We start from the raw sequence: 461,373 nt of genomic DNA, 5'->3' as shown, positions 1-461,373 counted from the left end.
GATGAAGCCCAGGTCTCGCACTTGAGGCTCGCCGGCCGATGGCCAGTAGACCTCATTAAGGATGCCATGGCCGATCGACGCCCATACGCGGCTAGGGCTTGGCACGGTCGTCACGAGGTCCTTCGCGCTTGAAGTCCAGGTAGACGCAATCCCGGGCCAGCCGGGAGCGGCACCTGAAACATCCACTGCCTGCTGCGTGTCCATGTCGAAGTCGATGAGTCCGGGAAGCTTCGCCTCTTGAGCGACTGATTCAAGTCTCCGTCAAGCGGCGTTTTCGCGCAAAGCTCGCGGCTCCTCCAGCACGCCGCTATCGATCAGCTTCACCGCGTATTCCAATGCATCCCGTCGTGCCTCGTCCTCGGACAGCCAACGCTCAGCGAAGAATGGTAGATGCCAATCAGCCAGTACCTCGCTGCCTCCTTCGATCCTGATGGTTGCAATGTAACCGTCGGGCACGGCGTCGCGCGTGGTAATGCGGCGAACGGGAAAGGTGTGGATGAGGATCACCCGTTCCTTCCAAGAGTCCTGAGTCACCGCCTGCATTTGAACCTCCTTCATCGGCTAGCCGGCCAGCTTTTCCGCCCGTACCGCAGCCGCCTTGTATTCCGGCGGGCGCACCAGGCGGTCGCGCACTGGCGAAGTCAACTGGTCGAGATGCAGGTCAGGGCGATGAAAGGTACCGAATAACGGCCCAGCCTGCATTGATGGACTGATGTCGGCCGGCAGAATCGCGGTGCCGTAGCGGCTCGACACCCGTATGGTGTAGGCGGGAGTGTCCATACCTTACCTTGAGGGAATGGGAGAACGTTGCGTTAGATCAAGATGTTGAATGTATGTCATACCGTGATATGAATCCCGGTTGTAGGCGGTCGGGCGCGAGCTTCTGTTCATCGGTTAGGCGTGGGGCCACGCGGTTGCTGGCACGCGATCCATCGAGCCGGCAACCTGGCTAGGTTGCGCGCCGGGTTTCGCTGGTCGCTTTTAATTTGACATAATCTCAACACTCCCCGCCCTACTTTCTTGATGCGGCGCGGCGCTGGCGGGGGAGGGTGTCACGAAATTTGTGACAGCCGCCGATGCGGTTTTAGGCGTCATCGAATAGATCACGAGTCCAAGGATCACGGTCGCGGCTACCCCGGCCGCGCGTAGGTTTCCCAGGGCACGCGCCCATACCGACTGGTGTTTTTCGTCGAGTTCTTGCTCGATCTTCGCCAGGGTCTCGAATGGCGGCAGTCCCGCCATTTCCGCGAGCATCATGATTTCGCCCGCGTCTGGCTTGCGGGTTCCACTGCGCCAAGCTGATAGTCGGGACTGTTCGAAGCCGAACTGCCGCGCGACAGCGCCGAGCGATCCTAGTTTCCGTTTCGCGGCGTCCAAAAGTTCACCGATTGTCATATCAATCCTCTTGACTTTTTTCGACGTTCGTCGAAATAATGCGCACCAGTGTTTCGACATTTGTCGAAAATTTGAGCAGGCTGTCGTAGTACCGCAGTCTAGCAGGTTCGTCGGAAAGGTAAACCGGCTGCTAGGGTGGGCCTTGGCGGTGGCCGTGGAGGGCGTGTCAAGGCTCGCGCAGCGACCCCCGGAGGGGGCTTTGGCCTTGACGCGACTGGAGCGGCTCTACGCTCGGGCTAAGGGGGGTGGCGGTGTATGCCAACCCCCGCGAGCCACCCGGCGGCGAGGGCGGGGCGTGGGGCGGCGCCCCACGGTTTGAGAAGGTAGCTTTGCCGTGCGGCTAATGCCTCGGAGCACGGTGATTTTGGGACGGGCCTATCTGGCCGTCCGTCTTTTGCGCAAAAAAGCCAACCGGCGGGCCGCCGGTAACAGAACGAAGAACTGAACGGGGTAGCTGTGTCTGCATATCAAGTGCATGCGTACACGCTTCACGGCGCGCGAGTGGCGACCGTCGAAGTGCGAGCACGCGACGGCCAGAAGGCGCGCGACAAGGCGCGCACGCAACTATATCGCCAGGGGCGCCAGCCGAATCGGCTGACGCTCGTTCCTGTTCAAGTCAACTCATAAGCCATGGGCAAACTCAAGAACGCGTTTCTTGCTGAATCTGTTAGTACTCCTAAGGGGCTTCTCGCGCAGGATGCCGCCGCGCCCGCCCGCAGGCACGAGGACGGACGCGGCGGCGCGCTGCGCGATGCCCCCCCCCGTACTAACAGGGGGGATACGGAGAAAGCGCCGCTCGCGACGGTGGAACGGCTGCAACTGGTCGTTACCGAATCGGGCGAGATTAAGACGATCGCAGTGCGCGTGCCGTGCGGCGATCAGGTGGCCATGATCGACACGCTGCGCTTTACGGTGAGCGAGCGGACGTTTTGCAAGACTGCGGGCCGTGAGTTGGTGAGCGATGACGAGTTCATTTGCGAAGCCAGCCACATCATGACGGACATTTTTGGCTTCGGGATCACGAAGGATTTGCAGGTGCGGCGCGACTTCTACCTCAGTGCGTGGGAGCTTGGCAACGCGTATGGCTACGTTGCGATTGGCGGCTCGAGCCAGCGCGGCACGATCCTTGTCAATTTGACGGGTCAAGGGTGCATCGCGGCGAAGGATGGGTGGGAGGGGCGGCTGTATGACTTCCTCGCGCAAACGGCCGCACGTCCGACGATCACGCGTGTAGACCTGGCGCATGACTGCATGCAAGGCGAGTACACGGTGGATCAGGCGGACCAGTGGTACGACGATGGGCTTTTTACGGCGTCGGGTCGTGCGCCGAGCCACGAACACCGGGGAGACTGGCGCAATCCTAGGGGCAAGGGGCGCAGTCTGTACGTTGGCCGTCGCAAGAACGGAAAGATGTGTCGTGTCTACGAGAAAGGCATGGAACAGGGCGACGAAACTTCGCCGTGGGTGCGGTTCGAGGTCGAGGTCCGTAACGACAAGCGTGTGATCCCTCTGGATGTGCTGCTCGATCCATCGGGCTATTTCGTGGGTGCCTATCCGTGCCTGCGCTTCTTCGAGCACGCGCGCACGCCGCAACGGATCGAGGTCAAGCAAAAAGCGGCGGAAATCAACGTCGACGCGAGCTTGCGAAACATCCTCATTTCGTACGGCAAGTACGCCGCTGTATTACGGCCGCTGATGGGCGACGAGGCATTCCTCGATGCGATCACAAGCAAGTCGGGTGAGTGGCCCATGCGGTTGAAGGTCCCCGGTTACGAGTTCTGCGAGACGCCTATCCACAAGCGCGACGTGCCGCAGGCGTTCAATGATTTAGACCCCTCTGATGATGGCTGGCCAGAGGAACAGGTCTTTCGGCCGGCCGATATTTGCACCGGAGTGAACTATGAAGTTTCAGAGCGAAGTGAAGGTCTTGGGAATGAAGGCGAGCAAGGGCACGATGGAAAACGGCACGGCTTTCGATAGCACGAAGGTGTACACGGAGACGCCGCTCGATGACTCGAAAGGTACGGCTAAAGGCTTCGCTTCTGCTGAGTTCACGCTGGGCAAGGCTGATGAATTCGAGAAGTACAAGCACCTGCCGTTTCCGTTCGACGCGGTGGCCGAGCTCGAAATCGTAAGCAACGGCAAGACGTCCAAGACTGTGATGCTGTCGCTCAAGCCGACTGCTCGGTCGGCCGCTTCGTCCAAGAGCTAATCATGGACGGGGCACATGTCTACGTGGTGCAGGAGTTGGCTAGTGGCGAGTTCCTTTGCCCGCGCGATGGCGACGTAGGCTTTACGCCCCGGCTCCGTGAAGCTGGCGGGTTCGGGGACGCGGAGGAGGCCTGCCAAGCGGGTCTTGACCATTGCGACGGGGCGTTTGACGTGGTGCGGCTGGTGTTTGTTGACCGGTCGTTGCATTAGGGGGTGGCCGGGGTGAGTACGGGCATCGATGTAGCGGTGTGCATGTCGGACGCTCCGGCGTCGGGAGTTGGAGCGATTAGCGCGTCGGGGCGTGGGGTGATCTGCACGGCGACGGATGGCACGCCTGGCGCGTTGGGGGTTTTGCATTTGGCGTTGGTCGATAGCACGTCGGCCGATGCGTTTGACTATACGCAAGCGGCGGGCTTCTGGAGCGTTGCGTTTTTGGGGGTGATGTCGCTGTACGTGGTCTCTAGGTGTTGCGGCGTGGTGCTCGACATGATCCGCCGCGCTTAGGTTGCTGTGCGTGGCCGGGCGCTTCCCGGTTTGATGGTGGTGTTTAACGTTAGGAGTGCTGTGTATGTTCGGTCTGATCAAGGCTCGTTTCAAGGGTGCAAAGCGGTTGGCGGTCGTTACGGCCGTGGGTGGTTCGGCTGCGGTCGCTTCGTCGTTCGCGAATGCGACGGGGGTGGATCTAACGCCGCTCACGACCGCTGTGGATTTTTCGACGGTGACGACCGCTGTTTTGGCGATTGCTGGCTCGATCGCGGCGGTGTACGTGGTGGTGTCGGCGGCGAAGATCGTGATCGCGCGTATCAAAGCTGCATAAGCGCCTCTGCGGCTTTTTGAACTGGGGCGGGCTTGTGGCTCGCCCCTTTTTGTTGGGTCGTGATTATGGACGTGAATAGTGCGTGGTATCTCGCGTGTTTCGCGTGGGGGATGCTGTGTGCCTGGGCGGTGATTTCTGGCTTTGGGGGCTAGGAGATGAAGCTGCGATCGGTGATCTTGTCGGCGGCTGTGTTGTTGTACGGCGTCGTGTATACGGCCCCGCACGAAGTGGCGTATGCGCAAACGTCGGGAGCGCCAGGGATGATGCCCGCTATCTCGGCGTTGGTGGGTGCGGCGGCGGCGGCGGAAGGGTTCGTTGCGAATGATCCTCGCATCGCTGCGACTGTGGCCGCGATTGGCGCGACGGCGGCCGGTTTTGCGTCGAGTCTTGCTGCTGCTGCTGGGTCGGCTGTCAGTGCGGTGCCGTGGGTTGCGGTGGCTACCAGTGCGGGGCTTGGTGCGTTGTTGGCGGGTGTGCCGACGACGTTAGGCAATGACACGTTGACGGCGTGGAAAATCAATTCGGATGGCACTGTTACGACGCAAAAGTCTTCAAGTTCGGCCGATCCTTTTCCGGCGCTTACTGATGGCGGTGCGGCGTGGTGTGTCTACAGTGTGTGTGGTAGTACTGCTGATGCGGCGGCTCAGGCTTACGCTCAGCATCAGAATGCGTCCGGAGCCGGTTATACCTGGGTTTTTGATAAATGTACTTTGCAGGGTTCGACGAGCTCTTCGTGTTCGTTCAATCTGCTCGATAAGACGAGCGGGAGTATGGTTACTTCGTCGAGCGTCGGGCCTGGCTTGGCTGCTGCGCCTTGGTCTGGGACTGCGTGTTCGTCTGGCATGCTGGACGATACGGCTTGTATGTCGTATGTGCCTCCGCCTCCTCCGCCTCCGGTGACAGGTTCACCGACTTCTGCGGCCGCTGGTACGTCTAGTAGTGATGCGGCGGATACGCTGAATCCTGTGATGCTGGCCGACACCGTGAATGCGTTGTGGCTCGACGCTGCGCAAGGGTCCGGTTACAACGGGTTGCCGTATCCGGTGAATGCGCCGATTTTGCCGTCGCAAGCGGGGACTATAGAGACTGAGTTGGGCGGCTCTGCGCCGACTGTGGGGAGTTTCACGTCTGGCGCGGGCACGTTGAGCGGGACTAGCTCGTCTGCGCCGTTCGGGACGACTGGTGCGAGCACTGGTACAGGTGCCTCGGCAGTGCCTGCTGCGACGAATCCTGGGAGTGGGGCTGAGGTCAATCTTGGCCCGGACCCTGGCGTTGGGCTGCCGTCGCTTGAGTCCACGCCCACGGCTGCGCAAATCCTTGCGCCGCTTCTTAACCTAATGCCGGATCTTCGATCGTTTTCGGTTCCGGCGCATGGTGCGGTCTGCTCGCCGCTCGTTATCCCGTTTTTCGACAAGAGCCTAAGTACGACTGCGCATTGTGATCTGGCTGAGAAGGTGCGGCCGGAGCTTCACGGCGCGATGTTGCTTGTGTATTCGCTCGTCGCGTTGTTTATCGTGCTTGCTGCGTAAGGGGTTCGTGTCGTGTTCGTTTCGTTTGTCGACATCGTTGATGAGTGGCGGTGGTTTTTCGAGTTGCTTGGTGGTGCGGCGTTGCTTGCGCTGCTGATCGCCGTGGTCTGTGTGGTTATGGCGTCTTCGATTGACTAGGGGGTGTTGTCATGTTCGGTATTTTGCTCAGCGCGCTGAATGTCGTTCTCGGGTTCGTTCTCCGGTCCATCATCGTTAAGTTCGTGCTGTATTTCGCGTTGTACTTCGTGACGGTCGAATTCATCGGTGTGTTGCAGTCGGCGGGCGTGTTGCCGGGGGCTGCGCAATTGTCGGCGGCGTTTGGCGGCATTGGTGCGGATATTTGGTATTGGCTTGACCTGTTCGCGTTCAGCTACGGTGCGCCGCTGATTGTCTCTGCGTGGGTGTGTCGGTTCATCATCCGTCGCATTCCGTTGATTGGGTGACGCGATGGCCGTGACTGCGTATTTTGGCGTGATGGGGTCGGGCAAGTCGTATGAGGTCGTGTCGGGGCCGTTGCTCGATGCTGTGGCGGCTGGTCGTCGGGTCGTGACGAATATCGACGGCATCAGTGAGGAACGTATTCACGCGCACTTGGTTAAGAAGCGCGGGTTGGGTGTCGATGGGTTGGGAAAGGTCGTGTACGTGCGCACTGACGACATTAAGCAGCCTCGGTTTTTTCCGGTTGAACTCGAGCACAGTGATGGCGCGAAGGTCGAACCCGGTTTCGTTCAGCCGGGCGACCTGTTGGTCGTCGATGAGGCTTGGAAGATATGGCCGGATCGTGGTGCGCTGCCTGGGGAGCACATGGCGTTTTTTCGCATGCATAGACACTTCGTGCATGAGCACACTGGCGTGGCCTGCGACGTTGTGTTGATGATTCAAGCTGTAAGTGGGCTTAACCGTTCTATTCGCGATGTAATCGAGCTTTCGTTTCGGATGGTAAAGCTCAAGTCGATCGGTGTTTCGAAGGGCTATCGCGTCGAGATGTACGAGACGGCGCGGCTGACGAAAGCGAACCGCGTCGGTACGTTCGTGCGCAAGTACAAGTCAGAGATTTTTCCGCTGTACAAGTCTTACGCTGCGTCGGGTGGCGGTTCGGGTAAAGAGGCGGTTGTCGACAAGCGGCAAAATTTATTCGCGCGTCCTCTGTTTTGGGTGTTGGCGGTGGTTGTGCTCGTCGTCGGCGGGTCGGCGATCTTCTTCGTTGTGCGCTTTTTCCACGGCGGCATGCTTAAGCACGGCGCGCATGCGTCGTCGGATTCGGGTGGCCACGCGTCGGGCGCTGGGGCGGCTTCGGGTGCGGCGCCGGCGTCTGGTGCTGCGGCTGCCGTTCCTCGTTCTCCCGGCATGTCTGAACAGTGGCGCGTGGTCGGCTCGTTTGCTGCCAATGGTCAGTATTGGGTGGTGGTGGCGGACGAGTCGGGGCGGCTTCGTGTCCAGTCGCCGGCCGGGTTTGTCGGTTCTGGGATTGAGCGGGCGGGCGAGGTTGACGGTAAGCGCGTGGCGGTGTGGTCGGGGTCGTTGCCTGGGCGGGGTGCGGCTGCTATGGGTGTGCCGGGGGTGTTGAAATGATTTCGTTGCGTGCGCTGCTTACTGGTGTGGTCTATGTGGCTGCTGGTGCGTTGCTGTTGGCCTGGGTTGATCCTGCTGCGGCTTTCGGTGACGAGCTGGGCGTCGTTCCGCCGCTTCCACCGTTGCCTGCCTCGATCGCGGTCGGGGCGTCCGGTCCTCGGTCGTCGTTGCCGCTTGCGCCGTTACCGCGTCCGGTTGGGTCGCGGATCGATCTGCGTTTCGTTCCGGTCGCGCAAGTGGTTGACTTGATCTATGGGGACGTGCTCAACACGCCGTATGTGCTGTCGCCGGATGTGTTGGCGGACGATCGGCCGGTGTCGTTTCGCTTTGACCGCTCGCATGGCGATTTGGGCGCGGTGGTTGATGACTTCCTGCATTCGCTCGGCTTTCAGGTGACGTTGCGTGACGGTGTGGCCTACGTGTCAAAGGCTGACCGTGCTGCGGCGGACCGTGAGACGTTTGTCTATGCGCCGATGTATCGCGATGCCGATTATCTGTCTCGGCTGCTCGCGCCCATCGTGTCGGACGGTCGGTTCACGCAGAATCGCGCGGTGGCTGCGTCCGAGGGTGCGAAAGAGTCTCACGATGTGCCTCCGTCGTCTGCTGCGGCGATGGTGGATCAGTCGGCCGACGAGCTGGTGTACGTGGGCAAGTCGAGCGATGTCGAACTGCTCAAGCGGCTATTGCCGCAAATCGATACGCCGATTGGTGACGTTTCCGTACGAGCGTGGGTGTATGAGGTGACGGATACCGGTCAGAACAATACGGCATTCGAGCTTGCTTTGAGCCTGCTGGGCGGGCGCGTGGGGGCTTCTTTGAACGTCGGCAGTGTGGGCGCTGGTGATAACGCCATCAGGCTGTCTGCGGGCGGTTTGCGGGCTGCGCTGTCGGCGTTCAACAGCGATTCTCGCTTCAAGGTCCTCACGTCCCCGAATCTGCGTGTCGAGTCGGGCCAGTCGGCCAGGCTGAACGTTGGCGAGTCGGTGCCGGTGGTTGGTTCGGTGTCGTATCCGAGTTCGGGCGGCGCACCTGTGCAGAGTGTCCAGTATCAGGATGCGGGCGTGATTTTCCAGGTCAAGCCTACTGTCAAGCGAGACGTGATCGACCTGCATCTTGTCGAGGAGATCTCCTCATTCGTGAATACGACGACGGGCGTCAACAATAGCCCGACGAAGCAGACCCGCAAGGTCGAAAGCTCGTTCGGTTTGTCGGACGGCGATGTCTTGCTGGTGGGCGGCTTGCGCCAGGACGAGAGTACGCGAGCGACGTCGGGGCTGTCGTTCCTTCCTAGGTGGATGGCTGCGCACTCGGGTTCGAAGCGTGAGACGGAGATTTTGCTGCTGTTGCAGGTGCGTCGGATTTAGTGGTGCTCGAGTGGTTCCATCTACTCGAGTGCCGTCTATTTACTGTTACGAGTAACGATAATGAATTTGCGTTACGGGTAACGATAAATCTTGATTATTCGTTACTCGTAACATAAAATACGTCTATGAACTTTGGGGGGCGACGATGAGCAAATTAGCGTTATCGAGTGACGTAACGGAAAAGCGCGGTCGAGGTCGTCCACGTAAAGTCGGCGCGATGACCAATGCGCAACGTCAGGCGGCATTTCGTGCTCGACGGAAGGCGTCGGGCGAATCCGTTACGGTAACGAAAATGAGTCTGCCTGTTATCGACGGCTACGACGAACTTGTGCTCGAAAACGATCGCCTGCGCGAAGAGTTGGCGCAGGTCAGGCGTGAGCTGGCTGAGCAGCACCGAGCGTTTCGCGAACCGGTCGGAAAGAAGTGGTCCTATCGGCAGCTTACGGCGCTAGCTGAGCGTGAGATCCGGCGTCATGTCGACGCGGCGGTGGGGTGCGGAGTCGGTAGCAACGAGTGGCTGTTGCGTAGCGGTTATGCCGAGGGTGCCCTGGGATTGTGGTATGACCTGACGTGTGGTTGGCAGGGTGACGGCGACTTCGCAAGGCTGCAAGCTTTGACGCGTAACGAAAAATGAAAATTCCGTTACGCGTAACGAAAATAAATTCGGTATGTCCTGGCTCTGGTAAGATTTCGCTGCCGTTTGGCGACTTATAACAATGTTCTGAGAGGGCCATTTGATGGACTGCGTTTCGTTTTCGAAGGCGTTTCAAGACAACATGCGGGCACTTAGACTTGATGCGCCGATGAGTCTGTTTTCGTCGCTGCAAACTGCGGTTGGAACATTTACGACGATGCTCGGTGCGTTAAGAGCGCTCGGGCCTGACGCGACGGTTTCTGAGCTGGTGGGCGCTACGACTACGCTTGAAAAGCTGGGCGCAGTTGGGGCGATGGCTGCGTCCTACTATGTTGGCGCGACGCTCGGTAGCTTGATTGTCGCGACCGAAGCAGTGAAGGCGTGTGGCGACCCGTATAGAAACTCGCCCGCGGCTCGATATCGAGCTTTCGCCCGTTGGGTGGCGAGTCGCGGCCTGATCGTGCCGATGGACATGCAAATCTTCATTCAGCGTCATCCTGAGGTGGTAGTCGACCTACCGAATCGTATGTCGTACGCAATGCGCGCTAGGCAGGTTGGGGCGGCGAAATGAACTGGATCGTCGACAAGATTGCGTTGCTTGCCACGGGCGTCGTATGCGCCGCGGCTGCTTGGGCAATTCTTCATTACTCGGGTAGGTGGTTCTTTCCGGCCGCTACGGTGATAGGCGTTTTGCTGTTGTATCGCGATAACCAGCGGCTTAGAACGCTTCTCAAAAAGCACGGGGTAGACCCGAAGCGAAGGCTCTCGGACGGTTAGTTTTCGGCCGAGCTGAGCATTCTTTTTTGTTATGCGTCACTCAAATTCTTTTTGTGCAACCGTGCGGTTCTGTGTGCGCACTTACTGAACACATTCGGTTAACAATGATGGTGTTCGGGGGTGCCTACACAGTGGTTCAGATGGAGTTATTCGAACGGCCGCGCTTGTCGGCGGACGAGCTGGCGAGCGTGGTCGCGGAGGTGCGCAACCTGTATTGGTGTATTCGTAATACGCGGCGCGGCATTCATGATGCTCGGCGGCGGCAGGTCTATCGTAGAATTGCTGCCTATAAAAAACGCCTGCTCGTGGCAGGCGTCTCGAAGCGCGAAATGCTGGACTTCTTAGCTTGTTGTCGGTCGAAGGAATGCCGTTCGAAGGGCTGTCTTGGCTGCATGGATCGCGCGGCGCAGCTTGGCTAGGCAATTTGACATAATCTCAATTATCAACGTTATGGGTGTTAGAGCTTTTTAGTAATGTCCGCTTCTGGCTACTTAGAAATGTCCGCTTTTCGATCCATCGTAAGCTGACCGGCCGCTGGAAATCCAGTGCTGGGGGCTTCGATGGCTGCGACAGAACGGATCACGATGACGATGCGCGAGCTGGACCGATTCAAGGTCATTCAGGATGTAGTGGACGGCAAGCTCCAGCCATGGCGTGCCGCCGATCGGCTGGAGCTGACGACGCGACAGATTCGTCGTCTGGCTGCCCGGTTTCGGGAACACGGGCCGGCCGGGCTGGTTTCTGGTCATCGAAGCAAGCCCGGCAATCGTCGACTTGACGGGGATCTCGCAGCCCGGGTGCTGGCGATCATTCGTGATCGCTACGCCGATTTCGGGCCGACGCTGGCCTGCGAGAAGCTTTGGGAGTGCCACGGTATCCGGCTGGCCAAGGAAACGGTCAGGCGGCTCATGACGGAGGCCGGCTTCTGGGTACCGCGCCGGCAGCGACCACCGAAGGTTTATCAGCCGCGGGCACGCCGGGCCTGTTTGGGCGAGCTGATCCAGATCGATGGCAGCGACCACCGCTGGTTCGAGGATCGGGCGCCAGCCTGTACGCTGCTGGTCTACGTGGACGATGCGACGAGTCGATTGATGCACGTGTATTTCACGGCGAGCGAATCGACGTTCAGCTATTTTGAGGCGACGCGCGCCTACCTGGAGCGCTACGGCAAGCCTGGAGCGTTCTACAGCGACAAGGCCAGCGTGTTTCGCAGCACCGCTGCTGGCAAGACAGGTAGCAGCGTGACGCACTTCGGGCGCGCGATGTACGAGCTCAATATCGACACGTTCTGCGCCAACAGCAGCTCGGCCAAGGGGCGCGTGGAGCGCGCGCATCTGACGCTGCAAGATCGGCTGGTGAAGGAGTTGCGCTTGCGCAATATCAGCACGGTCGCCGAAGCCAACGCCTGGGCCCCCTCCTTTATGGCTGCTTACAACGCGCGTTTTGCGAAGCCACCCAAGAGCAGCTTTGATGCGCATCGGCCGCTGCGCGACGATGAGGATTTGGACTTGCTGATGACGTGGCGCGAGACCCGGCGCGTAACGAAGTCGCTCACGGTGCAATACGACCGGGTGATGTATCTGCTGGAGGACACCCTGCCCAACCGCAAGCTGATCGGCCGCTATATCGAGGTGTGGGAGTACCCCGATGGGCGCATCGAGATTCGCGCTGACGACCGTGTGCTGCCATATCGGCAGTACGACCGGTTGGCCGAGATCGATCAGGGCGTGGTCGTTGAGCACAAGCGCCTGAGCCATGTGCTACAGGTTGCGCAGGCGCTGCAGGCGCAGCGCGATGATCGCCGCGCCTCGGGTTCGCCTTCGCGCACGAATCGCGGTGTCGCTGTGCGCAAAGCTGAACGGGCGCCGGGTACGAAGAAACAGCGCGAATTCACGCAAACCGATCTGAACGACGTAATCGTGCAGTTGAGCCCCGCCCAACGTTCAAAACCAGGGCGTCGGTCTGCCAGGGTGAGCACTTGAGACGTAAGCGCCCTGCCCGTTCAGGTATCTTTCTTCTGCGCTCTTTGCCTTTGAAACCGAAAGAAACACAACCTTAAAACCGGACATTTCTATTTAGCCAGCCCCCGGACATTTGAATCTGGCTTTGACAATGGGTGTTAGAGCTTTTTAGTAATGTCCGCTTCGGGGGTGCGGCTAAAATCTTGGACTGGGTTACGCCGCAAGGCCGAGGCTCTCTCGGTATTCGAGCGGACTCCGCGAGAGCCACCCGGGCCAGCGATAGTGGGCGCCTCGATCGGAGTGAAGGACAGGCTGGGCGTTAATATCCGCCACCATCTCGATCGCCGCATCCAGCATGCTATTCACGAGCTCGGCGTCCGGACGCGTGCCGATCGACCGCTCGCGGGAGTCCATCGTGGCCAACAACACCAACAGCGGCATGATCAGCATGAGCGTGCGCGAGCTCGATGCTTAAGGTGCGTGCACGATAATGGATTCCACACGCCTCGGACGGGACTTCTACAGCGCGCCAAAGCCACCACAGGTGAAGGCCCGCGATTTGCTCTTACCCATCCATCCCTAAGGGGCGCCTCCCGGGGCCAACACCGCAATGAACAGGAGTTTGCCATGACATCATCAACCCATCTTTTCCCGTCCAGACGGATCCTGGCGAGCATCGCTGCCCTGCTCGCCCTTAGCCTGTTTGCCGGCTGTACGACGGCAGCTTCCGGTCTGCCCAGCGCTTCGACCTCCGCACATGGCCTCTATGGCGCGGACGGCCATTACGGCGGCTGGGGCACTGGCTTCGGCAGCGACGGCTCGCGCGGCCGCGGCTAAGCGCTCGCCTTTCGTGCCAGGGCTCGACCAAAGGGACGTCACGACGCTACCCCGGTGACATATCCGTGGGGACTGCCCTGCTCGAGCCTGAATGACGACACAGCCGTTCGGAGCTTACCGGCTTGTTCCTTCAACGACTGAGCAGCTGCAGCGGCCTGCTCGACCAGTGCGGCGTTATGCTGCGTCACGTCGTCCATTTGCACGACGGCCCGGCTCACCTGTTCGATCCCGCGGCTTTGCTCGTCGGAAGCAATTGCGATGTCCCCGATCGTTTCGGCGACTCGCTTGATCGCATTCTTGACTTCCTCCATCGTCGTGCCGACGTCGGCCGCCTGCCTCGACCCGTCTTCGATCATATCGACGGACGTTCCGATCAACTCCTTGATCTCCTTCGCGGCAGCGGCCGAGCGCTGTGCCAGGCTGCGCACCTCGGCCGCGACCACGGCAAACCCCCGGCCCTGCTCGCCCGCCCGCGCTGCCTCCACCGCCGCATTGAGCGCGAGAATATTCGTCTGGAACGCGATTCCCTCGATCACGCCCGTGATGTCCGAGATCTTCGTCGAGCTTTCGCTGATCCTTGCAATCGTGCCGACCATGTTCTGCACGACCCGATTGCCCGCATCGGCCATCGACGTCGCGTTCGCGGCAAGAGCGTTCGCCTGGCGCGAATTGTCGGCATTGTGCTTTACCGTTTCCGTCAACTGAGTCATGCTCGACGCCGTCTGCTCCAGCGAAGCCGCCTGTGTTTCCGTGCGAGCCGAAAGATCGACGTTGCCGCTGGCGATTTCGTCCGCCGCCAAGCTGACCGTCTCCGAACTCGCCATGATGTCGCGCACCGTCTTGCTGAGCTGCGCGTCCATCTTGCGCAAGGCATCGATCAACTTGCCGAACTCGTCTCGACTCGATGTCGAAAGCCGATTATCGAGCTTGCCATCGGCGATCTGCTCGGCGATATCGATGGCCGCGCCTAGCGGCGCGGTGATCGCGCGCCCGAGGGAGATCGACACACCAGCCCCGATCAACACGCCCACCACGATGAAGGCGATGCTGATCCATAGCACGCGATCGAACGTGGACTTGCTGTCGCTCGCGAATCGCAGCGCCTTTTCCGCATTGAGCGCAGCATCCTTCTCGAGTGCCGCGCCGAGGGCATCGGAAGTCTGCTCGGCCGATGCGATGGCGTCGTCCGCCGCATCGAAGTTATCGGCCTTGAGCGTGCCGATGATGCTGTCCACCTTCGCCATGAACGAAGGCAATTCCCGCGTGATTTGCGCGACGATCGCCCGCTCTTGCTCGTCATTCACGTTTCCTCGAGCGTAGAGGCCCCATTGCTTGTCGAGGGCTCCCAGATCCGTCTGCAATCCCGGCAGGCTTTTCCGCACACCGGTATCCGAGCGCAACGCCTGCATACGGCGCAACGCAACGCGGACCTTAAGCTGGTGCGCCAGCACCTTGGAAAGCTGAACGATCGGCACCGTAACGGATGAATACGAATCCTCACTGTTTCTCGAGATTCGCCAAGCCCCCAAGAGCCCCGATAACCCAATGGCAATCATCAACGCGATGCAAGCAATAAACGAAGCGTAGATCTTCGATTTGATCGTTCTCATAAAAGCGCTCTTGGTCTCCAACTCTGCACTCAATCGTTTTGCCGCATTGTATTCAACGCCTTCCAAAGAAAGCTGTCAGCGGCAGACAGCTTTGTAACAACAGCGTTGGCCGGCATCTCGATCCGCAAGCGTATGGGGTAATTACCGACGGAGATCGGCGTTTCCTGACAGCCGGTAGACAGCTTGCGCTCCCTACCATTCGGTCACTGCTCGTCGGCAATGACTCCACGAGCAGCACTGGCGAAAACAATCAGATGCAGGAGACATTGATGAATAGGTGGGCGAATTCGATCGACCAACGGCAGCGGTGGACTAGGAAGCCAACATCGATAGCGGCGCAATTGATGTGCTTTGCCCTCGCCGGACTGGCTGTCGCACCGGCTGCACACGCGGATCAGCTGAGTCAGCTCGAAGCGGAAATCCATGATCTGTCGGCGCAGATTGCACAACTGAAGGCCACGCAGGCGCAACAAGCGACCACCCAAGCGCAGCAAGCCAAGCAATTGGCTCAGCCCGTTGCCGTTGCGCAGGCGCCCGGCGTTGAACTCACTCCCATGAAGGCAGAGCAGTTGAGCGCGTCTGCGGAATACGTGCGGCGCGGAACCATGCCGCATTCGTTCATCGTTCCCGGAACCAACACTTCGCTCAGTATCGGCGGCTTCATCAACTTTCAAGGCATTTACGATCCGACAGAAAATCTCGGGCCTAAATTCGCAATCGGCAATTTGGATCCCAAAGGCAGTAATGCCCGTGCGCAATCGGAACGCACGTTCCACTTTCAGGATAAAGTCTCGCGCCTGGTCGTCGGATCGAGCACGCCAAGCCCATACGGCAATATCACGACGAACTTCGGCTTAGACTTCTACGGTTTCACTGCGGGCGGCGACAACAACCAAGCGCTTCAGAACAACAGCTGGGGCGCACGGATCGTTACCGCATACGGCACGATCGGGCCGTTCCTCGTCGGTATGGCCAATTCGAACTTCATCGACGATCCGGACTCGTTGGAATCGTTCGACAATGCAGGCCCCGCCGGCCTGCCCGCCGCCCGCACGCCGCAGATCCGATACACGATGCCGCTCGGTAAGGGCGGTGCGTTGTCTTTCGCGTTGGAAAACCCGCAAACGGGCTATCAAGACACGCGCGACAACATCGAGGCCAATACCAAGACAAATCCGCTACCCGATCTTTCGGTGAAGTACGAACGCGAGGGCAACTGGGGCCACTTCCAGGTCTCGGGCCTCGCCCGCGATCTCGGCTTCACGGATCAGAACGGAGCGCGCAAAACCAAGTTCGGTGCAGCTGCCTTGATGGGTGTCACGTTCAACCTGCCGCACAGCAAGGACAACTTCGGCGGCCAGGTCTGGTACGGCGCGCTGGGCCGCTACCTGCCTGACGATTTCGGCGCAAACGTCGCATCCGTGCTCGCAGTCAACAACGGTACGACGGCGAACCCCACCGGTGCCACGAACATCGAGATCCAGGCCGACGCGGGCGCCGAACTGTTCTTCCAACATTGGTGGACGCCCAAGCTGCGCTCGAACGTCGGCCTCGGCTACAACCACCAGCACCTCGCTTCGTTCTTGCCCATCGATCCGACCAATGCCGTCACAACGAAAACGGCGCACGTCAATCTGATCTACCGCCCGGTCCCGACGGTCGACGTCGGCCTCGAAGCGATGTACGGCCAAAAGACGTTCCAATCCGGCACGGGCCTTGGCACTCAATCGGCTTGGCGTATGGAAGCAGGCGGTATCTGGCACTTCTAAAAAGCCCGCTACTTCGGCTTCGGCGGCATACGGAAATCCGGTCCTGTATGCCGCCTTTTAAGGGAGATCCCCGCTTACTCAATCGCGACTTGAGACTTGAACAATGACCGCTGTACCAAGAAGTAGTCGCCGCTTTTTCCGATTCCCGTCTCGTTAGCGGACGAACACCTGCAAGGGCGATCGGGCAGAAGCGAGAAACGGAAAAATCCGGCGGCGCAACATCCATGCAATCCGCCCATCGATCGGCGATGGGCTCATGAAATAAGGTTTTTTATGTCAGACACATCTACGCGGCGAGGAGGCGTTCAGTTCTCCGGGGTAACGAAGCGCTTTCCAACGCGCGACGGCTCCGAGAAGACTGCTCTGCGCGACGTCGACCTCGTCATCGAGCCCGGAATGTTTTGCGCGGTGGTAGGCCCCACCGGCTGCGGCAAGTCCACCACGCTCACACTCGCGGCGGGACTTTATCGTCCGAGCGCCGGCTGCGTGCGTGTGTCGGGCGAAGTGGTAGACGGCATCACGAACGGAGCGGGCTTCGTCTTCCAGAGCGATGCGTTGCTGCCGTGGAAGTCCATTCTGAAGAACGTCGCGCTCGGGCCGATCTTCCGCGGCGTGCCGAAAAAGCAAGCCACCGAGGAAGCGCGTGAATGGCTGCGCACCGTCGGTCTCGCAGGTTTCGAAGACTATTTCCCCTATCAACTGTCGGGCGGCATGCGCAAGCGTGTGAGCCTCGCGGCCGCGCTCATCAACAAGCCGTCGATGCTGCTCATGGACGAGCCGTTCTCGGCGCTCGACGTGCAAACGCGCGCGATCATGTCCAACGAGTTGTTGCGCCTATGGGAACGCACACGTCCTTCGGTGATCTTCGTCACGCATGACCTGGAAGAGGCCATCGCGTTGGCGGACCGCGTCGTCGTCATGACGGCGGGCCCCGCCACGGTCAAAGCCGTTTTCGATATCGATCTGCCGCGCCCGCGCGGTGAAGTGCAGGAAATTCGGTTCCACCCGCGTTTCCTCGATCTCTATCAACAAATTTGGGAGTCCCTGCGCGAGGAAGTAGAGCAAGCCTATTCGCGCACGACCTCCGTTTCGAATCTCAAGGGGAATGCGGCATGACCAGCATGAACTCCAGCGTGCAACTGAAACCCGGCCCGACGGACCCTGCCGACGTCGCGGGCAACGCGCGGCGCAAGGCGCAACGCCGCAAAACCAATGTCTTGATCGGACGCATCGCCTTGTTCCTGCTGATCGTAGGCGGCTGGCAACTGCTAACCTCGTGGGGCGTCATCGATCCGTTCTTCTTCGGCTCGCCTAGCGGGATCGTCACCCGTCTCGCCGACTGGGCGCAGAAGGGCACGGCATACGGTTCGATCTGGCTGCAGATCTGGGTGACGCTGGAAGAGTCGCTGCTCGGTTTTGCCGTCGGCGTGGCGGGCGGCGTCTTCTTCGGCGTGCTGTTGGGCGAGATTCCGTATCTTGCCGACGTCGTTGGCCCGTACATCAAGGTCGTCAACGCGCTGCCCCGAATCGTGCTCGGCTCGGTGTTCGTCATGTGGCTCGGCCTGGGCATGCCGTCGAAGGTGGTGCTGGCCGCGGTTCTCGTGTTCTTCGTGGTGTTCTTCAACGCGTTCCAAGGCGTGCGCAGCGTCGATCGCAATCTGATCGCCAATGTTCGCATCCTCGGCGCGTCGCGCTTCCAGGTGATCTGGCACGTCGTGTTTCCCTCGGCCATGACGTGGATCATCGCAAGCCTGCACGTGGCGCTCGGCTTCTCCATCATCGGCGCAATCGTCGGCGAATTCCTCGGTGCGCAGCAAGGCCTCGGTCTCGTGATTGCGACGGCGCAAAACACCTTCGACGCGAACGGCGTATTCGGCGCGATGCTCGTCATCGGCATCATCGCCCTCAGCGCGGAAGTGTTGATGGGGATGCTCGAAAAGAAACTGCTGTCGTGGCAACCGCCGTCGGCGTCCGACGGCAATCGGCCCGGCATCTGACGCCCGGGTTTTGTGAAAATCAGTTAGGACTACTTCATAAGAGATCCCCTCGCGGGATCTCCAATAACCAAGGAGATGTGTGTCATGAAGCAGAAATCACGCGCGACGATGTTGTTGGCCGGTTTGGCTTGCGCAGCCGGAGTGTTTAGTTCGGCCGCCATGGCCGCCCCGCTGCCGAAAGTCTCGCTGATGGTGGGAGGCATCGACAAGCAGATCTATCTGCCTTATCAGTTGGCCCAAAACCTGGGGTACTTCAAGAAGTACGGCGTCGATATGCAGTTGAGCACCGAAACGGCCGGCGGCGTCGGCGCAGAGGAGGCGGTGGTGTCAGGTCAAGTCGATATGGCGGGTGCGTGGTACCTGCACACGATCGACTTCCAACTGCACGGCAAGGATGTCATCGACATCGTTCAGTTGAGCGGAGCGCCGGGCGAGCGCGAAATGTGTACGCCGGATTCGGGCGTGAAGACGCCGGCCGATTGGAAGGGTAAGACCGTTGGCGTGACGGACGTCGGCTCGGGCACCGACGACCTGACGCTTTATCTGGCCGCGCGCTATCACCTGACGTCGAAAGACTTCACACGCGTAGGCGTAGGCGCGGGCCCGACCCTGATCGGCGCGCTCAAGCACCACCGCATCGTCTGCGGTATGACGACGCAGCCGACCGTCAACGCGGTCGAGAAGATGAAGGTCGGCGTCTCGGCCATCGATCTGGCGACGGGCCCCGGTGTCAACAAGTGGCTCGGCGGTTATTGGCCCACGGCCAGCGTCCTCGCACGCGCGGATTGGGTGAAGGCCCACCCCACCGAGACGCAAGCCGTCGTGAATGCGATGGTCGCCACGATGCACTGGATCAACACGCACAGCGCCTCCGATATCGCCGATCATCTGCCGCCTGACTTCGTCAGCAATCAGCTTTCGACGAAACAGGAGTACGTCGATGCGCTTGCGCAGGATAAGGGCCAATTCCTTCCCGATGGCATGATGCCCAAGAATGGCCCTGAGACCGTCCTCGCTGTCGAAAAGCTGGCAGGCAAGATCGACAAGCCGGTCGATTTGGCCAAGACCTATACGAACGACTATGTGATCAAAGCGAACGCGATGCTCGCAAAGGAAGGGGGTGCCGGGAAATAACGGACCGTGAAGGACCCGGGAGGACACGTACATGGCGATACGCGTCTCCCGGTAAAACGCTAACCGGCATGGCTGGAGATATTCTCGCTTGCGCGAATGTCTCCACCGCGTGAAGCCGATGATTTTCACCCCCTTCCCAATGGACACAATTCGGCTCCGCCCGGTCCCTCCTCTGCCCGACGTGCAGCAAAACAGCGAGGCGGTGGCACGATTCGGCGCCCGCTTGGCCGTCCTGTGCAAGTTCGTCGATGCCGTGCTGCCGCAACTCGCGGCCGACCAATGTCTGCGGATTGAATCGTCGTTCCGGCAAGGCATCGAGGAACTGCTCTCGCGGACCGAGGACATGGTTACGCCGCTCGCGTATCACACGACCCTGATGGAGCAAACGAATGTCATGCTGGAAGCGCTTGCGCAGCGCGGCGGCATGTAGCGGTAACCACCCTGGGGTAAATACCGGCTCTTCCGTGCGCGTCCTGACAGCCAGTAGACAGCTTGCCCTCTCTACCATCCATTTACCGAGCGAACCGACTCATCGCAGCAGGTTCGCTCAGTCGCGCTGAAAGCGCGTCCGACCGGGTGTTGGCGTTCGTGCCTCGCCATGTCGATGTACGGCAACGACGCGCACGGGGCAGGTGTGTGCAGCCTTCGAAAAGAAGACAAGCGTCGCTATTGGAGACCAATTGCAGTACCTGGCGGCCAGAGTTGCCCGCCGTATTGCATTTATCGGGTGCCGAATCCTTTGCACTCGCCCAGGGGGAAATGAAGTGTTGATGCCGTATTCGCTGTACGAGTTGAACAAGAGCCTCTGGGCCCCCGTCCTCCCATGGTTACAGGCCGCCGCAAACTTCTTCGAGATTCTCGACGACGCGCCGTTCGCACAGCCTGCCCGCCGATTCGCGGCCGGTTGCGACCTGCTTGTGCGGCTGTGCAAGCGTTACACGAAACCGGCATTCGGCCTGAGCGAGACAGTTGTCGACGGTCGGCGGGTCGAGGTGACGGAAACCCTCGCGCTCGCGTTGCCATTCTGCCGGTTGCTCCATTTCGAACGCGCGAGCGCATGCAGGCATCCGATCGCGCTGGTCGTCGCTCCGCTGTCGGGCCACCATGCCACGCTACTGCGCGACACCGTACGCACGATGCTGCCGGATTTCGACGTTTACGTGACCGATTGGGTCGATGCGCGAGAGGTCCCCCTTTCCGAGGGGGCTTTTCGTCTGGACGATTACGTCGAGTACGTGCAGGAATTCATCCGACTTCTCGGCCCGGATGTGCATGTGGTGTCGGTATGCCAATCGACCGTACCGGTGTTGGGCGCCGTGTCGCTGATGGCCGCCGGCGGTGAAGCAACGCCCCGAAGCGTGACGCTGATGGGCGGGCCCATCGATGCGCGCTGCGATCCGACGGCGGTCAACGAACTTGCCGTCAACCGGCCGCTCGAGTGGTTCGAGCGGGAATTGATCGATACGGTTTGCGCCGGCTATGCGGGCAAGGGACGCAAGGTGTACCCGGGGTTCATGCAACACGCGGCCTTTGTTGCGATGAATTCGGAACGCCACCTGCGCTCGCACGCGCGCTACTGCTCCGCCGTCGCCGCCGGTGACGGCGAGGCTGCCGAGGCACATCGCCGCTTTTACGACGAATACAATGCCGTGCTCGATATGGCGGCCGAATACTATCTGGAAACAGTTCGGGTGGTGTTTCAAGAGTTCAGCCTTGCGCGTGGCGAGTGGCACGTTTTCGGCGAACTCGTGCGGCCGGATGCCCTCGCGAACACAGCGCTCATCACCGTCGAAGGGGAGCGCGACGACATCTGCGGGCGCGGACAGACCCACGCAGCCCACGATCTCTGCACGAGCATCCACGCATCGGACAAGCATCGCCTGACCGGCCCTGCTTGCGGCCACTACGGCATTTTCTCGGGGCACGTCTGGCGCAGCGTCATCTATCCGCAACTGCGCGATCTGATCTATCGGTATGACGCGTGCGCGTGGAGTGCATGCATCGACGCCTACGCTCGCCGCGCATGGGGCGCCCGACGACGGAATCGCAGTATGTACCCGTATTTTCGGCTAGGACGGCGATGAAGGCGTATGTGTCGAACATGAAGATCGGGGTCAGGCTTGGCTTGGCATTTGGCGCACTGCTTGCCCTCATGGTCGGCGTGGCGATCGTGGGCGTCACGCAGCTTTACGTCATGGACGGCGCGCTGACGGATGCCGTCGATGTCAGTGGGGGCGAGAACCGGCTGGTTTCACAGGCCCTCGAAAGCGCCCAAGAGGCGGCGGCTGCGATGCGCAATTGCGTCGCACTCTCCGACGACTCGCGCAAAGTCGCCGAGAAGCGGACTTTCGATAGCGGCATCGCGAACTATGACAGCGCGGCGAAGAGGCTTGACACGCTGTTTGGTGACGATCCGGGAGTCAGCGACGACGAGCGCAACTTTCTGAAGGAGCTCAAAGCGGCTCACAACAGCGCGCTACCGGCCGCAAAAAAGGTGCTAACCCTCGCGCTCGCGAACGATCCTGGCGCACGCGACTTGATGATGAACGAAGCGGTTCCGGCGCTCAACCGATGGATCGCAATCATGGTGCGGTTCAGCGATTACGAAAACGCTCAGAGCAGCGAAACGTCGACCGAAGCCCACGGCACGTATGGACGCAGCATCGGATGGCTTCTCGCGCTGTGCGGTGTCGGCGTCGCGGCCGGCGTAGCAGTCGCATGGCTTGCTACGCGCAGTATCACCGTGCCGCTCCGGCAAGCGGTCCGCGTGGCTGAGACGGTGGCTTCGCGCGATTTGACGTCGCGCATCGACACCGCTCGACGCGACGAGGTCGGTTTGCTGCTGCAAGCGCTTCGTACAATGAACGGCAACCTGGCGGAAGTGGTCTCGGAGATTCGGTCGGCGACCGAGTCGGTGCAGGTCGCATCGGAGGAAATCGCAAGCGGCAACGCCGACCTTTCCGTGCGGACCGAGGAGCAGGCTGCCTCACTCGAGCAGACCGCATCGACGATGACGCAGTTGACTGAAACCGTGCGGCAAAACGCAGGCAATGCGCAGCAAGCAAATGCGTTGGCGGTCAGGGCCGCCGACCTGGCCGACAGCGGCAACGATGCAGTACAGGGCATGGTTGCGACGATCGAAAAGATCAGCGGCAGCTCGACGAAGATTTCGGAAATCACGAGCGCCATAGAAGGTATTGCGTTCCAGACGAACATTCTCGCGTTGAACGCTTCCGTGGAGGCCGCGCGGGCCGGCGAACAGGGACGAGGCTTCGCGGTGGTGGCGAACGAGGTACGAGGGTTGGCGCAACGCTCGGCTGCGGCGGCGAAGGAAATCAAGGATTTGATTGTGTCATCGGTCGGAATGATTCAGGACGGCGCGCTACAGGCTGTTGAAGTCGGCGAAACCGTCGGCTCAGTCAGGCACGCGATCAAACAGGTGGCCGACATCGTCTGCGAAATCGCGGCGGCTTCGAACGAGCAGAGCCGGGGCATCGAACAGGTCAATCAAGCGGTGATGCAAATGGATGACGTGACTCAGCAGAATGCCGCGCTTGTCGAACAGGCGGCCGCCGCCGCCAAGTCGCTCGAAAAGCAGGCTGCGGATCTGAACAGTGCCATTTCGGTGTTCACGGTCGACGAGAATGCGATGCTCGAAAAACAAGAATATCCAGGGAAATAACGGATGGCGGAACACCCGGTGGGCACGTAAATTGTGGGAACTGCCTCACGGTAAAACGGTAACCGATATTGCCGGCGATGTTCTCGCTAACGCGAAAATCCTTAAATACCGATCATCGCGATTGATTTGCGTGAGACGTTGGTGGCCTCGATGAAACTGCTGCTTGTAGAAGACAATCTGGAGTTTGCGCTTTGGCTCAGCAAGGCGCTGCAGGCGGAGCGATTCGACGTCGAATGCGTACACGACGGTTCGGCCGCTATCGATCGCATCGGCCAATCTCAGTACGACCTGCTGCTCCTCGATCTTCGGCTACCCGGCATGGATGGGCGCAACGTGCTCAGCAGCATTCGGCGCCGCCGCAACGATACGCCAGTACTCGTGGTCACAGCCAACGCCTCCGTCGATGCCAAGGTGGATTGCCTCGATCTCGGTGCCGACGATTACGTCGGGAAGCCGTTCGAAATGCGCGAGCTCGTCGCGCGCATCAAGGCTTTGATCAGACGGCATGGCCGCAGCAGCCAATCGGTCGTTCAATGCGCGGATCTTCAGTTCGACCTCGACACACACGAATTCCGTGCCGGCGGCCAGCCGCTCGAGTTGACACTGCGCGAGCATCACGTGCTCGAAACGCTGATGCTGCGGCAGGGAAAAACCGTCACCAAGGCGCAGTTGATGGTCAAGGTGTTCGACATCGGCAGCGAAGCGAGTGAAAACGCCATCGAAACGTATGTGCATCGCCTACGACGCAAGCTATCGGGGTCGCAGGCACGGATCCTGACGTTGCGCGGGCTCGGCTACCTGCTGCGCGACGCGAATGCCGCCACATGAACCAGTTGCGTGTGCGGCTGCTCTTGTGGGTGCTGGTGCCCATGACGGTGGTGCTGGCGTTGATGGCAATCGTATCCTGGCAAAACGCTCGGCACACCGCCCTGCTCGTCCAAGATCGCCGCTTGCTTGCGTCGGCTGAAGTCATGGCCGGCCAGGTCAGGTGGCAACAAGACCGGATCAATGCGGAGACGCCCCCGGCCGCGCTGCAAATGTTCGCCTCCCGCGAGCAAGACCGCGTCTACTTCCAGGTGCGGACGGCGACAGGCGAGGTGCTGGCCGGCTGGCCCGATCTGACGAAGGGCGATCCCACCTCAGAAGATGCGCCCCGCTACAGCAGCGTCGAATACCACGGTGACGCGTTGCGCATGGTCACGCTGACTCGCCGTCTGTATCGGGGCGGCATCACCACGGCCGTTCTCGTCAGTGTGGCGGAGAGCAGCCATGCCTACCATCATCTCCTGCAAACGCTTTGGCGGCCCGTGCTGGTCCAGGAATCCGCGCTGCTCGCGCTCGCGCTGGCACTGATGGTGATCGGCCTTACGCTCGAGCTCAAACCCCTCCTCCATTTGCGCCGCGATTTGCAAGCACGCGAGACGGACGATTTCAGCCCGCTCGGCACCATGCAGCTCCAACGCGAGCTGCGTCCAATCGTCGATACCATTAATCAGTACGCCATGCGCCTGACGGCGCAGATCAACATCCAAAAGCGATTCATCGCCGACGCCGCCCATCAGATGCGCACGCCGGTCGCCATCATGAGCACGCAGCTCGATTACGCGGCACATCTGACGCAAGACCCCGAACTGAGCGAGACGTTGCGAGCCGTGCGCGCTTGCGCGCGTCGACAAAAGGACCTGATCAATCAGTTGTTGAGCCTGTCCCACGCGGAATCGAGCCGCGCGGCGAATCTTCCGCGCAAGAAGGTGAAGCTGCTCGATCTCGCGCAAGAGGTGCTGGTCGATTTATCCGTGCTTGCGGACGACAAGGAAATCGATCTCGGCCTGAGCGCGACGAGCGCCGAGGTCGCGATCTGGACATATCCCACGCTCGTACATGCCATCACGTTCAATCTCGTCGATAACGCGATCCGCTATACGCCCCATCGTGGCCACGTGACGGTTCATGTCGGCCCCAGCGAAGACGGTGGCGCCATCCTGCGAGTCGACGATACCGGACCTGGCATTCCGGATGTCATGAAAGCCCGCGTGTTCGAGCGGTTCAGTCGCGGCAACACGTCGGGCAACGACGGGTTCGGGCTCGGCCTCGCCATCGTCGGCGAAGCGGTGAAGGCATGTGGCGCCGATATCGAACTCGTGACTCGGCCCACGGGCGGGCTGGGTGTCATCGTTCGGCTACCATTGGATCAAAGCTGAACCGGATACCGGATTCGAGACGTCGCACGCGTGTTCGCCGCGCGACGAACTACACCAAATACGAAGTGGAGAGACCACGATGAGTACTGCAAGACGTGCGACAGCCATGGCCGCGCTCGTGCTCGGTGCGTGCTGGGCGACGCGCGCCGCCCATGCCGAGGATACGATCACCCTCATGGTGGGGGGCATCGACAAGATCATCTATCTGCCCGCGATACTCGCAAAACAGCTCGGCTATTTCGAGCAGCCGGGACTGGACGTGAACGTCGTGACCGAACCGGCGGGCGTCAATGCCGAAGACGAACTGATCGCGGGCGCAGTACAAGGCGTGGTGGGTTTTTACGATCACACGATTGATCTGCAAAGCAAGGGCACCGAAGTGGAATCGCTGGTCCAGTTCGCGTCGGCGCCTGGCGAAGTCGAACTCGTGGCTGCGGCGCATGCCGCGGATATCAAAACGCCCGCCGATTTCAAGGGGAAATCGCTCGGCGTAACGGGGCTGGGATCGTCGACGGATTTTCTCACTCAATACATGGCAAAAAAGTTCGGACTCAATAGAAGCGACTATCACCTGTTGCCCGTCGATGCGGACATGACCTTCATCAATGCCATGCGGGCTCACCGGATCGTGGCGGGGATGACGACCGAACCCACGGCGTCGGAGTTGCTCTCGACCGGCGAAGCCAAGGTCTTGATCGATTTGCGAACCGAAGCGGGCACACGAGAAGCGCTGGGCGGTCATTATCCGGCAGGATGTCTTTATATGCGCGCCGCTTGGGTGAACGCGCACGCAGATGCTGCACGCAAGCTCACTCACGCTTTCGTGCGAGCGCTGCAATATATCCACACGCACAGCGCGGAGCAGATCGTCGCGCAATTGCCGCGCAGCTACTACGAGAAACGGAAGGCGCTTTACGTACACGCGCTCAAGGCCTATCAGTTCACGTTCTCTGTCGACGGCCGGATGCCGGCCGACGGTCCTCGAACGGTACTCACCGTCATGTCGGCGATCGACCCGAGCGTGAAAGCAACGGACATCGATTTGTCGAAAACGTACACGACCGCGTACTTGGACGACGCTGAAAAATAGGCGTAAACAAGGAGATCGCCCGACAGCCGGGCGTCAGGTTGCATGACCTACCATCGTCGTCCTGATTTGGTTCGATGGGATGCACGATGCAAGACGAGAAGGACGCGCCGCCTGGGCGCGGCGAAACATCGCGGCAATCACCGCAATCACCGCAATCGCCACCATCGCAGCAGTGCGACGGAGGTTCGATCGCACCCGCATCCGGTGGGACACACTATCTGATCGTCGGCCTGACGCTTGAACGCCGCACGTTCCGTCCTTCCGACTGGCCGGAACGCCTCGCAGGCGTCGTTGCACTTTTCATCGCCGAGCGCGGAACGCAGACGACTCAGCGCCGACGCCAATTCGCCAGCCCCGTCGTGCATGACGGCATCAAGTCATTGCTGATTGACGCGGCGCTGCGCGACGCGTGTCCCGATGCCTTCACCTTCGTCTCGAGTTTTGCCGCGGAAAACGCATTGCCGATGCACGACTACGTGCAGCGGCAATCGGGTCAATGAGAAGCAGCCGGCTCGCGATCCTCACGGCGACCGGTCAATCCGATCATCACCGGCATCGCCAGTAGAACCAGCGGCAACTGCACCAATGCCCCGGCGATGATGGCAATCGCCAACGGCTGCAACATCTGGTCGCCCGACCCGCTGACGGCAGCACCCAACGGTACGAGTGCGAGAATCATGGCGAGCGTACTCATCGTGATCGGCCGGAGACGATTGAGCGCGGCCTCGCGCAGCGCCTCGCGCTTGCCCATCGTCTCTCGCAACAACTGATACTCCGAGACGAGGAAGATCGCCATCTCCGTCGCAATCCCGATGATCATCACCATGCCCATCATTGCGGTGATATTCAATTCGACGCCGGTCGCCCACAGGCCGATGAACACCGCCCCCGTCGAAAACAAGGACGTGCCCATGATGACGAGCGGCACGAATAGTTCACGGTACAAGAACAGCAGCAGAATGATTTCAGCGGTGACCGCCGCCGCGAACACCTTGATCATCCCGCGCACGGCCATTTGCTGCTGCTTGTACGCCCCGCCGAACGTATAGGCTACGCCCGCCGGGATCAGGCCTGGCTTGTCCAACGCGCTTCGAATCGCCGCGATCGTAGAACCGAGATCGTGCGACCCGCTGATTTGAGCCGTTACCGCGACAATTTGCCGGAGGTTGTCTCGCGTCAGCTGCGGTTGCCCTGAAACGAAGCGCGTCGTCGCCACCGTCCCCAACGAGAAAATCGCACCGCTTGGCGCTCGGATAGGCAGATCCGCGAGGCTATCGCGGTAAATCGGCGAATGCGGTGCCTTGAGCCAAAGCCGTACGCCGACATCCTCTACCGTACCGAGGTAACGCGTCACCACGGCGCCATGCAGATAGTGGTACACCTGCTCCTTCACGTCAGCCGGCGTCATCCCTTTGAGCGCGGCTGCGGCGGGATCGACGCGAATATCCAGCGCGTCACCCGCGGGCACTACGCCTGGGTCGACCGAAGCCGGTTCGACACCGGGCACCTTCGAAATCGTATCCGCCACTTTCTTGGCGATGCCGCCGAGCACGTCCGGGTCTTTCGCGCTCAGTTGAACGACGACAGGCTGTCGACGGCCCACCATGTCGCCAATCATGTCGCTCATCAGTTGGTGCGTATCGAAATCGATGCCGGGGACACGCTGCGTCACGTTACCCGAGATATCGTCCATCACCTTCCAGATGTTGGGCCGCTTGGACGGATCGACGAGGTGAACGAAGAAGTCCCCCTGGTAAGTCTCGGTCAAATCTCCCCCAAGGCCCGCGCCCGTGCGGCGCGAATAGGTGTCGACGTAAGGGTTGCTCTTGAGGATCGCCTCCACCTGCTGCAGTTCGCGGTTCGTTTCGCCGAGCGACGTGCCCGGTGCCGTTTGATAGTCGAGCACGAAGCCCCCTTCGTCCATGCGTGGCAAAAACCCCGTGCCCACGTGGTGATACGCGAGGTACCCTGCACCGGCCAGCACGACGAACCCAGGCACGATGAGCCACGGCGCGCGAAACAACGCATCGAGCCAGCGCGCGTGCATGCGGCGCATCCACGTTTCCTTCCCGTGGCCGGGATCCGTCCACGAACTGAAGTCGATCATCGCCCGGACCAACAACGGAGCGGTGAACGCCGTCAGGAAGAACGAAATGATCAGCGACGACGCCATCGTCAGCGAAAGAAACTTGAAGAAGGCGCCGGTCACGCCATCCAGGAAAGCCAGCGGCACGAAAATGATCGTGGTGGCGAGGGTCGAACCGAACAAGGGCGACAAAAATTCGCGCGCCGCGTGCAGCACGCTCGAGTGCGGGTCTTCCTGATCGGGATGGCCGGCACGCCGCGCAATGTGCTCGATCATGACGATGACGTCGTCGATCAGCAACCCGATCGCGGCGGCAATCCCGCCGAGTGTCATGATGTTGAGCGTCATGCCGAGCAGCCAGAGGATGAGCACGCTGCAAAGCACCGACATCGGCACCACGATCATCGCCACGGCGGTCACGCGCCAGTTGCGCAGGAAGGCGAACAGCACCCCTGCAGCAAACACCAGCCCGATCGCAATCGCCTCCTCCAACGCAGCGATCGACGAACGCACGAGTTGCGTTTGGTCGTACCACTTGGAGAGATGAATTGCTTTCGACTGCGTCTTCATGAATGCGTCGACCCGCTCCTGTACGAGCTTGGCGAGGCTCAGCGAATCCGCCCGGTCTTGCTGATAGACATCGAACGTCACGGCCGGATGACCGTTATTGTTGACGAGCAGCCATTGAGGTGCCGTTCCCAGCTTGACTTGGCCAAGCTGCGACAGCGGGACGACACTGCCTTTGCCGGTTCGCACGGTGGCTTGGCGAACCGAATCGACCGACGTGAAGGCATTGTTGCTGACGGCGAGGTAAAGCAAATCGTTGTCTTCGAGCCGCCCGACCGCGGCGACGGTGTTCGTGGAGGACAGCGCCTGCGCGACGTCCGCGATCGTCAACCCATAAGCTTGAAGGGTTTGCGGGGCGATCGACACCTCGACTTCCGGCGTTTGGCCACCCAGCACGCCCACGCGCCGAATGCCCGGAATTCCCGTGAGCATCGGCAGAATCTGGTAGCGCGCGATCTGCCGCAACTCGGAAGGCGTCTTGCTGTCGGACTGCAGTGCATACGAAACGAACGGCATGATGACGTTCGGGCTCATTTGAATCGCGCTATAGGTGATGCCTTGCGGGAGATCGGACATCTTTTGCGCGAACGCCGCATCGACGCTCAGCAGCGCCCGATTCATATCCGAGCCCCACGGGAAATCGACGAAGATCTCCGCTGTGCCTCGCGAGGTCGTCGACGCCACATCGACGGCGCCTGGCACTGCGCGCGCGGCCGCTTCCAGCGGCTCCGTGACGTCCACCAGCATCTGCTTCGCCGGCATGCTGCCCGCGTCGACTTCGATGCGAATGCGCGGAAAGCTTGTGAGGGGAAACAGGCCGACGGGAAGGCTGATCACAGCGTAGAGGCCAGCCATCGTCAAAACGAACGCAACCGCCAAAACGGGGAGGCGATGACGGTGAAGCCATCCGGCGAATGTCATTGCTCCCCCTTCTTGCCCTGCTGTTCGATGCGCATGCTCATGCCGTCGTCGAGCTGATAGTTTCCGGAAAGAACGAGGGGCTGGCTCGGATTCAATCCGTCGCCGCGAATCACATCCTGGTCTTGATGTGCGCCGGCAATGCTGACCGCCACCTTGCGCGCTTTCAGGCCGTCGTCTTGCACGACGTAAGTGCCACCGTGATCGTCGACGAGAATGGCGGCATGTGGGACGACGTAGCCCTGCGTCTGGCCCACGGTGATGGCGGCGTCCGCCGCCTCGCCTGGAAGAAAGCGGCCGGGCGGCAACGCGATCTCGATCGGGACCAGGCCGGTCGCGGGATCGATCATCGCGCCGCGCTGCAGGACCGTGGCGGGCCAACTCTGGTCTTCGCCGACGGCCGTTACGCGAGCCGCGTTGCCGCTACCGACGAGCATGGCTTGAGCGGGTACGGCGCCCACTTTGAGGATCGATTTCTCGGGGCTGGCAAGGTCCAACAGGGGGGAGCCGGCCGAAACAACCGTTCCTTGCGATGCGGACAAATGCAGCACTATCGCGCGGAACGGCGCGCGCAGCACCTGGGCGCCGCCAGCGCCCTGCGCCTTCAGCGCTGCCAGATTCGATTGCGCGTCCGACTCGGCCTTCTGCGCATCCGCCAATTGCTGTGCAGTCGCGAGATGTTGCGCGAACATCTGCGTCGTCCGCGCCGAAAGTTGCTCCGCCACCCGCAGTGCCGATTGCGCCTGTATATAGGCCGCTGTTGTTTGGGGGCTCGGCACGAGTTGCATCAACGGGGCACCGGCGCCGACTGCTTCGCCTTCCCGAACATAGAGCGTCTGGACCGTCGCCGAAGTCGTCGCCATCACGGTTCGGCTCGCTGCGGCGGAAGCCTGAACCACACCATATGCTTCGATCGTGCGTGGCAAGCTGCCTTGCCGTAAGGCCGTCTGTGTCACGAGCACACTGGGTGTGCCGGCATCGGGCGCGGCAACGGCGTAGGTCGACCAGGCCGCCAATGCGACGGCGCAAAGAATCCATCGATTATTCATTCGTTACCTCGGTAGTCGAGCGGAGCTGTGCGGGTTTGCGGAAGTCCCAAGCCAAGCTCCAATGCCAGGGCAATGCGTGCCTCGTCGAGTCCCCGTTCGAGACCGAATACGTCGAGACGCCGATCCGACGCTGTCGTTTCGTAATCCATCAGCGAACGTTGATCCAGGTCGCTTTGCGCGTAGGCCCTTCGCGCCGCTTGCGCCTGCGACTCGGCTGTAACTGCGCTCAGCCGTGCCTTCACCAGGTAGGCGGCGATGCGGTGGCTGCGCGCGGCGAGCGCAAGGATGCTGGAGACGCTATCGTCGAGCCGGGCCTGATATTGCTCGTGAAGCAAGCGCCGGGTGGCGCGCGTCTTTGCCACTTCGGCCTGGTTCCGATTGAAGATCGGCAGATCGAACGTCGCCGTGGGGCCGGCTGAACGGACATCGGATGTGTCGGATCCATACGTGCCGCCAAGAACGAATGCGGGGAACTGCCCGAGAATGGCGGCACGCACGCTTTCGTCGGCCGAACGATAGCCGAGCTGAAGCGCCACGAGGTCCGGACGCCTGCCCGGAACGCTCGCAATCAGTGCGTCGAGGTCCGACGGCACCTTAGGTACGTGGGGCGCGGCAATCGCAAATCGGATCCCGGGTTTCATCCCGAGCAGCGCGTCGAGATCCTGCCAGTTCTTGAGCTGGTCGAGACGCATCGAGGCGAGCGTATGTTCGGCCGATGCCTTGGCGGCCAAGATGGGGCCGAGCTCGGACAGACCCATGCTGCCCGCGTCCACGGCACTGCTGACGTCCGCGGCCTCCTTCGACAGCGATTTGAAGGTGGCTTCGCTGCTTTCGATCGAACGTTCGCCCCAATAAAGATCGACGGCCAGCAGGCGGGCCTTTTGCGCAACTTGCCACTCGTTCCAAAGCAGATTCGCATTGACCTCGGAGACATGCGCGCGAGCGGCCGATACGCGGCTTCGATAGGTCACGAGCGATGCGACGTCTTGCGCCAGCGACGCCGTGAAAGCGCCCGTCGTGCCCGGTCCGCCCAACAAGGCCGCATAGCTCAGGCTCACGGACGGGTTCGGCAGCATCGCGCTTTGGGTCAAATCCGCCCGGGCGAGATCCGATTCGCCTCGTTCTGTCCGAAGCTCTGGATCGTTGAGGATAGCGAGCAAGCCGACCTGATCGACGCTCAAGGGCTGGCTGACGTCGATAACTACGGCCTTCGCAACGGGTGCCGCGGCAGGTACCGTATGCCGGATATCGTCGATGCTATCGGCCAACCGCGCGTGCTCGGGTAGCGGTAGCGGGTGATACGAGGCGCATCCGCCGATCACCAGCGCACTTGCCACTGCCCCGAGCATGGGCAGAAGTCTGCTTGACATGTCACACCGTCCCAACCTTTCAATTAATTTTCCGCAAACCCAATGCGGAAAAGGGAAATGGAGCAGGTCGGACGAACGTTGTGCTCGCGAGATCCTCTCCTCGTCATCTCGGGCTGCCCACGGCAGCGGCAGCCATATCTGAGAATCAGCGGAGTGTGAACGGAGCCGGCTTAAGGATCGCTTATGCGGGTGGTTGGCTTAGTTCTTTCGGAGGATTGTCGCGGACCGCCCTCCCGGGGGGGCGCGGGTTTGCGAGGCGCATTTTCCCCTGTGGAGCGTCATATGCCTTGAACACGAAATTTATGACGCGCCTTGGTTGCTCCCCCGCTTCCGGGACGGCAACTTGGAACTAGTGCGGTGCGGCGCTATACGCTTCGACGCGGTACCCATCGGGATCGATTACGTAACCCGCGTAGTAATCGGGCCCGTAGTCAGTTCTGAGTCCCGGCGCACCATTGTCGCGCCCTCCGGCCGCGAGCGCACTCGCATGAAATTCGTCGACGCTTGCGCGCGTCGGCGCCGCAAAACAAAAGTGCAGGCCCGATTGCATGTCAGGCTCGACTGGACGATCGGACACCAAGACCCACAACTGCACGGCCTCCGCGCCATATCCCAACGAATCCGCGCCCGCATGCAAGCATCGATAGCCGAGCGCGCCGAGTGCGGCGTCGTAGAAGGCCTTTGACTTGGCGATGTCGCGCACGCCGATAGATACATGGTCCAACATAGGGTGGCTCCTGATCGTGTTGAAAGCGAGCTTCCATTTTCGCGGTCACGCCAGGCGGACACTTTGCAAAAATTGCCGTTCAGTGCGCCACAGCGTGGGCTGATTGATCCCTTCGATACGCAATCCGTTTCCGCCCCCCGCGCAGTACAGCGCATTCACATAACGAAGCGCTACGACAAAAAGCACTGCACGACGAAGCGATTCGCCAAAGCGCATTGCGAGCGAAGGCGTTGCACGATCAAGTCATGTAAGTCTGTCCGCGCGTCCGTTCTGTCCGCCGAATCGCCCATTCCCACACGCTCCGCACCGGCCCCAAAGCCCGCTCGCTCGCCACAAGTACAATAACGGCCGGCGAGCGGCCGTCATGGGCCATAGTTCCCAAGCGGGATCGCCCCGCCCTCGCCTATTCGCCCCTCTCTCATTCACTGCGTCGCCCGATCGCCGCGCTACGAACAATCCATTGGCAGAAGTGACAGATCCACACCATTCCCGTACCGGCACATTTATCCTGGCAGCCAGCCTCGCGTTGATTGCATTTTCGCTGCGTACGCCCATCACGAGCGTCGGCCCGATCCTCCTGGAAGCGGCCAAAGCGACCCATTTATCGCCCACGGGAGCAAGCATTCTGACCACGCTTCCGTCGCTCTGCTTCGGTCTGTTCGGTCCGCTCGCCCCGAGGCTTGCGCGTCGTTTAGGCAGCGAACGGGCGTTGCTGGTGCTCTTGGTGCTGCTCACGATCGGCACTGCGTTGCGGATCATCCCTTCCTGGCAGGCGTTGTATCTCGGTCAAGTCATCGCATGCTTTTCCATCGGTTTGATGAACGTGCTCATGCCCGGCGTCGTGAAACGCGACTTCCCGGAACATGTGGCACTGATGACGGGCATCTATAGCGCAGCGATGTGCGCCGGCGCAGCGACAGCCGCTGCGATCACGGCGCCAGCGGCCAACGCAGCGGCTCATTGGCTCGCCTCGGCCAGTGGTAATGCGTGGGCGTGGGCATTGGCGCTATGGGCGCTGCCTGCAGGGCTGGCCATGATCGTTTGGGCCACCCAGTTGCCGCCCGCGCACGCGGACGCGGCGACCGGCAGACGGCGCGTCACCGGCCTATGGCGAGACCCGCTCGCATGGCAGGTCACGCTGTTCATGGGCTCGCAATCGTCGCTCGCATACATCGTCTTCGGCTGGCTGCCGACCGTTCTGCGCATGCGCGGCATGAGCGCCGTCAATGCCGGACTCATGCTGTCGCTAAGCGTGATGACCCAAGCCGTCGCGTCTCTTTTGCTGCCCTTCCTGCTCGCGCGTCTGCGCGATCAACGCGTGGTGAATCTCCTGTCGTTGGCGCTGACGGGCGTGAGCCTCGTCGGTTGCTTCTTCGCCCCGCTATGGACGATATGGGGTTGGGCGCTGCTGCTAGGGGTTGCACAAGGCAGCTCATTCACGCTCGCACTGACCGTCATCGGCCTGCGCTCGCGCGATTCGCACGTAGCCGCGCAACTGTCGAGCATGGCGCAAAGCACCGGTTATCTGCTGGCGTCGAGCGGGCCGTTCGTTGCGGGCGCGCTCATGCATACGACCGGCTCGCTTTATGGTCTGGCCGCCATGTGCGTCGGCGTTTGCGTGGTAGCGGCCGGGTTCGGTTATGCCGCGGGACGGCGCACGTACGTACAGGCGCAGGCGGAACCGGTCACGCGTTGACAATCGGCGCGATAACCGCGCGTCCCTTCGGGATGCATATCGGGGCGATCACGCCAACCGTCGTCGGGTGCGATCAGTTGCAGGCCGATCTCGTCTTCGATCACGTGCGGCGGCGAATCGACGCGGGTGTGCAGCGCTCGCCACAAGGCGACGCGTACGGCTGAAGGGTCCGGTACTTCGGCTCGTTGATCAGGCTTGTCCATAGTGCGAATTGTTTTGGCCATTTGAGAATAGGCGCCGTGCGATGTCACATTTTCGAATCGACATGACCACCCAGGACGCGCCGATCGGCGTTTTCGATTCAGGGCTGGGCGGCCTGTCCGTCCTTGATGCGATGCGCGCTTTGCTGCCGCGCGAATCCGTGCTCTATATCGCCGATTCGGGCTACGCCCCATACGGCGAGAAGACCGACGCTTTCATTCAGCAACGCAGCAAAGCTATTGCGGACTGGCTCGTCGAGCGCGGCGCAAAAATGCTCGTAGTGGCCTGCAACACCGCGACAACGCACGCGATCCGCCACTTGCGATCCACGTTTTCAATGCCGATTGTCGGTGTCGAACCGGGGATCAAGCCGGCCACGCTCGCCACCTCGACCGGCATCGTCGGCGTACTGGCGACTGCGGCGACGCTGCGCAGCGAACGGTTCAAGATGCTGCTTGCCGAACACGAAGCCCGGTGTCGTTTCGTTTGCCAGGCGGGCCATGGCCTCGTTGAAGAGATCGAACGGGGCCATCTGCAAGGCGCGCTGGTCGAAGATCTGCTGGTGCGCTATCTCACGCCGATGGCGAACGCGGGTGCCGACACCGTCATTCTCGGGTCGACGCACTTTCCGCTGCTCGCACCCACGATTCGACGGCTGTTTGGCGATCGCTTCACGTTGATCGAAACAGGCTCTGCCATCGCCCGGCGGGTACAAGCCCTGCTGCCCGAGCACGGGCTTGCCGCGCGTGGGCTCTCCCCCGGCCGCATTGAGTACTTCTCCACGGCGCGTACACACGACCAACGTCAAGCGCTTGTCGCTATCGCGAAGCAACTGCCAATGAGCGACTTGCGCGTGACCGTCTCAGGGGTCGAGATCGGGCATGCGCTGGCCGATCTCTGATTGCTGGAGCCGGCGTACGCGGCGCATGCTCGCGTCGGACGCCGGCGCCTCGCGACGAGCGCTCCGTTACTTCACGGTATCAGCCGCCACCCAGGTGTACCCGAGTCCGCTAATGCCCTGTACGAGGCTTTTGAAGTCCTGAAAGCCCGGGGTGCCCAGATCAGGCTCGAGCCAGAACGGATGGAAGAAGAATGACGCAAATCCGTCTCGCACGACGAGTGCGTATTGCGCATTCGTATAGAGGTCGTTCCACGTATAGTTCAAACATGAAAACGGATCGATCGAACAAATGTTGTATTCGATATTGCCGAGGTTTTCAGGAATGATGCGCTGCCCGTAATAATCGCGGTTGATGATGTAGGGAAAAAACTGCCCCACCGAATAGTCATGATTGGGCGCCGTCGAATTCAAATTCGGCGTATCGGACGTGTAGTACACCGCACGCTGATACGTGTTCTTGAACAATGGCGGGACCGCCTTCATCGCGAGCGGAGAAGACTGATAGTGCGGCGCTTCCCAAGCGAAGGGCGTATAGCCGTTTGATGTGAACTCCTGCAGTCCGGCGCTGAGCCGCCCGCTCGCCCATTGCGTGGAATCCTCGTCGACCGGGCGATTTTGCGTCGCCAGCCAAAACTCGTAATCGTTGCCGCTTACCGCGTTGTCGATATTCGGCGTCGAGTTGTATTGATGCGTGTAGCCGTGCATCAACACTTTGCCGCCGCGCGCGATCGCATAGTTGAGCAACTGTTTCAAGCCGGTTGCCTGCGAGAGATGCACGGTCAACGAGACGCCCCCGTTGTAAGCGCCGAGCGGATCCATGTAAAGCGGAATCGTGGCGATCGAAAATGGAATGCGCTTGCTGTAGAGATAATCGGTGAGCGTTTTCATCGAGGCGGTCGTCGTGAACGCATTGACGTCCTCGAACCGCACCAGTGCACGGTGCAATACCGGTTGGTTGGTCCCGAGTATGTCGTGCAGCAGATCGCAAAGCACGAGGTAGCGGTCGCGTGGGCCGATGTACGAGAACGGCAGATCGGCGAAGTACCAGAAGTTGCCGGCCCGCACGACGTAGGGTGCCTGCTCGCCGGTCTTGCTGTCTTTAATCGTCACGAGCGCCGAAGCCTTCGTCGCGTCGGTCACCGTTGTCACGCCGATGTCGGGATCCGCGCTGACGACGCCTGTGCTCGCGTTGAACGCGTAGTACTTGACCATGCTCTGGTTCTTGTACAAGACGGTGTCGAAGAAGTCGGGCGTCGGATTGGAACCCGATGGCGCGGCCGATAAGCCGCGCAGCGCACTGAACGTAAAGCCGTAGCGCGCAGCGAAGCCATAGCTGGCGTCCCATGCCACCTGCCAGAGGTTGTCCTTGAACCAGACCACGGTCTTGCTCGTCTTGGCAACGTCCGCGAGGAACGCCGTCGGCACGGGGTTATCGTAGTAACTGCCGAGATAGAAGGTCGCCTGATAGTTTTCGACGTTGCCTGACGTGTAGCTCGACACCGGCGCGAGCGTCACGTCGGTGTTGAAGTGGCCGAGCAGATTGCGCAGCATGATCGCGTAGGCAAAACCGAGCTTCGTATAGGGATCGTTCGGCGGCGCATCGTACAGAACCAGCACTTTCGCCGTGGTCGTTTGCGCCTGCGCGACGCCGGGCCATTGCGCGGTCAATAGGCCGAGCGTCAATAGGCATGCGAGCAACATTCTTTTCATGACCTTCCTCCCGTTCAATCACGCTTGTAATTGCCGTTGGGCAACCTGTGCCGACGCGTATCGAAGCCTCGCGGCTTCCCTTTGCCTTGCTCGGTGGTCATTCGCACCTCCTCGGGAATGCCCGGTACGATTTCTGTGACGACGGTCGGTTTCGCCGGGGGGATGACGCGATGCTGGTTGGCGGGCGGCGCAGTGTTCGACGCTGAAAGCCCGGCCGCCTGTATGCCGGCGGCGAATAGCGCTGCGGCGCATACGGCCGGCGCCATGCGAAGGGTGAGATGGAGATTCACGAGAGGCTCCAAAGGACGATAGCGAGGCTTAGGCGCGCGTCGACCCCGCACGCAATGCGCGCTTTCGAACACGACACCCGGGGGGCGCATGCGCAAAGCAGGCGTTCGTTACATCGGCGTGCGCAGGGGGAAAAGCGCACGTCGATGCATGTCGCGGCGCGCGTTTCGAACGCGCGCGACCGCCTCACGGCGCCGTGCCAAGGCGCTGTGGGGTGTCGTTGGCCTGCTTTGTGATGCGTAAGGAAATCGTAAAGCTTCTACGCGGGCGCTACTGTGCGTCGCGACACACTAGTCGGCGAGCGCCATGGTTCGGGCTTACAGGCCGGGCTAGAAGGCTGAGGAATAGATTGCCAACGCATCCGCTTCGGTGACGGGCCGCGGATTGTTGACCAGCAAACGCTGCTGCAGCATGGCGTCCTTCGCCATGCGCTCGAGCCCCTCGCGAGCGATTCCCACCTCCCGCAGCGTCGACGGGATGCCCGTCTCGGCAATCAAATGCTCGATGTGCCCGATGAATGCGAGCGTCTTTGCTTCGCTGGTGCCAACGGCCTCGGGCAGCACGGCTTCGGCCAATTCGGCGTAGTGTGGCGCCGCCGTCTCGGCGTTGAACTTCAAGACGTGCGGGAGCACGAGCGCGTTCGACAGGCCATGCGGTACGTGATAGATGCCGCCGATCGGGTAAGCCAGCGCGTGAACCGCGGCCACAGGCGCGTTCGCGAACGCCTGCCCGGCGAAGGTCGCGCCGAGCAGCATCGCCTCGCGAGCCGCACGGTCGTGGCCGTTGCGGCACGCGGTCAGGAGGCTGCGCGAAAGCAGTTGCAGCGCCCGCACGGCCAACATGTCGGAGATAGGGTTTTTCAGTCGCGCGGAGGTGTAGGCCTCGATGGCATGGACCATTGCATCGATGCCTGTCGCGGCGGTCGCGGCAGGAGGCAGGCCCAAAGTAAGTTCGGCATCGAGAATCGCGAGATCGGCGATCAATTGCGGCGCGACGACACCCATTTTCGTCGCCTCGCCGACTGTGACGATCGAAACGGCCGTCACTTCCGAGCCGGTACCGGCCGTCGTGGGCATTTGAACGAGCGGTACGCGCGTCCCTTCGACGCGGTTGACCCCGTACATCTCGGCGAGCGGTTGCTCGCCGGCCAGCAACACGGACAGCAGCTTGGCGACATCCATCGACGAGCCCCCACCTAGCCCGATGACGATTTGCGCCTGCGCGTCGCGCGCGCGGGTTGCCGCTTCGAGCACAACGTGTTCCGGCGGGTCGGCCACGACGTTATCGACGACTGTCACGGACCACCCGCTCGCCGCGAGATCCGCCAGCGCGGGCGCCAGCAATCCGCTGCGGTGCAGAAATCCGTCCGTCACCAGACATAGCCGCGTAAGCGCGCTATATCGGTCACGGAGCAACGTGCCGAGACGCCGCGAGGCGCCGAATTCGACGATGATCGTCGGGACGGTTTGAAAGCGAAAAGGCTCGGCCATGTTGGGTCTCCGCTCGCGGTATCGCCCTGCATCATAGCTGATCGAGGCGAAGCAAGGCGTGGGCGCCACGCGGGCCGGGCATGGCAGCCAATCAGTCGCTTGTCGCCCTGCGGGTGACCCCGTGCGCGGCGAATGAGCGGCGATCGCCCGCCCAGCGCGTTCTGCCTGCAATGGCGTCGATACGAGCCAGCGTTTCGGGTGCGAGCGATACCGCGGCGGCCTGTGCGTTTTCGGCAATCCGCTCGAGCTTGCGCGTACCGGGAATGGGCACGACATCGTCGCCCTGAGCCAGCAACCATGCCGGGGCGAACTGTGCAACCGTGAGGCCCAACTCATCGGCCAGCACTTTGAGCGCTGCGCGCGTGCTCTTCGGCGATCCGGGTGTTGACTGTCGACGTGGTAGTGCGAGCGACCCGATCGCCGTGAATGGCTGTGTTCATATCTGATATCTCCATGTTTTTTCAGCAAAGCGCGCGGCAGCACGTGGCAGCGACACCGCGCTTCTGGCTGCCTCGTAATGTCCTCTCTGTAGCAACTCCTGGACGTCTCTCGGTAAGCTATTTGCAGTAAACGGTCGATCTGCAGCAGGCCGCTTCGACTCTCAGGAAATACGAAATGCCGACGGGCCGCTGAATCTGTCAGACAATCTGAGACAAGCGACGTGAATACCGGCTGCTGATCGGGAAATTGCTATTGGTCTCGCGGGCCGATTGGATCGATGCTGGCCTTCACGGCTGGCCAAGCATCCGGAGCGCGAAACTACAAAAACGAGGGGACGTATGAGGCAACGAATCAATCCGGAACGCAAAGCAACACTCGCACGGTGCGCGGTCGTCGTTGGGGCGATCGTGGGAATGACCAGCACGTATGCGCAGGACTCGCCGCTTGGCATGACGATCGCGACAAAGGGCGCGGCAAAGGGTATCCCCGCCTGCATCAGTTGTCACGGCCCGAACGGCGAAGGTAACGCTGCAGCGGGATTTCCGCGACTCGCAGGACTGAGCGCCGCGTACCTGTCGGCACAGCTAGCCGAATTTGCAACGGGGCAACGGAAGAGTCCGGTCATGCAACCTTTCTCCAGGCTCATGACGCTGGATGACCGTAACGCTGTCGCCGATTACTTCAGCAAGCTGCCAGCGCCCGTCGGGAACATCGCTGAAGATCCGGGGAAGATCAAGCCTTCTGACACGGGTGCATGGCTCGCCACCCGCGGCCGATGGAGCAGTGGCCTTCCAGCTTGTGCGCAGTGCCACGGGCCTGGTGGTGTGGGCGTCGGTGAGACTTTTCCACCACTCGCGGGGCAACCCGCCGCCTATATTTCAGGCCAGTTGCACGGCTGGAAGACGGGTGCCCGGCCGCCGGGTCCCATGGCGCTCATGCCGGTGATCGCGAGCAAACTCTCGGACGCCGACATCGCGGCGGTTGCGGACTACTACGGCGGCGAGGCTTCGGCTGGTGTCGCTCCGACGAAGGTGAGCAAATGATGAACGTACGCGGACTGATCTATGGAAGCGCCTGCCTTCTCATCCTGAGTGCAACCAGTTCCAGCTCGTTCGCAGCCGACGCCGGTAGCAGTGCAAGCACAATGCCGCCGGCGAAATCAACGACAGGCACCGCCGGAAAAGTGTTCGTCCCGCCCGCCGAGGAAACGATGCCGATCGATGATTTTGGCAAGTCGGTAAAGATGGGGGAACAGATATTCACGCACACCCAGGAATTCGCCGGCAAATATGTGGGCAACTCGCTTAACTGCGCCAGTTGTCATCTGGATGCCGGCCGCAAAGCGAACTCGAGCCCTCTTTGGGCTGCGTACATTTCATACCCCGCTTACCGCAGCAAGAATAGACATGTGAATACGTTTGCCGAGCGCATGCAGGGCTGCTTCCGGTACAGCATGAACGGCAAGGCGCCGCCGCTGGGGGACCCGACACTCGTTGCATTGGAGACTTACGCTTACTGGCTCGCTAAAGGTGCTCCGCTGGGCGAAAAGGTCGCTGGACGCGGTTATCCGAAGCTTGCGGCGCCCGCGCAGAAACCGGACTTCACGAGAGGTAGTCAGGTCTATGCACAGCATTGCGCGTTGTGTCACGGCGCCGACGGCCAGGGTCAGTCGACCAACGGAAAAACCGTATTCCCGCCGCTATGGGGTGAACACTCTTTTAACTGGGGTGCCGGCATGCATGAGATCCAGAATGCGGCGGGCTTTATCAAGGCGAACATGCCGCTCGCACTGGGTGGCACCCTGACGGATCAGCAAGCATGGGACGTGGCAACGTTCATGGACAGTCACGAGCGACCACAGGATCCGCGTTTCGCAGGGTCCGTGGAGGCGACCCGCAAGCAATACCACGACTCACCAAACTCGATGTACGGCAAAACCGTCAATGGACATGTTCTCGGAAGTCCCTAGTCGCTTGATGAAGTCTCGATCCGCGTCGCGCTGCGTATGGTCGAAGTCAATCAAGCGCCGTGACGGGCTTGCCAATCAGCACACACCACAGGTCCGCGCGCCCTTGTTTGCCTTGCCACCAGAATCCATCCGGCAATTCGGCAGCAAATTCTTCCAGCAACGGTTCGGGATTGTGGTCCGATACGAGTTCGAGCGCCTGGCCGGGGGCCAATCGTGCAAACGTGTCGAAAACCATTGAATGGCGCTCGTGCGGATCAACGGTGCCGATATCGACGACGATCACGGCGGCAGGGGTTGTGAGGGCGGACATAGTCGTACTCCCGAATGAACACAGAAAAGCAGAATGAGGTGCGCGAGCGGCCTCAATGCACAGGCCGGTGAAGCTCTGAAAAGAGCGTTTCTGATGTATTTTTTAGCATAGAGATCGGCACTCGAACCCGATCTGGGTCAATTGGTCGCACGACGACAGCGGCGCCACCCTTCAGCGATCCGATGAGTGCGATAGCGCCCGCGTTAAAGGTTCATGGATCCGCTCGTTCGGCATCATTGTTAGCGCAGTCTAAATGATGTATTGTTGATGCATGTTATATGCGCTACCGAACGAATCGCATCCCTGCTCGACGAGCACGCTGGAGCCCGGCGAGTTCATGCGCTTTGTCAACGACCGCCACGGCTGCCGCGTCATGCAGATCGGGCATGACTTCGGGCCTCGCGTGGACATCGGATACGTCGCTCGTGAGCCGGGCAACATTGTGGTTGACGCGAAGACATTGGAAGCTACCTCGGGCTGAAGCTCGAGACCGTCAGCCGGATGCTGTCGAAATTGCAGGCGCAGCGGCTGATCGAGGTGCACGGCAAGGATCTCCGGATTCTCGATATTGACGCGTTGCGGAAGCTGGCGACGAATGTTTGCATGTCTCCCTTCCACGTTTAGCAGACGCCGCCAAGAATGCGGGTTACTGAGACTCGCGTGTCAGAAAGTCGGCGAGGAGGACATTGATGGATACGCCCTATGAGGTCGAAGGCACCGCATCCCGGTGGGTAGACCATGCTGACAACCAGGGGGATGATCGGGCACAACCTTCAAACCGCACCGCATCAGTAAGCGGTGCGTTGTCCCCTTGCGCCGCGAATTTCCCGATGTTGACGCCCCACGAGATCGCCACGCTGATGCTCATCGCTCGTACGCCCGGGCAGGTCAGCATCGAATGGCCCGATCTGCTGCCGCTGTTGAGTGGGAACCTGGTCCAGATTGACAAGTGTCGCCGGTGCAAGGGCAAACCTCTCGTGACGCCGTTGGGCGAAAGTCTCGTTGTCCGACTTTGTATGACGTCGCGCCGGGCATCTGAAAGACACATCCCCACACCCTGATCCCGATCTTCATCGGGACCATCAAGGAGCATCGATTGACGTTCAAGAAGTCGCACGAATTGCGCCAAACGCTGGTGTTCGGCAGATCAGCGGCGGCGTCTGGCAAGTTCCGGGCTTGACTGCGGATACAGTGAGTTTTCCATCATTCACCCCTCCAGATGATCCGACCGCATGAGGGTGACCGATTTCGACTCCCGCAATGCATCGCCGAGTGGTCGAACGTCGATCAACTCCCCCTGTGTTGCCCTTGGCATTGCCATGTCAGCCTCTCCACACCAGGTTGCGGCGCTCAGATCGCCCTGCGCACAAGCATGCTGCGAATCTCCCCGATTGCCCTTGCCGGATTCAGGCCTTTAGGGCAGACATCCGTGCAGTTCAGAATCATCCGGCAGCGCTGAAGACGGTACGGATCGTCAAGATTGTCGAGCCGCTCAGCCGTGCCCTCGTCGCGGGAATCGACCAGAAAGCGATAAGCCTGCAGGAGTCCGGCGGGACCGACATATTTATCCGGATTCCACCAGTACGAGGGGCACGCGGTGGAACAGCACGCGCACAAGATGCACTCGTAGAGACCGTCGAGTTGATTGCGCTCCTCGGGCGTCTGAAGCCTTTCCCGCTCGGGTGGGAGCGTGTCGTTGATCAGGTAAGGCTTGATCGAGTGGTACTGGTTGAAGAACGCGGTCATGTCCACGATCAGGTCGCGAACGACCGGCAATCCGGGCAGCGGACGCAAAACCGTGTGCCGAGGGAGGTCGTTAAGGTTGGTTACGCAAGCGAGTCCATTCTTGCGGTCGATGTTCATCGCATCCGAGCCGCACACGCCTTCGCGACACGAACGCCGAAAGCTTAGCGTCTCGTCCTGTGCCTTGAGCCGGACAAGTACATCGAGCAACATCCGGTCATCCGGGGTCACTTCAATCTCGTACGTCTGCATGTACGGCTTGGGATCGCGGTCCGGATCGTAGCGAAAAATTTCAAAGGTTCTGGTGTCACTCACGATGTTCCTCCGCAGTCGGCCCGCGCGGAAAAACGAGCCCATCCCGAACACCCGCAGTTGGTATTCGCGCGCTCCCCACGGGGATAGATCGAGTGTGCAACTACGTGTCGTTGGAGCGGTTTCACCGGCTTCCTCACTGGGAAGACAAAGCACCAGCCCGGCAGCAATGCGTAGGCCGGTGCGTACTTACCTTACCTTGACGGAATGGCAGTACATTGCGTTAGATCAAGAAGTTAAATATATATCACAACATGATATTAATGAACGGCGACCATCGGGACTTGATACAAAAATCAACCTGAGTCCTGTTCCGAGCCGGGGGCATCCGCCGACGCCTGCCCTACTCGCTTGCCCGTGCATCGAGGCGTGCGAGCACCGCGGCGACGATACTGTCGCAGCGCGCACCATCGAATGAGAAAACATCGCGCTCCGCCAGATCGAGTTCCTGCGACAACGATTCGCGCAACAAGCTGCGCGCTCGAAAATGGCGCGTACGTACCGTCGATTCGGGTATGCCAAGGCACTGCGCCGTTTCCTCGACGCTGAGCTCTTCGACGCAGCGCAGGACAAAGACAACCCGGAACGCCTCCGGTAGCGCATCGAGTTTTCGTTCGAGCAACGCACGCACCTGTGCGCGCATGAGTGCGTCGTCCGGCTGTGATGCGCAAGATTCGTCCATGAGCTCGTGATCCGGTGCGTCGTTTGCCGATGTGCTGACCATCGGCGCGACGGCATGCCTGCGCGCGTCGCGTCGCAATCGTGCCAGGCACGCGTTCAGGACGAGCCGCGAAAGCCAGGTGGAAAGTTGAGCATCGCCGCGGAAAGCGCCGATGGCGCGATACGCTGCCAGATACGCGTCCTGCAACGCATCCTGGGCCTCGGCATCGTCGCGCAAGGTCGCACGTGCGAGGCGATAGAGCCGCTGGTTGTAGCGGCGCATCAGGCACACGAAGGCGTCGCGCTCGCCAGCGCCTACGGCGGCGGCCAGCGCGCGGTCGTCAACGCTTTCCCAGTCGCGTGCAGTCGCACCGCCTATCGTCGTACCGGAGCTCATGGTCGTTCCTTGACGATGAGTTGCGCCTGCATCGTCGGATGAAACGTGCATCGGTACGCCAGGTGGCCTGGCGTCTTCGCGCGATAACGCCACCGACCGCCGGGCGCGATCGCGTGTGAGTCGAAGCCGCCGGCAACCGTCGAAGTCACCGTATGCGCGACGATATCTGAATTGACCCAAACGATCGTATCGTCGCGCGCAACGGTCAAATTGGCCGGTACGAACTGCATATCGACCATCTTGACGGTCCATGTCTTTGCCGACGCGGGCAACGCGAGCGCCGCGCAGGCGCCTACGCACAGCGCAACGCCGGCCGCTCTCAAGCGCCTCGCGCAACTAGTTTCCGCCGCTTCCATTTAATTGCTCGTCCAATGCTTTGGCGTGATTCAGATGCGCGACGAATGTCGGCCTGACCTTGACGAGCAGCGCTTTCAATTCCGTATTCTGCGCGTCGGGGATCAACGTCTTGTCCATCGCGTCGAGCACGGCTTGATGGTATGCCACTTCGTGATTGACGTAGGCTTTATCGAACGCCTTTCCGGTCAACCCTTTCAGCTTGGCGAGGTTCTCCGCTCCGCCGTTCTTTAGCGATTCGCTCGTCGCGTTGGGCTCAGGGGTGACCTTCAGCTTATGAACGAGATCGCCTGCGGCTTGATTGACGCCCGCGTGGTCCCGCACCATCGTCTGGGCAAAGGCCTTGACGTCTTTGCTCGCACTCTTTTGAATGGCGAGTTTGCCCGCGTCGATGTCGACCTGGTTGGCGGTCACGACAATCGCGGCGATTTGAGGGTCTGTCGGGGCGGCGCCGTTGGCGCCCTGGGCCTGCGCATTGAACGCCAGAGCAACCACGGCGGCAGCCAGCGCCAGCGTGGGGATAGGTTTCAGGTTCACGTGTCTCTCCTGACGAATGGGAGACCGTCGGGCGCATCGGCGATGCGAACGGGGAGGTCTTGCCGCGATAGATGCCACGACGCAGTGGCGCGTTCCCGTTCATTTGCGATCCCCTCACACGAGTTCAAACGCACCGCAATGATGGTTTATTCCAACTGTCGCCCGGGTCCTCTGGCCATACTGTATGTGCTATGCTGGCGCACACTTCGCCGCCTATCCGTCGCGCGCTCGACATGAGCCATTTCGCTTGCTGACGCTCAACTCGGCCGGCCGCATTCTCGAACTCTATGGACTATCGACATCTCAAGAACCGCAAGAGCATGCACGCGCGGATCGTGCAGGAACTCGGCACCGAGATCGTCAGCGGCAAGTTCGCACCCGGTGAACGCCTGCCGCCCGAACCCACGCTATGCGAAGCCTACGGCGTAAGCCGCCCCGTGTTGCGCGAGGCGACGCGTGTTCTCGTCGCGAAAGGGCTCGTCGTCTCGAAGCCGCGCGTGGGCAGCGTCGTGCGTCCGCGCGAAGAATGGCACATGCTCGACCCGGACGTGCTGTTTTGGACGATCAGCGTCACGCCCGAAGGGGAGTTCTTTCGCTCGCTGTTGACGGTGCGACGCATTATCGAGCCGGCCGCAGCCGCGCTCGCGGCAACCGAAGCCACGGAAGAGGATGTCGCGCGAATTCGTCGCGCCTATCAGCAGATGGAAAGCGCGCAAACGGCAACCGAACTGTTGGAACCCGATCTCGAGTTTCACCGCGCTGTAATGGCCGCCACGCATAACGACATGCTCGCCTTCATCGGCAACATGATGTCGCTTGCATTGACCGAATCGATCAAACTGACGAGCCGTCACCCCGATACGCACGCGCTGTCGTTGCCGCGGCACAAGGCAATTATGACGGCGATCGAGCATCGGGATCCGCTCGGCGCACGTCAGGCCAGTCTCGTGCAGTTGGAAAACGCGAAAGCGGATGCGGAGACGATTCTCGTTATCGGGCGGCCCATCGCCGGTTGATCGCTAGACGTAGAACGTCGGAATCGGCCCCCGCGAGGTCTGAACCCGAGGACCGATTCGACGCGGGCTCGCCCGCATAAACCCATCAAATGGCGCGCCGCCTCTTCAATGCGAGTGCGGCGGCACTTCCGCCCCGCGACAACCGACGAGGAAATCGAAGTCGCACCCCTCGTCCGCTTGCAACACGTGGTCGATATAAAGATTGCGGTAGCCGCTGACGTCGGCCGCATTGGGTCGCGTGTTGGTCTCGCGCCATTCGGCCAAACGTTGAGCGAGTTCTTCTTCGCCGATGTCCAGATGCAACCGCCCTGCCTCGCAATCGAGTTCGATCCAATCGCCGTTTCGCACGATAGCAAGCGGTCCGCCCGCGCGCGCTTCCGGAGCGACGTGCAACACGACCGTGCCGTACGCGGTCCCGCTCATGCGCGCGTCGGAAATGCGAACCATGTCGGTCACGCCTTGTGCAAGCAACTTCGGCGGCAAGCCCATGTTGCCCACTTCCGCCATTCCCGGGTAACCCTTCGGCCCGCAGTTTTTCATGACCAGAATCGAATCTGCGGTCGCCTCCAGATCGGGATCGGCGATGCGCGCTTTATAGTCGTCGAAGTTCTCGAAGACGACGGCACGGCCGCGATGCTTGAGCAACGACGCGGTTGCGGCCGACGGCTTGAGCACTGCGCCACGCGGCGCGAGGTTGCCGCGCAACACGCAAAGCCCGCCGTCGGAAACGAGCGGCGTCGCCAGTGGCCGGATCACTTCGTCGTTGTAAATCGGCGCCTCTTTGCAGTTGTCCCAAAGCGAGTGGCCGTTAGCGGTCAACGCGTCGGGGTGCGGCAGCATTCCGGCTTCCCCGAGGCGGCGCAATACTGCGGGCAAACCGCCCGCGTAGTAGAACTCCTCCATCAGGAAGCGGCCCGACGGCTGCAGGTCGACCAACGTCGGCGTACCGCGCCCGATGCGCGTCCAATCGTCGAGCTCGAGTTGCACGCCGATGCGGCCGGCGATCGCCTTCAAGTGAATGGCCGCATTGGTCGAGCCGCCGATCGCGGCATTGGCGCGAATCGCATTTTCGAACGCTTCGCGCGTCAACAGCTTCGAGAGCCGCACGTCCTGCAATGCCATCTCGACGATGCGCATGCCCGAAAGATGTGCGAGGACGTAACGACGCGAATCGACGGCGGGAATGGCCGCGTTGTGCGGCAACGTCACACCCAGCGCTTCGGCCATGCATGCCATCGTCGAGGCGGTGCCCATTGTGTTGCAGGTGCCGGCCGACCGCGACATCCCGGCCTCCGCGGCCATGAATTCGTGAATCGAAATGCGCCCTGCTTTCACTTGCTCGCTCAATTGCCAAACCACGGTGCCCGAGCCGATGTCGCGCCCTTCATGTTTACCGTTGAGCATCGGGCCGCCGCTGACGACGATCGCGGGCACGTCGCAACTGGCCGCCCCCATTAGCAACGCGGGCGTGGTTTTGTCGCAACCGGCCAGCAAGACCACCGCGTCGATCGGATTGCCGCGGATCGACTCTTCCACATCCATGCTCGCGAGATTGCGCGTAAACATGGCGGTCGGCCTCAGATTCGATTCGCCGTTCGAGAACACCGGGAATTCGACAGGGAAGCCGCCCGCCTCGAACACGCCGCGTTTGACGTGTTCCGCGAGCTTGCGAAAGTGCGCATTGCACGGCGTGAGTTCCGACCAGGTGTTGCAGATGCCGATGATCGGCTTGCCCTGAAACTCGTGATCGGGGATGCCCTGGTTCTTCATCCAACTGCGATACATGAAGCCGTTCTTGTCGGCCGTGCCGAACCATTGGGCGGAGCGAAGCTTGGCGGGTTTGTCTGTCATTGCGCTATGCCTGTTGTAGGCGAATATAGTAAAACGATTATAGATCTCGATGGATCTCGCTGCTTGCGCCGCGATCCACCGTAAGATCACTCTTCGAGAGGCGGCGATGTGGCTAATTTCCCACATATTGGCACTTTCCGGCCTCTTCGTGGCGCCTTTTCCTCAGATCGTCGATAGAAATAGCATGACTATTGACGTGGCGAAGCTGGGGAAAACGCTAATCGTTTCTCGGTTTGACCGTGCTTATAGTTTGGCTATTTAGAAAACAGCACGTCGACAGGCGGCCGCGATCCTGAGACGGCGCATACGGTGTATCAAGCAGTTCGTTCGATGTAACAAAACCAAGCACGCATCAAAGACAAACGGAGACAAGCATGGGACGTTCGGTACGGTTGGCGCTAAACGCATTGCTCGGATTGACGGTGGCGATGTCGGTCGTGGTCGATAGCCACGCGCAGGACAAGAAGATCACGCTCGGTTTCGCTCAGGTCGGCGCGGAAAGCGCATGGCGTACGGCGAACACGGTGTCGGTCAAACAGGCTGCAAAGGATGCGGGCATCAATCTGAAGTTCTCCGACGCACAGCAGAAGCAAGAGAACCAGATCCGCGCGATTCGTTCGTACATCGCGCAAAAGGTGGACGTGATCGCATTCTCGCCGGTCGTCGAATCGGGCTGGGAGCCCGTGCTGGAGGAAGCGAAGAAAGCGCATATCCCCGTCGTGCTGACCGATCGCAACATCGACGTCAAAGACAAGTCGCTCTACGTCACGATGATCGGTTCGGACTTCCTCGAGGAAGGTCGTCGCGCGGGCCGTTGGCTTGAAGAGACGTACAAGAACAACCCGGGCCCGATCAATATCGCTGAATTGCAAGGCACGGTCGGCTCCGCGCCCGCGAACGATCGCCATTCGGGCTTGATGGAAATCATCAAGAACGATCCGAAGTTCAAGATCATCGCGTCGCAAAGCGGAGACTTCACGCTGGCAGGCGGCAAACAAGTGATGGAAGCGTTTGCAAAGACCTACGGCAAGCAGATCAATGTCGTCTACGCGCATAACGACGATATGGCCCTCGGCGCCATTCAGGCGATGGAAGAAGCCGGCATGAAACCGGGGACGGACGTGAAGGTCGTTTCGTTCGATGCGACGAAGGGCGGCTTCCAGGCGATGATCGCGGGCAAGATCAACGTCGATGTCGAATGCAGCCCGCTGCTCGGGCCGCAACTGATGAGCGCCGTGAAGGACATCGTGGCAGGCAAGACGCTGCCCAAGCGCATCGTCACGAACGAGACGGTATTCCCGATGAACGTGGCGGCGCAGGTGTTGCCGCAGCGTAAGTACTGATCGCCCCCGGACTTTCAGCGAGCGAAGCCCATGACTGGCCCTCTCGTACTCGAAACGCTCGGCCTGACGAAGTCGTTTCCCGGCGTCAATGCGCTCACCAACGTCGACTTTCGTCTCTTTGCCGGCGAAGTTCATACGCTGATGGGCCAGAATGGCGCAGGCAAATCGACGCTCATCAATGTGCTGACGGGCGTGCATTCCCACGACGCGGGCGAGATCCGCATCGACGGCGAAAGCGTTCGGTTCGCCGCGCCGCTGGAAGCCGAGGCGGCCGGCATCAGGACGCTTTATCAAGAGGTCAATCTCTGTCCCAATCTGTCGGTCGCCGAAAACATCTTCGCGGGCCGTCAGCCGCGGCGGCGTGGGGCGATCGATTGGAAGGCGATTCACGCGGGTGCCCGCGAAGCGTTGGCGCAGCTCAATATCTCGCTCGACGTCACACAGTCACTCGATACATACCCGATCGCCGTGCAGCAAATGGTGGCGATCGCACGTGCCGTCAGTGTCGATGCGCGCGTGCTGATTCTCGATGAACCGACTTCAAGCCTCGACGATTCGGAAGTTTCGAAATTGTTCGAAGTCCTAACGAAGTTGAAGCAGTCAGGCATCGCGATTCTGTTCGTCACGCACTTTCTGGAGCAGACATACGCGATCTCCGATCGCATCACCGTCATGCGCAACGGCCAGCGTGAAGGCGAATATCTGGCGAAGGACCTGCCCGTCGACGAGCTCGTGCGCAAGATGGTGGGCGATGTGCCGGTCACCGCGCAACGTACGCGCTCGTCTTCCGAGCGCAACGATGCGGCTGCTGCGAACCGCGCTCTGCCTCGCTTCGACATGCGCGGCGTGGGCAGGCGCGGCGCGGTGCAGCCAATCGATTTGACGCTCGAGTCGGGACGCATCATGGGTCTGGCCGGCTTGCTCGGCTCGGGACGCACCGAAACTGCGCGTCTGCTGTTCGGTGCCGACCGCGCTGATACGGGCTCGATTACCGTCGACGGCAAACCGGTCAAGCTCGGCTCGCCGCGTCATGCGGTGAAGCATGGCATCGGTTATTGCCCGGAGGATCGCAAGAAGGAAGGCATCGTCGCCGCCTTGTCGATCCGCGAGAACATCGTGCTGGCTTTACAGGCGCGGCGCGGTTGGTGGCGCCCTCTTGGCCGGGCGAAAGAAAAGCGGATCGCCGAACACTATGTGAAAGCGCTCGGCATTCGTGCGCGCGACATCGAGCAGCCCATCGAATTGCTCTCCGGCGGCAATCAGCAGAAGGCATTGCTGGCGCGCTGGCTGGCGACCGATCCGAAGATGTTGATCCTCGACGAGCCGACCCGCGGTATCGACGTGGCGGCGAAGTTCGAGATCATGGACCGCGTCATGCAGTTGTGCGCAAAGGGCCTCGGCATTTTGTTGATCTCCTCCGAGATCGCCGAGGTGCTGCGCTTGAGCGACCGGATCGCAGTGTTGCGCGACCGCCGCAAGGTGGCCGAGCTCTCGGGCGACGAGCTCGACGAGCAAGCCGTTTATCAACTCATTGCCGGAGGCGAGGCATGATGCCGCGCTTGTTGCAGGCGATCGCGCGCCATCCCTTGCTATGGCCCGTCGTTACGCTGCTGCTGTTGTTCGCGCTGGATGTCGCGCATCGGCATGACTTTCTCGGCATCACCGTGCTCGACGGGCATCTGTTCGGCGCGCCGATCGATATTCTCAATCGCGCCGCACCGCTCGTCGTCGTATCGCTCGGCATGACGCTCGTCATCGCCACACGCGGCATCGATATTTCTGTGGGCACCGTCGTCGCGATCGCCGGGGCTGCTGCTGCGATCCTGCTGGCCGACGATCCGACGCACGTCGGCGCCGCGCTCGCTGCGGCGCTCGGGGTCGGGCTCTTGGCCGGCGCATGGAACGGCCTGCTCGCCGCTTTCGTCGGCATGCAGCCGATCATCGCAACGCTGATCCTGATGGTGGCCGGGCGCGGTGTCGCGCAGTTGTTGACGGGCGGTCAAATCATTCCGATCGGGGCTCGCGGCTATTTGCGGCTCGGCGATGGCTTCGTCGCGATGGTGCCGTGCGCGGTGTGGATCGCCGTGGCCGTCGTCGTAATCACGTCGCTGCTCGTCAATCGCACGGCGCTTGGGTTGCTTGTGCGAGCCATCGGCGTCAACCCTGTCGCGGCGCGCCTCGTTGGCCTGCGCTCCAGCGCCATCGTGTTCGGCGTCTATGTGTTTTGCGGATTGACGGCGGCGATCGCCGGCATTTTGACGAGTTCCAACGTGCGTAGTGCCGACGGCAACAACGCGGGGCTGCTGCTCGAACTCGATGCCATTCTCGCCGTCACGCTCGGTGGCACATCGCTTGCCGGCGGTCGCTTCTCGCTGATCGGCACGGTGCTCGGTGCGCTCATCATCCAGACGCTGACTTACACGACCTATTCGATCGGCGTGCCGCCCGAAGCGACGCTCGTCGTCAAAGCGATCGTCGTGCTCGTGGTCAGCGTGATTCAGTCGGCGCGTGCGCGTGCGTTGCTCGCTCAGCTTGCAGCACGGTTCACCGCGCCATCCTCTCCTACCCGCGCCCGCACGGAGGTGCAATGAGCGCGTTCATCCGTCGTCTTCTCGATCCGCGCACGCTGCCGATCGTCGTCACGATCGCGCTGTTTGCAGCGTTGTTCGGCTTCGGTTCGTTCATGTACACGGGCTTCGGCTCGTTGCAGGTGCTGCTCGGACTGCTCGTCGATAATGCGTTCCTGCTGGTCGTTGCGATCGGCACGACGTTCGTGATTCTCTCGGGCGGGATCGACCTGTCGGTCGGCGCCGTCGTCGCGTTCACGACGATCGTCTGCGCCGTTTGCGCCGAACGGTGGCATTGGCCGATCTGGGCTGTCGCGCCGCTCGTGCTCGCCATCGGCGCCGCTTACGGTGCGGCCATGGGTGCGCTGATTCATTACCTGCGGTTGCAGCCGTTCATCGTGACGCTCGCAGGGATGTTCCTCGCACGCGGTGCCTGCTTTCTTGTCACGACGCAATCGATCACCATCGACGAGCCCTCGTTTCACGCAGTGGCGAGCTATAACCTGCCAATCGGCAGCGGTGCGCTGAACGCAGGAGCGCTGATTGCACTCGTGACCCTCGCGCTTGCCATCTACGTCGCGCACTTCACGCGGTTCGGCCGCAACGTCTATGCGCTGGGCGGCAACGAGAAGTCTGCACTGCTGATGGGTTTGCCCGTGGCCCGAACGAAGATCGGCGTCTATGCGCTCGGCGGTCTGTGCTCGGCGTTGGGCGGCCTCGTCTTCACGCTCTATGTGCTGTCGGGCTATGGCTTGCAGGGTCAAGGCATGGAACTCGACGCAATTGCCGCGAGCGTGATCGGCGGCACGCTGCTCACGGGCGGGGTCGGCTACATCATCGGCTCGGTCTTCGGCGTAGGCGTGCTGGGCACGATTCAGACCTTGATCACGTTCGACGGCACGCTCAGTTCGTGGTGGACCCGGATTGTCATCGGCGCGCTGCTTTGCGTCTTCTGCCTGCTACAACGCGTCATCGAACGCCAGGCCGCGCGGCGTAAATCGAACGGCTCCGGGCTCGGCAGTTCGGCTTTGCGCAAGCAAGCGAAGCCCGAGGCCGGCGAAGGTCAAGGCGACACCGCGCCGCTTGGGCTGCGCGCCCGGCTGCTGCGCACGCACCGCATGCATGGATAGCTTTTATCAGGAGTACGAATAGTGACCGTATCGACCCGCCCCTTTTCGGGCGTCTTCCCAGTCGCACCGACACCGTTTACCGAGGCCGGCGAACTCGATCTCGACGGCCAGCGCCGTGTGCTCGATTGCATGATCGATCAACGCGTGGATGGTATCTGCATTCTGGCGAATTACTCGGAGCAGTTTCTTCTGACCGATGCCGAGCGCGACATTCTCGTCGACCTCTGCCTGACCCACGTGGCCGGGCGCGTGCCCGTCATGGTCACGTGCAGCCACTTCAGCACGCAGATCGCATCTGAGCGCGCGAAGCGCGCGGCGGCCGCCGGAGCAAGCATCATCATGGTGATGCCGCCGTATCACGGCGCGACGCTGCGTGTCGACGAGAACGCCATGTTCGACTTTTTTGCGCAAATCGCCACGGCTGCAGGCGTGCCGGTCATGATTCAGGACGCGCCGCTGTCGGGCGTCGCACTGAGCGTTCCGTTTCTCGTCAAGGTCGCGCGCGAACTGCCGCTCGTGCGCTACTTCAAGATCGAGGTGCCGCAGGCCGCGGCCAAGTTGCGCGCGCTGATCGCCGCCGGCGGCGATGCAATCGTTGGGCCGTTCGATGGCGAGGAAGCGATTACGCTGCTGCCCGATCTCGATGCCGGCGCAACCGGTACGATGGCGAGCGCCCTGCTGCCCGATCTGATTCGCACGGTTTTCGACGATCACCGCGCGGGCCGCCGCGACGAAGCGCGCGCAGGCTATGCGCGCATCCTGCCGCTGATCAACTACGAAAACCGCCAATGCGGGTTGCGGGCCGCCAAAACCGTGATGATGGAAGGCGGCGTCATCAAGAGCGATGCGGTGCGTCGTCCGTTGGATGCACTCGCGCCGGCCACGCGTGCGGAACTGCTCGAACTCGCGCGTGAAGCGAACCCGCTCGCGCTGCGCTGGGGCCTGTGATTGAGGCTGAGATGAAACGACCCCCACGCTCACTTTATTCGCTGCCCCCCGAGGGGGCGCTCAGCCTCCTTGGGACGGCCCGGCGGAGGCTGAGATGAAGAGAATCCCGCTGGCGCTGGCAGGCATCGGCAAGATCGCGCGCGATCAGCATTTGCCCGCCATTGCAGCCGATCCCCGCTTCGAACTCGTTGCGTGCGCGAGCCGCAATGCGACCGTCGAAGGCGTACGCAACTATCCGACCCTCGAAGCGCTGCTCGCCGCCGAGCCTCGTATCGAAGCCGTGTCGCTCTGCTCCCCGCCGCTGCCGCGCTTCGCCCAAGCACGCGCGGCCCTCGCCGCGGGCAAGCACGTCATGCTCGAGAAGCCGCCGGGCGGTTGTTTGAGCGAAGTCCGCGCGCTAGAGGAAATCGCGCGCACGGTGGACAGAACGTTGTTCGCAAGCTGGCATTCGCGACACGCGCTCGGCGTCGAAGCGGCGCGCACGTGGCTGACCACGCAAGACCTGCGCTCGGTCAACGTGCGCTGGAAAGAGGATGTCCGTCGCTGGCATCCGGGGCAGGCCTGGATTTGGGAACCTGGTGGCCTCGGCGTGTTCGACCCCGGCATCAACGCGCTGTCGATCGTCACGCGCATCCTGCCGCGCGAGGTCGCACTCGTTTCTTCGACGCTGAGCTTTCCGTCGAACCGACAGATGCCGATTGCAGCAGATCTCGAGCTGTTCGATACGGCAGGCGTGCCGGTACACGTCGAATTCGATTGGCGTCACGGGCCGCAGGAGCTTTGGGAAATCGAAGTGCGAAGCGCCGATGGCGCGTTGCTGCTGTCGCAAGGCGGCAACCGGCTGCAAATCGACGGCCGCGAAGTCGCGCTTGGCTCGGTGCATGAATACCCCTCGCTCTATAGCCACTGGGGTGGGCTCATCGATCGCGGCGAACGAGATGTCGATGTGCGTCCGTTGAGCCTCGTGGCCGATGCGTTCCTGCTCGGCAGACGGGAGATCGTCGAGCCGTTCATCGATTAGCGTCAGGCGGCGTCAGGTTCGGCTGGCAACACGCGTTGCCGGCTCGAATCACGACGCGCTCATAGCCGAAATCCTGGGGGCCGTTTTCGCTGCAGCGTTGCTCCGGGTACGCTTCAGTTTAATCAGTAGTACTAAATTATCGATTCGTTTTTGGTTCACAACACGGTCCATCGTGACCGACAAGAAGGAGACTAGTATGACCAGCAAGCTTCGCCGCTTCACGCTGCGCGCCGCGATGGCCGCGATTATCGCCGCTCCCCTCGCGACTTCGTTCGGGGTCCATGCGGATGAGCCTTTGAAGGTCGGCTTTCTCGTGAAGATGCCCGAGCAGGCATGGTTCATCAACGAGCAGAAAGCGGCTGCGGCGCTCGGCAAAGCCGAGGGCTTCTCGGTGGTCAACATCGGCACGCCCGACGGCGAGCGCGTGCTCAGCGCGATCGACAACCTCGGTGCCCAAGGCGCGAAGGGCTTCGTCATTTGCGCTCCTGACGTCCGGCTCGGACCGGCGATCCAGGCGCGCGCCAAGAAGTACGGCATGAAGTTCGTGACCGTCGACGATCAGCTCGTCGATTCGTCGGGCAAGCCGCTCGCCGACGTGCCGCACCTCGGCATGTCGGCCTCGAAGATCGGCAACCAGGTGGGCCAGGCGATCTCCGATGAAATGAAGCGTCGCGGCTGGAAGCCCGAGGAAGTGGGCGCGATCCGCATCTCCGACTACGAACTGCCGACGGCCAAGCTGCGTACCGATGGCGCGACCGAAACGCTGCTCGCGAACGGCTTCAAGAAGGACAACATCTTCGATGCGCCGCAGAAAACGACCGACGACGAAGGCGGTTTCGTCGCTGCCTCGCCCGTGCTGTCGAAGCACCCGAACATCAAGAAGTGGGTGATCTTCGCGCTGAACGAAGAATCGGTGCTGGGTGGCGTGCGCGCAACCGAGCAGGTGCACATCCCGTCGGCGGACGTGATCGGCGTGGGTATCAACGGCGCCGGGGAAGCGTTTGCCGAGTTCCAGAAGAAGGAGGCTACCGGCTTCTACGGCACGATTGCCGTCAGTTCGACGAACCACGGCAAGCAAAGCACCGAAAATCTCGTCGATTGGATCAAGACGGGCAAGCAACCGCCCGCCGACACTCAAACGACGGGCAAGCTGATGACGCGCGACAACTGGCTCGCCGTGCGTAAGGAACTGGGGATTTAAACGTCATGCGTGACGCGAACGACAATATTGTTTCGATTGGCGCGAGCCGTATGGACGCGGTCGGCATTCAAACGAACGCGCCTTACCTGCAGCTCGACGGCATCACCGTCAGTTTTCCCGGCGTGCTCGCGCTCGATCGTGTGTCGTTCGCGGTACGCGCCGGCGAAGTACACGGCTTGATGGGCGAGAACGGCGCCGGCAAATCGACGTTGCTGAAGGTGCTCTCGGGTGTCAATGTGCCGCAGTCGGGCACCTTGACGCTTGCAGGCGTCGAACAGCATTTTTCCGGGACCAAAGCGGCAATCGACGCTGGCATTGCCATCATTTACCAAGAGCTCCATCTCGTTCCCGAGTTGACCGTCGCCGAAAATCTCATGCTCGGTCAATTGCCGAGCCGCCTTGGCGTACTCAGCGAACGGGCCTTGATCGAGCGGGCCTCGCAAACCCTGGAGCGCCTGGGCGAGCGCATCGACCCGCGCGCGCAGGTGAAAGATCTTTCGATCGGGCAGCGGCAGATGATCGAGATCGGCAAGGCGTTGATGCGCGATGCACGCGTCATCGCGTTCGACGAACCGACGAGTTCGCTGTCGGCTCGCGAAACGACGCAGCTGTTCAAGATCATCAATGGCCTGCGTGCGGAGGGCCGCGCCATCGTCTACGTCACGCACCGGATGGACGAGGTCTATGAGCTCTGCGACCGCGTCACCGTTTTCCGCGACGGGCATTCGATCGAGACTTTCGAAGAAGTCGACGGTCTGGAGCGCGACCGCCTGATCAGTTCGATGGTGGGCCGCTCGATTCGCGATGTCTATGGCTACCGCCCGCGTGCGGTCGGCGACGTGCGCATCGAAGCGAAAGCGCTGCTGGGCCCAGGCCTGACGGAGCCCGTTTCATTCAGCGCGCGCCGTGGCGAAATTTTGGGCTTCTTCGGGCTCGTCGGCGCCGGGCGCTCGGAATTGATGAAGTTGATTTGCGGAGCGGTACGTCCCAGCGCGGGTCAGATCGAACTCGACGGCCGCGTCATGCGCTTTTCGACACCGCGCGACGCCGTACGCGTCGGTATAGCCTTGTGTCCCGAAGATCGCAAGCAGGAAGGCATCGTCGCGATCGCATCGGTGGCCGACAACATGAACATCAGCGCGCGCCGTCATTCGAGCTTTGCCCGCTGGCTGCTGAACGAGCGGCGCGAGCGTGAACTGACCAACGACTACATCGGCAAACTTTCGATCAAGACGCGCAACGGCGATACGCCGATCGGCAAGTTATCGGGCGGCAATCAGCAGAAGGTGATTCTGGCGCGCTGGCTGGCCGAGCAGATCGATGTGTTCGTTATGGACGAGCCCACGCGCGGCATCGACGTAGGAGCGCGGGCGCAGATCTACGAGCTGCTGTACGGCTTGGCCGAAGCGGGGCGTACGGTGCTGATGGTATCGAGCGATCTCGCGGAAGTGATCGGCGTGGCCGATCGCATCATCGTCATGAAGGAAGGCGGCGTCGTAGGCGATCTGCCCAAGGCGCAGGCTACGCCCGATCAATTGATCAAGCTGGCCCTGCCTCGTTGAAACACTGAAGTTCCGGATTCCTTAGCACTACTGATTTTTCGGCCGCGCAGTTTGCGGCAACGAACGAGACGAGACCATGCAACAACCACAAACCCTTTCGCAAACCGCCTCCGGCGGGCCGGCTGGCTATGCTGCCAAGGTATGGCGGCTGATGAACAAGTCGGGCATCGTCATGGTGTTCGCGATTCTATTCGTCGTGCTGTGCTTCACCGTGCCCGACTTCCTCACGAGCCGCAACATGCAGGGCCTGCTGCTGTCGGTGACGCTGATCGGCGCGATCGCCGTCACGATGATGTTTGTGCTGGCGCTCGGCGAAGTCGATCTTTCGGTCGCATCGATCGTGGCGTTCTCGGGGGTCGTTGCTTCCACGATCATTACGGCCACGCACAGCGTGTTGCTCGGCGTAACGGTGGGCGTGCTGGCCGGCGGCGCGGTCGGTCTCGTCAACGGCGTGTTGGTCGCACGCTATCGGATCAACTCGCTGATCGTGACGCTCGCGATGATGGAAGTCGTGCGCGGCCTCGCGTTCATCGTGTCGAACGGCGATGCGGTCATGATCTCGGAAGAACGCTTTTTCGATCTGGGCGGCGGCTCATTCCTCGGGATCTCCTATCCGATCTGGAGCAACATCGTCGGTTTCGTCGTATTCGGTTTCATCTTGCGCAAGACGGTGTTCGGCAAGAACGTGCTCGCCGTGGGCGGCAACGGCGAGGCTGCGTTGCTCGCCGGTTTGCCGGTCACGCGCATCAAGGTTCTCGTGTTCGTTCTGCAAGGCCTCGTCACGGGCTTCGCCGGCGTCATGCTCGCGTCGCGGATGAGCCTGGGCGATCCAAAGACTTCGGTCGGTCTCGAACTCGGCGTGATCTCGGCGTGCGTGCTGGGCGGCGTGTCGCTGACGGGCGGCGTGGCGACCATTTCGGGCGTGCTCGTCGGCGTTCTCATCATGGGCTCCGTGCAAGACGCGATGAGCCTGCTCAATGTGCCGACGTTCTATCAGTACCTCATTCGCGGCGGCATCTTGTTGCTCGCCGTGTTGTTCGATCATCTGCGTCGCAGCCGTCGCGTGCATTGATATAGCCGAACCCCACCCTGCCACCTTGACGGGCGGCGTACCGGGCGCAACATCGCCCGGCCGCCCCCTCTCTTTCGCGGTAACCCCGCATCGATCTCCGACTGACGAGGCGATTTGGCCGAACGATTCGTTCGGCCGCTTTTTTGGGGGTGCGCTTACCAGGACCATCCGTCCTGTTCGCGGTAGGTGCGCAACTTCTCTCGCTGTTTGTTGGTGAGCACCGCTTCCATGCGCTTGCGTGCATCGCGGGAAGAATCGATCATCTTTTGACGCAAATCGCCAATCGCCTGGTACGTACTGTCGATCGCCGCGGCGTCTCGCGTCGGCGCTTCGTAAAGGTCCCGCAGTTTGGCTTGCTGATCCATGATGCCGTTCATCAGCGCCCAATGCGCGTGGCGCGTGTCGTCTTGGATGCGGTTGATCTTCGTTCTCTGTTCGTCGGTCAACCCAAGCGCGTCGCCCCACCCCACGCCGAAACCCATCATGCCTGGCCCGCCACCCATCATGCCGGGCCCGCCGCCCATCATGCCGGGTCCACCGCCCATTATGCCGGGGCCGCCCCCCATCATCCCCGGGCCCAAGCCGCCGCCCATCATGCCGTATCCGCCGCCCTGGCGCCCTGAGTTGGAAGCTTGAGCGAACGCGGACGTGGTGGTGAGCGCCGTCGCAAAGAACGCCATGCTCACCGCGGCAACCATTGCCGTCCTGCTTATTCGTACAGATGCCATCACAGCCTCCCTGGCGCCATAGGAATGACTACAAAATGACGTGGGCGCGCTCTTCAGTCGCGCGTCGTGTCAATTATTTGACGCTCGTTACGCGATGGACCGCTTGACCTGGGTCAAGCTGCGCGTTCGACCAGCCGAGCGCACCTGCCAGCGAAAGTTGAGTCGAGTCACCGACAGCCGCTCTGACCTGGTTGCGCTGATGGGCCAGCGCGCGTACTTTTCCTACGTCACTACGAATGCAAGGATCATCTGCCATGTCGCATGGACCGAGCTTCTTCAATCTGTATCGACACAATTTCGCCCGCATCGCGGTGGCCGTGCCGCGCGCCCATGTGGCGGACCCGGCCTCGAACGCCAGGGAGACCATCGCGCTGATGCGCGAGGCCGACGCGGACCACGCCGCAGTGACGCTGTTTCCCGAGTTGGGCCTCTCCGCCTACTCGTGCGACGATTTGTTTCATCAGCGCGCGTTGCTCGACGCGAGCCTTGCCGCGCTGAACGATGTCGTCGCCGCGTCGCGCGATATCGGCTCCATAGTGGTCGTCGGCCTGCCGCTCGAGATCGACGCCCTGCTGTTCAATTGCGCCGCGGTAGTTCATCGAGGCGCCATCATCGGCGTCGTACCGAAAACTTATCTGCCCAATTACCGGGAGTTCTACGAGCCGAGGCAATTCGCGCGCGGCGACCGACTGCTGCGCGATTCGATTTCGTTGCTCGGCCAATCCGATGTCCCATGCGGCAACGCGCTGCTGTTTCGCTTCGGGCAGCAACCGTTGCTGACGTTTCACATCGAGATTTGCGAAGACCTGTGGGTGCCGGTTCCACCCTCCTCCTTCGCTGCGCTGGCCGGGGCGACGGTCTTGCTCAACCTTTCGGCATCCAATGTGACGGTCGGTAAAGCCGATTTCCGGCGCGAACTCGTCGGCGGCCAATCGGCGCGATGCCTGGCCGCTTATGCCTATAGCGCCGCGGGTTACGGCGAATCGACGACCGACCTGGCCTGGGATGGCCATGGCGTGATCTATGAGAACGGCAATGCCCTCGCCGAAACGCGCCGCTTCCTGGACGCGCCGCAGTGCATATTCGCGGACGTCGACCTCGATCGTTTGATCAGCGAACGAATGAGGCAAACGACGTTCGGCGATACCGCACATGCCCATCGCGATGCCTGCGCGCGCTTTCGGACCGTCACGGTGCCGGCCGTGCTGCCCACGACGATTCGTCTGCCGCTTGCGCGCAAGTACGAGCGCTTTCCTTACGTCCCTTCGGACCCGGCACGGCGTGACGAACGCTGCCGGGAGATCTACGACATCCAGGTGCAAGGGCTCGTCACGCGGATGCGTGCGGCGCGAGCGTCACGGCTCGTTATCGGTGTATCGGGCGGTCTCGATTCGACCCAGGCGCTGCTCGTCTGCATGCACGCGGTCCAGGCGCTTCAATTGCCCACCACGGCTGTCATCGGTTGCATCATGCCCGGCTTCGGCACAAGCGAACGGACGCTTGATCAGGCGCGCCGTCTGGTCGCCGCACTCGGATGCGAAGCGCGCGAAATCGATATTCGTCCAAGTTGCCTGCGCATGCTGGAAGACATCGGCCATCCCTATGCGAACGGCGAACCCGTCCATGACATCACCTTCGAAAACGTTCAGGCCGGCGAGCGTACGAGCCATTTGTTCAGGATGGCTAATCAATCCGGTGCGCTCGTGGTGGGGACCGGCGATCTGAGCGAGCTTGCACTCGGCTGGTGTACGTACGGCGTTGGCGATCAAATGTCGCATTACGGCGTCAATGCGAGCGTGCCTAAAACGCTGATTCAGTATCTGATTCGTCGCAGCGCGCAGGCCGGCCCGTTCAGCGCGCAGGCCAGCGCCGTCTTGCTCGACGTGCTCGACACCGAGATCAGTCCCGAACTCATTCCGGCCGGAGAAGCCGGCGGGGTTCAGCGCACCGAGGACACGGTCGGGCCTTATGAATTGCAGGATTTCAATCTTTATTATGTGTTGCGCTTCGGATATCGACCGTCGAAAGTCGCCTTTCTCGCCTGGACTGCATGGCACGATGCCGCGTCCGGCGCGTGGCCCGATCTACCGCCGGAGAAACAGCACGGCTACGAAATCGGCACGATCAGGCAATGGCTCGGCGTCTTTCTTCAACGCTTTTTCGGCGGGCAACAGTTCAAGCGCAGCTGCCTGCCCAACGGGCCGAAAGTCGGCTCCGGCGGTTCTTTATCGCCCCGCGGAGACTACCGCGCGCCGAGCGACTCGGCAGCCGACGCATGGTTAGCCGATCTCGCGACAATACCCGGGCAAGATGATCGCGCGTAGCGCCAGCGGGGTTGACGTTCGCTCCATTTGCTGCCGACTTGTCGGCCCGGCGCAGCGTCCTCGAGACGCGACGCCGGGCAATGCTTTACGCCATCGAAAGCGCCTGCGCCGGCATGGCGCGAACAGGCATCGCGCTGGGCATCCTTACGGCGGGCGCAATCTCGGGTAACGAACGGTGAATGCGCCACCACGTTGCCGTCCCCGCTTTGGGCAGATCATCGAGCAGCACGGTGCGCTTACGCAAGATCCGGTACTGATCGTCGATCGCCGACAAGTAGCGGGCGCTATTGACGAACCCGACGTAATTGTCGTCGCCGTACATCAGATGCGGCTCGAGTTCGCCCGACGGCACGACCTGCCCGTCGCGACTGACCCGCAACTCGCTCGTATAGGTGACCCACCAGGTACAGGACTCTGAGCCGGTCGGCCGCCGCTCGGCCATGATCGACCGATTGTCGAGGTGGCTGACCGAAAGCATGCGGGAGTTGCCTTTGTCGTCGACGACCTGCAGCCGGATGCGATCGGCAAAACGGACCGGATCGCCCCATTTGCACTTCGAACCGACGACCGGCAGTAGCCGCCACTGATAATCGCTCGCAGGATGCTTCCCGACCTCGGATACCTCCGTCGACAAGAGCAGCGGATTGCGGCGGCCTTCAAACCGCCTCACGAAACCCAGAAACAAGGGTTCGCTGCAGTCGCAACTTTCTAAAACGATCGAATCCCCAAAACGCACGACATCGCCGCCCATGTTTAGCCCTCGGTTATTTGATGAATAAACGTGTCGCAACTACGTAAGCACGCAGCGCCGCAAACCCTCGGTACAAGCGACAGGCAGCTCTGCTATCGGCAGGGCGCAGTCAGCCCTCGGTATCGCCGAAATCTTTTGAACTACGAAGCGGCATACAAGGCCGCTAAGTCACTATCGGAGCTTCTCGCGAAATGCAAATTGATAAGGATGGACGACTGGGCGATCTTGGACGGGAAGCGGTCGCCGCGGGTCGGGACGATGAAGTGCCGATTGCCTGCGGCGCATTTGGCTGCGCGCACTACTGCCATTGCCGCCTTGCTTCAAATCGCAATCCATCTTGGGCGCCCCGCATTCAATACTGCAGTTCTTACATGGACTGCTTGGTCGGCAGTCTCACATCGTATTCACATGAACATCCAACGGCGCGTTTTATGTTTAGGAGTTGAGTGAGAATCTAGTGACTAATAGATTCCCTGTCAAGAATGGCCAGGAAAATTTAGAATCCCGGTTCATTACGAAATTTTGCCCGCCGTTATCACATCTTCGATTTTTTCCACCAGGATGCACAACATGTAAAGCGAAAAGCCGCCGGGCAAGCCCCGTCCGGCGGGTGCGACAGCGGGAAACCGCGCGAATCACGGTTTCCGGAAATGGGGACGTTGACAATTGTTATGCTTTGTGACAACCAAATGGCAAGCGATTTAACTGATAGGGATCGATTTATCCTGCTCAAAATAGCCTATGTGCGATTCCTATGGATTCGATAATGCGCGGCGCAATATGGTGGCGTTATGGGGCGATATGGTCGCTTGCTCGACGTGAATAAACGGCTACGGCCGTTACTTCGCGAAAAGTGCGACGGCATGTTGCAATGCAAGAAGCTGCGATAGTCGTCGGCACTGGCAATCGTATCGCGCCGCTCAAGGGCCGCATGTGCGCGAACCATCGCACAAAAGGGGTATGCGCGGCTGGCGGTAGGCCGCATTTTCGCCAATAATGGCCGAATTGCGATCGCAGGACGAGGGCGGCCATGGACTACCACCCCGAAGCCATTCGTACCGTCGCGTTGGTCGGCCACGCCGGGTGCGGCAAGACTTCGCTGATCGAAGCGCTGCTGCATCGCAGCGGAGCGATCCATACGGCCGGCAGCGTCGAGCGCGGCACGACCGTCTGCGATTTCGACGCGCTTGAACGCAGATACCACCATTCGCTCAATTCCGCCGTTACCCACCTCGACTACTGCGGCACGCGCGTCTATCTGGTCGACACGCCCGGCTACCCCGACTTCTGTGGTCTTTCACTGAGCGCGCTCGCGGCAGTTGAAACCGCGGCGATTGTCGTCAACGCGCGTACGGGCATCGAAATGTCGACGCGGCGCATGATGGCGTGGGCGAAAGCGCGCAAGCTTTGCACGGTCATCATCGTGAACGGCATCGACGGCGAGAAAGTCGATTTGCCGGGGCTCGTCGAGCAGATCCAGGAAGCGTTCGGCAAGACCTGCCTGCCAATCAATCTACCCGCGCGACAGGCACAAAGCGTTGTCGATTGTTTCTTCAACCCTTCCGGCGACGCCGATTTCATGAGCGTCCAATCGGCGCACGATGCGCTTGTCGATCAGGTGATCGAACTCGACGCCGATCTGATGGAGCTTTACCTTGGCCAGGGCGAGGCGATCCAGCCCGAGCAACTGCACGCGCCGTTCGAGCAAGCGCTGCGAGAAGGACACCTCGTGCCGATTCTGTTTACGTCCGCTGCGACGGGGGCAGGCATCGCCGAACTGCTGGATGTCATCGTCCGCTTGCTGCCAAATCCGCTCGAAGGCAATCCGCCGCTGTTCTACCGGGACGTCGATGGCCGCAGAGAAACCGTTCAGGCGACACCCGATGCCGACAAGCACGTGCTTGCCCATGTGTTCAAGATCGTGGTGGACCCGTATATCGGCAAGATGGCGGTGATGCGCATTCACCAGGGCACGGTGCGGCGCGATAGTCAGCTTTATATCGGCAGCGCGCGACAGCCCTTTCGCGTGGCGCATCTGATGCTGCTGCAAGGCAAGGATCATGTCGACATCTTCAAGGCGGGACCCGGCGATATTTGTGCCACAGCCAAAGTCGACGAAATCGGCTACGACGCGGTTCTGCATGACGCATCGGAAGACGGCAACATTCACCTCTCGCCATCAGACTTTCCCAATCCCATCTACGCGCTCGCAATCGAACCGGAGCGCCGCGGCAATGAGCAACGTTTGTGGGAAATCCTGCAGAAACTCGCGTCGGAAGACCCTTGTCTGCGCATCGAGCACCCCGTCGGCACCAATGAAACCGTTGTTCGAGGCCTGGGCGAGCTTCACCTTCGGCACATGCTCGAGCGCCTGACCGATCAATACAAGCTCGCGGTCGTCACGCGTCCGCCCAAGATCGCTTACCGCGAAACCATCGGCGCGCCGGCCGAAGGACACCATCGGCACAAGAAACAAACGGGCGGCGCAGGCCAATTCGGTGAAGTCATGCTGCGCGTCGAACCGCTGCCGCGCGGGGCCGGGTATGAATTCGTCGATGCGGTCAAGGGCGGCGCGATTCCGGGGCAATTCATGCCCGCCGTCGAAAAGGGCATTCTTCAGGTCATCGAAAGCGGCCCGCTCGCCGGTTTTCCTATGCAGGACGTTCGAGTGACCGTGTATGACGGCAAGCACCACGCGGTCGATTCGAAGGAAGTGGCGTTTGTCGTCGCCGGGCGTAAAGCGTTCATCGACGCCGTCTTGAAGGCGCAGCCGATCTTGCTCGAGCCGATCGTCGAACTCGAAGTCACGGCGCCCGATGCCGCGATGGGCGACATCATCGGCGACTTGTCGTCGCGGCGCGCCCAGGTTCACGGCTCACGCACGCTTGGCGCTCACATGGTGGTCGTGACGGCGAAGGCGCCCCTGTCCGAACTCACCGAGTATCAGTCTCGCTTGAACGCCATGGCCGGCGGCGACGGCAATTACAGCATCGAGCTCAGTCATTACGATCCCGTGCCGCCGAGTCAGCAGGACAAGCTCGCAGCACAGTATCGGCGGCAAGACGAAGACGCCGGCCGATGAACCCGGCATCGCGTCGATTTCAATAAGGACAGGCGAGGAGACGCCGCGCGCCTGCGCATACCGTGCGCCATGCATACATTCATCTGCGGTATTTCGCCGCGCGATGAATGAGAACTGTTTGCATTTGCTTGCATTTCTCCCCTCGCTGGGTAAAATCCGATCCTTTGCGCGTCCCGCGTAGACACAAAGAGGAATTTCGATGAGGTACGGACCGGTTGCCCAGAGGGCGATGCGTACGAAAGTTCATCCCCTGGCGCTTGGCGCGGCCGTTGTTTGGAGCGCCTTCGTCTCATGTGCGGCCTTGGCCGCGGGCTCGCCCGATGCCCTTCCTCAAGCGCCCGAAGCGAGTTCGGGCATGCAGGCCGAACCCTCGACGGAATCGCCGGGCTTGGCCACGCGGCAGAACCTGCTCGGCGATTTGGGCGGCCTGCGCCCTTGGCTCGGCAGATACGGCGCGACGTTTCAAATGACTGAGACGAGCGAATACCTCTACAACCTGCGTGGGGGCCTGGCGCGCGGTGGCGCCTACGACGGGTTGACGACGATGACGCTCGGCATCGACACCGAAAAGGCTTTCGGCCTGCCGGGCGGCACCTTCAATGTCAGCGGCTTGCAGATTCACGGCCGCAATCTGAGCCAATACAACCTCGGAACGTTGAACACCGCAAGCGGCATCGAGGCCGACGACACGACGCGCTTATGGGAACTTTGGTACCAGCAGTCGATGTTCGACAACCGCATGGATATCAAGGTCGGGCAGCAAAGCCTCGATCAGGAATTCATGGTCAGCTCGTACGCGAATACGTTCGTCAATACGATGTTCGGTTGGGCCGGCGTGCCCTCTTACGACATGCCGGCAGGCGGCCCGGCCTATCCGCTTTCGGCGCTCGGGGTACGCGTGCGCGGGCAGATCACGCCCTCGCTGACCGCGCTGGCCGGCGTGTTCGACGGCAACCCGGCCCCCGGTGCAGGCGACCCGCAAAGGCTGAACGGCAGCGGTACGACGTTCAATCTGCACGGCGGCGCGCTGTATATCGGCGAATTGCAGTACGCGATCAATCAGCAGAGCGAAGGCCAGCCGGCCGGCAGTGCGACGAAAGGCGGCCTGCCGGGCACGTATAAAGTCGGCATCTGGTACAACAATGCGCGGTTTGCGGATCAACGCTTCGACAACACAGGCCTTTCGCTGGCCGATGCTGCCTCGACCGGCATCGCAGCACGACATCGTGGCGATTACAGCTTCTACGCTGTCGCCGATCAAACGATCTGGCGCCCCAACGCGAACGAGCCGCGCAGCATCGGCGTGTTCGCCCGCGTGATGGGCGCCCCCGGCGATCGCAATCTCGTCAGCGTCAGCGCGAATGTCGGCGTCGTCATGAAGGCCCCTTTCAAAGGCCGCGACAATGACAGCGTCGGCCTCGCCCTCGCCTACATCAAGGTCGGAAACCATGCGAGCGCGCTCGATGCCGACGGCGGCCATGTCGTGCGCGGCAGCGAAACCGCACTTGAAGCGACCTACCAGTACCAGGTCACCCCGTGGTGGGTGCTGCAAGGCGACGCGCAATACACATTCAACGCCGGTGCCGGGCAAAACCCGAACGACCCGACGCAATCATTGCGCAATACGTTCGTAGTCGGCGCGCGGACGACGATTACCTTTTGACGCTTAAGCTTCGGTAAAAGGAGTGTTGACCCAACGGCGATTGTGCGCGTGAGCGCAGACGACGAGGATGCATTCATCTCTCTCAGGCGTCGAACGATTCAAACGTTCGATCGAACGGAAATGGACAGCACCTTTGCACGCGCCGGTCGCCCTCCGATTTTGGAATCCCTTGCGGGCGCCGCGATTCTGGCCGTAGGGATGGGCTTCGGGCGGTTTGCCTTTACGGGCATGTATCCGCTGATGGTGAAAGAAGCGGTCATGAGCGTCTCAACAGGGTCGCTCGCCGCGTCAGCCAATTACGCCGGCTATCTTGTCGGCGCGTTGGCAATGAGTGGCGTGAACGAACGGCACGCAGCGCGCCTGAGCCGGGGCGCGCTGGTTGGAACAGTCGCGTCTCTTGCCGTGCTGGCCATTCATCCGACGGTAACGCTCTTGATAGGCACACGGTTTCTGGCTGGCCTCGTCAGTGCCGTATCGCTCGTTGCCGCCTCCGTGTGGCTGCTTCAGACGATGAATCATCAGCACGGCGCTCCCATTCTGTACGCAGGCGTGGGCGTCGGCATCGCTGCTTCCGGCCAACTCATCGCTATCGGAGAGGCGGCCCATGTCGGCTCGCCGGCGTTATGGCTGCTACTGGCAGCAGCAGCGTTCGTGCTCTCCGCGCTTGCATGGCCGATAACGTTGCACACCGCGCCGTTGCCCGACGAGCAAACGCAGCGGACTTCGCCCTCGCATCGAAGCGTCCGTCCGAACATCGGGCCGTGGACGCTTGTCGTGATCTATGGGTTTGCCGGCCTGGGCTACATTGTCACGGCCACGTACCTGCCATTACTCATCAAGACCACGGCGTCGCACTTGAGCGCCCCTTACGTCTGGGCATGTTTCGGGCTGGCTGCCGTGCCCTCCTGCTTTCTGTGGCACGAACTGCACCAGCGTTGCGGAAGCCGTCTCTCGCTGGCCGTGAATCTGCTGGTACAAGCGATCGGCGTAGTGTTGCCCGTTTTCAGTCATGCACCGTCGGCATTCCTCGGCAGCGCCGTGCTGGTCGGCGGCACCTTCGTCGGCACCGTTACGATCATCATGCCGGCGGCGAAACGCGTGGCGCACGTCGTCCATTTCAACCTGATGGCTGCACTCACGGCTGCCTATGGCGTCGGCCAGATCGTTGGACCACTGCTGTCGGATCGGCTGGTCGAACGCACGCACTCGTTCGATCAACCCCTCGCGGCCGCCGGCGCCGCGCTCGTCGCGGCCGCGTTGGTTTGCGTCGTGCGACGCTCGGCGTGAGCGCCCGTCAATCGCGCGTCCTCGGTTAATGCATCTGCGATCGAATCGCGCACGCAATCAATCCAGGTTCGGATCTTGGCGTCGACATACTGACGCGATGCATAGATCGCATAGATATTCAGCGTTTGCAGATGATAGTCGGGCAACACACGCACCAGCGTCCCGGCTCGCAGCGCGGCGCGTGCCGCCAGCGTAGGCAGCGCCCCGATGCCCATCCCTTCATGAAGGGCTACAGCCATTGCATCGGGCACGTTGACCTTGAAGCGATGCCTGGGCAACGGCACGTCGTGCTCTCCGTCCGGTCCGATCAAGCGCCAATGGTCGGCAGGAAACACGGGCAACGCCACCTGCAAGCGCATATGTTGCGCGAGATCGTCGATGGTATTGGGCGTGCCATGTTCTTCCAGATACGCCGGCGAAGCGCACAGCACGCCGCGCACCGCGCCCAGTTGATGGCTGATGTAGTTCGAATCGGGCAATGGCCCAGGGGAAACGCGCAACGCGACGTCGTATCCTTCTTCAAGCAGGTCCGGCACGTTTTGCGACAACGTCAGATCGACCGCCACGTCGGGATACCGACGCTGATAGGCCGCGACGGCGGGCACGACATAGTTCTGGCCGATGCTCGCCATCGCATGGACGCGCAACGTGCCGGAAGCCGTCGCGTGCGCCTGCGAAGCTTCGGCCTCCGCCTCCTCGATCGATGCCAGGATGTCACGGCAACGGTTCAGATACCGTTCGCCCGCTTCCGTCAACGCGAGACGGCGCGTCGTTCGATTGAGCAGCCGCGTACGTAGACGCGCTTCCAGCTCCGAAATCATGCGCGAGACGTAGCCGGTCGTCGCATCCAGTTCCAATGCGGCTGCCGTAAAACTGCCCGCCTCGGCCACTGCGATGAAGATCTTCATGCTGCGCACCGCATCCATGCGTCATGCCTCCGGTTTCTGGTTCGACGGGCCGCCCGGAGGGCGGCTGTATCACCGGAGTATGCGCCAAGACAATGGGCGGTGCTGTCGGCTGTGGACTCAGCTACGGCCCGCGCCGGGCGGCCGCGCTGAGCACGGCACAACCGATCAAAAGCGCGGAGGTGGCGAAGAAGACATACCGCATGCCGAAGTGGACCCCGATGGCCGCGCCGAGCAGCGGGCCGACGACCTGGCCCGCGTATTGTGCCGACTGCAAATACCCCAGCATCTTGCCCGACGAGCGTTCGTCCACGGTCTGCCGCACGAGCTTCGCGATCGAAGGCAGCAAGCCCGCGAGCGTCATGCCCATCACGCCGCGCAACGCTGCGAGTTGCCACCAGTGCGTGACGAACGCCTGCGGAATCATGGCGACCGCCGTTCCGACGAGGCAACCGATGATCACCTTCCATGGGCCGATGCGATCGGCCAGTGCTCCGAGCCGCGCGGCCATCACCATGCTCCCGAACGCAGAACAGGCCATGACGACGCCTGCCACCGTCGCGAGCCGATGAGCGTCGACGTCGAGCTCGGCGATATAGACGGTGATGATCGGCTCGATCGACATGTTGGCCAGCAAGACCATCATGGCAGTCAAAAAAAGCACGGCTAGCGCAAAGTAGCTGCGCCTGCCGCCCGATACGCCAGCCCAGGCGCCACGCCGCGCCCGCACCGAATGATTCGGCGGCAGGCTGAAATCTTCGCGTACCAGCGTAATAGTCAGCAGCGCAGCGACCGCGATCATGGCGCCGGCCGCGAAGAATGCACCACGAATGCCGATCAGATCTGGCAGGATGCCGCCGATCAGCGGTCCCACCAGATTGCCGGCCAGTACGCCCGTCGACAGCATGCCCAACGCCCAGCCGGACCGTTCGGGCGGCGCCTGCGTGCCGATCATGACGATTGAAGCCGAGGCATAGCCGCCGATCAGTCCCGCGGCGAATCGCAGTGCAACGAGTTCATAGACGTTTTGCGCGAGACCGATCGTCGACATCACGACCGCCATCCCGACGGCCGCACGCACGAGCATCGGCTTGCGCCCGTATCGATCGGCGAGCTGCCCCCAAATGGGGGCTGTCAGCGCCGTCCCCAGAAAGGTCACGCCGAACGCGACCCCCGACCATTGCACGACGGCTGAGGTCGAATCAACGCCAAGCTGCCGCACGTAGAGCGGAAGAAACGGCAGCAGCATGCTGAGACTGACCAGCGTCGTGAACGATCCGAACACGCAGATCGCAAGGTTGGTGCGCCAGTAGCGCTCGTTGCGTGCAGCGTAGGTGGGCGGCGCGGCGGTTGCCGATGCGGGTAATGCGGTGGCGAGGTTGTCCATGTCGCCCTCTCGAAGAATCGATAGCGGATGGAGCACGATTTTAGGAATGCGCAGGCGTTGCCGCGCGCGGGGGGCAGTCAACAGACTGTTGACCAATCGAAGCACAAAGCCATTTGTTCTTGCGACGCAAGACTGTTTATCCCCTGAGGTTCTCCGAAGTGCGGGCCGATACGCCTACAGTTCGTGCCATCGGATCAGCGATTCGAACGGCCAATCAGGCTGAGACCCATTCAACTTCGAGGCACATCATGAGCACATCCAAAGTCGTCATCGTCACCGGCGCATCGCAAGGCATTGGAGCCGCGACCGTCCAGGCATTCCTCGCGCGCGGCCATCGCGTCGTGGCGAACGCCCGTTCGATCGCAGCGTCGGACCATCCCAATCTGGCGACCGTCGCCGGCGACATTGGCGATGCGCAGACGGCCAAGCGGATCGCGGAAACGGCGCTCGAGCGTTTTGGACGCATCGATACACTCGTCAACAACGCAGGCATCTTCATCGCCAAGCCGTTCACGCAGTACACGAGCGATGAATATGAAGCCATCAACGGGGTCAACCTCGACGGCTTCTTCCATATCACGCAGCGCGCGATCGCCGCCATGGAACAGCAAGGCAGCGGCCACGTCGTGACGATCACGACCAGCCTCGTCGATCATGCGAACAGCAACGTGCCTTCGGTGCTCGCCTCGTTGACCAAGGGTGGCTTGAATGCTGCGACGAAGTCGCTCGCGATCGAATACGCGAAGGCCGGCATTCGAGTGAACGCCGTCTCGCCCGGGATCATCAAATCGCCGATGCATGCGCCGCAAACCCACGAGACGCTCGCATCCTTACACCCGGTGGGCCGGATGGGCGAAATGAGTGATATCGTCGACGCGATCCTGTATCTCGACGCCGCGTCGTTCGTGACCGGCGAAATCCTGCACGTCGACGGCGGGCAGAGCGCCGGTCATTGATTCGGGAAGGTCCTTAAGAAGGCACGAGCACGGGCGGGGCAGCGTCCCGCCCGTTTCAATGAACCCGGTACGTTTGGAGAACATCATGCCCATCGTTACGATCCAGATCACACGCGAAGGCACCCGCCCGGGCGCTGATGCAATCACGGCAGACGAGAAGGCCCAACTCATCGAAGGCGCCAGCCGCCTGATGCTCGACGTGCTTGGAAAGCCGCTCGAATCGACGTTCGTGGTGATCGAGGAAGTCGAACTCGAGAACTGGGGCTGGGGCGGCTTGCCAGTCGCTGCCTATCGCAAGCAGCGGGCCGCGAAGACGTAAGACGACCTGATAAGACGGACGGTTCGCTCCCGGCCTGTTCGACACCCTACCCGCGCAGCTTCTCGACTAGGAAATCGACGAAGCTGCGCACGCGCGACGAGAGGTGCCGACCGTGCGGATACAGCAGCACGAACGGCCTCGAACAGCCACCGTAGGGCGCCAGCACTTCCTCCAGCGCGCCGTCGGCGAGTTCACGTTCGACGATGAAACGATAGGTTTGAAACAGGCCCGCCCCGTGACGCGCGAGCGTCACGCCCGCCAGCACGTCGCCCGATGTTGCGTACGCGCCGTGGGTTGCGACTTGCGTCGTCTCGTCCCCTTGCCTGAACAGCCACGGGATGGGACGTCCATTGCTCGGGAGTTCGAACTGTATGCAATCGTGATGCGCCAAATCGTCTAACGAGTCCGGCCGCCCTGCGCGATGCAGATAGCCGGGCGAAGCGACGACGACCAGCTCTGCGTCCTCGAGCTTTCTCGCAATGAGTCCCGAGTCTCGCGGCGCGCGCCCGCGGATGGCAAGATCGAAGCCATCTTCCGCGAAGTCGATGTTTCGATTGCTCAAATGCGTTTCGATCGTGACCTGCGGATAGCGCTCGCGAAACGCCGCTAAAAGCGGCAATACGCGGTAATGCCCGTAAGGCGTCGGCATGCTGATACGCAACACGCCAGCAGGCGTCGTTTGCTGCCCCGTCGCTTCGCGTTCGGCTTCGGCCAGTTGCTGCAGCGCTTGTCTGCATTGCTCGAAGTACCGGCGCCCCGCATCTGTCAAATTGATTTGACGTGTCGTCCTGACGAACAGGCGTGCGCCAAGCCGCGCTTCCAGGCGCGCAACGGAACGGCTGACCGCAGCCGGATTCACGCCGGCCGCCGTCGCTGCAACCGTAAAGCTTTGCGATTCGGCAGCCAGACAAAACAGTTCGATGCTGCCGAGAAGGAGATCTCCGAATTGGCGCTGCATGGGGCGTCGTCATCTATCGGTGGCGTTGATGAGCCCATAAGAATACGGCATGAAGTCGCCCCCGGGTGCGGCACTGAGCCAGGCCAGGCTGGCCACGTTGAACCGGGCGGCCCGGATTGGCCGGCCTTCGCGCAACCGGTGCATCCGTTTGCCCCGCCCGTACGTATTACTGTCGACTGCCACTAACTTCGAAGGAACCACCATGCGCACAGCAACACGACGGCTCGGCATCGTCACGGCATTGGTCATCGCCGCGGCCGGGGCAATGTCGGTCGCCAGCAGAGCCGACGACGTGAGCCATCTCGCCGCGGTCCACGGGACGGCGCCCGAATTTGCCGGCATCGATCATTGGCTGAACAGCCCGCCGCTCACGATGCGCGAATTGCGCGGCAAGGTCGTGCTCGTCGATTTCTGGACTTATGGTTGTATCAATTGCTTCCATACCCTGCCCCACGTCAACGACTGGGATCAGCGCTATCGCGGCAAAGGCCTGGCCATCATCGGCGTTCATACGCCCGAGTTTCCCAACGAGCATGTCACTGCGAACGTAAAGGATGCAATCGCGCGATACGGTATTCATTTTCCTGTCGCGCAAGACAATGAATATGCCACCTGGAATGCGTATGGCAACCAGTATTGGCCCGCATTTTATCTGATCGATAAGAAAGGGCACGTCGTCTATACGCATGTCGGCGAAGGCGACTATGAGCAGACGGAAGCGTGGATCGAGAAACTGCTGGCCGAAAAGGACTGACACGAAACCTGTTCGCCCCGGTCAGTCGGCGTGAGAAGGGTTGTTGGCGCTTCGACCCCTTGCGCAGCAACGTACGAAGCGCCACCCGGATGCCCCACTGTGCCGTCCGACCGCGCTCTTGATCATGAACGCGATTGCGATATTGACCATCCGCCCCCATCGATATTGACCGAGGCGATCGAGCGGCGGTCGACGTCCGACATCCGACATTCGCCTCTCGGTTCGCCAAAGACAGGGCCGGTGTTGAACACGGCGCCGCCCTGTCGCATCGGGCGTTCGCATCCTATCCTTCCAGCGAGTTCCCGCCTCGCGACGTCGCCGGACAGCATGCGCGGTCACCCATAGGAATAAAGTGCCGCGCCGTTTCGTTGTTCCGTTGTGAGGGATCGACCGCATGACTGTCATCGGCCGCCCCTCAGCCTGCGACGCCTCCCAGGCGTCGCGATCGCTCAGAACCTGGAGGTTGAGATGAAACGGCAAAAAACCCTATCGGCGCTATTGGTGATGATCGCGCTCGCACTGTCTTCGTTCTCGGCATCGGGATGCTCGTCGCCGAACGATACGACCGGCTCGTCCAGTAGCAGCGGCGGCAGCGGCGGATATTGACAGGTGCGGTAGCAACATGACGTTTGTGTGACGTTCGAAGCCGAGGTGATTCTGGGGCTTGCTCCATTGCGTCGCTACGCACGCGCGCTGACGGGCGACCCGGCATGGGCCGACGATCTTGTCCAAGATACGGCGGAGCGGGCGCTTGCGCGTGTCGGGGCCTTCCGGCAGGGAACGAATGTCCGTGCGTGGCTGTTCACGATCCTGCGGCACATCTACATCGATCAGTTTCGCGCGAGGCGCGAAATTGCCTGCGACGACGACACCGCACCCTGGCACAACATGGAAGCGCCGCGAGAAGTCGTCGACGGACTCGTACTGCGGGATCTGCAGCGTGCGCTTTACCATCTGCCGCTGGAGCAACGCGAGGTGTTGCTGCTCGTGGGCGTGGAAGAACTCAGCTATCAGGAAGCGGCGTCCGTGCTGGGCGTGCCGATCGGCACGGTCATGTCGCGGCTGTCGCGTGCGCGCGAACATTTGCGACTGCTTCTCGGCGGGGAAGCGGCGCACAAGCATGCACCGTTGAAAGTCGTGAGAAAGACGCCATGAAGGACGCGAGTAACGAAGCCGGGCCGCTGCCGCCCATCGATGCGACCACGCTCGGCGCCTACATCGACGGCGAGCTGCCCGACGCGCAGCGAGCGGCCGTGCAAGCCCATCTGGCCCAGGACGAAGAGGCGAGTGCCCGCGTCAGTGCATGGCGTGCGCAACGAGCGGCACTGCAAGCGTTATGTGCCGCGACAGACGTGGAGCGCCGCTCTTACATCGTGCTGCGCCCACGGGCTTCCTGGCCTCGCCGTTTCGCATCGGCCGCGTGCTGGCTGCTGACCGCGGGGGCCGTCGGGCTCGTATCAGTCGCGGTGGAAAGGTACGTTGCGCCGTCGGCGGCGCCGGCAGCCTTCGCAAGGCGCGCCGATATCGCCTATGCCGTCTACGCCCCGGAAGCGCGACATCCCGTCGAGGTCGCGGCCAGCGACGAGCCGCATCTGGTCGCCTGGCTTTCCAAACGGATCGAGCGCAAGGTGTCTCCACCATCGCTGCTCGAATACGGGTATGCGCTCGTCGGGGGGCGGCTGCTGCCGGGCGACGGCTCGAGTCCCGCCGCGCAGTTCATGTATCAGAATCAGGCGGGCACGCGTTTGACGCTTTACGTTACGCGTGCCTCATTCGATGAAACGCCGGTCCGGCTATTGCATACGGGTGATCGCAGCACGCTGTATTGGGTCGCTCAACGAACCGCTTATGCGCTCTCGGGCACGATACCGGAACCGAAGCTGCGCGCGATCGCCGTCGACGTGTGCAGCGAACTGGGCGGAAAACCCGAAGCATGGCGATAGCGCGGTGGATCCAGGGGCTGCCTGTGGGCGATTGTGAGCGACCAGGCGCGGTGGTCATCGATGTACCGCGTAGGTGGCGGCCGATGTCATCGAGGCGAAGAGGACCTGGATGCGGCTGACGAAGCCGAGCGCAGTCCCGCCACGGCAACCGTCAGTCCACTCCCGTCCACGTTGTTGCGCAGCGACAGCTGCGCGCCATGTCTGCTTGCTATGCGCGAAGCGATCGCGAGCCCGAGCCCGCTGCCCTCGCCCTGTGTCTGAGCGCCGCGATAAAAGCGGTCGCAAACTCTCGGGAGGTCGGCCTCGGGAACGCCCGGGCCTGTATCTCTGACCTCGAAGCCGACGAGCGGGCCATCACGGCGCAACACGAGATCGACCCGCCCACCCACCGGCGTATGGCGAATCGCATTGTCGATCAGGTTACTGAGGAGTACTGACAATCCGTCCGGGTCGCCGTATGCGTCAAATCCGGCGTCATCGGTCACCTCCGAAGCGAGCTCGAGGCCGAGGTCGATCGACCGGGCTTCCGCTATCAGCGAAAAATCGCTCACGGCCTGCTCGGCCAGCCGCCGCAGTGGCACGCGTGCCAACGAAATCATGGGCTCGGCGTCTTCCCGCGCCAGCGCAAGCAGTTGCTGCACGAGCCGAATGATGCGATTGAGCCGCTCTTCGATCCGCGCCAGCGTCGCTCCCTCGGCCTTCAGTGAACCGTCGCGCTCGGCGGCTTGCAGTTGAAGCTTGAGCGCGGCCAGCGGCGAACGCAATTCGTGGGCCGCGTCGGCAACGAATGTTCGTTGTGCGTTCGATGCCGTCTTGAGGCGCTGCAACAGGTCGTTCAACGCCTCGACGAGCGGCGCGATCTCCACTGGAACGTCGCGTTCAAGCGACAGGGGCTCGAGCGCTTCGAGCGAACGCGTCGACAGCGCCCGCGAAAGCGAGCGGATCGGCACCAGCGCGCGTGCGACAACGAACAGCACGAGCGCCACGGTCAGCGGCAACAACAGGCCGAGCGGCCAGAGCGTGCGCAGCGCAAGACGAATCGCCAGGGCTTCGCGCACCGCGACAGGTTGCGCAACCTGGATGAACCGATCGGGCTGCCGAAGGCCGTATACGCGCCAATGCTTTTCGCCGCGCTCGATGGTGCGGAACCCTTCGGTCAGGCGTTCGATACCCGGTGCTTGCTCAGAGCGATAGATGCTCTGCCCTTTCGCATCCCACACTTCGATCGCGATGCGATCATCCGAGATTTCCTGCGACTCGGCCGGCCCGTGCGTCAACGCCCCCGTTCCTACGAGCGTCGGCGGCACCGAAAGCGCGACGGCGCGTAGTTCGTAGTCGAACAGTTCGTTCGCTTCTTCGTGGCCGGTGCGAAAAATGCCGTAGCCGGCCGCGGCCGATGCCGCGACGAACCCGAAGATCAGCCAGCCCAGCAGCCAGCGACGGATCGATGTCATTCGACGCGTCTCAAGCGATAACCGACGCCGCGCACCGTTACGATCTGCTCCGCGCCAATCTTGCGGCGCAAACTGTGGATATGGACTTCGACGGCGTTGCTGCCGATTTCTTCACCCCAGCCGTACAGCTTCTCCTCGAGTTCGGCCCGCGTGTGCACACGCTTCGGTGCTTCGATCAGCGCACGCAATAGTGCAAATTCGCGTGGCACGAGCGGCACCAGCTCGCCGTCTTTCGTCACTTCGTGAGCCGCGGGATCGAGCGTCAGCTCGCCATGCGTATAGACGGGCTGCTTCTGGCCCGTGCGTCGACGCAGCAACGCACGCACGCGCGCGCTCAACTCGTCGAGATCGAATGGTTTCACGAGGTAATCGTCTGCGCCCGTATCGAGCCCGCGCACGCGTTCGTCCACCGCATCGCGCGCCGTCAGAATGATGACGGGCGCTGCGCCGCCTGCATCGCGATAGGCTCGCAGCACGGCGATTCCGTCCTTCTTCGGTAGGCCGAGATCGAGCAGCACGAGATCATAAACGCCATTATCGAGCGACAGTTCGGCGCTGCGACCGTCCTGGGCCCAGTCGATCGCGTAGCCGGCTCGCCGCATCGTATCCAGCACGGGTTCGGCGATCATCCGATCGTCTTCGACCAACAGCAAACGCATGATTCGTCCATTTCACAGTAGCCAAGCGCGCCGCAGCATGACACAGTGCGCCTTAACGCAGCCTTAAGCGGTGCTACGCCGTGCAATGACGTGACGCCGCGGCGGCGCTCAAACGGCGATGACGCAGTTGCGGCCGTGCGTCTTCGCGCGCTTCAAGCGCTCTTCCGCTGTGCGCATGATAGCGTCGCTCGCGGAGCCGTCCGCCCCGAACTGCGCAATGCCGATACTGGCGGTCACCGAGAAGCGCTCGTCGCTGCCCTCGAAGCGTAGTGACTGGATCGATGCGCGAATGCGCTCGCCGATCATCAGCGCGCCATCGAGTGCAGCGCCGGGCAATATGACCATGAACTCGCCACCGCCCACGCGCGCAATGCCCTGATAAGGGCGCATCGCTTCAATGCACGCGGCCGTGACGGATTTCAGAATATCGTCGCCCACCTTCTCGCCGAACCGCTCGTTGATTCGTTTCAGGTTGTCGATATCGACGGCCAGCAACGCAAACGGCGCGCCGTCTCGCCGCGCGGCACCGATTTCGATTTCCAGACGTTCGATGAACGTGCGCCGGTTCGTCGCTCCCGTCAAAGGATCGACCGCCGCCAGCGATTCGAGCTTTTGGTTGCTGCGTTGCAGCTCCTGCAGTGCGCCAGCCGTGCGCGCCATTTCCTGCCGCAACCGGGCCAGCAGATCGGCCTGACTGTAAATGGTCGAGAACGAGCGCGTCGTGTGAAACGCCTGAACGATCCCGTAACTGAGCAGAAAAAAACCGCCCGCGAAGATGGCATGGGCGAGCCACCACATGTGGTTCCAAGGTTTGCCGAGGATGAAGGCGAGCGACGACAAAGCGAACGCCATCACGGAGATCCCGAAGATCTGCATCAGCGGCGATCGGATCCTTCGGGCAATCAAACATACGACGTTGAGCAGCGAAATCACCATCGCGCCGCCTTCGAGCGAAAGCCGAACCCCGAGAGAACCGGCGATCGACGAACTGGCGAGTACGGCCACGAGCAGATCGATCACGATAAACGCGACGAACCACATGCCCCACAGCCAACGATCGGCACGGCGTTCAACCGAATCGGCGCTCGCTTCGTATGAGAGCAGGCCGATGAACAGCAAGACCGACATCACGAAACGCGAGGCCGGGCCATACAGCAGAAACAGCCACATGTGTTGATGCGCAAGCGGCGTGAAGGCGCCGTGCAACGCATAGATCAGCACGAAGCCCGTGAAGCCGAGCGTCATCCACCGCAGAATCGGCTCACCCGAGAGGCAGTAGCACCGCCACGCCACATAGCTGACGAACGCACCCTCGAGCGTGGCAGCCGCGATGGCGAACTCGTGGAACGAGTGACTTTCGAACAGCAGGTGCGGATCTTGGAAGTAGTAGAGATAGGCGATCAGGTAGGCCGGCAGCAACGCGAAGGCCGCCAGCAGAAGGTTCGCGTACCAACCGGTGATTCGGCGCACTGACTGCGGGGTGTCGTCCGGCGGTGTCGTCGTCGTTGTTGTGCTCATCGCTTGTCTCCACGCAGAGTGAATCGGCACGCATGCGCATTCTACGAAAGAATCGCGCCCAGTACGAGTCGGTGCTATCGCTTCATGCAAGCCGTCATGGTTCGATGTCGGCCAGCGTGCGGAGCAGACCAGTGTGCACCGCGCCGAGAGTGCAAGCGGAGCACCCGGCCCGCCCGATACTTTCTTTCGTTTCTCTTTCAGTGCCGCTTGCCGCAGTAGCACACAGGCAACCAGGCACTGATTGACGCTGACTCGCGCCGCGCGGCCCGGGGGACGTACTCAAACGGTCAGCGGCGATCGCACACGCAAGCTACGACGCCTCTGCCATTCAATCTGGCAAGACCGCGACGCCTCTCACGCGGGGTTCGCCACGGGTTTCATCTTTGCCGAACGTCACCTTCCATTCGGATCGGCGCTCGGCGGCAACGGTTGCGCTGCCATGGTTCGGCGCGCTCTCCTCGAACGGCACCCGTGCCAGCGCACCAACGACGAGATAGTCGATCGCATGATCGGCGTGCGGCTCCCGATCGCGTTCCGAAGCGCTGACGGCATACACTTCGCGACCCTCTGCGCGATCGAAAAAGCGCAGCGTCAACGAATGGACGTATGTCTTGGCGCCGGGCCAGACGAAACCGGCAGCGCGCCGCGGCGCAGGCGCACCGCATGGCGCGTCGCCGGCGCAGCGGGCATCGGCGATAGCGACCGCGGCCGGATGCGTATCGTATGAAAGCGCGACGCGATACCGCGCGGCATCCATCGGTGCGGCAACGTAACCGAGCGCCGCAAGGCGGCGGGCGACCGCCGACGCATAACGCTCGTCGTCCTGATGATCGGTGGCGTCGGACGAGGCATCGACGAATGCATAGGTATGCTCGCCGGAGCCAAAGCCGGGGACGGACCGAACCCGCACCGCCGTTTCGGGGCCGGCACAGCCCGTCGCTGCAGCCACGCAAGCCGCGAGCAGCAATATCAGTCTCATTTGCTTGGTCGTTCAGTTGTCATTGGAAACGTGAAATGCGTAGGGTCACATTGCGCCATCCCAGCGCGGCACCGATACGGTCACGACCGTCCCCCGCCCGGGTTCGCTCTCGACCTTCACTTCCCCATCGTGGCGCGTGACCACCGTTTTGACGAGCGCCATGCCGAGCCCGGCGCCCTGGGTATGCGGTTGCCCCGGCACCCTGAAGCGGCGGAAACGTTCGAACAAATGGGCTCGGGCCTCTTCGGCCATGCCATATCCCTGGTCGGCGATCCTGCAGTCGGTGCGCCCCGTGGCGGCGGCTGTCAGCGACACATGAACGACAGTATCCTCGGGGCTGTACTTGACGGCGTTGTTCAGGAGGTTCGTCACTGCCCGAGTCATGAGCGAGCGGTCGGCGCGAATCCAGTGCCCGTCGCCGTCGAAGCGCGTTTCGACGCGGATGCGCTTGGCGCGCGCCTGCGGCCAGATCTCGTCGCTCGCGTCGAGCACGATATCGACCAGATTGACCGGCTCGAAGACATAGGCCTGCGATTCGGCTCTTGTAAGCTGCACGAAGTCGTCGGCCAGCGTCAGCGCACGCCGCGTGTAGCGCTCGATGTGTCGCAACAGCGTGCGTACGCGCTCCGAGCGCGTCGTCGCGACCTCCTCCTCGATCAGCGCAAGCACCGATGCATGGGGCGAACGCATGTCGTGCGACAGCAGCCGTAAGGCGTCCTCTCGCGCTTGCTCGGCGGCGTGTAGCGCGGTGACCTCCACCATGCCGGCAACCCAGAACCCCGACGCCTCACCACGCGCGTTACGACAACGCGCGTAGCGCAAAAGATAATCGCGCCCCGTGCGATCGCGCACTTCGATGCCCCGCTTCACCGCCCGAACCCGCGCAAGGTCGGTCGGATCGAGCACATCGGGCCAGTGCGCCTGCACTTCGGCATCGAAACCCGTCTCGGGACCTATCGTCTTGATGAATGTCATCTCGCCAAGCGCGTCGGTCAGCGCCCGCCCCTCGGGCGCAACGCTGCCGACACGCGCGAAATAATCATGAGCGGCCTTGTTGGCCACGCAAATCAGTCCTTGCCTGTCCGCAATCAGGATCGGTTCGGGCAGGCTGTTCAAGCAGTCCCAAACGAACCGCTTCATGTCCTGCACGCGATCGGCCGCCTGCTCGACGAGTGCAATGTGCCGCTCGAGCGCATCGCCTCGAACGTCACGTGGCCGCGCCGGAATACTCGGCAAGAGATCGGCGTCGTCCGCCAGCCGTTGGAGCTCACGCTGCAGACGCCACATCGTCATCTCGAGCCGGCGCCAGCCCCACAGCGGATAGACGACCAGTAGCGCAATCAGCGTCGGAACGGGCGTCATCCAGACGCAAGCGTAGTCGAGCAGGACGGCGCTCAAAGCAAACGACAGTAAGCCTAGCGCGCAGGTCAGCAGCAACGTTCGCCAAGGAGACAGGAAAAGAAAGCCGGTCAGCAGGAGGGCCAGCGATACCAGCGGCGCCGCGAACTGCCAGTGCGGTCCTGCCGGGCGAATCGCGCGCCCGGTCAAGAGCGCACTCAAAGCGCTCGCATGCAACAAGGTGTCGGATGTCGGACCCCATCGCCCCGAGATCGGCGTCGCCAAGTGTGTGAGCAAGCCCGACGCAGTCAGGCCGACGAATACGATCTTGCCGCGCAATGCGTCCGTCGGCGCCTGGCCGTCGAGCAACCGGCGCGCCGAAATGCGTTGTCCGCTGGCAAGATGTCCCGAGAACGGAACGAGGACGCGTGAACGGGCACCTTCGACTACATCGTCCGACGCGGGATCTGCCGTCGACGCGGGCTGCTTCGGGTCCCCGCGGTAGCGACCATTGGCGACAGCGATCTTGCCGCTTCGAATATCGGCGAGCAACGGCATGACGATATAAGGCCACGACGCGCCGCCCGCGCTTTCTCGCAGGGAGACGCCGCGCACAATGCCGTCCGGGTCCGGTACCACATCGATATGACCGGTGCCTGCGGCCGCCGCGGCCAATGGCGGCACCGGCAGAATCGGCTGGTCGCCAGCGCGCGCATCGACGAACAACGGCAGATAAGTCGGCACCGCGCGCAGCGCCTGCGCCAAATCGCGGTCCGCTGGCGACGACTCGGTCAGCAACACATCGTAGACGATCGCGGCCGCGCCGGCCCGCGCCACGGCGTCGATCAAGCGAGCTTGCAGCGTCCGCGGCCACGGCCAACGCCCGAGCTCGGAAACACTGTCGTCATCGATGCCGACGATTTCGATGTCGCTCGAAAGTGGTTGGGATTGCAACGTCAGCAGCCGATCGTAGACGAGCCGATCGAAATTCGCCGCGACCTGACCGAACACGCAGGCGCAGATGATCGCAACGCCGAGGCTGCCGATGACGAGCCATTCCCACATGAAGCGTTGCCAGACGGTCAGCGTCGGCCGCCATGTTCCGCGCGCTGGGGAAGGCAACCCAGGCGTCGGCTCGGTCGTCATTCGCGCGACTCTCAATTCGCCAACGTAAATTCACGCACGGGACCGGGCGTTTCGTAGAAGCGCCCGTGCTCGTGTTGCTCGGCGATGACACGCCAGTAGTAATCCCCCGGCGGCAAATTCGACACGGCGAGCGAGGTGGACGTCAGATCGGCCACGTCCAGGATAGGGTCATGCAGGTCTCGATGAAGCGCAAGCACGAAGCGAAACCGGGCTTCCGTATCTGCATCGGTCCGCCCATCGGTGCGAGATGCGCGCCAGATGAATCGATATTCGTGCAAGCGGCTGCCGGGTGCGGCTGACGCGCTGATCTCGTTGGCCCGGCGCTCGAACGCATAGACACGGGGCAATCCTTCGAGCCCATTGCGATCTATCGCGGACACGCGCACGAAATAGGTGCCGTCGGCGATATCGGAAAACGTCGCGCTCGGCGCCTGCACGTGCGCGTCCCGAATCAGATCGAGCAGATCGGCATCGCGCGCGATTTGCACGCGATATCCGTCTGCGCCCGCCTGGGGTTCGAGGTTGAAGGTGACCGACCGGTTCGCTTGCACCTTCGACGGATCGACCAGGCGAGGCGCCGGCAACAGCGGCTGAGGAGCACCGACCTCGCCGTTGACGAGCGTGGCGCTGCCGTTACCCGCCTCCACCAGGCGGGCCGTGTTCGATCGCGGCTGCGCTTCGTCGCTCCCACGTCGTGCAACGTCGGTCGTTGCACCTACGGCAACGCGGCCGTCGAGCACTTCGACAGCCGACATCGACGGCGATACCTGCACGCGAAAATGCGTCCCTCTGACGCCGGCGACAATCGATGGCGTATGCACCTCGAAACGGTCTCCGAGCTGCTTCGCATGCGTCACCTCGTTGCTCACCTCGCCCTTGTCGAGTTCGATGACACGTTCGTTGATGCCGGTGAGCGCCATCTTGCGCAAGATCGACAGCACGATGCTGCTGTTGGGCGTGAGGCTGACGTACGAGCCATCCGCGAGTTCGAGCGTCGCGAACCCGTCCGGCCCGGTGCTGACCGCATCGCTTTCGCCAACCGTGCGCCCGACCAACAATGGCATCGCGGGCGTTGCGGCGGCACCGAAAAAATGTCCCCTGCTTCGAATCGTAACGAGGCCGCTCGTGGCGATCACGCTGGCCGGTTCAGCATCGCGGCGCAGCAACGCCAACGGCAACCGCAGCGTCATGCCTGCCGGCAGGCGCCGCGGTGCGCTGATATGGTTGAGCCCGGCCAAAGCGCGCCAGCCTTTCGCATCTGTCAGATAGCGCTGCGCGATTTCGTATAGCGTATCGCCCGCTGCGGTGACATATTTGGCCGTCAGGCCGGCGTCGAACGTTTGCGCACAGGCAGGGGCCGTCAGTAGCAATGCGATGGCCGCGCCGGCAGCAGCGAGCGAATCGCGCCATCGCGTATGAGGGCTGTTCTTCTCAGCACCGAATGTTTGCCCCCTGGAGGCCGTAGCATTGTCGGCTAATCGGCTATGCATCGTCTTGTGTCTGAACGCTCTGTTGCTCTTTTAAGGAAACGCGCACGCAATGGCGACATGGCATGCTTTACTGCCGAAAAATCGGCACCTCCTTTCGGTATTCCCAAGCATACCTACAGGTCATCGAATGCCAGGTCGCGAGCTTAACGAATTTCGGGCGATTATGCATCGAAAACCTTAATCCATCGCGTATGAGGGCTGTTCGCACCGCCAATAAATCTTCCTGATAGTTACAAGCGCGAGCCCGGATGGCTCGATATCAAGGGTCGACCGGCGATTGCAAACAAATGTCAATCGCCGCCCCGGCCGCATGGGGTATCCTCCATTCTTTGGTAATGCGGCTACAATCGAACGCAAAAAACCTCCGCACGTCAGGCTGACCCCGATAACGCAACCTATGCCCCTGTTAGAGACCGGTCCGAAATGAAGATCGCCTATTTGGAAGATGACGAAACCCTCGCCGAGCACATTGGCGGCACCTTGACTTCAAATGGTCATGAATGCGAGGTCTTCCGCGATGGAAGTCAACTCATTCGCCGATTGAAGCGCGATCGATTCGACTTGTTGCTACTCGATTGGAGCATGCCCGGCGTAACCGGCCATCAGGTCACGATATGGGCACGCGCTAATCTTTCCGAGCGTGTGCCGATCCTTTTCATGACGAGCCGCTCGCTCGAGACCGACATCGTGACGGCGCTGTCGTCGGGCGCTGACGATTACATGATCAAGCCGATCGGTGTCGCCGAGCTGCTCGCGCGAATCGATGCGCTGGGGCGCCGGGCCTACCCCGACGCCGCGAATGCGCAGGCAATCATCGAGGTGGGCCGCTACCGCATCGACCCCATCGGCCGCACGTGCTTCTTGCGCAACACGCCGATCGAGCTGACCGGCCGCGAATTCGATCTCGTGCTGCTGTTGTTTCAGCACGTAGGGCGCGTGTTGTCTCGCGAATACATCGGCGGGACGCTCTGGGGCCAGCCGCAGAATGCAATCTCGCGCACGCTCGACACGCACATGTCGCGCGTGCGTTCGAAGCTGCAATTGAAGCCTGATCACGGCGTCAAACTCATGCCCGTGTATGGACACGGCTATCGGTTGGAGGTTGTGTCGGAAGCGGCGATTGACTCGCAGCCCGAAAACGAGCCCCGGATGCAGCAGGCCTAGCCCTAAGTCTCGCGTGCTTGTTGAGATCTCATGTGCGCGCCAGTCGCGCCACATTGATTTATTGGAGTCGGATACGATTTCGCGATTTTGGACGTTCGAGCCGGTCTGGCAATAATCGGTTGCCAGGCAGGCGCATTCCGGAATCGCGTCGGCGAATCTGAGCACCGGCGACGAAGTCCCCCTTCCCTTGATCGATGTCAAAGGCGCCCAGCCTTGACCCGGAAAAATACGTATGAAGTTTCGGCGAATGGCGCCGTAAGAGCGGTTATCTGCGAGATGGCCGTACCGTCATCGCCGCTTCCCCGCTGTTTTTGCGAGTATCGAACATGGATGCTCCCCCGGTTCTTCAGGAATCCACCGCCAACCGATCGGACGATCGGTCCCCTGTTTTGCTGCGCCGTCGGTTCGCACGCGTCAAACTGCAGACGCTGCTATTGATCGCGGCGTTGTGGTTCGCGCTCGGCACGTTGACGATATGGGACGAGAACGCCGAAATGCGCAGCGCCCGTGCCGGCGCCACGGCGCTGGCCGATGCCCTGACAGCGCACACGGTGCGCGTCATGCGGGAAGCCGAGCAGGTCGCCGCGCTCGTCTCATGGCAAGTCCAAAACGACGGTGTGTCCATTCCGCTCGCCTACTACGTCCGTTCCGGGCTGCTCAAACTCGACGTATTCGTGCAGGTCGCCGTCATCGATTCGCACGGATATTTGCGCGCGTCCACCGTCCCCGGCTTCAAGCCGATCAACCTGTCGGATCGCGAGCACTTTCGCGTTCACCTGAACAACCGGAGCACAGCACTGATGATCGGGCGACCGGTTGTCGGTCGGGCCAGCGGCAAGCCCTCGCTGCAACTGTCGCAGCGGATCAGCTCGCTTGACGGGCGCTTCCTGGGCGTGGTCGTCGTATCGGTCGATCCTTCGTATTTCACCGAGCTCTACAACGGCCTTCGCATCGGCAAGAGCGGCGTTGTGGCCGTCGTGGGCACCCAGGACTTCATCGTGCGCGCGTTGCGCTCGGGGAGTAATGAAGCGATCGGCGCGACGCTACCGTCGGGCGACCCGTTGCGGCGTGCGCTCGCGCATTCGTCTTCGGGAGATTTGCGCACGCGCTCGTTCATCGACAAACGCGACACCGTCATCAGCTATCGCAAGCTGAGCGGCTATCCGCTCGCCGTCGTCGTCGGCTATTCGACCGACGAGTTTCTCGCCGCGTGGCGCACGCGCAGCTTCCTGTTGCTCTCGGCTGCAGTGATGCTCACTATTCTCATCGTCGCGGCCGAGCGTCGCACGAAGATGCTGCTTTCGAACCTGGCACAGGCGCACGATCGCGAAATCGCAAAGGGCATGCAACTCGAGCAGGCCCGCTTGGATGCCGAAGCAGGATCGCGTGCGAAGAGCGCCTTCCTCGCGACCATGAGCCACGAAATTCGCACGCCGATGAATGGGGTCATCGGCATGACCGAAGTGTTGACGCGCTCGTCGCTGTCCGTCGATCAAAAGGAGATGGTCTTTACGATTCGCGATTGCGCATCGGCGCTGCTCAAAATCATCGACGACATTCTCGATTTCTCGAAGATCGAGGCCGGCAAGTTGCAGCTCGACTGCGTGCCGACGTCGATCGAAGACGTCGTCGACGGGCTGTCGACATCGCTTGCAACCGTGGCAGACGCGCGCGGCGTTGCGCTGCGCACCTATGTGGCGACGCAGTTGCCGTCGAGCGCCATGTTCGACGACACGCGTCTGCGCGAAGTTCTCTACAACCTCGTAGGCAATGCCATCAAGTTTTCGGCCGGCCGCACCGGCGTTCAGGGCCAGGTGGCATTGCGTGCGACGATGACCGAAGGCGATGCGCCGCAAGTGCGTTTCGATGTCAGCGACAACGGGATCGGCATGACGGCCGAAGCGCTCGCGAAACTGTTCCAGCCGTTCAGCCAGGCCGAGGCGTCGACGACACGTCGCTTCGGTGGAACAGGCCTCGGCCTCGCGATCTGCCGACGTCTCGTGGCCATGATGGGCGGGCAGATGACCGTGCAGAGCGAGCCGGGCCGCGGGTCCACCTTCACCGTGACATTGCCCCTCGAGCCGATCGCGGGCGCCGCTCCCCGCGAATTCGCCGATTTGTCCGGCGTGTGCTGCCTTGTCGTGGCATCGCCCGATTGGCGCTGCGACGACGCAGCCGACTACCTGCGTCACGCCGGCGCACGAGTCGAAGTTGCGACCGACAGCCATGACGCGCAGCAAGCCCTTTCGCGCATGAACGCCCCCTGCATCGTCGTCCATGACGAACGCTGCGCCGTCGACGGCATTGCGCCTCACCCATCGGGCGAGGCTTCGATGGTGATGGCGGATGTACAGATCGCGGCATCGCGCAGCCTCGCATTGATGGCAAAAGCGGGGCGCACGGTGTCGATCGGCGCGCAGGCGATGCGCCGGCGCGTGCTCGTCAACGCCGTCGCGCTTGCATCGGGCCGGCTAAGCCGCGAGATGCCCGGCGACACGGGCCGCGAGGAGTCGTCCTCGGCTCAAAGTGTCGCGCCAGGCGCGATGCTGCTGGTTGCCGAAGACGATGAGATCAACCGGCGCGTGATCTCCCGGCAACTGGCGCTGCTCGGCTATGCGGCCGATATGGCCGTCGACGGCGAGCAAGCGCTCGAGATGTGGCGTGTCAAACCCTACACGCTCGTGTTGACGGACCTGCATATGCCCCGGCGCGACGGCTACGAACTCGCGCAGGCGATTCGCGCAGAAGAAACGCAGGAGAAGCGTGCACGCGTACCGATCGTGGCGCTGACGGCTAATGCGATAACCGGTGAAGCGAACCGCGCGAAAGCCCTCGGCATCGATGACTACCTCACGAAGCCGCTGAAGCTCGACTTGCTCGAACAAGCGTTGACGCAATGGACTGTCGGGCGAGGGCTTGATGAGCAAGCGCCCGCCCGTACGCCGGGCGAATCGGGCGCCGCGCCGGGACCTTGCGTATCCGCGTCGGCGGCCACCCAGGCTCGCGCCGATGCGGCCGAAGCGACCATGGGCGATGCGCCGCGCGAGCGCGGCGTCGATATGCTCGACGCCACTGGCGCAATCGACGACGAACCCCAATCGATCGTGGACATCAACGTCCTGAAGAGCATCGTCGGCGACGATCACGAGACCGTGCAAGCTTTGCTCGTCGAATACGTTGAGTGCTCGGCCGGGTTGGCAGCCCAGCTGCAAGCCCATTTGAACGAAGGCCGCGCACGCGACGCGGCATCGATTGCGCACAAGCTGAAATCGTCATCACGCTCGATCGGCGCACTGCCGCTTGGCGAGCTTTGCGCCGAAATCGAAGCGACCTCTTCCAGAGGCGACGCGACCGACTTCGAAACGCTAAGGGTACGCTTTCAGTCCGAGTATCAGCGTGCGGCTCAGGTTGCGCGCGACATCGCGATGACCATCGACGCAGGTTAGGTACCGTAACGCGGGAACGTCGAAGCCGGGTTCGCGTAGATTGCTTGCGAGGAGCGAGGAGCGAGGACCGACGAGCGTCGTCCTCGACAACGACGATGATGTGCGACATGGCAGCGCGGTTCGAGGTGCTGAATCGCGCTTTGTTGTCGACACCCGCCGGCGGCCGGAAAAACTTACGCGAAACGACGCGCAATTTTACCGTCCGTCGCGCGGTGAATCACGGTCAGTCAGCCGCGAATCAGGCTTGCCCTACGCGAAATTGCTCGGGATCCTTGCCCTTGAGCCAACGCGGGCGGGGGCCACGACCGCCCCATGTTTCGCCGGTTTCGGGGTGACGAAAGCGCGGCGCAGCGGAGTTCCCCGCGCCGCGCGATTTGCGGCGCGCACCGAATACCTCGTCCGGCGTAAATCCAAATGCGGCAATGGTTTCCCGTATATTCGAGAGCGCCACCTCCGCTTCTGCTTTGCGCGCCTGTTCGATCTCTGCGTCCAGATCATGCTTCCTTGCCAATAGTTCCTTGTACGTCGCCACGGACTCAATCCTCCATACGGTTATCGTAAGCGCTGCGGTTCCGTCGATCGTGCCGCGGCGTGAACCCGCGAGCTTTGCAACGGCGCAATTGCGCAAGCCTTGCCGCGCTCATAGGCGTAGGCGGCACAGCTTAAGCAATGCACGTGCCTGCTCGATCGACACTCAATAAGAATCACTGCCCGATACAAAAGCCAAGCGGCGGATAGCTAACTGGCGGGCCGGCGAAATAGCGAATCGGGCATTGGGCAAATGGACATCGCGCGAATCAGCACGCTGTGAATCGGCACGCTGTGAATCGGCACGCTGCGAATCGGCATAACGCAATCGCTTATTCAGCCGTGACGCATATCCGTCTGCGGCAATGCCCGAACTGCGGCGTTGACGCCGCAGTCGACCCTACAACCGATGAGAGAAACCGGATCAGTGCTTTACCGCGCCGGCGGCCCCGGCATCGTCCACGTCGGGCGTTTCGACGATCGCGAGCGGCAGCCTCGCAGTCAGCGCGAAACCTTGCCCGGGCGCAGTCTCGATGCTGAGTTCGCCGCCAAGCCGGGCGGCGCGCTCGCGCATGCCGATCAGGCCGAACGACTTCCGGTTCCGCCGCGCATCGGCCAGCGCCCCGCGCCCGTTATCGCTGATTTTGACGATGCAGAACGGTTCCTCGCGCACAATGGCAACGCTTGCCTCGCTCGCCCCCGAATGGCGCGCGATATTCGTCAACCCTTCCTGAACCATGCGAAACACTTCGGTGCCGCTGTCGCGATTGAAGGCGACTTCATTGATGTCGAGTTGCGCATCGACCACAATGCCATGCCGGGCCGAAAACTCCTGAATGAACCAATTGATAGCCGGAATCGGGCCGAGATCGTCGAGCATGACCGGACGCAAATCGGCTGCAATGCGGCGCACCGAAGCGACGAGGTGATCGATAAGTCCATAGATATCGCGCAACGCCGCTCCAGACGATTGATCGATCTTGTCTTCGATCGCCCGCTCGAACCGGGCAGTATCGATCTTGAGCGCGGTCAGCAATTGGCCCAGATCATCGTGCAGCTCACGCGCGATGCGCGTCTTTTCCTCTTCGCGAATATGTTCGATATTGGCCGACAAGCGCTGTAGTTCCTCGCGCGACTCGCGCAACGCCTCGTTTGCGCGGCGCCGATCAGTCACGTCGAGAATCCAGCCGACCATCCGATAGGCTTTGCCCGACTCATCCCACAGCGCTTGCGCACGCGATTGGATCCAACGATATTCCCCGGCACGCGTACGGACGCGATACTCGATGTCGTACGGCCGCCGCTCCTCGGTGTGCGCCCTCAGCGCCAGCATGACGTGCTCGACGTCCTCGGGATGAATGACGCCGTAATGCGCCTGCATTTCGCTCGGCAATTCGTCTTCGTCGTGGCCGACGATCTCGCGGAAATGCGGCGACAAATACAACTGGCCCGTTCGCAGATTCCAATCCCACAGTCCCGCACTCGCGCCACTGACGGCCAATTGAAACCGTTCCTCGCTGGCGGCAAGCGCCGTCATCGCACGATGCCGCTCGATTGCGTAACGAATCGCGCGGCTCAGCAGCGCTGCTTCGATTTCCCGTTTGAGCAGGTAGTCCTGGGCGCCTTCCTGAATCGCCACGAGGCCGACCGAAATATCGGTCAGCCCTGTCAGAACGAGCACCGGAGTCTCGGGCGCGACTTGTCTGAAGCGACGGAAGGTATCGATGCCGTTGCTGTCCGGCAAACCGAGGTCGAGCAGAACGACGTCAAAGCGCGTCTCCTGAGTATGCGCAAGCGCGTCCGTGAGCGACTCCGCCCGTGTCAGGCGGTGCGTGAAATCCGTGATGTCGACGAGTGCCTCGCCGATGAGCAATGCATCGGTGGGGCTGTCTTCGACCAGCAGGACGTCAACGGATGAAGGCGTATTCAAGAGCGTACCGGCGGTAAAGTGACGACCCCGAACCAGAAGTCGCTGATGCTGCGCACAACCTCGATGAACTTCGAGAAATCGACGGGCTTGGTGATGTAGCAATTCGCGTGGAGGCAATACGACTTGATCACATCCTCTTCGGACTTCGAGGTGGTCAGTACGACGACTGGAATATTGCGCAGATCGGGATCCTGCTTGAGTTCGTAGAGGACTTCGCGACCGCTCATCCGCGGCAGGTTCAGGTCGAGGATGATGAGCCCCGGACGCGGCGGCCGCGAATCGGCATACTTGCCGCGGCCTTTGAGGTAATCCATCGCCTCGACGCCGTCTTCGACGATGTCGAGCGGATTGAGCACTTTGTATTGCTCCATCGCCTCCCGCGTCAACATGACGTCCGTAGGGCTGTCCTCGACCAGCAGAATATGGACGAGTTGACCGTTGTCGTCGCGTAGCATGTTCACCGCCTCCCAGTCACGATGCGTTAGCCTGCCGCCGCCCTCGCCTCGCCGGCCGCATCGACTGATGCAGCCGGGCGCGGCATGGTGAAGAAAAACGTCGAGCCTTCCCCGGGCGCCGACTCCACCCAGATCCTGCCGCCATGATGTTCGACGATACGTTTGCACAGCGCAAGCCCGAGGCCGGTGCCCGGGTACTCGCGCCGCGTATGCAGACGTTGAAAGATCACGAAGATACGCTCGAAGTATTGCTCCGAAATACCGATGCCGTTGTCCGCCACCGAGAACCGCCACTCGTCGCCGGCTTCCTGAGCGTCGATGCGAATCCGCGCGGGCCGGTCCTTGCTGCGGAATTTGATTGCGTTGCCGAGGAGGTTTTGGAAGAGCAGCGTCAACTGCGATGAAATGGCCTGGACGACCGGTAATCCGTCGTGCGTCACTTCGGCGCTCGTCTCCTGGATGACGACGGAAAGGTTCTTCAGCGCCATTTCGAGTGCCTGCTCGGCCGGCACCAACTGCTTCGGGTCTTCGAGCCGGCCGACGCGGGAGTAGCTGAGCAGATCGTCGATCAGTGTCTGCATGCGCGTTGCGCCATCGACCGCGTGGCCGATAAACTCATCCGCCCGGGCATCGAGCTGCCCCTGATAGCGCCGCTGCAGCAATTGCAAGGGCCCGGCCACCGCCCGCAACGGCTCCTGCAGATCGTGCGAGGCGACATAAGCGAATTGCTCGAGATCGCGGTTCGATCGCGCGAGTTCCTCCGAACGTTGCCTGAGTTGCCGCTCCGATCGTTTACGTTCGGTGATGTCGGCGATCGAGCTCAGGACGAACATACCCTCGGACGTCTCGATCGGATTCAGGCCGATCTCGATCGGCACTTCCGAGCCGTCGCGGCGCAGACCGAACAAATCGCGCCCCGAGCCCATCGGTCTGACGGAGGAATTGGCCAGGAACGCCGCGCGATATCCATGGTGCGAGCCGCGGAAACGCTCCGGCACCAGCATTTCGATCGGCTTGCCGATCAGTTCGGCGCGCGAGTAACCGAACAGCCGCTCCGTTTGCGTATTGACAAGTGTCATCCTGCCTTCGCTATCGACCATGATCATCGCGTTGGGCGCGGCCTCCACGGCGGCGCGGAAACGCTCTTCGGCACGCTCCCGCTCGGTCACATCGTGAAGGACGAGGACCGAGCCGACCAGCCGCCCTTCCGAATCGAAGGTCGGCGCAGCGTTCGCATCGGCATGGGTGCGCCTCCCGTCGCGTCCGACAAGCACGATTCCGGTCGAATGATCGACGCTGCGCCGCTCCCGGATCGCAATGAGGGCCGGGTTTTCGGTCACGCTGTCGTCGCGGGTCTGCTCGAACCGCAAGACCTCCTCGACGGGACGGCCCAACGCCTCCTCGGGCCGCCATCCCGTGAGCGCATGGGCGACGCGGTTGAAGAACCTTATCCGTCCGCGCACGTCGGTCGCGACGACGCCGTCGCCGATGCCGGCGAGCGTCACCTCGAGCAACTCCTTCTGCAGAAACAGCGAACCCGCCAGCTCGGCTTCGTCGTGCAGCAAGCGCCGAGCCAAATAGCTGAACGATACGAAGACGATGATCGTCAATGCGCCGGACGCGAGGCCGATGAGCACCGCGAGGTCACGCGTACGCCGCGCCTCCGCTTGCCGCAAGGCCAGTTGCTGTCTGACCTGCCCTTGCATTTCGGCCACCGCCTCCCGTGCGCGGTCCATGAAAGCCTTGCCCGTATCGGTCATAACGATGGCTTGGGCGGCATCGAACCCCTTTTCCCGGCGAACATCGATGACTTGTTGCAGTTCGCGATGCTTTTCATCGACCAACCCACGCAGCCGCGCAAGCCGTTGCATTTGCGGCGGATCGTTTTGCAGCAGTGACGAGAGTTGATCGAGCTGGCGTTCCAGTTTCGGTTCGGCGTCGCGGTATGGCTCGAGATAGTCGTCGCGTCCTGTGATGACATAGCCGCGCTGTCCGGTTTCCGCATCGCGCGCCAACGCAAGCACGCGCTCCAGCCTCACATAGACCTCGTTCGAATGCTGTACATCCGCTTCGCTGTCGAACAGGCTGATCGTGCCGAAAGCGCCAATGCCCGCCGTGATCAGCAAGAGCAGGCCGATAATCGGCAGGCCCCAGCCAACCCAACGCGACGCGGTACCACCGAACCGATTGACGGTTTTGTCCATTTCCCTCGCCTCGAACACGACTGCTACCTCGTTACAAGATAGGCAATTGAACCGAAGAATCGAAACGACAAATCACGTTTCGCATACGCCTTCATGCGTTCCACGTCGGAAACCCGTACCGGCCGCCGACTATCGATGCACAGCCTCGGGCGGACGATAGTCGGTCGGTCGCGCACCGGTCCATTTGCGAAACGCGCGATGAAACGCGCTTGGCTCCGCGAAGCCGACCGCCACGGCAATATCGGCGATCGTTCGGTCCCCATTTTGCAACGCGGCGATCGCGATGTCCCGTCGCAGTGCGTCCTTGATCGATTGATACGTCTCCCCTTCGCGTTTGAGTTTGCGCCGCATCGTGGCCTCGGCGATGCCGAGTTCGGCGGCGAGCGAGTCGGCGCCGGGCCACGCTTCGATCGGGCGCGATCGCAGCGCCCGCCGCACGCGCGCACCGAGCGAATCGGGGTTCCGGTACTTGACGATGAAGCTCGCCGGCGCATTGCGCAGAAACGTTTTCAGCGACTTCGCAGTCTGGATGACGGGCAACTCGAGGAATGCGGGAGCCAATTCGACGTAGGAGCTGTCTTCGCCGAAACGCAAATCGTCGCAAAACATGGAGCGGTATTCATGCCCGGCGGCGGGCTCGGCGCAACTGAATCGCGCCGCGCGCACCGGAATACGCCGCCCGACGAGCCAGCAGACGACGCCGTACACGAGGATGAAGTGCGTCGCATAGGCGAACATGTCCTTTTCGCCTACCCCTTCGCGCAGCCGGTAAACAAGACGCACGTGTTCGCTCGTGGCGTCGACTTCGGCCGTGATGTCATCGAGTATGAGCCGCATGAAGCCTGTGGTGCGGGCAATCGCCTGCGCACCATTGCGTGCAGTGAGCGCGGCCTGACACATGGCGATGAAGCTGCCGCTTCGCATCGGATGCGAGTCTTGTCCAAAAAACTCGTCGTCGAGTGCCCGTCCGATGGCGTTCCACAGCGCGCCGTATTGCGACGACGAAACGCGCGCTTGCGGCGAAGCGAGCAACTGCGGCGCGATTCCCGCTTGTTCGAGCATCGGCGCCGGATCGACGCCGCAACGCCGCACGCAACGCACGGCTTCTTCGACGAGGCTGACGGCGATGGTCCCTTTCTCTTTATCCATGACTTGTTTCCACGGCCTGCCGACCCGCGCACCCGAGCCACCGGTGGCAAATGCGCTCACGACGATTGAGCGGCCTGAGCATCGAAAGGCGTCGCCGTGCTGCCTACACTTCCTCGCGTACGTCTTTCGTCAGCCGCGAGCGCCAGACTACCGGAGCCGGACCGCCAGCTACAGCGGGCGGCGCATGCGCGCTTGCGCAAAGCACGACAGTGTAAAGCCGACGCATCGCCAAGCCAAGCGGGTACGGCATAGACGATTCTTCGACCGATTCGCAATTTTATTCATTTAGCACGACTGCCCTGCCATGGACGAGCTTTACACCGACGAGCAACGGATGATCCGCGACGCAGCCCGCGAGTTTGCGACCGAATGTCTGGCGCCGCACGCCGCCGAGTGGGACCGCGACGGCGCCTTGCCGGCCCACATCGTCCGCCAGATGGGCGAACTCGGCCTACTCGGCATGATGGTGCCGCCGGAACTGGGCGGCACTTACACCGATTACGTCGCCTACGCGCTTGCGCTCGAAGAAATCGCGGCCGGCTGCGCAGCGTGCGCGACGATGATGAGCGTCCATAATTCAGTCGGCTGCGGCCCGATTCTGAAGTTCGGCACACCCGCGCAGCAAGCGCGTTGGCTCCAGGAACTTGCGCTCGGCAAGACGATCGGCGCGTTCTGCCTGACCGAACCGCACGCCGGCTCCGAGGCAAACAACCTGAAGACACGCGCGCTGTTGCAAGACGGCCGCTGGGTCATCAACGGCGCCAAGCAGTTCGTCACGAACGGCGGCCGCGCCAGCGTCGCCATCGTGTTCGCCGTGACCGATCCCGATCTCGGCAAGCGCGGCTTGTCGGCATTCATCGTACCGACGGATACGCCGGGGTTCACGGTCGGCCGCCCCGAAAACAAGCTCGGCATCCGCGCCTCCGATACCTGTCCGATCACATTCGAAGATTGCGCCGTGCCCGAGGAAAACCTGCTGGGCGCGCGCGGCGAGGGGCTCAAGATCGCCTTGTCGAATCTTGAAGGCGGGCGCATCGGCATCGCGGCGCAGGCCGTCGGCATTGCCCGGGCCGCATTCGACGCAGCCAGGGCGTATGCGGCGGAACGCATCCAATTCGGCAAAGCGATCAAGGAACACCAGGCGATCGCCCACATGCTCGCCGATATGGCGACGCGTTTGAATGCGGCGCGGCTCCTGGTTCATCATGCCGCGCGGCTGCGCAGCGCCGGCAAGCCGTGCTTGTCGGAAGCATCGCAAGCGAAGCTCTATGCTTCCGAAATGGCCGAAGAGGTCTGCTCGAAAGCGATCCAGATTCACGGCGGGTACGGCTACCTGGTCGATTACCCTGTCGAGCGACACTATCGCGACGCGCGGATCACTCAGATCTACGAAGGCACGAGCGAAGTGCAACGCATGGTCATCGCCCGCAGTCTTTAACGGCCGCAATGCGTCACATCCGCGGCGCTGCGCCCCCCGCGGTGCAACGTTGACTCATGTCAAAACCCTCGGACCCGCAACCGTAGTAAAAATATCCAAAGCTGGTTCGACTACCGTCCATTCTTGTCAGAGAGCTTTACCCCTACGCGTCAGACCGGCCCGCCTCATTGGTCGGGCCCTCGCCTCACAGCAGGGAGGCATCGATGAACGCATCACCCACCATCCGCAAGAACGCAGCCGACCTGCACGTTGTCCCGAATTTTCGCGACTACGAACTCGAGCGAAGCCGTTTCTCTTGGGCGAACGCAGCAGCCTCGCTGGCACACGAGTCTGGCGGAGGAATCAACATCGCGTATCAGGCCGTCGACCGGCACTGCGCGACGAAGCTACGAGACAAGGTCGCGCTGCGCTTTCTGGGCCGCGATACCGCGGCGCGCGACATCAGCTTCGGGGAGCTCGCGACGCTCACCAATCGCTTCTGCAATGTGTTGCGTAGCCTGGGCATCGGCAAAGGAGACCGCGTCTTCATCCTCGCCGCTCGCATCCCGGAGCTGTATATCGCATTGCTCGGGGCCCTGAAGAACGGCAGCGTCGTCTCGCCCTTGTTTTCAGCCTTCGGCCCTGAGCCGATCGCCACCCGCGTGAACCTTGGGGCGGCGGCGCTGCTCGTGACCACCGATGCGCTCTATGAAAGAAAGATTGCCAACCAGCGCGAGGCCATGCCCACCTTGAAGCACGTGATGCTGGTGGGACAAGAAGGTTGCGCCACCCGCGCCCCTGGCACGCTCGACTTCGCCGCATTGATGAGCAGCGCATCCGATGCCTGCGCGTATGAGCCAACGTCGGCGGAGGACACGGCCCTGCTGCATTTCACCAGCGGCACCACGGGCACGCCCAAGGGCGCCTTGCACGTGCATGACGCCGCAGTGACGCATTGGGTCACCGGGCGCTATGCGCTCGATCTGCATGCCGAGGACATTTATTGGTGTACCGCCGATCCCGGTTGGGTAACCGGCACGTCCTATGGCGTGATCGCACCGTTACTGCATGGCGTGACATCGGTCGTCGATCGGGAAGATTTCGATGCCGAACGCTGGTACCGCATCCTTCAGGATGAAAGGGTTCGCGTCTGGTACACCGCCCCAACGGCCGTTCGCATGCTGATGAGAGCCGGGGCCGACATCGCGAGGAAATATACGTTCCCGCATTTGCGGTTCGTTGCAAGCGTGGGGGAGCCTTTGAACCCCGAGGCGGTCTGGTGGGGCAAGGACGTGCTTGGCCTGCCGATCCACGACAATTGGTGGCAAACGGAGACGGGCGGGATCATGATCGCCAATACGCCGGCCTTCGACATTAAACCTGGCTCGATGGGCAGACCGCTGCCCGGCATCGATGCGGCGATCGTCGAGCGTCGCGACGATCGCAGCGTGAAGATCATCGAAGAGGCCGGCACGCAGGGCGAGTTGGCGCTCAAACGCGGCTGGCCGTCCATGTTCAGAGGTTATCTGCACGACGAGGCGCGCTATCGCATGAGCTTCGCGGGGGACTGGTATTTGACGGGCGATCTGGCCCAACGCGATACGGACGGCTATTACTGGTTCGTCGGCCGGGCGGACGACGTCATCAAATCCGCCGGCCACCTGATCGGACCGTTCGAGGTGGAAAGCGCGCTCATGGAACACCCTGCCGTCGCGGAAGCCGGCGTCATCGGCAAACCGGACCCGGTCGTGGGCGAATCGGTCAAGGCGTTCGTGTCGCTCAACAAAGGTTTCGACGCTGGCGAAGCGCTTCGCATGGAACTGCTTGGCCATGCGAGAAAGCGCCTCGGTGCGGCGGTCGCGCCAAAGGACATCGCTTTCGTCGAACATCTGCCTCACACCCGCAGCGGCAAGATCATGCGCAGGTTGCTCAAGGCGCGCGAACTGGGTCTTGCTGAAGGCGATACGTCGACGTTGGAACCCTCTCCATGATGCCCGTCGATCATCCGGCGCCGCTGCCGCCATCTGGCCCGGTGCCCTACGAAAAGGAGTTCGCGCTGACTCTGCTGCGCGACATGCTGCGCGTGCGCAGGCTCGAAGAGAAATGCGCCGAGCTTTACGGTGCGGGCAAGATAAGGGGCTTTCTGCATCTGTACATCGGCGAGGAAGGCACCGGCGTCGGCGCGCTGCACGCGCTGACAACCGCGGACAACATCGTCGCCACCTACCGGGAACACGCTCATGCGTTAGTGCGCGGCATGCCGATGCCGGTGCTGATGGCAGAGATGTACGGCAAGCTCGAAGGCTGTGCCCATGGCCGCGGCGGCTCGATGCATCTGTTCGACCGTCACGCGCGGCTGTTCGGCGGAAACGCGATTGTGGCCGGCGGGCTACCGCTGGCGGTAGGGCTGGCACTTGCTGAAAAGATGCAGACGGGTCAACGCGTCACCGCGTGCTTTTTCGGAGATGGAGCGGTCGCCGAGGGCGCCTTTCACGAATCGATGAACCTCGCCGCCCTGTGGAAGCTGCCGGTTCTCTTCTGCTGCGAGAACAACCTTTATGCCATGGGAACGGCGCTGGAACGCAGCCAGTCGCAAACCGATCTGTGCGCGAGGGCGGCCTCCTACAACATGCCGGCCCGCTCGGCCGACGGCATGGACATCGTCGCCGTGCATGACGCGGCGAAAGAAGCGGCCGCTTATGTGCGAAATGGCGCAGGCCCCATGTTCCTCGAATTGCGCACCTATCGCTTCCGCGCACACTCGATGTATGACGCCGAGCTTTATCGTCAGAAGGCCGAAGTCGAACAGTGGAAAACGCGCGGCCCGATCCACACGTTCACTCAACGTCTGAAGGCCGAAGGCAAGCTCGCGGAAGACGAATTCCTCGCGCTCGATGCCGCTGCGAACGCCGAAGTGGAACGCGCGGTAGCGTTCGCCGAAGCCGGTACGTGGGAGCGAATCGAGGATCTGGCCAAGGATCTGTACACGTCCGGGACAGGTGCATCATGAGCGACCGACTCACTTACCGGGAGGCACTGCGCAAGGCCTTGAGCGAGGCGCTGACGAACGACCCCCGAGTGTTTCTGATGGGTGAGGATGTGGGCCGCTACGGCGGCAGCTACGCGGTGTCGGCAGGGTTGCTCGAAGCGTTCGGGCCGGAGCGCATCCGCGACACCCCGCTCTCCGAGCTCGCCTTCACCGGGGCGGGCATTGGCGCGGCGCTTGGCGGCATGCGGCCCATCGTCGAAGTCATGACGGTGAACTTCAGCCTGCTGGCGCTCGATCAGATCGTCAATACGGCCGCGCTCTATCACCATATGTCGGGCGGGCAATTTTCAGTGCCGCTAGTCGTGCGCATGGCAACGGGTGCGGGTCGTCAGGTCGCTGCACAGCATTCGCACAGCTTCGAGGGCTGGTACGCGGGCATTCCAGGCATCAAGGTTCTCGCGCCCGCCACCATCGAAGATGCGCGCTACATGCTCGCGCCCGCTCTCGCCGATCAAGACCCGGTGCTGATCTTCGAGCACGCGGGGCTTTACAACATGGAAGACGAATTGCCGGGTGACGTGACGAGCGTGGACATTCGTTCGGCAAAGGTGAGACGCGTGGGCAACGACGTTGCGATCCTTGCCTACGGCGGCTCTTTGCATAAGGCGTTGCAGGCTGCCGACGCACTTGCCGGCGACGGCATCGTTGCCGAAGTCGTCGATCTTCGCGTGCTGCGGCCGTTGGACGATGCAACGATCATGGCGTCAGTGGCGAAGTGCCGGCGTGCCGTGATAGTGGACGAGTGCTGGCGCAGCGCAAGCGTTGCCAGCGAAATCATGGCGCGCATCGTCGAGCAGGCTTTCTACGAACTGGATGCACCCGTGGCCCGCGTCTGTTCGGAAGAGGTGCCGATTCCCTACGCCCGGCACATGGAAGAGGCGGCCTTGCCGCAGGTCGACAAGATCGTCGCCTCAGTGAAGCGGTTGCTCCCATGAACGCTTCGCACCTGAACGGGAACAACGCATGATCGAATTCACCCTGCCTTCCATGGGCGCAGACATGGACGAGGGAACCCTGCTCGAATGGAAGGTGAAGCCGGGTGACGCCGTCAAGCGAGGCCAGGTGGTAGCCGTCGTCGACACCAGCAAGGCCGCCGTGGACGTCGAATGCTGGCAAGAGGGGGTAGTCGATGAACTGATCACCCAGCCTGGCGAGAAAATCCCTGTGGGTACGCCTATGGCGATATTGCTCGAGCCGGGAGAGGCGCCGCGTGCCGTGGCGCCCACGCAAGGGGCTGCACGCCCCCGCGCCGACAGCGGGCAACTCACCCCGACCGAAGCAATCGCCGCGACGACAACTCCACGCCGCAAGATCTCGCCGGCGGCGCGCAGGTATGCACAGGAACACCACATCGATCTCGACGCCATCACCGGCACGGGGCCGCAAGGCTCCGTCGCGCTCGACGACGTCAGGCAGATCATCGCGCGAGCCGCCGCGCCGATGCCGACAGCTCCAGCTGTCGATCGGATCGCAGAAATGAGGAAGGTGATCGCGAGCGCAATGGAACACTCCAAGCGCGAGATTCCGCATTACTACGCGTCCGAGACGATCCCGCTCGGCAAGGCGCTGGGCTGGCTCGCTGCTGAGAACGCGAAACGGTCGATCGGGGAAAGACTGCTTCCGGTCGTTCTACTGCTGAAGGCGGTGGCCGTCACGCTGAAGCGTTTTCCCGAACTGAACGGCTTCTATCGAGAAGGCGCCTTCGCCGCAGCGCAGAAGGTTAACGTCGGGGTCGCAATTTCGCTCCGCCAGGGCGGCCTGATTGCGCCCGCCCTGCTCGATACGGATATCAAGCCGCTGACACAAATCATGCATGAGCTGATGGACCTCACCACACGCTGCCGCGCAGGCTCATTGAAGAGTTCCGAACTCTCGGAGCCGACTATCACGGTGACCAATCTCGGCGAGCAGGGCGCCACCGAGGTCTTCGGCGTGATCTATCCGCCTCAGGTCGCACTGGTGGGATTCGGTCGCATCGCGGAGCGGCCGTGGGCCGAAAGTGGCGGACTCAAGGTCATGCCGGCGGTGACCGCCAGCCTGTCGGCCGATCATCGCGTTTCGGACGGACACCGCGGCGCGTTGTTTTTGCTTGAACTCAGTGAAGCGCTGCAGCACCCCGAGGAGTGGGACCGATGAACGATATCGAAGTTCGTGCCGTTGTGCTGGCCACATTGAAATCGATAGCGCCGGAACTCGAGGAGCCGGCGCTGCGCGAAGATCGCCCCCTGCGCCTACAGGTCGACCTCGATTCGATCGACTGGCTCAACTTTCTGTTGAGGCTGCATGACAGACTCAAGGTCGAAATTCCCGAGTCCGATTACCAGAGGCTCGTCACGCTCGCCGATATCGTCAATTATCTTGTGGCGAGAGTCAGCGCGCCTCACAAGTCGGGAAGATAGTCGGGTTCGGGCAGCGCAGCGCCGGGCCGCGCTGCGTGCTCCGGCGCTTGCGCCGCTACTTCCACATGTAGTGCCGGCAGCGGACGTCGTAACGAATCTGGCGCGATGCCGCGCTTGAATGCCGCGATCAGGCCCACCGCTTCGAGATAGTTGTCGACCTCGTAGAACCGGCCTTGCGCCCACGGCAAATCCGCCAGCCGGTTGTGCATCATACTGATGTTCCCCCGTACCGCGATCACCGGGATGCCCTGCTCGAGCGCTGCCAGCATCGGCAGTCCGATGCAGCCGTCCGGGATCACGAGACAAGACACGTCCATCGCGGTGAGCACGCCGGGCGCACGCATGGACGCCTCGTCCGTGACGATCCGCGGACTCTGCTGCAGCCCCTTCAGCACACACATGAAGAAGCCGGTCGATATCGCCTCTGCCGCCATACGCGCGTCGACGACGCCGATGTCCTCGTGTGCCACGGCAACCGATTCGTACATCGGCGCATGCGCGGTGGGAATACCCAGCAGGGTCGAGACGGCGTGTGTCAGCAAGGCCTCCACCCCGCCCCAGGGATTGACCAGTTCGCCGTGGCTGCGGTAGTAGGCCGTACGGCAAGGGGCGTCCACCTGAACGCGTGTCGAAATGGCAAGCGCGTCGAATTGGCCGCGTTTTGCCCGCACCGCATCGAACAGGCGGTCGAGATGCCGGACCGCCCCACTCGCCCGCCCCGCCGGTGTCGCATGGGATGCAAGCTGCAGGGCCGGATCGATCAGCACGATGCCCGCTGACGAGAGGCCGTAAGTGGCGACGGCCGCGGCCACCGAGTTGATCGCCGCGTTCAGTACGGGGGCTTCTTCATGCGCTTCCACGGCGGCAAGTACGCGATTGGCGCGCGTAGGGCGCAGCCCGGCAGTGCCCATCAACAAACGCGAAAGCGTGCTGCCTTCGACGTACAGCGCATTGGCCGGCAACTCGTTCAGGTCGGATGCATTGACCGCGTTCGGGTGAGTAATGAGCGTGTCGCATACCGATGCCATGAGTTTCACCACGGGATTCGCGTCCCCGGCGTGACCGCCGATCGTGCATGCGATACCGGTCGGAATGACCAGCGCAACGTTGAATGCCCCCGTATTCTCGGCTTCGCGTTTCCGGAATTCGAACAGGGATCGCGAGCGTGCTGCGATCCCGGGTGCCACGCCTTCTACCACCGCAACGTCGCAACGCCACGACGCCGCACCCATAGCGTTCACGACGAATCTGATCGGGACCGACGAGGCCCCGATCTGCGCCATTACCCTCTTTTCAAGCCAGGACAGGGATCGTGCCGACGACGAGTCGACCGCAACGTCAAGCTCGAACTCTCGCACCTGCATGGTTGTCCTCCGCTGGCAACAAGACCTCCAAATGCGAGTGTGCACGGTGCGGCAACCGCCGGATTGACACACATCAACGACGGAGAGCGCATGGCGCATACGCTCGTTTTCGTGGGCCATGCCGTAGGGGGCTACCGCTCGCGCCGGCTCGAGCCACGCTTGACGAAGATCAAGGTGCAATGGCGGCGACGCACCAAAGTGACACTTGCAGGCCACCCGAAGCAGCCAGGTGCATATCAAAGCGTGCCGGAGGACAGATGAGGTTTCACTTTCCGATTACCATCATCGACGAGGACTTCCGCGCTGAGAACGTCAGCGGCTCTGAAATTCGAGCGCTCGCCTCCGCGATCGAAGCCGAAGGCGCGCAGGTAGCCGGGATTACGAGCTTTGGCGACGCCCGATCAATTGCCCGCCAGCACAGTCGTAGCGGTGCATTCATCTTGTCCATCGACGACGAGCAGTTCGAGGACGTTGCCTCTGCCTCGAAGACCTTGGACAACCTGCGCGAGTTCGTCCTTGAAATTCGCCACCGCAATTCACTTATTCCGATCTTCTTGTATGGGGAGACGCGGACATCCCGACATATCACAAACGACGTGCTTAAAGAGCTTCACGGCTTTATTCACATGTTCGAAGACACGCCCGAATTCGTCGCACGCCGGATCGTGCATGAGTCGAAAGTCTATCTAAGCCGCCTCGCCCCGCCTTTTTTCCGCGCACTCATCGACTACGCCGCGGACGGGTCATATTCATGGCATTGTCCGGGTCACTCGGGCGGCGTCGCGTTTCTGAAAAGTCCGGTCGGACAAATGTTTTATCAGTTCTTCGGAGAAAATCTGCTCAGAGCGGATGTCTCCAATTCAGTCGACGAACTCGGACAACTACTCGATCACACCGGCCCCGTCGCACAGTCGGAGCGCAATGCTGAACGCATCTTCGACTGCGATCACCTGTTTTTTGTGACGAACGGTACCTCGACTTCGAACAAGATCGTCTGGCATTCGATCGTGGCGCCCGGCGACATCGTGGTGGTCGATCGGAACTGCCGCAAGTCAGTGCTGCATGCCATCATCATGACGCGCGCAATACCGGTCTTTCTGCAGCCCACCCGCAATCACTACGGGATCATCGGGCCGATCCCCCGCGAGGCATTGGAATTCGAGCGCCTTCAATCGGCAATCCGCACCAATCCGTTCGCGGCGAACGGCGGTGACCGGCCGCGCCTCGTGGCAATCACGCAGAGTACCTACGATGGCATTCTGTACAACGCAGATGCGATCAAACGGATGCTCGACGGTAAGGTCGACATGCTGCACTTCGATGAAGCCTGGTTGCCCCATGCCACATTCCACGATCTCTACGATTCGATGCATGCGATTGGTGCCGGGACCACGCGGTGCCAGGATTCCCTGGTATTCGCAACGCAGTCGACGCATAAGGTGCTCGCAAGCCTGAGCCAGGCTTCCCAGATTCTCGTGCAGGACAGCGAGTCACGCTCCCTGGACCGGGAATGCTTCAACGAAGCGTTCCTGATGCACACGTCAACCTCGCCCCAATACGCCATCATCGCTTCGTGCGACGTCGCCGCCGCGATGATGGAACCTCCCGCAGGCACCGCACTCGTCGAAGAAGCCATCAATGAGGCCCTGGACTTCCGCCGAGCCATGCGCCAGATCTCGCTGGAATCGCACGGTAACTGGTGGTTTCAGGTGTGGGGGCCAAACGATCTCGTCGAAGAGGGAACCGGCACACGCGCCGATTGGAGGCTCGAATCGGGTGCCGCCTGGCACGGTTTCGGAGAAATTGCAGACGGCTTCAACATGCTCGATCCGATCAAAGTGACGATCCTGACACCGGGCTTGGACATCGAGGGCAAGTTCGCAGATATCGGGATTCCTGCCGCGATCGTCACAAGATACCTGGCCGAGCACGGAGTCGTCGTCGAGAAGACGGGCCTCTATTCCTTCTTCGTCATGTTCTCGATCGGCATCACGAAGGGCCGCTGGAACACGCTGGTGACATCGCTGCAGCAATTCCGGGACGATTTCGAAAACGACGTCGCGCTCAATCGCATATTGCCTGAGTTTGTGGCCAGGTACCCTCAGTACGAGAAGATGAATCTGCGGCACCTGTGCGCGGCGATACATGCCATGTACCGCCAGCACGACGTAGCACATCTGACGATGGCGATGTACTCGTCACCCATCGTGCCCGCGATGATTCCGGCCGACGCTTATGCGAAGGTTGCTCACGGTGAAGTCGAGCATCTCGACATCGAACTTTGTGAGGGACGGGTGGCCGCAAGCGTATTGACGCCGTATCCGCCCGGCATTCCGTTGCTCATACCGGGGGAGCGATTCAATCGTGCCGTCGTTGAATTCTTGAGATTTTCGAGGGCGTTCAACGAACGATTCCCTGGATTCGAAACCAATATCCACGGCCTCACGCAACGCCTCACGAACGCCGGCGTACGCTTCTATGTCGCCTGCCTCGCGGGCGAGGCGTTCGGCCAAATCGATGGAGAGGGTCCATGATCTTCGCCGATTCGCCGATCTGATCGTGTGTCTCCAGGCCCCTCCGGATTTCTACGCTGTTGGCGAGTTTTATCGTTCGTTTCCTCAAATCAATGACGAAGAAGCCGTCGAGATGCTGAAGCGAGAGCCACCGAAAGGAATCCCGCGTCTGAACCGAAGCGCGCCACGTGACATAACTTTCTCACTGGCACTTTGCCGGCAGGTTCGGCGATTTCGAATCTGCTGGGCGGTGATTGGAAAAGTGATGGTTGAGCGCCAACCGCCGTCAGCTCTTCATCGAGGTCAACTTCGCCCGTGGAGCGGCCGCCATCGGCGCGCGTCGAATAAGCGGCCGCAGTTCATCGAGCGTCCGCGCATTGAGCACGTCACTCTTTTCGAGCCAACCGCGCCGTGCTTCGTCGATTCCGTGGCGCAGATTGTCGAAATCGAACCGGCCGTGCGCATCCGAGTTGATCGAAACCAATATGCCCTCGGCCTTCGCCATCTGACAGTACGTGTCCGCCAAGTCGAGCCGCTCGGGGTGCGCGTTCAGTTCGAGATGACAGCCGCATTCGCGCGCCTTCCGAATCACCCGCACGAGATCGATATCGCACGGCGCCCGCTCCTCGATCAATCGCCCGGTCGGATGCGCGAGAATCGAAAAACATGGATTTTCCATCGCGCGCAACACGCGCTCCGTCTGTTTCGCCCGGGGCAATCCGAAGTGACTATGCACTGCGCCCACGACGACATCGAGGCGAGTCAGGATAGCGTCGGGCAGATCCAGGCTCCCGTCTTCCAGGATATCGACTTCGATGCCTTTGAGCAGCTTGATGCCTTCCAGCGTACGGTTGATCCGATCGATCTCTTCGATCTGTTTCGCGAGGCGCTTGGTGTCGAGACCGCGGGCGACCGCCAGGCGACTCGAATGATCGGTGATCGCAAGATAGGACAGGCCGCGCTCGCGCGCCGCAAGCGCCATGTCGAGCATCGTGTCGTGGCCGTCGCTGGCACTTGTATGTGCGTGAAGATCGCCTCGCAAGTCGCTGCGTTCGATGAGGGTCGGCAGCCGATGCGCGCGGGCAGCTTGCAGTTCGCCACGGTTTTCCCGCAGTTCGGCCGGAATCCATGGAAGGCCGATTGCTTCATAGACCGATTCCTCGGTGGCCCCGGCGATGCGCTTGTCTTTCCGGAATACACCGTACTCATTGATCTTCAAGCCGTGCTCCTGCGCAATACGGCGCATGGCGATATTGTGTGCCTTCGAGCCCGTGAAATACACGAGCGCAGCGCCGAAGCTGGCAGGAGCCACGACTCGCAGATCCACCTGCATACGGTTGCGCAACGTGATACTCGCGCGCGTCGCGCCCCGCGACAGCACTTCAGCGACCTCCTCGTAGCGCACGAAGCGTTGCATGACGGGGGCGGCGTCGTGCGCGGTGACGAGAATATCCAGATCGCCCACGGTTGCTGCGCGACGCCGAAAGCTGCCCGCGGCGACCACTTCGCGTGTGCCGGGTGTCGCCTTCAACCAGGCAATGAGCGGCTGCGCGTACTGCTCCGCCAGCGCGAGCCTGAAGCGGCGCGATTTGTGCAAATGCGCTTCGATGGTGTCGACGATGTGTCCTTCGGTCACCTCTCCGAAACCCGGCAACTCGCGGATACGACCTTCCTTCGCTGCCTGATGCAACTCTTCGATCGTCTGTACGTGAAGCGCATCGTGGATTGCACGCACACGTTTGGGGCCCAGCCCCTGCACCTGCAGCAACTCGGTGATCGCCGCCGGCATCTCGTTGTGCAGCCGTTCGAGCAGATCGCACTTGCCGGTCGCGGCGATCTCCCGCATCTTGCCCGCCAGGTCGTCGCCGATGCCCGGAATCACCTTCAGGTCTTCGTTCTGCTCGATCATCGTCGCCACGCTCTTGCCGAACTCCCCCACCGAACGCGCCGCGTTACGATATGCCCGCACACGAAACGGATTTTGTCCCTGGATTTCGAGCAGGTCCGCGATCTCGACAAAAATCGCGGCGATTTCGGCGTTATGAAGCGGCATGACTGTGCGACCCCGCCAATGTCACCAACAGGCCGAGAGCGACAACGTTCAGAGCATCCGTACGACGGTGTCGCGCATCGAGCCTTCAACCCAGACATCCTTGTACTTATCGAGCAACGCGGCGTAGTCTCGATCTTCCATCAGTTTTGCGTTGATCCGCTGCATTTCATCGAGACTGTCGGCGTCGAAGTGCCAGTGGATCCTGGCGCAGCCGTACTGTTCAGCACCGGAAAGAATCTTGAGCGAATAGCTCTTGTTCAGGTGCGCAGTCACCTCCGATGCAAACGCCAGCGCCAGCGGAAGCACCGCTGCATTCTTCACCGTCGCGGTGCGGACGAACCTATACATGGTCACCCTCCTTTCAATAGAAACTGACCTGTTCCGCCCCGTCGATGCGCGGCACGGAGCCGAACCGGGAAAGCCCATGTTAGGCAGTGCTGTCCGCTCGCGCATTGCGATAGGTCAATCAAGATCCCGGAAAACAAGGTACCCGACGGTCGCAAGGCAAGATCGCAAGGCAAGTCATCGGGAACAAAGGACCGCCAGCGCATGAGCTGAAGTGCGTTGCGGCCGGACACGATCCGATGGAGTTGCGTCAAGCGATCGTCAGTGCGGGCGAGCGCATTGTCGCTGAACTGCAGCGTATGGCAAAACCATGTTCGAGCACCGAGGAAATGCGTCAGATCGCGACCATATCGGCGAGCGGCGATGCCAGCATCGGGGAACTCGTCGCCAAGGCGGTCGAACGCGTCGGACCGGACGGCGCGGTCAGCGTCGAAGATGGATCAAAGATCGACGACGTGCTCGAGATCGTGGACGGTTCGCTGATCGACCGTGGCTACGTTTCGCCGCTGTTTGTCGAATCGGCCAGCGGTGAAGTGGTCCTCGAAGAGTCGCGGATTCTGCTTGCGGACACGAGCCTGACTTCGGTGGCCCACCTGTTACCCGTGCTCGAGGCCGTGACCACCAGCGCGCAGCCGCTGCTCGTCGTTGCAAACGAAGTCGAGGGCGAAGCGCTGGCGGCGCTCGTCGTCAACCATCTTCGAGGCACGCTCAAGTCATGCGCCGTTCGCTCGCCCGGCTTCGGAGAGGGGCGGTCCGAGCAGCTCGCGGATCTGGCGGCGCTCACGGGTGCAACGGTCATCTCTTCGCAAACCGGACGCAGCGTCGAGCATGTCACGCTGGAGGACCTGGGGTCCGCCCGTCGTGTCGAAGGTCACCCGTTCGGCGCTGCAGAACGCGATCTCGGTGGCGTCGCTGATGCTGACGACCGATTGCATGATCGCTGCGGCGCCTGGCTCTGACGGTCGGGCTTTTCGGCCGGACGAGTGAGCGCTTGGCGAGCCGTAGCATCTCTCGCATCGACGCCGGAGAAACCAATGAAATGTGTAACACTGTGAAACACGCGGCTACGCGACGGGACGCAAAAGTCCCTTATTTTCATGACATTGCCGTTCGCTGCGCCACGCAACGCGGTGCGCCGGCATACCCCGTGTTTTAAGAATCGCTTAAGCCGGCTTGAGCACCATCGGCGCTGCTATTCGCGATGGAGGCCGGCCTGATGACTGACCCGAAAGAACATGACACACCGCGCAAACCGCGCACCATGTTGCGGCGCATCCTGAGCCATCACGAACTCGCCACGCTGCTGCTCCTGCTTCATTCGCCGATCGACGTCTCCGCCAAACCCGAGATCCCGATGCTCCAGGAGGCGGGACTCGTCGAGCCCATCACCTCCGAAGCGGGCGACGTTCGCTTCCGGCTGACGGACGACGGCAACGCCATTCTTCGCGGGCTCGGACTGCGCTGAGCTTTCTTGCACCACCATGGCAAATGCGCTCACGCAAAGTGAGCGGGATGAGCATCGAAACCGGCCGGGCGGCTGCCTACACTTCGACGCGTAACGGGTCGGCATAAGCGGTGGGAGCTGGCCATGCATGCCACATCGGTGCTACGGCGTCTATAAATAGGCATGGGCGCCCAAATGCACCCGGGACACCAAGATGCCCTGCGCGCAAAGCACGCGCAGACATGGCCAAAGGAGACATTCATGACGTCAGCACAGCGCTTTGTAGCGGCGCGCGACTTCCTGTTGCGCTACCGCAGCGACTACGACCACGCCTACGGCGAATTCGCGTGGCCGGCGCTCGACGACTTCAATTGGGCAATCGATTACTTCGACGAGATGGCGCGCGGCAACGACAACCCGGCGCTCATGTTGGTCGATGCAGACACAGGCCAGACCACCCGGCTTTCGTTCGCGCAAATGTCCGAGCGTTCGTCGCGCATCGCGAACCACCTGCGCGAACTGGGCGTCGGACGCGGCGATCGCATCCTGCTCATGCTGCCCAATCGCGTCGAGCTGTGGGATGCCATGCTCGCGGCGATCAAGCTTGGCGCCGTGCTGATGCCTGCCACGACGCAGCTTTCCGCCGACGATCTCAACGATCGCATCGCGATCGGTCAACCCACGTTCGCGATCGTCGATTCGGCCGAGTGCGGCAAATTCGACGAAATCGGCGCCGAATTCGTCAAGATCGCCGTCAGCGTCGACGAGCAGGCTGTGCCGCCGGGCTGGCACAGTTTCGCCAAGGGCTACGTTGCCTCGCCGGCCTTCGCACCGCAAGGCGCCACGCGCGCTTGCGATCCTCTGCTGCTGTACTTCACGTCGGGCACGACGTCCAAACCGAAACTCGTCGAGCACACGCACGAGAGCTATCCGGTCGGCAGCCTGTCGACAATGTACTGGATCGGCCTGCAACCGGGCGACATCCATTGGAACATCAGCTCGCCGGGCTGGGCCAAGCACGCATGGAGCTGCTTTTTTGCGCCATGGAATGCCGGGGCCTGCGTCTTCGTGCTCAGCTTCACGCGCTTCGACGCCAAGGCCACGCTCGACACGCTCGTGCGCCATGGCGTCACGACGCTGTGCGCGCCGCCGACAGTCTGGCGCATGCTGGTGCAAGAGCCACTCGGGAGCTATGCCGTTTCGTTGCGGGAAATCGTCGGTGCGGGCGAGCCGCTCAACCCCGAGGTCATCGAGCGCGTGAAGTCGGCCTGGGGCATCACCATCCGCGACGGCTACGGCCAAACCGAAACGACCTGCCAGATCGGCAACTCTCCCGGGCAACCCGTGGTCCCGGGCTCAATGGGCAGGCCGATGCCGGGCTACCGTGTCGAACTCGTCGATCCGGACGGACAGCCTGCCGAAGAAGGCGAGATCGCGCTACCGCTTGCCGCGACAACTACGGCCGCCCAACGCGGCCAAGGCCCGCTCGGTTTGATGACGCGCTACGCGAACAACGCCGCTGCCACCGCGCACGTCATGCGCGACGGCCGCTACCACACGTCCGACATCGCGCTGCGCCGGCAAGACGGTTACTTCGTCTACGTCGGTCGCGCCGACGACGTATTCAAATCGTCGGACTACCGCCTGAGCCCGTTCGAACTCGAGAGCGTTCTGATCGAGCATGAGGCTGTGGCCGAGGCCGCTGTCGTGCCGAGCCCCGACCCGCTACGGCTGTCGGTCCCGAAGGCTTACGTCATGCTGCGCCACGGTTACACCTTCACGTCCGCACTCGCCAAAAGCATCTTCGCTTTTTCCCGCGAACGGCTCTCGCCTTACAAGCGCATCCGCCTGCTCGAAGCTTACGAATTGCCGAAAACCATCTCCGGCAAGATTCGTCGTGTCGAACTGCGCCGCCGCGAGCTCGAACGAGGCGACACCGCAGAGCGGTTCCCCGGCGAATACCGGGAAGACGACTTCCCCGAGCTGCGGTGACCGATGCCGCAATCGGCCATTCTGCTGCAGTCATCCTTGCAGGCGGTGCGCGCGAGCGCGCCGGCTTGCCGCTTTGCGCCGGGCACGCGCCCGACGCAGGTCACCCACCTACGAACCGGAGCTTATCGATGAGCGCACCTTCCGCCGCCAGCGCGAACACCCCGACTGTCAAGCTGCTGATCAACGGAGAATTCGTCGAATCCGCGACCACTGAATGGCGCGACATCGTCAACCCGGCCACCCAGGAGGTGCTGGCGCGGGTGCCGTTTGCGACGCGAGCCGAAATCGACGCCGCGGTGGGCGCCGCTCACGCCGCGTTCGCTCAGTGGAAGACCACGCCGATCGGCACGCGCGCCCGCATCATGCTGAAGTACCAGGCGCTGATCCGCGAGCACATGCCGCGCATCGCGAAGATTTTGACGGCCGAGCAAGGCAAAACGCTGCCCGATGCCGAAGGCGACATCTTTCGCGGCTTGGAAGTCGTCGAGCATGCCGCATCGATCGGCACCTTGCAGCTCGGCGAATTCGCCGAAAACGTGGCATCGGGCGTCGATACCTACACCCTGCGCCAACCGATCGGCGTCTGCGCCGGCATCACGCCGTTCAACTTTCCGGCCATGATTCCGCTCTGGATGTTCCCGATGGCGATCGTGTGCGGCAATACGTTCGTGCTCAAGCCGTCCGAGCAGGATCCGCTTTCGACGATGGCACTCGTCGAATTGGCGATCGAAGCCGGCATTCCGCGCGGCGTGCTCAATGTCGTGCATGGCGGCAAGGAAGTCGTCGACGCGCTCTGCACGCATGAGACGATCAAAGCCGTTTCGTTCGTCGGCTCGACGGCCGTCGGCACGCATGTCTACAACCTGGCGAGCCAGCACGGCAAACGCGTGCAGTCGATGATGGGCGCGAAGAACCACGCGGTGGTGCTGCCCGACGCCAATCGCGAACAGACGCTCAACGCCCTCGTCGGCGCAGGCTTTGGCGCCGCGGGGCAACGCTGCATGGCGACGTCGGCCGTGGTGCTCGTCGGCCAGGCGCGCGAATGGCTGCCCGACCTGATCGCACGCTCGAAGACGCTCAAGGTCAATGCCGGTGTCGAGCCGAACACCGATCTTGGCCCGGTCGTCTCCCGGACAGCCAAAGAGCGGATCGAGTCGCTCATCGCCAAGGGCGTCGAAGAAGGCGCGACGCTGGCGTTGGACGGCCGCGGCGTGCGCGTACAAGGCTACGAACAGGGCAACTTCGTCGGCCCGACGATTTTCACGGGCGTGACGACCGAGATGACGATCTACCGCACGGAAATCTTCGGCCCTGTGCTCGTGGTGCTCGAAGTCGACACGCTCGACGATGCCATCGCACTCGTCAACGGCAATCCGTTCGGCAACGGCGTCGGTTTGTTCACGCAAAGCGGCGCCGCGGCGCGCAAGTTCCAAAGCGAGATCGACATCGGGCAGGTCGGGATCAACATCCCCATTCCGGTACCCGTGCCGTTCTTCAGCTTTACGGGTTCGCGCGGTTCGAAGCTCGGCGACCTGGGCCCCTACGGCAAACAAGTGGTGCAGTTCTACACGCAAACGAAAACGGTCACGTCGCGCTGGTTCGACGATGCTGCATCGTCAGCGGGCGGCGTCAATACGACGATCAGCCTGCGCTGAGGCCGTCATTCATCTGCCACGGAGACACTCGCCATGAAAATCGGATTTATCGGACTCGGCAATATGGGCGCGCCGATGGCGCGCAACCTGCTCAAAAACGGACATGCGCTGCAAGCGTTCGACCTGAGCGAAGCGGCCTTGCGCTCGCTGGCCGAAGCGGGCGCGAGCACATGCAGTTCGCCGAAAGCGGCGGCAACCGACGTCGAGTTCGTCATCACGATGTTGCCTGCGGCGACGCACGTGCGCGCTGTACTCGAAGGCGAGCACGGCGTCCTGGCCGGCATCGCGCCGGGCGTGACGATCGTCGATTCGAGCACGATCGATCCGGCCAGCGCGCAGGCTTTTGCGCAGATGGCGGCGGCGCAAGGCAACGCCTTTGCCGACGCCCCCGTTTCGGGCGGCACTGGCGGCGCGGCCGCGGGCACGCTGACGTTCATGGTCGGCGCGAACGAAACGCTGTTCGCGAGCGTGAGCCCTGTGCTCGGCGCAATGGGCAAGAACATCGTCCGTTGCGGCGATACGGGCATGGGCCAGGTCGCGAAGATCTGCAATAACCTGCTGCTTGGCATCACGATGGCCGGCGTGGCGGAAGCCATGTCGCTCGGCGCCGCGCTCGGCATCGATCCGAAGGTGCTGGCCGGAATCATCAACACCTCGACGGGCCGCAGTTGGAGTTCCGATACCTGCAACCCGTATCCGGGGATCATCGAGACGGCCCCTGCATCGCGCGGTTACACCGGCGGCTTCGGCGCGAATCTGATGCTCAAGGATCTGGGCCTTGCGGCCGAAGCCGCCCGTTCGGCCAAACAGCCTATCTTCATGGGCGCGCTCGCGCAGCAGCTGTATCAGGCGATGAGCGCGGCCGGACGCGGCGGGCTCGACTTCTCGGGCATCATTTCGCTTTACGAACGGCGAGCCGACCCGTCGGAAATGGCGGCAAAGCCCTCCTCCCCCAACCTTTGACTGAAATTGAATCCACGGAGTCAACCGATGAATGCACGTGTCGAACCCTCGCAGGCCGCTCGCGACGGTGTACCGGGCGCCACGCAGCCGATCGAGGGACGCGTGCTGTATCACGTCGTCAACGGCGTCGCGATCCTGACGCTCGACCGGCCACAAGCGCTGAATGCACTCTCGCACGCGATGGTGCGGGAACTCGCCGAACACATCGAGCGCTGCCGCAAAGACGACTCCGTCGTCGCACTGGTGCTGCGCGGCAGCGGCGAAAAGGGCTTTTGCGCGGGAGGCGACGTGCGTGCCCTCTATCATGCCGCCAACGCGGGGAACGTCGACGGTGCGCAGGGCTGGCGCCAATTCTTCATCGACGAATACCGGCTCGATTTCGCGCTGCACGCCTTTCCGAAACCGATCGTCGCACTGGCCGACGGCATCACGATGGGCGGTGGCATGGGTCTCGCGCAGGCCGCCTCGCTGCGCGTCGCCACCGAGCGCAGCAAGATCGCGATGCCGGAGACGCGCATCGGCTTCGTCCCCGATGTGGGCGCCACGCGCTTTCTAAGCGTCATGCCGGTCGAACTCGCTTTGTATGTCGGTCTGACGGGCGCCGTGCTGTCGGGCGCGGATGCCGTTTACTGCGGCCTCGCCGATGTCTGGGTGCAGAGCGAATGGCTTCACGGATTCGAGGAACGCTTGGCGAAGCTGCCTGCGAATCAGGTTCGAGAGCGCCTGCGCGAAGCGTTCGTGCCGGCTACAACGCCGATGCCGCACGCGGCGATCGAACCGCTGGCGCCGCAGATCGAGAAGCATTTCGACGCGCGTTCGAGCGTCGCGGATATCTCTGCTTCGTTGGCATCGGCGCTGATTTCGAACCCGCCGGTGGACAGGCGTGCATGGCTGCAAAGCGCGCTCGACGCGCTGCACGGCTATTCGCCGACGATGCTGCATGTGACGCGCGAAGCACTCTTGCGCGGGCGGCGCATCAGCTTGGCCGATGCTTACCGGATGGAACTCGGCATCGTCTCGCGCGCAATCGAAGAAGGCGATTTCCGCGAGGGCGTGCGCGCGCATCTGGTCGACAAGGACCGTGCGCCGCGTTGGCAACCGTCTTCGCTCGAAGATGTGCGCCCCGAGCGCGTCGCGCATTTTCTGACATCGCCGTGGCCGAGCGCCCGGCATCCACTTGCGGACCTTGGCGAGCTGCCGCCGCAGCGCTCGTCGCAATTGCCGTCGTAAGCGCGAGGCGGTCCACACGTCGAGCGGGCGGCTTGGCGGTGGCCGCCCGCCTCGCTCGAAGCAACACCTATCGTCAACTTCAATAGGAACTGATGAGGCCCATCGCGATGGCCTTCACGACCGCTTGCACCTTGTTCGTCGCATTGAGCTTCAATAACACATTGTTGACGTGAAAATTGACCGTGCGCTCCGAGATGTTCAGGAGCTGCCCGATCTCGCCAGCCGTTTTTCCTTCGCCGGTCCAGCACAGCACCTCGCACTCACGTAGCGTGAGCACGACCTTCGCCTCGGGCGCCATCTTAGGCACGAGCAGTTCGCTCATCAACGCGTGCGACAGATCGGCAAGCCAGCTTGCTTGCAGCGTCAGTTGGTCGATCTCTGTGCTCGTCAACGGGTCGGCATGGCGGGCCATCGTCAGCAAGCCGTAAGCGCCGCGCGCGGCCCAACTCGAGTGCGCGACGCCGACCTTCAATCCAAAATCGTGCGCATCGCTCCAGAGCTTTGGCGCGTTGGCCGTAGTTTCAGGCCAGACGATCAGCCGCGAACTGGTCAACCCCTCTCGCACGGTTGGATCGACGTCGATGAAGCGACTTTCCTGATAGTGCTTCATCCATCCTGCCGGATAGGTGTCGAAGATCGCAACGGACGGATTCGACACCGGCAACGGCACCCTGATCCCGTAACAGCAGTATTCGAAGCCGAGTTGCTTCGTCAAATGTGCGATGCGGTCGAACAGCTGCCGCTCATCGGTTGCCGCGCGCAGCTGTTCGTAACTGTCCTGCCACCGCAAGGGCGATTCCATGAAAACCCCGAAAACGAAAAAGAACTGAGATACAACACTGTCATAGTTGCCAGCTCTCACGCGCGCGTCGGACTGCTACAGTCCGACGCATGAGTCTTCCGTCTGTCATGCGGTTCAGCGGCGGCGTCGACGGCCTGAATGAACAGAATGCCGTCCCACGAACTGCGCCGGCGGCGGGGGGAGCGTGCGCTCATGCGCAATTCCGCGCGCCATAAGGCCGAGGCGTCCGTTCCTTTCGAACGGACGGCGCTCGATCGATCCGCTAATCCATGCACAGAGCTCATTTATAAGCAAATCATCGGCTGATTTCAATCGCATTATCCGGAAAGACCCGCATGCCCTGAGGCTTTTGGTAGCTTCGGCACGACCGATCGCGCCGGGCTGTTCCCGTCAACGATGACAGTGAGAGGTCTTGATAGCGGAAATCACCGCGCGTGCGCGAACGTGCATTGCATCGGCGCGCTTGCCCGGGATCCGGGCGACGATTAATGCTCACGAAGGCGAGACGTTCGTTGTGGGCAATTAGCGCCGCTTCAATTCAACGTTGAATAAGCTCCCTCGCCCGGAGGGCGTGGCGCGCGTCGAGAGGGGCCGCCCCGCAGCGGGAGACCGCACCAGCCACTCGCAGTTGCAAGGCAATGCCCCCTACGTCCCAGCCCGAACTACTCGTTCTCGTCGAAGTAGTGACCGAATTTGACCTGCTTGGTGCGGATATATCGTTCGTTTTCGTCACGCACAGGGATCGCCAGCCCTACTCGCTCGCATACGGGGATACCGTGTTTCGCGAGCGTGTCGAACTTTTCGGGGTTATTGCTCATAAGGCGCACCGACTCGACTTTGAGCTCGCGCAGGATCGCCGCGGCGGAATCGTACTCGCGCGCGTCGTCGGGCAAGCCGAGTTCCTGATTCGCCTCGACAGTGTCGAGTCCCTGCTCCTGCAGCGCATACGCCCGAATCTTGTTCGACAGGCCAATCCCGCGCCCCTCGTGCCCACGCAGGTAGAGCAACACGCCCCGACCTTCCGCCGCGATATATCGCAGCGCAAGATCGAGTTGCTCGCCGCAGTCGCAGCGATAAGAGCCGAGCACGTCGCCGGTCAGGCATTCGGAGTGCAAGCGCGTGAGCACCGAGCCCCGGCCGCTCACATCGCCCATCACCAAAGCCAGATGTTCGGCTCCCCCCGCTGCGACACGATAGGCGTACGAGGTGAACGTTCCGTATCGGGTGGGCAAAGTGGCCTTGGCGGCGAGCGCGACGCTCTGCGCGGTGCTGTCGCCGTTGCTGCGCGGCGGCTGGGTGGGCGTAGACATGACTTCTCGAGAATGGCGTTGTAACGGTTCGTCAGCGCACCGACAGCCGGCGCGCGCACCGCGAGTTTAACCCCAATCACCGTTCGCGGCCCGCCACGTAAGCCGCTGCACGCCTTTGGAGCGCCTATACTGGGAGTCAGCCCCCGCGTTCGCAGCAGATTGCACTGCCAGGTCCGCAGCAAACCGATCCCCGCCCCCGAACGAGAAGACGGAGACTTACATGCCCAACGTTGCGCAAATCCTGAAGTTGAAGTTGGACGACCCTCTCGCTGCCCGGCGAGTGGCGGACCAGCCGGTCCTCACGATCGATGCCGGGGCCTCCGTCTTCGAAGCCGTGAAGATGATGTCGCAGTACCGGATCGGCGCGCTGATCGTGACGGAGGGCAGTGAGAAGAAGATCGCGGGAATCATTACGGAGCGCGATTACGCGCGCAAGATCGTACTGATGGATCGTTCGTCGAAATCGACGCCCGTCAGCGAAATCATGACGAAGCAGGTGTTGCACGTGCGGATGGCCGACACCGCCGAAGCCTGCATGGCTTTGATGACCGAACACCGAATGCGGCACCTGCCCGTCGTCGATAACGGCAAGCTCGTCGGGATGGTTTCGATCGGCGACCTCGTCAAAACCATCATCTCAGAGCAGCAGTTCACGATCCAGCAGCTCGAGCACTATATCTCGGGCGTGCATACCTGACAGCCGCGAATATCCCAAAGCCGACGGGCGCGCTCACGCGCTCCGCCGGGTCGGCGCCTGGGCCTCCCGCCTGGGCCTTGCGCCTGGCCTCGTCTCACGAGCCAAAATAGAGCGATCCGGGCCCCCTGGGCTCGCGCGCGCCCGATTCGCTATGCGTCCCGGGCGTCGCGCCGTAGCCGCTCGTATCGGCTGAAGCGCCGCTCGTCCGCGGATCGACGCGACGCTGTGCCGCTTCGACGTCCGCGGGATAAGTCGTTTCGTCGCCCTGACCGCGATAACCGGCATCGGCCAACTGTTGCAGCTGTGTCAATACGACAGCACGGCCGACAGGTTGCGCTTGCTGCGCAAAGCCAAGCGCGGGTGCGGCCAGCGCGCCCGCGAACAATGCCGCGGTAAAAATCGATTTCATCGTGATTTCCTCCAGTCAAATGGGTCTGGCATCTGCCGACACTGGAGGGCAGTCTACGTTTTGAACGGTCAGCGAAACATATCAGTTCGCGTTAATCACCTTTGCAGGAACGGCAAATATCAAAAGTCCCGCTTGCGGGTTATCTCAACAATTATCGTAAACATACATCGATGAAATCGGTTTAAGTCGATGCCCACTACGAAAACTGGTGAGTCGACATCAAATATATTCCAATGAGACACAATACAATTGAAATCGATCTCATGCGTACGTCCATCGAAGTTCTATTCCAAAAAGAGCCGATTTAACCGATCGAACGCTGACAACCGCCAAAACGCGAGAGCGATAGTTGATAGGTCTGATATCATCTCGCAAAAAACCGACCACCCGGAATTGCGCAAAAGGCCATCCCGATTTACCTGTTCCGGGCAAGTAATATTTTCGACACGTGAGGACTTGTTATGCCGCGCCATTTCATAGAACCGATGTCATCGCTTTGGCGTGCAACAGATGAAAAATCGTGGTTTGAGGCGCTTGCCCTGTTGGGGAGAAAATACGGCTTCGAGCACACGTTGTATGCCGTAGTGCCGCGCCCCGGCATGCGATTCAGCGACGCCTACTTGCGCAGCACTTATGACGCCGAATGGCGTCAGGTCTACGACGAAAGGGCTTTGTTCCGAATCGACCCTACCGTTGCACACTGTTTGACGCAAACGTCGCCACTCATTTGGACGTCCTCTCATTTTTCCGAGCGAAACCAGCAGGAGATGTATGAAGAGGCTTGCCTGCACGGGCTCTGCACCGGTGTTTCATTGCCTATTCACGGCCCCAGGCAGGAGGTTGGAATGTTGTGCTTCGTGCGAAGCGACGGCGCCCGCGATGCGCTCGATTCGCACGTGGAACGTATGTTACCGATGCTGACTTTGCTGCGCGACGTCGCCTTCGACACGAGCCGACGGTTTCTGGACGGATACACCGAGAGGCTCATGCCGAAGTTGACGCCGCGTGAATACGAGTGTTTGAAATGGACCGCGCAAGGAAAATCGACGTGGGAAATCGCAAAAATCTTCGGCTGTTCAGAGGCGACCGTGAACTTCCACATGACCAACATTCGTAGCAAGTTCGGCGTCAGTTCACGAAGCGCCGCTGCCGTCAAGGCGACCCGAATGGGGCTGATCGATCTTGATTGACAAGGGCGGGGCGAAGCGCAGCAGGCCTTTTTTGCGAAACGCTACGAATGTCCTCGTCCGAGATTAACGCTTCGAAATATAGCCGGAGGAGGATCATTACGGGTTTTGGAATATTTGCCCCGAGCTCGAAACGACTTCCCCGGGATTGCGTTACGCCAAATCTGGCCCAGAAAGTTTTTTGGCTTTCCCTGACCTGCTTTCGGTAGCTTTGAATGAACGCGCTGTCTATTTCGGTTCGGACCGGTCGGGCCGCGCCTTCGATTTCCGGTTGACGAATATCGGCTATGGACATGGATATCACCTGGTGAGGGAACGTGCTCGATACCCGAATCATCCCAAGTGTCGCGTATGTTTTGTACCTATCTTGCTTGCCAGTTACCACCAGCACGCAAACTGCATATGGTCTATGCCCCTCAGGTGACACAACCCCGGGAGAGCGAGATGAATGCGAAGATCACGATCGACAAACAGCGTAGCTTCGATCTCGACGCACTGGCGCAGATGTACCGCTTGCGCGCCAGGATTTTCAGGGAACGGATGGGATGGGAAGTCGCCGTTTTGTCCGGAATGGAAATCGACGATTACGACGCGCGATCACCATACTACATGCTCGTGCGCGACGAGGCGGGGGCCGTGTGCGGCTGTTGGCGGCTGCTGCCAACGGAAGGCCCCTATATGTTGCGCGATACGTTTCCTCAGTTGCTTTATGGGCAAGCCGCACCTGCCTCCCCGCGCGTATGGGAGCTGAGCCGCTTTGCGATCGTCTCTCCGGAGCAGGCCGGTTACGGCTTCGGCGAACTCGCCTTCGATGCGATGCGCGCGGTCGTCTCTTTCGCCGATCGCATGGGCGTGACGAGCTACGTGACGGTCACGACCACGGCCGTCGAGCGGCTGCTTGCGCGGGCACGAATACAAATGCGGCGTTTCGGCCCACCGGTGCGCATCGGCAACGTGTCGGCCGTCGCGCTGGAGATCGACCTCGGTGCCCAGACACACGAGGCCTTGTTCGGCCGTGCGCGGCCGGCGAATTCAGAGCGGGAACGGCTCGAGCAAACGCTTTGTGCCACTGACGAATGCGCTGCCCGGCTCACAGAACCGCAAAGGCTCGTGCATTTAACGCGACAGGCCGATACGCTTGGTCGTTGCGATTCGGGCGAGGGACGGATCGCCGTGATTTAAGCGTCCTATCCAAAGTGCGCCGTCTCCGCAGAGATCGACGCCGTCCGCTTACGCGTCCCCGGGGGCGAATCACGCACCAGGCATTTAACGACCATGAAGCGCGCCAGTTCGACCGTATCGACGGGCAATTCGTCGCGTTCGAGCGGCACGATGGGATGGACGAAATCGTCACGTCGAATTCGGAAGATCAGATATGGCCCGAAGCTCGCTCGCCGCACGATGATTCGACAGCCATTCCCAAAAGCGCTCGACCTTGCGCACTTGCACCGCGTTGTCGGGGCACACGAAGTAGTAACGCGCCCCGCTATCGGCGAGGGTGTCGAACGGCATGACGAGTCGCTCGCCGGCGATGTCCTCTGCCGACAGCGTCGCATCTCCAATGGCCACGCCGAACCCTTGCATCGCCGCGTTGGTTGCGAGATCGAGCGTGTCGAAACTTGGGCCTGAGTCGGCATCGATGCCGCTTACACCGGCTCTGGCAAGCCAGAGCTTCCAATCGCGATGATCGCGCGTCGGATGCAACAACGTATGGTTGGCCAGATCGGCCAAGTCGTTCAACGGCTTGCCGATCAGCAATTGCGGCGCGCACAGCGGCGTCAATCGCTCTTCGAACAGCACCATGGCGCGTACGCCGCTTCCGGCGGACGAACCGTAGACGATAGCCGCGTCGAACGGCTCCACGTCGAAATCGACATCGTGCCGCCACGTCGTCGTAATTTGCAGCTGCAGGTCGGGATGCTCGCTCTGAAAGCGCATGATGCGCGGCAACATCCAGCGCATGACGCAGGTCGGCACTTTGAGTGCGAGATCGGCCTGCTGACGCGTCAGGCGCAGCGACACTTCTTCGATCCTGGCAAAGCTTTCTTTAACGGCCGGCAACAGCAGCTCGCCTTCGGCAGTCAGAGAGAGGCCGCGCGGATGACGCTTGAACAGGGGAAACCGGTAGTAATCCTCCAGGGCGAGAATCTGCCTGCTGACGGCCCCCTGGGTGACGCAAAGCTCGTCGGCCGCGCGCGTAAAGCTGCGGTGACGCGCAACGGTTTCGAACACTTGCAGTGCATTGAGCGGCGGTAGGCGACGCATGGTCGTCGATCCCCCTACGCCCTCAACCCAACACCGCGCGCGCGACGCGGCAAGCGGCCAGGTCCCATGCGGCGCAACCTACGCTCTTGAACACGACAGGTTTCCCGTCTTCATCTGCGCCGTGAATCGCCCCGCTCTCCCGCACCAGCGCATCCGCCAGCCCCTGCACACGCGCCCAATCGACACCCGCCTGGATGAAATCGCCGGCTTCATGCCTTGCACCTTCCAGATCGTCGACATAAAGCGCACTGCCCTCTAACGTCCGCGCGCCGATTTCGGCCATCTCGGGCGTGAATGCCCCTACGCCGACCACGAGCCGCCCGGGCTTCGCCACTTCGTCATAGACAGGCTCACGGCTGGTCGTCAATGCGATGACGACATCGACCGACTCCGGGATCGCAGCTTCAGCGTGCGGGGTCATCGACAGGTCGCCGCTATGCTCGGCGCAGAACGCCCGTGCGCGCTCGACAGTCCGGCCCCGAACGAGCACGCGGCTGCCGGGATAGACCGCAGCCAGCGCGTGCACATGATGCGACGCTTGCGTCCCCGTACCCATCAGCAGGATCTCACGCGGCACTCGACGCAAGAACGTGCGCATTGCCAGCAGCGTCACCGCGGCCGTACGTCGCCCCGTCACCGTGGGGCCGTCGAGCGCGAGCAAGGCTTCCCCGGTATCGGGATCGCAGACGCTCACATGTCCATGAATCGTCGGCAACGCCCTCTCGCGATTGACGGGGCAGACCGTAACGAGCTTATGAATAGCCAGATCGCGCGCGGCCGCCGGCATCGACAGCATCGAGCCGCCGCGATTGAGCGGCACCACGAGCCGCGCCGGGCTGGCTATCTCGCCGCGGGCCGCATCGAGGCACGCCTGCGCGAGCGCATCCACGAGCGCGGGAAACGGCGTCAATTGCGTCGTCGCATCCGCGTCAAAGAATTGCATCGTCATAGGGTTTTCTCCAGTACGAGAAGGCATGCGCGCTGCCGGGAAAGTCGCCGGCCCATCGCCACGCGCGCCACGAAACAGGCCCAACGCTGACAAAAACGTATCCGGCAATGTGCGCTCGTTACACGATTGACTACCAGTAACGAACGTAACCTGTCGATACATATTTGACGGCGGCGCGCGCGACGTTGCCCGTTAAAATACGCCGCGCTTACACCACTTTCTGCGTTGCGGCGAACGACGCGCTTCTCGCGCGTTAGTCGCCGCAACCGACGCCGAAGCATCTTAGAGCAGCATGACCACTGAAGCCACCTTAGCGGACTCCCTCACCGTTGCCGACCGCGTGCGCGCGCTGATGGTTCGCCATGGCATAGGGAAACGACAGCAAACCACAGAACTTTGCCGCATCCTTGATCTGAGCTTTTCTCAAGGACACCGCAAATTGCGTGGCAGTAGTCCATGGACGCTCGCCCAGATTCGAAAAGTGGCCGACGCATTTGGCGAACCGCCCGCCCAATTGTTCGGGGCTCACGAAACGGGCCCGGGCACCAACGCCTCGCAGCCGCGCGAAGCCGTACTGAACATCGGCGCATTCGAAGGACCCTGCGTCGCGTGGATCGGCGGACCGCTCGGCGCCCACGAGCGCGTGGAATTCGTCGCCTACGGCGAAGGCGATCGCTGGCGTATCGTGTGGTGCGATGGCGCCCCGGGCGAGCGAGCTCACGAAGTACACAAGATAGAGATCCACCCGCGCCGCGGAGAAGCACAACGCGCCACCGTCGCCGTCATCGACGCCGATCGCGCGGCCGCCGACGCGCTATGCGACTACCTCGCACAAAGCGGCTTTGCCGCCACCGCCTACGATAAGCTCCCGGCATTTATCGAAGCTTTGCGCACGCAAACGTTTGACGCGGTCATCACCGATTGGCTGTTCGACGAATACACGGCCGCAACGGCCGTCGAAGCGGTCCGGCGCTCCCCGCGGCCCGACGCCGCCATCTTCCTGTTGACGGGCGATCTGCTGACGGGCAAAGCAAGCGAATCGGAGATCAGCGAAGTCATTCGTCGTTTCGATGTGGCCTGCTACGAAAAGCCGGCGCGACTTGCGATTCTCGTCGCCGATCTTTCGAAGCGCCTGGGTCGCGCCTGATCCGGGCGCCTTCCGAAAGGCCCTGCAGCCGGACGCGCCAACGTTCCGACGGGCGATAGACCCCGCACGAGCAGGGTCTATCGTCGCTCCGACCGGTCTCACACGTCGAACTTCACGCCTTGTGCAAGCGGCAACTCGCGGCTGTAGTTGATCGTGTTCGTCGCCCGGCGCATGTAGCTCTTCCACGAGTCGGAACCCGATTCCCGGCCGCCGCCCGTTTCCTTCTCGCCGCCGAACGCACCGCCGATCTCGGCGCCGCTCGTGCCGATATTCACATTGACGATGCCGCAATCGCTGCCGGCCACCGACATGAATTGCTCGGCCTCGCGCATGTCGTTCGTGAAGATGGCCGACGACAATCCTTGCGGCACCGCGTTATGCACGGCGAGCGCCTGCTCGAAGTCGTCGTAGGTCAGCACGTAGAGGATCGGCGCGAACGTCTCGCGCTCGACAACAGCCGTCTGGGCCGGCATGCGCACAATCGCGGGACGCACGTAGTACGCCCCTTCGTGGCCGACGTCGACGCGCTCGCCGCCCATCACCTGCCCACCGTCCTTACGCGCCTCGGCCAGCGCCGTTTGCATGGCGTCGAACGAGCCGCGATCGATCAGCGGCCCCACGAGCGTACCGGCTTCGAGCGGATCGCCGACCTTGACCGATGCGAACGCTTTTTCAAGTCGCGGCAGCAGCGCATCGACGACGCTGCGATGCACGATCAAGCGACGCAGCGTCGTACAGCGCTGACCGGCCGTGCCCACGGCCGCAAAGGTCACCGCGCGCACGACGAGGTCCAGGTCGGCGCTCGGGGCGACGATCATGCCGTTGTTGCCGCCCAATTCCAGAATGCTGCGGCCGAGACGCTTGCTCAGCGTCTGCGCCACTTCCATGCCCATGCGCACGCTGCCAGTCGCGCTCACGAGCGGCACCTTGTGCGATCGGGTCAAAGCCTCGCCGACCTCCCGGCCGCCGATCACCAATTGCAGCAGCCCTTCCGGCGCCACGCCCGGGTGTGCCTTGTCGAACTCGCGCACGGCTTGCGCAAACAAGGCCTGGCATGCGATGGCTGTGAGCGGGGTCTTTTCCGACGGCTTCCAGACGATCGGATCGCCGCAGACGAATGCCAGCGCTGCGTTCCAGGCCCAAACGGCCACGGGGAAATTGAAGGCGGAAATCACGCCGCATACCCCGAGCGGATGCCACGTTTCCATCATGCGGTGGCCCGGGCGTTCCGATGCGATCGTCAGACCATAGAGCTGACGAGAGAGCCCGACTGCGAAGTCGCAGATGTCGATCATTTCCTGCACTTCGCCAAGGCCTTCCGAACGGATCTTGCCGGCTTCGAGCGTCACGAGCCGGCCGAGCGCATCCTTATGCTCGCGCAGGACGTTGCCGAACACGCGTACGAGTTCGCCGCGCAACGGCGCCGGCACGGTGCGCCACTTCAAGAACGCAGCATGGGCCGCGTCGATCTTGCGCTCCGCATCGGCGGCGGAATCGACGGCGAGCGTCGCGAGCGTGGCGCCGTCGCGCGGCGAGCGGGCCGCCAGGGCGTCGCCCTTCCAGGCCGAAAGGTCGACGTTGAGCGCTGCAAGAATGTCGTTGACTACCATCACGTCCTCTTTAGGTCGATTCGAAACTACGATCGGTTCATCCTGGATGCTTCGTCCGCCATCATGCGGCGGGAAGCACCCCACGTCTGCGATTGAAACGCGTTCGCGCGGCATCCGCAAGCGGATGCATGACGCGCGAACGCTGCCTAATGTTGCGCCAGCGCCAGGGCCAATCGACGCGCGCCTTCGAATGCCTCGGCTTCGCCCGGTGCGGCAAACGACAGCCGCAAGGTACTCGGATCCGGCTCGCGAACGAAGAATGCTACGCCGGGAACGAACATGACGTTCTGCTCGATGGCGCGCTTGAGCACTTCGCCGGCATCGCGGCCGCCCGTCAACCGCGCCCAGACGAACATTCCGCCCGCCGGTGCGCTGAATTCGATGTCATGCGGGGCGAAATGCGCGAGCGCCTTCAGCAATGCGTCGCAGCGCGAGCGATAAGCGCCGACGATCGATCGCAAATGCACCTCGAACGCGCCGCTGTCGAGATAATGACGCGCCGTCTCTTGCGAAAGCGGGGCCGTGCATAAATCGCTCGTCTGTTTGGCCACGATCATGCGGCGCGCTATCGGCGCAGGCGCGACCGTCCAGCCGATGCGCAGCCCCGGAGCGACGATTTTCGACAAGCTGCCGAAGTAGACCACCCAATCTCTGGCGCCGGGGCAGGCCTCGGCCATTGCGAGCAGCGGCGGCACGGCCGTACCGGAAAAGCGCAACTCGCCGTAAGGGTCGTCTTCGACGAGTACGATGCGCCGCGCCACCGCGAGCCGCAACAACGCTTCACGCCGCGCTTGGGGCAACGTGGCACCGGTGGGGTTGGCGAATGTCGGAACGGTATAAAGCAGCTTCGGCTTGCTTGCTGCGGGCAGTGCGTCGAGCTGTGCGGCCAGCGCATCGACGTCGATGCCGTCGATATCGGTGCGCACAGCCACGATATGCGCACCTGCGAGCCGCAGTGCCTGGATCGCGGCGGGATAAGCCGGCTCCTCGATCAGCACGGTATCGCCGGGCGCGATCAACGTGCGCAGCAACAGATCGAAGCCCTGCTGCGACCCCGTGGTCACGACGACGTCTTCGGCACAGCAATCGACGCCACGCGCGGCCATGAGTTGCGCCAGCGACCGTCGCAGCAGCGGTGCACCGGCCGTGTCGCCATATTGCAGGCACGCGATCGGATCGCTGCGATAGGCCGCATCGAGCGCTTGCGCGATGCCTTCGCGATCGAACAAATCCTTCGACGGGTAGCCGCCCGCGAATGAAATCATGCCGGGACGACCCACGTACTTGAACAATTCTCGGATCGGCGAGCCTTGCGGCGCACGAAACGGAGCTGCGAACGGATAGGCCTCATCTTCCACAGCCGGGCTCATCGGAGTGCTTGATGTCATCGATATCCTCTTTGCACGAGGCCTATGCGGATCTGACGTCACGCGGTCATGCCGCTGCGGTCATTTTGAAAATACCGGTTGCGTTGCCGGCGTCGAACCCGAGATCGAGCGCCTCGCGGCCCGAGGCTTCGTCGACAAAGACGTCGCGCGTGATGAATTCGTAGAACGACCCGGGCACTTCTCGACGTACGTCGCCGCCCTGCTCGTCCAGGAAGACGCGTACGACGGGGTCGGCCTGGAACGCCGTCTGTTTGACACGGCCCGACTTCGACACTTCCACACGCTCCTTGATCGGCCGACCCAGTGCCCGCTGCGCGTCGGCGACCGCGAATACGTCCGCTACGCGATCCGTCGCATGATTGAAGGCGTTGCCTTCCGTCGCAATCCAGGCCATTTCCGCGGACTCTTGCAACAACGTCAGGTAATCCGCCAAGCGCGGCGTCGCGTGTTGGCGATCGAAGCAACGCACGAGGATGGGCAGCAACGCGCAGGCGTCGGCAAGCGGCAGCGAAGCATCACGCTCGAGCTCCGCGAGCGAGGCCACAGCCCAAGGAGTGAGCGGATCGACGCTGGAGCCCACGACATTCGTCACGGCTTGCTGAAACGACGGCGAAAAGCGCTCGGGATGCAACTCGCTGACGAAAAACTGCGCAATGTGTTCAGGCGCGTCCAAGTGCGCGTAGGAGCGCCCGGTCATCCTGATGCGGTCCAACGGATAGGTCCCGTTCAAGCGATAGCCGAGCGGCTTGAGGATGCGCGTGAAGGCGGCTTCGCCCGGAGGCAACGCGCCGCAATGGGGCCAACGCACCGTGCGCAACGCGCCGTGATCGAACTGCACGCGCGCGCCCTCGCGCACGACGTCGTCCGTGTAGGCGCGCCCCGTCGGCACACGTTCGAGCAAACCGGCGAACAGCGCCATATTGAGCGCCTGGGCCAACTCGGCACGCGTGACGACACCGGCCTCGCAGGTTTCCAGCAAAGGCGGTACGTTCATCAATTGCACCAACTGATGGGCGGCACCCGGGCCGCGAGCGGCTTCGAGCATGGCGTCGAGATTGCTGTTCATCTATCGTTCCCCGATTTTTCGTCTGGAGCGACGCCCTTCTCCCGGACTGCAGCGAAGCTGAGGACCCAGGAACACATAAGCGCCTGACAAAATGGATTGTCCGTCGCCCGACGCCGTCGTAACAATTGATTTAAACTCACGACTTCATTCCAAAAAATCACCAACTCGCCGTTTGCCTGCACAAACGGCCAACCCGGACGATGAGAAAAGGCATCCCCAATCTCGCTGCGCTACAGGTGTTCGAAGCGTCGGCGCGACACGAGAGCTTTACGCGCGCGGCCGACGAGCTTGCGCTGACGCAAAGTGCCGTGTGCCGACAAATCGCTTCGCTCGAGAACCGGCTTGGCGTCGCTTTGTTCCTGCGCATCAAGAAGCGGGTCGTGCTAACGCCGCATGGGCGGCATTACGCCATGCAGATTCGTAAGAGTCTGGAGCGCATCGAACGCGATACGTTGGAGCTGATGGCGCAGCGCGGCGTGGGCCGCGTGCTCGAACTTGCCGTCGTCCCGACTTTCGCGAGTCAATGGCTGATTCCGCGCTTGCCGCAGTTTCGCGCGCTACGGCCGGACATTACGGTGAACCTTTCGATCCGAACGGAGCCGTTTCTCTTCAGCGATTCGCCGTTCGACGCAGCCGTCTACTTCGGCCGCTCGGTATGGCCCGGCACGCAAGGCGCGCTGCTTTTTCGCGAAGGCAATGCCGTGCCGGTCTGCAGCCCGGCGCTCGCATCCGAAGCCGCGCCGCTCACGCGCGAACGGTTGGTCGACATGCCGCTATTGCACCTGTCGACGCGCCCCGACGCCTGGCGCGAGTGGTTCCGCGCACAGGGCTTCGGGGACGATGCGCGCGCCGTGCGCGGCCCGCGCTATGAGCTGTTTACGATGTTGTCGAGCGCTGCACTCGCGGGCATGGGCGTCGCGCTGATGCCGCACATTCTGATTGCCGACGAACTTGCCTCGGGACGGTTGACGGCCCCGCTCGATCTGCCGCTCGCCAGCGACGCCGGCTATTACCTCGTCGCCCCCGACGCCGTCGCGAACGACGAACCATTCGTTGCACTATCGCAATGGCTCGTGTCGCTGACGCCGAAGGCGGATTGATCAGCAGTCCTAACCAGCCGTAATGGATTGTCTTTTTGTGCAGCGCCGAGCGCGTCGGCATGCCGCGCGTTGGCGCGCCGATCTTGGCCCTATGTCGCAGCCTCCGCTGCGATCCACGTACGAAATGCCTGCATGGCCGGCGTCAGGCGCTTGGACTTGAGCCAGGTCAGCCAGTAACTACCCGTGCAGACTTCGAGTTCGAAGGCGCGCACCAAACGCCCCGACTGAAGCTCGCGTTCGAACATGCGCGCCGGCGCCAGCGCAACGCCCGCGCCTTGCATGGCGGCTTCCACCATCAGGCGCGACGAATCGAACACGGGCCCGCGAACCGCTGGCACGGGCAGTCCCGCTTGCGCGAACCAGAGCGCCCACTCGTCGCGACGATACGACCGCAGCAGCGTTTGCGCGGCAAGATCGCGCGGCTCGTGCAGGCGCTGCGCGAGCTCCGGCGCGCACAAGGCGCTGAGCGGCGCGTCCAGCAAAGCCGCAGCTTGCGTGCCGGGCCAATTGCCGTCCCCGAAGCGAATCGCGAAATCGAAGCCCTCCGCACCGAAATCGACGAGATTGTTGTGCGTCAACAGCCGCAATTCGACGAACGGATGGGCGGCGCGAAATCGCCTCAGGCGTGGCATGAGCCAGCCGACGGCGAATGTGCCGACCACGCCGAGCGTCAGGACTTCATGGAAATGTCCGCCTTCGAATTGCCTCAGCACGGCATCGATGCGGCCGAATGCGTCGGACACCACGGGCAGCAGCGCCAATCCCTCATCGGTCATCGCGAGGCCGCGCGGCAATCGCGTAAATAACCGGGCGCCCAGCCGGTCTTCGAGCGCCCGCACTTGCTGGCTCACGGCGGCCTGCGTCACGTTCAGTTCGCGCGCAGCGCGCGTGAAGCTCAAATGGCGCGCCGACGATTCGAAGGCGCGCAACGCATTGAGCGGCAATTGTCTGGCCATACCCGACGACCCGAAAGAAATGGTTATGTGTCTGAAAAATTAACATCGATTGTCTGCGACCGGTGAAAACGCGATATTCATTGCTTTTTCAACGGAGCGAACAGATGCAAAGAAGAGTGTTTCTCGGTACCGCGCTGGGCGGGATCATAGCTGGCCTATCGGCTCCCGTGTTGGCCGGATCGTCCAAAGGCACACGCGCGGCGTCGAACGGCCGCGACGCACACCCGACAGATCGCATCGCCGCGCGAGCCAAAGCGATCGAAGCCGAGCTGGCTTCGATCGAACGCAGCGTCGACGGGCGGCTGGGCGTGGCCCTCCTCGATATGGAAACGGGCATGCGCGCCGGACACCGGGTCGGCGAGCGCTTCCCGATATGCAGCACCTTCAAGCTGATGCTTGCGGCCAATGTTCTGGCGCGGGTCGACCGGGGGGAGGAAAACCTCGAACGGCGCATTGTCTTCGGGCAAGACCGCATCGATCAATACGCCCCCGTCACGCGCGAGCGCACGGGCGCACCCGGAATGACCATCGCGGAGCTCTGCGACGCCATCGTCACGATGAGCGACAACACGGCTGCGAACCTGCTGCTCGATACCGTGGGCGGGTCTGCCGGCTTCACCGCGTTCATGAGGCGCTTGGGTGATACTGTCACCCGCCTGGACCGCAACGAACCTTCGCTGAACGAAGCCATTCCTGGCGATCCACGCGACACCACGACGCCTATCGCCATGCTGAACGATCTGCGCGAAGTGCTGCTGGGCGATGCATTGACGGCGGCGTCGCGTGCGCGCCTGCTCGCATGGGGCGTCGGCAATCGCACCGGCGATACGCGTCTTCGCGCCGGTGTCCCGGGCAATTGGCGTGTGGCCGACAAAACGGGGACGGGGGAACGTGGGACGACGAACGATGTCGGGCTGTTATGGCCGCAGGAACGCCAGCCGATCGTCGTAACGGTTTATTTGACGCAGTCGCCCGCCCCTGTGCGCGCACGCGAGGCCGCGTTGGCGGACGTCGCTCGTGCGATCGTGCGAAACGTGGCTTAACGCAAAAACAAGGGCTCCCATGAAAACAGCCGCAGCGAGCTACTACGAAGCTACCGTCGAACGCCCCCACTATCCATCTCAGGCTACCGTGCGCGAAGAGGCTACGGTCTGCGTCGTCGGCGGCGGCTTCGCCGGACTCGCTACGGCTTTGGGCCTTGTCGAGCGCGGGATGCGCGACATCGTCGTGCTCGAAGCCGAGCGCATCGGCTTCGGCGCATCGGGCCGCAACGGCGGTTTCGTCTTCGGCGGATACAGCCTCGAATGCGCCGACCTGCTGCGCGCGCTCGGCCCGCATGATGCGCGCGCCCTTTATCGTCTTACGCTCGATGCCGTCAAGCTGATCGGCGCGCGCATCGCACGCCACGATATCGCTTGCGACGTCGTCAACGCAGGCATCGTTTTGGCCGATTGGTTCGGTCGCCCCGATGCGCTCGCCGCTCAGCGAGAACTGATGCGCACGTCGTTCGGCGCCGAGTGGGAGCCGATTCCACGCGGCGTGCTGCGCGAGCGCCTGAAGACCGAGCGCTATCACGGCGGCCTGCTCGAGCGCCACGGCTTTCATTTCCATCCGCTCAAATACGCGCTCGGGATCGCAAAAGCGCTCGCCGATGCCGGCGTGCGCATCTACGAGCACAGCGCGGCGCTGCAATTTCAGCGAGAGCACGATCGGCATCTGGTCAGGACTGCTAACGGGTCGGGGTCGGTCGTCGCAAGCCACGTAGTGATGGTTGGCGGCGGCTATGCCCGAGGGGTCTATCGCCCTGTCGAACGCGCTGTCCTGCCGATCGCGACCTACGTAGCAGCGACGGAACCGCTGGGTTCGCGCCTGAAGGAAGCCATCGATTGCGCGGCGGCCGTATACGACACGCGTTTCTCGTTCGACTACTACCGTCCGTTAGTGGACACGCGCATTCTCTGGGGCGGACGCATATCGATTTTCGAACGCCGTCCCGACGTCATTGCGAGACTCCTCATGCGTGATCTGCTGCGCGTCTACCCACAGTTGGAGGGCGTCAGGTTCGAGTACGCGTGGAGCGGCCTGATGAGCTACGGGCGTCACAAGATGCCGCAGATCGGGCGATGCCCCGACGGCGTCTGGCACGCGGTGGGCTTCGGCGGCCATGGCGTCGCACCGACCACCGCGGCGGGGGAGCTGCTGGCGGCGGCGATCGCCGAAGGACGGCCGATTCCCGCGCCGTTCGCCCGGTTTGGCCTGGAACCGATGTACGGCACGTTGGGGCTCGCTGCCGCGGAGATGACTTATCTCACGAAGGTCGCCGCCGATGCCATTGCAGAACGCAGGCAACGTTAGCGCCCGGTCACGTTCAATCGAGGCTTAGCCCGTGCTGCGATGCCCAGAGTCCAAGCGCACCACAACGCCTACATGCGGTTTCGGAACAAAAACGGATGGTGTCTGCCGATCCAGAGGCGTTGTGGCCGCCCTCACTGAACCATGGGCACTTGAACGTTGTCGGGCCCCGGCCCGGCCGGCGCAGTCGCTGCGCCCGATTCGATGATCGCGCGATCGACGAGCGCTTTCGCTTCCGTGCTGCTCGCATCGATCGACAACGCCGAACCGGCGTTGTGCCACACGCAATGCCAACGCGACTGCACGACGCAGGCGCGTGCGGCATTCAACGATGCGTCGCGCGCCTGCTCGCGGGAAACCAGTTGTTCGCGCAACGATAACGCGTAGCTGTTGTTAGGGTCGGTTGCGAGCACACCCGCAAGCGACGCGCGCGCACCGCTCAAATTGTTTTTCGCCAGCCGGGCCTGGATGCCGTCCAACGTGCGCGAATTGGCAGCCGCACGCGCCACGCGCGTGCCCTTTGCCTCCGCTTGCGGCTCCGGCTCCGGCTGCGCGTCGACGTGCAAATACGTCGTGTCGCCGCGTCGCGCGTTTGCATGGGCCCGGTTGCGCGTTCGCCCGTGGAATTTGCCTTGAGCGAAGCTCCGGCCCTGCGTGGCGGTCGGGCCGTTCGGCTGCCCCTGCACCGCACCCTCGTCCACGTCGGAAGGCGCGGTCGAAGTGACGGCGGCTGGCGGCGGCCCAGGCTGCCTTTGCGCTTGCGCCGGTGCAGCCGGTGCGGTCGGCGACAACTGCGGCGCCGTCTGCGTCCTGGGCGGCGGCAAATTGGCGATCGACATATCGGGCGGGATCGAATCATCGAGCTTCGATGAAGGCAGTCCATGATTCGCGTCAATGCCGTTCATCTGCGCAGGATCAGTTGTCGCGTTGCCCTGCACCGGTGCAGGAGCGCGCAAGCCGCTATCGGCCGGCGCGCCGCCGGTCCCGTTGGCAACGATCGAACCTTGGACCGATTTCGTCGCGCTTTCCTGCCGGATCGGTGAAGTGGTCTGCTGATCGTATCGGTGCAGTATCACCGCGCCGCCGTACAGAACGACGAACGCACCGAGAATCAACCCCGTTCCACCCTTGACGCCCCATCCACGAGACGCTTTCCAGGCAGGCGCGCGCGTGTCGGCATACGGCTCGCCCGCGGGCGATGCGAACAGCGGCGACGGCGGACCGGGCCACGGCGTATCGAGATCGCCCTCAAAATCGGCGGGTTCGAAAGCGCGCATGGTCGGCTCGGCCGACGCACCCGCATTGCCGTTCGCACGAACCTGCGCTCCCTGCTCGTGGGGCGTCCCGCCAGCCAGGGCGAAGCGCGCGTGGGCGCCACAGTGGGGGCAAAAAGCAACCGGCTCCGAAATCCGACCGCCGCAACGCGCGCATGCTGTCGGAAATTTCGAGCCGCGAGCGGTTTGATCACGCATATCCGTGCTCCTGGCGCACGGACGAAGCAGACATTGCGCCTCGCTCCGCTTGAGCGCTCATGATTGGGCCTGTGGAGACGAGCGCGTCTAACCGCTCGATTCGATGAAAAAATTCAGGCATGACATCCACCACTCGAATCGAACCAGTGGCCCACTATGGTTCAGCGGCTCTTATGCGTCAAGAATGCCGTGGCGGATACGCGCCGGAAAAATCGGCCAGAAACACGTGCATTTGTGCCAATCGGATTCGACGCCAATTATCGGATTGCGTAATACCTCGCATGATATGCAAGTCTCAACGCGCACTCGTTCCGTGCAGCAAAGCGCGGTATTCGCTTGGCGTGACGCCGACTGTCGCCTTGAATTGCCGCGTAAACGCACTGTGGTCCGTGTATCCGCACAATGCGGCAACGTCCGTGACTTTGTCGCTTGATGCAAGCAATGCGGTGGCCGCGTCGAGCCGCGTTTTCAGCAATACCTGACGCGGCGTCAAATGAAAGACTTTGTGAAAATATCTTTCCAATTGTGCGACGGACATGCCCGCCATCTTTGCCAGATGCGTCAGATTGAGCGGCTGCACGTAGTTTTCCTGAATGTATTGCACGACTTCCGCAAGCTTCGTGTAGGCCGGATGGGTCCGTTCGTTGGCCTTCAGGTCGCGCGAGGCGCCTGCGATGCCGACAATCTCCCCGGCGCCGTTGCGCAGCGGGACTTTCGACGTCAAACACCACCCCGGCTGGCGCCCCGGATAAAGGTGCAACTCGAGTTGGTCGATCATTTGCGCGCCGCAGTTGAGAATCGACTGATCCTGCTCGAGGTAAGCTGCGCCAAAGCGTGACGGAAACACCTGCTCTGTCGTCTTGCCGACGATGCCGCTCTTTTCCTTGCAACCGCAGCGCGTAGCCAACGTACGATTGACGAGCGCATAGCGCGCGTCCCGGTCTTTTACGAAAAATACCAAATCGGGCAAAGCATCGAGCACAGGCTCGATCTGCGCATAACACAGCAGCATATCGGCGAGCGTTTCCGCAGCAGGCATTTGCGGGATCGGGATTGTCGGGGGCATCGTCATCAGGCGCGAAAAGCTGCGCGGCGGACCTTTGCGCCGCGCAAAGCGCCTCGATTATAGGCGAGCGTCGTCCTCGGGCAGCGCAACAGGCTGCATATCCCGATTCGCCTCCAACCATGCGCCGATGCGCGTCGGCGAATGCGGGGGACGCGGCACCGCAATGTCCCAGCCGAAGTAGGTCTGCACGGCAGTGCCGCAAATGCGCCCCTGACACGGCCCCATCCCGCAGCGCGTGTGCAGCTTTGCATCGCGCCAGGTCGCATGTGCCGCGACCTCGCCGAAGGTGACGTCCTCGCAGCGGCACAAGATCGTCTTCGCGCCCGGCCATGCGGTTGCCCGTTCGCCGGGTTCGAATGCGCTGGCCACGTGCTGCGCGAAGCGTTGCCAACGCGCTCGCTCGCGCAAGAGGCTCGCAGGAATCGCGCGAGCGCCCGCGCCAAGCCCTGCGATTTCGCCCTCCACGCGCGCGAGCTCCATGCCGCCGACGCCCGTGCATTCGCCGGCTGCGAAGACACCGGGCACCGACGTGCGCTGTGCCTCATCGACTTCGATTGCACCTGAGGCGAGCGCACATCCGAGCGCCTGCCCCAGCGAAACGTTTGGCACGAGGCCATAGCCGCAGGCGAGTCGATCGCAAGCCAGCGTGATATCGCTTTCGCCGCGGCGAACAACGACCGCTTCCACACGACTATCCCCAAGCGCTTCGCGCACGATGCTGCCGGGCCAATAACGCGTCTGCGCGAAACCCCGAGTCAATCGAACGGCCTGCAAGACTTTGGATGGCGTCGCGCTCAGCGAGCAGCCGAATTTCAGAAGCGAACGCCAAGGTGCCTGTTCGATGACAGCCACGACGCGCGCACCCGCAGCGCGCGCCGTCGCCAGAACAGCGATCAGGAGCGGCCCGCTTCCGGCCAGTACGATACGCTCGCCGCGCACCGGCATGCCGCCTTTGATCAATGCCTGCAGCCCGCCGGCGCCGGTGACCCCGGGTAAGGTCCACCCTGCAAACGGCAGCAGTCGCTCGCGAGCGCCGCTGGCAATAATAAGTTGTCCGAACGAAATCGATACGCCGCCCTCAGAAGCCGATACGACGATCATTTCCCGCGAAGTCGGAAAGGATGAAACGCTGGTCCCCGCGTAATGCTTGACGTTAGGATTCCTAATTAATGCTTCAAGCGTCGCGCGCATTGCAGTGGGCGGGACCAATCCCGGGCCCTGGCGCCATATCTGGCCGCCCGCTTGGGGATTGTCGTCGATCAGGGCAATGCGCATACCGCTTGAAGCCGCTGCATGCGCTGCCGCCAAACCGGCGGGACCGGCTCCGACGATGACGAGATCGAAGGTCGCCTTCATCACGGCGCAACCTCCGTGCGAATCGCCATACCGTCACGGCAAACGGTTTGGCAAGCGAGAACGTGCGCGCGCGCATCGATGGTCATGCGGCACTCCTGACACACCCCCATCCCGCAAAACGCGGCGCGCGGTTGCCCGCGGACCGACGTACGCGTCCCGCGCACGCCGTAACGGAGGAATACAGCGGCAGCCACCGTGGTGCTCGCCGGCACTTGGACCGCCGTACCGTCGATCGTCACGACCACCGACTGCTTTTCAGACTTCACGGCCAGCCTCCACGGAGAAACGATCGACTCGATACGGCGCCAGATCGATGGCCGCCGGAACACCGCAAATCTGTGCGGCCAAAAGTTTGGCCGTTGCGAGCGAGGTCGTCACGCCCAGCCCTTCGTGTCCCGCCGCTATCCATACGCCGGCCAGCGCTTCGCCAGCAGGTCCGACGAGCGGCAAGCCATCGGGCGTAGCCGCCCGAAACCCCGTCCAGGTGCGCATCGCATTGAGCGACGGCAACGAAGGCAGGTAACGCGACGCACGCTCGACCATCCGCATGAGGACCGGCCATTCGACAGCGCGATCGAGCGTATCGAACTGACGCGACGAGCCCAGCAGAATTTGCCCCGTTGGCCGCGGCTGTGCGTTGAATGCCACCGACGCGCCTTCCGATTGATGGGCACTCTTGATGTAACCGAGCTCGAGAATCTGATGGCGGATGTAGCCACTGTAGCGATCGGTGATCAGCAGATGGCCCTTCTTCGGCCGGATGGGCAGCGTAGGCACGAGTCGCTGCGCCGCCAGTCCGTTGGCGATGACGATCAAGCCGGTCTTTACGCATTCGCCGCTTGCGAGCCGAACCTCGCCGGATACGACCGAGCGCACTTCGCAGCCCAGTCTGACCTGAATATTTCGGCATCCTAAGGAATGCTCGAGCAGCCATTGCGCTGCACGGGGCGCATAAACGATCGCGTCGTCCGCCACCAGCAAGCCGCCCGCCAACGGCGCGGCCAATGCCGGCTCGCACTCCTGCAGCGCAGCGGCGTCGAGCAACTCGGTGCGTACTTGCGCATTGGCAAATGCGTGACGCAGTGCCAGCGCCGCGTCCCACTCTTCCTCGTCGGCTGCGACCCAGAGTGTGCCGCAACGAACGAAAGCATCTTCCTCGCGCAGCGCCGGTGCGAGCGCAAGCCAGAGCTCGCGCGAATAGCGCGACAAAGCCAGTTCGGCCGGCGAATCGTTCATCACGACCAGATGGCCCATACCGGCCGCCGTCGCACCGCCGCCTATGCCGGCCGCATCGAGCACCTGCACGGTCATGCCCTGCGCGGCCAACTCGGCGGCGCAGGCCGCGCCGACGATGCCTGCGCCGATGACGACTGCGTCGCTGGTCATACCGCGTGCGTGGGCGGGATGCCGATGGCGAACGGATCATCGGCTTCGAACAGCAAGCGTCCCTCGGCCATCACGTGTGCGCGCCCGGTGATGGTCGGCTCGATCGCACATACGTCGCGCGGCACTCCGTCGGCCCGCTCGAGCGGCGCGTATCTGCCCTCGAAGACACTCCCGATGATGCTTTGCTGACGCCAGCAAGCACCGGGGGCGAGCGCGCCGTCAGCTGCCAGGCAGGCAAGCTTCGCGCTCGTACCCGTCCCGCACGGTGAGCGGTCGTAGGCATCGCCGGGGCACAACACGAAATTGCGCGAATCGATGCCGTCTTCTTCGCTGTGCGTGAACAGCTCGATATGATCGATGAGTGCGCCGTCAGCGCCTGTCACACCCTGAGCGATCAACGCCTCGCGAATCTCGTGGGTGAACGCCGTCAACTCGCCGACGTTGGACGGTTCGAGCGAACGTCCATGCCCGGCGACGAGAAAAAACCAGTTGCCGCCCCATGCGATATCGCCGACGAGCGTCCCTATGCCCGGCACATCGACGGGCACGTCGCGGCGATAACGGTAGGCCGGCACGTTGCGCACGGACACGCTGCCGTTTTCGTTGAGCGTGGCTTCGACGATGCCGACCGGCGTCTCGATCCGGTGCGCCCCGGGAGCGAGCCGCCCCATATAGGCCAGCGACGCGACAAGACCGATCGTGCCGTGCCCGCACATGCCCAAATAACCGACGTTATTGAAGAAAATCACGCCGGCCGCACAGCCTGGATCGAACGATTCGCAGAGCAGCGCGCCGACCATGACGTCCGAGCCGCGGGGCTCGGTGACGACGCTTGCACGCCAATCGTCGTAACGCGTACGCAAGATCTCCAACCGCTCGGCGAGCGGGCCGGTGCCCAGGTCGGGGCCGCCGGCGATCACAAGACGCGTCGGTTCGCCGCCCGTATGGGAATCGATGATGTGGATGGTTTTCATGGGGTAATGGTAGGAACGCCGCGCCGCTGCGTCTTGGCGCCGGTGCGCGCGCCAGATGCCGATTTCGGCATACTGCGGACCCGCCGCCCCGCTGTGCCGAAATCGTCACCGCACATGCGCGAACGACGCAAGACGTCATCACTACCGCGCCCTACACTGCAGTCGCATTTTGCTCATCGACCGCATCTGGAGAAATGAAATGGCACCAGTCTGGCAAGGCGTCATGCCCGCCGTCACCACGAAGTTTCACGAAGATTTCAGCATAGACCACGCATGGACGAAGAAGAACATCGAAGCGCAAATCGATGCCGGCGTGGACGGCATCATCGTCTGCGGCTCGCTCGGCGAAGCGTCGACGCTTTCGCTTGACGAAAAAATCGAAGTGCTCGAGATCGCCGTCGATGCCGCGCGCGGTCGCGTGCCGGTGCTGCTCACGATCGCCGAAGACAGCACACTCGAAGGTTGCCGTCAGGCGGCGCGCGGCGCCCGTCATGGCGCGGCCGGCTACATGGTGCTGCCGGGGCTGCGCTATCTTTCCGATCGGCGCGAAACGATCAATCATTTCCGCATGGTCGCCAAAGCAAGCGAATTGCCGATCATGGTCTACAACAACCCGTTGGCCTACGGCGTCGATATGACGCCCGGCATGTTCAAGGAAATCGCCGACGAACCCAAGATTGTCGCCATCAAGGAGTCCTGCGGTGACGTGCGCCGCGTGACCGATCTGATCAACGCCGTGGGCGAGCGCTTTGCGATTTTCTGCGGCGTCGATAACCTCGCGATGGAAGCGATGTTGATGGGCGCCCACGGCTGGGTCGCGGGGCTTGTCTGTGCGTTTCCGCACGAAACGGTTGCGATATATCGACTGTTGCAAGGCGGACGCATCGAGGAAGCACGCACGCTTTATCGCTGGTTCGCGCCGCTGCTCGCGCTCGACGTCTCGCCCAAGCTCGTACAAAACATCAAGCTGGCAGAAGCCATCGTCGGCCTCGGCACAGAACCGGTACGACTGCCGCGGCTGCCGCTCGTCGGCGAAGAACGCAATGCGGTCGAGCAATTGATTAGGAATACTATCGAATCGCGGCCCCCATTGCCGTCGCTCTAAAACGATTCCAATCGGGTGGCACGGCGCGCCACTTCGGCGCGCTTCCCGCCCGCTTTACACCCTTCCCATTCCCCTTCGAAAGTCGCAAACCCGTCGCCCTTTTCGCGTCGCAAACGGTTGCGCGCGCAACTTTTTCGAAACCCCGTTCCTCACACAAATAGGCATCTATCTTCGGACAATAGGTATTTATTTCCAGGTAACATCGCGCTTTTTCCACCAAACCGAGGAAGAGACGTGACGTTCAGAGGATTGAAAACCTTCTCCAAACTGGCTGCATCAGCACTCCTAACCTGCGCAATCTCGCTGCCCTTTGCACAATCCGCGCACGCGCAAGTCGAAACGCCGAAGGCTCCCATCTACGGCGTCACCCTCGATGATCTCAGCAAGTTCAAAGCGATCATCGCCTCCCTGCAAAATCTTCCGTATCGACCGACCGTTCGAGTGGTCTTCGATCCGGGCACGACGGCGGCCGATTACTATCCTTACATCGTCAAGCTCCATCAGTACGCGTACGTGATGGGCGAAATCTATGACTCCTACTACTTCCCGACTGATCTGACGACATACACGGCGCGCACCAAGGAACTCGTTTCGACCCTCGGCGCAAACGTTGACGTGTGGGAAATCGCAAACGAGATCAACGGCGAATGGTTGCGGCCCGATATGAATGGCCCGACGTCCGCCGCAACGACCGAAGAGCAGCAGATTGGTCAGATGGTTCAGTCCGCTTATAACGTCGTGAAGGGCGCTGGCGGAAAAGTGGCCGTGACGATGTACTACAACCAGGACCCGTCGGGCAATAACTGCTGGGAGTTGCCGATGGATAACTGGCGCACGTGGCCGACGCAGTTCCTGTCGTCGACGGTGCGTAACGGGGCGGACTATGCGCTATTCAGCTATTACCCGTACCAGGATTGTCCGGACCTCAAGCCGTCGTGGAAGAATGACTTCTCCACGCTTGAAAGCCTGTTCCCGAACGCCAAGGTCGGCTTCGGCGAGATCGGCACGTCGGATACGGCTGCACCTTGGTCGGTGCAATCCAACCTGGTCACCACGTACTATCCGATGGTCGACACGCTGAACGATCCCAAGTTCATCGGCGGCTTCTTCTGGTGGTATTACGCCGAAGAGATGCTTCCGTACTCGACCAGCAAGTACTTCCAGTTGCTTCGCAACACGATCATCAACCTGAAAGCACCGTCCTGACGGCCCAACGCTTTCAAGGGGTTGCTCCGCGCCGACCTGCGGCGCGGGGCGCCAAAGCCCGGGTCAGTTCGTTCGACACGTAATGCGGCCCGTCGAACAGGTACACGAAATACCCGTCATACGCCGAGAGCTGCGCCCGCAGCTCGGAGGCGGTGACGGCCCGAAAGCCACCGTGCTCGCTTGGGCGGAACGCCTCCGCGATCACGCGCACCCGGTCGCGGCCGAGCTTCTGCGACAGCGCATCGAGATACTCCCGCGTCACAGCGGGCACGCGCGCATAGACGCCACAGCCGTCCTGAAAGAACACGCCGATATCAGCCGGCAACCATGAGGCCAGCCAATCGGCGAGCGCTTTCCCCCCGACGTTCGATCGATCGTAGACCGAGATCCACAATGGACGAGGCAGCGAGCGCAGCAGCGCCGCCAGCTTCGGCGCGTCCCCCCAGCTCGGATCGACCTCGACCGGGAAGTAATAGCCCGTGACATGCAACGGCAAGGACACCTTCGCCACTTGCTCCGACATCTTCGCCAGTTTCTCGACATTCGCACGAGCGCGATTCTCGTCCGTGTAGCCGGCGAGCCCCAGCACGACATCTTTGGCCCACGGCTCGCGACCTATGCGCGCCCAATCGGGCATATTCGTGGCGGTAGGCACCCCGGCATCGGGCACGAATGCTATGTCGTCGACGACAATCCATTGAATCAGCAACTGCTGCACGCCCAGCAGATTCCAATCGCCCACGGGACGGGCCGTAGCGTTATCGATCTGCCAGACGATGCCTTGCACCCGGGTGTCGCGCGTGTTGGCGCATGAAGCGGTCAGCATGATCAGCGCGCACAAGATACCGAGCGCAACGAATTGAAACGTTGAACGGCTTTCCGGTGTGGCCCGGCGCCGACATTGCACGACGCGCAGCATGATCGACTCCGAGGAACCCGGGCTAGTACCACAGCGTGAGCTGCGCGGCGAGGCCGCGGGCGCGGGCCGCCGATGTCAGCGGAATGTGATACTGCACGGTCAAATCGGCCCAGCTTGCCGGCGCGCTGTATCGGTTCTCGCGGAACCAAAAGCGAAACTGCACGCCGGGCCCGACGCTGAGCGCCGTTTGGTTCCGCTCCTTGTTGTCATGGTCAAAAACAAGTGCAAGGTGGGGGTAGACCGTCAGGTGATCGCTGATTGCATTCACCGCCCAAGTGTGTCCGTATCGTAACTGAGAATACAAAATGTAACGGCCCTGATGGAGGAAATAGTCGGCCTCCAGGTAGACTTGCCACGCGCGCCAGCTCGGTTCAGTCACGCGCAAATCGCTGCCGGCCTCGGAAGAATAGCCAAGCCGCGCGAGCCAATCGTTCTGCGACAGACTGCCCAATCGAACGAGGCGCTCTGCGCTCAACACAAGGTTTTGATCAACGAGCGGCTTATAACGCGCGCCTACCGATCCTTGCAATGTCGGCAGGCCGGTTACATTGCCCGAACCATCATATGCCGTGCCGTACCCACGCACGAAGAACTGCAGGATGCGGCCATTTTGATAGCCGATCCTGGGCGGCTGCCAATAGGCTTCGATGCCAGGTTGAAGCACACTGACCGTGCCTTGATAGGAGAACGCCGAAACCTGATACGGCAAGCTGACGACGAAGCCCCAGGTCCGCTCCAACTGCTGCACTTCACGGCGATAGCCGAAGCGGCGTTGATCATCGAATGCATGCTCGTGATCGTCCGCATCGAGGCTCGCTTCGAACAGCTTCACGGCTTCGTGGTTCTCGCCCATTCGCTTGGCTGCGTAACCCGCGTCCGCGAAGTTGCCAGCCTTACCGCCGCCGAGCGCAAAGCCTTTCTGGAACTCGGCCAGTGCTTGGCCGTCCTGGTTTTGGCGCAGCAGGTCGTACGCCCTTTGCAGCGTCTTTTGCGCTTCTTCGTTGCGCGGATCGGGCTCGCTTTGCTGTGCATAGCCGATCAGCTCGGCAGCGCTCTTCTTGTCGTCTTCAGTAACGGCGTTGGCTTGCGCGATCTGCGCCGCTGCCAACGCGCCTTTGCGATCGCCGTTTCGCAAGCGCAATTGCGCGACTCGCAGTTGAATCGATACATCGGGCTCGCTCTCGATCGGCGCCAACGCTTGTGCCGCCTGATCCGGCTCGTGCGCCATCAGCGCACTATCGGCCCACGCGAGGCGGAGGTTGCGTTGTTGTGTTTCGTCCCATTGGCCCCTGGCGATGGCAGCGGAAAAGTCGACGGCGGCCTCCTCATACCGCTGCTGCCTTTGCTGCAGGAAGCCGTGTTGCGCAAGCACGTTGCCGTCGTCGGGATGCTGCGTCAGCAGCCCGTCCGCCTGCTTGTTGGCCTCGTCGATCTTGCCCTCGCGCAGATAGACATCGAGCAACAGCAGGCCCAATTGCAGGTTCGACGGCTGCGCTCGCAATGCTTTGGTCGCGTAGTCCTCCGCCCTCGGCAAGTCGCCGATCGCGATGGCCTTATAAGCGGCGTCGGCAAGCCGATATGCGCGCGGCGTCAGCGGCTGCGCCCATGATTGGTTGGCGTGAAGGGCAAGCATGGCGAAAGCCACGAGCCCTCCCCCGCGGACGATGGCGCGCAAGCACCTCGTCCGCTTACACGCAGCGCGTTTCATGAATGTTCCCCCGGATGAGCCGCCGCAGTCATGCGACGCACGACGTCGGCGCCGCGGTCGCTGTCCGAGAAGCGCGTATGACGCGCGAGCTCGGCGGCGATCTCTGCATCGCTTGCTACAAAGTACGCGACGTTGCGGGCGGCGGCACGTTTGACGGTCTGGCGCTCGTCTTCTGTAAGCGGACTGCCGACCGCGACGTTCAAGGTTCCGTCGTCGGCCGTAGAAAACGGTACGGCCCGATACGCCTGCTGCAACTCGAACGCGAGTGTGGCTTTGAATCGACCCGCGACCACGTTGGCGAGGCTGACGCGCGGCAGCCCGGCCTGCTCGGCCAGCGCATCGGCGAGCGACTCCGAGCTGATGGCGTTGGTGTCGAGCAGCAACTCGCCGAGCCGCCTGCCGCATTCGGCCTGCCGCGCCAAGCAGGCATCGACCTGCTCCGCCGTCACGACGCCCCATTCGATGAGAATCTCGCCCAGCTTGCGGCGTTCTTTGCCGAGTTGCTCGTTCGACGGATACGTGTGGCTCGTTTTATCCCATGCGATCGGCTCGCCCGTGATCAAGTGGTTGATGAAGATGCGCCAAGCGCGACATACCGCCAGGAAGTTGATGAGGTTGTTGACGAACAGGCGCGGCATCGACAGCGCACCCTGAAGCACGCCATTGAGCTTCGCGACGAAGTAGAAGCGTTCACTGAGCCGCAGCACGAGCATCACGCTGTTGATTACGAGCAGCGGTGCGAGCGCGGCGCTTAGGAGGTCCTGCCGCACGACCGCCGTTGGCGCAATACCCGCTGCACGCAGCCCCGCAATCGACACGTAGTTGATGAGCACCGCGTAGGCGACAATGGAAATGATCGACGTGACCATGCCTTTGCGATCGCGAAAGAACATGTAGCGATCGCGCCAATTGCCCTTCCACCCAAGCTGCTGCCACCCTTGAAATGAAATGCCGAGAATCCAACGCGCGCGTTGCCGGTAGGCGGTCCGCAACGTTGATGGAAAGTATTCGCGGGTCGCCAGCAGGTTGCGCGCCGACGCAACCCGCTCCCTGTGCTTGCGGACCTGCTCGCGCATGACTTCGGCAATCGGAAAGCGCGCGAAGGTTTCTTTCATCCCGAGCGCGCGCAACCGGAAACTGAAGTCGTAATCCTCAGTCAGCGTCGTCGTGTTGAACGGTTTGCCGTCCCGCTCGATCGAAGCCGCTTCGATTGCACGCCGGCTATAGCACGACGCCACGCCGGCGCCGGGGACGATGCCCGTCAATAATTGCCGCGACGGAATGTCCTTTTGATGGGTTTCGCTGAAATCGTCCATGTAAGTGCCGGCCACGAATTCATTCCATTTTCGCGGCAAAGACAGCACTGGCAATTGAACCAGATCGTTGTCGGCAATCGCAAAGTTGAAGTACTTCAGCTCGATCGGGTGAATGACATCCTCGCAGTCGTGCATGATCACGCCTGCGAATTCGATGTGGTGTGCAGTCTCATAGCGGCGAATGGCCGCGATGATCCAATTAAGGCAGTCGGCTTTGCAGGTAGGCCCGTCGTTGAGCACGGCGGCACGCACGACGCGGCCCGGATGCCGTCGCACCATCCGGTCGACTTCGGCTGTCGTCTCGGCGTCGTTGTGATAGGTTCCGGCGAAGATGACGTAGCGCTCGTATTCCATTGTGGCGAGCGTATTCTCGATCATCTTCGCAACGACGTCGTATTCCTTCCACGCCGGCACCATGATCGCGAGATAACGCTCGTCGAGTTCTCGCAAAGCCTGTGCGTCGACGTTCGTGTTCTTCTCGCGCCGCAAGAATCGCTTGATTTCGAACAACCAGTAATAGGCGTCGAGAAAAAGGTCGTCGATCGTGCTAATGAATATGATGACGGCTGTCGCCATGGCCACAGCATTCAGTCCATCCAGATACCAACCCCACCCTGAAATTGCGTGCATTTTCACCAGCCGCTTTTTGATAATCGCGCACTTATCGTATGGCGAATGGCCGCGCTCGACTGTGTGTCCACGCACACAGCGCGCGCGGCCGTTTGGATTACGCCGAACGCAAAGCTTGCAATCCCGATGCGATCGCGTTGTGCAGCAGCATCGGTTGCGGCGCGATGTGCGAATGCGGCGAAATCGTCGCAGGGATGGTCATCAACGCATCGACGATTCGCTCGCTCGCATGACCGTCGCCATACGGATTATTGGCGTGCGCCATCGACACGTATTGGCCTCGGTCGTCCAATAAGCGGCTGACTTCCGAAACGATTCGCTCGGTGTGCGTCCCGACGAGACGCGCAGTCCCGGCGCGAACGGCTTCCGGACGCTCGGTCGTCTCGCGCGTGACAAGCACGGGCTTGCCGAGCGCCGGCGCCTCTTCCTGAATCCCGCCCGAATCCGTGATGATCAGGTAGGACCGCGACATCAGGTACACAAATGGTAAGTAGTCCTGAGGATCGATCAAATGTACGTTCGGCACATCGCTGAGCACCGCGTTGACAGGCGTGCGCACGTTCGGATTCAAATGGACGGGATACACGAGCTGAACGTCGTCGTAGCGCAAAGCGATCTGCCGCAATGCCTCGCAAAAATGCTTGAATGGCTCGCCGAAGCTCTCGCGCCGGTGCCCTGTGACGAGGATCAAACGCCTTGAGGCATCGAGAAACGGATAGCGGGCAGCGATCGAACCGGTCAACGCTACATCGACGTCGAGCTTGCGTTTGACCTGCAGCAACGCATCGATCACCGTATTGCCGGTCAGCACGACGTGCGCGGCGGGCGCGCCTTCGCAGAACAGATTGTGTTTCGCTTGTTCCGTCGGTGCGAACAGCCATGAGGAGACGGCGTCGGTCACGCGCCGGTTCAGCTCTTCGGGCCACGGCGACCAGACATTTCCCGTGCGCAGCCCCGCTTCGACGTGGCCCACCGGAATGTATCGATAAAAGGCAGCCAGACTCGCGGCGAGCGTCGTGGTCGTATCGCCATGCACAAGCACGATATCGGGTTGCCAGGCATCGTAGACCGTCCCGATCGACTGCAGGATGCCCGAAGTCAGATCGCCGAGCGTTTGTCCTTCACGCATCAGATTGAGGTCGAAGTCCGGCACGATCTCGAACAACTCCAATACTTGATCCAGCATCTGGCGATGTTGTGCGGTGACGCACACTTTAGCGTCGATATCTTCTTCATCCGCGAGCGCCTTGACGAGCGGCGCCATTTTGATCGCTTCGGGCCGTGTGCCGAAAACCGTTAAAACTTTCTTCATCTCTTCCCCGCTAATTGGGCCGACGCCCTTGCTTTGACCTTGTCGGCGCAACTGGGCGCCCGGTGACGCTCCACGCACCTTTCAATCTGCAAGGTAAAGTTAAGGCATCGGCGAATGCGACGTCTGTGGGCATGCGCTCACAGCGTTCCGGCCTGGCAGGTTGACGGCCTTCGGGGCAACCGGTCGACGTGAGCCTGGTCGGTGCTTTTGCTCGTGCGAATCGGTCAACGCTTGCCGATTCGCACGAAACACCCTGCAACACCCTCCCCTTTACTTGGCTGTGGTGCCGTCGACATAGGTGAAGCCGAGGTTCTTGATGCCCGACACGAGACTCTTGAAGTCGGACATAGCCGGGACGCCCAGAGCCGGTTCGAGCCAATACGGATGGAAGAAGAACGATGCAAAGCCGTCGCGCACCACGAGCCCATATCGCGCATTGGTAAGCACTTGCTGCCACGTATAGGCGACGCACGAAAATGGATCGATATTGCAGATGTTGTATTGAATGCTGCCCAGGTTTTCAGGGATGATGCGTTCGCCGTAGTAGTCCTTGTTGATGATGTACGGGAAGAATTGACCGGCCGAGAAATCCTGATTGGCTGCGCCCGTGCCGATCTGCGGAGAGGTCGACGTGTAGTAGACGGCCCGCTGGTACGAGGTCGTGAATTCCGCTGCAGCAGCTTTCGAAGCGAGCGGCGACATCTGGTACTGCGGCGCGCCCCAGCCCGCCACCTTGAAGCCGTTGTTCGTGAATTCGGCCAGCCCGGCCGCCATCCTGCCCTGCGCCCATTGCACGGAGTCCTCATCGACAGGTCGGTTCTGCACCATGTACCAGAACTCGTAGTCGTTGCCCGATACGGCGTTCTGTACGTTGGGCGTCGAATCGTATTGATGCGTGTAGCCGTGCAATACGATCGACCCGCCGCGCACAATCGCGTAATTCAGCGCCGCTTTCAGCCCGGTAGCTTGCGCGAGATGGATCGTCTCCGGCACGCCGCCGTTGTAGTAGCCGTTGGGGTCCGTGTACAGCGGGATCGTCGCCATCGTGAACGGGATCCGCAGGCTGTACAGGTAATCCGTCAGCTGCTTCATCGACGACGTCGTCGTATAGGCATCGAGATCTTCAAGCCGCACAAGCGCACGGTGGTTGACGGGAGCGCCGGTGTTGAGGATGTCGTGCAACATGTCGCAGATCACGAGATACCGGTCGGTTGGCCCGATATAGGTGAAGGGCATATCCGCGAAATACCAGAAATTGCGCGAACGCATCACGTAAGGCGCCGTCGCTTTGGTCTGGCTGTTCGTGATCGTGACGAGCGATTGTGCTTTCGTTGCATCAGCGACCTGCGTGAGGCCGATGTCGGGATCGGCATTGACCGTACCTGTCGAGGCGTTGTACGCGTAGTACTTCACCATCGACATGTTCTTGTACGTCACCGTGTCGTAGAAGCCCGGATTCGGGTTGCTCGACGACGGCGTCGCATTGAGCCCGGCCAGCCCGAGGAAGTTGATGCCGTAGGTCTGCGTGAATGAATAGGCCGAATTCCACGCAATCTCCCACAGGTTGTACTTGAACCACACCACGGTCTTCGTCGCCGTCATCACGTCGCTCATGAAGGCTGCCGGCAGCGGATTGTTGTAGTAATCGCCGATGTAGAACGTCGCGGTATTGGCGCCGATCTGCCCCGCCGTGTAGTTCTGCACGGGCTCGATGGTGACGGTCGTATTGAAGTGTCCGAGCAGATTGCGAAGCATGATCGCGTAGATGAGACCGAGCTTCGAATACGGATCGTTTGCCGGATTGTCGTACAGAATCAGCGTCGCAGCAGTCGTCGCCTGTGCGCGCGCCGTAATCGGCGTCATCAGTTGCGAGAAGCCGGCCAGCATCGCCAGAATGAAAATGAACTTTTTCATGTCGGTCTCCCTAGTCGCGTTCGACTGTGCCGCCTAAACGCTTGACGGTATGCGGTTTGAACTGGGGACGGCCGGTTTCCTTGTACGCGTCGTGCCAATCTTTCTTTGACATACCCGGTTGCACGACAACGTGTGCCGAGCCGTTCGGTAACGGCGGCACTTTGAAACCCTTCAAGGGGTCCACGGACTTCGCGGCGTTATTCTCCGTACTTTCCGCGCGGGCCTGGTTCAATGCGAAACCGCTTGAAAACGCGATCGTCAACACTACGGCCGTCACCAAGGGGACAAGTTGGCGACGAGGAAAATCATTTCGAACAGGCATCACGGGCTCCTTCGTCTCAAGCCGTCTGCGGTCTTGGTAGCGACGGGATCGATTTGTAGCGCGCAGCAAGCCACCGAGGTGTTCGGAGAACATCTCGAACGGCAGTCTCAGGTTTGATCAGCACGGGTCGAACAGGTCGAAGGGGGTTCGCACGCTATTCGTTGCCCTGCGTTATCAGCATGCACGCTTAAGCGGGTCCGCGCGCGATCAATTCGAATGAAAATGTCGGCGGGCGCACATTGATTTGGGCGGCTTGATGATAGAGCAGTTGATATTTTGATAATTTCTTATTGAGAATGGGTTCATGCAATGCCGCAAATCGCGGCTTATTGTTTCGCGAACCGCATTGCTCATGCCTGAAAAGATTCATTCCACGTTTCATCAGACATCGAAACGTTCGCGCGACGAGACTGATAGCATCGTCGCCATGAATACCCGAAACCACACTCCCGCCTTTCCGCCTGCCGTCGTGCGCGTACTTGCCACGGTCAGCGTAGCCTTCGTCGTGACGCAACTCGATGTAACGATCGTCAACATCGCGCTGCCTGATATCGGCTCGCGGTTGCACGCGAGCGTTTCGGCACTGCAATGGATCGTCGACGCCTATACGCTTGCGTTTGCCGTTTTGATGCTGTCGGCCGGCGTGCTGGGCGATCGCTTTGGCGCCAGACGCATGTTCGCTGCGGGTCTCGTCCTGTTCGCAGCGGCTTCTCTCGCATGCGGGCTCGCGCCGAACGCGGTCTTGCTCGTCGCGGCCAGAGCGGCGCAAGGCGTCAGTGCTGCGGCCATGCTGCCCAATTCGCTGGCCCTGCTCAATCGCGCGTGTCGCCATGACCCGCACCTTCGTGCACGAGCCGTCGGTTTATGGACCGCCGCGGGCGCGATCTCGATTGCGGCCGGCCCGGTGCTTGGCGGGATACTGATCGCCACGTGGGGATGGCGCAGCATCTTTCTCGTCAATGTGCCGCTGTGCATTGCGGGCCTGGTCGCCGTACCGTTGTGGGTACCTCGTCGCGACGACAACGACAATCACAATGACAGTAACGCTGCAGTTCACAGGCCCTCCGCAATCGCCATCGATCTGCCCGGGCAGTGCATCGCGATCGTCGCGCTGACCACATTCACGGGCGCTGTCATCGAGATGCGGCCGCTCGGCGCGGGGCATCCGGGCATCATCGGCGCACTGGCGGCGTCCGTGCTCGCGGCCATCGCGTTCGTCGCCGTCGAAGCGAAAAGCCGCGCGCCCATGGTGCCGCTTGCATTGCTGCGCGATACAACGTTCAGCGCAGCCGTGGTTTTCGGCATCTGCGTCAATATGGCCTATTACGGCATGATTTTCGTATTGAGTCTTTATCTGCAACGTGTTCACGGCGATACACCGTTGCAGGCCGGCTTGGCCTTTTTACCGCTCACGGGCGGATTCCTCGTGTCGAATGTGGTCAGCGGCTGGGTCGTCGCGCGCTACGGCCCGCGTCGCCCGATGATGATCGGAGCGGCGATCGGCATGCTTGGCTATGGGCTGCTGCACGCGACCCGGGCCGATACCTCGACCACCGCGTTACTCTTGCCGTTCCTGCTGATTCCCGCCGGCATGGGCCTCGCGGTACCCGCCATGACCACGGCGGTCCTCGCCTCGGTCGAACACAAGCGGGCCGGCACCGCTTCGGCGGTGCTCAACACGGCGCGCCAGGCAGGCGGTGCCGTCGGTGTCGCGGCATTCGGTGCGCTCGCCAATGCCGGGCCGGCTTCGTCGGTTGTCTCCGGATTGCAGCTCTCGGCGGCCATTGCGGCGGGGCTGCTGCTGCTCGGGCTCATACTTGCGAGCCGCGTGCATCCGTCGTCACATGTGCACGAGCGGGCGCAAACGGAGAAAGCCATACGATGAAGGCCGCTCCGATTGCACAGGATGCCGCTTCATAGCGTCGCGTTCTGAATCGCGCCGGTATCGATCGCGCGTTCGATGAGTCCTTCATCGCGCGCCTTGCGGATCGCGTCGGCGAGAAGCCGGTCGGGGGCCACCATCTCTGCCTTCAACGTTCCGATCAGCCCCGACGCGTCGAATACCACAAGCGTTTCGGCCGAATCCTCCCGGCTGATGATGACGCGATGCGTCGCTTCACCCTCGCCGAGGCTGGCGCAAAAATGCATGGTGTTGCCGTCGATTTGCTGCTCGAAGCTTTGAATCATTCGCGGGCCCTCCTTCTCGCGCATGCGGGTCAGATACGAAGGTACTAGCAAGGACCGTGCGCGGCCCGGTGGCAGCGATCGACAATGATGCCGTTCAAAGCAACGGGCGGCGGGGCGCACGCGCGGCATCGATGCTTGCGCCGCCGGCACCTGTCACGCACAAGAGCAGGAAGCCGCCGGCTATACCGACGTTTTTCCAGAAATGAATCACCATGTCGTGCTGAAGCGCTGCATCGGCAACATTCCAAAAATCATGTCCAAGCACCGCGGTGGCGATCGTGTAGACGGCCATGACGAGGCCGAGCGGTCGAATCAGGAAGCCGACGATGAGCATGAGCCCGCCCAGCACCTCGACGGCCGTCGCAATGGGCGCCGCGATTTGCACGAACGGCACGCCCTTGCTCTGCAAGTAGGCAACGAAAGCGCCGTAGCCGAGCAGCTTCATCACGCCCGACCATAAAAACAGCACGGAAAGTGCCAGACGTGCAATGAGAATGATTCCTGAATCGACGGCACGCGTCATGAACCTTGTCCTCCGAATCCGCGACCAATAGAATCGCGCGCCTTACAGGCGCGCGGGCGTTGGAGGTCAGGATATGCGGTGCGAGCGGGTTTTCCAAGCGCGCTGTGGTGCGCGCGCGCGGACAAGCCAGTGAAGCGACGCCTCAGGGCGCCATCTGCTCGATGTCGCGGCCCGTCGATGCTGCTGCGCACGGGGCGCCGTCGATCAAGCCGCGTGCATGACGCTGTGTCGGCGCTTCGTCGCGCAACCCGATCGAGTTGAGCAACCGATATAACGTGGCACGTGAAATGCCGAGTTCGACGGCCGCGCTCGAAAGACTATAGGCATGACGCGTGAGCGCGTCGCGCACTGCCGCACGCTCGGCATCGCAACGGATTTCCGCCAGGGTTCTGCCGGCTTTGGCCGCTACATCGGGCAAGCCCAGATCCGACGCGGTGATGAAACGTCCTTCGGCCATCACAACCGCACGGCGCACGCAGTTGATGAGTTCGCGTACGTTCCCCGGCCAGCCGTAATTGAACATGGCGGCGATCGCGTCGCTCGAGAAGCCGCGGATCTTGCGCGCGCCGTCGCGCCGATAGAGCTCGAGCGCATGTTGCGCAAGCAGCTTGATGTCGCCGCCGCGCTCGCGCAGCGGCGGTTCGTCCAGCCGTAACACGCATAAGCGGTGATAGAGGTCCATGCGGAAGCGTCCGGCCTCGATCGCGCTCGTCAGGTTCACATGGGTGGCCGATACGATACGCACATCAACCTTGATCGGCCCCGTCCCTCCCAACCGCTCGATCGTGCCCTCCTGCAGAAAACGCAAGAGCACGGCCTGACATTCATGCGGCATGTCGCCGATTTCGTCCAGAAACAGCGTTCCACCCGCCGCCGCTTCGATACGACCGATCTTTCTTTGCAAAGCGCCCGTAAACGCGCCGCGTTCGTGGCCGAACAATTCCGACTGCAGAAGGGTAGGCGGAATCGCCGCGCAATTGATTGCGACGAACGACTCTTTGGCGCGCGCAGACCGGTCGTGAATCGCGCGGGCCGTCAATTCCTTGCCCGTACCCGACTCGCCTGCGATAAAGACGGGCGCCTCGGTGCGGGCGCATTTGTCGAGGCCGCGATTAAGCTGTTGCATTGCCTCGCATTGGCCGATCATCGTGGTGCCGGCCTTGATCGGCAGCGCGTGGTCTTCCGTATCGCGCAACGTCCAAAGCCCGTCCGCGTGCCCGACGAGGATAGTCAGCCGCTCGTCGTCGCAAGGCAACGTAATGAAATCGAAGCAGAAATCGAGGATGAAACGTCGAACCAGCGGATCTTCCGCCTGGCCCGGCCGGACTTCGGCGATCCATGCCACTTCGCTTTGAGAGATGCACGACTCGAGCTCGGCTAACTGCTGGGCGCTGCAATCCGGGGGCAATTGCACGAGCCCGACGTGAATCGCGCCACGCTCGACAGCCTTTTGCACCTGCTGCGGTGTCCGCGCATGCACGACATGCCAATGCGCGGCCACGAGCTGGTCGACGCTTTCCGTGTCGGGCTTGAGCGAAACCAGGAGAACGGTTCGCTCTGCATGCAGCGGATTAAAAGCGGTAGTCATCTATTGCCCCCGTGTCGATGAGCGAGCATCGCCCGAGGGCAGATTAACTCGCCAAATCGCAGCCATTTTTGATCTCGATCAGTGCGCCGACGCTGCAGCGCGTTGGCGTTCACGGTCGAAGATCGCATCGGCACACCGTCTTTGCGGTATTGCCGGCTTGATGCAATCGGTGCGAAACACGGTTTGACGTTCGAGTGCCCAAAGGACCGAATCGTCATACCGAAATACGCCCCCCACCTCGGAATCTTTTTGACGCGGCCGGATGTGACTGCAGCCCGGTCTCTTCATTCATGCATTGCAACATAGCGCCCAACCTTACGAAATACTATAGGAAAAAACGCCATCGGGCAGAACACGGAGTCGCAGTAGTTCTTACCGTTTTGTGTGGGCCGACGCTCGCTTCCGCGGAAAGTTGTTAGCGCCGATGTAAAAATGACCCATTCGCCACAAAGTGTGGTCAGATTTAAATCGGCGTTGACAGAAAGTCCGCCGCTCCGGGCTCGCAGCGTGCGCCGGCGCACGCTGTCTCAACCATGCGACATGGCGGTACTCCGCTTCCTATTCGATTTCGCAACATCGGCGACACAGCGGTTATTGCCTTGGCGCCGGGGCGAATCCGCCGCCGCTCACGGATAAGCGGGTTTTGCGGCCAGCCCCGCAGCGGCTCGGTTTGTAGCAAAGCTGCGACAACACGGACGCCGGACAGTTGGGCGCACGCCCTGACGCGACGTTCGCCCTTTGATACAAAAGCGTTCCGTAACGGTTGGCATAGCCCTTGCTTGAACACTTGCCCGCGGGTAGCGTACGACAGCCATGAGAACCACCCACGCGAGGGCCGACACGAAATGGCGCAAGGCATGACTTGCGGGGGCTCCTTCGGCTTCGCTGCCGCTCGCATGAAGCGACGGCAGCGAAGCGCCGAGGGGCGTTGAAATATAGGTGCGGGGTAGACGCCGCTGGTTTCAACCAGATCGCCGAGCGTCCCCGCTGGGCAAAACCGGACGTGCAGGTGTGTAGCGGGTATGCGCGGTGCGATCGCATACATCGGATATGCCGTCCTCGTCCGGCTGCACGGTTTGCTGCTTATGCCGGCAGACAATCAGGGTAAGGAGCAACACCAGAACCGCTGGAGTCCAATGCCCCACCCCTGGAATCACCCTGGCGGCAACGGACTGCAAGGGCATAGCCCACGCAACGACGAGCAAGAGCCATTCGAAGCTGCGCGCGGAGTGCCGACACAGATCCACGCCTACGAAAGCAATGGGGATCACGAGCCAAGCGAGATCGTAATAAAGCAGATATGGCTGAACGAGTAGCGTGCAGCAACACAATGCCGCGGCTTTCAGCTCGTATCTTGCAGGCCCCCTCCATAGCCATGCCGTCACTGCGCAAGCCGGTACCGCGACCGCTACCTGTAGCAAATATGCCAATTGCGCAGACGCACCCGCTCTTCGCGCAGTTGCATAAATCGTCGGCATACCGCGCCATATCTCGGGGTTATGCTCGATCCAGGTGTGTCTAAACCACGAGGCGGTATGTAGCCAGGCTGGCACCATATCACCGCCAAGCACAACCGCACTAACGCCCCATAACAGTACCGAGCATACTGCTGCCGATGCGAAGCTGCACCACTGCCGCGAGCAGATCAGTGCCAGTGGAAATACCAGTCCTAGCTGAGGCTTCATGCTAAGAAGCCCGACAAAAATGCCGGTCAATATCGGCCGCGTAGGCATCAATGCGAGAGCGGCCGCGGCCGCGGCCGCCGTGAGAAGGGAGTTCTGCCCATAACAGAGCGCAAGCCAAAAACCGGGAAATGCCGCCACCGGAATGAGCGCCAGAGGTCCAGCACGGCGCACTATCCCCCACGTCGAGCAAAGATAGGCAGTGGTCCCAACGAAGCTGAACGCGGTCAGCGCGACGTTCAAAGGCAAAATCCCCAGCGGCAAGAGAAAAATGAGAAATGTAGGTGGATATAGCCACGGTCCACTGCTGCCCGCGAAAAGTTCGCCCGATCGGACCGTTCGCTCAACGGTCATCATAAGATCCTGATTGAAAACGGCTGCCGGGCCGTGCGTGAGCGCCACCACTGCCGCACTCCAGTACACGGAAAAGTCGACCCCGAATCCCGCTTGCGGCGGCCCGGATCGTGTGAATGTGCTCCACGCCAGACTTGCCGTGAAGCTGAGCTCAATTGCGAGAACGACGCTTGAGCATAACGCAACCCAAAATAGCCGCGACCCATAGCGTTGTCTCATGTTGCTCCTTCACAGGGCGCAGTTGGTCTTTGCCTGGAGCTTCAGATCTTCGGCCGCCAAGACAGCACGCGGTTGCTCGGGAATACGAAATATCGTGCCCCAATGTAGGCAACCAAAGTGTAGGTCAGCATCCCATCAATCTGAACGAACAAGCTGCCTTGACTCAACCACCGCTCTACCAGTATCACCACCAGCAGGTTCATCCCGTAGGCCACGAGCGTTGCAAGGAGGTAACGCAGCAAGGCGGCCCCCACAGCGCCTTCGTGATAAAACGTCCACTTCCGGTTGAGTGCAAAGCTCCATAGAAACGCAACCGAGTAGCCGGCGGCATTGGCAGCGACATTGCCGAGGCCAAAGCAGCGCAGTGCGACCCAGATTACTGCGAAGCCGACTGCCGTATTTGAAAACCCGACCAGCAAGTACCGCACAGACGAATGAGCGAACGGTCTCATTGGCGCCTTGGCCTTACGAGTAAGTTTGGGGACAAACGCAATATTCGAAGCCCGTTCCGACGAGCATTTCGGGCCGGTCATCACGAGTCAGCCTTCAATACGGCAAGTAGCGAGACGCCAAAGGGGAGCCCATGATGCGCGAGCCATGACGATTCACTCTTGAAAATGCCGTATAGCGCGGCATTCAACGGCTCGGCCGGCACCGCATCTCCGCTCGATCTTCCGCGCCGACGCAGCCGATCGCACAATCGGACCGCCACCGCAAGCGGAAAGAGCAGCGTGTTGAAATAGGTGATGCGCTCAATGCGATAACCCGCTGCCTGCGCACACCTCGTCAATGACGCACGATCGTAGCGGCGACGATGATGAAGAAACTCGTCGTGTCCACTCCACAACCATTGATAAGCCGGTACCGTCAGTACAATCGATCCGCCCGGTGCTAGCAGCGCATGCATGCGCTTCAGCGTGCCGACGTCGTCCGAAATGTGTTCCAGACAGTCCAAGAAGCAAATCAGATCGAAGGCCCCGTCATGGAACGGAATGTCGTCAGGACAGCGTCCGCGACGTATGTCGAAGCAACCACGGGTCCGCTCAACGCTCATTGCAAGCGCATTCGCATCCATCTCCAATCCGCTCACACTGCCGAATTCAGCCAGGAGATCCAGATTTCCGCCCGTGCCGGAGCCCACTTCGAGCACACGGGTTTGCGGCGCCAATGCGAGCTGGCGAAGTATTGAACAAAGGACATCTCGCCGGCCACGGAACCACCAGTGCTCCAGCTCGGTCTCCGCCATCTCCAAATAGGCTTCCGGTGACATGACAATCTCCTGGCAGGTCAACGACCCATCCGCGCATCCGCCATCGCGCGCCTGCGCGGGACGTGCAGCGCCGTTACGTTGCGCGCGCCGGCTTCGCCGCGCCGAACGGGCAACGCGCGCACGTTGTCGTTCGCTTGATAGCGCCGCCGCACGATGTAAATCGGGCGTTCTTTAGTCTCGTGATAGATGCGTCCGACATACTCGCCGACCACGCCGATGCCGACCAGTTCGATCCCGCCCAGGAAAAGCATGATCGAAAGCAGCGAAGCGTATCCAGGCACGGGGTTCCCGAACAGGATTGTGCGCCCGACGATCGTCCCACCGTAGCAAAAGGCGAGCGCCGCCATCGCGAGCCCGATATACGTCCAACTGCGCAGCGGTATCGTGCTGAAGCTTGTGATCCCTTCGAGGGCAAAATTCCAGAGCCGCCACCCGGAGAACTTCGACTTCCCCACTGTGCGCGGCTCGCGCTGATATTCGACTATGACCGTCCGAAATCCGACCCATGCGAAAAGCCCCTTCATAAAGCGGTGCCGTTCCGGCAGACTTCGCAAGGCGTTGACGACTGACCGGTCCATCAGGCGAAAATCCCCGACGTTTTCGGGCAGCTTGACTTCGGAAAGCGCGTTATGGACGCGATAGTAAAGCGCCGCTGTCGTGCGTTTCAGAAACGTATCGCAAGCCCGATCACTTCTTTTCGCGGCGACGACCTCCGCCCCTTGCAGCCAATGCTCGATCATGACCGGAATCAGGCTGGGCGGGTCCTGCAGGTCGGCGTCGATGGGAATCACTGCGTCACCCGAAGCTTCCTCGATACCGGCCGTCAGCGCAGCCTCCTTGCCGAAATTTCGCGTGAAATCGAGCACACGCACGCGCTTGTCGTTCGTCGCAACATGCACGAGCTTGTCGAGTGTGCCATCTACGCTGCCGTCATTGATGCAGACGATCTCGAACCGGATCGATTCGATCGCCTCCAGAAACGGCACGATGTGGGCAAAGAACCCGTCAACCGCCTCGACTTCGTTGTAAAACGGCACCACCAACGAAATCAGTGGTTTGCCGATAGGTGTGTCCATGTCAGCCCCCGTTATTCCGACTCTGTGCCGCATTGAAACCATATGGGTAATCGCGAGCCGCCCCCTGCGCAGCGGCCACGTTTTCGGCCCGTGAAAATGCCCCCTCGGCCGTTGCGCGCATCCGCCGCGGGATGAGCAGCAACGCGGACAGCAAGATGACCGGGCCAATTTGCGGCAGATTCAAATACGGATTGAAGTACTCATAGAGTGGCAACAACCACGCGAGCCCAAGAATCGATTGCTCGCCCCCCAGCCACCCCTTCTCGAACCCCAGCGATACCAGGCATGCCAGCGCGATACCGAGCCAGGTAAGCTCGTAGTGCCATACGTAAGGATTGGCGATCAACGTCGAAATGAGCAGAACCGAACCACGCAGTCGCGTATCTTTTGTTCTACGCCAGACATGACACGCCGCCGCTATCGCGGCGATCGCCACCCATGCCTGCCCAAACTGCGAGAGCGCGAGGCCGGCGCCGTTGATGCGCAGCGCAGCGAACGTCGTGGGTGACGCAAGCCAAAAATGGAAATAATGCTGGATGACGACGCTGCGCTGAATATCGGCGTTGAGAAGGAACAGACGCACCGTCTCCACGCCGCCGGCAAGCACGCCGAGCGCGGTAATCGACAATGCACTCACCGCAGCGGCCACGAAAGTTCGCCAAGCCCCTGCAGCGACCAGAACAAAAGGAAAGACGATCGCCATCTGCGGCTTGATCGCGAGCAAGCCTATGCAAAAGCCGGCCAGCACAGGTTTGCGATCGACCCAGTGCACGGCGAGCGCGGCGAACGCCGCCGTGAGCAACGAATTCTGCCCCGCGAGAGCGGCCACGAACACGCTTGGCGAACCCGCCACGAACAGCGCTGCCAGGCGCGGTCTTCCGATCGTCCGGGCAAGCCCTGAGATGCGCAACGTCGCACCGGTGAACCATAGCGCACTGACACCGATGAACAAGACGTAGGAGACGGCTAGTGGAAGCAATGCAAGCGGCGCGACGACAAAAAGGAACGCCGGCGGATACAGCCAAGGCAGAAAGTGGCTCGATTGGACGGCAGGTAGGAACATCGCTTCCGCCTTCGCCAAAGCGAGGTGGTCATACACTTGCCACGGCGAACCGTGGAGCATCATGTGCGAAGCCACCCAGAAGACCGCGAAGTCGACGCCGGGACGGCCGACATCCGATCTGTCGAAGCCGTGTGTAGACCACGCCCAGGCGCCCAGCACGATCGCGTAGATCACGATCATGGTGCAGCTGTAGAGCAGCAACCGACTCTGCGTCAACCAGCCGTGCACGCAGTTGCCAGCGCCGCGCGCCCCCCGACACAAACCGTACATATCATTCGCCTTATATGGCCATCACCCGAAATGCGATGAGCCGGTCCGTAATGATTTTTCTTCTTTCTCGTATATGGCGTGATTTAGCCCGCAATACCGAAGCACGAATCACCTGGCTCATTGTTGGCAGAAATCAATCGGGCTTTCAAGAGAGTTTTCCCCTTGGGAATACGACGCGTGCTCCAGCTACGTGCGGTAGCGCACGCATGCCGACTCGAGCGGTAATCGACGGCACGCGGGGGGCACGTTTCAACATCGATACATTTCCGTCAATGTCGCTTCCGGGCAGCCTGCAATCTGCTCGAAGGATTGTGGGAGTTCGAGTCGATACATCTTGGCCCCAGTCAATCGAGCCAGCCCGAGAACAATTAGTCATCCACGCGCCGCGCAGTTCAACGCGCCCTAGCCTCCAATTGCCTCGAAGTTGTCGCAGGCCTGAGACGGTTGATCCACAAATCGTGCGAGCCACGGCCGTAGGCTTTTCCTGAAGCCTTGAAAATAAAGGGATTGGCGGTGTTGGTCCAGACCTTGCGATGGTAGCCGCGCAGTCGACGGCGTGACGACCCAGTGATTCGAACCACTCGACAAAGACCGAGCCGAAGAGCCACAAATGGGCGTTACCCGCGGGGAGGAACCTTCCCGCTCCCGCCACCCATCTGGATGGCGGGAGCGAGGCAGGGACCTCGGGGAATCGCCGACTGACCAGTTGGCATCGGTCTGGATCAGATGCCGGAGAAAAGCGCTGAACACCCGGGGGGGATCAGCATGAGGACCACGAATCGACGCGGTGTATCTCCTGTTGCAACGGCGAGAGGAGTCGCACGCATCAAGCGCATTGTCCGCAATGCCCTCGCGGTAGCCCGCCATTGCGCCGGGCCTGCAGCTCCAGCACACCTTGATCAGCATCGAGCGACACGAACCCGTGTGCGCGATGTTGGCCCCTCTACCTGTTCACGCACCCCTTGCGATCTCGCTATACGCACGCATCCGTCGACAGGCAAATTGCCCAGGTTTTTTCCGCAGCACCTATAGCAGTACCTTCCCGAAGCCAATCCCGGCGAGGGCCTTGTCACTCTGTATCTCATGGAGAGTCAGAAAATGCAAACCATCATCAACCAAGCAAAGCGTTTCCTTCGCGACGAAGACGGCGCCACGATGGTCGAGTACGCGCTCATGCTCGCCCTCATTGCCGTCGTCTGTATCGTGGCCGTTACGGCGATCGGCACCGGCGCGAATGGCATGTTCAACAAAATCGCGAACGATCTTTGACGAGCTTGGGCGGACGAAGCCGTTTAGCCGCTTCGTTCGCCGTGTTCTGGAACGTAGCGGTTCTTTATCATCAAACCGAGACCCTACAGATCTTTTCGAAGGAGAGTACAAATGCAACGCTTTCTCACCCAGGCACAGCACTTCCTCCGCGACGACGACGGCGCCACGATGGTCGAGTACGCACTGATGCTCGCGCTGATTGCGGTGGTTTGTATCGTGGCCGTAACAGCGATCGGTACCGGCGCGAACGGCATGTTCCAAACAATCGCGAACGATCTTTGATCGGTAGCAATGCATACATGCTTTAAGGTGATGGCGAATGGTCTTTAGCAAGAAGAACGAACAAGCACCAAGTGCGTTCGTTCTCTTGCACCAAACAATTGTGAACTCACTGGCAATTTGCCGAAGGAGTGAATCGTGAATGCAAATGTCTTCTTTGGACGCCCCGTCGCGCGGGATCAGGTGAACTCACTACGGCACTCGCGCGGCGCCCTCGTGGCAAAGGCATTTCTCCACGAGGACGGCGGCGCAACGATGGTCGAGTACGCGTTCATGGTCATGCTGATCGCGATCGTCTGCGTTGCGACCGTTTCGACGATCGGTTCGAAGCTGAACACCGTCTACAACACCGTCGCCAATGATTTTTGACCAAGGGCTTCAATGGGGCTGAAGCGAGCGATCGCGGCGACCCACTGCAAGCCAACCAACCGGACCGAGGCTCTCGATGTTCACCGTACCGCTTCCACCCCAGCCGATCCCGCTTCTCGTCGTGGGACTGGTCGTAGTCACCGCGAGCACCGACATCGTGTGCCGTCGCATCCCGAACCTCGTGATTGCGATGGGCCTGCTTGCCGCATTCGTGGTTCAGGCGTGCCTGCACGGGCCCGTGTCGGGTGTCGGCGATGCGCTCGCGGGCACGTTCACCGGCTTCGCGCTGCTTATTCCTCTGTATCTGCTGCGCGCAACCGGGGCCGGTGACGTCAAGTTGCTTGCGATGATCGGCGCATGGATCGGCCCAGCCATGATCCTCTACGTTGCACTGACGGCCTTCGTCATTGGTGGCGTTTGGTCGATCGTCTGGACGCTGTTTCGAGGTCGCATGCAGCAGTTTCTCTTGAACCTCTGGTCGATCACGCACGGAGGCTGGCGTCTACAACAAGACGGGCCGAACGATACGTCAGGCATCAAATCAGTCGGGACCCTGCCCTACGGCGTAGCCATCGCCGCCGGCACGCTGGTCACGCTCTTCATGTCGGTGGTGTAGCGATCGAAAGAAATGGACGTTTCGGAGAAGGAACCGGGCGAGCAACGTTTCTCACGGTTTCAGGCCAGTTAAAAACTATCGGGGGTTGGACATGGACGGACACGACATCGAACAGGGCAGCTCGGCGCAAATCACGCGCCTGCCTGAGCCGCCGGTATTGCGCGCGCGCAATGCGGAGGCAACGCCTATCGTACTGCGCGCACCGCGCACGTTGGAAGACACCGGCTTACCGCCCACGTTCGTCGGCCGTCTCGTGCTGAAATCCACGCTGCTGAACGGCAAGTCCACCTTCTCCGATTTATCCGAGCGCCATCGCCTGCCGATCGCCGTGCTCGAAGATGTGCTGTCGTTTCTCGTACGCGAACATCTTGCGGAGATCACGCACCGCGGTGCGACCGATATCGACGTGACGCTGCGTTTGACCGATGCGGGCCGTCTGCTTGCCGCCGACGAGTTGGCGCGCTGCAGCTATTGCGGCCCTGCACCCATCGCGTTCGAGCAGTACGCCGAAGTCGTCCGCGAGCATTCGGTGCGCAAGCAGCGCATCACGCATGCCGACGTGAACGTGGCATTTGGCGAAGTGCGCGTCAATCGCACCTTGCTAGATAGCGCCGCGGCGTCGTTGAATGCGGGGCGGCCATTATTGATGTACGGCCCGGCCGGCAGCGGCAAAACGTTCATCGCCGAACGGCTCGGCAAGCTGCTGCACGGCGACGTGCCCATCCCCTACGCCCTTTATATCGGCGGCGAGATCGTGCAGCTGTACGACCCGCTCGTCCATCGCGACGCGCCCGCTGCGGCGCAGACAGCGGTGGGCGACAAGCGATGGCGCGTATGTCGCAGGCCGGTCATCATCTCCGGGGGCGAGCTGACGCTCGAGAGCCTCGATCTTCGCTACGACGCGAGTGCGGGCTTTTACCAGGCGCCGCCGCATCTGAAGGCGAACATGGGCCTTTATATCGTCGACGACCTCGGCCGCCAGCGCGTGGCGGCTCACGAACTGCTCAACCGCTGGATCATGCCGCTCGATCGCGGCATCGACCTCTTCACGCTGAAGTCCGGCACCCGTTTTACGGCGCCGTTCGACGTATGGCCCGTGTTTTCGAGCAACCTCGATCCGGCTCAGATCGGAGACGAGGCATTCCTGCGGCGCCTCGGCTCGAAATTGCAAATCGGCCCGCTTTCGCTCGACGACTACCGCGCCGTTTTCGATGCGTGCTGCGCATCGATCGGATTCAAGCTGCCGCAGTCAGCGTTCGAATATTTGTTGCACGACCTGCATATGGCGACAAACAAGCCATTTCTTGCGTGCTATCCGCGCGACTTGCTCTACCTGCTGGCGGCTTCCGCCGAATATCGCGGCGCCGCGCGCGAAGTCACCGACGAAGGGCTCCTCGAAGCGTGGCAGAGCTATTTCGGCGAAGTCGGATGTCGCACCGGGCCGCATCCGCCCGCCATGAAGCAGCCCGATAAACGAATGGCGACGCGCTGAATCGCGCTCGTTTCTTGATCCACGAGGAGTCTTGTCATGAAAAACAGTCGCGCTCTCATCATGCTGGGGATGGCCATGATCGCCGGCCTTGCGGCGGTCGTTTTCGCGTCCCGATGGTTGATCCACACCTCATCGAGTGCGCTCACCCCTGTCGCCGTTGCGAGGGATGACATCAATCTCGGTCAGCCGCTCAACGTCAACATGATCCGCATCGTCAACTGGCCGACGGGCAGCGTGCCGCCCGGTTCCTTCACGGATGTCAAAACGCTCGACGGACGCGTGCTCCGCACGAGTCTCGCTCGAGGCGAGCCGGTGCTCGAATCAAAGCTCGCCCCGATCGGCACGAAAGGCGGCCTGTCCGCAGTGATCGACAAAGGCGACCGCGCCATTACGGTTCGCGTGAACGACGTGGTCGGCGTGGCGGGCTTCGCTTTGCCGGGCAACTATGTCGACGTCATCGTGAATACGCAAGAACCCGGCAAAGGCGATCAGCAAAGCATTTCGAAGATCGTGCTCGAAAAGATCCTGGTCTTGGCGGTCGCGCAGCAGGTGAGCCGCGACGACACCCAACCGAAGGTCGTCAACGCGGTCACGCTCCAAGTGTCGCCCGATCAAGCGGAAAAGCTCGACCTCGCGCGTAGCGTCGGCACGTTGTCGCTTGTATTGCGCAACCAGGTGGACAAAGACCAGCTCGCGACGAAAGGCGCGACCAAGCAAACGCTGCTCGGGCTGGCCGCCGCTGCGTCGGCGCCGGTCCCGGCCGCGGCGCCGGTCAAGACGACGCGCGTTCGCTATGTCGCAGCGCGCCCTGCGCCGCACGAAAAGCGCGATTGCATCGGCGTGCTATCGGGCGTGACAGGCAGCGAAGAATGCTTTTAGCGGTGAACGTCGTGCGCGTATGAAGACCCATACGCGCGCGTGAAAGCACAAAAACACGACAGCATCGATTAACGAAGTACAGGTATCGCAGATATCGGTAACCGGGGGATATCATCAAATGGATACGAAAACAGGGTGGATTTCGGGCCGAGGCCCGCGGCGCTGCAAGACCAGCCGTGCGGTATTCGCGGCGCTCGTCTCGGCGGGGGTGATTTGCGCGCAGCCCGTTAGCGCCAAAGAGCCCGCCAAGGCTGGCGCGGATCCCAAGGCTGCGCAGCCCGCGGCCGTGCAACCGCTGCGCGGTCCGAATTGCCGAGGCGAAGTGCGCGAAGGATCGAACGTCGCGGTGGCGGTCGGCAAGTCGACACTCGTGTCGCTCGACGAACCGACGATCGCGCGCACGATCGGCAATCCCGTCGTCGCGCAGGCGACGCTCGTGTCGCCGCGCACGCTCTATATCGTCGGCATGTCGGTCGGTACGACCAACATGATCATTCAAGGGCGCAGCGGGACCTGCCAGATGATGAACGTCATCGTCGGCGTCGACGCTGACGGGCTGCAACATACGCTCCGGCAACTGTTGCCGGCCGAACGCGGCATCCGCGTCACGACAGCGGCCGGCAATCTGGTGCTGTCGGGGGATGTATCGAGCGCCCCCGCGGCGCAGCAGGCCATGCAAATCGCCAATGCCTATGCGGCGTCGCAGCCCACCCAGCAATCGCAGTCGAGCTCGTCGAGCGCCGGTGGGTCCAGTTCAACTCAGCAAGTGTCGAGTTCGGGTGGTTCGACAGGCGTGCTCAACATGATGACGGTCGATTCGCCGCAGCAAGTCATGCTCGAGGTGAAGGTAGCCGAAGTGGCCAAGACAGTCGTCAATCAGCTAGGCTCGGCGCTCAACCTTCAAGGCGGGTTCGGCAGTTGGACTGGCGCCCTGGTGAGCAGCTTGCTCACCGGCGCACAGACAGCCATCGCGGCCAGCAAAGCGAACCGGCTGCCGTTCCAGGCTGCGATCGACGCGCAAAAAACCGACCAACTCACCAAGATTCTCGCCGAGCCGAACCTCGTGACGGTGAGCGGCCAGGAGGCCTCCTTCCTTGCCGGCGGCCGCGTATTCATTCCGGTGCCGCAAAGCAATTCGAACGGCGGAACGACGATCACGCTGCAGGAGGAAGAATTCGGCGTGGGCCTGAAATTCACACCGACGGTGCTGGCAAACGGCCGCATCAATCTGAAGGTGTCGCCGGAAGTGTCGGAACTCTCGCCGACCGGCGTTACGGTGAGCGCGGCCGGCACGAGTTCGACGGCGATCCTCCCGCTCATCACGACGCGCCGGGCAGCAACGACGGTACAGATGAACGACGGCGAATCGTTCGCGATCGGCGGCCTGATCGGCAACAACATCACGGGTGCCTTGAAGGCGTTGCCCGGTTTGGGCGAGGTGCCAGTGATCGGCGCGTTGCTGCGCAGCACGAACTTCCAGCAGGACCGGACCGAACTCGTGTTCATCATCACGCCGCATCTTGTCAAGCCGCTGGCGAACCCGAACGTTGCGCTGCCGACCGACAGCTTCACGCAACCGAACGAGGCGGACATCTACGCGACCGGCAACATGGAAGGCCGAGGCGCCAAGCCGCGTACGGCCCCCGCTGCCGCGCCAGGTGCGTCGAATACGCCCGCAAGCCCGGCAACGCAGTCGCTCGCCGCGCCCACGGGCAGCACGACGCCGCCGAGCGTGCCGCCATCGAGTTCGGCAACGCAGCCGCCCGCCGCGATCGCGCCTGGCGAAACGGAGTCGACATCGTCCGCACCGTCTCCTGCACCAGCCGTATCGGAGCCCGTGCCGACCGCCGACGTCACCGCTGCCGTCCTGCCCCGCTCGGACTCCGGCGCGCCGGCTCCGCAGCCGGCACCGACGTCGTCATCGACACCAGCGCCCGCGGCACAGTCTCCTGGCAAGGATGCGGCAGGCATCGCCAACGAAGCCGCCAGCCAGGGAGCGACGGCCGCGCGCGGCGAACTCGCGATGACGAAGGAAACGAACGATTCAGCCAAGCAGTAACGCTTGAGCCAAGGGGAATCTTATGAAACTCAATCACCATCTTTTCGCGCGTCGAGCGCTCGTTATTGTCGCGGCCCCGGCCTGCGCCGCGCTGGGCGGCTGCATGACGAGCACGCCGATTTGGGACGCGCACTTCGGCGAGGCGGTCAAGACCGTGACGCAAGCGCAAGTCATCGACCCGGATGCGGCGGGACGCAACCCGTCGACACCGGGGATCGATGGCAAGGCCGCGAACTCTGCGATGGGCCAATACCAGAAGTCGTTCGATTCGCCGCCGCCGACCTTCACGCCGTTCGTCATCGGTGTCGGAAGCGGCAACGGTGGCGGCGGCGGTGGCGGCGCCAGCGGAGGTCAGTGAGCCAACCTATCGAGAGGGGAAGTCATCATGCGTCGCCAATGGCAATCAGGGATACCAAGAAGGACTCGACGCACTCAAGGCGGCGCCGTGGCGGTCATCGTCGCGCTGTCTCTTGCGGTGCTGATCGGCGTCGTCGGGCTTGCGCTCGATCTGGGCAAGCTCTACATCGTGAGGAGCGAGCTGCAAAACAGTGCGGACGCGTGCGCACTGGCCGCGGTTCGCGACCTCACCGGTGCCACGATCAACCTCTCGGTATCGGAGGCGGCCGGCATCACGGCCGGCAACCTGAACCGCGTCTTCTTCCAAAGCACGCCGGTGCAGTTGGCGACCGACAGCAATGTGACGTTCAGCGATTCGCTGGCCAACCCGTTCCTGCCGAAGGGCTCGGTTGCCAACCCTTCGGCCATGAAGTACGTGAAGTGCACGACCTCGTTATCGAACATTGCCAACTGGTTCGCGCAGGTGCTGAATGTACTGCCGGGCAACTCGGTAGCCAATGCCTCGGTATCGACAATGGCTGTCGCCACGATCAGCCCTGCTCAAACCACCTGCGCCATTCCTGTGTTCGTCTGCAAAGCCGGGACTGAGGTCAGTCCGCCAATAGCGGGCCAGAGCTATACACGCGGCCAGTGGATCGCGTCCAAAACCGGCTCACCGCCCTCGTACGGCGCCGGCAATTTTGGCTGGGCCGCCCTCGACGGGAGCAACAATGCGACGTCCATCAGGAACGAGCTGACCGGCAACTACTGCGCGCTGCCGGCCGTCGGCTCCAGCGTTGGCTCGCCGGGAAACAAGATCACGGACACTGGCGCATGGAACTCGCGGTTCGGCATTTATGCGAATCCCTATTCGCAAGCTGCCGACACACCCGATTTCACCGGATTCGCCTATACGTCCACGAGTTGGCCCACTCAAAGCAACGCCTATAGCGATTTCGTCAGCAAGCGCTCGACGTTCACCGCCTATCAGGGCGACGCGGCGGCTGGCATCAGCACGAGCGGATCGTCGTCGGGGACGACGTATTCGGCCGGCGCAGATCGACGGCTTGCTCTCGCACCCGAAGTCGACTGCACCCAGTTGCTGAGTGGCCATAAGACGAACATCGCTTGGTGGGACTGCGTACTGATGCTGGATCCGATGGACAAGGGCGGCGGCGCCTTGCCAGTCCATCTGGAGTACGAAGGAAAGTCCACCGATGCAAGCGTCCCGTGTGCCACGCAGGGTGTTCCCGGCGACGGGACTTCGGTCGGCCCGCTCGTTCCCGTGTTGGTGCAATAAACGAGGCGATCATGAAAAACCACCGCCCTACCCCCAAACGCATGCGCGGCGCAGCGATGGTGGAATTCGCCATCGTCGTGGTCCCGCTCCTGTTGCTCGCCATGGGTGTTGCCGAATTCGGCCGGGCCTTCTACCAGTATGAAGCGCTCACCAAGTCGACACGAGATGCCGCGCGCTTTCTGTCGATGTACCTGTCGACCGATCCCGCCTATCCCGTGGCCGATGCTCAGTGTCTCGCGGTATATGGCACCTCGCCCTGTCCGAGCGGCTCGGCGACGCCGCTCGTCGACGGCTTGACGACCTCCATGATCGTCGTCTGCGACGCCTCGCATACCACCGGTTGCCAGGATGCCACCGACCCGCCGCAATTCGCCGGCGTTCCGACTTACGACACGAACAACGGCGCCGCCAGCGGGACACCGACGGGCAGCGTCAATCTCGTCGAGGTCAAAATCAAGGGATATCAGTACACGCCGATCGAGACGTTTTTCAATCTGCAGGGGCTCATCTTCGGCAACATCTCCACCGTGATGAGGCAGGCATCATGAAGCCGCACCCGCAATCTTTCGTCTCCGGGAGGCGCAACCAGCGCGGCGCGGCCCTCGTAGAGTTTGCGATAGTTGCCGCACTGTTTTGCACGTTGTTGATCGGTATTCTCGAATTCGGTCGCGCGCTGTTCTACTGGAATACCGCGAGCGAAGCCGTGCGACTCGGCGCACGCACCGCCGCTGTGTGCGACGCCGATGCGTCGATCATCAAGTCCAGGATCACCGGGTTGCTGCCCTTGCTTGCCTCGTCGAACGTGAATCTCAGCTACACCCCGTCCGGCTGCGACTCTGACCCGAGCACGGCGCGCAGCACCTGCACGTTCGTTACGGTCAGCGTCACCAACGTAAGCGTGAAGATGATGATCCCGTTCCTTCCGATCACGCTCGCCATGCCGCCCCTCACCACCACGCTGCCCCGCGAAAGTCTCGCGACGTCGACAGGCGGCAACGTATGTCAATAATCTTGATAGCTCGGGCAGAAACATCATGATCGATATCCTCAGCATCTCAAGCGACGCCTCGCGCCTTGCCCAGATCGTGCGCCACATCGGCGAATGCGGCAGCTACCGGACGACGCGCATCGTTGGAACCCCGGCGCAGCTCGCCGAGCGCGGCGACAGCTTGGAATCATTCGACGTCCTGATCGTCGATGCAGTCACGCTGCAAGACGCGCAGTTACCCGTCATCGCGAGTCTATGTCAGCGCATGACGCGGCTGACCTGCATCTTGCTGACTCCGGATACGTCGCAGCAGACGCTCATCGAAGCGATGCGTGCGGGCGTTCGCGACGTGCTCGCCTGGCCGCTGGACAAGCATTCGCTGTGCGAGGCGCTGCACCGCGTCGAGCAAAGCCGCATGCTGCAGGGTGGGCATGTGACTCGCGTCTTGTCCTTCATGTCATGCAAGGGCGGCGTGGGGACCACGTTCATTGCCTGCAACGTCGCCTATGCACTGTCCAGGTTTCAGAAAAAGCGCGTGCTTCTCGTCGATCTCAATCAACTGTATGGCGACGCATCGTTTCTTCTCTCGAGCGACAGCGCCCCTTCAACGCTGCCGCAGGTGTGCGGAAACATCGAACGGATGGATTCGGCGTTTCTGGATGCGAGCCTCATGCACGTTAGCGACACGTTCGATCTGCTCGCGGGCGCAGGCGATCCGGTCAAGGCGGCCGAAGTCCAAAACGACAGACTCGAATGGATGCTCGGGGTCGCCGCTCCCCGATACGATTTCGTCATCTTCGATCTTGGGCAGTCCATCAATCAGCTTTCGATCGTCGCACTCGATCGCAGCGATGAAATTCACGTCGTGTTGCAGCCCGGCATGTTGTATGCCCGTGCGGGCCGGCGTCTCCAGGAGATCCTGACATCGCTCGGGTATCCCTACTCGCACCTGAAATTGTTGGTCAACCGATATACGCGCCACGCGGAGCGCGAAAAGGCGGCCCTCGAGGAAGTGCTCGACATGTCGCCTCATCTCGTGCTGCCCGAGGACGACGAAGTCGTCACGGAGGCGGTGAACCACGGCCTGCCCGTTTTCGAGGTCAGCCGCAAGAGCGGCGTATCGCGCGTCCTGCAGCAATTCGCGGCGGATATCGCCAGTGGGACGCAAGCGCTCTCGCAAGGGCACAAGGAAAACGCCGGACGGCGGTCCGGGTTGTTCAGCCGCCTTGCCGCCCCCAAGCTCAAGGCCTCCATGTAATGAACGCAGAACGAGGAGAACACCATGTTGCTACGTGAGCAGATTTCCAGCCAATCCGTGCAGCCGCTCGGCGAACGCACCCCTGTGGGAAGCTCGCACAATGGCATGGCCCGCAGTTCGTACCAGAAGCTCAAGCGCGAAGTCCATCAACTGGTGCTCGAGCGCGTCGAACTCGAACGCCTCGCGCGTCTATCACCGGACCTCGTTCGCCAGGAACTCACCGCGCTCATCATGCGCATCCTCGACGAGGAACGAGCGCCCGCCAACGATCCGGAGCGCAAGCAACTCGTCGTCGACGTCTACGATGAAATGTTCGGCTTCGGTCCCCTGGAAGTGCTGCTACGCGACCCGGGCATATCCGACATCTTGGTCAACACGTTTCAACAAACGTATGTCGAACGCAAAGGACGCCTCGAACTGACCGATGTCACGTTCTACGACGATGCGCACCTGATGAAAGTGATCGAGAAGATCGTGTCACGCGTCGGACGGCGCATCGACGAATCGAGCCCGATGGTCGATGCGCGACTGCCGGACGGATCGCGCGTCAACGCAATCATCCCCCCGTCCGCCGTAGATGGGCCGCTCGTGTCGATCAGGCGCTTCGCCGTCAATCCATTGCAGGTGTCGGATCTGATCGAGTTGCAGACCCTCACCCCGCCCATGGCCGAACTCCTCGACGCTCTGGCGCGCGCCAAGGTCAACATTCTCATCTCGGGCGGCACCGGCAGCGGCAAGACGACGCTCCTGAACATCCTGTCGGGCTTCATCCCGGCCGACGAGCGCATCATCACGATTGAGGACGCGGCGGAACTTCAGCTTCGCCAGCCCCATGTGGCCAGGCTCGAGACACGCCCTCCGAATATCGAGGGGCGTGGCGAGATCACGCAACGCACACTCGTGCGCAACGCCTTGCGGATGCGCCCTGACCGAATCATTCTGGGCGAAGTGCGCGGCGCCGAAGCCCTCGACATGCTCGCCGCCATGAACACCGGCCACGAGGGATCGCTTGCGACGATCCATGCGAATACCCCGCGCGATGCCCTTACGCGCCTCGAGAACATGATCAACATGGCGGGGATGTCGCTTCCGCCGAAAACAATGCGTCAGCAAATCGCATCGGCGATTCACGTCGTCATCCAGGCTACGCGGCTCAACGACGGCCGGCGCAAGATCGTCAGCATCCAGGAGCTAACCGGGATGGAGGGCGAAGTCATCAACATGCAGGAGATTTTTGCCTTCAAGCGAACGGGTGTCGATCCAAACGGTAACGTGCGCGGCTATTTCTGTGCGACCGGGGTGCGGCCTAAATTCGTCGAGCGACTGCAAGCGTTCGGGATCAATCTTCCCGATCAGCTCTACGACCCCGCGCGGCGATTCGACACCAAGTAGCCAAGTAGCGAAACAACCGGGCACGCTGTCTAAGCTGCCGGAACCGGGGAGGCCCGCATGGATTCGATCTTCTACACATTCATCGTCTTGATGTTCGTAGCCGTCGTGCTAGCGTTCGAAGCCATCTACGTCTGGTGGAACAGCCGCCATGGTCCCGCGGCACGGCGCATCGACTCACGCATCCGCGCATTGTCGGCGGGCGGACACGTGAGCAAGGAACGCTTGTCGATCCTGAAAAGCGATGTGCTCAAGGATGGTAGCTTCTTCGAAAAGCTGATGCTGCAGATACCGCGCGCGAAATCGCTTGATCTTCTGCTGCAGCAATCGGGCACGCGTACGAGCGTCGCGCGGCTGGGTCTCACGTGCCTGATCCTGGCGTTTTGTGCGCTCGTGGTAACAGCCCTCTTGCCCGTGCCCGTGGTGGTCGATCCGATAGCCGCATTATTCGTGGGCGCCCTTCCCTACTTCAATATCCTGCGCCTGCGGAACAAACGGCTGCATAAGCTGGAAAAGCAACTGCCCGACGTTGCCGATACGTTGAGCCGCGCCCTACGTGCGGGGCACTCGTTCGCCAGCGCCATCGGCATGGTGGCCGCGGAATTCGCCGAACCGATGGGCGGTGAATTCCGGATCACCTTCGATGAAATCAACTACGGCGTGCCAATGAACGAGGCTTTGCTGAATCTGGCGAACCGCGTACCGATTCGCGATTTGCGGTACTTCGTGATCGCCGTGCTGATTCAGCGCGAAACGGGAGGCAATCTGGCCGAGGTGCTCGACGGTATTGGCTTTCTGATCCGCGAGCGCTTCAAGCTCTTCGACAAGGTGCGCGTGCTGGCCGCGGAAGGAAAGTTGTCGGCGTGGGTGCTTTGTCTGCTTCCGTTCGTGACCGGCGGCGCCGTCATGATCTTCAATCCGAAGTTCCTTCCGGTGCTGTGGGAAGATCCGCTCGGCCAGAAGATGCTCGCGGGGATGGCGGTCATCATGGTGGCCGGCGTGATGTGGATGCGCAGCATTATCAAAATCCGCGTGTGAGTGCGCGAGCACTCGCCGCGACGCTGTTATAGGGGGTGTCATGGAATCGCCCAATACGATCAACATCGCTTTGCTGGCCGGCCTTTTCGTCATCGTGTTCGCCGGATGCTTCGGCGCGATGATCTTCTTCGCACCGCGCGACATGCGACGGCGCATCGAACAGGCTGTGGGGGGCCCACAAGTCAAAGCACCGTCCGAACCCGAGTCGATAGGCTCGGCATGGCTCGAAAGGATTGCGGATATTTCGCAGCCCATTGCGAAGCTGTCGATTCCCAAAGAGAACTGGGAGAAGTCGGCATTGCGGCTGCAACTCATGAATGCGGGCTGGCGATCTCCGCACGCCGCCGCGGTTTATTTCGCGGCCAAAACCGCGCTGGCTCTCGCGCTGCCGCTCATCGCGTTACCCTGGCTTGCCACCAGTTCCGTCTCGACCAACCCAACCGAACTGAGCGGAATCTTGCTGTTGATGGGCGCATTCGGCTACTACCTGCCAAACGGCGTGCTCAGGCGTCGCGTGGCCGGGCGCAAGCGCACGATCTTCGAGGACTTTCCGGATGCGATTGACCTGCTGACCGTTTGCGTCGAGGCCGGCCTGGGTCTGGACGCCGCGATGGTAAAAGTGGCTGAGGAAATCAAGCTGCGTAGCCCGGTGGTGGCAAGTGAGCTCCAATTGATGCTGCTGGAATTGCGCTCTGGCTTTTCGAAAGAACAGGCACTGCGTAATCTCTCTTTGCGCACGGGCGTGGAAGATATCGAATCGTTCAGCACGATGCTCATCCAGGCTGAACGCTTTGGCACGAGTATCGGCGATTCGCTGCGCGTGCTTTCAGACACGTTGCGCACGCGCCGCCGGATGCGCGCCGAGGAACAGGCAGCGAAGATTGCTTTGAAATTGCTGCTCCCGCTCTGCTTCTGCATCTTTCCCGCGATGTTCATCGTGTTGTTGGGACCGGCGGTCATTCAGGTCTACCGGGTTCTCTTGCCGATCATGAACGGCGGCGGCATTTGAGCATGTTCCGACGGACACGGCGCGTGAGCACCGCGTCCGTCATCCCGAGCGGGGCCGCGTATCGTAAACTGTCGCGCAACTTTGACGAGGAGCCCGACATGACCCGCAAAACGCGCAACGCTTCGCAATTGCAAGAGGAAGTGAGCCGCCGCATCCATCGCATCCACGAAATCGTCGAAGACGGCGTCAAGATTCGCGTGCCGCGTCCGCAAAAACAGCCCCCCGACACAACCGGCTGCAACTGGACGATGAAACACTTCGGCAACGCGGTGGGGTACGAGCGATTCGTCGACGATGTGCTGACAGCCGTGCGGGCCGAATACCACCTCTCCGATACGGATGACGTCAAAGACGTCCGGAGCCTCTTCGGCGAATAACGCCGGCCCGGCGGACAGCGCGCATCGCCGCCTCGGGCGGACCCGGATCGATCCCGATTCACTCAGCGCCGCGTTAATACGTGCACGTCACGACGCGGCGCACCATCGAACGCAATCCGCAGCGCGTGCGCCGTGCCGAACTCGTCGATCGCATCGACGTCGCATGATTGCCACGGCAGCCTATCCGCTCGCTCGCAGCCTCCGACTTCGCCCCGCACGCAAATGACGACGCCCTCGCCCGCATGCGGGAACGCGTTTTCCCGCTCGCATCGATATTCCACCGACCGCGCGAAATCCTGCGTCGGCAAACTTCCGGCGTCAGCTCGACGAACGGCGCGTCGCCGCCGGCCGCGGAAGCCGCAACGATGCCATCGTCATGCGGCACTTGGCAGCCGATCCTTTTCGGCCGTTTATCGGTCGTCTGCACGTACCAAACGATCGTTTCTTCGCCCGTCGCATCCTCGTGCGTATACGATCGACGTTCGTCCCGTTCGGGAAAGCAGGCGTCGCCGAAAACTTCGCCCCTCGATATGTTGATCGTTAGCGTCAACATTTGCGCCACAATGTCGACATTGATCGCTCCAGCCATCCATATCGACAATGGCCGCTTGTTCGTTGCAACCCGGCACACTCCGGCCCGCCATCATCGGGCGAACCGCTCATGCGCTCGCATGCGGCGCGCTGCGCCCGATCGAGACGGTCCAAACCACGCTGGACGATAGCGGCATACGCTTCGTCGTGCGGCAGGTCTCGAGTTTGGTCGGCAAACGCCGCCAGGAAACGTCCGCGCCACAGCGCTTCGTCGATCCGTTCCTTCCGCACGACCCCGATCTATTCGTCGCCGACGTATCGGCCACGCATTTCGCGCTACTCAACAAGTTCAATGTCATCGATCATCACCTGCTGATCGTGACGCGCGCATTCGAGCCGCAGGAAGCGTTGCTCGATCTCGACGATTTCGCGGCATGGTTCGCCTGCCTGACCGAGTTCGACGCGCTGGGGTTCTACAACGGTGGCCGCGAAGCCGGCGCGAGCCAGCCGCACAAGCACATGCAGGTCGTGCCGTTGCCGCTTGGAGATTCGGGGCAGTCGCTGCCCATCGCACCGCTCATCGAGGCGGCGTCGTTCGACGGCCCGGTCGGTACCTTGCCCGGTCTCCCCTTCGGCCATGCTTTCGCGCGACTCGAACCGGCTTCGATCGCGCAAGCAGCCGCGCAAGCGCTCGATCGCTATCGGCTGCTTTTGGATGCGGCTGGGTTGAGATCGATCGTTGTCGACGGTCGCCCACACCAAAGCACCCCGTACAACCTGCTGATGACCCCACGCTGGATGCTGCTCGTTCCACGTTCTGCCGAATGCGCCGCGGGAATTCCAATCAATTCGCTGGGGTTCGCGGGCTCGCTGTTCGTACGGAACGCCGAGCAGTTCGATGAACTGCGTCAAATCGGCCCGATGACTGCGCTTTGTCGCGTCGGCGTCGCGCGACGCGATAACGCGTGACTGCCCGCCCTGTCACAGAGAGGGCTTATCATGGTGGCCCTCCGCTTTCTTCGCCCCGGGCATTTTCTTATGTCGTCCAACGTCGCCTCACAGGCCCCCTCGCGTATCGTTCTCGCCGCTCTCGCTGGGCTGGTTTTGACGCTTGCTGCCTGTGCCGCCAACCCACCGGCAGCCCCGCATGCTTACGTCGATCCTATCGGCCTGTTTCCGATGGCCGCCTACGATCAGGATGTCGATCACTGGATCGATCCGTCCAGCCCGGGCTATAACACGCCGTTTTTGACCGCTGCCGAACAGCGAGCGCATTGGGCGGCTTACCTTGCCCGATATTTCGGTACCGCGGAACACGACCCGTCTCCATGGAATCCTGCCTTCATCGCCCATCGGATGTACGGCGATGGCGGCTCCGATATCGTCGACCTTCAATTGCGCCGTATCGGCAGCTATGACAACGCAGGAAAGGTAGGTCGGGGGATCGGCTACGGTCAGAACTTTCGACCGCACACCGCGCGGTGGCTCGACGAGATCGAGCGCAACATGAACCTGCAGCAGTTCGCGCAGGCCCCGGGGTATAAACCGAACGCGCGCGCCATCGCCACCGATGCGCTGCTCGTGCGCGAACTGCCGACGATGGACCCGTCGTTTTATTCCTACCGGCTGGCCGGCCAAGGCTATCCCTTCGACAATCTGCAGATCTCGTCAATACGGCCTGGAGCGCCGCTTTACGTGCTCGGCCACACCGTCGACGGCGCATGGGACTACGTGCAGACGCCCGACGTTCAGGGATGGGTGAAATCGAGTGGCGTCGGCTTTGTCGATGACGCGTTCATTGCCAGTTGGTCGCATCGTGCTCCCGATGCCTGGGGCGTAGTGATCGCAGCCAGCACGGCCGTGCGCGACCAAAGCGCCACGTTTCGCTTCAACGCGACGGCGGGGACGCTGTTGCCGTTGGCCCATGCGGGCACAGGGTCATCGAGTCGGCAGCAGTACGCGGTGCTGGTGCCAGCGCGCGAGGTCGACGGTCGTGCCGTCGTGCGCGAGGCGCAGCTCTCCGACACAGCGTTGTCCCCTGCCCCAATCGCGGCGACGCCCCGTCATTTGGCTGTTCTGATGAAATCGCTGATCGGGCGCCCCTACGGCTGGGGCAACATGAACTTCTACAACGACTGCTCGTCGGAGCTGCAGAGCATGTTTGCGGCGTTCGGCGTTTGGTTGCCGCGGCACTCGTCATCGCAGATGACAGCCGGCGACATGACCGATCTCTCGCAGGACTCGCCCCAACAGCGGCTCGACTATCTGGTACGAAACGGCAAGCCCATGCGGACGCTGATTTATATCGGCGGGCACGTCATGCTCTATTTGGGCAATACGACGCGCGATGGGCGAACTGTCCCGCTTGTCTACCAGGACATTTGGGGGCTGCGTCCTGCCGATAACAGCCGTCGCGCCGTGATCGGCGGGTCCGTGATCTTTCCGCTATTGCTTACCATTCCTGAAGATCCAGACCTCGAATCTTTGGCAGCGACGCGAACGTTCCAGGTCACCGTGCTGGGCATGCCGAGCGGCGTGGCGCCGCCGGCAAGCGAAGAAAATCCAGCGAGTTGAGAGCGGGTATTTCTGTCGATGGCGTACGCCACCTTAGGCGTGCGCGCCCTTTGCCGGCTACCACAACCTACTGTGGCAGCACCTCGCCCTTCGTCTCCGGCGCGAACGGAATGATGAACAGCCCGATGACGAACGCAACGGCCGTAAGCGCAACGGGCACGCCAAGCGTATGCGTATGCAGCACGGCAGCGCCCAGAACGAAGTTCACTCCTGCACCGATAAAGCGACCGAACGACGTACAGAACGCAAACGCCGTCGCGCGCACGCGCGTTTCGAACTGCTCCGGCAACCACAAACTGAACAGCGCGAAATTGCCGCCGAAGAAGCCGAGCGCAAAGAGCCAGGCAATGAATGGCGCAAGCCCGTTCGGCAAGTAGAAAGCCCATCCGAAACTGCCGATGATCGACGCGGCCATGCCCGCAAAATACACGGCGAGCGTTTTCTTGCGGCCGATCCGCTCGGCAAGCGGCGGCAACGCGAGGCACCCGAGAATCGTTCCTATCGACAGCAAGCCCGTAGCAAGCGACGCCGTCTTGATTGCGCCGGCTTTATCCATACCCGACTTCAGCGCCAGTTGTATGACGGCAGATGGCTCATAGACTGCGCCCGCCCACAAGCCGACGATCGCGATCGTCAGCAGCGCGCACGCCACCCACGTGCGGCGACGATAGCCGGGGCCGAGAATCTCAGCGAGCGGCTTCGTATGCACCACACGCGCCTCCGCCCGCTTCCATTTTTCCGGCTCCTTCACGCGCAGCAAAACGAGAATCGCGATGACAACCGGCACTGCTCCTGTCAAGAACATGGCCCGCCAACCGAAATGCACCCCAATCGTGTAATTGAGCGCGGCAGCCAGAAAGAAACCTGCGTAATAGCCGGTCTGCAGATAGCCGGCACCCATCTTTCGGCGATCTTCGGGCCATGCTTCCGCCACATAAGTTCCGGCGAGCGCCCATTCGCCACCGATGCCCACGCCCGCCAGGAAGCGATAGATCGCGAGTTCGTAAACGCTATGCGACGTTGCCGACAGCCCCGTGAAGATCGCAAACGTAAAGATCGTCCCGGCCAGTACCTTCGTACGGCCGAAGCGATCCGCAAGCGGCCCCCAGATAAAAGAAAGCCCCCAACCCACCAGAAACAACGCAAACAAAATCGAACCTGCAAGCCCGACGTTCGCCGGGCTCGCCTCGAAACCCGAGCGCGGCAACAACTCGGTCAACGCCGGCGTGAGCACCAGTGCATAGATGAATGAATCCATGCCGTCGAGCGTCCAACCTGCCCACGCTCCCCAGAATCCGGCTATCTGAGAGCGGTTGAGCGGCGTGCGTCGTCGCGCGGCACGCGCGCTGTCTGTCATTGAACTCATCGACTCCTCCGTGAAACGGTTTGGACTACCGAGAACGACCATGCAAGCGCGGGCAGCCTGCCGCGCCGCTTGTCTCCATCCGACCGATGGCCCCGTTGTATCCCAGGGTTTGCCCGATTTCCGATCGAATATTTTGTATATAATATCGACCACTATGGATGATGCAACGAATCGTTTTCCCTTAGAGCTCCCCGCCGACGAAGGCCTGCCGTTCGCCGCGGTGGCCGTCGCGCCGCGCACAAGCGCATCGCGGATGGTGGCCGACGCATTGCGTGCGGCCATCGTCGACGGTCGCCTACCGCCCGGCGCGCCGTTGCGCCAGGACGCTGTCGCCCGCCATTTCTCGGTCAGTGCGATACCTGTGCGTGAAGCGCTGCGTCAGCTCGAAAGCGAGGGCTGGGCGAAGGTCGAAATGCATAAAGGCGCAACGGTCGCCCCGCTTTCGGCTGAGGAAGCGCGAGAGATTTATGAAATCCGGGCGGCGTTGGAGAGCCTGGCGCTCACGCTCGCCATTCCCAATCACACCGGCGAAACCTTGGGCGAAGCTCAGGCGCTCTATGAAGCGGCGGAGCGCGAGCGCGATCCCGCACTCTATGTCGCGCGGAATGAGGCCTTTCATATGAGCCTCTATGCACCTGCCGGCCGGCCTCAGTTGTTTGAGATGATCGGCACGCTGCATCGGCGCGGCGAACGCTATCTGCGGGTGAAGTTCGGCCTACCCGAGCACAAGCGCGTATCCGATCACGAGCACGGGCAACTCATCCGTCTCGTCCGAAGGAAAGACATTCCCAACGCGCAAAAGCTGATCGCCGATCATTTGCTGGGTACCGGCGATTTGCTCTATCGTTTGCTGCGCGAGCAAGCGCCCGGTTCGACAGGATCGACGCGCAAGCCCAGGCGCAACGGTAGAAATGAACAGGAAGGTGCTGACGAAACGCGCACCGGTTCGATACGCGACGCAAAGCCGCGCTCGCAGCCTCGGCGCACCAAGGGTTAGCCGTCATCAGCCATCGTTTCACTGCATAGGAGCCGCATCGCCCAATGACTTCCGCAGCCGAACACAGGGTCCCGCGCAGCTGGACCACCTTGCGTGACGAAAAAGCGCGACGGCTCGCCGCCATCGAGCCGTGGTTCGATGACGGCATTCTGCCGTCGGACAGGATCGTCGATGCGCTACAAGCATTGATCCGTCCAGGCGATCGCGTCGTCTTGGAAGGCGACAATCAAAAGCAAGCCGATTTCCTGTCGCGCTCTTTGGCGCGCGTCGATCCCGAGGTCGTCAACGGCATCCATCTCCTCATTTCAAGCATCAGCCGCCCCGAGCATCTGACGCTGTTCGAACGCGGCATTGCGCGCAAAGTCGATTTTTCGTTCGCGGGGCCGCAGAGTTTGCGCGTCGCCCAACTGCTCGAGGATGGCCTGCTCGAGATTGGCTCGATCTACACCTACGTCGAACTCTATGCACGGATGTTCGTCGACCTGACGCCCCAAGTCGCGCTGTTGTGCGCTGAGAAAGCCGATCGGAACGGCAACCTCTACACGGGCGCGAATACCGAGGACACGCCGACGATTGCAGAGGCGGCAGCCTTCCGCCACGGCATCGTCATCGTTCAGGTCAATGAAGTCGTGGATACGCTGCCGCGTGTCGATATCCCGGGATCGTGGGTCGACGTTGTCGTTCAGGCGGACAAACCGTTCGCCGTCGAGCCTCTGTTCACGCGCGACCCGCGCCACATCGGCGACCTGCAGGTTCTCACCGCGATGATGGTCATTCGCGGTATTTATGCGCCCTACGGCGTGACTTCATTGAATCACGGTATCGGTTTCGACACCGCCGCGATCGAGTTGATCCTGCCAACGTATGGCGCTGAACTTGGTTTGAAAGGGAAAATCTGCCGCAACTGGACGCTCAATCCTCACCCCACGCTGATCCCGGCGATCGAGTCAGGCTGGGTCGAAAGCGTCCATTGCTTCGGCAGCGAGGTGGGCATGGAAGCGTACGTCGCAGCACGGCCCGATGTCTTCTTCACCGGGCGCGACGGCAGTCTTCGCTCCAATCGCGTTTTATGTCAGTTGGCGGGGCAATACGGCGTCGATCTATTCATCGGTTCGACGTTGCAAATCGACGCCGATGCGAATTCATCGACGGTCACGCGCGGGCGTTTGGCCGGATTCGGCGGCGCGCCGAACATGGGCCACGATCCCCACGGGCGCCGCCACGCCAGCGAGGCCTGGCTCAAGTTGCTCAAAGCGAGCGACGGGCCCATTGCACGCGGTCGCAAACTCGTCGTGCAGTTGGTCGAGACCTATAAGAAGGGCGGCGAGCCCACGTTCGTCGACGAACTCGATGCGATCGCGGTGGGGAACAAGAGCGCCATGCCGATCGCTCCCGTCATGATTTACGGCGACGACGTCAGCCATGTCGTGACCGAAGAAGGGATCGCCTATCTGCATAAAGCCGAGGGCATCGAAGAGCGCCGCGCCGCGCTGGCCGCCGTGGCCGGCGTAACGCCGATAGGCCTGCGCGCCAACCCCGAACGAACGAGCGAGCTCAGACGGCGCGGCATCGTCGCTTACCCCGAGGACCTCGGCATTCGACGCGCGCAGGCCAAACGCACGCTATTGGCCGCGCGCAGCATCGACGACCTCGTCGCATGGTCGGGCGGCCTGTATACGCCGCCCGCCCGCTTTCGGAGCTGGTAAGAGATGGCCGCGCTCGCTGCCCGTCGTCGGCTCCGGGAGGACATCGACCCAAACGCCACACGATCGGATACCGACATCGCCGTTCGGCTCGCGCGTTTTGCAACCGACGCGCTGATCGAGGAGGTGCACGTTACGCCGAAGCCCGCGCTGGTCGATCGACGCGGCAACGGCGCGCATCGCGACCTGGATCTCGCGTTGATGGAACGATCTGCGCATTCGCTCGAGCCCACGTTCAGCGAACTCGCGCGCGCAGCGGTGGGCAAGCGTCCCTCGGCCGCCTTGCGAGCCGAGTTGGCCGCGATCGGGCGTGCCGGCGAAGCAGTCATGATGAACGCAACGCAAGGCAGCAATGCACATCGTGGCGCGATCTGGATCATCGGTCTGTTAGTTGCGGGCGCAACTATATGCAGGGGTGATTTCCAGAAGGTCCCGCAATATGCGCTCGCCGAATCGATTTGCGCGACGGCCGCCCAGATAGCCTGCTTCCCCGATCACGCTGCGCCGCTCGCCCAAAGTAACGGCTCGCGCGTGCGCGAGCGCTATGGCGTCGGTGGTGCACGGCGAGAAGCGCAAGAAGGCTTTCCGCATGTGCTGCGGGTGGGTTTGCCTGCACTGCGCGAAGCACGGCGGCGCGGCCTCGAAGAAAACACTGCGCGCATCGACACGTTGCTCGCCATCATGACCTCGCTCGACGATACCTGTCTGCTGCATCGCGCCGGGCTCGCGGCGCTGGCCGCAGCGAAGTCGGGGGCGCATGAAACATTACGTCTAGGCGGCATCGCCGCGCCTCGCGGCCGAGCCGCCTTCGACCGCCTCGAATCGCGCCTGCTCGCACTCAACGCGTCGCCGGGAGGCGCAGCGGATCTACTTGCCGCAACCCTGTTCATGGACAAGCTGGCGCCCGCGGGCGCCGATGGGAGAACACCGACATGGAGCGTTTGACGTTCGACTATCCTGCGCGGCGCATCGTCGCCGTCCGGGCGCACGTGGGCGTCGTCGGCTCCGGCGATCTCGAAGTATTGTTGACGCCGAACGACGCAATGCTCTCGCGCGTGGTAGTCAACACGAGCGTGGACGGCTACGGCCACATTTGGAAGAGCGTGCTCGATCGCTTTTTCACACGCTATGACGGCGCGGCGCAGATCGAAATCAACGATTTTGGTGCCACGCCAGGCGTCGTCGCGCTGCGGCTCGCGGAGGCGGTCGAAGCTGCCGAAGGCGCGCAGGGAGATCGCGTATGAGCCTGACCTCCGACGCAGCGGCGCCTGCTTTCACTGCCCGCGAGAGCTTTATCGAACTGACGGCCCGAGAGCGCGCGCGGCGCCTGCTCGATAGCGGCACCTTTCGCGAGCTGCTGGGCCCGTTCGATCGCATCACATCGCCGTGGCTGCCGCTGCAAGACATTGTCTGTCAAGCCGATGACGGGGCCGTCATCGCACGCGGTTCGATCGATGGAGTGCCGGCGGTGGTCGCCGCGATCGAGTCGGCATTTCAGGGCGGAAGCATCGGCGAAGTTTCCGGCAGCAAGATCGCCGCTGCGCTCGAACTGGCGCTGCGCGACTGCGAGCGCGGCCGCATCGTGCGGCCCGTGATCGCCTTCGAAACGGGCGGCGTGCGCTTGCAGGAAGCTAATCTGGGTCTCGCTGTCATTGCCGAAATTCAGGCGGCCATCGTCGCGCTGCGCCGGCATGTGCCCGTGGTCGGCGTAATCGCGGGCATGGTCGGATGTTTCGGCGGGATGTCGCTCGCGGCCGCGCTCTGCTCGCACTTGATCATGACGCGCCAAGGGCGGCTGGGGATGAACGGACCTGAAGTCATCGAACAGGAAGCGGGCATCGACGAGCTCGACGCCACCGATCGGAGCAGGATCTGGCAGTTGATCGGTGGCGAGCAGCGGGTCGCATCGGGCTTGGCCGATCAGCTTGTCGACGACGATGCCGAGGCGATTTTCACGGCAGTGCGTCGCGCGTTCATCACGGGCGTGCCGCCGATCCATCGCAGCGAAGCAGTCGATCATTACCTGGCGCTGCTCGCGCGGATCGAGCCCGACACGGTCACGCCCGAGTCGATGCGAGCGCTCTTCGGCGGCGCATCGACATGTTCCGCGCAAGGTGGAGAGAACACTAAGGAGTCCGAATGAACGACACGACGGACCTTTCTCGCGGCCAGCGATGGCTGCGCGCGCTTGCGGGCGAGCCAAGCGGTACAGCGCCGATCTGGTGCGCCGATGCGCAGTCAGGTCATGAGTTGACGCGCTTCCTCGCCGTCGTCCCCGATCCCGATAACCGCTTTCCTCGCGCGCGCGAGAACGTCGTCGGGCTGGAACAAGGATGGCACCTGGCGCGCACCGTGCGCGATGTCATCGACGCCGACGCACATGCCCCTCGACGGCGGCCGATCGTCGCCATCGTCGACGTCAAGGGCCAGGCTTACGGTTATCGCGAAGAAATGCTTGGCATTCATCTCGCCTGCGCAGCAGCCATCGACGCCTATGCCTGCGCGCGGCTCGCGGGGCATCCGATCGTCGCTTTGATCGTCGGCCCGGCGATGTCGGGCGCGTTTCTCGCGCACGGGTATCAGGCCAACCGGATTCTCGCGCTCGATGCGCCGGGCACGATGGTTCATGCCATGGGCAAAGAAGCCGCCGCACGCGTGACGCGCCGCTGTGTCGAGGCCTTGGACGCACTCGGAGAAACCATCACGCCGATGTCGTATTCGCTCACGGCGTTCGCCAGGCTGGGGTTGCTCGATCATCTGATCGAAGGTGTCGACGCCGACGCCCCCACGGACGAACAGATCGCGCGGGTGCGCCAGATGCTGGCCGACGCCGTGAAATCGGCGCGCAGTGATCCCAGCGGCCTTTCGCACCGGCTCGACAGTGAAACCGCGCGCTCGACGCGCGCCGCTTCGATCGAAGTCAGACGTCGTCTCGCGCAGCAATGGGACGCCGCCTAACGTGGTCGAGCAGCCACCGGCACGTAGGCAACGAATGACTGACGACGCACTTGCGCACGCCAGGAAGTACCTGGCGCATGACCTGCTTCGGTTGCGCGCGCTGCCCGTCATGGACGACATGCCCGCGTGGCTCCCGCTCGCGTTCGCCGACGCGCCATTTGCCGTCGTGCGTCGAGCCCAGGCGCCGAGCGGATATGTCCCGGTCGGCTTTCGAGGCGCGCTCCGCGCACAACGCTATGCCGGCCTTGTTGCGCATGAGTTGATTGAAGGCGCCCTATCGCCGGAGCATTTGCTGGAGCGGCCGATTCCCGCTGGGCGCTCGACGCTGAAAGCTTTTTCCGCGTTGCAGGCGATCGTCGAACAGCGCTATCTCGGCGCGCTGCTTTGGGGGCCGACCGGCAGCGTCGGTTTCGAGTTGGCTGCGAGGCAGCCGACAGCGACCGCTACGAGCGATCTGGACTTGCTGTTGCGCACGCCTTCGCGCCTGCCGCGTAGCAATGCCAGCGCAATGCGGCAACAATTGAGGCGTCTTGAAGAAGCCGTCGACGTGCGCATCGACGTGCAATTGGAAACGCCGCTTGGCGGTGTGGCGCTCAGCGAATGGGCGGACGACAAGTCGCGCGTCATGGTGCGCTCCGCCCACGGCCCGTCGCTCGTCGCCGACCCCTGGGCGGCAGACGATGCGCCGACCGAGGCTCGACGCTGATGCTCGCCCTCCTCTATCCAGGCCAAGGCGCTCAAAGTGCGGGCTTCCTGCATCGATTGCCGGCGCATCCCGTCGTCGCCGCGACGATCGAAGAAGCATCGGACGTTTTATCGATCGACGTCGCGCGGCTCGACACGGGCGACGCGCTGCGATCGAGCGTCGCCGTCCAGATTACGATCGTCGTGGCCGGTGTCGCGATGCAACGACGGCTTGCCGAAGCGGGAATAGAAGCCGAACTGCATGCGGGGCTCTCGGTAGGCGCGTACGCTGCTGCAGTGGGGTGTGGCGCTGTCTCGTTCGGCGACGCGTTGCGTATGGTGAGGAGGCGAGCCGAATTGATGGAGCAGGCGTATCCGCACGGGTACGGGCTATCGGCGATCGAAGGGTTGAGCGAAGCGCAGGTCGAAGCCTTGATCGAGCGCACGACGGGTGCGCCTGACGCGCGCGTCTACGTCGCCAATGTCAACGCGCCACGTCAAATCGTCGTTGCAGGCTCGGATGCCGCGCTCGACGCATTCAACGAGCAGGCGAGCGCCGCTGGCGCACATCGTGCGAAGCGGCTCGCGGTGTCCGTTCCTTCGCACTGCGAACTACTGCGCCAGGCATCCGACGCGCTCGTCGTTTACGCCGCGAATCTATCGTTTCGTACGCCTAAGCATCTCTATATCGGCAATCGGCGGGCTCGGGCTCTGCATAGGCCCGACGACATCCGCGAGGATCTCGCGACGAATATGCGCTATACGGTGCGCTGGTTCGATGCGCTGACGACTATCGTGGAGCGCGGCGCGACCCTACTCCTGGAAGCACCGCCGGGCCAGGTGCTGACCGATATCGCACGCCTGAACTACCCGGACGTCATGGCGCTCGCGGCATCTTCCCACGTTGACGATCGATTCGTCGACGTGGTTCGGCGACGCATCGTTGAGGGGCGTTAGTGCCGGTTTCACCGCACACCGTCGATGAATCTGCAACTTGCGCACGAACGTGTTCCGTCCGCGCGAGTTCAATAGCCCTTATCCGATCTCAAACCTGACTGTCCCCAACCCGTCGATCGTTCCGCGCACGACCCCCGGCTCTGCGGCAATATATAACGGCGTATAAGACCCCGTCGTCAATACGGTCCGCGCCGGTATCGAATGCCCCGTTTCGAGCGTGCGCGCAACGAGCCAGGCTATCAACCTGCGCGGATCGCCCGCCGGGTGACGCGCGACGCCTTGAAAAATCTCATGGTCGCCACAGAAGAAACTGATCCGCGGCTCACTGAAATTGAAATTGCGATCATAGGGCTGCGTATCGCCGATCACGAGTGCCCCGTTGTTCTGCAGATCGGCCAATTGAAGCAGCGGATCGACGTTCGGCCAGCCATCGAAGCGGCTATCCACGACCTCGACGACAACCGACATTGCATCGATTGCATCAATCACGTCGTCGGGCCGCTCGGCAAGCCGATAGTCGACGTCCTCCGCAAAGCTGAACGCAATCTCGAGCTCGAGCCCAATGCGCGCGTAGTCACCCCGGCGGATCCCGGTCGCAGCGCCGAATACCCGGGTTGCCGGCAACGGCGCACATTGCGGCACGGCCGTCGGCGTGCCCGCGCCGATCTTGTAGCCGGCACAGCCGCCCAATTCATCGAGGACGAGTTGCTGCACGACATAGGCCTCGTCGGCATTCTCGGGCTTGCAGGCCGACAGCGACGCAGGATCGATCAGCGTATGAGTACGGCGCGCTTGTAAAAGACGTGCGGCAAGTTCTTGCGTCTGGGCCATGATGTCTCTCCCCCTTCCTTATTGTCAGGGCCTTCGATCGATTCGGATGGCCCAAGAATACGCCGCTTCGCAAGTTGCGCGCCACATTGCACACGTCACCCGCGCTCGCGCGCGCCAGCCGCCCGCGCAAATAAAAACCCACCCGCACAGACCCCGGGTGGGCTCGGACCAAACTTAGCGTGGTGGACAGCGCGCTTAGAACTTATGTCGGATCCCCACGCGCGCGACGGCCTGCTTCGAGGTGCTCGACACATCGTCCGCACCCGGGATGTAAGCATGATCGAGCGATGAGCCTGTGCTGTCGCCCGCCACCTTTTGGAATGCGCCCTGGATATAGACATCCGTCCGCTTGGAGAGGTTGTAGTCGACCATCAGCCCGAACGTATGAATCTTGGGCTTCACGCCGCCGAGCGACGTGTCGTACTTTTCCATCGTGTAGACGTATTGCGCACCGACATAGAGCGCCGGCGTCAGCTGATATTTTCCGTTTACTTCGAAGTTCTGGAATTTCAACCCGGTCAGCGTAGAACCGGCCAGCGGCCCGGTGATCGGCACGAGTGAATCGGCGGCTGTCAGATAGGCACCGGACGTCGGGTTGGTAATGTTCGTATTCGTGTAGACAAAGCCGGCAGTCGCGGGCCCGAACGTGTAGTTGATGCCGCCGCCAAATACGCGCAGACGCGACGAAGCGAAATTGGCATCGTTCGTGGCGATGGCGCCACCCGTGGTCAAGCCAGGGTTATTCGCTTGCAGGTAAGCCGCGGCGACAAGCAGCCCGCCATTCTGATATTGCCCGCCGATACTGTATTGGCGGTTGTTCGAGAATCCGGTGTCATTGCTGAAGCTATAGGTGCCGCCGAATTGGAGACCCGAATAGTCGGGGCTCGCATATTTGATCGTGTTATTGACGCGGAACGAGTTGTCGGTATTGTCGTTATCGAACGGATGCGACAACAGATAGCCGCCCCAGTTGCCGTTTGCCGTCGTCGGCGCAAGATAATCGACAAGCGCATCGTACTGGCGGCCGAGCGTGACCGTGCCGTACGGGCTCGACAACCCGACGAACGCCTGCCGGCCGAACATGCGGCCGCCCTGATTCAAACGGCCCGTGTTGACGTCGAAGCCGTTTTCCAGCTGGAAGACCGCTTTGAGCCCGTTGCCCAGATCCTCCGCCCCCTTCAAACCCCAGCGACTGCCCTGAGCGAAGCCGCTCGCGAGTTCATAGTTGTGATTGCCGCGCACATTATTCGTGTAGTTGAGACCTTCGTCGATCACACCGTACAACGTCACGCTGTTCTGCGCCAAAGCAGGGACGGCGAACGCCATCGACGCAGCGAGACAAAGAACGTGCCTTTTCATGATCGAATGCTCCACAGCAGCCAATAGATTCCAAGATCCCGCCATGGCGCAACGCCCGGCGATTGTTGCGATCGCAGATTCGACCGCGTTTCGATTTTTTTCTCGGTACGCGTACTCGCGACGGAATGACGAGAATGGTTGCACGATGATCGCGGCAAGTCCATCGGGCGCTGGCCACCCGCCCTGCTTCGTTGCTTATTGCCAACTAAAGGGACGCCATCGGCTTTGGCGCCCCACATCTGATCGGCAACAAATGCGCGTAATCGGGTGCAACCCTGAGAATGAACTGCCGAAACCGCATGAAGCTGGGTGTGCTTCGGCGCAAGAGCGAAAGAAATTTGAAAGATTTATAATGTCTCTCGACTCCCGCGGTCAATCGGGCTGGCAGAAGATGGCGGTGACGAACGGAGCAACGTGATGAACGATAGCCTGGCTGCCTGCGGCCCTGACGGCTGCAGTCACGCTGTCGGTCGAACCGAGCACGACGGCGCCATAAGCCGAATCGGCGATCGGCTTTCCCTTGCCCTTCTGAAACAACGCATCGTTCTTCTGAAACCCGACGATCGCAAAGACGTGAAAGCCGAACGCGGTCAATTCGGCGCCGTGTGCCGGATCGAACGCGTTGATCGAATTGTCCTCGACGCGCGTTGGGCGCGGGTCGATCAGATGCTGATCTTCCAGTTCGCCGATGAATTGGTGCGCGGGGCGATCGCAGTGCAAGGCTTGATCGAGCGATGCAGCGAGTGCACGGCCGGATAGCACGGCGCCAAAAATGGCGAGGATGGCAATGACTAGACGTTTCATGGCGGCAAAAAATGACGCACCGTTACAGCGTGGCGATTCGAGATCGGCATTGGCCGATTGCACAGGACGTACCGGGCCCGCTCGGCGGCGACCGGCAGCACTTTAACTTGTTTGGCGCGCAAGGGTGCGCAGCCGCACCAAGCCCGGCGCTCCAATGCGCCCTTGCAGACAACGCCCGGCAAAAGCGTATATATTGCTTCGGATGGAAAATCGCGTCGACTCCTCCCCTCGCGTTCTCGTTCCCATGCCACGCACGTGGGACGCACGGCTCGCACGCCGTCTCGTCACTCCGCTCAAAGACACGCGCGTCACGCCGAATCACCTCACCACCCTTCGCCTCATAGTCGGCCTGGCTGGTGCGGCCGCGCTCGCGCAGAGCACGTTCGGATGGCTCAACGTGGGCGCCGCGCTGATCGTCCTGTCGAACTTCATCGATCATACCGATGGCGAACTGGCTCGCATCAGCGGCAAGTCGAGCCGGTTCGGGCACTTCTACGATCTCGCAAGCGACGCCTGCGTGACCATCGCCTTGTTCGTGTCGATGGGAATCGGCGTCGCATCCGCACACGGCGACCGGCTGCTGGCGCAGCCCACTGGGCTAGGCGGTATCGCCGGGGTTGCCGTCGCACTGATCTTCTATCTGCGGATGCGGATCGAAGCGTTTGCCGGCAAGGCCGGGACCCGGCAAGCGTCGGCGGCCGGATTCGAAACCGAAGACGTGCTTTACCTGTTGCCGCTCGTCACCCTTACAGGCGTGGTCGAGCCGTTTGTCATCGCCGCGTCGATCGGCGCCCCCGTGTTTGCTGTCTGGGTCGCGCTCGATTATCGACGCATCATGCGTCGCACACGGCCCAGCGAGCCGGCAAGCGAAGCCTGGGTGTCGCGTTGAACGCGCGCGTGGCACAAGGCGATGCGCTCGGCTCCGCATCGGGGCCGGTATCGACACGCGAAGCCGACGAAACATCGATCGATCATGGATTGAGCCAAGCGCTACGCCGATTCGATCGCGAACGGTTGCGGGCGCAGTTCGTCGAGCAAGGCGCGTTTCTTTATCTCGACGCATTCCTGCCCGCCGATGTCACGGCAAGGCTCGTCCAAAGCGCGCGATCGCTCGAACCGGCCGTCAATCGAAATTACCTGCCGGGGCATAAACAGGGCGGAAGCGTCAGCCGCCATACGATCGACCGCCTTGCTCCGCATATCGCCGAACTGTACCGATCGCCCGCGTTGATCGACTGGCTGGAAGCCGTCACGGGCGATAAGCTGCTGCTCTCGCCCAAGGACGATCCGCACGCATACGCACTGTATTACTACACGCGCGAGGGCGATCACATAGGGTGGCATTACGACACCTCGTACTATGACGGCCGGCGCTATACGCTGCTGGTCGGGGTCATTGACGAATCATCGTGCCGACTCGACTATGAGTTGCACACGCGCACACCCGGCGCAACGGCCATCCCGGGTTCGATCCAATATCCGCCCGGTTCGATCGTGCTGTTTGACGGCGACAAGCTTCGTCACCGTATCACGCCGTCGAAGGCGAACGAGATGCGCGTGTCGTTGACGTTCGAATACGTGACCGACGCACGCATGCGCCCATGGCGGCGCCTCATTTCGAACATGAAGGACGCGATCGCCTATTTCGGGTTTCGCCAGGTGTTCCGCGCACGCGGTGCGGCGCGCACCGACCAGGGCACGCCATGACGCGCACCGCGGCGATTCTGTTGTCGCTGGGCGCGGCAGTTTTCGTTGCGCTGCTGATGCGGCAAGGCGCCGGCGCAGTGGCAGCCACGCTCGCGTCCGCAGGCTGGGGGCTGGCGCTGATCGCCGTCTTTCATCTGTTGCCGCTCATCCTCGATGCCATGGCGATCGCAGTGCTCGTCGCACGACCCGCTGCATTCGCCGATTCGCTGCGCGCCCGTTGGGCCGGCGAATCGGTCAATAGTTTGCTGCCCGCCGGTCAAATCGGCGGCCCCGTGGTCATGGCACGCCACCTCGCGCAGCGCGGCGTGCCGATGCACGAGGCGGCAGCGGCCGTCACGGTGTCGACGACCATGCAATCCGTCGCTCAAATCGCATTTGCTTTAGTGGGTCTTGCAGCGTTCGCGGGGTTCTCGGCAACGCAAAGCACCCATGCCACGCGCACGTTGCATATTGCGGTGCTGGGCGCGAGCGCTGTGCTGGCGGCCGCCATTGCTGCGTTTTTCTTCGCGCAGCAGCGAGGCTTGTTCGGTCGCCTGTCCCGCCTCGTCGGCAAAGTGCTCGGCGCGCGCGGGGCGATGCATGCCACCGCGCGAGCGGATGCAATCGACGGGGCAGTTCGCACACTTTACCGCGAGCATCGCCGCGTCGCTGCTTCGTTCGTCCTCAGTTTCGTCGGATGGCTCGTCGGCGTGGGCGAGGTATGGCTTGCGCTCTCGCTCATCGGCCACCCCGTCGGGTGGCTCGACGCGCTGCTGCTCGAAAGCGTGGGGCAAGCGATTCGCGGCGCCGCCTTTGCTATCCCCGGTTCTCTCGGCGCGCAAGAAGGCGGTTATCTGCTGCTCGCGCCGATCGTCGGATTACCGCCCGATGCGGGGCTTGCGCTGTCGCTCGCCAAACGATCGCGCGAACTCGCCCTCGGGTTGCCGGGCCTTGTGTATTTGCATTGGAGTACACGCCATTGGCAGCGCCGGCACAGGTCCGGTCTGCCGCTTCCCGATTGACGCGTGCCGGCCGCCGCGTCCTTCGGTATCTTGCCAGGAGAAAAAGAACATGCGAGCGCTCATTCTCGCCGCAGGCCTCGGCCTACGGCTGCAGCAACCACCCGAGCAGCAATATCCAAAGTGTTTGTTGCGCTTTCAGGGCGTCACGCTGCTCGAGCGCCACTTGCGCGCATTGCGCGCGGCCGGCGTTGACGAGGTTGAGCTTGCACTGGGTTTCCAGCCCCAGAGTATCGAGGCGGAACTCGACCGCATCAACTGGCACCCGCGGCCGAACATCGTGCTCAATCCGCACTACGACCTTGGCAGCGTGCTAACCGTGCATACGATGGCGGATGCACTGACGCGCGGCGGCGACGTTCTGCTGATGGACGCTGACGTTTTGTACGACGAAGCGATACTGCGTGCGCTCGTGGCCGGGGCAAGCGCCGACCGGCTGCTGATCGATCGCGATTTCGAAACCGGCGACGAGCCCGTCAAGTTGTGCCTCAAGGCAGGCACGCCGGTCGAGTTGCGCAAGCAACTCGCCGTAGGCTTGGAATTCGACACGATTGGAGAATCGGTCGGCTTCTTTCGCTTTCGCGAGAGCACCGCGCGCCGCCTCGCCGAGATCGTAGCCGGGTATGTCGCCAGCGGGCGACAAAATATGCCTCACGAAGAGGCCGTGCGTGACCTGTTGCTCGAAGGCGGACGTCGCTACGACGTCGCGGACGTGACGGGGCTTCCCTGGATCGAAATCGACTTTCCCCGCGATGTCGCACGCGCCGAAAACGAAGTGCTGCCGCGTCTCGCACAACCGGCCGGAGCCGTGCGATGAATGCGCGCGAATCGGATTTCGACACGCGCTCGCGCTTCGAGCGGCTGCGGGACATGCTTGTCAGCGACAAGCTCGAATTCTTGATGGAAGCGCATAACGGATTGTCCGCACGCATCGCGCGCGAGGCGGGATTCAAAGGCATCTGGGCGTCGGGGCTTGCCATCTCGGCGCAGTTCGGCGTGCGCGACAACAACGAAGCGAGCTGGACGCAAGTGGTCGACACGCTCGAATTCATGGCCGACGCCAGCGACCTGCCGATTTTGCTCGATGGCGATACCGGGTACGGCAACTTCAACAACGTGCGACGTCTCGTGCGCAAACTCGAGCAACGCGGCATCGCCGGTGTCTGTATCGAAGACAAGCAATTTCCGAAAACGAACAGCTTCATCGGCGGCGAACGTCAACCGCTTGCGGACATCGACGAGTTTTGCGGCAAGATCAAGGCCGGAAAAGATTCGCAGTCCGAAGCAAATTTTTCGATCGTCGCGCGTGTCGAGGCCTTGATCGCCGGTTGGGGCCTGCATGAGGCGCTCAAGCGAGCCGAAGCTTACCGGCTGGCCGGCGCCGATGCCATCCTGATCCACAGTAAACTTTCGCGTCCCGACGAAATTCTCGCGTTCGCTCGCGAATGGGCCGGGCGCGCGCCGCTCGTCATCGTGCCGACGAAGTACTACAGCACGCCCACCGAAGTTTTCCGCAAGGCCGGCATCAGCACCATCATCTGGGCGAATCATCTCGTTCGCGCAGCGGCGTCGTCGATGCAAGCCGTTGCGAAGGAAATTCACGATAGCGAAACGCTCGTCAACGTCGAGGAGCGGATCGCCAGTGTCGAGGAAATCTTTCGGCTGCAAGATGCCGACGAATACGCTGCGGCAGAGCGCGTCTATCTGGCCAGTTCCCGCAAGCCCGGCGCTGCCGTCGTGCTGGCCGCGAGCCGCGGGCGCGGCCTCGAGGCCGTTACGGCAGAACGCCCGAAAGTCATGCTGCCCGTCGCCGGCAAACCGCTCTTGCGCTGGCTCGTCGATGCGTTCAAGAAGCAAGGCGTCAACGATATTGCCGTGGTGGGCGGCTACCGGCCCGACGCGATCGATACAGCCGGCATCAGGCTCGTAGTCAACGACGCACACGCGCAGACAGGCGAGCTTGCTTCGCTAGCATGCGCCGTCGACGCCGGGCACCTCGGCGCCGACACGGTCATCTCGTACGGCGACCTGCTCTTTCGCAGCTACATTCTTCGCGACCTCGTCGAATGCGATGCGCCCTTTACCGTCGTGGTCGACTCGTCCCACTCGCCCGCGTCGAATCAGAGTGCGCGCGACTTCGCCTATTGCTCGACACCAGACGATCGCGCGTTGTTCGGCCGCAAGACGCTACTGCAACGCATCCGCAGCGGCAAACCGGACACCGCGCCTCCCGACGGACGATGGATAGGACTGCTAAGCGTTCGCGGACGAGGGATCGAGCGCCTGCGTTCGATGCTTGCCGAACTCAGGTTGCAGCCGGACTTCGACACGCTCGATATGCCTGCGCTCATCAACGCACTGATCGACGCGGGCGAGGCGATCGAAGTCCAATACGTTCACGGTCATTGGTGCGGCGTCAACGACCTGGAAGATTTCAGGCGCGCGGGAGATTTTGCGCATGCGCAAACGCCCTTCGCGCTCGAGCGTCATCGCCAAGGTGATGCCCGATGATCGAAGCCGCGCAGTTCGTCGAAGCGGCGCGTCGCCGCGGATTCACGTGGTACGCGGGCGTGCCCTGCTCGTTTCTGACCCCGTTCATCAATTACGTACTGCAGGACCCTTCGCTGCACTATGTCAGCGCGGCGAACGAAGGCGATGCAGTCGCGCTGATCGCAGGTGTCGCGCTCGGTGCGAGGAACGAGCGTGGCGTTACGATGATGCAGAACTCGGGGCTGGGCAACGCCGTCAGCCCGCTGACGTCTTTGACCTGGACGTTCCGCTTGCCGCAGTTGTTGATCGTGACCTGGCGGGGGGAACCGGGCGTGGCCGATGAGCCACAGCATGCGCTGATGGGACCGATCACGCCCGCGCTGCTCGAAACGATGGAGATTCCGTGGGAGCCGTTTCCGCGCGAAGCCGACGGGATCGGCCCTGCCCTCGAACGCGCCGTCGCGCATATGGACAAGACGGGGCGTCCGTATGCGCTGGTGATGCAAAAAGGTAGCGTCGCGCCGTATCCGCTCGCAGAAACGGAGCCACCGCGTGCCGATGCGTGCGCCCCACGCACTCAGTGGCTGGGCGCACCGCAAGACGGCTTGCCCGCGCGGCGCGATGCGCTGGAGCGCGTGATCGCGCGCACACCGCTCGACTCCACGGTTGTGCTTGCATCGACGGGATTTTGCGGCCGCGAGCTTTATGCGCTCGCCGATCGTCCTAACCAGCTCTATATGGTGGGATCGATGGGCTGCGTAATGACGCTGGCACTGGGCCTCTCGCTCGCGCGGCCGGACTTGCACGTCGTTGCGCTCGATGGCGACGGCGCAGCGCTCATGCGCATGGGGTCGTTCGCCACGCTCGGCGCGTACGGCCACAGCAACCTGACCCATCTGCTGCTTGATAACGCCTCGCATGATTCGACCGGTGGGCAGGCTACGGTCTCGTCGCAGGTTTCGTTCGCCGCAATTGCAGCTGCGTGCGGCTACGCATCGGCGATCGAGGGCGACGATCTTGCCCTCGTCGATACGTTGCTTGCCCGGTCGCGTCGAGACGGCATTCCCGACGGGCCGCATTTCGCGCGACTGACGATACGGCGCGGCACGCCGGATGGCTTACCGCGCCCAACCATGACCCCTGCCGACGTGAAAGCGCGCTTGATGCGCCATATCGGCGCCGCCTAAGGATCTGCTGATGAAGACGCTGCTGCTCAACCCCGGCCCCGTGACCTTGACCGAGCGCGTACGGCAAAGCATGTTGCAACCCGACCTCTGCCATCGGGAAAGCGAGTTCTACGATCTGCAAGACGAAGCGCGCACGCGCCTGCTCGCCGTTTATGGCCTCGATCCGCACAAATGGTCGGCAGTCCTGATGACGGCTTCGGGGACAGGCGCAGTGGAAAGCATGATCGCTTCGCTCGTCCCGCAACAAGGCAGACTGCTCGTCGTGCAAAACGGCGTATACGGGGAGCGTATCGCGAACATGGCGAAGCAGTACGGGATCGAATACGTGGCGCTCGCGCATGATTGGATGGCCGCCCCCGATCCGGCTGCCATCGCGCGGTGCCTCGATATCGAAGGCCCGTTTTCGCATGTGGCCGTCGTCCATCACGAAACGACGACCGGGCGCCTGAACGACCTGCGCGAAATCGGTGCGCTGTGTGGCAAACACCGCGCGCAGTTGCTCGTCGATGCCGTCAGCAGCTTCGGAGCGGAGGCGATCGATTTCGACGAGGGAAATATTGCGGCCGTTGCCGCAACGGCGAACAAATGCTTGCACGGCGTACCGGGCGCCTCGTTCGTGATTGCCACGCGCGCGGCGATCGAGCGCGCCGCCAGCCGCACCTACTACCTGGACCTGGGCCGCCTTGCACGCATGCAAGCGGCGCGCAATACGCCGTTTACGCCGTCTGTGCATGCGTACTACGCACTCGTCGAAGCGTTGCGCGAGTTCGAGGATGAAGGCGGCCGAGCCGCCAGACATGCCCGCTACGCGGCGCTGGCCGAGCAGGCTCGCAGCGGGCTGGCGTCGCGCGGCATCGGTGCAGTCGTGCCGCCCGAACAGTCGTCGGTCGTGTTGCGGGCCTACGACCTGCCGCATGGCATCGCGTACGAACCGCTCCATGATGCGCTCAAGTCGCTCGGGTTCGTCATCTACGCAGGGCAAGGCGACTTGTCGAAACGGCTCTTTCGCATCTCGACGATGGGCAATATCGGCTCGGCCGATATCGAGCGCTTGCTGCAGGCCTTCGACGACCTGGCCCGGTAGTGCCGCCGGCCCCCGCCTCGATCCGTCGGCGCTCCGGAGATTATCCGTTTTATACCGTGTAGGTATAATTACCCGATTCAAAGATAATTTCGGATAGCTCGATGGAACTGACAGAACTGTGGCACTTTCCCAGGCCGGAGCTTGCGCGGGCTTATCTTGCCACGTTGAACGCCGGACTTGTGGCGTCGACGACGATTTTCGCGCCGCGACGTACCGGCAAGACGGCCTTTCTCTTGCGAGACCTTGCACCGCTGGCGGAAAGCGAGGGCTACACGGTCGTCTATGCGGACCTCTGGCAGACGCGGCAAACGCCAGGTGCCGCGCTCGCGCGGGCGCTCGAAGAAGCGCTCGAACCGCATTCTTTGCTCGAAAAAGTCCTGGCGCGCCTTCAAAAGCCTGTCAAAGCGCTGAAGGGCAAAGCCGAATTCGGCGGCGCAAAGCTCGAAGGGGCGATCGATCTGGAAAACGATCAAAAGCGCGAGATCACCGATACCGCGCTTCTGATCGACGCACTCGTTGCAGAGCTGACGAAACGGCGGCCGGTTCTTTTTCTGATCGATGAAGCACAAGCGCTCGGTCGCAGCAAGGAAGGCGAAGAGATGGCGCGCGCACTGCGCACGACGCTGACCAAACACCAGCGCCGGCTTCGCATGTTGTTTACCGGGTCGTCGCGCACGAAGCTCGGCCACGTTTTCACGAATGCCAACGCCCCGCTCTACTCGGCCGCCAGCACCGTCCAGGACTTCCCGCTTCTCGGCGACGATTTCGTCGACTATATCGCGCGCAGATTCAGGGAGTCTTCAAAACGCAAGCTCGATGCGAACGCGGCACGCGAGGCCTTTCAATTGTTTGGACGCCGTCCCGAGCCGCTGATGGAGACGGTGCTGGCGCTGATGATGAGCCCGACGCTGTCCTTTCCCGAGGCGATCGCCATGCAGCAGGAGAAGTTGGCCCGCAGGGAGAATCACGAAGGCACGTGGAATTCACTCGATGCGACCGAGCGCGTTCTCGTACGCATGTTCGCGGACGATCCTTCGATGAAGCCGTTTGCGAAGGCAACGCTCGTCAGGATTCGCAAGCGCGTGGGTATCGAGGATCTGCAGGCGACGCACGTTCAAAAGGCACTGGGCCGGCTCGCGGAAAAGACGGTCGTGGCGAAGAGCCCGCGAGATGTCTACGAATTCGAGAACGAGAGTTTTGCGGACTGGGTTCGCAATATCGTCGATTGAACGACTTGCATTCCACTTACCCGCTCCCTGCCTTGGGTCGGACGCCCCCTCCTCGTTTGACGCCATGCGGGCACCCCGAGCGCGGCCCGGCGAAAATCATCTGAACATTGTCAAAAATACTTGGTAAGCTCGCGCCTATCGTCACTGCATCGATCCGGAGCCTGCAGTCATGAGCCGTCACGCTACCCAGCAAGATCGCATCCCGACGCAGCCCGAGCGTGCCGCCGTGCATGCCGGCCGATCCGCGCCCTCGACGGCGCCGAACGCAGCAGCCGGCTCGCTGCAGGACAGCCCCCGCGTGGTCGCACAGGCGCGTGCGCTCAGCGAGGCGTTCGGCCCTGCCGTGCAACGCGTCGAGGCTGAGCAACCCAATCGCACCGGGCTACCTCACGGATTGAAAGCAGGCATCGAGTCGTTGTCCGGGATGGACTTGTCCGGCGTGCGTGTCCATACGAACTCCGATAAGCCTGCGCGCTTGAACGCACTCGCTTATGCCCAGGGTTCGGACATCCATCTGGGGCCTGGGCAAGATCGCCATTTGCCGCACGAGGCCTGGCACGTCGTGCAGCAAGCCCAGGGGCGGGTAAAGCCGACGATGCAAATGCAAGGCGGCACGGCCATCAACGATGACGCGGCCCTCGAAAGCGAGGCCGATCGAATGGGCGATCAGGCCACGCGTGCAGGCGACGGCGAGCGCGAGCCGCGGCCGGCTGTCCAGCGGCTGCGCTCGACATCGGCGCCTGCATCCGATACGCCGATCCAAGGCAAACTGACGCGCCGCACCGATATCGGCAAGAACTCGGGCGGCACGTTCGCCTGGAAGGCACACAAGACGCAATCGTCGCCCGGGTTTCCGGACGGCTACGAGGCACAAGGGCTAGGCGCCGGATTGTCTACTACCGTTCCGCTCAAGCTGAAGACAACCGTGCTGCACGACCAGCTCGCTTCGCTGGAAGCAACGATTCCGCCGCAGTATGTCGACGAAACGCGTCCCGATCTGCCCGAACCGCAGGCCCATTTCAACGGCCTGAAGGCCGCGTTCATGCTCCCCGCACCTTTGCTCGGGCAGCCCACTGCGGATAATCGGCTCTACTTGCCGGCAAGCGTCTTGTCGCACTTGAAGACCGTGCAGGCGGAGATGGTCGATCTGGCTCAAAAAGCACCGAGCAAGGTGATCATCAAGGCGACCTTCGGTTCCGATGGCTTTGCCGATGGTTTCGGTATCCAGTTCGACTCGCTCGATCGGATCACGCAAGCACCGGTACATCGAATCCTGTGGCAACCGCCATTGGCCGGCGACCGCACGCAATGGCACAGCCAACCGGCGACGCCGCATGCGACCGGTGGCGCGAAACCCACCTCGTCCGAGTGGCGGACGTACATCAAATGGGACCCGCCGACCGGCGACGATGACGGGGTCCACGTCGTGGCCACGAAACTCGGCCCCGACCATCCGCTCGGTTCCGGTCCGAGCAACGCCAAGGCGGACGCTCGCGTCAAAACGCTTCAGGCCGCGGCGGGCGGAAAAGAGTCGTATATTGCGGGCCATTTGCTGAACGATCACCTGGGCGGCCCCGGCGATCTGGAAGCGAATCTGACGCCGATACCTTCGAAGGCCAACAGCCAGATGTCGACGGCCATCGAGAAACCCGCCAAAAAGGTCGTCAACGACGAACACGGCTGGGTTCGCTATGAGGTCGCAGTCACCCACGCGCACGACGCAGGCTCTGGTTTGAACTACCCGTCATTGATCAACGCGAAGATGGCTGTCTATGACGTCGACGACACGCTGAAGAACCCCACTTCTGCCAGGATCGCGATTGCGCCACCTTCCTCTTTCGCATCAAAGACAGCCAAGGCGCCCAAGGCGGCCGGCACGCTGGGCGGGTCCGCGCTCGAGCAATCGCCTGTGCGTCTGGACGAAGTCATCCTGAGCCACGAAAACGATTTGCGCCCGTTCCTGCGCACGGGCGCGGAATTGTTCGAGCTCATTTTCGGCTCCGAGATCAACGCCAATATCGACAACCCTCAATTGGTGCGGGCGTGGCATACGATCATGGAGTTGCTGGGCGAGTATGAAACATTCGCTCTGCCCACGCTCAATCTGCTGCGCACGATCACCGACGCGATGGCGAACTGGCAGACCGACCCCGCCGCCCGTTCGTACCTCGCCGGCGTCTCTGCTGGAAAGCTGCAACACGCGTTGACCGTCAACGTCAAACTCGCGGAAGGGTTCGCCGGAAAAGCCAACGGATACCTGCAGCATGCAACGGCATCGGTGAAGCAACAATTCAAACCCTCGATGCTGCTCAAGAACGAGCCGACACTCGCGCTCGCGTGGCAGCTGGTGCGTGAAGTGCCCGGAAATGTGTCGCTGCTGCAGGTGCTCGCATCGGGGCAACACGCTACGATCCCGCTGCGCACGCAAAACCTGGAACAAGCGCGTTCGACGAACGATACGGGCAAGGAAAAAGAGGAGACTGACTTTCGCGATCGCATCCGTTCGCAGCCGCGGGTCTACAGCTCCGCTCCCACGCCTTCTTCGCCTATCACCGTTTTCACCGAATACGGCCAATCGGCGCACGAAATCGAATCGACCGCGCTCTACAACACCGAGTTCGTCAGCGGACGCATGCCGAAAGTCGTCGATAAGCTCAACGAGCTCGTCAGTAACGGCGGCGTCGACGTTTGCAAGCAACTGCTGGGCGACCCGCTGTTGAAAACGAGCGGAACGCTTCAAGCCATCCTGATCCAGGTTGCCTCGCTGATCGAGGGCCGCAAGGGCGGGCAGTCGCAATCAGGGTTCGAATCGACCGCCCCGTTGCTGTGGAAGATCGCGCTCAACGAAGTGGCGATCCGCGAGCCGAAGGTGGCAGTCCGCTTGCTCGAGCTACTGAAAATCGGCGGCTGAATGTTCACCGCCGCATAGCGTGCAAGGCCGCTACCGATCCTTCGTATCTAGGCAGCCACGATAGGCTCGGCCTGCGCGGCAAGCTCGCCGAGGCGACGCACCGCGGCGTCGAGTTCGCTCGTCCACCGATTACCCGCATTCAAGCGCAGACAATCGTCGAACGCGCCGCCTTCCCCAAACAAATGGCCTGGCGCAAAGCTCACGCCTTCAGCCCGAGCGCGTTCGAACAGCGTTCGCGTATCGCGCGGCGCGCCATCGATACCTGGGAGCTTCACCCACAGCACGAAGCCGCCGGCGGGACGCGTTACCTCTGTCCCCTCGGGAAAGTAGCGCATAACGGCGTCCCTCAGTGCATGCTGCTGGCTTTGTAATGCAGCCTTCAGGCGGCGAAGATGCAACGCATAACCGCCCCCCGCCAGTAATTGCGCAACCGCGGCTTGCTGCAGCTCTGCCGTCGCCATGCTCGTCGTGTACTTCAAGGCTTTCACGCGCTCCGTGAAGCGCCCTCCGGCGATCCACCCCAAGCGCAAACCGGGACACAGGCTCTTCGAGAAACCGCCGCACAGCAACACGTTGCCATGCCCTTCGTCAAAGGCGCGCACGGGACGAGGCCGCGTATCGCCAAAACACAGATCGCCAAAGATGTCGTCTTCGATCAGTGCGATGTCCCGCTCACGCAGCAGCTCGACCAACGCACGCTTGGCCGCGTCGCTCGGCACGCTACCGAGCGGATTGTTGCCGTTCGCGACCGTCACGACGGCTTTGATCGGCACGCCGCGATCGAGCGCCGCCTTCAGAGCATCGACATCGATACCCGATTCAGGCACGCAGGGAATCGGGTAGGCCGGCATCTCCAACGCCCGCAACATTTGGAGGAGTACGAAATAAGTCGGCGACTCGACGGCAATGACATCGCCGGGCCGGGCGACGGCCCGCAGGGCAAGATTCAACGCTTCGACGCAGCCATTCGTCACGACGAGCTCGTCGGGATCGAGCTCGCAAGCGTACTGGATTGCCTGGCGGGCGATCTGCGCGCGCAACGCCGGGTAGCCCGAACCCCGCACATGCGAACCGACCAGGAGGTCGCGATGTTGATAGGCGAGGCGACGCAACAGGACGCTGAAACGGTCGACCGGGTACAGCGTTGCTTCCGCCGAGGCAAGATCGAGCCGCACGGCCGATGGTGCGCCTGCGATAGCAAGGTGATCGCGAGCCTGTGCATCGAGTTCGGCCACGGGACGCACCCAGCGCTTGGCGCTTGCGTGCTTTGTTTCGGCTGCGCCGCCCGTGCGCTTGGTGCGGCGCATACGCTTCGCAACGAAGTAGCCCGAGCGCGGCCGTGCCTCGATGTATCCTCGCGTCTCGAGCCAACGCAGCGCCTGCAGCGCAGTGGTCAGGCTGACGCCGTACTGCGCGGCCAGCAGGCGCACCGACGGCAAACGCTCGCCGTCGGCCATCGATGCCCGGTCGACGCCTTCCCACAGCCGCTGCGCCAACTGCTGATAGAGCGGTGCGCCCTGCTCTGCCTGAACCATAACGCCTCGCCAAATCGGAAAATCTGTTATGTAACAGATTCGACGCTGTTGTGTATAGGGCCGCAGCGCGAGCCGTGCCAATATTGAGCGCACTGACACAACGCACGCAACAGGAGATCGGAGATGGAAACAGCGGGTTTGAAGTACGACTTTCGTAGCGATACGGTCACGCGCCCGAGCGCGGGCATGCGGGCAGCGATGGCGTCCGCCGAAGTGGGCGACGATGTCTTCGGCGATGACCCCACCGTCAAGCGCCTCGAGGCGCGGGTGGCCGACATCATCGGCAAGGAAGCCGGGCTGTTCGTTCCCTCCGGCACGCAATCGAATCTGATCGGGCTTATGACGCATTGCGAGCGCGGCGACGAATACATCGTAGGGCAGCAAGCGCACTGCTATCGCTGGGAAGCCGGCGGCGCGGCGGTACTCGGCAGCATCCAGCCCCAACCGCTCGAAAACGCCGCGGACGGCACGATCGCGCTGGCCGACATCGAAGCGGCGATCAAGCCCGACGACCCTCACTTCGCACGCACCCGGTTGCTGGCGCTGGAAAACACGATCGGCGGCAAGATCCTGCCGACCGATTACGTGCAAGCGGCGACGGCGCTCGCCAGGAAGCACGGATTGGCCTGTCATCTCGACGGCGCGCGCGCTTTCAATGCGGCCGTCGCCCTCGGTGTGCCACTGGCACAGCTTGCGCAGCCGTTCGATACGGTTTCCGTCTGCCTCTCGAAGGGTCTCGGCGCCCCCGTCGGCTCGGTCCTCGTCGGCTCGCAAGCGACGATCGCCCGCGCTCGCCGTTGGCGCAAGATGCTCGGCGGCGGCATGCGGCAAGCCGGCATTCTTGCGGCCGCGGGTTTGTATGCGCTCGAGCACAATGTCGATCGGCTCGCCGAAGATCATGCGAACGCCCGTACGCTCGCCGAGGGCTTGGCGAAGCTGCCGGGCCTCACGGTCACCGCGCCCGACACGAACATCGTGTTCGTCAATGTCGAAGCGTCGATTGCGCCGGCGTTCGCCGCCCACCTCGCGCAACACGGCATCGGCGTCGTTTCGGCTTACGGCGCCACGCGGCAGAGATGGGTAACGCATCTCGACGTGGATGCAAAAGCCGTCGATGACGCGCTCTCGATAGCGTCGCAGTTTTTGCAGCGGTAATCGAATCGTATTTAGTTGCGCACACAACGTCTTTATCGACACAAAAATAAGAGGCATCGCCATGCACGCGGACAATTTCTCTTTGAAGGACTACTTCGCTCGAATCGGCTATGCGGGCCCGACCACGCCGGAGATCGGCACGGTGGCCCGGATGATGCAGCGCCAGCTTTATTCCGTTCCGTTTGAAAATCTCGACGTGCAGGCGGGCAAGATCGTCTCGCTCGTGCCCGAAGAAATCGTCGATAAAATCGTGCATCGCAAGCGCGGCGGCTACTGCTATGAGGTCAACGGCCTGTTCTCGATGGCCCTCGAAGCACTGAACATCCCGCATCAATTGGTGGCGGCGCGGCCAATGATTTATCCCGCGCGGCGGCCGCGCACGCACATGGCAATCGTCGTGGCCCTCGAAGGCGAGCGCTGGCTGTGCGATTTGGGATTCGGCAGTTACGGCATTCGTGCGCCCATGCGCCTTTCGGCGCTCGACGTCGAGGTTCGCCAGGATTACGACGCTTTCAAACTCAGCCCCATTGATGACGGTTTCTACCTGCTGCAAGCGAAAGTGGATGGAGAGTGGGCAAATCAATATGCTTTCGACCTGTCGCCGCAGGAATGGGTCGATTTCGTTCCCGCAAGCTATTTGAACTCGACGCACCCCGATTCGATCTTCGTACAACGCGTCGTGGCGGTGCTTCACAACGAGGCCGGCCGCAAGATATTGGCCGGGGACAGCTTCAAGATCGTCGCGCACGGCCACACTGAGAAGCGTACGATCGCGTGGGACGAAGCGCTCGGCATTCTGCCGCACGAGTTCGGCCTGACGATGCCCCCACGCGCATGAGCGTCGCGGCCGCCGCCGATCTGTCACAAATCGGCGGCCTGTGCCGTCTAAGGGGCATTGAGGACAAGTGTCTGCTTTGATCGAGCCCCGTATGAACACGACTACCGCGAGTCCGGCCAGCGCTGGAGACGACCCCTTCGACGCCCTACGCCCACGTCTTTTTTCGGTTGCGTACCGCATGCTCGGTACGCGCGCCGATGCCGAAGACGTCGTACAGGATGCATGGTTACGGTGGCGTCAGAACACCGACCGCGCCGCCGTGCAGTCGCCCGAGGCGTGGCTTGTCACGGTCGTGACCCGTCTCGCGATCGATCGGCTGCGCGCGGTCAAAGCCGAGCGGGAAGCCTACGTCGGCCGGTGGCTGCCCGAGCCTCTTGTTCAAATCGAAGAACGGACGCCCGAAACGGCGGTCGAGCTGGCGAGCGATTTGTCGATGGCGCTGCTTTGGGTGCTCGAGCGGTTGTCGGCCGAAGAGCGCGCGGCATTTTTGTTGCGGCAGGTGTTCGATCACGGTTACGACGAAATTGCCGCGCTGCTCGGCAAGACCGAAGCCGCTTGTCGGCAAATGGTCCACCGTGCATCCGAACGTGTGCAACAACACCGCGCACGCTTCGACGTGCCGCGCGACGCCCATCGGCGCGTGGTCGAAAAGTTCATACGTGCGGCGCAATCGGGCGAGCGCGATGCCATTCAGGCGCTGCTGGCCGAGGACGTCGAGCTTGTCGGCGACGGCGGCGGCAAAGTGCCTTCTGTCTACAAAGTGCTGCACGGCGCCCATCGCATCGCCAATCTTTTCTGGGTCACGGGGCGGCGTTTTGGCGATCAAGCAGCCTACCGTCACGCGCTTATCAACGGCGAGCCGGGTCTGCTGCGCTATGTCGACGGCAAGCTCGAATCGGCGATGGGCATCGCGACCGACGGCGAGCGCATCGTCGGCATCTACGTCGTGCGCAACCCGGACAAGCTCGTGGGCATTCCGCAGACGAACGTCGATTAAAAAACAGAAAAACGGTCACAAGCGTCAGGCATGGACGCCGATCCCCGCCATGTCAATGCCGTTGCCGGGTGGCGTGAAGCGCCGTTCTTCGACGAGCGCGAGCGCGCGGCGCTCGAATGGGCCGAGCTCGTCACGGGCATGCCGCATAGCGACCCGGGCGATAAAGCATTTGCGCGCCTGCGCAAACAATTCAGCGAGGAGGAGATCGCGGAGCTCGGGTTCGTGATCGCGACGATCAATGCGTGGAATCTGTTGAACGCGAGTTTTCGCAATCCCGTGCCCGAGCAGGTATAGCATGCCCGGATCAGAAGGGCCGGCCGAACCTCTTGGCGGCGTTTAGCGCATCGCTTCGCGCCACAGCAACGTCAACACGGTCATCAAAGCCGGCCCGATGAACAACCCGACGAGGCCAAACGTCTCGGCGCCGCCGAGAATGCCGAACAAGACGAGCAAAAACGGCAGCCGCGTCGAACTGCCGATGATCCCGGGACGCACGAAGTGCTCGGCGATGAAGACAACGACGCCGCCCGTCGCCAGCACCGCAAAAGCACCCACCATCTGATTCTGCGAGAACAGCCAGAGCGCAGCGCCGCCAAATGCGATCGGCGCACAAAACGGCAGCATCGCGGCAACCGCAGTGATGAGCCCGAGTTCCGCCGCGTGCGGCAACCCCGTCGCGAAGTATGCCGCGCCGATCAGCACGCCCTCGCCCAGCCCCACCACGACGAGTCCCGTCACCGTCGCACGCACGGCCGCGGTCATCCGGATTACAAGGTGCGTGCCGTCGGCGCCGAACACGCGACGTACCGCTTTGAGCGCCTGCTCGGCGAGACGCGGCCCCGAGCGCAACAAAACGAATAACGCCAGCAGCATGAAGCCGAAATGCACGATGCCTTTCAACGCCAACGAGCCGACATGCCGCCCCGCCGTTGCGACATGACCGCCGCGCAGCGCGTCCATGGCGGGCGATCCTTCCAGCGGCCGCGCGAGATTCGTCTGCCACCACGCCGTGATCTGATTGCCGAACGGCAGGTGTGCGACGAACGGTGGCACAGCGAAACCCGTCTCGGCGACATCCCTGATCCAATGGATCAATTGATGCGCCTCGCGCAGCACCTGCGTAACCAGGAGTGCGAACGGCAACACGACGAAAAGCCCCACGACGGTCGTCAGCAGCAACGCGACCACGCTCGCGCGAGCGGCGCTTTGCTTCGGCGAACTCAAACGCTGCAACAGCGGCCAAACGACGATTGCAATGACAAGTGCCCAGACGATTGCCGGGATGAAGGACCGGATGATCCATATCGCGAGCGCAACAAGAACGGTGTACAGCACCCACGTTGCGATGCGTTGAGTGCGCTTTCCGTCAGCGGCGTCTTTGGTAGCGAATGGAGAGGGGGGCATGGCAATCGCCTTGGCGGTGGAGCTTTCGATCGTCGACATCTTATCGAAGATCGCACGGCCCGCTGATTGCGCGATTGACGTGCGACGATAGTTTGCGAAGAATTCGACTCACTGCAGGTTCGGTAGCGGTCGACCAGGGACGTCTCATGCGCCTTCGTTTCGCCTCATTCCAGTATGGCCACCGCGCGGCCCCAGTGCGCGCGCTCATCGTCGCACTGGCGTGCTCGTTTGGCGCGACGGGGCACGCCGTTGCCGATGACCATAGCGACACCGAGGCTGCCGCCTCCGCAACGGCCGCGGCGCCTGAAAGTGCAAGCGTGCATGCGAACGTGCCGGGTGCCGCAGCGCACGCATCTTCGGCTGTGCCGAACAGCGCGCTGCCCCTTCCTCGCGAGACGGCAATCGTTACCGAGCACAGACTGCGCCTGGACGGCCGGCGGTTCGACTATCGCGCCACGGCGGGTAACCTGCTGTTGCGTAACGACAAAGGCGAGCCCGAGGCCAGCATGTTTTACGTGGCTTACACGAGCACACCCGAGCGCGGCGTCGCTCGCCCCGTGACCTTTCTGTTCAACGGCGGCCCTGGGGCGGCCAGCGTCTTTCTGCTGATTGGGTCGGTCGGCCCTAAGCGCGCGCGGACATCCGCGCCGGAGGCGACTGCCCCCGCTCCGTATACGCTTGCGGACAATCCCGACTCGTTGCTCGATAAAAGCGACCTGGTTTTTGTCGATGCCGTCGGCACGGGGTTTTCGAAGGTCGTCGGCCCCGGAAACGCCAAGCGCTTCTGGAACGTCGACGGCGATCTCGATGCCTTCACCCGATTCATCGACCGTTATCTGACCGTCAATGATCGTTGGAATTCACCGAAGTTTCTGATCGGCGAATCGTACGGCACGGCGCGTGCCGCGATGTTGGCCTATCGCCTCATGCAGCACAACATTTCACTGAACGGCGTCGTTTTGCTTTCGTCGGTATTGAACGCGGGGATGCATGCGCCGGGGTTGGACCTGATGTACGTGCGTTATCTACCGTCGTTTGCAGCGACCGCCTGGTACCACGACAAGCTCGGGCCTGCCAAGCCGGCCGACCTGCCCGCATTCCTCGACGAAGTGCGTGCATTCGCGGCCGGCCCCTACGCCGCGGCGCTCGCAAAGGGCGACGCACTGCCCGACGCCGAACGCGACGCGATCGCCGCGCAAGTCGCACGCTACACGGGGTTGAACGCTCAGTATGTGGTCGGCGTGCACCTACGCGTGTCGCCCTCCCGCTTTCGCAAGCAGCTCCTGCTGACGCAAACACGCAGCGTGGGACGCTACGACAGCCGCTTCGAAGGCATCGAATACGACCAGGGCTCGTCCACGTCGGACTTCGACGCCTCCGAGAAATCCATCACGAGCGCCTTCGCTGCTGCATTCCATCAGCACCTGGCCCGCGATCTGCACTATAAGGCCGATAGCGCATACCAGGTGTTCAATGATCATGTGCTCGGCGCGTGGGACTGGAAACATGACGCGTGGTGGGGCGAAGCGCTCAACGTACCCTACGCTGCGGCCGATCTGGCCGAGGCGATGCGACAAAATCCGCACCTGAAAGTGCTTGCTGCGAACGGCTACTTCGATCTCGCGACGCCGTTCTTCGCGACCGAATATGACCTCGCGCACATGGGGCTGGAACCCTCGCTGCGCACAAACCTGCGTGTGACGTACTACCCAACGGGGCACATGATCTATCTCGACGACGCGGGACTGCACGCGCTCAAGGGCGATTTGGCGCGCTTTTACGACGATGCGACCGCCCGATAAACAATCATTTCAAACGAAAACCCCGGTGCGTTTCAAACATAATCCAATCAAAATAAAAACAGACTCACTCATCTGAGCATACGTATCGATATACGAGAATAAACGGTCTACCGTTTATAGTTGCCAATTTATTCGTCACGATAACAAACGACGCATATCAGTTTTTCCGCATCATTGCATTCGATGCTAATGACCTCGATATCCATTGGTCCGCGCCAGTGGCCGAGTACAGACCCACACACCCACTACCACTACTGGCAGCTACACGACAATGTTTTCGTCCTGTTAGCTTATGCACGCTCAATAAATTTTTGAGCGATTTTATCTTTTATTAAACACAACGATGGCTCGAGACGGCATTAAATATTGAATCCGTTGACTCCCCGCTTTCCCGCGGATACGGCGTCTCTTGGCGTTGCAATCCTAGGAGGTCAAATTGAAGTCGACATTGAAATTGAAGGGGTCGGTATCAGGTATTTTCAAAGCTGCGACATTGACGTTCCCATTGGCGGTGGCCGCACTGCCAACCCAGGCTGCAAGCCCGTCGACAATATGGGTCGGTACCGAGACAAGGGCATTTCTCACCCCCGAGCAGATGACCGCATTCGCGGCAGCGCCCGAAGCACAAGCGACTGCCGGGGAGCCCGCGCACGTCGTCGTCACCTTGCGCGTGCGCGACATGAAAAAGCTCGAAGCGCTCGGTCGTGCAGTCAACGAGCGCGGCAACGCGCAGTACCGTCACTTCCTGACGCCGAAGGCGTTCCTCGCCGACTTCGCTCCCAGCGAAGCCCAGGTGCAAAAGGTCGTCGCGCACCTGCGCAAAAGCGGCTTCGTCAACATCCGCGTAGCGAAAAACCGCCTGCTGATCTCGGCCGACGGGACGGCCGGTACGGTCAAAACCGCGTTCAACACGCCGCTCGTTCATTTCCGCAAGGGCAATCGCACTGTGTTCGCGAACGCGGCGCCTGCCGAGGTGCCCGAGGAACTTGGCGATACGGTGCTGTCGGTGTTGGGGCTGCAAAACGTGACCCGTGCCCATACGCTCGCCGTCAGAGGTCCCCGCACTGAAGCGAGGCCGCACGCGACCGGCACGGAGACAGGGCACTACCCGCTCGAGTTCGGTTCGATCTATGGTGCCGGCAACCTGCCGACCGCTTCGCAAACGACGGTCGGTGTCATCACGATCGGCGGCGCGAGCCAGGCCACGCAGGATCTGAACCAATTCACCGATGCGAATGGCCTCGCGCAAGTCAACGTCGCCGCCGTGCCGACCGGAGACCCCAACGGCAACTACAGCGACGATCAGGAAGGCCAGGGCGAGTGGGATCTCGATAGCCAGGACATCGTCGGCGCAGCCGGGGGCGCCGTCAATCAGTTGATCTTTTATGAAGCCGATATGAACGCATCGGGCAACACGGGTTTGACGCAAGCGTTCAATCAAGCCGTCACCGACAACGCAGCGAAGGTCATCAACGTGTCGCTCGGCTGGTGCGAAACCGATGCGCAAGCCGACGGCACGGTCGCCGCCGAGGATCAGATCTTCGCCGCGGCCGTGGCACAAGGTCAGACCTTCTCAGTGTCGTCAGGCGACGAAGGCGTCTACGAATGCAACAACCGCGGCTATCCTGACGGCAGATCATATTCGATCTCCTGGCCGGCATCGTCGCCAAACGTGATCGCCGTGGGCGGCACGACGCTCTTCACGTCGAACGGCAATTGGGCGCGCGAGACGGTATGGAACGAAGGGCTCGACGGCTACGGCAAGCTATGGGCCTCGACGGGCGGCATCAGCGTCGTCGAACCGCGGCCTTCATGGCAAAACACCCTGACCGTCAACCCGAAACCGAGCGGGCGAGCCGTTCCCGACATCTCGTTCGACGCGGCGCAGAGCTCGGGCGCCCTCGTCTACAACTACGGCCAGATCCAGCAGATCGGTGGCACGAGCCTGTCTTCGCCGATCTTCGTCGGGTTGTGGGCACGGCTGCAAACGGCCCATTCCAATTCGCTGGGCTTTCCGGCGTCGAGCATTTACAGCGCTGTCAAAGCGACGCCTTCGCTCGTCCACGACGTCACCTCGGGCAACAACGGCTACAGCGGTTATGGCTACAAAGCCGCCGCCGGTTGGGACTATCCGACGGGCTGGGGCAGCTTCGTGATGTCCAAGCTCGCCTCGTATGTGAACAGCCATCCGTTCGCACAATGAGCGCCAACGCCACCGGCGATCGATGGTCCCCTGAACGATAAGCGGCGGGCTTAACCCAAGGGGCAACATCCGCTCCCGGCCGGTCCGGCCCTCTTTGGAGGTCCGGACCTTTTCGTTGTGCGCGCAACAATCGTGCGCGTATTGGTAGGCAAATCCTGAAACGTCGGCGCATAATCGTCGCTTCGCGTCATTGCCCACGACACGTCGTTGCAGCGCCGCCTGCCCCATGCCGCTTGCCATCAAAGCCTTTATCGCCCCGCTGATCGTGGCCTGCGCCATGTTCATGGAGAGCGTCGATGCCAACATTATCGTCACGGCACTGCCTTCGATGGCGCGCGATTTCGGCAGCGATCCGGTCGCGTTGAAGGTTGCGATTACGAGTTACGTCGTCGGGCTCGGCGTGTTCATTCCGATCTGCGGATGGCTTGCCGATCGATTCGGCGCGCGTACGGTCTTCCGCACGGCGATCGGTATCTTCGTTGCCGGTTCGATCTTGTGCGGCTTTGCCCACTCGCTGCGTGTATTTACGCTCGCGCGTTTTCTCCAAGGCATCGGCGGCGCGATGATGGTCCCTGTCGGACGCATCATCATTTTTCGCGCGGTGCCGAAGACGGAGTTCGTGCGCGCGATGAACTATCTAAGCCTGCCTGCCATGTTCGCGCCCGCCGCAGCGCCGTTGCTGGGCGGCTTCATCACGACTTACCTGCACTGGCGGTTGATCTTCTTCGTCAATGTGCCGGTGGGCATCCTCGGGGTCTATTTGACGAATCGCCACATCGTCAATACGCACGAACCACACCCTGGCCCGCTCGATTGGCTCGGCTTCCTGATGTCCGCCAGCGGCGCGTCGCTTCTGCTGCTTGGACTCTCGCTGATCGGCAGCGCACTCATATCCGATCGCAGCGCTTACGAGATGTGCGTGACAGGGGCACTGCTCCTCGCGTTCTACGTGCTTTACGCGCAGCGCGCGCAACGGCCCGTGCTCGATCTGCGCCTGCTCAGCGTGCCCACGTTTCGCGCGAGCGTGCTCGGCGGCTCTATGTTCCGCGTCGGCCTGGGCGCCGTGCCGTTTCTGTTGCCGTTGGCTCTGCAAGAAGGGCTCGGCATGTCGGCGTTTCAATCGGGGGCGATCACCTGCGCCTCGGCGTTCGGCAGTATGTTCATGCGCTCGTTGACGTCGTCGGTATTGCGCAAGTTCGGGTTTCGCACGGTGCTCATCTACAACGCGATCTTCTCGGGCATTGCGATCGCCGCCTACGGCGCGTTCTTTCCCGGCACGCCGGTCTGGGTCATGTGGCTCGTCGTGCTGCTGGGCGGATTCTTTCCGGCTCTTCAATTCACGAGCTTGAATTCGATGATCTACGCCGAGATCGCGAGCCAGGACGTTGGGCGCGCGACGAGCTTGGGCAGCGTCGTGCAGCAGATGTCACTGGGCCTTGGCGTGACCGTCGGCGGGATCGTGTTGCAGATTGCGCGCGCGCTGCATGGCCACGCGCATGCCATGTGGTCGGATTTCTGGCCGTCGTTCCTCGTTGTCGGCCTGTTCTCGCTCGGCTCGATCCCGATTACGCGTAAGCTCGCGCCCGATGCGGGAGATGAGATTGCGCGGGGGACGCGGGGGTAAGAGGCGGCGACGCATAACCCCGCACCGCATCCATCACGATCGTCGCAAGCAAATCGACCGGCGGGGTTGCAACGTTCGACGCACGCACCAGGCTGAGCCCTAGTGTCGGCAACGTCGGCAACCCGTAAGTCTGTGGATCGAGCGTCCGAACGGTCGACGGCAAACCAAAAGGCGATCGCACCGTCACACCGAGCCCCGCCGCAGCCGCAGCCCACAAACCAGCGAGGCTCGGGCTGGTCAGCGCAACCCGCCACGCGATGCCCGCACGATCAAGCGCATCAGTTGCGAGCGAACAAACCATGCAGGCCCCATCGAACAGCACGAGCGGCAGCGGCTCGCCCGATTCGGCCGTCCATTGAAGCTCATCCGACCCGATCCAATGGATCGCAGGCTTGGCCAGTTCGACGCTCAGCCCTGCCGCGCGCCGGGCATGCATCGACAGATCGAGATCGTCCCAAACGAGTGCGAGATCGAGCTCGCCTGCATCGAGCCGGCTCGTCAGGTCGGCATTGCGCGCGACGCGCGCTTCGATGCGTACTTTCGGATGAGCCCGAGCAAAGCGGCCTAATACCCCCGGCAAAAGCGACTCGCCGAAATCCTCCTGCAGCCCGAGCCTCACCCACCCTTCCAGATCCGTACCGCGGGCAGCAACGATAGCCTCGTCGTTGAGTTCGACGAGCCGCCGCGCGTAGCGCAGCATCACTTCTCCGGCATCAGTCAGCCCAAGCCCGCGGCCGGCCTTGCGAAACAGCGGCGCCCCCACCTGCTCTTCCAGTTTCCTGATCTGCGCGCTGACGGCCGACGTCGAACGGCCCACACGATCGGCTGCCTTCGCGAAGCTGCCCAGATCCATGCCCGTCACAAAGCTGCGTAGCGCCGCCACATCAAAATTGGTTTGGCTCATTTGCGTTCATCATCCCGATTTATCGAACGATTCGTTCTGAATTTTCCGATTTTACGGACGATCATAGAGTGCGAAACTGCGTCCGTCAAATGTCATACGGAGTAGCGAATGGACACGCAATACCTGGCCAAAGCACCCGCCCGCAGCTTCAGTGCGTCGCATCGCTGGAAGGTGCTGGGCGTGGGCGTCGCAGCGAATGCCGCTTTTTCGGCCGTCGCGGCCGGCATACCGACGACCGCTGTCTGGATGCGCACAGGCTACCAACTCGGCAATGCGCAACTTGGCCTCGTGCTCGGAGCGACCGGCCTCGGTATTGCGCTGTCGGAACTGCCATGGGGTGTCGCCACCGACCGCTTCGGCGATCGTCCCGTGCTGGTCGCCGGGCTCGTCGGCACGGCGCTGACGCTGCTGACGATGGGGTTGTGCCTCGCACCGTCCCCCGGATCGATTCCCGCGCTGGCGCTGCTCGTCGTCGCCATGGCTCTGGTTGGTTTGCTGGGCGGCAGCGTCAACGGCTCGAGTGGCCGCGCCATCATGAGCTGGTTCAAGGAGGGAGAACGCGGCGTCGCCATGAGCATCCGGCAAACAGCGGTGCCGCTCGGTGGCGGAATCGGCGCTTCGCTTCTGCCGTGGCTTGCTTCGACGCACGGTTTCGCCGCCGTCTACAGCGTGCTCGCGCTGATGTGCGCGACACCTGCGGTCTTCGCGCTGCGCTGGCTTCACGAACCACCGCATACAGGCGCGGACCCCACGTCAAAGCCAGCCGCCGTCACGACTGAACGCAGCGCGCTGCATGAGCCGCAGATATGGCGCGTGGCAATCGGAATCGCTGCACTATGCATGCCGCAAATCGCCATCCTGACCTTCGCGACCGTCTTCCTGCACGACTTCGGGCACCTGGGCACGGCAGGCATCAGTACGGCGATGGCGTCGCTGCAGGTCGGGGCGATCGTCATGCGCGTCTGGAGCGGCCGTTATACGGACCGCCGCGGCAATCGACGCGCTTATCTGCGCGGCTCGACGATCGTTGCGGCTGCATCGTTTGCCGCGCTGGCCGGCAGCGTAGCGCTCGGGCATGCCCTGCCGTTCGCGGTCATCGTCGCCACGATCGTGATCGCCGGCGTGTGTGTTTCGGCCTGGCATGGTGTGGCCTATGCCGAACTCGCCACCCTGGCGGGCCCGGCGCGCGCCGGAACTGCACTCGGGATGGCCAACGCGCTCGTTTATGCCGGGCTGTTCCTCGTACCGCTTCTGCTTCCGCATCTGCTGGCGGCCACGTCATGGACGCTCGTCTGGTTCATCGGCGGCCTCATCGCGCTCGCTGTGTATCCGCTGTTTCCACAGCCTGCACACCGATAGTCATCGATATCGCGCGTAGCGAATGGTCGCCTCCTTGTGCCCGACGGCCATCGCTGTCTCCTTTCGATGCGGGAAGCATGACGATGACAAGATGCAAGCGTCCGCCTCAACCGAGCGGGCTTACTCCGATCAGCCACCGGTGCAGAAGGAACGCAAACAATGCCCAGGCGATCAGGCCGACGATGACGACGCGCATGTCGCCCGAGAGCGTTCCGACCGGATACTGCACGCCGGCGAGCTGATCGCGGCGGCGCCAGACGATAGCGCCGACTGCACCCCAAACGAGAAACGCCCCGAACAGCACCACGGCGTTGAGCGTGCCGTTGGCCAATAGATGGCCGAGCGACCATACGGCCACACCGGCCAGCATCGGATGTCCGATGGCGCGCTTGATCCGATTGCCTGGAATATACGCGGCGACGATCAGCACAAAGGCAATCGCGACGAGCAGCGCCGTCAGGTGACGCGCGCCGACCGGCGGCACCCACAACACGGTTGGCGTACGCCGCGCAACGCCGTAGCCCCAAACGATCAGCACGAAGCCGACGAGCGATGCGACGGAATAAAGTCCCTTCCAGCCGTGCTCACCGAAGCGGGCAACCTGTGCGTCCCGCCATGCCGGCGCGACGAGCCTCGTGCAATGGACACCGATAAAGACAATCAAACCCAGAATCAATATCGCCACGTCGAACCCCTTTTGTTATTGCCTGCTGTCGTTCCATGCTGCGAGCGTGATCGAGGGGCGCGCGACGGCGCCCGTGCCTGGGGCTCCGCGCGTCAAGGTGTCGCCGCAATGACCTGCGCCATGGCCGCCGTCAATTTCTTCGCGAACGGCACATGCAGAAACTCGTTCGGGCCATGGGCGTTCGACTTCGGTCCAAGCACGCCGCAGACGACGAACTGCGATTTCGGAAACCCTTCCTGCAAAACGTTCATCAACGGAATCGTCCCGCCCTGCCCGATGAAAGCGCAATCGGCGGCGAAGTGAGCGCGCGACGCATCGTTGACCGCTTGCGCCAGCCAGGGCGCGAGGTCCGGCGCGTTCCAGCCATTGGCGCTTGCTTCGGGCTTGAATGTGACCTTGGCGTTATAAGGCGGATCGAGTTCCAGCAGCGCTTTCAGATCGGCCACCGCTCGTGCCGCATCGACGAGGGCCGGCAATCGCAATGACAACTTGAACGCCGTTCGCGGGCGCAGAACGTTGCCGGCACTCGCAAGCGCAGGCAACCCTTCAGCGCCCGTCACCGAAAGCGAAGGCCGCCAGGTGGAATTGAGCAGTGCTTCGTAGGGATCGGTCGTGACGGGCAATACAGGCTTGCCGTCCTGTCCGCAGGCCCAAGGCGATGTTTTCCATACCCCATCGCCGAGAATGCCGGCCGTGGCACGGGCCTCGGTCAAGCGACTCGCAGGGATCTCGCAGTGAAACGCAGCGGGTAGCAGGTTGCCCGTCGTCGCATCTTCGAGCCGCTCGAACAACTGGCGCATGACACGGAAACTCGACGGCACGATCCCGCCATAGCTGCCCGAATGCACGCCTTCGTCGAGCACCTGCACTTCCAACGAACCCCCTACGAGACCACGTAGCGAAGTGGTCAACCAAAGCTGGTCGTAGTTGCCGGCACCCGAATCGAGGCAGACGACAAGCGCGACATTGCCGAGCCGTTCGCGCAGCGCGTCGACGTAAGGCAGCAGATCGTAGCTGCCCGACTCTTCGCAGGTTTCAATGAGCCCGACGCAGCGCGGACGCCCGACCCCCTGTTTATCGAGCGCCGCGAGTGCGCACAGGCTGGCATAAATGGCATAGCCGTCATCGGCTCCGCCGCGACCGTATAGCTTGCCGTCTTCGTATTTGGGCGTCCACGGGCCCAGATCTTTACGCCAGCCGTCGAATTCAGGTTGCTTGTCGAGGTGGCCATAAAGCACCACGGTGTCGCTGCTATTCGAGCGCGTGGCGGGTGCCTCGAAGAAGATGACAGGGGTGCGCCCGGGCAAGCGCACGACTTCGAGCCGCAGTCCTTTGACGTGTTGCGCCTGCGCCCAATTCGCCGCATCGGCGACGACGCGCTCGAGATAGCCGTGCTTTTCCCAATCGGCATCGAATGCGGGGCTTTTGGCGGGAATGGCGATGTAATCGGTCAATGCGGGAACGATTTCATCGTCCCATTTGCGTTCGACGAACTCGGTCAATGCCTGCTGATCGATCGAACTGTTTTGCTGCGTCGCATCATGTGCGGTCATGGTGGTCGGCCGGGGCAGTCAAAGCGCACATGATAGACCCGATCGCAATGCAGAACATCGCCGAATGCGCGACAATCGAACTCACCCCAGCCTCGAGGCGCCAACCATGTTGGGTCGCATCGCGTTACAAATCACCGAGGTGGTGTTTGCGCTGGCGATCTATTTTTTGCCTGCCATTATCGCGGACCGCCGCAACCGCCACGACCTGCTCACGATCGCGCTTTTCAACGCATGCGTCGGCTGGACGGCTGTCGGCTGGCTTCTCGCTTTGTTCTGGGCGTTTCAACCGAATCCTCCGATCGAAATCGCCCGCGATATCACGAGAAAACGGCGCCTGCTGAGCATGACTGCTTTTTCGGCTGCATTGGGTTCGCGCATCGAGCAGCGTGCGGCCAAGCGAAACGGCACGCCCAGGTAAGGGGTGACTGCAGAATTCGGAAAAAATCGTACGCTAAGTCGGCTCAGCCCTTAGCGCGTTGCGCTGCAGGCGGATGAGGGTTCTGTTGCAGGTTCACCGCGATCTGATCGCCCTCGTGGTGCCCCTAGACTTCATCGCCGGTAAAGAGTCAGGTTACGACTGACAGCAGTTCATTTACGTTTCAACCTTTATCAGTGACTCGAGCGGGCGAGCTGACCGTACGTGAGAACGTCGCGTCGGGGCGCCGCCTCATTCGTGCCGCGCGTATTGACTACGCTGTGGATCAACTGGTCCATCTCCTTGATGATATCGGCAAGCACGGTCGTGATGACCGCGAATTCCCGTCCGTATTGCCCCGCTCGCGCCGCTGCGATCCGTGCATTGAGGGCGACGATGTTCGCGTGCATCGAGATGCTGCCGAGTTGCTCGACGATATCGGCCTGACGCTTGAGCGTCGCGGCCTCGATGCCGCGCATCTCGTGCTGATAGGCGAGCGTGATCTCCTGCAGCAATTCGAGCAACGGCGTCGCATGCGCGACAAGTGCGTCGACCTGCTCGCGATGCCCCCCCATGCCGGACTCGACCCACGACACTGCCCGCTTGACGTGCTCGATGAATTGCTGAATTTGTTCGTCCGCCTTTCGGGAGCCGAAATACAGCTCGTGCAGCGCGTCCGAAAACACGCCGGGCATTCGCTCGTTGCCAGTCACGAGACCGGAGTGCGCATGCACAAACGTGGACAGGCACTCCTTGACGACCGCGAGCGCGGCGCAATCGCCGTGCGCTGCGAGCAACACGTGCAGAACGATGCGCTGCGAGAGCATCCGCTGCCGGCCCGACAGATTGATCAGCTCACCGATGACCTGTCCGGAGACCTCGTCGTGTTTCAGATGTACCTGCTTTTTCATTGTGCCACGCCCTGGAAGATGACTAGCCCGAGACCGATCAGTCCGTCTCGAATGGCGGACCGACAAGCCAGGGCAAAAAAAAGCGTCCAGAACGGCAACCGTGCGACCGTAAATCGGTACGCGCCGTAGCCGTTCGGGACGCCGTTGCCCCGCTGGGTCGCTCGAGAAGAGCGGCCGCCGTAGATTCGATAAACCGAGGCCTGCGTTGACCTCGCGTCGACGTTCAGCAATATCCGTGCCAAATATCGACGAAGGGCCGATCGCGGGAAAGCTCCCAGTGTTGGCCTGCGGTCCAATATCCGGGCAAACCCTTATCCGGTCACGCTGACAACGATTCGACGAATCACCGCTCAACTGTGGAGTTTCACGAGGGGCCGGAGGTTGATGCGCACACAACCGACGGGCCGCCAGTCGGCACGCGGAAGGTATTCAGGCCCGGCATGCATTGAGTCGGTGCGGTGCAATCGTGCGTAGCACCATAAGCGTGCTCCGCCGAACGCGTCATTGGTACGCGGCTGATTGGTGGTCAGGATCACAACAGGCCTGTGCGTTCGTCGGCATTCAAGGCGGGGTTAGGTACGGCGTCACGCCGACCGCGAACAAGCTCTATAGCCTCGTGTGCAACGGCAGCACGAGCGCGAGAGAGAGCGGGCCGAAGCAACCGACACGCGCGCTACGCGAAATCGACCAGGAGGGCACTGCGCATCAGAAAATCGAGCAGCAGCGAACTGCCCGAAGCCCGAGCAAGCCTGCAGGACGCGCTTCGGCGGGCCGAGCGCGCCGAAGCTGAAGTGGAGGTCACACGGCGGCTCGTCGGCAGGCTGAAAAAACGCCGGCCGCCCGCGGAGCCATGCGCGTCAAGATGATCCGCCTTAGCTTACGATTTTTGCGAATTCTGAAGTCACCCCGGGTAGCGAAGCGCGCCTCCAGTCTCGGCTCCGCGACCGGGTGCCCGTGGCCAAGCGTCAGAGGGAGGATTTCAATGCAGCCTGTGCGAAGCTGGCGCCGGCCGCGAACGACCCCGTTATCGCGCCGACATAGCCGCGCAGATGAACGAGCCCCGGCGAGATCGATCGAGGCTCGTGGCCCAGCAACTCGCGCGCAAACGCTTCTTGTCTAAACTCCCCGTGTTCGTCGAACCATTGACACAGCACACCACCGGCGGTCAGCGCCGTCACTGTCATGCGCGAGCCGCCGCCCGCCTTCAGCGTCACGACATCGCCTACGCAAAAATGTTCAACCTCGTCACGGGCAGCTATCGACATATGTACTCCGTCGCAAAGCACTGAACCGTCGAATTGACGGCTGCAATCAACTGTGTGGTAACGAACGGACATCGATAATCAAGCCGCTCGTCGTTCATTGCCCCCGATATATCGATCGAGGTCAAACACAGACTAACAATAGAATTTTTATTCCACAAGCATTTTAGGGAAAACGTGAGGACGAATTTCCGTGCCGAACCAATCCAGCGATTAATTCAGTATTAAGTCACACGATAAAAAACGATACCATCGATCAGGAACCGATTATCATCAAAATACAACAATCGTACTTTTCAGGGATAGGCACTAGTGGCCCTCTCGCTTGCCCGACAACGATCTGCGGCGGCTGCCCCGGTCGGTCCGGCAACGCCTCGATGCATCAGCATAGCCTCAAGAGCGGCGTTAAAGTTTGATCGAAGTCAATCCCGCAATGCGTCATTAATCGGTTTCGTATGACGCACACGGGGCGCAATTAGCGGCTCAATATGAAAACGTTTTTCTAATCCTTGATTCATCTTTGAATCGCTGGAGCGTTGGTAAAAGGTAAAACGATCTCCAGGTGCGCCTGACCCGCGCTCGTTTAAATACGTGAATCGAGCACCGCGCACGCCCGACGTGAAGCGACGACGATGAGCTTCATCGTGGCGCGCGTGGCGCCTACGAACAGCTTGCGGGCCGAACGTTCGTCGAAGACGTCGAAATCGACCTCGGTCAAGACCACGCAAGGCGCGGACTGCCCCTTGAATCGATAGATCGATTCCAGCAGCACGTCCCCTTCCCGATATTCAGGATTGCCGAACAAGTCGTACTTTCCGGTGAAGCTGCGCAGCCGGTGCGGCCCTAACTGTTCGAGCGCGCTCAGCGCAGAGCCTTCCCGGCCGCGGTACGACAGCACGGCGATGTCCTGCTTTCGAAAGCCTAATGAAAGGGCCTGGGTGATGGCGCGTTTAGTCGAATCGACGATCGAATCGCCGTCGGTTTCGTCATAAGAAGCAATCGAAATGTCCGACCCGTCGAACGGGCTACCTGCGATGAGCCCGGCGGCGCGCGGCACCGCGGTGCCCACCTTGTCCCGCACGAATTCGAGGATGTCGCGCGGGCTGCGATAGTTCGTCGTTTCGGTCAGGACAACCCAGCCGGGCAGCGCAACCGGTTCACGCATATAAAGGTTTTGCAGCGGATCCTCGAGCCACCACCAGGCACCATCGGATCGAACGAGGCGCGAGAGCGCCTGGACCCACGCCTCTTGAAAATCCTGCCCTTCGTCCACGATCAGCACATCGAACGTCCATCGCTCGGCAATCGGCGCTTCGGCAAAGACGCCTTCGAGCCTTGCGAATGCATCGGGCGATTGGAAATCTTGTACCGCCCCCACATCGCGCGCGATCCAATCGCAGAGCTGATGGTAGTTGGCGACCTTCGCGCCCTCGGGCGCGACGCGCGCAATGTGATCGGCGAGCGGGCGATTGAAGCAGACATAGAGGACACGCTTGCCGCTCGCCGCGGCGTCTTTCATGACCTGCACCGCCAGTTGCGTCTTTCCCGAGCCGGCGGTGCCGATCACGCGCAACCGGAACGGGGTGAACTCGAGCCGACGGGCCCAGGTTGCCAGGCCGCCGGACAGACGCGTCACGAGCGTGCCGGCCTGCCCGACCAGCGCGCTCGTGTCGGGCGTCAACGACAATTCGTCGGACAAAAAGTGGTGAATCTTGGCTGCACATGGCAGCTTCGGCTCGTCGGCGGGCAGCGCCTCGAGAATGATCGATGCGAGCCGATCCTTGCGCGTCGCGTCGACGATGCCTTCAGCCGGAATACCTGCGATCGCGGCATTCTTGACGACGTAATCGGGACAAAACAGCAGCGCTTCGATACAGTAGGTGCCCGCGCCGAACGCCGCGGTGAACCGCCGGTGCAGTCGCTCGATCGTCTGCGCGAGCTGGATCGAGACGTTGCGTTCGGTTTGCAGGTAAACCTTGACGAGGCCTTTGGGCGTTTCGCGCAGGAATCCGGCTTTTTGCTCGATGAGCATGACGCGCCCGGCCGGGCTCACGATGACGAAGTCTGCTTCGCCGAATACGGAGAAAGCCCGATTCAGACGTGTCCAATGTACGCCGTGATACACGGTGTAGTCGTCGGGCAGCGCGCCCTCGAGCAGCGTGAGCGTTTCGCGCTCGCGCTCGGCGGCGCCGGTCGCGGCCAGATTCTTCCAATCATCGGGAATAAGGCGGGCCATGGCGGGCTGATCCTTGCTGTGATGTTTCGAATTCGGCGTATTGTACAAACCGCGCAGGGCTGCCTCATGTCGAGGCGCGGCGTTTTCTTTAGGAGGACAAGTAATGCTGAAGATTTGGGGGCGAGCGAACTCGGTCAACGTGCAAAAGGTGCTGTGGTGCTGCGACGAGCTCGGTCTCCCATTCGAGCGCGTCGATGCCGGCTTGCAGTTCGGCCGCGTCAACGATCCCGACTATCGCGAGTTAAACCCGAACGGTCAAGTGCCCACGCTCGTGGACGGTACCTTCGTGCTGTGGGAATCGAACTCGATTCTTCGCTACCTCGCGATGCAGTACGGCGCATCGAGCGCTTTGTACCCGAATGAGCCGAAGCTGCGCGCAAGCATCGATCGCTGGCTCGATTGGTCGCTTTCGACGCTCGCGCCGGCAGAGCGCCCGATGTTTCTGACGCTCGTGCGGACCGCGCCGGAGCAGCGCGACATGGAAGCGCTCGCCGCAAACCTCAAAACGCTCGTCGCACGCTGGAAGATTCTGGATGCGCATCTTCAGGGACGCTTTCACGTGGAAGGCGACCGCTTCACGCTCGCCGATATCGTGCTCGGCGCATTCGCAAAACGCTGGTTCGGTGTGGAAGGCATCGAACGGCCGCCGATGCCGAGCCTCGAGCGTTGGTATCAACGGCTGACGCAGCGCGCGCCGTTCAAAAAGTACATCGACCTGCCGTTGACCTGACGCGTTCGCGGCGTTTCACGATTGCGCGCGACGCCCGGCTGCCTTGGCCAGCAGTGAGTCGAGCAGCGGCAATTGCACGGGTTTGGTCAGATGTAGATCGAACCCTTGATCGAGCGAACGCGCAACATCACTCTCCTGCCCGAAGCCCGTCATCGCGGCGCAACTGGCGCCCTGCAATGCCTTCGTTTTCTTGAGTTGACGCAGCACGGCGAAGCCGTCGGCCCCGGGCATCGCGATATCGATGAGGGCAACGTCGATGTGCTCGGCGCGTTCGGCGAATTGCATCGCCTGCGCACCGCTGTATGCCACCTGTACGCGATGGCCCATCATGCGCAGCAGCATTGCCATGCTGTCGGCGGAATCGCGGTTGTCGTCGACGACGAGCACGACGAGCATCTCGCGCGCGTCGCCGTCCGCTGTGCCGTCGCGCATTCCTTCATCGTTCGCGGCGTCTTGAACGCTATAGAGCGGCAGCGTGACGGTAAACGTCGCCCCGCGTCCTGCGCCCTCGCTCGTCGCCTCGATCGCTCCGCCATGCATCTCGACGAGCCACCGACACAGCGTCAGGCCGATGCCCAGGCCGCTTTCTCTGCGCTCGAACCGGTTATCCGCTTGCACGAACAAGTCGAAGATCGAGTCGATCGCATCGGCCTCGATGCCGCACCCCTCGTCGACCACACGCAAACGCGCGAACGCACCGCCAACCTTGTCGAGGGTCACGCTGATGCGACCGCCGTGCTCGGAGAACTTCGACGCGTTGTTCAACAGACTTTGGATGACCTGCACCAATCGAGTCGCATCGCCGTTGACGACGATATGGGTGGATGCCGACTGCACGTCGACCGACTGCTGACGCGACGAGACATGCGGCCGGATCATCTCGATCGCGCGCACGACGACTTCGGAAAGATCCACGGGCTCGAGCCGCAATGCGACCTTGCCGGTCGTCACGCGCCCCGCGTCGAGCAGATCGTCGACGAGACGCGTCAAATGGGAGATTTGCCGGTCGATCATGTCGCGGCACTGTCGCAGCGTCGGACTGACGAGCGGCTCCAGCATCATGACGCTCAGGGCGTTGCTCACGGGCGCGAGCGGATTACGCAGCTCATGGGCGAGCGTCGCCAGGAACTCGTTCATATGCTGGCTGGCGGCTTCCAGCTCGCGCAAGCGCTTGCGCTCGGTCATATCGCGCGTCACCTTTGCGTAGCCGCGCACCCGACGCCCTTCGCCGCCGCCATACACGGCTGACAACACGACGTTGGCCCAAAACAGGGTGCCGTCCTTGCGCACGCGCCAACCTTCGGATTCGAGGCGCCCGGTACGCGCCGCGATCGCCAATTCGGCGTCTGGCTTGCCGCTCGCGATGTCGTCGGGCGGATAGAAGATCGATACGTGTTGGCCGATGATTTCATCGGCGGCATAGCCCTTGATCTTCTCGGCGCCGTTGTTCCAACTGACGATCGCGCCGTCGGCGTCGAGCATATAGATCGCGTAGTCCTCAACGGACTCGAGCAGAATGCGTAGACGTTCTTCTGGCGGCACCTCTTGCTGCTGAGGCGGCGAGAACGATTGACTGTCGCTTACGATGCTGTCCGGACGCATAACGGCGGCGTTTCATTTAAAAGGATGCGACACATGGATTGCCGCTTCGGCCCATGTAAGCACATCCCATGCCATGCATCCTCGACTGGTCGCGGCGCGACGCGCGCGTGTCACTCCTAACGCGCCTGGTCGGTCGTGACACCTTTAGCGGTGTCGTCCGTTCGCGCCGCGCTCGGACCGGGTAACCGCGCGGATTGCCGCAGCCTGATCGTTGCGCCAGCAACTTTGACAATATCGATTGCAAAAACTTCCGCTGCGTCCGGCTGCTCGACTATCCCAGTGCGCGCGCATCGATCGCGTCCGTGATGAGCGAAACGAGCCGCTCGGGGTCCGCCGGTTTTCGCATGAAATGATGAAATCCTTCGCCGATGCTACGCAGGCGAAAGGCTTCGTCCGCGTGCCCGGTAATGGCTACGGCCACGGCAGGCACGCGATCGTTGCGGATCTCGTCGTCGCGCAACCGTTGGATCAGATAGAAGCCGTCCATCGCGGGCAAGTCGATATCGCAGATAACGACGTCGGGCGCCAGATCGAGCGCCGCCTCTATTCCTGCTTCGGCGTCCGCCGCGGCGACGACTCGCGCGCCCTCGGATTCGAGCACCATTGCGAGCGACTGTCTGCTGGCGGGATCGTCTTCGACCAAAACGATCGTCACCTGCTCAAGTCTCATAATTCCGTTCATACGATTTGTTGTAGCTGTCAATACATAAGCCTGAACCTCGGACCGCTGGACACACGCGGAAGTTGCATGCGGTTGTCGACTCGCGCCGGGATTTGAGGGCTAAGGCCGGGCGGACAATAACACGCCGATAAGGTGGAACGATGACGGCCACGGCTCTGGCGCCACGAGGCGCAATATTCATGCTTGGCGGGAGGGAGGCGTGGTTTTTGCGGGGATCGCTCCCTTATGTCGACGCCAGGGAGGGTGAGGCGATGGCATGTCTGGACATGAATGGACCGGGCGTCAACCCATGCAAGGACCGCACCTCGCAAGGAAGGCCGTGTCGCGGAGCACGTGGTGCGACGCGCCATAGGCTTTGACTGGCGCCAGATGCCAGCCCGGGCGATGCGCGCCGAGCGATGCGACCCGGCAACGCATAGTGGAAGCGCATTTCAGGGCATGCGACTAAGAAAAAGCGCACAAAACAAGCAGCTGGTTCGATGCCCCCACACCGCTGTCGCCCGATGTTGCGAATTCCTTCAACAGATCGAATTCATAGGGTTGCAGAAACACGGCAGGTTGTTCGAGCCCATCGCAGCTCACACCAACCGCAGCCCTCATTGCTGCCGCATCCAGCGACGCATTGCCGCTCGATTCCGGCAGCGTCAGTTGATTGACCACGCCAGGCGGCGACATTGCAATGTGTACGATCGTCGTGCCTGTTTGACGAGGTTGCGGATCGGGAAGCACCGCCCGCCTCTTTAACCGAGACAAATGCGCGCATGCGTGACCTTAACGGCGCCTTTTCGAATTTCTTTAGCCCGGCGCAAAACAATTTCTAATTCCGATGCATGCCCGACCCGAAGAAACAACAACCCGGATTAGCACTGCGCCGATTTCGATCCCGTATGCCGCATTTGCTAAAAGCATTGAACCGAAAATCGAACGACAGCTACGATGAACACCCCCGCACCACCCCGGTGCATCGGCAAGCGTCCAACGGCCCGCACCGCTGACCGTCGTACCGTCGCACCGTCGATAGACCAATTCAATTGGCATACGCGCCCGCTTCGTCTTAAATAACGAAGATTGCCCCGTCGTCTGGCTACTTTTGCGGAGATCAACATGACCCAACCGAACGTCGACGATCTGGCGAAGTCGATCGCAGACGACACGGGAGCCCCGACCGAGACGGTTCGGGAGATGGTTTCACAGACGTGGCAAGCGTTCAGCGACGGCGCGCGCATCACGGACTACCTCGGCGTGCTCGTGACAAAACGCGTACGCGAAGACCTGCGCAGCAGGCACCGCGCCGGCCGACACTGATTCTTCAGATCAAACCTTTGACGGCGTGCTTCGGCACGCCCTTCGGCGTTTTGTCGCAGTTTCGTAGTGCGTGTCCGGGACATCGCTCCCATTTTCACAATGCGCAATCTCCGCGCGAAGTCGATCAATCGTTTTCTAATTGCGCACTAAATGTGCTCCCGAAATTGATCGCAATCCGCTGCGCGGCAGATTTCGGCCACCGGCCTAAATAGACAACCCCGTCTATTCACCACCAATGTAAAAGTAAGCGTAAAAGTAAGCGAATCGGCTTTCGAAGCGGCTTTCGATTGCTCGCAAACGTTTTCGTTTATTTATTTTCACCTCTTCTTTGGCAAAATCGGCGAGCCGCTGTGTGGATCGACCCATGCATCCACGCGTGCCGGTCTCCAAACAAAAAAGATCCCGAGGGGACCAGAAACGAACCATTTCAATCCCATGGAGGAGCCATGTTCGAATCGTCCCTCGCGCGCGGCCCGGGCGCCCTGCGTATGCGCACTACGCGGCTTGCCGGGATCGTGTTGCTGGCAGGTCTCACCGCGGCGGCGGTATGCCGCGCCGATGTCGCCGCATCGCTTCCGCCGCCGCCTTCCGAGCTCTATGGCGATTTGTTCGTCGCCGTGCAGACTCAGCAGATCTTCCCCGACCAGAAGACGTTCGTCGACGCCGTTCCGAACAGCGATCCGGCCACGATCGTCCAGCTTTACGACCAGTCGAAGACGCAGCCGAACTTCGACCTCAAACGATTTGTGCTCGCGAACTTCACGCTCCCGAGCGAGCCCGTTATTACGCCGCCTGCCGGGCAAACGCTACGCGAGCACATCGATTGGCTGTGGCCGAAGCTCACGCGCACGACAACCGCGGCCGACGTGCCCGCGAACAGCTCGCTCCTTCCCCTGCCCAAGCCCTACGTCGTGCCGGGCGGACGATTCCGCGAAGGCTACTACTGGGACACGTATTTCACGATGCTGGGGCTGCAGGAATCGGGACGTGAAGACCTCGTAGACGACATGCTCGACGACTTCGCCTACGAGATCGATCGTTTCGGGCATATACCGAACGGCAATCGGACTTATTATCTGAGCCGCTCGCAGCCGCCGTTCTTCGGGCTGATGGTGCAACTCGCCGCGAAAGCCGAAGGCGAGCGCGTCTATCAGAAGTACCTGCCCGCATTGAAGAAGGAATACGCGTACTGGATGACCGGCGCCGACACGACGCCGCGCGGCTCGGCGACACGCAACGTCGTAGTGTTCAAGGATGGCACCGTACTCAATCGCTACTGGGACGCACGCGATACACCGCGCGACGAGTCGTATCTCGAAGACGTGACGACGGCCAGGCAAGCCGTCGGCCGCAATCCGAACGAGGTCTATCGCGATCTGCGCGCCGCTGCCGAGTCAGGCTGGGACTTCAGCTCGCGCTGGTTCGGCGATAACCGGACGCTTACGACCATCCGCACGACTTCGATCGTCCCCGTCGATCTGAACAGTCTGCTGTTTTCGCTCGAAGCGACGATCGCCAAAGGATGCGCGCTCTCGCTCGACTTCCGTTGCGCCGCGGACTATATCGAAAAGGCCGAACGCCGCGCCAGCGCGATCAATCGGTATCTGTGGAACGAAAATGGGTACTACGCCGATTACGATTGGCGGCTCGGCAAGCTGCGCGACAACCTGTCCGCTGCGGCAATGTACCCCTTGTTCGTACGGGCCGCCTGGCCCGGGCGCGCGATCAAGACGATTCACACCGTTCGCGACAAACTGCTTCAAACGCGGGGCCTGGCGACGACGACCTTCCAGACCGGACAGCAATGGGATGCACCCAACGGCTGGGCGCCATTGCACTGGCTGACGATAAAAGGCGCGCAGCATTATGTGGGAAACGATAAGCTTGCCCAAGAAGTCGGGACGCGTTTTCTGGCCGACGTCAAACAGGTTTATGCGTCGGACCACAAACTCGTCGAGAAATACGTCGTTGAAGGACCGAATGCCGGTGGTGGCGGCGGTGGCGAATATCCGCTGCAGGATGGTTTCGGCTGGACCAACGGCGTCACGCTGAAACTACTCGATATGTACGCGCCGGGCGAGTGAGTGACTCGTCGCGTTCGGCAAGCGCGGCCGCGCCTTCGGGCGCCGCCGCGCGGCGCATTCGCAGAAAAATCCGCTCAGTACGAGGCGCGATTCGATATCGGTAATAATATGCGGGCCGCTCGAATATGCTGTATTGGTCACGAGCCAAAAAATCGCACGCACTCTCGATATCGGATTTCCAATGGAAGACCTGCTTCCGCATTACGAACGTGAACTCGCCATGCTGCGCCGCTCATTGCATGATTTCGCGACGCGCTATCCTAAAATCGCGGCGCGCTTGGCGATTTCGGGCGAGCATTCGGACGACCCTCATGTCGAACGGATGTTGCAGTCGTTCGCATTGCTCGCTGCACGTATCGACACGCGCCTTGACGACGACTACCCCGAATTCACCGAGGGCATGCTGCAAGCGCTGTATCCGCAGTACCTGCGGCGCTATCCCTCCTGCTCGATCGTCGAGTTCGATGTCGAGGGCGTTTTCGACGGATTGTCGGGCCCTGTCACGATCAAGCGCGGTGCCGATCTCGTCGGCAAAGCGCAGCCCTGCCGGTTCCGCACCGCTTACGACGTGACGCTGGCGCCGATTCGCATCGCGTCGGCACGCTATCTGCCCAGCGCCGCGGCGCCGGTCAATGCGTCGTTGCCCCCCGACACGGCGGGACTCGTTGCGATCACCGTTGCTTCGGCGTCCATGGCCGCCGGGCTCAAAACCATGGCGCCGCCGACCATTCGGCTACACGTGCATGGACAACGCGAAATCGTGACTGCGCTGACGGACACGTTGCTGCTACGTGCCGCGAAAGCCTTTGTCGAAGCGGACAACTCGGGGCGATGGATACCGCTCGAGCGCGTTCCGCTCAAAACGGTCGGCTTCGCTGCGGACGATGTACTCATCGAAGACGCAAGCAAGGCCGCGGCCCCGTTTCACCTGCTCGCCGAATATTTCGCGTTCCCCGACAAGTTCGATTTCCTCGATCTCGACGCGACGGCCATGCTCGCCGCCTGCGGTCCGTGCCGATCGCTGACGCTGCATGTAGCGATCGAAGGCGTGCATCAAGACTCTTGGGCGGCCCAGCGCATCGCGCAATTGAGCGAAAAGCACTTGAAGCTGTTTTGCACGCCCGTGGTCAATCTGTTTTCGGCGAAGGCCGAGCCGATCAAGATCGATGCGCTCAAGCACGAGTATGTCGTCTCGCCGAAGGTGCAGAAGTCGGCCAGCGCTGCGGACGTCGACATCTACTCGGTCGATGCCGTCTACCCCGAAAAGCAGGTTGCTTCCGGCCCGGCCGCCTTTCAACCGTTTTTCGGGCTCATGCATGGCAGCGCCGCCGCGTTGAGCGGCCCTTATTGGGCCACACGCACTGAGGACGCCCCCGACCACCGCGGCGCACCCATGACGAAGCTGGCATTCGTCGGCCTCGACGGCCATCCCGCGGTCGTGCCCGTCAGCCAGGTCGCCGTGGACGTCACATGCACGAATCAAAATGTGCCCGCTTCGCTGCCATATGGCGCAGCGGCGGGGGATTTGATCGTCGAGGGCGGCTCGGTGGCGTGCCGCCTCGTGCTGCTGCGCCGTCCGACGGAAAGCGTGCGCGCACAGCAAAACAACGGCTCGCTTTGGCGCCTGCTCGCGCAGTTCACGCCGCACTCGATGGCGCTCAGCACGGAAGGGCTGGAAGAAATCAAGCGGCTGTTGCGCCAGTTCGCGGCGCTCTCGCCCACGCCGACGCGACATGTGGAGGGCATCGCCTTCGTCGGCGCGCGCTCGACGATGCAGTGGATCGTCATGGAGCCTTGCCCGGCGCTCGTGCGCGGAATCGAAGTCACGCTCGCCATCGACGAACAGGCGTTTTCGGGCAACAGCGTCAGCGCTTTCATCGATGTGATGGACCGCTTCTTCGCACCATTCGCGCCCGAGAACAGCTTCGTGCAACTCGTCGTCGTATCGAAGAGCACGGGGGCGCTGTTGCGGCGATGCGATCCGCGACAAGGCGCACTCGCGCTGCTGTAGGGCGGCCGCCTAAACGTCAACGGCGCATCACGTCGGCCCGGTGCTCAATCCAGGCCGTTCGGCCAATCTCACCGGGTATCAGGCTGAAATCGCGCATCCGCCAGCCCCAAAACATATCGCGATGGCTAGCCTCGGCGCTGGCGGAAGCGCGCCCAGCCCGAATTTGACTGTTCCTTCCTCTTTCCAGCGGCACGCGTCAAGCGGGCTTCTGCCGGATCGCCAGTTTTCGTTACCACAATAACTGGCTTGCGTACTATGTTTTTTTGTAACTACAATATCACCCAAAGTCAGCTTCGATGAGGCAAAGTGCGAGACCAACTGGCAAAAGCACGGTGTGCCATTGAAGCTGGCGGAGCAAATCGATTGGTCCGAAGTCTGGTGTGCGCCAGATAACCGGCGCGACTACGGAGAACTGCGCGAGATCGGCTACCCCCACATTCGCGGGCATCTGTACTGCGTCGTGTTCACGCAGCGTGGCTGCACATTCCGAGTCATCAGCCTGCGCAAGGCAAATTCGCGAGAGGTCAAACGCTATGTCGAGCAAACCTGAACTTCACATGCCGACGCCCGAAGAAGACGCGGCCATTCAACGCGGCATCGAGCGCGATCCTGACACGTTCGTTCCCACCGATGCGCAGTTCAAGCAGATGAAGCGACGCGGTGGACGCCCCAAACTCGAACATCCGAAGATTGCTTTGACCGTCCGGTACGACGCCGACATCATCGAGCGATTCCGAGCATCAGGCGATGGCTGGCAAACGAGAATGAACGACGCACTCAGAGAGTGGCTCAATACGCACCGTCTTGCGTGACCGCACGAAGGTCATCAGCACGCCTGATCAAGGGTTCACCGGCAATTCCGCAATGCGTCGGATCCTGAAGGCCGTAGCACGCGGCGCATGCAGCCGCAGCCGTTGTTATCAAGCGAACGACGCATAAAACCGCGGTCTATTGCCGCACTGTCGCGCCGTAAGCGGCGGGCGCCCCTGCTGCGGCGCAACGGATTTTCGCTTACCGTTCAGGGCGTTAACGCGTGTCCATACGGTAAATTGCCGCACTTTCGCGACGAACGCCGTCGCACGCGCAGCGCAGCATTTTTTCTTCCGCTGATCTACTCTTGCGACCGGCTGCCCAGGCAGTGCGCGTCGACATCGGCCGGCGCGCGTCGTTCGTTATCGGTATTACGCTATGGAATCGTCTTCGCTCAGCGCCCTCGACCTCGCGCGCATTCAATTCGCCTTTACCGTTTCGTTTCACATCATCTTTCCCGCCCTCAGCATCGGGCTGTCGAGCTTCATCGCGGTGCTCGAATGGCGTTGGCTAAAAACCGGCAAGGCCTATTACAAGGAATTGTGCTTGTTCTGGTCGAAGATCTTCGCCATCGCATTCGGCATGGGCGTTGTATCGGGCGTCGTCATGGCCTACGAATTCGGCACCAATTGGGCTGGTTTTTCGAAGTTCGCCGGGCCGATCACAGGTGCATTGTTGACCTACGAGGTCATGACGGCGTTCTTTCTGGAAGCCGGCTTTCTCGGCATCATGTTGTTCGGTTGGAATCGCGTGGGCCCGCGCGCGCACTTCGCGGCAACGCTCACGGTTGCCGTCGGCACTTTGATGTCGGCGTTCTGGATCCTGGCGTCGAACAGCTGGATGCAAACGCCGCGCGGGTTCGCGATCGACGGCGACCACGTCGTTCCCGTCGACTGGTTCCAGATCGTCTTCAATCCCTCGTTCCCCTATCGCCTCGTTCACATGACGCTGGCCGCGTTCCTCGTGGCCGCACTGCTGGTGGCCGCCGTTGGCGCATGGCATCTGCTGAAGGGGCGGCGCGATCCGGCGATCAAAAGAACGTTCTCGATGGCGATATGGATGCTGCTCGCGATCGCACCGTTGCAGGCCTTCGTGGGCGATCAACATGGCCTGAACACATTGCGTTATCAGCCCGCGAAAATCGCCGCGATCGAAGGCCTGTGGGAGACCGAGACGAACGGCACGGCACTGAATCTGTTCGGCATCCCGGACATGCAAGCCGAAACCACTCGCTATGCGTTGTCGGTGCCGCATCTCGGCAGCCTGCTGCTGACGCATACATGGGACGGCGAGATCCGCGGATTGAAGTCGTTCCCGCGCGAGGAACGGCCCGATTCGACGGTCGTCTTTTGGAGTTTCCGCGTGATGGTCGGGCTCGGCGTGCTGATGATCGTGCTCGCCTGTACCGGATGGTTCCTCGATCGGCGCGGGCGGCTCTATGACAGCGCCTGGTTTCATCGTTTCGCGCTCGTCATGGGGCCTACCGGCTTCATCACGCTATTGGCCGGCTGGGTCACGACCGAAGTCGGCCGCCAGCCGTGGGTCGTCTATGGCGTCATGCGCACGTCGCAAGCGATATCGCCGCTCAGCGCCCAGCAAGTGGGGCTCTCGTTGATGGCGTTCGTCGTCGTGTACTTCCTCGTGTTCGGCACGGGCATCTACTACATGCTCAAGCTCATGCATGCAGGCCCTTCCGTCGCACCCGACGAGAGTGTTGCAACGCGCGAGCCACGACGTGCGGCTCAGGTGCTGGCCGCCACGAGTTGATGCCCGCGTCGGACGCTTGTTCTACCAACAACCTGTTTCTTCAGGCGTATTTGTCTTTCGAGGATCATCATGGATGTGACCGTCGTCTGGGCCGCGATCATTGCGCTCGGCCTGCTGCTTTACGTCGTGCTCGACGGCTTCGATCTCGGTATCGGGATCGTCTTTCCACTCTTTCCCGACGAGCGTGAACGCGATCTCATGATGAATAGCGTCGCGCCGGTGTGGGACGGCAACGAGACCTGGCTGGTGCTAGGGGGCGCCGCGCTGTTTGGCGCGTTTCCGCTCGTCTACGCGACCGTCCTGTCGGCGCTTTATCTGCCACTCGTGGCGATGCTCACCTGCCTGATCCTGCGAGGCGTGTCGTTCGAACTGCGCGGTAAAGCCACGCGTACGAAGCATCTGTGGGATCTTGCATTTATCGGCGGCTCTTCGGGCGCGGCGTTCTTTCAAGGCATCTCGCTCGGCGCATTCGTGCAGGGCATTCCGCTCGCCAACGGCGAATACGCAGGCGATGCGTTCGGCTGGCTCACGCCGTTTACGCTGCTGACGGGGCTCGGGGTCGTCGCGACCTACGCGTTGCTCGGCTGCGGCTGGCTCGTCGCGAAGACCGAGGGCGATTTACAACGCCGGTTGCATCGCCTCGTATGGCCGCTCACGCTCGTGTTGATCGCCTTCATCGTGGCCGTGAGCGTGTGGACGCCGCTGCAAGAGCCGAATGTGGCCGCGCGCTGGTTCAGCGCCGAATGGTTCCATCGCATGCTGCCCGCTCCGTTCCTCGTCGCGCTGTGTGCCTATCTGATGCGACGTGCTGCACGCGATCGGCGTCACTGGCGGCCGTTCGTGCTGGCGATGGCCTTCGTCGTCCTCGGCTATGCCGGCCTGCTCGCGACGCTGTGGCCTTACGCGATACCGTCGTCCGTGACGCTCTGGCAAGCGGCGGCGCCCACGCGAAGCCTCACGTTCACGTTGACGGGTGCCGTCGTGATTTTGCCGGTCATCCTGGGCTACACGATGCTCGGCTATTGGGTGTTTCGCGGCAAGGTGCGCCATGGCCAGCACAGCTACCATTAAGCGGCGCAAAACGCTGCCGCGTTGGGTCTGGTTCGTGGCGCTTTGGTGCGGGGGCGTAGGCAGCGCCCTCTTGGCAGGCGAAGCGTTCAAGCTTCTGATGAACGTCACGCTGTTTGCTGTCTCGAAGTAGCGGGAAAAGGTGGCGCCGCGTGCGGCTCGTCGCCAACGAGCCCCATCAGCCGCGCCAGCACTGGCCATTTGACGAGCGCCTCCTCATAGGCAAGACGCGCCTGCTCGTCGAAGTAGCGGCGCGGATCGACTTCGGGCACCTCGCGCGCGAGGCCGCCGATATCGTTGACGGGCCATCCCCCGCCGTTCGCTTCGTTCGTCGTCATTTCTGATCCACCCACACGCCGTCAGGCGTTTTGACGGCATAGCCCGTAGCCGTCTTCATCGTCACCGTGCCTTCGTTTTCGCCCACCATCTGCGTTTGCGGCAAGCCTGCCGCATATTGCGACAGCACGACGCCCGGCTTGAAGGGGCTGTTCGACACCAGATTCGACAACAATTGCGCCAACGCGAGAAAGCTCGTCGGGCCGTCGATGACCGTCGTCGGTCCATGGGCGCCCGGCAGCCCTACGATCCGCACGCCCACCGGCCCGTGAACAATGCGCGGGGTGGGAATTTCGCGCAATCCCGCGACCTGATTCGCGTCGCCGCGCAGCGCCGCGCCATGCTCGGGCACGAACACGATCACCGCGCGCCGACCCGACTTCGCAATCAGATCCGAAAGCTGATCGACTTCGTTCATCAACGTATTCACGCGGTAAGGATACGAGGCGATACTCGTCAGATTCTCCTTGCCGACCATGCGGTTGCCGTCGTGCAAACTGATCGTGTTGTAGTAAAGCGCGACCGGGCCCGGCGTCTGCGCGCGTTGCGCGTACCAGTTGGACCACACCGAGTAATCGTCGTGGATCACCGAGTTGTCGAATGCATGCATTGATACGACCGCGTTGGCGTTCGACTCGATCGGCACGTCGGGCACGCCGGCGTTTTCCTTGACGAGCTCGAGGAAGTTGTCGAAATGTCCGTCGTGATTCATCAACACCTGTGGCGCGAAGCCGGCGCGTGCGAGATCGCGGAGCAAATAGCATTGCTGCGGCGCGTTCTTGTAGAGATCCGCATGTGCTTCTTGACCGCAGCTGGCGCGCAGCACGCGAATCGCGGCCGGGCCGCTATAGCTCGCCGCCGTGCTGAAGTTCGTCAACAGATAATCGAAGTGGCTCAGCATCGGGTTGTCGCGCGCTTTCACAAAGTCGAGGTCGTCCCACGACAGCGAGCAGATATGCAGGATGATGATGTCGAACTGTTGGCCAGGATCGCTGCTGAGCTTGCCGAACGTCACCTGACGTTGCGACTCCGAGGTTCTGAACGCCGCCAAGGCCGCGTTGTGATCGAGCGGCTGCTCGACAACCGCGGCATTGCGTGCCCCGCCGGCCGCGATGCTTTGCGCTGCCGTGACGACGACACTCGCCTCATTCCAAACCGGCAAGACGACCAGCGCAATGGCGATGAAGGTCGCCACCCGCAGCCAACGATTAACGAGCCAATGACCGACGATGACCGCAATCACGCCGATGACAAGAACCGGCGGCAGGAAGCGTTGCGCGAGTTCCCACCAGTAGCTGGCGGTAAACGATTCGAGGCCCGAGAATTCTTCGATCACGCGCGAGAACGGCGGCACGATCGCCTCGTAATAGAGCAACGGAATCCCAATTCCGAGCCCGACGAGGAAACGAAGCGCACGCACGCCACGGTGACGAACCGGATTCGTCAGCGCGAGGGCCGCGAGCAAGCCGATATTGGCAAGCCATAGCGGCTTCAGGTGCCCTGTCGCGAACAGGTAAAGCTTCAGAATGAAATACAGATTCCAAAACGTCATGAAACGGATTCCTTCAGTATCGGGCCCGATCGAGCGCCAGCAGCGCTCGCACCGAACGCAGCGCGCCCTGCGCCAATCGTGCGTAGCCCTCGATTCCCATCAGCATCACTTCCTTGAAGCCCGCAAGGGGCATATCGTCCTCGGTCTCATCGTCTCCGCTCAACCAGGCGTCGGCCCGCCCGAACGTGCATTGCACGAATTGGCGCTCCTGCTCGAGCGTCAGCGTTTCGAACTGTAGGCCAAGATGCCTGCCCGCAAGACGCGTCACGCGAGCCGGGAAGTGAAACATACGATCGCCGCGGCTCAATGTGACATGCAATGCCTGGCCGCCGTCAAGCGCAATGCCGTCGGCAGGCAGTTCCAGCCCGAGACCGCCAGTCGAATAGTCGCTCGTCGTGCAGGCGACGGTCGTGCCGTCGGCCAGCAGCAACGTGGCGGGAACGCGCATGGCAATGCGGTGCGTGACGCGCACCTGCTTGGCTTCGCTCGCCACACTCACAGCGGCGCCGAGCAGCGCAAGGTTGTAAACGGTCCAGACCATATTCATGATGATGGTCGCCCCCTCGCCGTTCGCATTGAACGAAAGCCGATAAGCGCCCGCGAGGAAAGCCACCACATTGAGCCCGAGCAGCACGAGATAGGGCTTCGACACCGCCCAGTCGAAGTAGCCCTCGTCCACGCGGCCGCCCTTCTCCGTCACGTTGAATTTGCCGTGCTTCGGGCTGAAAAATGCGAACGTTGTCGGCAATGCGATATACCAGGCCAATACCGATTCATAGACTTCCGCCCAGAACGAATGTCGGAATCTGCCTTGAATGCGCGAGTTGGCAATATTCGAAAGAACGATGTAGGGCAGCACGTAGCTGGCGATCGTCGTCGCCGCGGCGTTAATGAAATAGAGCTGGAAGAAGAGATACGCCATCGGCATGACGAGAAAAATCAAGCGCGGCACTCCATAGAAGAAGTGCATCATCGCGTTGCCGTAACAGAGCCGCTGGAATAAGCCCAGGCCGCGCCCGAGGAACGGGTTGTCGATGCGAAAGATCTGCGCCATGCCGCGCGCCCAGCGCGTGCGCTGCTTGATGTGTCCGGCGAGGCTCTCGGTTGCGAGGCCTGCCGCTTGCACAGTCGGCAGGTATGCCGTCGTGTAGCCTTTTCGGTGCAGCCGTAGCGCCGTATGCGCGTCCTCCGTCACCGTTTCCACGGCTACGCCGCCCACGGCTTCCAGCGGGCCGCGCTTGATGATCGCGCACGAACCGCAGAAGAATGAAGCGTTCCACAAGTCGTTGCCCGATTGCACGAGGCCGTAAAAAAGCTTGCCTTCGTTCGGCACGCGGCGGAACGTACCCAGATTCCGCTCGAATGGATCAGGCGAAAAGAAGTGATGCGGCGTCTGCACCATGGCGCATTTCGGATCGCGCAGGAACGTGCCCATCGTCATCTGCAAAAACGAACGCGTGGGCACGTGGTCGCAGTCGAAGATCGCAATGTATTCGCCGCTCGTACGGGCAAGCGCCGCATTGATGTTGCCGGCTTTGGCGTTGCGATTGTCGTTGCGCGTGACATATTCGACCCCTGCTTCGCGCGCAAACGCTTCGAACTCGGGGCGGCGACCATCGTCGAGCAGGTAGACCCGCAACTTCGACGAAGGCCAGTCCACGCCTTGCGCGGCGAACACCGCGGGCCGAACCACGGCAATCGGTTCGTTATAGGTGGGGATGTAAATATCGACCGTCGGCCATGCGGAAGGATCGTCGGGCAATTGAGCGACGGTGCGATTGAGCGGCCAAGCCGTCTGGATCAGGCCGAGCGTCATGATCATCCACGTATAGCATTCGGCGGAAAACAACGCATAGCCGACGATCGCCTCCGTAGGCGTGCGGAAATCGAGCGTTTGTGTGACGCGCCAGATGATGTAGCGCCCCATCGCGAGCAAGGACAATGTCGCGAGCACGAGAACCGGTAAGCGTCCCGGAAAACGTCGCACCAGCAGCGCAAGCGCGATCGTCAGCGCGAAGAAATGAACCTGTCCGCCCGCCTGCAACGGCGACGCCCCTACGCCGGCCCACAGCAGCATGCCGACCGCAGCGACCACCGGTAGCAGCCAACGCACGTGGCCGATGCGTTCTGTGCCGCTTTCGAGCGCTGCCCCCCAACGCTGCCATGGCAGCATCGCGAGCAGCGCCTCGGCACGCCGCCAAATGCTGCGCACGAAAAACGCAGTGGGCAGCAGCCAGCGCTCGATACGGTCGAGCGTTTCGCGGGCCCGCGACACCTCGGCACGCGCTTTCGGACGCGGCGGCCGCACAAAGGCACGCCAGATCCACGCGCGCAAACTGCGCGGATCGAGCACGCCCCATTGGTTGGCGACCCCAAGAAACATGATGCGCGCCCAGCGCCGCGGCAGATCGGGTTTGCCGGCCTGCGGCGGGGCAAAAAACAATCGCACGATCCAATCGAGCGTCGTGCGGTGGTCGGGCAGCCCGAGGCCCGCCGCGATCCAGTCGATCAGACGCGCGCGGACGGCGCCGAACGCTCGCGCTATCGGTCCGTTCATCGCGTTCGCTCCGAAGCCGCGCCGCCGGACTGCGCTTCCAGCCACGCATCGAGCCAATTCGCGAGGCCATGCAGGTCGTGCGACGCCTGCGAATGGGGGGCATCGTCGAAAATCCAGCCGCCTCGCGCGAGCGAATCCGGCACCGACGCATCGAAATGCACCCGATGCGCCAATTCAAGCGCGTCGCCCACTGCCGCGCGCAGTAGCGCGAGCGCGTCGCGCTGCATTTCGCGCGCGGGATTGAGCCGGTTCACGACGACCTTGACGGTAGCCGCCGAACTGCGCAACACGGAGAAACGACGTGCAAGCGTTGCGCACGCGGCCGGCTCCGGCGGGGTCACGCAGAGCACGAGGTCGGCCGCACGCACCGCCTGATCGGCCTGTTGCGACGGCAGGCGCGCCGTATCGACGAGCGCCACGCCGTGCGGCGGAAAGTCGATCTGTGCAAGCGCCTGCGCAAGCCAGCGAGGCTCCGCGGCAAGGCGCGCTTCGTACGCCATGCGTTCGGCCGATGTTGTCTCGCCATGCGGCGCGAACAGTACCCCGTCGGCATTGCGCCATGTATTGCCGCGCCACGCAGGAATGCGCCCCGACATGGCTTGCCCGAGCCCCTCTCGCGCGAACGTGTCGAGGCCCAGATACGCGCCGAGCATGTTCTGCGGATCCAGATCCACTGCCGCAACCGGGCGACTGCGACGCGCCAGCAGCACCGCCAACGCGGCAGTCAGTGTCGTGCGGCCGGCTCCGCCGGCAGTCGACACGAGGACGACTGTCTTCATCGCGCACCTCCGTTGCCGCCTTGGTCGATATCGAGGTCCGAAATCTCGAGATCAGGCGTCAATCGCCCCTTGAGCACGACTGGCTCGATGAGGCACGGCACGGCGTCGTCGGGATTGAAATGCCGGGCCGCATGCAGACCGCGGCGCGTGCCGAATCGCTGCGAAACGATCCACACCGGAACGGCGAGCACGATGCCGGCGCCGAAGCACAGCAAAATAAACGCGATCATGTCTCGCCTCCTCCGGTACGCACCGGCATGGGCCACGGCTCGGCGCTGCGCCGGCGCGCGGCCGCGTTCGGTGTCGCACGCGCACCCGTGATGCCTGACGACGCCGCGATCGGTACCGCGTCGGAGGGGAGCCGACGGACAGCGCCTTCGCGATTGATTTTGTCCAGCATGCTCTCTACCGCTTCCAACTGTGCTGCGGCGTCGTGCGCCGGCACAGAGGGGGGCTCGGAGAGCACGGCTGCAGACTGCGCCGCAGCGGCAGGCTGGAGCGCCGGCGCGGGCGCGGCTGGGAACAGATCGCTGTAGTCGGGCATCGGCGAGCGGCGATTCGCCTCGGCAAGCGCCTGCACTTCGCGCTCGATGCTCGCTTCAGCCAAATAGATGACGCGATCCGACAAATGATCGATGGGTGCCGTGAAAATGTGCCCCAGCGCGATCTCCGCATCAGGCAATCGACAGGCGAACAAAAACACATAGAGATTGGCCGCGTCGGCCGTCACGACATCCCCGGTGCGGCGCGGCGCACACTGCTTCAAGGCGTCCACGTGCGCTACGTCAGGCAACAACGTGATCTTCGCGAGCACGTGCGGCAGGTCGAGCACGGCTCCGCGCGCCAACACCGCTTCGACGCGTTCGCAATAGGCCGCGACGGGCAGGTAGCCGCGCACGTCGTCGGTCAACGCAGCGGCCAGCGCAGCCTGATAATCGACGGCGACAGGGCGCGTATCGAGTTGCCCCTGCTGCGAACGCAGCAGCGACTGCATACGCGAGAACGGCAGTTCTCTGCCGATGATGAGGTTCGCGCCGAGGCTGAGCAGCAACAGCTCGTACTGATGACGCAACGCCTCGCGCCGTTCCACGACGACGATCTTGAGCGCTCGCCCGCACTCGCGCCGTAACGTATGCACGGCGGCACACAGCGTCTCGAGCGTCGAGCGATCGCGGTAATCGAGCAGGACGGTGGCCGCCTGTGCTCCGACGCATGCCGCCACCGCCGCCTGTTGATCGTCGACCACTTCCCATTCGGGCGGCACCCAACTTTCGCGCGCGACGACGGCCCGGGTCGCCACGACGCGCGATTCATCGCGCGCCAGGCGCAGCATCGCTTGCGCTTGCGTGTCGGCTACCTCCGGTGCGACCGATAAGCGCCCGTCCTGCGCGAAGCGCAGCGCCCGCGTCTCGCCTGTCGCCAATGCGCGGCCCGCGCGCCAGAAATCGACATGCCAGAGCAACTCGCCGTGCGTGCGCCCCATCCGCGCGACGCCCGCGCATGCACCATGAAACTCCGAATGACCCGCCTGCAACACGGGCTCCTCGCTCATGAAATCGTCGGTGCGGTCCTCGCGCTCGCGAGCACCGCGAAGACCGGGCAGATCGAGCAGCAGCACGAGAGCGATGCGCCGAGCTGCGCACCAGTTCGCGAGCAGGCGCCCCTCGCGCGCCAGCGCATCGGCATCGCCCCACGACAGCCAACGTTCAGCACCTTCAACGAAATACAGCGCATTCGATCGGAAGCCGAACCGTTTCAATGCCCTCAGCCCGCCGAACAGGCGGGCGAACGCAATGGTTTGACCCGGCTGGGGCGGCGCCGGCGGCGCATCTTCGGAGCCGGCCTCCCTGCCAACCTCGGGCATCGCAAGCACGTTCAGATTGCGCGGCCAACCGGGCGCGGCTGCGCCGGCTCCGAGGCCCAATGCACGCATCTGCGCTGCGGCCTGCACGCGCGTGCGCGCCAGCACGACGGTCACATGACGCGTACGCGCCGCTTTCGCGCTGTTCCATATCAGGGCATCGCAGGCCGTCGTACGCGCCTTGGCATAGATCGCGTACAGGTTGCCCGGCTGGATCTCAGCAACCTCATCGGGCAGTTCATCGATCGCGAGCCGGCTGCTTTCGATCTCGTGCGCACCCCACACATCGCGCACGATTGCGCCGAGGCGTTTGGACCCCATCCGCGCCACTGCCGCGCCGAGCCGTTCGGCCGGGACCGCGCTGTCCGTTTCGTCGCGCTCGGATGAGCGTTGGTTGCGTTCGTCCATAGTGCTAGTAGCTCGAATAAAGACTCACGGGCCGCGGCGACAAGCTCGTATCCGGTTTGCGCGCGTCGAACGAATAGCGCAGATAGACCATCCCCGAACTGGGCGCGTAGTCATGTGCGTGATCGATGTCGACCCGCAGGCCGGCCACCCAGCGCGGGTTGAACCTGTACTGCACCACACCGCTCAGCCCGTACGAAAAGCCGATCCCGCTCGATCCCCCCGGGTAGATGGCGTTGCCCAGGTTTTGCGCCGCCGGTTGAACGGCCGCTGGCAAGCCGTCGGGATAGAACGGCGAATCCTTTTCGTACGAGTAGGACATGCCGACGGTTGCGGTGAGGTCCCACGTCAGCCCCCCACGACGGCCAATCCATTCGATCGGGACGCCCAGCGAGAAATACCGTTGCGGACTGTAATAGCCGCCCTGCCCGTAGCTGTAGAAGCGCAAGTTGTTCGTGTAGTGCCACGCGTTGCCGACGAGCCCGGTGCTCACGCGCATATTCCTGCCCTCGTAGACCGGCGCCATGAAACCCGCTCGCAGTGTCACCTCCTCGTTCGAGGCGACGTGCTTGCCGGTCAGCATACCGGCGCCGAGCTCGGAAAAGAAGCTGACGCGGCCCACGTCGATTCCGGTATGCCAATCGACTCCGTCGCGACGCACGCCGCCCCAGACGGCATTGGTCCACGGATCGCGCAGACCCGCATAGGAGAGCTCGCTGCTCGTTTCGGGGCGGCGCGACGCACTGACCGAGAAGCTCGCGGGTCCCGCATCGAAACGATAGCGCACGCCGCCCACGAGGTAATGCACGGGAAAGCCCAGCGGCGTCGTGCCGATGTCGAAGCGCCAGGCATCGGAAACAAAGCCGGTTCCGATCGCCACGCCGCTTGCATGCTGATGCAGCACGAAGGTCGTGTCCGGCAGCGATGCAAACGCGGAGTATGTGCCGAATCTTTGCAGCGCATAGCCAGGCGGGTTCGTGAGCGAGAGCGTGCCCGCATCGAGGTGGACCGCGTCGAGATGCACGAACAGATGCCCCTCGTAGCGATACGGCACCTGGGCGTAGATGGGGACCTGCTGTGCGTGGTAGTCGGAAATGCCGGGATCGCCCGCCTTGAATGCCGGCATCCAGCCCGTCTCGATCTCGGGATCGCGCCGCTGTTCCAGATCGAACAGGGCCGCTTGCGCGGGCGTTCCGTCGGGGCCGCGCGCCACGACGCCAGCCGTGCGTTCCTGCGCGAGCGAGCGTCGATAAAGCGCCGCGGCGCGGTCGTAATCGCCGAGCGCCTCGGCCACGCGACCCGATTCGATCGTGACGTCGGAACGCGTCGGATAAGCGGCCTGCAGCGCGTCGGCCACCTGCGCCGCCTCTTGCGGACGTCGCAGCGCGGCGAGCCGGCGCGCAGCCGACAAGCGCGTATCGATGTCGTCAGGCGAAGCCGCTTCGAGCACTTCTCGCACGATGCGTAGCGCCGCTTCACGCTGGCCGCTGTCCTCGAGCACGCGGGCGAGCGCGAGGCGCGCGTCGGGGTCTTGCGGCGAACGTTCGAGCACCGGTGCGAGTGCCGCGCGTGCCGCACCGAAATGACCTTGCGCACGCTCCACGTCCGCCAGCTCCAGCGCATAGCGTTTGTCGCGCTTGCCCGCCGGGCTGACTTGCGCCAGCCGGCGTCGCGCCTGCGCGAAGTCCTTTTCATCGAGCGCCGCATCGGTTTGACGCAGCGCGAGCCGCAACGACTGATCCTCGAGACGCGCCGTCTGTTGCTGCGTCAAATCCGGCTCGCGACGCACATTGGCGAGCCAGGCGGCAAGGTCTTCATCGCGTTCGGCGCTGCCGAGCAGATCGCCGTATCGCAATCTGACATCGGCATCGGTTTCCCGCGGATGCCGCGACATCCAATCGCGCATGAGCGCCAACCCTCGGTCCGGCTGCCCCTCGTCGATCAGCAACGCACCGATCGACGCCGTGATATACGGATCGTCGCCGCCCTTCGCCCGTGCCTCGTCCAGCGCGCGGTCCGCTGCGTCGATGTCGCCGCTTGCAAACGCGATACGCGCATGCTGCAGCGCCTGCTGCGCATCGAGCCGCCCGGCCAGCGCACGCATGCCCTCGGTGCGCGCTTCGGGCGCAATCCCGGCCAGCGCTGTCTGAGCACCGGCCAGATCGTCGATGGAACTGCGATAGAGCGCCGCCGCATAACGCATTTCCGACGAGGCGTTCGCCGATGCGAGGCCGTCGTCCATTACCGCGCGGCCCAATTGCGGCAAACCCAGCTCGCGGTAGATCCGCGCAAGGGCGAAACGCGTCCAGGGAGCGTCAGGGGCCAGCCGCAGCGCTTTTTCATAGTGCTCGGCGGCTGGGCCCAGCTTGCCTGCCGAAGCGAGGTGCTGTGCCTCGCGGGTCAGAAGGTCGGCCCGTAGCCCGGCAAGGCCCGCGCGATCCGCAGGATCGCGGAAGCGTTGACTCAGAGCGTCGAGCAACCCCGGAATCTGACTCTCGCGACCCGTCTCTCGCAGCAACGCTTGCATGCTTTCCGCGGCGTTCACGTTCAGTTGGCGACTCGCGAGCAACTCGCGCAGCAGCGGCTCCGCCGCCGTCCAATTACGTTGGGCGAGCAGTGCATCGGCAAGCAATTGCTTCGCTGGCGCGTTGCCGGGGTCCATCTCCAATGCGCGTTGCGCCGCTTGTTGCGCTTCTTGCGCGTGGCCCGCAGCGGCCGCTTCGCGGCCCTTGGCGATCAAGCCCCATACGAGCGCCGTGCGCGCGAGGCCATCCCACTTCGAGCGGTTATCGGGCGCCAGCGCCGCAGCCCGTTGAAACAACGCGCGCGCCTCGTCATGCCGTCCTTCGCGCAACCGCACGAGGCCAAGCCCGCCGATGGCGTCGGCATCGCTGCCGCGCACCTTCGTTGCACGCGAAAGCAACGCGTCGGCTGCCGGCACATCGCCTCGCGACAACGCGCGCAGCCCTTGTTGTTGCGCGATGTAGGCCGGGTCGCGCTCGAGCTTCAAACGCGCTTGTCGTTGCGCATCCAGCGTCGCCGCGCGATCCTTGAATTCGTCGTCGTCGGGTTCGAAGGTCAGGTAGGCATGCACGGCATCGAGATAAGCCGGATCTTCGCCGGCCGATTGCAATACGCTGCGCCATGCATTCATCGCTTCCGTATGGTCGACATCCTTGCGCTCGGCCAGCGCCCACGCGAGCCGATTCGCTTCGGCGCGCGTCGCACTGCGTTGGTTGAGCAAAGCAACCAGGGCGAGCGCAGCCGCCGAATCGCTGGAGTCGCTCGCCACCCGCTGACGCAATCCGTCGACAGCCTGGGCATACCCGGCCGGCGTGGTCGAGAGGATCTGGTAGTACTCGGCCCCGAGCGCACCGGGCGGCGCGCCGTGCGGAAATAAAGCCCGCAACCGTTGCGTCGCTTGCTCGCCGTGCCCGCTGCGCGCAAGCAGGCGGATCGTCGCGAGTTCTTCACGCCCGTTCGTCGCAGCGCGGTACTCATCGTCCAATTGCAGTGTCGTCTCGGCGTTCGGCTCGAGCGTCTTCAACCGCCCAAGCGCCACCGCAGCCCCGCGGGCATCGCCCAGCCGCAAGTCGATGCGCACGGCCTCGCTGAGCAGCTCGGAATCGTCGGGTGCGATCAGCAGCGCTTTTTGCACGGCTTGCAGCGCAAGATCGTCCCGGCGTTTGGCGGCCCAAAGCCGCGCCGTCGCAAGCAATCGCGCCTTGGGCGTCAATGTCGGCTGAGCCGCGGCGGCATTGCGAAGCTTGCCGGAAGGCGGTGAATCCGGAGAGGCGGACGGTTGGCCGGCCTTGGCGCCGACTGCCCACGCGAAGGCCGTCACGCACGCAAACTTAACGAGCGTCGACGAACCGCGGCATGTGCGACGGCTCATTGCAACGCGCCGTGACATGCGGCCCTCCAACGTACTTCGAGGGCGCCATTGGCTTTGAAACGATACAGACCGTCGCGCCAGCCGAGACCGAACAACGTCAGCACGCTCGTGTAATAGCCGGGCGCATCCCGCGCCTCGAGTGCTTGTGTGCGGGCCGCCTGCGCATCCGCCAACGCCGATTGGCCGAGCGCAGTGAGAAGCGGTACCGCAGCAGCCGAAAATCCGGCGTTGCCGGTTTGCTTCGCCTCGCCGGTCGTCGTATCGATCGACTCATAGGGCGCCCCGTGTTCGGCGATGTAATCGGCGAACGGACGCAATTGCGCGAGCAGGTTGCGCGCTCCGCTTCCGATGGGATCGAGCATGCCCGCCCACAGATAGACGCGGATCGCGTCATAACTCCCGCGCGCCTGCGTGTCGGCGTCGGGCACAAACCCCTGCCCCACTCGATAACGCGCCCAATCCGGCGCGAAGCCATGCGGGGCCGTCGCGCGCAGCAGGGTCGACGCCGAGCTCGCCAATCGTGGCCAGCGCGGATCGTCGGGTAGCTGTTGCGCAAGCCCTCGCAGTACCTGCAGCGGCATGTAGCTCGGATTGACGCGCCATTCGTCGGGATTGGGATGGAAGCCCTGCGGACCCGGCAATAACGTCAGCCCGAGCCCGGGCAACGTGGCCGTCTCCTGCTCGACGATATGCCGTGCGAGCACGGTGCCGCGCGCCGTGTAGCTGCGTTCATGCCAAAACGCGCCCGCCTGCATGAGCGCATAGGCAATCCATAGGTCGGCATCGGACGCCGCATTTTGATCGAGCACGCGCCAGTTGCCATCTTGTGCGCGCCCCCAAAGCCATGCGGGCAAATGACTCGTCAGATCGCCCGCGGCGAGATTGTTTTCGGTCCAGCGCAACACCTTGTCGAAGGTCGCCCGATCATTGGCGACCAGCGCAAAGAACAACGCGTACGCCTGTCCTTCTGAAACGGTGCGGTTATCGGCCGAGCCGACATCGATGACACGACCATCCTCCGACAGAAAGCCTCGCTTGAACTGCTCCCATCGAGCCCAGGCGGGAGAGCAGGCTGCGGCCGGCGATGTGCTCGTCGACGCATTGGTCGCGTTGGCTGCCTGCGCGGCGGCGCACGCGGAACCGGCGATGAGGCCGGCCGCCGCGCCGGCGAGCGTCAAACCGATTGCCTTCATGAGCGAACGCCGGTTCTCGGGGTACGCCATCCGTCAAATCCCCCGACGCCGCGCCGACAACTCTTGCAATGCCGTGAACGCGGCGATGGCGAGCAGCAAACCGCCGATCGCACCCAGCACGCCGAGCAAGATCGGATGCCGTATCGCACGCCCCCAGACCTGCGCATACCAGGGCACGTAACCGACGACATAGGTCTCGCCGACACGCATGCTTTCGACGCGCCCGCCGCGCACGAGCGCCACGTCGCCCTGCAATTGCGCGACGAGGTCGGACTTGTCCAACGCGTCGAGCAGATCGGGAAGCCGGGCTGCCGAGGTAGCCGTCATGGCGACGACGCTGCGGCCCTTGCTGCCCGGCAGCTCGAAGCCGAGCAATGCGGCAATCGGCCCGCTTTCACCGAGCCGCGCGCTACCCTCGGACACATGCACGCCATGGCGCCAATACTCTTTCACGGAGAACGCTGTGCGCGTCACCTGCCCGTTCGAGTCGGCCGCGATCGTCAACGGCAACACCCCGCGCCACGCTGCGGGCAGCACTGCGGACGCGCTATCGCCGATCACCAGCAGATCCTTTCCTTGCACCTGCTGCAGCTGGCCAGGCCGAACGACTTGCACGCGCAGCGCCGGAAAGCCCGTCCACTGGCCCATGTGACCGAGCACCGTCAGCAGCGCCTCGAGATCTTGTGGTGCAGGATGCGCCGGCACGACCACGGCCGTTTCCGACAGATCAGCGTAACGCGTAAAAGGAAAGCCGCTATTGGCGAAATAAGCGAGGTTCGGCATCCGCGCGTAATGGACGAAATGCGAAAAGTCGACTGTCGAATCGGGATCGACGGCCGCGCGCACCGGATTCTGCGCCACCCCCTGACATAGGCCCGTTTTCTGCGAATCGAGCGAGAACTTCAACTGAAGCTGGTTCGAACTGCCTACACGAAATGCCGGGATGTCGAGCAGATCGGCGGTGCGCGAGTCCGCGCCACCGAGCACGGGCAACCGCAGTTGCCCCTGCCCGTCCTCGCTTTTCGCCGGAGGCAGGCGCAGCGACTTGACGAGTTGGTCGTTGATCGAAATCGACAGCGCGGAATTGTTCTGGACCGTCGGCGCCGTATAGCGGTATTTCAAATCGATGGGGACGCCTTGCCCGCTCCATGAATAGAGATCCGCCGGCACATGCAGATTCAGGCGGATGGCATCGGGCCGGCTGCCCATGACTTGCAGTTGGCTCGGATCGTCGACCAGCTGTTTGAACGCAATCGGCTTGCCGATCGGCAACCAGCGCGGCGCATCGTAGGGCTTGCGCGCGGGGCCCACGTCGACTTGCTCGACTTCCGCCTGCGTCCCGGACATCGCCGCTTTACCCAGCACGAGCGCGTCGGCGGCCTGCTTGACCTCGGCGTCGGTGCGCCCCGTAACGATCAGGAGCTTCTTATCGGCCGCAGCCGGGTTGTCGGCGACGATCAGCATCGGGCCATTGACGGTCGGCAACGTCAGACCGGCAGGCAATTGCGAAACCGTGCCGACGACGACGGCGTGCGAATCGGTCGGCAGCTGCGTCGTCGTCGAGAAGCGCGCTTGTCGATAATCGGCCAGTTCGCCGAACCATGAGGCAAGCACGCCGGCGCTTTCGAGCGTTCCGTTATCGGGCGAAGCCGGCAACACGAACGGCAACTGCAGCCGCTCAGGATCGCGCCGATCGAAGAACGGCGCAGGCAGCAGGCTGAGATCGCTCGGCAATCTGAGCGGCACCGTGTCGAGCAGGATTTCGCTGGTCGGACTGACGTCGGCCCACAGCGCAGAGCTTTCCGGGTCTTCGCAATGATCGAGCGTGTAATGCGCGATCAGTTGCACGTTGAGTTGGTTGAAGTCGGTCAGGAAGCGGGGATCGAGCGCAATGTCTCGCGTCTGCAGTTGCCCGGCGTGCTGCGCGTCGAATGGTACGGTCGCCACGGCTTCACCGTTGATCGACACCTTCAGGTGCGAAAGCGAAAACACGAGCGCGGGTGAATAGGTGTAGCGCAGCCGCAACGTGGCCGCAGTCACGACGCGATCGAGCCTGACGCCGACATTGATCGTTCGCGTATCGTCGGGGCCACGCAAATGAAGCGGTTGATAGGCTCCGAGCGAAGCAAAGGTCAGCTTGGTCGAAGACCCGGCCGCCTCAACCGGCGTTGCGGAAAGCACCGGGCGCTGCGAAGCGGGCGCCTCCCCCGGCTGGGCTGTGGCCAAAGAACAGAAAAGGAGACTGCCGGCCAAAACGGCCAGGCAAACGCGATTCGCTCGAACAAGTTTCATTAATGGCTCGGTCCATGCCCACTGGTGGCTGCGCGGCAGCAAGATGCGCGCCGATTGCGGCCCATTTATATGTATAAGTCTTATAGAGAGTACTTTGACGTACGACAAATAGCAGCGATTTTCCCGCGCCGCTATCGAGTTAGTGCCCGCACCCTGCGCATTGAATGCGACCGCTGCGCAAAAACCGGAAAGGATAGCAGAGAAGTATGACAAACTGCCGTATTTTCAGGCAGCGCAGCGCAAGATACAGCGCAGCCTGCCGGCTGATACGGACGCGATATTCGATGGGGCTCCCAACCAACTCCTCCTCCACCCCCGATACCCCTCGGCCGCAGAAGCGAACCGGGCTGCTGCGAGCACTGTTCGCGTTCAAACATTCCTACGCTGGGCTCCGATCCACATGGCGCGCCGAAAGCGCCTTTCGGCAAGAGACGGTCTGCGCCCTCGTGCTCGTTCCGTGCGCGCTGCTCTTGCCGATCGCCCCGATCGAGCGGGTCGCGTTGATCGGCTCCGTGCTGCTCGTGCTGGTCGTGGAACTGTTGAACTCGGCTATTGAAGCGGTCGTCGATCGCATTTCGCTCGATCGGCACGAACTATCCGGGCGCGCCAAAGACTGCGGCAGCGCGGCCGTGCTCGTCTCGCTTCTCATATGCGTCCTGACGTGGGTGATCGTGCTGTGGCCGCTGGGCCTTAGATGGCTGCGTGCGCATCCGTGACACCCGGCTTGTATCAAGCGGATGGCCGGCCGGTCGGAATGGAAATTTTTACGCATTCTCGACGAATAGCTTTCATAACACTTTCGCCATCAAGAAAACGCGCTCTGTTTGCGGCCAAGTCAGGGCAAACCCCTGATTGAATCCGGTCAAGTTTTCCTGTTACAAAAACGTGAAAAAATTGCCGAAAACCCTAACAGTGCTTTTTTCCTACATTTTTTTAGGAAGGGATTGCTTTCGGTAAATCTGGTATTAGAATTGGGTCCGTGGTGTTACAAGTTGTAACTAGCTGTATCAGGATGCGCGGCCGATCGCGCAAACGATGTCGTCCAGCTAGCGGAAAAAAATTACATGGTAAAAAATACCTAAAAATGGGTTAACGGGGCTTCGGAAACGTGAGACATGGACCGCAGCAGCGAAACGCTGGAATCAATCCGCGAAATTAATCTGTCGTACATCATGCTCGCGCAGCGCATGCTGCGTGAAGACAAGGCCATCGGCATGTTCCGCCTCGGCTTGTCTTCGGAGCTGGCCGATCTGCTTGCCGGGCTTTCGCTCGCGCAATGCGTGAAGCTCGCCGCCTCCGATCAGCTGTTGTGCTTCTTCCGCTTCAACGACCACTCGATGCTCTCGGCGTTGACGCAAACCGCCAAGAATGCCGACGTCGCCGCCACTCACACCGCGATCTTGCTCGCCAGCCAACCGGCCGAACAGTTCGTCTAACCCGGGGGCCGCCATGGTTCAAAAGAAGAGCCTGACCGAAGACGCACAAGAAGTGTTTCGCGCCATCGCGCTCATCGAACTCGGCGCGCGCATGCAGGTGCTCGAAAGCGAATTGACGCTTTCGCGCGACCGCATGATCCGGCTGTACCGCGAGATCAAAGGCGTCTCACCGCCCAAGGGCATGTTGCCGTTCTCGGCTGACTGGTACATGACCTGGCTGGCGAACATTCACGCGTCGCTCTTCTACAACACCTACGTCTTCCTCAAGCACGAGGCCGGGTGCTCGCATCTCGACGCGTTGACGAAGGGGTACCGCCTGTACCTCGAACACTGCAAGCATAGCGATGCCGAGCCCGTGCTCGACCTGACCCGCGCCTGGACGCTCGTGAGGTTCTTCGACGCCGACATCCTGCAACTCACGCCGTGCTGCCGTTGCAGCGGCAAGTTCGTCGCCCACAAGCACGACTTGCAGCACAACGTCGTATGCGGCGCATGCCAGCCGCCGTCTCGCGCCGGCAAGACCAAGCGTGCAAACGCGGCGAAGCCGGCCGTCGCCGCGCCGCAACCGAGCGAAACCGCCCGGGCAGCCTGAAACACCTGTTCGCGTCTTTCGCGAGCGGTTCGCCAGACCCTACCCCGCCTGCCGCTGTATCGCGCAGCCGTGCTTGATCTCCAAGCCGTCTGTTCGAACACGCGGCACTTTCCCCCGCACGTACGCTTCCCTATCGATTGCACGGCTGCACGGCCCGGCGACGATGCTGCCGATGAGCTCAAAGTCCGCTGCGTCCAACGACGACCACAAGCTGCGAACTATCGAATCGCCGCTTTTAATGACGCGACGATCACTCAGGATTTTCCCTGAGAGCACCCGGTTGCTTGCTGCATTGCAATATGTCGTTCTCGGCCTTTGACAGTTTCAATTCCGTCCGCCCGATCGAAAAACATTTTCCGCATTGCACAGATCAAGCGCGCTTGACTCTCCGGCACGCGGCTGCTGTACTAAATCCAGGCAGTTGATTTAATCGAGCAGCCACCCAACGCGCTGCCAATTCGTAGTCAATCACCTGGAGGAGCGTTCGATGAAGACCCGTCCCTATGTTGTCGCCGCGCGCCGCGCAATGGCACTTGCTGCCGCCGCGTCGGCGCTATGCGCCGGCACCGCTTTCGCCGATCAGACCGTGATCGGCCTCATTACGAAGACCGATACGAATCCGTTCTTCGTGAAGATGAAGGAAGGCGCGGAGAGTGCCGCTCAAAAAGACGGAGCAAAGCTGCTCACGGCGGCTGGCAGATACGACGGTGACAACGCAGCACAGGTGACGGCGCTCGAGAACATGACCACGGCAGGCGCCAAGGCCATTTTGATCACCCCCAGCGATACGAAGGCCATCGTGCCGTCGATCAAAAAAGCGCGCGCCGCGGGCGTCATGGTGATCGCACTCGACACGCCGACCGACCCGCAGGATGCGACGGACGGGCTGTTCGCCACCAACAACTTCAAGGCGGGCGAGTTGATCGGCGAGTATGCGAAGAAGGCGCTCGGCGGCAAACCGGCAAAGATCGCCACGCTCGATCTCGCGCCGGGCATCTCGGTCGGCATCCTGCGTCATAACGGCTTCCTGCAGGGCTTCGGCATCAAGCAAGGTGATCCCAGCATCGTCTGCAGCCAGGACACGCGCGGCGACCAATCGAAGGGGCAGGCGGCGATGGAAAACTGCCTGCAGAAAGCACCCGGTATCAACGTCGTCTACACGATCAATGAACCCGCGGCGGCCGGTGCTTATCGCGCGCTCAAAACGGCGGGCAAGGACAAAGGCGTGCTGATCGTTTCAATCGACGGCGGGTGCGAAGGCGTACGCAACGTCAAGGCCGGCGAAATCGCGGCAACCGCACAACAGTACCCGTTGAAGATGGCCGCAATGGGGGTCGAGGCGGGCGTCGACTACGCGAAGACGGGCAAGAAAGTCAGCGGCTATACGGACACGGGCGTCACGCTCATCACCGATAAGCCGATGTCCGGCGTCGACAGCAAGGATACGAAGTTCGGCCTCGAAAACTGTTGGGGCAAGTAGCAGCCCACCGCCACGCGGTCGCGGCTTCCGGTGCGGCGACTTTCCGCTTGCCGCACCGGCCCCGCCTTTCATTTCGTACGTTGAAGCAGGAGAAGACGCATCATGACGACTCAATCCGCCGGGCCGCTCCCGCCAGCCCCCGTCCCGAACTCGCGCGGCCATCGTATGCCCACGATCGCCGAAGCAGGCCCGTTGATCGCCCTCATTGCCGCGTGCGCCTTCTTCATTTCTCAAAGCCATCGCTTTCTGTCGTTCCAGAACTTATCGCTGATTCTTCAGCAGACGATGGTCGTCGCCGTGATCGCCATCGGGCAAACGCTGATCGTTCTCACGGCCGGCATCGATCTGTCGTGCGGCATGGTGATGGCGCTGGGCTCCATCGTGATGACCAAGTTCGCCGTCGATCTCGGCATCTCGCCCATTCTTGCGATCCTGTGCGGCATCGGTGCAAGCACATTGTTCGGACTCCTGAATGGTGTGCTCGTCACGCGCGTGAAGCTGCCCGCGTTCATCGTCACGCTCGGGACGCTGAATATCGCCTTCGCGATCACGCAGATCTACTCGAACGCCGAGACGGTATCGAATCTGCCCGACGCGATGATGTTCCTCGGCAACGCGTTCCGCGTCGGATCGGCCGAGGTGACTTACGGAACCTTGCTGGCACTGTCGTTGTACCTCGTCACCTGGTTCGTACTCCGAAATACCGTACCGGGTCGGCACCTGTATGCGCTCGGGAACAATCCGGAAGCCGCGCGATTGATGGGTTTGTCTTCGCAACGAATCCTGCTGACCGTCTATTCGATCGCGGGGCTCATCTACGGCATCGCGGCGCTCCTGCTCATCTCGCGCACCGGCGTGGGCGATCCGCAAGCCGGGCAAACCGATAACCTCGACAGCATCACGGCAGTGGTGCTCGGCGGCACGAGTTTGTTCGGCGGACGCGGATCGATCGTGGGCACCCTGCTCGGCGCACTGATCGTAGGCGTGTTTCGCAACGGCCTCACGCTGATCGGGGTTTCGTCGGTCTATCAGGTGCTGATCACGGGTGTGCTCGTGATTCTCGCCGTCGCAGCCGACAAGCTCTCGCATCGCCGCGGCTGACGCACTGCTCGTCGCCGACCATTCGTTCGATGCGTGCTCATCCACGCGTTCGTACTCGTGTTCGCATTTGCATTCGCCAAGGAAACATCATGCCGACCTCAAGCTCCAGCTCCACGACGACACCCGTGCTGCAAGCGCGCGGCCTCGTGAAGCGCTACGGACACGTGACCGCACTCGACGGCTGCGATTTCGAAGTCATGCCGGGCGAGATTCTCGCCGTCATCGGCGATAACGGTGCGGGGAAATCGTCGCTGATCAAGGCGCTTTCGGGCGCCACCGTGCCCGACGAAGGAGAAATCCTGCTCGACGGCGCGCCGGTGAAATTCCGCAGCCCGCTCGACGCACGCGCGAAAGGGATCGAAACGGTCTATCAGGAACTGGCCGTTGCCCCCGCCATGACGATCGCGGAAAACCTGTTCCTCGGCCGCGAACGGCGTTTGCCCGGCTGGCGCGGGTCGTTGCTGCAAATGATCGACAAGCGGCGCATGCTCGAAGAAGCGACGGCGCACATGAAGGACTTGCAGATCGGCATCCGATCGATGCGCCAAGCCGTCGAGACATTGTCGGGCGGTCAGCGCCAAGGGGTGGCCGTCGCGCGCAGCGCCGCATTCGCGCGGCATGTCGTCATTCTCGACGAGCCGACCGCCGCGCTCGGCGTGAAGGAAGGCAACATGGTGCTCGAACTGATTCGGCGCGTGCGCGATCGCGGCTTACCCGTCATTCTGATCAGCCACAACATGCCGCACGTGTTCGAAATCGCCGATCGCATCCATATTCAGCGACTTGGGCGGCGTGCGGCGCTCGTCCATACGAAAGACATTCACATGTCGGATGCGGTCGCGATCATGACCGGTGCCAAGCAAGCCGACGTTCGGGCGATCGCATGATTCGTTTGGCCTGGCGCAGCGAGACGCAGCGCTGTGCCGTGTTTCGAACCGCAGCGATGTCGACATCGAAGCCGCTGTTTGAGGGTCATTACGTATGAATGCTCGAACGCAGTCGCAGCTGACGCGCACGGTCGGGTCGAACCAAGTCGGCATGCGGCAGTTCAACGAGCGCATCGTGCTGCAAGCGATACGCCTGCACGGGCCCCTTCCGAAAGCCGACATCGGGCGGCTCACGCGGCTCAGCATGCAAAGCGTGTCGATGATCGTCGATCGGCTCATCGATGACGGTTTGCTCGACAAGCAAGCGCGCGTGCGCGGAAGGATCGGACAACCCTCGGTGCCGATCGCATTGCGGCCCGACGGCGCTTACACGATCGGCATCAAAGTCGGACGGCGCAGCCTCGATGTGCTTGCCTTGGATTTCACAGGGCATGTCTGTACTCGCGAAGTGCATGAGTACGCCTACCCGGATCCCCCTACGCTGTTTCCGGCGTTGGAAGGCAAACTTGCGCGCGTAATGGATACGCTGGGTAGCCGCGCCACGAAGGTCGTCGGCATCGGCGTGGCCGCACCGCTTTGGATGGGCGGATGGCGCGATTTCTTAGGAGCACCGCCCGCTGCGCTGGAAGCCTGGAACGCGATTGACATTCGGTCTCGCATTGCCGCAATGACCGGGCTCCCCGTCGAGTTCGCCAAAGACACGACGGCCGCCTGCGCCGCAGAACTCGTCATGGGGCAAGGACGAGGGATTCGCTCGTTTCTCTATCTGTTCGTCGGCACCTTCATCGGTGGCGGTTTGGTCATCGACGGCCGTTTGCATGGCGGGCCGCACGGGAATGCGGGCGCGGTGGGGTCGATGCCGCTTGCGCTCGGTAACGGGCATGCGGCGAGGCAACTTCTGCACACGGCATCGGGCTTCGTGCTGGAGCAGCGGTTCGTCGCGGCGGGCATCCCGGCTGCGGCCGCCCACGATCATCGCGCGCTCAGCCCCGACGCCTGGGCCGTCACCGAGCGATGGCTCGACGAAGCCTGCCCTGCGATCGCGATGACGATCGCGACATCCACCGCCCTGCTCGATTTGGAGGCCGTCGTCATGGACGGAGAAATCGACCGGCAACTCATGCGCGAGATGATAAGGCGTACGCAAGCGGCACTCGATCGGATCGAATGGGAGGGAATGGTCAGGCCGCAGCTGATCGAGGGGACGATCGGTCCTGATGCCAGGGCGATGGGCGGTGCGATCTTGCCGCTTTATGCCCACTTTGCGCCGACGCATGAATTGTTCTTGAAGGATTAGCGTCTGCGGCAACCAACGGTTGCGCTCCCTATTCGCCTCCCGCTGTTGCGTCGCAGTACATAACGCAATCCAATGCCCCTCATTCGCTCGCCGTCGGCGACGATAGCCCGATCTTTGCCCCGTGGCGCAATCAGTGCGCCGTATCGCCGGACTTCTCACGGTGAGGGCATCGGCCGCTGCGATTTGACCCGCTGGCTGGCGCCGCCTAACGTCATTGCCAGATGGACCGGGTCTCGACATGATTGGTAAAGCGCAGTGACCCGGTTCGCACTGCTTTCCCCTGAGCGCTTCAACATCGGGCTGTGAGTTCGACCCGCCTCACACACAGAAATTCGGATCTGCTGAGCAAAGGCGTCCGCATCGCACTATGTGAGCCGCGATCACGCTCATCGAGAAGCGGTTACGGGTTGCTGTTGCACCGCCAGATTTCGGGGGCTACCGTACGACGACTATGAGGTCGCGAGATGCATGCCCCTCGGATGACTCGAGAGGTACGCGGCTGACTGGCGCCCCCTTACGCACCCCTCGGTGAGATACGGCACTATGGGTATAAACGTTACGCATACTCGGGGCCGGAAGTCCCAACCGGTCAAGCGAAAGAAAAAGGACGCCGCCAAGCGTCAAGCTGAAAAGTTGGAGCAAGCGTGGCGTGACAATACACCCCTCGGACAGCAAAGTTGGTACGCGGACATCCTCCGGGCCAACCTACGATACGAGCATCAGCGTTATGCGCGCCACACGGACAAGCTGCTGCGCAGACAACACCGTCTACAAGCGATACAAGAGGAAGAGCCCGAAGAGCCGTCCTCCCCCGACACATGGGATTGGTGGGGCGTAGCAATATCGTCTATTCCCATAGTGCAACTCTTCACCGGCACCTATTCGGCTTTGACTGCCGGCATGCCACCCGGTATCGCGGCGAATACGAGCAAGCCCGGCCCGATGCCAGAGCAGAACCGGACTGCACCGGATTCGAACAATCCCGCTCACTCCTACGCGTCCCTTCCGCAACGGTTCTTGTCCAAATTCTTTTCAGCGTTCAGCAGAACGGCCGAGCCGGACGTCTCGGCGGCGATGCCGCGTAACGCGACGGATGACAATCGCTTTGAGCAACCGCAGAGCACAAGCGACGAACCGCCAAAACCGGATCCGCTTGTGAGAGTGGTGCGAGACGCGACACACCAACGCCGTGAGAACGCGGCGCCCCGTCATGACATTCGTCAACACCATCAGCAATCCGACGATGTCGGCGACATCGTCCATAGTCAAACCAGCGGATTCATGACGACGGCGGTTGGCCTATTTCCGACAAGGCGACAGCTAGGCGAGATGGTTTTGAAAGAAGGTGGTTATGACCCGGCAAAACAGTATGAGTATACGGATACCTACTTTGCATCAGGCGAGTCAATGACGCAAAACATGAATGGAATTTTCGATTCCAGCAAGACACTTCTAGAACTCTATCTCGAAAATTCTATCGTAAAACTACCGTTCTTCAAAAGAGACATAACAAACGAAGCAAAAGAAATATTTGACAAATTACCAGACATAGATGATGTTTTCGAAATAAACGCTAAAGCACACGGCGATTCGGTCGAAAGAATAATGTCCGAAAAAATCGCCCACAAACTCGAGCGATTTGGAATCGATCATGCCGATGGCGCCTCAGTGATGGCCGTCCGCGTGTTCGTAAAAGACTCGATTCCCGGGCAGTTCGGCGCCGCACACCACTTCACATACGAGGGAGATCGCGGCTACGTCATGAAGATCGACACCGGCATCGAAACCAAGTATTTCGCCATTACGATTCATGACGATACTATGGTTTATCGAATGCCGGGAGATGCCAATCTGAGAGCTTTGTGGATCAAGGATCACAAGAAATACTTCTTTAAAGAAGACGTCGACTTAGACACTGCGTTCAAATTTACCTCCACGGAACTGGAAGCCAACCTCGACTCCAACGAGGCCGCCGATAATATATCAACTCAATTGTGGGGACGTATTTTTCCAACCCTCAAATTAGCTGCACGCCAGGACACTCCGCTAGAGGAATTCATTCACATGTTCCGTGGAATGGTATTTCCCGGGTACGACATCGGAAAAGCACTACGAGACGGCGACAATGAACAGGCGCTAATTTATTTCGGTTGGGAAATCGTCCCTTACGTAGGCGAGGGCGGCAAACGAATGGTTAAAGTCGTCAATCGCGGCAGAAAATGGGCAAAGAAATTGATCGGCATGAAAAAAGCTCGCAAGTCGGACAGCGTCGCGGAAATTGCCGAGGGCGGAGGGAACCCGGCGAACAACCGTGCAAAAGCGGGGCTGCCGGATGAAGGGGGCGGCGCTTTGGAGGCAGGCGGTCAATCCGCAGCACACTCGCCGGCAGAACCCGCCGGTGATATCGAAAGTCTTAGGTCATTCCGCGACAAACCCGCCCCCCTTACAACTGTAATGCAAGGACGTCAGCGAGCGCTCGAGCGACTCGCAGCCGGCGATAGCTGGGTACAGTACTTTATGGAGAAGGAGAAGACGCACATCGGAACCGCAACCCGATACATAAAAAATCTGTTAGAGAGAAACGGCTACAAAACGAAGATTCGTCTTGTGGCGATTTGGGATTCGGTAAAGAATGATCTGAATAACACGCCTAAGATCCATACCGTCGTCTTGGCCAAGCATGAAAACAGTGACGGCATACTATTTGCCATCGACGGCAGATCGACTCATTTCAAAAAATCGAGCACCGATTCTTTCAATGTAGACCCCGAAGAGATTTGGGCAAGGACACTCCGCGATGCCGCAAACGCAGATTTAAGGGACGGTGTGGTGAAGTATGCCGACTTCGACACCTTTACCGAAGCAAAAGCGGTTTCTCGTGAATGGCACTCGGCTACGCCGGGAAGCGACCTCGGCGCTGGAGTTTCGGTGTTGGGAGGCTCACCCAGATACATCGACGCGGTACGATCAGCGCCAAAAGCTCCGACCAAGCGCAAGCGAACAAAGTATGCAAAATATGTCGTTGACGGAGTGTCTATGACGTACGATCGAGCATACGATGCTTATGGCCATTACCAAGTGGCGAAAACCGTTCGGAAGGTCGCCAAGATACACCGGGCAAAGCAAGGATTGCGAGGACGGGGGAGAAGACGTACGACAAGACGACCCGCGACATGAGCGCGAAAGAGCCCGCGGCGATCACAGTCGAACACCGGGGCAGAACATCCATCGCATGCAATGGGTCGTCCCGTTCTATTCAGCCTGGCTTGCTTACAAGCGACACGACTACACCGAAGCGGACGTTCGCACGGTTCTGGATGTTATTGCCGTTGCCAGCGGTCCGTCTGCAAAAGCGATGCAAGCAGCAGGGATGCTAACCGGAAGTGGACGACGCGTCGACTACGCGAAGACGGGCAAGAAAGTCAGCGGCTATACGGACACGGGCGTCACGCTCATCACCGATAAGCCGATGTCCGGCGTCGACAGCAAGGATACGAAGTTCGCCTCGAAAACTGTTGGGCTCCATCGTGATGACCAAGTTCGCCGTCGATCTCGGCATCTCGCCCATTCTTGCGATCCTGTGCGGCATCGGTTATCGAATCTGCCCGACGCGATGATGTTCCTCGGCAACGCGTTCCGCGTCGGATCGGCCGAGGTGACTTACGGAACCTTGCTGGCACTGTCGTTGTACCTCGTCACCTGGTTCGTACTCCGAAATACCGTACCGGGTCGGCACCTGTATGCGCTCGGGAACAATCCGGAAGCCGCGCGATTGATGGGTTTGTCTTCGCAACGAATCCTGCTGACCGTCTATTCGATCGCGGGGCTCATCTACGGCATCGCGGCGCTCCTGCTCATCTCGCGCACCGGCGTGGGCGATCCGCAAGCCGGGCAAACCGATAACCTCGACAGCATCACGGCAGTGGTGCCCGGCGGCACGAGTTTGTTCGGCGGACGCGGATCGATCGTGGGCACCCTGCTCGGCGCACTGATCGTAGGCGTGTTTCGCAACGGTGCCGCAGAACTCGTCATGGGGCAAGGACGAGGGATTCGCTCGTTTCTCTATCTGTTCGTCGGCACCTTCATCGGTGGCGGTTTGTCATCGACGGCCGTTTGCATGGCGGGCCGCACGGGAATGCGGGCGCGGTGGGGTCGATGCCGCTTGCGCTCGGTAACGGGCATGCGGCGAGGCAACTTCTGCACACGGCATCGGGCTTCGTGCTGGAGCAGCGGTTCGTCGCGGCGGGCATCCCGGCTGCGGCCGCCCACGATCATCGCGCGCTCAGCCCCGACGCCTGGGCCGTCACCGAGCGATGGCTCGACGAAGCCTGCCCTGCGATCGCGATGACGATCGCGACATCCACCGCCCTGCTCGATTTGGAGGCCGTCGTCATGGACGGAGAAATCGACCGGCAACTCATGCGCGAGATGATAAGGCGTACGCAAGCGGCACTCGATCGGATCGAATGGGAGGGAATGGTCAGGCCGCAGCTGATCGAGGGGACGATCGGTCCTGATGCCAGGGCGATGGGCGGTGCGATCTTGCCGCTTTATGCCCACTTTGCGCCGACGCATGAATTGTTCTTGAAGGATTGAGGGCCTACGCGAATGGAGCGACGCGGCGAGCAAGGTTGACGACGCGCCTTCGGGCCTGGCCTTTCGCCCACAAAATGCCGCCCGCCCCAACCAGATTGAACGACTCGAGCGTGCGTTGGCGCTGTTTCTGGTGGTGGCTTGGCGCGTGACACACCTGATGGCGCACGCATCGCACTATGTGAGGCAAATTGACAGGCATCGGAGAGTGACGGCGCCACAGCGTTGCATTCGCGTCCTGCCGGGACTACGGTGTCGCGACAACCGAGCAACGCAAGTATTTCCCCCGCAGGCCGAGACGCATGCCTGACTGTCTCCGCGCGGTCATCCTTTTGCCGGTCACCCTCCCCATGCCCATCGGAAAATACCAGCACCAGGTGCAAAGGTACCGCCCCAAACAGGCGGCCAACAAGTGGAAGCCTGAAGCAAATGCGGCGGCAGCGTCTGCGATTTCTCCTGAAGAGAAGGACCTGCTGCATGCGCTGCGAGCGCAGCATGGCGCGTATCCGCGCGTGCAGGATCCGCGCAGAGCACACGAAGCGAACATTGTGGATCGGGTGACGGAAAACGCCGGCCGAACGGAGCAACTCCTTGCACGGCAGGAGGCGCTGCGAAATATTGACGCTGGGACACCCCTGATGTTTGGGAATGCTCCCCTAGCGACCAAACTCATCCTAGGCGGCTTGCTTCTGCATTCCGTCAGCAGCACGGCCGCCCATGTGAACTTGCACTCAAGGCTCCTGGCCGATCACGGAAGGAGCATCGCCCCGAGCGCCGAACCGGAGCAAACCCCGGGAGCTTCCGATACGGGGAGCGATGAAGCCCCAGACGAGCAAACTGCCGGCACCTCCGTGCCAGAGTCGCAATCGACAAACGTCCAACAGTTTAAGCCGGCCCACTTTGAGCAAGCCTTACAGGCGCCGGCCAACGCGACGACGGCAAACTCTGAGCAGGTCAGGTCAAAGCGCGAGTCGAGTCCGAGTGCAGGGAAACTGAGCATTCCGCTTCCCTGGGGCTCGAAGCGGCCTAGCTCGTTCTCGCAGCATATGCTCGGCGAAGCGCCAACAAGAGAGATCGTGTACCGAATGGCGATAAAGCTGAACGGTCAGGATCCCGATCAAAAATATGTTCTGACGGATCGCTGGCAAACCTTTAGCCAAAACATGCTGACCGCAAATCTCCGCGTCAATCAAACAAAGACGCACGTGGAGCTCGCCCTCGATGCCGACACAGAAATGCTTCCGTTCCTGGTTCGACGTTACCCGGAGAATTTATATTGGCCGAAGGAAGCGCTTTTTAAAGAAGCATACGATGCACATATCCAAGAATCGAAGGAGCGTGGTATTCGTGCGCTCAATACCGCGCTTGCGGACCACGGAATCGAACGCGACACAAAGATCGATTTGATGACGGTCTCCGCTCACAATTCTAACGCAGACCCCATTGATAAACTCAGACCACAGAAAGGAGATCGCGGATTCATAGTCGCACTGCACGGCGACAGCGGAACGCGGTATTTTGCGCTGACTCCGCTGGATGATGACATGGTTTTTCCGATCTCAAAAACCGTCGATTTGTATCGATGGATAAGTGAGAACAGGTATCTGTTTTTCACACCTGATATGAATTTCGATGGAATTGATTCATTTTACGCGCGCGGAACCATGCATGACGTCACCGCCGGCGCCGCCGTCGATAAAATAGTCCCCGATTTGGTCGACCGCATTATTGTTCCGCTGAAGCGACTCGCATACGGAGAAACTCAGCTCCAAGAGTTCATTCACCTGGCTCGCGGAATGATCGACCCGGGAAGTTTTTACGACCTCAACCGAGCCCTTGAACTGGAAGACTACACGACGTTCTTCCTCACCATCGGAGCCAGTCTTATACCAGTAGTAAGAGGAAAGGGAGTTGTATTTTTTAAATACATCACAAAACATTCCAAAGGCCTCAAGAACTTTTTGAAGAATAGATTCATTAAAAATGGAATAGGTGACATGGCAGATCTTTCCGACGATGTCGTACAAACGGCGCTGACATTTCGGAGCTTGCAAGCACTAGATCATGGCAGCACACCCGACGACAAGCTGCCACCGTTATCAGCCAATGCTAAGAACGATCTTACAAAAATCAACGAACTAATAACAAAGGATAATTGGATTCGCAACAGTGTCATTGAAGAGCAAGTTGCGACCTCTTCGCAGGCGATCTCGCGCATCAGGCATACGTTAGCCGATGGAGGCTATAAAACGGAAGTCATATGCATGCTTGTATGGCGTGCAGAAAGTGATCACCCCAAAGTCCAATATCTCGTGACCGCCAGACGATTCGGCGACAGTCAAGAATTTGTCATTGACGCGCCTATCGGCGATTCTCATCACCTCCGCCCGGCAGGGACTGCCGTCTACTCTCTGCAAAAATGGGGAAGCCGCACTCGCAAGCACGCAGAACACAATATTCCTCATGGCAGAGTTAAAATTAAACTGTTCTCTACAACGCAAGCAGCACTCGACGCATTTAAGCCAGGACAAGAGGTAGCGCAGGATGCAGACCTTGGAGCGAACGTTCTCGTTCTGCACGAACCCAACAACCATCACGGACGGGGTCATCGGCATCATCGGCATCAAAACTAATGGTTACCGGTCAGAGAGTTTAAGCCACCCGCCTTTCGTCAAGGATCGCAAGCGGCGGCAAAACGGTAATCCAATTCACTATATGAGCCGACCCGATACCGTCGACCACCAGCTCGTCGTTACAAGTTGCATTCGTAGGCTCTTACTACTAGCGTGTCGGCAAGAATATCGAATGCTGCACGCCCTTTCGCGCCCACCGGCGAAGACACTCCAGGTCGGCGCCTCACCCACCTGCGAGAGGCTGTCATATGCCGCGCGATGAGTTCGCATTCAAAGCCCGCCGGCAAAATCGAAGCAAAAACATCCACAAGCAAACGAAATCGCTGGATTTGGCAAACACACGACAATTAATCGACGCCAGCAACATTTTCTTTTACAAAAGACCACCTATCGTACGTCATACAAAAGCGGCAGCTATCCAACGAGAACTTTATCGGCGACTGAAATTTTATATAGGCTTGGCATTCGCAATTAATTTTGCATTCGAAGTGCAGGGAGAAATGAATCTCCGAGCAGAGCTGTTTGGGAACAGAGCCGGCCCGTTTCGCCCCGAGCCGCCGTCGAGCGGCACCGCAAACGCAGTTGTCGTCCCCGCCCGCGCAGCCAAGCGCCCGACAAAAACGGGGGTGCCATCGTCAGGGTTGATGGGGCGGGTGGCGGCGCAGCAATATGGATATGGAAAAGTCCCGCGTCACAATGTGACGTCGGCACAAGATCTGTTTGAGTCTGGAGATATCGCGGAATTCGCCGCACGCATTTGCGATATTTTCGAACAGCGCGATGCATCCGGCGCGACGAACAGCCATCCTTCAGCCGACTCGATGACATCCGAAGGATTGTCGGCGACATCGACAAATTCATCGACGCAGCAACCGAACGCCGTAAAAACGGCGTCCGCACAGCCCACAAATGATTGGTATGACCTGTCCTGGCTAAGCCGGCCATTTTTGGACGACACCACCGATAACGAGTACCTGCCTTCGGCATGGCCTTTCCCCGGCGGTGCGGCCGCTCCAGCACGCCGTCGGTATCACGTTACGCGAACCCCGCATCACAATCACCAAGAGGGGGGAAACGGTGGACAAGGGCACCACAACAACGCTAACGGTGATCACGGGCATCACCACAACGGAGGCAGTGGACACGGGCACCACCATGGGCACCACAACAACATCAGCGCGGTGGCCCCTGAACCCGTGCTACATCAGATATTGGGGAACATTCTTTCCAGGAAGGAAGACCTCGGCGTATTTTTGATGCAAGCAAGTGGAGTAGATCCCTATGCGCTTTATAACCGCAGTTCCTGGGCGCTCTTTGATATTCCAGGCTCCGGGGACGAGCCGTACCTCGAACCGGGCATCGATTCATACATTGACTACCAAACGAGGGCATGGACCTTTACACAAAGATACGCACCCGAAATCAAGGCACTACCGGATCTCAATAAAATATTCTGGAGTATGATCGCGACCGTAAAAGAAGTGGCGGCACAGAACATCACACGCGAACTCAATGAAACAGCACGGAGTCTCTACAACTTCGGCTACACGATTGGAGGCACCTACACATTGAAAACAATTACGCTGCTAGAGCCAACCCGAGGCAATGACGCCTGGACACGCGAAGGGGATCTTCAGAGATCCGAGATGACATCCATCGGTTACCTTTTGGAGGTCGATGACAAATATTTGGGACGACGGGAATCGTATATTATTGCGCCCGCACATCATCCACCCATGATTCGCGTACCCACAAGCAAAGCAGGACAGGATCATTGGATCAGGAAGCACTTGAATTTATTTTTTAATACGAAGAACAAAGATATCAATAGATATAATATAATTGTAACGAGCATTTTCGACAGCTATGCAAACATACATCTGGCTTTCGAAGAAGCCGGAAGTTATTTAGCCGACAGTATCGTCGACGCATTCAAGTATCAGGCTTATGGTGAAACCAGGCTGGAAAAAATGATCCATCGCATGCAATGGGTCGTCCCGTTCTACTCAGCCTGGCTCGCTTACAAGCGGCACGAATACACGGAAGCGGTCGTTCGCACGGTTCTGGATGTTATTGCCGTTGCCAGCGGTCCGTTTGCAAAAGCGATGCAAGCAGCAGGGATGCTAACCGGAAGTGGACGACTGGTGACCGTAGCGAAAACCCTGAAAAAGCTCTCGTATCTCGACGCTCCGGGACAGGTAGACAACTACAATAAAAAGGTTGCAATAGGTCTCGCAGGACAAGTAGCCGGCCCACCAGGAAGGAAGTTTGCACACTATCTCGCCGAGCACTTCGCTCAAGACCAGGACAAGAACACCATGAACAGAATGCTGGATGGCGCCTACGATGAAAGAAACGTCAATCTGGCTCAAATCAATAACGCTGCCGAGACAAATAACGGAGACTAAGCTTTCGCCGCGCAGCGCCTTGGGACAAGGAGATAGGCAGGGGCCGGAACAACGGAACAAATTAAGCGCGAATGCGTTCACCGCTGGTACTGGGCGATATACCGCAGCACATCTTCCGTCTGCCCCCCGGACACAAGCTGTTCGGCCGTCCGGTACTGGAACTCCGATAGCGGCTCGTTCCGATACCAGAACAGCGCTTGCTTGACGCAGCCGTGCGCATCCGTCGCGGCACGAATCACACGTAAGGCCTCGCGCAAAAAGCGCTGCACGCTCTCCGACGCCGGCATCCGGCTCAGCGTATTGCGATGCACGCCGGCTTGTTTCGCCAGCGTCTGAAGATCGATATGCAGCGCATCCGAAAAGCGCCGCGCCGACACGATCGGTGCGGCAAACGCGGGATCGCGCAGCGAACTCATGAATTGTTCGAAGCTTGCGCTTTGCGCGATGTCGTCAACGACAACCGTCGAGTTCATCATTTACCTCGCATCCTTCGTGCGCCATGGCGCGCACGTAGCACATAAAACAGGGCGCCGATCGCGCAGACCACCGCGCGATCGATGCTCCGTCGTTCAAGGCGCCCGGCCTGCTCGCAGCTGCGCGAGCTACCGGAGCGCGCCCTCACTGCTTGGCCATTTGCTGCGTATCGCCGGGCTTCGTATCGCCCCAGCCGCCGCCTAGCGCGCGAATCAGGCTGACCGTCGCCACCGCTTGCGATCCGGCCAACTGGCTCGCCTGACGCTGCGCCAGCAACACGGTGCGCTGGCTATCGAGCACATCGAGGTAGTTCACCTGACCTTCGCGATACTGCGCCTCCGACAAATGCTCGGCGCGCGCCGCCGCGTTGACCGCATCGTTTTGCGCTTTGATCTGATCGTCGAGCAAACGCAGGTCGGCCAGACTATCCTCGACTTCACGGAACGCGTTGAGCACCTGCTGGCGGTAGTTCGCCACCTGCTCGTCGTATTGCGCCTTCGCCCGGTTCAGATCGGCCTTGCGACGACCGCCATCGAAAATGGGCAGCGATAGCGCTGTGCCCGCGAACGGGCCGAGCAAGAATGTGCGGCTCGACCATTTGAACAGCTGGCTCAGCCCCGAGGCTTCATAGCCGAACGCGCCCGTGACATTCAGTTGCGGGAAAAACGCCGACTTCGCGAGACCGACACGCGCATTGGCCGCAGCCATCGCGCGCTCCGCCGCAGCGACATCGGGACGCCGTTCGAGCAGCGACGACGGCAGCCCTGCCGGAACGCGCGCGAGCACGGGCTCGAGCGGTTGCTGCGGGAACGAGAAGTCCGCGGGCGGCTTGCCGAGCAACACGGCGAGCGCATGCTCGGACGCCGCACGCTGCCGCGCGATGCCCGCTGCGTCGGCCTTCGCACTCGCGAGCGAATTGGTTGCCTGCTGAAGATCGAGCTCGCTGACATCGCCGGCATCGTAGCGATGCTTGACGAGTTTGAGCCCTTCTTCGCGCAGTGCCACCGTGCGGCGGTACAGGTCTTGCTCCGTATCGAGCTCGCGCAACGAGAAGTAGTTCGATGCGACATCGGCCTGCAACGCCAACTGCACGGAGCGGAACAATGCTTCGCTCTGCTGCGAATCGGCACGGCTGGCGGCGACGTTGTCGCTCACGCGGCCGAACAGCGGCGCCTCGTACGATACCGTCGATTGCGCACGCCATAGCGTGACAGGCGGCAGGTACGCATTCTGCGGCAGTCCTTGCGACGCCGGCGATACGCGCTCGCGCGTGGGGCCGAAGCCCACGTCGAGTTCAGGGAACCAGGCCGAGCGCGCGGCGTCGAGCCCCGCACGCGATTCGCGCACCCGCGCGGCCGCCGCCTTCAAGTCTTGATTTGCCGATTGCGCTTCGTCTTCGAGCTTGTTCAGCGTCTCATCGTTGAAAATCGTCCACCATTGGCCGCGCTGCATCGCCTCCGCTGGCTGCGCAGTCTTCCACGCACCCGCTTCGGAAGCGGGCAGCGGTGCTTCCTTGAACGCGGCCGGCGTATCGACGTCGGGGCGCTTGTAGGTCGGCCCCATCGAGCAAGCCGCCACGAGCGTCATCAAAAGGCCGCCGGCCAACGCACGTAGTGCAAGACGCGAGCCGTCGGCATTCCAATCAATTCGTTTCATTGTTTTGTCCTCTAAGCCTCAAGCGTCCGACATCGCGGGTTCGTCGACATCCGTATCGTCTTTCGAATCCTTGCCTGCCACATGGATTGTGCCGCCCGCCAACTTACGCAGCACCACGTAGAAGACCGGCGTCAACATGAGGCCGAACAGCGTCACGCCCAACATACCGAAGAACACGGCGATACCCATTGCATGACGCATTTCCGAACCCGCGCCCGTGGACAGCACGAGCGGCACCACGCCCATGATGAACGCGATCGACGTCATCAAAATCGGCCGCAACCGCAAGCGGCTCGCCTCGATCGCCGCGGCCACGGGCGTGCGTCCATCGTGTTCGAGCTCGCGCGCGAATTCCACGATCAGAATCGCGTTCTTCGACGCCAAGCCCACGAGCACCATCAAGCCGATCTGCGTGAAGATGTTGTTGTCGCCGTGCAGCAGCCACACGCCCGTCAAGGCCGACAACACGCTCATCGGCACGATCAGGATCACCGCGAGCGGCAACGTCAGGCTCTCATACAACGCAGCCAGCACGAGGAACACAAGCAGCACGCTGATCGGGAACACCCAGATTGCCGAGTTGCCGGCCAACACCTGCTGATACGTCAAGTCGGTCCACTCGAAACTCACGCCCCGCGGCAGCGTCTCCTTGGCGATACGTTCGATTGCGTTCTGCGCCTGGTCCGACGAGTAGCCCGGCGCAGGACCGCCGTTGATGTCCGCCGCCGTATAGCCGTTGTAACGCACGACCATTTCCGGGCCGAACGTCGGCGACACTTTCACGAGCGAGGACAGCGGCACCATTTCGCCCGAGGCATTGCGCGTCTTCAACTGCAAAATGTCGTCGGGGTGCGCACGGAACGGCGCATCGGCTTGCACGCGCACCTGATAGACCCGGCCGAAGCGGTTGAAGTCGTTCACATAGAGCGAGCCCAGATAGATCTGCATCGTGTTGAAGATATCGGTCACCGACACGCCAAGCTGTTTGGCCTTCACGCGATCGAGATCGACATTCAGCTGCGGCACGTTGATCTGATAGTTCGTGAACAACGGACCGAGTTCCGGCGCTTCGCGCGCGCGCTTGATGAACGCCTGCGTCACCCCGTCGAGCTGCGCGTAGCCAAGCGCACCGCGGTCCTCGAGCTGCAGTTTGAAACCGCCAAGCGTACCGAGACCCAGCACAGGCGGCGGCGGGAACACCGCAACGAACGCGCCTTTGATGCCCGCGTACTTCTGGTTCAACGCACCGGCGATGGCCCCGGCCGACAACGCCTTCGATCCGCGCTCCTTGAACGGTTTGAGCGTAACGAACACGATGCCCGCGCTCGAGCTGTTCGTGAAGCCATTCACCGACAACCCAGGGAACGCCACGGCATGCTCGACGCCGGGTTGCTTCATTGCCAGGTCGCCCATCTCGCGGATGACGTTTTCAGTCCGATCGAGCGTGGCCCCGTTTGGCAATTGCGCGAACGCGATCAGGTACTCCTTGTCCTGCGCAGGCACGAACCCGCCTGGCACAATATGCGTGATCAGCAAGGTTGCGCCAACCAGTACGGCATACACGCCGAGCATCAGCGATTTCCGACTCAGCACGCGCGTCACGCCATGACCGTACGACTGCGAGCCGCGCTTGAACACCTTGTTGAACTGCCTGAAGAAGCCGCCGAGCACGCGATCCATCGCGCGCGTCAGCCAATCCTTCGGCGCATCGTGGCTACGCAAGAGGATCGCGCACAACGCCGGCGACAGCGTCAGCGAATTGAACGCCGAAATCACCGTGGAGATGGCGATCGTCATCGCAAACTGCTTGTAGAACTGGCCCGTCAACCCGCTCATGAAGGCAAGCGGAACGAACACCGCGACGAGCGTCAGCGCGATGGCGATGATTGGCCCGCTCACCTCGCGCATCGCCCTATAGGTGGCCGCTCTCGCGCTGAGACCCGCCGAAATATTGCGCTCCACGTTTTCGACGACGACGATCGCATCGTCAACGACGATACCGATCGCGAGCACCATCCCGAACAACGACAACGCGTTGATCGAGAAGCCGAACGCGAGCAGCAGCGAGAACGTACCGACGATCGACACCGGCACGGCGACGAGCGGGATGATCGACGCGCGCCACGTCTGCAGAAACACGATCACGACGATGACGACGAGCGTGATGGCTTCGAGCAGCGTATGGATCACAGCTTCGATACTCGAACGCACGAACTGCGTCGGGTCATAGACGATGTCGTAATCGACGCCGGCCGGGAAGTCCTTCTTCAGCTCGGCCATGTCCTTGCGAACCTGATCCGAGATCGCCAGCGAGTTCGCGCCAGGCTGCTGGTTGATACCGAGAGCGACAGCCGGTTTGTTGTCGAGCAGCGATCGCAAACCGTACTCGGAAGCCGCCAGCTCGACGCGCGCGACGTCGCGCAGATACGTCACGCCGCCATCGGGCGAGGTCTTGATGACGATCGCACCGAATTGCGATTCGGTTTGCAGGCGGCCACGTGCATTGACGGACAGCTGCAGCGGCACATCGGGCGAGGACGGCGAGCCGCCGATCACACCCGCCGCCACTTGCACGTTCTGCTCGCGAATCGCCGCAACGACATCGCTCGCCGTCAGATTGCGCTCGGCCAGCTTGTTCGGATCGAGCCAGATGCGCATGGCGTAATCGCCCGCGCCCCACAGCTGCACCTGGCCCACGCCTGCGATCCGTTCGAGACGATCCTTGACGTTGAGCAACGCGTAGTTGCGCAGATACGTCATGTCGTAGCGGTTGTCGGGCGAGATCAGGTGGACGACCATCGTCAGCGTCGGCGAACTCTTGATCGTCGTCACGCCAAGCCGTTGCACGTCATCCGGCAGACGCGGCATCGCTTGCGAAACCCGGTTCTGCACGAGCTGCTGCGCCTTGTCCGGATCGGTGCCGAGCTTGAACGTCACGGTCAACGTCATGTTGCCGTCACTGTTCGCCTGCGCCTGCATGTAGAGCATGTTCTCGACGCCGTTGATCTGCTCTTCGAGCGGCGAGGCCACGGTCTCGGCGATCACCTTCGGGTTCGCGCCCGGGTACTGCGCGTGCACGATGACCGACGGCGGCACCACCTCCGGGTACTCGGAGATCGGCAACTGGAACAGCGAAATGACGCCTGCCAGCAGGATCAGGACCGATAGCACCCCTGCAAAGATCGGTCGATCGATGAAAAATTTAGATATGTTCATGTCGCGTTCTGAGTCGTGATTTGCATCCACGCCTGACGCTTCACGTCAGGCCCCCTGAGGGGGTCGAAAAAAGCGCACGGCAACCCGGTGCTTTCTCGAGTGATTCGCTTCAATGCCGTCAAGGCGAATCGAAGCAAGCGGTGTCTCAGGAATTCGTCGATGGGTCCGCACCGGTCTTACCCGCATCGGCGCTGGCGTTGCCGCCGCCCGCCGGATCGTCGGTCATCGGCACCATATGAGCACGCACGGTTTGACCCGGACGCACACGCTGCACGCCGTTCACGACAATGCGATCGCCCGCCGCGAGGCCCGCCGTGATCACGCGCAAGTTGCCATGCAGCGCGCCGAGCTTGACCTCGCGATACGCCACGGCGCCTTGCTTATCGACGAGGAGCACGTACTTCTTGTCCTGGTCGGTGCCGATCGCCGCTTCGTCGATCAAGAGCGCCGCATGCGGTTCGCCGCCACCCACCTTGACGCGGGCATAAAGGCCCGGCACCAGCGTGCCGTCCGGATTGTCGAAGCGCGCACGCACGCGGATCGTGCCCGAGGACGTATCGAGCCGGTTATCGACCGACGCGATCGTGCCCTTGCGCGAGTAGCCCGTCTCGTTGGCAAGACCGAGTTCGACCGGTACATTCGCGCCGTTGCGGGCGCGGCCGATGTACTGCAGATAGGTCTGCTCGTCGACGTCGAACGAGGCGTAGATCGGCGAAACCGACACGAGCGTCGTCAGTGGCGCAGCGCTCGCGCCCGCCGATACGACATTCCCTACTGTGATCTCAGCGCGCGAAACGCGGCCGGCCACCGGTGCGACGATCGTCGTATAGCCGAGGTTGATTTGCGCGGCTTCGAGCGCGGCCTGCGCTGCCTTCACGTCCGCGGCGGCACCGAGCGCGTTGTTCTGCTTCTCGTCGTAGTCGCGCTTGGCGATTGCGTTATCGGCCATCAGGCGTTGAGCGCGTTGCCAGTCGGTTTGCGCATAGCTGTCGCGCGCCTTGGCGGCCGCGAGTTGGGCCTTCGCGCGATCGACTTCGGCCGCGTACGGGCGCGGATCGATCACGAACAGCGTCTCGCCTTTCTTCACGAGTGCGCCGTCTTTGAAGTTGACCGATACGATCGTGCCCGATACTTGCGGCCGGATGTCGACCTTGTCGACGGCTTCGAGCCGGCCCGAATAGGTTTGCCAGTCGGTGACGGTCTTGTTCAGCACCGATGCGACGTCCACTTCGGGCGCCATCGGCGCGGCTTGCGCGGGCGCGCTCGCATTCACGCGAATCGCGCTGAACGCACCCACACCGGCCACCGCTGCCACGGCAAGGACGGCATAGGCGATGCGACTACGAGAAACAGACTTTTGAGGCATGACGAGGCTCCGGTGTGGTGTTGTTTTATGACGTTTCTGATCAGCCAACTGTGACGGCCCGCCCTTCGAGATGGCGCTCGAAAAAGCGTGTTGCATCTTCCAAAGCTTGCGGATCGTACGCGATTCGCTCGTGCGTTGCATTGGAGTAACGCATAACCTGGGTCGGCACGCCGGCGCCGATCAGCTTTGCCGCGTACGTTTCCGCTTCGACGTGCAGGACATCGTTGCGCGCGGTGGCGATAAAAGCGGGCGGCAAGCCGGCCAGCCGCGCCGACTCGAGCGGCGCCGCGTACGGGTGCATCCGCTGCGACGCTTGTGGCAGGTAGGCGCGGTAGCTCGCCATGCACTGACGCGGCGTGATGTCCGATTGGACGGCGCGCTCGTCGGCGAGGCAGGTCATGCTCGGATCGAGCATCGGGCTGAACAACGCTTGCGCCGCAATGCTTACGTCGCCGCGATCGCGCGCGACGAACGAGAGCCCGTTCGCAATGTGCCCGCCTGCGCAATGCCCCGCCGCGAGCAGCCGCTTGCCGTCGCCGCCGATGTCCCGACCCGAGCCTTGGGCCCATTTGGCTGCGCGGTAGGCGTCTTCGAGCGCTGCCGGAAACGGGTGCTTGGGCGCCAGCGAATAGCCTACGGATATGACCAATGCCGAAAGATATTCGGCGAAATAACGCGCAGCGAATTCGGCGTCGTCCAGCGACCCTCCCACGAATGCGCCGCCATGAAAATAAAGCATGACAGGCAATGAGCGTACGCCACTGCGGCGATAAAGTCGTAGTGGAATATTGCTCTCATATCCGGCAATCCGGACTTCTTCGACCTCGAGCGTCTTCGCACTCCAGGCCGATCCCGCAGAGAAACTACGGGAATGCGTAGTTCGCATGATTGAACGCGCAAGGCGCGACGGTTTCACAATGGTGCGAATTGTGGATTCGGCAGAGTCCGAGATAAATGCCTATAATCCGGCAACACAATTCACCGCGCCCGAACAATTGTTCTCATCAGTTGGGATAGTTGGCGGGAATCATCCGGAGAGCGACCATGGATCGGCTTCAGGCCATGCAGGTGTTCACGCGTGTGGTCGACACGAACAGCTTTACCAAGGCCGCGGAGACGCTCGATCTGCCGCGTGCGTCCGTCACGACCATCATTCAGAACCTGGAAGCGTACCTTGGCGTACGGCTCATGCACCGCACGACGCGACGGCTGAGCCTCACGCCCGACGGCGCCGCTTATTATGAACGCTGCGTGCGCATTCTGGCGGACGTCGACGAGACCGAAAGCAGCCTTCAAAACGGCAGCAAGAAGCCGCACGGCAAGCTGCGTGTCGATATGCCCGGCGCACTCGGGCGCTCGATCGTCATCCCCGCGTTGTGCGAATTCCATACGCGCTACCCGGATATCGACCTGCAGCTCGGTTTCTCCGACCGCCCCGTCGATTTGCTCCAGGAGGGGGTCGATTGCGTCATACGCGTGGGCGCCTTGCAGGATTCGTCGCTCGTCGCGCGCAGAATCGGCTTGTTCGAAGGCGTCACGTGTGCGGCGCCCGACTATCTCGCGCGCGCGGGCGAGCCGAAAACGATCGACGAATTAGGGCAGTTTCAGGCCGTCAATTATTTTTCGAGCCGCACGGGCCGGATCATCAACTTCGACTTCCTCGTGGACGGCAAGGAAGTCGAGGTGAAAATGCCCGGTTCCGTATCGGTCAACGATGCGGACGCTTACGTCACCTGCGCGTTGGAGGGCTTCGGCCTTATTCAGGCGCCGCTGTTCATGGTGCTGCCGCATCTGCGTTCCGGTGCGCTCAAGGAAGTCCTGCCCGAGTGGAAGCCGCTGCCCATGCCGATCTCGGCCGTCTACCCGCACAGCCGCCATCTCTCGCCGAAAGTGCGCGTGTTCGTCGATTGGATTGCCGAAGTGTTCGACCGCTGCCCGCTGTTGAGCGGCCGACAAAGCCTTGACAAGCCGTGCAGCAAACGCACGCTCGAGGAGCGCGAAAGCACGTCGACGCTCGATACGCCCGTGCTGACCGAATGGGTGGCCTGACGTCGACGGATTCGATTGTTTCGCCAGGCCGACAAATTAATTCGCACGATCCGGGTTTATCCCGATTCCGCCAGCGCCTACATTTGCTCCTGTCGCGACGCCGATCGTCGGTGCCGCAGCAGACCAAGACAGGAGCACATCATGAAGCGCACTCTCACAGCCGCCCTTTTCGTATCCCTCTTCGCCAGCACGGCCGCGTTTGCCGACGGCGGCATCGGCCATAACGGCACCTACCAAGACCAATCGTGGATCGGCAAGAGCAGCAAAACGCGTGAAGAAGTACGCGCGGAACTCGTGGCCGCGCGGCAAGACGGCACGCTCGCTTCGATCAACAAGCAAAGCTATCCGAACCTGAGCCTCGAAGGCCAAACGCAAGCGGCCCGCGTCGCACTGCAGGAAGACGGCAGCGCGCGGATCAAGCTGGCCCGCGCCGGTCAGTAACCACTGAGTCCTCCTAAACAAAAGGAATCCTGAATGTTCGACGTAGCGCCTTCCATGCTCGATCATTGGGACAGCGACACGCCCGTCTGGACGTCGTTTCGGCCGCGGCGGCAAAGCGCCGCCGCGGTTGACGGGCTCAGCGCTGCGGCACGCCTTCGCGCCATTGCCCCCAATGCGTCGCAATGTCCTGCACGAGCGGGTTGCCCGTCAGGTACAGGTTCGCGATGGCCAACGGGAAGCCGCCCTGCGCCTGGTAGTTGAGCAGGTTGTCGGCGCTCGTTTGCCCGGCGTATGGGCGGTCGAAATCGGAGCCCGTCCGCAACACGGCAACGCGCGATAGATCCACCCGATGCGCGTTTGCAGCCCGCGTCAAGGCTTCGAACGTGGCGTTGTCTTCCTGCTGGGTCGTGCAGTACTTGCCCTTGCCGTCCGTCATGATTTTGGTCCAATCGCGCGCGCGCTGCCCTAGGTCGGTACCCGAGAACCATGTGTCTCCGGCCAGCGTGTCGCATTGGATAACGGAAGGCGGCTGATTGGCGGGCGCGTAGCTGAACTTCGCCCGAGCCGCTTGCGCTTGCGCGCTGTCGGTCAGCACGACGTTGCGCGAGAGCGCATAGGCCGCATCGGCCAGTTGCGCGTTCAGTTGGAACACCTCGGTCTTGTAATCGAGCGGCGGCTTTTGATCGGGGCTCGTCGTATTGATGCCGAGATAGCCGGTCTTCCATCCCGCCGGGATCTCACGGGCATCGAGCTCCCATTGAATCCCGAAGTCGACGAGATATTTCGCCCATGCGGCGGAACCGAGCGTCCCTTGCGCCGGGTCGATACCCGCGATGCCCGCAATCATGAAGTAGGTATGGCGCAGGTTGAAGCGCGGCGAAAACGTCAGCGCCATCGTCGAGGCGGCCGCATTCGCGTGCCCCATGCCCGTCGTCATGACGCAGATGTCTTGCTTGTTGCAATGCACGTCGGGGTAGTCGGGCGAAAGACCGGCAACGGGAATCGACTCCCACGGGCCCAGATGATCGAGCCAGACCTGTCCTTCAGGTGCAAACATCGAAATGATCATGACTTTGACGTGCCTGCCGTGCGGCCCGGATTCGGCAAAGGCGGTGTCATTGTCCTGCGCACTCGAGGCCGTGGCCGCGCAGGCTGTCAGCGCAATGGCGCCGATCGACAAAAGGGTGCGACTAAGCATGGGCGCTCCTTGGATTCGTTACTTGTTGGAGAGAACCGCTCGCTGATGCTGGTGCTGCGCGCGCCAGTATAGCGGGCGCCCGCCATTCGTCACGTGCCTGTCGACGGGGGTCTGGCGCGCTGCTGTTCGTTCGGCCGCGTGTTGTCCCCGCCTTCGCTCGCCTGCACTCGTTCATCGGGCTCGACTGCGTCGCCGTTCGCCTTCGCGCCTTCACCGGGCACGAGCACATTACGCAGGGGATTGGCAATGACGATACCGCGCTCGTGAAACATTTCCGCGATGCGTCGATTGAACTCGCGTTGGATCGGCCAGCGCGCCGTATCACGGCATTGAAGCTGGCCGAGCAGCGTAATCATCGAGCCGTCCACCTGGTCGACGCCCCAGAAACTGAAGTCGCTGAGGATGCCGTCTTTGAACTTCGGGTCTTCGCGCAACGCCGCACCGATTTCGCTCAACGTGCGCACGGCCAGATCAATGTCCTGACCATATGCGATGCTGACCCTGACCGCGGCATTGCCCAGCCCCCGGTTCGAATTGGTCACCGTCGAAACGGAGCTGAACGGTACCGTATGCAGTGCGCCGTCCCCGCCGCGCAAACGCACCGTTCGGATCGACAAATATTCGACCGTCCCCGACAGGCCCGCCAGCGTGACCCAATCGCCAACCTGCATGGCGTTTTCCATCAATAGGAACGTGCCCGTGAGAAAGTCCTGCATGACTTTCTGCGCGCCCAGACCCAGGGCGACGCCGAACACGCTCGCACCGGCCAATAGCGGTCCGATGTTGACGCCGAGTTCGCTCAGGCCGGTCAGCCCCATGATGAGTCCGATGCCGATCATCAACGCTGAACGAAGCATCGGCAGCAAGGTGCGCAAGCGCGCCGCGCGCATGAGGTCGCCCGCATCGGTCCACGCGCGCAGCCGCCGTTCGATCGAAACGTTGATCGCCTCCCAGACGAGGATCGCGACAAAAGCCGCAATGGCAATGGTCGTGCACGCCGACGCGAGCCGGCGCCCCAGGAAATTGCGAGTAAATACCTGCCAGATATGGATGTTCCACACCAACGAGATCAGGGTCACCGCCGCGATGATGATCGCGAGCCAAACGATACGTCGAAACAGCGGGTAATAACGCTGCGCGCGCTGCAAGGCGACGGACCGGGTGCTGTCATTTTGATTGCCGAACATGCTGCCGAGCAGACCGAACGTGACAATCGCGACAACGCGCGCCCCGATGAGAATCAGCAATGAAAGACCGCCATGCTCGAGCAACACTCGATAGCCGTTGCGGACATCGAGCGCCCAAATGAACCACAGCGCCATGACGAGGAACACCGCAAGGGGTGCCCATATATCGGCGAGCCAGTTCGCAAAGAATCGCAGCGCTCGCGACTGTGCGCACTTGCTACGCAGCCATGCGGCGACGGGGCGGCGAATCTGCAGGATCAAGACCGCGATCATGACGTGGCCGACGAGGGCCACCGCCTTCGCAATGCCGAGATGCGCTTCGTCGGTCAGCCCCAGGGGCACGGGTGCTTCGGCCATCGCAACGCCGATGCCGAGCACGATCACGAGGCGCAGCATCCAACGCTGACCGAACGCAGCCCATGTGTCGCCGAGCGGCAGCATCCGCAATCTTGGTGCATCGCATGCGAACAAGAACCCGCTCGCGAGCGCCACGGCGCGGGCCACCGCATAAATTTCGATGATGGCTTCCACGACGTCGGCTTCGGGCGTTCCATCATCGGTCAGCAATGACATGGCGACCATTGCCACGCCCACGAATGCCGCAAGCGGCAGCGCTTGCAGCAACGTGTGCAGCAGCGCATAAGGCAGGCGCTGCAGCAGCGACCAATTCCGCCCTGCATGCGCTGCGTTGCGCTGTGTGCGGGCGGCGCGCATGGCGTTCTCGTCGATACTCGTCGCCGGCACGTTTGCGTTGAGGTACCGGACCGCCGCATCGGCTCGCGCGTTGGCGCCGTCTTCCGCGCTGTTGGGCGGACCTTCGCTTTCCGCGACGCCCTCGGGACCAGCCTCGCGGGAAGCGCCTACGGCCAGCGTTCGTACGCGCTTGCGCAGCAGTAAGTACACCAGCCAACCGGCAAGCCAGGCAGGAACGAACGTCGCCGCGAGCGTCTCGGCCAGCTGCTCCATCTGCGCGCGGCCCTCCTTGCTCGTCATCTCGTAGGCCCACCATACGCGCACCGAACGCACATCGAGCAACGCAGCAGTCGAGTGACGCAGTGAAGCACCGATCTCGCGCAGGCCGTGGACGCTCTGATGCGCAACCTGCGAGACGAGCCCGTTCGAAGCGATCGCCGACAGCACGCCCGACGCCGAGCTGGCCGGTGCCGCCGCGCTCGCGGCAGGCGGGGTGGCCAACGCCCCGGCCGCTGCGATCGCGCGCAGCGTATCTTCCATCTGCGAGCGTGATTTCGGATCGCCGAGCACCTGCAGCGCGTGCTTGGCCTGATCGGGCGTCAGCACCACACTGGAAGGATTGGAGACCGGTTGGGCCGCGGCCGGCGTCGATGCCGGCGCAGCATACGCGGACGAGAGACTGACAAAGAGGAGAAGCAGGTTGACGAACAGTGATTTGCGCATAGAGACGTGAGGAAGAAACAGCAACGACGGATCGGGAGCACCGCGGACACGCCGCGGCTCGCTCGATCCTCATCTGACTTCGTTCTCACCCAAACGATCCGCAAAAGCCGGGCGACGCCCCGCTCTGACCCTTAAGCCATATTCAATCCACGTTCAAGCCACGGCTACGCGCGGCTGCCCGCCGATCACTTCACCGATCACGGCGGCGTCGGCAAAACCATCGGCGCGGAAGCAGGCGAGCACCTCTTCCACGGCGCCCGGCGCACACGCCACGAGCAGACCGCCCGAAGTCTGGGGATCCGTCAGCAATGAACGTGCCACCTGGGGCAAATCCGCGGCGAGTTCGATATCCTCGCCATACGAGGCCCAGTTGCGCGCCGACGCCCCGGTCACGATGCCACGCGCAGCCAACGTTTCGACGCCCGCAAGCAGAGGCAGATCCCGATACCGCAGACGAATCCCAAGATTTGCACCGCGCGCCAACTCGAGCACATGGCCGAGCAGGCCGAAGCCGGTCACGTCGGTCAGCGCATGCACGCCCGGCAACGCGGCAAGCGCGATGCCGGGGCGGTTCAGCCGGGTCGTCGCGTCGATCATCGCCGCATAGCCGCGCTCGTCGAGCTCGCCCTTCTTCAAGGCCGCCGACAGCACACCGACGCCGAGCGGCTTGCCGAGTACGAGCACGTCGCCCTCGCACGCTGTCGAATTGCGCTTGACGTGTGCGGGATGCACGACGCCAAGCGCCGCCAACCCGTAAATCGGTTCGACCGAATCGATCGAATGACCGCCCGCAATCGGAATGCCGGCATCCGCACACACGCTTTCGCCGCCGCGCAAGATAGCCGCGATGGTTTCACGCGGCAGCACGTTGATCGGCATTGCCACGAGCGCGAGCGCGAGGATCGGGCGCGCGCCCATTGCGTAAAGATCAGACAACGCGTTGGTTGCGGCAATACGGCCGAAGTCGTAAGGGTCGTCGACGATGGGCACGAAAAAATCGGTCGTCGCCACGATCGCCTGCTCGTCGTTGAGGCGATAGACGGCGGCATCGTCGGCCGTTTCCCTGCCCACGAGCAGATTCGGAAACACGGCGGCAGTTGAGCTGGCAGGTTGAGCGGCCAGCAACTGTGCGAGCACACCGGGCGCAATCTTGCAACCGCAGCCACCGCCGTGCGAAAGGCTCGTCAAGCGCGGTGCCTGCGTGCCTGCGTGGTTTTCGTCGTGTCTATCGTTCATACGTTCCTTCTTCATCCCCGTTCCAAAACCGCCATTTCACGTACGAGCACGAGCAGCATCGACAGGCTCGCGCCACCGGACGCGCGCTGCTCGGCGATCAGATGCGCAAAGCGATCGAGTTGCGGCGCGCGCTGCTCGCGCCACGCCGCCGCGATCGCGTCGGCCGATGCCCGCTCGGGTGCATGAGCAAGCGCACTCGCGGTCAGTGTGCGCTTGAGCCTCGCCAATTCGGCCAATGCGGCTGCGCGGGCAAGCATGTCCCAATGCGTGTGCGTGGGCAACGCGCTCGCGCGCTCGCCGATGAACGCGTAATCGAGCATCGTACCCAGTGCGAAATAGACGCCTGCCACGAGTTCGAGCGGTCTGGCGACGCTCGATGCCACCTCGGCGATATCGAGCACCGCGACAGAAATCTCCCCGCTCGCGACGCGCGCAGCCAGATCGCCATCGACGGCGGCCTCTTCGAGCACGCGCCGCCGCTCGTCGAGCGCAGCCAACTCTGCGGCCGGCAACAGCGCCGGCAAACGCGGAGTCAATCGCGCCGCCGCCTCCCGGCATCGCTCGATCAACGCGGCGACGCCCTCGCTGTCGCGTTCGACTTTCGAAGTCTGCAATTGTCGCAGGAACCAGAGCGCCGCGCGTTCGACGAGCCGCGCGACGTCGACGAACATGCGCGCCTGCACGTCGTCGCCCACGCGATTGTCGAGCGCGTCGATGCGCAACCATAGATCGTTGATATCGAAGACATCGCGCGCCATGATGCAGGCATGCACAATATCGCTGAGCTTGGCGTCGGTCTCTTCCTGCAGCCGATAGATAAATGCGCAGCCTACCCGGTTCACGAGTGCGTTGGCGAGGTGCGTCGCGAGAATTTCGCGCTTGAGCGGATGCCGTGCGGCGGCATCGGCAAAGCGTATCTGCAGCGGCTTCGGAAAATACTCGCGCAGCATGTCCGCGACGAGCGGATCTTCGGGCAGGCTCGAATCGAGCAATTCGTCGTACAGCCACATCTTGCTGTAAGCAAGCAGCACGGCGCGCTCGGGCGAGGTCAAACCGAGCTTGTCCGCCTGGCGTTCCGCGATCTCGTCGTCACTCGGCAGAAATTCGATCGTGCGATTCAAGCGGCCGAGCCGTTCGAGCGAACGCATGAGCCGGACTTCCGAGTCAAGCAGTTCCGGCGCAAAGCGTCCGGCGATCGACAGCGCCTGAGTCTGTTGATAGTTGTCACGCAGGACGAGCAGCCCGACCTCGTCGGTCATCTCCGCGAGCAAGGCGTTGCGTTGCTTCTCCGTCATCTCGCCGTCCGCCACGACGAGCCCGAGCAGAATCTTGATGTTCACTTCATGATCGGAGCAATCGACGCCGGCCGAATTGTCGATTGCATCGGTGTTGATCCGGCCGCCTTGTTGCGCGTATTCGATGCGGCCAAGCTGCGTGAGCCCGAGGTTGCCGCCCTCGGCGACGACTTTCGCACGCAACTGCGCACCGTTGACGCGCACGCCGTCATTCGCGCGATCGCCGACTTGGGCGTGCGTTTCGCGCGTCGCTTTGACATAGGTGCCGATGCCGCCGTTATAGAGCAAATCGACAGGGGCAAGCAGAATCGCGCGAATCAATTCGTTCGGCGCCAGTGCCGCGGCCTGAATGCCGAGCACTGCCTGGACAGCCGGTGAAACCGGAATGGCCTTGGCCGTGCGCGGAAAGACGCCGCCGCCTGCCGATATCTTCGTTTGATCGTAATCGGCCCAACTCGATCGTTCGAGTGCAAACATCCGCTCGCGTTCGGCGAAGCTCGTCTCGGGGTTCGGGTCCGGGTCGAGAAAGATATGGCGATGATCGAATGCGGCCACGAGCCGGATATGACGCGAGAGCAACATGCCGTTGCCGAACACGTCGCCCGACATATCGCCGATACCGACCACCGTGAAATCGTTACTCTGCGTATCGACGCCCATCTCGCGGAAGTGCCGCTTCACGGATTCCCACGCCCCGCGCGCCGTGATGCCCATCTTCTTGTGGTCGTAACCGACCGAGCCGCCCGACGCGAACGCATCGTCGAGCCAGAAGCCGTACTGGCGCGCTATCGCGTTGGCATAGTCGGAGAACGTCGCCGTACCCTTGTCGGCGGCGACGACGAGGTAGGGATCGTCGGCATCGTGTCGCACGACATCGGGAGGGCTGACGATCGCACCGCCCTGGCGATTGTCGGTGAGATCGAGCAAGCCACGCAGGAATGTCTGATAGCAGGCGATGCCTTCACGCATCACCGCTTCGCGATCGCCGCCCGCGGGCGGATTCTTGACGACGAAACCGCCCTTCGACCCGACCGGCACGATCACCGTATTCTTGACCATCTGCGCTTTCATCAGACCCAGCACTTCGGTGCGGAAATCCTCGCGGCGGTCGGACCAGCGCAACCCACCGCGGGCCACGCGCCCGCCTCGCAGATGCACGCCTTCGACACGCGGCGAATAAACCCAGATCTCGAACATCGGTTTGGGCTCGGGCAACCCCGGCACGCGCGACGGATCGAGCTTGAACGACAGGTACGGCAACGGCTCACCCGCTTCGCTTCTCCGAAAATAATTCGTTCGCACGGTGGCGTTGATGACGCCGAGGAATTGCCGCAAGATGCGGTCTTCGTCGAGATTCGGCACTTGGTCGAGCGCCGATTGGATACCTTGCAGCAGCGCTTCGGTGCGGGTGGCCCGCGAAGCGCCCAGCGCCGGATCGAAGCGCACGAGGAACAGATCGACCAAGCCGCGCGCCAAGGCGGGATTGCCCGTCACGGCGCGCTCGATATAGGCATCGCTGAACGTCGAGCCCACCTGCCGCAGATACTTCGCATAGGCGCGCAAGATCGACACCTCGCGGGACGCAAGTTGCGCCCGCAGGACGAGCCGATTGAAGTCGTCGTTCTCGACGTCGCCCGCCCATACGCGCGCGAACGCTTCTTCGAACAGCGCCTTCACGCGCTCGATGTCGAATTCGACGGAATCCGTCAGCTCAAGGCCGAAATCATGCACCCAGGCGGGTGCCGCGCCAGGCGGCTCGATCAGGTACGGACGCTCTTCGTCCACGCGCACGCCCAAATGCTCGAGCATCGGCAAGCTGCGCGAGAGCGCGATCGACTGCCCGGTGCGATAGACCTTGAAGCGAAACGCACGCGGCGCGGCTTCGATCGGTCGATACAGGTTCATCGAAAGCGTCTCGTTGCGCTGGGCCGTTTCGATGAGTTCGATATCGCGCACGGCGGTGCGCGCGACATAGTCTTCGCGATAGCCGGCCGGGAACGAATCGCCGTATCGTTGCAGCAGGCGATTGCCCTCCTCCTCGCCGAAACGTTCGAGCAGCGCATCGGCCAGATCGTCTTGCCAGCGGCGCGTCGCTTGCACGAGCCGCTTCTCCAACTCCTGCGTGTCGACTTCGGGCAGCCCCCCCGAAGCGGTGCGCACGACGATGTGAATGCGTGCGAGCGGTGACTCGGAAAGCAGCGGCGTGAATTCGACACTGGTCCCGTTGAACGCGCCCGAGAGCAGCTTCGCGATGCGCCGTCGCAAATCGGTGTTGTATTTCTCGCGTGCTACGAAGATCAAACAGGAGACGAATCGTTCGAACCGGTCGCGTCGCACGAACAGACGCGGGCGCTGGTGTTCCTGCAGGCGCAATACACCGAGTGCAATGTCGTACAGCTCGTCTTCGCTCGTTTGAAACAGTTCGTCGCGCGGATACTGTTCGAGCACGGTGACGAGCGACTTATGCAAATGCCCCTTCGCCAGGAATCCCGCTCGCCGCACGATGTTCGCGCACTTGCGCCGCACGATCGGAATATCGTTGATCGAGCCCGTGTAGGCCGTCGACGTGTACAAACCGAGCATGCGGCGCTCGCCGATCACCTTTCCGTCAGGGCCGAACAACTTCACGCCGACATAGTCGAGATAGCCGGGCCGATGCACCGTCGCTCGCGAGTTCGCCTTCGTCAGAAAGATCGGCGTGTCTTCGCCGATAATCGCGCCGGCGGCTTTCGGCAGCGGCGTCAGATCGGGCGTATCGGCCGGCCTCAGGCTCTCGCGCAAGATACCGGCACCGGTGCCGGTCACGCCGCGCAGCGCGAAATCGCCTTCGTACGGGACGAGGGCGTAATCGCGCAGCCCCAGGAACGTGAAGTGATCGGCCACCATCCATTCGAGAAAGGCGCGCGCCTCGGATGCCTCGCCGCTCGATTCGGATGCAGCCAGCGCCTTGATCGTCTCCTTGGCGACCGCCTGCATTTTCGGCCAGTCCTCCACCGCGGCGCGCACGTCGCCCAGCACGCGCGCAATGTTCGCACGCAGTTCCGAGAGTTTGACCGCTTCGCTGCAGCGATCGATCTCGAAGTGAATGAACGACTCCAGGTGCGAGCCCTCGACCGCGCTGTCACCGTCGCCGCTCGCCCCGCCCGGCTCAATGCGCACGATCGCCCCCTGCCCATCCCGCCATACGCGATAGACCGGGTGGATCGCCGAGTGCAGCGTCAGGCCGCAACGATTGACTTCCATCGTCACCGAATCGACGAGAAAGGGCATGTCGTCGTTGACGATCTCGATGACCGTATGATCGGAATGCCAACCGTGTTCATCGAGGACGGGGTTATAGACGCGCAGCGTCGCAGCGCCGGGCACGAATCGTTGCGCAGTCTGCCAATGGGCCAATGCCGCGCCGTATGCATCGGCGATGCTCCGGCTTTGCAAATCCTGCGTGTCGACGAGCTCGTAGTAGAAGCGCAGGAACGATTCGATCGGCACGAATGCCGCCTCGGACCAGCGCCCCCGCGCATACTCGACGAGATCGGCGAGCAGATGGGCGACGGCTTCTTCGTTGTTCGCTTGCATGGTGCCCTCCGCGGCGGATGACGATGCATGACGATGTTCTAACCCGCTTGGCCTGCCCGGCCCGCGTGAGCGCGATTATGCGCCCGTCGGCGGCGCCGCGACAGCCAAGGCATTCCCGACCCAGGCGGCGATCGTCTCGGCCAGCCAGACGGGATCGTCGTGCGGGAGGTCATGTCCGGCCCAGGGATGCGCGATCAGCGTCGCGCCCCATGCCGCCGCCAGCTTCGATGAGCAAGCGCAATGCACGAGCGCGTCGGCACGCGATGCGAGTATGAGCACGGGGCATTGCAGCGCGGCCGAAGGCCCCCGGAAACGCGCCGCGGCGTATAGCTGGCGCAATGCATTTGCGCGCGTCGGCGGCGCGCTTTCGTAGATTGCCGTCCACGCGGTCAGGTCCGTGTCGAAGCTGTCGGTGCGATGGCAGGTCAACCGATGAACGACCGCTTCGGCAGCGCGCCTGCTATGCCAACGTCCCAGCACTCGTGCAATCATCGGCCAGGCGCTCGGGCGCAGCCGCTCGAAGGGCGTGCTCAATCGCGCGAGGCTCGTGTTGATGAGCACGATCCGCTCGACTTCGCCGGGAAAGCGCTGCGCCCAATCGACAGCCACCATCGCGCCAAGCGAAAGCGCAATGATTCGGTATGGCGGCGCATACCCCTCGTTCGTCAGCCGATCGCGAACGAAGTCGGTCGTCGCCGCAATGCCCGATGGCGACCTTTCGCGAAACCAACGACCGCTACCGGGCAAATCGGCGCTGACAATCCGCTCCTCGATTCCGGCAGCACGCAGATGGTCGGGAAAGTCCGCCCAGTGCCTGGACTCACGAGTCAAGCCGCGCAGCAAGATCCATGCGCTCACACTCGCGGCCTCCGATACCAATGCTCGACGGCGCGCGTCATCAACTGTTGGCGACTGGCCCCTTGCGGCAGCCACCGTTGCGACGCATAGGCCGCACGCGCGAGGAAGTCGAGCAGGTTCGTATGGCGTCGCAGCACACGCTCGGTGCGGTGCGACTTGATCGGATTGAACATGCCTTCGCGCCGCAGGATCTGGACAGGATTCTTCTTGATCCATATCCACGAGCCAAGCTCCAACGTCAGCGGCAGAAAGATCGAAGGCGCGCGGCAGCGGTCGTACGCGCAATCCCATAGGTCGCCGTGCGCGAGGTACTGCATGCTCTGCGGTTCGAACAGGTAGCCATGGTGCGGGTGGGCCTGGTCGAACATTGCCTTGAGCACGAACATTTCCGGCAGGTGCGCGATATGCCTTGTCGACTTTGCGTAAGGAAACCAGATGCTGTCATGAAAGCCATAGCCCGAATGACAATCGAGCGCAAAGCTGAGGGGCCGGGAAAGCAGTTCCTCCTCGACCACCTGCAACAACGTCGTGGCTTCCGTCTCCATCGGCGCTCCGCTTGCGCCGCGGTACCACGGCAACCAAGGGCCGATCCGCTGACCGCCGGCCAGGAACGGCACGCGCCCTTCCGCGTTGTGCGGCGCATTGCGCATGAGGTCGACGCCGTTCGGGTTCGAACGCGTCATGGCCCACATCCCGCCCGGGTTGACGATCGGCATGAAGACGAGCCGAATCGTGCGCAGTTGCTCCTGCAGCAAGTCGTCCCATTCGAGCCGTCCGATCAACGCCCGCATATAGTCGAGCAGCAGCAGCGTGCCGATCCGTTCGAGCCCATGAATGCCGGCGAAAAAACCGAGGGCCGGCGCTTGCGGCTCGGGCGAACCGAGTGTGGCGACATAGATCGGAAATGTGCGGCCGCGGGCGCTGATATCGCACACGGCGCGCACCGTCATGCACCGACTACCGGCATCGAGAATCTGCTTCAGCGCTTCGTACTCGGCGAAGGTGGTCTCGGGCAACGAGGAAAGGACGGCGGTCATCGCTTGCAACCCGAGCGTCGTACGAAGGAACAAACCGGATGCGCCCGGCAACGCGGACGACTCACTCAATATAGGCTGTTTACCGCGCTCACTTGAGCGCCGACCGCACGTTTTTTCGCGGATCGGCCGGCCCCTTCGGCAAGCCACCGAAAAGATCGGGCACCCACCACGCGCCGGTCAACGGGGAGAAAGTGGCTCCATCGTTCTAGCGAAAATGGCTCTGAGGCTAAGAGCCAAAGCTCGTTATAGTCGCCTTATCCAGTCGGCGGCGCGGCCGTCGGCAAGCCATCATCGACCCGGCGAGACGAGGAGAACACTGTGAAGAATTCCGACCTGCAAACCCGCAAGAACGCAGCTACGCCGCGCGGCGTTGGCGTTCTGTGCGACTTCTACGCGGCGCGTGCCGAGAACGCCGAGATCTGGGACATCGAGGGCCGTCGCTTCATCGATTTCGCCGCCGGCATCGCCGTGGTGAATACGGGGCATCGCCACCCGCGCGTCGTCGCCGCTATTCGCGAGCAGTTGGACCGCTTCACCCACACGGCTTATCAGATCGTGCCGTACGCATCGTACGTCGAACTCGCGGAAAAAATCAACGCGCGCGCACCGGGCGCCCAACCTAAGAAAACGGCCTTCTTCACGACGGGCGCCGAAGCCGTCGAGAACGCCGTGAAGATCGCGCGCGCGGCCACCGGCCGCCCCGGCGTCATCGCGTTCGCCGGCGGGTTCCACGGCCGCACGTTGATGGGCATGGCGCTCACCGGCAAGGTCGCCCCTTACAAGATCGGCTTCGGCCCGTTCCCGTCAGACGTTTATCATGCGCCGTTCCCGAACCCCGTTCAGGGCATCTCGACCGCCGATTCGTTGCGCGCCGTCGAAACGCTGCTGAAAGCCGACATCGAGCCGACGCGCGTGGCTGCGATCATCTTCGAACCCGTGCAGGGCGAAGGCGGCTTCTACGTCGCGCCGCCCGAATTCGTGCGGGGTTTGCGCCGGATCTGCGACGAGCATGGCATCGTCCTCATCGCCGATGAAGTCCAAACGGGCTTCGCGCGGACCGGCAAGCTTTTTGCGATGGAGCATTACGACGTCGCCGCGGATCTCACCACGATGGCCAAAAGCCTGGCGGGCGGCATGCCGTTGTCGGGCGTCGTCGGCCGGGCCGATCTGATGGATGCCGCCGCACCGGGCGGGCTCGGCGGCACGTACGCCGGCAATCCGCTCGCGTTGGCATCGGCGCATGCGGTGCTCGACATCATCGACGAAGAGCGCCTGTGCGAGCGCGCGGTGGAACTGGGCGAAAAGCTCAAAGCGCGCCTCGAAGCGCTGCGTGCCGACGTGCCGCAGATGATCGACGTGCGCGGCCCGGGTGCAATGATCGCTGCCGAATTCGTCAAGCCTGGCAGCGGCACGCCCGACGCCGATTTCGTCAAGCGCGTGCAGGCGCGCGCGCTCGAACGTGGCTTGCTGCTGCTCTCTTGCGGCGCGTACGGCAACGTCATTCGCTTCCTGTTTCCGCTCACCATCGAGTCGTCCGTCTTCGACGAAGCGCTGGGCCTGCTCGAAGAGGCATTGAAGGAAAGTGTAGGCGCAATGGCGTAAGCTCGTTTCTTTGCGCTTTCCCCGCTTTTCCGATTGACGCGTTGGAGTGGACATGCAGAACCTGGAACCGATCGATCTGAAAGACCCTTCGTTGCTGAAGACGAAGGCATTCATTGCAGGCAGCTGGCAGGACGCCGAGAGCGGCGCCTCCTTCGAGGTGCGCAACCCGGCCACGGGCGGCGTGCTTGCCACTGTGCCGCAGATGGGCGCGGCCGAAACGCGCCGCGCCATCGAAGCGGCGAACGAAGCCTGGGCGGCGTGGCGGGCACAGCCCGCGAAAGCGCGCGCCGCGGTGCTGCGCAAATGGAGCGAGCTGATGCTCGCCAATGCCGACGACCTCGCCGCGCTCATGACGGCCGAGCAAGGCAAGCCGCTGGCCGAAGCGAAGGGCGAGATCGCCTATGCGGCGTCGTTCTTCGAGTGGTTCGGCGAGGAAGCCAAGCGCGTCTATGGCGATACGATCCCGAGCCCCACGGCCGATAAACGCATCGTCGTCGTCAAGGAGCCGGTGGGTGTCTGCGCGGCGATCACTCCGTGGAACTTCCCGGCCGCGATGATCACGCGGAAAGTAGGCCCCGCCTTGGCGGCCGGCTGCCCGATCGTCGTCAAGCCAGCCGAAGCCACGCCGCTTTCCGCGCTGGCGCTGGCCGTGCTGGCCGAACGCGCCGGCCTGCCGGCCGGCGTTTTGAGCATCGTGACGGGCGAGCCGAAAGCGATCGGCGCGGAAATGACGAGCAACGCGCTCGTGCGCAAGCTCTCGTTCACGGGCTCGACCGCGGTGGGCCGGCTGTTGATGCAGCAATGTGCGCCGACGGTCAAGAAGGTGTCGCTGGAGCTCGGCGGCAACGCTCCGTTCATCGTGTTCGACGACGCCGATCTCGACGCAGCCGTCATCGGCGCGATCGCGTCCAAATACCGCAACAGCGGCCAGACCTGCGTCTGCGCGAACCGTTTCTACGTTCACGAAAAGGTCTACGACGCCTTCGCCGAGAAGCTGCGCGCAGCCGTCGAACAACAGTTGAAAGTCGGCCGTGGCACCGAGGCCGGCGTGACGCAAGGCCCGCTGATCAACGATGCCGCATTGGCAAAAGTCGAGTCGCATATCGAAGACGCCGTATCGAAGGGTGCCCACGTCGTTGCGGGTGGCAAGCGCCACGCGCTCGGCCACAATTTCTTCGAGCCGACGATCCTGACGGGCGTCACGTCGGACATGAAAGTGGCGCGGGAAGAGACTTTCGGGCCCGTCGCGCCGCTGTTCAAATTCGCAAGCGACGACGAAGTCGTGCGGCTCGCGAACGATACGGAATTCGGTCTCGCCGCGTACTTCTACAGCCGCGACATCGGCCGCGTCTGGCGCGTGGCCGAAGCGCTCGAATACGGGATGGTCGGCATCAATACCGGCATTATTTCGAATGAAGTGTCCCCGTTCGGCGGCGTCAAGCAATCGGGGCTCGGGCGCGAAGGATCGCATTACGGCATCGACGAATACGTCGTCATCAAGTATCTGTGCATGGGTATTTGACGCGCCCAGGCATTTAACACGTTGATTTAATAGCGATTCCAAAACAATGCGGAACATTGCTCAAGACTAGAGGAATCGCTCTTCGGAATAGCGCGGCCGCCTGCGATGCAATGCCGCGCTTTCGATTCGAAAGGCAATGCGCGCTTTTTCGACATGTTGCGTTTGCGCGCCAACCGGTGTTTTACTAGCAGCGCCTCAATTTGTCTTGGTATCCTTTGCGCCGCGCTGCCGCACTCGGCAGCCAGTAAACCACCGGGCCGCCTGCCATGCCGGGCGGCATCCCGATGCGCGCTTACCCAGCGGCATCGGGGTCGATCGAACCACTCGAGGAGTCAACGTGAAAAAATTGTTAGCCGCCGTGACCATCGCCACGCTCGCCGTCTCGGGCGGTGTGGCGCAAGCAAAAGACTGGAAGCAAATCAGGTTCGGTGTCGACGCGAGCTACGCCCCCTTCGAATCCAAAGCTTCTGACGGCAAGCTCGTCGGTTTCGATATCGATCTCGGCAATGAAATCTGCAAGCGCATGCATGCGAAGTGCGTGTGGGTGGAAAACGACTTCGACGGCATGATCCCGGGATTGAAGGCCAAGAAGTTCGACGGCGTGCTGTCGTCGATGACGATCACGCCTGACCGCGAAAAGCAGATTGCTTTCTCGAAGCCGCTGTTCGAAACCCCCACGGCGCTCGTGGCGAAAAAGGGCTCGGGCCTGCTGCCGACGGCCGATTCGCTGAAGGGCAAGTCGGTTGGCGTGGAGCAAGGCACGATCCAGGAAACGTACGCCAAGACGAACTGGGAAGCCAAGGGCGTGAAGGTCGTGCCCTACCAGAATCAGGATCAGGTTTATCAGGACCTGTTGTCGGGCCGTCTCGACGCCGCGTTGCAGGACAAGGTGCAGGCTGACCTCGGCTTCCTGAAGCAGCCGCGCGGTGCCGCCTTCCAACAGGTCGGCGACGCGATTCCGAGCGGCGCGGCCGCCATGGGTCTGCGCAAGGAAGACACGGATCTGAAGGCAGCTGTCGACAAAGCGATCGACGGCATGATGAAGGACGGTACGTACCAGAAGATCGAGAAGAAGTACTTCGACTTCGACGTCGCGCCGAAGGGCTGACGATCCGCGTCCGGGCGGCACGGCTGCCCGGCGGCCTCGCAAGACCAGGCCAGGGGGCTCCGCGTGAAACCGGAGCCCTTTTTATTGCATCTTGCTTTCGCATTCTTTGAATGCTGCGCCGCAGCCGACGTACAATCGAACACCCTTCCCTCGTTGCACGGCGTGCTTGCGCGGCGCCGACAATCGACATGCAAAAGAAAATACATCCGCTGATTTCCCCGTCGCTCGGCACCGGGCGCACATTGACGAGCTTCCATTACGGCCCGGAAGGCGGCAAGAAAGTCTATGTGCAATCGTCGCTGCATGCGGACGAACTGCCGGGCATGCTCGTCGCATGGGAGTTGCGCCGCAAGCTGGCCGCGCTTGAAGCGGCCGGCAAGCTGCGCGCCGAATTCGTCGTCGTGCCCGTGCCGAATCCGATCGGGCTCAATCAGCATGTGCTCGGGCAGATGATCGGCCGCTTCGAGGCCAATACGGCGACGAACTTCAACCGCAATTTTTATGATCTGACGGCGCTCGTGACGCCGCACATCGAAGGTCGACTGACCGGCGACGCGCACGCCAACCTGCGCGCCGTGCGCGAAACGATGGGCGAAGCGCTGGCGGCGCAAACGCCGCGTACCGAGCTCGAATCGCAACGGCTGGCCTTGCAGCGGTTGTCGTTCGATGCCGACATCGTCCTCGATCTGCATTGCGACTTCGAAGGCGCGATGCATCTGTATACGAATCCCGAGCTCTGGCCCGAGGTTGAACCGCTCGCGCGCTACCTTGACGCCAAGGCATCGCTGCTCGCGCTCAATTCGATCGGCAATCCATTCGACGAGATCCACAGCTTCTGCTGGTCGGAATTGCGCACGCGCTTTGGCAGCCGCTTCCCGATACCGAACGGCTCGATCTCGGTGACGGTCGAGCTGCGCGGCCAAGCCGATGTTTCATACGGGCATGCCGAGCACGATTCGCAAGCGATCGTCGAATACCTGACGCACCGCGAGCTGATCGAGGGCACGCCGGCGCATCTTCCGCCGCTTGCGTTCCCGGCTACGCCGCTCGCGGGCACGGAGCCGCTGATTGCGCCGATTTCCGGCGTACTCGTGTTCCGCACGCCGGCGGGGATCTGGATCGAAGCCGGTCAGGAAATCGCCGACATAGTCGATCCGCTGAGCGATCGTGTCGAAACGGTCCGCGCCAGCGTCGCCGGGGTACTTTATGCCCGGCACCGGGTACGCTTTGCAACGGCCGGCATGGAGGTGGCGCGCATCGCGGGATCGAAGCCGGTGCGCAGCGGCAGCCTGCTTTCGGCCTGAGCGCGGGCCGGCTTATCGTTGCGTCCGCCCGGGCAGGCACTGAAGGCTTCGTTTTCCATGGATTTCGGATGGCCGGAGCTCTTTTCTGTGGCGCACCCGATTCGCTCGTCACTGAAACGCCTCGCATTCGTTACCTGAGAGGTAATTGAGCGGCGTCGGCCGGCTCGGCAAACTTGGGGCTACGCATTCCCTCGACGAACGCATCGCCCCAAGGAGCAACGTTATGACCGCCTATGCAATCGCGCGCCTCAGCAATGTCAGGATGGGGGCCGAAATCAAGGCCTACCTCGCCGGCATCGACGATACGCTGCGCCCTTTCGAAGGGCAGTTCGTCATTCACGGGGGCAAGCGGACCGTTGTCGAGGGGCAATGGAATGAGGACGTGATCGCCATAGCCTTCCCTGACCTCGATCACGCTCGCAGCTGGTACGAGTCGTCTGCTTATCAGCGGCTTCTGCCGCTGCGCACGCGCAATTCCGTCGGCGATGTCATCTTGATCGACGGCGTTTCTCCCGGCCATCAGGCGACCGACATTCTGACCGCCGCCTGACCGCGCTCGCGCGAGGAACGCAACCCGTCAGGTTGCTGCGTCCATGGCGCGCCTTAGCACTTCATACACCTTCGGCCCCTTGCACTGCGACACATTGAACCGCATGAATTGCGCCGCTTGCTCCGACGTGCCGAAAACGTTGCCCGGCGCCAGGATCACGTTCTCGCTGAGCGCGTGACGCGCCACGCGTGCCGCATCGAGGCCCTCCGGCAGCCGGGTCCAAAGGAACATACCCGCGCGCGGGCGCGTCCACACGTCCAGGCCGATCAGCGTGAGCCGCCTGATCGCCTCGCTCATTGCGTCGGCGAGTTTGACGCGTAGCGCGTCCACGTGCCGCCGATACGTGCCATCCACGAGCAGGCGGTGGACAACGGCGGCGGCGATTTGGCCGCTGCCGAACGAAGTCGCCAGCTTCAAATCGATCAGCGGCTCGATCCATTCCTGGCGCGCGACGATATAGCCGCAGCGCATGGCAGCGGACAGCGTCTTCGAGAAACTGCCGATCGATACGACGCGTGCAAGCCCATCGAGCGCCGCAAGACGCGGCGAAGGTTCCGATTCGAAGTCCGCGAAGATGTCGTCTTCGACGATCAGCAGGTTATGTTCGTCCGCAAGTTTCAATAACCGATGCGCCACCGTCTGACTCAGTGTGCCGCCGGTCGGATTGTGAATCGCCGCGTTGCAAATGTACAAGCGCGGGCGATGCTCGATCAATGCGCGCTCGAAGCAGCGCAGATCCGGCCCGTTCGGCGTATAGGGCACGCCGACGATCGACACCCTGTGCGCCAGCAACAGCGCTTGAAAATTGAAGTAACAAGGGTCGTCCAACAGTACCGTGTCGCCGGGCTCGAGCAGGAACCGGCAAATGAGATCGAGCGCATGCGTGCCGCCGTCGGTCAGGACGATTTGCGAGGGCTCGGCGTCGATGCCCTGCTGTGCAAGACGCCACGCCAAATGCTGCCTCAATGCGGGCAACCCCGCGGGCGTGGCATATTCGACCAGCGAACTGTGCGGGTCGCGTGCTACCACGCGTAAGGCGCGACGCATATTGTCCTCGGGCAACCATGACGGCGGGAGCCACCCGCACCCGGGACGGACGGCTTGGCCGCCCGTTTCCAGCGCCTGTCGCGTGAGCCAAAGCGGATCGACAGCGCGGTCGAGCTGCGGCCCAAGATCGGCCAGGGCGAGCGGCGGTGCATGCCCGGCCACAAAAAAGCCCGCTCCGCGGCGAGCAACGAGGACGCCTTCGCCCACCAGGCGGTCATACGCTTCGACGACTGTCGATTTGGACAGGCCTAGTGCGTCCGCCATCATTCGAATCGACGGCACGCGCGCACCGGGCATGAGCGAGCGGTTGGCGATGCGCTCGTACAGCGTATCCATTACCGCGCCCACCCGCGTGTGCGACGCCGGTTTCAACCCGACTTCTGCCATATCGCCCCCACAACTGTACTGACATTTGTCGAGTACAGTTTGATCAAATTGTGCCGATCCGTAGCTTACCCCTTGTCGTCCACGAGATCGATAATGGCCCGGTTATCGACACTTGAAGGCAGCATGAAAAAGACGACGGATGGATGGCTCAGCGGACTGCTGGGCGTATTGATTTTTAGCGGCTCGCTGCCCGCCACCCGTCTTGCGGTGCAGAGCCTCGACCCGATTTTCGTCACGTGCGCCCGTGCGACGATCGCGGGCGTTCTCGGTTTCCTTCTGCTCCTCGGGTATCGCGAAGCGCGGCCCGAGCGCCGCGACCTCTTTCCGCTGTTGCTGGTCGCGCTCGGCGTGGTGCTTGGCTTCCCTCTGCTGACGGCGCTGGCGCTGCGCCACATCACCTCGGCGCATGCAATCGTCTTTGTCGGGCTGTTGCCGCTGGCGACGGCGATCTTCGGTGTCCTGCGCGGCGGAGAGCGCCCGCAAATGCCGTTCTGGGTTTTCTCTGCGCTGGGCAGCGGCGCGGTCATCGCGTTCGCGATGCGCAACGGCGTCAGCGCTTCTCCGATCGGGGATGTGCTGATGCTGCTCGCGATCGTCGTGTGCGGGCTGGGCTACGCTGAAGGCGCACGTCTGTCGCGCCGCCTCGGCGGCTGGCAGGTGATCTCCTGGGCGCTCGTGCTTTCGCTGCCGATCATGTTGCCGCTTTCATGGTGGATGCGACCGGCGACGTTCGACCATGTCGGCCAACCCGCACTGTGGGGGCTCGCCTATGTATCGCTATTCAGTATGCTGATCGGCTTCGTGTTTTGGTATCGAGGCCTCGCGTTGGGTGGAATCGCCGGCGTCGGCCAACTGCAGCTGTTACAACCGTTCTTTGGCCTGATGCTGGCCGCCGCACTGCTGCACGAAAAGGTTCCGGCCGCGATGATCGTGGTCGCCATCGCCGTAGTGACGTGCGTCGCTGGCGCCAGGCACTTTTCGCGCACAGTCGCAGTGCGTCGGCCGTGAAGGACATTCACGCTGCCGCCCCGCAGCGGCTGCCACCCACGCAGCGCGGGCTCGATTGATAACGTTTGGACATCAATCGTTCAAAACATTGCACTTATCGTGTTGCATCTTTCGCGCGAACATCTGCGAAACGATGCCGCCGGAGCACTGGCGGTCTTAAGATTTTTGGAGACAACGCGATGCACCCCTCGCCTTCCACCGTGATGTCCGGGCAATCGAAGGCCACCGCGGTTTTCCGCGTGACGGCCGGGAATTTTCTGGAGCAATTCGACTTCTTTCTGTTCGGCTTCTATGCCACGCAGATCGCCCACGTCTTCTTTCCGGCCACAAGCGATTTCGCCTCGCTGATGATGACCTTCGCGGTCTTCGGCGCCGGCTTCCTGATGCGCCCCCTGGGCGCAATCGTCCTGGGGGCCTATATCGATGACGTGGGCCGCCGCAAGGGCCTCATCGTCACGCTCTCGATTATGGCGAGCGGTACGATCCTGATAGCGTTCGTGCCCGGTTACGCCACGATCGGCCTGCTGGCGCCGGCGCTCGTGCTGGTTGGGCGACTGTTGCAGGGCTTCTCCGCGGGCGCGGAACTCGGTGGGGTGTCCGTGTATCTCGCAGAGATGGCCACGCCGGGCCGCAAGGGCTTCTTCACAAGCTGGCAGTCTGCGAGCCAGCAGGTCGCGATCGTCGCGGCCGCAGGCCTGGGCTTTGCACTCAATCAATCGCTGGACGCGACGGCCATCGCGGCATGGGGATGGCGCGCGCCATTCTTCGTCGGATGCATGATCGTGCCGTTCATCTTCATGCTGCGTCGCAATCTCAGCGAAACACAGGAGTTCAAGGCCCGCCAGCATCGTCCCAGCATGAAGGAAGCGTTCGCCACGCTCCTCCAGAACTGGACCGTCGTTATCGCCGGCATGATGCTGGTCGCAATGACCACCGCGAGCTTCTACCTCATCACGGTCTATGCGCCTACCTTCGGCAAGAAGGTCCTGCATCTGAGCACCGCGGATAGCCTGCTCGTCACGCTGTGCGTCGGCGTGTCGAACTTCATATGGCTGCCGATTGGCGGCGCGCTCTCCGACAGAATCGGACGCCGGCCGCTTCTGCTCGGCATGACTGCGCTCGCCGTCGCAACTTCGTACCCGGCACTGTCGCTGCTCGCTCATGCGCCGAGCTTCGTCAACATGCTGGTCACGCTGCTGTGGCTCTCGTTCATGTACGGCATCTATAACGGCGCAATGGTCGTTGCGCTGACGGAAGTGATGCCAGCGGAAGTGCGTGTCGCGGGGTTCTCGCTGGCCTACAGCCTCGCGACGGCGGTGTTCGGCGGATTCACGCCCGCGATCTCGACGGGCCTCATTCATGTCACCGGGGACAAGGCCGCGCCGGGCTACTGGATGAGCTTCGCCGCCATTTGCGGCCTGTCTGCGACGCTTGCGCTCTATCGTCGCCGCGCACCAGCGCTGACTCCCGCGCACTGACACGAATCTCCTCCGCCATGCTTCAGAACACAAACGCCCATACGCCTGCGTTCATGAAAAATCTCCTTCTTAAGCTATTCACTGCGGCGCTCGTAGTGACGTCCGTCGCCGCAGCGAACGTACGAGCCGCCGAGCTGCATGTCATGACTTCGGGCGGCTTCACCGCCGCGTACAAAGTGCTCGGCCCAAGGTTCGCGTCCGCGACGGGCAATACGCTCGATACCGCGCTTGGCCCGTCGATGGGCAAGTCACCCGAGGCGATTCCGAACCGCCTCGATCGCGGCGAGCCCGCCGACGCCGTCATCATGGTGGGATATGCGCTCGACGATCTGATCCGGAAAGGCAGGATCGTCCCGGGATCGCGCGTAGAGTTGGCCGATTCGCGCATCGGCATGGTCGTGCGCGAAGGGACGGCGAAGCCCGATATCGGCACTGTCGAAGCGCTCCGGCAAACACTGCTTCATGCGAAGTCGATCGCCTATTCGGACAGTGCCAGCGGCGTCTATATCGAGCGAGAACTGTTTAAAAAGCTCGGCATCGAGGAGCAGGTCACGTCAAAGGCGAAGATGATTCCGCGAATTCCCGTGGCGTCGGTGGTAGCAAACGGCGCCTACGAGGTCGGCTTCCAGCAGGTCAGCGAGCTGCTGCCCGTCAAGGGCGCAACCTTCGTCGGAAAGATTCCCGATTCCCTGCAGTCCGTCACGCGTTTCGCCGCGGGCATTCCGGTCGGCGCGCAACATCCCGACCAGGCCAAGGCCCTGCTCGATTTTCTCGCTTCGCCCGGCGTGCAGCCGGAAGTCAGATCAACCGGGCTCGACTCCGTCGACGCGCATTGAGCGATGGGGTAACAGTTGGGTAGCGGTTGCCTCGTTCAGCCTGCCCGCGGCGGGGATCACGAAGCCGCTCTTCTGCGTGACCTGGTGTGCGGTTCGGCGCTGACGCGCTTCATCTCCATGATCTCCCGGTGAAACTCCTGGGCGGCCGGGGTCAGCGGCCGCCCGCGCCGTCTCACGATACCGATGCGTCGTCTCACCACCGGTTCGACGAGAGGTACGCTTGTGAGGACGGGGTGATCGGGCCCGGGCATCGCCATCGAAGGCACTGCGGCGACGCCGAGCCCCGCTTCGATCAGCCCCAACATGGTGGTGACGTGGCGCGTCTCGCAGACGCTCGGGGCGCGCGGCGCCACGGCGGCGAGCGCCTGGTCGAGCAGCAGGCGGTTGCCGGATGTCTTATCGACGGACAGATACTCGTGCTCGTACATCTCGCTCCATGTCACGCGTTTCTTGTGCGCGAGGGGATGGTCACGACGGCATGCGGCAACGAACCGTTCCTGCAACAACACCTTGAATTCGACCTCCGATTCCTGACTGCCCATGAAGCTCACGCCAAAATCGGCTTCGCCGCCGATTACGGCGCCAAGCACCTCGTTCGCGCTCAGGTCTAGTAGTTTGACCCGGATGCGCGGAAAGCGGCGGTGATAGCTCGCAATGACGTTCGGCAGGAAATAGTAGGCCACCGACGGTACGCAGGCGATGGTGACATGGCCCAATCGGCTGGACGAGACGTCGCGGATGCCCAGCAGCGCGACATCGAGATCGTCGAGCAGTTGCTCGGCACTCGGGGCGAACACGCGGCCGACGGTGGTGAGCGTGACGCTGCGTGTGGTGCGCTCGAAGAGGCGCACGCCGAGCGCTTCTTCGAGTTTCTCGATTCGGCGGCTCAGAGCCGGTTGGGAGATGTTGACCGCCTCGGCGGCCCTGCGGAAGCTTCCCAGTTCCACCACGGCTCGAAAAGCCTGCAAATCATTCAAGTCGAAGTTAATGCCCACGAACCATCCTCCGTCGCCTATTGCGGGCATTTTGCCTGAATCAGAAGCAGCGACGCGACGGACGGAGAATCGTGCCGACGCGTCGCGATACTTCAGGAATCGGCTAACGTGCGGCGATATACGGCTGTAAGGCCTTCAGCCAGCACGCGATCGCGACGGCACCGCCGTCAGGCGATCCAATCGCACGTGCCCCCAGATAGCTCGCGCGTCCCGCGCGCGGCGCCATGTGCGCCGTATCGCTGGCTCCGGATTCCGCTGCACTTACTGCGGCCGCCCAGGCCTTGTTCGCGTCGTAGCCGGATTTGAGCTCGCGCTCGAATGCGTCCACGGCTGGTACCAGCGCGTCGAGCATCGTACGATCCCCGGGCTTTGCTCCGCCCAGTTCGCCGATCGCGTCGGCTGCGCCGCGCATGGCCGCGGCCCAATCCAACGCCGTCGGAGTCTTATGATCTGCGAGGCGGTGTTTGTCAACGTAGTTGTCGCGTCGCTTCACGCGCACTGCTTTAATTCGGCTCGGAGCGCGCGCTCCGGATTGAGCCAGACTTCGTCCTTCAATTGCCAATTGCGAGTCGAGCGTGACCAACGCTGCGGGTTGCGTGCGGCCGCACCGAAGAAATGTTCGGCGCGCGGCGCTGCCGTCGAGCCTGCTCAGTACTGGAGGAGGATCGTCACTCGACGATTGGCCGCGCGCGCCTGCGCATCGTCGCCGTACGGATGCCGAACGCGCGCGTCTGATGAAAGCGACGAAGACTGCGGCCGCAAGCAAACGCATCGCAACAAGCAAGATCGACTCAGCCATGCGTCGCTCGGAATACCTGCGCCGCACCGAAACGGCGCCATAGTCATCAACGCCTTCTACGAGACCGTCAGCGCTGCCCGCTTCGAAGGGCGACTGTGGACACAATCCACGTCGGAGTGAGCATTGCCTTGAGCATCAGTCTTGTACTGGCGCAGCGCATAGACAGACCAAAGCAGCCGGAATCCAGCCGATGAGCGGTGATCTGAAGCAGCAGGCAGATGATTCCCAGAATTTGCACCGTTTCCAGCGAATGCAAACCACCCCTCGCCTTAAGTTTGGCTTAATTCTGGCCTGCGACTATGCACCCATACCACCCCTGTTGAGCCGCCGGAGCATCGGCGGCGTTTTTTTGTACTCCTTCACGTGGCGGCCGCACGGCCCATGCGGCGCCGTAAACGGAAACGGCGATGATCGAAGATACGGTGTTCAAGCATATGCGCACGATGCTCAAGCGCGAGCATGCGTTACCGGTCCAAAGCTGCCGCGTCTCGCAGCCTGTACAGCGCCCGTGGGGGCGCACCTATCGGTTGGTCGAATGGACCTTTCATAAAGATGCTCCGTCGAATCGTTGCGTAGTACCGGCCGAATACACCGATACGGATATCGCGCGGCTGGTCGCCTCGCACGTACCGGGGCGGCTCTACGTAAGCGAAGCCTGCTGATTCGTCCGGGCAAACCGGCATCCCATCGAACGGCTACGGTGCGGCGTTGTGTTCAATGACGCGCCGCGCTGTTCTCTGCTAGGCTGGCGAATCGCTTACCTATCACCCGACGTTTCCCGATGGACAACAATTTCAACGAGCGTGGCGTCATGATCACGCGCAATGGGCTCAGTGCGGGCGGCCAGATCTTTTCGTTGCGCGAGATTCTCAACACACGCACTGAGACGATCCAAAAAAACAGAATCGTCCCGCTCTGCCTTTCGCTGCCGGGCGCCGCCGTGGCAGTCGGGGGCGGCATTGCCGGTTCGGGCGCGGCCTTGACGATCGGCGTGATGCTGACCGTAGTCGGCTACCTTGCCTGGGCGACGCAGGACATCACGCACCGGCTCATGGTCACCACCCAAAGCGGCGGCGACCGCGAGGCGATCTCCAGTCCCGACCGGGATTTCGTCCAACGCGTCGAACAAGCACTGCAGGGTGCGCTCGCCGCGCTGCGGCAAGCCACCGAGCAGCAATCCTGACAGCACAAGCAAACACCTGAACGCACGCCGGCGTCACGCAGCCCGGTCGGCCTCGTCGGCGTCGACGATCAGCGGCTTGACGCGCCAGATATTGCGCGCGTATTCGGAAATCGTGCGATCCGACGAGAAGCGCCCCATCCCCGCTACATTCTCGATCGCGCTCGCCGTCCATGCCCGCGGGTCACGAAAGCGCGCATCGACGGCGTCCTGAGCCGCGGCGAATTCGGCGAAATCGGCCAACACCATATAGTGATCGCCCCAATCCACGAGCGTGTGAAAAATATCGGAAAAGCGATGTGGATCGCCATCGGAGAAGTACCCCGTGCGGATCTGGTCCAGCGCCAACTTCAATTCCGCGTTGTGCTCGTAGATCTGGCGCGGTCGATAACCTGAAGCGCGCAACTCGCTGACGCCGTCGGCCGTGTGCCCGAAGATGAACATGTTCTCTCGCCCCACGGCCTCGCAGATTTCGATATTGGCGCCGTCCATCGTGCCGATCGTCAACGCGCCGTTCAGCGCCAGCTTCATGTTCCCTGTGCCCGATGCCTCGGTACCGGCCATCGAGATCTGCTCCGACAAGTCCGCCGCCGGAATCAAAACCTCCGCCGCGCTGACACCGTAGTTCGGCACGAATACCACCTTCAGTCGATCGCCCACGAGCGGGTCGCGATTGACCTTTTCGCTCACATCGCCGATCAGCCTGATGATCGTCTTCGCCATCTTGTAGGCCGACGCGGCTTTGCCGGCAAAGATCACGACGCGCGGCACCCAGTCCTCATTCGGCCGCGCACGGATGCGGTTGTATCGAACGATCACGTGCAGCACATTCAATAGCTGCCGTTTGTACTCGTGAATACGCTTCACCTGCAAATCGAAAAGCGCATCGGGATGGATCGTGCAGCCCGTTTCCTCGAGCAGGCGCTGCGCCAGGCGGATCTTGTTGCGTCGCTTGGCCGCACGAAATTCCGACGTGAACGCCGGGTCGCCCTTGAGCGCCCGTAACTTGGCGAGTTCGAACAAGTCGGTGCGCCAGTGCGTGCCGATACGGTCGTCGATCAGCTTCGACAAAGGCCGGTTCGCTTGCGAGAGCCACCGCCGCGGCGTAATGCCGTTCGTGACGTTCGTGAACCGCTCGGGGAAGAACCGTGCGAACTCACTGAAGAATTCCCGCTCCATCAGTTGCGAATGCAGCTGCGAGACGCCGTTGACCTTTTGGCTCGCGACAATCGCAAGATGAGCCATCCGCACGCGCCGTTGGCCATATTCGTCGACGAGCGAAACGCGCCGGATCACATCGATATCGTGTCCGAAATGCTCGCTCGCTTCTTTGAGAAAGCCGGCGTTGATTTCAAAAATGATCTCGAGATGGCGCGGCAACAAACGCGCGAGCAAATCGACGTCCCATGTCTCGAGCGCTTCGGGCATCAGGGTGTGATTCGTATAGGAAAACACCTGATGAACCATTTTCCATGCGCGCTCCCACGGCACGTGATGAATATCGACAAGCAGTCGCATGAGCTCGGGAATCGCAAGCACCGGGTGCGTGTCGTTGAGGTGAATGGCGACCTTTTCCGCGAAGCGGCCAAACGTGCTGTGCGTGCGCTGATAGCGGCGAATCAGATCCTGCATGGTCGCCGAAATGAAGAAGTACTCCTGGCGCAACCGCAGTTCGCGACCGGCGGGCGTCGAGTCGTCGGGATACAGCAGCCGCGACACATTCTCCGAATGCTCCTTCGCTTCGACAGCCCGACGATAGTCGCCTTGATTGAATGCCGACAAGTCGAGTTCTTCCGTCGCGCGCGCCGACCACAACCGCAACGTATTGGTCGCGCTCGTACCGAAGCCCGGAATGACCGTGTCGAACGCCATTGCGCTGACGTGCTCGGTATCGACCCATTCGCTGCGTCCATCGCGCACGATGGTGCGTCCGCCGAAGTGAACGACGTATTGCACTTCCGGGCGGGGAAACTCCCAAGGGTTGCCGGCACGCAGCCAGTAGTCGGGGGTTTCGATCTGTTCACCGCCGACGATTTGCTGACGGAACATGCCGTATTCGTAGCGAATTCCGTAGCCGAACCCGGGGATGGCAAGCGTGGCCATCGAATCGAGAAAACAGGCGGCAAGACGACCGAGGCCGCCGTTGCCGAGCGCAGCGTCAGGCTCGAGCTCGGTGACCGCATCCATGTCCACGCCCAGACTCGCCAGCGCTTCCTTCATCTGATCGTAGATACCCAACGCGAGCAACGCGTTCGTGAACGTGCGCCCGATCAGAAACTCCATCGACAGGTAATAGACACGTTTGACGTCCTGCTCGTATTGCTGCCGCGTGGTTTTCATCCAGCGGGCAACGAGCCGATCACGCACGGCGAGCGCTGCTGCGTTGAGCCAATCTTGCGGCCTCGCGGCCACGGCGTCCTTGCCGACGCCGTACATCAACCGATTGGAGATTGAGCGCCGTAGCGCATCGACGGTACTGTTGAGCTGGTCGAAATCCAGATCGACGGCTGTCATCGAACTCCTCCTCGTGTGCAATCGGCGGCATGCGCTTTGCTAACGAGCGACGCTTCGCGCCCACCGCAGGAACATGCAGGTTACGCTTTTTTCGGCGTCTGCGAAGCCGGTGCTTCCCCAAACGCGCCACCTCTGCGCATCGCGTTGGCGCGCCGCCTGTGGCCGCCTACTATGAGAACTATGCGGCCCTTCTTCGGAGATCGATATGACAACGCAAACGAACCTCCATTCGGTCATCGGGATGCTGCACGCACAGGAGCGCCTGACGCTTGCGATCATCCGTGCCTTACCGCCCGACACGCGTAGCAGGATCGCCGACGAACTGAAGGCGGACGCAGAACTCACCGCCCACCCGCAACCGAGCGCGGCTACCGAGCGCGATACGGTCGATGCATTCCGCACGAATGTCAAACGGCTGGCCATCCTGCTCGCATCGATGGCTTGAAGGAACGAGCACGTGCAGTGCCCGGCGGCTCTACGGTATAGCGCTTGAACGCGTTTCGACGTTTCAGCGCGGCAGATACGCGAGCGGATCCACGGGCTTGCCGCCACGGCGGATTTCGAATTCGACGGTGCCGCGCCCTGACGAGTCGGCGCCCATCTCGGCGATGGGCTGCCCCTTCCTGACCGTATCGCCTTCTTTGACGAGGACATCGCCGTTCACCGCATAGCCCGAGACGACGTCGCCGCCATGCTTGACCACGACGAGCGACTTGTATTGGTCGATGCCGGTACCGACGTAGATGACGTTGCCGTCGGCTGAGGCTTTGACGGCTTCGCCCGGCCGCCCCGTGATGATGATGCCTTTGACGTTGCCCTCATCGGTTACGCGGACGACCTGCCCATAAGCAGGCCATGCCGGCTTGACGACGATGCCGTCGGCCGAAGTGGCGTTGGCGCCCGGCTGAGGCGCAACCCGAAGCACCTGCCCGGGCATCAAAACAGCGGAGGGACGTAAGTTGTTCCATGCAGCGAGATCTTCGACATGTTGGCCGAATGCCATCGCGACACCAGGCAATGTATCGCCAGGGTTGACGCGATAAAAACCGGCCGGCACGCCAGTGCGTTGCGGCATAGGAGATTGCGATGCGATGGGCGACGACCCGAACCAATCGCTCGTTGCACAACCACCCAAAAGCGCCGCGCCGGCCAATGCCAATGCCACTGCACATTGCGCCCATGGGGACCGCTTTCGTACCGGAATCATCACTGTCTTCACCGTTGGCCCTCGCTCGATACGACGTTGCACGCTGCGATGTGCAAGTTGAATTCGCGCAGCGCCGCAAGCTGCAAATCTCTTGCCGCGGGCCGCCCGCGCGTCGGTCTTTGCCGCCTCCTGCCTGGCTTACATCGCTTACATCCCTTACGGCCGCGTTCGTCCGTCAACTGCTGAGCTGGCTCGCGCGCGCATGGTCTGTATGGTTTGTATGGCCCTGTTCGTATGGCCCTTAACGGCGAGGATCGCACACCCTGCGGCGGAAAGGCAAAAAGAAACTGGCTCGCACCCCCTTTGTGGGAGCCGCGAGCCAGTCGTTCCTGCCAAGCAATCGCTACTATGTGACAGATCGTGTGCGATCCCGTTCCATTCCCGAACCCTTCAGCTTAGCGACCGAAGAACACCGGTTGAACGCCTTCGGCGCTGATCGGCCGTTCCGCTTGCACCGCGGCGCCCGACTGCGACGATCCCGCCGCCACCCCACCATATCCGCTGGTCTCGGCGTTGGCCACGGCAGCCCCTTGTTCCTGGTGAACGCGCTGCTCAGCCGCTTGGATGTCGTCCGGGTACATCGGGTCACGCTGCGCAGGGTTGTACCCTGCCTGTTCCAACTGAATCAATTCCTGGCGCACTTGAGCGCGCGTCACCGGACCGTTGTTGGTGGTTTGAGCGAACGAAGCGAGCGAGACCGACAACGCGGAAGCAGCAACCACTGCGTACACGAGTGACTTCATGATGAACCTCCGAACATGTGATTCGCCGCATGCGAAATGCCGCAGCGTTTAAACACAGTCTAATCACGGAATCACCTAGGGAAAACCATTAATTCGACGAAATTGAATTTCGGAAAAAGCAACAATGACGAACTGTTACGGGCACGAAGGCACGCAGCCGACAAAAGAAGATTCTTGCCGGCATAGTCCCAGGGTCACTTATTGATCGATCTACGACCAGTTCGCATGAAAACTTCCTGCGCGATCGATTCGCTCGAATGTATGAGCGCCGAAAAAGTCGCGCTGTGCTTGCACCAGATTCGCCGGCAAGCGTTCCGATCGATAAGCATCGAAGTAAGCGATAGCGGAAGCGAATGCCGGCACGGGCACGCCGGCCGTCACCGCAGCCACCACGATCTCGCGCAAGGCGGCTTGATAGGTGTCTGAAATCTGACGGAAATAAGGATCGAGCAACAGGTTGGCCAGCGCGGGATCCTGCGTGTAGGCATCGGTGATCTTCTGCAGGAATCGCGCGCGGATGATGCAGCCGGCTCGAAAGATCTTGGCGATGCCGCCGAAATCCAGGCTCCAATCGTATTCCTCGGAGGCAGCGCGCAACTGCGCGAAGCCCTGTGCGTATGAAATCACTTTGCTCAGATACAGCGCGCGGCGCACGGCTTCGATGAAAGCAGCCCGCTCGCCTGTGAACGGCTTGGCCGCCGGACCGGACAGCACCTTGCTCGCAGCGACACGTTCCGTCTTGAGCGATGACAGCACGCGCGCAAATACCGATTCGGTAATGAGCGGCAGCGGGACACCCAGATCCAGCGCGTTCTGGCTGGTCCATTTGCCGGTGCCCTTTTGCGCGGCGCGATCGAGGATCACGTCGACAAGATCGCGGCCGGTTTCGTCGTCACGCTTGTCGAATATCTTCGCCGTAATGTCGATCAGATAACTGTCCAGTTCGCCTTCGTTCCATTCGCCGTAGACCTTCGCGAGCTCGGCATTGTTCAGGCCGGCCACCTGCTTGAGCACCGCGTAGCTTTCCGCGATCAACTGCATGTCGCCGTATTCGATACCGTTGTGGACCATCTTCACGAAATGGCCCGCTCCGCCCGGGCCGATATAGGCCACGCAGGGCTCGCCGTCCGGCGCTTTCGCGGCAATTTTCGTCAAAATCGGCGCCACCAGTTCATAGGCGTCACGCGGACCGCCGGGCATGATCGCCGGTCCTTTGAGCGCCCCTTCTTCGCCACCGGACACACCCGTACCGATGAAGTGCAGTCCCGCCTGTGCGAGTTCCTGATTGCGGCGGATGGTATCGGTGAAATGCGTATTGCCGCCGTCGATCAACACATCGCCTTTGTCGAGCAACGGCCTCAGAGCCGCGATCGTCGCATCGGTCGGTTCGCCGGCCTTGACCATCAACAAGATGCGCCGCGGTTTCTCGAGCGAATCGACGAACTGTTCGAGCGAGTGCGCCGGCACAAGCTTCCGATCGGGAAACTGCGCGACCAGCTCGTCCGTCTTCTCCCGACTTCGGTTATAGACCGCGACCGTGTAGCCGCGGCTTTCGATGTTGAGCGCCAGATTGCGGCCCATCACAGCAAGACCGATCACGCCGATGGCGGGTTTGCTCATTTTGTCGAATTCTCCTGGATAGGGGGCGGGGCAGCGCAGCGCGACCCCGCTTATGACGGCCAGACCGTCAACGATAAGAAGCGGAAGGAACGATGCGCGCGAGCACTTCCGCCAACGCATCGCCGCAAGGCGCTTCCACTTTCAACGAAAACAGCGAATCGGCACGGGTCAGCCCCATGTTGATCGCGGCAATCGGCGTGCCAGCGTCGGCCGCCCATCTGCAAAAGCGAAAACCGGAGAAGACCATCAGCGACGAGCCGACGACCAGCATCGCGTCGGCGCCTTCGAGCGCCTGCGCGGCTGCCGTCACGCGCTCGCGCGGTACGTTCTCGCCGAAAAACACCACATCGGGCTTGAGCACGCCGTCGCAATCAGGGCATGTCGGCACGCGAAACTCGTCGAGCGCGTCCCACTCGAGATGCGCATCGCCATCGGCCGAAACCGCCGCGGTTGCATTCGCCAGGGCGGGGTTATCGCGCAGCAGCACCGTTTGAATCGCGGCGCGATGATGGCGAGCACCACATTGCAGGCAAATGACTGCGTCGATGCTGCCGTGCAACTCGACGACCCCGGCGCTGCCTGCTCGTTGATGCAGACCATCGACGTTCTGCGTCACGAGACGCGTAATGCGCCCCGCCGCCCCAAGCTGCGCCAACGCATGATGCGCGGCATTCGGAACAGCGCCTGAAAGCAAAGGCCAGCCCACCATGCTGCGCGCCCAATAGCGCTTGCGCGCATGGTCGGAATCGCGGAACGCCTGCCACTGAATTGGTTGCGCGCGCATCCAATCGCCGTTCATGTCGCGATAGCCCGGAATGCCGGACGCCACGCTGACGCCTGCGCCGGTCAGTACGAATATCCGGTCGTGCCGCGCGACAAATTCGCTGAGCGCGTCGATCGAAGCAGCGCATCCCGCCTGCTCCTCACACGAAATCTCCGGCAATCGAATCGGTTCCGACGATCCGGTCATGGCGTGCGACAACTCCTTAAATGGCCCGCGCTAGGGGGCCTGCGTCCCGCGGACGCAACGACGCGCATTTTACGCCGATCGCGCGCAACGCGCCGGCCGTCACGCAAGCGCCTTCCCGCATTGCCACATCCACTCAGAGCTTTTCTCCGGCCAGGCGCGCCGCCAGAAATTCGATCAGCAAACGCGTACGCGCCGGCATCCTGCGCGGGCGCACCCAAAGCGCGCAAAGGGGCATCGGCGCTGGCTCGTAGTCGGGCAGTACGATGCGCACCCGATCGGCGTCGACAGCGTCCCGTATCTGCCAGAACGCTGCCAGCCCGATTCCAAGCCCGCCCGCAACGGCCGCATTGACCGCCGCGACCTGATCGCTTTCGAAGCGCCCGGCTACCGTCACCGTTATCTCCTTTCCGGTGCGGGCGGTGAAGCGCCATCGGTGCGCATGCGGCACGCCGGTGCGCACGACGCATGCGTGCGACGCGAGATCGTCCGGCGTTCGCGGCGTGCCGTATGCGGCCAGATACGACGTGGCGGCAAATGCAACACGCCTGACATCGGCGAGCTTGCGCGCGACGAGACTTGAATCCGAGGGGGCGCCGATGCGCAAGGTCACGTCGGCGCCGCTCGACGCCGGATCGCTGAATTCGTCTTCGAGCGAGACAGCTGCACGCAGGTCCGGGTGACGTTGCAAGAACTCGGCGATCAGCGGCACGACGTACTGTGGCCCGAACAACGTCGGTGCGTTGATACGCAACGTCCCCGTCAAGCGCTTTGCATCTTCGGCCAGCTCCGTTTGCGCGATCTCCAGATCCGCCAACACCGCTTTCACGCGCGCATAAAACCTTTCCCCGGCCTCGCTCAGCTGCGACGTCCGGGTCGTACGTACGACGAGCGTCGCCCCTAACGTCGCTTCGAGCGTCTGCAATCCGCGACTCACTGCTTGCAGCGATCTCCCAAGACGCAGCGCAGCGGCAGTCAGGCTCCCTTCCTCCGCGATCGCGACGAACGTTTCCAGTTCACGCAGCGATTGCATTGCGATTCTCCCGTTTTGCTGGATTATGAATCAATTAGCGCGCTGATTATTCGTATCGATAGCGAGAGTAGCATCGGGCCGGTACGACATTCAATCACTCGATCTCACGCACATGATGGATTCCTGCACGCCGCTTACGGCGCCCGAAGCTACCCGTGCCCGCGTCCCCACGCTGCTATTCGCGACGCTGGTCGGCATAGCGGTGCTGCCGCTTTACGCCTCGCAAGTCATGCTCGATGCGCTCGATGCGTCGCTACATCTCCATGCGTGGACCGCACTCGTTACGTCGTTGACCATGCTCGGCTACGCGGCTGGCCTCGTGGGGCTCGTCCCGCTCGTCGATAAACTGCCGAATCGACCGCTGATCGGCGCAACGCTCGCGGGGCAAACCGCTTGTCTGGTCGTCGCCGCGTTCTCAGGCTCGCCCCTCGTCTTTCTCGCCGCTTCGTTCGCAGTTGGCGCAACTGCCAGCGCGATTCAGATGCTCGTCCCCGCGGCGGCTTCGCTCGCAGCGCCGCAAGCGCGAGGCGCAGTCGTCGGTAACGTCATGAGCGGCCTCATGCTCGGCATTCTGTTCTCGCGCCCGCTCGCAAGTGTCGTCACTCGCGCGCTGGGGTGGCGCGGCTTTTTCCTTGCAGATGCAACGCTCCTCGCCACCGCCACGTTGTGCGCCGTACCGCGCCTACCCGCCTTGGTCCCGGCCGCCAAGCCGGCCTACCGCTCGTTGATCAGTTCGCTCGGGCGACTCATCGTATCAACCGAAGTATTGCGTCGACATGCGCTCTATCAAGCGCTGTTAATGATCGGCTTCAACGCGTTTTGGACCAGCATCGCGGTCGTCCTCTCCCGTGCCCCGTTCAAGTGCAGCGCGACACAAATCGCCGCCTTCGCCTTCGCCGGCGCAGGAGGTGCCATTGCAGCGCCGCTCGCAGGGCTCGCCGCCGACCGCGGATATGCACGGCGAGCAAAACGGACCGCGCACGTCATTGCGATAGTCGCGATCCTGTGCGCGTCGTGGGCGTTGACTGCACCGATACCGAGCGCTCTGGCGGTGGCTATCGCAGCTGCATCGGCATTCTTGCTCGACGCAGGCGTCATTGCGGACCAAACGTTGGGCCGACGCGCGATCAATCTGCTTGCGGCCGAAATGCGAGGGCGTGTCAACGGGCTCTTCACCGGTTTATTCTTTGTCGGCAGCGCCTGCGGCGCAGCGCTATCCGGACCAGTACTTGCTTCAAGCGGATGGCTCGGCGTGGCTGCCGTCACATTCATTTCATTCTTTGCCGCCACCCTGATTCATCTGATCGACAGCAACCGCGTATCGCCCTGACAGACCCGTTGATTTGACTAGGAGAACCACGTGAATTGGACCCGCTCAAACATCCGATACAGGACCATCACCGTTGATAGGCTCGACATCTTTTACCGCGAAGCCGGCCCGCAAGGCGCCCCCGCCCTTCTGTTGCTGCATGGATTCCCGTCTTCGTCCCGGATGTACGAGACGCTGCTTCCACCGCTCGCCGACAAGTACCGGCTGATCGCACCCGACTACCCCGGCTTCGGTCACAGCACGGCGCTGCCGCCCACCGAGTTCGTCTACACATTCGATAACCTTGCCCACGTGATGACGCGCTTCGTCGACCAGTTGGCGCTCGATCGATTTGCATTGTTCGTACAGGATTATGGCGGCCCGATCGGCTTTCGCATGGCGCAGGCCCAGCCCGATCGCATTCGCGGCATCGTCGTGCAAAACGCGGTCGCTCATCAGGAAGGGCTCGGGCCGCTGTGGGAGACGCGCAAGGCATTCTGGGCCGATCGTTCGAAACACGAAGCCGCGTTGAGAGCCAATCTGCTCTCCTTTGAAGCCACCCGGCTTCGGCATGTGGGGCACACGCCGCACCCGGAACGATATGACCCGGACGCGTGGCACGACGAGTTCGCGTTTTTGTCGAGCCCCGGACAGATCGACATCCAAACGGAGCTGTTCTTCGACTATCAAACGAATGTGGAGCGCTACCCGCAATGGCAACGCTATATGCGCGAACACCAGCCGCCGATGGTCGTCCTATGGGGCAGGCACGACCCTTCGTTTGCGGTCGAAGGCGCGCACGCGTATCGCCGCGACATACCCGATGCACAAGTGCATCTGCTCGACGCGGGGCATTTCGCCCTCGATGAAGCATGCGATGAAATAGCCGCACACACACGCCGCTTCCTGACTTCGCTCGACGGCACTGGTGCGTGAGGTGGGTCATATGTCGGCGACGGAGACCCACCGCCCGCCGCAATGGAAGGCTTACCCATGCGATTCTTCGGCAGCCCCGACGATCGGCCGTTGATTCGCCGTATCGACGGCCGCCGTATCGACGGCCGCCGTATCGACGGCCGCCGTATCGACGGCCGCCGTATCAGCACCCGTTGTTTCGGCAGCCGTTGCAGCCGGCAAGATGAGCGTCGCCGGCACGCGCGCGAGACTGCGCCGGGCCGCGACGTAGTAAAGCAGTGCCGGCACCGCGAGCCCGACGATCCATGAGATATCCGCTCCACCTATGGCATCGACGAGCGGGCCCGTATAAAAGCTCGTTGCAATGAACGGCATTTGCACCAGTACGCCGATGACATACACCGCGATGCCGGCCACGTTCCACCTGCCATAGCGGCCGTCCGGATCGTAGAGCGCCGGCACGTCGTAGCGTTCTTTCGTCACGCAGTAATAATCGACGAGATTGATCGCGCTCCATGGCGTAAAGAACGCAAGCAGGAACAGGATGAACGACGAGAACGCCTTCAGAAACGCATGTTGCCCGGCCAACGCAAGCCATGTCACGACGACAACCATCGCGACGATCGATGCCGTTCGCGCCCGAGCCGAAATGCTGCGCCGGCCGCCGAGCCCCGTGGCGATCGTTGCAACAGACATCACGCAGCCATAGGCATTGAGCGTCGTAGCGGTCAGCTTGCCAAGCGCGATCGCGAAATAGAGCAATACCGCGGCCGCACCGCCACCGCCCAGGCCGACGACGAACGCCACCTCGTGCCCTGCGAAGGCGTGCCCCGCCAGCGCGGCGGCGAATACGCCGAAAGTCATCGAGGCTTGCGAACCGAGCACCGAACCCAGCCATACGGCACCGAACGTGCCGACCGCCGACGTGCTGCGCGGCAGGTAACGGGAATAATCGGCCACGTAAGGACCATAGGCGATCTGCCACGATGCCGACAACGACATCGCCAATAGAAAACTGCCCGGCGAGAAATGACGAATGGAGAGCAAGGCGCCGACGTCGTGATCAGCAAGCAGACGCGCGAACAGATAGGCGAACGCAGCGATGCCGACGACGGTCATCGCCCGCCCGAGCCCGTGAATGACGCGGTAGCCGAGCACGGTCGAGATCACCACGAGCGCAGCGAACAGAAGCACACCTACGGTGGGCGTCACGCCGCTCAATTGCGCGATGGCTTGCCCGGCCAACACTGCACCGCCGGCGGAGAAACCGACGTACATCATGCAGACCAGCACGAGCGGCAACGTTGCACCCAGTACGCCGAATTGCACGCGGCTCGAGATCATTTGCGGCAAGCCGAGCTTCGGCCCCTGCGCGCCATGCAACGCCATCACGATGCCACCCAGCATTTGACCGATGCACAGCCCGACGAGCGACCAGAACACGTCGCCGCCAAGCACGACGGCAAGCGCGCCCGTCACGATCGCCGTGATTTGCAGATTGGCGCCGAACCATAGCGTGAATTGGCTGATCGGCGTGCCGTGTCGTTCGCTATCGGGAATGTAATCGATCGTGCGGCGTTCGGCGAACGAACGCGCGGGTGCATCGGACGCGAGCTGTTTCATCATGGCGTGCGGCACGGCGCAGCGGCCGCGTGTCGGTGGCAAGGCCAACCACAATACGCGTCGCGAAATTCACACGCAAGCGGGGCGGTGCGCCCCGGGCCATCGCTACAGCAGCGGGCACGTGGTCACGTTATTGCCGAGCGCCAGGCAGTGACGCTCGTACTCGCGCAAATAGCCGCGCTCCGCGTCGTCGAGCATATCGATGTCGATGAGATCCCAGTCGTATCCGACCGCCACGAGATTCTCGAATCCGACCTTGTTCTCGTCTTGAGAGTCGGGATGGATGATCACGACGTTTTCGATCCGCACGCCGCCCTTTCCAGCCAGATAAATGCCCGGCTCAATCGAAATCACAGCGTTGGGGACGAGCCCGTAGTTCGACCCCGGAGCGAAGCGTACGCCGCCTTCATGGACGTGAATGCCTATCCCATGTCCCGTACCGTGATTGAAGTCGTAACCGCGCGTACGGCAGACATCGCGCACTGCGCCATCGACCTCCGCGCCGGTGAGATGGGCTGGAAATCGCGTGACGAGTCCCTTGATGCAGGCTTTCAGCGCAATCGTGTAGATCTCGCGCTGCCAAGGCTGCGCGGCAGTGGACGCATCGGTCTTGCGCAGCACGACGCGCGTGCAGTCCGTGGCGAAGCCGCTTTCATAGTAGGCGCCGCTGTCGAGCAGTATGAGCTCGCCGTCCTCCAGCACGATGTCGCGACTGGCCGCCCCGTAGTGGGCCAATGCGCTGTTCGGGCCATGTGCGGCGATCGTCGCAAAGCTCAGGCCCACTGCGCCGCGCGCTGCGTACGCATCGTTGATGCGGCGCGCGAGGTCGTATTCGCAATGGCGCTGCCCTGCCTCGCCGTATTTGGCCCAGCGCATCGTTTCTGCGATCGCGGCGCTGCTGCGTGCGAATGCATCGCGAAACTGGTCGAGCACCTGGGGCGTCTTCGACACGCGCATCGCTTCGAGCGGGCTGTAGCTCGTATGACGGGCGACCGGCCAGACGCGACGCAACGCATCGGGCATGGCGCAATTGACGGTGTCCGCGCTATAGCAGACGTGATCGACATCGAAGAGCGCAAGGAAACGCCCCAACGCCGCCAGGTCGTTTCGAAATACCTGCAGCTTCGGATAGGATTCGACCTCGACCGCGCAGTGCTCGCACCCCTGCGGCAGATAGAGCGCAACCTGATCGCCGATGACGAACAAATAGCCCAACGGCGACGACGCGTACGGCATGTGGTAGCCGCGGCTGTTCAGCAGATAGGCGAGATCGTCGGCTGCGCAGGTGAGCCAGCACACGCGCGCTTTCGGCGCACGCAGATGACCGCGCAAACGATCGTTGAGCATCGTCACATTGCCGGCGATGCGGGTGCCCGTCATCGACTCCGGCAGTTCGAAGATCGGCCGATCGACTTGCCACCCGGGCAGCGCGATCGCGCGATCGACTTCGCGCGCCGTCAGCGCCGTCCAACGCAGCGACGCTTCGCGCGTCCCTTCGAGCAATTGATCGCGTTGCGCGACGCTGACCCGTTGCGCGTCATAAGCAACGGAGCGCAACACACTCGCATGCGCAGACAGCCAGCGCACGACGGCAGACCAGATCGGCACGCCGAGCTCGAGCTTTTCCAGGCGCACCCGGGATTTATCGCACTGCGCCTCGGCCTGCAGGTGATAACGACCGTCGACGAACAGCACGAAGCGAGGCGAGCCGATTGTTGCGGCCGTCGCTTCGCTGAGGAATATCCCCGACCCCGCCGACCCGTCGAAACCGGACAACGCAAAACGCTGGCTATTGCGGCGCGGCACATATTCGCTGATGAACTCGTCTTGCGATGTCACGACGACTGCATCGAGTTCCAACCGTTCGAGCAATGCGGACAGACACGCGTGCGTGTCGGCTATTACAGGCTCATAGGCCGGAAGATCGGAAAAATTGTATTGAAGTCGATCGATCATCGCGTCAGCTCGTTCTGTCATGCAGGGTGGCTTTGCACGCACCCATGGACTCATCGCGAAAATTACCGTTGACGCAAATTTAAGTCAAGCTTAAATTTTGACGCCACTAAAAACGCATGAGAAGCGAGCGGCGACGGTGGCGGGGAGCGCGGTACAATGCGCGCTTCCGGCTGAACGGGCGCCGCCTCGGCGTCGATATGCGTCGATGCGCACCGATTACATCGGCACGCTACGTCCAAGAGGATTCATGGATTCGGATATCAATCACATCGGCCAACGCATCCGGCGTCTGCGCCGCGATTCGAAGATGACGCTGCTGGAAGTCGCGACTGCGTCGAGCTTGTCGGTCGGATTCTTGTCGCAGGTCGAACGCAACCTCACCGGCATTTCGATCTCGTCGCTCGTCAATGTCGCAAAGGCCTTGAACGTACCGCTCGGCGCACTGCTCGAGCATCCGCGACAAGCGCAACCCGATTCGCACGAAGGGAGCCGCGAATCGTATCGCGTCGGCCCGATGCGACAACGCTACGAGCGCTTGTCGACCACGTTCGAAGGCAGCCAGCTGAACGCCGTCAAAGTGCAGATGATGGAAGGCTATAGCTCGGAATGGGTCGCGCACGGCGGCGACGAGTTCGTCTACGTTCTGTCGGGGCAGGTGCGCTACACGCTGCGCAAGAAAGACTACCTGTTGAGTGCCGGCGATTCGCTTCATTTCGATGCGACGGACCGGCATCGTGTCGTCAACGTCGGGCCGGGGCCGGCCAAACTGATCGTCGTCGGCACGTTGCCGTTATTCGACGACGGTCAATCGGAGCCGGAGTTCGCGTCGACCGGACACAAAGCGAAGCAGAGACAGCGGGCACGCACGAGCGGTCCCAAGAAGACGAAGGCTGCCGCGCCCGCATCGGGAAAGTCGCGTTCACCTGCCGCGCAGGCAGCTCCGGTGGCACCGGTCGCGCCGCGCAAGCCTCGCACGGCGAAAGCCGCCACATCGACCAAGACCGTGCGCGCGGCCTCGAAAAAGCGTTGAAGCTCAATCAAGCGCACGACAGGGTGCGCGAGGCAGACAGTTTGCGCCGGGCGGGTTTGCCGTTCGCCGGTTATTTGGATGACGATGCAGCCACACGTCGCGCACCAGCCGATCGAACATGCTGCACCACGACCACGACGGCCATCACGGCGAGGATCGCGAACGAAGCCGAGATGCGATTCAGATTGAGGCCGCCTTCGGCGACCGGCTTCGTCACCGTGTCGCCCAGCGTTGCCCCGAGCGGACGCGTCAGCACATAGGCCGCCCAGAACAGCACGCCCACGGGCACGCGCTTGGACATGCGCCACACGAGCGCAACGATGACCAGCAGCCCCGCAAACAGCAGTGCGCCTCGCTCGAAACCGAGCCCCACGCTATCGGCCGCGAAATCGCCGAGCGCGGTACCGAGCGTGTTCGACACCAGAATGGTGACCCAATAGAACACCTCGTCGCGCGGCCGGACAATGCGGTCGTACTCGATGCGGCCCGCCGCGGCCCGCCACAGCGCCAGCACGATCAACACGCCCAGAAGCAGCAACGCCGACGACAGCACGTACCCGAGCCCCGCCGTTCGATCCAGGAAGTCGGACGTCGTCGTGCCGACTGTCGTCGTTGCAATGACCACGGCCCAATACGCCGCGGGATGATAGCTGCGCGCGCGCACCTGTATGGTCAGCGTGACGACAAAGAACGCAAGAAAAACGAGGGTCGCGACGGCATATCCGAGCCGCAAGGTCATTGAAAGCGCATCGCCGCCCGTCTCGCCCACTGTCGTGGCCAGGATCTTGACGAGCCAGAACACGGCCGTCGCTTCCGGCACTTTGCTGAACCAGATATCGCGGCTCTGATCCGCCGTCATTGCGGTGCGTACGCTCATCGTCGGCTCTCCTACGTCAATTCGAGGGTTAAATTGCGAATGCGTCGCATTATCCCTGGATTCGCTTAAGAGAAGCTTATTCAGCATTATTCGCGCCAGCGAACATGAGAGGGGTCTGGCTCTAAAGGCCGCGCTTCGCATCCAAGGCGCGTTACCATGTCGCGCACATCGACGCCGCAAGTGCGATCGCTTGCGGGCACAACGAAAGCTTCACCCCGGCACCCACGGAGACGAGACGATGGAAAAAGACACGCCGACCGTTCCGCAATCCGACACGCGTCCGACTCGCGAAGCCGATCAGCCGGACAACCCTGAGCGAAGGCGCGTACTGGGCGGCTTGGCCGCCGTGGGGATGGGCCTCGCCTTGCCCGCATGCGCCACGACCGTCGGCAGCTCGGCCGGGCACGATCGAGCCATTGCCCATCCCGTCGCCGACGCGCAACTCGATGCAGCATTGCGCGCGCGCGTGCGCCAGATCGTCGTCATCTATGCGGAAAATCGTAGCTTCGCGAATCTGTACGGGCACTTCCCGGGCGTGCAGTATCCACTCGCCGCGGCCATCGCCGAAGCGCCCCGCCAATTGGACCGCGACGGCAAAACACCGCTGCCTTACCTGCCGAAGATATGGGGCGGCCTCGTGCCGCAAGCACAGCAGGTCGGCATGACGCGTTACTTCGTCGGCGAAGACGACATCACGCACCTGCCGAATCGGCCGTTCCTCGTATCGGACGTGCGCGGCAGGCCGCTACCCAACGCCGTCATCACGCGCGACCTGTGGCACCGTTTCTACCAGAACCAACTGCAGATAGACGGCGGCCGAAATGACCAGTTCGTCGCCTGGGCCGATTCGGGCGCGCTCGTCATGGGTCACTACCGCAATTCGGCGCAGTCGCTTCGGCTATGGAATCTCGCGCAGCAATACACGTTGTGCGACAACTTCTTCATGGCCGCATTCGGCGGTTCGTGGCTGAATCACATGTTCCTGATTTCCGCGCAGCCGCCCTACTATCCGAACATCGCGTCGAGCCCTGCGAAGCACCTGGTATCGGTGCTCGAAGGCGACGACCCGCTGGGCACGCGGCTCAAGCTCGCACCCAGCAGCAAACCGTCGGCGCTCGACGGCCCGCCGAAGTTCGTGCGCGACGGCGCTTTTACGCCCGACGGATACGCGGTCAACACGATGGCGCCGCCTTATCAGCCGAGCTATGTCGCACCGGAGCCCGGTGGCGATCGCAAGCTGGCCGACCCGTCGAATCCGCGCGTGATGCCACCGCAAACTTACGCGACGATCGGCGATCGACTGTCGGCGAAAGGTATCGACTGGGCCTGGTATAGCGGCGCGTGGCAATTCGCGCTGCAACACCGCGAGACGGGCACCTCGCCCGATTTTCAATACCACCATCAGCCCTTCAACTACTTTGCCAATTACGCACCGGGCACGGCTGCGCGCGAGCGGCATTTGCGCGATGCCGGAATCGGCAACGATGCGTCGTCGAATCGGTTCATTGCCGATATCGACGCGGGCCGGCTGCCGGCCGTGACGTTCTATAAACCGCAAGGCGATCTGAACATGCATGCGGGCTACGCCGACATCGAATCGGGCGACCGCCACATTGCCAATGTGATCGACCACATTCGCATGGGCCCGCAATGGGCCGACACGGTCATCATCATGACGCACGACGAGAACGGCGGATGGTGGGATCCCGTCGCGCCACCGAGGGGCGACCGCTGGGGGCCGGGCTCGCGCGTCCCGGCGCTGGTCATCGCCCCGTTTGCCAGGAAGGGCTTCGTCGATCACACGTTCTACGATACGAACTCGATTCTGCGCTTCATCGATCGTGTTCATGGCCTCACACCGCTCGACGGTGTGGCGGCCCGTGACCGCGCATTTCTCGCACGCGGCGAGACGCCGCCCGGCGATTTGACGGGCGCACTCGACCTGGGCTGAGCGGATCGCACCGGAGGCAACGCGTGCGCGCGTCGATTGCCGCGCGCGCTGCTTGCCCGGTTCGTGCCCAGCGAACCTCGCGAAATGAATCGTTAGGATTCCTATTCACCGATCAGATGCATGACGACATCGCGCCGGTGCGGCTGATGCCGATGCTCAAACAAATAAATGCCCTGCCACGTGCCCAATACGAGCGCGCCGTCCTCGACCGGAATCGATAGCTGCACTTGCGTCAGCGCCGTGCGCAAATGCGCGGGCATATCGTCGGGGCCTTCGGTATCGTGCTCGTAGCGCTGCGCGTCTTCCGGTGCAATGGTGGCGAAATAGCGCTCCAGGTCGCGTCGCACCGAAGGGTCCGCGTTTTCCTGAATCAACAGCGAAGCCGACGTGTGCCGGCAAAACAGCGTCAACAAGCCCGTTTCGATCGATTGACGCGAAACCCAGTCGCGCACGCGGTCGGTGATCTCGACGAGCCCGCGTCCGCGCACGTCGACCTGCAAATGTTCGAGCGCTTGGCGCATCGGTCCTCCTTCCTTGCTTGACGATGGGGCTCAGGCGTAACGCCCCTGCAGCCAACGACAAGCATAGGCCATGCAAGCCTTGCGTTCCACACCGGCCGCCGCGCCCGACGCCGTGTCATAATCGCCGCCAGTCCCCCGGCACATATTTCCTACCTTTGAAAGACCTTTGCGTCCCGCTCCAGCGTTCGGTCGATTTCGACGAAATCGTCGATGTGCGCACGCCGCTCGAATTCGCGGAAGATCACATCCCCGGCGCAACGAACGCGCCTGTGCTCACCAATGAAGAACGCGTCATCGTCGGCACGCTGTACGTGCAGTCTTCGGCGTTCGAAGCCACGCGCATCGGCGCGGCCATGGTGGCGCGCAATATCGCTGCGCACCTGGAAACCACGTTCGCCGAGCGTCCGCGCGGCTGGCGCCCGCTCGTCTATTGTTGGCGCGGCGGCAAGCGCTCGGAATCGCTGACCGTCTGGCTCAATCTGATGGGGTGGCAGGCGCGCCGGCTCGACGGCGGCTATAAGACTTATCGGCGTTCGGTCATCGACGCCCTGGCGACGCTGCCCCAACAGTTCGAATACATCGTGCTGACAGGAGCGACAGGCAGCGGCAAGACGCGGCTATTGCGTGCGCTCCAGCATACGGGCGCGCAGGCGCTCGATCTCGAAGGTTTGGCCGCGCATCGCGGCTCGCTGCTCGGCGCGCTCAAAGGCGAACCGCAGCCCACGCAAAAGGCTTTCGATACGGCGCTGGCCGAAACGCTGCGCCGCTTCTCGCCGGAGCGGCCCGTCTTCGTTGAAGCGGAGAGCCGCGCGATCGGGCGCGTCATGCTGCCCGACGCGTTGCTTGCGGCGATGCATCGGTCTCGCTGCGTCTCGGTGCAGGCCGAACGCGGCGAACGCATTGCGTTCTTATTGGACGACTACGCGCATTTGTTCGACGCACCCGATGCGTTCAAGATCCAACTTCGAAAGCTGATCGGACTGCACAGCCGCGAGCGCGTAGAGCGCTGGTGCCGGCTCATCGACGAGAACGAGCGCGCCGCGCTGTTCGACGAACTGATCTCGCTCCATTACGACCCGGCCTATGCGCGCAGCAGTACGGGGCATTTCACCGAACTGCCACGTGCGACCGGATTCGTTTTGCGGCCTAACGATTCAGATATCGACGAGCAGGCGCAGGCGCTGCTCGATCGATTGGCACTACCATTGCGCGGCTGATCAAGCGCAACGGTAGTCCGGCCGAGGCTCTCGTGCGCCGGCCGTCGCCGCCTCGGCGGGCGGCTCAGGCCACGCGGAACGTACCGACGACGTCGGCCAGCAAACGAGCCTGCTCTTGCATCGATTGCGCAGCACCGGCCGCTTCCTCGACCATCGCGGCGTTCTGCTGCGTGGTCTGGTCCATCTGCGCGATGGCGATGTTCACCTGCTCGATGCCTCGACTCTGCTCCTCCGACGCCGCAGAGATTTCGCTGATGATGTCGGTGACGCGCTTGACCGAATGCACGAGCGAATCCATCTTGCCTCCGGCGCTTTCGACGAGCGTCCTGCCGTTCTCGACACTGCCGACCGACTCCTCGATGAGCGCCTTGATCTCTTTCGCCGCATCGGAGCTGCGTCGCGCCAGATTGCGCACTTCGCCCGCCACGACGGCAAAGCCTCTACCCTGCTCCCCCGCACGCGCCGCTTCGACGGCCGCATTCAAGGCGAGGATGTTCGTTTGGAATGCGATGCCCTCGATCACCGAGATGATGTCGACCACGCGCGCGGAGCTGGCTGCGATCTGTTGCATCGTGGTCACGACATGGTGCACCGCCTCGCCGCCCTCGCCCGCGATGCGCGACGTGTCGGCCGCCATGTGATTGGCCTGGCGCGCGTTATCGGCGTTCTGTTTGACCGTGGCCGTCAACTGCTCCATGCTCGCCGCCGTTTCGCCAAGCGACGCCGCCTGCTGCTCGGTCCGCGAGGACAGGTCGAGATTGCCCGCGGCGATCTGCTGCGCGGCGTCCTTGATCGTCTCGGCTCCACCGTGGATGCGCTGCATCGTCTCGGCCAAACGGTGTTGCATGCGCTGCATGGCGAACACCATGCTGCTTTGGTCGCCCTTGCGCACGTCGACGTCACGCGTCAAATCGCCGTCGGCAATCGACTCGGCCACGGCCGCCGCATACGCAGGCTCGCCGCCCAGGCTGCGCTGAACGTTGCGGATGATCAGGAACAGCGCAAGCGAGCTGACGCAGCCGATGGCGAGAATCGTCAGCAGATACCCGACCAGGCGGACGCGAAACGCGGCGTTGATATCGTCGATGTAGACGCCGGAGGCGATGTACCAATCCCATGGCTCGAAGCGCTTGACGTAGGAAATCTTCGGCACCTCGGTGGATTTGCCCGGAAAGCGCGCCATGTAATCGACGAAGCCCTGACCTTCAGCCTTCGCCACTTTCACCAGTTCGACGAACAGATACTTGCCGTTAACGTCCTTGTAGTGGCTCTGGTCTTTGTTGACGAGATCGGGCAACACCGGATGCATGAGCACGACGCTGTTGGCATCGGTGATGAACAGATAGCCGTTGCCCGGGTAGCGCATCGCCGCGAGGCGCGTCATCGCCCGGTGCTTCGCTTCATCCTCCGAAATTTCGTGGCGTTCGGCCATTTGGTGGAATTGCGCAATCACGCCCACCCCCGCCTCGACGATGTTGCGAATGGCCGCCTGACGGCCGGCCAGCATCGTCTCGCGCGTTTGCAGCGCGGCGAAGCCGCCAAAGAACAACAGCCCGAGCCACATCACGAGCAAAGCCAAACCCAGTTTCTTACCGAGCGTTAAACGATCCACAATTCCCCCACGGGCAAATCGGCCATGCTTCTATGGGGTAACACAGCCGGTATGTCATCAACGAATGCTTCGTCAATGTTTAACGGCGCGAGATCGCCTTTCTAGAGGGGAGGGAGAAACCTGGTAGCGTTTTTTCAGCATGCATTTACTGCAAGCGACGCGCTTGTCCTGCCCGTAGGTCGGCGGCGCTTCAGTTACGCCCCCAGATGATCCATAAGACAATTAAAAGGCTACCGACCCTCCGCTGCCCGCGAAAATGCCGCCGGCATCGTCGGTACCAACATTGCGAGGAAACAACGATGGAACACGTCTCGCCGACATCCAATGGCTCTGGTAGCGGGCACGCGGACGCCAAGGTCCGCGCCTATGCCCGAATGAAATACGTGGCGACCGCGCTGCTTGCCGCCATGGGCGGCGTCTACGTGGTGTCGCGCATCTACGAGCCCGCGTATCCGCTGCTGGGCTTCGCGCGTGCCGGGGCCGAAGCAGCCATGGTGGGCGGGATCGCCGATTGGTTCGCCGTCACGGCGCTGTTTCGGCACCCGCTTCGCCTGCCGCTGCCGCACACGGCGATCATCCCGCGTAACAAGGATCGTATCGGCGAAAACCTGGCCAAATTCGTCGAAACGAATTTTCTCGCGCCCGAACTCATCGCGGGCAAACTCGAGCGCATCGACTTCACGACGCAATTCGCGCGATGGCTGTCGGAACCGGCGCGCAACCGCCAGATTGCACAGTGGGGGCTCGAATTCCTCCCGAGCCTGCTCGCTGCCGTGGACGACGACGAGGTCCGGCGCTTCATCCACGATCATCTCGCCCGCCGCGTGCGTGACGTCGACACACCCACGTTGGTAGGAACGATCGCCGAAACGCTGCTCGACGACAATCGCCATCATGCCGTCGTAACCGAATTGCTGCGGCAACTGACGCTGCTTTTCGAAGAGCACAAACCGCTGATCCGGCAACGCGTGCGCGAAAGCACGGCCTGGCTCTGGAAAAAACTCTCGATCGACGAAAAAGTTTCCGACAACCTGATCGCCGTGGTCGACGAAACACTCAAAGAGCTCAGTGAAAACCCCGACCATGCATGGCGACGCGGTTTCGACGACGCGATTCGCCAGTTCGTGATCGAGCTGAAAACGTCGCCCGATTACCTTGCCAAATGGGAGGCGCTGAAGGAGCGGCTGCTCGAGCATCCGGCGCTCAAGCAGTATTTATCGTCGGTATGGCGCGACATCGAAGCCAGCATCGAACACGACATCGCGGCGCCGCACTCGCACATCAAGGCGCGCATCGAAGCAGCGATCGCCGCTCTCGCCCACGGGTTGCTCGACGATGCGGTCATGCGGGAAAAGCTCAATATCTGGCTACGCGAAACGCTGCTAGCCGTCATCGGCGCGCAACGGCACGCGATTGCACTTCTCATCTCCGACACCGTCCGCCATTGGGACGCCGATACGGTCACGCAAAAAATCGAAGTCGAAGTCGGGCGGGACCTGCAATTCGTCCGCATCAACGGCACGCTCATCGGCGGCCTCGTCGGGCTGGTGCTCCATGCGCTCGACGTAATGATGTTCTGATCCTTGGCGTGCCTTCGAAGATCGTTGCGCGCGCAAGCAATTCGCGACGAGGCGTGCGCCGCTTCGAATTTTTTTAAATTTTTTTTCAATACGAAGGCGCGGCACGCCTTCAATCATCATAAACCGCAAGACTTTTTTTCCTTGCCGCATAAAAACCTCGAAGCTACGCTTGTCCCCGCCTAAATAAGAGACACCCCCTTATCCACCGCGCAGTCGGGCGGCGAGACCAATGGTTCCGGCGTCAACACCCGGGACTGCAAGCAATTCGGCGTTAGCCCAAGCGATACGCAAGCGCAGAAGCGCCGACGCGTTCCGCCATGCACCGTCATGGCCTCACGGGTCGAGCGCCGCAAGCACCTGGTCAGACGAACCCGCGGGCTTCAGCGCATAGGCCCCGCGCGCCCATCGGCAATGGCCGATTCGCGTCTGCACGGGACGCCTGCATCGAATCAATTCGACAACGACTATCACAGGTAGAGGCGATATGTTGCACAAAATCAGTTCACGTTTCGTTGCGATCGGCATCGCTTTAGCGCTCGCGGGCTGCGGCGGAGGCGGCGGCGGCGGCGGCAACGGCGCCGCGGCGGCGGGCAGTAGCGCGGGCGGCACCTCGGCGTCGGGCGGTTCCTCGGCCCCGACGCTTGCGGCCGCGACCGCAGTCGTCGACGGCACGGCGCTGGGCACAGAAAACTGGCAAGCCGGCTCGACCACCACCGGCGGTCAAGGTCAAGCCGTCAGCGGCCTGAATTGCACACAGGCAGGCAGCAGCTACAGCTACTCGCATCTGTCGATCTACATGAACGGGACGCAAGTCGCACTGCCCGCGAATATCGGCACCGTTGCACCGACGGTCGCGAAGCCGACCGGTTGCGTCTATCCGCTCAACACCACCGACGAGACCGGCAAGATCCGCATTGACACGACGAGCAACACGTCCTACACGCTCGGTCAGTTCTTTGCGGTCTGGGGCCAACCGCTCAGCTCGACCAACGTGGCCGGGCTGCAGGCATCGCAAGTGACCGTGTACGTCAACAACGGCGGGACGCTGTCGCAGTACACGGGCGACCTGTCGAGCCTCGTCCTCCCCGTGCATGGCGAGGTGACGATCATGCTCGGAACGCCGCTCACGCAAATCCCCACCTACACCTGGACCGATCCGCCGCCGCTGAACCCCACGCCGATCCAGCTCGCCTACATGGGCCCGAACCTCGGCACGGTCCATTGGCCCGACGGCGACACGGCTTCGGGCGGAGCCGGCGCAACCATCGACGGTCTGACCTGCTCGCCCGGGATGTCGGTCGTCTTCCACGTGCATGCGCATCTGGCCATCATCAACAATGGACAATGGCTCGCGTTGCCGGAGAACATCGGGCGTCCTTCGTCGTGCGACTATGAGCTCCATACGCACGACCGCACGGGCATCATCCATATCGAAGCGCCCAGCGTGAAGAACTACACGCTCGGCCAATTCTTCGATATCTGGGGCGAGCCGCTGTCCAGCACCAATGTCGCCGGCCTGACGGGCAATGTCGTGGCCTACATCAGCGACAATGGCGAGGCACGCCGTTATATGGGCGACCTGCGTGCAATTTCGCTGATCTCCCATCGCGACATCACGCTGCAGATCGGCACGCCTGCCGTGAGCACGCTGGCAACGTACTCCTGGTACGAGCTTTGATCGATCACACCTGAAGCAACCGGGCACCTTGTGAACGCAAGGCGCCCGGCGCGCATCGGACGCTGCCTACCGGGCGAACAACTGCCCGATATCCTTGAACGCCTTGAACTCGAGCGCGTTGCCACACGGGTCCAGAAAAAACATCGTGGCCTGTTCGCCAACCTGCCCTTGAAAGCGCACGTACGGCTCGATCACGAACTGCACGCCGAAGGACTTGAGCCGCTCCGCCAGGGCCTCCCACTCGCTCCACCCCAGAACCACCCCGAAGTGCGGCACGGGCACATCGTGGCCGTCGACGGGATTCGTATGTGCGTGCTCTTGCGACGGTGTCTTCGGATGCTCGTGGATCACGAGTTGATGGCCGAAGAAATTGAAATCGACCCATTGCGCGCTCGAACGGCCTTCTTCAAGGCCGAAGATTCGCCCGTAGAAATCGCGTGCCGCGGCCAGATCGTAGACGGGGATCGCCAGGTGAAACGGGGAAAGGCTCATCTGCATACTCCTGATTGAAGGCTTGCCGGTCGCGGTTTGCGGGCGGCACATCGAGGTTACCGTGCGCCAATCGTAAGCGATTTCCGATTTCCAATGCGGCGAGGATCGCACCGTCGCGCAGGCGCCGCATCGAGTGCCGGCCGATACGCAGCCGGGCTTTTCTAATTAGAATGAGCAACCACCCTCACCCGCTGCCTATCGCCTAGCGCAATTTTGAGCGTCAAGATGCCAGAACAATTACAGACAGACCAACGGCGGGATACGTCCCGGCAATCGGCAACACCTGAAACGGACGACGGCATCTCCTCCAAGCGCGACGATAAGCCGCGCAAGCACTCGTTGGGGCCACTCCCTTATGTCGTAGCCGCAACGTTCTTCATGGAGTACCTCGATACGACGATCATTGCCACGGCGCTGCCGCAGATGGCGCATGCGTTCGCCATCAGCCCGAACGCCCTGAGTCTCGGCATGAGCGCGTATATGATCGCCCTCGCGATCTTCATTCCGGCGAGCGGTTGGGTGGCCGATCGGTTCGGCTCACGCAGCGTCTTTTTTTCGGCCATCGTTACCTTCACGATTGCATCGCTGCTGTGCGGTTTGTCGCAGAACGTCGTCGAATTCACGGCCGCACGCGTGCTGCAAGGAATCGGCGGCGCGTTGATGGTGCCCGTCGGCCGGTTGATCGTCGTGCGCAGCACCGACAAGCGCCAACTCATGCAGGCGATTTCAACGATTACATGGCCCGGCATCGTCGCGCCCGTCATCGGCCCGCCGCTCGGTGGCTTCATCACGACGTATGCTTCATGGCGCTGGATTTTCCTGTTGAATCTGCCCGTGTGTCTTGCCGTCCTTTGCGCCGTCGCGGCGTGGGTACCGAATCTGCGCGGCGCACAACGCAAACCGCTCGACCTCGTCGGGCTCGCGTTGAGCGGCCTCACGCTGACTGCCATCCTCTACGGGGCCGATATGGCGAGCCAGCCCGGTACCAACCCTGTCGTGGGCCTGTCCCTTGTCGCGGCCGGCATTGCCTTCGGTTTCATCGCATACCGGCACGCACGCGGGCACGATCATCCGCTGATCGACATCACGACGCTTAGGATTCCTACGTTCTCGGTGACGGTGATCACGGGATCGCTCACGCGTATCGGCATTGGTGCGGTCCCTTATCTGATGCCGCTGCTGTTTCAAATCGGCTTCGGATTGTCGGCCTTCGATTCGGGCTTGCTACTGCTCGCGAGCGCGATCGGAAACCTTGGAATGAAGGCGCTCACCACATCGATTTTGCGTCGCTACGGCTTCAAGTATGTCGCAATCATCGATTGCGCGATCTGTGGTGCATTCACGATCGCCTGCGGCTTTCTCACGCCGGCCGTGCCGCTCGCGTGGACGATCTTCGTCGTGCTGATCTATGGCATTACGCGCTCGATGCAGTTCTCGACGATGGCGACGCTCGCTTATGCCGATGTGCCGTCGCCTCAAATGAGCGCCGCCAATACGTTGTGGAACGCGGCCGCGCAAACGGGCACCGGCCTTGGCATCGCGTTCGGCGCGCTGGCACTGCGCGCCGCATCGGCCGTGCATGGCGAAAGCGCCGGCCATGCGTTTACGCTCGATGATTTTCGGCTCGCGTTTCTGAGCGCCGGAATGCTCACGCTTGTCTCGATCGCGGGATACGTGCGCTTGGCCGGTGATGCGGGGCATAGGCTGCGCACGGGGCACTAATGCGCGAGGCGCCGCATCGGTGATCGGTCATCGCGGCGGCAGCGTGCCGCCCGCCTTCGAAGCCCCCGCCGCACGCGCCGTCGCACCCCGCACTTCGAAATGAACGGCGTCGACACTCGCACCCTGCGCGTTCACGAGTTCGAGCAGATGCCGGCCAGGCCACGGCGGCCAGGGCAAGCGCTGCGCATGGCCCAGCGGTTTGCCGTCCAACCGCCAGACACTGCCCGTCGACGAGCCGCTCACTCGTTCGAAAACGATGCGTTGCCTCGCGGCAGGGATGTCGGGGTCCAGCGCAAACAACGTGCCGTCCGTCGGCGATCCAATGCGCGACGCACCACTTCGCGCGCCTCGCATCGCCCCCGGCAACGAAGCGTTTCCGGCGTCCGCGGCCAGCCCAACCGTCGTCAGTTCCGAGCCCTTCAAGAACCACTCATTGCGCGACGGCTCGACGTTACCGTCGAATGAAACGCGCGTCTTCACCACGCCCGCCGGCATCGCAGGCGGCAGACTCGACACATGCCGATGCAGATAACCGACCACGGCAGCCCAAATCGGCGACGCGCCCGTCACGCCCGATACGTCCCACATCGCGCTGCCGTCGGCATTGCCCACCCAAACGCCCACCGTATAGCGCGACGTGAAGCCGATGGTCCAGTTGTCGCGCATGTCCTTGCTCGTGCCTGTCTTTACCGCCGAAAAAAACCGCGTCGCCAGCGGACTGTCGAAACCGAACGTGCGCGTGCGCGCGTTGTTGTCCCACAGGACCGTCGTGATGATGTACGCGGCATCGGCGCTCAGGACGCGCCGTGACGCATTCTGAACGCGGACGTCGCGCGTTGTCTTCGCCTGCGGCAAATCATGCGTCGCGCTCGCGACCCCGCCATTGGCCAACGCCCGATACGCATTCGTCAACGACAACAACGTGATATCGGCACTGCCGAGCGCGAGCGAATAACCGTAGTAGTCGCCGCTTTCGGCAAGCGGCAATCCCAGCGCCTTCAACGTCATAGCGAAACGATGCGGCGTGACCATGACGAGCGTGCGCACGGCAGGGACGTTCAACGAAGACCCGAGCGCCGTGCGTACGCTGACCCAGCCTTTGAAATCCTTGTCGTAGTTTTGTGGAATGTAGAGGCCGCCGCCCGCGGCAAGATCGAGGGGCGCATCGTCAAGCAGCGATGCCGTCGTCAGCCGGTGTTCGTCGATCGCCTGCCCATAGAGAAACGGCTTCAGCGTCGAGCCTGCCTGACGCCTCGCCAGCACCGCATCGACCTCCCCCGCCTGGGAAAGGCTGCCCGAAGAGCCGACCCATGCAAGGACGTTGCCTGTCGCGTTGTCGAGCACGACGATCGCCCCGTCGTGAACATTGCGCGCGTGCGCGGGTGCGTTCAGTTCCACCAGCGTCCGCCTGAGCGTGGCTGTCGCAAAGCGCTGCAGTTTGGCATCGAGCGTCGTCACGATACGCATCCCGGCGGTCGGATGCACTTCGCCGGCGACACGCCGTGCAAAATGCGGCGCCAGCATTTCCGCCTCGGGAGCCACCGAAAGCACAGCCGGCGGCGGCCTTGCGAACGCAAGCTGCACGTAGCTCGCCAGATTGTCGCAGCGCCGCGGGGCTTTCAGGTCCCGCAGAATGCGGCACGCCCGCGCGCTGACGATCGGATAGGACGCGTTCGGCGAACGGATCAGCGCGGCCGCGACAGCAGCCTCGCGCTCGTCGAGTCCCGACGGCGCTTTGCCGAACAACGTCAACGACAACGCGGACAAGCCGACGGCCTCGCCACGAAACGGCACCAGATTCAAATACGCTTCGAGGATCTGATCCTTGCGCCACGATCTTTCGAGCCAAAGTGCGCTGACTGCCTGCCCCGCCTTCTGTGCAATCGATCGCTGCCCGGAATGCTGAGGATCGTCGCTTAGGAGTCCTGTCAATTGCATCGTGACCGTCGAGGCGCCGCGCGTGCGCGTGTTCCACAGGTTGGCCCATGCAGCCGCGGCCGCACCGCGCCAATCGACGCCACTGTGTTCGTAAAAGCGTTTGTCTTCCGACACCACGATCGCCTCGCGCAGTGCCGGCGAAACGTCCGCAAGCGAAACCCAATCGCCACGTCGCTCCTTCAAATCGACGCGCGTGCGTTGAAGCGGCTCGCCATCGCGCGCAAGCAGCAGCCAATCGGAGCTGCGCCACTGTGTGCGCACCTGGTCAAACGTCGGCAACGCCTGAACGCAGGGCGCCGCCAAGAGCATCAGCGCGCAAAAAGTGGCGCGCACGGAAGCCGCACGTAGTGTCGTTTGCATCGAAGCTCCCACTACTGCTTCGCCGCCGCCGGCATTTGAACGACGACGTTCGCATTCGGCAGCACGCCATAGGTCGAAGGCGCATACAGCGCTTCGACGCGCGTCGGCGGCACCCCGAACGTTCCGGCGTTATTGAGTCGAATCGTGTATTCGATCGACAACTTCCCCTTGGGCAGGTAATCGTAGTACGCGCGGTATCCCTCGAAACCGCGCTCGACAAAGGCAGGCCATACGCCGTCCTGCGGCTTCTCGCCGGTGGTCGCCGCCTCCGAGTCGCGCCCGAGGCCCGAGCCGAGAATCGTTGCGCCGGCCGGAACCGGGTCGTTGACGACGACCCACGTCATGTCCGATTGCGCATCGATATCCAAATGAACGCGCAGGATATCGCCTCGCGTGTAGATGCCTTTGACGGCCGGCTCGATCGGCGTCACAGTCTTCGTGATCCGATATCCGGCGGCAAACGGCGCTTTCAACGCCACCGCCGCCAGACTTTCGATCGTCGCCCACGGTTTGCCGGTGCCTTGCTGCGTCAGCGTCAATGGAACCGGCGCAGTGCGAGCGCTCGTCGGCCACGGCAGCAACTGACTGCGCGTATTGGCCGTTTTTGTCACGGCGGTCGCCGATGCAGCGGTCGTTGCAGCCGATGCACTTTGCGACCAATCGATCGTCTTCGACGTCTCGCCCAACTGAAGCTTCGTTTGCCCCGTTACGGGCGTGCTTTCGAACGCGCGCGAGAACGCTTGCACGGCCAACGAGCCCCACAGATTCGACGTCGTCGTAGACCATGCGCCGTTGTTTTGCAACGCGAGCAAGCCCGCGACCAAACGCGGCATTTCATCCTTCCACCCGGGCACATTGACGAATGTGAGCGCGGTTCGCGCGGCATTCGCTTCCGAGCCCGTCATGAGCCACCACAGGTCGTCGCTGTCGGCCGTCGAGAACGTCAAACGCGTGCCCTGATAGGTCAAACGCGAGCGAATGATCTGCTCCGCTTGCGCGAGCTTTTGCTCGCGTTGAGCGATATCCTTCACGCGCGTCAGAATCGCGTAATAGTCGAGCACGGCGGAAGTGGGCCATTGATTCGGTGCGATTTCGATTGAATCGAGCATCGTTGCGCGCGCATCGCCAAAGCGCGACAGCGCTTCGATCGCTTCGAGCTTGCGCAGATCGAGATCCTTGCGCGGCGCCCAGACGTTGCGCGCAATCTTTCCTTCGACAAAATTCGTCAAGCCCCCTTCCAGCTTGGCCCGTATGTCGTCAGGCAACGCAAAGCGCGGATCGAGCTTCGTGGCTTCGTCGGTCACAGCCAGGAGATAGGCGCTCAACGTCACGCTGCCGGTCTGCCCGCTGTCGTCGCCCGGCGGGAAGTAATTGGCAAGGCCATCGTGATCGAGGTAGACGGGCATCTTCGCGACGACCGCCTGCCATTGAGCCGCGTCGGCAAGCCCCAACGCACGCGAGCTCAGTTGTTCGAGACAGCCGTACGGATAGCGCTCGAACCAACGACGCACGCCGGGCAAACCGTCCGAAAGCCTCGGCTGCAACGAGACGGCGATGCCGCCACGCACCGCGCCGGCCTGGGTTATCGTGGCGCCTGCGGGCGCGGCCACAGGCAGCGTGAAGGTGCCGTCGACCTGAGTCAGCGTCGCCTGCTGGACTGTTACGGGAATGGCCGCCGTGACGCGCTGCGAAACCCGCAACTTGTCCCCCGCATGCGCACCGCCTTGTTCTTCGGCGGCGACGTTCCAGGTCAAGGCAGGGCTCGACGATTCCGAAAGCCCCTCGGGCGGCGTCACGGTCCAGGCCACTTCACGTGCGGAACCCGCTGCGACATCGACCGTCTGCGGCTGCAGCCCATCAGGCGAGTCGGGCTTGACGATAACCTTCATCGCGCGTGAGGTCGTATTGCGCACCGTGAATTGCGCGCGGAATCGATCGCCCTCGCGAACCAGCGGCGGCAGCCCCGAAATCAGTTGCAGATCCTGCGTACTGCGGACCGAGGTGCTGCCCGCGCCGAACATTTCATTGCCGACCGCGGCGATCGCAACGATCCGGAAGCTCGTGAGCGAATCGTTGAGCGGCACATCGATCGTCGCTTCGCCGTTCGCGTCCAACGTCACGCGAGGGTTCCATAGCAACAACGTGTCGAACAATTCGCGCGTCGCGCTATGGCCGCCGCCACCGCCCGCCGGCACGGCCTTACGGCCGAAGTGCCGGCGTCCGACGATTTCCATCTGCGCCGTCGCCGTCTCGACGCCGTACGCGCGCCGCTGCAGCATCGCATCGAGCAGATCCCAGCTATCGTTGGGCATCAGTTCGAGCAATGCTTCGTCGACAGCGGCGACGGCCACCTGCGTGCCGGCCGGTGCGGCCTTTCCGCCAGGCAACTGCACGCGCACTTTCACGTGGGCTTTGCCGCGCACCGTATAGGTCTTCGCATCGGGCGTGACGGTCACGGCGAGCTTATGCGCCGCAGTCCCGACTTTGATTTCGGCCAAGCCGTAACGGTAGGCCGGTTTCGACAGATCGACGAGCGGCGTGGGCGGCTCATATCGGCGGCCTTCGTACCAGAAGGCATGAACCCATTCGAGCGGCGCCTTCCAGCCCCAGGTGAAGAACGAGTACCAGGGCACCTCATGGATGCGACCGCGCAATGCCAACACGGACACATAAACATTCGGCCCCCAGCCCGCATCGACTTTCAATGAGATCGTCGGGTCTTTGCCGTCGAGCTTGACCACGTGCGTTTCGATGATTCCTTCGCGTTCCACGGCAACCAACGCGGTCGCGAAGCGAAACGGCATGCGCACCTGGAAGCGCGCCGTTTCGCCGGGCTCGTACGCGGTTTTTTCCGGCAAAACGTCGATACGGTCGGTATTCGTATCGCCAAACCATAGATCTTCTTCGCGTGTGACCCACACCGAGGTCGTCGCAGTCGACGCGCGGCCGTCGCCGTCCTTCGCCGTCACGACGAGATCGACATTGCCGGCTTGCTTGAGCCTCGCGTCGCAGGTCATAAGGCCGTGGTCGTCGCTCTTGCCGCTGCAAAGCGTGCCGAGATCCTTCGTTTCCGCACGGTTGTCATAGGCGTAAAACCCGCCCACCATCCGCTTACGCGTAGAAATCGTGATGCGCGCGACGCCACGCACTTCGAGCGGCACCCCCGCCCGCGGCTTGCCCTCCAAATCGACGGCGAGCGCTTTGACCGGTACCGTGTTGCCGACCGAGACCCATTGACCCGATTTCACGCCGGCCACGACAGCCGCCGGCCACAACGTCGCATTGCCGCTGATCGTCTGCACTTCGCCGTTCGGATCGGCGAACGTCGCTTCGAGCGTCAACGCTTTCGGCGCATCGACAGTCGGCAGGTTCTTCAGCGTGAACGCTCCCGATCCGTTGCGGTCGAGCGTGACCGGTTCCTTGTCGGCGATGAGCTTGGCGGAATCGTCGTCGGTTTGCTGCTGCGTTTGCGCTTCGTCGTCGGAAGGCGACGAGGCGGCATCCTGCTTCGGCTTCTCATAAGGGGTGAAGCTGAAGTCGGGATACGTATCCGCAAACGACGGCGAAGTCGATTTCATCAGCGCGGAGATTTGCACAGGCAGGCCCGCCGCGCCGCCGCCCGACGTGTAGTCGATCTGCAGCGTCAGCGGCGCTTGCGTGGCGGCGACGAGCGGGTGCGCTTTCTCGTCGCGCACGCCGATCGTGCCTTTGAAAACCGGCAAACGAAACGCTTCGACGCGGAAGCTGCCCGAGGCGTAGCTGTGTGCGGGCGAATCGTCCGCTTCGCCGCCGTTGCCCGCATCGCCCGTAGTGGCGTTCACATCGCCGTCGTCGAGCGCAACGTCGTACTCGCCGAGCTTGGCCGCTGTGGGAATGACGAAGGTCGAATCCGCCGTATGATCGGCGGCCCATGTCAGCGGGAAATGCCACGTTTGGCCGCTGCCCGCGTGGCGTATCGTCAAGCGCGTCGGATACGCTTTCGGGAACGCGAGGCCATGCATCGTCTCGGCGCGGATGAAATGCTTCATCGAGACCGTCTCGCCCGCACGCAGCAGCGTCCGATCAAACACCGTATGCGCTTGAACGGTCCGCTCGAGACTGGTATCGGTCGGAACGTTGAAGCGCCATGCTTCGATGCCGCGATTCCAATCGGAACGCACGAACGCCATGTCGTGCCCGGTCTTCGGGTCGTCAACGCGCGCGGAAACGAACAAGCCTTCGAAGCTGTCGTCTTTGCATTCGGCGCGCGGGGTCAGTCGTCCATCGATCGTCAACACACCGTGAACGTCGGTTTTCCCCGAAGCCAGCTCGGCGCCGTTGCAATCGCTGACATGGATGTCGGCGTTCGCCACGGGTTGCCCTTTATCGAGCGTCGTGACCCATACGACGCTGTTTTCGCGCCCCACTTTCAGATGAACGCCGAGATTCGTGACGAGCACGGCCGTGCGGACGTACATGGGCGCCTGCTTGCCCAGCAGTGACGCGCCGAGCGCCGGAGACGACAGTTCAATGACGTAAAAACCCGGCTTCGCCACCGGTACGCCGACGACCTCGAACGGCCGCAACGTCTTCGGATCGGCTTTCGGCAGCACAAGCGTTTCGACACCGGGGCTTCCGGCCAACAACGATAAAGAACGAATATCGATCGTGGGGTTCTTCGAATCGCCCGAATCACCGGTCGATTGAGGGTCGGGCGGCACGATGACGGGGTGGGGATTATGGTCGAGCAGGTGTGGCATCTGCTTGTCGATTTCGTCGCGCTTCATCGTGAAGCCGTCGAATCGATCGACGTTGCGCATCCAGCGACGGATATCGGTATCGGCATCGACACGCAGTTTCGTAAATTGCGCGTTGCCCGCATTGAGCCCGGCGATGTGCAGGTCGGCTTCGACGTTGCGCAGCGTCACGGGCACGAGTGCAGGCATGCCTGGCTCGGCGAAACGCTCGATGATGCCGAACGTGCCCGACGAAAATTTTGCAAGCGGCGGCAGGGGCGCCGTCGTCGTCTTCAGCGGAAACAGATCGGCATTCGACAGGGCACGGCCGCTGACATCTTTCAAATTCGACGGCAGCACGATCGTCAATTGCGCGCGCTCGGGCAACGGGGCGGCGAATTCGACTGCCTCCGTTTGCGGATCTTTATCGTCGTCGGAGAACTTTGGCGAGATATCGCCGTTCGGGCCTTTGATGCGGATCTTTTCCGCATCGGCGCGCGCAATAGGCGCATTGAACGTCAACCGCAACGGGCGCAACGGGGTGCAAGGCGCCTTGGCGTTTTCGCGTTCGCACGTGAAATTTGCGGCGAACGGATCGCGCACGGTGAAGTTGAAACGGCGCTCGACGTCATTGGCGATACCGCTCGGGCTCGCGACGCCTTTGCCATAGACGAGTTGCGCCTTGGTGCCGGACGGCAACGCCTGCTGACATTGCAACGTCAACACGCGTGCCGCTTGCTTCTGCATATCGAAGCGCTTGAGCAGTGCGGTGCGGGTTGCAGCGTCGACGTTTTTGACGGGAATGCGGTTACCCAACGCGCTCGATTCGCACCATATATGTTCGCGCACCGAGGCATCGGTAGCCTGGCCATTGAGGCGGACCACAAACGCCTGGTCTTCTTCGATTTGCCCCCCGGATGGCCGAATGCTTTGGACGAACGGCCCACCGGTAGAAAATGCGTAATGTTTCGGCCCCGTGAGGGCGGTCCCTGCGGACGATTTCAAACCGTCGTTCAAATCGACGCTACATGCGACGCCGGGCGGCAGATCGTCGGTGAAATCCCAGGCCCAGGTTTTATCGTCGATCCAACGCGATTGGCCGGCGCTTGCTTTTGGGTCATTGCATTTGATTGAAGCCGGCGCCGGCAAATCGGCGGCGCCGAAAGCGACCATCGACTCATCGAACCTGACGACGACCTGGCGCACCTTTGCGACCGTGCCTTGCGGCGAGACGCGTGTAATGCGCGCGGCATCCGCTTGCCAGGTCGTAGCCGACAGGATACCCAACGCCGCAACCGATGCGGCAATCCATTTGCATTGTTGTTTGAATATGCCGCGTCGCATGAAGCGCGCTCCCAGGTCTGTTGTTATCCAGAATTTGGAGCGATTCTAACTGAGTTACGTGACGATTCCATTCGGATCAAGCCACGCTTTGCGAACAGTAGGATTCGCTTTATTGCGGCGGACTCGCGGCACGCGGATTGCGCGGCTTCGGCCGGGCATCACCCGGCGTTTGCGCTCCCCTTTCAATGGATAGAAGGTCCGCTGCGAGTCCGTATTCATCCAATGAGGGAGGTCGCAAGATCGCCGGATATCGCATACCCGACGCACTCCCGCGCCAGCACTTCGGTTGGGTCGATCAGTGCAACGCTCACGCCGGTACGGCTCGTATAGATGCCTCCCGGAAGCAGCAGCGGCAATTCCGTGCATCCGAGCACGATCACCTCGACACCGGCCTCGATCAGCCCTTCTATCGCCGCATCGATGTCTTCCCGACACCGGCCGGCGGTGTACCCCGCCTTCACGCCACATTCGCCGTAGATCGCTTCCATCACGCGCGCTTGCAAATGCGCGGGCGGCACGACTTCACGCAAGCCATGTGCAGCGAGTGCGTCCCGATAGACGCCGCTTTCGATCGTGCCCGACGTGGCCAACAGCCCGATTTCGTGGAGCCCCGGATAGGCATCTCTCAGGTGACGGGCCGTCACCGTCAACATATTGACAATCGGTATGCCGAGACGTGGCTGAATGCGCTCGACGAACGCGTGCGCCGTATTACACGGAATGGCGATCAAATCGGCATCGCCCTGTTCGAGCTTCTTGCAGGTCGCATAGAGCGAAATCGTGGGGTCGGCCCCGTTGGCGATCAGATGCTCGGTACGGTCGGGGATTTGCGGATTCTGCTCGACCAGCAACTTGATGTGATCCTGATCGCGTGCCGCGGGCGTGTTGCGGACGACCTTTTGCAGAAAATCGACTGTCGCAGCGGGTCCCACGCCGCCGACGACGCCGACCTTGATCGCAGCGCGCCCTGCTGCGCCCGCCGCTTCGGCAGCGTAGTGCGCACAGGCCAGATTGGAATCGATGACCGGTACGCCCAGCGCGCTCAGTTGCTCGATAACGAGTGCAATCTCGGTCGCGCCCGACACGATCACGTCGACGCCCTGCTCGATCAAATCGTTGCAGGCCCGACGCAGCAATTCGACCGGGCGTCCCGCAAGGCTTCCGTTTCGGATGCCGTCAGCGCCGTAGACCGCCTCTGACACGCAATCGATGCCGTCGATTGCGCGAGCGTGAACGGCCTCGAACTGTGGTGCGGCAAAATACCGTTCGAACAGACCTTGCTCGCGCGTATACGCGCAAGCCAACAGCCCGATTCTCCTCGCGGCCGGAAACTGCTTCGCGACGCTCCGACGCACGCCTTCTACGAGATCCACGATCTCCACCCGCGAATTCGCCTTCAGTTCGTCGATGAACGTATGACTGAGAAAGCACGGGAGCACGACGGTCGTCACGCCGCGTTGTTCGAAATCCCGAATCAGATCGAAGATATACAGCTTGCGCTCGATGGTCGCGACGTCGATCGGACCGACGCCGCGCCAAGCATGCTGTTCGAAGATGACATCGAACGGATCGGCCTGCGCGGGCGTGGACGCCGCTTTCATCAGCTTGAACAACACATCGGCGCCTGCAAGCGGCCCGAGCCCGCCGACGACGCCGAATCGACGAGTGCGATCGCGTTTCATTTGGCTTGGACGGGCGTTTGATCGAATTCGGAAAGCTCGCTGCGCCGACGCGACGTTTCCCATTTGGCGACGACGGCCGTCGCGACGCTGTTGCCGACCACATTCGTCATCGTGCGTCCCATATCGAGGATCTGGTCGATGGCGAGCACCAATGCGACGCCCGCGGCCGGCAGATGAAACAAGGGTGCCACGGCCGCCACGACGACCACCGAACCGCGGGGCACGCTCGCCATCCCTTTGCTGCTCAGCATCAGCACGAGCAGCATGAAGATCTGCTGAGACAGCGGCATGTCGATGCCAAACGCCTGCGCAATGAAGATGGCCGCGAACGATTGGTACATCATCGAACCGTCCAGATTGAAAGCGTAACCAAGCGGCAGAGCGAACCCGACCACCCTTTTATCGACGCCGAATTTTTCCAATTGCTCCGCGAGGCGCGGATAGGCGGCCTCGCTGCTGGCCGTCGCAAAGGCGAGCATCGCGGGTTGGCGCACTTGTTTGAGCAGCGCGCCCACGCGCCGGCCCAGAAACAGATAACCGACACCGATCAACACCGCCCACAGCACGACCAAGCCCAGATAGAACGCGCCGATGAGCTTGCCGTAGGTGTAAAGCACGTCGAGGCCTCGCAGTGTCACGGCCGACGCGATGGCGCCGAAGACACCGAGCGGCGCTGCGCGCATCACGTAATCCGTCAGGCGCAACATGACCGGCACCATACCGTCGATCGCGCGCACCACGCTCGCGACTCGCGGGTCGCTCTTCAACGCGCCGAGCCCGAGGCCGAAGAACAGCGAAAACACGAGAATCTGCAGGATATCGTTGCGTGCCATTGCATCGAGCAGACTGGTCGGGAACGCATGCGTCACGACGTCTTTGACATTGAGCGCAGACGTGTTGAGGCCGGTGCCCGCCTCACCTGCCGACGCCACGAGATGCAGGCCGGCGCCGGGTTGCAGCGCATTGGCCAACACCAGCCCCAGCGCCAGCGACACGAGCGACGCGCAAATGAACCAGCCGAGCGTGCGCGTACCGATGCGCCCCACGTCGCGACCGCTTTCCATACCCGCGAGCCCGGAAACAAGCGTCACGAAAACGAGCGGCGCAATGATCATCTTGATCAGTCGCAGAAAAATATCCGTGACGATCGAGAAATAGCCGGCCGCGACTTTGGCGGCTGCGGCATCGGGCGCACCGGCGTGACACGCGTAGCCCGCGACGACACCGAGCACCATGCCGGCGGCAATGTAAAAGGTAAGGCGATTTTTCATGGTCATCCGTCCGTTGATTGCGCGCATGGTTTCACCCGGCGCAGCACACGCTAAAGGAGCGAGCGCCGTTGGCCGTACGCCGCTCATCATTCGGTACAGATGGTATTGGTCGCCAAAAATCGATTGATGCTGGTACTGCATCGGGCTATGCGGTTTTCGCATAAGCCGGGAAAACCCTCGGACTGCGCCGCCGGCCGTCCCGGCCGGCCCGCTCTGTCCGCTAGCCGCTTGTGCGCAGGTGCTGCCAAAGCGTGTCGAGAAACTCGCTGCGATTGGACACATCGCGATAGACGCGAAGCTCGACTTCCAGATTCCAACTGCCCGGGCCCGCAGGCACCAATGAGCCGTTGGCGAGTTCGTCTTTGATGGCGCTCTTGGGCAGCCACGCAACGCCTTCACCTTCGATGACCAGTTTTTTCAGCACCTCGGCCATGTCCGATTCGTAATGCAGTTGCAACGCCGCGGCCGTACCGGCGCGGCCCAGCAGTAGCGCGAGGCATCGGCCGAAGTAACTCGTTTCCGTGTATGAAATGAGCGGCAGCGGCTGCTTGGCCGTGCCCGGCAGACGATAGAGCGGCGCGGATCGCGCGTTGGGCTTGCTGGCGGGCATGAAGGTATCGATGCCCACGGTCAGATGCTCGTAGCGCACGGGGTCCAAATGCAGCGGCAGCTCGGGATGGTGGTAGGCGAACATCAACTCGCAATTGCCGTTGACGAGCATCAGGATCGAATCATGGACGTTGGTCGGGATCACGCGTGCGCGCACATCGCCGAAATGCGTGGCCAGCGTCTTCAACCACGACGGCAGGAAGTTGAGCGAAATCGTGTGGCCCGCCGCAATCTGCAGGCTCTTGCCGCCGATACGCTGTTCGGTACGAATCACCGCGCGCGTGTCGAACAGCTTCTGCAAGAGGTCTTCCGCCACTTCGCGGAACAGTCGGCCCGCCGGCGTCAGCACCGGCGGGAAGCTGCTGCGATCGATCAGCTCCGCGCCGACCCATTGCTCGAGCGATTGAATCCGTCTACTGAATCCAGACTGCGTGACATTACGGAACTCAGCCGCGCGCGAGAAGCTTTGATACTGCGCGAGCGCAATGAAATCTTCGATCCACTTGATTTCCATAATTGACGACGATGTCTCGCGAAGATGGACGATGCAGGGGCTTGGACCGCGGCATTTTACGCCCAGGCCGCTCCCCCGTAAGCAGGACGTAATCGACTGCATGGCTGACCGTCGATGTGCTCCACGTTTTTGCTCACGCTGAAACATGGATGTCATGCCGCGGCCTACACTGCGTTCGCATCTACATAGCCGAGGCACTCATGACGCAGACGTACCCTACCGATCCCCTGCAAGCCGTCACGCACGCGAACCCCTATCCTTACTACGCAGCGCTTCGAGAACATGTGCCGCTCGTGCGCGACGAAGCTTCGCAGCTGTGGATCGCTGCGCGAGCGCAGACGGTCGGCGTCGTGCTGGGCGATGAGCGATTGACCGTCCGTCCCGTCAGTGAGCCTGTCCCGCGTGCAATCGTAGGCGAACCCGCTGGCGATGTCTTTGCGCGGCTGGCCCGCATGAACGAAGGCGAGGATCATCGCATCGCGCGACAGGCGCTCGTCGCAGGCCTCGGTGCTGTCGATACGGAAGCCGTGTTTCGCACGTCGCGCGACCGGGCAGCCACGCTCATCGAACGCCGCGACGCGAACGTCGCCGCGTTGCTCGACACGTTGGCGTTCGCCCTGCCCGCGCATATCGTTGCCGAGCTCGTGGGGCTGCCCGCCGACGACAACCTCGAAGCGACGCTACGACAGTTCGTAGCCTGCCTGTCTCCGGCGTCAAGTGCCGAATCGCTGCGCGCGGCGCACGAGGCAGCCTTGCAATTGCAACATCGACTGCAGGCGCTTACGCAGCGTGCGGGCAATGCGTCCGCGTTGATCGACCGTATCGTGTCGGGCGGCCTTCCACGAAGCGACGCGCTACCGAACGCGCTCGTCTCGAACCTGCTCGGTCTGTTTTCACAAACCTTCGATGCAACGGCCGGCCTCATCGGCAACGGCGTCGTAACGCTCCTGCAGTATCCCGATGTCGCTGCAAGCATGCGCGCCGGGCATGGCAGCGTTCAAACCTTTGTCCACGAAGTGGCGCGGTTCGACCCGTCCGTCCACAATACGCGGCGCTTTGTGCGCGAAGCGGTTGAAATCGAAGGCGTGGCGCTGCAGCCCGGAGACGTCGTGCTTGTCTTGTTGGCCGCCGCAAGCCGCGATGAAGCGGTGTATGAGAACGCCGAGCGTTTCATCATGGATCGCGAGCACAGGCCGTTGCCAGGTTTCGGCGCGGGCCGCCATGCGTGCCCGGGCGAAACGCTGGCGAAGTCGATTGCGGCCGGCATCATTGCGGCACTGATCGCAAGCAGATACGATCGCGATCAGTGCGCGCTGAGCTGGACTTACCGCCCCTCGTTGAACGCCCGCATTCCGAAGTTCACCTTTTCCGAAAAGGCACAATCATGATCGCCGTCATTTTCGAAGTCGTGCCGAACGCGGGCCATCGCGAGGAGTATCTCGATATCGCCGCCAAACTCAAGCCGCTGCTGACGGACATTCCGGGTTTCATTTCGATCGAGCGCTTTCAAAGCTTGAGCGATCCGAACAAGTTACTGTCGCTTTCGTTTTGGGCCGATGAACAAGCCGTGGCGCAATGGCGCAATATCGAAGCGCATCGTCATGCGCAAGCGAAAGGCCGCGCGTCGGTATTCGCCGATTACCGGTTGCGCATTGCGGGCGTGGTACGCGATTACGGCATGAATGAACGGGATCAGGCGCCGGCCGATAGCCGGCACGTTCACGATCAATCCGGGCATTGATCGGCAGGTGTGCGATCGGCGAGCCGGGCGACGTGGAGGCACCGCTTGCGTACTCTGCAAGGCTGACGGCTGGCAGTTAGAATGCCAGTCGACCTTGGACTCACCGTCGGCCGTTTCTGACGGGTCGATGTCGTGACCGAGCGCCACCTTCTTTTCGAGGATAACGCGTGAACGATCTCTCCGCCTTTCCCATCACCGCCAAGTGGCCCGCGCGTCACGCCGACCGCATCCAGCTTTATTCGCTGCCCACGCCGAACGGCGTGAAAGTGTCGATCATGCTCGAGGAAACGGGGCTGCCGTACGAGCCTCACCTCGTGAGCTTCAACACGAACGATCAGATGTCGCCCGAGTTTTTGTCGTTGAATCCGAATAACAAAATCCCGGCGATCATCGATCCGAACGGGCCCGGCGGAAAACCGCTGGCGCTATTCGAATCGGGCGCGATCCTGATTTATCTGGCGGATAAAAGCGGCAAGTTCATCCCCGCCGACGAAGCCGGGCGTTACGAAACGATTCAATGGCTGATGTTTCAAATGGGCGGCATCGGCCCGATGTTCGGCCAAGTCGGCTTCTTCAACAAATTCGCGGGCAAGGATTACGAAGACAAGCGGCCGCGCGATCGTTACGTCGCCGAATCGCGGCGGCTGCTGAACGTATTGAACGACCGGCTGCGCGAGCGCCAATGGATCATGGGCGAGCATTACACGATCGCCGATATTGCCACCTTCCCTTGGATACGCAATCTGGTCGGCTTTTACGAAGCAGGCGACCTCGTCGGTTTCGACGATTTCCCGCACGTGAAGCGCGCACTCGATGTGTTTCTCGCACGGCCGGCCGTGGTCAAAGGACTCAACATTCCGAGCCGCGACTGACGGCAGCAGTACGTCCACTACGCTTGTCTCGTGCTTCGTTATCGATCGATGCAAGCAAGCGTAGCCAGACGATAACGGGCGCTTGCCCGCTCAGACTTCAGCGCTATTGCACTTGTGCCGCCTGCTGCCGCGCCGCGCGCTGTTCCTGCTCTTGCTTCTTCGCCATGTGACGGCCGACGAGGCACCCGCCGACTGCACCCACCACCGCGTGATGCCCCGCGTAGTGTCCCGCCACCGCGCCGACGGCCGCGCCTTTCAAACAGCCTTTGGCCTCTGCAGTACTTGCCGTTCCTACGGCCGCGAGCGCGAGCAGCGCAACGGACAGCAAACGCTTCTTACGATTTGATTTCATTGGGGCGCCTTCCTGTTGGACCGAGCGAATCTGGGGGCGTGAATTGTATCTTCAAGCCGGCACGAACCGACGGCTACGCGCCCCTCCCCGTCAATCACCCCGTGAAATCTGTGCGATGCCCGACGTTATCGGTCGGCCACCAATACGTCCCTTGATCGGATGGTGAGAGGGATGTGTTGTCGTCGCCGCGCCGCACCTGGAACCGGTTGTTTCGCCAAAGGGAGCCATGCGCCTGCCCGCCCCAGAGGTTGCCGTACAGCGGCCCCCAGAGCTCGGCAAGCTCGGCGGAGAACACATTGCCTGTCACGGTTAGATTCGTTGCGTTGTTCGACGTGCCGAAAGCCAACGCATAGCCCCATCCTGATACGTAGTTGTTCGTGAATGCGATGTGGTCATACACGCCGCCGCCTTGCAGCGCGAGCCCGTTCGTGTTCCCGAGCGACGCGATCGTATTGTGGTCGATCAACATCGGCCCGCCATTGCCGTCGCTTTGCGGTCCGATGCCGTCGTGGTGATAAACATTGTTAGCCGTATCGGCCGCGTCATGAATATAGTTGTTGGTCCACGTCGACGGGCGGCCCGGAAAGCCCGTCACCATCTCCAGACCTGCATTGCCCCAGATGTCGTTGTGGTCCATGACGACAACGGCCTCGTCCATCGTTGTCGCGAGCTGCCAGGACTGGTTGAACGGCGTGCCAGGGGGCGTATGCGCCGACGCCACGTGACCGTCGTTTCCCGGCGGCATCGCATAGGCGGCAGGCTTGAAGGTCGAATAGCGGAACGATATGTTGGTCGGCGAATAGATTTGAACGAGATTATCGTTAGGGTCCGTGCCTTCGAATAAGCAACCGACGAACGTGAGGTTGTCGCCGTAAATCAGGATCTTGAGACCACGGAAGTGCTTATATGCAATGACGCTGCCGTTCGCATAGGTCACGAACAAAGGCTGGCTGTCGGTCATGCCCGGCGCGAAGTCGTCCAGGTGCCCGGGATAAGCCGGCAGACCCAGCCCGCCCGCATTGGCGGGCGTATGCGCGTAGCCCGTGTTGGAGAAATCCGGCCAGTATCCGGAGCCATCGTTCGGACGCGCATTGATTGCGGCGACGGTCGTACCGGCGCCCGAATTCGTCCCCGTTCCGCTCGCTGTCGTCGCGCTTGAGCCCGAACTCGCGCTCGCGGCGCCTGTGGCAGTCGATCCAGCCTGCCCCACCGAAGCATCGCCTCCAGCGCCGCACGCCGCGAGCGTTGCCAACGCACAGGCCAAAACGAAATATTGCCGCGGCTTCCGATTTGCAATCATCGAGGTTCCTCTTTTGCCTTTTGAAAACATCGCACCGCTACACCGATGCCAAAGGCGACGACGATCGCATATATCTTCGCTCGTGTTCCTGCCGTGACCCGTAGTGGCACCCCCGATTTGAAGCGCCGAAGGCTCCGTCCCTACTCTGAAAAACCGTCGCCCGTCTGGCCACGGCCGGCGCTGAGCTTGCGCCACAACGTAGTCTTGCTGATCCCTAATGCGCGACAAGCGGCATCACGATCGCCATTGCAGGCCTCCAACGCCGAGCGCACTTCCTCCGCTTCGACATGTTTGCTGCGCTCGCGCAGTGTTTTGGCATTCGCCGATTTACCGCGCGCATTGGAATGGAACGAAAACAATTCAGGCGCAATCGTGCGCATCGTCTCGACAGCAAGCGGCTTCACGTCGGCACCGGACTCTTCCGTATCGGCGACATCCACTGCAATCCTCTCGATGACGTTCTGCAACTCGCGCACATTGCCGGGCCATTCGTACGCGCATAGCACATCCTCGACGCCGGCCAAGAGTCGCATGGCCGCTTCGCGACCGCTGATTTGCGAGGCGAGCCGCGGCTCGCGCTGCACGATCTGCATGAACAGCGAGACTGCGAGCGGCATGATGTCGTCGGCACGCTCGCGTAGCGGCGGCAATGCCATGCTGAGGATGTTGAGCCGGTAGTACAGATCGGCGCGAAACGTGCCGGCCGCAATGCGCTCTGTTAGCGCACGATGTGTCGCCGCGACGACGCGAATATCGACTCGTGTGGGTTCCGTCGAACCGAGCCGCACGACTTCGCGTTCCTGCAGCACGCGCAACAAACGGCTCTGCAGCGGCAACGGCATCTCGCCGATCTCATCGAGAAACAGCGTGCCGCGATGCGCCGCTTCGATCAGCCCCGCCTTACCGCCCTTACGCGCCCCGGTGAACGCCCCCTCCTCGTAGCCGAACAGTTCGCTTTCGAGCAGCGCTTCGGGAAACGCACCGCAATTGATCGCCACGAAGGGAAATTCACGTCGCTCACTGAGCCGGTGAATGCTCTGCGCCACCATCTCTTTCCCGGTACCGCTTTCGCCGAGCACGAGCACGGTCGCGTCCGATTTGGCGTAGCGCCTGACGAGCGTTTTGACGCGCAGCATCGACGCGCTTTCGCCGATCAGATCGTCGAGACGATAACGCGCCGCAAACTGGTGAGTCAGTTGTTTCGAACGCAGCGTACGATCGAGCCGCTCGACCGCGCGCGATTCCTGAAACGTCAACACGGTTCCGTCTTCGCCGGGCTCGCCTACGAGCGGACTGCGATGGATCAGATAGCTCACGCCGCGAATCGACGCAAGCACGTCGCCATCCGCATCGGGCAGTTTGCGGGCAAGGCCGGGCACCAGATCGCCAAGCGGCTTACCTACGGCGCGCGCGGCATCGATACCGAGCGCCTCGGCCAAGCGCCGGTTGATGGCCTCGACACATCCGTCGGCATCGAGCGCAACGACACCGTCGCGCAAATGCTGCAGCAGATTGTCGATGTGCTGACGACGTTTGGCTTCGGCACGCGTCGCGTGCGCCAGCTCGAGCGCTGTCTCGAAGCCCTGCCGTATCGAGCCGTGCGAATAGAGAAACACGGCATCGATGCCCGCAGCGGCAGCCAGGTCGGCGATCAATCCGGGCCCGACCACAGCGCCGACGCCTCGCTCGCGAAGTGCTCGAACGCACACATCGGCGTCTTCCGCGGAACGATACGATTCGAACACGATGTCGAGCCCGTAGGCCGCCACGAACTCGCGCACCTCCTGCGGCGTCTCGCCGGGGCTGACGAGCGCGACGCTCTGCTGCCCCTGACGTCGCGCACGTGCGAGCGAATGCATGACATCGAAACCGGTCGGATTGATCTGCACCACCGGCACCGACAAACGTGACTTGAGGTATGCAGCGTTCGAGCCGCCTGCCAGAATCACATCGGGACGCCGCGCGCCGGCCGCGTCGACTTCACGCACGGCATCGTCGTACGCGCGCGCGATCACACGGAGATCGGCGCGCTCATCGTATTCGCCGGCAAGCTCCAACAGGAGCGCTCGCAAGCGACTGATGCCGAACGCCCACACCCTGGGGCGCTGCATCGAATGTTCAGAAGAAAGACGGCTCACGGCAAAAACTCCGAAAAAAGCGCTGCCCAGGGCAGCAGCCGCATTATGAGCCGATCATTCCAGATATGAAATGACAGATTTCAACTATGAAACCGCATACCCCGGCCGGCAACGGCGAGAAGGTTGAAAATCAAGGGCTTATCGACGATCTTTACAGTTGGCCCGTACCTTGCTCTACTGCAACACCTTTCTTGGAGCTAACGTGGAAACAGCTAATCAGCAACCCATGCGTGCCGGCGCGGCATTCCGCGCCGCCGTGGCCGAAGAATCGCCTTTGCAAGTCGTCGGCGCCATCACCGCCTATGCCGCGAAGATGGCGCAAGCCACCGGCTTCAAAGCCGTCTACCTGTCGGGCGGCGGCGTAGCCGCCAATTCGCTCGGCATGCCCGATCTCGGTATCAGCACGATGGAAGACGTGTTGATCGACGCGCGCCGTATCACCGACGCCTGCTCGCTACCGCTGCTCGTCGATATCGACACCGGTTGGGGCGGCGCCTTCAATATCGCCCGCACGATCCGCTCGTTCATCAAGGCCGGGGTAGCGGCCGTGCATATCGAAGATCAGGTCGGGCAAAAACGCTGCGGCCATCGTCCGGGCAAAGAATGCGTGCCGAAGGAAGAGATGGTCGATCGCGTCAAAGCGGCCGTCGATGCGCGCACCGACGACTCGTTCGTCATCATGGCGCGCACCGATTCCGCAGCCTCCGAAGGACTCGATGCGGCCATTGAGCGCGCCGTGGCCTATGTCGAAGCGGGCGCGGATATGATCTTCCCCGAAGCGATGAAAACGCTCGACGATTACCGCAGGTTCAAGGCCGCCGTGAAAGTGCCGATTCTGGCGAATCTGACCGAATTCGGCGCGACGCCGCTGTTCACGACAGAAGAATTGAAAACGGCCGACGTCGACATCGCGCTCTACTGCTGCGGCGCTTATCGTGCGATGAATGCGGCGGCGCTGAACTTCTACGAAACGCTGCGCCGCGATGGCACGCAAAAGGCTGCGGTGCCCACGATGCAAACGCGCGCGGACCTCTACAAGTATCTCGGCTACCACGCGTACGAGGAGAAGCTCGACGCGCTGTTCGCCGCCAAGAAGTGATATTCGCCATCCGAAGCCTGGAGACAACACCATGAGTGATGCAGTAAAGGAAGCGCCAGCCGCCGGCACGTTCAAGCCGAAAAAATCCGTCGCCCTGTCGGGCGTGACTGCGGGCAACACGGCGCTTTGCACCGTCGGGCGCACGGGCAACGACCTGCACTACCGCGGCTACGACATTCTCGACGTCGCGCAAACGTGCGAGTTCGAGGAAATCGCTTACCTGCTCGTCCACGAGAAGCTGCCGACGGTGTCCGAACTCGCCGCCTACAAGAAGAAGCTCAAAACGCTGCGCGGCTTGCCGGCCAACGTAAAGGCCGCGCTTGAATGGCTGCCTGCCCATGCGCACCCGATGGATGTCATGCGCACGGGCGCATCCGTGCTCGGCACCGTGCTGCCCGAGAAGGACGATCACAACATCGCCGGTGCACGCGACATCGCCGATCGCCTCATGGCTTCGTTCGGCTCGATGCTGCTTTACTGGTATCACTACTCGCACAACGGCCGGCGCATCGAAGTGGAGACGGACGACGATTCGATCGGCGGCCACTTCCTGCACTTGCTGCACGGTAAGGCCCCGTCCAAATCGTGGGTCGAAGCGATGCATACGTCGCTGATCCTTTATGCCGAGCACGAATTCAACGCGTCGACTTTCACGGGCCGCGTCATCGCCGGCACCGGATCGGATATCTACTCGGCCATCACGGGCGCGATCGGCGCATTGCGCGGGCCCAAGCACGGCGGCGCGAACGAAGCGGCGTTCGAGATTCAAACGCGCTATACGACGCCCGACGAAGCGGAAACCGACATTCGTCGTCGCGTCGAGAACAAGGAAGTCGTGATCGGCTTCGGTCACCCCGTCTACACGATCTCCGATCCACGCAACAAGGTCATCAAGGAGGTCGCGCGCAAGCTCTCGAAAGAAGCCGACGACATGCGCCTGTTCAACGTCGCGGAGCGGCTCGAAACGGTCATGTGGGACGCCAAGAAGATGTTCCCGAACCTCGACTGGTTCAGCGCCGTGTCGTACCACATGATGGGTGTGCCGACGGCGATGTTCACGCCGCTGTTCGTCATCTCGCGCACGGCGGGCTGGAGCGCGCACATCATCGAGCAGCGGATCGACAACAAGATCATTCGCCCGAGCGCGAACTATACCGGTCCGGAGAACCTGAAGTTCCTGCCGATCGGCAAGCGCTGATCGGGAACGCGGGCCGGCGTCTTCGTCGTCGGCCCGCCATCGCGGTATCGCAGAGGCTGGCTGGGGAGACAATCATGAGCACAGACATTTTCGAGGCGGGCCTTGGCAAATCCGCCGCCAACTATACGGCGCTGACACCGCTGAGCTTCATCGAGCGCGCGGCAAGCGTGTACCCAAGACGGCTGGCCGTCATACACGGCGAGATTCGCAGAACGTGGCAGGACACCTACGCACGCGCGCGACGCCTCGCTTCCGCGCTAGCCGCACGTGGCATCGGTGCGGGCGATACCGTCGCCGTCATGTTGCCGAATACGCCGGCCATGGTCGAAGCCCATTTCGGCATCCCGATGCTCGGCGCTGTGCTCAACACGCTCAACACGCGGCTCGATGCCGCCACCCTCGCCTTCATGCTCAACCACGGCGAAGCGAAGGCGCTGCTCGTCGATCGCGAGTTCTCCGAGGTCATGCGTGCGGTGCTGCCTGCCGTGGAACGGCCGATCTTCGTCGTCGATGTCGACGATCCGCTCTATACCGGCCCCGGCGAGCGAATCGGCGAAATCGAGTACGAGGCGCTGCTCGCAAGCGGCGACCCGAACTATGCATGGCAGCCCCCGCAAGACGAATGGGATGCCATCAGCCTGAACTACACGTCCGGCACGACGGGCAATCCGAAAGGCGTCGTCTATCATCATCGGGGCGCATACACAGCGGCGATCAGCAACATCCTCGAATGGGACATGCCCAAGCACGCCGTCTACCTGTGGACGCTGCCGATGTTTCATTGCAATGGGTGGACGTTCCCTTGGGCCATCGCCGCGCGTGCCGGCGTCAACGTATGTTTGCGCAAGGTCGATGCGAAAGCGATCTTCGATCTGATCCGGTCGGAGCGCGTCACACACTATTGCGGCGCCCCGATCGTTCACAACCTGCTCGTGAACGCCCCTGACGAACTGAAGGCCGGCATCGAGCACCGCGTCCATGCGATGGTGGCCGGTGCCGCACCGCCGGCCGCGCTGATCGAAAGCCTGGAACGCCTCGGCTTCGAGCTTACGCACGTCTATGGGCTCACGGAAGTGTATGGTCCCGCGTCCGTCTGCCCGCAGCAGCAAGAGTGGAGTTCGCTCGACATCGGCGAACGTGCCCGCCTGAATGCGCGCCAAGGGGTGCGTTATCACTTGCAGGACGGCTGCGCCGTGCTCGACCCCGACACGATGACGCCCGTGCCCGCTGATGGCGAAACGATCGGCGAGATCATGTTCCGCGGCAACATCACGATGAAGGGCTATCTGAAGAACGCAACGGCGACCGAAGAAGCGTTCCGCGGCGGCTGGTTCCATACGGGCGATCTGGGCGTTGCCTACCCCGACGGCTATGTCCGCATCAAGGACCGCAGCAAAGACATCATCATCTCGGGTGGCGAGAACATCTCCAGCATCGAGATCGAGGACGTGCTTTATCGACACCCGGCCGTGATGGCCGCCGCCGTCGTGGCAAAGCCCGATCCGCGCTGGGGCGAAACGCCCTGCGCGTTCGTCGAACTCAAAAACGGCGCGACCGCCACGGCCGCCGATTTGATCGCGCATTGCAAGCTGCATCTCGCCGGGTTCAAGGTGCCGCGCGCGATTGAATTCCTCGAATTACCGAAAACCTCTACCGGCAAGATTCAGAAGTTCGAGCTGCGTAAGCTCGCCAAATCGGTGGCCGCGATCGACGTATGACTACGTTCGTTGTCCTAACTCATTCACGTACCGCACTGCCCTGCACGATATGAACACTGAATACCGCAAAGCATTGCCCGGCGCCGGGCTCGACTACTTCGACGCACGCGCAGCCGTCGAAGCCATCGAGCCAGGCGCGTACGACACGCTCCCGTACACCTCACGCGTGTTCGCCGAAAATCTCGTGCGCCGCTGCGAACCGTCGATGCTGACCGATGCGCTCAAGCAGCTCATCGAGCGCAAGCGCGACCTCGATTTCCCGTGGTTTCCGGCACGCGTCGTTTGCCACGACATCCTTGGCCAGACCGCCTTCGTCGATCTGGCCGGCCTGCGCGACGCCATCGCGGCGCGCGGCGGCGACCCGGCCCTCGTCAACCCGGTCGTGCCGACGCAGCTCGTCGTCGATCACTCGCTGGCCGTCGAATGCGGTGGATACGACAAGGACGCGTTCGAGAAGAATCGCGCGATCGAGGATCGTCGCAACGAAGACCGCTTCCATTTCATCGATTGGACGAAGAAGGCGTTCAAGAACGTCGACGTGATCCCCCCGGGAAACGGCATCTTGCATCAGATCAACCTCGAACGCATGAGTCCTGTCATCCAGGTGCACGATGGCGTGGCGTTTCCCGACACGCTCGTCGGCACCGACTCGCATACGCCGATGGTCGACGCGCTCGGCGTCATCGCCGTGGGCGTGGGCGGCCTCGAAGCGGAAAGCGTCATGCTTGGCCGTGCATCGTGGATGCGTCTGCCCGACATCGTCGGCGTCGAGTTGACCGGCGAACGTCAACCCGGAATCACGGCGACCGATATCGTGCTGGCGCTGACGGAGTTTCTGCGCAAAGAGAAGGTCGTATCGGCCTATCTCGAGTTCTATGGCGAAGGTGCATCGCGTCTCACGTTGGGCGATCGCGCGACGATTTCGAACATGGCGCCCGAATTCGGCGCTACGGCGGCGATGTTCTACATCGACGAACAGACGGTCCGCTACCTGAAACTGACGGGCCGCGACGACAAGCTGGTCAGGCTCGTCGAAACGTATGCGAAGGAAGCCGGCCTATGGGCCGATTCGCTTTCGCACGTGCAGTACGAGCGCGTGTTGCGCTTCGATCTGTCGAGCGTGACGCGCAATATCGCAGGCCCGTCGAATCCGCACCGACGCGTGCCGACAACCGAACTGGCTGCGCGCGGCATCAGCGGCAAGGTTGAGAACGAGCCCGGCAAGATGCCCGACGGCGCGGTGATCATCGCCGCGATCACGAGCTGCACGAACACGAACAACCCGCGCAACATGATTGCCGCCGGCCTGCTGGCGCGCAACGCGAACCGGTTAGGACTCCTACGCAAGCCATGGGTCAAGACCTCCCTTGCACCGGGATCGAAAGCCGTCACGCTTTATCTTGAGGAAGCGGGCCTGCTGCCCGAACTCGAGCAGCTCGGCTTCGGCGTGGTCGCCTATGCCTGCACCTCGTGCAACGGCATGTCGGGCGCGCTCGACCCGCGCATTCAACAGGAAATCGTCGAGCGGGATCTTTACGCCACGGCAGTCCTGTCGGGCAATCGCAATTTCGACGGCCGCATCCACCCCTATGCGAAGCAAGCGTTCCTGGCATCGCCCCCGCTCGTGGTGGCCTATGCGATCGCCGGCACGATCCGCTTCGATATCGAAAACGATGTGCTCGCTTTCGATCCCGATGGCGTGCCGATCAAGCTGAAAGACCTCTGGCCCACCGACGAAGAGATCGACGCGGTGGTTGCATCGAGCGTCAAACCCGAACAATTCCGACGCGTCTACGAACCGATGTTCGCGCTCGCCGCACAGCGCACCGAACAAGCGAAGCCGCTTTACGACTGGCGGCCGCAGAGCACGTACATTCGCCGGCCGCCGTATTGGGAGGGTGCGCTTGCGGGCGAACGCACGCTCAAGGACATGCGCGCACTGGCCGTGCTCGGCGACAACATCACGACCGATCACATTTCGCCGTCGAACGCGATCATGCGCAGCAGCGCCGCGGGCGAGTACCTCGAGAAGATGGGATTACCCGAAGAGGATTTCAACTCCTATGCGACGCACCGCGGCGATCACCTGACCGCACAACGGGCGACGTTTGCGAATCCGACGTTGAAGAACGAAATGGTCCTCGAAGGCGGGCAGGTCAAAGCGGGTTCGCTCGCCCGCATCGAACCGGAAGGCCGCGTGACGCGGATGTGGGAAGCGATCGAGACTTACATGGAGCGCAAGCAGCCGCTCATTATCGTGGCGGGCGCCGACTACGGCCAGGGCTCGTCGCGCGATTGGGCGGCCAAAGGGGTGCGGCTTGCAGGAGTCGAAGCAATCGTGGCGGAAGGATTCGAGCGGATCCACCGCACGAATCTCGTCGGCATGGGGGTTTTGCCGCTCGAATTCAAGCCCGGAACGACGCGCACGACACTGGGCATCGACGGCACCGAGACGTTCGACGTGATCGGCGAGCGCACGCCGCGTGCCGATCTCACGCTCGTCATCGAGCGCAAGAGCGGCGAGCGGATCACGGCACCCGTTACCTGCCGGCTCGATACGGCTGAAGAAGTCTCGATCTACGAGGCAGGCGGCGTGCTGCAGCGCTTCGCTCAGGATTTTCTGGAATCGTCGATGGCGGCTTAAGGGCTGAGGCCAAGGCTGATAGCGCGCAAAGATAAGGACATCTAACGAATGACGCATTCACCGCAAATCAGGATCCCTGCCGTTTACATGCGAGGCGGCACGAGCAAGGGTGTGTTCTTCCGTCTGCAGGACCTGCCCGTAGCGGCGCAGACACCGGGCGCCGCGCGCGACGCATTGCTCCTGCGCGTGATCGGAAGCCCAGACCCTTACGGCAAGCACATCGACGGCATGGGCGGCGCAACTTCGAGCACCAGCAAGACGGTGATCGTGTCCAAGAGCGCGCGTCCCGGCCATGACGTCGACTATTTGTTCGGTCAGGTGGCGATCGATAAGGCGTTCATCGACTGGACCGGCAACTGCGGCAATCTGTCCGCCGCGGTGGGGCCGTTCGCGATTTCCAACGGTCTCATCGATGCGGCAAACCTGCCTCGCAACGGGATTGCGACCGTGAGAATCTGGCAGGCCAACATCGGCAAGACGATCGTCGCGCACGTGCCCATGACCGATGGTGCCGTGCAAGAGACAGGCGACTTCGAGCTGGACGGTGTCACGTTTCCGGCCGCCGAGATCGCGCTCGAATTCATGGACCCGGCGGCCGATGAAGACGGCGCGGGCGGCGCCATGTTTCCGACGGGCAATGTCGTCGACGATCTCGAGGTTCCCGGCATCGGCACCCTTAAAGCAACGATGATCAACGCCGGCATTCCGACGATCTTCGTCGAAGCGGAAGCGATCGGCTACGAGGGCACCGAACTGCAGGATACGATCAACGGCGACGATAAGGCACTCGCCATGTTCGAGACGATTCGTGCGCATGGGGCCATGCGTATGGGCCTGATCGAACGGATCGACGAGATTGCGAAGCGGCAGCACACACCGAAGGTGGCGTTTGTCGCCCGGCCTGCCGAGTATGTTGCGTCGAGCGGGAAAACGGTGCGCGCTGGCGATGTCGATCTGCTCGTGCGCGCCATGTCCATGGGCAAACTGCATCACGCGATGATGGGCACGGCGGCTGTCGCGATCGGCACCGCGGCGGCCATACCGGGCACGCTCGTCAACCTCGCAGCCGGCGGCGGCGAACGCGAGGCCGTGCGATTCGGGCATCCTTCCGGCACTTTGCGGGTGGGTGCGCAGGCGGCGCTGGTCGATGGACAGTGGGTCGTCAAGAAAGCCATCATGAGCCGCAGTGCGCGCGTGTTGATGGAAGGGGCGGTGCGCGTGCCTAACGCCCCCTTATGATGTCCGACCGCGAAGTCTTATAAACAACGCCCGACGCGTCGAAATGCACGTTGAAGAACGCATCTCCCGTCGGGCCGCCCTCCTCAAACTTCCAACTCCAGACCGTCTCCGGCTTGAGCCGATAAAAGGCCACTTCGCCTGGCTTACCGAGCAACTGGCGCACCTCGTCCTCGGTCATGCCGAAACGAACCCTGGCGAAGTTTTCGGCCGTCAACACCTGCGTCACCGCCGCCAGCCTCCCTTGTGCATCGATATCGACCATATAAGTGGTCGTACCTTGCGGGCCGCGGGGATATTCGAGGCGTTTGGAACCGTCCGCGCGCGTGCGTTCCGTGTCCGGCCGACCCATTTGGGCGCGCACCTGCGCTTCTGTCGTCACCCCGGGTGTCAGCCCTTTGAGCAACAACGCATCGGGTTTGATCGCGTTGAAAAAGTCTTTGAGTTTACTCACGACTTGCTCGCTCTCATGACTATCGCAGCCGGTCAGCGCCAATGTCGCGCTCATGTAAACGGCGGCAAGAAGGTTGAACCGGTTTTTCATTTGATGTGAGCCCGATCGATGCGCAGCGTGGCATCGCCAATCGACGCGACAGGATAGCGCACCTTTTCTTCGAATACGCGAGACAGACCGCAAGGGGCTAAATTGTTTTTCGTCACAGCGCTTACGTTTTGTCACCAGCGCAGCGTCAACTGCCGTCATCGCCCCAACGTTAAACCGGCAGCGCTGAACTTTCTCAGCCGCCCTACACAGGAGTTCACTCATGAAGACGATGTTCGCTGCCCTCGCTTCCGCTCTGCTCGTTTCCACGGCTTTCGCTCAAACCGCGGCGCCCGCTGCCTCCGCCAGTGCCGCCACGTCGGTTCAGCCCGGCCAAGCCAATCTGAAGGCCGGCACGCAGGCGCAAACGGGCACGCTCAAGTCGGATACGACGACGAACGACGCCAGCGCGGCGCAAGACAAAGCGACGACCGAAGGCAAGGCCACGAAGCATACGGTCAAGCACATGAAGAAGACGCGTACACACAAGATGAGCAAGAAGGCCGATGCCAAGGCCGACACGAAAGCCGACATCAAAGCGGACACGAAGACCGACACGGCAACGAAGACGCAATAACGGCATCGGTTCACGGCAGCTTCCAGCGCGGTTTTCGTCGCGCTGAGCATGCCTTGAGGGGCGAGCGTTCGCGCTCGCCCGTTTTTGCGTTGGCGATTGCAGCCGCTATTGCCGATGTGGCTGCATCTGGCCCTGCAGCAGCGGGTCCGCACAGTCGCGATAGAAGGCAACCAACGCCTCGACCGGATGCCTGAGCCGACGCCCACGTAAGCGGCTCACCTGGCATCGGCATGAATACCCCGTTGCAAGCAATTCGGGGCGTTCGGCGTTCGCTCTTGACGCACTGCCCGGCTGCAACCACTCGTCCACATGACGCGCCCACGATTGCTCGAAGATCGTCTTCGACGTCTCGACATTGCGCAGCTCATGCCCATAGGTGCCCGACATACCGCAGCAGCCACTGTCGGGAATCGTCAACGAGAGGCCCGCACGCGCAAAGACCTCGCGCCAAAGCATGGCCGAAGTCGGTTCATTCGTGCGCTCGGTGCAATGCGGCAGCATGCGGTAGTTTGCTCGCGCAGCATTGTTGCGCCTTGCGGGCACAGCCGTATCGAGCGCACCGATCAGCCACTCCTGCGGTAGCAATACGCGCGGGCACGCTTGCGCGCCGGCCACTTTTCGATACTCCTGCCGATAGACGAGCGTCATGGCGGGATCGATGCCGATCAGCGGCACGTCGAATTCGGCAAGCTCCGCCAGCTGCGTGGCGTTACGCCTCGCTGCGCGCCCGAATGCGCGCAAGAAGCCCTGGACGTGCAGCGGCTTTCCGTTCGGCATGTAGGGGGCGAGCAGCACGCGGTAGCCGAGCCGAGCCGCAAGCTCGATAAATGCAGCCGCCACCTGCATCTCGAAGAAGCGCGTGAAGGCGTCTTGAACCAGAATGATGCAGCGTTCCCGATGAGCGGCAGTCAGCGACGCCAACCTCTCTTCAGTGGCGGTTTCGACGGCCCAACGCCGCTCGATCTCGCGCCACGACAGTGTGCTCAGCAGCGGGCTGTCGACGATCCCGGCAACTCGCCGCAATGCGGTCTTAACCGGTGCGGCTCTCATCAACGCGTTATAAAGGCGTCTCGCACCAGGAATGGCCGCGAGGTAGGGGACACTGTATTCAAGCGATCCGATCAGATGGTCGCGCGGCGAGCGCGCGTAACGCGTGTGGTACTGCGCGAGAAATCGAGCGCGAAAGTCCGGCACGTTGACCTTGACGGGGCACTCAGCCGCACACGATTTGCAGGCGAGACAGCCCGCCATAGCGTCATAGACCTGATGCGAAAAGTCGCTGCCTTTGCGATATCTGCGCATCGTATTGACGATCCTGATCGGCAGCGCCGCCGCCGCTGGCTCCGCGGTCAAATCGGTGCCCGCCTCGCCCTGCAGGCGCAGCCATTCGCGCATGAGCGACGCGCGCCCCTTCGGTGAATGAACCCGCTGTCGCGTCGCCTTCCATGACGGACACATCGCATCGTCGGGGTCGAAGTTGTAGCAGGCCCCGTTGCCATTGCAATGGACTGCATCGCCGTTGCGCTGCCACACGCGTTCGTCGATACGCCGATCGGCTTCGCCACGCAGGGGCACGGCATCGATCCTCAGCAGCGCAGCGCCGCTACCCGCCGGCGTCGCGATTTTGCCCGGATTCAATTGGTTAAAAGGATCGAATGCGGCCTTGATGCGTTGGAGCGCCGGGTACAAGGGGCCGAAGTATTCCGGCACGTACTCCGAGCGCACGCCCTTGCCATGCTCTCCCCACAGCAGGCCGCCGTACTTCATCGTCAATGCCGTCACTGCGTCGGAGATCGGCCTGACGAGTGCCGCTTGCCGCGGATCGCGCATATCGAGTGCCGGCCGGACGTGAAGCACGCCCGCATCGACATGCCCGAACATGCCGTAGCGCAAGCCGTAACCGTCAAGCAATGCGCGGAAGGCGGCGATATAGTCGGCGAGATGCTCGGGTGGAACGGCCGTGTCTTCGACGAAAGGCTGTGGGCGGCTCGCGCCGCTTACATTGCCGAGCAGGCCGACCGCCCGCTTCCTCATCGCGTAGACCTGATTGATTGCGGCCTCGCCGTCGGCAACCGTGATGGACGTGCGCCGCACCGATAACTCGCCTTTCAGGTACTCGACGAAAGCCGCCACGCGCGCGCGAACTTCAGTTGCGTCAGCGCCGCTGAATTCAATCATGTTGATGCCGCCCGCCTCATTCGTCGTCGGTTCGACATCGGGAAAATATTCGGCCACGTTCGTCCAAACGATGTCCTTGCGCGCCAGCGCCAACACGGTCGAATCCACCGTCTCGATCGAGAGCGGCCGCTGCGCCATCAAGGCGCGAGCGTCGCGCAGCGCATCCATGAAGCTCGCATAGCGGACGTTGACGAGCGCCGCATGCGAAGGAATCGGCAATACGTTGAGCGTCGCCTCGACGACAAAGCCCAATGTGCCCTCGGAGCCGCATAGCACGCTGTTGATGTCGAAGCGGCCCGCGGCGTCTTGCAGATGCGCGAGGTCGTACCCCGTCAGGCACCGATTCAACGCGGGAAAGCGTTCGCGTATGAGATCCGCCTCGCCCACGGCGATCTCACGGGCCGTGCGGTAGACGCGGCCGACGGCATCGGAGCGCGCGCAGAGTTCATCGAGCTCCGTCTCCTCAACCGGCGCACTCGATAAACGCTCACCGCCGATCAAAATCGATTCGAGCGCCAGCACATGGTCGCGCGTCTTTCCATAGGTGCAGCTGCCTTGGCCGCTTGCATCCGTGTTGACCATTCCGCCGATCGTCGCACGGTTCGACGTCGAGAGCTCGGGCGCGAAGAATAAACCGTAAGGCCTGAGCGCCGCGTTCAGTTGATCCTTCACGACACCGGCCTCGACTCTGACCGTTCGCGCGCCAGGATCGATTTCGAGGATGCGATTCATGTGCCGCGACAAATCAACGACGATCCCGTCGGTCAGCGACTGGCCGTTCGTTCCCGTCCCGCCGCCGCGCGCGGACACGACGACCTCGCGAAATTGCGTTTTTCCGAGCAGCCGGGCGATGCACTGCACGTCTTGCGCATGACGCGGCAACAGCGCGGCTTTCGGATAGCGCTGATAGATCGAGTTATCAGTCGCAAGCACTGTGCGCAGCGCTTGACTGTCATCGATCTCCCCTTCGAATCCAGCGGCCCTCAGTTCGTCCAGGAAGCGGGCGTCGATAGGGGCGAGCGAATCTGCAACGGGAAGGCGGGATATCGGCATCGTTCTGTACTCGGCATTCGTCGGTGGTCGGGGCTGCCCCTGCGGTGAACCATGTAAACTACGAATGCTTCGAAGCACCCCTGGCAACCCCTATTCCAGGTTTCTTCGATTCTCGCCGGGCGAAGCGCCCGCCGCAAACGGAAGTTCTACGGGTTGTTCATGAGGTTTATGAATGAATTATCGAAAGTTGACGCCGTCCATGTCGCTGCTGCTGGCGTTCGAAGCGTCGGCGCGACATGAAAGCTTCACGCGCGCAGCCGGGGAGCTGTCGCTCACTCAAAGTGCCGTCAGCAGGCAGGTTCAAACGTTGGAGGCTCAACTCGGCGTGGCGCTGTTCGTGCGAGAGGGCAAGCGCATCGTCGCCACCGATGCGGGACGCGCTTATATGGCGGAGGTCGGCACCGCGTTGGCGCGGATTCGCAATGCGACGCTGCAAGTGTTGGCCTCCGACGCGTTCAGCCAACGCCTACGCCTCGCTACGCTGCCTACGTTCGGCGCCAAGTGGCTGTTACCGCGACTGCATCAGCTTTATCGGCAGCATCCTGATTTGCAGGTCGATCTGCATTCCCGGATCGAAGAGGTCGATTTCGCCACGCAACCGCTCGACGCTGCGATCACCGTCGGCGATGGCCGCTGGCCGAACGTCATCGCGCATCGGCTCTATGCGGAGGAGTTGGTACTCATCGGCAGCCCGCAAGCGCTCGGGCAGGCAGGCAAGCGCCGACGCAATGCGACTCGGCTCGCACGCCCCACAGTCGCAGCGCTCAACGGCCTGACCTTGCTCAGGGTAAGCAGCTTTCCCGACGCCTGGCGTGAATGGTGCGGACATTTTGGGCTGCCTCACCATGCACTGCGGCTCGGCCCCAGCTTTGAGCTCACTTCGCATTTGATCCAGGCCGTCATCGCAGGAATAGGCGTGGGGCTCGTGCCGCGTATGCTCGTTGAAGATGAGCTGAAAGATGGAAAGCTGTGCAGCCCGTTCGAAGCTGTCACGAGCTCGCGCTCGTATTACTTCATTTATCCGGAGCGCGTGCGGAATCACCCTGCGCTCGTGGCGTTTCGGGAATGGTTGCTGATGGCACAAATGGGAGCGGGCTGAAAAAACCGGGCCGTGGCAACGTCCGCTTTACATAGCCCGCGTCGCTGAATGGACGTGTGCCGGACGCTCAAGCACCCGGCGCACGCCATACCACCCCGTGGCAAAATAGCCTCCGCTGCGCTCCATCGGAGGCTGTCATGTCCATTCTCGTAGGCACCGCGTCGTGGACCGATAAAACGCTGATCGAATCGGGCGCGTTCTACCCACGCGGCTGCAATACCGCCGAAGCTCGCCTGCGTTACTACGCCAGCCTGTTCCCGATCGTCGAAGTCGACTCGTCCTACTACGGCATACCGACTGCAGCGAACAGCGCGCTATGGGTCGAACGAACGCCGCCCGGCTTCGTGTTCGACATCAAGGCATTTCGACTGTTTACCGGCCATCAAACCGAACCCAAAGTCCTGCCGCGCGATTTGCAAGCCGAGCTTCCGAAAACCGACAAAAAGAATCTTTACTACAAAGACGTGCCCACACCGATCGTCGAAGAGCTGTGGGCGCGTTTCTTCGCTGCGCTTGAGCCATTGCGAGCAGCGGGCAAATTGGGCTCAGTGCTGTTCCAGTTTCCTCACTGGGTCACGCCCGCGCCCAAATCGATCGCACACGTCATGCACTGCGCCGAACGTATGCAGCCGTTCCTGACGGCTTTCGAGTTCAGGCACGAGAGCTGGTTCGACGAGAAGCACCGGGAATCGACGCTGCGCATGGAGCGAGAACGAGGCATCGTGCATGTCATCGTCGATGCGCCGCCGGACGTCACTCGTCGCGCCCATACCGTTTGGGAGGCGACGTCGAACGAACTCGCCATCGTACGGCTGCATGGCCGCAACGCGCAAACATGGAGCGGCGCCGAATCGGCCGCCGAGCGGTTCAACTATGAATACGACGACGATGAGCTCAGCGAGCTGTCACCGCAGATACAGGAAATATCAAAGCGCGTCGCACGCACTCATGTGCTTTTCAACAACTGTTACCGCGATGTTGCGCAGCGTAATGCGCTGCGCTTGATCGAAATACTGTCGGGTTGATCTGTTGCCGAAAAGGGAAGCTCGGAAACGGAAGCTGAGATCGAATCGCAAGCCGATAAACACATCGGCCCTTCGCCGATTGTCATCGTTAGCAAATTGAAAGAGTTATTCTCCATACCAATGTGCTACGCTGAGCGCGAAAAAACCTAAGGCCGAACGCGAATGAAAGCAAAGACGCCCGTCGCGCATGAATCGGACTCCAATCGCCCGGGGATGGCGCTGCAGGGAGTTCGTGAAGGAGACAGCACTGCCACGGCCCGCGGCCGCCACGTGCATCAACGGCTGATCGATCAAAGCCCTCGCGTGCTGCAGCAGCAAGCCTACGAGCAGATGATCGAGCAAAGCCCTGTGGTGCAGCAACATGCGATGCTGCAGCAGAGCATCGATAGCAGCCCGCGCGTGCAGCAGCAGAAGGCGGCGGTCTCGCACCACTTGGCGCCATCGAACCCGACAGGCCTACCCGGCAGTCTCAAGACCGGCATCGAGTCGCTTTCCGGCCTTTCCATGGACCACGTGAAGGTCCATTACAACTCCTCCGAGCCCGCTCGAATGCAGGCACGTGCTTATGCGCGAGGTACCCAGATTCATCTCGGGCCCGGGGAGGAACGGCATCTTCCGCATGAAGCGTGGCACGTGGTGCAGCAGGCACAGGGGCGCGTGCCGGCCACGCGGCAAATGAAGGGGGCGGTCCCGCTCAACGACGACTCGGCGTTGGAGCAGGAAGCCGATGTCATGGGCGCTCAGGCCGTCCGCGTCGGAGGCGACACCGGCGCCGATACCGACACTGACCCCACTGAAGCTGAAACGGCGCCGCTCGGGGAGGCGTTGTCCGGCCCGGTCCAGCGTAACGGCAGCGATGACGAACGCGAGGACGATGCCGAATCGGAATCGGAATCGGAATCGGAGCCAGAACCGGAGCCAGCGCTGGACCTATCCACGCTGCCGAAGGTTAGCGAACCGCTGACGATAGGGGCAGCGGAAAAGGCGGCGCAAACGGGGGATCTGATCGATCGCATCCTTCATGAAGTCGCTGTCCGCGTCGCCGACATCTTCGAGGAAGAAGTCCCGTTCGACGCGCGCAACCTGTCGCTTGAAAAGCTGAAAGGGCCCCCTCCATCCGACACGCAATCGAAGCGGGCGAAAAAAGCTGCCCAAACAGCGAGCGCCAAAACCAAGAAGCCGACTGCGTCGTCAAAGAGCGAGGCTGACAAGAAGCCGGATCCTTCTCCGCACGACGAAGCGCGCAAGAAACTACAGGGCGAAACCGGTAGCGGTCAGCGCCTGAATGCGACCGTTACGCAGATACTGCTCGAACTGCAGCATTTGCGGCGCCTTTATATGACGGCCTTGCTCGGGCAATCCACCCATTCGCGCGGCAGCAATGTGTTCACCTGGAGCAACCTGGACTTCGTAGTCAAAGCCAAAGGTCGCTATGTGGCGCCGCTGAAGAATGAGACGTCGGGACGCGAAGGCGAATTGGTCGACGTACCGGACTCCTATTTCAACGCCTACGACTACCCGCGCAACGAACTCAGCTACAAAGATCTCAAGGCGGTGATCGAGGACATGCTCGCGGGCGACCTCCCGCAACTCGACGCCGGCAGGCTGACAACTTTCATCGCGGCGATCGGCGCCGAAATTTCGCGCTATCGGCCGCAAATCGTTTCGCTCGTGCTCGCGCTGTCGGGCGTCACCACCGATGTCGACGCCCATCAAAAAAACGTTTTTACGTCCGGGCTCACGATGACGACCGGCAGCACGGACCCGGGAAGCGGCAGCCATATCGACAATCGGCCGGGCTTTGCCGGCCAACCGGAAGAAAATCGCGCGACCGATCGGGCCGCTGTCCGCGAAGGCGCGATTTTGCGCGCGGCGTTTTCGCATTCCGTGCTGAAGCTCGACGTGGCCGCTTACGTCAGGCAGCGCGTCGAAGCACTAGGCCCCTCGCCCACCCTGGAGGCCTGCCGCCCCATCATCGACGACCTCGCGCACATGCTCATCTTCGTCATGAACCGGCAGGCGGCCAAGAGCGTGCATGTGCGCGAGCCGCAAACGATTCGACTCGAGGACCATCTCACCGAAAAGGCCAGACGCGATCATTTCCCCGAGGACTTCCAGTTTCCCTCGCGTTCGGTCGACGATTCATCGATCGTCTTGCTGAGTCCCTCGGACCGCGTACGGCTGGCGACGGAATTGTCTCGACACAACTGGGAAAAAGCGTTCAGAAGCACCGGCCTTTACGATGTTGCCAGCAGAACGAAAGGCTCGAAACAGATTCTGTATGGCAAGGCCACGATCCGCCTGACCAACCAGGACGGCCCCACGAGCTTCACGAAGAACGGCAACCATTGGGCCGGACACACCTGGGTCGGCGAGCATAAGAGCCTGAGTCCCGACGATTTTCAAAAAGCGGTCAAACAGAAACAAGGTGAAGCGCTCAACGAGCGCGGGGCGCGCGCGCCAGTGCGCAAACCACACGAGCGCATCAGCGATCTTTATCGGCTGCTCGACGGCAAAGAGGATAAAGATAAGCGCGCACTCAATGAGCAGCTCGCACGCATCCTTGCCTCTCTGGACAAGAACGGCAATCTCGAAGCCGTGCAAGGCGAAGTGTCGGCGCTCGAAGAGCAGCTTTCATCGCGCGACGCCAATTTGCGAGCACTGCTGTTGGGGTCGCTGCCGTCGAACGAATGGGGGTTGATGCCGCGCAGTTGGCAGCGGCATGAAGCTTCCGGCTTGGGCCACAATTGCCTCATCGATTCGCTGTTGCAGCATGTCACCAACCTGGCTCCCGACGCACGGCGCCAGGAAGCCGCCGCCATCCGTCAGCAATTGATCCGCGAGCGCCGAACCCGCCCGCTCGAATACTTGTCGGCGCACGAACATGGGGAACGGGTACTGCAATTGATCGGCGTCGATCCGAGCCAGTACGAGGTACGCACTGAATGGACTTCGGGCGGCCTCGTACAAGTCAGAGAAACGCTCCATGCGGGGGCGCCGCAGGTGATCCGCTTGTGGAATACGGGCGGCCACTACGAGCCCATCACCGTCACGGTCGACAATCCGCTTGTCGACGATATCGAAGCCAATCAAACCAATACGCCGACATTGCGGGCGGCCGCGCCGCTTTGGTTGCGCACGACGCTCGACGATGCCGACGAACAGACGCTGACCGAACTCGAAAAAGAGCAACCGGAGGAATACCAATCCGATCGCGCGACGACGGTCGGCTACGTGCGCACAACCGTCGATCATCGAAGCCTTTACACCTTCCCCGGCTCCAAACCTCCTTCCGGCGAAACGCGTTTTATCCTGCGAGAGCCCGGTTTCAATCCAGAGTCCGGTGCGGCGGCGCTCAAGGAATTTCTCGACACCTATGAAATCCCGTATGCGGAAGTGACGATCTATACGCGCACTCATGTTTTGCGCATCACGGGAGTACAAACGGGTAACGAAGCGAGCCCCTATGTGTTCAAGACGGCCCCGATAGCGGCCCAGAAAAAAGCGCCTGCGAAGAAGACCGAGACTGCGACGACGGAGTGAGCAGGGCTTTGCAAAAAAAAGATCCGTATTTCGTGGTTGAAATGGGTCAGATCTCGCCTTCCTCGATCAACCGCGCCAGTGCTGATATGTCTACGGTGTAGTTTTTCGGTTCGTGTGTTGATGGCGTCCGCTCGCGCGCTGCCTTCGGGGGCTTATCGACCACCAGCAGGTCTGCAGGCCCGTGGCCGTTGCGTCGTCCAGCACGCCACTTCTTGCCGCGCGTCAATCAGGATGAGAATGCAGGCGCAGCTGCGACGGTGAAGGGCGTAGCCCGGAACCTGCTCCGGGAATTCGGCCGGTGGCGGTGCTGGAGGAGATGCTTCGACGGCATCCGAGCCTGTCGCGCACCGTGCGACGAACGTTGGAGCGACGCATCCGCGATTGGCGTGCGATGCATGGCGAGGAGCGTGACGTCATCTTCCGCCAGGTTCATGAGCCCGGCCGCCTTGGGCTGTCCGACTTCACCGACATGCACAGCCTGGCGTGAGCGTGGAAGGTGTCGCGCTCGATCACCGCCTGTATCGCTCTCGTCTGGCCTGCTGGGGCTTCGAGCCCGCTCGCGTCATTCTCGGCGGCGAGAGCTATGTCGCGCTCGCCGAAGGGCTGCAGAATGCGTTACGGGCACTGGGAGGTGCGCCACGCGAACACCGCAGCGACAGCCTGTCCGCCGCCTTCCGCAATCTCGATCGCGAAGCACGCGGCGATCTGACCACGCGTTACGATGCACTGTGTGCTCACTGCGGCATGCAGCCGACCCGCAACAACCGCGTTTGGGTGGCACGGCCTTGATGACGCTGCGTATCGGCTGGGCAGACCAGGAACATAGCGTCGTGGGAAATTGGAACAAAGACCAGCCGACGGTAGAAGGGCTATTTTGGGTGAAGCCAAAATTCGGTCGCCGAGATCGTGAACGTGGTAATTGACGACGCGTTCATATGGACCGGAGTCCGGGGTCAACATCACGGATGGTTGGCGGCTGGCGAGCATGGCTCGCCGGAGAGCACCAATCACGCGTACGATCCGCGCGAACCCCTGCGTGCTAGCAGGACACACGGTCGCCGGCGAGTTGGAATACAGAAACAGCGGACTTAAGCTTTACCGCCTGCTCTTCGAGCGACTGCGCAGCGGCGGCGGCCTGCTCGACGAGTGCCGCGTTTTGCTGTGTCACCTCATCCATCTGACCGATGGACCGGTTGACTTGCTCGATGCCGCGGCTTTGTTCCTCGGATGCTGCGGCGATTTCGGCGACGATGTCCGACACTTGCTTGATCGCATGCATCACCTGCCCCATCGTTTCGCCCACCTCGCCCGCGCGGTGCGCGCCATCCTGGATCGTGGCGACAGACGAGTTGATCAATTCCTTGATCTCTTTTGCCGCAGCGGCCGAGCGCTGTGCCAAGCTGCGCACCTCGCTCGCCACGACGGCGAAGCCTCGCCCCTGCTCGCCTGCGCGTGCCGCTTCCACCGCCGCGTTCAATGCAAGGATGTTGGTCTGAAACGCGATGCCTTCGATGGTGCCCGTAATCTCGGAGATCTTGCTCGAACTGCCGCTGATTTCTCCGATCGTCCGCACCATCCCTTGCACCGCATCGTTGCCGGCGCCGGATATGTTGGTGGCTCGCAAAGCCAGGGCGCTGGCTTGATGCGCGTTGTCCGCGTTCCGCTTGACTGTTTCGGTCAACTGAACCATGCTCGCCGCCGTTTCCTCCAGCGACGCGGCCTGCTCCTCGGTGCGAGCCGAGAGATCGGAGTTACCTGCCGATATCTGGCTGGCGGCAGTCGTGACACTTTCGGTGCCCGACCGCACTTCGGCTGCGATGCGTGTAAGACTGTCCCGCATCGTTTGCATCGTCGATATCAGGCTGCGCGAATCCCCCGACGCGCTGATCTTTACCGTCAAATCCCCGGCCGCGATCCGACTGGCGACTTTCGTCGCCAAAGCCGGTTCGCCGCCAAGTTGCGCGCGAAGGCGACGGGCAATGAAACGAGAAATTGCCACACTGGAGGCCAGTGCGACAAAGAAGATCGCGAGGAGTGTCCAGCTTCCCGCCTGCGTGCGCTCACGGGCTTCGGCTTCCACGGCCTTGGAATTCTTCGTCGCGAGTTCGACTACCTGATCGATCGCCTTCCGGTGAATTTCGTACTGCTGGGAGATGCGAGACAGTGCGTCAAGCGCGGCGGCCTTGTTTCCGCGCTGCAGGGCGGGAATGAAGTCGGTGAATACAATCTGATAAAACGCAAGCGCCGCAGGGTGCGCCTTGTCCATGAGGGCATTGCGAGTGGCAGGATTCAGACGTTGCTCGGCCCAGTATCGATGGCGATCGTCGTAATCCGCCTTGAGCGCCTTGAGCCGATCGATCAGGCGCGACTGGTCCGCCGATTCCGCGCCGACAAGCTGAAAGCATGTGAGGTATGACTCGATCACGTACTCCGGCGGAGGAAGAATATCCGATACCAGATCCTTGTTTTGGACGATCTTGTCGTAGAGCGGCCCGTTCACGCGCAGTTCCTTGATGACGAACATCGAGCACAGACCGTACAGTAGGAAACAGCTTGCAAAGCTCACCATCAACAGAATCATCTGGGCTCTGAATGAAAGCTGCGCGCCAATATTCGATTTCACGCTGATTTCCCGGTTGTTGAGCCAAGTCGGAGGTACTGTGGAAAGGAGCCATCGAGACAGCGCGATGGCGCCCGTTGTTTCCCGCCCGCCCCTTTAGGCGAGCGCTATTAAGCAGGTAAACGGCGTCTTACCCTAATTCATAAAGGGTTATTTGAGGTAGGGGTTTCCCGGGGCGCCGCTCGATGGCCTTAATTCGATCACGACATGATGGTTCGTCGTTAAGGCGAAGTGGGCGTCTGAATGTCCGATTGCGCTCGTGGGTAATCAGCTCGGAACTCGCCGCCGTGAGCCAGGAGTGCCCACGCGATCCGCGCGTTTTTGTTCGCGAGTGCGACGGCCGCAACGTTCTGGTTTCAGCGCTGAAGCAAACCCTCTAACCGGCGGTCCTTGTCTCTCGCGAGTTTGCGACTGGCCTCATTGCTGCGGTGCCATGCCTGGATTTGTGCTTCGAGTTCCCGAGCTTGCCGGTCGAGTTCTTTCAGGTGTGCCATCAGACGCTCAATGAGCAGCGGGAAGGAGCCCGTCAATTCATTGCTGGCGTCTTCGAGCAGCTCCGGCACGCGGCTTATGAGATGTAAGATTCCTTGGGGAATGATGATGCCAAACTCGCCGAGCAGCCCGCGAATCTGATTGGCCTGCGCCGTTCGCGCCCGCACAAATCCTTGACGGACACGATGCAGCGACAAGACCGATTGCTGCTCAACGGTCTTGATCGGCACGAAGCGCATGTTCGGTCGCGCGACGGCTTCGCGGATCGCCTCGGCGTCGGCCGCGTCGTTCTGGTTCGTCTTCACATACGGCTTGACGAACTGCGGTGCAATCAGCCGAACCGTGTGTCCCATGCCTTGGAGCTTACGAGCCCAGTTGGAGGCTATCGGCGGCCAGCTACTCGACCGGCTCGCCCTACAGCTACAGAATACGGCTTTAAAACTGTCTAGATAGCGCGCAATTCACCCACGAAATACCGACACCTAAAAAAACGGCGGTACGTGCCACTGACACGCCCGCCCAAGTACGACGAGGAGTTCGCTGCTTAAAGCGAATGGCGCATGCCGATTCTCAAGTCTGCCTGCGTCGTCGTGGTCGACGGTGCAAAGCTATATGGCCTTCATCGTGGACGTGTTCGCCCGGCGCATCGTCGGCTGGCGCGTCAGCTCGTCGATGACCACGGACTTCGTTCTGGATGCACTTGAACAGGCGCTGTACGCGCGACGGCCGGGCGGCGACGGGACGCTGATACATCACTCCGACAGAGGGTCGCAATATGTCAGCATTCGTTACAGCGAGCGGCTGGCCGAAGCCGGCATCGAACCGTCGGTCGGCAGCCGAGGCGACAGCTACGACAACGCGCTGGCGGAAACGATCAACGGTTTGTACAAGGCTGAACTGATACATCGCCGCACCTGGAAAACACGGGAGTCCGTCGAGCTCGCAACGCTGGAATGGGTGGCCTGGTTCAATCACCATCGGTTGATGGAACCGCTCGGCTATATCCCGCCCGCTGAAGCTGAGGCAAACTACTATCGGCAACTTGAAATGCCTGTCGATGAACCGGTATTAACTTAAACCAACCAGCCTCCACGATTCCCGGGCCGGTTCAGTTTTCCGATTGACTCGGCGATCTTACTGGCCTCCATTCGCGCGAAGGGGGGAGCCACCGCATTGCACCAACCTTGGTATCAAGAGGCATCCCGTTGCCCGATATGGAGCGCGGTGTATTCGCGGGAATCCTGCGCCGCGGCGTTGTAGGCATTGAGGCGTCCATCGAATCCGATGCCCTCAATAGCGCGCCCAGTCGAAACCACGAGGTACGAGAATGCCAGGCCCTATGTTAAAATCAAGCACAGAATGATAAACAAATCCGCATGGAATTTTGCGGATACCCTCGCCCCGCGGCCGTCGGGAGCAACTGAGAGATTGGAACAATAATGCTAATCAGATCCGCCTCGCCCGGGGAACTGAAGTACAGCGACATATACGACGCGATACAGCGAGGCGTTCTCCAACGAGAGCGATTGCTCAAACTCGATACGCCGCTTGGCCCCGATGTCCTGATTCCACTGCGCGCACAAGGCTGGGCAAAGATCGGTCGCGACTATCGCTGGACGATAGACGCCGTTTCGATAAATAAAAACCTCTCTCTGTTGTCGCTGATGCATCAGCCAGGGACACTGTGGCTTCAGCAGACAACGACGGCGTCTTCCCCTTCAAGTTACCGCCCCATTCACGGCTTCGTTCATCGTGTCAGCGTGCTCGGAAGCGACGGCGATCTCGCGGTCTATCAAGTGGAATTCGCGTCGGCGCTTTATTTCCTCGGCCATACGCGCAACGACTATTACTGGCTGGAGAAGAACGCGCGTGAAATCATGCACGACGTCTTCGATCGGTATTCGCAGTTGCAAGGCCAGGTTCGTTTCAACATCGTGACCGAGCCCCGGGTGCGCTCGTACTGTCGGCAAGCGGAATCGGATCTGAATTTCGTCCATCGAATTCTCGAAGACGAAGGCTGGTACTTCTATTGGGAGCATGCGGACGACAACGCGGGCCAGACAACGCTCGTCATCGTGGACAGTCTCACGGCCCTCCCGAAGGGAACTTCGGTTGAGTACTGCCGGGGCAATACGGACGATGAGGTCGACGGCCTAACGCAATGGGCAGCCCTGCAAACCCTTCAAAGCGTACGCTACACAAATCGGTCGTTCGACTACATGCGACCGAGCTATGACTTCGAGGCGTCGAGTCAGCTCAAGGCGACGACCTATACCATTGAACAACGGCGTTATGAGGAGTCGCAGCAGATCCCCGCGGCGCCGATGGAAGTTTTCGAGTCCTTGCCTTACGGCTACCCCAGTTCGGACGCCGGATATGCCCGCGCGCGGCTGCGTACGGAAGCCTGGGATGCGCAAGCGCGTCGCTATTCGGGCATCGGCGCTTTGCGATGGATCGATGCGGGGTCGCATTTCGAGCTGAATCACCACCCGCGACATAAGGGCGGGGATTCACGCGACAACGTGTTTGTTGCGATCGAACTGCGTTGGCACATCGAAAACAACTTGCCGATCGGGCTCCACAACGCGGCCTTCCCTCACAGTCTGCAGCGCGTCATCGCAGACGCCAGGGCCACGCATGGCAAGCGCTTCGTGTCGAAACCGCATGCAGCCGACGGCCAGACAGGCTATTTCGTCGTCGAACTGGAAGCACAACCGGCATCCGTCGAATATCGCAGCCCCTTCGAACACCACAAACCTGTCATGCAGATCGAGCATGCGCAGGCCGTTGCACCGGAGGGCGAGGAAGCTTGGGCCGACGCGTTGAATCGGATCCGCGTGCATTATGCGTGGGATCGGCAAACACCGGCGGGCGCCTTCGTTTCGTCGCCGTTGTTGCTCTCCATGCAAGCGGATACCGGGAACGGCTACGGCGGCGTTCACGTGCCTCGCGCAGGCGAGTGGCTCGCGATCGGCCACTGGGGAGGCGATTGCGACCGCCCGTTCATCCTTGGCCGACTCGCTGGCGGCACGACGCAGCCGCCGTGGCATACGAACGTCCTGCTGTCAGGCTTCCGCTCGCGCGGATTCGGCAACACCGGCGCGTACAACGCCCTGGTTCACGACGACGCGACGAACCAGGGCGGAACGCGCTTCACGAGCTATACGGGCAAGAGCTATAGCGCCTTTCATCAGGGCTACTTGATCCAGCAGGACGGCAACAGGCGGGGCCGCTACCTGGGCAGCGGCTTTATCTTGCACACGGATGACTACGGCGCAGTACGCGCCAACCGCGGCCTGTATATCAGCACGCATGCCGGCTCGTACGACAGTGAACAACTCGGTGTCGACGAACTACAGGATCAATTGGAACGCACGGGCATGCTTGTCGAATCGTTGTCGAGCGCCAGCACGACGGCGCAGGCCGAGCCTCTGCAAGCGACTCAAGGCGTGCTGAAGGCGATGACAAGCGCAACGCTTCATACCACGTCGGGTACCGCGTCCGGCGGGCGCACGGGAGGCGGCGGCATGGGCGAGGCCAATAGCTTCACCGCCCCACTGATCGCGGTGGCCGGTCCTGCGGGCATTCTCTTGTCGACGCAGCAATCGACGCAGGTCACAGCGGATAAGCAGATCAGCGTCGTCAGCGGCGAAAACGCGACCGTCGCCACTGGGAAATCGTTGATCATGGCGGCCGCCGAGAAGATCAGCCTATTCGTTCAGCAAGCGGGCGTGAAGATCTTTGCGGCCAAGGGCAAGGTTGAAGTTGCCGCTCAAAGCGACGAGATGACGCTCTACGCCGACCAGAACATGACGCTGACGAGCAACCAGGGCCGCATCGTCATCGAGGCCAAACAGGAATTGATGTTCAAGTGCGGCGGCTCCTATATCCGCATTACGGCCGACGGCATCGAGGATGGCACGCGCGGTGGCAGGACGTTCAAGTCGGCATCCTTCAGCCGACAAGGGCCGAGCTCGGTTGCGGAGCACATGAACAGCCTGCCGAAAACGAAGTTCAACGATCCGTATGTGCTGCGCAATCGCATCACCGGCGAGGTTTTGAAAAACCACCCGTTCGAACTCGTTCGCGCGGACGGCACGCGGATAACCGGTATGACGAACGAGCTCGGACATGTGCCCGAGCAAAAGAGCGAAAACGTCGAGTCGATCATGCTGCGCGCGCTGCGGCCGAGCCCGAAGACCGGCGGAACTTCAGCGTGATTCACGATAAAAACTCTAATTCGATAAGCCGAAATGAGCGATAACCAGGCAGACAGTCAGGGCAACGGTTCGCCCTTCGATGACAGCGCGCAGCAAGAGGTCGTACGGCTGGCGGGACGCACGGACAAGGATGGGGCATCGTACGCGCACGCGACGTTGACGCCGGCGAGCGACACTCGGCCGAAAGAGATGCTGTGCGACGTGCGGCCGATCATTCCGGTGATTTTCTTGCCCGGCGTGATGGGGTCTTTGCTGACATTCAAAGATACCGGCGACGAAATGCTCTTTGCGCCGAACTCGGACACGGTGCTCGCGGACATCGGAGCGCTTGGGGCATTGATCGGAATGTGGTTCTCCAGTGCCTCGTCCCGGGAAAAGACCTATGATCCGACGCGTGCAGCAGTCACACCACTCGGCCCGATCAATGTCGGCAAACATGCGAAGGACGACACCAACGATCAATTCATCGACGAGGACGAAGCGCGTCGACGTGGCTGGGGATCGGTGCATCGGACGAGCTATCACCCGGTCCTCGCGTGGCTTGAAGAACAACTCAATCAACCCATGAAGCTTGGCAAGGTTCATGGCGCATGGGTGGACCCGGATCCCGAAGGGAAGGACTGGACGCTCAAACCATTGTTGGGTACCCATCCGACGAATTATGGGGCGTTCGGTAAGGGGGATGCACTTACCGAGGACTCGCCGGAATTCAAGCACTTCGCGAAATACCGGTACCGCGTATACGCGATTGGTTACAACTGGCTGCAATCGAACGCGGACTCGGGCAAGCAAGTCATCGAGGGCTCGGACTACTACGACCCAAAGACAAAGAAGACGACGCGGCTGATGGGCATCAGAGAGATCTGCGCTGAGAACCACACTGGCAAGGCGATCATCTTGACCCACTCGATGGGCGGCCTCGTGGCACGGATGGCGATCGCCATGCACGGTGCCGCGGATCTGATGCACGGTGTGTTTCACAGCGTGCAGCCGGCAACGGGGGCGCCTGTTGCCGCCAAGCGCTTCAGGACTGGCGCTGGAAACGAGGGGGGACTGAATAGCTTCGTCGGCGGTAGCCTTCTCGGACGTGACGCGAACGAGTTCACAGCCGTGCTGGCGAACGCGCCGGGGCCACTTGAGCTAATTCCTATGCCGGACTACAACAACGGAAAACCATGGTGGATATTCTCGCGACTCGACGGCTCGCCAGTAATGCAGTTACCGGAAAACGGCGACGCATATAAAGAGATTTATACGAATTCAAAATGGTTCGGTCTAGTACCCGATGAGAAGGTTCTCGATCCCGCAGGCATCGTGAAGACCCGGCTCGGCAAAACTCATCATGGCGATACTGTGCTAGGGAATTTTTATACGACGGTAGGTAATGCGATAAAAAATCAGCGGAAAATCACCAACGTCTATCATCCAAAAACGTTTGCTTCGTACGGAGACGGGGCGCTAAGGGCCAAGTCACCCAGCACCCAAGCAACTGGTAGCAAAAAGAATAGGCAGAGCGTTGAGGAAGGCAACGAACTCAAAGATTTGTTGACCTGGGGCACGGTGATCTGGAAGGGCAATTTCCCGTCCGATGTAACCGAAGAGGAATTGCGCGCCGCAAGGTTCTTGCACGACTCGCACACTGGTAACTTGCGAGTGTACTTGGAAACACGCAAGCTGGCCGTGGAGTTCGAGGTGCAGAAGGTAAACAAGTTGCCCGCAGACGCGGATCCTACGGATCCAGCCCCGTACAACAGTAAGAACGGTATCATTGCGGGTGACGGTACGGTGCCTGTCTGGTCTGCCGAAGCGCAGGCGCGTGGTTTGGATCCAAGGGTTAAGGGCGATCCGGCTACCGGAGTGCAGATGGCATTTGTCCAACACGGCTATGTTCATCAGCTCAGCTACATGCACCCTTGGGTGCGCTGGGCTTTGCTATACAGCATCGTGCAAATCGCGCAGGATGCCCCGGAGCCAACATGCTGAATTTCGCGAAAGCCCTACTATTTATCGCAGGCGTGAGTGTCTGCTCAATCGCATTCTCCGGGGAATTGATGATGAGTAATCTTTTATTGTCCAAATCGCGTCCATGGTGCATCGGTCGATTCATGTTTGATCGCCCGACAGCCAGCGAAATCTCCAATCAACGTTACGAGTTTGAAGGCGATAAGTTACAAACTCAATATAACGTGTCGCTATCAGCGTACCGAGCAAAAATTGAGGACAGGGAAAATGAACTTCGCTCGAAAAAACGAGTGTATCCGGGTGATGGGAAGGAAAGGAATCATCCCTGGCTAGAAAAAGCATTTTCGCCGACCAATGATTCACGTGTATTTATTTATCGAGACACGGCAGCAGAAGGGATTGATCTGCCGTTCGACTCAGAGGCTCATGTGTACGACAATGGCACTCTGTTCAATATTACAGGTCGAATCGGATCATCGGTAATTGATAAAGTCGTAAGCATTTACGACAAGGAGATTCGTCGCATCAAGGCCCGCGATAACTGGACAGTACCGGCGGAGTCTGGCTTCTGCTTCGACGGCGGGATCATGACGGGCTCGTCCACGACGACGGAGGAGGTCAGCCAGTCGTTCGCGCTGATGCCCGGTCGGCCCGCACTACTCGTAATCCAGATGCGCGATTCAGTCGAACAGGATCAAAACGAGCCCCTGACCAAGACACTGCCCGCCCTCCGTGCGCAACTGTCCCGGCAGCCGGGGCGCTACCGCATTCTTCGCGAGGGCAAGCGGACCGTAGCCGGCATGAATGCCGAAGAAGTCTTGTTCGAGCTCCAAGACGGTGGGATCACTTCCTATCGGTTTTACCTGATCGCACCGGGCGATCCGAGCACGTTGGCGAAGCCCCACACCGCCATCCAGCTATTGCTCGGTGCAAGCAGTCCCGATTTGACGCCGGAGCAAGCGACCTCCCCTGTCGACGAAGCCGGCGCGCTTCAAGTGTGGGACACGCTCCTGAACAGCTTGCATCTGCGCCCCGGAGCGGTGTAAAGGGAGTCACCTATGCGGCGGTACGACATTGTCAAGGGAGACGCCACAACCGCAGGCGGCATCGTGCAGGCCGGAGACGGTAACGATCTGATCGGCGATCGCGAGCAGGCCTACGAGAACGATCCCGTTTGGTGTCCTGCTTGTAAGGCGATGGGTAAGATCGTGTGCGATGGTCCGCGGATATCAACGACCGGGCCGGATGGGAGACAAGCAGCGCTAAGCGACGACCTCTGCGTCTGCCAGTGCCCAACGCCTCCGCAACTGGTCGCGTCGCAGTCGGTGTCATATATCGAAGTCTGAACTCAAAGAGGGAGAAATGGTCAAGAGGCTTATTGAAATCGCGACGGTGCTCGTCCTTACGGTCGGAATGTTTGGGTGCGCGTCATTACATTGCATTCCGGTGTGTGGTTAGGGTTAATCGTACTGTCAGGTTGTTGGAGATGTCGGCGAATATCATGAGTTCGTGAAGAAAGCTTCGGTCCCCGTTCCGCCATCGGCCGGTGCGCCGGTTTCGTTGGTCGCGGTAGGGGCGATGGGTAACCATCGTCCCTACCGCGACCAAACAGAGGGAGTCGCGCTCAGTCAACTCATTACATTTTGACGGCCTGTTTCTGTTACAGCCTCCAATTTAGTTACAGCCATCCTTGGACACGGTGGGCTTTGCTCTATAGCGTTGTCCAAATTGCGCAGGACGCGCCGGAGCCATCATGCTGAAATACCTGTCAAAAATTTTGTTATTCGCGGCGAGCGCGTGTGCTTGCTCGACCGCATTCTCCGGTGAGCCGACGATAACTACAAATCCCTTGCTGTCCAACCTGCGGCCCTGGTGCATCGGCCGGTTTATGTTCAACCGACCCGCTGCAAGCGAGATTTCAAATCAACGGTATGAATATGACGGAGACAGCCTCCAAACCCAGTATAACGTATCGCTTGAATCGTTCCAGGCGAGAGTCGGGGCCCGAGAGCATGAATTGCGCAGCAAGAAACGTATAGATCCTGGAAATCGAAACAACGAAACGAATCATGCTTGGTTGGAGAAAATACTTTCTCCGACTCATTACTCGCGCGTATTCATTTACCAGGATGCTGAAACCGAGGGGGTTGACCTCCCATTCGATACAGAGAGCTATGTATACGCAGGCGGCACGCTTTTTAGGATCACCGGCCGAATCGGATCGACGGCAATCGACAAGGCAGCCAGCATTTACGACGACGAGATTCGTCGCTTCAAGGCTCGCGATAACTGGACAGTACCAGCGGAATCTGGCTTCTGCTTTGACGGTGGGATCGTGACAGGCTCGTCGACGACGACAGAGGAAGCCAGCCAGTCGTTCGCGCTGATGCCCGGACGCCCCGCGCTACTCGTAATTCAGATGCGCGATTCAGTCGAACAGGATCAAAACGAGCCCCTGACCAAGACATTACCCGCTCTGCGTGCCCAACTGTCCCGGCAGCCGGGGCACTACCGCATTCTTCGCGAGGGCAAGCGCGCCATCGCCGGCATGAATGCAGAAGAAGTCTTGTTCGAGATCCAAGACGGCGGGATCACTTCCTATCGGTTTTACTTGCTCGCACCGGGCGACCCGAGCACGTTGGCGAAGCCCCACACCGCCGTTCAACTATTGCTTGGCGCAAGCAGTCCCGATCTGACGCCAGAACAAGCCACCGCCCCTGTCGACGAAGCCGGCGCGCTTCAAGTGTGGGACACGTTGTTGAACAGCTTGCATCTGCGCCCCGGCGCGGTGTAAAGGGAGTCGCCTATGCGCCGGTACGATATTGTCAAGGGCGACAGCACGACCGCTGGCGGCATCGTGCAGAGCGGGGACGGCAAGGATCTGATTGGAGATCGCGAACAGGCATACGAGAACGATCCCGTTTGGTGTCCTGCCTGCAAAGCGATGGGCAAGATCGTGTGCGATGGTCCGCGGATTTCAACAACCGGGCCGGACGGGCGACAAGCAGCGCTGAACGACGACCTTTGCGCCTGCCAGTGCCCAACGCCGCCTCGGCTGGTCGCGTCGCAGTCGGTGTCGTATATCGAGGTCTAAACCAAAAGAGGAAATGATGATGATGCGCACGTTGATTGGAATAATGATGACTTTGGCTCTTGTGATAACCATTGCTGGTTGCGGTTCGATCCAAACGATCGGCGTTGCCGGCTGATGGTTCTCCTCATTCCGTAAGGTGCCACGCCCGAGCTCGGCCATCCCACCTCCAACGCTGTCGCTTTATCATCGTGACGGTATCGAGCGTCGACGCAAAGGCGGTAGTCCCGGCGTTGCGTCGTGCGCAGTTCAACGATCATCGTCGCGCTCGACTGCACTTTCCCGTCGTCGGTTAAAAGAAAAGATCGAGCTGGCGAGGATCAATCTCGCCGTCCTCGGCCGTTGGGGATGGCGCTCGATCGATGCGAAAGAAGTCGGGGCTCACCCCGGCATTTTTCGCGGCGCGTAGCCACGTCGGCATCTCGCCTTGGCCGTTCCACTCGTTGCCGCGAGCATCGCGAAAGACGGGGCGGTTCTCCAGATCCTGCTGGATGGAATCAGCGATGGCTTGCGGCGTAATGCCGAACTCATCCATGCGACGTCGAATCCACAAGATCAGGCGCTCGCGAGCCTCTTCGTCGGGAATTCGTCCTTTCACCATAATTCAGCTTCCCTTGGCGTCAGTCATCGTCGCGGTGCCGGCGCTTCTCGGCCGGCACCTGACTGACGAACTGCTTATAGGCACTAATCCAATCGTTCGCGATCGCCCGCTGCGCGTCGGCGAGCGACATCCGCCCACTGCACACCAGATGTTTCAGCTTGTTCTCGAGGCGATCTTTGGCATACGATCCCCATCCTCCAACGACATGGTGCGGCTCGGGCCACAGGTTTCGCGGGTCTGTCGGCGACCCACCGAGTTCGAGACTCACGAGGTGATCTTCCTCGTAGTCGCGCAGCCGACGGTCACTGTAGCCATAGGCCACAATCTGTTCACGCTTCAGGCGCTCCGTGTAACCTTCTTCCGGCCGAATCGCGCGCGTATACCCCTTCACGCAGATCGTCGAATGAATTGTCGATTGCGTCACATCGCGATTCAACGCGCCCGGCGTCATCCGGGAATTCGGGGCCGCTTGCGACAGCGGGAACAGAACACCATAAGCTCCTTCCGCGTCGTCCACACCGCCGGCGTTGCGTGCGGCGTATGCACTTGTACACAGCAAGCCTGCCGTTGCGAGGACGGCGATCGTAAACTGTTTCACTACGCTTTCGGTTTTCCGGTCTTTCAGATGGCGAAGGCGGTGCGATCTTTGCCTGCGATCCACCGGGGTTCGCGGCCCATCCCGCTCCACGTTGCGCCGCTCACGGGATCGCGGTACTTCGCCTGCGAAGCGCCCCGCTTATACGCGTCTCGCTTCGCAGCGAGGTCGCCCGCGGTAATGTCAAATTGCTGCATCAGTTCGCGAATCGTCGCGATTGCGTGACTCCGCTCCTCATTCCTCGCCGCTGCGATCTGAGCGTCAAGTTCTCGTTGCTTGGCTAGTAATTCTTTGTAGGTCGGCATGCTTTCGTTTTCATCGGCTACCGGCCGCTGCGGAGCGCTCGCGCGCCTGTTTTCCGAATCGTTTAGTTGGCCGATTTCGACGGCACCGACGCGATCTCGACCAACGCCCCCGGCTTCACATCGCTCGTGCCGATCCCACATCCCTGTTCGCTCTCACGGTCTGCGTGCAAAACTGAGGTGCGGATGAGATCGATAGTCGGCTTGTTCCGCGACTGGAAGCGGACGGTCCGGATTCCAGCTTTTTCAAGCCGACTATCGCGTACGTTGTCCTTTGTGCGTGAATGTGTCCTGTCGTCCAACTCCACGACAGCAACCACCTTGCATCGCGAATCGCAGATGACATAATCAACACGCTGTTGCGCGATCCGTAGGCGATCACTATGTGCGATCTTTTTATCGCCGCTCGATGCTTCCAGCAGAGCCGACATGGCGACCTGGGGGAAAATGTAGTGCGCAGGCAGCGCCTTGACCAACCTGTCGAAAAACTCCAGCTCGTTGTCAGTCAGGAGGTTTCGACGCTTGTAGCTCCCGGTGCGGCCATTGGCCTTCAGCCGAGCCAGTGCGGCAAGTATGACAAAAACTGCGACGACCACGACCACCATAGCAAGATTGATCTTCATACCTTGTTTTCCGTCCCGTTATTGGCCTGGCGCGACCTGCTCGATGACATGCGCGAGGCCATGAAGCGCAGGGTGGAGGCGCTCGCCTTCCTCGCGCAGCTTCGCGAGGACGTTTTGATCAACGGCACCCGGCCCGTAGGCGTCGCGGATCAGAGCCTCGCGGTGCTCGTCTCCGTTTCGACCTGGCTCGGTGAATTCGACGAGGAACGAGAGCATGTAGCGAAACACGCCGGCCACCTTGTCGTCCGTGGACTGAATCGTGATCCACTGTCTGCTCAGGCCTGCGTGGAAGTCATCGAGCGCCCTGCGTGCCTGTGCCTGCTGTGCGTCGCTCAGACGGTCGGCCTCCTCTGCAATCCAACCATCCACCTGCGCCTCGATTTGCTGCCCGAGAAGAACCTTGGTCCACTCGGGGCCGATCTGCGTTGTGAAGTAGATCATCGTCCGTTTTCCGATTTAACGGGAGCCGCTGACAGCGAAGCGAACGCCCGCTCGATGGTCTGCGTAGTGCGCCTCGACGTTGCGTTTCGAAAGGCAATCCGTTGCCACGCTCGCCGGCGCGCCGAAGTGCAGCACCAAGGCGTCAGCTGCATCGGCCTTATGGAAGCAAACCGGCTCATCGGACACGATATCGCCGTCTTTGTCGTGCAGGTCGATCCAGACCTCGCCGTCTTCCATTTCCTGACCGTTGTTCGGCAAGGCGCGATCGTCGCTGAGCGCCGCGGCGATCAACCGCTTACGCTCGGTTTCCGACACTTCCGTTTCCATCACTTCGAGCAGCTCGCCTTTATAGGCGACTTTCGCAATCAGTGTGAACATCAAAAGCTCCCGTTTTTCGTTTTCCACTGTTACCGGCCAGCCTGCTCGAGCGGCACCCGCATCGCGCGATCGCCGGCGTCCCAGGCACTCTCCAATTCCCTGCATGAACTGCGGACACCGATACGCGCGCCGCGGTCGACGCGGTGCCAGTGGCACTGGTCCGCCCTCGAGCTCGTCGTGGCAAGCGTGGCTATCCGTGCATCCGCATCCGCATCCGCATCCGATGCATGTTGCGTCGTTCGCCACCTTGTTGCCCAGACCTCCCACGAGCGCTTCGCGTCCCTCCTGGGTGATAGCACCTGCCTTGTTGTATCCGCGACGCTGAAGGGACATAAGCGAGCGGTTTTCCGTGCTGTCCTTAATCACACGCCATCACGCTTGCTCGAGCGCGAACTGTGCGTCGCGAGCATCCATCGAATCGTCTTCATCGCATTTTCCCTTGCACTGGCGAGGCCGGCGATTCCTGTTGGAGATATTCTCCGCTAACCAAACAGCGCCGCACTCAGCCACTCAGGACACCGCGTATTCGCCATGATCGCCAGCGCTATGAGCGCGACGAACATGCCAGCCCAGAAAAGCTTGTCGAATTTGCTCATCATTTTGACGCTCCTCGTAAGATTGGTTGTTGCTCTGCAATTTGAGCAGCGCCCAGAGAACTCATCAACATCAAAACGTGCGTCAAACCGGCCATCTTTCCCGCGTTTTCCGTTGTATCAAGCGACCGCGGTGGCTCGGCCGTTGTTGGTAAGGTGGCAAGCAGCCCAAACCGAAAAACCAAGCAGGATTAGGAGCGGTCCGAAATTTTTCAGATGCAGCCAGATGCGGAACGAAACTGCGTGGGCTACAGCGATATTCGCTATCGCGAGCGCAACGTAGAGCCCCCCGGTCCAAGCGTTGAGTCGTCTCCAAAAAGATTCCGGCCTGTCAAGCAAACGTCCCCATGCCAGGTACAGCAGCCCGTTACCGCCGCGCAGCAAGCTCGCGAACAAAAGCAGCGCGAACCAGGCGAACACGATGGTTGGATGCCAGAGCGTCCACCGGCCCGCATACAACACGGGCTTCAACGGCGTTACCAGGAAAAGTGCCATCAATGCCAGCGACGCACAAAATTCGCTGAGCCAGACCCGCCAAAATATTCCCCAAGCCATTTTTATCCCCGATGTGTAATGGCATCTGCCCTGCTTTTTTCCCGTTTTCCTATGCGCCCAACGCGTGCTTCAAAGCGTATCCAGCGAGTGCCTTGATAGCGTCGAACGTCAGCTCTATGCCCTTTGTCCGAGCGGTCGATTTGATCGATTCCCAAATTGTGGTGGATCGCATGGTATCGAGCAGATCGTGGCCAGCCATAGTGAGGCGCGGCGCAGACGAGCCGTACGCAAAGTGATTGTCGGCACCTCGGAGTACTTGCGGGCCTTCCACGTAGCCACTGTCGATGAGCAGTTCCAAGTGCCCGGCAATTCGCTCTTCGATAGCCCTTTGATCTTTCGCGAGATCATCGTAGGCTTCCCACGTCAGGTCGTCTGTCCATTTCGGTGCGTCTGGGATATCCGCGAGCACGTCCCGGCCTTCTTCTATGTCCGTCAGCTGCTTTCGCAGTAAGTCCCAATCTCGCTTCATATTCCCTTCCCGTCGTTTTCCGATCAATCAACGCGCTGCATGCGCGGCAAGTCGAGTCGGCCAGATGCGACCGCCGGATCGTAGCTCACCGCGCACTGGAGTTCACCGCCCAGTTTGCTGAGCGAAAAAACGCTGCCACAGGCGACGCAGCTTAAGCGCCGGTCGCCAGACTCGGAAGCAAAGCCGTAAAAACGCAGCGCTTGAGCTGTGCAGTTCGGGCATGCCCCCAGCGCGCGAGGTTTCAGGCCCAGGCGGACGCGCCTTTCCCACTCGCACGTCGGGTCGAGTTCGCGAAACCAGGCTCGAAACTTGGCCGTCCAGTTCGCGATCGCAGTGTAGTCGACCCCCAACCTGTCGGCCGCTTTCGCATACGAAATCTGTTGAGAAAGCAGCCTCACAAAGGCCGGTAGCTTCGTCTCGTGGCGCAGACGTGCGAGCGGCGTGCCTGTGAGACGGTTATAGCGTCGCCAACAGTCGCGGCACAGGAACGTCGGACGGGGCAGGCGCGTGTGCGGGCGGCTAGCGAGAATGGTCTCACGACTCCCACAGTGCGGGCATGCTGGGGGCACCTCGCTCTTTGAGCGCGCGTCACGCAACGCGCGCAATACGAAGGCGCTAAATGTCCGGTCCTCCGTATCAGGAAGCGGTCGGCCACCTTTCGTATAGAGGGGCGCGTTCGGATCGAAGCAACGTATTGTCGGCGTCACCTGGCTTTTCCTATTCGTGCCCGCGCAGCTGCTTGAGCGATTCATCCAGCACATCGGCCGCGCTCGCGTGCAGCTCGGCCGTTGCCTTATCCAGCTCGATGCCCGAGGGCATCTTGTGCGACTCGGCAACGTCCCGTAGCGCGTTGATCGCGAGTCGAATGGCATCGGCAACCGTCAAATCGGGAATAGCGGATTTCCAATCTGTTCATGGGCTGCCGCTACCACGGCAACGCGCAACACAAACGCCAAGCACGCGCACAGGCCTTCGCGGCCTGGGAAAAGGCTTCGTGCGTCCGCATGCCCGCGTAAGCCGATCCATTACCTTCTCCCTTCGCCCTCGCTCCTGCGCCTACCGAACAACTTGACAATACCGTCCTGGCACTACCCCTTGAACGGGTTCAGCACGCGGGCACCTGTTCCAGCGAAATCATCGACGTTCCGCGTCACCACAATCAGGTCGTGAATCAACGCAGTTGCCGCGATCAACTTGTCGAGCGAGTGTTCGGGATGAGGGACGCGCAGGCGTCCCCATAGCTGCCCTATCTCCTCGTCCACCGCCAGAACGTTCGAAGCAAACTCCCGACGCACGCCATCGAGCCATTTTTCAAGTCGCGTTGCCTGGGGCTTGTCGCCACGATGACGAATGATTTCCACACCGCGCCGCAGTTCGCCAATCGTTACCACCGAGAGGTACAGATCGGCATCATCCTGCGCCGCCTTGCGGAAGAAAGCCATTACGCCCTTGTCCGCTCGATCCCGCTTCCGTATTTCGCTGATGACGTTGGTATCAACCAAATACATTCGCTGCCTCACCGTCATCCACGCGCGCAAAATCGGCATCAGTTCCGACGTTCGGAATGCTCATCAACACTTCTGCGAACGTCTTGCGCTGTGGAGCGCGTAGCGCCTTTGCCAAAATCTCGCGATGCTCGGCTTCGGCGCTGCGCCCATGGGCTGCGGCCCGCTCGCGCAGGCTTTGGACAAGTCCCTCATCCACATTTCTAACCAGGAGATTTGCCATGATTTACCCCAACATTCGAATTGCTATCAATGATAGCATGCCGCGCGAGAAGTGCAAGCATTGATAGCAAATTCAGGCGACACGCCATCACGCGCTGCGCGCGAGTGCCAACCTGACAAGTTACGGCTCCAAACGGCTGCGCCTTTCGCGCTCCGCAGGCCAGCCTAGATCACCCCGCTCACAATCGCTGCCAGCCGCACCGGATCGGCCTCGATGAGGTTTTTAACGGCAGACAGGCTAGAAACGCCGATCAGCGTCTGGATGAGTTTCAGCGACCGACCTTGCCGGTGAAGTTGGACAGCAAAGCTGCGCCGGGCAGCCGAAGCGTCACCGCCTTCGATGCCTGCCTGCTGGTGCAATCGCCGGACAATCTCCGTCAAGGACTCGCATGAATAGCTGATCGCGCCGCTTCCAGTGACGCGCCGCGTGAACGTGAATGGCTCGCCGTCGCCAGCCCTAAGCAGAGGGCTATGAGGGTCGAGCCCGCGATACGCGGCAGGAGTGGTAGTGACGCCATGCCGCGCCACAAGTCGGTACGCGAGGTTTTCCTGCGAAACCTTGATCAGAGCTCTATTACCTTGACGAGACCCCGAACCGCGCGGGCGCGGGGCCACGGTACCCACCTGAGGCTATCGAGTTCGACGGGCAGTTCGCTCATCGAACCGTACCGCACGGGATTACTGCCACGTGGCGCCCAAACGCCCGGGATATCCACTCTAGCGAAGCGCGTCACGCCGACAATGATGCGTCGTTCGTACCCAGGCTCGTCGCGCGTGTAAATGCCCTTCCCGATTTCCCCGATGAAGAACGCTGCACCGTGCTCTTCCTCTCCCCCGGGCTCCTCGTGGCGATCGTTGCGGTTGCGCGCGGCAATCACATACCGGCATCCGCCCACGCGCTGAGCGTCCGCGATCCAATACGCGACGCCTCCTCGGCGGACAATCTCTTCGACCGAGTTGGCGGTCAGCACCATGAATACATCTTCGATCGACCTTGCCATAGTTTTCCGACGTACCATTTACAGCCCGAAGGCCTCGATCAACTCGACTCTCGAGCATGGCCTGGGCAACGTATTCAAGATGCCGATAATCTCGTTGGTGCCTCTAGCCCATTCGTAGGCATTCGCCACTTTGAAACAGCCGTGGCGCCGACGCACCTCGTCCCAAGGGCCGCAGTACTCGTAGTCACCGTCGAAAACGGCTCGAAAAAAAGCCTCTGCCAGCCAATCGCCTCGATCCGACATGCAGCGCGTACATCGCGAACGCAAAGTGCGCAACGCTTTCTTCATCCGCTTGTACTGCTTCGCATGCGCGTAGCGGCCAATCCGGCCCGCCAGTCGTGGCGCTTCACGGTTGTAGTTCTGCCGCAGCTTCAGGCCATGCCGCGCAGCAGCCTTCACCAAATGTTCTCTGCAACGTTCGAGCAAGCGCGAATCGGTGGGATGCGCAAACGCCTTCTCCATGACCGTCGTATCGACGATTACCCGCTTCAGGCTCGACGTCTTGATGACGTTCCCTCGTTTGGCCGCCTCGATGGTCTCGGCCAGCAGTTCTTCCACACCAGCCTCGCCTAGCCGCTTGCGCCAGCGCGTCAGGCTCGACGGATCGATCGGCGGCTGCGTCTGTAAGAACGTCTCGCCGGTGAACACTTGCCAGTACGGGTTCTCAAGCCATTGCCAAACGACCTCCTCGTCCGACAGATTGAACGCGTGCTGCAAGTACAGCAGCCCTGCAATCAAACGCGGCGAGGTTGCCGGTCGCCCGCGGGGCGACACAAAGCTCGCGCTCATCGCCGTGCTCAACCGATCCCAGTCGATCAGATCGGCAAGGCCAATCAACGGATGCTTCAAGTTGATCTGCTCGCGCAGCGGTTGACGGAAAAAATCTCCCTGTGGCACCGGCGTCTTCGAACCCATCCACACCTCGTCAGGATTTGCAGGATTCACGCGTCAATATGCCTGCTTCCTGCAAATCCAACAACACCGTTTCGCCCTCACGGCCTGATTGCACATGCCTCACAGGATTGTTCAGGTCCGACTACCTAGCCTGCGCTGTGGCCAACCAGACTATTAGCCAGCATTGCGGGCAGTGCCGCGCGCGCCGCCAAAGAAGAACCGCCGAGAGGCGCGGGCGATTTCAAAGAAACCGAATCGCGCGCACTTCGTCGGGTTCGAGCACAAGTGCTTTGCGCGCTGCGTCCATCTCACGTTTGCCACCCGGTTGCACGAGTTTTCTGACGTCGGGCCATACACTGCGTCCGGACACCGTGCGCACGATGGCACTCACCGCGCCCAAACCCGCGCAAACCGCCACACCGAGGAGCAATGGCTCGACGACGACATGGATGCTGCGTTTGACGAAACCCATCAGCCCGGCAACGATCGCGCAAACGATCTGGGCAGAAAGCGTCGTATAGATTTCCCGGCGGGCGCTAACGACGTCCGCGGTGCGCACCAGATACACCGAGCCATCCTTCACATTCCGGATACCCAGGATCGCCAGACGATCGGGAAGCTCGATGTATGCCACATCCAATCGATCGCCCGTGCCGATGAACAGCTCGCGCGTCGTGCCCGTCTTGAGTATCAGCGGCCGATCGATCGAATCGAGCCGTACCGTGATTTGTTCGTCCTGATCGGTCGTGGGCCCCAGATTCGGACTCCAGACGTCAATGACGATCGGCTTCTGGCTCGCCGATATCACGCCCCCCGAAATGATTTGGACAGTATCGATCGTCATCGATCGCTCCCTTGCGCAACAAACCGGTACGGTTCGCTCTGCCAGCGCTCCTGAGCTTCGATCCGTGCCGGATTGAGCGAACTGATCAGTCCACCGATCGCGATCGCGCAACCGAATAAGCTGATGATCGCTATGAGCAGAGCCAGAAACGTAATCGTCGACGCGGGAATCCCCACGGCGACAACACTCAGCGAGAGCAACGCCAATGAAATGGGCAGCAGCGTCAAATTCCGCTGTCTTTGCCCGAGCAAATCATAAGGAGGCAAGCTGCGTTCGATGCCCCTCATCCACGCGATATGGCGCCGGCCGCGCTCGTCGAAGGCACAGACTCGCACCGCCATGCCCGGCTGCAATTGCTCGATATGCTGGAAGGCTTCTCGATCGAGGTCGCCGCGAGCGGCGAAATAGCAACCGTCGCGCGTCGTTACACGATAGAGTTCGACGGTTTTCTCGTCGGCGCGGCTGAGGACGAGGTTGGCCTCAATGCGCTCTAGCGTCGTGTCGATCAACGTGGTTTTCGGCTGCTGATTCATGAATGGAAATCTGCATGGGTTTGCTTACCGACGCTTACCGGCGCCCACCGGCTTGCCACTTCGATCGGATCGATCCAAGAAAAACAATCGCAGCCACACATTCGGCGGAAGCGACTGCGAGGCAGCGAGCGCACTATACACGAGCCGTAACGAGATTTCGGCATGCTGTAATCGATACTGCCCGCATTGTTCATTCCGTTCCTCGGGAAAGCCTATTCGCGCTCGCGCGAATACACCTGCGACAGCATCGGCGCCTATCTTTCGAAGGATCTGCACGCATCGCGCACCGCGCTGCAGATGCTCGGATGGAACAAGGAAGCATGGTGCCGCCGATCTTCGGTTTTCTCACGGAGATCTCGCGCACGCATCCGCGCTTGACGCGCCGCGTGGCCGCCATTCGCGACGGGGTCGAGCACGCTACGAGCCCGCGAGACCGCATGCTCGAGGCTGAACCGCGCTTTTAAATCGACTCGTTTAGCCGGCGCTTTAAATCTGCATCAAGAATCGGGCGGCCCTCACGGCCGCCTGCGCCTACCGCGTCTAAGGACTAAGGCCTCAAGCCTCGCGCTTCGACCTCCGCCATTGTGCGAACGTGGTCAGCCCCGCATCGATCTCGGATGCGTCGAGCCGCGTCAGACTATATAACGCGCCTTCCCAGCCCGGAACGGGAATGGGCTTCGCCGTTGGAATGAACGTCAGCGCGGGATGATATGCCTGATACGGCCAAAACAGCGGTATGATCGAGCGATCTTCCAGCCCCTGTCGCAACCACTTGGGACCGTCCGCGTCCGCCACCGTGTCGATCTGAAACGCCCATTCCTCCGCATCCCAAGCAATGAAAACACTCGGGTTGGCCATGGCGTCGAACATCAACACCGCGTTCTGTTCAGGACGCCAGTAATACTCCACCAGTTTTTCGCGAGCAGCCAATTCGCCGAGCAAGTCGAGGACCCTCGGATCGGCGTAGGCAGTCCCGATATCGTGCACACCGATGTGGCCTCTCGCCGCGCAATGCTTTTTGTTCGCTTCGGCCAGCACGGCCGCCAGCTTGCCAGGCATATCGGCATCGGTTTTTCTTAAATACACATCGATCAACCCTGCGTTGAAGGCATCCACCGCCTCCCGATAACCTGCCGCACCGGTGAGCAAGATTTTGGTGCATTCCACATCGCCGATCGACGAGAGAAACCGGATGCCATCCATTTCCGGCATTTCGTAGTCCACCACCACCGCGGCGATCTCTTCAAACCTCGATTCATCGCTGAGTGCGTCCCGGCCCAATGCATTGGAGGCCCGTTCGATTTCCGAAACGTTGGTTCCCGCAATGCGGACAGCGGGCGGGCGGCGATGGCGAGACGCCATGAAATCGAGCGCGGCCTGCGGTTTCGAAAAAAACCAGTTCAACTCGCGATCGCGAAAGATCCCCTGCAAACCGTGCAGGAAATCCTCGCTGTCGTCCAGAAAAACGACCGATGCAGGGTGAAGCATGGGCTGCCTGACAAACGGACTCATTCCAACCTCAACCAAAGGGACGGGTATCGACCGGATGGCCTAAACAATGGCCGCCGGCCGTACGCAAAGAGCCGACGGGGCGATTATCCCGTACCCCGTCTAGATCAGGCAATCCTATCATTTTATGCAAATATCCACATCACAAAGGCCGATGCACAGCCTGCGTTCACGCCAACTTAATTGGATCATCTGCATTTTTGCGCTGTCCGCAAGATAAATGTTGCATGAACTGCAAGAATCGCGCATTCCCCACTTCCGGGGAACGGGCCGCTACCGCTAGTAGCGATTTTTTTGCAGGACTATTTCATGTCGACACGTGACGCAATTCCCCAACTCCTGTCCACCGGCGCCGCATTGCTGACGCCCCTCGCGGCGGACGTTGCAGCCAACAAGACCTTTCATCATGTCATCGACATCTATCTGAAGGATTCGAACGCCTATATGAACACTTACTTCTCTCGCTACTTCGAATGGCAGGGCATCTGCCGCGAGCGTTGGTTTCACCAATGCGTGAATGACGACATGCTCGGCATCAAGGGGGCATTTGTCACCAAGCGCGCGCATCAAGAGTACGTCCAGGAGACGTTCCCGTTCCAGCGCGTGGATTGCTACCTCAACACGCTCGAGGTCAAGCAATGCTCGGCCTATTTGTTGTTCCGCTTTTACGTGGACGGCCGGCCCGTTTCGATGGGGTATCAGCAAGTCGTGTTCGCGGGCCCGGACAAACGCATTCGACGGATGCCCGGCAACATGGGCGAGCGGTTCATGGAGTACCAACTGATCGCCCCGCCGGGGACGAAGCAAACGAACTAAACGAGCTGATTTACCCGAGGCGATAGCGTCGTGATGAAGGCGATGGATCGTGCCGTCCGCGATCCATCGCCGAACCGGGCTCGGGTAGCCGCAAGATGAAGGTTGTATGCTCGCCCAGTTCCGACTCGCAAGCGATGCTGCCCCCGAATGCCTCACACACGCGCCGGCAGAACGTCAAACCCACACCGGATCCGCGGCCAGGTGCCTTGGTGGAATAAAACGGCTCGAAGATCTGCGCTAGCACATCGGGCGCGATGCCCGGCCCCGTGTCGCTGAAGCGCAGGACGCCGAAACCGTCGCTACTTTGCGCCTCGATATGAATGTCGCCCTTTCCGCTCGCCTGAATCGCCTGGAGCGCGTTCTTCAACAAATTGAAGAGCACGAAGATCAGCAGCGAATCCGAACCTGAAAACTGAAGCCCCGGATCGATCCGAACCGTGGACACCAGCTCTCGTTCGCCGGCACGAAACGGAAATCGGTCAAGCGCCGCGTCGACACACGCTTTGATGGAATAGGCCGCGAAACTGCGTTTGTCCAATCGCCGCAAGGTCAGCAAGGCGAGCGACATCTCCATCACCACGCTCGTGCTGTTGACCTGACGACGGATAGCCGACGCGAGGCCCGGCAGTCTATCCGGCTCATCCAACGAATACAGCTTGTCCTCGCACAGGCGATGCTGCACCGCCAATCGATATCCGCGCATCAGTTCGGGAAGCGCGCTGCGCAACTCGTCGGCATGCATGCCGATCGTCGCGAGCGGAGTGGCGACCTCATGCGCCATCGTCGCCAGCAACAAGTACGGCCCCATCAAACCATAGCGAACGATCGCGACGGCGAGAATGCCCAAACTGAGGGTGATGAAAACGAATCCCGACGGATAAAAGCCATACCCGTAGTTGACGGCGTAGTCGACCGCCGCAAACGAATAGATGACGACGCCCAGCAGGCAAAAGCTCAGCAGCTTGCGCACGCCCGCCGCCCGTGCATCGCGGCGGGCAGTGAAGATCAGCCACGCACTGCGGCTCACCACCAGGACCGTCTGGATCACGTGGATGGGGTGAAGCCGGCCGGCCCTCGGGTAATCGCCGAAGAAGTGCGAATTGAAACCGTCGACGATGCGATTACTGGTGATCAAGAGTATCGCGAGCACGATGCACAGGGCGTACGACGCGAGCAGCGCGGAGCGCTCGCTGCGGCGCGAAACCACTTCTACGGAAAAATGATAGAGCGTGGTAGGCAGGAACAGGATGAAGAAATATCCGACCTTCACCAGCACAGCCGCCGTGTCCGCATGGGTGGTTTGAAACAAGAAGGCCCAAGCCCCTTGCCATACGAACGTCGTTGCGCACATCGCGACGAAAGGAACCGAAACGCGCGTCACGCCCTCCGTGATCAACACGTAAAGGCCGAAGCCAAGAAACAACGCCGACACGAATGCGGGCAATAACGAGTACATGGTGGTCGTTCACATTGACATTATTCTCGCGCGCCGATTCACGCACGTTCAGCCCGCACTGCCCCCATTGCGCCGAGTCTGCCGCCAGCGCCGTGCGCCAAGGCCCGCGAACGCGACGCCGGCCAACGGCAAGATACGCTCGAAAAAGCCTGTCCAGTCGAAGCCGAGGGAGTTGGCAATTCTCGCTTCGTCGGCCTTTTCCTGATCGGTTTTGGGCCCCGTGATGTAATCGGTCAGCGCGAGGGTGGCGGTGGCGTCGCCGTCCCGATAGTCAGCGTAGGCTTGTCCGGGACGGAAGGATAACCGCCCGACAAGTTCATCGAAGGTCTTCGTCAAGGCGATCGCGCGGTTCTTGCTGTCGTCGCCATCGAGTTCGAGCTGCATGCTGACCGCGTCACGTCGTCCCAGCTTCACCGCGTTCAGATAGGTGGTATCCGAAATCGCTCCCGTGCCGACCACCGTTTCCTTATCGATCCAATCGAGCCGGCGCTGGCCCGCATCCCATCGCGGCTCCCGCACCCATGTCACCACCTTCATGTTGGAAATCTGCGAGCGCGCCGAGGCATCGAATACAGAGGGGGCGCCGCGAAAGTCCATCGTCGACGCGAGATCCGCCGGATCGAGATGGACCGAACTCGTATCGATGTAGCCTACCCGGTCGATTTGAAGCCCCATGGACCAGCTGCCATCGTTCGGTGCGACCAACGCCGTGATCGGCTCGTCCTCGTCGCTCACCGAATCTGCGGCAGGATCGGACGCGCCGTTTCCCGCGTGTTGCGACGGCGGCAACGCACGAAAGCCGGCGGGAACGGCGAATGATGCCACCTGCCCGAGCTGTACGGCCGCCGGCCCTTGCACCCAGCGGGGATCGTGCCAGAGTTCGGACGGGATATCGGCATCACGCGGCGCCGATGCCGGGCCAGCCGCAGCCGCACGGCTTGCGGCGACGTCGTGGCGAACAATGCGATGGGCGCTCGCCGGCGATGCATGGCTTGGAAGCGCGGCCAGCAAAAGCGCAAAAGATACGGCGGGTACGGCAGATTTCCTCGGAATAACGAATGTAGCCATAATAATGTGTATGTTGTTGTGGCACGCGGCTATACCTATCCTTCCCACGTATTGAAAGGCGATGAAATTCCGGACGACGCAGAAGGATAGCGAGACATTATCGTTCAATTTCGATTCGACCGTGGTCTCTATGTATGCATTGCACCAAGAACAACGCAGCCGATGCCCGCTTCGCCCATCAGAGATATAACCGTCGGCTAAAAAAAGACAGACCGGTTTGAGCGATAATTCCGGTACAACCCGTTTTCATGTCGTAATACTCGCCATCACAGGAGAGCCCAATGCAGAAAGGCTACTGGATGGTTCGCGTCGATGTAACCGATCAAGAGCAGTACAAAGCGTATGTGGCGGCAAACGCCGAACCGCTCAAGAAATACGGCGGGCGCTTTTTGGCTCGGGGCGGCCGGTTTGAAGTGCCGGAAGGGATGACACGCGCGCGCAACGTTATCGTCGAATTCCCGTCGTTTCAGGCTGCGGTCGATTGCTGGCACTCGCCGGAATATCAGGCGGCAATCAAACTGAGGCTGCCGGCCCCGACACTCGATATGGTTATTGTCGAGGGATACGACGGCCCGCAGCCTGCTTGAATCGGCAACCGCTCACGGGCCAATCCACCCAACTTAAGCGATCGTGACGTCAGCATGTTTTGAACGCCATGAACTTGTGGGGCCTGGGTCGCGTTGGGCGCGGCTGTGTTTTGGCTGGGCGATGCACGTAGGTACGCCGGGCCAGGGCTGCCCATTGCGTTAGGCCGTCGACCTCATCGTCCGTATTGCCCCGGCAGTACGCGGGCCAGACAACGCTCGTCATCGTGGACAGTCTCACTGGAGCGCCCCCCTGAATCTCCGGACACAGTCCCCCACTTACGATAGCGGATAGGCATAAGACTGTGTTCACGACTAACAGCAAGCACGAAGTGATGGAAGTGTTGACGGGACCCGAGCGCCGCCGACGGTGGTCCGCCGAAGAGAAGCTGGCGATGGTCAAAGAGAGTTTCGAGCCGGGCAAGACGGTCTCGATGGTGGCGCGCCAGCACGGCGTGAATCCGAATCAGCTGTTTCATTGGAGAAAGCTTTATCAGGGCGGTAGCCTTTCGGCGGTGAGCGCTGGCGAGGAAGTGGTGCCGGCCTCGGAGTTGGCCGAGGCCCTCAAGTAGGTTCGCGAACTGCAACGGATGCTGGGTAAAAAGACGATGGAGGTCGAAATCCTGCGTGAAGCCGTGGAGTACGGTCGCGCAAAAAAAGTGTATGGTCCGCCCCGGCGTTGCAAGCGGGCGTTCTCTGACGAGACAGTTTGCGTAAATGTATCCGGCCTCTCGCGAGTCAGCCGCTTTTGGCGGCCCATGATGGGATATGCGCGCTCGGTTCCCAATAAGTGGACTGACCTCAAAGGCCGTTTTTTTGTCCCGGGTTTACCCAACGCCGGTGCGCTGTTTCGTCATCAATTGCACGTCTGCAAACCTTGACGGGTGATCGGCAGCCTACTGTACTTGCGGCTGCCGAAGATAAAACGTCCGATGCCGCGACGGCGGCACGCAATCTTGCAGTCGCCTTCGAGCACTACAACGAGCAGCATCCCCATAGCGCGCTGAAATACCGTTCGCCACGCGAATTTCGGCGCAGAACCGAATCATCAACTCAAGTGTGAGGCGGTGTCCGGAAGTACGGGGGCAAATCCATCGGGGGTAATCCGCCTTCGGGTTTCGGCAGCAGAGCTGACAGCGGCACGCCGCCCTCAAGGCTCCCACTTCGATCAAACTCAGCCAAGACCGCCGTCATTAGGTTGTTGATAAGCAGGGCCTCATCGGGCATCAACTGCATTTGGTTCGTAACAATTCGCCATCTAGCTTCGTCTATCATTTTCACCCTTGCGGTTTCTTCGTCGACGTTTTCCTAGCTGAAGTTCGACCGAACGGACTTGCCGCAATCCAGACACTTCGGACTGGCCTCGGCCGTGAGCGTGTAATTCTCAATATCCACGCCGCGGCCATTCCACGAATAAGGCCGCTGCGCGTTAAACGTAACGTCCGTAGAGAATCCCGCTTTGACCACGGACAGTGCGGGCAACCGGTGGTCAATTTCGTGGGCCTCAGCGCTTTCCCGAATCTTAGCGGTCGCTCGAATCGACCGCTATGTAGTGAATCGATTCCGCGTTCGGATCATCGACAAACAGTCCGGTGACGTACTCGGCGCCCTGGTACTTTCAAACGTCAAGATCGCAATCGCGCGTGTCGCTGTGTACTCGCACTCGGCGACATACCCCGAACGCTCGATAAGCTAGTCCCCGAAATCGGCCTTCGCAGACGCCACGAAAACACGAAGCGCCTTTCGAATCGTGTCGGCAGTTTCAACGACCAGTTCCTTCGTGTCGGTCATAAAATCGATGATGTCCTTCATCTGCTCGCCCTCAACGACATAGCAGCGCCCGAACACCCGCGCGACTTCCATCATTGCGCGGAGGCCCCCTGCTCGGCGATGGCCCTGTTCAAGTCCTCGATCGACATTGGCTTCGCCGGCTTCTTCACGATGCCCTTGAGCGACGCGAGCGAGCGCGTGGCCCGACAGACCTCATACCGGCCGGTCGCCTCGTTGAAGCTGAATTCGATCCGGTCGCCAGACCGAAGGCCAAGCTCATTGCGCACGTCCACCGGAATCGTGACCTTGCCCTTTGAATTGATAGTTGCTGCCGCCATGGATCACACCTCCAGTCATCCATACTTTAAGGTAAGGGGAACATAAAAGCAAAGTCACATAACCGTGGAGGCTATCGGCGGCCAGATACTCGACCGGCTCGCCCTTCAGCTACAGAATACGGCTTTAAAACTGTCTAGATAGCGCGCAATTCACCCGCGAAATACCGACACCCCCAAAAAAACGGCGGCGCGTGCCACTGACACGCCCGCCCAAGTACGACGAGGAGTTCGCTGCTTAAAACGAATGGCGCATGCCGATTCTCAGATCTGCCTGCGTCGTCGTGGTCGACGGTGCAAAGCTATATCCGATCACGGCATCGACGCCGTTCGACGCTTTCAAATAGTCTCCCGAGATATAGACATCGGTGCGTTTGGACAGCAGGTAATGCAACCCCGCCGATATCTGATTCCAATGATGCCCCTCGAAGTGCGTGTACTGGTAGCCGCCGATCGCGCTCAGCGCAGGCGTCATCCGCCATGACGCGCCGCCCTCGCCGACCTGCATGTGCGACGATTGCCCGAACGCTTTGATCGTCGTGTACGAGAAATTGCCCATCAACGTGACCGGCCCGAGCGCATAGCTCGCGCCGACGCCGAACGTACCTTGCTTGTCCACCGGGAACGAGGTGGCCGAATACAGATCGGTGATGCCGCCCGTCGCGGGATCGACGCTGACTGTCGGCCTGCCCAGGAACGTATGCGTGCCGATCATCGCATAGGGATCGAACGCATAGATGCCAAACGGATTGTTCAACTGCGTATAGGCAGCGCCCATCGTGAAGCTGCCGTGCGCGTAGTGCGCCCCCACGCTATAGGCGCTGTTTTGATGGAAATTGCCGGCCGTATTGCCGAACGACCACATACCGCCGAATTTGAAGCCGTCGATGTCGTTCGACAAAAACTTGACGGAATTCGGGAGACGATCGCCGTTGAATCTGTCGAAATCCCCCTGGTGAATGGCATAGCCGCTCGCCCATGCCGAGACGTTGTACAGGTACACCATTTCCTCGGTCATATCGAGCTGATTGCCGAACGACACGGTTCCCCAACGGCTCGAGAGTCCTACGTAGGCTTGCCGCCCGAATTGAGCCCCGCCCAATATCAGGCGCCCCGTCCCGATCTTGAAGCCGCTCTCGAGCGCAAAAACCGCGGACAATCCACCGCCAAGATCCTCCGTCCCCTTCAAGCCCCAACGGTTGCCGTACGAAATTCCATCGTCGAACCTGACGACATGCGAACCGCCGGTATTGCTGGCGTACGTCACGCCCGCATCGAGAATGCCGTACAGCGTAACGCTGCTTTGGGCGTGACCGACAGTGGGCAGGCCGGCTAGCGCCAGTGCCAGTGCCAGTGCCGATCGGACCGGTGCATAAGGTCGTTTCATGGTGCCGCTCTCGTAGTGTGGTGAATGGTCTCGGTTCAATGATCGGCAAGTGCGTGATCGACGGCTTGCAGAGCGTTCGCCCCGCTCGTCGTCGTGACGCCGTCAAGCCATGCGCTCAGCAATTCCGGGTGTGCCTTCAAGGCGTCGCGCACAGCTGCATTCACATTGACCTTGTCTTGCAGCACGCTGGCGATGATGTGATTTTCAAGGTCGACGTTGAACGTCATCTGCTTGAAAAGACGGCCGAGGTTGCCGCACTGGCTGGCAAATCCCGCCCGCGTGACGGTGTTGACCGTCGCGCCGCCGTAGTTCGGGCCGAAGTACGCGTCCCCGCCCGAGAGATAGGTCAGGTGAAACTTCGTGTTCATCAAATGCGGCTCCCACGCGAGGAACACGATCCATCGTTTGTCGCGCACGGCCCGCTCCACCTGCGTCAGCATCGCCGTTTCGCTCGATGCGACGAGCGTCCAATTGCCGAGGCCGAACGCCTTGTCGCCGATCATCTTCGAAATGTTCTGATTCGCGGGCGCGCCGGGCTCGATGCCGTAGATCTTGTCGCCGAACCTGTCGGCGTACTTCGCCAGATCGGCGAACGAATGGACCCCGGCCGCGGCGACGTAATCGGGCACCGCCAATGTGAACTTCGCATTGCTCAGGTTTGCGTGCAGCACGTCGATCGCATGGCTCTCGACGAACGGCTTGACGAGCGGCCCTTGAGCAGGCATCCAATTGCCAAGGAAGACATCGACCTGACCTTTCTTCAATCCTTCGTAGGTGATCGGCACGGATAGATTCGCAACGGTTTGCTGATAGCCGAGCGCTTTGAGCAAGACACCCGTGATCGCATTCGTCGCGTCGATATCCGTCCAACCGGGATCGGCCATGCGCACTTGCGTGCAAGTGCCCGGCTCCCCTGCCTGAGTCGCGAGCGAGACGGCGGCAAGCGTTGCGGTCAGGGTCATCGATATGAAGCGCCTGGACCATAAGTACACGTTTCGATTCATCTCCTGCTCCTTCAATCGATACTGGTTTGTCGTGTGGTTTGATACATCCGCGGAACCGCTGCCCCGTCATTCGTTCTTCACTTGAGTTACGCGCGGAAATCGCGCCATCGCTTCGAGCGTGTCGAGTTCGATGTGATTGCGCATGTACCGCTGGCTCGCGTCGTTGAACGGTTGCCAGTCCCATGCCTGGACTCGCCCTTGCGTCGTCGCCGCGTAATGGAAACGCCGACGGCGCTGGCTGGCGATGACTGCGTGATTCAGCGCATCGAGGTCCCAACGTTGCCGCACCTCGACAAGAAAACCGGCCACCGTGTCCGCATGGGCGGGGTCATCGGCGAGATTGACGAGCTCATGCGGGTCGGCTTCGAGGTCGAACAGCTGATCGGGATCGACAGGCGTATGAATGAATTTGTAGCGGCCGCGACGAATCATGACGATCGGAGCGATGGCTCCCTCGGCCAGATATTCTCCGAACGTGTCGTCATGTCCGCCGTCGCCGCGCAAGTGCGGCACGAGGCTTCGGCCATCGACCGGATCGGGCCATGCGGTCTCGCGCTTCCCCGTTGCGAGTTCGACGAGCGTCGGCAACAGGTCGATCGTGGACACCGATCCCTCCACCCGCCGCGCAGAAAAATGCTTCGGTGCATGCACGATCAGCGGTACGCGCGACGCGTTCTCGAAGAACGTCATCTTGTACCAAAGCCCGCGCTCGCCGAGCATATCGCCGTGGTCGGACGTGACGACGACGATCGTGTCGTCGGCAAGGCCCGTGGCTTCGAGCGCATCGAGGATCGAACCGAACTGCGCGTCGACGTACGACAGTGCGCCATAGTAGGCATGACGCGCATTGCGCACCTGCTGCTGCGTCGGCGGCGTGCGGTCGGTCTCGCAGACATGACGTAGGCGCCGCGAATGGGGATCGCTCTGTTCGAAGCTCAACGTCGTGCGCGGCAGGTCGATGTCTTCGTCGCGATACAGATTCCAATAGTCGGAGGAAATCGCATAAGGGTCGTGCGGATGCGTCAGCGACGCCACGACGCAAAACGGCCTCGCATCAAGGCCCGCCTGGCGTTCGCGTGCAATGTCATAGAGCTTCTGGCGAACGGCGAAGGTCGCTTCGTCGTCGAAGTCGAGCTGATTGGTGCGCACACAGAGTCCCGCCTCGAGCACCGAACTCATGTTGTGGTACCAGCTCGGACGCACTTCGGGATTGTCCCAATCAGGCGCCCAACCGAAATCCGCCGGATAAATATCGGTGGTCAACCGCTCTTCGAAACCGTGCAATTGATCGGGGCCGCAAAAATGCATCTTGCCCGATAGCACCGTCCGATAGCCCGCCGCCCGCAGGTAGTGCGCAAACGTCAGCGTTTGCGCGGGAAATTCGGCCGCGTTATCGTAGGCGCCGATCTTCGACGGAAGCTTGCCCGCCATGAGCGCAAAGCGCGACGGTGCGCACAGCGGGCTCGCGCAATAGGCCGAGTCGAACACCACCCCGTGGCGGGCGAGCTCATCGATGCGAGGCGTCTTCGACACCTGATTGCCGTAAGCGCGCAACGCAGACGGCGTCATCTGGTCGGCCATGAGAATGAGGATGTTTTTTCCTGTGGTGGGCTTCATGAGCGGGTGTTTACAATGCATTGGTTCGTCGGAACGGAAGGGCGTGCTGCGAGGCCCGGCGCTTCGGATTCGTCGAAAACATCGTTGCACTGCACGATAGGCGGCGTTCGAAGCGCGTGACGCCAATATGTCGACCCACAATTCGCGTGTGAAGACGGCCGTTTTTTATAGCCCCATAAGGCCCGCTTATGTCTGAGCAAGACCGTTTGCCACCGCTGCAGATGCTGTCGGTGTTCGAGTCCGCGGCCCGGTTGGCGAGCTTCACTGCCGCCGCGCGCGAACTCGGCTCGACGCAGCCGGCCGTCAGTCAGCGCATCGTGCAGTTGGAAGCGGAACTCGGCGCCCCCTTGTTCGATCGCGGGCATCGGGGCGTGACGCTGACGGCTGATGGTCGGCGGCTCTACGAGGCAGTGCGGCAAAGCATCGAGACCCTTCGTGGCGCGGTCGCCGAGATTCGCGCGGCTCGCGCGAACGGCGCTTTGACGATATTGACCGATGCGGGTTTTGCAACGTATTGGCTCGTGCCGCGCCTGATGGATTTGCGACGATGGTTGCCTGACATCAACGTCAAGGTCGTCACCTCGCAGTCGGCCTTCGATCCGCGTCGCGACCATGCAGACGTCGCGATCGCGTTCGGCGAAGGCGATTGGTCGCCTTGCACGGCCACGCGCCTCTTTCAAGAGCAGGTCGTCGCCGTTTGCTCGCCGGCGTTTCGCGAGGCCCATCCAGAGATCGTCGAGCCCGCCGATTTGCGTGCGGCGCCGTTGCTGCACGTGCAGCCCACCGAGCCCGAACGCTGGCTCGGCTGGAACGGCTGGTTCGCGGCGCATGGGCTGGCCGCGCCGTCCGACGAACAGGGTTCGACGTTCAACAGCTACGCGCTCGTCATGCACGCGGCACTGACGCACCAGGGCGTCGCGCTCGGATGGCTACCGCTCATCGATGAGCTCCTGAGCAGCGGGCAGCTCGTCACGCTGTTCGACGGGCCCGTTACCACGTCGCGCGGGTATTTCCTGGTCTGCCCTCAGGCACGTCCCGAAGCGCCAGCGGCGCCTGCATTCAGGCGGTGGTTGTTCGGCGCGTGCGCGCAAAACGCAGTGGCGAGTCCATCGTGACGGCCGGTACGCGCGAATTCGCACCGGGTTCGCCGGCATCGCGCATGCGGTGCTACCGCTGTCTTCTGCGCCGCAGCCACTCCGCAAATGCTTCATCCTCGACGCGATAGTGCCCCACACCCAGGCGGGCGACGATGTTCTCCGCCTGCAACCGTCGCAGTGCTTGCGCCACGGTGTTCTTCGTGGCTGCTTTGCCCAGCCACGCAGACAACCTTGCGAGGCTTTCGGCACCATATGAGCGAAATCGCTGTGAGCGGTGCTTGCAAGTACCTGCGCCTCGTCGATCGCCAACAGCAGCGGCTTCTTCTGCCGGTCGAGCTGCTTCATGACTTCGCGCATCGCGGCCGCGCTGTCCCCCTTCGGCGAGGCCAATTCAGCCTCAACCGAGCCGTGGATCCCCGGAAGGCCCGCGCTTGCCTTGAGCCTCTTGACCGGCTTGCCGAGCCTCGTCAGCACAGCCTTGCCCCCTTGCGGCTCGAGCGCGTCATTCAGCGAAGCCAGCAGCGCTGAATCGGGCGCGGATCGGGAACCCCAAAGATTCGAAATGAGAAGTATCAAGGGGAATGATCCCGGACGATACCAGGAGCGCGGATTGAGCGAATGTGGGGTGGGGAGCGGGGATAAACCTATGCTGCCATTAAAGCGCTTCGACCAGATCCGGCCGCTTCGTACGGCAATATGCCGAGCAGGCGATATGTGCCGCGCTCGCCGCCGCATTGACCATCGCGCTCGCATTGGTCGGCTTGCATAACGAAACGATGATCGGCGGCGGAACCGGCTTGAGCGGAAGCTCGACGAACTCACCCGTCTGCAATTCGTCAGTGACGAACAAGCTTGGAATACATGCCACGCCGTAGCCGTCACGCACGAGCTGGACGATCGCCGCTACCGAAGGCGAGCACGTCACACGGGTTTGCTCGGGCCCGATCTGCTCCTGACGCGCGAGCGTATGGACGATGCTCTGCAATGCAACCTGCGGCGCGGTCCCTCGGCCAAAGGTCAGAATCGGTCGTTGCAATACGCGTGAGGCAAGCCCGGTCGCACGGCGGGACAACAAACCGCGCCGCGCAATCCAGCGCACGGGATAACTCGCGATCGCCCTCGACGCAATCTTCGTGCTGTCGATCCCCTCCACGCGTATCGCGAGATCGAGTTCTCCCGCAAGCAGCCGTTGCTGCAATACGGCGCTCGAATCGACTGTCAAATCGACGTCGAGCTGGGGGAATTTCGCGTTCAAATGCGTGATGTAATGCGAAAGCCATGAATGCACGACGGTTTCGATCACGCCCAGCCGCAATTTACCGCCGACCACGACCTCTTGCCCCGCTGCTTCGCGCAACGCGCGGGCGGCGTCCACGACGTTGCGCGCCAGGCTTAGCAGGCTCGCACCGGCCGGCGTCAAGCGAAATTGCGTCGTCGTTCGATCGATGAGTTCGGTGCGTAGATCGTCCTCGAGCGATTTGATCCGCAGCGAGATCGTCGCCGGCGTGGCATGCAACACGCGCGCCGTCGCGCGGAAACTCTCGAGTTCCGCGAGCGTCACGAAGGTTTCGAGAAAGCGCGTGTTCATTGTGTCGCTGCATGGACAGTATCGCCCGTCACCTGGAACACGCGGATCGCCTCGCCTAGTTGCTGCGCCTGTTCGTTCAAGGACACCGCGGCGGCCGCCGCCTGTTCGACGAGCGTCGCGTTCTGTTGAGTCGCGCTGTCCATCTGCGCAATCGCGCGATTGACCTCTTCGATTCCCCCGCGTTGCTGCGCCGACGCCGCCGCGATTTCGTCGACGATCGCCGTAACACGCTTGACGGCCGAGACAATCCCGCCCATTGCGCCGCCCGCAGTCTCGGCCAGCGCGGCCCCGCTTTCGACCTGTGCGAGCGACGTATCGACGAGCAAGCGGATCTCTTTCGCCGCCGCTGCACTGCGCTGCGCGAGACTGCGCACCTCGCTGGCCACCACGGCGAACCCGCGGCCGTGCTCGCCCGCGCGCGCCGCTTCCACCGCCGCGTTGAGCGCGAGGATATTCGTTTGGAACGCGATGCTGTCGATGACCGACGTGATATCGGCCACCTGCTTCGAGCTTTCCGCTATCGCACGCACCTTGTTGACGACATCGCCGACCACGACGCCGCCACGCTCCGCCTCCGACGACGCGCTCGCCGCCACTTGCGTTGCATGCGACGCGTTTTCCGCGTTTTGCCTGACTGTGGACGTCAGTTCGTCCATTGCCGCCGCGGTTTCTTCGAGCGATGCGGCTTGCTGCTCGGTGCGGCTCGACAGATCGCCATTGCCCGTCGCGATCTCGGCTGCCGCGGTACGAATGGTCTCGGCCGCCGACTTCACGCGCGAGACGGTACCCGCAAGCGTGTCCCGCGTATAGGCGATGGCCGACACGATGCTTTCGTCGTCACCATGCGCAACTTCAATTCGGCCGGTCAAATCACCGGCCGCAATTTGACGCGCAAGTTCGGCTGCCCGCGCGGGCTCGCCACCGACCGAGCGACGCACACTCTTGACCGCGAGCGATGTCAGCAGAGAAATCGCCGCGCCCAAAACAATCAGCACGGCCAGGGACGTCGCCAGCGTGTGATAAAAGGCCGACTGGATGTCATCCTGGTAAACCCCCGCTACCAAATCCCAATTCCAAGGCTTGTAACGCTTGACGAAGCCCAGCTTCGAACTGGGCGCCTTCTCCCCGGGTTTGGGCCACCAGTACTGGACATAGCCCGTCCCGCCTGGCGATGCGCCCGCCGCCGCAATGTCCTTATAGAGCCGATTACCCTTCGCATCCTTCCAATCGGACATGTCCTTGCCATCGAGCTTGGGCGACATCGGGTGCATTACCACGACCGAATCGGCCCCGACGACGGTCACGTAGCCATTGCCGCTATAGCGCAAATCCGCAATGCGGGCCAACGCTTGCTGCTTTGCGGCATCGGCGCCGATTTTTCCGGCTTGCGCATCACGATCCAGCCCCGCCGCCATCGAATACGCCATTTCCGTGACGTCAGCCAGTGCGTGCTTACGCTCGCTCAACTGCATCTCTCGCATCTGCAAGGCGTACCAGAACGTCAGCGCAAGCAATCCGACCCATGTCAGCAGCAGCGGAATCCAAAGCTTTTGTCGTAAAGTCAAACGGGACATGATCATTCTTCTGATGAATAAAACCGGTTCGTATGGCGCGCATGTCAATGCAGGACATCGCGCCCCCCGTCTTCTATATCGGCAGCAACGAGCCAATGTTAAGCAGAATAAAAAGCCGACGTGCATCTTTCTGTTAAGCAAACCTTAACACCAGCGCAAGGAATAACTTGCTGGCGCGTCATCAAATTCGAACTTAATCTCGTATCCAAGCCATATTGCTCACGGAACGCCGTCATGCCGCATCGCTTTCGCCAGCTCGTGCGCCGTAAAGACTTCAAAGGGCCGACCGCCGGCCAGTGCGGTGAGTACGCGCAAGCCAATCTCGTCGTCATCCCGAGCGCCTTCGCCGAGGATTTCCTACGTTTTTGCATCAGAAATCCGAAAGCATGCCCGCTGCTCGGTGTCGGGGAGCGCGGCCGATGGAATATTCCTTCACTCGGTGATGATCTCGACCTGCGCACCGACGTGCCCGGTTACAACGTCTACCGCGATGGCGTGCTGACCGAACAACCCGAGAACATCGTCGCATTGTGGGATGACGATCTCGTCGCGTTCGCGATCGGGTGCTCGTTCTCGTTCGAACAGATGCTCACGCACGAGAAGATCGAGCTGCGACACGTTACCGAAGGCGTCAATGTCCCAATGTTCCGCACCAATATTCCCAACGAGCCGGCCGGGCCGTTTGGCGGGCAACTCGTCGTCTCGATGCGGCCCATGAGCGGCGCGCACGCAATCCGCGCCATTCAGGTCACGAGCCGGTTCCCGTCAGTTCATGGCGCTCCCATCCACCTTGGCAACCCGAAGGCCATCGGGATCGCCGATCTGTCCCGCCCCGACTATGGCGACGCCGTGACCCTTCGCGAGGACGAAATCCCCGTGTTCTGGGCATGCGGCGTCACCCCGCAAAGCGCGATCGAATCGGCGCGTCTGCCGTTCGCGATCGCGCATCGTCCCGGCCACATGCTCGTGACCGACATTCCTAACGCATCGCTTGCCGTGCTTTGACGGCACGCGCGCCATAAAACGTCCGCTGAGACGAAGAGACAACGATAAACACCGACCCACTGCATCATTACGCGGTGGGCGATGCTCCTCGCGGATTACCGCAGGTGAATACCCGCAGTCGCTGCAGCGTTATAGTTCACTGCCACCGTGTCGAGCGCGGTCAGGAAGTCCGTGGCGTCGAAGATCCCGCCAAGGCTGACGACGCCGCCCTTCGACTTCGCCTTGCCGCTTAGCAAGCGCTCGGCAGCTTCGACGATGATCGGCGCGCTGACGGCGTAAATGTCGCGCCCCGTGGCGGTCGCACGCCGCACCTCCCCGCCTTGTTGGACCACCACATCCACGACGAACTGCTGGGCCGATCGGCCTCGCTCGTCGTTCGCCCGCGGCGGGGGAGTGTTCGGATCGCGAATATCGCGCAATGCCATCGCGGCCAGCCACGAGTCCATCGTATCGACGCGAAGATGCCGCGAAACGGTGAGCATTTCAGTAAAAGGCAGCAGCACGACATCCAACTCGCCCATTGGCTCCGGAAACGACCATACGCCTTCGGGCGCAGGCTGCGGGATCGGCGTCAATCTGCCGCCCCTTTGGACGACTCTTCTCGCGCGATTGCGCTCGCCGGTCACTCGCGTGCCGCGTGTCGGATGCCAACTATCGAGGCCGATAGCGACGTCGACCCTTTCGATCGTCGTACGCTCATCGGCGATGGCCGTCACAAGCAGATCGGCAAGCCCGCCGTAAAACGCCGCCGCCGGTAAGAGCGTCACGCCAGATGCAAGCGCCCTTGCGTCGCGTTCGTCGATCAGCGCTTGCAGCGCGGGTTGTTCCGCCGTGACATCCAGATACGGAATGCCTGCGCGCAGCGCCGCATCGACAATCGGCAAAGCCGTATCGAGAAAAGGCCCCGCGCAGTTGATCACAGCATCCGCGCCATGGAGCGCGGCATCGAGTTGTGCCGCGTCGTCCATAGCGGCCACGCGCGACACCGAATGCTCACTGTCCACGCCCGCCTCCTGCAAGCGCGCGGCGTCACGGCCGATGCGAATTGCGCGGATTCCGCGCCGCTTCAATTCCTCCACAATAAACCGCCCCGTGTGTCCCGCAGCACCGTAAACCGCAACCGTCATTCGATCGTTCATCGTCGTCCTCTCGTCTCCACGTGGCAATGGTGAGTTTATAGTACAGATCTGTAGCGTCGTCAATACAGATCTGTAGCGCCATTAATACCGATCTGTATCGCCAATGTTTTTTGGTGGTACCATCGCGTCCTGTGCGACGGCGAAACCCGCCACGTTGGAGGTGATGTCAATGAAGAAGGCCGAACCGGCGGCACCCGCGCCCGATACGCGGGAGCGCATCCTGCGTACCGCCAGCGAGCTTTTCTATAGAGAGGGAACGCGTGCGGTGGGCGTTGATCTGATCGTAGCGAAGTCGGGCGTCGCCAAGACGAGCCTGTATCGCTACTTCGCCACGAAGGACGATCTCATCGAAGCCTTCCTGTTGCGGGAGGACGAAGACTTCTGGCGGCATTGGGATACCGTCGCCGCCGAGCATAAAGGCAAACCGCGCGAGGAGCTCGATGCGCAGCTCCAATGGCTCGGCGAACGAATCGCGCGCCCCGGCTACCGCGGCTGCCCGCAGATCAACATCGCCGCCGAATATGCGGACGATAAACATCCCGCGCGTAAAGTGGCGGTGGCGCACAAGCGCGAGCTGCGTCGCAGGCTTGCCGAACTCGCGCAGGCCATGGGCCTCGGCGATCCCGAGCTGTTCGCGTTGCGGATGGGCACGATCATCGACGGGGCGTTGAGCAGCGGTCGCGCGCTGCACGCCGCCGGGCCCGCGCAGTTCTTGCAGGACCTGGCGCAGGCGCTCGTTCCGAAGAGGCTATCGCATCAACGCAATCGCGTCCGCTCCGGCAGCAATGCGGACCGGACATGACGGGTCGGTCGCCGCACGCCACACCGCCTGCGCAACATCGATCGATCGCGTATGTTCGCTCGACTGTTCCCAGCCGGCGAACACACGTTGCGCCAGGTCGCTATAAGGCTCGGGAAATTCGCGCGGCATCCGCGCCCGCGCACTCTCGCTGAAGCGCGTTTCGGGCGCTCGCCCGGGCAAGACGACGCGTACGCTCACGTCGAACTGTTCGAGTTCCAGCGCGAGCGTTTCCGTAAACGCGTTGACCGCCACCTTGCTCGCCGTGTAGACCGAAAGCAGCGGCAGCCATTTCAGCGTCACGGTCGATGTGACATTGACTACCACACCTGCCCGGCGTTGCCGGAATTGCGGAAGCACGGCCTGCGTCATCGCCATCGTGCCGAACGTGTTGGTGTCGAAGATTTCGCGTACGGCGTCCATCGACATGCCTTCCAGCGCATTCAGCAGGCCGATCCCCGCGTTATTGACGAGCACGTCGAGCGGCCCCGCGGCCTCGATCGCCCGACTGATGCTATCGGGATCCGTGACGTCGAGCGCGAGCACCCGCAGGCGATCGGAGCGTGGCAGCAGATCCTCGTTCGGGGTGCGCATCGTCGCGATCACGTTCCAATCGCGTTCGAGAAAATATCGGGCCGTCTCCAGGCCGAATCCTGACGAGCAGCCGGTGATGAGAATCGTCTTCATCGAGAAAGAACTCCTGTCTGTCATTGCGGTACGGAGAAGATAGTGGCCCGCAGCCGGATTAGCTACAATCCGAAGTCCGAGTTTCATTCGCAAGAGTCCGGCCATGGTCGACCCGCTCGCAGAAGTCGTCACGCTGCTCCAGCCCAGCGCTTCGTTCTCGAAGATCGTCGGCGGCGCCGGTCGCTGGCGCGTGCGTCGCGCCGAGTCGGGGGAGCCCTTTTACTGCGTGATCCTCGAAGGCACGTGCCGTCTCGATGTCGACGGCTACGAACCGATCACGCTGCAAACCGATGACTTCGTCTTGATCCCTTCCGGGTTCGGTCGCTCGATGTCGAGCATCGCTCCCCCATCGTCCAAGGACACCGTGACCGCGCCCGTCCGGCTGGGCGACGGAGAATTCCGGCTCGGCACGCAGAGCGGTGTACCCGACGTTCGCTTTTTAATCGGGCACTTTCTGTTCGGCTCGCCGGACGCTGCGTTGCTCGTTTCGCTTCTGCCCCAGCTTGTGCATATTCGTGGCGATAAGCGACTCGCCACACTCGTGCAACTGGTCGGCGATGAATCGCGCGCCTCGCGGCCCGCGCGCGACGTGGTCCTCACACGTCTGCTGGAAGTGCTGCTCATCGAAGCGCTTCGATCGTCGGCGGGAATGGCCGCATCGCAGGGGCTGTTGCGCGGGCTGGCCGATGAACGGCTGGCAGCCGCGATTCGTTGCATGCACGAAAAACCGGCGCACCAGTGGACAGTTGCCCAATTGGCGAACGAGGCTGCCCTTTCACGGTCCGCGTTCTTCGATCGGTTCAGCCGCGCCGTAGGCGTCGCGCCGATGGAGTACCTGCTGGCCTGGCGTATGGCGATGGCCAAGAACATACTGCTACGGAAAGAAGGGAATGTGGCCGAAGTAGCCGAACGCGTCGGCTATAGCTCCGCCAGCGCGTTCAGCGTTGCATTTGCGCGCGTGGTGGGAGTGCCGCCGACGCGGTATGCGTCAACATCGACGTCAACATCGACATCAATATTGACAGCGCCCACACCTACCAGCGAACGACGCCTCGAACGGCATGCCGCGCCCACCTCCGAGCCGGCCGATGCCGCAGCACTGCAAGACCCTGCCCTATTGCGCCGCTTACTGCGCGCAAAGGACCGCATCGATGCGGCCTCGCACGAGGCTTGGCCCCTCAAGCGTCTCGCGCAGATCAGCGGCGTATCGGAAGCCCACTTCGCCCGCTCGTTCAAACGGGCCTTCGGGCTGCCGCCTCACCGATATTTACTGACGCGACGCATCGAACAGGCCACTACCCTGCTGCGCGACACGGACCTGCCGATCACCGAAATCGCTTTCGCCACCGGCTGGGAAAGCCTCGGCACGTTCGGCCGGATCTTTCGCGACGTCACGGGACGAAGCCCGGGCGAGCTACGCGAAGCGGTGCAGGCCGACACGCCACCTCTCGCGCTCGTCCCGGCCTGCGTACTTAAAGCCTCGGAGCGCCCCGATCTGACGATCGCAGTTTCGGAGAAGCGTCGGCGCGAAGCGAAAGCTACAGTGCGGCCATCAACCAAGGAGAAGGAGGCGCAATGAAGGAAGGCATCAACGTCGTGGGCTTGTACGTCGACAACCAGGACGAAGCGCTCGCGTTCTACGTGGATAAGCTCGGCTTCCAGGTCCATACGGACGTACGCAACGGCAACTACCGCTGGCTCACGGTCCAGCATCCCGATCAACCATCGTTTCAACTCGGGCTTTTCATGCCGGGGCCGCCCATGCACGACGAGGCCACCGCGCAAACCTTGCGTGCGATGGTCGCCAAGGGGGCAATGCCGCCGCTCGTGCTGTCTGTCGCCGACTGTCACTCGAGCTACGCGCAAATGCGCGAGCGCGGCGTCGAGTTCACGCAAGCGCCCATAGACCGCTACGGCAGTGTCGACGCGGGCTTTCGCGATCCGGCCGGAAACGGATGGAAGATGATCCAGGCGCCGAAGGAGAAAGCATGAACGAGAGCAACTGGATTCGCCGATTCCACCTCTGGGTGTCGATCGCATCAGCCGTTCGCGACGACAAACTGCGCGGCCACGCTGTGCGATAAGACGAGGTCCGCATTGACGAGGTCGTTCTCGCCCAGCTTGGCACGCACGGCCGCCTCGTCGAGACCATACCCGCGCCATCGCGCATTCAAACGATCGATCAGTACCTCGCGCGGAACGTCGAGCATGACCGTGACGTCGAAGAAGCGCCGAAGCGGCGCCCATGCGGGGTCGTCCAGCAGCAGATAATTGCCTTCCACCAGAATCAGCCTTGCTGATCCAGGAATGATGCATGCGCCTGCTCGGGCGACTTCGAGCGAGCGATCGAATACGGGTACCGCAATGTCTTTACCGTCATCGGCGCTGAGGCGCTCGAGCATCGCCTCGAGCCCGCCCACGTCGAACGTAAAGGGTGCGCCCTTACGTGCGCGATGGCCACGCGCCTCGAGTACACAATCGTCGAAATGGTAGCCATCCATCGCCAGAACGCACGCCGAATCTGGCCGCTCGCGGTTGAGGCCGTCGCACAACGACTGCACGAACGTGCTCTTACCGGCTCCCGGTGCGCCTGCAATCGCGATCAGCTGGCGCTCGCCGCCTTGCAGATGCCCCAGGTGCCCGATCAACTGTGGCAGGTCGATTCGTTTTTGTTGCGGCGATACGCTATTCACGGCGAATGGCTCCGGTGAGAGGGACACTGCGACAGAGACGCCTTCCATGTCGTCGCTGCTTTACGAGCGAATCGGCACGTCGGCATGCAACGCTCGATCGTAACAGCGTTCCCTCAACACCCGCCAGATGCCTGGCGCTTCAGATGCGCGGCTGGCGTTCGTCTCGGCGGCGATCGATGCGCGCCCCGATCCGTCCCAGACGCACGACCGTTACACCAGGCCGCAACTGCCTCAGCGACGGCATGACGAGCACGCAATCGTCGTAAGGCGTGACGACAGGTTCGCCATCCGACCAGCCGATCACGGTGCCCGCCTTGGCAAATGTTTCGAGGCCGGTATATTCCCCGGCAAATCGAAAGTCCATGCTCTTCGCCACGACAGGCTGCGTCACACGCACGACCGTCATGCGCTCGGGCAACGGCGCGAGCCATCCCCGCGGCACATCCGCCTCTTCGATCACACCCGCCATCAGCAGAAACCGCGCCGTGCAATCGCGCGCAATGTCCACGGCTTGCCGCTCCCAATGCTGACCGCACTCGATCAACAACGCATTGCTCGCGCTCGCCGGGTCGCCGAATCCCGCGTAATCGCGCATGCGCCGGCCTTGCGGATGCCCTTCGTCGCTGATCACCGTGGCAGGCGTCCCCAGTTGTATGGCAAGCGCGACGCCTTTATCGAGCGGCCCTGAGACGATCAGCGGCGCACTACGCTCGTGCATCGAATGAAGATCGAGCAACAGATCGACCGTATCGATAACGGGCCGCATTGCACGAGCGCGATCGAGCTCCGCCGACCGGCGCGTCGTGTCGTCAAGCACTTGCGCAGTCCAGACGCGATTGAAATCTTCGTCGACGTAACGCGACTTGTCCGGCTCGCGGGGATCGAAGCGCGCATAGGCCTGCACATTCGCGAACGACAACGTGAGGCGGCCACGGCGCGGACGCAATCCAAACCGCAATAACGCATCGACGACGATCGCGCCGCACACTTCGTTGCCGTGCGTCAGTGCGTTGATCATCACGTGTGGACCGGCCACACCCGAATCGAACGTATGCACGTAGTCGATGCCAGTGTTGCCCGGCGCGTGTCGCGCGATATCGGGGAACCCGATTTCAATAGGATAGGCTTCGAGGGTCACGCCTTCACTCCCGGCTTCAATGGAATCAGCGGATCGACCGCCGCTTGGACGACACCCGCTTCGCGTTGCTCAGCGACGCCCCGCATGCGGTCACGAAAGCAGTCGGCGTCATGCCGCACATGCGCTTGAAATGCCGGCCGAAATGGCTTTGATCGAAGAAGCCGACTTCGGTGGCGACAGCCACGCTCGGTACGCCGGCGAGCAACAACGACTGCGCTCGCTGTATTCGCAGGCCACAAAGATAGCGATAAGGCGACGAGCCGAACCGCTCGCGAAACGCCGTCGCGAAGCGCGAGATGCTCAGCGCCGCGGGCGCGGCCATCTGCTCGAGCGTGAGCGGTTCGGCGAAGTGTGCCTCGATGAAAGCCCTTGCCAGGTCAAGCCCTTCTGTTCGCTTCATGTTGCACCCGCTGTTTCTTGACTTGCCGCCGCTTGTTGGCCGAAGCGGTCGATCGAAAACTTATCGAGGGCGATAGGCGTCGCACCCGTCGACACCAATTCGGCCAACGTTTCGCCCACACCGGGCCCGATCTGAAAGCCCGCGCCGCTGAATCCGAAACCATAAAAGAGACCGGGCGTGGTGCTGCTCGGGCCGATCACCGGCTCCGAGTCGGGCAAATAGCCTTCGACACCGCTCCACGTGCGAATCACCTGCAGCGGGGCGAGACCGGGAACGAGCCGCCGAAACTGCGCCATCTGCCGCACGGTATTGAGCGGCAACACCCCTGCACGGCAGGTCTCGATGCTCGACGGACCATGCAGCCCACCGCCGAGAATCAGGTTTCCCCGCGGAATCTGACGGAAGTAGACGCTCTCGGCCTTCACCGACGTGTACACACCCATCGACGAGCGGAATACATACGGAACAGGCTCCGTTACGGCCATTTGCGGGCCGCGCGTTTCAAGCGGCACCGTCTCGCCGAATTGCGAACTGAGCCGATTCGCCCAGGCGCCCGCGCAAATGACGAGCTGAGCGCAGCGGTAGACGCGGCCCGCCTTGTCTTCGATGCGAAAGCCCGCCCCTTCATGCTCGACTCGAACCACTTCGACGCTTTCATGCAGGTCGGCGCCGAGCCGAGCCGCCGCTCTGCCGAATGCGGGCGCCGCCAGACGCGGGTTCGCATGGCCATCGAGCGGCGAGACCGACGCCGCCAACACGTCGCGGCCGAGGAACGGAAACCGCTCGAACATCGCCGCACCCTGCAGCACCTGAAGTTCCAGCCCGCACGCACGCGCGTCGACGGCATAGCGAACGAACGTATCGACGTCTTCCTCGCGATAGCAGACTCGCGTATGGCCGCTGGCAAGGAATTCGACGTCTTCGCCGAGCCATTTGTTTGCGTGCTGCCACGTGGCCAGCGCACGATTGGCAAGCGGCAGTTGTTCGAGCGCGCGCCCTTGCCGCCGGACCCCGCCGAAGTTGACGCCGCTCGCCTGCTGGCCGGTCAGCCCGCGTTCGAGCAACCGCACCGATTGCCCGCGGCGACGCAAGAAAAAGGCCGTGGTCGTCCCGACGATCCCGCCGCCGATGATCACGACATCCGACGCTAGGGCTTTCATGCTTCGGAGTCCTCAGCAATCGACATCGGCAGCGGTTTGACCGGAGCCTGAGAACGCAACCTGCCAACCTGATCGAGCGGCACCCCAGCCGCCTCCGCGATCACCTCAGCCGCCGCGTGTCCGCAGTAGCGCCCCTGGCATCGGCCCATGCCCACGCGAGAAAACGCCTTCGCGCGATTCGCTTCGCACGCGCCCGTCGCGCGGACGACTCCGCGCAACGCACCGGCCGTGATCGTCTCGCAGCGGCAGACGATCGCATCGTCCGGCAGGCACGCGGCCTGTTGCGCCGGCCATGGGAAGGCGCGCCTCAACCCGTCGGCGAAACGCGTGTATCGCGCAAGTGTGGTCCGCAGCTGCGCCATCGCTTCGACGTTTTCGCCCAAGTCGTGCAGGGCGGCCAACGCTGCAATGCGGCCCGCGCACTCGGCTGCATCGGCGCCGCGCACGCGTGCGCCGTCTCCCGCCAGATAGACGCCCTTGACGCTGCTGCGCCCGTCATCGTCGACTCGCGGCAACCATTGCCTGCCGGCCTCGTCGAAGTGGAATGCGCAGCCGGCAAGATCGGCCAACTGCGTTTCCGGCCGAAGATGATAGCCAAGCGCCACCGCATCGCAGGCGAGTTCGAGACGAGCACCATTCGCTTGTTCGACCACCACGCCCGATACTCCATTGTCAGGCGTACCAAGCACTTCCATAGGGCGCACGCCGCGATAGATGGGTATGCGCGCCTTGCGCAAAACGTGGAGAAGCCGCAGCCCCTTTATCAGTGTCGAGGGGATAGCGAGCATCGCCGGCAACGCCGCATTGCGCTGCTGCAGCGTAGAGGTATCGAGAACCGCGACGGGATGGACGCCAGCCTTCACGTATTGCGCCGCAAGCAGATAGAGCAACGGCCCGCTGCCGAGGAGAACGGGACGGCTTCCAATCGCACAACCCTGCGATTTCAACGCGATCTGCGCACCGCCGAGACTGTACGTGCCCGCGTACTGCCACCCTTTGACGGGCATCAACCGGTCCGTCGCGCCACTGCAAACGATGAGCGCGTCGAATGCGAGCGAGCGGTATCGCTCGTTCGCGACGAGATGGACTTCGCCCTGCGTGATGTTCCAGACCAGCGTGTCGGGCAGATAGTCGATTCGCTGCTTCAACGCGTCGAACGTTTGATGCAGCGCGATCGCGCGCTTCGCCTCCGTTCCGTAGAGCGCATCGTACGAGCGCTTGAACCCTTCCGGTTGACGGCGATAGATCTGCCCGCCATCGCGCCTGCCTTCATCGATGACGACAGGCCGATGCCCGGCCTCGACAAGCGCCTGCGCCGCCCGCACGCCGGCCGGGCCCGCGCCGACGATGATCACGCGTGCGGCCATACGCCCTCCTTGCTCGCCCCAATGCGCGTGACGATCGACATGCCTGGCGCAGCCGGTGTCGTGCAGGCACGCAATCGCGTGCCGTCTTCGCACCAGACCCAGCAGTCCTGACAAGCTCCCATCAGGCAAAAACCGGCGCGCCTGCCATCGCCGAATTCGGAATCGCGCACGGCGCGCACACAATTGAGCACGGCGACGAGCACGGTATCGCCCTCGGCCGCTTCGCAGCCAACACCATCGACCATGATCGTGAACGTTTTGCGCCCGCACTCGGCTACGCGCACGAACCGTCCGTTCACGCGACACCCCGCAGCGGCTGCAGCAGTTTCAACTCGTCGGCCGATCGATGGCAGAGGATCTGCGCACCCGACGGTAAGGTCCGCAGTGGCGGCGGCGTTGTATTGCACCTGCCTTCCACACGAGCGGCACAACGCGCTCTGAAGCTGCACAGGCCCGTGCCGACAGCATCATCCGACAGCGGCGGCAACGTCGCGACATCAACGTTGCGGCGCGCATCGAGCCAACCGCGCTTGAGCGCCGGCACGGAATCGACCAGCAAACCTGTGTAGGGGTGATGCGGCGGTTGGTCGAGCAGGCCGCGCTGCCCCGCCTCCACGCGTTTCCCCGCATAAAGCACGATGACTTCGTCGCAGACCGCGCGCACCGTGGAGATGTCGTGGCTGATGAACATGTACGACACGCCGAGCTCGCGCCGCAATTCCCGCAGTAGATCAAGAATCGCCGCACCGACGACAGTATCGAGCGCCGATGTCACTTCATCGCAAAGGATCAGCGAAGGCTCGGCGGCCAGCGCCCGCGCGAAATTGACGCGCTGCTTTTGTCCGCCCGACAAGCCGCCTGGCCGCCGCGCAGCCGTCGACGCCGGCAACTTGACGAGATCGAGCAACTCGCCGATGCGCCGCCTCGCAGCGGCGCCGTGCAACCCTTTGTAGAAAGCGAGCGGGCGGCCCAGTATTTCTTCCACCGTATGGCTCGGGTTCAGGGCGGTATCGGCATTCTGAAAGACGAGCTGGATTCTGCGGTACTGATCGGATGTCCTTCCGCGAAGACCGGCGGAAAGCGGCTGCCCTTCGAACAGCACCGATCCGCTCGCGCGCTCGACGAGTCCCGCGACGACACGTGCAAGTGTCGTCTTGCCGGACCCCGACTCGCCGATGACACCGAGCGCACTGCCGCGCGCGATCGACAAATTGACATCGTCGAGCACGCGCACGGCAGGATTGCCGTTGCGATCGATGCGGCCGTAGCCGGCCGACAAGCCGCGGATTTCCAACAGCGGCACATCCGCCGCTTCCGTTGACACGCCGCCGGGCGCCAGTTGCCCCTCCTTGCGCGCCGACGCCGCCAGCAACGCACGCGTATAGGCATGCTCAGGGGCATCGAGCACTTGGTCGACGTCGCCGCACTCCTGCACTTCGCCGCCGTTGAGCACGATGATCCGATCGGCCATCTGCGCCACGACAGCCAGATCGTGCGAGACGTACACCGCCGTCGTGCCCAGCTCTTTGATCACGCGCTTGAACGCGACCAATACTTCGATTTGCGTCGTGACGTCGAGTGCGGTCGTCGGCTCATCGAACACGACTACGGCAGGGTCGGTGATCAACGCCATGGCTGCCATCAACCGCTGCAACTGTCCGCCCGAGACCTGATGCGGATAGCGGTCGCCGATATGGTCGGGATCGGGCAACGCCAACGCACGAAAAAGTTCGACGGCTTTCGCGCGCGCCGCCTCGCGCGTCATCAGTCGATGCAGCAGCGCAGGTTCCACGACCTGGTCCATCAACGTGCGCGCCGGATTGAAACCCGCCGCCGCGCTTTGCGCGACGTAGGCCACGGTGCGCGCGCGCAAGGCGCGCCGCCCCGCGTCGTCGAGCGCGAGCACATCGGCGGTGCCCACCCGCACGCTGCCGCCGGCGAATGCGCATCCTTGCCGGGTATAGCCGAGCAGCGCCAGCGCGATCGTGGTCTTGCCCGAGCCCGATTCGCCGATCAAGGCAAGCACTTCGCCCTTCTTGACGGTGAAATCGACTCCTTTCACGATTTCCACGACATCGCCGTCTGCGCTGCCTGCGGTGACGCGCAGGCCTTTCACTTCGATCATGAGATCGCTCATTTCTGCGCTCCCTGTCCGAAGCCGGCGTGACGACGCAAGCTGTCGATAAGCAGGTTCATGCCGACGGTCAGCGTGGCGATGGCGATCGAAGGCATCAGCACAGCGGGCGCCGCTTGCGACAAGCCGCCGATATTCTCGCGAACGAGCGAACCCCAATCGGCATTCGGGGGCTGCACACCAAGGCCGAGAAAGCTGAGGCCGCTCAGCAGCAGCACGATGAAGACGAACCGAAGGCCGAAATCGGCAAGCACCGGATGGATCATGTTCGGCAGTAATTCGACACGCGCGATATAGAGCAGACGCTCGCCGCGCGCCCGCGCGACGAGCACATACTCAAGCGTCATCAGATTGACGGCCAGCGAACGCGAGATGCGGAACGCACCCGGAACGTACGCCACCGCGGCGACGATCGTCAGAATCGGAATCGACGATCCGAACGCGGCGATGGCGACGAGCGCAAGCACCTTGCTCGGGATCGAGATCAACGCGTCGAAGAAGCGGCTCAACACCTCGTCCACCCAACGCGCCGACACGGCCGCGAGGAGTCCCAGGCAAGTGCCGATGCCGCTCGCGAGCAGGGCGGCCGCAAGCGCCAGCCCCACCGTATAGCGTGCGCCGAAGAGGATACGGCTCAGCATGTCGCGGCCCAGATAGTCGGTGCCGAACGGATGCGCCACACTGTAGCTCGCAAAGCTGAACGGCGAAGTAAGCGCCCCTTCTTTGTATGGGGCGAGCATAGGCCCGAACACGGCCATCGCCAGCCAGAAACAGACCAGAGCGAGGCCGATCCTGCCGAGCCACGAAAGGCGCGAGCGCCTCTGTCGACGCGGGCGGGCCTCTGCGCCGGGCTGCGCTTGATCGTAGATCTGCGTGCCCGCGTGCGGAATCGAGGGTTGAGCGGGACGGTTCATCGTTGACGAAGCCTCGGATTGGAAACGATCTGACATAGGTCCGCCATCAATACGAGCGAGAGATAAGCTGCGCAAAACACCATGACGCAGCCCTGCACGAGCGGCATGTCGCGATTGGTTACCGCGTCTACCATCAGGCTCGCGAGTCCCGGATAGTTGAAAATCGATTCGACGATGACGACGCCGCCGAACAGGTAGGACAAACTGAGCGCCACCGCATTGGCGATCGGGCCAATCGCATTCGGCAACACATGGCGCAAGACGACCCGCACTTGCGAAGCGCCCTTCAAGCACGCCATTTCCACGTAGCCGGAGTTCAGCTGATCGAGCACCGCGGCGCGCGTCATGCGGGCCATTTGTGCGATCAACACACAACAAAGCGTCATGACAGGCATTGCATAAATGCGTATGAGATCGCCGAACGAGGACACCGACGACAGATACGACAGTGCCGGCAGCCAATGCAGCTTCACGGCGAAGATCAAGACGGCGATCGTGGCGACGAGAAACTCGGGCACGGCCACGGTAGACAGCGTCAGGATGTTCAAACCGCGATCGAGCCACGAGCCGCGATACATCGCCGACAAAACGCCGATCGCCAGCGCAATCGGCACCGCGACGATCGTCGTCAGGCCGGCGAGCATCAGTGAATTGGGCAGCCGCGTTGAAATGAGCTCGCTCACGGGCAGGCTGTTCGACAGCGATACGCCGAAGTCGCCTCTGACGATGTGAGCAAGCCATTCCAGATATCGCTGCAGCGCCGGCTGGTCCAAGCCGAGTTGATGCCGCAATGCCGCCACGGCTTGCGGCGTGGCGGCTTGGCCGAGGGCCTGCTGCGCGGCGTCACCCGGCAGCAGGCCCGTCATGGCGAACACCATCGCCGATACGATCAGCAATGTCAGCAACGCAAGGCCGAGACGGCTCGCGATGAGCTTATACGCTTGACGTTTCATCTACTTGCGTCTCCTTCACTGCATCATCGGCCGATGTCGCGACGATCGGCGAATTTCAAACTGCGATCTTCGAATCACGCCTCGAGCCAGACATGCTCCGCAAAAGCGAAGCCCATCAAGCCGGCGAGCGGAATCGAGCCAAGTCCCTGGAGCTTCGCCGTATGCGCGTCGAGCGAACTCAGGAACATGGGAATGCCGATTCCGCCCTTCTCATGCACGAGCACCTGCATGTCGCCGTAAATCTTTTTGCGCTTCGCCTCGTCCGGCTCGCCTCGCGCAGCAACGAGCATCTGGTCGAATTGCGGATCCTTCCAGTTCGCCTCGTTCCACGGCGCATCGGATTTGAAGAACTGCGTGAACAGCATATCGGCCGTCGGACGTGCATTGATCGAACCGTAGCCGAGCGGATGCTTCATCCAGTGATTCGACCAGTAGCCGTCTGCAGGCACGCGCATCACTTGCAGGTTCAGACCGGCGAGCGGGGCGGCTTGCTGCAACAGCGTGGCCATGTCGACGGAGCCGTCGGCGGCCGGCGATGCGAACACCTGCAGCGGCGTGCTGCCCAGATTGGCTTTCTTGAAGTAGAACTTCGCTTTGTCCGGGTCGAACTTCCGTTGCGGCAGCCCCGCGAAATAGTACTTGTTGGTCGGATCGATCGGCTGATCGTTGCCGATCGCGCCGTAGCCTTGAAACACCGCTTGGCGCATCTGCTCGCGGTTCTGCAAATGCATGAGCCCGAGGCGGAAATCCTGGTTGCCGCTGATGCCGCCGTCGTTGCGCATGATGAGGTCGGTGTATTGACCCGTCTTCGTTTCGAGCACGGTGAAGCCCGGCGTGGCCTTGATACGCTGCGTCGACTGAGGGCTCACTTGATTGATGAGCTGCACGTCGCCCGAAAGCAGCGCGTTCACCCGCGCCGATTCGTCGCTGATCCCGATCAGCTCGATTTCGTCGAGATGCGGCAGGCCCGGCTTCCAGTAGTGCTCGTTCTTGACGACGACCGTATGGACGCCCGGCGTGAATTCCTTGAGCTTGAACGGACCGGTGCCGACCGCCGTCTTCGTGAAATCCTTCGTGCCGTCTTTGACGATCAGGAAATGTGCGTCCGCCAGGATAACGGGCAGATCCGCATTCGGGCCCACCAGCGTAATCGTGACTTCGTTGGGTCCCGTCGCTTTGGCATCGCTGATCTGATCGGCGAGCGTCTTCGCCTTGGACGCCGTCGCCGGATCCTTGTGGCGCAGCAGCGAATAGATGACGTCGGCCGGTGTGAGCGCTTTGCCGTCATGGAATTGCACGCCCGGGCGCAGCTTGACCACCCACACCTTGGCGTCCTGCGTGTCGAACGAAGTCGCGAGCGCCATGGTTGCGCCCAGGTGCGAATCGAGTTCCGTCAAGCCGTTGTAGATCATATTGCAGCGGACATAGTCGGTCGCGAGCGAGCCCTTGGCCGGGTCGAGCGTATCGGCCGTGGACGACGACTGCGTGGCCACGCGGATCTTGCCGCCCTGCTTCGGCGTGGCCTGAGCCTGCGCCGCCGTGCTCGCGACCAGCAAACCGCCGCCGGTCACGGTAACGAGGCCCGCCGCGACGAGCGCACGCAGCGCGTCCCGTCGCGAAGCGCCCTTCGCGGTCAACTGCTCGAGCGTGGTCTCGGCTCCGACAGCACCGTATTGTGAGGTGTCCTTTTTCATTGCACTTCTCCGCGAAGTAAGCCAATGCTGGCAAAAAATAGTCAACCGGCGGTCAACTCGTACTTTCAATTGCCCTTAATGCTCGATCAAGCGCTTCTTAACGCTCATCGATACGGCCCGTAGCGGGCTTCGCACTCCGTTTCAATAGAACAGGTCTTTGACACGGTAATAGGCGCCGACAATCGGCAGAAACCAGGGTTTGCCCGTGTGGCCCGGAATGGCGGGCCACGGCAGATCGCGCCAGGGATTGGCGTCCTCCCGGCCGTCGATGACATCGGCCATCACCTGGCCCATGTGCGTCGACATCTGCGTGCCGTGGCCGCTGTAGCCGAGCGAGAAATAGATGCCGTCGTGCTGTCCCGCGCGCGGCAAACGATCGGCCGTCATGTCGACCAAACCGCCCCAGCAATAATCGATGCGCACCTTCGCCAGTTGCGGAAACAGCTCGGCGAGGCTGCGCTGCAGGATACGTCCACTCTTCTCGTCCGACGGCTGCTCGGAAGCGGTAAAGCGCGCGCGGCCGCCGAACACGAGCCGGGTGTCGGCCGTCACGCGGAAGTAGTTGTGCATGAGCCGCGTCGTCGTATAGGCACGCCGCTGCGGGAAGATGCGCGCGACCACATCCGCGCCGAGCGGCTCCGTGACGATGATGAACGAGCCGATCGGCGCCAGCCGCCGCCGATACCACGCGAACGGGCCGTGCTTGGACGGGCCCGTCGCCAGCAGCACGTGGGTCGCGGTCACTTCGCCGCGCGCCGAGACGACACGGTAGCCGTCCATTCCTCCCTTGACGATGGACGAAACCGCTGCTTGCTCGTACAGCCTGGCGCCGTGCCGACGCGCGGCCTGCGCAAGACCCGCGGCGAACCTGCCCATATGCATCTGCCCGCCATGCCGCTGCAGCAAGCCGCCATAAAACCGATCCGATTGCACTTCGTTGCCGATATGCGCCGCATCGATGAGTTCGATGTTCGGATCGACCACGCGATGGATCAATTCAGCCGTCTTCTCCAGATGCTCATAATGCTGCGGCTTCGCCGCGAGCTTGAGCTTGCCCGATGCAACGTAATCGCAATCGATCGATTCTTCACGAATCACACGCTCGACCGTATCGACGGCCGCCGCATAGGCAAGATAGCAACGCCGGGCCCGCTCGATGCCGAGCTGGGCAACGAGCGCCGCGAAATCCTGCGCGACGCCTGTGTTGACCTGCCCACCGTTGCGACCCGATGCGCCGCCGCCGATACGCCCCGCGTCGAGCAAGGCCACCGTCGCGCCGCGCCGCGCCAGTGCGAGCGCGGCCGACAGCCCCGTGAAGCCGCCACCCACGACGGCGACATCCACGCGGCCCTCGACGGGCCCGTCGTCGCCAAGCGGTGCGACGGGCGCGGTGTCGAGCCAGTAGGAGTCAAGCTTCATCGTGGCGTTCCTCGATCGATGTCGGATACAGTGGGCCGGCGGATAGTGCTCGTTGCACCGCGGCGTGGCATCAAAGGCCAAGCAATGACGCGAGATGCGGGATGTCGGTCACTTCGTGGTACTCGTAATACGGCGTCGACGGCTCATGTCCGCGGTTGACGAACGCTTTGTGGCGGATGCCCAGATCGTGCGCGGTCATGAGGTCGTAGCGCAGGCTCGACGAAACGTGCAGAACGTCCTCGGGATTGCAATCGAGCTTGTCGAACATGTACTCGAAGCCTTGCATGCGCGGTTTGTACGATTGCGCCTGCTGCGCGGTGAACACAGCATGAAACGGTGCACCGAGCTTGTCGACATTGCTTTGGATCTGGTCGTCCGAAGCATTCGACAGAATCACGAGCTTGTACTTCGTGGCCAGACGCGAAAGACCTTCCGGAACGTCGGGATGCGGGCCCCAGGTCGGCACGGCGAGATAGATGCTTTCGGCTTTGGCTGCGTCGAACGGCACGCCCACGCGCTTGCATGCGCGACGAAACGCGTTGACGACGACATCGCGGTAGGGTTTCCACGCACCGAGCACTTCGTCGCGTCGATACCCTGCGAACGCGCTGACGAGGCTTTCGAGCCTGGCGGAATCGAGTTCCTTACCGTAGAGCTCACGCGTCATGTCCGCCATGCGAAAACGAATCAACGTGCCGTAGCAGTCGAAGGTGATGTATTTGGGCTCGAACTCGATCATCGCAATGCATCCTTGGGTAGGTTCATCAGCTGATTGCAAGCCGCCGCGCCATCATGCGAAAGCTTGCGTCTTGGAAAGATTTAATCAATGCAAAAACAAAAATGTTCCCGATTTGGGCGGCGGCCGCCACATAAAGCGTTCGTTTTGCACCGGCTTGACAGCAGAGTCTGCGGTGGTCCTTTTACAGCCGGCCGCAGCGGCGCATCAATGGCCGATCGCTCAGACAATCGTGTCGATCAGCACGCTTTTGAAGCGCAAATTGGCCTCGTAAGCTTCTTTCCCGAGATCCTTGCCGATACCCGAACGCTTATAGCCGCCGGTCGGAACGATGAAATCGTTGGTTCGACCGTAACGATTGACCCACACCGTGCCGGCTTCAAGCGCCCTCACGAAACGCAAAGCGCGCCCGAGGTTCGACGTATGCACGCCGGCAGCGAGGCCGTAATCGGCATGACTGGCAAGCGCCAGCGCTTCTTCCTCGTCGTCGAACGTTTGCACGGTTAGAACCGGCCCAAAGATCTCCTGACGCACCGCAGCGGACTCGTTCGTCACGTTTTCGATGATCGTTGGCGCGTAGTACGCGCCGTCCCCCTCGACCGAAACGCGCGCTGCGCCGCAGCGGGCACGCGCGCCCTCTTCCAGCGACGAACGCACGATGGCATCGATGCGCTCGGCTTGCTTACCCGAGACGATCGGCGCCAGCGTGGCATCGGGTTGCCACGTGGCGCCGGCCTTCAATCCTCTGACGATTTGCTCGATGCGCTCGACCAGCGGTTCGGCAATGGAACGTTCGACGAGCAATCGCGAGCCAGCCACGCATACCTGGCCGGCGTTGATGGTGATGGCGGCGGCAATGCGTTGGGCGACGTCGTCGAGCCGCGGCGCATCGGCGAAAACGATCTGCGGGCTCTTGCCGCCAAGTTCGAGCGTGACCGGCTTGGTGCCGCAGTGCGCGCAAGCGGCCATGATCGCGGCGCCCGTCTGCGTCGATCCCGTAAAGGTCACTTTGCCGACGAGCGGATGCCGCACGAGCGCATCGCCGGTCGTGCGCCCATCGCCCTGAACGACGTTGAACACGCCGGCCGGAACGCCTGCCTCGATCGCCAGCTCGGCCAATCGCAGCGCGGAAAACGGCGTCATCTCCGAGGGCTTCAGCACGACCGCATTGCCGGCCGCCAGGGCCGGGCCGATTTTCCACGAAGCCATCACGAGCGGGAAATTCCACGGAGCAATCGCGCCGACGACCCCGTATGGTTCGGCGATCGTCATGCCGAGATGAGCGTGGTCGGTCGCCGCCACTTGTCCGCCGATCTTGTCGGCGAACTCGGCATAAAAGCGGATGCCCTCGGCCGTGAACGGCACGTCCCAGGCGAATGCGTCTCGCACGGGCCGCGTCGAGCCGACGGCTTCGAGCGGTGCAAGCGTCGCGGCGTCGGCCGCGATGAGATCGGCAAAGCGGCGCAAAATGCGCGCTCGGTCGCGCGGCGCCATCGTCGCCCATCCGCTTTTGCGCCATGCGCGCCAAGCGTTTTCAACGGCATGAGAGACGAGGCTCGCATCGCCGACAGGCAACGCCGCATAAACCCGCCCATCCGACGGACGCGCAACGTCGAGCGTCGGGCCTTGCACCTCCAGATATTCGCCGCCGATGAAATGGGCGGTGCGCACGGCGATCGCGCTGGGATCGAAGCTTTTCATGAGCGCCTTCCTGGTTTCGGCAACGCGCTCTGCCAACAAGCCGTTGCCGTCGATCGATCGGTTCAGAGGTTGCATCGGGCAGCATCCCTGTGCATCCACTACTTGCCGAACATCGTACGGCGGCCCCGCCAGCATATTGCATCGACAAAATTCGCACGACAGCAGAACGTAAGCGTCGTGATGCCGCTAACCAGCACGTTTGCACTGGAGCGAGGAAACAGGCCCGGGCCGCCGGTCTTTCACGCCCGTTTTCACCCGATTCGATCGATTCTTCCAATAAAAAGATCGTCCTAGTCAGCCGGCGCGCCGCATGACAAAGTGCTCATCAATCAAGACCAAGAGGGGCCTTGCGTGTCCGACTCCATCCAGTACAGGCGATTTACGGCGGCCGATATCGATGCGGCGCATGCGCTGACAGTCGAGCTTAAATGGCCGCATCGCGCGGAAGATTGGCAGTTCGTTGCAAATATCGGCGCGGGCTTCGTTGCCGAGCGCGATTCGCGCGTCATTGGCACCGTGTTTTGCTGGAAGTATGGTGAGCACACCGCCTCGCTCGGCATGGTCATCGTCTCGCCGGCGCATCAGGGGTACGGCATCGGCCGTCGGCTGACCGAGCTTGCGCTCGAAGAACTCGGCTCCCGCGCCACCGTGCTGCACGCCACGCCAGCCGGACGCCCCCTTTACGAAAAGCTCGGCTTTGTTCCCGTCGGCACGCTCGATCAACACCAGGGCACGGCGTTGCAACCGCCGCTACTGCCGTTGCCGGCACGCGAGCGGCTGCGCCCGCTCGGCGTCAACGATATCCCGCGCCTCGTCGAACTGGCATCGCGTGCGAGCGGACTCGATCGATCGTCGGTGCTGCCTTTGCTCATCGACAGCGCCGAGGGCATCGGATTGGATCGCGACGGGGAGCTGATCGGCTTCGCCCTCTTTCGCAGGTTCGGGCGCGGCCGCGCGATCGGTCCCGTCGTCGTGCCGCGCGGCGACGATCCGGTGCGCGCGAAAGCGTTGATCGGCCATTGGCTCGCGTCGAACCCCGGCATGTTCATACGTATCGACGTCCCCGGCGAGAGCGGGTTGACCGATTGGCTCGAGTCACTGGGCCTCACACGCGTGGATAGCGTTGCCAAAATGGCGCGCCATGCCGAGCGGATGCCGCCGCCCGATGCCGAGTTCGCTCAGTACGGCATCATCAACCAGGCGATCTGCTGATCCAACCGCAACGGCGTGTCCCCATGACGTTTCTCTACAAAGCGGACCCCGCTCGCGGCAAGGTGTGGGCGAGGCTCTTTGCCGAGCGCGCGCCGCACCTTCCGTTCAAGATCTGGCCCGATGTAGGCGACCCTGAGCAGGTCCGATATCTCGTGGCCTGGCAACCGCCTGACGACCCGACCCGAACGCTGCCGAATCTCGAGGTATTGTTCTCGGTCGGAGCCGGCGTCGATCAATTCGACTTGTCGGGCATCGCTGCACACGTGCCGGTCGTTCGTATGATCGAGCCGGGTATCGTCGAGGGCATGGTCGAATACGTGACCCACGCCGTGTTGACGATCCACCGCGACTTCTTCGTTTATGCGGCGCAACAGCAGCAAGTCTGCTGGCGCGACCTGCCCGTTCGCAGCGCCTCGTCTTGCCGGGTGGGCGTGCTCGGGCTCGGCATGCTCGGCACGGCCGTGCTCGAACGACTGCGCCTGTTCGGCTATGCATGTGCGGGATGGAGCCGCTCCGAGCATCGGATCGAGGGGGTGGAATGTTATGCCGGCGATTCGGCGCTCGACGCGTTTCTCGCGCGCACCGATATCCTCGTCTGCCTGCTGCCGCTCACGCCCGCTACGCGCCAGATGCTCGATGCGCGACTGCTCGGCAAGCTGCCGCGCGGCGCATCGCTCGTGCAAACGGGCCGCGGCGCTCACCTCGTGCAAGACGATCTGCTGCAACTGCTCGACGACGGGCACCTGCGTTACGCACTGCTCGATGTGACGACCCCGGAGCCGCTGCCTCGCGAACACCCGTTTTGGCGGCACCCGGGCATCCGCATCACACCGCACATTGCGAGTGCGACACGGCCTGAAACAGCAGTCGAATCCGTGCTGGACAATCTGCGGCGACATCAAGCGGGACTGCCGATGATCGGCCAGATCGATCGGCATCGCGGCTACTGATCGAAGGTGCGGCGCCGCGCGGGGTCAGCAGAAAATGCTGCCCTCACGCATCAAAACGCTCGGCCCACGTTTTTAAGGCGCGATTTTCGGAAACGAAGCGAGGCGCGTCGTCGGTACCATCAACTCGTCATCATTCAAATCTCCACGGGCTCGCCACCATGTCGATTTCCTCGCTCATCGAAGCCGACCGTAAGCATCTCATTCATCCTGTCGTCAACTATCGCGCGCACGAGGCGCGCGGCGTCACGGTTCTCGAATCGGCACATGGATCGTTCGTGCGCGACATCGAAGGCAATGAACTGCTCGACGCATTCGCAGGACTTTGGTGCGTCAACGTCGGCTATGGCCAGCAAAGCATCGTCGACGTCGCCGCCGAGCAAATGAAAAAACTGCCCTACGCGACGGGCTATTTTCATTTCGGCTCGGCACCGGCGATCGAATTGGCGACGCAGCTCGTCGAGCGCACGCCGGCCTCGCTGCAACATGTGTACTTCACGCTGGGCGGATCGGACGCGGTCGACTCTGCGGTGCGTTTCATCACGCACTATTTCAACGCGACGGGGCGGCCCCGAAAGAAGCAGTTCATTTCGCTTGCACGCGGCTATCACGGATCTTCAACGGTCGGTTCGGGGTTGACCGCGTTGCCTGTCTTTCATCGACATTTCGATCTGCCGTTGCCGCAGCAGCACTACATCGCATCGCCCTATGCCTACCGCGGCGATTTCGCGGACGACGCGGCACTCATTTCCGCTCAGGTCGGCGCGCTCGAAGCCAAGGTGGCGGAACTCGGCGCGGATAACGTCGCTGCCTTCTTCTGCGAACCGATCCAGGGGTCGGGCGGCGTGATCGTGCCGCCCGTCGGCTGGCTCAAGGCGATGCGCGACACATGCAGCAAGCTCGGCATTCTATTCGTCGCCGACGAAGTGATTACCGGTTTCGGACGAACCGGCCCGCTGTTCGCGTGCGAGGCCGAAGGCGTCGAGCCCGATCTGATGACGGTCGCCAAGGGCCTGACGGCCGGTTATGCGCCGATGGGCGCCGTGTTGATGTCGGACGAGATTTACCGCGGCATCGCCGACGGCAGCGGGGATGCCGCGATTGGCCATGGCTACACGTACTCGGCGCATCCGGTCAGCGCGGCGATTGCGCTCGAAGTGATGCGGCTTTACCACGAAGGCGGGCTGCTGGCGAACGCAGCGTCACTGGCGCCGCGCTTCGCGCAAGGACTCGACGCGTTGCTCGACCATCCGCTCGTGGGCGACTCGCGCCATCGAGGGCTGTTAGGGGCACTCGAACTCGTGTCGGATAAGGCAAGCAAGGCGGGCTTCGATGCGGCGCTCCAACTGCCGGAGCGCATCGCCGCGGCCGCCTATCGCAATCGCCTGATCTTCCGCGCGTTCGGCGACAACATTCTCGGCTTCGCGCCTGCGCTGTCCTACACGGCCGCCGAGTTCGACCTGCTGTTCGAGCGATTGCGCAAGACGCTTGACGAGGTGTTGGCGCAATCGGATGTGCGGGCAGCACTCGGTAGCCGAACCCGCGTTGCCGCGTGCTAAAGTAGGCGTCCACCGTTAGTGGCATGACTTTGGCGACAGTACGATGAGCGGCGATTGCAAGCTAGATCGGATCGACCTTCGAATCCTTTCTCAACTTCAGAAACGTGGACGCATCACGAACGTGGAGCTCGCCGACGCCGTCGGGCTGTCTCCGAGCCCGTGCCTGATACGCGTCAAGCGGCTCGAGAAGGCCGGCTACATCGTCGGCTACGGCGCGCAAATCCAACTCGAAAAGCTTGGCGACGTCCAGATCGTATTCACCGAAGTGACGCTTGCCGATCACCGGCGCGAAGATTTCATCCGCTTCGTAGCGGCCATCAAGGACGTCGACGAGATCATCGAGTGCCACCTCGCAAGTGGCGGCTACGACTATCTGCTCAAGTTCGTCACGCGCAGCGTGAGCCATTACCAAAGCGTGATCGAAGGACTGCTCGAACGCGACATCGGCATCGAGAAGTACTTCAGCTACGTGATTATCAAATCGCCTTTCGTGAAGACGCACTATCCGCTCGAGGTGCTGTTCCCGCATTCGTAGGCCGCGCGCGGCAACTGACCTGAGACGCTGTCCATCGGCATTCGTCGATCAGCCCGGGTCGAGCTTCGGCTGAAGTCCGCTCGAAGCCTGCGCGGTCGACCTGCCGTTTCGCAATGTTCGTTTTTTGGAGGCAAACCCGCCATGGCTGGTAAATATCGAATCGCCGTGATTCCCGGCGATGGCATCGGCACCGAGGTCATGCCCGAAGGGCTGCGCGTGCTCGACGCTGCAAGCCGACGCTTCGGCATCACGCTCGAGTACGAGCATATCGATTGGGCAAGCTGCGACTACTACGAAAAGCATGGCCAGATGATGCCCGACGACTGGAAGGCCCAGTTGCTGCGTTGCGACGCCATCTTGTTCGGCGCCGTGGGCTGGCCCGAGAAGGTGCCCGATCATATTTCGCTGTGGGGCTCGTTGCTGAAATTCCGCCGCGAATTCGATCAATACATCAATCTGCGTCCCGCGCGATTGTTCGACGGCGTACCGTCGCCGCTCGCCGACCGACGCGCCGGCGACATCGATTTTTGGATCGTGCGCGAGAACACCGAAGGCGAGTATTCGTCGGTAGGCGGCGTGATGTTCGCCGGCACGGACCGCGAATTCGTCGTGCAGGAATCGATTTTCACGCGGCACGGCAGCGAACGCGTGTTGAAGTTCGCTTTCGATCTCGCGCAACGGCGTCCGAGAAAAAAGCTGACCGTCGCGACAAAAAGCAATGGCATTGCAATCAGCATGCCTTGGTGGGACGAGCGCGCGGCCGAAGTGGCGAAGGCCTACCCCGACGTGACGTGGGACAAGCAACACATCGACATTCTTTGTGCGCGATTCGTGCTCAATCCCGATCGGTTCGATGTCGTTGTCGCCACGAATCTTTTCGGCGACATTCTTTCCGACCTTGGCCCGGCCTGCACGGGCACGATCGGCCTTGCCCCTTCGGCGAACCTGAACCCGGACCGTGCGTTCCCCTCGCTGTTCGAACCCGTGCATGGCTCGGCGCCCGACATCGCCGGCAAAAACATCGCGAATCCGATTGCCATGATCTGGTCGGCCGCGATGATGCTCGACTTCCTCGGCGGACATGGCGGCAAGGAACGCGAGGCGCACGATGCGGTTCTGGCGGCTATCGAAGCGACGCTGAAGGAAGGCCCGCGCACGGGCGATCTCGGCGGCAAGGCCAGCACGCGTGATGTCGGGGTGGCTGTCGCCGAGCGCGTCGCCCAGGGTTGAGACTGACCGCAGCAACTTCAACAACGTACGGCGACACCTCCCTACGTCTATCAACGAAGCCGGATACGTCCCACGGCGACACCATCGAGCGGTATCGGTGCTGTCGTGGGGCGCTGCGGCTTGTACCGACACTGAAGCAGGAGCCCGAGCATGACGCGCACTTTTGCCCCGGAAGCATTGATCCGCAAAGACAATTTCATTGGCGGGCGATGGGTGCCGGCCATCGACGGAGCATGCTTTGCCGTTACCGATCCGGCTGACGGTTCGCTGATCGCCGAAGTGGCCGACAGCGACATTGCCGATGCGCGCGCGGCCACCGATGCGGCCGCGGCGGCGCTTCCCGCATGGCGCGAAACCTTGCCCAAGGAGCGCGCGGAAATCCTTCGGCGTTGGCACGCCCTCATCGTCGCGAATCAAGACGCGCTGGGTGCGCTGATCTCGCGCGAGCAAGGCAAGCCGCTAGCCGAGGGGCGCGGTGAAGTCGCTTATGGCGCATCGTACGTCGCGTGGTTTGCCGAGGAAGCCACGCGGATTTACGGCGATCTGATTCCGCAGCAGCAACGCGGCAAACGCATGAGCGCGGTCAAAGAACCGATTGGAATCGTCGCTGCGATTACGCCGTGGAATTTTCCGCTTGCGATGATCGCACGCAAGATCGCGCCTGCGCTCGCTGCGGGTTGCACAGTCGTGGGCAAGCCGGCCGAAGACACGCCGTTGACGGCGTCGGCGCTCGTGCTGCTCGCGCACGAAGCGGGCGTGCCGCCGGGTGTGCTGAATCTGATCACCGCGTCGCGGCAACGTACGGTTGCTGCCGTTTCAGACTGGCTGCGCGACGCGCGCGTGCGCAAGATTACGTTTACGGGATCGACGGCGGTCGGCAAGCATTTGGCGCGCGAATCGGCCGACACGCTCAAGAAGCTCTCGCTCGAATTGGGCGGCAACGCACCGTTCATCGTATTCGACGACGCGGATCTCGAAGCGGCGGCGGCGGGGCTTATCGCGGCGAAGTTTCGTAACGGCGGCCAGACATGCGTGTGCCCGAACCGCGTTTATGTGCAAGCCGGCGTGTACGAACGCTTTGCGGCGCTGTTGGCTGATCGCGTCTCGGCCATGAAGGTCGGGCCCGCCAGCGATACCGAGGTGCAGATCGGCCCGATGATCAACGAGCGTGCCGTGCAGAAGATCGCGCGCCATGTCGACGATGCGATCACCCGTGGTGCGCGGATATTGACGGGCGGCACGCGCCTTCCGGCGCTTGGACCGAATTTCTTTGCGCCCACGGTGCTTGTCGATGCGGATTCGCGCATGGAGCTATGCAGCGAAGAAACGTTCGGCCCGGTCGTGCCGTTGTTTCGCTTTAATGAGGAGTGCGAAGCGATCGAAGCTGCGAATGCCACGCCTTATGGGCTTGCGTCGTATTTCTATACGAATGACATGAAGCGCATCGAACGCGTTTCGCGCGCGCTCGAAGCGGGACTCGTGGGCATCAACGAAGGGGCAATATCGAGCGAAGCCGCTCCGTTCGGCGGGGTAAAGGAGTCGGGGTACGGTCGGGAAGGCTCGAAGTACGGGCTCGACGATTATTTGTCGATCAAGTATTTGTGTCAGGGGAATCTGGCTTGAGAGAGCGTCGGCAACAGCGGGTCGCTTCGCCGACGTGCGTGGTTTTGCGCAGCCCCCGCTTCCGCATGCCATCACATTTCGATAGAAGGCGACGCCCTGCTCAAGACGGCCTTTGCTGAAGGCGCCGCCCAAAGCCCCTTCAACTCATCAGCCAATGCGTCGACTAACCTGATCACGTCGGCGGGCGCCGATTGATGATGTGCTTCGGCGACGATCAGAACCGACGCGGTCTCGCCCCGCACCGCCGAATACGCACTCTGCCGATGTGTCCAGCGGCGGGCGTGTGCGCGATTGTCCGCATCCGCAAAAACGACCTCGCGGGGATCGGGGCATTCGACTTCCCCCGCGAACGAGTGGTAGTGTTCGTCGCCTTTCGCATAGCGCACTATCATCTGTTGCGAAATGCGTGAGACATCGAATACGGCAATCGGAATCGCGAACGCCAGCGAAACGGCATTGCAAAGATCCACCAACGGATGCAATCTCGGCAACGCCCCCTCCTTCCGAAAGCGGCGCAGCAACGATTCCGCCGCGCAGCGATATTGCGTCGGCTTAAGGCCCATCTGCGCGAATACGCGGCGCCAAGCCTGCACCTCCGGCCAGTCTCCTTCTGACGCCCGCTCCAAGCGCTGCCGTGCAATGGCTTGATATTCGGCAACGCGTGCGTCAACGCTCGGCCGGTCGGTCACGCCCTCTGCCAGCAAAACGCCGGGGACCAACGCGGGATGGTCCTCCCAAATCTCCGGCGAATGTCGAAAATACATAGCGCAGCCTCCCTCCCTGTGTGAACGATGTCGTCCCGTCACAGCATAGGCGGCGTCGCGCTGACCGTCTTGAATAAAATTGCAGCAACTCGACCCGCTCCTTTAGCCCACGCTTTCCTCGAGCGCAATAGCGAGGCGCCTACCCGCCTCGTCGGCCGTCTCGGGCGTGATCGTCGAATACGAAAGACGCAAGGTGTTGCGCTGCGGTTCGTCGACAAAGAACGCACTGCCAGGTACGAAAACGACCCCGGCCTCGATGGCACGTGCGAGCACGGCGGACGCGTCGACGTCATCACGGAAACGCGCCCAAAGAAACATGCCGCCATCGGGCCGATTGAACTCGATGGCATCTCCCAGATGCCGTTCGAGGCTCGAACATAACGCTTCGCAACGGACGGCGTATGCGTCCCTGAGAATCGGGAGCCGTTCGCCCAACCGTCCGCTCGCGAGGTAACGTTCGACAATCCGCTGCGAGAGCGTACAGCTATGCAGGTCGATCGCTTGCTTCGCGATGGCCACGTTCGAGTAGTACGCATCGGGAATGACCATCCAGCCCATGCGCAATCCGGGCGAAAGGATTTTCGAGAACGTCGACATATAGACGACAAGATCCCGGGCACCGGGTGTTTGCCCGGCGATTTCGAACAAGCTCGGCAAAGCACGGCCGCGCAGTCGAAGATCCCCATACGGATCGTCTTCGAAGATGAGGACGCGATGCCGGGCCGCCAATTCGACGAGACGTCGACGTCGATCGAGCGTCAACGTTCCACCCGATGGATTGGCGAAATTCGGCACCACATAAATCGCCTTCACGCGCTCGCTCGCGAACAATGCTTCAACGCGGTCGAGATCGATGCCGTCGGCCCCGGACGGCACCGACAGCATGCGCGCTTCCGAAAATGCAAATGCCTGCAGCGCGGCTAAATAGGCGGGACGTTCGACAACGATCGTGTCTTCCGGATTCAGGAAAACTCTCGCCACAAGATCGAGCGCTTGTTGGGAGCCGGTCGTCACGAGCACGTTGTGCGCGCCCGCGTGGAGCCCGCGCTTGCCCGCGAGCGTAGCGATCTGATCGCGCAAGCCGGCTTCGCCTTCGGTCATGCCGTACTGGAACGTATCGCGCGTTCGTGCGCGCAACTCTTCGCCGAGTGCGGCTTCCAGCCCTTGAATGTCGAATAGATCGGGCGCGGGAATACCGCCTGCCAGGGAAATGATCCCGGGCGTCCTGCTGTATTTGAGGAGTTCGCGAACGGCGGAGCTTTGCGCGCCCACTGCGCGTCGAGCCAACAACGTATCGGTTTCGGACATGGGTAGCGTATGGATATCGGAAGGTCTCCTACGCTACCGGATCGTCAGCGTTGCACCCTAGTCATAAGCTGCGGCGCTTGTGCATTGTTGCTTCGGCAGCCGAGCGCGGTATGCAGTCGGTGTCAGTCCATGCGCGCGTCGGAAATGCTTGGAAAACTGAACGGGATCTCCGAAGCCGCTCGCGAAAGCAATCTCCTGGATCGACATGTCGTCACGGCGTAAACAAGCGCTTGCGTGCCCCATCCGCTTGTTCAGCACGTATTGATAAGGCGACATGCCCGTCGCGAGCTTGAAGCACCGGCAAAAGTAATATTCGCTGAGCCCGGCCTGCTTTGCGAGGTCGGCCAGGCTGATCGGCATCGCGATGTTTGCCTCGATGAATCGATCGAGGCTGCGCAGGCGCGCCGCGTTCATCGCCGGCGCCTTCGTTGGCTTGGGCCGACAGTCGCGGTAACGCGTGACGATGTGCGCGGCAAGCGTGCGCGCGAACGTTTCAGCGAACAGCTTCCCATGCGGGTTACCCGCCGCCAGTTCGGTATCGATCGCCTCCGCCAGTTCGAGCACGAAGCGATCTTCTTCGTTCGCAAAACGCGGTGCGATGTCGACCCGTGCAATCCCCATTTCGGCCGCGACCGTCTCGACGAGCGACGGTGCAAGCGTCATCAAATGCAGACGGCCGAGGGGACTTTCGTAGCGCACGCGATGCGCGCATCCGCTTGGAAGATAGACCGCGCTGCCACGGCGCTGATGTTCGGTACGCATGACACCGTCGATCATGCGATCGGCCTTCGAACCGGAATTGAGCTTGACCATCAGATAGTGATCGGGGATCACGTGTTCGACCGTTTCGAAGCGCTCGGCTTCCCGATGTTCGAAGTAAAGCGACTCCCAGCCGAAATGGGCGCTCGTGCGCACGGCCTCGGTACGCAAGATCGCGACGCGGCTTTGCGCGTCACGGAAATCGAGCCGAGGGAGCCGCGTCGTCACGATGGATCAACTCATTTAGGTTTCAGTTGCGAAAGATCATGCACCGGACCGCCGTCGGCCGATGTTGCCAACGCGGCATAGGCTTTCAACGCCTGGGGGGCAAGTAGACGTAGGATAGCATCGCGCCGTAGCGCGTGGTCAGATCGCGCACCTCGACGGCCTCGACTGGGGCAACGGCGACATCCCGTCCCAGTTGCCGTTGATGCTGACGCAAAGGACTTCCAGCAGAGCGGCCAGCGGATTAGTTTCGGTGCTGCATGTCAATTTACAGGCCGAGGAGTCTGACCTCCCTGATTCCTTAAGCAAACGCCCCATTCGCCGTCAAGCCGAACTCTTTGCGTTGTAGGCCACGCAACGGAGCAGCGAGCGCAGCCGGTCTCCCGGCCTAAAGTCAAGGTTCCCCGCGCCGATAACAGCAAATGAGATGGTCGCCATCCAACCCTATTCCTGACAGTGCTGCTAACCGAGAGAGACTCAGACTTATGCTGGCATCGATTCGCGGACGTATCCTGGCGGCCTGCGTCGCCATCGTGGCGACAGCCCTGGCTGTGACAGGAGGCCTTGTCTACACCGTCGTCAAACACCACAACGACGAGGCGATCGAGCAGAACTTGATGTCGATCTTGACGGGGCATGCGCTTGCGATCGATGAATGGATCTCCGACCGCGCAAGGCAAACTCAGGCACTCGCCGATACGATCGCAATCGGCGAAGGCGATCCGCTGCCGGCGCTGAAGCTGCTGGCGAAATCGGGCGGTTTCGAGGTGATGACGCTCGGTCTGCCGGATAAAACCGCGTTCTCCAACGTGCCGCTCGCACCCGGCTATGATCCGACCGCGCGGCCCTGGTACAAGCAGGCGGTCGCCGCCCAGCAATTGATCGTCACGGCGCTGTACAAAGACGCATCGAACGGAAAGCCCGCATTCGCGTTCGCCGTGCCGATCGTCCGCGACGGCACCGTGAAAGCGGTCATGGCGGCCAGTCTCTACATGGAAAGTGTGAGCAGCATCGTGACATCGGTGCATCCCACGCCATCGAGCTTCGCATTTCTGGTCGACAAGGCCGGCCACATTATCGCGTCGGCCAAAACCGATCTCATCATGAAGCCGGCCACCGAACTCTCGCCGGCATTGACACCGGAGACGCTCGAAGGGCTGAAGTCCGGGGCTAATACGGCTACGGTCGACATCGACGGCGCCACCAAACTGCTGCGCGCGCAGCCCATCACGGGCACCGATTGGTCGCTGGTGCTTGCGCTGGATAAGTCCGACGTGACGGCAGGGATGCGCGCCGTTGCAACGACGACCCTCGTCGCCATCATTCTGGTTGCGCTGATCGCCGCTGCACTCGTAGGGGCGCTGACCAACGCGGCTTTCAAACGCGTGCTGCGCGTGCGAGACGCATTGATCGACGTCGCGAGCGGCAGCGGCGATCTCTCCACCCGGTTGCCTGCTGCAGGCAAAGACGAGGCTGCTCAGATCGGGCATGCGTTCAATCTCTTTGCGGAAAAAGTCAGCGCGATCCTGCTGCAGATCCGCGTAAGCAGCGAATCGGTCAACGTTGCGAGCGCCGAGATCGCGCAGGGCAATCAGAACCTATCGAGCCGCACGGAGCACGCGGCGTCCAGCTTGCAGGAGACTGCCGCGGCACTGGAGGAAATCGCCGGCACCGCGCGCAACTCGGCAGATGCGGTCACGCAAGTGAGTCAGCTCGCCGCGTCCGCCTCGACGGTCGCTACGCGCGGCGGTCAAGTCGTGGGCGATGTCGTTTCGACGATGGAAGAAATCACGAAGGCTTCGGATAAGATCGCCGACATCATTGGCGTGATCGACGGAATCGCCTTCCAGACGAATATCCTTGCACTCAACGCAGCCGTGGAAGCGGCACGGGCGAGCGAGCACGGGCGCGGCTTCGCCGTCGTGGCCGCCGAGGTCCGCGCGCTCGCGCAGCGTAGCGCGCAGGCCGCCAAAGAGATCAAGGAACTCATTCACTCCTCCGTCGAAAAGATCGGGGAAGGATCGGCGCTCGTGCAAACGGCAGGCGCGACGATGACCGAGATCGTCGACAGCGTGCGCAGCATCTCAGGCGTGATCGATGAGATCACGGTCGCCGCTAGCGAGCAGAGTACGGGGCTGGGGCAGGTGAACCAGGCCCTCGCGCAGCTCGATCACACGACGCAGCAAAACGCGGCGCTGGTCGAGCAGTCGACCGCGGCGGCCGCTCTATTGCGTGAAGAAGCATCGAAGCTCGCCCATGCGGTCGGGGAGTTCAAGCTCGCGCACCACTGAAGCGTCTGCTAACTCATGGTGATGGTGCGCTAGCCGATGCGCGGCGACAGCGTGCCATTGCCGCCTCGAAGTGGGACACAGACCGGCTCCGCTTGGCGCAGAGCCGGCGATCTGAATCCATGGTAAGCGCCCCAGGCGGCGTGCATTGCAACGTACGCGTGTGTTACTTGCGTTTCAGTTGCGAAAGATCACGCACCGCACCGCGGTCGGCCGACGTTGCCAGCGCGGCATAGGCTTGCAACGCCTGCGACACGATGCGCTCGCGATTTTCCGGCATCCACGCCTTATCGCCCCGCGCTTCCATCGCCGCGCGGCGGCGCGCCAGTTCGTCATCCGACACGGCCAAATGCATCTTGCGCTGCGGGATGTCGATTTCGATCACATCGCCGTCTTGCACGAGACCGATCGTGCCGCCTTCGGCTGCCTCGGGCGAAGCATGCCCGATGACGAGGCCCGATGATCCGCCCGAAAAACGGCCATCGGTAAACAACGCGCAGGTTTTGCCCAAGCCCTTCGATTTCAAGTACGACGTCGGGTAAAGCATTTCCTGCATGCCCGGGCCGCCCTTGGGCCCTTCGTAGCGAATCACGACCACATCGCCCGCCACGACCTTGTCGCCGAGGATCGCTTCGACGGCTTCGTCCTGGCTTTCGAACACGCGCGCACGTCCCGAGAAAATCCACTGCGATTCATCGACGCCCGCCGTCTTGACGATACATCCCTTCTCCGCCAGGTTGCCGTAGAGCACGGCAAGCCCACCGTCCTTCGAATACGCATTCTGCTTGCTGCGAATGCAGCCGGCCTTGCGGTCGGTATCGAGCGAGGCAAACGTCGCCTCCTGGCTGAATGCGACCGTAGTGGGAATGCCGCCGGGCGCCGCGCGATAGAACTTCTGCGCTTCCTCGCCCGCACCACCCGCGACGTCCCAGTTGGCAATCGCGTTGCCGAGCGTGCCGCTATGCACGTTCCCGCACGACACATCCAGCAGCTCGGCGCGAGCCAACTCGCCAAGGATGCCGAGGATGCCGCCCGCACGATGCACGTCTTCGATGTGATACTTGTCCGTTGCCGGCGCCACCTTGCACAGGCACGGCACCTTCCGCGAAATGCGATCGATGTCCGACATCGTGAAATCAACGCCGGCTTCTTGCGCAGCCGCCAACAGGTGCAGGACGGTATTCGTCGAGCCGCCCATCGCGACGTCGAGCGCCATCGCGTTTTCGAATGCCTGCTTGCTGGCGATGCTGCGCGGCAGGACGGACGCGTCTTCTTCCTGATAGTAGCGGCGGCACAAGTCCACGATCAGCCGGCCCGCCTGTTCGAACAGGCCCTTGCGCCATGCGTGCGTGGCGACGATCGTGCCGTTGCCCGGCAACGAAAGGCCGATTGCTTCGGTCAGGCAGTTCATCGAGTTCGCGGTGAACATGCCCGAACACGAGCCGCATGTCGGGCAGGCGCTACGTTCGACTTCGGCCACTTCGGCGTCGCTGATTTTCGGGTCGCCTGCCTTGATCATGGCGTCGATCAGGTCGATCTTCGCGATCACCTGCCCGTCCGTCGGCGATTTGACCTTGCCCGCTTCCATCGGGCCGCCCGAAACGAACACGACCGGAATGTTCAGGCGCATCGCGGCCATCAGCATGCCCGGCGTGATCTTGTCGCAGTTCGAAATGCAAACCATGGCGTCGGCGCAATGCGCGTTGACCATGTACTCGACCGAATCGGCAATCAATTCGCGCGAAGGCAACGAGTACAGCATGCCCCCATGGCCCATGGCGATACCATCATCGACGGCGATCGTATTGAACTCTTTCGCTACGCCGCCGGCCGCTTCGATTTCCTTCGCGACGAGCGCGCCCAGATCGCGCAGATGCACATGGCCCGGGACGAATTGCGTGAACGAATTCACGACGGCGATGATGGGCTTGCCGAAATCGCCGTCTTTCATGCCGGTGGCGCGCCACAGGGCGCGGGCGCCGGCCATGTTGCGGCCGTGGGTCGACGTGCGGGAGCGATAGTGGGGCATCTGTTTCCTCAGCTGGGGCGGTCTTCAAAAACGGCAATACTGCGAGAAGTCCGGTAAGTCGTCCAATATATTTTTCATGCTCGACTAATTCACAATACATATCGACTGACGAATTGGCGTAAAAGCGCGGTAGACTTGGCGCAAAATGCGGTAGCGAAGCACGAACGTCGGGCAAAACGGGGACAAACCACATAGTCGGGATTGGCGCTGAATCGGGCCTCTTTTCGCTCAATCGACACGCAGGCCGCTGGCGCACACTACAAACCATCGACGCGCTGACGGGCAGCAATGCCAGACAGCAGTCGCGATCCTCGGATATTCAGGAGATGGGCATGAGCACGTTGGCGGTAATTCTCTGCGTTTGGGCCTTGGTCGCTACCTGCGCCGCCCTTTTCATCCGCGGCGCCAGCCCGCGCCTGCAACGCGCAACGATTTCGGCGAAGCGTCGGCAGGTTCGCGCGTCGATAGCGGAGTAATTCGGACGCTCATTCCGATACGAGCGCCGGCGCGCGCTCGGCAGCGATTCCCGGCACGCTGATGCCCGGCACACTGCCCTTCCGAGAATACGCGCCGAGTAAATCGAAGCACTCGACCGGGTGCGTCAAGCCATCTGCTTGGCGCCCATTGATCTCCGCCCCCCAGCTCACTCACCCCCGCCTGATAAAATCCCCGGTCGCCCCAGCAACGATCGAGGATCTTTCATGTCGACCTCATCGCAAGGGCTACCGCGCTGGACGTTGTGGGCTCCGCTCGCCGCATGGCTGATACTCGGCCTGACACGCATCGTTCACGCTGAAGGCATCGCCATCGCGATGGTAGGCGTTGCGCTTGTCGGCTCCGTCTTCGCAGCCGTGCATCACGCCGGGGTCGTCGCCCATCGCGTCGGCGAGCCGTTCGGAACGCTCGTGCTCGCAATCGCCGTCACCGTGATCGAAGTTGCGCTGATCGCTCGGTCATGCGGGCTTACCTGTTCCCGTCGATCACGCATTGAATGGCGGGCGCCGCGCAAGCTTCGTGTCTGCGCACGGGCATCGTCTATCGTCCATCGTCTATCGTCTATATAGGCAGTTTCACCTATCGCATCTTCAGATTCCGCGCTAACTGCCGTTTCCCCATGGGGGGCGTATGCGACGAGCCTCGTGACGCAGCCGCCTTCGTCAGCCCATTCTCGATGTTATGCAAGCAACGCTTATCCAGCTCTCTGCGACCAAAACGCAACGTGCCGCCGCCGTTATCGCTGCGGCAGTGATGCTGTGCGGCGCCGTCTTGGTCTGGCCGCACGCGCGCGCGCAGGGCGTCGTCGTGCAGCCGTTCATGCCGATCTTCGCGACGTCGGTGGCCATTGCCGAAGGGCTGACGGGATTTTTGTTGTGGACGCAATTTCGCGCATCGGGGCGGCTGATCTTCGTGGCGTTGGCATGCGCCTACGCATTCACGAGTGTGGCGGTGGTGTTTCATCTGCTCGTTTACCCTGGCGTATTTTCAGCGAACGGGCTGCTCGGTGCGGGGCGACAGACGTCCATCTGGATCTGGCTGATCTGGCGCGCAGGCTACGCGCTGCTGGCAGCGCTCGCGCTGGCGCTGAAGGCCCGTCCACCGATCGAAGGCCGCACGAAACGTCGCATTCGCGGAAGCTTGATGATTGCGGGCTCTATCGGGCTTTCCATTGCGCTTTGTTCCGCTGCGGTCGCCGGGCGAAACCTGCTGCCGGACCTCGTTTCGACGGCATCGGCGTATCACCATTTATCCGCGCACCCCGCTCTGCTAACGGTCGCGGCGATCTGCTTTGCTTCGTTCTGCGCCCACGTGTTGGTCACGCGTTTGCGGACGTTGGTGGACGTGTGGCTCGCAGTGGCGCTTCTTGCGGGATTCATCGACGTCGCATTGACGCTCGGCGCAGGCGCACGTTACAGCGTAGGCTGGTACGCCGCGCGCATTGCCGCGATGGTGTCGGCCAATGCAGTGCTCGGCATGCTCATGTCCGAGACGAGTCGCACCTATCAGAGGCTGGCGGACGCGCACCGCGCGCTTCAAGAGCTATCCGTGCGCGACGGGCTGACAGGCGTCTTCAACCGCGCCTATTTCGATGAACGCTACCCGCGCGAGTTTATGCTCGCAATCAAAGCGGACTATCCACTCGCCGTGCTGCTCGTCGATGTCGACCACTTCAAGGACTACAACGACGCGCTCGGGCATTTGGCCGGCGATGAATGTCTGCGACGTATCGCGCACACGCTCAGCGCATCGCTGTCGCGCCCAAACGACTTTGTCGCGCGCTATGGCGGAGAGGAATTCGTCGTCGTGCTTCCCTCCTGCGATCCCGCCGCCGGTATGGTCATGGCGGAGCGCTTGAGGCAAGCAATCGCCGACATGGCACTGCCGGGCCCAGTGACGGGCGGGCCCTGTGTGACGGTGTCGATCGGCCACGCTTCGAGCCGGTTTCACGCCGAAGCGCCGCCGGCGACGCTGTTGGCCGCTGCGGATAGCGCCCTATACAAAGCGAAAGCCCACGGGCGCAATCGGGTGGAAGACGAACCTGGCCCGCAACCGACAGCAGCCGCTTACCCCCGGCACGCGATGTCCCACCCATAAGGCAAATTCGGTTCTGCCTTTCAGCTTGCGCCGACCCTCGCCTTCAGCAGCGCGTATTTTTCCCGCGACGTATCCGCCATTGCGGCTTCGCGACTCGAAGGCGTGTCGTCGTAAGGAATAGGCTCGGCGAACTGGCTCACCGTGAGATCCCACTTTCTGCCGTCGATCAGATTGTAGAAATGCGTACCGCCCGATGTCCGCGTGCAAAGAATGTCGCCGCCGAATAGATCATGCACGACGAGCGCGGTCACGCTGCAATGATTCTGCGCCGGATTCGTGGGCGACCAAGCGTTGGTGGGGCTCGACGTATCGGCCGACCATACCTGCGAGATCGCCTTATAGAGGTCGAGCGGTGTCGCGAAGGTCTTCGGTAGCGCGCATTGCTGATCTTCCTGATTCATGACGGACGTCCTGTTTTTCCGATCAAACGAAATTGAGAGCGATCCCGCCCAGCGGGCCGTAATCGACGTGAAACGTGTCGCCCGCGCGCGCGGGAATCGGTGCGGTGAACGAGCCGCATAATATCAAGTCGTTGGGGTTCAGAACCTCGTCGTACGCAACAATTTTGTTCGCAAGCCAAGCAACGCCTGTCGCCGGATGATTAAGCACTGCGGCGGCCAGCCCGCTTTCCTCGACGACGCCGTTCTTGTAGAGCAGCGCGCCCACCCAACGCAAGTCGACATCCATGGGACGCACAGGCCGCCCGCCCGTGACAACCGCCGCATTCGCTGCGAAATCGGAGATCGTGTCGAATACTTTGCGCGGCGCCTTGGTCTCGCGATCGAACTGTTCGATCCGGGCATCGATGATTTCGACGGCCGGAGTCACGTAAGCGGTCGCATCGAGTACGTCGAATAGCGTGACGCCCGGGCCTTTCAACGGCTTGCTCAGAATGAACGCCAACTCGACTTCCACCCGCGGCGCGATAAAGCGATCGATCGGAATGTCCCGGCCGGCTTCGAGGAACATGCTGTCGAGCAACGGCGCATAGTCGGGCTCGTCGATCTGAGACGCACGCTGCATCGCGCGCGACGTCAAACCAATTTTGCGGCCTTTGATGACGTGGCCCTCAGCCAGTTTCAGCTTGACCCACTCGCGCTGGATCGCATAGCCGTCCGCAATCGTCATCTGCGGATAAGCGGCCGAAAAATGGCGCAGTTGCGTGCGGGTCTTTTCGGCATGATCGAGCTTGGCTGCCAACTCTCGAATTGTCGTCTCGTCCAGCATGATGAGCTTTCTCGTTCTCGTCGTGCGTACGCGTGTCGACGCGTCGCCCTTTTGCACATAAACGCATTAACCCATCAACCCTTCAACCGTGCGTGCAGGTTGTTGTGCTTCCAACTACCGGCCTCGCTGAACTCGTTGATTTCCAGCGAAAGCGCAAGCCCCTGCCGTTCGAATGCTTCGGCGAAGTGCGCCTTCATGACATCGAACAGCGCATCGCCTGTGGCCTGTCGAACGGCTGGCGAACGCCCCGCAGCGATCTTCAGATTCCCATGCAGGAACGCGGCGTCGATTACACCGTCGGCGATACAGTAGATCTCGCAACGCAACGCCCGGACACGAATGCCGCCCACGGGATACACCGAGCGGTCGCCGTCCTTTTGCTCCTGCAGACACCGTGCGAGCTTGCGACAAAGCATCGCCATGCTGTCGTCATCGGCAAGGCCATCGCTATATTCGAGCGTCAGATGTGGCATGTGCGCATCCTTTCGGCAAATTACAACGGCAATGGACTGACAGGGAAAATGGCGTTGATCTGCCCCGTTCCCGAGCTGCCGAAATAGGGCGTGACGACTTCGGCTTCGCCCTCGTATCGATCCCAACCGAGCGCGCCCAGCAGCATGGCCGTGTCATGCATGCCGCCCTCGCCCCAACATTTCTCGTTATACATCGGCAGCATCGCGCAAAAGGTCTTCCAGTCGCCTTTTTCCCATAGCGCGACGACCGTACGATCGACCTGCTCCAAAAACGGATCCCATACCTTGTGCATGAACTGCTCGGCCATGCCGTTATTGGCGAAGTGATGACTGAGCGAACCGCTTGCCAGGATCGCCACGGTGCCGTCGTAACGGTCCTCGATCGCCTTGCGCACGGCCAGACCGAAACGCGCGCTCGTCTGAAGGTCGTGCCACATGCACCAGGCCGACACCGATACTGTCTTGAAGTGTTGATCCGTATTCATGTAACGCATCGGCACGAGCGTGCCGTATTCGAGGTCGAGCGATGTCGCGCTGTGCGCACGCGTTTTGACGCCCATCTCGTTCGCCACGTCGGCAATCAGCTCCCCGAGCCCGACATTGCCCGGATACGCGTAGTGCATGTTGTTGATGAAATGCGGCAGCTCGTTACTCGTGTAAATGCCTTCGAATTTCGGTGCGCAATTGATGTGGTATTCGCTGTTGACGAGCCAATGCACATCGAACACGACGATCGTATCGACGCCGAGCGCTCGGCACCGTCTGCCGATTTCATGGTGTCCGTCGATCGCCGCCTGACGGCAGCCCTTATGCGGGCCATCGAGCTCCGACAAATACAACGACGGCACATGTGTGACCTTGGCGGCCAGTGCGAGCTTGCCCATCGCGGTCTCCTCAGGTTGCGCTCAGTCTGCAGAGAGTTAAGTAACACCACCGGCTGCGCATCAAACGCCCCAGCGTGGAATGTGATGCGAACCGAGCGACACACAGACGTTCTTCGGCTCGAGAAACACCTCGTAGCTCCACGTCCCGCCCTCTCTGCCAACGCCCGAGGCCTTCGTTCCTCCGAACGGCTGACGCAGATCGCGCACGTTCTGGCTATTGACGAAGCACATGCCAGCTTCGATTGCAGCCGCCACGCGATGCGCGCGGCCCGCATTCTCCGTCCAGACGTAGCTCGACAAACCGTATGCGATGTCATTGGCGAGACGGATCGCCTGTGCCTCGTCGTCGAACGGGATCAAGCACGCGACGGGGCCGAAGATTTCTTCCTGGGCGATACGCATCCGGTTATCGACATCGACGAATACAGCGGGCGCCACGAAATTGCCTTGATTCATGGCCTCGGGCACCGATGTCGAACCGATGCCTCCGCAGGCGAGCGTCGCGCCCTCCTTCGGGCCCAATTCGAGGTAGCTGCGCACCTTCGCCAAATGCGCCCGGCTGATCATGGGGCCAATGACGGTGCGTTCGTCGAGCGGATCGCCTACGGTCAGCCGCTGCGCCCGCTCGACAAAGCGCTGTGCGAACGTCGCATAGATCGCTTTCTGCACGAAGATGCGCGAGCCCGCCGTGCATCGCTCGCCATTGTTCGAAAAGATCATGAAGATGGCCGCGTCGAGCGCGCGCTCGAAATCGGCGTCGTCGAAAATCACAAACGGTGACTTGCCGCCGAGCTCCATCGAAAATTTCTTGAGTCCGGCCGCCTGGACGATGCGGTTCCCCGTGACAGTGGATCCCGTGAACGACACGGCGCGCACGTCCGGATGGGCAACGAGCGGTTCGCCCGCGTCCTTGCCATAACCGTGGACCACGTTGAGAACGCCAGCCGGGATACCTGCTTCGAGCGCGAGTTGACCGAGCATCGACGCCGTCAGCGGAGAAAGTTCGCTCATCTTCAAAACGGCCGTGTTGCCGAACGCCAGGCAAGGCGCCACCTTCCAGGTCGCCGTCATAAACGGCACGTTCCAAGGCGAAATGAGCGCACAGACGCCGACCGGATGGAACAACGTGTAGTTCAGATGCGATTGCGTCGGGTACGTGTGACCGTCGACGCGTGTACACATCTCGGCAAAATACGTAAAGTTGTCGGCCGCGCGCGGCACAAGCTGGTTGCGCGTTTGCGAAATCGTCTGCCCGGTGTCGCGCGTTTCGATGTCGGCAAGCTCCGGCACATTCTTCGAGATCAGTTCCCCGAGTTTGCGCAGGAGGTTGGCCCGCTCAACGGCCGGCCTCGCGGCCCAAGCTGGAAATGCGTCCTTGGCGGCGCGCACAGCCGCGTCCACTTCCTGCGCCGTTCCGCTCGCCACCTCGGCCAGCACTTCCTGCGTAGCCGGATTGACCGTTTCGAAGTAGTGGCGGGCGGCCGTCGGTTTGCCGTTGATCAGATGTTCGATTCGCATAGCAGTCCTAAATGATCAAACGCGGTTGAAGTCCGCGTCGGATCCGATCACGTTGAGAAGGCGGCCAAGCCCATCGATCTCGCAAGCCACTTCGTCGCCGACATCGACGTTGACGACGCCCTCCGGCGTGCCCGTCAAGATGACATCGCCGGGTCCAAGCGTCATGAAGCTGCTCAGGTACTCGATCAATGAAGGGATGTCGGTGACCAGATCGCGCGTGTTGCCATGCTGACGTAAAGCGCCGTTAACGTAGGTACGCAGCTCCAGCTGAGTGACGTCGGGGATATCCGCAGCGTCGACGAACCACGGGCCCAACACGGTGCCGCCGTCGCGATTCTTCACGCGTAGATTGGGGCGGTAGTAGTTCTCCAGATAATCGCGAACCGCATAGTCGTTAGCGATCATGTAGCCCGAGACATACTGCATCGCCTCGTCGCGCTTCACCGCTTTCGCAGGGCGGCCGATGACGACAGCCAGTTCACACTCGTAGTGCATGAATGTCACATCGGATGGCCGGCGGGTGACACCTCGATGGCCCAGCACCGAGCCCGGTCCTTTCAAAAAAACAAGCGGCTCCTCTTGCTTCGAAAACTGCAATTCCCTCGCGTGCGCGGCATAGTTCAGGCCGAGCGCAAAGATCGTACATGGTTCGATCGGCGCGAGCCACACGACCTCGTCCTCGCCACGAATGCGGCCGTCTGCGAGCTGGACGCCCCGCTCGTGCGGGTAGGCTTCGTGAATCGCTCCGGCAAAGGCGACGCGGCCGCGCATCATGGAGCACTCCGTTCGGCGATCGTCGAGAACCCGAGCGGCGGCCAATCGGCGATCGCAATGCGCACGTCGACGCCTGCCGGCGCGAGAGGCGCGCCGTGCGGCACACCGAGTGTCAGCACATCGCCACAAGATAGCGTCATGAACTCGGTGACCTCGGCGATAAGGCGTCCGACGCCTCTGATCGAGGTCGAAGTGTGCGCCTCGAAGGTGGGCTTCCCCTCCACATCGATCACGATGCCAAGCGCATCTGGATCGGGAACATGCCGGCTCGCCACAACGGCCGGACCGATCACGCAAAACCCGTCACGCGCCCGAAACCGCACCGACGGCCGATACAGGCTCTCGTGCGGAACGCTCAGATCCGCGACGATCGTGTAGCCCGCGACGAACTGCAGCGCGGCATCGGCGGGAACGCGCGACGCCGTGCGACCGATGACAATGCCGAGTGAGCCCCCCACCTGTATGCCAGGCACGCCTTCGAGCACCATGACGCGCGCGCGATGGCCCACGTGCGTGTTTCGCGGCTTGACGTAAAGCACGGGCGCATTCGGGGGCGCCTTGTACGGTGGCGCGTGAACGGCATCACCGAGGGCCGATAGTGCGCCCGCGTCGTTCAGCAACACGCCATAGACCGCAGCGCTCACGGGCGGGCGACACGCCACCCCGCGTGCAAGCAGCGCTCGCAGCGACTGCGCGTCGACATCGCGTGCAAGCGGCTCGTCGAGCAGGTGAATCAGATGATCGGCTGGAGCATACATCCGCGGTGGCCTTCGTTGTTCACTCACATGTTAGTATTATTCGGCTCACTGCGATCCGCCGTCAACGATCCGCTGGTTGGCCGCGGGTTTTCCCCAGGGCGCCACGCCCGGCAGTGCTTCTTCGATCTCTATGTTTATGGTCGCCAAGACGAAACAAGCCGTATCGCATCGCAACCTGCCGATGCTGTTGCTTAGAGCGCGTGAAAAAATGATGGAGCGGTTCCGGCCGCTTCTTTCTGCGCACGGGCTGACCGAGCAGCAATGGCGCATCATGCGTGCGCTTCACGAGCGCGGGCCGCTGGAGCCGCGCCAGCTCTCCGATCTCTGCACGATTTCGAGCCCGAGCATGGCCGGTGTGCTCGCCCGCATGGAGGCAACCGATCTCGTGACGAAAGAACGCTTCGCCGAGGACCAGCGACGCGTCCTCGTCTCGCTGACGGCGACCAGCCTCGAGCTCGTGGAAGCACTGATCGGCGAAGTGGAGGCTCGATATGCCGAGCTCGAATCGCAGATGGGGCGACAGGTCGTCGAGCGCGTTTATCGTGCGGTCGATGCGTTGCTCGAGGGGTTGGAGCGCACCTGACTGCTCCGTATCGCCGATTATCCAACGAACTGTACCGGTACTGTTACGGACACTACACGTACACTCCATCAAACCGATCAACTGACGATGGATCCGCCGCCATGCTCGCAGCCCTTCCTTACGCCGCGCTCTCCGCCGCCATGACTTTCGCGCTGGTGATGTCAATCACACCCGGGCCGAACAATACGATGCTGCTGGCGTCGGGCGTGAATTTCGGCTTTCGCCGCACGGTGCCGCACATGCTCGGCATCACCTGCGGCTGCATGATCATGATGATGGCGATCGCGTTGGGGCTCGGCCAGATTTTCACGAAAGTGCCGGCGTTGTATCCGGTCATGGAAGCGCTCAGCGTGGCTTACCTGCTCTATCTGGCATGGAAGATCGCGGCGTCTGGCGCGCTATCGGTGGGTGACGCCAATGAGCGTCCGATGACGTTCATTCAAGCCGCAGCGTTTCAGTGGGTCAATCCCAAGGCATGGATGATGGTGATCACCGGCGCAACCGCGTTTCACGTCAGCGATAATCTGCTGCTCAACGCATTCTCGCTGGCTATTGCCTTCTCCATCGTCAATTTGCCGAGCATTTCAGTGTGGGCCGCATTTGGTCTCGCCGTGAGGCGATTCCTCTCGGGCCCGACCGCCTTGCGCGCGTTCAACTGGACCATGGCCGCATTGTTGATCGCGTCGATCGCGCCGATGTTCCGACACGGGTTGTCGTAAGCGGGAGCGGTGCGCGCCACGGTCGCGGCGATCGTCAGCCCCCCGCACTCATCGTGTGGAAAAGCTCTTCCTCCTGAGCGCAGTGCAATCGTACGATCGCCTCCAACCCATAGAGCAGACGCTGAGCCTCGCGCAACTGCACGAGATCGGGGCCGTCGGCCGGCAGGTTCGAGGCCAGTTGCCTGAGCAGCCGCGCCGTTCTGAATATCTCGCGGTGGGCGCTGCTCATTGCCGCAAGCGGGTCGTCGCCACCGAGCAGCGACGCGAGGCGGGGATAGACGTCGGCATCGTCGCTGCGCTCATGCGGAATCAAATGACGATCAAGCGATTCGTTGACATCGGACAGCGCCGCTGCGACTCGCGCGGCCGACAGCTGGGGCAGGCCGTCGGCCAGCGTTCTGATTTGCGTGAGCACCGGCGCCAGCGCCTCATGTTCCGCTTTGAGCCGCCGCACGTCGGCCTGTGGCAATTCGCTTGCTGCAACCAACGAGCGAACCCGCGAAGCCCGCAGCGCATTGACGATGACGACCACGTCGATGACTTCCTGCAGCAGCGCGCCCGCTATCGGCGGCAGCATGCCAAACGCTGCGACGATCATCGCCGCGATGGTGAGCGCCATGCCGACCACTACGCTCTGCACCGCAATGCGGCGCGCGTGCCGCGCGATACGGATGGCGTCCACCAGCCGGTCCAGGCGGTCCACGAGCAATACGGCGTCCGCAGCCTCGGATGCAGCGCCCGCACCGCGCGCGCCCATCGCAACCCCCACGTCCGCCGCGGCCAGCGCCGGCGCATCGTTGACGCCGTCGCCGACCATCAGCACGATGCCGTCGGCCCGCGCCGCTTCGATAGCGCGAAGCTTGTCGGCCGGCGTCTGCTCGGCACAGACCTGCGTGACACCCAGTAATGCACCCACCGTTTCGGCGATATCGCGCCTGTCGCCGGTCAGCATCACAAGCCGCTTGATGCCTTCGCGTTTGAGCAGACGCAATGCTCTCGGTGTCTCCAATCGCAGCTGATCGGCCATGCGGACGGCGCCGACCATATTCGCGTCGACGGCGACGAACACGGCCGCGCCGCCTTCGTAACCGATGTTGCGCAAGAGGCGCTCGCTCCACGGCGCCACCGCCGCGTGCGTGCAAACATAGGCGAAGCTGCCGATCGCGACGCGGCGGCCATCGACAGTGCCGACCAAACCCGCACCCGCGGTTTCCGCAATATCCGACGGCATGGACAAACTGAGGTTTCGCTCCCGTGCGGCGATCGTCAAAGCCTCGGAAATGACATGGCCGGACGCCTGGGCCAACGACGCGGCATATCGCAAGACAGTGTCGGAATCCGTCTGCGGTCCGCAGTCGATCGACACGAGACGCGCCCGCCCGCCGGTGAGCGTGCCGGTCTTGTCGAAAAAGAGAATGGATGCCTGCGCGAGCCGCTCCAAGGCGCCGCCGCCTTTGATCAAAATGCCGCGTTTCGCGCATTGGGACATGCCTGAGACGATCGCCACCGGCACAGCGAGGATCAGCGGACACGGCGAGGCCACGACCAGCACCGCCAGCGCTCGCCCGATGTCACCGGCGATGAGCCAACTCGCGCCCGCGAGCGCAAGCGATACGAGCACGAAGAACAGGGCATAGCGATCGGCAAGTCGAGCGGCCGGACTGCGCTCCTGCTGAGCCGCGCGAACCATGCGAACGATGCCCGCGAACGTACTGTCGTCGGAACGTGCGGACGCGACCATCTCGAACGGCGCACCCGCATTCACGGCGCCACTGCAGATGCCTTCTCCCGCCTCCCGCTGCTTGATCTCCGATTCCCCCGTGAGCGTCGATTCGTCCAACTGAGCGGCGCCACTCAGCGCACCATCGACAGGCACGCACGCGCCGCTGCGCACCATCACGCGGTCGCCGGGGCGCACCTGCTCGAGCGGCACGCTGGCCCATTGTCCGTTCTCCCATCGAACGGCCTCACGCGGTGCCCGACTGAGCAGTGCTGTCATCTCGCGTTTTGCACGGTCCTGCGCGTATCGTTCGAGCGCTCGCCCGCTCGCGACCATCAAAGCAATGACGGCCGCCGCGGCGGTTTCGCGAAGGGTCAGCGCGAGGCCGATCGAGAGCAACGCAAGAATGTCGACGCCCGCCCTGCGCTCGAGCAACGCCTTGCCGATCGACAGGGCCAGCGCCAGCAGCACCGGCAAAGCGCCGATGAACCAGACGGCGCGCGCGATCGTGGCGAGGCCCAGCGCAAAGAGCACGGCTCCGGCCGTCAGCGTTGCGGCTGAGATCACCAACAACACGAAGTCGGCGGAAAATCGAAAACGCGACATGGGAAATACGCCCCAAAGCCTTCTGATGCCGATGCTATTGCCCGGTACGAGGACGCGATTTGATCTGAAGCAAGCGCATAGGCTTGACCTTCATCAAACGATGAATCCCGGTTCGGCAACACAATTTCCAGGGAAAAGACCGCCGCCACCTCGGAGGAAAGCATCATGAACGCTTCGCTGTCCCATCCCCAAACGTCGCCCCTTCCCGCCAAAGTGATGATTGCAATCGATGGATCGGCGGCGTCGCAACACGCTGCCGTCTACGCCCGTCATCTCGTCGCGCACGGGGGCACGGTCCGCCTCGTCGGCGTTGCCGAAAATCCGCGTGCGCTCGTGCCCATGGGCTCGCTCGTCGGCGCCGCATTGGAAGCCGCACGAGAGGAGTTGTCACGTGACGCCGAGCAAGCGCTTGCCAATGCTCGGAAGATCTTCGCCGGATCGGATCTGCAGGTGGAAACCGAGGAAATCGATCTATCGAAACACCGTGGCGATGTCGTGCATGCGTTGCTCGACGCCGCCAGAAAATGGGGGGCCGATCTCGTCGTGGCGGGCGCGCACCAGCCCCACGGCTTACTCCGATGGATCGAGGGTACGGTCTCCGAACCGCTGGCACGGCTGTCGCGGTGCCCGACGTTGATCGTGCCCGGCAGCTACTCCATCAAAGCCGATCAATTGCCCCAGCGCATCGTTTTCGCGGTGGACGGGAGCCCCCATGCGACGCAGGCACTGAAGTACGGCATGCGCTTCGCCACGCCGGAGACATCGCTGCTGGCGCTGTATGTCATCGATCGAGCCGTGCGGCTATCCGATCTCGTGCCGATCGATGTGCTCGAGGATGCGTTCATCGAAGAAGGCACCCAGGCCCTGGCCGCGGCGAAGACATTGCTGGCTGAAGTATCGAGCCGATCGAATACGCGACTGGCAAAGACGGCGCACACGAACGACGACATCGCGCACACGATCGTGCGCGAAGCCGCTAACTGGAATGCGGAGCTGATCGTCATGGGCACGCACGGGCGGCGCGGCGTGGCGCGCTGGATGCTCGGCAGTGTCGCCGAACGAGTCGCTCGCCTGGCCCAGACGCCGGTCCTGCTCGTTCATTTCAATCAAGCTGAACAATAGCGAGCCGCCCCCACACGCATCAGGTACGCAACTTGCATCGCTCTCGCGCCAAAACGACAACGCCGAGGGCGAACATGCCGGGTACCACATCGATCGCGGAAGGGCTTCCGTTTCCGCTCGGCGCAAGCTGGAATGGCGCCGGAGTCAACTTCGCTCTGTTCTCGGCGAATGCCACCAAAGTCGAATTGTGTCTGTTCGACGAGCAGGGCCAGCGAGAGCTCGAACGGATTGAATTGCCCGAATTCACCGACGAGGTCTGGCATGTCTACGTGGACGGCCTGCAACCGGGCGCCGTCTACGGGTACCGCGTGCATGGGCCTTACGAGCCCGAAGCCGGCCATCGATTCAATCCTAACAAGCTGCTGCTCGACCCCTACGCGAAAGCACATGTCGGCACGTTGAAGTGGGATCCCGCCATATTCGGATACACGATCGGCGCAGACGGCGACGATCTGACGTTCGACGAACGAGACAGTGCGCCATTCGTGCAGAAGTGCGTCGTCGTCGATCAAAACTTTTCGTGGACGCACCCGATGCGCGTGCGTGTGCCGTGGGATCGCACGATCGTCTACGAATTGCACGTGCGCGGTTACACGAAGCGGCGACCGGACATCGCCCAACGACTGCGCGGCACCTTCGAGGGCCTCGGCCAACAGCAAGTGATCGACCACATCAAGCGGCTGGGCGTCACAGCGATCGAGCTGATGCCGATCCATTCGTTCGTCAACGACAGCTATCTGCTCGATAAGGGCCTCACGAACTACTGGGGCTACAACACGATCGGCTTCTTCGCGGCCGATCCGCGATTCTTTGCGCGCGGCGCGGGTGCGATCGGCGAATTCAAGGAGATGATCGACCGTTATCACGACGCGGGGCTCGAAGTGATTCTCGATGTCGTCTACAACCATACGGCCGAAGGCAACGAGCGCGGTCCGACGCTCTCGTTTCGAGGCATCGACAACGCATCGTATTACCGCCTTCTGCCCGATCAACAGCGCTACTACATCAACGACACGGGTACCGGCAACACGCTGAACCTCTCTCACCCGCGTGTGCTGCAGATGGTGATGGACAGCCTGCGCTATTGGGTCGGCGAGATGAACGTAGACGGCTTCCGGTTCGATCTCGCCACCATTCTCGCGCGCGAGCCCTATGGTTTCGACGAAGGCGGCGGCTTTTTGCACAGTTGTCGGCAGGATCCGGTGCTCTCGAGCGTGAAGCTGATCGCCGAACCCTGGGATTGCGGGCCCGGCGGCTATCAGGTCGGTGGCTTCCCTCCAGGTTGGGCCGAATGGAACGACCGCTTCCGGGATGCCGTGCGCGGGTTTTGGAAAGGCGACGATGGCGCCGCGGCGGAACTGGCCAGTCGCATCACCGGTTCCGGCGACAAGTTCAACCGGCGCGGCCGACGGCCGTGGGCCAGCGTCAACCTCATCACGGCGCACGACGGCTTTACCTTGCACGACCTCGTCTCATACAACGAGAAGCACAACGACGCGAACGGCGAAGACAATAACGACGGTCACAGCGATAACAAGTCGTGGAACTGCGGCGTCGAAGGGCCTACCGACGATGCGCAGGTCATTGCGCTGCGCGAACGACAAAAGCGCAACCTGCTCGCGACGCTGCTATTTTCGCAAGGCACGCCACTGATCGTCGCCGGCGACGAATTCGGCCGCACGCAACAAGGCAACAACAATGCCTATTGTCAGGACAACGAAATAAGCTGGATCGACTGGGCCGGTATCGACGATAACGGGCGTGCCCTGACCGATTTCGTCGTCAAGTTGACGACGCTGCGTCATACGCTACCTGTCTTGCGACGCAATCGGTTCCTGACGGGCCAATTCGACGAACGCCAGCAACTCTCGGAAGTGCGCTGGGTAAGCCCCGTCGGCACCGACCTCACGGAAGAACAGTGGAACGATCCGCAGATGCGCTGTTTCGGCGTGCTGCTCGATGGTCGCGCGCAAACGAGCGGCATCAGGCGGCCCGCCTCCGATGCCACGCTGCTGATCGTGATGAACGCACATCACGATGTCGTCGAATTCAGGCTGCCTGACATCCCCGGCAGCGATCAGTGGAGCTGCCTCATCGATACGAACGTGCCTGTGCGCGACGAATTACCCGAATTCGAATCGGGCGACGTCTACCAGGTCACGGGACGCTCGTTGCTGCTCTTTGCCTTGCACGCCAAAGGCCAGACTCGCCGGATCTTCATGAGTCTCGAGGAGAAATTGACCGAGGACACCGGCTCGAAATGACACGCGGGCGGCGCGGTCGGGGGTGACGACCGGCCGCCGGCGCACACCGGATGGATTACGCCCCGAACGTGCCAGGGCGCGGGTTTATGGGCGGATGATGCGCTTAGTGATACAGCAGAGCGATCAGGATGATGATCGGGATCGGTACACCGAGCAGATAAAGCAGGATCGAACGCATAGTGCCTCCTGGGTCGGTCGTTGGGTCGGTCGTTGGATCAGTCGAAAAAATCCGCCATCGTGTTACGTCACCGCAGCGGACGATCAAACATCGCGCAGGCGGCCGCCGAAGACGGCCATGAAGCTCGCGGCGAATGCCCCCATCAACAGCGAAACGAAGAGCCAGAGCGAAGCGGACACGCCCGCGCGACGCGCGTGGTCCGCCGCCGTTTTAGCCGCGTTCTCGATCGCGCTCACCTTCTGCTGCAGCTGCGAATACGTCGCGCTGACGCGCGCCAACGCTGCTTGCGGCGTGAGGCCCGTATAGCGTGAAACGATCCTCGCTACGTATTCGGTATCGGCGGGCGACAGCGGATCGCCGGTTGCAAGGCTGTTCAGGAAGATGCGGGTCACCTCTCGCTTGGGCGGCGTGTTCATCGGCGCGGGCTCATTCGTCGTGGCCGGCGCTTCGGCCGTGGTCGTCGCCGGCACAGTGGGCGTCGCGACGGGGCTGACCACTGCGCCGCTTGTCGCGTTGGCGGTGGCGTTGGACGATGATGGCGTCGATGACGTCGATACGGGGGTAGGCCCACTGCTCATGACGCTCGCAACAGGCGCCGGCGCCGAGGTTCCCGGCGCCGCGGCAGCCGGATTCGAGAATGCCTGCCCTGTGGCTCCCACCGGCTGGCGGAACAACGAATCTACGTAGTAGCCGATTGGCCAATGATTTTCCGCGGCGGCGGCGTCGCCGCGATCGACGGTCGGCGTCGACGATGCCGCGTTGGCCGCAACCTGTGCCCCCGCGCGGCCGGCCGCGGGCAGCAGCGCGGCGAATACGGCTGCGGTCGCGAGCGTCGCCAGCGCCCAGGTCAAAAAGCCATGCGCCGTGTCGCGGAAGTACACCTCGTCGAGTTCCACCACCGGCCACCGGTGCCTGAGCCGGCCGGCCAGATAGCCGCCCAGCCCCGATGTCAGGATCTGCGTGACGCAAACCCAGAGGATCGCGGCAAACCCAAACGTGGACGCGCTCGCGCTGGCGGAGCGCCAAGGCGATAGCGCGGCGAGCCCAAGACCCGTCCCCAGCGCCAACAGGATGAGCCCGAATGCCGCCGCGGCCACTGCGCCTGCAAATACGGCGCTCCATGAAACGACTCCGGCATGCGGCCACCATTCGGCGCGGCCTTCGGCCAATGCGGTTGTTCTGAGCGGTGCGTTGAGGTCGGCCATGACTTGTCTCCGGGATCCGGTACGGAATAAGCGCCTTAGCTCTACAGCATGCTTCGTACCCGGCAGGGCCCGTTTAGGAGATCCGAGTAGGCGCGGCCTGCCGAAAGTGATACCGTTGCTCGTCGTGCGAACGATCGGACAAATATGTCCGCGCTGCACACACCTCGTCAGAAGCATCAATACCAAGGAGGAGACAATGCAGTCGAAGAAAATCATCAGCGCACTGTTGCGCGGTGTGGCGCTTGCCGCTGCGTTCAGCTTTATCGGAACAAGCGCTCACGCCGAGGATCTGTTGCAAACGGTGCAGTCGAACCACGTGCTGCGCGTGGGCATGGAAGGCACATACCCGCCGTTCAATTCGCGCAATGCCCAAGGCGAACTGGTGGGATTCGATGTGGATGTCGCGAAGGCCGTCGCGGCCAAGCTCGGCGTGAAACCGCAATTCATCACGACCGAATGGAGCGGCATCATCGCGGGATTGCAGGCGGGCAAGTTCGACGTGATCGTAAACCAGGTCACGATCACTCCGCAGCGCAAGGAGATGCTCGACTTCAGTCAGCCCTACACGTACTCGGCGGCGCAGTTGATCCAGCGTGCGGACGATAAGCGGGACTTCAAGTCGCTAGCCGAATTCAAGGGTGACAAGAAACTCGGCGTCACGCTCGGCACGAACTACGATCAAATGGCAAGAGCGGTCCCTGGCATCAACGTCCAGACCTACCCCGGGGCGCCGGAAAAGCTCAGCGATCTTGCATCGGGTCGCATCGACGCCACGCTGGACGACCGGCTCATGCTGCCGTCCATCATCAAGACGTCAAAGCTTCCGCTTCGCACGGGCGAGATCCTGCCGGGCGGCGAACAGCAAATGGGAATACCGTTTCGCAAGGGCAACCCCCAATTTGAAAAAGCGATCAACGATGCATTGACCGCGATGAAACAGGACGGGACGCTTAAAAAGATCTCGATGCATTGGTTCGGTACGGACGTGACGCAACCCGTTGCGCAGTAATTGCGATCTCCTCCCGGGCCGGATCAGAAGATGATTCGGCCCGGGGCGCTCCGCGGCCGAGCCTCCGGCCGCGGCATCACACGCTCCGCCTCGCACGCGACATCCGGTTGCCGTTGTCGCACCCCAACACGTTCGATCGCAACATCGCATGCTCAATGCGATGTCGTGCGTCGTTCCCGTTTAACGTTTGCGCGCGTAATCAATCGACCAAAATCGACTTATTCGGCGCACTTTGCGCCACGCGAAAGCGGATGCACGCGTAATCCGTCCGCCGAAATTCCACTGAGTCACTTCAACCGGGCAATTCCGACACGCTAAATTGGCGGTGCTTCAAAGGCCACATCGGCCCTTTGCGAGCAGTTCTATCCAACGCCATACAGCAAAAGGAATAACAATGCCATTCGAAGTCAACTCTGGATGCCGCCCCTTTCACGAGGCAGGCGAATTTAGCCAACTGAAGGCCTACTACGAGGAGGATCGCCGCACGATGTGGATGATGTTGCGCTCCGCACCGCGCCCTTGCTTCAACCAGCAGTTGGTCACGGACATCATCCGGCTGGCCCGTGTGGCCCGCGAATCGGGACTGCGCTTCGATTTCTGGGTGACCGGATCGCTCGTCCCCGAAATCTTCAACATTGGGGGCGATCTCAGTTTCTTTGTCGACGTCATCCGCAAGGGCGAACGCGATCGCCTCATGGCCTATGCGCGCTCATGCATCGACGGCGTGTGGGAAATCTACAATGGCTTCGGCACAGACGCGATAAGTATCGCAATGGTCGAGGGTAGCGCATTAGGCGGCGGCTTTGAAGCCGCACTTGCACACCATTACGTGCTGGCGCAAAAAGGAGCCAAAATGGGATTTCCCGAAATCGCATTCAATCTTTTTCCGGGAATGGGCGGGTATTCGCTCGTTGCACGCAAATCGACCATGCGCGTCGCCGAAACGCTGATCAGCACCGGCGAATCGCGCTTCGCGGAATGGCATGCCGAGCAAGGGCTTGTCGATGAAGTGTTCGAGCCCGGCGATGCCATGATGGCGACGAGGACGTTCATCGACGTGATGCGTCCGATGCTCAACGGCACGCGCGCGATGCTGCGCGCGCGCCAGCGCGTGCTACCGCTTTCGCGCGCCGAACTCATGGAGATCACCGAGGATTGGGTACACGCCGCCTTTATGCTCGAAGAGAAAGACATCGCTTTCATGGAACGCCTGGTCATCTTGCAAAACAGGCGTGTCTCCAAGCTCAAGGCCGTGCCCTGAGCGATGGCCCCGCGTGGCTATCGCCAACCCGCGGCGAAGCTCAGGCAATCAGCCTGAGCTTCTTCTTATCGGCAAGCCAGGCCTCGAAGGTATCGGCCGCCATCGGCCTGGCATAGAAAAAGCCCTGCGCGTAGTCCACTCCGATGTCCTTCAGGAACTGAACCTCGCGCTCCGTTTCGACGCCTTCGGCCACGATCGTGAAGCCGAAGGCGCGCGCGAGACTCAGGACCGATCGCACGAGCGACTGCGCCTGGAAGTTCTGATCGATTCCCGTGATGAAGCTGCGATCGAGCTTGATCACGTCGATCGGCAGTCGCGTGAGTTGCGACAACGATGAATACCCCGTACCGAAATCGTCCAGCAGAATGCGCGCGCCCAACTGTTTGAACTGCCGCATCAGTTCCACGGCGGCCTTTTCATCTTCGATGAAGCAGCTTTCGGTCAATTCGATATCGATCAACGTCCGCGTGGAGTGACTTCGCTCGACGAGTTCGCGCAGCTGATTGACGATCTCCGCGTCGCGCAACTGACGCGCGGATACGTTGATCGAAATGCGGATGTCGAGCCCGTTTTCGCGCCAATGCTCCGCCTGGGAGACCGCCTCTTGCATCAGCCAGCGGCCGATCGGAACGATGAGGCCGGACTCTTCCGTAAAGCGAATGAACTCGCCCGGAGGAACGAGCCCGCGGCTCGTCGACTGCCAGCGAAGCAACGCTTCGACGCTATGGAGGCGCCCCGTGCAAAGATTGATCAACGGCTGGTAGTGAAGCACGAACTGCTTTTCCTCTATCGCCCGGCGAAGTTCGGTATCGAGCCAGATGCACTTGGCCACCTTTTGATTCATCTCGGGCGAGAACACGCGATACGTATGCTTGCCCGCTTCCTTGGCCGCGTACATCGCCGTATCCGCGTGCGAAATCAACGCCTCGAGTGTCTCGCCATGCTGCGGATAGACGGCGATACCGATCGAGCAACTGGTGTACGCATCCATCAGATCCAGGTGGATAGGCGCGCGCAGGCGATCGATGATCGTTTCGGCAAGTGTCTCGAGCAGCGCCTGCGTGCAGGGGTCCACCAGAATCAGGAACTCATCGCCGCCGAGCCGGGCGACGGTCGCGCCCTCCGGCAGGCAGTCGCTGACGATTTCGGACACGCGCTTGATCAGGCGGTCACCGTTGACGTGCCCGAAGTGATCGTTGACGCGCTTGAAGTTGTCGAGATCCAGAAACACAACGCCCAGCACGTGCGACCGATCGTCGCTCGCCGCCTCCAGCGCCGACTCGATCGTCGCGTTGATCGCGTAGCGGTTCATGAGCCCGGTCAAAACGTCTTTCGAGGCGAGTTCCTGCAAGCGCTTATGCGCATCGCGCTCGGCCGTAATGTCCGTTCCCGAGCAAATGATGAATACTTCATCGACCCCGCTACCGCTACGCACGAACTTGTTGCGAAACTGGTACAGCCTCGGGCCGTCGATCGTATTGATGATGCGTTCGACCTCGAACGAATGCCCGCTTGCAAAAAACTGGGCGATATTGGTGCGCGACTGCTCGCCCTGGTCCGGGCTCATGAACATGTCGAACGCGCTTTTGCCGATGACATCGACTTCGCGCGTGCCCGTGACTTCTTCGCACATCCGATTGAAACGTTGAACGATGCCGTTGCGATCGAGAATAACGACGAGCGAATTGACTTCCGATACGACCTGCTCGGCCGAAGCGAGTCCGCTCGTTAGCGCTGCCGCAACCGACGACGTATCGTTATGGTCCGATGCCGTGCCGGCCCAGTCGGTCAGATTGATCTTTTTGCCGACGAGGTGAAGGTTCACCGCGTGCCCGAATAGCGTCACATCGAGCTGCAGGTGCGAGGTGACGCCCGTCAGGCTGCGAATCGCTTCCGCCTGTGCCGCGGTAAGCGCCACGCTGACATTGGTCAGGCCGCGCACGGCGGCAAGTTCGAGTGCGTTGCTGTCGCTGCCGAGCCGCCAACAGGGGCTTTTCGTTCCGAGAAGGACTTCCAATATCGCGCAGTCATTTTCGTCAAACATAGCTGGCCCCGTTGGTCAATCGCGTAATTTCACTGCCGACACGCAACGCTCCATCGAGCAAGTTGCATTCCATGAAGAACCCGTTTTATGCACCACAATTGCGCTTCGAATCATGTCAATTTCTTCGATCCATTGCCTTACGCAAGACGGCTGATTGTCGCGCACTCCCCATTCGGGCGAATCTCTCCCAACTCCCGATAATACATATAACGGCGATATGGCGACGTTTTCGCCGCATACATTGCTGCATCGGCCTTCGCCAATAATTCGGCGGCATTGGCGCCGTCGATCGGAAATTCGCTGACGCCCATACTCGCGCCCACGCTCATACGATGCGAATCAAACCCGATCGGCTCGTCCATGGCCGCCTGGACGCGATGCGCGCAAGCGTGGACATCTTCGGGCGATCGAACGCGACGAACGAGGATGACGAACTCGTCTCCACCCAGGCGCCCCACCACGTCGTCACGGGGCAGCACTTCGCGCAGCCGCTGCGCCACGACCTCCAGCGTACGATCTCCGGCCGAGTGCCCGAACTGATCGTTGATCTGTTTGAAGCCGTCGAGATCGACGAAGATCACGGCCAGCCTCTCGTCTGCGTGCGACGCCTGCCGAATCGATGCCTCCAGTTGCTCCATGAATCGCATTCGATTCGGCAGGCCCGTCAACGTATCGTGCGCGGCCAGGTGGGTCAGCTCCTGTTGCTTCGCATGAAGCGTCTTCATCTGCGAGCGAATCTCGCGACACATGCACTCGAAGCAGCGCGCGAGGACACCGATTTCGTCGGAACGGGAAACGGGAAGATGCTCGCGGTCCGTGTCGTCGCACACGTGCGTCGCCGCATCGGCCAGCACGCGCAGCGGGCCGGTCAATGCGCGCGCGAAAAGAATCCCGAATACGATCGCGCAGGCACTCCAAATCAACACCATGCGTACGATCTGGTGACCCAGCGCGTGCGCGGACGCGAGCACAGTCGTAAGCGAGCGCCCCAGACCGAGCACGATGGCGCGATTGCCGTCGACCGTGCCGAACGGCGAGCGCACGACCGCAAAGGCCTGCGTCGGCGCCCCCGCGTGACCCGGTTGTGACGCGCCGTTGAAGGTCACCTGAGTGAGGGCGCCGTCGAACAGTGCACGGGTGGCCGGAAAGCTCGCCTGCATCAACTCACGCCGCCCGCGTTCGAATCCGAAGGTGAGACGCGTATCGGGGTGCATCAGGAAGTCGCCCCACTCGTTCGCAAGATAGATCTGGTAGCCGCTTTGCAAATCATTGTCGAGCCGGTGAAAGACGCGAGCCAGGTCGACATCGATGACGATCACGCCGACCTTCTCCCCGCTTGCATCGACAACCGGCGCGCCGATCCTCATGGTTGGGAGGCTGGCGTCCATGGGCGCACCGGTTTGGGGCGTGAGGCCGATCGGCGAGAGATAGACATGCCCCGGCATCGTCGAAAGCGTATTGAAGACATACGGAAACTGGCCCTTCTCGCGAAGCCCGCTTTCGGGCGCGACGACAAGGCCCTGCGCCTGACGCTCGACGCGTACCCGTTCGAGCCCGTGATCGGCGCGTGTGATGAGGCGGATCTTCAGATACTCGCGGTGATGCGCCATGAATCGCAAAAACACCTGCGCTGTTCCCGGGTGCCGACCGCCCGCTGCATCCTTGGCGCGGGCAGCGTCGACCGATGACGGCAAAGTCGCCAGCACCAACGCGTCGTCGGCCACATCGCCGAGCGCGGCCGTGAAGCGCTGGCTGAGCAACTGCGTCGACGTGAGCAGGCTGCGCTCCGCTTCCTGCATCAGCATCACGCGATTGGCGCGATACGCGTAATAGCCGGTGGCGCCCGACGCTCCGACGCCGATGCAAACGAGCAGGATCGATAGCTTGGCAGTGAGCCCGAGCCTGATCGCCTTCATTTCGGGAAACTCCCGAGCCGCTCGCCCGCTTCGATACGTTGCCAGAGCGCTTCACGTTGCCCGATGCTTTCGACACGCTGGAGCCAGACGAGCCGCCGGCTGGGCTCCACTTCATCGTTGGAAGCCGGCGTCACGGTATTTGCGAGCCCCTCGCGCTGCGTAAGCTGCGCGCCGATCGTGGGCTCCAACATGTAGTTGATCCAGTAGTAGGCCAACTCGCGATTGCCTACGCCTTGCGTAATCGCCCAGCAATCGAGCCATGCCAGTGCGCCCTCGTCTGGAATCACGTATCCGACGTCGACGCCGGCCCGGCGCAGCAGCTCGACCTGTTGCGTACCGTAGTTGCCGAACATCAACGCCGCGTGATGCTGCACGAACAGCGCCGTTGCTTCCTCCGGCAGCGTGTAATACGTCAGAAGATTGCGTCGCAGCGCAACGAGCTCGCGCGCGACCGTCCGCATCTGGGCCGGGTTGAGCTGAAACGGATCGCGATAGCCAAGCGCGAGTGCAGTGAACGAAAAGTTGTGCTGCGCGCTATTGAAGTCGAGCACCTTGCCGCGGTAGCGCGGATCCCATAGGGCGCGCATCGAATGCGGCGCGACCGCCACCTGCCTGCGATCGTAGATGAGACCCATCGACGAATAGGTGAACGGCATCGCGAACGTATTGCCGCCATCGACAAGCCCGCCGATCGCTTCCAGCTTCCGAAACGCCGCACGCTGCAGACGGTGGTTCGGAATCGCCGATGGATCGAGCGGCATCAGCAAGCCGGCATGCGCATAACGTTCGATTTCGGCAGTATTGGCGGCCAATACGTCGTACGGGGGCGGCACGGCGCTATGCATGCGGGCCCATAACGCTTCATCGGAATCGACGAATGTGACTTCGACCTTGGCATGAAAGCGCTTTTCGAAGGCGCTGACCCAATCGTCATCGGCATAGCCGGGCCACGCAAGCACGCGCAGCACCGCGTTATGCGGAGAGCCTGGATCCGCGAGCGTGCGCGTCCACGAGCACGAAAGGAGGAACAGCAGGATCGCCAAAGGCGTGACGAGGCTGCCGCCGCGAAAGCCGGCAAGCCATCCCCGTATGTTTCGGAGAACGACCATAATGATGTCGCCTCACGTGTGACACATTTTTGAAGTCTTGTCGTATCGCATGTCGGCTCGCCATGCCTTACGAAGTTTCGTGGGCATCGATCCGCCGAGTGACATGCACGCGCCAATATGCCAGTTCCCCGCTAACCACGCAATACGGCTCGCTCGTATCCGTGCGGCGCATTCGACAACGCCAGCGACTGCCATGCATTACGGCATGACATGGACATCCGGTAGCTCATCGCGGCCTGAGGCGTTCGCCGGGTAATGCCGTGCGAGGTGCTGCGCAACGGCTCGAATGCCTTCTATTGCACCGTCACGGTAGGCGCCACGCCGAAATGCCGCTTCCATCGCGTGGCAGATGGCCTGCCATTCGTCTGCGCCCACCCTCGCATTCACGCCTCGATCGGCCACGATTTCAACGGCGTGGTCCGCCAGCAATACGTAAATCAGCACGCCATTGTTGTGCTCGGTGTCCCATATGCGAAGTTGCGAAAACACCTCGATCGCTCGCTCCCCCGGCGACTGGTCCCGGAATAACGCAGCGCTATCCAGTGCGCCTTCGATGACGAAGCAGATTTCGCCGACAAGCCCGGCATTACATGTCTGCACGGCTTCTTCGATGGCGTACAGGTCCGCTCGGTTAAATGCGCGGTCCACGCGCCACCGGGTGGTCAGCCAGTGCTTGACGATACGTGTGGGCTTCATCTTCACCACCTCCCCGAAGCGCCGCCGCCGCTCAC

At 61.9% G+C, this 461,373-nt stretch carries 378 protein-coding genes and 21 pseudogenes (1 of these 399 only partly in view); 207 read left to right on the top strand and 192 right to left on the bottom strand.

What is annotated here, in order from left to right; all coding sequences use genetic code 11:
* The 4 genes from C0Z19_RS02060 to C0Z19_RS02045 all read right to left on the bottom strand — a co-directional run.
* Positions 1–204, bottom strand: partial view of a glycoside hydrolase family 15 protein gene (locus C0Z19_RS02060; RefSeq protein ID WP_102608096.1) — the beginning only. The gene continues 2,139 nt to the left of window position 1, outside the view; 204 of the gene's 2,343 nt are visible here — the first part of the coding sequence; it begins with the start codon at positions 202–204; its stop codon lies beyond the left edge, outside the window.
* 57 nt (positions 205–261) lie between these two features.
* A complete protein-coding gene (locus tag C0Z19_RS02055) occupies positions 262–543 on the bottom strand; it encodes a DUF6566 family protein (RefSeq protein ID WP_102608181.1) in 282 nt (93 codons plus the stop codon).
* 18 nt (positions 544–561) lie between these two features.
* On the bottom strand, positions 562–780 hold the full coding sequence (locus tag C0Z19_RS02050) for a hypothetical protein (RefSeq protein ID WP_102608095.1): 219 nt from the start codon (positions 778–780) through the stop codon (positions 562–564).
* Between the two features lie 201 nt (positions 781–981).
* The gene (locus C0Z19_RS02045; RefSeq protein WP_102608094.1) at positions 982–1,395 is read right to left on the bottom strand and encodes a helix-turn-helix domain-containing protein; all 414 of its coding nucleotides are present in this window, start codon (positions 1,393–1,395) and stop codon (positions 982–984) included.
* Positions 1,396–2,025: 630 nt separating this feature from the next.
* Between C0Z19_RS02045 and C0Z19_RS02040 the strand changes: the two genes are divergently transcribed.
* The 10 genes from C0Z19_RS02040 (at position 2,026) to C0Z19_RS01970 (ending at position 12,281) form a co-directional block, all read left to right on the top strand.
* Positions 2,026–3,375, top strand: coding sequence for a replication initiation factor domain-containing protein (locus C0Z19_RS02040; protein WP_102608093.1), 1,350 nt, complete (start codon positions 2,026–2,028; stop codon positions 3,373–3,375).
* Positions 3,329–3,607, top strand: coding sequence for a hypothetical protein (locus tag C0Z19_RS02035; protein WP_332882201.1), 279 nt, complete (start codon positions 3,329–3,331; stop codon positions 3,605–3,607). The genes C0Z19_RS02040 and C0Z19_RS02035 overlap by 47 nt, the downstream gene beginning before the upstream one ends.
* Before the next feature lie 567 nt (positions 3,608–4,174).
* Positions 4,175–4,423 carry a hypothetical protein gene (locus tag C0Z19_RS02020; RefSeq protein ID WP_199180743.1) on the top strand — a complete coding sequence of 83 codons (249 nt, stop codon included), beginning with the start codon at positions 4,175–4,177 and terminating at the stop codon, positions 4,421–4,423.
* Between the two features lie 1,541 nt (positions 4,424–5,964).
* Positions 5,965–6,090, top strand: a complete 126-nt coding sequence (locus C0Z19_RS28880) for a hypothetical protein (protein ID WP_269844779.1) — start codon at positions 5,965–5,967, stop codon at positions 6,088–6,090.
* Between the two features lie 11 nt (positions 6,091–6,101).
* On the top strand, positions 6,102–6,395 hold the full coding sequence (locus tag C0Z19_RS02005; protein ID WP_102608087.1) for a DUF2523 family protein: 294 nt from the start codon (positions 6,102–6,104) through the stop codon (positions 6,393–6,395).
* A gap of 4 nt (positions 6,396–6,399) precedes the next feature.
* Complete coding sequence (locus C0Z19_RS02000; protein WP_102608086.1) at positions 6,400–7,524, top strand: zonular occludens toxin domain-containing protein; 1,125 nt, start codon at positions 6,400–6,402, stop codon at positions 7,522–7,524.
* On the top strand, positions 7,521–8,888 hold the full coding sequence (locus C0Z19_RS01995) for a type II secretion system protein GspD (protein ID WP_102608085.1): 1,368 nt from the start codon (positions 7,521–7,523) through the stop codon (positions 8,886–8,888). Before C0Z19_RS02000 ends, C0Z19_RS01995 begins: the two co-directional genes overlap by 4 nt.
* Before the next feature lie 145 nt (positions 8,889–9,033).
* Positions 9,034–9,522 carry a hypothetical protein gene (locus C0Z19_RS28575; RefSeq protein WP_146011978.1) on the top strand — a complete coding sequence of 163 codons (489 nt, stop codon included), beginning with the start codon at positions 9,034–9,036 and terminating at the stop codon, positions 9,520–9,522.
* Positions 9,523–10,439: 917 nt separating this feature from the next.
* A complete protein-coding gene (locus C0Z19_RS01975; RefSeq protein WP_233195947.1) occupies positions 10,440–10,718 on the top strand; it encodes a hypothetical protein in 279 nt (92 codons plus the stop codon).
* 141 nt (positions 10,719–10,859) lie between these two features.
* Positions 10,860–12,281, top strand: a complete 1,422-nt coding sequence (locus C0Z19_RS01970) for an ISNCY family transposase (RefSeq protein WP_102608178.1) — start codon at positions 10,860–10,862, stop codon at positions 12,279–12,281.
* Positions 12,282–12,515: 234 nt separating this feature from the next.
* Here C0Z19_RS01970 and C0Z19_RS01965 read toward each other — a convergent pair.
* Positions 12,516–12,656 (bottom strand): annotated as a pseudogene (locus C0Z19_RS01965) (IS3 family transposase); the annotation flags it as partial.
* A gap of 231 nt (positions 12,657–12,887) precedes the next feature.
* Here C0Z19_RS01965 and C0Z19_RS27870 point away from each other — a divergent pair.
* Positions 12,888–13,097: a hypothetical protein gene (locus C0Z19_RS27870; RefSeq protein ID WP_146011977.1), complete on the top strand. Its 210-nt coding sequence runs from the start codon at positions 12,888–12,890 to the stop codon at positions 13,095–13,097.
* Positions 13,098–13,135: 38 nt separating this feature from the next.
* Here C0Z19_RS27870 and C0Z19_RS28875 read toward each other — a convergent pair whose 3' ends face one another.
* The gene (locus C0Z19_RS28875; RefSeq protein WP_102608082.1) at positions 13,136–14,707 is read right to left on the bottom strand and encodes a methyl-accepting chemotaxis protein; all 1,572 of its coding nucleotides are present in this window, start codon (positions 14,705–14,707) and stop codon (positions 13,136–13,138) included.
* Between the two features lie 344 nt (positions 14,708–15,051).
* Between C0Z19_RS28875 and C0Z19_RS01955 the strand changes: the two genes are divergently transcribed.
* The 11 genes from C0Z19_RS01955 to C0Z19_RS01905 all read left to right on the top strand — a co-directional run bounded on the left by C0Z19_RS01955 (position 15,052) and on the right by C0Z19_RS01905 (position 27,080).
* On the top strand, positions 15,052–16,476 hold the full coding sequence (locus C0Z19_RS01955; RefSeq protein ID WP_233195946.1) for a DcaP family trimeric outer membrane transporter: 1,425 nt from the start codon (positions 15,052–15,054) through the stop codon (positions 16,474–16,476).
* Between the two features lie 273 nt (positions 16,477–16,749).
* On the top strand, positions 16,750–17,592 hold the full coding sequence (locus tag C0Z19_RS01950; protein WP_102608080.1) for an ABC transporter ATP-binding protein: 843 nt from the start codon (positions 16,750–16,752) through the stop codon (positions 17,590–17,592).
* 5 nt (positions 17,593–17,597) lie between these two features.
* Entirely contained in the window at positions 17,598–18,473 is an 876-nt protein-coding gene (locus C0Z19_RS01945; protein ID WP_102608177.1) for an ABC transporter permease, read from the top strand.
* Positions 18,474–18,557: 84 nt separating this feature from the next.
* Complete coding sequence (locus tag C0Z19_RS01940; RefSeq protein ID WP_102608079.1) at positions 18,558–19,607, top strand: ABC transporter substrate-binding protein; 1,050 nt, start codon at positions 18,558–18,560, stop codon at positions 19,605–19,607.
* Positions 19,608–19,809: 202 nt separating this feature from the next.
* Positions 19,810–20,037, top strand: a complete 228-nt coding sequence (locus tag C0Z19_RS01935) for a hypothetical protein (protein WP_146011976.1) — start codon at positions 19,810–19,812, stop codon at positions 20,035–20,037.
* Between the two features lie 340 nt (positions 20,038–20,377).
* Positions 20,378–21,691, top strand: a complete 1,314-nt coding sequence (locus C0Z19_RS01930; protein ID WP_102608077.1) for a polyhydroxyalkanoate depolymerase — start codon at positions 20,378–20,380, stop codon at positions 21,689–21,691.
* The gene (locus C0Z19_RS01925) at positions 21,688–23,289 is read left to right on the top strand and encodes a methyl-accepting chemotaxis protein (RefSeq protein WP_102608076.1); all 1,602 of its coding nucleotides are present in this window, start codon (positions 21,688–21,690) and stop codon (positions 23,287–23,289) included. The genes C0Z19_RS01930 and C0Z19_RS01925 overlap by 4 nt, the downstream gene beginning before the upstream one ends.
* Positions 23,290–23,439: 150 nt before the next feature.
* Positions 23,440–24,117 carry a response regulator gene (locus C0Z19_RS01920; RefSeq protein ID WP_102608075.1) on the top strand — a complete coding sequence of 226 codons (678 nt, stop codon included), beginning with the start codon at positions 23,440–23,442 and terminating at the stop codon, positions 24,115–24,117.
* Positions 24,114–25,490, top strand: coding sequence for a sensor histidine kinase (locus C0Z19_RS01915; protein ID WP_102608074.1), 1,377 nt, complete (start codon positions 24,114–24,116; stop codon positions 25,488–25,490). Before C0Z19_RS01920 ends, C0Z19_RS01915 begins: the two co-directional genes overlap by 4 nt.
* Before the next feature lie 79 nt (positions 25,491–25,569).
* Positions 25,570–26,580 carry an ABC transporter substrate-binding protein gene (locus tag C0Z19_RS01910; RefSeq protein ID WP_102608073.1) on the top strand — a complete coding sequence of 337 codons (1,011 nt, stop codon included), beginning with the start codon at positions 25,570–25,572 and terminating at the stop codon, positions 26,578–26,580.
* An 86-nt stretch (positions 26,581–26,666) separates the two neighbouring features.
* Positions 26,667–27,080, top strand: a complete 414-nt coding sequence (locus C0Z19_RS01905) for a DUF3579 domain-containing protein (RefSeq protein ID WP_102608072.1) — start codon at positions 26,667–26,669, stop codon at positions 27,078–27,080.
* On the opposite strand, the gene C0Z19_RS01900 is transcribed toward C0Z19_RS01905, so the two are convergent.
* The 4 genes from C0Z19_RS01900 to C0Z19_RS01885 form a co-directional block, all read right to left on the bottom strand.
* Positions 27,074–30,154, bottom strand: coding sequence for an efflux RND transporter permease subunit (locus C0Z19_RS01900; protein ID WP_102608071.1), 3,081 nt, complete (start codon positions 30,152–30,154; stop codon positions 27,074–27,076). The genes C0Z19_RS01905 and C0Z19_RS01900 overlap by 7 nt on opposite strands.
* Positions 30,151–31,200 (bottom strand): efflux RND transporter periplasmic adaptor subunit, encoded by a 1,050-nt coding sequence (locus tag C0Z19_RS01895; RefSeq protein ID WP_102608070.1) that lies wholly within the window; start codon positions 31,198–31,200, stop codon positions 30,151–30,153. The genes C0Z19_RS01900 and C0Z19_RS01895 overlap by 4 nt, the downstream gene beginning before the upstream one ends.
* On the bottom strand, positions 31,197–32,570 hold the full coding sequence (locus tag C0Z19_RS01890) for a TolC family protein (protein ID WP_102608069.1): 1,374 nt from the start codon (positions 32,568–32,570) through the stop codon (positions 31,197–31,199). The genes C0Z19_RS01895 and C0Z19_RS01890 overlap by 4 nt, the downstream gene beginning before the upstream one ends.
* 349 nt (positions 32,571–32,919) lie before the next feature.
* A complete protein-coding gene (locus C0Z19_RS01885; RefSeq protein WP_102608068.1) occupies positions 32,920–33,297 on the bottom strand; it encodes a VOC family protein in 378 nt (125 codons plus the stop codon).
* 469 nt (positions 33,298–33,766) lie between these two features.
* On the opposite strand from C0Z19_RS01885, the gene C0Z19_RS01880 reads away from it, so the two are divergent.
* On the top strand, positions 33,767–34,993 hold the full coding sequence (locus tag C0Z19_RS01880; RefSeq protein WP_233195965.1) for an MFS transporter: 1,227 nt from the start codon (positions 33,767–33,769) through the stop codon (positions 34,991–34,993).
* Positions 34,994–34,998: 5 nt separating this feature from the next.
* Here the strand turns inward: C0Z19_RS01880 and C0Z19_RS01875 are convergent.
* Positions 34,999–35,196 (bottom strand): annotated as a pseudogene (locus C0Z19_RS01875) (SAM-dependent methyltransferase); the annotation flags it as partial.
* Positions 35,197–35,258: 62 nt separating this feature from the next.
* On the opposite strand from C0Z19_RS01875, the gene murI reads away from it, so the two are divergent.
* Positions 35,259–36,095, top strand: coding sequence for a glutamate racemase (gene murI, locus C0Z19_RS01870; RefSeq protein ID WP_102608066.1), 837 nt, complete (start codon positions 35,259–35,261; stop codon positions 36,093–36,095).
* Positions 36,096–36,161: 66 nt separating this feature from the next.
* Here the strand turns inward: murI and C0Z19_RS01865 are convergent, their stop codons facing one another.
* From C0Z19_RS01865 to C0Z19_RS01850, 4 genes are all read right to left on the bottom strand, one after another.
* Positions 36,162–37,805, bottom strand: a complete 1,644-nt coding sequence (locus C0Z19_RS01865; protein WP_102608065.1) for a DUF2334 domain-containing protein — start codon at positions 37,803–37,805, stop codon at positions 36,162–36,164.
* Between the two features lie 14 nt (positions 37,806–37,819).
* Entirely contained in the window at positions 37,820–38,095 is a 276-nt protein-coding gene (locus C0Z19_RS01860; protein ID WP_146011975.1) for a hypothetical protein, read from the bottom strand.
* Positions 38,096–38,422: 327 nt separating this feature from the next.
* Positions 38,423–39,583, bottom strand: a complete 1,161-nt coding sequence (locus C0Z19_RS01855; RefSeq protein WP_102608063.1) for an iron-containing alcohol dehydrogenase — start codon at positions 39,581–39,583, stop codon at positions 38,423–38,425.
* A 91-nt stretch (positions 39,584–39,674) separates the two neighbouring features.
* Positions 39,675–40,001 (bottom strand): aldo/keto reductase, encoded by a 327-nt coding sequence (locus C0Z19_RS01850; protein WP_102608062.1) that lies wholly within the window; start codon positions 39,999–40,001, stop codon positions 39,675–39,677.
* 361 nt (positions 40,002–40,362) lie between these two features.
* Here C0Z19_RS01850 and C0Z19_RS01845 point away from each other — a divergent pair, with 361 nt between their 5' ends.
* Both C0Z19_RS01845 and C0Z19_RS01840 read left to right on the top strand, forming a co-directional pair.
* Positions 40,363–41,067 (top strand): c-type cytochrome, encoded by a 705-nt coding sequence (locus C0Z19_RS01845; RefSeq protein ID WP_102608061.1) that lies wholly within the window; start codon positions 40,363–40,365, stop codon positions 41,065–41,067.
* 101 nt (positions 41,068–41,168) lie between these two features.
* Entirely contained in the window at positions 41,169–41,993 is an 825-nt protein-coding gene (locus C0Z19_RS01840; protein WP_233195964.1) for a c-type cytochrome, read from the top strand.
* A 46-nt stretch (positions 41,994–42,039) separates the two neighbouring features.
* On the opposite strand, the gene C0Z19_RS01835 is transcribed toward C0Z19_RS01840, so the two are convergent.
* Positions 42,040–42,303, bottom strand: a complete 264-nt coding sequence (locus C0Z19_RS01835; protein WP_102608060.1) for a DUF2249 domain-containing protein — start codon at positions 42,301–42,303, stop codon at positions 42,040–42,042.
* A 450-nt stretch (positions 42,304–42,753) separates the two neighbouring features.
* Here C0Z19_RS01835 and C0Z19_RS28405 point away from each other — a divergent pair.
* A pseudogene (locus C0Z19_RS28405) lies at positions 42,754–42,927 on the top strand (helix-turn-helix domain-containing protein); the annotation flags it as partial.
* 65 nt (positions 42,928–42,992) lie between these two features.
* Complete coding sequence (locus tag C0Z19_RS27865) at positions 42,993–43,364, top strand: hypothetical protein (protein ID WP_146011974.1); 372 nt, start codon at positions 42,993–42,995, stop codon at positions 43,362–43,364.
* Between the two features lie 152 nt (positions 43,365–43,516).
* On the opposite strand, the pseudogene C0Z19_RS28995 reads toward C0Z19_RS27865, so the two are convergent.
* The 5 genes and pseudogenes from C0Z19_RS28995 to C0Z19_RS01805 form a co-directional block, all read right to left on the bottom strand.
* A pseudogene (locus C0Z19_RS28995) lies at positions 43,517–43,624 on the bottom strand (cupin domain-containing protein); the annotation flags it as partial.
* 29 nt (positions 43,625–43,653) lie between these two features.
* Positions 43,654–44,361 carry a succinate dehydrogenase/fumarate reductase iron-sulfur subunit gene (locus C0Z19_RS01820; RefSeq protein WP_102608175.1) on the bottom strand — a complete coding sequence of 236 codons (708 nt, stop codon included), beginning with the start codon at positions 44,359–44,361 and terminating at the stop codon, positions 43,654–43,656.
* Positions 44,362–44,701: 340 nt separating this feature from the next.
* The gene (locus C0Z19_RS01815; RefSeq protein ID WP_102608059.1) at positions 44,702–45,415 is read right to left on the bottom strand and encodes an RNA polymerase sigma factor; all 714 of its coding nucleotides are present in this window, start codon (positions 45,413–45,415) and stop codon (positions 44,702–44,704) included.
* Entirely contained in the window at positions 45,412–45,771 is a 360-nt protein-coding gene (locus C0Z19_RS01810; RefSeq protein ID WP_102608058.1) for a cupredoxin domain-containing protein, read from the bottom strand. The genes C0Z19_RS01815 and C0Z19_RS01810 overlap by 4 nt, the downstream gene beginning before the upstream one ends.
* Positions 45,752–46,300 (bottom strand): DUF4142 domain-containing protein, encoded by a 549-nt coding sequence (locus C0Z19_RS01805; RefSeq protein WP_102608174.1) that lies wholly within the window; start codon positions 46,298–46,300, stop codon positions 45,752–45,754. Before C0Z19_RS01805 ends, C0Z19_RS01810 begins: the two co-directional genes overlap by 20 nt.
* Before the next feature lie 293 nt (positions 46,301–46,593).
* Between C0Z19_RS01805 and C0Z19_RS01800 the strand changes: the two genes are divergently transcribed.
* Positions 46,594–47,322: a FadR/GntR family transcriptional regulator gene (locus C0Z19_RS01800; RefSeq protein ID WP_102608057.1), complete on the top strand. Its 729-nt coding sequence runs from the start codon at positions 46,594–46,596 to the stop codon at positions 47,320–47,322.
* Between the two features lie 105 nt (positions 47,323–47,427).
* Here the strand turns inward: C0Z19_RS01800 and C0Z19_RS01795 are convergent, their stop codons facing one another.
* Positions 47,428–49,173: an IlvD/Edd family dehydratase gene (locus C0Z19_RS01795; RefSeq protein WP_102608056.1), complete on the bottom strand. Its 1,746-nt coding sequence runs from the start codon at positions 49,171–49,173 to the stop codon at positions 47,428–47,430.
* Positions 49,174–49,222: 49 nt separating this feature from the next.
* Here C0Z19_RS01795 and C0Z19_RS01790 point away from each other — a divergent pair, with 49 nt between their 5' ends.
* The 10 genes from C0Z19_RS01790 (at position 49,223) to araH (ending at position 60,017) form a co-directional block, all read left to right on the top strand.
* Positions 49,223–49,435, top strand: coding sequence for a hypothetical protein (locus tag C0Z19_RS01790; RefSeq protein WP_102608055.1), 213 nt, complete (start codon positions 49,223–49,225; stop codon positions 49,433–49,435).
* A gap of 166 nt (positions 49,436–49,601) precedes the next feature.
* Entirely contained in the window at positions 49,602–50,516 is a 915-nt protein-coding gene (locus tag C0Z19_RS01785; protein WP_233195961.1) for an ABC transporter substrate-binding protein, read from the top strand.
* Between the two features lie 30 nt (positions 50,517–50,546).
* Positions 50,547–52,067 carry a sugar ABC transporter ATP-binding protein gene (locus C0Z19_RS01780; protein ID WP_102608053.1) on the top strand — a complete coding sequence of 507 codons (1,521 nt, stop codon included), beginning with the start codon at positions 50,547–50,549 and terminating at the stop codon, positions 52,065–52,067.
* A complete protein-coding gene (locus C0Z19_RS01775) occupies positions 52,067–53,107 on the top strand; it encodes an ABC transporter permease (protein WP_102608173.1) in 1,041 nt (346 codons plus the stop codon). The genes C0Z19_RS01780 and C0Z19_RS01775 overlap by 1 nt, the downstream gene beginning before the upstream one ends.
* Positions 53,104–54,213, top strand: a complete 1,110-nt coding sequence (gene yjfF, locus C0Z19_RS01770) for a galactofuranose ABC transporter, permease protein YjfF (RefSeq protein ID WP_102608052.1) — start codon at positions 53,104–53,106, stop codon at positions 54,211–54,213. The genes C0Z19_RS01775 and yjfF overlap by 4 nt, the downstream gene beginning before the upstream one ends.
* A gap of 18 nt (positions 54,214–54,231) precedes the next feature.
* Entirely contained in the window at positions 54,232–55,161 is a 930-nt protein-coding gene (locus tag C0Z19_RS01765) for a dihydrodipicolinate synthase family protein (RefSeq protein ID WP_102608051.1), read from the top strand.
* 94 nt (positions 55,162–55,255) lie between these two features.
* Positions 55,256–56,182, top strand: a complete 927-nt coding sequence (locus C0Z19_RS01760) for a Gfo/Idh/MocA family protein (protein WP_102608050.1) — start codon at positions 55,256–55,258, stop codon at positions 56,180–56,182.
* Between the two features lie 196 nt (positions 56,183–56,378).
* Complete coding sequence (locus C0Z19_RS01755; protein WP_102608049.1) at positions 56,379–57,383, top strand: arabinose ABC transporter substrate-binding protein; 1,005 nt, start codon at positions 56,379–56,381, stop codon at positions 57,381–57,383.
* Positions 57,384–57,433: 50 nt separating this feature from the next.
* Positions 57,434–58,945 carry an L-arabinose ABC transporter ATP-binding protein AraG gene (araG, locus tag C0Z19_RS01750; protein WP_233195960.1) on the top strand — a complete coding sequence of 504 codons (1,512 nt, stop codon included), beginning with the start codon at positions 57,434–57,436 and terminating at the stop codon, positions 58,943–58,945.
* A gap of 76 nt (positions 58,946–59,021) precedes the next feature.
* On the top strand, positions 59,022–60,017 hold the full coding sequence (araH, locus tag C0Z19_RS01745; RefSeq protein WP_102608047.1) for an L-arabinose ABC transporter permease AraH: 996 nt from the start codon (positions 59,022–59,024) through the stop codon (positions 60,015–60,017).
* Between the two features lie 155 nt (positions 60,018–60,172).
* On the opposite strand, the gene C0Z19_RS01740 is transcribed toward araH, so the two are convergent.
* On the bottom strand, positions 60,173–60,745 hold the full coding sequence (locus C0Z19_RS01740) for a Spy/CpxP family protein refolding chaperone (protein WP_102608046.1): 573 nt from the start codon (positions 60,743–60,745) through the stop codon (positions 60,173–60,175).
* Between the two features lie 254 nt (positions 60,746–60,999).
* Between C0Z19_RS01740 and C0Z19_RS01735 the strand changes: the two genes are divergently transcribed.
* On the top strand, positions 61,000–63,069 hold the full coding sequence (locus C0Z19_RS01735; RefSeq protein WP_102608045.1) for an NAD(+) synthase: 2,070 nt from the start codon (positions 61,000–61,002) through the stop codon (positions 63,067–63,069).
* Positions 63,070–63,154: 85 nt separating this feature from the next.
* On the opposite strand, the gene C0Z19_RS01730 is transcribed toward C0Z19_RS01735, so the two are convergent.
* Positions 63,155–63,820: a hypothetical protein gene (locus tag C0Z19_RS01730; protein ID WP_102608044.1), complete on the bottom strand. Its 666-nt coding sequence runs from the start codon at positions 63,818–63,820 to the stop codon at positions 63,155–63,157.
* Positions 63,821–64,850: 1,030 nt separating this feature from the next.
* Here C0Z19_RS01730 and fusA point away from each other — a divergent pair.
* From fusA to C0Z19_RS01715, 3 genes are all read left to right on the top strand, one after another.
* On the top strand, positions 64,851–66,902 hold the full coding sequence (fusA, locus tag C0Z19_RS01725; RefSeq protein WP_102608043.1) for an elongation factor G: 2,052 nt from the start codon (positions 64,851–64,853) through the stop codon (positions 66,900–66,902).
* 229 nt (positions 66,903–67,131) lie between these two features.
* Positions 67,132–68,565: a carbohydrate porin gene (locus C0Z19_RS01720; RefSeq protein WP_233195942.1), complete on the top strand. Its 1,434-nt coding sequence runs from the start codon at positions 67,132–67,134 to the stop codon at positions 68,563–68,565.
* Between the two features lie 120 nt (positions 68,566–68,685).
* Positions 68,686–69,852, top strand: a complete 1,167-nt coding sequence (locus C0Z19_RS01715) for a YbfB/YjiJ family MFS transporter (protein WP_102608172.1) — start codon at positions 68,686–68,688, stop codon at positions 69,850–69,852.
* Here the strand turns inward: C0Z19_RS01715 and C0Z19_RS01710 are convergent.
* On the bottom strand, positions 69,780–70,778 hold the full coding sequence (locus C0Z19_RS01710; RefSeq protein WP_102608041.1) for a LysR family transcriptional regulator: 999 nt from the start codon (positions 70,776–70,778) through the stop codon (positions 69,780–69,782). The genes C0Z19_RS01715 and C0Z19_RS01710 overlap by 73 nt on opposite strands.
* A 103-nt stretch (positions 70,779–70,881) precedes the next feature.
* Positions 70,882–72,144 carry an MFS transporter gene (locus C0Z19_RS01705; protein ID WP_102608040.1) on the bottom strand — a complete coding sequence of 421 codons (1,263 nt, stop codon included), beginning with the start codon at positions 72,142–72,144 and terminating at the stop codon, positions 70,882–70,884.
* Positions 72,145–72,392: 248 nt separating this feature from the next.
* Between C0Z19_RS01705 and C0Z19_RS01700 the strand changes: the two genes are divergently transcribed.
* Both C0Z19_RS01700 and C0Z19_RS01695 read left to right on the top strand, forming a co-directional pair.
* Positions 72,393–73,100 (top strand): SDR family NAD(P)-dependent oxidoreductase, encoded by a 708-nt coding sequence (locus C0Z19_RS01700; RefSeq protein ID WP_102608039.1) that lies wholly within the window; start codon positions 72,393–72,395, stop codon positions 73,098–73,100.
* An 85-nt stretch (positions 73,101–73,185) separates the two neighbouring features.
* Complete coding sequence (locus tag C0Z19_RS01695; RefSeq protein WP_102608171.1) at positions 73,186–73,419, top strand: tautomerase family protein; 234 nt, start codon at positions 73,186–73,188, stop codon at positions 73,417–73,419.
* 46 nt (positions 73,420–73,465) lie between these two features.
* Here the strand turns inward: C0Z19_RS01695 and C0Z19_RS01690 are convergent, their stop codons facing one another.
* Positions 73,466–74,377, bottom strand: coding sequence for a LysR family transcriptional regulator (locus C0Z19_RS01690; RefSeq protein ID WP_102608038.1), 912 nt, complete (start codon positions 74,375–74,377; stop codon positions 73,466–73,468).
* A gap of 202 nt (positions 74,378–74,579) precedes the next feature.
* Here C0Z19_RS01690 and C0Z19_RS01685 point away from each other — a divergent pair, with 202 nt between their 5' ends.
* The 4 genes from C0Z19_RS01685 to C0Z19_RS01675 all read left to right on the top strand — a co-directional run bounded on the left by C0Z19_RS01685 (position 74,580) and on the right by C0Z19_RS01675 (position 77,074).
* Positions 74,580–75,131 carry a thioredoxin family protein gene (locus C0Z19_RS01685; protein ID WP_102608037.1) on the top strand — a complete coding sequence of 184 codons (552 nt, stop codon included), beginning with the start codon at positions 74,580–74,582 and terminating at the stop codon, positions 75,129–75,131.
* A gap of 468 nt (positions 75,132–75,599) precedes the next feature.
* Positions 75,600–75,737: a hypothetical protein gene (locus tag C0Z19_RS28160; protein WP_158242933.1), complete on the top strand. Its 138-nt coding sequence runs from the start codon at positions 75,600–75,602 to the stop codon at positions 75,735–75,737.
* Positions 75,738–75,764: 27 nt separating this feature from the next.
* Positions 75,765–76,286, top strand: coding sequence for a sigma-70 family RNA polymerase sigma factor (locus C0Z19_RS01680; RefSeq protein ID WP_102608036.1), 522 nt, complete (start codon positions 75,765–75,767; stop codon positions 76,284–76,286).
* Positions 76,283–77,074, top strand: coding sequence for an anti-sigma factor family protein (locus tag C0Z19_RS01675; RefSeq protein WP_102608035.1), 792 nt, complete (start codon positions 76,283–76,285; stop codon positions 77,072–77,074). Before C0Z19_RS01680 ends, C0Z19_RS01675 begins: the two co-directional genes overlap by 4 nt.
* 86 nt (positions 77,075–77,160) lie before the next feature.
* Here the strand turns inward: C0Z19_RS01675 and C0Z19_RS01670 are convergent, their stop codons facing one another.
* From C0Z19_RS01670 to C0Z19_RS01645, 6 genes are all read right to left on the bottom strand, one after another.
* Positions 77,161–78,528, bottom strand: a complete 1,368-nt coding sequence (locus C0Z19_RS01670; RefSeq protein ID WP_102608034.1) for an ATP-binding protein — start codon at positions 78,526–78,528, stop codon at positions 77,161–77,163.
* Entirely contained in the window at positions 78,525–79,187 is a 663-nt protein-coding gene (locus C0Z19_RS01665; RefSeq protein WP_102608033.1) for a response regulator, read from the bottom strand. The genes C0Z19_RS01670 and C0Z19_RS01665 overlap by 4 nt, the downstream gene beginning before the upstream one ends.
* Before the next feature lie 108 nt (positions 79,188–79,295).
* A complete protein-coding gene (locus tag C0Z19_RS01660) occupies positions 79,296–80,705 on the bottom strand; it encodes a GGDEF domain-containing protein (protein WP_102608032.1) in 1,410 nt (469 codons plus the stop codon).
* A gap of 328 nt (positions 80,706–81,033) precedes the next feature.
* Positions 81,034–81,684 carry a DUF4136 domain-containing protein gene (locus C0Z19_RS01655; RefSeq protein WP_102608031.1) on the bottom strand — a complete coding sequence of 217 codons (651 nt, stop codon included), beginning with the start codon at positions 81,682–81,684 and terminating at the stop codon, positions 81,034–81,036.
* Between the two features lie 45 nt (positions 81,685–81,729).
* Positions 81,730–84,168, bottom strand: coding sequence for a CHASE2 domain-containing protein (locus tag C0Z19_RS01650; RefSeq protein ID WP_102608030.1), 2,439 nt, complete (start codon positions 84,166–84,168; stop codon positions 81,730–81,732).
* 11 nt (positions 84,169–84,179) lie between these two features.
* Complete coding sequence (locus C0Z19_RS01645) at positions 84,180–85,658, bottom strand: FecR family protein (protein ID WP_102608029.1); 1,479 nt, start codon at positions 85,656–85,658, stop codon at positions 84,180–84,182.
* 423 nt (positions 85,659–86,081) lie between these two features.
* Between C0Z19_RS01645 and C0Z19_RS01640 the strand changes: the two genes are divergently transcribed.
* Positions 86,082–86,822 carry a response regulator transcription factor gene (locus tag C0Z19_RS01640; RefSeq protein ID WP_102608028.1) on the top strand — a complete coding sequence of 247 codons (741 nt, stop codon included), beginning with the start codon at positions 86,082–86,084 and terminating at the stop codon, positions 86,820–86,822.
* Between the two features lie 326 nt (positions 86,823–87,148).
* Positions 87,149–90,268, top strand: coding sequence for a hybrid sensor histidine kinase/response regulator (locus C0Z19_RS01635; RefSeq protein ID WP_102608027.1), 3,120 nt, complete (start codon positions 87,149–87,151; stop codon positions 90,266–90,268).
* A 238-nt stretch (positions 90,269–90,506) separates the two neighbouring features.
* Here C0Z19_RS01635 and C0Z19_RS01630 read toward each other — a convergent pair whose 3' ends face one another.
* From C0Z19_RS01630 to C0Z19_RS01610, 5 genes are all read right to left on the bottom strand, one after another.
* The gene (locus tag C0Z19_RS01630; protein ID WP_233195941.1) at positions 90,507–90,800 is read right to left on the bottom strand and encodes an H-NS histone family protein; all 294 of its coding nucleotides are present in this window, start codon (positions 90,798–90,800) and stop codon (positions 90,507–90,509) included.
* Positions 90,801–91,220: 420 nt separating this feature from the next.
* A complete protein-coding gene (locus C0Z19_RS01625) occupies positions 91,221–92,726 on the bottom strand; it encodes a hybrid sensor histidine kinase/response regulator (protein WP_102608026.1) in 1,506 nt (501 codons plus the stop codon).
* A complete protein-coding gene (locus tag C0Z19_RS01620) occupies positions 92,723–93,181 on the bottom strand; it encodes a response regulator (protein WP_102608025.1) in 459 nt (152 codons plus the stop codon). Before C0Z19_RS01620 ends, C0Z19_RS01625 begins: the two co-directional genes overlap by 4 nt.
* A 26-nt stretch (positions 93,182–93,207) precedes the next feature.
* Positions 93,208–95,385: a sensor histidine kinase gene (locus C0Z19_RS01615; protein ID WP_102608024.1), complete on the bottom strand. Its 2,178-nt coding sequence runs from the start codon at positions 95,383–95,385 to the stop codon at positions 93,208–93,210.
* Positions 95,386–95,514: 129 nt separating this feature from the next.
* Positions 95,515–96,534 carry an AraC family transcriptional regulator gene (locus tag C0Z19_RS01610; protein ID WP_102608169.1) on the bottom strand — a complete coding sequence of 340 codons (1,020 nt, stop codon included), beginning with the start codon at positions 96,532–96,534 and terminating at the stop codon, positions 95,515–95,517.
* Between the two features lie 304 nt (positions 96,535–96,838).
* Here C0Z19_RS01610 and C0Z19_RS01605 point away from each other — a divergent pair, with 304 nt between their 5' ends.
* The 6 genes from C0Z19_RS01605 (at position 96,839) to C0Z19_RS01580 (ending at position 103,399) form a co-directional block, all read left to right on the top strand.
* The gene (locus C0Z19_RS01605) at positions 96,839–97,972 is read left to right on the top strand and encodes an acyl-CoA dehydrogenase family protein (RefSeq protein ID WP_102608023.1); all 1,134 of its coding nucleotides are present in this window, start codon (positions 96,839–96,841) and stop codon (positions 97,970–97,972) included.
* A gap of 203 nt (positions 97,973–98,175) precedes the next feature.
* Positions 98,176–99,942 (top strand): acetate--CoA ligase, encoded by a 1,767-nt coding sequence (acsA, locus tag C0Z19_RS01600; protein WP_102608022.1) that lies wholly within the window; start codon positions 98,176–98,178, stop codon positions 99,940–99,942.
* The gene (pdhA, locus tag C0Z19_RS01595) at positions 99,939–100,961 is read left to right on the top strand and encodes a pyruvate dehydrogenase (acetyl-transferring) E1 component subunit alpha (RefSeq protein WP_102608021.1); all 1,023 of its coding nucleotides are present in this window, start codon (positions 99,939–99,941) and stop codon (positions 100,959–100,961) included. The genes acsA and pdhA overlap by 4 nt, the downstream gene beginning before the upstream one ends.
* Positions 100,958–101,935, top strand: a complete 978-nt coding sequence (locus C0Z19_RS01590) for an alpha-ketoacid dehydrogenase subunit beta (protein WP_102608020.1) — start codon at positions 100,958–100,960, stop codon at positions 101,933–101,935. Before pdhA ends, C0Z19_RS01590 begins: the two co-directional genes overlap by 4 nt.
* Positions 101,936–101,963: 28 nt before the next feature.
* Positions 101,964–103,136 carry a dihydrolipoamide acetyltransferase family protein gene (locus tag C0Z19_RS01585; protein WP_102608019.1) on the top strand — a complete coding sequence of 391 codons (1,173 nt, stop codon included), beginning with the start codon at positions 101,964–101,966 and terminating at the stop codon, positions 103,134–103,136.
* Positions 103,133–103,399 (top strand): acyl carrier protein, encoded by a 267-nt coding sequence (locus tag C0Z19_RS01580; RefSeq protein WP_102608018.1) that lies wholly within the window; start codon positions 103,133–103,135, stop codon positions 103,397–103,399. The genes C0Z19_RS01585 and C0Z19_RS01580 overlap by 4 nt, the downstream gene beginning before the upstream one ends.
* Here the strand turns inward: C0Z19_RS01580 and C0Z19_RS01575 are convergent.
* On the bottom strand, positions 103,381–104,682 hold the full coding sequence (locus C0Z19_RS01575) for a DUF3326 domain-containing protein (RefSeq protein WP_233195940.1): 1,302 nt from the start codon (positions 104,680–104,682) through the stop codon (positions 103,381–103,383). The genes C0Z19_RS01580 and C0Z19_RS01575 overlap by 19 nt on opposite strands.
* A 171-nt stretch (positions 104,683–104,853) precedes the next feature.
* Here C0Z19_RS01575 and C0Z19_RS28155 point away from each other — a divergent pair, with 171 nt between their 5' ends.
* A complete protein-coding gene (locus C0Z19_RS28155; protein ID WP_158242932.1) occupies positions 104,854–105,024 on the top strand; it encodes a hypothetical protein in 171 nt (56 codons plus the stop codon).
* Positions 105,021–107,297, top strand: a complete 2,277-nt coding sequence (locus tag C0Z19_RS01570; protein WP_102608016.1) for an arginine/lysine/ornithine decarboxylase — start codon at positions 105,021–105,023, stop codon at positions 107,295–107,297. Before C0Z19_RS28155 ends, C0Z19_RS01570 begins: the two co-directional genes overlap by 4 nt.
* A gap of 265 nt (positions 107,298–107,562) precedes the next feature.
* Here the strand turns inward: C0Z19_RS01570 and polX are convergent, their stop codons facing one another.
* Together polX and C0Z19_RS01560 are read right to left on the bottom strand one after the other, a co-directional pair.
* On the bottom strand, positions 107,563–109,329 hold the full coding sequence (gene polX / locus C0Z19_RS01565) for a DNA polymerase/3'-5' exonuclease PolX (protein WP_102608015.1): 1,767 nt from the start codon (positions 109,327–109,329) through the stop codon (positions 107,563–107,565).
* A 48-nt stretch (positions 109,330–109,377) separates the two neighbouring features.
* Positions 109,378–109,677 (bottom strand): hypothetical protein, encoded by a 300-nt coding sequence (locus C0Z19_RS01560; protein WP_102608014.1) that lies wholly within the window; start codon positions 109,675–109,677, stop codon positions 109,378–109,380.
* 197 nt (positions 109,678–109,874) lie between these two features.
* Between C0Z19_RS01560 and C0Z19_RS01555 the strand changes: the two are divergent.
* The 6 genes and pseudogenes from C0Z19_RS01555 to C0Z19_RS01530 all read left to right on the top strand — a co-directional run.
* A pseudogene (locus tag C0Z19_RS01555) lies at positions 109,875–110,543 on the top strand (TCP-1/cpn60 chaperonin family protein); the annotation flags it as partial.
* Positions 110,544–110,890: 347 nt separating this feature from the next.
* Entirely contained in the window at positions 110,891–111,139 is a 249-nt protein-coding gene (locus C0Z19_RS01550; RefSeq protein ID WP_102608168.1) for a hypothetical protein, read from the top strand.
* A gap of 240 nt (positions 111,140–111,379) precedes the next feature.
* A complete protein-coding gene (locus C0Z19_RS01545) occupies positions 111,380–113,110 on the top strand; it encodes an AMP-binding protein (protein ID WP_102608167.1) in 1,731 nt (576 codons plus the stop codon).
* Positions 113,111–113,238: 128 nt separating this feature from the next.
* Positions 113,239–114,765, top strand: coding sequence for a CoA-acylating methylmalonate-semialdehyde dehydrogenase (locus tag C0Z19_RS01540; protein ID WP_102608012.1), 1,527 nt, complete (start codon positions 113,239–113,241; stop codon positions 114,763–114,765).
* A gap of 33 nt (positions 114,766–114,798) precedes the next feature.
* Entirely contained in the window at positions 114,799–115,728 is a 930-nt protein-coding gene (mmsB, locus tag C0Z19_RS01535) for a 3-hydroxyisobutyrate dehydrogenase (RefSeq protein ID WP_102608011.1), read from the top strand.
* A 27-nt stretch (positions 115,729–115,755) separates the two neighbouring features.
* Positions 115,756–116,958 carry an enoyl-CoA hydratase/isomerase family protein gene (locus C0Z19_RS01530; protein WP_102608010.1) on the top strand — a complete coding sequence of 401 codons (1,203 nt, stop codon included), beginning with the start codon at positions 115,756–115,758 and terminating at the stop codon, positions 116,956–116,958.
* Between the two features lie 79 nt (positions 116,959–117,037).
* Here C0Z19_RS01530 and C0Z19_RS01525 read toward each other — a convergent pair whose 3' ends face one another.
* Together C0Z19_RS01525 and ribA are read right to left on the bottom strand one after the other, a co-directional pair.
* Complete coding sequence (locus C0Z19_RS01525) at positions 117,038–117,760, bottom strand: autoinducer binding domain-containing protein (RefSeq protein ID WP_102608009.1); 723 nt, start codon at positions 117,758–117,760, stop codon at positions 117,038–117,040.
* A 662-nt stretch (positions 117,761–118,422) separates the two neighbouring features.
* Positions 118,423–119,070, bottom strand: coding sequence for a GTP cyclohydrolase II (gene ribA, locus C0Z19_RS01520; RefSeq protein ID WP_102608008.1), 648 nt, complete (start codon positions 119,068–119,070; stop codon positions 118,423–118,425).
* A gap of 220 nt (positions 119,071–119,290) precedes the next feature.
* Here ribA and C0Z19_RS01515 point away from each other — a divergent pair, with 220 nt between their 5' ends.
* Positions 119,291–119,767: a CBS domain-containing protein gene (locus tag C0Z19_RS01515; protein ID WP_102608007.1), complete on the top strand. Its 477-nt coding sequence runs from the start codon at positions 119,291–119,293 to the stop codon at positions 119,765–119,767.
* A 94-nt stretch (positions 119,768–119,861) separates the two neighbouring features.
* Here C0Z19_RS01515 and C0Z19_RS01510 read toward each other — a convergent pair whose 3' ends face one another.
* Positions 119,862–120,176: a DUF4148 domain-containing protein gene (locus C0Z19_RS01510; protein ID WP_102608006.1), complete on the bottom strand. Its 315-nt coding sequence runs from the start codon at positions 120,174–120,176 to the stop codon at positions 119,862–119,864.
* A 485-nt stretch (positions 120,177–120,661) separates the two neighbouring features.
* Between C0Z19_RS01510 and C0Z19_RS01505 the strand changes: the two genes are divergently transcribed.
* Positions 120,662–121,366: a helix-turn-helix transcriptional regulator gene (locus C0Z19_RS01505; protein WP_102608166.1), complete on the top strand. Its 705-nt coding sequence runs from the start codon at positions 120,662–120,664 to the stop codon at positions 121,364–121,366.
* Here the strand turns inward: C0Z19_RS01505 and C0Z19_RS28990 are convergent.
* Positions 121,329–121,658, bottom strand: a complete 330-nt coding sequence (locus C0Z19_RS28990) for a helix-turn-helix domain-containing protein (RefSeq protein ID WP_425330260.1) — start codon at positions 121,656–121,658, stop codon at positions 121,329–121,331. The genes C0Z19_RS01505 and C0Z19_RS28990 overlap by 38 nt on opposite strands.
* A gap of 149 nt (positions 121,659–121,807) precedes the next feature.
* Here C0Z19_RS28990 and C0Z19_RS01495 point away from each other — a divergent pair.
* Positions 121,808–122,377: pseudogene (locus C0Z19_RS01495) on the top strand (acyl-homoserine-lactone synthase); the annotation flags it as partial.
* 336 nt (positions 122,378–122,713) lie between these two features.
* On the opposite strand, the gene gcvA (C0Z19_RS01485) reads toward C0Z19_RS01495, so the two are convergent.
* Together gcvA (C0Z19_RS01485) and lhpI are read right to left on the bottom strand one after the other, a co-directional pair.
* Positions 122,714–123,628, bottom strand: coding sequence for a transcriptional regulator GcvA (gene gcvA / locus C0Z19_RS01485; protein ID WP_102608005.1), 915 nt, complete (start codon positions 123,626–123,628; stop codon positions 122,714–122,716).
* 22 nt (positions 123,629–123,650) lie between these two features.
* The gene (gene lhpI, locus C0Z19_RS01480) at positions 123,651–124,577 is read right to left on the bottom strand and encodes a bifunctional Delta(1)-pyrroline-2-carboxylate/Delta(1)-piperideine-2-carboxylate reductase (RefSeq protein WP_102608004.1); all 927 of its coding nucleotides are present in this window, start codon (positions 124,575–124,577) and stop codon (positions 123,651–123,653) included.
* Between the two features lie 292 nt (positions 124,578–124,869).
* Here lhpI and C0Z19_RS01475 point away from each other — a divergent pair, with 292 nt between their 5' ends.
* Complete coding sequence (locus C0Z19_RS01475; RefSeq protein ID WP_102608003.1) at positions 124,870–125,724, top strand: helix-turn-helix domain-containing protein; 855 nt, start codon at positions 124,870–124,872, stop codon at positions 125,722–125,724.
* A gap of 98 nt (positions 125,725–125,822) precedes the next feature.
* Here C0Z19_RS01475 and amaB read toward each other — a convergent pair whose 3' ends face one another.
* The 3 genes from amaB to C0Z19_RS01460 form a co-directional block, all read right to left on the bottom strand.
* On the bottom strand, positions 125,823–127,334 hold the full coding sequence (amaB, locus tag C0Z19_RS01470) for an L-piperidine-6-carboxylate dehydrogenase (RefSeq protein WP_102608002.1): 1,512 nt from the start codon (positions 127,332–127,334) through the stop codon (positions 125,823–125,825).
* A 146-nt stretch (positions 127,335–127,480) separates the two neighbouring features.
* Positions 127,481–128,722 carry an aminotransferase-like domain-containing protein gene (locus C0Z19_RS01465; RefSeq protein ID WP_425330259.1) on the bottom strand — a complete coding sequence of 414 codons (1,242 nt, stop codon included), beginning with the start codon at positions 128,720–128,722 and terminating at the stop codon, positions 127,481–127,483.
* 46 nt (positions 128,723–128,768) lie between these two features.
* Positions 128,769–129,788, bottom strand: coding sequence for a DUF1338 domain-containing protein (locus C0Z19_RS01460; RefSeq protein ID WP_175083985.1), 1,020 nt, complete (start codon positions 129,786–129,788; stop codon positions 128,769–128,771).
* 200 nt (positions 129,789–129,988) lie between these two features.
* Here C0Z19_RS01460 and C0Z19_RS01455 point away from each other — a divergent pair, with 200 nt between their 5' ends.
* The gene (locus tag C0Z19_RS01455; RefSeq protein WP_102608000.1) at positions 129,989–130,888 is read left to right on the top strand and encodes a LysR substrate-binding domain-containing protein; all 900 of its coding nucleotides are present in this window, start codon (positions 129,989–129,991) and stop codon (positions 130,886–130,888) included.
* An 89-nt stretch (positions 130,889–130,977) separates the two neighbouring features.
* Here C0Z19_RS01455 and gcvA (C0Z19_RS01450) read toward each other — a convergent pair whose 3' ends face one another.
* The gene (gene gcvA, locus C0Z19_RS01450) at positions 130,978–131,844 is read right to left on the bottom strand and encodes a LysR family transcriptional regulator (protein WP_102607999.1); all 867 of its coding nucleotides are present in this window, start codon (positions 131,842–131,844) and stop codon (positions 130,978–130,980) included.
* A 104-nt stretch (positions 131,845–131,948) separates the two neighbouring features.
* On the opposite strand from gcvA (C0Z19_RS01450), the gene bla reads away from it, so the two are divergent.
* Together bla and C0Z19_RS01440 are read left to right on the top strand one after the other, a co-directional pair.
* Complete coding sequence (gene bla, locus C0Z19_RS01445) at positions 131,949–132,887, top strand: class A beta-lactamase (RefSeq protein ID WP_102608164.1); 939 nt, start codon at positions 131,949–131,951, stop codon at positions 132,885–132,887.
* Positions 132,888–132,906: 19 nt separating this feature from the next.
* Positions 132,907–134,199, top strand: coding sequence for an NAD(P)/FAD-dependent oxidoreductase (locus C0Z19_RS01440; protein ID WP_102607998.1), 1,293 nt, complete (start codon positions 132,907–132,909; stop codon positions 134,197–134,199).
* Between the two features lie 131 nt (positions 134,200–134,330).
* On the opposite strand, the gene C0Z19_RS01435 is transcribed toward C0Z19_RS01440, so the two are convergent.
* From C0Z19_RS01435 to C0Z19_RS01410, 6 genes are all read right to left on the bottom strand, one after another.
* A complete protein-coding gene (locus C0Z19_RS01435) occupies positions 134,331–135,473 on the bottom strand; it encodes a hypothetical protein (RefSeq protein ID WP_146011973.1) in 1,143 nt (380 codons plus the stop codon).
* Positions 135,474–135,963: 490 nt separating this feature from the next.
* A complete protein-coding gene (locus C0Z19_RS01430) occupies positions 135,964–136,707 on the bottom strand; it encodes an AraC family transcriptional regulator (protein ID WP_233195939.1) in 744 nt (247 codons plus the stop codon).
* An 84-nt stretch (positions 136,708–136,791) separates the two neighbouring features.
* Entirely contained in the window at positions 136,792–138,090 is a 1,299-nt protein-coding gene (locus tag C0Z19_RS01425) for an NAD(P)/FAD-dependent oxidoreductase (RefSeq protein ID WP_102607996.1), read from the bottom strand.
* Entirely contained in the window at positions 138,090–138,356 is a 267-nt protein-coding gene (locus C0Z19_RS01420; RefSeq protein WP_102607995.1) for a (2Fe-2S)-binding protein, read from the bottom strand. The genes C0Z19_RS01425 and C0Z19_RS01420 overlap by 1 nt, the downstream gene beginning before the upstream one ends.
* Positions 138,346–139,476 carry an NAD(P)/FAD-dependent oxidoreductase gene (locus C0Z19_RS01415; protein ID WP_102607994.1) on the bottom strand — a complete coding sequence of 377 codons (1,131 nt, stop codon included), beginning with the start codon at positions 139,474–139,476 and terminating at the stop codon, positions 138,346–138,348. Before C0Z19_RS01415 ends, C0Z19_RS01420 begins: the two co-directional genes overlap by 11 nt.
* The gene (locus C0Z19_RS01410) at positions 139,473–140,450 is read right to left on the bottom strand and encodes a 4-hydroxyproline epimerase (protein ID WP_102607993.1); all 978 of its coding nucleotides are present in this window, start codon (positions 140,448–140,450) and stop codon (positions 139,473–139,475) included. Before C0Z19_RS01410 ends, C0Z19_RS01415 begins: the two co-directional genes overlap by 4 nt.
* 199 nt (positions 140,451–140,649) lie before the next feature.
* Between C0Z19_RS01410 and C0Z19_RS01405 the strand changes: the two genes are divergently transcribed.
* Both C0Z19_RS01405 and C0Z19_RS01400 read left to right on the top strand, forming a co-directional pair.
* Positions 140,650–141,555: a dihydrodipicolinate synthase family protein gene (locus tag C0Z19_RS01405; RefSeq protein WP_102607992.1), complete on the top strand. Its 906-nt coding sequence runs from the start codon at positions 140,650–140,652 to the stop codon at positions 141,553–141,555.
* Between the two features lie 267 nt (positions 141,556–141,822).
* Complete coding sequence (locus tag C0Z19_RS01400) at positions 141,823–142,761, top strand: hypothetical protein (RefSeq protein ID WP_425330263.1); 939 nt, start codon at positions 141,823–141,825, stop codon at positions 142,759–142,761.
* A gap of 13 nt (positions 142,762–142,774) precedes the next feature.
* On the opposite strand, the gene C0Z19_RS01395 is transcribed toward C0Z19_RS01400, so the two are convergent.
* From C0Z19_RS01395 to C0Z19_RS01370, 6 genes are all read right to left on the bottom strand, one after another.
* Positions 142,775–143,680 carry an alpha-amylase family protein gene (locus C0Z19_RS01395; protein WP_425330258.1) on the bottom strand — a complete coding sequence of 302 codons (906 nt, stop codon included), beginning with the start codon at positions 143,678–143,680 and terminating at the stop codon, positions 142,775–142,777.
* Between the two features lie 22 nt (positions 143,681–143,702).
* Positions 143,703–145,313 carry an NfrA family protein gene (locus C0Z19_RS01390; protein ID WP_233195937.1) on the bottom strand — a complete coding sequence of 537 codons (1,611 nt, stop codon included), beginning with the start codon at positions 145,311–145,313 and terminating at the stop codon, positions 143,703–143,705.
* A 71-nt stretch (positions 145,314–145,384) separates the two neighbouring features.
* Positions 145,385–147,334 (bottom strand): glycosyl transferase family protein, encoded by a 1,950-nt coding sequence (locus tag C0Z19_RS01385; RefSeq protein WP_102607989.1) that lies wholly within the window; start codon positions 147,332–147,334, stop codon positions 145,385–145,387.
* 97 nt (positions 147,335–147,431) lie between these two features.
* On the bottom strand, positions 147,432–148,646 hold the full coding sequence (gene wecB, locus C0Z19_RS01380) for a non-hydrolyzing UDP-N-acetylglucosamine 2-epimerase (RefSeq protein WP_102608161.1): 1,215 nt from the start codon (positions 148,644–148,646) through the stop codon (positions 147,432–147,434).
* A gap of 270 nt (positions 148,647–148,916) precedes the next feature.
* Entirely contained in the window at positions 148,917–150,560 is a 1,644-nt protein-coding gene (locus C0Z19_RS01375) for a DUF2334 domain-containing protein (protein ID WP_102607988.1), read from the bottom strand.
* A 10-nt stretch (positions 150,561–150,570) separates the two neighbouring features.
* Positions 150,571–150,975 carry a hypothetical protein gene (locus tag C0Z19_RS01370; RefSeq protein WP_146011972.1) on the bottom strand — a complete coding sequence of 135 codons (405 nt, stop codon included), beginning with the start codon at positions 150,973–150,975 and terminating at the stop codon, positions 150,571–150,573.
* A 334-nt stretch (positions 150,976–151,309) separates the two neighbouring features.
* Between C0Z19_RS01370 and C0Z19_RS01360 the strand changes: the two genes are divergently transcribed.
* A complete protein-coding gene (locus C0Z19_RS01360; RefSeq protein WP_102608160.1) occupies positions 151,310–152,767 on the top strand; it encodes an MFS transporter in 1,458 nt (485 codons plus the stop codon).
* A 29-nt stretch (positions 152,768–152,796) separates the two neighbouring features.
* Here the strand turns inward: C0Z19_RS01360 and C0Z19_RS01355 are convergent, their stop codons facing one another.
* The 8 genes from C0Z19_RS01355 to C0Z19_RS01315 all read right to left on the bottom strand — a co-directional run bounded on the left by C0Z19_RS01355 (position 152,797) and on the right by C0Z19_RS01315 (position 161,114).
* The gene (locus C0Z19_RS01355) at positions 152,797–153,069 is read right to left on the bottom strand and encodes a hypothetical protein (protein ID WP_102608159.1); all 273 of its coding nucleotides are present in this window, start codon (positions 153,067–153,069) and stop codon (positions 152,797–152,799) included.
* A 94-nt stretch (positions 153,070–153,163) separates the two neighbouring features.
* A complete protein-coding gene (locus tag C0Z19_RS01350; RefSeq protein WP_102607985.1) occupies positions 153,164–153,592 on the bottom strand; it encodes a DoxX family protein in 429 nt (142 codons plus the stop codon).
* 142 nt (positions 153,593–153,734) lie between these two features.
* On the bottom strand, positions 153,735–155,180 hold the full coding sequence (locus tag C0Z19_RS01345) for a sigma-54 dependent transcriptional regulator (protein WP_102607984.1): 1,446 nt from the start codon (positions 155,178–155,180) through the stop codon (positions 153,735–153,737).
* A 962-nt stretch (positions 155,181–156,142) separates the two neighbouring features.
* Positions 156,143–157,216 (bottom strand): glycosyltransferase family 87 protein, encoded by a 1,074-nt coding sequence (locus C0Z19_RS29055; protein WP_369122798.1) that lies wholly within the window; start codon positions 157,214–157,216, stop codon positions 156,143–156,145.
* Positions 157,217–157,476: 260 nt separating this feature from the next.
* The gene (locus tag C0Z19_RS01330) at positions 157,477–157,968 is read right to left on the bottom strand and encodes a GtrA family protein (protein ID WP_102607981.1); all 492 of its coding nucleotides are present in this window, start codon (positions 157,966–157,968) and stop codon (positions 157,477–157,479) included.
* On the bottom strand, positions 157,968–158,705 hold the full coding sequence (locus C0Z19_RS01325) for a class I SAM-dependent methyltransferase (protein WP_102607980.1): 738 nt from the start codon (positions 158,703–158,705) through the stop codon (positions 157,968–157,970). The genes C0Z19_RS01330 and C0Z19_RS01325 overlap by 1 nt, the downstream gene beginning before the upstream one ends.
* 17 nt (positions 158,706–158,722) lie before the next feature.
* The gene (locus C0Z19_RS01320) at positions 158,723–159,781 is read right to left on the bottom strand and encodes a glycosyltransferase family 2 protein (protein ID WP_102607979.1); all 1,059 of its coding nucleotides are present in this window, start codon (positions 159,779–159,781) and stop codon (positions 158,723–158,725) included.
* Between the two features lies 1 nt (position 159,782).
* Positions 159,783–161,114: a glycosyltransferase family 87 protein gene (locus C0Z19_RS01315; protein ID WP_102607978.1), complete on the bottom strand. Its 1,332-nt coding sequence runs from the start codon at positions 161,112–161,114 to the stop codon at positions 159,783–159,785.
* Positions 161,115–162,212: 1,098 nt separating this feature from the next.
* On the opposite strand from C0Z19_RS01315, the gene C0Z19_RS01310 reads away from it, so the two are divergent.
* From C0Z19_RS01310 to C0Z19_RS01220, 18 genes are all read left to right on the top strand, one after another.
* Positions 162,213–162,383, top strand: coding sequence for a Flp family type IVb pilin (locus tag C0Z19_RS01310; RefSeq protein WP_102607977.1), 171 nt, complete (start codon positions 162,213–162,215; stop codon positions 162,381–162,383).
* A 111-nt stretch (positions 162,384–162,494) separates the two neighbouring features.
* Complete coding sequence (locus tag C0Z19_RS01305; protein ID WP_102607976.1) at positions 162,495–162,665, top strand: Flp family type IVb pilin; 171 nt, start codon at positions 162,495–162,497, stop codon at positions 162,663–162,665.
* Between the two features lie 135 nt (positions 162,666–162,800).
* Positions 162,801–163,031: a Flp family type IVb pilin gene (locus C0Z19_RS28560; RefSeq protein ID WP_233195936.1), complete on the top strand. Its 231-nt coding sequence runs from the start codon at positions 162,801–162,803 to the stop codon at positions 163,029–163,031.
* Between the two features lie 76 nt (positions 163,032–163,107).
* Positions 163,108–163,647, top strand: a complete 540-nt coding sequence (locus C0Z19_RS01295; protein ID WP_102607975.1) for an A24 family peptidase — start codon at positions 163,108–163,110, stop codon at positions 163,645–163,647.
* 91 nt (positions 163,648–163,738) lie between these two features.
* Positions 163,739–165,139 (top strand): DUF8689 domain-containing protein, encoded by a 1,401-nt coding sequence (locus C0Z19_RS01290; protein WP_102607974.1) that lies wholly within the window; start codon positions 163,739–163,741, stop codon positions 165,137–165,139.
* A 36-nt stretch (positions 165,140–165,175) separates the two neighbouring features.
* Positions 165,176–166,018 (top strand): Flp pilus assembly protein CpaB, encoded by an 843-nt coding sequence (gene cpaB, locus C0Z19_RS01285; protein WP_102607973.1) that lies wholly within the window; start codon positions 165,176–165,178, stop codon positions 166,016–166,018.
* A gap of 118 nt (positions 166,019–166,136) precedes the next feature.
* Positions 166,137–168,077 carry a type II and III secretion system protein family protein gene (locus C0Z19_RS01280; protein WP_102607972.1) on the top strand — a complete coding sequence of 647 codons (1,941 nt, stop codon included), beginning with the start codon at positions 166,137–166,139 and terminating at the stop codon, positions 168,075–168,077.
* A 22-nt stretch (positions 168,078–168,099) separates the two neighbouring features.
* Complete coding sequence (locus tag C0Z19_RS01275; protein ID WP_102607971.1) at positions 168,100–168,435, top strand: hypothetical protein; 336 nt, start codon at positions 168,100–168,102, stop codon at positions 168,433–168,435.
* Positions 168,436–168,462: 27 nt separating this feature from the next.
* A complete protein-coding gene (locus C0Z19_RS01270) occupies positions 168,463–169,713 on the top strand; it encodes a pilus assembly protein TadG-related protein (protein WP_102607970.1) in 1,251 nt (416 codons plus the stop codon).
* A 41-nt stretch (positions 169,714–169,754) separates the two neighbouring features.
* Complete coding sequence (locus C0Z19_RS01265) at positions 169,755–170,261, top strand: TadE/TadG family type IV pilus assembly protein (RefSeq protein WP_102607969.1); 507 nt, start codon at positions 169,755–169,757, stop codon at positions 170,259–170,261.
* Positions 170,258–170,722: a TadE/TadG family type IV pilus assembly protein gene (locus C0Z19_RS01260; protein WP_102607968.1), complete on the top strand. Its 465-nt coding sequence runs from the start codon at positions 170,258–170,260 to the stop codon at positions 170,720–170,722. Before C0Z19_RS01265 ends, C0Z19_RS01260 begins: the two co-directional genes overlap by 4 nt.
* A gap of 25 nt (positions 170,723–170,747) precedes the next feature.
* Positions 170,748–171,959 (top strand): CpaE/TadZ family protein, encoded by a 1,212-nt coding sequence (locus tag C0Z19_RS01255; RefSeq protein WP_102607967.1) that lies wholly within the window; start codon positions 170,748–170,750, stop codon positions 171,957–171,959.
* 24 nt (positions 171,960–171,983) lie between these two features.
* Positions 171,984–173,351, top strand: a complete 1,368-nt coding sequence (locus tag C0Z19_RS01250; protein WP_102607966.1) for a TadA family conjugal transfer-associated ATPase — start codon at positions 171,984–171,986, stop codon at positions 173,349–173,351.
* Between the two features lie 57 nt (positions 173,352–173,408).
* On the top strand, positions 173,409–174,386 hold the full coding sequence (locus C0Z19_RS01245; protein ID WP_102607965.1) for a type II secretion system F family protein: 978 nt from the start codon (positions 173,409–173,411) through the stop codon (positions 174,384–174,386).
* Between the two features lie 40 nt (positions 174,387–174,426).
* The gene (locus tag C0Z19_RS01240) at positions 174,427–175,395 is read left to right on the top strand and encodes a type II secretion system F family protein (protein ID WP_102607964.1); all 969 of its coding nucleotides are present in this window, start codon (positions 174,427–174,429) and stop codon (positions 175,393–175,395) included.
* Positions 175,396–175,493: 98 nt separating this feature from the next.
* The gene (locus tag C0Z19_RS01235) at positions 175,494–175,772 is read left to right on the top strand and encodes a hypothetical protein (protein WP_102608157.1); all 279 of its coding nucleotides are present in this window, start codon (positions 175,494–175,496) and stop codon (positions 175,770–175,772) included.
* Positions 175,773–176,372: 600 nt separating this feature from the next.
* The gene (locus C0Z19_RS01225) at positions 176,373–177,272 is read left to right on the top strand and encodes an ATP adenylyltransferase family protein (protein ID WP_102607962.1); all 900 of its coding nucleotides are present in this window, start codon (positions 176,373–176,375) and stop codon (positions 177,270–177,272) included.
* 69 nt (positions 177,273–177,341) lie between these two features.
* Positions 177,342–178,877: an SH3 domain-containing C40 family peptidase gene (locus C0Z19_RS01220; RefSeq protein ID WP_102607961.1), complete on the top strand. Its 1,536-nt coding sequence runs from the start codon at positions 177,342–177,344 to the stop codon at positions 178,875–178,877.
* A 67-nt stretch (positions 178,878–178,944) separates the two neighbouring features.
* On the opposite strand, the gene C0Z19_RS01215 is transcribed toward C0Z19_RS01220, so the two are convergent.
* Positions 178,945–180,243, bottom strand: a complete 1,299-nt coding sequence (locus C0Z19_RS01215) for an MFS transporter (RefSeq protein WP_102607960.1) — start codon at positions 180,241–180,243, stop codon at positions 178,945–178,947.
* Between the two features lie 154 nt (positions 180,244–180,397).
* On the opposite strand from C0Z19_RS01215, the gene C0Z19_RS01210 reads away from it, so the two are divergent.
* Genes C0Z19_RS01210 through mdcH form a run of 8 tightly spaced genes read left to right on the top strand, consistent with a single transcriptional unit; the run spans position 180,398 to position 187,542 of the window.
* Positions 180,398–181,240 carry a GntR family transcriptional regulator gene (locus C0Z19_RS01210; protein ID WP_102607959.1) on the top strand — a complete coding sequence of 281 codons (843 nt, stop codon included), beginning with the start codon at positions 180,398–180,400 and terminating at the stop codon, positions 181,238–181,240.
* Positions 181,241–181,284: 44 nt separating this feature from the next.
* Positions 181,285–182,946, top strand: coding sequence for a malonate decarboxylase subunit alpha (mdcA, locus tag C0Z19_RS01205; protein WP_102607958.1), 1,662 nt, complete (start codon positions 181,285–181,287; stop codon positions 182,944–182,946).
* A gap of 3 nt (positions 182,947–182,949) precedes the next feature.
* Positions 182,950–183,888 carry a triphosphoribosyl-dephospho-CoA synthase gene (locus tag C0Z19_RS01200; RefSeq protein WP_102607957.1) on the top strand — a complete coding sequence of 313 codons (939 nt, stop codon included), beginning with the start codon at positions 182,950–182,952 and terminating at the stop codon, positions 183,886–183,888.
* A complete protein-coding gene (locus tag C0Z19_RS01195; protein WP_102607956.1) occupies positions 183,876–184,187 on the top strand; it encodes a malonate decarboxylase subunit delta in 312 nt (103 codons plus the stop codon). Before C0Z19_RS01200 ends, C0Z19_RS01195 begins: the two co-directional genes overlap by 13 nt.
* Positions 184,184–185,086, top strand: a complete 903-nt coding sequence (locus tag C0Z19_RS01190; protein ID WP_102607955.1) for a biotin-independent malonate decarboxylase subunit beta — start codon at positions 184,184–184,186, stop codon at positions 185,084–185,086. The genes C0Z19_RS01195 and C0Z19_RS01190 overlap by 4 nt, the downstream gene beginning before the upstream one ends.
* Positions 185,083–185,901 (top strand): biotin-independent malonate decarboxylase subunit gamma, encoded by an 819-nt coding sequence (mdcE, locus tag C0Z19_RS01185; protein ID WP_102607954.1) that lies wholly within the window; start codon positions 185,083–185,085, stop codon positions 185,899–185,901. The genes C0Z19_RS01190 and mdcE overlap by 4 nt, the downstream gene beginning before the upstream one ends.
* A gap of 34 nt (positions 185,902–185,935) precedes the next feature.
* A complete protein-coding gene (locus C0Z19_RS01180; RefSeq protein ID WP_102607953.1) occupies positions 185,936–186,607 on the top strand; it encodes a malonate decarboxylase holo-ACP synthase in 672 nt (223 codons plus the stop codon).
* A complete protein-coding gene (gene mdcH, locus C0Z19_RS01175; protein ID WP_102607952.1) occupies positions 186,607–187,542 on the top strand; it encodes a malonate decarboxylase subunit epsilon in 936 nt (311 codons plus the stop codon). Before C0Z19_RS01180 ends, mdcH begins: the two co-directional genes overlap by 1 nt.
* A 78-nt stretch (positions 187,543–187,620) precedes the next feature.
* On the opposite strand, the gene C0Z19_RS01170 is transcribed toward mdcH, so the two are convergent.
* The 3 genes from C0Z19_RS01170 to C0Z19_RS01160 all read right to left on the bottom strand — a co-directional run bounded on the left by C0Z19_RS01170 (position 187,621) and on the right by C0Z19_RS01160 (position 190,536).
* Positions 187,621–188,373 (bottom strand): hypothetical protein, encoded by a 753-nt coding sequence (locus tag C0Z19_RS01170; RefSeq protein WP_102607951.1) that lies wholly within the window; start codon positions 188,371–188,373, stop codon positions 187,621–187,623.
* 195 nt (positions 188,374–188,568) lie between these two features.
* Positions 188,569–189,732: a porin gene (locus C0Z19_RS01165; protein ID WP_102607950.1), complete on the bottom strand. Its 1,164-nt coding sequence runs from the start codon at positions 189,730–189,732 to the stop codon at positions 188,569–188,571.
* A 372-nt stretch (positions 189,733–190,104) separates the two neighbouring features.
* Positions 190,105–190,536, bottom strand: coding sequence for a hypothetical protein (locus tag C0Z19_RS01160; RefSeq protein WP_102608156.1), 432 nt, complete (start codon positions 190,534–190,536; stop codon positions 190,105–190,107).
* Between the two features lie 202 nt (positions 190,537–190,738).
* Here C0Z19_RS01160 and C0Z19_RS01155 point away from each other — a divergent pair, with 202 nt between their 5' ends.
* The 9 genes from C0Z19_RS01155 to C0Z19_RS01115 all read left to right on the top strand — a co-directional run bounded on the left by C0Z19_RS01155 (position 190,739) and on the right by C0Z19_RS01115 (position 202,142).
* The gene (locus C0Z19_RS01155) at positions 190,739–191,425 is read left to right on the top strand and encodes a CDP-alcohol phosphatidyltransferase family protein (protein WP_102607949.1); all 687 of its coding nucleotides are present in this window, start codon (positions 190,739–190,741) and stop codon (positions 191,423–191,425) included.
* Between the two features lie 77 nt (positions 191,426–191,502).
* Positions 191,503–192,243, top strand: a complete 741-nt coding sequence (locus C0Z19_RS01150; protein ID WP_102608155.1) for a HalD/BesD family halogenase — start codon at positions 191,503–191,505, stop codon at positions 192,241–192,243.
* Positions 192,240–193,244: a flippase-like domain-containing protein gene (locus tag C0Z19_RS01145; protein ID WP_102607948.1), complete on the top strand. Its 1,005-nt coding sequence runs from the start codon at positions 192,240–192,242 to the stop codon at positions 193,242–193,244. Before C0Z19_RS01150 ends, C0Z19_RS01145 begins: the two co-directional genes overlap by 4 nt.
* Positions 193,245–193,293: 49 nt before the next feature.
* Positions 193,294–194,058: a phosphocholine cytidylyltransferase family protein gene (locus C0Z19_RS01140; protein WP_102607947.1), complete on the top strand. Its 765-nt coding sequence runs from the start codon at positions 193,294–193,296 to the stop codon at positions 194,056–194,058.
* Entirely contained in the window at positions 194,055–195,752 is a 1,698-nt protein-coding gene (aepX, locus tag C0Z19_RS01135; protein WP_102607946.1) for a phosphoenolpyruvate mutase, read from the top strand. Before C0Z19_RS01140 ends, aepX begins: the two co-directional genes overlap by 4 nt.
* Complete coding sequence (aepY, locus tag C0Z19_RS01130; protein WP_102607945.1) at positions 195,749–196,918, top strand: phosphonopyruvate decarboxylase; 1,170 nt, start codon at positions 195,749–195,751, stop codon at positions 196,916–196,918. The genes aepX and aepY overlap by 4 nt, the downstream gene beginning before the upstream one ends.
* A 10-nt stretch (positions 196,919–196,928) precedes the next feature.
* Positions 196,929–198,002 carry a 2-aminoethylphosphonate aminotransferase gene (locus C0Z19_RS01125; RefSeq protein WP_102607944.1) on the top strand — a complete coding sequence of 358 codons (1,074 nt, stop codon included), beginning with the start codon at positions 196,929–196,931 and terminating at the stop codon, positions 198,000–198,002.
* Positions 198,003–198,103: 101 nt separating this feature from the next.
* On the top strand, positions 198,104–199,231 hold the full coding sequence (locus C0Z19_RS01120) for an AAA family ATPase (protein ID WP_102607943.1): 1,128 nt from the start codon (positions 198,104–198,106) through the stop codon (positions 199,229–199,231).
* Positions 199,232–199,400: 169 nt separating this feature from the next.
* Positions 199,401–202,142, top strand: a complete 2,742-nt coding sequence (locus C0Z19_RS01115; RefSeq protein ID WP_102607942.1) for an eCIS core domain-containing protein — start codon at positions 199,401–199,403, stop codon at positions 202,140–202,142.
* 47 nt (positions 202,143–202,189) lie between these two features.
* On the opposite strand, the gene C0Z19_RS01110 is transcribed toward C0Z19_RS01115, so the two are convergent.
* Positions 202,190–203,677 carry an aminotransferase-like domain-containing protein gene (locus C0Z19_RS01110; RefSeq protein ID WP_102607941.1) on the bottom strand — a complete coding sequence of 496 codons (1,488 nt, stop codon included), beginning with the start codon at positions 203,675–203,677 and terminating at the stop codon, positions 202,190–202,192.
* A 123-nt stretch (positions 203,678–203,800) separates the two neighbouring features.
* On the opposite strand from C0Z19_RS01110, the gene ltaE reads away from it, so the two are divergent.
* From ltaE to C0Z19_RS01090, 4 genes and pseudogenes are all read left to right on the top strand, one after another.
* Positions 203,801–204,832, top strand: coding sequence for a low-specificity L-threonine aldolase (ltaE, locus tag C0Z19_RS01105; protein WP_102607940.1), 1,032 nt, complete (start codon positions 203,801–203,803; stop codon positions 204,830–204,832).
* A gap of 61 nt (positions 204,833–204,893) precedes the next feature.
* Positions 204,894–205,670 (top strand): arylamine N-acetyltransferase family protein, encoded by a 777-nt coding sequence (locus C0Z19_RS01100; RefSeq protein WP_102607939.1) that lies wholly within the window; start codon positions 204,894–204,896, stop codon positions 205,668–205,670.
* 91 nt (positions 205,671–205,761) lie between these two features.
* Positions 205,762–206,667, top strand: a complete 906-nt coding sequence (locus C0Z19_RS01095; protein WP_102607938.1) for an RNA polymerase sigma-70 factor — start codon at positions 205,762–205,764, stop codon at positions 206,665–206,667.
* A 45-nt stretch (positions 206,668–206,712) separates the two neighbouring features.
* Positions 206,713–206,961, top strand: a pseudogene (locus tag C0Z19_RS01090) (carboxymuconolactone decarboxylase family protein); the annotation flags it as partial.
* Between the two features lie 42 nt (positions 206,962–207,003).
* Here C0Z19_RS01090 and C0Z19_RS01085 read toward each other — a convergent pair.
* Positions 207,004–208,071, bottom strand: a complete 1,068-nt coding sequence (locus C0Z19_RS01085; RefSeq protein ID WP_102608154.1) for an AI-2E family transporter — start codon at positions 208,069–208,071, stop codon at positions 207,004–207,006.
* Positions 208,072–208,217: 146 nt separating this feature from the next.
* Here C0Z19_RS01085 and C0Z19_RS01080 point away from each other — a divergent pair, with 146 nt between their 5' ends.
* The 3 genes from C0Z19_RS01080 to C0Z19_RS01070 all read left to right on the top strand — a co-directional run bounded on the left by C0Z19_RS01080 (position 208,218) and on the right by C0Z19_RS01070 (position 213,700).
* Positions 208,218–209,873 (top strand): S10 family peptidase, encoded by a 1,656-nt coding sequence (locus tag C0Z19_RS01080; RefSeq protein WP_102607937.1) that lies wholly within the window; start codon positions 208,218–208,220, stop codon positions 209,871–209,873.
* A gap of 448 nt (positions 209,874–210,321) precedes the next feature.
* The gene (locus C0Z19_RS01075) at positions 210,322–212,076 is read left to right on the top strand and encodes a S53 family peptidase (protein WP_102607936.1); all 1,755 of its coding nucleotides are present in this window, start codon (positions 210,322–210,324) and stop codon (positions 212,074–212,076) included.
* Positions 212,077–212,302: 226 nt separating this feature from the next.
* On the top strand, positions 212,303–213,700 hold the full coding sequence (locus C0Z19_RS01070; protein ID WP_102607935.1) for an MFS transporter: 1,398 nt from the start codon (positions 212,303–212,305) through the stop codon (positions 213,698–213,700).
* Here the strand turns inward: C0Z19_RS01070 and C0Z19_RS01065 are convergent.
* Complete coding sequence (locus tag C0Z19_RS01065) at positions 213,642–214,604, bottom strand: LysR substrate-binding domain-containing protein (protein ID WP_102607934.1); 963 nt, start codon at positions 214,602–214,604, stop codon at positions 213,642–213,644. The genes C0Z19_RS01070 and C0Z19_RS01065 overlap by 59 nt on opposite strands.
* A 108-nt stretch (positions 214,605–214,712) precedes the next feature.
* On the opposite strand from C0Z19_RS01065, the gene C0Z19_RS01060 reads away from it, so the two are divergent.
* Entirely contained in the window at positions 214,713–215,963 is a 1,251-nt protein-coding gene (locus tag C0Z19_RS01060; protein ID WP_102607933.1) for an MFS transporter, read from the top strand.
* A gap of 106 nt (positions 215,964–216,069) precedes the next feature.
* On the opposite strand, the gene C0Z19_RS01055 is transcribed toward C0Z19_RS01060, so the two are convergent.
* Positions 216,070–216,648: an NnrU family protein gene (locus tag C0Z19_RS01055; protein ID WP_102607932.1), complete on the bottom strand. Its 579-nt coding sequence runs from the start codon at positions 216,646–216,648 to the stop codon at positions 216,070–216,072.
* 92 nt (positions 216,649–216,740) lie between these two features.
* Positions 216,741–218,201: a M20 family metallopeptidase gene (locus C0Z19_RS01050; RefSeq protein ID WP_102607931.1), complete on the bottom strand. Its 1,461-nt coding sequence runs from the start codon at positions 218,199–218,201 to the stop codon at positions 216,741–216,743.
* A gap of 106 nt (positions 218,202–218,307) precedes the next feature.
* On the opposite strand from C0Z19_RS01050, the gene C0Z19_RS01045 reads away from it, so the two are divergent.
* A complete protein-coding gene (locus C0Z19_RS01045) occupies positions 218,308–218,619 on the top strand; it encodes a superinfection immunity protein (protein WP_102607930.1) in 312 nt (103 codons plus the stop codon).
* A 191-nt stretch (positions 218,620–218,810) separates the two neighbouring features.
* On the opposite strand, the gene C0Z19_RS01040 is transcribed toward C0Z19_RS01045, so the two are convergent.
* From C0Z19_RS01040 to C0Z19_RS01025, 3 genes are all read right to left on the bottom strand, one after another.
* Positions 218,811–219,527 (bottom strand): methyl-accepting chemotaxis protein, encoded by a 717-nt coding sequence (locus C0Z19_RS01040; RefSeq protein ID WP_102607929.1) that lies wholly within the window; start codon positions 219,525–219,527, stop codon positions 218,811–218,813.
* Between the two features lie 965 nt (positions 219,528–220,492).
* Positions 220,493–220,792 (bottom strand): YodC family protein, encoded by a 300-nt coding sequence (locus C0Z19_RS01030; protein WP_102607927.1) that lies wholly within the window; start codon positions 220,790–220,792, stop codon positions 220,493–220,495.
* 580 nt (positions 220,793–221,372) lie between these two features.
* Entirely contained in the window at positions 221,373–223,025 is a 1,653-nt protein-coding gene (locus C0Z19_RS01025) for an ATP-binding domain-containing protein (protein ID WP_102607926.1), read from the bottom strand.
* A 103-nt stretch (positions 223,026–223,128) separates the two neighbouring features.
* On the opposite strand from C0Z19_RS01025, the gene C0Z19_RS01020 reads away from it, so the two are divergent.
* On the top strand, positions 223,129–223,755 hold the full coding sequence (locus C0Z19_RS01020; RefSeq protein WP_102607925.1) for a glutathione S-transferase family protein: 627 nt from the start codon (positions 223,129–223,131) through the stop codon (positions 223,753–223,755).
* A gap of 15 nt (positions 223,756–223,770) precedes the next feature.
* Here C0Z19_RS01020 and C0Z19_RS01015 read toward each other — a convergent pair whose 3' ends face one another.
* The 3 genes from C0Z19_RS01015 to C0Z19_RS01005 form a co-directional block, all read right to left on the bottom strand.
* Positions 223,771–225,357 carry a PAS domain-containing hybrid sensor histidine kinase/response regulator gene (locus tag C0Z19_RS01015; protein WP_102607924.1) on the bottom strand — a complete coding sequence of 529 codons (1,587 nt, stop codon included), beginning with the start codon at positions 225,355–225,357 and terminating at the stop codon, positions 223,771–223,773.
* A gap of 271 nt (positions 225,358–225,628) precedes the next feature.
* The gene (locus tag C0Z19_RS01010; RefSeq protein WP_102607923.1) at positions 225,629–226,039 is read right to left on the bottom strand and encodes a response regulator; all 411 of its coding nucleotides are present in this window, start codon (positions 226,037–226,039) and stop codon (positions 225,629–225,631) included.
* A 444-nt stretch (positions 226,040–226,483) separates the two neighbouring features.
* Positions 226,484–226,768 (bottom strand): TonB family protein, encoded by a 285-nt coding sequence (locus tag C0Z19_RS01005; RefSeq protein WP_146011971.1) that lies wholly within the window; start codon positions 226,766–226,768, stop codon positions 226,484–226,486.
* A 375-nt stretch (positions 226,769–227,143) separates the two neighbouring features.
* Between C0Z19_RS01005 and C0Z19_RS01000 the strand changes: the two genes are divergently transcribed.
* The 7 genes and pseudogenes from C0Z19_RS01000 (at position 227,144) to cydB (ending at position 235,087) form a co-directional block, all read left to right on the top strand.
* A complete protein-coding gene (locus C0Z19_RS01000; RefSeq protein ID WP_102607921.1) occupies positions 227,144–227,344 on the top strand; it encodes a DUF3562 domain-containing protein in 201 nt (66 codons plus the stop codon).
* Positions 227,345–227,832: 488 nt separating this feature from the next.
* Positions 227,833–229,428 (top strand): alpha,alpha-trehalase TreA, encoded by a 1,596-nt coding sequence (gene treA / locus C0Z19_RS00995; RefSeq protein WP_425330262.1) that lies wholly within the window; start codon positions 227,833–227,835, stop codon positions 229,426–229,428.
* 181 nt (positions 229,429–229,609) lie between these two features.
* Positions 229,610–231,439 carry a type VI secretion system baseplate subunit TssF gene (tssF, locus tag C0Z19_RS00985; protein WP_102607918.1) on the top strand — a complete coding sequence of 610 codons (1,830 nt, stop codon included), beginning with the start codon at positions 229,610–229,612 and terminating at the stop codon, positions 231,437–231,439.
* A gap of 241 nt (positions 231,440–231,680) precedes the next feature.
* Positions 231,681–231,989 carry a BrnT family toxin gene (locus tag C0Z19_RS00980; RefSeq protein ID WP_321186917.1) on the top strand — a complete coding sequence of 103 codons (309 nt, stop codon included), beginning with the start codon at positions 231,681–231,683 and terminating at the stop codon, positions 231,987–231,989.
* A complete protein-coding gene (locus C0Z19_RS00975; protein WP_102607916.1) occupies positions 231,973–232,251 on the top strand; it encodes a BrnA antitoxin family protein in 279 nt (92 codons plus the stop codon). The genes C0Z19_RS00980 and C0Z19_RS00975 overlap by 17 nt, the downstream gene beginning before the upstream one ends.
* A gap of 376 nt (positions 232,252–232,627) precedes the next feature.
* Positions 232,628–233,942 (top strand): annotated as a pseudogene (locus C0Z19_RS00970) (cytochrome ubiquinol oxidase subunit I); the annotation flags it as partial.
* A gap of 143 nt (positions 233,943–234,085) precedes the next feature.
* On the top strand, positions 234,086–235,087 hold the full coding sequence (gene cydB, locus C0Z19_RS00965; protein ID WP_102607914.1) for a cytochrome d ubiquinol oxidase subunit II: 1,002 nt from the start codon (positions 234,086–234,088) through the stop codon (positions 235,085–235,087).
* A gap of 104 nt (positions 235,088–235,191) precedes the next feature.
* Here cydB and C0Z19_RS00960 read toward each other — a convergent pair whose 3' ends face one another.
* The 9 genes from C0Z19_RS00960 to bcsB are packed head-to-tail and all read right to left on the bottom strand — an operon-like array spanning position 235,192 to position 249,954.
* The gene (locus C0Z19_RS00960; protein ID WP_102607913.1) at positions 235,192–235,422 is read right to left on the bottom strand and encodes a cysteine hydrolase family protein; all 231 of its coding nucleotides are present in this window, start codon (positions 235,420–235,422) and stop codon (positions 235,192–235,194) included.
* The gene (bcsG, locus tag C0Z19_RS00955; RefSeq protein WP_102607912.1) at positions 235,419–236,972 is read right to left on the bottom strand and encodes a cellulose biosynthesis protein BcsG; all 1,554 of its coding nucleotides are present in this window, start codon (positions 236,970–236,972) and stop codon (positions 235,419–235,421) included. The genes C0Z19_RS00960 and bcsG overlap by 4 nt, the downstream gene beginning before the upstream one ends.
* Before the next feature lie 13 nt (positions 236,973–236,985).
* A complete protein-coding gene (gene bcsA, locus C0Z19_RS00950; RefSeq protein WP_102607911.1) occupies positions 236,986–239,529 on the bottom strand; it encodes a UDP-forming cellulose synthase catalytic subunit in 2,544 nt (847 codons plus the stop codon).
* The gene (gene bcsQ / locus C0Z19_RS00945; RefSeq protein ID WP_102607910.1) at positions 239,526–240,308 is read right to left on the bottom strand and encodes a cellulose biosynthesis protein BcsQ; all 783 of its coding nucleotides are present in this window, start codon (positions 240,306–240,308) and stop codon (positions 239,526–239,528) included. The genes bcsA and bcsQ overlap by 4 nt, the downstream gene beginning before the upstream one ends.
* Positions 240,305–240,538, bottom strand: coding sequence for a hypothetical protein (locus C0Z19_RS00940; RefSeq protein ID WP_102607909.1), 234 nt, complete (start codon positions 240,536–240,538; stop codon positions 240,305–240,307). The genes bcsQ and C0Z19_RS00940 overlap by 4 nt, the downstream gene beginning before the upstream one ends.
* Positions 240,535–242,577: a cellulose biosynthesis protein BcsE gene (bcsE, locus tag C0Z19_RS00935; RefSeq protein WP_425330257.1), complete on the bottom strand. Its 2,043-nt coding sequence runs from the start codon at positions 242,575–242,577 to the stop codon at positions 240,535–240,537. The genes C0Z19_RS00940 and bcsE overlap by 4 nt, the downstream gene beginning before the upstream one ends.
* Before the next feature lie 4 nt (positions 242,578–242,581).
* Positions 242,582–246,469: a cellulose synthase subunit BcsC-related outer membrane protein gene (locus tag C0Z19_RS00930; RefSeq protein WP_102607908.1), complete on the bottom strand. Its 3,888-nt coding sequence runs from the start codon at positions 246,467–246,469 to the stop codon at positions 242,582–242,584.
* Positions 246,466–247,662 (bottom strand): cellulose synthase complex periplasmic endoglucanase BcsZ, encoded by a 1,197-nt coding sequence (gene bcsZ, locus C0Z19_RS00925; protein WP_175083984.1) that lies wholly within the window; start codon positions 247,660–247,662, stop codon positions 246,466–246,468. The genes C0Z19_RS00930 and bcsZ overlap by 4 nt, the downstream gene beginning before the upstream one ends.
* Before the next feature lie 33 nt (positions 247,663–247,695).
* Positions 247,696–249,954, bottom strand: coding sequence for a cellulose biosynthesis cyclic di-GMP-binding regulatory protein BcsB (bcsB, locus tag C0Z19_RS00920; protein WP_102607906.1), 2,259 nt, complete (start codon positions 249,952–249,954; stop codon positions 247,696–247,698).
* A 206-nt stretch (positions 249,955–250,160) separates the two neighbouring features.
* Between bcsB and C0Z19_RS00915 the strand changes: the two genes are divergently transcribed.
* The 12 genes and pseudogenes from C0Z19_RS00915 to C0Z19_RS27855 all read left to right on the top strand — a co-directional run bounded on the left by C0Z19_RS00915 (position 250,161) and on the right by C0Z19_RS27855 (position 266,381).
* On the top strand, positions 250,161–250,670 hold the full coding sequence (locus tag C0Z19_RS00915; RefSeq protein ID WP_332882200.1) for a diacylglycerol kinase: 510 nt from the start codon (positions 250,161–250,163) through the stop codon (positions 250,668–250,670).
* Positions 250,671–251,069: 399 nt separating this feature from the next.
* Positions 251,070–251,390, top strand: coding sequence for a flagellar transcriptional regulator FlhD (gene flhD / locus C0Z19_RS00910; RefSeq protein ID WP_102607904.1), 321 nt, complete (start codon positions 251,070–251,072; stop codon positions 251,388–251,390).
* Between the two features lie 13 nt (positions 251,391–251,403).
* Positions 251,404–251,982: a flagellar transcriptional regulator FlhC gene (gene flhC, locus C0Z19_RS00905; protein WP_102607903.1), complete on the top strand. Its 579-nt coding sequence runs from the start codon at positions 251,404–251,406 to the stop codon at positions 251,980–251,982.
* Between the two features lie 487 nt (positions 251,983–252,469).
* Complete coding sequence (locus C0Z19_RS00900) at positions 252,470–253,462, top strand: sugar ABC transporter substrate-binding protein (protein ID WP_102607902.1); 993 nt, start codon at positions 252,470–252,472, stop codon at positions 253,460–253,462.
* A 102-nt stretch (positions 253,463–253,564) separates the two neighbouring features.
* Positions 253,565–254,563 carry an ABC transporter permease gene (locus C0Z19_RS00895; protein WP_425330256.1) on the top strand — a complete coding sequence of 333 codons (999 nt, stop codon included), beginning with the start codon at positions 253,565–253,567 and terminating at the stop codon, positions 254,561–254,563.
* Between the two features lie 89 nt (positions 254,564–254,652).
* The gene (locus C0Z19_RS00890) at positions 254,653–255,450 is read left to right on the top strand and encodes an ATP-binding cassette domain-containing protein (RefSeq protein WP_102607901.1); all 798 of its coding nucleotides are present in this window, start codon (positions 254,653–254,655) and stop codon (positions 255,448–255,450) included.
* 94 nt (positions 255,451–255,544) lie between these two features.
* Positions 255,545–256,747, top strand: coding sequence for an ROK family transcriptional regulator (locus tag C0Z19_RS00885; RefSeq protein ID WP_102607900.1), 1,203 nt, complete (start codon positions 255,545–255,547; stop codon positions 256,745–256,747).
* 858 nt (positions 256,748–257,605) lie between these two features.
* On the top strand, positions 257,606–259,924 hold the full coding sequence (locus C0Z19_RS27860) for a hypothetical protein (protein ID WP_146011970.1): 2,319 nt from the start codon (positions 257,606–257,608) through the stop codon (positions 259,922–259,924).
* A gap of 341 nt (positions 259,925–260,265) precedes the next feature.
* Positions 260,266–260,762, top strand: a pseudogene (locus C0Z19_RS00865) (ABC transporter permease); the annotation flags it as partial.
* A pseudogene (locus C0Z19_RS00860) lies at positions 260,763–261,343 on the top strand (ROK family protein); the annotation flags it as partial.
* A 299-nt stretch (positions 261,344–261,642) separates the two neighbouring features.
* The gene (locus C0Z19_RS00850) at positions 261,643–263,973 is read left to right on the top strand and encodes a hypothetical protein (protein ID WP_102607896.1); all 2,331 of its coding nucleotides are present in this window, start codon (positions 261,643–261,645) and stop codon (positions 263,971–263,973) included.
* 248 nt (positions 263,974–264,221) lie between these two features.
* Positions 264,222–266,381 (top strand): hypothetical protein, encoded by a 2,160-nt coding sequence (locus C0Z19_RS27855; RefSeq protein ID WP_146011969.1) that lies wholly within the window; start codon positions 264,222–264,224, stop codon positions 266,379–266,381.
* A gap of 77 nt (positions 266,382–266,458) precedes the next feature.
* Here C0Z19_RS27855 and C0Z19_RS00835 read toward each other — a convergent pair whose 3' ends face one another.
* The 5 genes from C0Z19_RS00835 to C0Z19_RS00815 form a co-directional block, all read right to left on the bottom strand.
* Entirely contained in the window at positions 266,459–266,854 is a 396-nt protein-coding gene (locus C0Z19_RS00835) for a DUF2384 domain-containing protein (protein WP_102608151.1), read from the bottom strand.
* Positions 266,855–266,999: 145 nt separating this feature from the next.
* Complete coding sequence (locus C0Z19_RS00830; protein WP_102607893.1) at positions 267,000–268,511, bottom strand: efflux transporter outer membrane subunit; 1,512 nt, start codon at positions 268,509–268,511, stop codon at positions 267,000–267,002.
* 18 nt (positions 268,512–268,529) lie between these two features.
* Positions 268,530–271,727, bottom strand: a complete 3,198-nt coding sequence (locus C0Z19_RS00825) for an efflux RND transporter permease subunit (protein ID WP_102608150.1) — start codon at positions 271,725–271,727, stop codon at positions 268,530–268,532.
* A gap of 145 nt (positions 271,728–271,872) precedes the next feature.
* The gene (locus tag C0Z19_RS00820; protein ID WP_102607892.1) at positions 271,873–273,093 is read right to left on the bottom strand and encodes an efflux RND transporter periplasmic adaptor subunit; all 1,221 of its coding nucleotides are present in this window, start codon (positions 273,091–273,093) and stop codon (positions 271,873–271,875) included.
* Positions 273,094–273,133: 40 nt separating this feature from the next.
* The gene (locus C0Z19_RS00815; RefSeq protein WP_102607891.1) at positions 273,134–273,979 is read right to left on the bottom strand and encodes an alpha/beta hydrolase; all 846 of its coding nucleotides are present in this window, start codon (positions 273,977–273,979) and stop codon (positions 273,134–273,136) included.
* A 158-nt stretch (positions 273,980–274,137) separates the two neighbouring features.
* Between C0Z19_RS00815 and C0Z19_RS00810 the strand changes: the two genes are divergently transcribed.
* On the top strand, positions 274,138–275,142 hold the full coding sequence (locus C0Z19_RS00810; RefSeq protein ID WP_102607890.1) for a LysR family transcriptional regulator: 1,005 nt from the start codon (positions 274,138–274,140) through the stop codon (positions 275,140–275,142).
* Positions 275,143–275,283: 141 nt separating this feature from the next.
* Positions 275,284–275,583 (top strand): DUF4148 domain-containing protein, encoded by a 300-nt coding sequence (locus C0Z19_RS00805; protein ID WP_102607889.1) that lies wholly within the window; start codon positions 275,284–275,286, stop codon positions 275,581–275,583.
* A 136-nt stretch (positions 275,584–275,719) separates the two neighbouring features.
* Here C0Z19_RS00805 and C0Z19_RS00800 read toward each other — a convergent pair whose 3' ends face one another.
* The 6 genes from C0Z19_RS00800 to C0Z19_RS00775 form a co-directional block, all read right to left on the bottom strand.
* Positions 275,720–276,781: a purine-nucleoside phosphorylase gene (locus tag C0Z19_RS00800; RefSeq protein ID WP_102607888.1), complete on the bottom strand. Its 1,062-nt coding sequence runs from the start codon at positions 276,779–276,781 to the stop codon at positions 275,720–275,722.
* Between the two features lie 89 nt (positions 276,782–276,870).
* A complete protein-coding gene (locus tag C0Z19_RS00795) occupies positions 276,871–279,384 on the bottom strand; it encodes a mechanosensitive ion channel family protein (RefSeq protein WP_102607887.1) in 2,514 nt (837 codons plus the stop codon).
* Positions 279,385–279,537: 153 nt separating this feature from the next.
* A complete protein-coding gene (gene selD, locus C0Z19_RS00790) occupies positions 279,538–280,620 on the bottom strand; it encodes a selenide, water dikinase SelD (RefSeq protein WP_102608149.1) in 1,083 nt (360 codons plus the stop codon).
* Positions 280,621–280,631: 11 nt separating this feature from the next.
* Positions 280,632–285,491, bottom strand: a complete 4,860-nt coding sequence (locus C0Z19_RS00785; RefSeq protein WP_102607886.1) for an NAD-glutamate dehydrogenase — start codon at positions 285,489–285,491, stop codon at positions 280,632–280,634.
* A gap of 75 nt (positions 285,492–285,566) precedes the next feature.
* Entirely contained in the window at positions 285,567–286,349 is a 783-nt protein-coding gene (locus tag C0Z19_RS00780) for an alpha/beta fold hydrolase (RefSeq protein WP_102607885.1), read from the bottom strand.
* Positions 286,346–287,386 carry a M14 family zinc carboxypeptidase gene (locus tag C0Z19_RS00775; RefSeq protein WP_102608148.1) on the bottom strand — a complete coding sequence of 347 codons (1,041 nt, stop codon included), beginning with the start codon at positions 287,384–287,386 and terminating at the stop codon, positions 286,346–286,348. The genes C0Z19_RS00780 and C0Z19_RS00775 overlap by 4 nt, the downstream gene beginning before the upstream one ends.
* A 318-nt stretch (positions 287,387–287,704) precedes the next feature.
* Between C0Z19_RS00775 and gabT the strand changes: the two genes are divergently transcribed.
* The 5 genes from gabT to C0Z19_RS00750 all read left to right on the top strand — a co-directional run bounded on the left by gabT (position 287,705) and on the right by C0Z19_RS00750 (position 293,472).
* The gene (gene gabT, locus C0Z19_RS00770; protein WP_102607884.1) at positions 287,705–288,988 is read left to right on the top strand and encodes a 4-aminobutyrate--2-oxoglutarate transaminase; all 1,284 of its coding nucleotides are present in this window, start codon (positions 287,705–287,707) and stop codon (positions 288,986–288,988) included.
* Positions 288,989–289,040: 52 nt separating this feature from the next.
* Positions 289,041–290,510 (top strand): NAD-dependent succinate-semialdehyde dehydrogenase, encoded by a 1,470-nt coding sequence (locus C0Z19_RS00765; protein ID WP_102607883.1) that lies wholly within the window; start codon positions 289,041–289,043, stop codon positions 290,508–290,510.
* A gap of 337 nt (positions 290,511–290,847) precedes the next feature.
* Complete coding sequence (locus C0Z19_RS00760; protein ID WP_102607882.1) at positions 290,848–291,618, top strand: ABC transporter substrate-binding protein; 771 nt, start codon at positions 290,848–290,850, stop codon at positions 291,616–291,618.
* 188 nt (positions 291,619–291,806) lie between these two features.
* Positions 291,807–292,922 carry a succinylglutamate desuccinylase/aspartoacylase family protein gene (locus C0Z19_RS00755; protein WP_102607881.1) on the top strand — a complete coding sequence of 372 codons (1,116 nt, stop codon included), beginning with the start codon at positions 291,807–291,809 and terminating at the stop codon, positions 292,920–292,922.
* 145 nt (positions 292,923–293,067) lie between these two features.
* Positions 293,068–293,472 (top strand): DUF1330 domain-containing protein, encoded by a 405-nt coding sequence (locus C0Z19_RS00750; protein ID WP_425330254.1) that lies wholly within the window; start codon positions 293,068–293,070, stop codon positions 293,470–293,472.
* Between the two features lie 27 nt (positions 293,473–293,499).
* On the opposite strand, the gene C0Z19_RS00745 is transcribed toward C0Z19_RS00750, so the two are convergent.
* Entirely contained in the window at positions 293,500–294,906 is a 1,407-nt protein-coding gene (locus tag C0Z19_RS00745) for an aminotransferase-like domain-containing protein (RefSeq protein WP_102607879.1), read from the bottom strand.
* A 123-nt stretch (positions 294,907–295,029) separates the two neighbouring features.
* Between C0Z19_RS00745 and C0Z19_RS00740 the strand changes: the two genes are divergently transcribed.
* From C0Z19_RS00740 to C0Z19_RS00730, 3 genes are all read left to right on the top strand, one after another.
* Positions 295,030–295,914 carry a DMT family transporter gene (locus C0Z19_RS00740; protein ID WP_102607878.1) on the top strand — a complete coding sequence of 295 codons (885 nt, stop codon included), beginning with the start codon at positions 295,030–295,032 and terminating at the stop codon, positions 295,912–295,914.
* Positions 295,915–296,093: 179 nt separating this feature from the next.
* Positions 296,094–297,392 carry an MFS transporter gene (locus tag C0Z19_RS00735; RefSeq protein WP_102607877.1) on the top strand — a complete coding sequence of 433 codons (1,299 nt, stop codon included), beginning with the start codon at positions 296,094–296,096 and terminating at the stop codon, positions 297,390–297,392.
* A 53-nt stretch (positions 297,393–297,445) separates the two neighbouring features.
* Positions 297,446–298,228: a substrate-binding domain-containing protein gene (locus C0Z19_RS00730; protein WP_102608147.1), complete on the top strand. Its 783-nt coding sequence runs from the start codon at positions 297,446–297,448 to the stop codon at positions 298,226–298,228.
* Positions 298,229–298,284: 56 nt separating this feature from the next.
* Here C0Z19_RS00730 and C0Z19_RS00725 read toward each other — a convergent pair whose 3' ends face one another.
* On the bottom strand, positions 298,285–299,223 hold the full coding sequence (locus C0Z19_RS00725) for a LysR family transcriptional regulator (RefSeq protein WP_102608146.1): 939 nt from the start codon (positions 299,221–299,223) through the stop codon (positions 298,285–298,287).
* A gap of 103 nt (positions 299,224–299,326) precedes the next feature.
* Positions 299,327–299,683: pseudogene (locus tag C0Z19_RS28555) on the bottom strand (DAK2 domain-containing protein); the annotation flags it as partial.
* Between the two features lie 746 nt (positions 299,684–300,429).
* Here C0Z19_RS28555 and C0Z19_RS00715 point away from each other — a divergent pair.
* Together C0Z19_RS00715 and C0Z19_RS00710 are read left to right on the top strand one after the other, a co-directional pair.
* On the top strand, positions 300,430–300,684 hold the full coding sequence (locus C0Z19_RS00715) for a DUF2866 domain-containing protein (protein ID WP_102607875.1): 255 nt from the start codon (positions 300,430–300,432) through the stop codon (positions 300,682–300,684).
* 119 nt (positions 300,685–300,803) lie between these two features.
* Positions 300,804–301,205 carry a DUF6232 family protein gene (locus tag C0Z19_RS00710; protein ID WP_102607874.1) on the top strand — a complete coding sequence of 134 codons (402 nt, stop codon included), beginning with the start codon at positions 300,804–300,806 and terminating at the stop codon, positions 301,203–301,205.
* A gap of 33 nt (positions 301,206–301,238) precedes the next feature.
* Here the strand turns inward: C0Z19_RS00710 and C0Z19_RS00705 are convergent, their stop codons facing one another.
* The gene (locus tag C0Z19_RS00705) at positions 301,239–303,716 is read right to left on the bottom strand and encodes a glycogen/starch/alpha-glucan phosphorylase (RefSeq protein ID WP_102607873.1); all 2,478 of its coding nucleotides are present in this window, start codon (positions 303,714–303,716) and stop codon (positions 301,239–301,241) included.
* 205 nt (positions 303,717–303,921) lie between these two features.
* Between C0Z19_RS00705 and C0Z19_RS00700 the strand changes: the two genes are divergently transcribed.
* On the top strand, positions 303,922–304,161 hold the full coding sequence (locus tag C0Z19_RS00700; protein WP_233195934.1) for a hypothetical protein: 240 nt from the start codon (positions 303,922–303,924) through the stop codon (positions 304,159–304,161).
* A 63-nt stretch (positions 304,162–304,224) separates the two neighbouring features.
* Here C0Z19_RS00700 and C0Z19_RS00695 read toward each other — a convergent pair whose 3' ends face one another.
* From C0Z19_RS00695 to C0Z19_RS00675, 5 genes are all read right to left on the bottom strand, one after another.
* Positions 304,225–304,791 carry a peptidoglycan DD-metalloendopeptidase family protein gene (locus C0Z19_RS00695; protein ID WP_233195933.1) on the bottom strand — a complete coding sequence of 189 codons (567 nt, stop codon included), beginning with the start codon at positions 304,789–304,791 and terminating at the stop codon, positions 304,225–304,227.
* Positions 304,792–305,318: 527 nt separating this feature from the next.
* Positions 305,319–305,666 carry a DUF4148 domain-containing protein gene (locus tag C0Z19_RS00690; RefSeq protein WP_102607871.1) on the bottom strand — a complete coding sequence of 116 codons (348 nt, stop codon included), beginning with the start codon at positions 305,664–305,666 and terminating at the stop codon, positions 305,319–305,321.
* Positions 305,667–305,876: 210 nt separating this feature from the next.
* Entirely contained in the window at positions 305,877–307,286 is a 1,410-nt protein-coding gene (gene gnd / locus C0Z19_RS00685) for an NADP-dependent phosphogluconate dehydrogenase (RefSeq protein WP_102607870.1), read from the bottom strand.
* A gap of 67 nt (positions 307,287–307,353) precedes the next feature.
* Positions 307,354–308,256 (bottom strand): NAD-dependent protein deacetylase, encoded by a 903-nt coding sequence (locus C0Z19_RS00680; protein WP_102607869.1) that lies wholly within the window; start codon positions 308,254–308,256, stop codon positions 307,354–307,356.
* A 133-nt stretch (positions 308,257–308,389) separates the two neighbouring features.
* A complete protein-coding gene (locus tag C0Z19_RS00675) occupies positions 308,390–309,286 on the bottom strand; it encodes a LysR family transcriptional regulator (protein WP_102607868.1) in 897 nt (298 codons plus the stop codon).
* A 112-nt stretch (positions 309,287–309,398) separates the two neighbouring features.
* On the opposite strand from C0Z19_RS00675, the gene C0Z19_RS00670 reads away from it, so the two are divergent.
* The gene (locus C0Z19_RS00670; protein ID WP_102607867.1) at positions 309,399–310,616 is read left to right on the top strand and encodes an MFS transporter; all 1,218 of its coding nucleotides are present in this window, start codon (positions 309,399–309,401) and stop codon (positions 310,614–310,616) included.
* Between the two features lie 30 nt (positions 310,617–310,646).
* Positions 310,647–311,531 (top strand): alpha/beta fold hydrolase, encoded by an 885-nt coding sequence (locus C0Z19_RS00665; protein ID WP_102607866.1) that lies wholly within the window; start codon positions 310,647–310,649, stop codon positions 311,529–311,531.
* A 195-nt stretch (positions 311,532–311,726) separates the two neighbouring features.
* Here the strand turns inward: C0Z19_RS00665 and C0Z19_RS00660 are convergent.
* Together C0Z19_RS00660 and C0Z19_RS00655 are read right to left on the bottom strand one after the other, a co-directional pair.
* A pseudogene (locus C0Z19_RS00660) lies at positions 311,727–313,133 on the bottom strand (purine-cytosine permease family protein); the annotation flags it as partial.
* A 105-nt stretch (positions 313,134–313,238) separates the two neighbouring features.
* Entirely contained in the window at positions 313,239–315,089 is a 1,851-nt protein-coding gene (locus C0Z19_RS00655; RefSeq protein ID WP_102607865.1) for a M24 family metallopeptidase, read from the bottom strand.
* A 247-nt stretch (positions 315,090–315,336) separates the two neighbouring features.
* Between C0Z19_RS00655 and C0Z19_RS00650 the strand changes: the two genes are divergently transcribed.
* Positions 315,337–316,119: a helix-turn-helix domain-containing protein gene (locus C0Z19_RS00650; RefSeq protein ID WP_102607864.1), complete on the top strand. Its 783-nt coding sequence runs from the start codon at positions 315,337–315,339 to the stop codon at positions 316,117–316,119.
* Between the two features lie 70 nt (positions 316,120–316,189).
* Here the strand turns inward: C0Z19_RS00650 and C0Z19_RS00645 are convergent, their stop codons facing one another.
* Positions 316,190–316,996: a COG4705 family protein gene (locus C0Z19_RS00645; RefSeq protein WP_102607863.1), complete on the bottom strand. Its 807-nt coding sequence runs from the start codon at positions 316,994–316,996 to the stop codon at positions 316,190–316,192.
* A 238-nt stretch (positions 316,997–317,234) separates the two neighbouring features.
* Between C0Z19_RS00645 and C0Z19_RS00640 the strand changes: the two genes are divergently transcribed.
* Positions 317,235–318,947: an acid phosphatase gene (locus C0Z19_RS00640; RefSeq protein WP_102607862.1), complete on the top strand. Its 1,713-nt coding sequence runs from the start codon at positions 317,235–317,237 to the stop codon at positions 318,945–318,947.
* A gap of 101 nt (positions 318,948–319,048) precedes the next feature.
* On the opposite strand, the gene C0Z19_RS00635 is transcribed toward C0Z19_RS00640, so the two are convergent.
* Complete coding sequence (locus tag C0Z19_RS00635) at positions 319,049–319,468, bottom strand: secondary thiamine-phosphate synthase enzyme YjbQ (protein ID WP_102607861.1); 420 nt, start codon at positions 319,466–319,468, stop codon at positions 319,049–319,051.
* A 155-nt stretch (positions 319,469–319,623) separates the two neighbouring features.
* Here C0Z19_RS00635 and mnmH point away from each other — a divergent pair, with 155 nt between their 5' ends.
* Positions 319,624–320,685 carry a tRNA 2-selenouridine(34) synthase MnmH gene (gene mnmH / locus C0Z19_RS00630; RefSeq protein WP_102607860.1) on the top strand — a complete coding sequence of 354 codons (1,062 nt, stop codon included), beginning with the start codon at positions 319,624–319,626 and terminating at the stop codon, positions 320,683–320,685.
* Positions 320,686–320,749: 64 nt separating this feature from the next.
* On the opposite strand, the gene C0Z19_RS00625 is transcribed toward mnmH, so the two are convergent.
* Positions 320,750–322,297 (bottom strand): methyl-accepting chemotaxis protein, encoded by a 1,548-nt coding sequence (locus C0Z19_RS00625; RefSeq protein ID WP_102607859.1) that lies wholly within the window; start codon positions 322,295–322,297, stop codon positions 320,750–320,752.
* A gap of 299 nt (positions 322,298–322,596) precedes the next feature.
* Here C0Z19_RS00625 and C0Z19_RS00620 point away from each other — a divergent pair, with 299 nt between their 5' ends.
* Positions 322,597–323,877 carry a DUF445 domain-containing protein gene (locus tag C0Z19_RS00620; protein ID WP_158242931.1) on the top strand — a complete coding sequence of 427 codons (1,281 nt, stop codon included), beginning with the start codon at positions 322,597–322,599 and terminating at the stop codon, positions 323,875–323,877.
* Positions 323,878–324,361: 484 nt separating this feature from the next.
* Positions 324,362–325,555 (top strand): hypothetical protein, encoded by a 1,194-nt coding sequence (locus C0Z19_RS00610; protein ID WP_175083970.1) that lies wholly within the window; start codon positions 324,362–324,364, stop codon positions 325,553–325,555.
* A gap of 66 nt (positions 325,556–325,621) precedes the next feature.
* Here the strand turns inward: C0Z19_RS00610 and C0Z19_RS00605 are convergent, their stop codons facing one another.
* Positions 325,622–326,047 (bottom strand): VOC family protein, encoded by a 426-nt coding sequence (locus C0Z19_RS00605; protein WP_102608143.1) that lies wholly within the window; start codon positions 326,045–326,047, stop codon positions 325,622–325,624.
* A 225-nt stretch (positions 326,048–326,272) separates the two neighbouring features.
* Here C0Z19_RS00605 and C0Z19_RS00600 point away from each other — a divergent pair, with 225 nt between their 5' ends.
* Complete coding sequence (locus C0Z19_RS00600) at positions 326,273–327,769, top strand: MFS transporter (RefSeq protein WP_269844774.1); 1,497 nt, start codon at positions 326,273–326,275, stop codon at positions 327,767–327,769.
* Between the two features lie 27 nt (positions 327,770–327,796).
* On the opposite strand, the gene pbpC is transcribed toward C0Z19_RS00600, so the two are convergent.
* The 5 genes from pbpC to C0Z19_RS00575 all read right to left on the bottom strand — a co-directional run bounded on the left by pbpC (position 327,797) and on the right by C0Z19_RS00575 (position 340,202).
* On the bottom strand, positions 327,797–330,067 hold the full coding sequence (pbpC, locus tag C0Z19_RS00595) for a penicillin-binding protein 1C (RefSeq protein ID WP_102607854.1): 2,271 nt from the start codon (positions 330,065–330,067) through the stop codon (positions 327,797–327,799).
* 11 nt (positions 330,068–330,078) lie between these two features.
* Positions 330,079–336,126, bottom strand: coding sequence for an alpha-2-macroglobulin family protein (locus C0Z19_RS00590; RefSeq protein WP_102607853.1), 6,048 nt, complete (start codon positions 336,124–336,126; stop codon positions 330,079–330,081).
* Positions 336,127–336,341: 215 nt separating this feature from the next.
* A complete protein-coding gene (gene cuyB / locus C0Z19_RS00585) occupies positions 336,342–337,808 on the bottom strand; it encodes a cysteate racemase (protein WP_102607852.1) in 1,467 nt (488 codons plus the stop codon).
* A complete protein-coding gene (locus tag C0Z19_RS00580) occupies positions 337,805–339,079 on the bottom strand; it encodes a dicarboxylate/amino acid:cation symporter (RefSeq protein ID WP_102608142.1) in 1,275 nt (424 codons plus the stop codon). The genes cuyB and C0Z19_RS00580 overlap by 4 nt, the downstream gene beginning before the upstream one ends.
* A 220-nt stretch (positions 339,080–339,299) precedes the next feature.
* Positions 339,300–340,202 carry a LysR substrate-binding domain-containing protein gene (locus C0Z19_RS00575; protein WP_102607851.1) on the bottom strand — a complete coding sequence of 301 codons (903 nt, stop codon included), beginning with the start codon at positions 340,200–340,202 and terminating at the stop codon, positions 339,300–339,302.
* Positions 340,203–340,402: 200 nt separating this feature from the next.
* Between C0Z19_RS00575 and C0Z19_RS00570 the strand changes: the two genes are divergently transcribed.
* The 3 genes from C0Z19_RS00570 to C0Z19_RS00560 all read left to right on the top strand — a co-directional run bounded on the left by C0Z19_RS00570 (position 340,403) and on the right by C0Z19_RS00560 (position 342,815).
* Entirely contained in the window at positions 340,403–341,590 is a 1,188-nt protein-coding gene (locus C0Z19_RS00570; protein WP_158242930.1) for a cytochrome P450, read from the top strand.
* Entirely contained in the window at positions 341,587–341,943 is a 357-nt protein-coding gene (locus C0Z19_RS00565; RefSeq protein WP_102607849.1) for an antibiotic biosynthesis monooxygenase family protein, read from the top strand. The genes C0Z19_RS00570 and C0Z19_RS00565 overlap by 4 nt, the downstream gene beginning before the upstream one ends.
* Before the next feature lie 167 nt (positions 341,944–342,110).
* A complete protein-coding gene (locus tag C0Z19_RS00560) occupies positions 342,111–342,815 on the top strand; it encodes a glutathione S-transferase N-terminal domain-containing protein (RefSeq protein ID WP_102607848.1) in 705 nt (234 codons plus the stop codon).
* Between the two features lie 103 nt (positions 342,816–342,918).
* Here the strand turns inward: C0Z19_RS00560 and C0Z19_RS00555 are convergent, their stop codons facing one another.
* The 3 genes from C0Z19_RS00555 to prpR all read right to left on the bottom strand — a co-directional run bounded on the left by C0Z19_RS00555 (position 342,919) and on the right by prpR (position 346,578).
* Positions 342,919–343,167, bottom strand: a complete 249-nt coding sequence (locus tag C0Z19_RS00555; RefSeq protein ID WP_102607847.1) for a hypothetical protein — start codon at positions 343,165–343,167, stop codon at positions 342,919–342,921.
* Positions 343,168–343,261: 94 nt separating this feature from the next.
* Complete coding sequence (locus tag C0Z19_RS00550) at positions 343,262–344,467, bottom strand: hypothetical protein (protein WP_102607846.1); 1,206 nt, start codon at positions 344,465–344,467, stop codon at positions 343,262–343,264.
* Positions 344,468–344,607: 140 nt separating this feature from the next.
* Positions 344,608–346,578, bottom strand: coding sequence for a propionate catabolism operon regulatory protein PrpR (prpR, locus tag C0Z19_RS00545; RefSeq protein ID WP_102607845.1), 1,971 nt, complete (start codon positions 346,576–346,578; stop codon positions 344,608–344,610).
* Between the two features lie 253 nt (positions 346,579–346,831).
* Between prpR and prpB the strand changes: the two genes are divergently transcribed.
* From prpB to prpF, 5 genes are all read left to right on the top strand, one after another.
* The gene (gene prpB / locus C0Z19_RS00540) at positions 346,832–347,704 is read left to right on the top strand and encodes a methylisocitrate lyase (protein WP_102607844.1); all 873 of its coding nucleotides are present in this window, start codon (positions 346,832–346,834) and stop codon (positions 347,702–347,704) included.
* Positions 347,705–347,735: 31 nt separating this feature from the next.
* Entirely contained in the window at positions 347,736–348,902 is a 1,167-nt protein-coding gene (gene prpC / locus C0Z19_RS00535; RefSeq protein ID WP_102607843.1) for a bifunctional 2-methylcitrate synthase/citrate synthase, read from the top strand.
* A 74-nt stretch (positions 348,903–348,976) separates the two neighbouring features.
* Positions 348,977–350,620, top strand: coding sequence for an acyl-CoA synthetase (locus C0Z19_RS00530; protein ID WP_102607842.1), 1,644 nt, complete (start codon positions 348,977–348,979; stop codon positions 350,618–350,620).
* 49 nt (positions 350,621–350,669) lie between these two features.
* Positions 350,670–353,264 carry a Fe/S-dependent 2-methylisocitrate dehydratase AcnD gene (gene acnD, locus C0Z19_RS00525; protein WP_102607841.1) on the top strand — a complete coding sequence of 865 codons (2,595 nt, stop codon included), beginning with the start codon at positions 350,670–350,672 and terminating at the stop codon, positions 353,262–353,264.
* Between the two features lie 48 nt (positions 353,265–353,312).
* The gene (gene prpF / locus C0Z19_RS00520) at positions 353,313–354,503 is read left to right on the top strand and encodes a 2-methylaconitate cis-trans isomerase PrpF (RefSeq protein WP_102607840.1); all 1,191 of its coding nucleotides are present in this window, start codon (positions 353,313–353,315) and stop codon (positions 354,501–354,503) included.
* Here the strand turns inward: prpF and C0Z19_RS00515 are convergent.
* Entirely contained in the window at positions 354,487–355,044 is a 558-nt protein-coding gene (locus C0Z19_RS00515; protein WP_102607839.1) for a hypothetical protein, read from the bottom strand. The genes prpF and C0Z19_RS00515 overlap by 17 nt on opposite strands.
* A gap of 220 nt (positions 355,045–355,264) precedes the next feature.
* Between C0Z19_RS00515 and C0Z19_RS00510 the strand changes: the two genes are divergently transcribed.
* Entirely contained in the window at positions 355,265–355,618 is a 354-nt protein-coding gene (locus C0Z19_RS00510; protein WP_102607838.1) for a hypothetical protein, read from the top strand.
* 105 nt (positions 355,619–355,723) lie between these two features.
* Here the strand turns inward: C0Z19_RS00510 and ydiJ are convergent, their stop codons facing one another.
* Positions 355,724–358,849, bottom strand: coding sequence for a D-2-hydroxyglutarate dehydrogenase YdiJ (gene ydiJ / locus C0Z19_RS00505; protein ID WP_102607837.1), 3,126 nt, complete (start codon positions 358,847–358,849; stop codon positions 355,724–355,726).
* 172 nt (positions 358,850–359,021) lie between these two features.
* On the opposite strand from ydiJ, the gene C0Z19_RS00500 reads away from it, so the two are divergent.
* From C0Z19_RS00500 to C0Z19_RS00480, 4 genes and pseudogenes are all read left to right on the top strand, one after another.
* Complete coding sequence (locus C0Z19_RS00500; protein ID WP_102607836.1) at positions 359,022–359,948, top strand: LysR substrate-binding domain-containing protein; 927 nt, start codon at positions 359,022–359,024, stop codon at positions 359,946–359,948.
* Positions 359,949–360,085: 137 nt separating this feature from the next.
* On the top strand, positions 360,086–360,973 hold the full coding sequence (locus C0Z19_RS00495; protein WP_102607835.1) for a DUF72 domain-containing protein: 888 nt from the start codon (positions 360,086–360,088) through the stop codon (positions 360,971–360,973).
* 162 nt (positions 360,974–361,135) lie between these two features.
* Complete coding sequence (locus C0Z19_RS28400) at positions 361,136–364,516, top strand: eCIS core domain-containing protein (protein WP_233195932.1); 3,381 nt, start codon at positions 361,136–361,138, stop codon at positions 364,514–364,516.
* A 274-nt stretch (positions 364,517–364,790) separates the two neighbouring features.
* Positions 364,791–365,284 (top strand): annotated as a pseudogene (locus tag C0Z19_RS00480) (IS21 family transposase); the annotation flags it as partial.
* Between the two features lie 271 nt (positions 365,285–365,555).
* Here the strand turns inward: C0Z19_RS00480 and C0Z19_RS00475 are convergent.
* Positions 365,556–367,097, bottom strand: coding sequence for a methyl-accepting chemotaxis protein (locus tag C0Z19_RS00475; protein WP_102607833.1), 1,542 nt, complete (start codon positions 367,095–367,097; stop codon positions 365,556–365,558).
* A 260-nt stretch (positions 367,098–367,357) separates the two neighbouring features.
* Positions 367,358–368,002: pseudogene (locus C0Z19_RS00470) on the bottom strand (transposase); the annotation flags it as partial.
* A gap of 235 nt (positions 368,003–368,237) precedes the next feature.
* Between C0Z19_RS00470 and C0Z19_RS00465 the strand changes: the two are divergent.
* The 7 genes and pseudogenes from C0Z19_RS00465 to C0Z19_RS00430 all read left to right on the top strand — a co-directional run.
* Positions 368,238–368,705: pseudogene (locus C0Z19_RS00465) on the top strand (IS3 family transposase); the annotation flags it as partial.
* Between the two features lie 362 nt (positions 368,706–369,067).
* Complete coding sequence (locus tag C0Z19_RS00460) at positions 369,068–371,848, top strand: type VI secretion system Vgr family protein (RefSeq protein ID WP_102607832.1); 2,781 nt, start codon at positions 369,068–369,070, stop codon at positions 371,846–371,848.
* Positions 371,849–371,881: 33 nt separating this feature from the next.
* On the top strand, positions 371,882–373,831 hold the full coding sequence (locus tag C0Z19_RS00455) for an esterase/lipase family protein (RefSeq protein ID WP_102607831.1): 1,950 nt from the start codon (positions 371,882–371,884) through the stop codon (positions 373,829–373,831).
* Positions 373,825–374,856 carry a T6SS immunity protein Tli4 family protein gene (locus C0Z19_RS28150; RefSeq protein ID WP_332882199.1) on the top strand — a complete coding sequence of 344 codons (1,032 nt, stop codon included), beginning with the start codon at positions 373,825–373,827 and terminating at the stop codon, positions 374,854–374,856. Before C0Z19_RS00455 ends, C0Z19_RS28150 begins: the two co-directional genes overlap by 7 nt.
* 12 nt (positions 374,857–374,868) lie before the next feature.
* Positions 374,869–375,156: a PAAR domain-containing protein gene (locus C0Z19_RS00445; RefSeq protein ID WP_102607830.1), complete on the top strand. Its 288-nt coding sequence runs from the start codon at positions 374,869–374,871 to the stop codon at positions 375,154–375,156.
* Between the two features lie 407 nt (positions 375,157–375,563).
* Positions 375,564–376,604, top strand: coding sequence for a T6SS immunity protein Tli4 family protein (locus C0Z19_RS28145; protein ID WP_158242929.1), 1,041 nt, complete (start codon positions 375,564–375,566; stop codon positions 376,602–376,604).
* A gap of 12 nt (positions 376,605–376,616) precedes the next feature.
* Complete coding sequence (locus C0Z19_RS00430; protein ID WP_102607828.1) at positions 376,617–376,904, top strand: PAAR domain-containing protein; 288 nt, start codon at positions 376,617–376,619, stop codon at positions 376,902–376,904.
* Between the two features lie 289 nt (positions 376,905–377,193).
* Here the strand turns inward: C0Z19_RS00430 and C0Z19_RS00425 are convergent, their stop codons facing one another.
* The 10 genes from C0Z19_RS00425 to C0Z19_RS28135 all read right to left on the bottom strand — a co-directional run bounded on the left by C0Z19_RS00425 (position 377,194) and on the right by C0Z19_RS28135 (position 382,343).
* Positions 377,194–377,436, bottom strand: coding sequence for an H-NS family nucleoid-associated regulatory protein (locus C0Z19_RS00425; RefSeq protein WP_233195930.1), 243 nt, complete (start codon positions 377,434–377,436; stop codon positions 377,194–377,196).
* Positions 377,437–377,521: 85 nt separating this feature from the next.
* Entirely contained in the window at positions 377,522–378,100 is a 579-nt protein-coding gene (locus C0Z19_RS00420; protein ID WP_233195929.1) for a hypothetical protein, read from the bottom strand.
* 23 nt (positions 378,101–378,123) lie between these two features.
* Complete coding sequence (locus C0Z19_RS29135) at positions 378,124–378,294, bottom strand: H-NS family nucleoid-associated regulatory protein (RefSeq protein ID WP_438947144.1); 171 nt, start codon at positions 378,292–378,294, stop codon at positions 378,124–378,126.
* 170 nt (positions 378,295–378,464) lie between these two features.
* Positions 378,465–379,022 carry a DUF2726 domain-containing protein gene (locus tag C0Z19_RS00410; protein ID WP_102607825.1) on the bottom strand — a complete coding sequence of 186 codons (558 nt, stop codon included), beginning with the start codon at positions 379,020–379,022 and terminating at the stop codon, positions 378,465–378,467.
* Positions 379,023–379,040: 18 nt separating this feature from the next.
* Entirely contained in the window at positions 379,041–379,463 is a 423-nt protein-coding gene (locus tag C0Z19_RS00405; protein ID WP_102607824.1) for a hypothetical protein, read from the bottom strand.
* A gap of 15 nt (positions 379,464–379,478) precedes the next feature.
* Positions 379,479–379,841 (bottom strand): hypothetical protein, encoded by a 363-nt coding sequence (locus C0Z19_RS00400; RefSeq protein WP_102607823.1) that lies wholly within the window; start codon positions 379,839–379,841, stop codon positions 379,479–379,481.
* Positions 379,842–380,554: 713 nt separating this feature from the next.
* Positions 380,555–380,989 carry a septation protein IspZ gene (locus tag C0Z19_RS00395; RefSeq protein WP_102607822.1) on the bottom strand — a complete coding sequence of 145 codons (435 nt, stop codon included), beginning with the start codon at positions 380,987–380,989 and terminating at the stop codon, positions 380,555–380,557.
* Between the two features lie 49 nt (positions 380,990–381,038).
* Positions 381,039–381,458, bottom strand: a complete 420-nt coding sequence (locus C0Z19_RS00390; RefSeq protein ID WP_102607821.1) for a DUF2513 domain-containing protein — start codon at positions 381,456–381,458, stop codon at positions 381,039–381,041.
* Between the two features lie 23 nt (positions 381,459–381,481).
* Positions 381,482–381,856 carry a DUF746 domain-containing protein gene (locus tag C0Z19_RS29130; protein WP_158242928.1) on the bottom strand — a complete coding sequence of 125 codons (375 nt, stop codon included), beginning with the start codon at positions 381,854–381,856 and terminating at the stop codon, positions 381,482–381,484.
* 319 nt (positions 381,857–382,175) lie between these two features.
* Positions 382,176–382,343: a hypothetical protein gene (locus C0Z19_RS28135; protein WP_158242927.1), complete on the bottom strand. Its 168-nt coding sequence runs from the start codon at positions 382,341–382,343 to the stop codon at positions 382,176–382,178.
* An 11-nt stretch (positions 382,344–382,354) separates the two neighbouring features.
* On the opposite strand from C0Z19_RS28135, the pseudogene C0Z19_RS29125 reads away from it, so the two are divergent.
* A pseudogene (locus tag C0Z19_RS29125) lies at positions 382,355–382,474 on the top strand (IS6 family transposase); the annotation flags it as partial.
* Between the two features lie 72 nt (positions 382,475–382,546).
* Here C0Z19_RS29125 and C0Z19_RS00380 read toward each other — a convergent pair.
* From C0Z19_RS00380 to C0Z19_RS00350, 7 genes and pseudogenes are all read right to left on the bottom strand, one after another.
* Complete coding sequence (locus tag C0Z19_RS00380) at positions 382,547–382,966, bottom strand: type II toxin-antitoxin system VapC family toxin (RefSeq protein WP_102607819.1); 420 nt, start codon at positions 382,964–382,966, stop codon at positions 382,547–382,549.
* A complete protein-coding gene (locus C0Z19_RS00375) occupies positions 382,953–383,186 on the bottom strand; it encodes a FitA-like ribbon-helix-helix domain-containing protein (RefSeq protein WP_102607818.1) in 234 nt (77 codons plus the stop codon). Before C0Z19_RS00375 ends, C0Z19_RS00380 begins: the two co-directional genes overlap by 14 nt.
* A gap of 164 nt (positions 383,187–383,350) precedes the next feature.
* Positions 383,351–383,566 carry a hypothetical protein gene (locus C0Z19_RS28395; protein WP_175083972.1) on the bottom strand — a complete coding sequence of 72 codons (216 nt, stop codon included), beginning with the start codon at positions 383,564–383,566 and terminating at the stop codon, positions 383,351–383,353.
* A gap of 182 nt (positions 383,567–383,748) precedes the next feature.
* Positions 383,749–384,186 (bottom strand): hypothetical protein, encoded by a 438-nt coding sequence (locus C0Z19_RS00365; protein ID WP_146011967.1) that lies wholly within the window; start codon positions 384,184–384,186, stop codon positions 383,749–383,751.
* Between the two features lie 234 nt (positions 384,187–384,420).
* A pseudogene (locus tag C0Z19_RS00360) lies at positions 384,421–385,101 on the bottom strand (IS5 family transposase); the annotation flags it as partial.
* Positions 385,102–385,321: 220 nt separating this feature from the next.
* On the bottom strand, positions 385,322–385,924 hold the full coding sequence (locus C0Z19_RS00355) for a hypothetical protein (RefSeq protein ID WP_102607816.1): 603 nt from the start codon (positions 385,922–385,924) through the stop codon (positions 385,322–385,324).
* Complete coding sequence (locus C0Z19_RS00350; RefSeq protein ID WP_102607815.1) at positions 385,921–386,457, bottom strand: hypothetical protein; 537 nt, start codon at positions 386,455–386,457, stop codon at positions 385,921–385,923. The genes C0Z19_RS00355 and C0Z19_RS00350 overlap by 4 nt, the downstream gene beginning before the upstream one ends.
* Before the next feature lie 305 nt (positions 386,458–386,762).
* On the opposite strand from C0Z19_RS00350, the gene C0Z19_RS28550 reads away from it, so the two are divergent.
* Complete coding sequence (locus C0Z19_RS28550) at positions 386,763–386,921, top strand: hypothetical protein (RefSeq protein WP_233195928.1); 159 nt, start codon at positions 386,763–386,765, stop codon at positions 386,919–386,921.
* A 91-nt stretch (positions 386,922–387,012) separates the two neighbouring features.
* Here the strand turns inward: C0Z19_RS28550 and C0Z19_RS00340 are convergent, their stop codons facing one another.
* Positions 387,013–387,969 carry a response regulator gene (locus C0Z19_RS00340; protein WP_102607814.1) on the bottom strand — a complete coding sequence of 319 codons (957 nt, stop codon included), beginning with the start codon at positions 387,967–387,969 and terminating at the stop codon, positions 387,013–387,015.
* A gap of 306 nt (positions 387,970–388,275) precedes the next feature.
* Between C0Z19_RS00340 and C0Z19_RS00335 the strand changes: the two genes are divergently transcribed.
* Positions 388,276–388,782: an acyl-CoA thioesterase gene (locus C0Z19_RS00335; RefSeq protein WP_102607813.1), complete on the top strand. Its 507-nt coding sequence runs from the start codon at positions 388,276–388,278 to the stop codon at positions 388,780–388,782.
* A 10-nt stretch (positions 388,783–388,792) separates the two neighbouring features.
* Here C0Z19_RS00335 and C0Z19_RS00330 read toward each other — a convergent pair whose 3' ends face one another.
* Together C0Z19_RS00330 and C0Z19_RS00325 are read right to left on the bottom strand one after the other, a co-directional pair.
* Positions 388,793–390,238 (bottom strand): sensor histidine kinase, encoded by a 1,446-nt coding sequence (locus C0Z19_RS00330; protein ID WP_102607812.1) that lies wholly within the window; start codon positions 390,236–390,238, stop codon positions 388,793–388,795.
* Positions 390,239–390,286: 48 nt separating this feature from the next.
* Positions 390,287–391,306, bottom strand: coding sequence for a DUF2167 domain-containing protein (locus C0Z19_RS00325; RefSeq protein WP_102607811.1), 1,020 nt, complete (start codon positions 391,304–391,306; stop codon positions 390,287–390,289).
* Between the two features lie 299 nt (positions 391,307–391,605).
* On the opposite strand from C0Z19_RS00325, the gene C0Z19_RS00320 reads away from it, so the two are divergent.
* From C0Z19_RS00320 to C0Z19_RS00310, 3 genes and pseudogenes are all read left to right on the top strand, one after another.
* A complete protein-coding gene (locus tag C0Z19_RS00320) occupies positions 391,606–391,893 on the top strand; it encodes a DUF1330 domain-containing protein (RefSeq protein WP_233195927.1) in 288 nt (95 codons plus the stop codon).
* Between the two features lie 332 nt (positions 391,894–392,225).
* Positions 392,226–392,552 (top strand): annotated as a pseudogene (gene tnpA / locus C0Z19_RS00315) (IS66-like element accessory protein TnpA); the annotation flags it as partial.
* 266 nt (positions 392,553–392,818) lie between these two features.
* Positions 392,819–392,953, top strand: a pseudogene (locus tag C0Z19_RS00310) (integrase core domain-containing protein); the annotation flags it as partial.
* Positions 392,954–393,582: 629 nt separating this feature from the next.
* On the opposite strand, the gene C0Z19_RS00300 reads toward C0Z19_RS00310, so the two are convergent.
* The 5 genes from C0Z19_RS00300 to betC all read right to left on the bottom strand — a co-directional run bounded on the left by C0Z19_RS00300 (position 393,583) and on the right by betC (position 398,003).
* On the bottom strand, positions 393,583–393,756 hold the full coding sequence (locus tag C0Z19_RS00300) for a hypothetical protein (RefSeq protein WP_233195926.1): 174 nt from the start codon (positions 393,754–393,756) through the stop codon (positions 393,583–393,585).
* A complete protein-coding gene (locus tag C0Z19_RS00295) occupies positions 393,753–393,998 on the bottom strand; it encodes an AbrB/MazE/SpoVT family DNA-binding domain-containing protein (protein WP_102607808.1) in 246 nt (81 codons plus the stop codon). Before C0Z19_RS00295 ends, C0Z19_RS00300 begins: the two co-directional genes overlap by 4 nt.
* A 235-nt stretch (positions 393,999–394,233) precedes the next feature.
* Positions 394,234–395,382 (bottom strand): porin, encoded by a 1,149-nt coding sequence (locus C0Z19_RS00290; protein ID WP_102607807.1) that lies wholly within the window; start codon positions 395,380–395,382, stop codon positions 394,234–394,236.
* Between the two features lie 35 nt (positions 395,383–395,417).
* On the bottom strand, positions 395,418–396,344 hold the full coding sequence (choX, locus tag C0Z19_RS00285) for a choline ABC transporter substrate-binding protein (RefSeq protein WP_175083973.1): 927 nt from the start codon (positions 396,342–396,344) through the stop codon (positions 395,418–395,420).
* A gap of 108 nt (positions 396,345–396,452) precedes the next feature.
* A complete protein-coding gene (gene betC / locus C0Z19_RS00280; RefSeq protein ID WP_102607805.1) occupies positions 396,453–398,003 on the bottom strand; it encodes a choline-sulfatase in 1,551 nt (516 codons plus the stop codon).
* A 188-nt stretch (positions 398,004–398,191) separates the two neighbouring features.
* On the opposite strand from betC, the gene C0Z19_RS00275 reads away from it, so the two are divergent.
* A complete protein-coding gene (locus C0Z19_RS00275; RefSeq protein ID WP_102607804.1) occupies positions 398,192–399,118 on the top strand; it encodes a choline sulfate utilization transcriptional regulator in 927 nt (308 codons plus the stop codon).
* A 637-nt stretch (positions 399,119–399,755) separates the two neighbouring features.
* On the opposite strand, the gene C0Z19_RS00265 is transcribed toward C0Z19_RS00275, so the two are convergent.
* Positions 399,756–400,688, bottom strand: coding sequence for a LysR family transcriptional regulator (locus C0Z19_RS00265; RefSeq protein WP_102607802.1), 933 nt, complete (start codon positions 400,686–400,688; stop codon positions 399,756–399,758).
* Positions 400,685–402,262 carry a methyl-accepting chemotaxis protein gene (locus C0Z19_RS00260; RefSeq protein ID WP_102608138.1) on the bottom strand — a complete coding sequence of 526 codons (1,578 nt, stop codon included), beginning with the start codon at positions 402,260–402,262 and terminating at the stop codon, positions 400,685–400,687. Before C0Z19_RS00260 ends, C0Z19_RS00265 begins: the two co-directional genes overlap by 4 nt.
* Before the next feature lie 234 nt (positions 402,263–402,496).
* Here C0Z19_RS00260 and C0Z19_RS00255 point away from each other — a divergent pair, with 234 nt between their 5' ends.
* Positions 402,497–403,267, top strand: a complete 771-nt coding sequence (locus C0Z19_RS00255; RefSeq protein ID WP_102607801.1) for a putative hydro-lyase — start codon at positions 402,497–402,499, stop codon at positions 403,265–403,267.
* 95 nt (positions 403,268–403,362) lie between these two features.
* Here the strand turns inward: C0Z19_RS00255 and C0Z19_RS00250 are convergent, their stop codons facing one another.
* The gene (locus tag C0Z19_RS00250) at positions 403,363–404,406 is read right to left on the bottom strand and encodes a saccharopine dehydrogenase family protein (protein ID WP_102607800.1); all 1,044 of its coding nucleotides are present in this window, start codon (positions 404,404–404,406) and stop codon (positions 403,363–403,365) included.
* Positions 404,407–404,575: 169 nt separating this feature from the next.
* Here C0Z19_RS00250 and C0Z19_RS00245 point away from each other — a divergent pair, with 169 nt between their 5' ends.
* Positions 404,576–405,208, top strand: coding sequence for a TetR/AcrR family transcriptional regulator (locus C0Z19_RS00245; RefSeq protein WP_102608137.1), 633 nt, complete (start codon positions 404,576–404,578; stop codon positions 405,206–405,208).
* On the opposite strand, the gene C0Z19_RS00240 is transcribed toward C0Z19_RS00245, so the two are convergent.
* Positions 405,155–405,892: an SDR family oxidoreductase gene (locus C0Z19_RS00240; RefSeq protein ID WP_102607799.1), complete on the bottom strand. Its 738-nt coding sequence runs from the start codon at positions 405,890–405,892 to the stop codon at positions 405,155–405,157. The two genes, C0Z19_RS00245 and C0Z19_RS00240, sit on opposite strands and share 54 nt — an antisense overlap.
* A gap of 103 nt (positions 405,893–405,995) precedes the next feature.
* Between C0Z19_RS00240 and C0Z19_RS28390 the strand changes: the two are divergent.
* From C0Z19_RS28390 to C0Z19_RS00230, 3 genes and pseudogenes are all read left to right on the top strand, one after another.
* Positions 405,996–406,898, top strand: a pseudogene (locus C0Z19_RS28390) (AraC family transcriptional regulator); the annotation flags it as partial.
* Positions 406,899–406,910: 12 nt separating this feature from the next.
* Positions 406,911–407,471, top strand: a complete 561-nt coding sequence (locus C0Z19_RS28385; protein ID WP_175083980.1) for a helix-turn-helix transcriptional regulator — start codon at positions 406,911–406,913, stop codon at positions 407,469–407,471.
* Positions 407,468–407,884: a VOC family protein gene (locus C0Z19_RS00230; RefSeq protein ID WP_102607797.1), complete on the top strand. Its 417-nt coding sequence runs from the start codon at positions 407,468–407,470 to the stop codon at positions 407,882–407,884. The genes C0Z19_RS28385 and C0Z19_RS00230 overlap by 4 nt, the downstream gene beginning before the upstream one ends.
* A 47-nt stretch (positions 407,885–407,931) precedes the next feature.
* On the opposite strand, the gene C0Z19_RS00225 is transcribed toward C0Z19_RS00230, so the two are convergent.
* The 13 genes from C0Z19_RS00225 to C0Z19_RS00165 all read right to left on the bottom strand — a co-directional run bounded on the left by C0Z19_RS00225 (position 407,932) and on the right by C0Z19_RS00165 (position 422,201).
* A complete protein-coding gene (locus C0Z19_RS00225) occupies positions 407,932–408,585 on the bottom strand; it encodes a nucleoside/nucleotide kinase family protein (RefSeq protein WP_233195925.1) in 654 nt (217 codons plus the stop codon).
* A 139-nt stretch (positions 408,586–408,724) separates the two neighbouring features.
* Positions 408,725–409,723, bottom strand: a complete 999-nt coding sequence (locus C0Z19_RS00220) for a M14 family metallopeptidase (protein ID WP_102607796.1) — start codon at positions 409,721–409,723, stop codon at positions 408,725–408,727.
* Between the two features lie 25 nt (positions 409,724–409,748).
* Positions 409,749–410,123 (bottom strand): helix-turn-helix domain-containing protein, encoded by a 375-nt coding sequence (locus C0Z19_RS00215; RefSeq protein WP_102607795.1) that lies wholly within the window; start codon positions 410,121–410,123, stop codon positions 409,749–409,751.
* A complete protein-coding gene (locus C0Z19_RS00210) occupies positions 410,120–411,283 on the bottom strand; it encodes an NAD(P)/FAD-dependent oxidoreductase (protein WP_102607794.1) in 1,164 nt (387 codons plus the stop codon). The genes C0Z19_RS00215 and C0Z19_RS00210 overlap by 4 nt, the downstream gene beginning before the upstream one ends.
* Positions 411,280–412,650, bottom strand: coding sequence for an FAD/NAD(P)-dependent oxidoreductase (locus tag C0Z19_RS00205; RefSeq protein ID WP_102607793.1), 1,371 nt, complete (start codon positions 412,648–412,650; stop codon positions 411,280–411,282). The genes C0Z19_RS00210 and C0Z19_RS00205 overlap by 4 nt, the downstream gene beginning before the upstream one ends.
* Complete coding sequence (locus C0Z19_RS00200; RefSeq protein WP_102607792.1) at positions 412,635–412,949, bottom strand: (2Fe-2S)-binding protein; 315 nt, start codon at positions 412,947–412,949, stop codon at positions 412,635–412,637. Before C0Z19_RS00200 ends, C0Z19_RS00205 begins: the two co-directional genes overlap by 16 nt.
* A complete protein-coding gene (locus tag C0Z19_RS00195) occupies positions 412,946–414,787 on the bottom strand; it encodes an ABC transporter ATP-binding protein (protein WP_102607791.1) in 1,842 nt (613 codons plus the stop codon). Before C0Z19_RS00195 ends, C0Z19_RS00200 begins: the two co-directional genes overlap by 4 nt.
* Positions 414,784–415,698 carry an ABC transporter permease gene (locus tag C0Z19_RS00190; RefSeq protein WP_102607790.1) on the bottom strand — a complete coding sequence of 305 codons (915 nt, stop codon included), beginning with the start codon at positions 415,696–415,698 and terminating at the stop codon, positions 414,784–414,786. Before C0Z19_RS00190 ends, C0Z19_RS00195 begins: the two co-directional genes overlap by 4 nt.
* Complete coding sequence (locus C0Z19_RS00185; RefSeq protein ID WP_102607789.1) at positions 415,695–416,651, bottom strand: ABC transporter permease; 957 nt, start codon at positions 416,649–416,651, stop codon at positions 415,695–415,697. The genes C0Z19_RS00190 and C0Z19_RS00185 overlap by 4 nt, the downstream gene beginning before the upstream one ends.
* Before the next feature lie 74 nt (positions 416,652–416,725).
* Positions 416,726–418,345, bottom strand: coding sequence for an ABC transporter substrate-binding protein (locus C0Z19_RS00180; protein WP_102607788.1), 1,620 nt, complete (start codon positions 418,343–418,345; stop codon positions 416,726–416,728).
* 141 nt (positions 418,346–418,486) lie between these two features.
* Entirely contained in the window at positions 418,487–419,764 is a 1,278-nt protein-coding gene (locus C0Z19_RS00175) for an NAD(P)/FAD-dependent oxidoreductase (RefSeq protein ID WP_102607787.1), read from the bottom strand.
* A 70-nt stretch (positions 419,765–419,834) separates the two neighbouring features.
* Entirely contained in the window at positions 419,835–420,503 is a 669-nt protein-coding gene (locus tag C0Z19_RS00170) for a haloacid dehalogenase type II (protein WP_102607786.1), read from the bottom strand.
* A gap of 219 nt (positions 420,504–420,722) precedes the next feature.
* A complete protein-coding gene (locus C0Z19_RS00165) occupies positions 420,723–422,201 on the bottom strand; it encodes an aldehyde dehydrogenase family protein (protein ID WP_102608135.1) in 1,479 nt (492 codons plus the stop codon).
* Positions 422,202–422,552: 351 nt separating this feature from the next.
* Here C0Z19_RS00165 and C0Z19_RS00160 point away from each other — a divergent pair, with 351 nt between their 5' ends.
* From C0Z19_RS00160 to C0Z19_RS00135, 6 genes are all read left to right on the top strand, one after another.
* Positions 422,553–423,413: a GNAT family N-acetyltransferase gene (locus tag C0Z19_RS00160; protein ID WP_102608134.1), complete on the top strand. Its 861-nt coding sequence runs from the start codon at positions 422,553–422,555 to the stop codon at positions 423,411–423,413.
* A 23-nt stretch (positions 423,414–423,436) separates the two neighbouring features.
* The gene (locus C0Z19_RS00155; protein ID WP_102607785.1) at positions 423,437–424,363 is read left to right on the top strand and encodes a 2-hydroxyacid dehydrogenase; all 927 of its coding nucleotides are present in this window, start codon (positions 423,437–423,439) and stop codon (positions 424,361–424,363) included.
* 158 nt (positions 424,364–424,521) lie between these two features.
* Complete coding sequence (locus C0Z19_RS00150; RefSeq protein WP_102607784.1) at positions 424,522–425,919, top strand: aspartate aminotransferase family protein; 1,398 nt, start codon at positions 424,522–424,524, stop codon at positions 425,917–425,919.
* A gap of 43 nt (positions 425,920–425,962) precedes the next feature.
* Positions 425,963–426,454, top strand: a complete 492-nt coding sequence (locus tag C0Z19_RS00145) for an Lrp/AsnC family transcriptional regulator (protein WP_102607783.1) — start codon at positions 425,963–425,965, stop codon at positions 426,452–426,454.
* A 141-nt stretch (positions 426,455–426,595) separates the two neighbouring features.
* Positions 426,596–427,684: a tartrate dehydrogenase gene (locus tag C0Z19_RS00140; RefSeq protein WP_102607782.1), complete on the top strand. Its 1,089-nt coding sequence runs from the start codon at positions 426,596–426,598 to the stop codon at positions 427,682–427,684.
* Between the two features lie 150 nt (positions 427,685–427,834).
* Positions 427,835–429,307: an NAD-dependent succinate-semialdehyde dehydrogenase gene (locus C0Z19_RS00135; protein WP_102607781.1), complete on the top strand. Its 1,473-nt coding sequence runs from the start codon at positions 427,835–427,837 to the stop codon at positions 429,305–429,307.
* A gap of 71 nt (positions 429,308–429,378) precedes the next feature.
* Here C0Z19_RS00135 and C0Z19_RS00130 read toward each other — a convergent pair whose 3' ends face one another.
* From C0Z19_RS00130 to C0Z19_RS00120, 3 genes are all read right to left on the bottom strand, one after another.
* Positions 429,379–430,071: a B3/B4 domain-containing protein gene (locus C0Z19_RS00130; RefSeq protein WP_102607780.1), complete on the bottom strand. Its 693-nt coding sequence runs from the start codon at positions 430,069–430,071 to the stop codon at positions 429,379–429,381.
* 102 nt (positions 430,072–430,173) lie between these two features.
* Positions 430,174–431,379, bottom strand: a complete 1,206-nt coding sequence (locus tag C0Z19_RS00125) for an aminotransferase-like domain-containing protein (RefSeq protein ID WP_102607779.1) — start codon at positions 431,377–431,379, stop codon at positions 430,174–430,176.
* Positions 431,380–431,436: 57 nt separating this feature from the next.
* Complete coding sequence (locus C0Z19_RS00120; protein ID WP_102607778.1) at positions 431,437–432,366, bottom strand: AraC family transcriptional regulator; 930 nt, start codon at positions 432,364–432,366, stop codon at positions 431,437–431,439.
* A 482-nt stretch (positions 432,367–432,848) separates the two neighbouring features.
* On the opposite strand from C0Z19_RS00120, the gene C0Z19_RS00115 reads away from it, so the two are divergent.
* Complete coding sequence (locus tag C0Z19_RS00115) at positions 432,849–434,654, top strand: methyl-accepting chemotaxis protein (protein WP_102607777.1); 1,806 nt, start codon at positions 432,849–432,851, stop codon at positions 434,652–434,654.
* Between the two features lie 163 nt (positions 434,655–434,817).
* Here the strand turns inward: C0Z19_RS00115 and ilvD are convergent, their stop codons facing one another.
* The gene (gene ilvD, locus C0Z19_RS00110; protein WP_102607776.1) at positions 434,818–436,680 is read right to left on the bottom strand and encodes a dihydroxy-acid dehydratase; all 1,863 of its coding nucleotides are present in this window, start codon (positions 436,678–436,680) and stop codon (positions 434,818–434,820) included.
* A gap of 701 nt (positions 436,681–437,381) precedes the next feature.
* On the opposite strand from ilvD, the pseudogene C0Z19_RS00105 reads away from it, so the two are divergent.
* Both C0Z19_RS00105 and C0Z19_RS00100 read left to right on the top strand, forming a co-directional pair.
* Positions 437,382–437,627 (top strand): annotated as a pseudogene (locus C0Z19_RS00105) (ionic transporter y4hA); the annotation flags it as partial.
* Between the two features lie 229 nt (positions 437,628–437,856).
* Positions 437,857–439,272, top strand: coding sequence for a sensor domain-containing diguanylate cyclase (locus C0Z19_RS00100; protein WP_102607775.1), 1,416 nt, complete (start codon positions 437,857–437,859; stop codon positions 439,270–439,272).
* A gap of 20 nt (positions 439,273–439,292) precedes the next feature.
* Here the strand turns inward: C0Z19_RS00100 and C0Z19_RS00095 are convergent, their stop codons facing one another.
* The 7 genes from C0Z19_RS00095 to C0Z19_RS00065 form a co-directional block, all read right to left on the bottom strand.
* A complete protein-coding gene (locus C0Z19_RS00095) occupies positions 439,293–439,673 on the bottom strand; it encodes a YunG family protein (protein WP_175083974.1) in 381 nt (126 codons plus the stop codon).
* A gap of 22 nt (positions 439,674–439,695) precedes the next feature.
* Positions 439,696–440,499, bottom strand: coding sequence for a 2-oxo-hept-4-ene-1,7-dioate hydratase (gene hpaH, locus C0Z19_RS00090; RefSeq protein ID WP_102608132.1), 804 nt, complete (start codon positions 440,497–440,499; stop codon positions 439,696–439,698).
* Positions 440,500–440,573: 74 nt separating this feature from the next.
* Positions 440,574–440,972, bottom strand: coding sequence for a 5-carboxymethyl-2-hydroxymuconate Delta-isomerase (locus tag C0Z19_RS00085; protein WP_102607774.1), 399 nt, complete (start codon positions 440,970–440,972; stop codon positions 440,574–440,576).
* Between the two features lie 20 nt (positions 440,973–440,992).
* On the bottom strand, positions 440,993–441,856 hold the full coding sequence (hpaD, locus tag C0Z19_RS00080; protein ID WP_102607773.1) for a 3,4-dihydroxyphenylacetate 2,3-dioxygenase: 864 nt from the start codon (positions 441,854–441,856) through the stop codon (positions 440,993–440,995).
* A 60-nt stretch (positions 441,857–441,916) separates the two neighbouring features.
* Complete coding sequence (gene hpaE / locus C0Z19_RS00075) at positions 441,917–443,374, bottom strand: 5-carboxymethyl-2-hydroxymuconate semialdehyde dehydrogenase (RefSeq protein WP_102607772.1); 1,458 nt, start codon at positions 443,372–443,374, stop codon at positions 441,917–441,919.
* Between the two features lie 15 nt (positions 443,375–443,389).
* Positions 443,390–444,148 carry a fumarylacetoacetate hydrolase family protein gene (locus tag C0Z19_RS00070; RefSeq protein WP_102607771.1) on the bottom strand — a complete coding sequence of 253 codons (759 nt, stop codon included), beginning with the start codon at positions 444,146–444,148 and terminating at the stop codon, positions 443,390–443,392.
* Positions 444,145–444,906 carry a fumarylacetoacetate hydrolase family protein gene (locus tag C0Z19_RS00065; protein ID WP_102607770.1) on the bottom strand — a complete coding sequence of 254 codons (762 nt, stop codon included), beginning with the start codon at positions 444,904–444,906 and terminating at the stop codon, positions 444,145–444,147. The genes C0Z19_RS00070 and C0Z19_RS00065 overlap by 4 nt, the downstream gene beginning before the upstream one ends.
* 181 nt (positions 444,907–445,087) lie before the next feature.
* Here C0Z19_RS00065 and hpaR point away from each other — a divergent pair, with 181 nt between their 5' ends.
* Complete coding sequence (gene hpaR / locus C0Z19_RS00060) at positions 445,088–445,489, top strand: homoprotocatechuate degradation operon regulator HpaR (protein WP_102608131.1); 402 nt, start codon at positions 445,088–445,090, stop codon at positions 445,487–445,489.
* 101 nt (positions 445,490–445,590) lie between these two features.
* Positions 445,591–446,208 carry a LysE family translocator gene (locus C0Z19_RS00055; RefSeq protein ID WP_102607769.1) on the top strand — a complete coding sequence of 206 codons (618 nt, stop codon included), beginning with the start codon at positions 445,591–445,593 and terminating at the stop codon, positions 446,206–446,208.
* A gap of 34 nt (positions 446,209–446,242) precedes the next feature.
* Here C0Z19_RS00055 and C0Z19_RS00050 read toward each other — a convergent pair whose 3' ends face one another.
* Positions 446,243–448,534: a heavy metal translocating P-type ATPase gene (locus C0Z19_RS00050; RefSeq protein WP_102607768.1), complete on the bottom strand. Its 2,292-nt coding sequence runs from the start codon at positions 448,532–448,534 to the stop codon at positions 446,243–446,245.
* A gap of 165 nt (positions 448,535–448,699) precedes the next feature.
* Between C0Z19_RS00050 and C0Z19_RS00045 the strand changes: the two genes are divergently transcribed.
* Both C0Z19_RS00045 and glgX read left to right on the top strand, forming a co-directional pair.
* Positions 448,700–449,656 (top strand): universal stress protein, encoded by a 957-nt coding sequence (locus C0Z19_RS00045; protein WP_102607767.1) that lies wholly within the window; start codon positions 448,700–448,702, stop codon positions 449,654–449,656.
* A gap of 74 nt (positions 449,657–449,730) precedes the next feature.
* On the top strand, positions 449,731–451,920 hold the full coding sequence (gene glgX / locus C0Z19_RS00040; RefSeq protein ID WP_102607766.1) for a glycogen debranching protein GlgX: 2,190 nt from the start codon (positions 449,731–449,733) through the stop codon (positions 451,918–451,920).
* 261 nt (positions 451,921–452,181) lie between these two features.
* Here glgX and C0Z19_RS00035 read toward each other — a convergent pair whose 3' ends face one another.
* The gene (locus C0Z19_RS00035) at positions 452,182–453,303 is read right to left on the bottom strand and encodes a hypothetical protein (protein ID WP_102607765.1); all 1,122 of its coding nucleotides are present in this window, start codon (positions 453,301–453,303) and stop codon (positions 452,182–452,184) included.
* A gap of 196 nt (positions 453,304–453,499) precedes the next feature.
* On the opposite strand from C0Z19_RS00035, the gene C0Z19_RS00030 reads away from it, so the two are divergent.
* Complete coding sequence (locus C0Z19_RS00030) at positions 453,500–454,312, top strand: transporter substrate-binding domain-containing protein (protein WP_102607764.1); 813 nt, start codon at positions 453,500–453,502, stop codon at positions 454,310–454,312.
* Between the two features lie 394 nt (positions 454,313–454,706).
* Complete coding sequence (locus C0Z19_RS00025) at positions 454,707–455,573, top strand: crotonase/enoyl-CoA hydratase family protein (RefSeq protein WP_102607763.1); 867 nt, start codon at positions 454,707–454,709, stop codon at positions 455,571–455,573.
* A gap of 40 nt (positions 455,574–455,613) precedes the next feature.
* Here the strand turns inward: C0Z19_RS00025 and pdeR are convergent, their stop codons facing one another.
* From pdeR to C0Z19_RS00005, 4 genes are all read right to left on the bottom strand, one after another.
* On the bottom strand, positions 455,614–457,617 hold the full coding sequence (gene pdeR / locus C0Z19_RS00020; protein WP_102607762.1) for a cyclic di-GMP phosphodiesterase: 2,004 nt from the start codon (positions 457,615–457,617) through the stop codon (positions 455,614–455,616).
* Positions 457,618–457,754: 137 nt separating this feature from the next.
* Positions 457,755–459,533, bottom strand: a complete 1,779-nt coding sequence (locus C0Z19_RS00015) for a GGDEF domain-containing protein (RefSeq protein ID WP_102607761.1) — start codon at positions 459,531–459,533, stop codon at positions 457,755–457,757.
* Positions 459,530–460,642 carry an extracellular solute-binding protein gene (locus tag C0Z19_RS00010; RefSeq protein ID WP_102607760.1) on the bottom strand — a complete coding sequence of 371 codons (1,113 nt, stop codon included), beginning with the start codon at positions 460,640–460,642 and terminating at the stop codon, positions 459,530–459,532. The genes C0Z19_RS00015 and C0Z19_RS00010 overlap by 4 nt, the downstream gene beginning before the upstream one ends.
* Before the next feature lie 198 nt (positions 460,643–460,840).
* A complete protein-coding gene (locus tag C0Z19_RS00005) occupies positions 460,841–461,338 on the bottom strand; it encodes a TPM domain-containing protein (RefSeq protein WP_102608130.1) in 498 nt (165 codons plus the stop codon).
* Positions 461,339–461,373 lie beyond the last annotated feature (35 nt).

This window comes from Trinickia soli (assembly GCF_002879855.1).
Lineage (GTDB): Bacteria > Pseudomonadota > Gammaproteobacteria > Burkholderiales > Burkholderiaceae > Trinickia > Trinickia soli.
This window is presented reverse-complemented; position numbering and strand designations above follow the sequence as displayed.

What these genes read in the sequence shown, in the direction of transcription:
- mdcA (WP_102607958.1), top strand. Translation starts at nt 181,285, where the DNA reads ATGACTTCCGCAGCCGAACACAGGGTCCCGCGCAGCTGGACCACCTTG.
- C0Z19_RS00570 (WP_158242930.1), top strand. Translation starts at nt 340,403, where the DNA reads ATGACGCAGACGTACCCTACCGATCCCCTGCAAGCCGTCACGCACGCG.
- C0Z19_RS00730 (WP_102608147.1), top strand. Translation starts at nt 297,446, where the DNA reads ATGAAAAATCTCCTTCTTAAGCTATTCACTGCGGCGCTCGTAGTGACG.
- C0Z19_RS02050 (WP_102608095.1), bottom strand. Translation starts at nt 780, where the DNA reads ATGGACACTCCCGCCTACACCATACGGGTGTCGAGCCGCTACGGCACC.
- C0Z19_RS01785 (WP_233195961.1), top strand. Translation starts at nt 49,602, where the DNA reads ATGTCGGTCGTGGTCGATAGCCACGCGCAGGACAAGAAGATCACGCTC.
- C0Z19_RS01940 (WP_102608079.1), top strand. Translation starts at nt 18,558, where the DNA reads ATGAAGCAGAAATCACGCGCGACGATGTTGTTGGCCGGTTTGGCTTGC.
- bcsB (WP_102607906.1), bottom strand. Translation starts at nt 249,954, where the DNA reads ATGAAACTTGTTCGAGCGAATCGCGTTTGCCTGGCCGTTTTGGCCGGC.
- hpaD (WP_102607773.1), bottom strand. Translation starts at nt 441,856, where the DNA reads ATGGGCAAGCTCGCACTGGCCGCCAAGGTCACACATGTGCCGTCGTTG.
- C0Z19_RS01015 (WP_102607924.1), bottom strand. Translation starts at nt 225,357, where the DNA reads ATGCGTCCGGACAGCATCGTAAGCGACAGTCAATCGTTCTCGCCGCCT.
- C0Z19_RS00115 (WP_102607777.1), top strand. Translation starts at nt 432,849, where the DNA reads ATGCTGGCATCGATTCGCGGACGTATCCTGGCGGCCTGCGTCGCCATC.
- C0Z19_RS01560 (WP_102608014.1), bottom strand. Translation starts at nt 109,677, where the DNA reads ATGTATAGGTTCGTCCGCACCGCGACGGTGAAGAATGCAGCGGTGCTT.
- C0Z19_RS01740 (WP_102608046.1), bottom strand. Translation starts at nt 60,745, where the DNA reads ATGGCATCTGTACGAATAAGCAGGACGGCAATGGTTGCCGCGGTGAGC.
- C0Z19_RS00140 (WP_102607782.1), top strand. Translation starts at nt 426,596, where the DNA reads ATGGCTGGTAAATATCGAATCGCCGTGATTCCCGGCGATGGCATCGGC.
- C0Z19_RS01115 (WP_102607942.1), top strand. Translation starts at nt 199,401, where the DNA reads ATGAGCCGTCACGCTACCCAGCAAGATCGCATCCCGACGCAGCCCGAG.
- C0Z19_RS01640 (WP_102608028.1), top strand. Translation starts at nt 86,082, where the DNA reads ATGAAGATCGCCTATTTGGAAGATGACGAAACCCTCGCCGAGCACATT.
- C0Z19_RS00400 (WP_102607823.1), bottom strand. Translation starts at nt 379,841, where the DNA reads ATGTTCACACTGATTGCGAAAGTCGCCTATAAAGGCGAGCTGCTCGAA.
- C0Z19_RS01835 (WP_102608060.1), bottom strand. Translation starts at nt 42,303, where the DNA reads ATGTCCGCCCTCACAACCCCTGCCGCCGTGATCGTCGTCGATATCGGC.
- C0Z19_RS00055 (WP_102607769.1), top strand. Translation starts at nt 445,591, where the DNA reads ATGCTCGCAGCCCTTCCTTACGCCGCGCTCTCCGCCGCCATGACTTTC.
- C0Z19_RS01510 (WP_102608006.1), bottom strand. Translation starts at nt 120,176, where the DNA reads ATGAAATCGATTTTTACCGCGGCATTGTTCGCGGGCGCGCTGGCCGCA.
- araH (WP_102608047.1), top strand. Translation starts at nt 59,022, where the DNA reads ATGCAACAACCACAAACCCTTTCGCAAACCGCCTCCGGCGGGCCGGCT.
- C0Z19_RS00710 (WP_102607874.1), top strand. Translation starts at nt 300,804, where the DNA reads ATGGACAACAATTTCAACGAGCGTGGCGTCATGATCACGCGCAATGGG.
- C0Z19_RS01950 (WP_102608080.1), top strand. Translation starts at nt 16,750, where the DNA reads ATGTCAGACACATCTACGCGGCGAGGAGGCGTTCAGTTCTCCGGGGTA.
- C0Z19_RS00395 (WP_102607822.1), bottom strand. Translation starts at nt 380,989, where the DNA reads ATGGCTTGGGGAATATTTTGGCGGGTCTGGCTCAGCGAATTTTGTGCG.
- cpaB (WP_102607973.1), top strand. Translation starts at nt 165,176, where the DNA reads ATGAAAAACAGTCGCGCTCTCATCATGCTGGGGATGGCCATGATCGCC.
- prpB (WP_102607844.1), top strand. Translation starts at nt 346,832, where the DNA reads ATGCGTGCCGGCGCGGCATTCCGCGCCGCCGTGGCCGAAGAATCGCCT.
- C0Z19_RS28575 (WP_146011978.1), top strand. Translation starts at nt 9,034, where the DNA reads ATGAGCAAATTAGCGTTATCGAGTGACGTAACGGAAAAGCGCGGTCGA.
- C0Z19_RS01775 (WP_102608173.1), top strand. Translation starts at nt 52,067, where the DNA reads ATGCCGCGCTTGTTGCAGGCGATCGCGCGCCATCCCTTGCTATGGCCC.
- C0Z19_RS00390 (WP_102607821.1), bottom strand. Translation starts at nt 381,458, where the DNA reads ATGAAGCGAGATTGGGACTTACTGCGAAAGCAGCTGACGGACATAGAA.
- C0Z19_RS00530 (WP_102607842.1), top strand. Translation starts at nt 348,977, where the DNA reads ATGAGCACAGACATTTTCGAGGCGGGCCTTGGCAAATCCGCCGCCAAC.
- C0Z19_RS01095 (WP_102607938.1), top strand. Translation starts at nt 205,762, where the DNA reads ATGAACACGACTACCGCGAGTCCGGCCAGCGCTGGAGACGACCCCTTC.
- C0Z19_RS00800 (WP_102607888.1), bottom strand. Translation starts at nt 276,781, where the DNA reads ATGCTTAGTCGCACCCTTTTGTCGATCGGCGCCATTGCGCTGACAGCC.
- C0Z19_RS01125 (WP_102607944.1), top strand. Translation starts at nt 196,929, where the DNA reads ATGAAGACGCTGCTGCTCAACCCCGGCCCCGTGACCTTGACCGAGCGC.
- C0Z19_RS00125 (WP_102607779.1), bottom strand. Translation starts at nt 431,379, where the DNA reads ATGTCCGAAACCGATACGTTGTTGGCTCGACGCGCAGTGGGCGCGCAA.
- C0Z19_RS00495 (WP_102607835.1), top strand. Translation starts at nt 360,086, where the DNA reads ATGTCCATTCTCGTAGGCACCGCGTCGTGGACCGATAAAACGCTGATC.
- C0Z19_RS01240 (WP_102607964.1), top strand. Translation starts at nt 174,427, where the DNA reads ATGGAATCGCCCAATACGATCAACATCGCTTTGCTGGCCGGCCTTTTC.
- prpC (WP_102607843.1), top strand. Translation starts at nt 347,736, where the DNA reads ATGAGTGATGCAGTAAAGGAAGCGCCAGCCGCCGGCACGTTCAAGCCG.
- C0Z19_RS01375 (WP_102607988.1), bottom strand. Translation starts at nt 150,560, where the DNA reads ATGAAAAAGTTCATTTTCATTCTGGCGATGCTGGCCGGCTTCTCGCAA.
- hpaE (WP_102607772.1), bottom strand. Translation starts at nt 443,374, where the DNA reads ATGCGAATCGAACATCTGATCAACGGCAAACCGACGGCCGCCCGCCAC.
- C0Z19_RS01845 (WP_102608061.1), top strand. Translation starts at nt 40,363, where the DNA reads ATGAGGCAACGAATCAATCCGGAACGCAAAGCAACACTCGCACGGTGC.
- C0Z19_RS01635 (WP_102608027.1), top strand. Translation starts at nt 87,149, where the DNA reads ATGGATGCTCCCCCGGTTCTTCAGGAATCCACCGCCAACCGATCGGAC.
- C0Z19_RS00250 (WP_102607800.1), bottom strand. Translation starts at nt 404,406, where the DNA reads ATGAACGATCGAATGACGGTTGCGGTTTACGGTGCTGCGGGACACACG.
- C0Z19_RS01760 (WP_102608050.1), top strand. Translation starts at nt 55,256, where the DNA reads ATGAAGAGAATCCCGCTGGCGCTGGCAGGCATCGGCAAGATCGCGCGC.
- C0Z19_RS01390 (WP_233195937.1), bottom strand. Translation starts at nt 145,313, where the DNA reads ATGCTTGCCCTTCACGCCAACCAATCATGGGCGCAGCCGCTGACGCCG.
- C0Z19_RS01780 (WP_102608053.1), top strand. Translation starts at nt 50,547, where the DNA reads ATGACTGGCCCTCTCGTACTCGAAACGCTCGGCCTGACGAAGTCGTTT.
- C0Z19_RS00380 (WP_102607819.1), bottom strand. Translation starts at nt 382,966, where the DNA reads ATGTATTTGGTTGATACCAACGTCATCAGCGAAATACGGAAGCGGGAT.
- C0Z19_RS00930 (WP_102607908.1), bottom strand. Translation starts at nt 246,469, where the DNA reads ATGAGCCGTCGCACATGCCGCGGTTCGTCGACGCTCGTTAAGTTTGCG.
- C0Z19_RS00215 (WP_102607795.1), bottom strand. Translation starts at nt 410,123, where the DNA reads ATGAAGCGAACAGAAGGGCTTGACCTGGCAAGGGCTTTCATCGAGGCA.
- C0Z19_RS01885 (WP_102608068.1), bottom strand. Translation starts at nt 33,297, where the DNA reads ATGTTGGACCATGTATCTATCGGCGTGCGCGACATCGCCAAGTCAAAG.
- C0Z19_RS01405 (WP_102607992.1), top strand. Translation starts at nt 140,650, where the DNA reads ATGGCACCAGTCTGGCAAGGCGTCATGCCCGCCGTCACCACGAAGTTT.
- C0Z19_RS00735 (WP_102607877.1), top strand. Translation starts at nt 296,094, where the DNA reads ATGCACCCCTCGCCTTCCACCGTGATGTCCGGGCAATCGAAGGCCACC.
- C0Z19_RS00830 (WP_102607893.1), bottom strand. Translation starts at nt 268,511, where the DNA reads ATGAAACGAATTGATTGGAATGCCGACGGCTCGCGTCTTGCACTACGT.
- C0Z19_RS00245 (WP_102608137.1), top strand. Translation starts at nt 404,576, where the DNA reads ATGAAGAAGGCCGAACCGGCGGCACCCGCGCCCGATACGCGGGAGCGC.
- C0Z19_RS00515 (WP_102607839.1), bottom strand. Translation starts at nt 355,044, where the DNA reads ATGAAAAACCGGTTCAACCTTCTTGCCGCCGTTTACATGAGCGCGACA.
- C0Z19_RS01425 (WP_102607996.1), bottom strand. Translation starts at nt 138,090, where the DNA reads ATGAAGGCGACCTTCGATCTCGTCATCGTCGGAGCCGGTCCCGCCGGT.
- C0Z19_RS00295 (WP_102607808.1), bottom strand. Translation starts at nt 393,998, where the DNA reads ATGGCGGCAGCAACTATCAATTCAAAGGGCAAGGTCACGATTCCGGTG.
- C0Z19_RS01655 (WP_102608031.1), bottom strand. Translation starts at nt 81,684, where the DNA reads ATGAGACTGATATTGCTGCTCGCGGCTTGCGTGGCTGCAGCGACGGGC.
- polX (WP_102608015.1), bottom strand. Translation starts at nt 109,329, where the DNA reads ATGCCGCTTCATAACGCCGAAATCGCCGCGATTTTTGTCGAGATCGCG.
- wecB (WP_102608161.1), bottom strand. Translation starts at nt 148,646, where the DNA reads ATGAAGAAAGTTTTAACGGTTTTCGGCACACGGCCCGAAGCGATCAAA.
- C0Z19_RS01730 (WP_102608044.1), bottom strand. Translation starts at nt 63,820, where the DNA reads ATGGGCGGCGATGTCGTGCGTTTTGGGGATTCGATCGTTTTAGAAAGT.
- choX (WP_175083973.1), bottom strand. Translation starts at nt 396,344, where the DNA reads ATGACCCTGACCGCAACGCTTGCCGCCGTCTCGCTCGCGACTCAGGCA.
- C0Z19_RS01165 (WP_102607950.1), bottom strand. Translation starts at nt 189,732, where the DNA reads ATGAAAAGGCACGTTCTTTGTCTCGCTGCGTCGATGGCGTTCGCCGTC.
- C0Z19_RS00775 (WP_102608148.1), bottom strand. Translation starts at nt 287,386, where the DNA reads ATGACCGCCGTCCTTTCCTCGTTGCCCGAGACCACCTTCGCCGAGTAC.
- C0Z19_RS01110 (WP_102607941.1), bottom strand. Translation starts at nt 203,677, where the DNA reads ATGGTTCAGGCAGAGCAGGGCGCACCGCTCTATCAGCAGTTGGCGCAG.
- bcsZ (WP_175083984.1), bottom strand. Translation starts at nt 247,662, where the DNA reads ATGAAGGCAATCGGTTTGACGCTCGCCGGCGCGGCGGCCGGCCTCATC.
- C0Z19_RS01160 (WP_102608156.1), bottom strand. Translation starts at nt 190,536, where the DNA reads ATGAAACGTCTAGTCATTGCCATCCTCGCCATTTTTGGCGCCGTGCTA.
- ltaE (WP_102607940.1), top strand. Translation starts at nt 203,801, where the DNA reads ATGGAAACAGCGGGTTTGAAGTACGACTTTCGTAGCGATACGGTCACG.
- C0Z19_RS01155 (WP_102607949.1), top strand. Translation starts at nt 190,739, where the DNA reads ATGGAAAATCGCGTCGACTCCTCCCCTCGCGTTCTCGTTCCCATGCCA.
- cuyB (WP_102607852.1), bottom strand. Translation starts at nt 337,808, where the DNA reads ATGAAACGCGATCGCACTCGTCGATTCGGCGTCGTCGGCGGGCTCGGG.
- C0Z19_RS00820 (WP_102607892.1), bottom strand. Translation starts at nt 273,093, where the DNA reads ATGCCTCAAAAGTCTGTTTCTCGTAGTCGCATCGCCTATGCCGTCCTT.
- C0Z19_RS00510 (WP_102607838.1), top strand. Translation starts at nt 355,265, where the DNA reads ATGAAGACGATGTTCGCTGCCCTCGCTTCCGCTCTGCTCGTTTCCACG.
- C0Z19_RS01930 (WP_102608077.1), top strand. Translation starts at nt 20,378, where the DNA reads ATGCCGTATTCGCTGTACGAGTTGAACAAGAGCCTCTGGGCCCCCGTC.
- prpF (WP_102607840.1), top strand. Translation starts at nt 353,313, where the DNA reads ATGACGCATTCACCGCAAATCAGGATCCCTGCCGTTTACATGCGAGGC.
- C0Z19_RS00155 (WP_102607785.1), top strand. Translation starts at nt 423,437, where the DNA reads ATGACGTTTCTCTACAAAGCGGACCCCGCTCGCGGCAAGGTGTGGGCG.
- C0Z19_RS01255 (WP_102607967.1), top strand. Translation starts at nt 170,748, where the DNA reads ATGATCGATATCCTCAGCATCTCAAGCGACGCCTCGCGCCTTGCCCAG.
- C0Z19_RS00355 (WP_102607816.1), bottom strand. Translation starts at nt 385,924, where the DNA reads ATGACGATCGATACTGTCCAAATCATTTCGGGGGGCGTGATATCGGCG.
- C0Z19_RS01180 (WP_102607953.1), top strand. Translation starts at nt 185,936, where the DNA reads ATGACTGACGACGCACTTGCGCACGCCAGGAAGTACCTGGCGCATGAC.
- C0Z19_RS01305 (WP_102607976.1), top strand. Translation starts at nt 162,495, where the DNA reads ATGCAACGCTTTCTCACCCAGGCACAGCACTTCCTCCGCGACGACGAC.
- C0Z19_RS00095 (WP_175083974.1), bottom strand. Translation starts at nt 439,673, where the DNA reads ATGAATCAGGAAGATCAGCAATGCGCGCTACCGAAGACCTTCGCGACA.
- C0Z19_RS00130 (WP_102607780.1), bottom strand. Translation starts at nt 430,071, where the DNA reads ATGTATTTTCGACATTCGCCGGAGATTTGGGAGGACCATCCCGCGTTG.
- C0Z19_RS00460 (WP_102607832.1), top strand. Translation starts at nt 369,068, where the DNA reads ATGCTAATCAGATCCGCCTCGCCCGGGGAACTGAAGTACAGCGACATA.
- C0Z19_RS01675 (WP_102608035.1), top strand. Translation starts at nt 76,283, where the DNA reads ATGAAGGACGCGAGTAACGAAGCCGGGCCGCTGCCGCCCATCGATGCG.
- C0Z19_RS01685 (WP_102608037.1), top strand. Translation starts at nt 74,580, where the DNA reads ATGCGCACAGCAACACGACGGCTCGGCATCGTCACGGCATTGGTCATC.
- C0Z19_RS01370 (WP_146011972.1), bottom strand. Translation starts at nt 150,975, where the DNA reads ATGTTCTCCGAACACCTCGGTGGCTTGCTGCGCGCTACAAATCGATCC.
- C0Z19_RS00500 (WP_102607836.1), top strand. Translation starts at nt 359,022, where the DNA reads ATGAATTATCGAAAGTTGACGCCGTCCATGTCGCTGCTGCTGGCGTTC.
- C0Z19_RS01085 (WP_102608154.1), bottom strand. Translation starts at nt 208,071, where the DNA reads ATGCCCCCCTCTCCATTCGCTACCAAAGACGCCGCTGACGGAAAGCGC.
- C0Z19_RS00265 (WP_102607802.1), bottom strand. Translation starts at nt 400,688, where the DNA reads ATGAACACGCGCTTTCTCGAAACCTTCGTGACGCTCGCGGAACTCGAG.
- mdcH (WP_102607952.1), top strand. Translation starts at nt 186,607, where the DNA reads ATGCTCGCCCTCCTCTATCCAGGCCAAGGCGCTCAAAGTGCGGGCTTC.
- C0Z19_RS01310 (WP_102607977.1), top strand. Translation starts at nt 162,213, where the DNA reads ATGCAAACCATCATCAACCAAGCAAAGCGTTTCCTTCGCGACGAAGAC.
- C0Z19_RS02020 (WP_199180743.1), top strand. Translation starts at nt 4,175, where the DNA reads ATGTTCGGTCTGATCAAGGCTCGTTTCAAGGGTGCAAAGCGGTTGGCG.
- C0Z19_RS01505 (WP_102608166.1), top strand. Translation starts at nt 120,662, where the DNA reads ATGTCATCGCTTTGGCGTGCAACAGATGAAAAATCGTGGTTTGAGGCG.
- C0Z19_RS01385 (WP_102607989.1), bottom strand. Translation starts at nt 147,334, where the DNA reads ATGCACGCAATTTCAGGGTGGGGTTGGTATCTGGATGGACTGAATGCT.
- C0Z19_RS01710 (WP_102608041.1), bottom strand. Translation starts at nt 70,778, where the DNA reads ATGGATGCGGTGCGCAGCATGAAGATCTTCATCGCAGTGGCCGAGGCG.
- C0Z19_RS01810 (WP_102608058.1), bottom strand. Translation starts at nt 45,771, where the DNA reads ATGGAAGCGGCGGAAACTAGTTGCGCGAGGCGCTTGAGAGCGGCCGGC.
- C0Z19_RS01195 (WP_102607956.1), top strand. Translation starts at nt 183,876, where the DNA reads ATGGAGCGTTTGACGTTCGACTATCCTGCGCGGCGCATCGTCGCCGTC.
- C0Z19_RS00325 (WP_102607811.1), bottom strand. Translation starts at nt 391,306, where the DNA reads ATGGCTACATTCGTTATTCCGAGGAAATCTGCCGTACCCGCCGTATCT.
- C0Z19_RS01170 (WP_102607951.1), bottom strand. Translation starts at nt 188,373, where the DNA reads ATGGCCCAGACGCAAGAACTTGCCGCACGTCTTTTACAAGCGCGCCGT.
- C0Z19_RS00340 (WP_102607814.1), bottom strand. Translation starts at nt 387,969, where the DNA reads ATGAGTCCGTTTGTCAGGCAGCCCATGCTTCACCCTGCATCGGTCGTT.
- C0Z19_RS00005 (WP_102608130.1), bottom strand. Translation starts at nt 461,338, where the DNA reads ATGAAGCCCACACGTATCGTCAAGCACTGGCTGACCACCCGGTGGCGC.
- C0Z19_RS00010 (WP_102607760.1), bottom strand. Translation starts at nt 460,642, where the DNA reads ATGGTCGTTCTCCGAAACATACGGGGATGGCTTGCCGGCTTTCGCGGC.
- C0Z19_RS01540 (WP_102608012.1), top strand. Translation starts at nt 113,239, where the DNA reads ATGAGCGCACCTTCCGCCGCCAGCGCGAACACCCCGACTGTCAAGCTG.
- C0Z19_RS01220 (WP_102607961.1), top strand. Translation starts at nt 177,342, where the DNA reads ATGTCGTCCAACGTCGCCTCACAGGCCCCCTCGCGTATCGTTCTCGCC.
- C0Z19_RS01065 (WP_102607934.1), bottom strand. Translation starts at nt 214,604, where the DNA reads ATGAGCCAAACCAATTTTGATGTGGCGGCGCTACGCAGCTTTGTGACG.
- C0Z19_RS00740 (WP_102607878.1), top strand. Translation starts at nt 295,030, where the DNA reads ATGAAAAAGACGACGGATGGATGGCTCAGCGGACTGCTGGGCGTATTG.
- C0Z19_RS02040 (WP_102608093.1), top strand. Translation starts at nt 2,026, where the DNA reads ATGGGCAAACTCAAGAACGCGTTTCTTGCTGAATCTGTTAGTACTCCT.
- C0Z19_RS00025 (WP_102607763.1), top strand. Translation starts at nt 454,707, where the DNA reads ATGCCATTCGAAGTCAACTCTGGATGCCGCCCCTTTCACGAGGCAGGC.
- C0Z19_RS00015 (WP_102607761.1), bottom strand. Translation starts at nt 459,533, where the DNA reads ATGAAGGCGATCAGGCTCGGGCTCACTGCCAAGCTATCGATCCTGCTC.
- C0Z19_RS00150 (WP_102607784.1), top strand. Translation starts at nt 424,522, where the DNA reads ATGTCGATTTCCTCGCTCATCGAAGCCGACCGTAAGCATCTCATTCAT.
- C0Z19_RS00690 (WP_102607871.1), bottom strand. Translation starts at nt 305,666, where the DNA reads ATGAAGTCACTCGTGTACGCAGTGGTTGCTGCTTCCGCGTTGTCGGTC.
- C0Z19_RS01290 (WP_102607974.1), top strand. Translation starts at nt 163,739, where the DNA reads ATGGACGGACACGACATCGAACAGGGCAGCTCGGCGCAAATCACGCGC.
- C0Z19_RS01280 (WP_102607972.1), top strand. Translation starts at nt 166,137, where the DNA reads ATGGATACGAAAACAGGGTGGATTTCGGGCCGAGGCCCGCGGCGCTGC.
- ilvD (WP_102607776.1), bottom strand. Translation starts at nt 436,680, where the DNA reads ATGCCCCACTATCGCTCCCGCACGTCGACCCACGGCCGCAACATGGCC.
- C0Z19_RS00070 (WP_102607771.1), bottom strand. Translation starts at nt 444,148, where the DNA reads ATGATGCGCGGCCGCGTCGCCTTTGCCGGAGCGATTCACGAAGCCTAC.
- C0Z19_RS00330 (WP_102607812.1), bottom strand. Translation starts at nt 390,238, where the DNA reads ATGTACTCGTTATTGCCCGCATTCGTGTCGGCGTTGTTTCTTGGCTTC.
- C0Z19_RS01525 (WP_102608009.1), bottom strand. Translation starts at nt 117,760, where the DNA reads ATGGAATCGCCCTTGCGGTGGCAGGACAGTTACGAACAGCTGCGCGCG.
- C0Z19_RS28155 (WP_158242932.1), top strand. Translation starts at nt 104,854, where the DNA reads ATGGCGCATACGCTCGTTTTCGTGGGCCATGCCGTAGGGGGCTACCGC.
- C0Z19_RS00065 (WP_102607770.1), bottom strand. Translation starts at nt 444,906, where the DNA reads ATGTATGCTCCAGCCGATCATCTGATTCACCTGCTCGACGAGCCGCTT.
- C0Z19_RS01815 (WP_102608059.1), bottom strand. Translation starts at nt 45,415, where the DNA reads ATGAGCTCCGGTACGACGATAGGCGGTGCGACTGCACGCGACTGGGAA.
- C0Z19_RS01670 (WP_102608034.1), bottom strand. Translation starts at nt 78,528, where the DNA reads ATGACATCGATCCGTCGCTGGCTGCTGGGCTGGCTGATCTTCGGGTTC.
- C0Z19_RS01590 (WP_102608020.1), top strand. Translation starts at nt 100,958, where the DNA reads ATGAGCGACCGACTCACTTACCGGGAGGCACTGCGCAAGGCCTTGAGC.
- selD (WP_102608149.1), bottom strand. Translation starts at nt 280,620, where the DNA reads ATGAACGATAGACACGACGAAAACCACGCAGGCACGCAGGCACCGCGC.
- C0Z19_RS01040 (WP_102607929.1), bottom strand. Translation starts at nt 219,527, where the DNA reads ATGAAAAAGCAGGTACATCTGAAACACGACGAGGTCTCCGGACAGGTC.
- C0Z19_RS01550 (WP_102608168.1), top strand. Translation starts at nt 110,891, where the DNA reads ATGACTGACCCGAAAGAACATGACACACCGCGCAAACCGCGCACCATG.
- C0Z19_RS29135 (WP_438947144.1), bottom strand. Translation starts at nt 378,294, where the DNA reads ATGCAGCAATTTGACATTACCGCGGGCGACCTCGCTGCGAAGCGAGAC.
- C0Z19_RS28145 (WP_158242929.1), top strand. Translation starts at nt 375,564, where the DNA reads ATGCTGAAATACCTGTCAAAAATTTTGTTATTCGCGGCGAGCGCGTGT.
- C0Z19_RS01235 (WP_102608157.1), top strand. Translation starts at nt 175,494, where the DNA reads ATGACCCGCAAAACGCGCAACGCTTCGCAATTGCAAGAGGAAGTGAGC.
- C0Z19_RS01120 (WP_102607943.1), top strand. Translation starts at nt 198,104, where the DNA reads ATGGAACTGACAGAACTGTGGCACTTTCCCAGGCCGGAGCTTGCGCGG.
- C0Z19_RS00610 (WP_175083970.1), top strand. Translation starts at nt 324,362, where the DNA reads ATGTTGCACAAAATCAGTTCACGTTTCGTTGCGATCGGCATCGCTTTA.
- C0Z19_RS01430 (WP_233195939.1), bottom strand. Translation starts at nt 136,707, where the DNA reads ATGCCTGCTGCGGAAACGCTCGCCGATATGCTGCTGTGTTATGCGCAG.
- C0Z19_RS00170 (WP_102607786.1), bottom strand. Translation starts at nt 420,503, where the DNA reads ATGATCGAGTTCGAGCCCAAATACATCACCTTCGACTGCTACGGCACG.
- C0Z19_RS01225 (WP_102607962.1), top strand. Translation starts at nt 176,373, where the DNA reads ATGGCCGCTTGTTCGTTGCAACCCGGCACACTCCGGCCCGCCATCATC.
- lhpI (WP_102608004.1), bottom strand. Translation starts at nt 124,577, where the DNA reads ATGACGATGCAATTCTTTGACGCGGATGCGACGACGCAATTGACGCCG.
- C0Z19_RS01050 (WP_102607931.1), bottom strand. Translation starts at nt 218,201, where the DNA reads ATGACCGCACATGATGCGACGCAGCAAAACAGTTCGATCGATCAGCAG.
- C0Z19_RS28550 (WP_233195928.1), top strand. Translation starts at nt 386,763, where the DNA reads ATGGAACAAGGAAGCATGGTGCCGCCGATCTTCGGTTTTCTCACGGAG.
- C0Z19_RS29055 (WP_369122798.1), bottom strand. Translation starts at nt 157,216, where the DNA reads ATGACCGTTGAGCGAACGGTCCGATCGGGCGAACTTTTCGCGGGCAGC.
- C0Z19_RS00300 (WP_233195926.1), bottom strand. Translation starts at nt 393,756, where the DNA reads ATGATGGAAGTCGCGCGGGTGTTCGGGCGCTGCTATGTCGTTGAGGGC.
- C0Z19_RS01410 (WP_102607993.1), bottom strand. Translation starts at nt 140,450, where the DNA reads ATGAAAACCATCCACATCATCGATTCCCATACGGGCGGCGAACCGACG.
- C0Z19_RS02005 (WP_102608087.1), top strand. Translation starts at nt 6,102, where the DNA reads ATGTTCGGTATTTTGCTCAGCGCGCTGAATGTCGTTCTCGGGTTCGTT.
- C0Z19_RS01865 (WP_102608065.1), bottom strand. Translation starts at nt 37,805, where the DNA reads ATGAAAAGAATGTTGCTCGCATGCCTATTGACGCTCGGCCTATTGACC.
- C0Z19_RS00695 (WP_233195933.1), bottom strand. Translation starts at nt 304,791, where the DNA reads ATGCCGCAACGCACTGGCGTGCCGGCCGGTTTTTATCGCGTCAACCCT.
- C0Z19_RS00565 (WP_102607849.1), top strand. Translation starts at nt 341,587, where the DNA reads ATGATCGCCGTCATTTTCGAAGTCGTGCCGAACGCGGGCCATCGCGAG.
- C0Z19_RS01530 (WP_102608010.1), top strand. Translation starts at nt 115,756, where the DNA reads ATGAATGCACGTGTCGAACCCTCGCAGGCCGCTCGCGACGGTGTACCG.
- prpR (WP_102607845.1), bottom strand. Translation starts at nt 346,578, where the DNA reads ATGCAGCGCCCCAGGGTGTGGGCGTTCGGCATCAGTCGCTTGCGAGCG.
- C0Z19_RS01610 (WP_102608169.1), bottom strand. Translation starts at nt 96,534, where the DNA reads ATGGATAAAGAGAAAGGGACCATCGCCGTCAGCCTCGTCGAAGAAGCC.
- ribA (WP_102608008.1), bottom strand. Translation starts at nt 119,070, where the DNA reads ATGTCTACGCCCACCCAGCCGCCGCGCAGCAACGGCGACAGCACCGCG.
- C0Z19_RS00705 (WP_102607873.1), bottom strand. Translation starts at nt 303,716, where the DNA reads ATGACAGCCGTCGATCTGGATTTCGACCAGCTCAACAGTACCGTCGAT.
- C0Z19_RS01620 (WP_102608025.1), bottom strand. Translation starts at nt 93,181, where the DNA reads ATGCTACGCGACGACAACGGTCAACTCGTCCATATTCTGCTGGTCGAG.
- C0Z19_RS01325 (WP_102607980.1), bottom strand. Translation starts at nt 158,705, where the DNA reads ATGTCACCGGAAGCCTATTTGGAGATGGCGGAGACCGAGCTGGAGCAC.
- C0Z19_RS01575 (WP_233195940.1), bottom strand. Translation starts at nt 104,682, where the DNA reads ATGGCGCAGATCGGGGCCTCGTCGGTCCCGATCAGATTCGTCGTGAAC.
- C0Z19_RS00255 (WP_102607801.1), top strand. Translation starts at nt 402,497, where the DNA reads ATGCCGCATCGCTTTCGCCAGCTCGTGCGCCGTAAAGACTTCAAAGGG.
- pdhA (WP_102608021.1), top strand. Translation starts at nt 99,939, where the DNA reads ATGATGCCCGTCGATCATCCGGCGCCGCTGCCGCCATCTGGCCCGGTG.
- C0Z19_RS00475 (WP_102607833.1), bottom strand. Translation starts at nt 367,097, where the DNA reads ATGATTCTGTTGATGGTGAGCTTTGCAAGCTGTTTCCTACTGTACGGT.
- tssF (WP_102607918.1), top strand. Translation starts at nt 229,610, where the DNA reads ATGGAAGACCTGCTTCCGCATTACGAACGTGAACTCGCCATGCTGCGC.
- C0Z19_RS28990 (WP_425330260.1), bottom strand. Translation starts at nt 121,658, where the DNA reads ATGTCCATAGCCGATATTCGTCAACCGGAAATCGAAGGCGCGGCCCGA.
- C0Z19_RS00825 (WP_102608150.1), bottom strand. Translation starts at nt 271,727, where the DNA reads ATGAACATATCTAAATTTTTCATCGATCGACCGATCTTTGCAGGGGTG.
- flhC (WP_102607903.1), top strand. Translation starts at nt 251,404, where the DNA reads ATGGTTCAAAAGAAGAGCCTGACCGAAGACGCACAAGAAGTGTTTCGC.
- acnD (WP_102607841.1), top strand. Translation starts at nt 350,670, where the DNA reads ATGAACACTGAATACCGCAAAGCATTGCCCGGCGCCGGGCTCGACTAC.
- aepY (WP_102607945.1), top strand. Translation starts at nt 195,749, where the DNA reads ATGATCGAAGCCGCGCAGTTCGTCGAAGCGGCGCGTCGCCGCGGATTC.
- C0Z19_RS01020 (WP_102607925.1), top strand. Translation starts at nt 223,129, where the DNA reads ATGCTGAAGATTTGGGGGCGAGCGAACTCGGTCAACGTGCAAAAGGTG.
- C0Z19_RS01545 (WP_102608167.1), top strand. Translation starts at nt 111,380, where the DNA reads ATGACGTCAGCACAGCGCTTTGTAGCGGCGCGCGACTTCCTGTTGCGC.
- C0Z19_RS01855 (WP_102608063.1), bottom strand. Translation starts at nt 39,583, where the DNA reads ATGGCCGAGCCTTTTCGCTTTCAAACCGTCCCGACGATCATCGTCGAA.
- C0Z19_RS00425 (WP_233195930.1), bottom strand. Translation starts at nt 377,436, where the DNA reads ATGGATGAGTTCGGCATTACGCCGCAAGCCATCGCTGATTCCATCCAG.
- murI (WP_102608066.1), top strand. Translation starts at nt 35,259, where the DNA reads ATGACCACCCAGGACGCGCCGATCGGCGTTTTCGATTCAGGGCTGGGC.
- C0Z19_RS01650 (WP_102608030.1), bottom strand. Translation starts at nt 84,168, where the DNA reads ATGACGACCGAGCCGACGCCTGGGTTGCCTTCCCCAGCGCGCGGAACA.
- C0Z19_RS01460 (WP_175083985.1), bottom strand. Translation starts at nt 129,788, where the DNA reads ATGAACAGCAATCTCGACGCCATGCTCGAAGCCGCTCGCGGCCCGGGT.
- ydiJ (WP_102607837.1), bottom strand. Translation starts at nt 358,849, where the DNA reads ATGCCGATATCCCGCCTTCCCGTTGCAGATTCGCTCGCCCCTATCGAC.
- C0Z19_RS01260 (WP_102607968.1), top strand. Translation starts at nt 170,258, where the DNA reads ATGAAGCCGCACCCGCAATCTTTCGTCTCCGGGAGGCGCAACCAGCGC.
- C0Z19_RS00175 (WP_102607787.1), bottom strand. Translation starts at nt 419,764, where the DNA reads ATGAAGCTTGACTCCTACTGGCTCGACACCGCGCCCGTCGCACCGCTT.
- C0Z19_RS00890 (WP_102607901.1), top strand. Translation starts at nt 254,653, where the DNA reads ATGCCGACCTCAAGCTCCAGCTCCACGACGACACCCGTGCTGCAAGCG.
- C0Z19_RS00035 (WP_102607765.1), bottom strand. Translation starts at nt 453,303, where the DNA reads ATGGCCGACCTCAACGCACCGCTCAGAACAACCGCATTGGCCGAAGGC.
- C0Z19_RS00455 (WP_102607831.1), top strand. Translation starts at nt 371,882, where the DNA reads ATGAGCGATAACCAGGCAGACAGTCAGGGCAACGGTTCGCCCTTCGAT.
- mdcE (WP_102607954.1), top strand. Translation starts at nt 185,083, where the DNA reads ATGAACGACACGACGGACCTTTCTCGCGGCCAGCGATGGCTGCGCGCG.
- C0Z19_RS00805 (WP_102607889.1), top strand. Translation starts at nt 275,284, where the DNA reads ATGAAGCGCACTCTCACAGCCGCCCTTTTCGTATCCCTCTTCGCCAGC.
- C0Z19_RS01945 (WP_102608177.1), top strand. Translation starts at nt 17,598, where the DNA reads ATGAACTCCAGCGTGCAACTGAAACCCGGCCCGACGGACCCTGCCGAC.
- C0Z19_RS00675 (WP_102607868.1), bottom strand. Translation starts at nt 309,286, where the DNA reads ATGCAATCGCTGCGTGAACTGGAAACGTTCGTCGCGATCGCGGAGGAA.
- C0Z19_RS00185 (WP_102607789.1), bottom strand. Translation starts at nt 416,651, where the DNA reads ATGAAACGTCAAGCGTATAAGCTCATCGCGAGCCGTCTCGGCCTTGCG.
- C0Z19_RS01200 (WP_102607957.1), top strand. Translation starts at nt 182,950, where the DNA reads ATGGCCGCGCTCGCTGCCCGTCGTCGGCTCCGGGAGGACATCGACCCA.
- C0Z19_RS00900 (WP_102607902.1), top strand. Translation starts at nt 252,470, where the DNA reads ATGAAGACCCGTCCCTATGTTGTCGCCGCGCGCCGCGCAATGGCACTT.
- C0Z19_RS00195 (WP_102607791.1), bottom strand. Translation starts at nt 414,787, where the DNA reads ATGAGCGATCTCATGATCGAAGTGAAAGGCCTGCGCGTCACCGCAGGC.
- C0Z19_RS00230 (WP_102607797.1), top strand. Translation starts at nt 407,468, where the DNA reads ATGAAGGAAGGCATCAACGTCGTGGGCTTGTACGTCGACAACCAGGAC.
- C0Z19_RS00240 (WP_102607799.1), bottom strand. Translation starts at nt 405,892, where the DNA reads ATGAAGACGATTCTCATCACCGGCTGCTCGTCAGGATTCGGCCTGGAG.
- C0Z19_RS01955 (WP_233195946.1), top strand. Translation starts at nt 15,052, where the DNA reads ATGTGCTTTGCCCTCGCCGGACTGGCTGTCGCACCGGCTGCACACGCG.
- C0Z19_RS01800 (WP_102608057.1), top strand. Translation starts at nt 46,594, where the DNA reads ATGGACTATCGACATCTCAAGAACCGCAAGAGCATGCACGCGCGGATC.
- C0Z19_RS01455 (WP_102608000.1), top strand. Translation starts at nt 129,989, where the DNA reads ATGAGAAAAGGCATCCCCAATCTCGCTGCGCTACAGGTGTTCGAAGCG.
- C0Z19_RS00410 (WP_102607825.1), bottom strand. Translation starts at nt 379,022, where the DNA reads ATGAAGATCAATCTTGCTATGGTGGTCGTGGTCGTCGCAGTTTTTGTC.
- C0Z19_RS00350 (WP_102607815.1), bottom strand. Translation starts at nt 386,457, where the DNA reads ATGAATCAGCAGCCGAAAACCACGTTGATCGACACGACGCTAGAGCGC.
- C0Z19_RS00960 (WP_102607913.1), bottom strand. Translation starts at nt 235,422, where the DNA reads ATGACGACGAACGAAGCGAACGGCGGGGGATGGCCCGTCAACGATATC.
- C0Z19_RS01190 (WP_102607955.1), top strand. Translation starts at nt 184,184, where the DNA reads ATGAGCCTGACCTCCGACGCAGCGGCGCCTGCTTTCACTGCCCGCGAG.
- C0Z19_RS01070 (WP_102607935.1), top strand. Translation starts at nt 212,303, where the DNA reads ATGCCGCTTGCCATCAAAGCCTTTATCGCCCCGCTGATCGTGGCCTGC.
- amaB (WP_102608002.1), bottom strand. Translation starts at nt 127,334, where the DNA reads ATGGTAGTCAACGACATTCTTGCAGCGCTCAACGTCGACCTTTCGGCC.
- C0Z19_RS00180 (WP_102607788.1), bottom strand. Translation starts at nt 418,345, where the DNA reads ATGAAAAAGGACACCTCACAATACGGTGCTGTCGGAGCCGAGACCACG.
- C0Z19_RS01100 (WP_102607939.1), top strand. Translation starts at nt 204,894, where the DNA reads ATGCACGCGGACAATTTCTCTTTGAAGGACTACTTCGCTCGAATCGGC.
- bcsE (WP_425330257.1), bottom strand. Translation starts at nt 242,577, where the DNA reads ATGGACGAACGCAACCAACGCTCATCCGAGCGCGACGAAACGGACAGC.
- C0Z19_RS01045 (WP_102607930.1), top strand. Translation starts at nt 218,308, where the DNA reads ATGTTGGGTCGCATCGCGTTACAAATCACCGAGGTGGTGTTTGCGCTG.
- C0Z19_RS00580 (WP_102608142.1), bottom strand. Translation starts at nt 339,079, where the DNA reads ATGAAAAATCGCCTTACCTTTTACATTGCCGCCGGCATGGTGCTCGGT.
- C0Z19_RS01615 (WP_102608024.1), bottom strand. Translation starts at nt 95,385, where the DNA reads ATGGACAAAACCGTCAATCGGTTCGGTGGTACCGCGTCGCGTTGGGTT.
- C0Z19_RS00135 (WP_102607781.1), top strand. Translation starts at nt 427,835, where the DNA reads ATGACGCGCACTTTTGCCCCGGAAGCATTGATCCGCAAAGACAATTTC.
- C0Z19_RS28160 (WP_158242933.1), top strand. Translation starts at nt 75,600, where the DNA reads ATGAAACGGCAAAAAACCCTATCGGCGCTATTGGTGATGATCGCGCTC.
- C0Z19_RS01515 (WP_102608007.1), top strand. Translation starts at nt 119,291, where the DNA reads ATGCCCAACGTTGCGCAAATCCTGAAGTTGAAGTTGGACGACCCTCTC.
- glgX (WP_102607766.1), top strand. Translation starts at nt 449,731, where the DNA reads ATGCCGGGTACCACATCGATCGCGGAAGGGCTTCCGTTTCCGCTCGGC.
- C0Z19_RS00680 (WP_102607869.1), bottom strand. Translation starts at nt 308,256, where the DNA reads ATGACCGGATCGTCGGAACCGATTCGATTGCCGGAGATTTCGTGTGAG.
- C0Z19_RS00640 (WP_102607862.1), top strand. Translation starts at nt 317,235, where the DNA reads ATGGAAAAAGACACGCCGACCGTTCCGCAATCCGACACGCGTCCGACT.
- C0Z19_RS00045 (WP_102607767.1), top strand. Translation starts at nt 448,700, where the DNA reads ATGAACGCTTCGCTGTCCCATCCCCAAACGTCGCCCCTTCCCGCCAAA.
- C0Z19_RS00655 (WP_102607865.1), bottom strand. Translation starts at nt 315,089, where the DNA reads ATGATCGATCGACTTCAATACAATTTTTCCGATCTTCCGGCCTATGAG.
- C0Z19_RS00620 (WP_158242931.1), top strand. Translation starts at nt 322,597, where the DNA reads ATGGAACACGTCTCGCCGACATCCAATGGCTCTGGTAGCGGGCACGCG.
- C0Z19_RS00795 (WP_102607887.1), bottom strand. Translation starts at nt 279,384, where the DNA reads ATGCGCAAATCACTGTTCGTCAACCTGCTTCTCCTCTTTGTCAGTCTC.
- C0Z19_RS28150 (WP_332882199.1), top strand. Translation starts at nt 373,825, where the DNA reads ATGCTGAATTTCGCGAAAGCCCTACTATTTATCGCAGGCGTGAGTGTC.
- C0Z19_RS00030 (WP_102607764.1), top strand. Translation starts at nt 453,500, where the DNA reads ATGCAGTCGAAGAAAATCATCAGCGCACTGTTGCGCGGTGTGGCGCTT.
- C0Z19_RS00895 (WP_425330256.1), top strand. Translation starts at nt 253,565, where the DNA reads ATGACGACTCAATCCGCCGGGCCGCTCCCGCCAGCCCCCGTCCCGAAC.
- C0Z19_RS01605 (WP_102608023.1), top strand. Translation starts at nt 96,839, where the DNA reads ATGGACGAGCTTTACACCGACGAGCAACGGATGATCCGCGACGCAGCC.
- C0Z19_RS00405 (WP_102607824.1), bottom strand. Translation starts at nt 379,463, where the DNA reads ATGATCTACTTCACAACGCAGATCGGCCCCGAGTGGACCAAGGTTCTT.
- C0Z19_RS00365 (WP_146011967.1), bottom strand. Translation starts at nt 384,186, where the DNA reads ATGGCAAGGTCGATCGAAGATGTATTCATGGTGCTGACCGCCAACTCG.
- C0Z19_RS01700 (WP_102608039.1), top strand. Translation starts at nt 72,393, where the DNA reads ATGAGCACATCCAAAGTCGTCATCGTCACCGGCGCATCGCAAGGCATT.
- C0Z19_RS01265 (WP_102607969.1), top strand. Translation starts at nt 169,755, where the DNA reads ATGCGCGGCGCAGCGATGGTGGAATTCGCCATCGTCGTGGTCCCGCTC.
- treA (WP_425330262.1), top strand. Translation starts at nt 227,833, where the DNA reads ATGCGCACTACGCGGCTTGCCGGGATCGTGTTGCTGGCAGGTCTCACC.
- bcsQ (WP_102607910.1), bottom strand. Translation starts at nt 240,308, where the DNA reads ATGAAGACAGTCGTCCTCGTGTCGACTGCCGGCGGAGCCGGCCGCACG.
- C0Z19_RS01395 (WP_425330258.1), bottom strand. Translation starts at nt 143,680, where the DNA reads ATGCTGCGCGTCGTGCAATGTCGGCGCCGGGCCACACCGGAAAGCCGT.
- C0Z19_RS01275 (WP_102607971.1), top strand. Translation starts at nt 168,100, where the DNA reads ATGAAACTCAATCACCATCTTTTCGCGCGTCGAGCGCTCGTTATTGTC.
- mmsB (WP_102608011.1), top strand. Translation starts at nt 114,799, where the DNA reads ATGAAAATCGGATTTATCGGACTCGGCAATATGGGCGCGCCGATGGCG.
- C0Z19_RS01975 (WP_233195947.1), top strand. Translation starts at nt 10,440, where the DNA reads ATGGAGTTATTCGAACGGCCGCGCTTGTCGGCGGACGAGCTGGCGAGC.
- C0Z19_RS01345 (WP_102607984.1), bottom strand. Translation starts at nt 155,180, where the DNA reads ATGACTACCGCTTTTAATCCGCTGCATGCAGAGCGAACCGTTCTCCTG.
- C0Z19_RS00650 (WP_102607864.1), top strand. Translation starts at nt 315,337, where the DNA reads ATGGATTCGGATATCAATCACATCGGCCAACGCATCCGGCGTCTGCGC.
- C0Z19_RS02045 (WP_102608094.1), bottom strand. Translation starts at nt 1,395, where the DNA reads ATGACAATCGGTGAACTTTTGGACGCCGCGAAACGGAAACTAGGATCG.
- C0Z19_RS00085 (WP_102607774.1), bottom strand. Translation starts at nt 440,972, where the DNA reads ATGCCACATCTGACGCTCGAATATAGCGATGGCCTTGCCGATGACGAC.
- C0Z19_RS01080 (WP_102607937.1), top strand. Translation starts at nt 208,218, where the DNA reads ATGCGCCTTCGTTTCGCCTCATTCCAGTATGGCCACCGCGCGGCCCCA.
- C0Z19_RS01415 (WP_102607994.1), bottom strand. Translation starts at nt 139,476, where the DNA reads ATGACCAGCGACGCAGTCGTCATCGGCGCAGGCATCGTCGGCGCGGCC.
- C0Z19_RS01790 (WP_102608055.1), top strand. Translation starts at nt 49,223, where the DNA reads ATGGATCTCGCTGCTTGCGCCGCGATCCACCGTAAGATCACTCTTCGA.
- C0Z19_RS00260 (WP_102608138.1), bottom strand. Translation starts at nt 402,262, where the DNA reads ATGTCCCGTTTGACTTTACGACAAAAGCTTTGGATTCCGCTGCTGCTG.
- pbpC (WP_102607854.1), bottom strand. Translation starts at nt 330,067, where the DNA reads ATGCAAACGACACTACGTGCGGCTTCCGTGCGCGCCACTTTTTGCGCG.
- C0Z19_RS01140 (WP_102607947.1), top strand. Translation starts at nt 193,294, where the DNA reads ATGCGAGCGCTCATTCTCGCCGCAGGCCTCGGCCTACGGCTGCAGCAA.
- C0Z19_RS01570 (WP_102608016.1), top strand. Translation starts at nt 105,021, where the DNA reads ATGAGGTTTCACTTTCCGATTACCATCATCGACGAGGACTTCCGCGCT.
- bla (WP_102608164.1), top strand. Translation starts at nt 131,949, where the DNA reads ATGCAAAGAAGAGTGTTTCTCGGTACCGCGCTGGGCGGGATCATAGCT.
- C0Z19_RS00745 (WP_102607879.1), bottom strand. Translation starts at nt 294,906, where the DNA reads ATGGCAGAAGTCGGGTTGAAACCGGCGTCGCACACGCGGGTGGGCGCG.
- cydB (WP_102607914.1), top strand. Translation starts at nt 234,086, where the DNA reads ATGGATGTGACCGTCGTCTGGGCCGCGATCATTGCGCTCGGCCTGCTG.
- C0Z19_RS00755 (WP_102607881.1), top strand. Translation starts at nt 291,807, where the DNA reads ATGCAAAAGAAAATACATCCGCTGATTTCCCCGTCGCTCGGCACCGGG.
- C0Z19_RS27870 (WP_146011977.1), top strand. Translation starts at nt 12,888, where the DNA reads ATGACATCATCAACCCATCTTTTCCCGTCCAGACGGATCCTGGCGAGC.
- C0Z19_RS00940 (WP_102607909.1), bottom strand. Translation starts at nt 240,538, where the DNA reads ATGATCGCGTTTATTTTGCTGTGCTTCGGCGCCGGCATCGTGCTCGCC.
- C0Z19_RS00835 (WP_102608151.1), bottom strand. Translation starts at nt 266,854, where the DNA reads ATGAACTCGACGGTTGTCGTTGACGACATCGCGCAAAGCGCAAGCTTC.
- C0Z19_RS00600 (WP_269844774.1), top strand. Translation starts at nt 326,273, where the DNA reads ATGCCAGAACAATTACAGACAGACCAACGGCGGGATACGTCCCGGCAA.
- C0Z19_RS00635 (WP_102607861.1), bottom strand. Translation starts at nt 319,468, where the DNA reads ATGCGCCAAGCGCTCGAACATTTGCAGGTCGACGTGCGCGGACGCGGG.
- C0Z19_RS00445 (WP_102607830.1), top strand. Translation starts at nt 374,869, where the DNA reads ATGCGGCGGTACGACATTGTCAAGGGAGACGCCACAACCGCAGGCGGC.
- C0Z19_RS00165 (WP_102608135.1), bottom strand. Translation starts at nt 422,201, where the DNA reads ATGAAAAGCTTCGATCCCAGCGCGATCGCCGTGCGCACCGCCCATTTC.
- C0Z19_RS01900 (WP_102608071.1), bottom strand. Translation starts at nt 30,154, where the DNA reads ATGACATTCGCCGGATGGCTTCACCGTCATCGCCTCCCCGTTTTGGCG.
- C0Z19_RS00605 (WP_102608143.1), bottom strand. Translation starts at nt 326,047, where the DNA reads ATGAGCCTTTCCCCGTTTCACCTGGCGATCCCCGTCTACGATCTGGCC.
- C0Z19_RS01690 (WP_102608038.1), bottom strand. Translation starts at nt 74,377, where the DNA reads ATGCAGCGCCAATTCGGAGATCTCCTTCTCGGCAGCATCGAACTGTTT.
- C0Z19_RS00670 (WP_102607867.1), top strand. Translation starts at nt 309,399, where the DNA reads ATGATGGATTCCTGCACGCCGCTTACGGCGCCCGAAGCTACCCGTGCC.
- gcvA (WP_102608005.1), bottom strand. Translation starts at nt 123,628, where the DNA reads ATGCGTCGCCTACCGCCGCTCAATGCACTGCAAGTGTTCGAAACCGTT.
- C0Z19_RS01995 (WP_102608085.1), top strand. Translation starts at nt 7,521, where the DNA reads ATGATTTCGTTGCGTGCGCTGCTTACTGGTGTGGTCTATGTGGCTGCT.
- C0Z19_RS28400 (WP_233195932.1), top strand. Translation starts at nt 361,136, where the DNA reads ATGAAAGCAAAGACGCCCGTCGCGCATGAATCGGACTCCAATCGCCCG.
- C0Z19_RS27865 (WP_146011974.1), top strand. Translation starts at nt 42,993, where the DNA reads ATGGATACGCCCTATGAGGTCGAAGGCACCGCATCCCGGTGGGTAGAC.
- C0Z19_RS01895 (WP_102608070.1), bottom strand. Translation starts at nt 31,200, where the DNA reads ATGAATAATCGATGGATTCTTTGCGCCGTCGCATTGGCGGCCTGGTCG.
- C0Z19_RS00885 (WP_102607900.1), top strand. Translation starts at nt 255,545, where the DNA reads ATGAATGCTCGAACGCAGTCGCAGCTGACGCGCACGGTCGGGTCGAAC.
- yjfF (WP_102608052.1), top strand. Translation starts at nt 53,104, where the DNA reads ATGAGCGCGTTCATCCGTCGTCTTCTCGATCCGCGCACGCTGCCGATC.
- C0Z19_RS01755 (WP_102608049.1), top strand. Translation starts at nt 56,379, where the DNA reads ATGACCAGCAAGCTTCGCCGCTTCACGCTGCGCGCCGCGATGGCCGCG.
- C0Z19_RS01660 (WP_102608032.1), bottom strand. Translation starts at nt 80,705, where the DNA reads ATGAGCACAACAACGACGACGACACCGCCGGACGACACCCCGCAGTCA.
- acsA (WP_102608022.1), top strand. Translation starts at nt 98,176, where the DNA reads ATGAACGCATCACCCACCATCCGCAAGAACGCAGCCGACCTGCACGTT.
- araG (WP_233195960.1), top strand. Translation starts at nt 57,434, where the DNA reads ATGGACGCGGTCGGCATTCAAACGAACGCGCCTTACCTGCAGCTCGAC.
- C0Z19_RS01440 (WP_102607998.1), top strand. Translation starts at nt 132,907, where the DNA reads ATGAAAACAGCCGCAGCGAGCTACTACGAAGCTACCGTCGAACGCCCC.
- C0Z19_RS27855 (WP_146011969.1), top strand. Translation starts at nt 264,222, where the DNA reads ATGCCGCGCGATGAGTTCGCATTCAAAGCCCGCCGGCAAAATCGAAGC.
- C0Z19_RS00810 (WP_102607890.1), top strand. Translation starts at nt 274,138, where the DNA reads ATGGATCGGCTTCAGGCCATGCAGGTGTTCACGCGTGTGGTCGACACG.
- C0Z19_RS01665 (WP_102608033.1), bottom strand. Translation starts at nt 79,187, where the DNA reads ATGCGTTTGCTGTTGGTCGAAGACGATCGGATGATCGCCGAACCCGTG.
- C0Z19_RS02000 (WP_102608086.1), top strand. Translation starts at nt 6,400, where the DNA reads ATGGCCGTGACTGCGTATTTTGGCGTGATGGGGTCGGGCAAGTCGTAT.
- C0Z19_RS00210 (WP_102607794.1), bottom strand. Translation starts at nt 411,283, where the DNA reads ATGAAAGCCCTAGCGTCGGATGTCGTGATCATCGGCGGCGGGATCGTC.
- betC (WP_102607805.1), bottom strand. Translation starts at nt 398,003, where the DNA reads ATGAAGCCCACCACAGGAAAAAACATCCTCATTCTCATGGCCGACCAG.
- C0Z19_RS00290 (WP_102607807.1), bottom strand. Translation starts at nt 395,382, where the DNA reads ATGAAACGACCTTATGCACCGGTCCGATCGGCACTGGCACTGGCACTG.
- C0Z19_RS01355 (WP_102608159.1), bottom strand. Translation starts at nt 153,069, where the DNA reads ATGATTCAAAGCTTCGAGCAGCAAATCGACGGCAACACCATGCATTTT.
- C0Z19_RS00190 (WP_102607790.1), bottom strand. Translation starts at nt 415,698, where the DNA reads ATGAACCGTCCCGCTCAACCCTCGATTCCGCACGCGGGCACGCAGATC.
- C0Z19_RS01435 (WP_146011973.1), bottom strand. Translation starts at nt 135,473, where the DNA reads ATGCGCGCTTTCGAACCCGCCGATTTTGAGGGCGATCTCGATACGCCG.
- C0Z19_RS01215 (WP_102607960.1), bottom strand. Translation starts at nt 180,243, where the DNA reads ATGAGTTCAATGACAGACAGCGCGCGTGCCGCGCGACGACGCACGCCG.
- C0Z19_RS00100 (WP_102607775.1), top strand. Translation starts at nt 437,857, where the DNA reads ATGCAAGCAACGCTTATCCAGCTCTCTGCGACCAAAACGCAACGTGCC.
- C0Z19_RS01585 (WP_102608019.1), top strand. Translation starts at nt 101,964, where the DNA reads ATGATCGAATTCACCCTGCCTTCCATGGGCGCAGACATGGACGAGGGA.
- bcsA (WP_102607911.1), bottom strand. Translation starts at nt 239,529, where the DNA reads ATGAACGGACCGATAGCGCGAGCGTTCGGCGCCGTCCGCGCGCGTCTG.
- C0Z19_RS01795 (WP_102608056.1), bottom strand. Translation starts at nt 49,173, where the DNA reads ATGACAGACAAACCCGCCAAGCTTCGCTCCGCCCAATGGTTCGGCACG.
- C0Z19_RS01580 (WP_102608018.1), top strand. Translation starts at nt 103,133, where the DNA reads ATGAACGATATCGAAGTTCGTGCCGTTGTGCTGGCCACATTGAAATCG.
- pdeR (WP_102607762.1), bottom strand. Translation starts at nt 457,617, where the DNA reads ATGTTTGACGAAAATGACTGCGCGATATTGGAAGTCCTTCTCGGAACG.
- C0Z19_RS00320 (WP_233195927.1), top strand. Translation starts at nt 391,606, where the DNA reads ATGGTTCGCGTCGATGTAACCGATCAAGAGCAGTACAAAGCGTATGTG.
- C0Z19_RS01320 (WP_102607979.1), bottom strand. Translation starts at nt 159,781, where the DNA reads ATGGACACACCTATCGGCAAACCACTGATTTCGTTGGTGGTGCCGTTT.
- C0Z19_RS00715 (WP_102607875.1), top strand. Translation starts at nt 300,430, where the DNA reads ATGATCGAAGATACGGTGTTCAAGCATATGCGCACGATGCTCAAGCGC.
- C0Z19_RS00375 (WP_102607818.1), bottom strand. Translation starts at nt 383,186, where the DNA reads ATGGCAAATCTCCTGGTTAGAAATGTGGATGAGGGACTTGTCCAAAGC.
- C0Z19_RS01970 (WP_102608178.1), top strand. Translation starts at nt 10,860, where the DNA reads ATGGCTGCGACAGAACGGATCACGATGACGATGCGCGAGCTGGACCGA.
- C0Z19_RS01925 (WP_102608076.1), top strand. Translation starts at nt 21,688, where the DNA reads ATGAAGGCGTATGTGTCGAACATGAAGATCGGGGTCAGGCTTGGCTTG.
- C0Z19_RS00050 (WP_102607768.1), bottom strand. Translation starts at nt 448,534, where the DNA reads ATGTCGCGTTTTCGATTTTCCGCCGACTTCGTGTTGTTGGTGATCTCA.
- C0Z19_RS00555 (WP_102607847.1), bottom strand. Translation starts at nt 343,167, where the DNA reads ATGAAATCAAATCGTAAGAAGCGTTTGCTGTCCGTTGCGCTGCTCGCG.
- C0Z19_RS01295 (WP_102607975.1), top strand. Translation starts at nt 163,108, where the DNA reads ATGTTCACCGTACCGCTTCCACCCCAGCCGATCCCGCTTCTCGTCGTG.
- C0Z19_RS01715 (WP_102608172.1), top strand. Translation starts at nt 68,686, where the DNA reads ATGGACAGCACCTTTGCACGCGCCGGTCGCCCTCCGATTTTGGAATCC.
- C0Z19_RS01720 (WP_233195942.1), top strand. Translation starts at nt 67,132, where the DNA reads ATGCGTACGAAAGTTCATCCCCTGGCGCTTGGCGCGGCCGTTGTTTGG.
- C0Z19_RS01905 (WP_102608072.1), top strand. Translation starts at nt 26,667, where the DNA reads ATGCAAGACGAGAAGGACGCGCCGCCTGGGCGCGGCGAAACATCGCGG.
- C0Z19_RS01010 (WP_102607923.1), bottom strand. Translation starts at nt 226,039, where the DNA reads ATGAACGGAATTATGAGACTTGAGCAGGTGACGATCGTTTTGGTCGAA.
- gnd (WP_102607870.1), bottom strand. Translation starts at nt 307,286, where the DNA reads ATGAGCAAACCCGCCATCGGCGTGATCGGTCTTGCTGTGATGGGCCGC.
- C0Z19_RS00700 (WP_233195934.1), top strand. Translation starts at nt 303,922, where the DNA reads ATGACAACGCAAACGAACCTCCATTCGGTCATCGGGATGCTGCACGCA.
- C0Z19_RS00575 (WP_102607851.1), bottom strand. Translation starts at nt 340,202, where the DNA reads ATGGAAATCAAGTGGATCGAAGATTTCATTGCGCTCGCGCAGTATCAA.
- C0Z19_RS00815 (WP_102607891.1), bottom strand. Translation starts at nt 273,979, where the DNA reads ATGCGAACTACGCATTCCCGTAGTTTCTCTGCGGGATCGGCCTGGAGT.
- C0Z19_RS01250 (WP_102607966.1), top strand. Translation starts at nt 171,984, where the DNA reads ATGTTGCTACGTGAGCAGATTTCCAGCCAATCCGTGCAGCCGCTCGGC.
- C0Z19_RS02055 (WP_102608181.1), bottom strand. Translation starts at nt 543, where the DNA reads ATGCAGGCGGTGACTCAGGACTCTTGGAAGGAACGGGTGATCCTCATC.
- hpaR (WP_102608131.1), top strand. Translation starts at nt 445,088, where the DNA reads ATGCTGTTGCTTAGAGCGCGTGAAAAAATGATGGAGCGGTTCCGGCCG.
- C0Z19_RS01210 (WP_102607959.1), top strand. Translation starts at nt 180,398, where the DNA reads ATGGATGATGCAACGAATCGTTTTCCCTTAGAGCTCCCCGCCGACGAA.
- C0Z19_RS01060 (WP_102607933.1), top strand. Translation starts at nt 214,713, where the DNA reads ATGGACACGCAATACCTGGCCAAAGCACCCGCCCGCAGCTTCAGTGCG.
- C0Z19_RS01840 (WP_233195964.1), top strand. Translation starts at nt 41,169, where the DNA reads ATGCCGCCGGCGAAATCAACGACAGGCACCGCCGGAAAAGTGTTCGTC.
- C0Z19_RS01465 (WP_425330259.1), bottom strand. Translation starts at nt 128,722, where the DNA reads ATGACATCAAGCACTCCGATGAGCCCGGCTGTGGAAGATGAGGCCTAT.
- C0Z19_RS01350 (WP_102607985.1), bottom strand. Translation starts at nt 153,592, where the DNA reads ATGACGCGTGCCGTCGATTCAGGAATCATTCTCATTGCACGTCTGGCA.
- C0Z19_RS00975 (WP_102607916.1), top strand. Translation starts at nt 231,973, where the DNA reads ATGTCGAGCAAACCTGAACTTCACATGCCGACGCCCGAAGAAGACGCG.
- C0Z19_RS01915 (WP_102608074.1), top strand. Translation starts at nt 24,114, where the DNA reads ATGAACCAGTTGCGTGTGCGGCTGCTCTTGTGGGTGCTGGTGCCCATG.
- C0Z19_RS01645 (WP_102608029.1), bottom strand. Translation starts at nt 85,658, where the DNA reads ATGCATAGCCGATTAGCCGACAATGCTACGGCCTCCAGGGGGCAAACA.
- flhD (WP_102607904.1), top strand. Translation starts at nt 251,070, where the DNA reads ATGGACCGCAGCAGCGAAACGCTGGAATCAATCCGCGAAATTAATCTG.
- C0Z19_RS00590 (WP_102607853.1), bottom strand. Translation starts at nt 336,126, where the DNA reads ATGCGACGCGGCATATTCAAACAACAATGCAAATGGATTGCCGCATCG.
- C0Z19_RS00765 (WP_102607883.1), top strand. Translation starts at nt 289,041, where the DNA reads ATGCAGAACCTGGAACCGATCGATCTGAAAGACCCTTCGTTGCTGAAG.
- C0Z19_RS00550 (WP_102607846.1), bottom strand. Translation starts at nt 344,467, where the DNA reads ATGATTGCAAATCGGAAGCCGCGGCAATATTTCGTTTTGGCCTGTGCG.
- gcvA (WP_102607999.1), bottom strand. Translation starts at nt 131,844, where the DNA reads ATGGCCAGACAATTGCCGCTCAATGCGTTGCGCGCCTTCGAATCGTCG.
- C0Z19_RS01910 (WP_102608073.1), top strand. Translation starts at nt 25,570, where the DNA reads ATGAGTACTGCAAGACGTGCGACAGCCATGGCCGCGCTCGTGCTCGGT.
- C0Z19_RS01145 (WP_102607948.1), top strand. Translation starts at nt 192,240, where the DNA reads ATGACGCGCACCGCGGCGATTCTGTTGTCGCTGGGCGCGGCAGTTTTC.
- C0Z19_RS01695 (WP_102608171.1), top strand. Translation starts at nt 73,186, where the DNA reads ATGCCCATCGTTACGATCCAGATCACACGCGAAGGCACCCGCCCGGGC.
- C0Z19_RS00850 (WP_102607896.1), top strand. Translation starts at nt 261,643, where the DNA reads ATGCCTGACTGTCTCCGCGCGGTCATCCTTTTGCCGGTCACCCTCCCC.
- C0Z19_RS01330 (WP_102607981.1), bottom strand. Translation starts at nt 157,968, where the DNA reads ATGACCGGCCCGAAATGCTCGTCGGAACGGGCTTCGAATATTGCGTTT.
- C0Z19_RS01025 (WP_102607926.1), bottom strand. Translation starts at nt 223,025, where the DNA reads ATGGCCCGCCTTATTCCCGATGATTGGAAGAATCTGGCCGCGACCGGC.
- C0Z19_RS01735 (WP_102608045.1), top strand. Translation starts at nt 61,000, where the DNA reads ATGTCGCATGGACCGAGCTTCTTCAATCTGTATCGACACAATTTCGCC.
- C0Z19_RS01245 (WP_102607965.1), top strand. Translation starts at nt 173,409, where the DNA reads ATGGATTCGATCTTCTACACATTCATCGTCTTGATGTTCGTAGCCGTC.
- C0Z19_RS00430 (WP_102607828.1), top strand. Translation starts at nt 376,617, where the DNA reads ATGCGCCGGTACGATATTGTCAAGGGCGACAGCACGACCGCTGGCGGC.
- C0Z19_RS28875 (WP_102608082.1), bottom strand. Translation starts at nt 14,707, where the DNA reads ATGAGAACGATCAAATCGAAGATCTACGCTTCGTTTATTGCTTGCATC.
- C0Z19_RS01315 (WP_102607978.1), bottom strand. Translation starts at nt 161,114, where the DNA reads ATGTACGGTTTGTGTCGGGGGGCGCGCGGCGCTGGCAACTGCGTGCAC.
- fusA (WP_102608043.1), top strand. Translation starts at nt 64,851, where the DNA reads ATGGACTACCACCCCGAAGCCATTCGTACCGTCGCGTTGGTCGGCCAC.
- C0Z19_RS00915 (WP_332882200.1), top strand. Translation starts at nt 250,161, where the DNA reads ATGACAAACTGCCGTATTTTCAGGCAGCGCAGCGCAAGATACAGCGCA.
- C0Z19_RS00205 (WP_102607793.1), bottom strand. Translation starts at nt 412,650, where the DNA reads ATGGCCGCACGCGTGATCATCGTCGGCGCGGGCCCGGCCGGCGTGCGG.
- C0Z19_RS01475 (WP_102608003.1), top strand. Translation starts at nt 124,870, where the DNA reads ATGACCACTGAAGCCACCTTAGCGGACTCCCTCACCGTTGCCGACCGC.
- C0Z19_RS01030 (WP_102607927.1), bottom strand. Translation starts at nt 220,792, where the DNA reads ATGTCGATAGCTGCCCGTGACGAGGTTGAACATTTTTGCGTAGGCGAT.
- C0Z19_RS01360 (WP_102608160.1), top strand. Translation starts at nt 151,310, where the DNA reads ATGAATACCCGAAACCACACTCCCGCCTTTCCGCCTGCCGTCGTGCGC.
- C0Z19_RS00335 (WP_102607813.1), top strand. Translation starts at nt 388,276, where the DNA reads ATGTCGACACGTGACGCAATTCCCCAACTCCTGTCCACCGGCGCCGCA.
- C0Z19_RS00645 (WP_102607863.1), bottom strand. Translation starts at nt 316,996, where the DNA reads ATGAGCGTACGCACCGCAATGACGGCGGATCAGAGCCGCGATATCTGG.
- C0Z19_RS01270 (WP_102607970.1), top strand. Translation starts at nt 168,463, where the DNA reads ATGCGTCGCCAATGGCAATCAGGGATACCAAGAAGGACTCGACGCACT.
- C0Z19_RS00145 (WP_102607783.1), top strand. Translation starts at nt 425,963, where the DNA reads ATGAGCGGCGATTGCAAGCTAGATCGGATCGACCTTCGAATCCTTTCT.
- C0Z19_RS01890 (WP_102608069.1), bottom strand. Translation starts at nt 32,570, where the DNA reads ATGTCAAGCAGACTTCTGCCCATGCTCGGGGCAGTGGCAAGTGCGCTG.
- C0Z19_RS01920 (WP_102608075.1), top strand. Translation starts at nt 23,440, where the DNA reads ATGAAACTGCTGCTTGTAGAAGACAATCTGGAGTTTGCGCTTTGGCTC.
- C0Z19_RS00785 (WP_102607886.1), bottom strand. Translation starts at nt 285,491, where the DNA reads ATGCAAGCGAACAACGAAGAAGCCGTCGCCCATCTGCTCGCCGATCTC.
- C0Z19_RS01705 (WP_102608040.1), bottom strand. Translation starts at nt 72,144, where the DNA reads ATGGACAACCTCGCCACCGCATTACCCGCATCGGCAACCGCCGCGCCG.
- C0Z19_RS00275 (WP_102607804.1), top strand. Translation starts at nt 398,192, where the DNA reads ATGTCTGAGCAAGACCGTTTGCCACCGCTGCAGATGCTGTCGGTGTTC.
- C0Z19_RS01000 (WP_102607921.1), top strand. Translation starts at nt 227,144, where the DNA reads ATGACCCAACCGAACGTCGACGATCTGGCGAAGTCGATCGCAGACGAC.
- bcsG (WP_102607912.1), bottom strand. Translation starts at nt 236,972, where the DNA reads ATGACGTTTTGGAATCTGTATTTCATTCTGAAGCTTTACCTGTTCGCG.
- hpaH (WP_102608132.1), bottom strand. Translation starts at nt 440,499, where the DNA reads ATGCTGGACGAGACGACAATTCGAGAGTTGGCAGCCAAGCTCGATCAT.
- aepX (WP_102607946.1), top strand. Translation starts at nt 194,055, where the DNA reads ATGAATGCGCGCGAATCGGATTTCGACACGCGCTCGCGCTTCGAGCGG.
- C0Z19_RS02035 (WP_332882201.1), top strand. Translation starts at nt 3,329, where the DNA reads ATGAAGGCGAGCAAGGGCACGATGGAAAACGGCACGGCTTTCGATAGC.